This window comes from Vibrio sp. THAF190c (assembly GCF_009363355.1).
Lineage (GTDB): Bacteria > Pseudomonadota > Gammaproteobacteria > Enterobacterales > Vibrionaceae > Vibrio > Vibrio fortis_A.
Map to the genome: position 1 here is coordinate 1 of NZ_CP045338.1, position 461,373 is coordinate 461,373.

The window sequence follows — 461,373 nt, forward strand, 5'->3', positions numbered from 1 at the left end:
GTGTCATCTTCGCTTTGGTTGCAATGTTTGCAACAGCTTCAAGAAGAGCTACCAGCTACAGAATTCAGTATGTGGGTTCGTCCGTTACAAGCGGAGCTCAATGACAATACTCTTACTCTATTTGCACCGAACCGTTTCGTGTTGGATTGGGTGCGTGATAAGTACCTAAATAGCATTAACCGTCTACTGCAAGAGTATTGCGGTAACGATATCCCACATCTGCATTTTGAAGTGGGAAGCAAACCTGTATCGGCGCCTAAGCCTGCAGCCCCTAAGCCAGCGCGCACAGCCGCTGATGTTGCCGCTGAATCTTCGGCTCCGGCACAACTGCAAGCTCGTAAACCTGTTCACAAGACATGGGATGACGAAGAGCCTGCAGCTGAGGTCGACCTTAACCATCGCTCAAACGTGAACCCTAAACACAAGTTCAACAACTTCGTTGAGGGTAAGTCGAACCAACTTGGTCTAGCAGCAGCACGCCAAGTGGCGGATAACCCAGGTGCAGCGTACAACCCTCTATTTCTATATGGCGGTACCGGCCTAGGTAAAACTCACCTATTGCACGCGGTAGGTAATGCGATTGTTGATGGTAAGCCGAACGCCAAAGTGGTGTACATGCACTCTGAGCGTTTTGTTCAGGATATGGTTAAAGCCCTACAAAACAACGCGATTGAAGAATTCAAACGCTACTACCGTAGTGTTGATGCATTGCTTATCGATGACATCCAATTCTTTGCCAATAAAGAGCGTTCTCAAGAAGAGTTCTTCCATACTTTTAATGCGCTACTGGAAGGCAATCAACAGATCATCCTAACTTCTGACCGTTATCCAAAAGAGATCAACGGGGTAGAGGATCGTCTTAAATCTCGTTTCGGTTGGGGCCTAACGGTTGCAATCGAGCCGCCTGAACTAGAGACGCGCGTTGCGATCTTGATGAAGAAAGCGGAAGACCACCAGATTCACCTGGCTGATGAAGTGGCATTCTTTATCGCTAAGCGACTACGCTCAAACGTTCGTGAGCTTGAAGGTGCATTGAACCGTGTCATTGCTAACGCAAACTTCACAGGTCGTCCAATCACCATCGATTTCGTACGTGAAGCACTGCGTGATCTACTGGCATTGCAAGAGAAGCTGGTGACTATCGATAATATTCAGAAGACCGTGGCGGAGTACTACAAGATTAAAGTAGCGGACTTACTGTCTAAGCGTCGTTCTCGCTCGGTTGCGCGCCCACGTCAATTGGCGATGGCACTGGCAAAAGAGCTAACCAACCACAGTTTACCTGAGATTGGTGATGCATTTGGTGGCCGTGACCACACCACGGTTCTGCACGCGTGTCGTAAAATTGCTCAGCTTCGTGAAGAGAGCCACGACATTAAAGAAGACTATTCTAACCTGATCCGTACCCTTTCTTCTTAATACACAGTATTCTTAACCAGAGATAACAGAATATCGGCCGCTCGTTGGATAACGGGCCGCCCTTGATACCTTAAGAGCAAGCTATGAAATTTACCATTGAACGCAGTCACCTGATTAAGCCGTTACAACAAGTCTCTGGCGCACTGGGTGGTCGACCAACCCTACCAATCCTAGGTAACCTACTGATCAAGGTTGAAGATAACGTATTATCAATGACCGCCACCGATCTAGAAGTGGAGTTGGTGAGTCGCGTGACACTAGAAGGTGAGTTTGAAGCGGGCAGCATCACAGTACCTTCTCGTAAGTTCCTTGATATCTGTCGCGGTTTACCAGATAGCTCAGTGATCACTGTGGTTCTCGACGGCGACCGTGTTCAAGTACGCTCTGGCCGCAGCCGTTTCTCTTTAGCAACGCTACCGGCGGCTGATTTCCCAAATATTGAAGACTGGAGCAGCGAAGTTGAGGTGTCTGTGACACAAGCAGAACTGCGTGGTCTGATCGAGAAGACACAATTCTCAATGGCGAACCAAGACGTTCGTTACTACCTCAACGGTATGCTGTTTGAGATTGAAGGCTCAACACTACGTAGCGTTGCGACCGACGGTCACCGTATGGCGGTATCTCAAGCTCAGCTTGGTGCTGATTTCGCACAGAAGCAGATCATCGTGCCTCGTAAGGGTGTTCAAGAGCTCGTTAAGCTATTAGATGCACCAGAGCAGCCGGTAACGCTGCAAATTGGTAGTTCAAACGTGCGCGCTGAGGTGAACAACTATGTCTTCACTTCTAAGCTTGTTGATGGTCGTTTCCCTGATTATCGCCGCGTAATGCCGCAAAATACCACCAAAACGCTAGAAACTAGCTGTGATGAACTGCGCTCTGCTTTCTCTCGTGCTGCGATTTTGTCGAATGAAAAATTCCGTGGCGTGCGTGTGAATCTTGCGGATAGCGAAATGCGCATTACTGCGAACAACCCAGAGCAAGAAGAAGCGGAAGAGATGCTAGACGTGAACTACGAAGGTGACGCGCTAGAGATCGGCTTCAACGTAAGCTATGTTCTGGATGTATTGAACACGCTACGCTGTGAACAGGTTCGTGTTTCTATGTCGGATGCCAACGCCAGTGCACTGATTGAGAACGCACAAGATGACAGCGCGATGTACGTTGTTATGCCAATCCGCCTATAGAGATGGTGCCGTCGTTAATGATTAATATGATGACGTTATGCCACTCTCTCGTCTGATCGTTAAGCAGTTTAGAAATATTGAAGCCTGTGACATTCAACCGTCATCAGGCTTTAACTTTCTTATAGGGGCGAACGGCAGCGGTAAAACCAGTGTCCTTGAAGCGATTTATCTGCTCGGACATGGCCGCTCTTTTAAGAGCTCCTTAACTGGTCGCATCATCCAAAATGACTGTAGTGAGCTGTTTGTTCACGGCCGTTTTTTGACCTCGGATCAATTTGAGCTGCCTATTGGCATTAATAAGCAGCGCGATGGCACAACAGAGGTTAAAATAGGCGGTCAATCTGGACAAAAGCTGGCGCAATTAGCGCAAGTCTTGCCTTTGCAGTTGATTCACCCTGAAGGGTTTGATTTACTGACGGATGGGCCGAAACATCGCCGCGCCTTTATTGACTGGGGGGTGTTTCACAGCGAATCTGGTTTTTACGATGCATGGGGGCGAGTAAAGCGCCTTAACAAGCAGCGTAATGCTCTGCTCAAAACGGCAACCCATTATCGTGAGCTCAGCTACTGGGATCAGGAGTTGGCTCGATTGGCAGAAAACATCAGCCAATGGCGCGCAACCTATGTTGAGCAGCTTAAAGAGGTCGCAGAAGAGATCTGTGCCACCTTCTTGCCAGAGTTTGAGATAAAGATTAACTACTATCGCGGCTGGGACAAAGACACCCCGTACGCCGAGATACTAGAGAAGAATTTTGAAAGGGATCAGCAGCTTGGTTACACCTTTAGTGGACCAAACAAAGCGGATCTAAAGATAAAAGTGAACGGCACTCCAGTAGAAGATGTCTTGTCACGAGGTCAACTGAAGTTGATGGTGTGCGCACTGCGCGTGGCTCAAGGCCAACATCTCACCCAGATGACAGGTAAGCAGTGCGTCTACTTGATAGATGACTTCGCTTCCGAATTAGATAGCCAACGCCGAGCACGCCTTGCGGAGTGTTTAAAGGCGACCCAGGCACAAGTTTTTGTAAGCTCTATTACCGCTGATCAGATTGCCGACATGCATGATGAAAATAGCAGGATGTTTCATGTGGAACATGGCAAAATAGAGCAAGGATAATTAGTCAGAGAGTAACTATGTCAGATAATTACGATTCATCGAGTATTAAGGTACTGAAGGGTCTGGATGCGGTTCGTAAGCGTCCTGGAATGTACATTGGCGACACGGATGATGGTACCGGTCTGCACCACATGGTCTTCGAGGTGGTAGATAACTCTATTGATGAAGCACTTGCTGGTCACTGTAATGACATCATTGTTACTATTCATGACGATAACTCGGTTTCTGTTCGCGATGACGGCCGTGGTATCCCTACCGAAATGCACCCAGAAGAGCAGGTATCTGCAGCGGAAGTAATCATGACGGTTCTTCACGCGGGTGGTAAATTCGATGACAACTCATACAAGGTATCGGGTGGTCTGCACGGTGTAGGTGTTTCTGTGGTAAACGCACTGTCGAAGCAGGTTACTCTTACTATCCACCGCGGTGGTCAAATCCATACTCAAACCTATCACCACGGTGAGCCTCAAGCGCCACTAGCTGTTATTGGTGAGACGGACAAAACGGGTACAGAGATTCGTTTCTGGCCAAGTGAAGAGACGTTCTCTAACACTGAATTCCACTACGACATTCTAGCGAAGCGTCTGCGTGAGCTTTCTTTCCTAAACTCAGGCGTATCGATCAAGCTGCGTGATGAGCGTGAAGAAGACAAAGGCGACCACTTCATGTTTGAAGGTGGTATCCAAGCGTTTGTTGAGCACCTAAACACCAACAAAACACCAATCATCCAGAAAATCTTCCACTTCGATAACGAGCGTGATGATGGCATCACTGTAGAAGTAGCGATGCAATGGAATGATGGTTACCAAGAGAACATCTACTGTTTCACCAACAACATCCCTCAACGCGATGGTGGTACTCACCTTGCGGGCTTCCGTGCAGCGCTAACGCGTACACTGAACAGCTTCATGGATAAAGAAGGCTTCTCTAAGAAAGCGAAGACAGCGACTTCAGGGGATGATGCACGTGAAGGTCTGACTGCGGTTATCTCGGTGAAAGTGCCAGATCCTAAGTTCTCAAGCCAAACCAAAGACAAGCTGGTTTCTTCTGAAGTGAAATCTGCGGTTGAGCAGGCGATGGGTGAGAAGCTGTCTGAGTTCCTAATTGAGAACCCAGCAGAAGCGAAAACGGTTTGTACTAAGATCATCGATGCAGCACGTGCACGTGATGCAGCGCGTAAAGCTCGTGAAATGACTCGTCGTAAAGGCGCGTTAGACCTAGCAGGCCTACCAGGTAAACTGGCTGACTGTCAGGAAAAAGATCCAGCACTCTCTGAACTATACATAGTGGAGGGTGACTCGGCAGGCGGCTCCGCAAAACAAGGTCGTAACCGTAAGAACCAGGCTATCCTACCGCTGAAAGGTAAGATCCTGAACGTTGAAAAAGCGCGCTTCGATAAGATGCTGTCTTCACAAGAAGTAGCAACGCTGATCACAGCACTTGGCTGTGGTATCGGTCGCGATGAGTACAACCCAGATAAACTGCGTTACCACAACATCATCATCATGACCGATGCCGACGTCGATGGTTCGCACATTCGTACGCTACTGTTGACCTTCTTCTACCGTCAAATGCCTGAGCTTATCGAGCGCGGCTACGTGTACATCGCTCAGCCACCGCTTTACAAAGTGAAGAAAGGTAAGCAAGAGCAATACATCAAAGACGAAGACGCAATGAACCAATACCAAGTGGCATTGGCTCTTGATAACGCAGCACTTCACGTAAATGCAGATGCGCCAGCATTGGCAGGTGAAGCGCTAGAGAAGCTGGTTCAACAATACAACTCTGGCATTAAGCTGGTGGAGCGTATGAGCCGTCGTTATCCACACGCACTGATGCACGAAATGATCTACATGCCACGCCTAACGGCAGAGCAGTGTCATGACGAAGCTGCAGTTGAAGCGTGGGGCAAACAGCTTGTTGAGCAACTGAACGCGAAAGAAGTCGGTGCAAGCCAGTACTCACTAGAAGTTGAGAAACACGAAGAGCTAGGTCTAAGCCTACCTAAAGTAGTCGTTCGTACACACGGTGTGACACACGAGCACGCATTGAGTGTTGAGCTGTTCAACTCGAAAGAGTACGACAAGCTAGCAAGCCTAGCTGAGGCTTTAGATGGTCTAATCGAAGACGGTGCTTACATCAAACGTGGTGAGCGCACTCAAGAGGTGAACAACTTTGTTGATGCTCTGAACTGGTTAGTGAAAGAGTCTCGTCGTGGTCTAAGCCTACAGCGATACAAAGGTCTAGGTGAGATGAACCCAGATCAGCTTTGGGAAACCACTATGGACCCAGAGACGCGTCGCATGATGCAAGTAACGATCGAAGATGCAGTCGGTGCAGACCAGCTGTTCACCACACTAATGGGTGACCAAGTTGAGCCGCGTCGTAACTTCATCGAGGAAAACGCATTGAAGGTTGCTAACCTGGATGTGTAGATTGTCCTAAAAAACAATCTGAAAATTTTAAAAGACTGCCAGAAATGGCAGTCTTTTTTATTGCCGATATTTTAATTATCTTTCAATAGGTTGGTTCGTCATCCTCAAGAGGGAGGAACGACCGAGTTGGGGATCTCTAGCAGCGCGTAGAAAAATTTTTTAGCTCGATCCCTTGAAACTATTTTGCTCTATCCATATATCTAGTTGTGAAGAGGATGGCTGTCTTGCTCAAGAGAGAAGAAACAGACCCTTCGGAACGCTGAATAGGTATCGCTCAGGAGAGGATAACCTTGAAGGCACACAATTGAACTGATTTATTACTACGTCCCAGCGTTATGAGAACCCGAGGAGTAGCGGATAAATCCCTTAGTCGACAGCGATCGAACACACTATCGATCCGTGCAAACTCACGACTAAGACTATTGCTTACTAAAAGGATAGCATTATGAGAACTGTAGATTTCACTCCACTATACCGCAACGCAATTGGCTTCGATCGTCTATTCAACATGATGGAAGCGAACACATCGAAGAACTCTTCTGGCGGTTACCCTCCATACAACATCGAGCAGAAAGATGAGAACAACTACCGTATTACTATGGCAGTTGCAGGCTTTGCTGAAGAACAGCTAGACCTCACTCAAAAAGAGAACATGCTGATTGTTAAAGGTGAGCGTAAACCAGAAGCAGAAAAAACCTATGTGTACCAAGGTATCGCAGAGCGTGATTTCGAGCGTAAATTCCAACTGGCTGACTACGTAAAAGTAGTTGGTGCGAGCATGGAAAACGGTCTATTGCATATTGATCTAGAGCGCGAAATCCCAGAAGCGATGCAACCACGTAAGATTGCTATCAATGGTAATGGTCTAATTGAAGGCTAATTACGATTAGCTCTTGAGAGCTAAAACTATCGGGAAATAAGAGTGAAAGAGCACCCAATGAGGTGCTCTTTTTGTATTTGGGCTACGGTAAGCTAAAAGCTCTGATTACTGCTCGCTGTAAGCTTTCTCCACTTCTTCAGCAATGATTGCAATGCCTTTCTGCATCATCTCATCGTCTTGTACGTAGTTCATACGCAGACATTGATGGGCATGGTCCCACTCATCCTCTTGACCAATAAAGAAGTACTCACCTGGAACAATCAATACCCCGCGAGCTTTTAGACGTTTGTACAGTTCCATAGTTGTGATTGGCAGTTCATCAAACCATAGCCACAAGAACATCGCGCCCTCTGGTTTGTGAATGCGGAAGCGCTCGTCGGTGATCGCTTGTTGCAGCAGCTCGACAGCTCGAAGAGATTTCTGACGGTAGAATGGCTTGATGGTGTTCTCACTCAGCTCAAGCAGGTCGCCTTTCTCAATCATATGATGCGCAAGTGCAGGGCCGATGCTGCCCGGCGCCAAACTGATGATGCCATTCATATTGGTCATTGCTTGCGTGACTTCTTCACTCGCAATCACGATACCGCAGCGAACACCTGGTAAACCAAGCTTAGACAGGCTCATGCATAGAATGGTGTTCTCGTTCCAGAACGGTTCTACATCCTCAAAGATGATGTTTGGAAACGGCAAGCCGTAAGCATTATCGATGATCAGTGGAATGTTGTTTTCGCGCGCCAATTTATCGAGTTTACGGATCTCTTCGTCTGTTAGTACATTGCCCGTTGGATTGGTTGGACGTGAAGCACAGATAGCCGCTACCGACTCATCCACTTTGAGCTCTTCAAAGTCGACGTGGTATTTGAACATGCGATTATCAAGCATCTCAATCTCTGGGTGGTAAGAGACAAAAATGTCTTCATCAACACCCGCATCACCATAGCCAATGTATTCAGGCGCTAGCGGCAATAGGATTTTCTTATGTGAGCCATCTGGCTGCTTACCTGCAAGCAGGTTGAACAGGTAGAAGAAGCCACTCTGGCTACCATTGGTTAGGCTGATGTTCTTTTCGCTGATATTCCAGCCGTAGGTCTCTTTAAGTAGAGCTGCTAACGCTTTTACAAAAACATCTTTGCCCTGCGGTCCATCATAGTTGGCGAGGGCGTTGATCAGGGCTCCACTGGCTAGGAGTTCCTCACTGGCTTGGTGAAAGTAGTCGAGCATGGCAGGAATGGCTGCTGGGTTACCACCACCGAGCATGATGGCACCTGGAGTGCGTAGGCCATCATTCAAATCATCCATTAACTGCGTAATACCTGAGTACTGATTAAACTTTTCACCAAATTGAGAGAATTGCATCGCTTGTGTTACCTAATTCATTATGTTCGTTTTAATAGTTTGTGCACCAGATGTTGCTGGTGGTCGAGGGTAATTCTTGAACATACCGCAATGTGTCGGATGAGCAAAGCACGAATGTGGTATCAAACGAAAAAAAGCCAGCGAAATATGCTGGCTTTATCAACAATGGTCATGATTATACTGCTTGGTGCTTATTTAGCCCCTGTATAAACCACAAGCACTTTGTCGTCTTTGTATTGGCGCTCGAAGGCGTAGTAGCCCTCTTGGTTACGAATGATGTGTTTACCCTGTGCAACCGACGGGTGACGCTGACGGAACTGACCGAGCGCTTGCCAGTGCTTCAGTAGTTCGGCTCTTTCACCTTCGATTTGCTCCCAAGGCATATCTGAACGAGTGCCCTGCATTGGATCGGATCCCGTTGGTCCGAAGTCGCGCGCAACTTCATCGCCGTAATAGATCTGTACTGCGCCTGGAGCCAGCATCAGCGCGTTCGCTGCTCGAGTCTGTTTCGCAAAATCGCTACCATGTTGTGTCCAGAACAGAGAGGTATCGTGTGATGATAGGTAACTCAGAACATTGAACTCACTATCGCCGTTGATCTTTTCTGCGTAGCGAAGGTAATCAGCGTCGAGGTCAGACAAACACTTAAGCGCCTTTGGTGCGATATCACTCTGGAATTCGAAGTTGATGATCGAATCAAACCCGTTAGCGAAGTAATCCGATTTCACAACGCTATGCGCCCATACTTCACCTGTCATCCAGAATGGTAAATCATCCAATGCTTTGTCTGGGTTGTTCTGTTTCCATTCTGCGAGTGCTTGAGTCGTGCTCTCTTTTAGCTCTGCCCAGGCATCTAGTTCGACGTGTTTTGCGGTATCGACGCGGAAACCATCAACGCCATACTCTCTCACCCAGTCTGAAAGCCAAGTGATTAGGTGTTGGCGAGGTGTACGCTGCACATCTTCAGCGTTGGTCTCTTTGTTAGCGTAGAAATTAGCGTGCCCTGTCAGCTCTGTGGATTCGGTTTTTAGATCTGGCAGGTGCGCAAGTGACATAGTGATGTTGTTGTAGCCAGGTGAATCATAGGCGCCAATATCGCTGCGTAGCCATGCCTTACCCCACCATTTCTCCCACGCCTCTTGGTCACTGTAGGAGATGTAGTTATTGAAGTAGTGCCAGTTTTGTCCCTCTTTTGGCTGCCAGTCTGTCCAATTTTTACCAAGCGTCTGCTGTGCTTCTTGGTCACTGAGGTTGAGTTTACCGAAATCAAACTCCTGCATGTCGGCGAGCGTCGCGTATCCGGTGTGGTTCATCACCACATCCCAAATCACGCGGATACCTTTACTGTGAGCGGTGTCGATGAAGGTTCTAAGCTCGTCTTCGGTCCCCATGTTGTCATCGAGCTTGGTCCAATCTTGGTGGTAGTAGCCATGGTAAGCGTAGTGCTTAAAGTCACCACGGTCGCCACCGCCAACCCAGCCATGAATTTGCTCTAGAGGGGATGTAATCCAGATAGCGTTAGCCCCAAGCGATTCGATGTAGTCGAGCTTCTCGGTTAAGCCTGCTAGGTCACCGCCGTGGAAGGTACCAACTTCATCTTGGCCATCTTTGCTGCGGCCATAGCTGTTGTCATTGTCTGGGTTGCCATTATAAAAGCGGTCGGTCATGACGAAGTAAACCGTGGCGTTATCCCAACTAAACGTCGATTGTTCTGCTGACTCAACCTCTTCAAGCAAAAGAAGCCCTTGGCTTGATTTGGCCGGTTTCATGCTGATCGTGCCGTTGGTCACTGTCGCTTGCTGGCCAGAGAGTGCGTCACGTAGTAAGGTGCCATCTGCAAAGGTCTTAGTGACATTGACGGTGGTCGGTGAGTCGCTTGGCACCGGACATGTGAAGCTCTGAACCTTTTTCTGTTTCGGTTTTACCTTAACTGTCAGCTCATTAGATTGTGGGTTGAGGGTAAATTGGTAGGTATTGGCTCTGAATACCTTGATATCTATTTGAGACTCTTCCGCGCAGTCGTCGACACGCAGAGGTTTATTAAATTTCACTCGGCTCTCTTCTGCCAAGGCGTAGCTTGTGCCACAGGTTTGCGCGGCATCGCTAATAGAAAAGGTGTGTGTGCCTTTGCTGAGCTCGTGCTCGGCAATCAATGTACCTTGTCCTGTTGAGTGAAAGGGCATCGCCTGGTCATCAATGGTCAACAGTAGTGGATTGTCGCTGGTTTGGCTGCATGCGCTGAGTGCAAGAATTGAGAGCGCGAGAGTGGTCTTCTTCATTGTATCCTTCCCCGAATAAGACTCTCGTTATATCAAAGGTTGGGATCTACATTCTGAGGACTAATACAATCGAGTTGTGGTTATTACCTCTACAAATAAATACCGAGTTCACAAAAACAAAAAGGGAAGCACGTGCTTCCCTTTGGGTATTTACCTTTCGTTGCTCAGAGCATCGCTTTGAACAGCTGTCTCACTCGTACTTATTTTTGCAGTAGAGAGATGTCAGCAATCTGTAGGAACAGGTTACGTAGGTTGTTCAATAGCGTTAGACGGTTCTTCTTAAGCGCTTCGTCATCAGCCATAACCATTACGTTGTCGAAGAACGCATCAACAGGCTCACGTAGAGCAGCTAGCTTGCTTAGGGCTTCTTGGTAGTTACCTGTCGCGAATGCTGGCTCTAGAGCTTCCGTCATTACTGCAACGTTTTCAGCCAGTGTTTTCTCTGCGTCTTCTTGTAGAAGTGCCAGATCGATATCTGCTGCTAGTTCACCATCGAATTTCGCAAGGATGTTACCTACACGTTTGTTCGCTGCTGCTAGAGCTTCTGCCGCTTCTAGTTCACGGAAGTGAGAAACCGCTTTAACACGTTGGTCAAAGTCAGTTGGCTTGGTTGGACGATTCGCTAGTACCGCTTGGATGATATCAACGCTGAAGCCAGCATCTTGGTACCATGCACGGAATCGACCTAGCATGAAGTCGATAACGTCTGCTTCTACGTTGTCGTTGGTTAGCTTGTCGCCTAGTAGTTCTTTCGCTTTTGCGATCAGATCAGTTAGGTCTAGGTTGTAGCCGTTTTCAACGATAATACGTAGTACACCTAGTGATGCACGACGTAGAGCGAATGGGTCAGAACCTTTTGGAGCTTGGCCAATACCGAAGATACCTACGATCGTGTCTAGCTTGTCTGCCATTGCTACTGCAGAAGAGATACCAGTGCTTGGTAGGTCATCACCTGCGAAACGAGGCATGTACTGCTCGTAAAGTGCTAGTGCAACTTGCTCGTCTTCACCATCGTGAGTCGCGTAGTGCATGCCCATCACACCCTGAGTATCTGTAAATTCAAATACCATTGATGTCATTAGGTCACACTTCGCTAGTAGACCCGCACGCTTAGACTTTTCAACGTCTGCATCGATTTGCTCAGCGATGTAGCCAGCAAGTTCTGTGATGCGGTCTGTCTTGTCTTTGATAGTCCCAAGCTGCTTCTGGAAGATAGCTTGCTCTAGCTCAGGTAGACGGTCGATCAGAGGACGCTTACGGTCAGTGTTGAAGAAGAACTCTGCATCCGCGAGACGTGGACGTACAACCTTCTCGTTACCTTCGATTACGTAGCGAGGCTCTTTTGATTCGATGTTTGAAACGAAGATGAAGTTAGGTAGTAGCTTCTTGTTGTCATCGTAAACAGGGAAGTACTTCTGGTCACCTTTCATGGTGTAAACCAAAGCTTCAGAAGGTACTTTTAGGAACTCTTCTTCAAACTTCGCAGTTAGGACTACTGGCCACTCAACCAGAGAAGTCACTTCTTCTACTAGGTCATCTTCTAGATCCGCTTTACCACCAACCGCTGCTGCTGCTTTTTGCGAATCAGCAAGGATGATCGCTTTACGCGCTTCGTAATCTGCCATTACTTTACCGCGCTCTTCTAGGATCGCTGGGTATTGCTCTGCAGAATCGATAGTGAACTCTTGTTCACCCATGAAGCGGTGACCACGGATAGTGCGGTCTGATGCTACGCCTAGGATCTCACCTTCGATAAGGTCAGAGCCCATTAGCATAGTTAGCGTTTTAACCGGACGAATGAACTGAGTCGTCTTGTTGCCCCAACGCATTGGTTTCGCGATTGGTAGGTTACCTAGAGCTTTTGATGCTAGCTCAACAACGATTTCAGACGTTGCTTGGCCTTTTACTTCTTGTTTGAAAAGAAGCCATTCGCCTTTGTCTGTCACTAGACGGTCAGCTTGCTCAACCGTGATGCCGTTACCACGAGCCCAGCCTTGAGCTGCTTTAGTCGCGTTGCCGTCAGCATCGAATGCGACAGAAACCGCAGGGCCACGTTTTTCAACAACTTTGTCTTCTTGGCCTTCAGCCAGTGCTGCTACTTTTAGAGCAAGACGACGAGGTGCTGCGTACCATTTCACACCTTCGTGAGCCAGGCTCGCGCCCTTTAGCTCTGCTTCGAAGTTTGCTGCGAACGCTTCTGCTAGAGTACGAAGCTGTGTTGGTGGTAGCTCTTCAGTACCCAGTTCAATTAGAAATTCTTTAGCCATGATTACTTCTCCTCGTCCTTCTTGCACATTGGGAAGCCAAGCGCTTCACGCGATGCGTAGTATGCTTCTGCAACTGATTTAGTTAGGTTGCGGATACGAAGGATGTAACGTTGGCGCTCTGTTACAGAGATAGCTTTACGCGCATCAAGGATGTTGAATGCATGGCCAGCTTTTAGAATGCGCTCGTAAGCTGGAAGCGGAAGTGGCTTCTCAAGCTCAAGTAGTTCTTTACACTCTTTCTCACACTGATCAAAGAACGTGAATAGGAAATCTACGTCAGCGTGCTCGAAGTTGTAAGTTGATTGCTCAACCTCGTTTTGGTGGAAGATGTCACCGTAAGTCACTTTGCTGCCGTCTGGTGCGATGTTCCACACTAGGTCGTAAACAGAGTCAACTTCTTGGATGTACATTGCTAGACGCTCGATACCGTAAGTGATCTCACCAGTAACAGGCTTACACTCAAGGCCACCAACTTGCTGGAAGTAAGTAAACTGAGTTACTTCCATGCCGTTTAGCCATACTTCCCAACCAAGACCCCATGCGCCTAGCGTTGGGTTTTCCCAGTTGTCTTCTACGAAACGAATGTCGTGTACTAGCGGGTCGATACCAAGTACTTCAAGTGAGCCTAGGTACAACTCCTGAATGTTATCTGGAGATGGTTTTAGAGCTACTTGGAACTGATAGTAGTGCTGCAGACGGTTCGGGTTTTCACCGTAGCGACCATCGGTCGGACGACGTGAAGGTTGAACGTATGCCGTAGACATTGGCTCTGGGCCAAGTGCACGTAGACATGTCATTGGGTGAGAGGTGCCAGCACCTACTTCCATATCTAGAGGTTGAACAATGGTACAACCGTTTTGTGCCCAGTAATCCTGCAGCGCGAGGATCATTCCCTGGAAGGTTTTGATATCGAATTTTTGCATAGTCAGGTTCGCGCGATTCTTATAAATGATTTGAAAAATAACAATCAAGTATACCCAGATATTTGCCCAGCGAGTAGCGTTAATCTTGTTTAATTAATAGCCTTAAATCCCTTTTAATGGATTTTTTACCCTTTAATCTTCTTTTTTCGACTTAACGGGAATTTTTAGTCACTTTTCAGCTTGTTTTAGAGGAGGGGGCTCGCTAAAATCACGCCGTCTTTGGGGAGTAGCTTACCTATTTATCAACACTGGGATAATAGGTTCGTTCGTCAACATAATTGATGCAAAATCATCATGGCGTTCGAGACGACAATCGACCACAACAACACATAAGTCGACATCGTTTAGCAAGACCTTAGACAAACATCGTGAACCGGGGTGGGGCGCGAGGTTTGTCTACGGTTAAAATAATAATCCCGCCCCAAATGAGCATGTCGTGAGCGTTTTAGCAATCTCTATTACAACTGTTGCCTTGGCCGAGATCGGTGATAAGACACAGTTACTCTCTCTTCTGTTAGCCAGCCGTTATCGCAAGCCGATACCGATTATTGCTGCAATCTTCTTTGCCACTATTGCCAATCATGCCCTAGCGGCTTGGTTAGGTGTTGTTGTATCCGATTACTTATCGCCAGAAGTCCTCAAATGGGTTGTGGTGGTGAGCTTTTTGGCGATGGCGGGTTGGATTCTGATCCCAGATAAACTTGATGACGATGAGGAGATCTCCAGCCGTGGTCCGTTTGTCGCAAGCTTTATTGCGTTCTTCATTGCTGAAATTGGTGATAAGACTCAGATAGCCACTTCTATCCTAGGGGCTCAGTATGCCGATGCGCTGCTGTGGGTTATCTTGGGCACCACTATTGGTATGTTATTAGCCAACGTGCCTGTAGTGGTGATCGGCAAATTGTCAGCCGATAAGATGCCACTGGCGTTGATTCGCAAGATCACCGCCCTGCTGTTTGTTGGCTTAGCTATCGCAGCCGCAATCTATTGATGATTTTTCGGCGATAGGACTCCTGTTTTGCTAGAGAATCTATCGCCATATCTATCAATTTATAATTATAAGCGTGCCAATTTTTGCGCTGCGATCTGCATTCTGTGTTGCAGTTCAAACTCTAACAGAGAGGTGGTGTGAGCACCGCCTACTGACATATCACTGTCACAATTGTCATGATATTTTAATGTTGTGAGTTGAGAACACGAGGGCATGATTATGTTGACGCGTTATATGGGAATCACTCCACAAAGCCAAAGCTACCTGTTTACTTTTGGTTTGGCATTAACTCTATTGGGGATGGTATTAACTGACATGTGGTTGCCGATGGTGGCAGGTGCAATGATCATGACCGGACTCGCCGTTGAGGCTTGGATTCGAGTCGCCCATATTATCCCCATGCGTAAAGAACTACGCTCAATTCAACACCAACTCGATAATCTGCAGCAACGCAGTCGAGATAGCGAATAACAAAAAGCCGCTCATTGAGCGGCTTTTTTACATCTGAACCAAATCGTTCTTAGGCTTCTAGGCCTTTCTTGATTAAGTACTGGTATGGCACAGAATCCGTGTTCTGTCCTACAAGTTGATGATCCATAAATCGACAGAAACTTGGGATGTCGCGTGTGGTTGATGGATCGTCTGCCGTTACCAGTAATACATCGCCATCCTGCATGTTTCGAATTGTCTTCCTGACCATCATTACCGGTTCTGGGCAGCGTAGCCCTTGTGCTTCTAAAGTGTGTGTGGCCAGCTCAGGATTGAATGTCATGATAGGTGTCTCTTTCTGTATAACGAGGGGAATAATACGTCTGCAGAAAAAATATGCAATAAGTGCTTGGCAAACAGAATTATTTACTATAAATTATTTAACAAGTTGGTAACAACTTAAACAAATGACAACTAGCTAAGGAGTGGCGATGTTGACAGCACTTGATAGATTAACCATATATTCGGTTCTCTGCTTTATCTCTTTTTGCGCGTTAGTGTTACGCACACCAGCAGAGGCCTCGTTAATGCCAATCTTTGGCATAGCAGCAACAATTATTGGTATTTGGGTTGAAATGCGACGCTGGCGTGGCTTGCCAGAAGAGCAGGAACATTAAATCGTAAGATATTTAACCTAAGTACAAAACGTTTTTCCGATACGACACATTCCGACACTATCCCCAAATTTTCTTGGGCTTCCCCGCGTAATTGCGGGATTTTTTTTATCTAAAGCATGCTATAAACATGAATTATCAAAATTGATTGTTAACAAGCTCATTAGGTAAGCGTGTGGAACTAGAAGACATCTATCGTCGAGATTTAAATCTGTTGGTTGCTCTTAAAGTCTTGATCGAAGAGGGTAGCGTGAGCCAAGCCGCTTTGCGTTTGAATCTCAGCCAGTCTGCGACCAGCCGTGTATTGGGGCGACTTCGCGAACTCCTTAACGATCCCCTCTTTACTCGCCAGGGTCAGCGTCTACTGCCGACCAAGAGAGCTCTCGAAATCAGCCAGCGTATTGATCAGCCGTTAGAGTCATTTCGCCAGCTGTTAAGCCCGAGTGACTTTGACCCATACTACTGCACGGAACGTTTCCTGATCGCGACCACGGATTACGCGATGCAAACTATCCTTCCGTATGCGCTGCCTAAGATTTATGAGCAAGCACCAAACATCTCGTTAGAGTTTGCACCGCTTCAGCATGAGAATCTATTTAAACAGTTGAGTACTGAGCGGGTTGATATGGCGATATGCCGACCAACAGGCCCTGTCGCACCTCTACATCAGCAGGTATTAGGACCTGTTGGGGTATCGTGCCTGCTTTCTAAAAATCACCCTCTGGCTGATAGCGCGTTAAGCCTCAATGATTATGTATCACTGCCTCATGCGATGATTGCTATCAGTGATGGCGTAAAAGCCTTGCTTGATAATGCATTAGCCAATCAACCTCCAAGAAGGATGGTGCTGCGGGCCTATCATTTAGAGGCGGCTTTAGCGATCGTCGATAGAATGCCTCTTGTGATTACTGTACCTGCCGACCTCGCGTATTTAGTGGCAGAGCGTTACGACCTCGTTGTGAAACCACTACCATTCGAGTTTATGCCGTTTGATTATTCACTGATTTGGCATTCACGTTGTGATTCGTCAGCTTCTCAACAATGGCTGAGACGAGTGGTGAAAGAGGAGTGTGGTGAGCTGATTCAGAAGCGGATTGCTGATGTTGGTCTTGGTTAACGGAATGAAAAAGGGCTGAGTAAACTCAGCCCTTTGTATTTGTTACTTAGCTTTATCGCTTCAGGTTTTTGAAACTATAGCTTGATGACAACACGACCAGTGATTTGACCGTTAGTAATGTCTTCAGCAGCTTGGATCGCATCATCCAGTGCCACTTCTTTAGTTGCTTGTTGGTAGAACGACTCTGGAAGTAGTTCAGCTAACTGTTCCCATGCTTTGATGCGTTTCTCACGTGGACACATTACTGAATCTACACCCTGTAGACGCACGTTACGTAGGATGAATGGCATTACCGTTGTTGGTAGATCGAAGCCACCCGCTAGGCCACATGCCGCGACAACGCCGTTGTAATCGATCTGTGCCAGTACTTTTGCTAGAACTTTGCTGCCTACCGTATCGATAGCACCAGCCCACAGCTGTTTCTCTAGTGGCTTTGCTGGCTCTTCTAGTTCTGCACGCTCAACAATGCGCGATGCGCCTAGAGATTTAAGTAGCTCACCGTTCTCAGATGCACGGCCTGTTACTGCTGCTACTTTGTAGCCCAGTTGGTTAAGTAGAGTGATAGACACACTGCCCACACCACCGCTTGAACCTGTTACTAGAATCTCGCCGTCTTCTGGCTTAACACCTGCATCAACGATAGCTTGAACACATAACATTGCTGTGAAGCCTGCCGTACCAATCGCCATTACTTTTTTAGCGTCTAGGTCTTTTGGCATTGGTACCAACCAGTCACCGTTTAGGCTCGCTTTTTCAGCCATGCCACCCCAGTGACCTTCACCAACACCCCAACCAGTTAGTACCACTTCGTCGCCCGCTTTGTAACGAGGGTCGTCTGATTGAGAAACCACACCTGAAAGGTCGATACCCGGTACCATAGGGAAGTTACGAACAATGCGCCCTTTACCAGTGATCGCTAGACCATCTTTGTAGTTTAAAGATGAGTAATTCACATCAATCTTAACGTTGCCTTCTGGAAGTTGTGACTCGTCAATTTGAGAAACGCTAGCAATCGTTTTTTTGTCTTCTTGGTTTAGTACAAGTGCTTTAAACATGGTGCTCTCCACTGGAGGAATATTAGGAAACTGAGATAACTGTAGTTGAATAATTGAAGAAAAAATAATGAAACGTCAACATTGAATCTATGCATCACATGCATAGTTCCAGTTTTGTGATATCGGTAAGTCGGCAGATAAAAAAATGCAGCCCTAGAGACTAAGGCTGCATTTTTATCGTTACCCTACTAACGACAATTAATTGGTCTCTTAACTTAGAGTTACTCTAGATTAAGGGCGTTCAAATACCGTTGCGATACCTTGGCCCAAACCAATACACATGGTTGCTAGGCCGTACTTCACGTCCTTCGCTTCCATTAGGTTAATCAAGGTGGTTGAGATACGCGAACCTGAACAACCCAGCGGGTGACCAAGTGCGATTGCACCACCGTTGAGGTTTACTTTCTCGTCGACCACATCCAGAAGACCTAGGTCTTTAGCACATGGCAGAGATTGCGCTGCAAAGGCTTCGTTAAGCTCAATGACGCCCATATCTTCAATCGATAGGCCCGCACGCTTCAGTGCTTTCTTAGTCGCTGGAACCGGTCCGTAGCCCATGATTGATGGGTCACAGCCTGCAATTGCCATTGACTTAACACGAGCACGAATCGTCAAACCAAGCTCGTTAGCTTTATCTTCGCTCATGATCAGCATCGCAGATGCGCCATCTGACAGCGCTGATGATGTACCAGCGGTCACGGTACCGTTAGCTGGATCGAATACTGGGCGAAGCTGAGATAGGCCTTCAACTGTAGTCTCTGGGCGAATCACTTCATCATGATCCAGTGTGAACAGTGAGCCGTCTGCCGCGTGACCTTCAGTTGGTAAGATCTCGTTTTTAAAGCGACCTTCAACTGTTGCAGCATGTGCGCGAGCGTGAGAGCGGGCAGCGAAAGCATCTTGGTCTTCACGACTGATGCCGTGCAGCTTACCAAGCATCTCTGCCGTCAGACCCATCATGCCCGCAGCTTTCGCTACGTTCTTCGACATGCCAGGGTGGAAGTCCACACCATGCGTCATAGGAACATGACCCATATGCTCAACACCACCAATTAGACAGATATCCGCATCGCCAACCATGATTGAGCGTGTTGCATCATGCAGAGCTTGCATAGATGAACCACATAATCGGTTAACGGTTACAGCACCAATTTCAATCGGTAGGCCAGCAAGTAGCGCAGCATTACGTGCCACGTTAAAGCCCTGCTCAAGTGTCTGTTGGACACAGCCCCAGTAGATATCTTCAATCTCACTCGGGTTAACTTGTGGGTTACGCTCAAGAATGCCTTTCATCAGGTGTGCAGAAAGGTCTTCTGCACGTGTATGACGGAAAGCGCCACCTTTGGAACGGCCCATTGGGGTGCGAAGGCAATCAACAACAACTACGTTCTTCATTTTGTAATTCCTTTTCCAAATGTGGGTTATAGAGAGCTAGCTTGCTGAGCGTCGTAAAAGCTTTCGCCTTTCTCTGCCATATCAAGCAATAGTTGAGGTACTTGGTACATTGCGCCAAGGTCTTGGTAGCCTTTCGCTGTCTCAACAAAGTTCGCGATGCCCACACTGTCTAGGTAACGGAAAACGCCGCCTCTGAATGGAGGGAAGCCAAGTCCGTAAACCAGAGCCATATCAGCTTCTTGTGGTGAAGCGATGATGCCTTCTTCAAGACACAGTACCACTTCGTTGATCATTGGAATCATCACACGCTGGATAATGGTCTCTTCATCAAATTCCTGTGGTGCTTGGCATACGTCAGCCAAGATAGGAAGGATATCTTCAGAAAAGGCTTTCTTCGGACGACCACGCTTGTCGACGCTGTAGCTGTAGAAGCCGCTGCCATTTTTCTGACCAAACTTGTTTGCTTCAAATAGCGCGTCGATCGCGTCACGACCTTCTTTACCCATTCGCTCTGGGAAGCCTTGTGCCATTACATCTTGTGCGTGATGCGCAGTATCAAGACCAACCACATCCAGTAGGTAAGCAGGACCCATAGGCCAACCAAACTTACGTTCCATGATTTTGTCGATCTTGGTGAAGTCAGCACCGTCGCGAAGCAACATGCTAAAGCCGCCAAAGTATGGGAAAAGAACACGGTTAACGAAGAAGCCTGGGCAGTCGTTAACGACAATTGGTGATTTACCCATTTTCGCCGCGTAAGCGACAACGCGATTGATGGTTTCATCTGAAGTGTGCTCACCACGGATGATCTCTACTAGCGGCATGCGGTGCACTGGGTTAAAGAAGTGCATACCACAGAAGTTTTCTGGGCGTTGCAGCGATTTTGCCAGTAGATTGATTGGAATCGTCGACGTGTTAGAAGTAATCACAGTATCAGGGCTAACCTGCTGTTCCACTTCACTCAACACAGCTGCTTTAATTTTCGGGTTCTCCACTACCGCTTCAACAATCACATCTGATTGCTCGATACCTGCGTAGTGAAGGCTAGGAGTAATAGAAGAGAGAATACCTGCCATCTTGAAGCCATCGATGCGGCCACGAGATAGACGTTTATTAAGAAGCTTAGATGCTTCGTTCATGCCTAAATCTAGCGATGCTTGAGCAATATCTTTCATCATGACAGGCACGCCTTTCAGCGCAGATTGGTAAGCAATACCACCACCCATGATGCCTGCACCTAATACAGCAGCACGCTCAGTGGCTTTATTCGCTGACTTGCCAGCTTTCTTCGCGATGCCTTTGATGTATTGGTCGTTAAGGAATAGGCCAACCAGTGCTTTTGCTTCTTCAGACTTCGCCAGTTTAATGAAGTGTTTACGCTCGATATCCAATGCAGCATCACGATCGCAACGAGCAGCTTCTTCAATCGCGACAACAGATGTGATCGGTGCTGGGTAGTGAGGACCTGCTTTCTGAGCTACTAGACCTTTCGCCATAGTAAAGCTCATCATTGCTTCTAGCTTGCTGAGTGATAACGCAGAGGTTTTCTGTTTGCGGCGAGCAACCCAGTCTAGCTTCTCGCTTGCGGCCAGAGATACTGTATTAATAGCCGATTCAAGTAGTTGGTCAGTTTCAACAATCGCATCTAACAACCCAACTTTCAGTGCTTCATCTGCTCGGCATGCTTTGCCTTGCGTGATGATTTCCATTGCGCTGTCAGCACCAATAACACGTGGCAGACGTACACAACCACCAAAGCCAGGCATGATACCTAATTTGGTTTCTGGTAAGCCGATGCTGGTGGTCTTGTCACCAATACGGAAGTCAGTGGCTAGTACACACTCACAACCGCCGCCAAGTGCATGGCCGCGCATCATTGAAAGGGTAGGAACAGGTAGGTCTTCTAGCTTGCTAAAAATAGAGTTTGCAAAAATAAGCCACTCTTCTAATTCCGCTTCTGGTTTCGCGAATAGGCCCAAAAACTCCGTGATGTCTGCACCTACGATGAAAGCATCTTTGTTTGAAGTTAAGATCAAGCCGCGCAGTCCAGCGTGGTCATTTAAAGCATCAAGTGCTTTGTCGAGTGATTCTAATGTAGCAAGGTCGAGCTTATTTACAGAGGCTGGAGCACAAAAGCTAAGTTCGGCTATACCATCTTGTAATTCCTTTACCTGTAGGGTGTTAGCTTGGTAAATCATTGTCTATCTCCATGACATACAATCGACGATTGTTTGAGAGAATTTTGTTATCTTTCTTTAAGTATAGAATACCTGGTAAGACCAGTTTCTTTAGTCTGTACCCACCACTGGCTAATTTCAATACATTTTTTAAACAATTGCTTAACATTGTGCGTTGGAACAGATCCGCTAACCCTTATTATTCACCCGTGATACACTTTGCCGCCCTGATCGCTAAAGTAAATGATATGAATGACCAACCATATTTAATCCCGGCTGCTTCGGCTGTTTTTGAAGAAGAAATTAAGAAAAGTGTCTTCATTACCCACCTTGCTCATACACCGAGTATTGAGGCGGCTAAGCAGTTTGTTGATCAGATAAAACAAGAGCATAGCGCAGCAAGACACAATTGCTGGGGATTTGTTGCTGGACGACCAGAAGACTCGATGAAGTGGGGCTTCAGTGATGACGGTGAACCTTCCGGAACGGCGGGTAAACCAATATTGGCTCAACTGTCTGGCTCTGGAGTGGGGGAACTGACTGCTGTGGTGACTCGTTATTCGGGTGGAATTAAGCTCGGTACAGGTGGTTTAGTAAAGGCGTACGGCGGTGGTGTGCAACAAGCGCTTAAGCTGCTTCAAACTATCGAGAAAAAAATAACCACAAAATTGCGCCTAGAGTTAGACTATGGGTTTATGCCGATCGCCCAATCAATCATGTCGCAATATCAGGCGGTAGAGGTTGAAGCGGATTATGGCGTTCAGGTCACAATGGTCATAGAGATTGAGCTGCTTCAGGTCGAAGCCTTCACTCAAACCATGATCAATAAAAGCGGTGCCAAGGCACTGGTCACTCAAGTAAAAGATAACTAGGAAGTGTGAAGCCTTTCGCTTCGTTCATTAGCTCATGCAATTTCGCTCAATTATTCGAATCGTCGGATTATTATTAGCACTCTTTAGTGTCTCAATGCTTGCACCCGCGCTGGTGGCATTGATCTATCGAGATGGTGCTGGTGTTCCTTTTGTTACGACCTTCTTTGTTTTACTTTTTTGTGGTGCTACCTGCTGGTTTCCAAACCGTCGCCACAAGCATGAATTAAAGGCGAGAGACGGCTTTCTTATTGTTGTTCTGTTCTGGACTGTAATCGGCAGTGCTGGTGCACTTCCTTTTTTAATAGCAGATAACCCAAATGTTTCGGTTACTGATGCCTTCTTCGAGTCTTTCTCGGCTCTCACCACAACCGGCGCTACTGTTATTGTTGGACTGGATGACCTACCTAAAGCGATTCTTTTTTATCGTCAGTTCCTGCAGTGGTTTGGTGGTATGGGTATCATCGTACTTGCGGTAGCGATCTTACCGGTACTGGGTATTGGTGGTATGCAGCTATATAGAGCGGAAATCCCAGGTCCTGTTAAAGACAGTAAGATGACCCCGAGGATTGCAGAAACAGCAAAAGCACTCTGGTATATCTATTTAAGTTTAACTATTGCTTGTGCGGTAGCGTTTTGGCTGGCGGGAATGAGCTTCTTTGATGCCATTAGCCACAGTTTCTCTACTATAGCTATCGGTGGCTTCTCGACGCATGATGCCAGTATGGGTTATTTCAATAGCCCTGCGATTAACATGATCACGGTTGTGTTCCTGCTTATCTCTGCGTGTAACTACTCTCTTCACTTTGCTGCATTTGCATCGGGCGGTGTTCACCCTAAGTACTATTGGAAAGATCCTGAGTTTCGTGCCTTTATCTTTATTCAAGCGGTGTTGTTTCTGGTTTGCTTCTTATTACTACTGAATCACCACTCTTACGACTCTTATTATGATGCGTTTGATCAAGCGCTATTCCAAACGGTCTCTATTTCAACCACGGCTGGTTTTACTACAACCGGTTTTTCAGAATGGCCACTGTTCTTGCCAGTACTGCTTTTATTCTCTTCTTTTATAGGCGGGTGTGCAGGTTCGACTGGCGGCGGTATGAAAGTTATCCGTATTCTATTGCTGACCCTGCAAGGCGCTCGTGAAATGAAGCGTTTGGTTCACCCACGTGCGGTTTACACCATCAAGGTTGGTGGTACGGCACTTCCTCAACGTGTTGTTGATGCGGTATGGGGATTCTTTTCTGCTTATGCTCTGGTGTTCGTGGTGTGTATGTTGGCTCTGATTGCAACGGGTATGGATGAACTGAGTGCGTTCTCTGCCGTGGCGGCAACATTGAACAATCTGGGCCCAGGCCTAGGAGAAGTAGCAGTCCACTTTGGTGATGTTAACGATAAAGCAAAGTGGGTATTGATTGTCTCTATGCTGTTTGGACGTTTAGAGATCTTCACTCTATTAATTCTATTAACGCCTACGTTCTGGCGTAGCTAAGGAACCATTGTGGCAAAAGCACTATTTCTTTACTCAAGCCGAGAAGGGCAGACCAAGAAGATTCTTAACTATATAAAAGAGGAGATGGCGGAGTTTGATTGCGACATTCGCGATCTGCACACCGTTGGCGACGTAGATTTCGCTCAGTATGACAAAGTACTGATTGGTGCCTCTATTCGTTATGGTCATCTTAATAAAAAGCTGTACCAGTTTATTGAGCGCAATCTTACTCAACTTCAATCGAATAAAGTGGCGTTTTTCTGCGTGAACCTAACCGCTCGTAAAGAAGACCAAGGTAAAGATACGCCAGAAGGTAGTGCGTATATAAAGACATTCCTTAAGAAGTCACCGTGGCAACCTTCTTTAATCGGTGTTTTCGCAGGTGCTCTCTATTACCCTAGATATAACTTCTTCGACAGAACCATGATTCGCTTTATTATGACGATGACTGGTGGTGAAACGGATACCAGCAAAGAAGTTGAGTACACAAACTGGCAAAAAGTCTCTTTATTCACTGAAAAACTCAAGAATCTATAAGAGAAAAGCTTACTTTTGAGGCGTTTTGTTTTCTTTTTAATCGAACAATTAAAAAAAGCAAAAAAACTTAAAAAAGGGCTTGCCAATGTGATCGCAATCTCTATAATGCCACCTCGCTGACACGGGATGGCTTCGAAAGAAACCAGAACGAATCAGCAAGCCAAATTAGCCAAGCTAAGCGCTTGAAAAAAGTTTTGAAAAAAGTGGTTGACACTAAAACTTAAATCGCTAAAATGGCCGTCCGATTTGAGTGAGGCTCAAAAAGGAAAAGCTCTTTAACAATTTAAACCTATCAATCTGTGTGGGCACTCGTTGATGAATGTCAAAAAGTGAAACTTCGGTTTCAACTTGATTTCAATGAACTGAGTGACCAATTCGAATCGTAAGATTCGGCACAGTCAATTCAACATTACTATGTAATGTAATCAGTATTCATTGAGTCGACAAAATCTTAAATTGAAGAGTTTGATCATGGCTCAGATTGAACGCTGGCGGCAGGCCTAACACATGCAAGTCGAGCGGAAACGAGTTATCTGAACCTTCGGGGAACGATAACGGCGTCGAGCGGCGGACGGGTGAGTAATGCCTAGGAAATTGCCTTGATGTGGGGGATAACCATTGGAAACGATGGCTAATACCGCATAACGCCTACGGGCCAAAGAGGGGGACCTTCGGGCCTCTCGCGTCAAGATATGCCTAGGTGGGATTAGCTAGTTGGTGAGGTAATGGCTCACCAAGGCGACGATCCCTAGCTGGTCTGAGAGGATGATCAGCCACACTGGAACTGAGACACGGTCCAGACTCCTACGGGAGGCAGCAGTGGGGAATATTGCACAATGGGCGCAAGCCTGATGCAGCCATGCCGCGTGTATGAAGAAGGCCTTCGGGTTGTAAAGTACTTTCAGCAGTGAGGAAGGGGGTGTCGTTAATAGCGGCATGTCTTGACGTTAGCTGCAGAAGAAGCACCGGCTAACTCCGTGCCAGCAGCCGCGGTAATACGGAGGGTGCGAGCGTTAATCGGAATTACTGGGCGTAAAGCGCATGCAGGTGGTTTGTTAAGTCAGATGTGAAAGCCCGGGGCTCAACCTCGGAACTGCATTTGAAACTGGCAAACTAGAGTACTGTAGAGGGGGGTAGAATTTCAGGTGTAGCGGTGAAATGCGTAGAGATCTGAAGGAATACCAGTGGCGAAGGCGGCCCCCTGGACAGATACTGACACTCAGATGCGAAAGCGTGGGGAGCAAACAGGATTAGATACCCTGGTAGTCCACGCCGTAAACGATGTCTACTTGGAGGTTGTGGCCTTGAGCCGTGGCTTTCGGAGCTAACGCGTTAAGTAGACCGCCTGGGGAGTACGGTCGCAAGATTAAAACTCAAATGAATTGACGGGGGCCCGCACAAGCGGTGGAGCATGTGGTTTAATTCGATGCAACGCGAAGAACCTTACCTACTCTTGACATCCAGAGAACTTTCCAGAGATGGATTGGTGCCTTCGGGAACTCTGAGACAGGTGCTGCATGGCTGTCGTCAGCTCGTGTTGTGAAATGTTGGGTTAAGTCCCGCAACGAGCGCAACCCTTATCCTTGTTTGCCAGCGAGTAATGTCGGGAACTCCAGGGAGACTGCCGGTGATAAACCGGAGGAAGGTGGGGACGACGTCAAGTCATCATGGCCCTTACGAGTAGGGCTACACACGTGCTACAATGGCGCATACAGAGGGCAGCCAACTTGCGAGAGTGAGCGAATCCCAAAAAGTGCGTCGTAGTCCGGATTGGAGTCTGCAACTCGACTCCATGAAGTCGGAATCGCTAGTAATCGTAGATCAGAATGCTACGGTGAATACGTTCCCGGGCCTTGTACACACCGCCCGTCACACCATGGGAGTGGGCTGCAAAAGAAGTGGGTAGTTTAACCTTCGGGAGGACGCTCACCACTTTGTGGTTCATGACTGGGGTGAAGTCGTAACAAGGTAGCCCTAGGGGAACCTGGGGCTGGATCACCTCCTTATACGAAGATATTCACGATAAGTGTCCACACAGATTGATACGGTTTAGAAAGTAAAAGAGACGAAGATATCCCAATATCTTCATGCAGTGTCCCGTTCGTCTAGAGGCCTAGGACACCGCCCTTTCACGGCGGTAACAGGGGTTCGACTCCCCTACGGGATACCATTGGGTCGTTAGCTCAGTTGGTAGAGCAGTTGACTTTTAATCAATTGGTCGCAGGTTCGAATCCTGCACGACCCACCATTCTTTCTCCGCGAAGGAATTAAAACTATCGTGGGCGATTAGCTCAGTTGGGAGAGCACCTGCCTTACAAGCAGGGGGTCACTGGTTCGAGCCCGGTATCGCCCACCATTCTCTAAATATTCTTGGAAGTTCAAAACTCCAAACCACAATTTAGGTTGCTGGTTGGATTTTTCGACTGTGAGAGTCTTTAGAAAATGAACTTCTAACGAAGTCTCATGCTCTTTAACAATTTGGAAAGCTGACTGATTTAAATAACAGAGTTATTTAAATCAAATTAAAAGTTCTCAATGTTTATCCTTTGGATAAACACAACACAAACACATTCAAGTGTCTTGTATTCGATTCAAATTTAATTTGAATCACCATTGAGTCCGGCAAACACGTAATAAGAATTAACCCTTCTTGTTACAACCAAAAACCTTGGTGATTTATCATCAACTCGAAACTTCTTCGGGTTGTATGGTTAAGTGACTAAGCGTACACGGTGGATGCCTTGGCAGTCAGAGGCGATGAAGGACGTATTAACTTGCGATAAGCCCAGATTAGGTAGTAAAAACCATTTGAGTCTGGGATTTCCGAATGGGGAAACCCACTTACATAAGTAAGTATCTTGTTGTGAATACATAGCAGCAAGAGGCAAACCGGGGGAACTGAAACATCTAAGTACCCCGAGGAAGAGAAATCAACCGAGATTCCGAAAGTAGCGGCGAGCGAAATTGGATTAGCCCTTAAGCTTTTAATGATGCAGGTGAAGAGTCTGGAAAGTCTCGCAATAAAGGGTGATAGCCCCGTAACCGACACATCATAATCAGTGAAATCGAGTAGGGCGGGACACGTGATATCCTGTCTGAATATGGGGGGACCATCCTCCAAGGCTAAATACTACTGACTGACCGATAGTGAACCAGTACCGTGAGGGAAAGGCGAAAAGAACCCCTGTGAGGGGAGTGAAATAGAACCTGAAACCGTGTACGTACAAGCAGTAGGAGCACCTTCGTGGTGTGACTGCGTACCTTTTGTATAATGGGTCAGCGACTTATATTCAGTGGCAAGGTTAACCGTTTAGGGGAGCCGTAGGGAAACCGAGTCTTAACTGGGCGTTCAGTCTCTGGATATAGACCCGAAACCAGGTGATCTAGCCATGGGCAGGTTGAAGGTTGAGTAACATCAACTGGAGGACCGAACCGACTAATGTTGAAAAATTAGCGGATGACTTGTGGCTAGGGGTGAAAGGCCAATCAAACCTGGAGATAGCTGGTTCTCCCCGAAAGCTATTTAGGTAGCGCCTCGGACGAATACTACTGGGGGTAGAGCACTGTTAAGGCTAGGGGGTCATCCCGACTTACCAACCCTTTGCAAACTCCGAATACCAGTAAGTACTATCCGGGAGACACACGGCGGGTGCTAACGTCCGTCGTGGAGAGGGAAACAACCCAGACCGCCAGCTAAGGTCCCAAAGTATAGCTAAGTGGGAAACGATGTGGGAAGGCTCAGACAGCCAGGATGTTGGCTTAGAAGCAGCCATCATTTAAAGAAAGCGTAATAGCTCACTGGTCGAGTCGGCCTGCGCGGAAGATGTAACGGGGCTAAGCTATACACCGAAGCTGCGGCTGCATACTTTAGTATGCGGGGTAGGGGAGCGTTCTGTAAGCCGTTGAAGGTGGTCTGTAAGGGCTGCTGGAGGTATCAGAAGTGCGAATGCTGACATGAGTAACGATAAAGGGAGTGAAAAACTCCCTCGCCGGAAGACCAAGGGTTCCTGTCCAACGTTAATCGGGGCAGGGTAAGTCGACCCCTAAGGCGAGGCCGAAAGGCGTAGTCGATGGGAAACGGGTTAATATTCCCGTACTTCTTACAATTGCGATGGGGGGACGGAGAAGGCTAGGTGGGCCTGGCGACGGTTGTCCAGGTTCAAGTACGTAGGCGGAAGAGTTAGGTAAATCCGGCTCTTCATTAACGCTGAGATACGATGTCGAGCCACTACGGTGGTGAAGTCATTGATGCCATGCTTCCAGGAAAAGCCTCTAAGCTTCAGATTGTAAGGAATCGTACCCCAAACCGACACAGGTGGTCGGGTAGAGAATACCAAGGCGCTTGAGAGAACTCGGGTGAAGGAACTAGGCAAAATGGTACCGTAACTTCGGGAGAAGGTACGCTCTTATCGGTGAAGTCCCTCGCGGATGGAGCTGACGAGAGTCGCAGATACCAGGTGGCTGCAACTGTTTATTAAAAACACAGCACTGTGCAAAATCGTAAGATGACGTATACGGTGTGACGCCTGCCCGGTGCCGGAAGGTTAATTGATGGGGTTAGACTTCGGTCGAAGCTCTTGATCGAAGCCCCGGTAAACGGCGGCCGTAACTATAACGGTCCTAAGGTAGCGAAATTCCTTGTCGGGTAAGTTCCGACCTGCACGAATGGCGTAATGATGGCCACGCTGTCTCCACCCGAGACTCAGTGAAATTGAAATCGCTGTGAAGATGCAGTGTACCCGCGGCTAGACGGAAAGACCCCGTGAACCTTTACTACAGCTTGGCACTGAACATTGACCCTACATGTGTAGGATAGGTGGGAGACTTTGAAACCGCGTCGCTAGATGTGGTGGAGTCGTCCTTGAAATACCACCCTTGTAGTGTTGATGTTCTAACGTTGGTCCCTGAATCGGGATTACGGACAGTGCCTGGTGGGTAGTTTGACTGGGGCGGTCTCCTCCCAAAGAGTAACGGAGGAGCACGAAGGTGGGCTAATCACGGTTGGACATCGTGAGGTTAGTGCAATGGCATAAGCCCGCTTGACTGCGAGAATGACAATTCGAGCAGGTGCGAAAGCAGGTCATAGTGATCCGGTGGTTCTGAATGGAAGGGCCATCGCTCAACGGATAAAAGGTACTCCGGGGATAACAGGCTGATACCGCCCAAGAGTTCATATCGACGGCGGTGTTTGGCACCTCGATGTCGGCTCATCACATCCTGGGGCTGAAGTCGGTCCCAAGGGTATGGCTGTTCGCCATTTAAAGTGGTACGCGAGCTGGGTTTAGAACGTCGTGAGACAGTTCGGTCCCTATCTGCCGTGGGCGTTGGAAGATTGAAGGGGGCTGCTCCTAGTACGAGAGGACCGGAGTGGACGAACCTCTGGTGTTCGGGTTGTCATGCCAATGGCATTGCCCGGTAGCTAAGTTCGGAATCGATAACCGCTGAAAGCATCTAAGCGGGAAGCGAGCCCTGAGATGAGTCTTCCCTGGCACTTTAAGTGTCCTAAAGGGTTGTTCAAGACTAGAACGTTGATAGGCAGGGTGTGTAAGCGCTGTGAGGCGTTGAGCTAACCTGTACTAATTGCCCGTGAGGCTTAACCATACAACACCCAAGGGGTTTTGATGGACTCAAGATATACAAACGCTTGAATGAGTTTGAGAGAACAGAAACAGCTTTCCGAATTTTAAGAATTTGCTTGGCGACCATAGCGTTGTGGACCCACCTGATTCCATGCCGAACTCAGAAGTGAAACGCAATAGCGCCGATGGTAGTGTGGGGCTTCCCCATGTGAGAGTAGGACATCGCCAGGCTTTGATTTCGTTATTTGCATAGCAAATAACAACTTCAACAGTGTACTAATCTGTTGATGAAAATTTGTTGGAGGGATGGCTGAGTGGTCGAAAGCACCGGTCTTGAAAACCGGCAACCGTTAATAGCGGTTCTAGGGTTCAAATCCCTATCCCTCCACCACCATTGAAAAGCCCGCTGAGAAATCAGCGGGCTTTTTTCATTTCTGTCGTGTCGAATTAAAGTAACAAAAAAGAGCACTAGTGTGCCCTTCTATGTCGTTCTCTCTATTAACTATCTCTGATATCTAATCCGTTAAATATTTGCCTTCTGCAACCTGCCAGAACGCCCGGATGAGTGGGTTATCTAATTGCGCTCGCTTACAGCATACGCCTAATTCAAAGGGCTTAATTGGTTCTATCTTTAAGCGTTCAACCTTATCTCTTACAGGGCTGTTATTGATCACCACATCTGGTGCAATTCCAATACCACAACCAAGCGCCACCATGCTGACGATGGCTTCGTGGCCTGATACTTGAGCATAGATATTAGGTTTGATTTTCAGCTTCTTAAACCAGGTATTGGCGCGCTCACGAGCTGTGCCTGCCTCTGGGATGATGAATGGTAGATCATTCCAATCGATGTGCTCAGCCCGTAGTTGTTGGCTGAAGCTACTGACTCCTGCTGGAGAAATAACAGATAGCGGGATATCACTAATCGTTTCAAACTCCAGGCGTGATGGAAGGATATCTGGCTTTGCGGAAATAGCGATATCGACTTCGTCATTGAGGATCTTATCTATTGCTTGAGCTGGGTCGCCCGTTGAGAGTTTAAATTCAATATAAGGATGGAGAGCTCGAAACTCAGTAATTAACTCAGGCAGATGACTATAGCTTGCAGTCACTGAGCAGAAGATCCGAATCTCACCTTTCAGCTCTTGTTCTCCGCCTTTTAAATGAAGGTTGTACTGTTGCCATTCACTGACAATATTGAGTGCAACGGGAAGCAGTTGTTTTCCTGCTGGAGTGAGGTCGACACTACGGTTATCTCGAATCAGCAGCTCTTGCCCTGTTTCATCTTCGAGTTTCTGTATTTGGCGACTTAAAGCCGATGGGCTGACGTGCATCGCCGCCGCAGTCTTGCTGAAGTTTTTGCTGTCACACAAATGTATGAATAACTGTAATGATTTTATGTTCATATATTACGAATGTTTCCACGTTGCATTAATTGCAATAACTAATTGTGAATATATCACTTTAAGCAACCGTATGTCTGTTTTAGTATGAACTCATTCGGTAACAAAGCTACCGACCTCAACGGAAAAATTCTTAAAAGGAGCGCCCAGATGGCTAACTATTTCAATACTTTAAACCTACGCGAGCAGCTAGACCAATTAGGTCGTTGTCGTTTCATGGACCGCAGTGAATTTGCAACTGAAGCGGATTACCTGAAAGGTAAGAAAGTCGTTATCGTTGGTTGTGGTGCTCAAGGCCTAAACCAAGGTCTAAACATGCGTGATTCTGGTCTAGACGTAGCTTACGCACTTCGTCAGGCTGCGATTGACGAGCAACGTCAATCTTACAAAAACGCGAAAGAGAACGGTTTTGAAGTAGATAGCTACGAAAACCTAATCCCTGAAGCAGATCTAGTGATCAACCTAACTCCAGACAAACAGCATACAAACGTTGTTGAGACAGTAATGCCTCTAATGAAAGAGGGTGCTGCACTAGGTTACTCACACGGCTTCAACATTGTTGAAGAAGGCATGCAAATTCGTAAAGACCTAACGGTTGTTATGGTTGCACCTAAGTGTCCAGGTACAGAAGTACGTGAAGAGTACAAACGTGGCTTCGGTGTTCCGACTCTTATCGCCGTTCACCCAGAGAACGATCCAAAGGGTGAAGGTTGGGATATCGCGAAAGCATGGGCTGCTGGTACTGGTGGTCACCGTGCGGGTTGTCTAGAGTCTTCATTTGTTGCTGAAGTGAAATCGGACCTAGTGGGCGAACAGACTATTCTATGTGGCATGCTACAAGCAGGTTCTATCGTTTCTTACGAGAAGATGGTTGCTGAAGGTATCGATCCGAGCTACGCAGGTAAGCTTCTACAGTACGGTTGGGAAACTGTTACGGAAGCACTAAAGTTTGGTGGTGTGACACACATGATGGACCGTCTATCAAACCCAGCGAAAATCAAAGCGTTCGAGCTTTCTGAAGAGCTAAAAGATCTAATGCGTCCACTGTACAACAAGCACATGGATGACGTAATCACAGGTCACTTCTCTAGCACTATGATGGCTGACTGGGCAAACGACGATGCGAACCTACTAGGCTGGCGTGAAGAGACAGGTCAAACTGCATTCGAAAACTACCCTGAAGGTGATGTTGAAATCTCTGAGCAAGAGTACTTCGACAACGGTATCCTAATGGTTGCAATGGTTCGTGCTGGTGTTGAGCTAGCGTTCGAAGCAATGACTGCATCTGGCATCATCGATGAGTCTGCATACTACGAATCTCTACATGAGCTTCCACTAATCGCAAACACGGTTGCTCGTAAGCGTCTATACGAAATGAACGTAGTAATCTCTGATACAGCAGAATACGGTAACTACCTATTTGCTAACGTAGCTACGCCACTACTACGTGAGAAATTTATGCCTTCAGTATCTACAGACGTTATTGGTAAAGGTCTAGGTGAATCATCTAACCAAGTAGACAATGCTCGTCTAATCGAAGTGAACGAAGCTATCCGTAACCATCCAGTTGAGTACATCGGTGAAGAGCTACGTGCTTACATGAGCGACATGAAGCGCATCGCAGTAGGCGGCTAGTTAGCATCGCAAGAATTTAGAGAACTCCAATAAATTGGAGTCATAAATAAAAAACACAACATCTAATTAAAAGGCTTGGTCGCCGTTGACCAAGCCTTTTTGTTTTTACAGAACTCGCCAACTTGCTCCTGAAGATGTGGACGATGTATGTCTTCACAATCACGCCTTAAAGCAATGGAAGAGTATTGCCTGGAGTATACCTTCCAGAATACGAGCGCATAAAAAAGGGTTGATGCTTGCACATCAACCCTTTTGTATTTCTGTATTTACGCTTATTTGTCAGCTAGCTTTGCTTCTAGATCAGCCAGCTTTTGTTCCATCTCAGTCAGCTTCTGACGTGTACGCAGTAGAACCTGAGTTTGAACATCGAACTCTTCACGGCTGACAACGTCTAGCTTGTTTAGTTGGCCTTGGATAACTTGGCGAACCTTTTGGTCCACATCAGAACCTAGCTCTTTTACTGGCTGAGGCATAGAGTCATGGATTTGTTTCGCAATCTGCTCTAGTTTTTTTGGATCAAACATATCAATTAAAACTCCTGATTATTTCCTACTATTCTATTTAATCGCAGTGGAGATGTCGCCTGTGGCGTATAAAAAAAGGTCACCGAAGTGACCTTTTTGCGATTAACGTGAAACTTGAGGTTAGTTGTTGTCCGCTAACTCTCGGTGTGCCGCTTTCGCTTCATCGACACGTGCTAGTTTCTCTAAGTCTTTATCTTCAACAAAAACCGGTAGTGGTTTGTGTTTCTCTGCTAGGTAGCTGTAGATAACAGGCAACACGAACAGCGTGAAGATAGTACCAATTGCTAGACCAGCAACGATAACAATACCGATACTGAAACGTTGAGCAGCACCTGCACCACTTGCGTACATCAGTGGGATAAGACCTGCGATCATCGCCGCAGTGGTCATCAGGATAGGACGTAGACGAACCTTCGCCGCTTCCATTACTGCTTCAATACGTGATTTCTTGTTGTGCAGCTGCTCTTCTTTTGCCACCTCACAGATCAAGATACCGTGCTTGGTAATCAGACCAACCAGTGTGATCAAACCTACTTGCGAGTAGATGTTCATGGTTGCTGCACCCCATGCAAGGGCAATCAATGCACCACAGATCGCCAGTGGTACCGAAACCATGATAACCAGTGGATCCTTCACTGACTCGAACTGAATCGCCAGTACTAGGAAGATAATCGCCAGTGCTAGACCAAATGTTGCGTATAGCGCGCTACCTTCGGTTACGTATTGGCGTGCCTCACCCATGTAGTCATGGTTGTAGCCACTTGGTAGTTTGGTCTCGGCAATGTTCTCAAACCATGCAATCGCATCACCCATCGCAGCGCCTGGAGCAGGTACGGCACCAATCGTTGCTGAGTTCAGTTGGTTGAAGTGAGGAAGAGAGCGAGGCTCTGCCACCACATCAATGGTAATTAAACTGCCCAGAGGAACGGCTCTGCCATCAGCTGCACGTACGTAGTAGTTGTTCATCGATTCAGGGTTCAGACGGAACTTACGTTCAACCTGTGGGATAACTTCGTACGAACGACCATTCAGGTCGATACGGTTTACGTAACCATCTGACATCATAGTACCTAGCGTGATACCGATATCTTGCATTGTCACGCCGTAAGCACCCGCTTTGTCTTTATCGATGTTGATCTTCATGGTCGCTGAGTCGTAGTTCAGATCAAGATCTGAGTAAACGAATAGCGGGTTGGAAGATACTTCTGCCAGAATGTCAGTGGTGATCTGGAAAAGGCTCTCAAAGCTGTTTGGTGTTGTAATAACAAACTGAATTGGAAGACCTGAACCTGCACCTGGAAGCTCTGGCATTTGGAACGCCGTTACTGCCATTCCTGGAACATCTTTAACTAACTCACCTACACGGTTAGCAACGTCAGACTGACTGGTTTCACGCTCACTCCAAGGCACCATAGATGCAATACCAAAGGCTTGGTTTGCGTTTGGTACACCAGTAAACACCTGAGCGTACGCTACTTCTGGTTGATCAGATAGAATCGTGTTGACGTCATTCATGGTGTTTTGCATGAAATCTAGGTTCGCATTCGACGGTGCGGTACCCATAAGCATGATTACACCTTTATCCTCAGATGGCGCGAGCTCACTCGGGATAAATTTGAACAGCATTGGCAGACTTGCAAATACGATGATAGCGAAACCAATGAACACTGGACGATGCTGCATAACAGCACCAAGCATGCGCTCATAACGGTTAGTCATGCCATCAAGAACATTGTGTACTTTCTGCTCAAACTTGCTTGGCTCAGCGTGAGCTTTAAGCATTTTTGAACACATCATCGGAGAAAGTGTCAGTGCTACGATGCCCGATACAAATACCGAACCGGCAAGTGTTAGTGCGAACTCTTTAAATAATGAGCCCGTAATACCACCCATCATCGCGATTGGCGCATATACCGCACCTAGCGTCAGTGTCATTGCAATAACTGGAACTGCGATTTCACGAGTACCGATGATTGCTGCACGGAATGGTGACTCACCAAGCTTGATGTGACGGTCGACGTTCTCAAGAACAACGATCGCATCATCTACCACCAGACCGATAGCGAGTACCATTGCCAGTAGCGTCATCAGGTTCCATGAGAAACCCATCGCCTGCATTACCATTGCCACACCGATTAGAGACAGTGGAATAGTAACGATTGGAATCAGTACTGCACGGAACGAACCTAGGAACAGTGTAATAACGACCAATACGATCAAAGCCGCTTCAAGAATAGTTTTAATAACCTCTTGAATAGATTCATTGATTGCAATCGTCGAGTCATACATCACGTTCATCGAGATGTTGCTTGGTAGGTTCTTCTCTAATTGAGGAAGAAGTTCAAGTACATCTGCTGCGATGTTGATCGGGTTTGCACTTGGTGCTGCGTTAATTGCTGCAACAACCGCTTCCTGACCGTTCGCACTTGCTCGGTAAACATCGTGGCTCTTCTCTAGAGAAACCTTAGCAATGTCAGATAGACGGATAATTTCGCCTTCGCCGCTACGTACTACAAGATTCTCTAGCTCTTCAACATTGGATACTTGGGTATCAGCACTACCGTTGTAAAGGACGAACTCACCCGTCGCTTGGCCCGTCGCTGATTGGTAGTTGTTGGCGTTCAGTACCGTCATCACATCACTAGCAGTTAGGTCAACTGCCGCCATTTTTGACGGGTCTAGCCATACGCGAAGTGCGTATTTCATACCACCGTATAGGTCGACTTTAGATACACCGTTTACCGTAAATAGCTGCGGGTTGATTACACGCTCTAGATAGTCGGTAATCTGGCTCGAAGCCAATTCATCACTAGTGAAGCCAATGTACAGTACCGCTGTTGTCGAACCCGTAGACATGGTTACAGTTGGATCTTCTGCCTCTTTTGGAAGCTGGGAACGAACCGAGTTTGTCTTGGCCAGTATGTCAGACAGAGCTGCGTTTGGATCTGTGTTCAACTTCATGTTTACAGTAATGGTAGAGCTACCAAGAACCGAAGATGAAGTCATATAGTCGATGTTATCCGCCTGAGCAACAGCTTGCTCAAGAGGCTGAGTAATAAAACCTTGGATAAGATCGGCACTCGCACCGTAGTAACTCGTGGTAACGGTTACTACGGTATTCGTCATTTCTGGGTATTCACGCACCTGCATCTTGAAGATTGCTTGCAAACCAAGCAGCGCTATCAAGAAGCTGATGGATACCGCTAGAACTGGACGTTTAATAAAAACATCAGTAAAGCGCATTGTGACTCCAATTATAACTGAGGTGTTTCAGAAGGTGGTGTGATTGCATCACTCTCAACAACTTTCACCTTGGCACCATTACTTAGACGAACTTGACCTGACGTCACGACTACATCACCCGCTTTCACACCTTCAAGGATGTGTGCGACGTCTGTAGTACGTTCACCTACTTTTACTACGTGTTGTGTAACGCGCTTCACGCCATCTTCTTCAGTCAAGATGTAAACATTGTCACCGTATAGAGTGAAAGTGATCGCTGTTTGAGGCAGCGCAACTTGGTTCTCTAAAGTCGGTAGAATGATGTTTGCACGAGCGAACATACCGCTACGTAGCTTGCCATCACTGTTTGGAATGTCTGCTTGAACTTGAATCAGACCACTTTGCACGCTTACTGCTGGTTCGATAGCGCTGATTGAACCTTCAAACGGTGTCTCTGGGTAAGCATCAACGAAGATATCAACCGCTTGGCCAACATTGATTCGTGAGATGTCTGTTTGAGAAACCGTGAAGCGCAGACGCATCACACTGGTGTCTTCTAGACGAACGATATCAGTACCAGATTGAAGGTATTGACCTAGGTACACATTACGAATACCCACAGTACCGTCGAATGGTGCGCGAATTTCACGACGAGCGATCGAAGCTTTTAGGCTCTCAATATCAGCAGATAGGGAGAAGTAGTTCGCTTCTGCTTCATCGTATGCTTCTTTTGAGATAGAACCTTTCTTGAATAGGCCTTGGTAACGCTTGTACTTAGCTTGTGCTGCCGGTAGTCGCGCTTGAGAGCTCTTCAGGTTTGCTTTCTCTACGTCTGAATCTAGACGTACTAATAGTTGGTCGCTCTTAACCTCAGTACCTGACTCAAAAGAGATTTGATCGATAACACCGCTGGTTTCGTTTGCTAGTGTTACACCTTGGTTTGGCTCGATGAAACCGATAGCTTCGATTACTGGAACCCAGTCGATCGGTTGAACGTCAGTTACCGTTACCGGGAACTCAGGTTCAGGTCGGTTTGCCATGTATTCAGCAATTTTTTGTTGTTTGAACATGTTGAACCCAATAACGCTGCCAAAAAGAAGCACAGCAATGAGTAACATGAAGAAAGTCCACTTTTTCATTATGGTCAAAACTCCGATCAGTGTTTAATTATTGCGTCCCAGCTCGCTTCAATGGCAGCTTCTAAAGCCTCATCATCGAGTTGGTAAAAACCTAAAGAATGCTTGCGGGCGAGTGACACACTTGCCGCTAAGCTCAGTCCACCTAATACTTCATTATCAAGTGGTTTAAATAGCCCTTGCTCTTTGCCTTCGTTAAACAACAGCTCAACTTGGGCAAACATTTTTCTTTCTAGTTCCCTGAAAGTTTTACTATTTGTTACAGGTAAAGAGTCATATTGAACGCGGTTTTTGATCGCCGCTAAGTTAGTGCCAGCCAGGTTCCATATGTTGAGCCACATGGTTCTGTAACGTTGCTTAATCGGTGCGGAGTCGTCTACCCCGAACTGAACCGCTTCTGCTATACGTTGTGTAACCTGAATGCGCACTTCTTCAATTAAGTGCTCTTTATCATCAAAATAGCGATATATAGTGCCTGCAGCGACGCCTGCTTCTTTCGCCAACTTCTGCATTGAAAGGCCTTGAAAACCTTCCGCAGCAATCAGTGTTTCGGCGGCAGAGAGTATCTGTAAGCGCTTATCCTGAGAGGTATGATTGGTCATAATCTCATCACTAGTGAATGAACGTTCATTCATTATAGCTCAAGAACCATACATTTGTGCAAGTAAGTTTTATACAAAAAGCGTAAAAATCTTGTATAAGAGAACGTAGCATTCAAAACATTGCAGCATTATTATAGGCGCGAATTCCAATTGACCCCTGAGATGACATCGAGAATCTAATGAGACTGAACCCAAGACAAGACGAAGCCGTGAAGTACGTATCGGGCCCCTGCTTAGTATTAGCGGGCGCTGGATCGGGTAAAACACGTGTTATCACCAACAAGATTGCTTACTTGGTTCAGGAGTGTGGCTACAAGGCGCGAAACATTGCGGCTGTGACTTTCACCAATAAAGCAGCTCGTGAAATGAAAGAGCGTGTTGGACAGACATTAGGTAAGAATGAATCTAAGGGGCTGATCGTTTCGACCTTCCACACTATGGGTTTGAACATCATCCGCCGAGAATATAAGGCACTTGGCTTAAAAGCGGGCTTTTCCCTGTTTGATGATCAAGACCAGCTTGCTCTACTCAAAGAGCTAACGGAAAAGCAGATTGATGGTGATAAGGATCTTCTGCGCCAGCTTTTGAGCACCATCTCAAACTGGAAAAATGACATGCTCACGCCAGATCAAGCAAAAGCGCGCGCCAAAGGTGAGCAAGAGCAGCTTTTTGCTTTTTGTTTTGAGATGTACCAAAAGCAGATGAAAGCGTATAACGCGCTCGACTTCGATGATTTGATTGCAATGCCAGTATTGCTATTGAAAACCAATCAAGAAGTGCGAGAGCGTTGGCAATCTCGCATTCGCTATCTATTGGTCGATGAGTACCAAGATACCAACACCAGTCAGTATGAGTTAGTGCGTCTGTTAGTTGGTGAACGAGGTCGCTTGACGGTGGTAGGTGATGATGACCAATCGATCTACTCATGGCGTGGTGCGAAACCGCAAAACTTGGTGCTACTAGGTGAAGACTACCCGAACCTTCGTCTAATTAAGCTAGAGCAGAACTACCGCTCAACCAGTCGTATTCTGCGAGCGGCCAATATCTTGATCGCCAATAACCCGCACGTTTATGAAAAGTCTCTTTTCTCTGAGATCCCAGACGGCGAAAAGCTCAAGGTACTCAACGCTAAGAATGAAGACCATGAAGCAGAGCGTATTACCGGTGAAATCATCGCACATAAATTCTTGAATCGTACCGAATACAAAGATTATGCGGTGCTCTACCGTGGTAACCACCAATCGCGCCTGATTGAAAAAGCGCTGATGCAGAACCGTATTCCTTACAAGATCTCGGGTGGCACGTCATTCTTCGCTCGTGCAGAGATTAAAGACATCATGGCTTACCTGCGAGTGCTGGTGAACCCGGATGACGATAATGCCTTCCTACGTATTGTGAACACCCCACGTCGTGAGATTGGCCCGGTGACACTTGAGAAGTTGGGTAGCTATGCCAACATGCGTGGAAAGAGCTTGTTTGAAGCGAGCTTTGAGATGGGCTTGGAGCAGACACTGACAGGTCGAGGGCTAGAGAACCTGCGCCGCTTCACCGATTGGATTGTGCGTATCTCGGATAATGCAGAGCGTGGTAATACGGTTGATGCAGTGCGGTCTTTGGTTCGCGACATTAACTACGAAGATTGGTTATACGAAACGTCAGCGAGTCCGAAAGCGGCAGAGATGCGCATGAAGAACGTCTCTGATCTTTATAGCTGGATTGTCGCTGACCTTGAGGGTGACAACTACGATAAAGAAGAGAAAACACTGAGAGAAGTGGTTCAGCGACTGACTCTGCGTGACATGATGGAGCGTGGCGAAGACGACGATGATGCCGACCAAGTGCAACTGATGACTTTGCACGCCTCTAAAGGTCTTGAGTTCCCGTATGTCTATCTGATGGGGGCTGAAGAGGGAATTCTTCCTCACCAAACCAGTGTTGATGAAGGTAACGTCGAAGAAGAGCGCCGATTGATGTATGTGGGTATTACCCGAGCTCAGAAAGAGCTGACCTTTACTAAATGTCGGGAGCGTCGTCAGTTTGGTGAATTGATCAAACCAACGCAGAGCCGCTTCTTAGATGAATTGCCACACGATGATGTTGAGTGGGAGACAGTGAAGAAACCTCAGTCGCAAGAAGAGCGTATGGAGAAAGGCCAAGCGCATATCGCTAATATCAGAGCGATGTTTAATAAGAAATAATCAGAAAAACAAAAAGGAGACCATGTGGTCTCCTTTTTTAGAATTTTGGTTTGCTTACAGACCAGCGATCATGTGCTCGATAGCGTCTTTGATCTCATCGTCTGAACAGTCCATACATGAACCTTTCGCTGGCATCGCGTTGAAGCCGTTGATTGCGTGGTCCGCTAGGATGTCTCGGCCTTGAGCAATACGAGGTGCCCAATCCGCAGCATCACCAGTCTTTGGTGCGCCACTTACGCCAGATGCGTGACAAGCAATACAAAAAGTACCGTAAACAGTTGCGCCATCACGAGGACCAGTTGGTTCTGCTGCAACAGGTTCGCTACCAACTAGGTAAACTTGACCAACGGGCTTGATGCGCTCAGCAATAGCGTCATGCTCTGCTTGGCTCAGTTCTGATGCGACCGCTGTCGTTGAAAAAGTCACTGCTGCGATGACAAGGCTTAAAATTCGACGAGACATATCCATTAAACTCACTTTACATTCCCAAGGTAAGTACGTGCCTACCAATTATAGTGTTAGAGGGGTGTGTTGATTTTAGTTGCAAAAAGCGACTGTTAAATCAATGTAAATAATGGGTGATTATATCCCGATAAGTTGTTGCAATAAACAACAACTTATAGGCAATAGGGGGTTCTAGTACTCAAATAAGGGGTTTATCACATATTAACTGTCGAAAAAGAGAGCAAACGAGAAAAAAAATAAAAAAAGTACTAGACGACCTAGGGTGATATACGTATTATTCCACTCCGCCGACAGGGCATGCGCCTGTAGCTCAGCTGGATAGAGCGTTGGCCTCCGGAGCCAAAGGCCGAAGGTTCGAATCCTTTCAGGCGCGCCATCCGGACACTTGTTTCGACAAGTGAGAAATTGGCAAGAAAGAAACAATGGTGGCTATAGCTCAGTTGGTAGAGCCCTGGATTGTGATTCCGGTGGTCGCGAGTTCGAATCTCGTTAGCCACCCCATTTTTCTTTTAAAGAATATCGGTAGCTTCGGCTCCCAGTTCTGATAAAATCGGAACAAAACATAAGTCGGTGAATAGCGCAGCTTGGTAGCGCATCTGGTTTGGGACCAGAGGGTCGGGGGTTCGAATCCCTCTTCACCGACCACTATTTCAATAATCGCTTTGGCGGTTATACAAAAAAATTAGTGGTGGCTATAGCTCAGTTGGTAGAGCCCTGGATTGTGATTCCGGTGGTCGCGAGTTCGAATCTCGTTAGCCACCCCATTAATTTTGTCGGTGAATAGCGCAGCTTGGTAGCGCATCTGGTTTGGGACCAGAGGGTCGGGGGTTCGAATCCCTCTTCACCGACCACTTTTAAGAAAGCTCATCAGAAATGATGAGCTTTTTTCTATTTGGCGAAAATATAATGGTGTTTTCGGGGGCTGGAACGCCAGCCCGGTGAAAGCCCAGTTGCATCGCCTCCTTCTTCACCGTCCAATATAAGAAAGCCTCAAGTAGCCGTCCGCATCAGAGATGGCGGTCTTTTTTATATCTGAAATATATTGGAGGCTTGCGCACTACCCTTTAGAAACTTGCCTGATCCACATCTCTTACCCTGTCATCCTTAACAGAGTTTGCCATCGATCTCTTTGAAAAACGCACAATCAGTGTTCTCTATCTATGGTGTTTAAATGCACTTAAAAGCATATGAACACCATCAAGTGGATAGGGTTTGCCCTAATTCAGTGCTAAGGCGAATAATTTATTGAAGTGGTTGATGAAACTTTGCACTAATATTAAGCGTAGTTGCCTTTTTGGGGCGTTTATCTGATTAAGAAAATGTTCTTTTTCTGGAGTTGGTGGGTGATTTATCACCAAACCTTATTGAGGAGATGTTTTATGAATTAGATAGCTTCACTTAACCTTATTGAGGTAAAGGTAAGACTATTGCCTACGGTGATTTTTCCTTTCAAATCTCTAGTATCCCCGAAATATTACTGCCTTTTTTGGGTAGATCTTACTATCAATTCTGTAAATAAATTTTGGTTTAAACTTCTGTTTTTGTGATGTTATTTGGATTAAGTGGCGGTTATTTCCACTAAAATTGGTTTATGTTTCTATATTGTTAATCATTTTGTGGAATAATTATTTATCTAAAGTGACTAAAGGTAAAAAGTGCTTTAACGGTCTGAAAATCTTATACAAGCATATGTATAAAGGCGTTTGCTTGGCTTTTCTAATACGAAATAAATGCTGAATTCTTCTTACTATATGCTTATCAAGTGAATAATTATATGGTGTTTTTGCTTGCTTGACGTTTAATGTCGACTTTTTATCCTATTTTTGTTGCTTTTCTGTGAATTATTTGCCAAATTGTCATCCGTATAAAATATCAGAACATTATTCTGGTAAGAATGGATTCAATTTTGCAGACAGGGCAGAAAGCTGCCAAAGCAGTAGAGGTCTGGTAATGTCACTTTTAGAAGTAAAAAACCTTCGTATCGAATACCCATCTCGTCATGGTGTGCACGCTGCGGTGAAATCACTCTCGTTCAACATTGAGCGCGGAGAGATCGTGGGTGTAGTAGGGGAATCTGGTGCTGGTAAATCAACGGTTGGTAACGCGGTTATCGATCTATTGAGCCCTCCAGGTCGCATCGCGAGTGGTGAAGTTTTCTTAGATGGTGAAAAAGTATCAGGTTTATCACCTGAAGATATGCGTAAAGTGCGCGGTTCAAAGATCGGGTTCATCTTCCAAGACCCGATGACATCTCTTAACCCTCTTTTCACCGTTGAGCAGCAGCTGAAAGAGACGATTCACGCTAACATGGACGTTTCTGAGCAAGAAGCCTATGAGCGTTCCCTTGACTTGATGAATCAAGTGGGTATCCCGCAACCAGAAAACCGTCTGAAACAATATCCTCACCAATTCTCTGGCGGTATGCGTCAGCGTGTGGTTATCGCAATTGCACTGGCGGGTGAGCCAGATCTTATTATTGCCGATGAACCAACCACAGCACTAGATGTATCGATCCAAGACCAAATTCTAGGTCTGATTCGTGAATTGTGTATCAAGAAGAATGTAGGTTGTATGTTGGTAACTCACGATATGGGTGTGGTTTCTAACGTAACCGATCGCGTAGCGGTAATGTACCGGGGCGACTTAGTTGAGTTTGGTCCAACGGCGCAAGTCCTTGGTACTCCTGAGCACCCATACACGCACAGCTTGATCTCTGCGGTTCCACGTTCAGATCGCAAACTCGATCGTTTCCCTCTAGTGAGCTACATCGAAGAAGCGCACGAGATGGAACCACTTGATGTGAAAAATCACTGGTTGGGTCAAAGCCAAGATCATCGCGATTACACCGGTCCATTATTGAATGTGGAAAACGTAAACCTGCGCTTTACTACTAAAGACTCGTTCTTTGAGAGCCGTCGCGAGTACGTTCAAGCTTCAAACAATGTGAGCTTTGAAGTGCATGAAGGTGAAACCTTTGGTCTTGTAGGTGAGTCTGGCTCTGGTAAATCGACAATCGCACGTGTGATTGCTGGCCTGTACGCACCAAACTCAGGCAAGGTAACGTTTGAAGGCGTCGATCTGACAGGCCTTAAGTCTGAGAAAGAGCGCCGTCCAATGCGTCGTCAGATGCAGATGGTGTTCCAAAACCCTTACACATCAATGAACCCTCGAATGAAGATATTCGACATCATTGCTGAGCCTATCCGTTTCCATAAGCTGACTTGTAACGAGAATGAAACGCGTCAGATTGTACACGATCTCTTAGATCACGTAGGTCTGGGTAAGATGGCTGGTGTTAAGTACCCACATGAATTCTCTGGTGGCCAGCGTCAGCGTATCTCTATCGCTCGTGCTCTGGCAACTCGTCCTCGTCTTCTGATCTGTGATGAACCAACGTCGGCACTGGATGTGTCGGTTCAAGCACAAATCCTTAACCTACTAAAAGACCTACAGGATGAGCTAAACCTAACCATGCTGTTCATCAGTCACGATTTACCGGTTATTCGTCAGATGTGTGACCGCGTGGGTGTGATGCAGATGGGTACACTGCTTGAGGTCGCACCGACCGAGCAGTTGTTCCAATCACCTCAGCATGAGTACAGCAAACAATTGATTTCTTTAATGCCTGAATTTACAGGCTTACGAGAAGAAAAAGCAGTGGCGAACGCCGCGGTATAAATGTAAGCGGGTGAGGTTGAGCCTGCTTTAAAAATAAAACAGACGCAAATACAACAACTAGGGATCTGGATTCCCGCATGAAGGAGTTATGCAAATGAAAACCATGAAAAGCAAATTAGCAGTCGCTTTGATGGCAGCTGGCCTAAGCTTTAGTGCAGCAGCAGCAGATATTACCGTTGGCTACGCAGCTGACCCAGTATCACTTGACCCGCACGAGCAGCTGTCTGGTGGCACACTGCAAATGTCTCACATGGTGTTTGACCCTCTAGTACGTTTCACTCAAGAGATGGATTTTGAAGGCCGCCTAGCATCTAGCTGGGAGCGTGTTGATGAAACGACTTTCCGCTTTAACCTACGTAAGGGTGTGAAATTCCACTCTGGTAACGAACTAACAGCTGACGATGTTGTGTGGACTTTCGAGCGTCTACAAGCGTCTCCAGACTTTAAGTCTATCTTCACGCCATACGAGAAAATGGTAAAAGTGGATGACTACACAGTTGAGCTAGTATCGAAAGCGGCTTACCCACTAGTACTACAAACAGCGACTTACATCTTCCCAATGGACAGCAAGTTCTACTCTGGTAAGACTGCGGATGGTAAAGATAAGTCAGAGCTAGTGAAGCACGGTAACTCGTTCGCTTCGACTAACGTTTCTGGTACAGGTCCATTCATTGTTACTGAGCGTGAGCAGGGCGTAAAAGTTCAGTTCAAACGTTTCAACGATTACTGGGACACAGAGACAAAAGGTAACGTTGATAACCTAACGCTAGTGCCAATCAAAGAAGACGCAACGCGTGTAGCTGCACTTCTTTCTGGTGACGTAGACATGATTCACCCAGTAGCACCAAACGATCACAAACGTGTTAAGAACGCAAAAGGCATCGACCTTGTGACGCTACCTGGTACTCGTATCATCACGTTCCAAATGAACCAAAACAGCAACGAAGCACTGAAAGACGTTCGCGTTCGTCAGGCGATTGTTCACGCAATCAACAACGAAGGTATCGTTAAGAAGATCATGAAAGGCTTCGCAACAGCAGCTGGTCAGCAAAGCCCAACAGGCTACGCAGGTCACAACGAGGAGCTAGTGCCACGTTACGATCTTAAGAAAGCGAAAGAGCTGATGAAAGAAGCGGGCTACGCAGACGGCTTCACGCTAACAATGATGGCACCAAACAACCGTTACGTGAACGATGCGAAAGTTGCTCAAGCATCTGCAGCAATGCTGTCTAAGATCGGCATCAAGGTTGATCTGAAAACAATGCCTAAAGCGCAATACTGGCCTGAGTTTGACCTATGTTCAGCAGACATGATGATGATCGGCTGGCACTCAGATACAGAAGATTCAGCGAACTTCAACGAGTTCCTAACTATGACTCGTAACGAAGAGACTGGTCGTGGTCAGTACAACTGTTCTGGTTACTCAAACCCAGAGATGGATGCAACAGTAGAAGCATCTAACACTGAAACTGATCCAGCTAAGCGTTCTCAAATGCTGAAAGGCGTTGAAGCAACACTTTACAACGACGCAGCATTCGTACCGCTACACTGGCAAAGTGAAGCGTGGGGCGCTAAGTCTAACGTTGGTGCTGCTGACATCGTTAACCCAATGGTTATGCCTTACTTCGGCGACCTAGTTGTACAGTAATCTAGCTTGCTAGATGTGAGAGCCTGTTGGTTCAGGCTCTCGCTTTTTAAGTTGTTCTATTAAGTTTCGGTATTTAGTCTTCCTTCAGTCTGGCTAGATACCTTTTTTAAGACTGAATATTTGTTGTCTAGTTACGGACTTAACTAGATAGTCATGGATAGATAAGGGGCAAGGAATGTTTACGTTTCTGGTCAAGCGCCTGTTTCAGGCACTGATAGTGATGTTTGTGATCAGTTTGGTGGCGTTTGCCATTCAGGATAACCTGGGCGACCCGTTACGTGAGTTGGTAGGTCAGTCTGTTTCAGAAGCGGAGCGTCAAGCGCTGCGTGATGAGCTGGGCCTCAACGATCCCTTCATTACAAAATACACTCGCTTTGTAGGCGCTGCTCTACAGGGTGATCTTGGTACTTCGTACTTCTTTAAGCGTCCAGCTGTGGATGTTATCTTAGACAAGCTGGTGGCCACACTTGAGTTAGTGTTTGGTGCATCGCTTATCATTGTTTGTTTGTCGATCCCACTTGGGGTTTACTCGGCGATTCACCCAAAAAGTTTCTTTACCAAGCTAGTCATGGCGGGCAGTAGTATCGGTATCTCGATCCCGGTGTTCTTAACGGCCATTATGCTGATGTATGTGTTCTCTATTGAACTTGGCTGGCTGCCTTCTTATGGACGTGGTGAAACCGCCAATTGGCTTGGCTGGGAGTCTGGCTTCTTTACGCTGGATGGCCTTGCACACTTAGTTCTGCCAAGTATTGCACTTGCTTCTATCATGCTACCGCTGTTCATCCGTCTGGTACGCTCTGAGATGCTGGAAGTTCTAAGCTCTGAATACATCAAGTTCGGTAAAGCGAAAGGCTTAGCACTGAACAAGATCTACTACCAACATGCGCTGAAAAACACCATGCTTCCTGTACTAACGGTAGGTGGTGTTCAGATTGGTACCATGGTGGCTTACACCATTCTTACTGAAACTGTATTCCAGTGGCCGGGTACCGGCTTCCTATTCCTTGAAGCGATTAACCGAGTGGATACACCACTGATTACCGCATACGTTATTTTTGTTGGTCTGATTTTCGTAGTAACCAACACCATTGTTGACTTGCTATACGGCATCATTAACCCAACAGTGAACATTACAGGGAAAGGAGCATAATCATGGACCAATCAACAACAGCTCCATCTCGTTGGGAGCGCTTTAAGCAGTCAGACATTCTGTACTACTTCTTACGTGACAAAGTGGCGATGTTCAGTTTCGCTGTCTTTACCGCATTCTTGGTGATGGCTCTGGCTGCACCGATTCTCGCGCCGACTGACCCATATGATGTGACGTCGATTGACATCATGGACTCAGAGCTACCGCCATCATGGATGGAAGATGGTGATGAGCGTTTCCTGCTGGGTACGGACGAACAAGGTCGTGACATTCTATCGACTATGCTTTACGGCTCTCGTCTGTCACTAACGATTGGTTTCTTGGCGGTAGGTCTTCAGCTAACCCTAGGTATCATCATCGGTCTATCAGCAGGTTACTTCGGTGGTCGTATCGATAGCTTCCTAATGCGTTTTGCTGATGTTCAGCTCTCTTTCTCAACCATGATGGTTGCGATCATTGTTTCGGCTATCTTTAAGGCGAGCTTTGGTAGTGATTTCTACGCCCAGTATGCAGTAGTGATGCTGGTGGTGATCATCGGTATTGCTGAATGGCCGCAATATGCGCGTACGATTCGTGCATCGGTATTGGCAGAAAAGAAGAAAGAGTATGTGGAAGCGGCACGTGTTATGGGCTTTAAAGCACCTCGCATCATGTTCCGTCACATTCTACCGAACTGTCTGTCTCCAATTCTGGTTATTTCTACGGTACAGGTGGCAAATGCCATCATGTCAGAAGCGGCACTTTCTTTCCTAGGCCTTGGCCTTCCGGTAGACCAACCATCACTTGGCGCACTGATCAGCATCGGCTTTAACTACATCTTCTCGGGTGCATGGTGGATTACTGCCTTCCCAGGTGTGGTGCTGGTAACGCTAGTACTGGTAATCAACCTACTTGGTGACTGGTTACGCGACGTATTTAACCCGAAAATCTATAAAGGTTGATCCCGAGCGATTGATTTTTAATAAAAAAGCTCACTAAACTAAGAGTCGTAAGCAATTACGGCTCTTTTTTTGCTTATAGTTTAGGAACTATGAGTTATTGATGTAGTCAATAATGTCTTAAATGGAATTCATTTTTTATCGACACCGAGTCGGTAATAATTTTACCCTTGAGGGTTGAGTGATGGGTATGAAATTGACAATAAATGCAGTATGTCGTGGTTCTCGTATGGGGTTGGGTTTAGCGCTGTTCGCGGTAGGGGTGTCGTTGTCTGGCCAAGTACACGCGGAATCGGTGCTTTGTGATGCGACTCAAGCCAGCACAGACCAGCTGCCTCAACTAGAAGCTTCTTGTCCAATCGGTAAAGGGATATGGGGTAGTAAAGCACCCCAAACCCATTCAGAAAGCAATCTATTCTGGGTTCAGTGTGGGCTGCTCAATGACCCACTGCCGTTAGAGAAAGCGAAACCTATCTACAAAAACATCTCGACTAATGTATGGATGAAACCAGAGCAAGGTAACTATCGCTGCTTGATTGGCCCATACTCTAATTATGCTGATGCACGCAAAGAGCTGCTTCAGGTTCGTAAGGTATCGGGCTACAAAGAAGCCTTCATCCGTATGGTTGATAAATCTCAATCAACTAATGTAGCACCACTGGCGGCCGCGACTGCAAAAGCGGATAAAGCAGCGGCACCTAAAGCTCGAGTAGAAGCGCAACCTATTGAGCGTACTGCGACAAAAGCACCTGCGACGGCAGCGGTTGCCAAAGCTTCTGCGCCAGCACCTAAGGCTCCTGCTCCCAAAGCAGTAAGCAAACCAGCTTCTGAGCCGATGGCAATTCAATCTCTGCCGGACAATTCGAAAAGCAGCAGTGATGCAGAGGTCGAGGTGCGTTTAACCGCTTCTGTGTCTGGTAAGTCTTATTCTGTTCCTTACATTCTTGATGGCAAACAACAGTTTTACATGGAGCAAGGTAAACCTTGGAGTCGCTTAGATTACGACCAAGCACAAAAGACGTGTAATGGTTTGGGCATGGAGCTACTGAGTGAAGGTGATTGGCAAACCATTTTAGACTCAAAAGTAATGGAGCAAAAAGACTGGCCAATGCACCTTCCGTACTGGGGCGCACAGAAGAAAGGCCTGTTTACGAATGGTAATGTCACTCAACTTAAAGGCTCATCACTTCTTAACGTGATGTGTGTGAAGTAGCTTAAATAGTATTTGGGTTACCGTAGACCAAAAGGTCCAGATAAAAGAAACCCCAGCGATGTGCTGGGGTTTTTGTTTTGAGTTCGTCGAACTTAGTCTTGGATTAGTGGAAGTTTGTCGATCACCTTTTCCATTGATTCTTGATCATATGAGTACAGGCCAAACTCTGGAGCTGATACGTAGTTCCATTGTGGTTCCTCGCTCCATTTTACCCCAATGTAGAAATCACCAAACTCACGTTGGATGTAGCGGTAGCGTGTCTTGTAATCAGAGTCAGCCCCTGTTTCCTCTAGTACAATTCCTTCACGGCCAAAGCTATCAAGCTCGTAGCTCAGGTTTCCTGGCGTTTCAAAGCCTGTAGGTTTGATTGACTTGTAGTCGTATGAGTTTTCAGCATATACAAATTGACCAGCAGCATACGTTAGCGGGTAGCCATCAAGCTCAGGATCGAATTCTTCTCCAGCCTCAACTGTAAGATCGAAGTCAGTGAAACCAGAGATAATTGTTTCAGAAGCTGGCGACGTTTGTGCAAATGTAGAAGAAGTTGAATCGAGCCAGAATAGTTCGTCTTGATTTACTTTCAAGATGATCTGGTATTCGCCTTCTGCTGGTTTATGTTGATAAAGCATTTCATAGATACTGCCTTCTTTATCAATCATTTTTCCATCATTTATTGTCACATCCATACAATCTTTGTCCTGGTGCGACATGTAATCGTTGTGCTTATCTAGCTCGGCTAACTTAGCAAAAGGTGCATAACTATTACCCCATTGATCAAGTGCGTCACTCATGTTGCCTGAGTAGTTTTCATCGCTATTCGAGCCCCAGCAGAACATTAGTCCGTGCTCGTCTTTAGCAAGTGAAGCGTAGCCGATTTCACCGTCATTGTCGGCAAAGCTACCCATTTTCCACTCTTGGTTATTGAAGTGTGCTTCTGTAAATCCGAGTTCTGGTACTGGTGGTTCAACAGGAGCTCCTTCTAATACGTGAGGCATTAGAAATAAGGCATCTTCTGAATAAGCGTTGTCATTATCTCGAACGCTAATTGTTAGTTTGCCATGTTGATTCCATGATGTAGTTGGGGTGCCATGGATCGTGACAAGCATGTTTTCTCTATCTGTATCAACAGAAAGCCCATCAACAACACCACCTAAACCAACTCTAATCCCCTCAATTGAGCCATCTTCATCCTTAAATAGATGACTGATATTGAGAGTTTGAGAGAAAGCCTCACCTTCTTGTAAGTACCATGCCTCTACCTCTTCCTTTTGAAGACGGGCTTCTTCATCTTTATTTAGAATAGGTGCTGTATTTTCCGCTTCAATCGTTACTTTGAGGTTAAGCGGGTAAGAGAGTGATTGGTGTTCATCTTTCGCGAATATTTGGTAATTGAACTCACCAACGGCTTCAGGGGTTCCACTGATGATCCCTGATACGTTATCAATGACTAGACCGTTTAACTTTCCTGTCAGCTCTTTGAGTTCATAAGTTAGAACATCATCTTCGGCATCGCTAAAATTTTGTGATGCATTGATGGGAGCCCAAGCATCTCCTTTGACCATTACAATAGGATCCAGCTGACCATTAGCTTGGTCATGCACTGGGCGAGAGTTTGGTGTGACAATTGGAGCACCACCATCTTCTGGAACTTCCACCACTGGAGAGAAGTCTTCTAAGCTCTCTGTAGGATCATCGATAACTTTTTTGGTCTCTTCTGCAACAGCACTGGTTAGCTGCAGTTGCTGTTCTACTGAGATATTTGAGTTATCAACTAATGTTTCACCGATGACGTTAAGTGCTTCAGCTTCTTGTGAATCGTCTGCAATGTAGTCACCAAAAATAAGTTCATTTGAAGCTTCAAGTCCTGATGCAGTGACAGAATCAATCACATTTTCTTGTGCTTGCTCTAGAGTCAGGCTGCTATTAGCTTCCATTTGCTCAACAACCATATTGGTCATTGGGCTAATAACGGTAGCGCCTGCTGTAGCTGCTAGGTCGAAGTTGGATGTTACTAAACCACGAGTTTTATCGATTGTTTGGCCAGCAATAGCTTTAATGAAAACGGCCTTGTCTTTGTACTCATTTGGAAGAGTAATCTCACCGTTTGCATTGGTGTTGCTATCAAGCTGTTTGTCTTCTGAGTCCAGTTTTAAGTTGTCGTTAGTATCAACCCAAACCTGTGCATTCTCTAAATAGCCATCGATAGCTGTAATCACAATGCCGCCCGGAGTCGCTCCATCTGACGAGCCACCGTCTGAACCGCCACAACCTGATAGTGCAATTGCCACTGACGCTGCTAGTAAACTAACCTTCTTCATTCTTTTCATCCTTACCGAGTGAAATCTGTACTTATTTGAAGTGATTTATAAAAACTGGCAAGGTTTTACCGTGTAGGAGACTGTGGTTCAAGATACGGAAAATGAGGGAAAAACCGTAAAGAATCTTATAAAAAGTGGATGAAATATTGGGTGATTTTTGAGGTGAATCTGTTGTGAGTGTTTGTATTTATCAGATGAATAAACCCCGCAATTGCGGGGTTTAAAATCGACTGATATTTTTAGTCGTCGTTAGCGACACCTGTCCACTCAATGTTGAACTTAACGGCTTCAGTTAGACCATCCTCGGTCTCTACTTTACCGATTAGGCTGTAAACTTCACCAACAACTAATTGCCCTGATTTAGGGTTGAAGTTGATTCCTGCATAGCTCACTCCGTTTTCTACGTTTTCGAAACACCAATTAGTATTAGCTAAAACTCCACGGTCGCTTGTCATCTCAAATTTAGCGTATGTCTTGTTGATCATGTCACATGTGACGTCCATACCATCAACATCGAAGTAGATATCAGCATCAAATGGTTCGCCAGATGCATCACCTTCATCAGAGATTGCGTAGCTCACTCTTCCTAACTGCATAGAATGAGTGTCGCTGCCTGGTTTAGCGGCAGGGATGTACATATTGCCAAAACGTTGCATCGGGCCGTCATCAGATTTGGTTTGAATACGGCGCTCAGCTTGTGAAGCCTCAGCAAAATATGTGTAGCGCTCAGATGTTAGACCACCCTCTGCATCAGTGTACGATGTGACAATCGTCATAGCACCGTTCGCAATATCATCTGCAGCAGTCGCAGTTACTGTGTGAGTCTCATCTCCACCATCTTCTGACGTGAAAGTAGCAATAATTTTGTTACCTTCTACCTTGTAAGTCGCTGACTCTTCTTGGGTATCAGCTGCACTGCATGATGTTTTATTTGCTAGGCTTCTAACGTTGCTGTAGATAATGCCATTTTCAAACTTAATGGAATCACACCAAACCCTGCTTGCGCCCTCTTGCCCTGAACCGTCGCTTGAGCCTGTCTCTAGGTTGTACCAAGTTTTACCTTCTAAAGGATGAGTCTCAGGTGGAGTGTAGCCTTCCAAGACTTCAGGTAACGTAAATTTCACGTAGGTTGGTTCGTTATCATCATCAACGCCACCGACATTGAAAGTTTGCCCTGCTGGGTATGACTTACTTGGTGTGCCTGAAATAGTAACGATTGAACTTGTGTCTTCCGTTGGGGTAATCGTTAACCCATCGACAGTTAGACCCCCAGAACGATATTTAACGATGTCACCATCGGTATCGCTAAATAAGCTTGATAAGTCGATAGTTTGGTTGAAGAGTTCACCTTCTTGAAGTTGCCAACCATCAATGACACTTTGTAGTCTTGCTTTTTCTTCTTCGACGACTTCTGGTGCTAGGTTCTCAGCTAACTTAATGACTTTAAGATTCAGCGGGTATGACAGTGCACCATGCTCATCTTTTGCGAAGATTTGGTAATCGTAAGTGCCCGCCTTAGTAAGGTCTCCACTGATAATGCCTGTAGTGCTATCGATCACTAGCCCGTTTAGATCGTTAGCGAGTTCTTTAAGTTCGAACGTTAATGTATCGCCTTCCGCATCTTGGAAAAGAGTAGAAGCATCTAGGTCTAACCAAGCATCTGAAGGATCGAGAGTAATGTCTTTCAATACACCATTTTCACTATCAACAGGACGAGAGTTAGGTGTCACCGTGATAGGGCTATCATCTGTTGGAATGTTCACGATAGGCGAGAAGTCATCCAAGCTTTCATCATTTTCAATGATTGTTTGAGCTTCTACAGCAACAGCTTCAGTCAGTTTTAGCTGTTCTTCGACAGTTAAGTCTGAGTTATCAACCAGAGTTTCACCAATAGCATTCAAAGCTTTTGCTTCCTCAGTACTATCAGCAATGTAGTCACCAAAGATAAGCTCTTTAGAGGTTGTTAGACCGGAGTCTGTCACTGACTTCACAACTTTCTCTTCTGCTTGCTCTTGAGTCAGCTCTGTATCAGCAGCTTTTGCTGCTTCTAGTTGTTCAACAACCATATTTGTCATTGGGCTAACAACGGTAGCGCCTGCTGTAGCTGCTAGATCGAAGTCGGATGTTACTAAACCACGAGTTTTATCGATTGTTTGGCCGGCAATAGCTTTAATGAAAACAGCCTTGTCTTTGTACTCATTTGGAAGAGTAATCTCACCGTTTGCATTGGTGTTGCTATCAAGCTTTTTGTCTTCTGAGTCCAGTTTTAAGTTGTCGTTAGTATCAACCCAAACTTGTGCGTTCTCTAGGTATCCATCGATAGCAGTAATCACAACTCCACCTGGAGTAGCACCAGAGCTATCACCATCTGAGCCACCACAACCTGTTAGAGCGAAAGCCACTGACGCTGCTAGTAAACTAACTTTTTTCATTTCATATCCTTTGTAGAGAGCTCTAGCCAAGCCCTATTTGTTTCATTTTTTGATACTTATATTAGTTGGGTGAATGTTTTACTTGGGATTGATCGCTTTTTCAACGCACGTAAAAACAGAAAAAAACCGTAAAATTTATTTGATTTTTATTTGCTCGATCGCCCTTCAAATCGATTTCCAATTTCAATAGCATGCTGCCCCGAATTGGCTGAGTGGATAATAAAAATGAAAAAACGGATAGGTTTGAGCTTATTGCCGTTTGTTGCTGTGGCGCAAACAACAGAGGGCAGCGATAAGTATGGGTACTCGTATTTTACGGTTGGGTTAGAAAATGTGACTTACCAAGAGTACTACGGAGGACTCAAGTCAGACGTAACGGTGACCAACCCGATTTTAAATACGGGTGGTTTGTATTACGTTAATGAGGATTTTGATTTCTCAATTGATGCTTTGGCCTCCTTTTCTCCTCAAAGCTCAAAAGAAGATTGGGTGAACAATGGATCTTCAGTTCAGCATAACCAAATGGAGTACTTGAAGACCGCCACCAACATTCAACTTCACTATAAATTACAAGACAATTGGCGCGTGATTGGTGGGCCTTCTCTTACCTATCAAACATTTACTCGCTATGGTGTTAAAAACTTCAGCGAAGATGGGAACAAGTATTTTTATGGTACTTGGGAAGAGACCTCTACAGATGTCTTTGTGGATGTAGGTCTTGCTTACGACAACGGTAGCCTAAACTTAGCGGATAAATGGCATGTGAGTGGTAAAGCGACATTTGGTTTACCGGTTTGGAGTGTCACCTCAAATACTCGTTTTGAAGACGTAGACTTTTACGATTTCGGTTACCGAGCGGCGATTGAGGGCAGTGTCAGCTATGAATTGAGACCAGGTTTGCATCTTGGTTGGTACGCTATGTTTGGTTATGAAAAGCGTTTTCAGTCGGACACTGAATCCGTGACCACCAGTTATTGTAAAACTATGATTGATGGAAAATGTACTGAGTACGAAACCGAGCAAGTTAATGCGACACTACCTGAAGCCGACACTTATACATTCAGTACCGGCTTGCAGGCGTTGTGGAGCTTTTAAGCGTTAGGGTCTAGATATCGAACATTAAGTTTCATCTCTTCAACCTTATGACGCCACTCTTTCTTAGGGCGGAGTATGATGCTAAATACTTCGCCATGTTTAAACTCATCGAACTCTAAGAAATCAACATCGAAGAAAGAGTATTGAAGGTGTCCTAGCGGACGCTCGTCACACTCGATCGGCTCAAGCTTTTCACCGATTATTTGGCCAGTGATGTCGCCGTAAACCCCTTGCCCGCCAACTGAGTAGTGATCAAATTTGTCGAGCAAATCTTCGCAAACAACCGTTGTGTTGTAAGACTGCACATTTAAGTCACCATCCATCTCATCGGGCCAATTGGGGTTGGTTTGTTGATAGTTACTTAGGTGCATTCCATAATGCCCAAGATAGTACCGACCGTCGTTGGCAAGATACATGTAGTTCTGCGTTGTCATTTGCAGTGCTTTTAATCCTGTCACAGTGTTTATACGTTGTTCTATTTGCGCTTTCGAGGCCACCGTATAGGTTTCATACTCACTGCCCATTTTGACTTGCGTCACATGAGCAGTCGTGAAGGTAGGGTGACTCGGATAGGTCTCCAATATTTTCCAGCGCATGTCGGTGTCAAAAATAGACTGATTACTAGAGACAACCAAGGTATTGCCATCAACATGATACCCTCCAACTTTACGCAGATCGTGCTCGTTCGGGCAGGTGGTTAAGTTGCTTGAAGAGGCAAAGAACACTTCGTCATTAATGAACTTAAACGCCTCGCAGTAGACCTTTTCATAGTTGTACGTCTTACCAGCAAATTGGTGGTTGGTTTCTAGTCGATACCAAGTTTCACCGATCAAAGGGTGTAAGCCATCTTCCTCTAAACCTGAAGACATGGATGGGAGTGAAAAGCTGGTGCTCACCCAGGCATTCTCTTCCGAGCCGTGATAATCATCTTTAGCGCGAGCAATCAGCTGAGTGGGCGCTTCTCCAACTTTTGGGGTGCCTTGGACACTCGTTCTACCACCGAGATTTGAAACAGAAAATTTCGGATGATTGACAGCAATCTGTGTCGTCAGCAAGTCACCATCAGGGTCTTCAAATAGGCCGGTAACATCAATCGAGTAGTTAATCGGAGAGTTTTCGGTAAAAGACCATTGATTGATTTCGTGTTGAATACTTTGTTGTACTGCTGAGTTGACTTGTGGTTTCTGGTTGCGATCGGCGCGGTTTTGGTCATCAGCGACAATTAAGGTTTCGGTATCGCTGTAAAATTTCTCAGCTGGGTCCTCAAATCGATCTGTTTGGCTTTCGAAAGTAGCTGCTGGGAATGAAACTTCTGACAGGGTTGGCTCGGCTTTGCTTTTTATCAGTGTCGTTGATGAGGTACGGCTTTGCGTAGGCTGAGCGTTCATGGCGGTTTGCGCGCCTTCAGCAGTTTGTTTGATTGAAGGTAACGAGTCACCTTCGATTAAACGGGGTGCATTCACTTCTTCAGAAGCAAGCCAAGGTGGCAGCAGAGCGAAGGCTCCGCAGCCAGAAACAACCAAGAAACAGAGGCGCTTTTTCATGTTAAACCAGTTTGCTTTGCAACCAACAACGAGAGAATTTTAGGTCTTTCTCTATCAAGCTTGCACTGCATTCAAGCAGCTCGCTGATCTCACGGTTTCTCATGCCCATTAGATACTTGAGCTTTAGCGCCTGAGATTGACGAGGGTAGTGAATGCTAAAGTTATCAATGGCTTTGTCCATCATCATGAACTGCTCAAACTTATCGCCATCTTGGTCGCTAATCATAGTCATTTGCTGACGCTTTTGCGCCTGTAGGTGGCGAGCGTTATCGATAAGAATCTGGCGCATCACCTTGGCCGCCATCAAAAAGAAATCTTTTTTGTTCTCGATTGATTGCAGGTCTGAAGACGATATCTTCAGGTAGGCATCGTGAATTAACGCGGTGGTGCTGTTCATGCTATCGCTTAGCACTTGGTTATCGGTACCGTATTTTTGTGCACTACGATTACGCTCTTGTTGAGCGATCTGACGAAGCTGCAGGTAAGCGAATTGGTACAAGTCTGCTTCGGCGCTTTTGTCACCGGATTGCCACTGGTGGATGATCTGTGTGATATCTGGAGTTGCGGTTGCCATTAGCTGTTAGACCTCACTTTAGTAAACTCAGAAACAGATAGGGTGCTGATATTATGGGATTTATCTGGATTTAGAGAAATTTTTTGTTTGAATCTGTAGAGGATGCCTTGGTCCCAATTTTGACCCGCAGGTAGGTATTCCCATGCTGTGAAATGCTGCTGAGGGACCGAGTCGTACCAACGAACTGCAACATTCATTTGCGCAAGGGATGCCGTTGGCTCTGGATTACTCAACCACCACATGTCACCAAACTTTTCAGTCACATCTTTTGTGTATTGCTGGTGGTTTGTCGGACAGGTTTCAGATTCGCTAGGCCCTAGCAGAATGCGTTTATCCTTTACCAGTAGGCACTCTGTGATAATGTCCGCGTGCTGGTATTGGGTATGCTGCCAGATACCTTCATAAGGAATGCTGTTACCACGCTCATTGGTGTAGGTGAACCAGATCATCTCGCCCTTGTTGGCATGACGCATATGCTCCTTCTGACCCAAGCCCTGAGTTTTCTCCATCAAGAGTTCGGTCTCGGTATCGAAGTCCAAAGCGACCGTTCGATATTTCCAGTCTCCTTCATCGTTGTAGTCTTCGATTGAGAACCCACTTAGGTCGTGGCGAGTGCAGCCCGTTTGTGCGCAACTAGTAAAGCCTGTCCAGCCATCGTCAACGGACAATGGTTCACGGATGATTTCTTGAGGTGTGTGGTAAGGGCGCAGGTTACAGCCGTTGAAGTAGTCGCCCGTTCCTGGGAACTGAATCAGCTCAGTGTCGGTAATCTGATAGCTTAGCTCACCAATAGGTCCCTTATATTTTGGGTTAGCCTGATGAGCCAAATCGTAGAAGCAGGCTCTTCCCGCGTAATCTTTTTTGGCGATGATGATGTTATGCAGCACTTTGTCTTTTGGAGAGAAGATGATCTCTTCAGATGCAAAGTTATCCTTGATGTATTCCTGACTCTGATTCAGGTGTTCAGCCGCTTCCTTAACGGAAACCAAATCGATCCCAAGGTCTTGGTCATCTAGGTAGCTTAAATCTAGGTTTTTAAGTTTCTTTTGAAACTCGACGTCCGACAATACCTTACTGGCTAAGATGATCTCATCGCGATGCTCTGGCGTGTCATCTAATGACAATAACAGGCGCGTCATATTGATGCTGCGGCTTGGGCGCGTCGATGACAACGTTGGCGTAATGACTTCTTGTCCGGATAGGGTAGTCAGTAGGTAGCCCGAGTTATCGGTGCCAATAAAGAAACTCACGATATCACCTGAGTTGTATTGGAATGCCCCTTTATCTGTGGTGCCAGAGAGGTTTGAGCTGGTCTCGTAGTAGAGGCCCGAAACTGGTGAATCGATAAAGTACCCAGTCAGAGGTTGGTTATCATCAGCGTACACGTTTAGGCTCAAAGCGCACGTTGCAATAAAAGGTAAGAGAGCTTTTTTCATAATCAGTTACTAGATGAGTTTGGTTTATTTTTATTAGTCACGGATTTTTCTGGTGCAGGCGTTAGCATTGCCAATAGCATTTTTTGCTTAACGTCTTTGGGTAAATCTGGGTTCGATAATATTCGACGCCTTGTGAGTTCAAGCATGGTACCTACTGACATTTTGGCGGCATCACTGCCCTTAGCATGAAACAGCAGGCTTGTTACCTCGTACATCATTTCCTCGGCAACTTGCTTCTCTTTTTGCAGTTGAAGGTTCTTGTTGAAGATTGCAGTCGAGAAGGTAGCGCCTGAAATCAATAACAGAATGGTCAGGGCACTCTGTACTGGGCGACGCTTCAGTAGCTTAGATAGAGCATGGAGTGGGTGTTTCTCTCGGAGTGAAATAGGTCGGCACTCCAACATGCGTACAATATCTTGGCGCAACTCACTCACGCTAGCATAGCGTCGATAAGGCTCATGGTGCGTCGCCTTTTCAACAATAAGGTCGATATCTAAGTTAGATGAGGAGTCAAAGATCAATGCCAGGATTTTACCCAGAGAATAGATGTCACTTTGCTGAGTCAAAAATTGCCCGGCTGCTTGTTCTGGACTTGCGTAAGCCTTGCTATAGGCTGTGAGCAGAGATACGTCGGTGTTTTTGTCTGGAACGGGCTGCTTAACCTTTTGAGTCAGGTTGAAATCCAGAATCTTAGGTGAGCCTAGTGGATCAATTAGGATGTTTTCTGGTTTGAGATCGGCGTGCAGTACCTGCTTTTGGTGTGCGTGTTCGATAGCAGAACAGATCTCTTTAAATAGATTGAGCTTTTGTTTTTCATTCAAAGAACGGTTCTGCAAGTGCAGTGAAAGTGTCTCCCCCTCTACACGCTCCATGACGATGTAGACTGACTCCTCATAGACCCCACCATCGAACACTTTGGCGATACAAGGGTGATTGAGGTGAGCCAGCAGTTGCGCCTCTTGAAACAGAGCGTGTTCACCTAGGATGTGTGAGAGCGCGGGCTGAATGAATTTGACCGCCAAATCTTGTTCAAAGGTTCTGTCTGCTCGGCTCGCAGCATAAACGATCCCCATACCACCGCGACCCAGCTCATGAGAGATCTGGTACTTGTCTACTAGGGTGTTGGCGAGGTCGAGCTCTGTTTCGGTTGCTTGCTGTGCGTGGAAGCCGAACAGCGATGTGATCTGCTCTGAAGGTTCTTCGTTAATAAGTGGAAGAACTTGTTGGTATAAGCCGGGTTGTTCAGCCTTTAATCGCTCTAGGTAAAGACTTTTTTCTTTATCTGACAGATCCATGAGGTGATAGAAAACCTCAGTGGAGCCACTGCTTTGTTTTTGCACAACTGATCTTTTTATATCTTTATTATGCGAGCATTCTATAAGAGTTTTCGATGTTTTTTCGACATTTTTATCAATTACATATGAAAAAATGAGCTAATGAGTCGCATTTTTAAGAAGAAGGGTGAAAATTCCAACGTGTGATCTTCTCCCCAAAATTTGAGCCTTGCTTTTTCTATCTCAAAGCTGAAGTTGGGTAAATGTGTGAGGGTTTAATTATTGGTATGGCTTATCTAAATTGCTCTCAAACACGGTTTGTTTCGTATTGCTAGTGACTCACTGAAATGAGGTTACAAAGATATGAAATTGAAGAAGTGGATAGAGGGGGTCTCCCCTCAATTCGAAGCGGGTGGTAAGTACGAAAAATGGTACCCATTATATGAAGCGGCAGCGACCATATTCTACACACCCGGCCATGTGAATAAGGGGCTGACCCACGTCCGGGACAGTATCGATCTCAAGCGCATTATGATCATGGTGTGGCTAGCAACTTTTCCTGCGATGTTTTGGGGTATGTATAACGTAGGTCATCAAGCTGTCATGGGGTTGAGTGCGACCTACTCTGGTGCAGAGCTGTTAGCCGTGATTGAGGGAAACTGGCGTTTGGCTTGGGCCTTTGGTACCGCAGAAGCTCTCACATCAAGTGGTTGGCTAAGTCAGATGTGGCTTGGTGCTCTCTATTTCTTGCCTGTTTATGCGACGGTATTTGTAGTAGGGGGCTTTTGGGAGGTGTTGTTTGCCATAGTGCGCAAGCATGAGGTGAACGAGGGCTTTTTCGTCAGTTCGGTGCTGTTTGCTCTGATACTGCCGCCAACGATTCCACTCTGGCAAGCTGCATTGGGTATCACCTTCGGTATTGTGGTTGCCAAAGAGATCTTTGGTGGTACAGGCCGTAACTTCCTTAACCCAGCTCTTGCGGGGCGTGCCTTCCTCTACTTTGCTTATCCAGCTAACATGTCTGGTGGCCTAGTATGGGTAGCGGCAGACGTTTATTCAGGTGCGACACCATTGAGCCAATGGTATGAGGGCGGTAACAGTGCGTTGATGAACAACATGACCGGAGAATCAATCTCTTGGATGGATGCTTTTATCGGTAATATCCCAGGTTCGATGGGGGAAGTATCATCGTTGCTCATTATGCTCAGTGGTTTGGCACTCATCGTGATGAAGATAGCTTCATGGCGGATTGTCGCAGGGGTGATTGTTGGTCTTGTGGCGACTTCTAGTTTGTTAAATCTGATCGGCTCAGAAACCAATGCGATGTTCTCTATGCCTTTCTATTGGCACTTTGTACTTGGTGGTGTGGCCTTTGGTACCTTCTTTATGGCAACCGACCCGGTATCTGCAGCCTTTACCAATAAAGGGAAGTGGGCCTACGGTATTTTGATCGGGGTGATGACGATAGGAATTCGAGTGCTCAATCCGGCCTATCCAGAAGGCATTATGCTCGCAATACTGTTTGCTAATCTGTTTGCTCCACTGTTTGACTTCATTGTCCGTGAGGGCAACATCAAGCGCAGAAATCGACGTATGGCGCGTTAGCGAGTACAGCGTAGGCGAAAAAAGAGGACTTATTGAGAAGTCCTCTTTTCAATTGGATTGTTGTGCGATGGATAGGTAATCACCATCTTAGGTCAACGCTGAGTGGCATATCGCTACCACACTGCTCGCCACACATTTCGTCGTAAGCGCTGTTATGAATTAGGGTCGCTGACGTGATTGATTGGTCGTTGAAGTGATCACGCACTTGGTTAAGGCTCATAAACTTTTTCGGATGGTGGTCACTATCCATCACCAGTCGACGGTTATGGTCTGTGACTTGATAAGCAAGGTAGATGCCGCCTTCAAAAGATTCAATCAGTAGGTTCATAACACACTCCGATGTTTCGTTAAGAGGAAATCTTTGTCTGTTACGTTGAAATTTTGAGCAAAGTTCAGAGCGGGCACAAAAAAAGCAGACCTAAGTCTGCTTTCTTAATCGTTAGATAATGTCGCTTATGCGATTATCGCATGGTAACGAATTCTTCCGAACCAGTAGGGTGGATGGCCACAACAGAGTCGAAGTCTGCTTTGGTTGCGCCCATCTTCATTGCTACGCCGAAGCCTTGAATCATCTCGTCAACAGTGAAACCGATGCCGTGTAGACCAACTACAGTTTCTTCTTCGCCAGCACATACTAGCTTCATCTTACAAGGTTGACGGTGTTTGGTTACTGCTGTGTACATTGCAGTGAAGCCAGACGTGTAAACCTTGATGTTGTCTTTGCCATACTTCTCTTCAGCTTCTTGAGTCGTTAGACCAATGGTGCCGATTGGTGGGTGGCTGAATACAACAGTAGGAACAAGATCGTAGTCCATCTTCGCGTTGGTTTTACCGTTGAATAGGCGCTCAGAAAGCTGACGACCGGCTTTAACAGCAACAGGCGTTAACTCGATACCACCTTCCATGATGTCACCTACACAGTAGATGCCAGGAACGTTAGTCGTTTGGTACTCGTCTACCTTGATGTAGCCGCGCTCGTTCGTTTCAACGCCCGTTGATGCTAGGTTAATTGCATCTGTCGCTGGGTGACGACCGATAGCCCAGATTAGAGTATCAACATTTTGGCTCTCACCGTTTTCTAGATGCAGAGTCAGGCTGCCATCCGCCTCTTTAACCACTTCTTTTGGTACAGAGTGAGTGTGTAGCGTTGGACCTTCTGCGTCCATCACCTCTACTAGCGTTTCGATGATCATTGGGTCGAAGCTACGTAGTGGAGACTCTTTACGGCAGAATAGGTGTGTTTCTGTGCCTAGTGCGTGTAGAACGCCCGCAATCTCAACTGCGATGTAACCAGCGCCGATAACCGCAACACGCTTTGGTTGCTCAGCAAGCTCGAAGAAGCCATTTGAATCAATACCGTATTCAGCGCCTGGAATGTTTGGAATCGTAGGACGACCACCCACTGCGATCAGGATGTGATCTGCTGTGTAGTGTTCACCGTTTACTTCAACCGTTTTCTCGTCAACAAACTTAGCAAAGCCTTTAATTACGTTGACTTTGTTGTTGCCTAGAACACGATCGTAAGATTGGTGGATACGACCAATATAAGCTTGGCGGCTCTCAACCAGTTTGCTCCAGTCGAAGCCTTTTACATCTACATCGAAGCCGTAGTCTTCTGCGTATAGGTTCATCGCTTCTGCAACTTGAGCACCGTGCCACATCACCTTTTTAGGAACACAGCCAACGTTTACACATGTGCCGCCAAGGTCTTGTGCTTCGATAAGTGCAACCTTTGCGCCGTACATTGCTGCACGGTTTGCTGATGCGATACCGCCAGAACCACCGCCGATACAGATATAATCAAAATGAGTCGCCATTACTTTCTCCAAGAGCTTATTAATTTTGTTGATAACAATTACATTGGGGTGCGTCTGAGTGAACTCAACGCTATCAACATGAATTGTTACCTATCCTATGCTGCTATCATAAATCGAGTCTAGCAATTTACTAAATGGGAAAAAGTGACATTGCTTATGACAAATAGCGATGAGACAGCAACAAAGCGGAATAAGACACCACTCCACTTTGTTGAAATGTATGAGAAGTTTAGCCACAGCAGCTGCTTGAGCCACATCCGGTCTGAGCTTGCACGTCCTTACCATCAGCGAGATAGGTGTTGGTTAGGTAGAAGTCGCTAAACAACTTAACGAAATCTTCTGAAACGGTTTTTTCGACTAAACCTGACTCTAGAACGTTCTTCTGCCACGCCTGCATCTTCGGTAAGCTACAGAAGAAGTCGTAGCCAGAGTGTGCCTTCACGATCGCTGCACGGTGCAGCAGAGGTAGCCACGCCATATCAACATTGCTCATCTCATCTGATTTGAAGAACTTAGTATTACCGGACAGTTGATTCTCGGCTTTGTGGAACGCCTTAATCAGCTTCTCTGCACGCTCTTCAAACGTTGCTTGGTTTTTGCTGCTCATGGTGCCGCACTGTGCCAAGTAGTGTTTAGAGCCCAGGTAGCTCCACGCGCGGTCTAATGCGCGTTGTTCGTTTATCACGCCCTGCTCTAACGGACCGAACTCGTCTTCGATGTATTCGATAATCGCATCCGACTCGAATAACGCTGTGCCAGACTCAGTCACCATCACTGGTACTTGGCCGTTTGGCGAGATATCGAGGAACCATTGTGGTTTGTCTTTCAAGCTGATGTATTCAATCTCGTAAGGGATCTGTTTTGCTTCTAGCGCTGCAGTGACACGTTGAACAAATGGGCAAATTTTGAAGCTGATAACTTTAATCATGGGGTCTTTCTCACTCTAAGAATTAGTTTATTTAACCTCAGATCGGGATAAGAAAGTCTCTAATTCCCGAACTTTCAGATAGTTAGAAATTCAAGTAGCTGTGCTGAATGGCTTAAATTATCCTGATCTGAGGTTACCTACACCCTTAAGACGAAGGTCGGTGAGAAAAGACGAAGTTGAGGTGAAAAAAGTTATCTTTTAATAAAGAAAAAGTGCAGCGAGAGGTTCGCTGCACTTTTATGTTTTTGATTCTATTTGAATAAATTCAAGATGATTTATTCAGGAACAATCCAGTCGACTTTCCAATGGCCAGTTGCTGGCGCAATCGCGTCTTTTAGGAACGGCAGAATCTCTTTCATCTGGCTTTCCAGTTTCCAAGGCGGGTTAATCACGATCATGCCCGAAGCTGTCATACCGCGTTCATTGGTGTCTGGGGATACGCCGAGTTCAATTTGCAGAATCTTGCGAATGCCAAGACCTTCTAGCCCTTCGATCATGTCTTCGATATCACAGCGGTTCACCACTGGGTACCAAATTGCGTAAATGCCCGTAGCCCAGCGTTTATGGCTTTGGAAGATGGCGTTTACGACGTCACGATACTCTTTCGCTAGCTCATAAGGTGGATCGATCAGAACCAGACCACGACGCTCTTTTGGTGGCAGACTGCCTTTAAGTCGCTTGAAGCCATCTTCTTTGTAGATAGAGACTTGGCGATCGCGGTGGAACTCTTGTTCAAGCAGTGGGTGATCGGCTGGGTGAAGCTCAGTCAGTACCATACGATCTTGTTCACGTAGGTGAGCACGCGCAACACGCGGTGAACCTGGGTAGTAACGCAGCTTTTCACCATTGTTGAGGGTTGCGATAGCGTCTAGGTAGCTTTGAATCTCTTCTGGAATCTGCTTTTGATCCCAAACTCTTGCGATACCTTGTTTGTATTCGCCGGTCTTTTCTGACCATTCGTGAGTTAAGTCGTAGCGACCAACACCAGAGTGGGTATCGTGATAGACAAAAGGTTTGTCCTTCTGCTTCAGTGAATTAAGAATAAGGCTTTGTACAATATGCTTAACCACATCGGCATGGTTACCCGCGTGGAAGCTGTGGCGATAACTTAACAAATTAAACTCTCGTAACACTCTCGCTATAGAGTGTGGTTGGTGTCGGTGGGTATTCTGTCTCCATTATATACCGCACTAGCCAATAAATTCTCCCCAAAATGCGTGTGTCGTCGCGAGGGTGAACTGTTAGTTATTGGTTCTACTATTGAAATTTGCGGTTATGGACACTATTTAATAACTATTCGCATGTAATTATTAGCTAATTCAGCCCAATACTGTAAGACGACCCAATTACTTAAAGACGCAAGTCTCCAAGCCAAAGGAATGTTTATATGTCTAACCCGCTATTAACCTTCACCGACCTACCACCGTTTTCACAGATCACCCCTGCGCACGTTAAGCCAGCGGTAGAGCAAGTGATTGAAGAGTGTCGCAATAAGATAGAACAAGTACTTGAAGGTAATACCTCACCAAGCTGGGATAACCTAGTGGCTCCAATTGAAGAGGTGGACGACCGCCTTAGCCGCATATGGTCACCAGTGAGTCATATGAACTCTGTCGTGAACAGCGATGAACTGCGTGAAGCTTACGAGAGCTGCTTGCCGCTGCTTTCTGAGTACGGTACTTGGGTTGGTCAACACAAAGGCTTGTTTGAGGCATATAAAGCGATCAAGGCGAGCGATGAATTTGCATCACTGAGTCAAGCACAGAAGAAAACCATTACCGATGCGCTGCGCGATTTTGAACTGTCGGGCATTGGCCTACCAGCTGACGAGCAGCATCGTTACGGTGAGATCAGCAAGCGTATGTCTGAGCTGGGTTCGCAGTTCTCAAACAATGTACTTGATGCGACCATGGGTTGGAGCAAGCAGATCACTGACGTTGCAGAGCTTGCTGGCATGCCGGAATCTGCATTAGCGGCAGCGAAAGCCGCAGCAGAAGCGAAAGAACAAGAGGGCTACCTACTAACGCTAGACATCCCATCTTACCTACCCGTGATGACCTACTGTGATAACCAAGCACTGCGCCAAGAGCTTTATGAAGCGTATGTAACGCGCGCATCAGACCGTGGTCCAAATGCCGGTACATGGGACAACAGCGAGATCATCACCGAGCAACTTAAGCTACGTCATGAAATTGCACGTATGCTTGGTTTTGGTACCTACAGCGAGAAGTCTCTGGCAACCAAAATGGCAGAGACGCCGGATCAGGTACTGGGCTTTTTGAACGACCTAGCGGTGAAAGCAAAGCCTCAAGGTGAGCGTGAAGTGGAAGAGCTGCGCCAGTTCGCTGAAAAAGAGTTTGGCGTGTCTGAGCTGGAGCTTTGGGACATCGCTTACTACAGCGAAAAACAGAAGCAGCATTTATTTGAGATCTCGGATGAAGAGCTGCGCCCTTACTTCCCAGAATCAAAAGCTGTCTCTGGTCTATTTGAAGTACTAAGCCGTGTGTTTGGTATGACGGTAAAAGAGCGTGAAGGCGTGGATACTTGGCATGAGTCAGTGCGCTTCTTCGACATATTTGATGCTAATGAAACACTGCGTGGCAGCTTCTACTTAGACTTGTACGCACGTGAGCACAAACGCGGTGGTGCGTGGATGGATGACTGCCGTGGTCGTCGAATTACTCAAGCTGGCGAACTGCAAACCCCAGTGGCTTACCTAACATGTAACTTCAACAAGCCTGTTGGTGATAAGCCAGCACTGTTTACTCATGACGAAGTAGTGACTCTGTTCCACGAATTTGGCCACGGTATTCACCACATGTTGACTCAGGTTGAGGCTGGTGCGGTTGCGGGTATCAACGGTGTGCCTTGGGATGCAGTTGAGTTACCAAGTCAGTTCCTAGAAAACTGGTGCTGGGAAGAAGAGGCGCTAGCCTTTATCTCGGGTCACTACGAGACAGGTGAAGCGCTACCGAAAGAGATGTTAGAGAAGATGCTAGCGGCGAAGAACTTCCAATCGGCGATGTTCATTCTGCGTCAGCTAGAGTTCGGTCTGTTCGACTTTACGCTTCACACCACGTATGACCCAGAAGTGGGCGCACGTGTGCTTGAAACACTAGCAGATGTGAAGTCTAAGGTTGCGGTACTGCCAAGCCTAGAGTGGAACCGTTTCTCTCACAGCTTTAGCCATATATTTGCCGGTGGTTACAGTGCGGGTTACTACAGCTATCTTTGGGCTGAAGTGTTGTCATCAGATGCATTCTCAGCATTTGAAGAAGAGGGCATCTTCAATACTGAAACGGGTAAACGCTTCCTAAACAACATCCTTGAGATGGGTGGCAGTGAAGAACCTATGGAGCTATTTAAGCGCTTCCGTGGTCGTGAGCCACAAATTGATGCGATGCTGCGTCACGCAGGTATCAGCGCTTAATATTGTGCTGGTCAGAATGTAAAAAGAGCCTCTTTGTGAGGCTCTTTTTGTATCTATACACTAACCTATTATGGGTTCACATTGCGATTGATTGGGTTTTGCAGCGAGATCAGCGTCTCGGTTGATTGCACCTCGTCAATCGCCTGTAGTTTATCAATCAACACGTATTGCAGCTCTTCAATGGATTTACACATCAGCTTTACAAAGATGTTGTAAGCGCCTGTGGTGTAGTAGGCCTCGACCACCTCATCGAGCGCGTTTAATTTAGCAATCGCAGAGTGGTAGTCTTTCGCGGCATTGAGGTTGATACCGATAAAGCAGCATACGTCGTAGCCAAGCTTCTTGGTGTTCACCACTACCTCTGTACCTTCAATGACTTCTGCCGATTTCATTTTCTCAATGCGCACGTGAATCGTCGCAGGGCTGACATCAAACTGCTTCGCCATTTCGGCATAAGGCGTGCGAGCGTCTTCCATTAATGTTTTAAGAATGGCGCGATCTAGATCATCAAGACGAGCGGTTGAAGTCGGCATGCAAACCTCGTGAATTGGTTGAAAGTTTAATAGCTAGAGTACACATCATAGCCAAGGGTGATAATATTAGCAGCAAGTATGTTGTTAGGGTGAGCTTAGTGCGATTTTCGTTATTTTTTATTCTTTTGATTTGGAGCTTTTGGGTTTCTGCTCAATCAAAAGATGTATTGGTTGTTCACTCCTACCATCAAGGTTTTTTCTGGACAGATAATTTTCAAAAAGGGCTGGCCACAGAGCTTGATCGTGATGATATTCCCTACCGCGTGGTTTACTTAGACAGTAAGCGCGCTCAAAGCGAAGAGTACTTCGATAAACTTTATCAGCTCTACCGTACCAAGCTCGCCAATGAAGAGTTTTCTGCGGTCGTAGTTAGTGACAACAACGCCCTCAATTTAATGAAAAGGCTTGCTCTAGAACTCAATGGTACTCCGGTCGTGTTTGGTGGTATTAACAACTATTCACCCTCGATGACAGAAGGTCTCAATGCGACAGGGATAACCGAAGACATTGACCTCAATAGCAATGTCACTCTGATCCAACGCTTACAGCCGATGGCGAACAAGATCTACATCGTTTCAGATTTCTCAGTCACGGGGGAAGCGGTTCGCGCACAGGTGGATCGCCATTTGCAGCAGTATCCACAACACGCCTCCTTTATTGAACATTATCAACCTCGTTCGTATCGTGAATTGGTGAACTTTGCTCAGCAAGCTGATATGAGCAAAAGCTTACTGTTTTGGGTTTACTATCGAGATGAGAAAGGCAATGTCAGCAATGACGATGACTGGCGTGAGCTGAACAAACTAACCAAGATGCCAATCTATATGGTGCATGATCTTGGCTTAGGTTTTGGTGCGATTGGTGGTGTGATTCAGAGTGGCCTGAGCCAAGGGCGTGAAACTGGACTCACTCTACGCCGTATGCTTGCCAATCCCGATCAAGAGTTACCACCTGTGGTTGAGGGCGCAGCAGAGATTAAGCTCGACTACCAGCAACTTAATCGCTGGGACCTTGGCGAACATAGCGACCTGTCGGCGACCTTTTACAATAAACCTCAACCCTTCTTTGAACGTTACCAAGATGAGATTCGCACTCTAGGCTTATTGTTTCTAGCAATGGGCTGCGTGATCGTAACCTTGGTTTACTACCTGAATCGTCTAAAGAAGAGCGAGCGTGATAGCCGCAAGAGTCAGATACTGCTGGAGTCTATCTTCGACCAGAGCTTACAGTTTATGGGCATCATCGATCGCGATGGGGTTCTGCTCTCGAGCAACAGTAAGCTGCATGAGTTGTTCTATAACCAAGGTTATCAAGTCGGCACGCCTATCTATCAGCATCAGCACTGGGAAGACGCAGCGAGCGAGTCTCTTAAGAAGTATTTTATGGAAGCGCAGTCTTATACGTCATTGCGTTTTGAGGCTGAGGTGTGGTGCCGAGATAGAGGTGTACTGGTGCTCGATATCTCACTTAAGCCAATGCCGGATAGCGAATCCAGTGAGCTGCAATTCCTGTTTGAAGCGCGTGATGTGACCTCTAGAAAGCTCGCCGAGAACAAGCTATTCCAACGTGAAGCGAACCTTAAGCTCTATTACGACAAGCAACCCGTAATGATGATTACGTTGGATGAAAACAACCGCATTCAACAGGTAAACCAATTTGCTGAAGAGCTATTGGGTTACCCGTTAAGCGAGCTACTTGGTCATCGTCCGCGTGAGTTTTACGTCGACCGAAATGCCATGATTCCGCGTCAAATCCTCCTTCAACCTCAGCATAAGTCGCGTGGGGTATGGCGTCGTGATATCCAATATCGCCATGCTGATGGCAGTAAGATCTGGATTCGTGAAAACATTAGACCGCTGGTGGATTCAAATCAGTTGCTGATTGTTGGTGAAGACATCACCGAAACCCATGAACTAGCGGAGCAGTTAGAGTACCAAGCACGTTACGACTTATTGACTCATACTTTCAACCGCAACCACTTTGAGCAAGAGCTGCAGAAGGCTTTGAAAGAGGTTGAGAGCCACATGCGCACTCACGCGATGCTGTTCCTCGACTTAGACCAATTGAAGGTACTCAATGATACTGCAGGCCATGAAGCGGGCGATGCGGCGATTCTGTTCAGTGCCGGCTTGCTTGAGAACGTGTTGCCCTACAATGCGGTACTCGCACGTATGGGCGGAGATGAATTTGCTGTATTACTAAAAGACTGTACTGAGCGAGATGCGGTTAACGTGTGTCGCAGCATTATCGCAATGATGGGTGACAACGCCTTCCTTTGGGATGACATTCAGCTCAACCTTACCTGTTCGATCGGTATTCGTTTAATTGACCATACGGCAGCTTCTCCACAGATGGTACATGCTCAAGCCGATGCAGCCTGTCATGCAGCCAAAGAAGAGGGAAGAAATCGCTATAACCTTTACCATCAAGATGATGAAGATCTGCGTCGTCGTCATTTAGAGATGGAGTGTGTCAACTTGGTACACGAGGCGCTGGCTCATGATCGCATCGAGCTGTTTGCCCAGCGAATCCTTGGTTTAGATAAACAAAGCGATTTGATGCACTTCGAGATACTAGTACGAATCAAGAATCACAATGGTGAGTACATCTCTCCGGGGATCTTTATGCCGGCATCTGAGCGCTACAACATCGCTCATCTGATTGACCGCCAGGTGGTGAGTCAAACTCTTGCTTGGTTGGAAGAGAACCATGGTGTGATTGATGAATTAGGGATGTGCTCGATTAACCTTTCTGGCCACTCAATGGGTAATCGCGAGTTTGTTGAGTTCTTGATTGATAGCCTAGAACAGTCTGCAGTGCCGTGCGACAAGATCTGCTTAGAGATCACTGAGACGGCGGCGATGAGTAATATGAATCAGGCAATCGAGCTGTTTACACAATTGAAAGAGCTAGGTTGTATGATCGCTCTGGATGATTTTGGCTCGGGCTTGTCTTCATTTGGCTACTTGAAGAAGTTACCGGTTGATATCGTGAAAATTGATGGCCTGTTTGTGCGTGATATTGATGTCAACGAAATGGACCATGTTATGGTGCGCTCGATTAACGATCTCGCTAAACAGATGGGTAAATACACGGTGGCGGAGTTTGTTGAGAACACTCAGATCATCGATAAGCTCATCGAGCTTGGGGTTAACTACGCGCAAGGCTACATTATCGGTCGTCCGAAGCCGCTACCTGAGCTGGTGGAAGAGCTAAGACAAGAGCGTCTGGTCTAATAAACTTCGTATCGGTATATAGATATTAAGTCATTTCAACATTACGTATTTGTGAGGCAATCAGGTAAACTGGTTGCCTCAATTGTTTTGAATCATCGAGTCTTCTGGAGACAACCTTGCAACTACAACTGATTTGCGAAGACGCAAGCCAAATCGAACGCCTCAATGAGCTAGCAGCACGCTGGCAACTTTCTCATGACGAGAATAGTGTATTTGCCTTGGTGCTCACCAGCGAAAGACTCGAATTACGCAAAGTCGATGAACCAAAACTCGGTGCTATCTTTGTCGACTTAGTGGGTGGCGCGGTAGGTCATCGACGTAAGTTTGGTGGCGGTAAAGGCCAAGCTATTGCCAAAGCTGCCGGTCTGAACAAAGGTGCGACGCCAACCATTCTTGATGGTACGGCTGGCCTAGGACGTGATGCATTTGTATTGGCATCATTGGGTTGTAAAGTGCAGATGGTTGAGCGTCACCCTGTAGTTGCGGCTCTGCTTGATGACGGCCTGCAACGTGCTAAGCAAGATGCGGATATCGGTGCTTGGGTGAGTGAACGTATGAGTCTGATTCATGCCTCAAGCCATGATGCGCTCGATAAACTGAGCGCCGATCCTGAATTCGCTCAGCCGGATGTTGTTTATCTTGACCCTATGTATCCACATCCAGAGAACAAGAAAAAGTCCGCTCTGGTGAAAAAAGAGATGCGCGTGTTCCAATCCCTTGTTGGTGCCGACCTTGATGCTGATGGGCTATTACAGCCTGCTTTGAAGCTTGCCGCGAAGCGTGTTGTGGTGAAAAGACCTGATTATGCGGCTTGGTTGGATGAGCAAAAACCGAGTATGGCGATTGAGACCAAAAAGAACCGTTTTGATGTGTACGTAAAAGCATCAATGACTTAGCGGAAGACAGAAAAATCGTTCCGTCAGAAATACGCTAAAACTGAATTTTTTGCTTGCGATAGCCGTGTTAGAGATGTATATCTAACTAAGAATTATTATTATTCTTAGCTGGAGTTGTAGCATGGCTAAACGCTTTTGTAAGTTAAATCGTCGAGACATTACTGAACACCTAGGCGAAATTCACCGCTTGGTGAGTGAACCTAAGTTTGTGTGCCGTTCGTGTGCTCGCTCGTCTGCCGATAAAGCGAATTTATGTAAGCCTGCCGCGATTCCACCGGCGAGTTGCCAAAGCAAGCCAGATAGCGAAAAGGTAGCGTGTGGTCTGCTTGCTGAGATACTGACCTCAGCGCCAGCTAATGCACTTAGCCAAGAATCTCTAAACTTATCCTCACCTGCTAAGAGTGCCTCAAATAGCAAGTCGCAACTTGTCGTTAAGAAGATACAAGCTCAAAAGCTACAGGCTAAGAAAGCACAAGCGATTCAGGTCATGGATACACAGCAGTCACCTTCTTCTGAACTGCTGGATAAGAGTGAGCTAAAACGCGCGAAGAAAGTGGCGAAAAAGCAGAAGAAGTACAACAAAAAGCTGGCTAAGATGATCAAAAAGCAGCAAAAACTGTACAAGAAAAGCCGCAAACTGCAGAGCCAGCTGGAGAACATCAACCTGCAAGTTGATAGTGCTGCTTTACCAATGAATAGCGCCTCTAAAGTGAGTCATATTCATTAGTTCAATAGATATAAATAGAATTGAATCAAAAAGAGCGACCTCAGGTCGCTCTTTTTGATTTTGGCAGTTAAGCTCGGCTCAGGCTCTGCTCGACACGCTTCTTAACCCAAGTCTCATTCACCCACAGTGACAACAAAATAATCGCGCCACCAATCGATAACCTTGTCAGGTCCACATCGCGGTTCCAGATTAGGATGTTTACCACCAAGCCTGCAGGCACCAGCGCATTGTTCATCACCGCAAGTGCACCCGCATTGACCATGCTTGCGCCCTTGTTCCAGAAGAAGTAGCCCAAACCAGAGGCGATCAACCCTAGGTAGATCAAGATACCCCATTGAGTGGACGTAGTCGGCAGCTTCTCTGGGTTGCCCAGTAGTAAGAAAGCGACTGATGCCACGCACAGCGCGCCCAAGTAAAAGTAACCGAAAATAGTATGCTGAGGCAGTTCAATCGACTCTTGTTCCATAATGGTTTTGTAGCCAACCTGACCAATGGCAAAACAGAGGTTCGCGCCTTGAACAACAAGGAAGCCCATTAGGAAGTTGTCATTAACACCTGCGAACTTAATGAAAGCCGCACCCGCCACTGCGATCGCTGCAGTTACCAAGTACCAAGGCGAGAACTGACCTTTTAAGAAGTCATAAATCAGGGTGACGTAAATCGGAGTGAAAACGGTGAACAACAGCACTTCTGGTACCGAAAGCAACAAAAACGACTGATAGTAGAAGCAGTACATCAAGCCAAGCTGAATGCCACCGATGGTCATCAACTTCGCGATCAGTTTTTTTGAAATGCCTCGGAATTTCAAGAAAGGAAGGAATACTAGTCCAGCAAGCGCAACACGCATCCAGACAGAAAACCATGAATCAACCTGACCCGCGAGATAAACCCCGATCAGGCTGAAGGAGAAGGCCCATAGAAGGGTAACACCAACTAAATAACGCATAACAATAATTCGTAGTGAAAGTATGCGCTTATGTTACCCAACTGTAACGAATTAGTCTTCTGAATCCCGCAATGGAATGACCAGCATATCGACTGGGGTGGCGTTGATCAGTTGACGAGTTGACGACAACAGCTTGCTCCAAAAATCTTGATGGTGACCGCAAACCACTAGATCCACGTTGTACTCTTTGATGGTGTCACACAGTTCATGGCTGAGATCTCCGCTGCCCACTAAGGTATGGGTAATCGGGTACTGCGCGTGGTCAGCAAAATTGCTCAGCTGGATACGAGAAGCTTCCATAGCATTGTGTTGAGTTTCTGCCATGTTGATATCAATCAGTCCGGTGTAGAGCTCTGCATAGTTGATATCGATGTGGATAAAAGAGACTTTGGCATCCAGCGGTTTCGCTAGTGCGACTGCTTTGTCTACGATCAGTTTGCTGTCGTCAGATAAATCGACGGCGACCAAAATATGTTTGTAACTCATACCGCTATCTCCTTACTCATTGTCTAACTAAAGATTAGCACTAAGGCCGGTGTTTTTTTGCTGAAGTGATCTCATATCCACCCTCTTGCGTAAAACCACAGCGAAACAACGGTTAACTAATAGCCTGCGAGATATTCATAAAATAGTGATATAGTAGGGAAAACGAAGGCGTAACTAGGAGACTTAAATGCTGTCTACAACTATGGTTGAACAACTGAATGAGCAAATTAATCTAGAATTTTTCTCATCCAATCTATACTTACAAATGAGTGCTTGGTGTGAAGACAAAGGATTTGAAGGAGCAGCAGAGTTTCTACGCGCTCATGCAGTGGAAGAAATGGAACATATGCAGCGTTTGTTCACTTATGTGAGTGAAACAGGTGCAATGCCTATTCTAGGTGCAATCGAAGCACCAAAGCATGAGTTTGAGAGCCTAGGTGCTGTTTTCCGCGAGACTTATGAACATGAGCAGATGATCACTGAGAAGATCAACAAACTGGCTCACGTTGCTTTCAGTACACAAGATTACTCTACCTTTAACTTCCTACAGTGGTATGTCGCTGAGCAGCACGAGGAAGAGAAGCTATTCAAAGGTATTCTGGACAAGCTAGAACTTGTTGGTGAAGACGGCAAGGCCCTATTCTTCATTGATAAAGACCTAGCGCAATTGGCAAAAGATGGTTCATCTTCAATTATGGATGCTCCTGCAGCGGTATAAGCTGTAAGAAAAAGCTCTGATTGTCTTTTTCTTTTGAGCGTCCTGTGAGGGTGTAGGGAGGAAAGGATGATCAGTGGCGATACTATTCTATTTGCATTGATGGTTGTAACCTGCGTGAACTTGGCTCGCTATGTTACGGCACTCAGAAAACTCATCTATATCATGCGCGAGGCGCACCCGCTTTTGTATCAACAAGTCGATGGTGGTGGTTTCTTCACAACCCATGGCAACGTGACCAAGCAGGTGAGGCTATTCAGCTATATCAAGAGTAAAGAGTACCATCATCACCATGATCCGGTGTTTACCGGTAAGTGCGATAGAGTAAGAGAGCTATTCATTTTATCGGTCTCTCTGTTGGGTGTAACGTTACTAGCGGCATTCTTGGTTTAAACCAGAGTGATGTAACATTAGAGTACCCAAAAGATGCATGGCATTGCGCCCACTCTGAGCGCGATGTGAGCAATTGCAAAGTTAAAATTTGACGCTAGAATAGCGAGCAAAGAGTAAGGATGTGCTGATAACGCACATCCTTTTTTATTGGTAACGTCACTGGTATAGGAAGTACTGAGTGATGACTGGGTAAGATAAAGCAGAACACAATGAGTGAAAAATTTGATGTCATCGTAATTGGCGCAGGTGCCGCTGGCCTAATGTGTGCCGCTGAAGCGGGCAAACGAGGTCGACGCGTGCTAGTGGTCGATCATGCCAAAAAGCCAGGTCGAAAAATTCTGATCTCGGGTGGCGGTCGCTGCAATTTCACTAACTACGACGTGTCTGCTAATAACTACCTATGTAATAACCGTCATTTCGTTAAATCAGCGCTTTCTCAGTACACCAACTGGGACTTCATCTCCATGGTGAGTAAATACGGCATTGAGTTTGAAGAGCGCGACCATGGACAGTTGTTCTGTGTGAATGACCATACGGCGAAAGATATCGTCAGCATGCTGCTCGCAGAGTGTGATGACGCTGGTGTTCAACAGCGCTACCGCTGTGATGTTCACTCGATAGAAAAAACCGAAGCAGGTTTTCAGTTGCACCTGAATACCGAGCAAGTTGAGTGTGAATCCTTGGTCGTTGCCACTGGTGGCTTGTCGATGCCGAAACTGGGTGCGACGCCATTTGGTTATAAAATCGCGGAACAGTTTGGTTTGTCTGTCATCCCAACGTGTGCCGGTCTGGTGCCTTTTACTCTGCATAAAGAGGATAAAGAGGACTTCGCTGAGCTGTCTGGTATTGCGATCCCTGCAGAAATCACCGCGCAAGATGGCACTCTGTTCAAAGAAGCGCTGCTGTTTACCCATCGTGGTCTGTCGGGCCCTTCTGTTCTGCAAATCTCGTCTTTCTGGAAAGCAGGTCAAGCGGTCTCAATTAACCTCGTCCCTGAAGCGGATGTGGCTGAGCTGCTTGAGCGCTCACGTGAAAAACATCCAAATCAAAGCCTTAAGAATACGCTGGCGAAAGTACTACCAAAGCGCCTAGTTGAGGCTCTAATCGAGCGCAAAGAGCTGCAAGACAAGCCACTCAAGCAATTCAATGAAAAGCAACTGGCCACGATTACAGAGCATTTAGAAAACTGGAAGATCGCGCCGAATGGCACTGAAGGCTACAGAACTGCTGAGGTCACGCTAGGTGGTGTCGATACCGATCATCTATCATCAAAAACCATGGAGTGTAAGACCGTATCAGGCTTGTACTTTGTTGGTGAAGTGATGGATGTTACCGGTTGGTTGGGAGGTTATAACTTCCAATGGTGTTGGAGTTCTGGTTTCGCAGCAGGGCAGTGGGTATAGCGCCTATTTTAATCTTAGAAAAAGGTGAGTCATGAAAGACTCACCTTTTTTGTATTTTAGGAACGTAATTCGGATTTTAAGCTCTATCTTAGCGTTTTTAGGCACTTCTACCTTTTGACAGCTTTAGCTGTTGAATCACTAAACCAGTAATGATCAGCACCAAACCGAATAAAGTGGATGGATGAATCTCTTCACCAATGATGGTCGCAAGTAGCATCAATGAGATAAACGGTGATGCAAAAATTAGGTTACTGATACGCGCGGTGTTATTGGTGGATTTAAGTGCTGATAGCCACAACACAAAGGTAATCCCCATCTCAAACAGGCCAACATAAGTGACTGCCATCCAACCTTTAGTGGTGATCTGACTAAAGCCTTGTCCTTCGTAAAGGGTTAAACCAATCGCAAATGGCAGTGCGACTAAAAAGCCGAGTAACACACCAACCACAGGATCGGCTTTGTTTTTGGTGTTTAAGATCCAGTAACCTGCCCAAAGTAGTGTCGATAACAGCGCTAAGCCAACACCAAGTGGGCTATCAAACTGCATCCCTAATACATCGCCCTTGGTCGCGATCACAACCACACCTAAGTAGCTAAAGGTACAAGCCACCCAGTCTTGCTTGCGAATTTTTTGCCCCAAGAAAACAGCAGCCATTAAGGTCAAGGTAATCGCCCAGCTGTAGTTGATGGCTTGAGCTTGAGAAGCTGGGAGCAGATCGTAAGCTTTGAATAGAATCAGGTAATAAGCCAGCGGATTGACGAGGCCGAGTAGCAAGTAATACCAAGGGTTAGCAAAAAAGGTGGTAGAGAGCTGAGAAAGCTTACCTTGGAAGTAACAGATAACGATCAGAGCAATCGAAGAGACAACGCTGGCAATGGTCAGCATTTGAATCGGTGAAAACTCAGCTAAGGTTAGCTTAAAGGCCGTGGCTACCGTTGACCAGAGTAGTACCGCGGAAAGGCCAAAGCCGAGGGCGCGACGTTCGTTCATAAAAGCTCATCAAGTTGAATAGGATAGAATACGGACGCCTAGTCTATCTGTCGAAATTTAATACGGCAAACTGGACATTTATCCAGTATCAAAATACCATTTAATGAGTTATTTACAATTAGGCTAAGTTACTACCATGCAATGGATTATCGAGCACCAAACGACCCTTATCGCAGCCGCTTCAACCGCGGTGATCAGCGGGGGCCTCGTCGGTTGGTGGATTAAACAGAAACTCTCATTTCAACAGCAGCTATTAGAGCAGCAGTTGGAGTCTGATCGTCAGTTGCATGAGTCGCAAACTACGCAGCTTAAAACGTCTTTGGCCGAGGCACAGCAAGAGCTGGATGAGCTCGATGACGAGCGTGATAAAGCCGCATTTGAGCTTAAACAAGCTCACGGTAAGGTTATGGCTGCAATGGAGAAGTTACGCTATTTCGAAGCAGTCAAACAAGAGCGTCAGCAATACTTTGATGAGATAAATATTCTCAAAGATCAAAAGTCTGAACTTGAAGCTGAGCTACGTGAGCAGGAAGCACGTCACGACCAAGAGAACCTTGCTAACCATGAAAAGCTGCAGCTTCTGGAGCAAGCCGAAACGCGTTTGAAGCAACAGTTTGAACATCTTGCTAACCAACTCTTTGAAGCGAAAACTGCAAAAGTCGATCAGCAAAACAAGCAGAGCTTAGAAGGTCTACTATCACCACTTAAAGAGCAACTTGAAGGCTTCAAGAAGCAGGTCAATGACAGCTTTAGCCAAGAAGCCAAAGAGCGTCACACCTTAGTCCATGAGCTAAAAAACTTGCAGCGCCTTAATGAAAGCATGACGCGAGAAGCGGTTAACCTGACCCAAGCACTTAAAGGTGATAACAAACAGCAAGGTAACTGGGGCGAAGTGGTACTGGCGCGCGTATTGGCAGAGTCTGGTTTGCGAGAAGGACACGAGTATCAAACTCAGGTCAATCTACAAAATGAAGCGGGCAAGCGTTATCAGCCAGATGTGATTGTTCACTTACCTCAAGACAAGCAAGTGGTGGTCGATTCGAAAATGGCGCTAGTGGCGTATGAGCGCTACTTCAATGCTGAAACCGATGCTGAGCGTGATGTCGCACTGCGTGACCACTTAGTCTCACTGCGCGCGCACATTAAAGGCCTGAGTCAGAAAGATTACCATCAACTGAAAGGCATTCAGAGCCTCGACTATGTGCTGATGTTTATTCCGGTAGAGCCTGCATTCCAAGTGGCGATTCAGGCGGATCCGAGCCTAGTCAAAGATGCGATGGAGCAAAATATCATTCTTGTTAGCCCAACTACTCTGTTGGTGGCGCTGCGTACCATTGATAACCTGTGGCGCAATGAGCGTCAGAACCAAAATGCGCAAATTATCGCTGAACGGGCAAGTAAATTGTACGATAAGCTGCGTTTGTTCGTAGATGATATGGAAGGCCTTGGTGGGGCGCTTGATAAAGCAAACCAAAGCTATCAAGGGGCAATGAATAAGTTGGCAACTGGGCGAGGTAATGTGATTCGTCAGGCCGAGAGCTTCAAACAGCTAGGGGTTGAAGTGAAGAAGCCGATCGCCGTTAGCCTGACAGACCTCGCGCAAAACGAGGCTTTTTCAGAAAATGCCTCGTTAGTAGAAAGACAACCCGCTGAGGATAAAGTAAACTAATCGACCGCAGCGCGCTCAAAGGCTTATTGCGCTGTCGTTGAGGACTTACCAGGGTAGAGAACAGCATGACGGACACCAGTGTGCAAACAAATACAGCAGTAGAATCAGAAACCACACACTTTGGTTTTGAAACAGTCGCAAAAGAAGAGAAAGTTGCGAAAGTTGCAGAGGTTTTTCACTCTGTAGCCGCGAAGTACGACATTATGAATGACCTGATGTCGGGTGGTGTTCACCGTCTATGGAAGCGCTTTACGATTGATTGCAGTGGCGTTCGCCCTGGTCAACGCATTCTAGACCTTGGCGGCGGTACCGGCGACTTAACCGCAAAATTTTCGCGCATTGTGGGTGAAAACGGTCACGTAGTCCTTGCTGACATCAACAACTCGATGCTGAATGTAGGTCGCGACAAGCTGCGTGATAGCGGTATTGTTGGCAACGTTCACTACGTTCAAGCGAATGCAGAAGAACTGCCATTCCCAGACAACTACTTCGATTGCATCACTATCAGCTTCTGTCTACGTAACGTGACAGACAAGGATAAGGCTCTGCGCTCAATGTTCCGCGTATTGAAGCCAGGCGGTCGTCTATTGGTATTAGAGTTTTCTAAGCCAGTGCTTGAGCCACTTTCAAAAGTGTACGACGCCTACTCATTCCACCTGCTACCAAAAATGGGTGAGATTATCGCGAATGATGCGGACAGCTACCGCTACCTTGCTGAGTCGATTCGTATGCACCCAGACCAAGAAACGCTGGAAGGCATGATGCAAGAAGCGGGTTTTGAAAATACTAAGTACTACAACTTAACCGGCGGCATTGTTGCTCTGCACCGCGGTTACAAGTTCTAAGATAGAACCCAAGTAAAATCGACAACGAATAACAAGATACAACGGATAGGTTTCGGCTTATCCGTTTTCAAAGGTAAGGACAGTCATGCCATTTGACCCACTAGTAACGGCGGTTATCGAAACCTCTTTGAATACTCTCGTCAACGACGACCCAGATTTGGTTCGTCGTTTATCGCGTTTAAAGGGCCAGATCATTCAGGTGAATCTCAAAGAGCTCAATAAGACCCTGACATTTGTGTTTAGCCAACAGATAGACGTATTAGCGGATTACGAAGGGCAGCCAGACTGTTACCTCTCTTTGAACTTATCAGTACTTCCAGAGTTACGTGAACAATCGAACATCACTAAGCTGATCAAGCAAGATAAGTTGATTCTTGAAGGTGATATTCAGTTGGCGCAGAAGTTTGCGCAATTGATGACAGACTGCAAGCCAGACCTTGAAGAGTGGCTATCGCGCGTGACGGGTGATGTTGTGGCACACACGTTAGTGCAAGGCGTGAAGAACGTTGGCGGTTTTGTTGCTTCTCAAGCCAACAAACACCAGAACCATTTCGCGCAAGTACTGACGGAAGAGTGGAAGATCGCTCCGGCACCGCTAGAAGTCGCGCACTTCTGTGATCAGGTTGATGATGTAAAAAGCGCTGCCGCTCGCCTTGAAGCTAAATTGAACGCTCTATTGGAGAAAGCATGACTCCAACAGAACTGAAACGTCTTTATCATATTATTAAGGTACAGTTGGAGTACGGCCTTGACGAACTGATGCCTGAGCACCAGTTGACCAAAGCGCCGCTGCTGGCAAGAAAGTCTCTTTTTTGGCTCAAAAATCGCCATCAAGATAAAGAATTGGGCCATCGCCTGCGTTTAGCATTGCAAGAGCTTGGCCCGGTGTGGATTAAGTTTGGTCAGATGATGTCGACACGACGCGATCTGTTTCCTCCGCACATTGCTGATCAGTTAGCCCTGCTGCAAGACCAAGTGGCGCCGTTTGACGGTGAGCTGGCCAAGCGCGATATGGAAAAGGCACTGGGTGGCAGTTTAGATAACTGGTTTACCGACTTTGACATTAAGCCATTGGCATCCGCATCCATCGCACAGGTGCATACGGCAAAGCTCAAAGATTCCGGTCGCGAGGTCGTACTTAAGGTAATTCGCCCTGATATTCGCCCTGTGATTGATGCAGATCTAAAACTGATGCACCGAATGGCGCGTATAGTCGCCAAGTCGCTTCCTGAAGCACGTCGTTTAAAACCGGTTGAGGTGGTCAAAGAGTACGAGAAAACACTACTCGATGAACTCGATCTAAGACGTGAAGCGGCTAACGCAATTCAGCTGCGTCGTAATTTTGAAGGCAGTGAAGAGCTGTATGTTCCGGAGGTACTGCCGGATCTGAGCAGTGAAACCTTGATGGTCTCTGAACGCATCTACGGTATCCAAGTATCGGATATCCCAATGCTAGAAGCCAATGGCACCAATATGAAGCTGTTGGCAGAGCGCGGTGTTTCGGTGTTCTTTACCCAAGTGTTTCGTGACAGCTTCTTCCATGCTGACATGCATCCGGGCAACGTATTCGTAAACCCAGAGAATCCAGACAATCCACAATGGATCGGTCTTGATTGCGGCATTGTTGGCACGCTAAATGGCGAAGATAAGCGCTACTTGGCTGAGAACTTACTGGCTTTTTTCAACCGCGACTATCGCAAAGTGGCTGAGCTGCACGTCGATTCGGGTTGGGTGCCACGCGACACCAATGTTGATGATTTTGAGTTCGCGATTCGCATGGTATGTGAGCCGATCTTCGCTAAACCGTTGGGTGAGATCTCGTTTGGCCATGTATTGCTAAACTTATTTAATACAGCAAGGCGTTTTGATATGGAGGTTCAGCCACAGCTGGTCCTGCTACAGAAGACCTTGTTGTACATTGAAGGATTGGGGCGTCAGCTCTACCCGCAGCTGGACCTGTGGGAGACGGCGAAACCTTTCCTAGAAACTTGGATGATGAACCAAGTGGGTCCACAGGCAGTGATTAACGCTGTTAAAGACCGAGCGCCTTTCTGGGCAGAGAAACTGCCGGAATTGCCTGAGCTACTCTACGACAGCTTGCGCCAAGGTAAAGCGATGAACCATCGAATGGACCAGCTTTATCAAGGTTATAGAGAAAGTAAGCGTCAGCAAGCGACAGGTAAATTTTTGTTTGGCGTTGGAGCAACTTTAGTCGTATGCTCCGCAATATTAGTTTCAAGCCCTTACGAGCAGCTATCTATGGGCTGTGGCATCGCAGGTGTCACATTTTGGCTGCTAAGTTGGCGAGCTTACCGCCGTTAAGCGGTAGACTTCCTTAATAATTTTTTTGTAGACAGACCCGAGGACAATGACAATGGGTGGAATCAGTATTTGGCAACTTCTAATCATTGCTGTAATCGTAATCTTGCTGTTTGGAACGAAGAAACTACGCGGTATGGGTGGTGACCTAGGTTCAGCAGTAAAAGGCTTCAAGAAAGCAATGAATGATGAAGAGCCTGCAAAGAAAGATGCAGACTTTGAACAAAAAAACATTGAACAGCAGAAGACTGACGCAACTGCTGAAACTAAGAAAGACAAAGAGCAGGCGTAAGTCGTGTTTGATATCGGTTTTTGGGAACTGGTATTAATATCTGTCGTCGGGTTAGTTGTTTTAGGACCTGAGCGTTTGCCTGTGGCAATTCGTAGTGTCTCCAAGTTTATTGGATCGGCGAAGAGCATGGCGAACAGTGTGAAAGATGAACTTTCACATGAACTTAAGGTGCAAGAACTGCAAGAAAACCTGCGTAAGGCTGAGCAAATGGGGATGGAAGATCTCTCCCCTGAGCTGAAAAAGTCGGTGGATGAATTGAAGCAGGCAGCTGCTGAAGTTCAACGTCCATACGCTAAGCCTGAGTCTGATAAGCCAAGTGAGGCTCAAACGAGTCACACTGAGACTGCGGATCATGAATCACTTCAGATCAACAGTGAGGCATCAGCTACGCCAGATAAAAAAGCCGAATAGTCTCGCAAGGAGGAGTCGCGAAGTACTTGAACTGATAAGTATACGTGCGGCTCCTTTTCGATCGTCCTTATTAAGAGGTTTGACATGTCTTCGACTGAGCAGACACAGCCTTTAATCAGTCACTTACTAGAACTTCGTAATCGCCTATTGCGTGCCATTGTTGCCGTATTGGTGGTGTTTCTAGGGCTGATTTATTTTGCCAATGACATCTATGAGTTTGTCTCGGCTCCTTTGGTAGAGCGTCTACCTGAAGGGGCTACTATGATCGCAACCGATGTTGCTTCGCCGTTCTTTACGCCGTTGAAGCTAACGCTTGTTGCCTCTATTTTTGTCGCCGTTCCATTTATCTTGTATCAGGTTTGGGCCTTCGTTGCGCCGGGCTTATACAAGCATGAGAAGCGACTGATCATGCCGCTAATGGCATCGAGCTCACTGCTGTTCTACTGCGGTGTTGCCTTTGCGTACTTTGTGGTATTTCCGTTGGTGTTTACCTTCTTCACCACTATCTCTTTGGGGCAGGTCGAGTTCGCAACGGACATCTCTAGCTATCTAGATTTCGTACTGGCGTTGTTTTTAGCCTTTGGTATTGCTTTTGAGGTACCAGTAGCGATCATCTTATTGTGTTGGACTGGAGCGACGAATCCAAAATCGCTCTCAGAGAAACGTCCATACATTGTGGTTGGTGCGTTTGTCATCGGTATGATGCTGACACCACCAGATATGATTTCTCAAACTCTACTAGCGATTCCGATGTGTATTTTGTTCGAAGTGGGCTTATTCTTTGCTCGTTTCTATGTACGCAAAGATGAAGAAGACGAAGTAGAGTCGTGAGCTTTTTACGCAATTAGTGTTTAAAGACTCAATTGTCGAATCTTTAAGCAAAAAAAGCGGCCGTCGGGCCGCTTTTTTTGTTTTATTATTATCGAATTTTTAGCTGGTAGCCACATTTCTGACAGACGTAAATCTCTTTGATACCAATAAGTTTATGCCAAAAGGTTCGATGTTGACGTTGTAAGCTTTGTGCATGATCACACATAATCAACCACCTCCATATGCAGACGGGTGATATTAGATCGATTGAGCTGCTAACTCAAATAGAAATTGTAACTTTATATCATTTTTTAACAGTATGTTAGGCTATAATTTAAACAGCTGTTTGGCATTCTTTGTTGTGATCGCATCGACTTCTTCCAATGTAATACCTCGCAAATCGGCAATTCGTTTTGCGACAAGTTCTGTATAAGCTGGTTCATTGCGCTTGCCGCGGTTTGGCGTTGGTGCTAGGTAAGGGCAATCAGTTTCTAGGATCACTAGATCCATATCTAGGTGCGGAATCACCTTGTCCATCCCAGAGTTCTTGAATGTCGAAACGCCACCCAAACCGAGGTGGAAACCGAGCGCATTGATTGCTTGAGCTTCTTCTAAACTGCTACCGAAGCAGTGGAACACACCGCGCAGGCTGCCATCTTGCTGTTGCTTCAACAGAGCCAAGGTCTCTTCAATTGAATCTCGGGTATGGATAACAACCGGTAGGTCGAGTTCTTTGGCCCACTGCAGCTGAGTCACAAAGGCATACTCTTGTTCCGCTTTGTAGGTCTTATCCCAGTAGAGGTCGATACCAATCTCACCCACGGCGATAAAGTTGTGTTTGTCGAACCAAGCGCGGATAGTCTTCAGTGTTTCTTCAATATTTCCATCAACATAGCAAGGATGAAGTCCCATCATTGAATGGCAAACCTCTGGGAATTGACGTTCTGTTGCGAGCATAGGTTCGATGGAATCGAGGTCGATATTAGGCAGTAAAATACGATCAATGCCTTGAGCTAGCGCGCGTTGGACCACCTGCTCGCGGTCGTTATCAAATTCACTAGCGTAGATATGGGCATGAGTATCGATCATGGTTGTGTCCTGAAAAGCTGAAGAAACGAGTTGCCAAGAGTATACGGCAGTGTGAGGAGAAGGTCATTTTTTGCCATTTATCCCGGTTTTTACGGGGGATTTAGGTTTTACTGCTAGCGTCTTTAGCTAGCGGTGATATGCTTTTGCCAACTATTTTGCACTTTTTATAATCTAGGTAGTTGTTTACCTAGGCTAGGCAAGGAGAATCACGTGTCTGTATCTATTCAAGGTCAGTTCCCAGGTCGTCGCATGCGTCGTATGCGTAAACACGACTTCAGCCGCCGCTTAATGGCAGAAAACCAGTTATCAGTTAATGACTTAATCTACCCAATGTTCATTCTTATGGGTAAGGACCGTCGTGAAACGGTTGAGTCTATGCCGGGCATTGAGCGCCTTTCAATTGACTTGATGTTGGAAGAAGCAGAATACCTTTCTCAACTTGGGGTGCCTGCGATTGCACTGTTCCCTGTTGTTAACCAAGACGCGAAAAGCCTATGTGCAGCAGAAGCGCACAACTCAGAAGGTTTGGTTCAGCGTGCTGTACGCGCATTGAAAGAGCATGTGCCAAACATTGGTGTGATTACCGACGTAGCACTAGACCCATTCACGACTCATGGCCAAGACGGCATCATCGATGAAGATGGCTATGTGATGAACGACGAAACAACCGAGGTTTTGATCAAGCAAGCTCTGTCTCATGCGGAAGCGGGTGCCGATGTTGTTGCACCATCAGATATGATGGATGGTCGTATCGGTAAGATCCGTGAAGCTTTAGAAGAAGCGGGTCATATTCATACTCAAATCATGGCGTATTCAGCTAAATATGCATCGTGCTACTACGGCCCATTCCGTGATGCCGTCGGCAGTGCATCTAACCTGAAAGGTGGTGATAAGAAAAACTACCAGATGGATCCGGCTAACAGTGATGAAGCGATTCACGAAGTGGCTATGGACCTGAACGAAGGTGCAGATATGGTGATGGTGAAACCAGGTATGCCTTATCTAGACATTATTCGTCGCGTGAAGCATGAACTGCAAGCACCAACATTTGCATATCAAGTGTCTGGTGAGTACGCGATGCACAAAGCTGCGATTCAAAATGGTTGGCTGAAAGAGCGCGAAACAGTACTAGAATCTCTATTGTGCTTTAAGCGCGCTGGTGCTGATGGCATTCTGACTTACTTCGCTAAAGATGTGGCTGAGTGGCTAGCTGAAGACGATGCTCAAGCAGCACAGTTTCTAAGAAACAAATAGTCGTCGAGACAAATCTTAAAAGGCCAGCCATCACGCTGGCCTTTATTCGTTTTTAGGAGATTTAAAATGACCGTTGTGGTTCGTGAGGGGACACTGGAAGAGTGCGTGGCTGTTGTGGAACAGATCGATGAGTTCAGCCACAAAGAGAGCGTTGAATCTCTTTCAGTGCGCCTACAAGACAAAAAACAGTTAGTGCTCGTTGCTGAAGAGGATGGGCAGCTGCTCGGCTTTAAAATTGGTTATCAGTTAGATGAGCAAACTTTTTATAGCTGGTTTGGTGGCGTCTCTCCTTTGGCTCGAAACAAAGGCGTCGCGCAGCTTCAATTAGATGTTCAGGAGCAATGGGTACGAGATCAGGGCTATAAACAGCTAAAAGTGAAGTCTAGGAACCAATTTTCTTCGATGTTGAGACTGCTATTGAGAAATGGCTACATGATAGAAAATTTCGAACAAAAAGAAGATATTAAAGAGAATAGACTGCACTTTGTGAAGCAGATGTGAGATGAAGGTTTGATGACAATTACAATTAAATGAGATTTATTATCATTTAATTGTTGACTATCAAATGAGAATCATTATTATTAACTTCGTCTTAGGGAATGAGGAAATGTTCACAAGGATGTTTAGTAACTAAGCGCTCCGCTGAGTTACCAACAGAATTCTCGCGAACTTAAACTAAGTTCTTTTTGACACGACATTGCTCACATTGCTTCCAGTGTAATTTATAGCTTTTTGGTTAAGCTGTGGTATTCAATTGAATAGCTTCACCGCTTTTTGCTAGGCGACATCCTCGGGTGTCGCTTTTTTTCTATCTCAATTTCAACAAGATGCATATATAGCACCATAAAGGTGCATGCATAAATCCTCATCAATATTCTTTTCCACAACGCAAGATCGAAAAAAGATCGTTGATCATATGTTCGATCTCTATTTTTATTTATTTATTTCAATGGTTTATGGTGTATTTTTGTTTCATTTTACCAACTTCTCAACAGGGTGGATAAATAATATAAACAGAGTTATCCACAGATGGGGCGGCTTGTGGAACAAAAAATAACAAGATTCTGTTTATAACAAACACAACCCATTCTACGGATACAGATCGACAACGTGGAATCCCGTCACTATACGTGGCATGCTTACCTCATCATTTCTGTACTTATTACTGGATACACAAACACTATGGCTCGTATTCCTGATAATCCATTGATTCTGATTGATGGCTCTTCTTACTTATATCGCGCGTTCCATGCTTACCCGGGCACCATGAGTAATGGTGATATTCCTACCAACGCCATCTATGGTGTGGTGAACATGCTGCGCAGCATGATGCGTCAATTTGCCTCCGATCGTATTGCCGTTATTTTCGATGCAAAAGGCAAAACGTTCCGTGATGATATGTATCCAGAATATAAGGCGAACCGTCCTCCAATGCCGGATGATCTGCGTTGCCAAATTGAGCCTCTACACAATGTGATTCGTGCAATGGGTCTGCCATTGATCTCGATCCCGGGCGTGGAAGCGGATGATGTTATCGGTACGCTTGCGTCACAAGCATCAAAAGCGGGTATGCCTGTGCTGATCAGTACTGGTGATAAAGATATGGCTCAGCTGGTTGATGATAACGTTACGCTGATCAATACCATGACGAATGTTGTGATGGATCGTGAAGGTGTTATTGAGAAGTTTGGTATTCCACCTGAGCTGATCATCGATTACTTGGCACTGATGGGCGATAAAGTGGATAACATCCCTGGTGTACCGGGTGTTGGTGATAAAACGGCGACTGCACTACTTCAGGGCATCGGTAGTATCGAAAAGCTATACCAGAACCTAGACGATATTGCAGCGCTTGGATTCCGTGGCTCGAAAACCATGGCTAAAAAGCTGGTTGATAACGAAGAGAATGCCAAACTTTCTTATGAACTAGCGACCATCAAGCTGGATGTCGAATTAGAAGAGACACCAGAGTCCTTAGTTAAAGCAACGCCAAACACAGACGAGCTGATCAAGCTTTACGGCCAGTTAGTCTTCAAATCATGGCTCAATGAGCTGCTAGAAGGCGGCACAGGTGTGGTTGAAGCCGATGAAAATTCTGGCGCAGCGGGTGCTACGCGCTCTGCGGCTGCATCGACATCATCAAGCGTTGAGATGGACACTTCTGCAGTGACCATTGATCGCAGTAAGTACGAAACGATTCTGAATGAAGAAGACTTCAACGCGTGGCTAGAGAAGTTAAAAGCCGCGGAAGTGTTTGCCTTTGATACAGAGACTGACAGCCTTGACTACATGGTAGCGAACCTAGTCGGTTTATCATTCGCGACAGAAGAGGGTGTAGCCGCTTACGTACCTGTGGCACATGACTACCTAGATGCACCAGCACAGCTGGATCGCGATTGGGTACTAGAACAGCTGAAGCCGATTTTAGAAGACGATACTCAAGCCAAAGTCGGTCAGAACCTTAAGTACGATGCGTCTGTGCTTGCGCGCTACGGCATTGAGATGAAGGGCATTAAGCATGACACCATGTTGGCATCTTACGTTTTCAACAGCGTAGGTGGTAAGCATGATATGGATAGTCTTGCGCTGCGTTTCCTACAACACAGCTGCATCTCATTCGAGCAGATTGCAGGCAAGGGTAAGAAGCAACTGACATTCAACCAGATCGAACTAGGTGAGGCGTCTCCATACGCTGCTGAAGATGCGGATGTAACCCTACGTCTGCATAACCGTTTGATGCAAAACATCCAGCAAGATGAAAAGCTAAAAGCGATTTACGAAGAGATTGAAGTACCATTGGTGCCGGTGATTTCTCGCATTGAACGCACCGGTGTATTTGTCGATGACATGTTGCTAGGTGCACAGTCGCAAGAAATTGCTGCACGCCTTGATGAGCTTGAGCAGAAGGCTTACGAAATTGCTGAGCAAGAGTTCAACATGAACTCACCAAAACAGCTGCAATCAATCTTATTCGAGAAGATGGGTCTGCCTGTGGTGAAGAAGACGCCATCGGGCGCGCCATCAACTAATGAAGAAGTGCTTCAAGAGCTGGCTCTGGACTACCCACTGCCGAAGCTGATTCTGGAATACCGTGGCTTAGCTAAACTGAAGTCGACTTACACAGACAAGCTACCGAAGATGATTAATGCAGAGACAGGTCGCGTACATACCTCTTACCACCAAGCGGTAACGGCGACAGGTCGTCTATCTTCGACAGATCCAAACCTACAGAACATTCCAATTCGTAACGAAGAAGGCCGTCGTATTCGTCAGGCATTTGTAGCGCCTCACGGTTGGAAGATTCTTGCTGTCGATTACTCTCAGATTGAACTGCGTATCATGGCGCATCTATCTGGCGATAAAGCGCTACTTGAAGCCTTCCAACAAGGTAAAGATATCCACGCAGCAACGGCAGCTGAGATCATTGGCGTGAGCATTGATGATGTGACGTCAGAGCAGCGTCGTCGCGCGAAAGCGGTTAACTTTGGTCTTATCTACGGTATGAGTGCCTTTGGCCTTGCGAAGCAGCTAGGTATTCCTCGTGGCGAAGCACAACACTACATGGACACTTACTTTGAGCGTTACCCTGGCGTAATGCAGTATATGGAAGACACACGCAGCGCGGCTTCTGAGCAGGGTTTCGTTGAGACGATTTACGGTCGTCGTCTACATCTACCAGAAATTAAGTCTCGTAACGGTATGCGTCGTAAGGCTGCGGAGCGTGCGGCGATCAACGCACCAATGCAAGGTACTGCAGCAGACATCATCAAGAAAGCGATGCTATTGGTGGACGAGTGGATTCAAGCTGAAGGCGCGGGTTGCGTGAAGCTACTGATGCAAGTACATGATGAACTGGTGTTTGAAGTAGAAGAGTCAGCATTAGCTGAAATTGAAAGTAAAGTACAAGAATTGATGGAATCAGCCGCTGAGCTAGATGTCCCACTGGTTGCGGAAGCTGGCCATGGTGACAACTGGGATCAGGCCCACTAATCACTTTTTAACCTTATTTGCGAAATTAGTATGAGCCAGTGCACAAACACTGGCTTTTTTTTGCCATGAATAAAGCTAGCTACTTCAAGCGTTCGAAGTGTTTTAATAAAACATTCATGAAAAAAAACTACAAAAATTGTTTTCATTTCTGAGCAATTGTTGTACATTAAATCTCGTAGGGTACAGAGGTAAGATGTTCTATCTTTCAGACCTTTTGTTTCACGTTATTGGATTAGGCTGATTCAGCCGCCCCAGTCAGTATTTGACTGGGGCGTTTTTTCTTGTGCGGAAGAAAATTTTCCATCTCTACTTTTTTCGTCGATATTTCGTGTCCTAACTCACCTTTCGCTTATCTATCTGCTCCAAAACAGTCTCATCGACAAATACACTATGATTTGATGTTTGTGGAATAAAGCGATCAAAATGTAACTTTTCATCAAAGCCATTTAGCCTTGTTTTATCTGGGAAAATAACCTTGTTAAGTCTGGGGTGTGCAGCGATTTCGTTATTGTTGCTGCTTTATTTGTTCTGCTCTTCAGTCGTTAACTCTTTCTTAGCATCGCTTTTCTGATCAATGGCTTCCATTAAGTACTGTTGTTTGTCGGTGCTGTATTTCAATGCTTCTGCGGTGATCTGGATGGATTGCGCCATCGCCGAGATATTGCTGGTGGCTTGGACGAGGGTGTGTTGCATCGGTTTCAGAATCAGTAGATAGATAGCAATCAAAGCCAAGATGATGACGCCAACGATAGCGATTAAGGCAATCAAGATTTTGCTTTGGATATCGTCAAGTAGGGTTTGGCTGGTCTGTTGGAAGGTCATTCGTGAGTGTTCAAATACTTCGGGAAGGTGATTGAGCGATTGAGTTGTGGATGCGCTCAATTGGTTAATGCTGGCGATCGTTTCATTGAGCGCCTGTTGTTGGTCTTCACTGAGATTTGGGTTATTGACGATGGACTGCAGTGACTCTGAAATGACTTGTAGCGACTGGCTGGCTTCTTTTGCGTATTTCTCCATACCATCGAGATCGAGAGTCATGTCGACATTCATTAGAGCTGGCGGCGGAGCTTGGGTCTCTTCAGCATGCAGCGATAGTGGCATTAACAACAACGGTGACAGCAAACTGACAAGGGCCAAAAGTCGCAGTGGTGTCCATTTTTTTAACATGAGCTTTCCTTTCCCATTATTAAGTTAGATAACAGCGATCTAACTATTGTTATCATCTATTTATTCTATTTCTGACTTTCAGTATGGCTCACTTCAGAGTGCTAACCGATTAAAATTAGGTAAAAAAATACCCCGCTTATATAAGCAGGGTAAGTCTTTTATTCATCAAAGCTAACGAATGTGTCTATTTTAAGCTTCGTCGTTGCGCTCTTCTTCTGCAAGCTCATCGATCATTTGCTCAGCAAGCGCAGGTGCGAACCATTCGTCCATCTTGCTGCGTAGTTGGTCAACGCCGATGCCTTTTAGCGACGAGAATACGTCAACAGCAACATCACCACCAAAAGATTGTGCATCTTTACGAATCTTAAGTAGTTGTGCTTTACGCGCGCCTTGTTTTAGCTTGTCGGCCTTAGTTAGCAGAACTTGTACTGGAATGCGGCTATCAATCGCCCAGTAGATCATCTGTTGGTCAAGGTCCTTCATTGGGTGGCGGATATCCATCAATACCACCAAACCTTTTAGCGATTCACGCTTTTGAAGGTATTCACCTAGCGACTTCTGCCACTTTTTCTTCATTTCTAGTGGTACTTGCGCGAAGCCGTACCCCGGTAAATCGACAATATGACAACCATCAGTTACCTTGAACAGGTTGATCAGTTGAGTACGACCTGGGGTCTTACTGGTTTTCGCTAGACTTTTTTGGTTTGTCACGCGATTTAGTGCGCTAGATTTACCAGCATTGGAGCGTCCTGCGAACGCAATTTCGATCCCTTCGTCTTCTGGTAAGTGACGAATATCAGGTGCACTGGTAATGAAATGCGTGTTTTGATAATGAATTTTTACGCTCACTGTTAACTCCATCTCGACTTTGTGTAGTCGATTGATTACTTTTTTGTGAATTTGTGTAAAATAACCGTGCTCGGCATAAGGTCGCCTATTGTACCATGAGTGGCAACATAGAGTGGTACTGGAAGCTTGATAATTATAATGGAATGTCATGAAGAAATTAGCGCTAATTTTGAGTCTATTAGCCAGCTGCTCAGTATGGGCTCAAGGTAGTATTGAAGCTGGTAAAGCCAAATCACAAACATGTGTTGCCTGCCACGGTGCTGACGGCAACAGTCTGATCACACAGTACCCTAAACTGGCTGGTCAACATGAGAAATACCTTGAGAAGCAGTTAAAAGATCTCAAGTTAGGTATGACTAGTGGTGGTAAACAAGGTCGTAATGAACCTGTAATGGGTGCAATGGCGATGCCTCTGTCTGAACAAGACATGGCTGACCTAGCTGCATATTACGCATCTCTGCCTATCTCTAACAACTCTACGCCAGAAAACGTAGTAGAAGAGGGTAAGGTTCTATACACAGCGGGTGACGCTGAACGCGGCGTAACGGCGTGTATTGCTTGTCACGGCCCTCGTGGTAACGGTACAGAGCTATCTGGTTTCCCTAAGATTTCTGGTCAGCATGCAGAATACATCAAAGCACAGCTTGAGAAATTCCGCGATGGTAGCCGTAACAACGACATGAACGCGATGATGCGTGATGTAGCTAAAAAGCTAACAGACGCAGATATTGAAACCTTATCGAAGTACGTTGGTGGTCTACACTAATTTGTCGGTTTCTCGCTCTTAATTAAGAGCAAAGAAATGTACGTTCGAGCAAGATTTAGGATGCGCCCTGGCCATGATTGGCTGGGGCGTTGTCTTTTGTATAACCTTGCATTATGTATGGTGTGATCAAATTGGCATTCTTTATGGGTGTTCAAGAGCTGTACAAAAAGTGTGAAGTCGCGCTCTTGTCGTTTTTTGATAAGTGAGTAAAGTATGCGCCATCAGCTTGGAGCTGAAATCGATATGGATGATCGTCTAGTCTAATGGTATAGACAGAAAAGGATCAGGCTAGGATAGCCCAGCGACAAGGTGTTAGAAACGGATAGCCAAAATTCATCAGGGTGATGAACAAAAAACAAATTTGGCAAGGAAAGCACCAATAACAAATGGAGATTTGTGTACCAAGTTGAGTATGCAAATTTTGGCCAATATAGGCAGATTTAGAGAGCGATAGGTTTTCCTATCGCTTTTTTTATTGATTTGATGAAAAAACACCCAATATCTCTCCACTCTAAACGCACTTTCTGGTATGTTTCGCATCCCTGTTTAAGGATGTGCTATGTATACTTGTCCCTTATGCCATCATCACGATGTGCATCACTACTTTGAAGACAAACGCAGAGAGTATCTGCAGTGTCAGCAATGTGAGTTGGTATTTGTAAAACCTGACCAAAGGTTAGAAGCAAGCGAAGAGAAAGCACACTACGATCTGCATGAGAATGATCCCAGTGATGCTGGCTATCGTAAGTTCTTGTCGCGCATTGCCGACCCATTAACAGACAGAATTTCATCTAACTCACACGGGTTAGATTTTGGTTGTGGCCCAGGCCCTACGCTATCTATCATGTTAGAAGAAGCTGGACACACCATGGAGTTGTACGACATCTACTATCATCCAGAACGCGCCGTTCTCGATAAGACGTATGACTTTATGACTGCCACCGAGGTGATTGAACATCTTTATGAACCCGATAAGGTGTGGCAGCAATGGTTGAATTTAGTTAAGCCAGAGGGCTGGATTGGTCTTATGACCAAGCTAGTAATTGACGTGGACGCGTTTGCTGGTTGGCACTATAAGAATGATCCGACGCATGTGGTCTTTTTTAGCCGCCAAACATTCCAGTTTTTGGCTGAGCGGGATAAGCTCGAACTCGAATTTGTTGGAAATGATGTAATTTTACTGAGGAAGACCCAGTAATGAGCCGTAGCAAAAAATCAAGAAAGCCAGGAGCTTACGGTGCTCCTGAAGTGATCGTAACTCGCAACCGTAGCGAATCGGATGTTGAGGGACGTGAGCGTAAGCGCCTGAAGAAACGTAAAGGTTTAAAATCAGGTAGCCGTCACTCAGACGGTGGCGAAGCGAAACAGCGTAAAGCTGCACAAAACCGCGACCCACGTCTAGGCAGCAAGAAAAAGATTCCATTGGTGATCGAACCGGTTAAGAAGCCAACCAAACAAGAGCGTAAGTTGTCGTTTGAACAAGAGCTAGAGATGCTTGAGAACGATGCACAACTGAACACCTTGCTTGACCGTCTAGAAGCGGGCGAAAACTTGGGTGCTGGTCTACAGAAACTGGTAGACGAGAAGTTGGATCGCATTGAGTTCCTAATGGATCGCCTAGGACTACTTGAGCCAGAAGAGGAAGAGGTGTTTGATGACCTGCCTGAGTCTGTATCTAAGAAAGCCTCTTCAGATGAAGACCTACTGTCGCAGTTTGAAGACATCGATCTCGATAACTTTAAAGGCTAAGAACCTATGAATGTAACCTTATTAGCAATTGCTGGCGGAATTATCGTTCTTGGCTTGGGCTGTTACGCAGGTTACCTTCTACTTCAAGTGAAGAAGCAGACGGAGTTGCAAAAGCACCATAAAGCTCTGGCCATCGAGAAGCGTAACGCGAACATCTTCGACAACGTGAACACCTTATGTCTTGCCGGCATTCAAGGTCAGTGTGATTTGTCAGAGATTAGTATCCGCGTGTATAACATCATGGACTTTGTTCAGGGCGATGAACGTGTCGATTTCGACGCCGAATACCCTGCGACCTCTGAGTTGTATCATGTGGTTAAGGACATGGCGCGTGGTGAAGATCGACAAAATCTTCCGAAGCGAGAGCGTATGAAGCAGAATCTGGCTCGACAAAAAGCCGAGTCACGCTTGAACGAATCCATCATTGAAGAGTTGAAGCAGTTACAGAAGAAAGTAAAACCGCTTAATAACCAAATCAACATTCAGATGATCTAATAAAAAGGGCTTATGTGGTGTGGTGTCACATCAAATAAGCCCTCTTACCCTTGTGTTATCTTACATCCCCTAAGTCGGTTAGTGATCAAGCTATCAATTTTGAGCATTGGTGTTCAAAAAGCGATTAGCGGTCAAACGTCCTTACAAGTCGTGTGGCAAAATAACCCGTCTATATTTTAATGTATGTAAAATGATTTGAGAGTACATCAGTATTCACGAATCTAAATTGGAAATACCATCATGTCGAGCAAGCCAGCAGTAACGAGCCAGCAAATCGTTTGGGATCAAGCCATCTTAGACAAGTACAACTATTCTGGTCCGCGTTACACCTCTTATCCAACTGCGTTGGAGTTCCATGAAGCTTTCACGGTCTCTGATTATGACATGGCGTGTACTCAGTACCCTGAGCGCCCGCTTTCTCTTTACGTACATATCCCGTTTTGTCACAAGCTTTGTTACTACTGTGGTTGTAACAAGGTGATCACTCGTCACTCGCATAAGGCTGATGAGTATCTGGATGTCATTGAGCATGAGATCCGCCAACGCGCTGCACTACTGCAAGGGCGTGAAGTGACACAACTGCACTTTGGTGGCGGTACACCAACCTTCTTGAGCAAAGCACAAATTACTCGTTTGATGATGATCCTGCGCGATGAGTTCAACTTTACTCAAGATGCGGAGATCAGTATTGAAGTTGACCCGCGTGAGATTGAGCTAGATATGCTTGACCACCTGCGCAGTGAAGGCTTTAACCGTCTGAGTATTGGTGTTCAGGACTTCAACAAAGAAGTACAGAAACTGGTTAACCGTGAGCAAGATGAAGAGTTCATTATTGCTATGGTGCAGCGTGCCAAAGACCTTGGCTTCCGCTCAACCAACCTTGACCTTATCTACGGCCTGCCAAAGCAGACTCAAGCGCTATTTGCTGAAACATTGAAGCAAGTGCTCGAGATGAAGCCGGGTCGTCTATCGGTATTTAACTACGCCCACATGCCTCAACTGTTTGCGGCTCAGCGCAAGATTAAAGACGAAGATCTACCAAAAGCAGAAGAGAAGATGGCGATTCTGCAAGACACCATCGCGACGCTAACTGGCGCAGGCTACCAGTTTATCGGGATGGACCACTTCGCTCTACCTGAAGATGAGCTAGCGGTAGCACAGCGTGAAGGCATTCTTCACCGCAACTTCCAAGGCTACACTACACAAGGTGAGTGTGACCTGATTGGCTTTGGTGTATCGGCTATCTCTATGGTGGGTGACGCTTACGCTCAGAACCAGAAAGAGTTGAAGAAGTACTACGCTCAAGTGAACGAACTTCGTCATGCTCTATGGAAGGGTGTGGCACTGGATAACGATGACCTATTGCGTCGTGAAGTGATTAAGCAGCTGATCTGTAACTTTAAACTGGATAAGACCCAGATTGAGTCTGAATTCTCAGTGAACTTTAATCGCTACTTCAAAGAAGACTTAGAGCTACTGCAAACCTTCATTAACGATGAGTTAGTTGAAGTGGATGACAAAGAGATCCGTGTAACCCTGCGTGGTCGACTATTGATTCGTAACATCTGTATGTGTTTCGATAAGTATCTGCGTGCCAAGGCGCGTCAGCAGCAGTTCTCTCGCGTTATCTAAGCGAGCTCTGTTTTTACAATATCTGTTTTTCTAACAAAAATGCCAGCATTGAGATGCTGGCATTTTTTATCTTATCACGAGCAATACTGCTGCTAATTCTGCTGATGCGGCCACTCATCGAATGGCACCGGGCGACTGTAAAGGAAGCCTTGTGCTTGTGGGCATTTCAGCTGCTTAAGCAAATCAGCCTGCTGTTGGGTTTCCACGCCTTCAGCCACTAAGTTCACTTTAAAGCCGCGAGTAATATTCACAATCGCAGCCACGATTGAACTATCAAGGTTCTCTTTCTCTAGCTTATTGACGAAGCTGCGATCGATCTTCAAACAATCAAATGGCAGCTTTTGCAGGTAGGCTAGCGAAGAGTAGCCAGTACCAAAGTCATCAATCGCAATTGAGATCCCCAGAGCCTTAAGAGCCAACATATTCTCAATGATGGTTGGGTCGTTATCGACGATGCGCGACTCGGTGATCTCCAAGGTGAGATTACGAGCTGGGAGCTTAGTATCGCGCAGCGTGGTTTTTACCTGCTCAACAAAGCCTGCTTGGCTCAGCTGATCAACGGCTAAGTTAACGTGAATTGAGAAATCAGGAGACCACATGCCGCTTTCAATCGCGATTGCAGTATCACGACAGGATTTGTGCAGAATCTGTTGGCCGATATCACTGATAAGTCCGGTCTCTTCCGCTAATGGGATAAACTCCAACGGTGCGATGATACCTTGCTCCGTTACCCAACGAGCCAGTGCTTCTGCACCAATGGTTGTGCCTGTTTCTAGGTCGATGATTGGCTGGTAGAAGGGTTCAAACTGCTTCTTCTCAATCGCTTTATTGATACGAGCCAACATCTTTGTACGATGTCTTGAGGCATTAGCCATTTCAGGGCTGTAGATGCTAAAGCGCGCCTTGTCTTGTTTTGCGTTGCTCAAAGCGATACTGCTGTTACGCAGCCACAGGGTCATATCGCTGTCTTCGCACTGCTGAACAATACCAATTGAAATGTTGATCACCACATTTTCTGATTCCATACAGAAAGGGGAGGCGAAGGTCTGTAGCAGTCGGTTTGCTAGTAGGCCCACTTCCTCTTGGCCTGTCACATCCGGTGCGTAGATAGCGAATTCATCACCACCTGTACGAGCCAATAAGTAGTGATCTGGCAGGATACCTCGCAGGCGAGCTGCAGCGATGATCAGCAGTTGGTCACCATTGTAGTGTCCAAGGCTGTCGTTGATGTCGCGGAAGCGGTCAATACCCACCAGATACAGGGTGCCAGTATTGGCGATGTTGAGCTTTTTCGCAGCATCCACTATACCTTCACGGCTATACAGCTTAGTCAGTGAGTCATAGGTAAGCTGGGTTTGCAGCGCATTGAATGAGGACTTGAGGTTATTGGTCATCTCATTGAACGCCTCAACCAACATACTGGTTTCGTAAATGTTGCCCGGTCGCGGCATAGTACTTTCCCAATCGCCTTTCGCGAGCTGTTTGGCTGCATCTGCAGTTGAGGTGATTGGTCGGGTAACGCGATTAAATGCCAGTAGTCCTAGAGTGATGCCTACAAAGCTCAGCAGTAAACCCAGAAGCCAACTATTACGTTGATTCTCCGGCAGCTTACCCAGTAGATCGGTTTTAGGAATCGACATACCAATGAACCATGTAATACCGTGTTCATCAGAATAGGGGGTGATCTGGTTGTAGAAGCGCTCACCGTCGAGGTCGAAACTAAAGCGGTGTACTTGCTGATCATCCGTTAGGTGGAATTGGTCGACGTGGGAGGCACTTTCGCGAATGATTGGGTTCGGGCTCTCCGATGCTAGCAGTCTTTCACCGCGATCGGAGTGGCGGGTATTACCCCAAGAGACCACGCTGCCACCATCAGAGTGCGCCACCATACGCTGCTCTTTGTCCATGATGTAAACCGAGGCGTTAGTCTTGTCTTTTAGCTGTTTGAGAAAGGCATTGAAGGTGTCGATCTTAATGTCGCTAACGATGACCGCTTTAAACTCACCTTGGTCGTAAATCGGTGCAAGGGCAGAGAGTGTGATCTCCTGTCTTTCATCAGCGTTGGTGTAAATCGTTGACCATGCAGGCTTGGTTTTGTGCGCAACAGGTGTGTACCAAGGACGAACGCGTGGGTCGTAATTCGAGATAACAGAGCGAATGTCGTCACTGATTTTTCCGCCACGATAGATGACCAACTGATTCTGAGTGCGGTCATCTTGAACCATCAGTGTATAGCCGTTATTGGCCTCTTTGCGAAAGCCAACGTAATTACTGTCTTCAGAACCAAAGCCGATCACATCCAGTTGTTCGATGGTCGAGAAATGCCCAGAGAAGCTCTGCAGAATGTAGTCTTGAACTTCACGTAGGTTACCTGGGTGGTAGAGTTGGTGATATCCAATGTTATGACTTAGAGACAGGTTTGCGTGAAAGGGCTTCTCTAGGAATTCAGCTAGGCTCTTGTGAACATTCTCTGTCAGTGACGTTAATTGACGCGCACTGACATCACGAACCATTTCCTCATAACTGCTCTTCTGAGTAAAAACCATTACACCGATGGTGAAGAGAAAAATCATCACGAACGGCAAAACCACTGCGGTTCTGAGTGTAATTTGGGTTTTTATGGACATCGACGACTAAAACTTTTGTATGTTGTACTGTAATTGTACCGACTCCATCCCAGTCAAGCGACACTTTTTTGATTAAAAAGTAACTGCAATTTTGAGCATATCTAAGCTAGTACAACTCTTTTAGCTTCCTAGTTAGGGTATTTCGTCCCCAACCGAGCACTTTCGCAGCATCTTGTTTGTGACCATTAGTATGGTTCAAAGCCGCTTCAAGTAGTATACGTTCAAACTCTGGAAGCGCATAAGAGAGCAGCTCTTTTTCTCCTGAATCCAGCGCACATTTTGCCCAATTCGCTAGAAGATTCTGCCAACTATCCCCGCTATCGCTGGTGGTAACCGTTTTCTCTTCGAGCAATTCTGGCGGAAGATCTGATGGCAGTATTTCGCTACCACTCGCCATTACTGTCAGCCAGCGACAGATATTCTCTAGTTGGCGCACGTTACCTGGCCAGTTGAGTTGGTTAAGCTTAGCGATGGTCTCTGGGTGAAGCGCTTTCACCTCAACGCCAAGCTCTTCTGCAGCTGAGCTCAGGAAGTGCTGCGTTAGTTTTTCGATGTCCTGCTTACGTTCGCGCAGTGCTGGGATATGGATACGAATGACGTTGAGACGGTGGAACAGATCCTCACGGAAGTCGCCTTCGTGTACCAAACGTTCTAAGTCTTGGTGGGTTGCTGCAACGATACGAACGTCGACCTTCACCGCGGAATGACCACCAACACGGTAGAACTGTCCATCTGAAAGCACACGCAATAGACGCGTTTGGATGTCGAGTGGCATATCACCGATCTCATCCAAGAACAGGGTGCCGCCGTTAGCCTGTTCGAAACGACCTTGGCGCACGCTATTGGCACCGGTAAACGCGCCTTTTTCGTGACCAAACAACTCTGATTCGATCAAGTCTTTTGGAATGGCGGCCATGTTGAGGGCGATAAACGGTTTAGTCGCGCGTGGACTATGGCGATGTAGGGCGTGGGCAACCAGCTCTTTACCTGTCCCTGATTCGCCATTGATCAACACAGAAATTGAAGAGCGAGACAGACGACCGATGGCTCGGAAAACCTCCTGCATTGCCGGTGCTTCACCAATGATTTCTGGTGCGTCGGTATCGACAACTTCATTGGCTTGTTCGCGTTTTTGCTCATGGCTGTGGGCAATCGCACGTTCAACCAGAGTTAGGGTTTCATCGATATCGAATGGTTTTGGAAGATACTCGAAAGCACCTTTCTGATAAGCGTTAACCGCTGCGTCGAGGTCCGAGTGTGCGGTCATTATGATGACTGGCAGATCCGGTGAGCGCTGCTGAACTTGATTAAGTAGCTCGATACCGTCGATACCCGGCATGCGGATATCTGAGACTAAGACATCAGGAATTTCGCGCTCCAGTGCCATGAGCACGCTCTCTGCATCCGCGAAGGTTTCACATTTAATGTCCGCCGAAGAGAGCGTCTTCTCAACGACCCAGCGGATAGAGCTGTCGTCATCGACGACCCATACATATCCTTTACTCATAGTTCCATTCCTTTGCAGCCAATTCTATTGTGATGATCATTGTTGTTTTTATGCTGTTATATCTTGTTGCCAACACCACCCAAGCAGCTCTCTGGTGATGTCGATAAATCTATTAAATCGGTAGATAAATGGTGAAGGTGGTGTTCCCCGGCCAGCTCTCTACATCAATTTTGCCGTTATGTTGGTCAATCAAGTTTTGCGAGATTGATAATCCAAGGCCTGTACCGCCTTCTCGTCCACTGACCATTGGATAAAAGAGGGTATCTTTGAGTTCATCTGGGATGCCCGGCCCGTTGTCGCAGATCTCAATACGTGCCGCGAGTTTGTGTCGCTGCCCATGAATGTTCGCCTGATGCACCGTTCTGGTGCGAATGGTGATTTTGCCCGATTCTTGTGAGCTCAATATCTGCGCAGCATTGCTCACAATGTTGAGCATCGCCTGCTCGACTTGGGCTGAGTCCATCAAGATGTCTGGCAGGCTCGGATCATAATCGCGCTCAATAACCAATGAAGAGCCTGACTCTAACTCCACCAATTGACGCACCTTCTCCAGAATTTGGTGGAGGTTCTCTTCACTTTTCTTACCCGGCTTTTGTGGGCCAAGTAAGCGGTCGACCAATGCTCTTAGACGGTCGGCCTGCTCGATAATAATTTGGGTGTATTCGTTCAGGGATTGGTCTGGCAGCATTTTCCCTAGAAGTTGTGCCGCGCCGCGTAGCCCACCGAGTGGGTTCTTAATTTCATGGGCTAAACCGCGCACCAAAAGCTTGGCCGCCTGTTGCTGGGCATGCTGGTTGAGCTCTTGGCTGAGGCGTCTTTGCTGGTCTATCTTGCGCATCTCTACCAACAGCAGAGTCTCACGCTGCCAAGTCATTGGACTGACGGTGACTTCCAGCATTAGCGGGCGGTTATCGACGACAAAGGTTACGTCGCTGTCAGTGATGCTTTGACCACTCTGCAGAGGCTGTGTAAGTAGTGCGAGATCGAGAGACGCATGCTGAATGAGTTGACTGAGTGGGTGATCAACAATGCGTTTGGCACTCTGTGAGAACAGCTGCTCGGCAGCCGGATTGGCATAACGCACATAGAGCTGCTCATCGAGCATCAAGGTGGCCGTCACCATATTGTCGAGTATGGCGTTAGATAATTGATGTGTCTCTATGCTGTCGCTCTGCGCTGATCGATTCACTGTTGCATCCTTGAACTGAGATTATTTCCTTGCACCAAATTGGTGCGTTGATAAGTTCAAGTATGGCGCATCTCAACCAGAAGCTAAAGATAATTCCTATCTGTTGCCTTAAAGTGGTCAGTATCCGGTGAAAAACAGACAAACTGGGCTTGTTTTGTGCACATTGGCCTACTTGATCGTTGCACGGTGTAAAAACACAGTGACTGGAGTAGTATATGCAATAAGCTTGCCGCTTCTATGTGCTTGAATAGCAATGGTATGTGCACCACGATCGATGTTTTTTAGTGCCCATGTTGATGTGGTTTGTGGTGCACCATAACGGCGCCCGTCTAGCATTAACTGCAGCTGCTCCCCAATACCCAGTTTTCGGTTGAGCTCTATTTCAATCGCAATCAAACCTCGATTGCTGCGTAAGGCCTGGTCATGCTGAGGAGTGATTAAAGTCAGTATGAGCGGAGGCGGAGTATCAGGCTTATCTGACGTAGGCGTTTCCTGAGTGGAAGTGGCTGCAGGCAAAGGCTCTGTAGGTTTAAGGTCAACTGGTGAGGCGCTATCAAATTTAGGGGCCGGAGCCACAGCTTGAACATCGGGTAGGTCCAGTGCCTTGGCTTTGCTGTTGTCTGGTGTATCACTAAAGTGCAGCACACCATTGTCGTCTTCCCAGGTGTAGACCGTTTGAGCACTCAGCATACCTGAGAATATTGCCCCAATTAATATCCATATCGCTTTCATGATGATGACCTTTTCAGATGCTGTGAATGCATGCGTTGTAGCAGTCGGAATGAGCTGGTTTGATAGGGAATGGTACGAAGCGAATACGGGAGGAGGAATATAAAAAAGGCCCGCCTGCGAGGCGAGCCTAATATTTAGTTAGCGATTCTTACAGAGTTTCAGTAAGAAAGCTTCTCTACCAGAGATTAAACAGAGTAGTACAGTTCAAACTCAAGTGGGTGAGTTGTCATGTTCACTTTCTCTACATCTTGAGACTTAAGGTCGATGTAAGAGTCGATGAAGTCATCAGAGAATACGCCGCCAGCTGTTAGGAACTCACGGTCAGCATCTAGACACTCTAGAGCTTCTTTTAGTGAGTACGCTACTGTTGGGATTTCTGCTGCTTCTTCAGCTGGTAGGTCGTATAGATCCTTATCCATAGCTTCGCCTGGGTGGATCTTGTTCTTAATACCGTCAAGACCAGCCATTAGCATTGCTGCGTAGCATAGGTATGGGTTTGCTGCTGGGTCACCGAAACGTAGCTCGATACGACGTGCTTTAGGGCTTGGTACCACTGGGATACGGATAGAAGCAGAACGGTTACGTGCAGAGTAAGCAAGCATAACTGGAGCTTCGAAGCCTGGTACAAGACGCTTGTACGAGTTTGTCGCTGGGTTAGAGAACGCGTTGATAGCGCGAGCGTGCTTGATAACACCACCGATGTAGTAAAGTGCTGTTTCAGATAGACCGCCGTACTTGTCACCAGCAAATAGGTTAACACCGTCTTTTGCTAGAGATTGGTGAACGTGCATACCAGAACCGTTATCACCTACAAGTGGCTTAGGCATGAATGTCGCTGTTTTACCAAATGCGTGAGCAACGTTGTGTACAACGTATTTGTAGATTTGAGTTTCGTCAGCTTTCGTTGTTAGCGTGTTGAAGCGAGTTGCGATTTCGTTTTGACCCGCAGTTGCTACTTCGTGGTGGTGCGCTTCAACAACTAGGCCCATCTCTTCCATTACTAGACACATTGCAGAACGGATGTCTTGAGATGAATCAACTGGAGCTACTGGGAAGTAACCGCCTTTAACGCCTGGACGGTGACCTTTGTTACCACCTTCTACGTCAGAACCTGTGTTCCATGCAGCTTCGATGTCGTCGATCTTGAAGAAAGAACCAGACATGTCAGTTGCAAATTTAACGTCGTCGAATAGGAAGAACTCTGGCTCAGGACCGATTAGAACTGTGTCTGCGATACCTGTAGAGCGCATGTACTCTTCAGAACGTTTTGCGATAGAGCGTGGGTCACGGTCGTAGCCTTGCATTGTTGCAGGCTCAAGGATGTCACAACGGATGTTTAGCGTTGCATCTTCCGTGAATGGGTCAAGAACAGCAGATGATGCGTCTGGCATCATTACCATGTCAGATTCGTTGATGCCTTTCCAACCAGCTACAGAAGAGCCGTCAAACATCTTACCTTCTTCAAAGAAGTCTGCGTCAACTTGGTGAGCAGGTAGAGAGATATGTTGCTCTTTACCTTTAGTATCTGTAAAGCGTAGGTCTACAAATTTAACTTCGTTCTCTTGGATCAGCGATAGTACGTTTTCTACTGACATCTTGGATAACCTCCAGTGTTATTAATTTGGTTTGTGCTCGATTCGGTCGAAACTAGCATTGATTAATGTCTTTCGGTGCATTAATCGATGCTGTTTTAACTAAAGCTAAAAGCGTGCCAAAAAAATTAATCCATTAATTTCAAGGGTTTAGTTTGTTTGTGTTTTTCTTGGTGCGTTTCTTTGCACCAAAATGATCATGCGATGCACGATTGTGGTGCAACTGTTTGGTTGTGCACCATAATGAGTCACAAACGAGTACCATTCAGCAACGATTTGCATGGGTTGTCAATCCACTTTTTCATTTTACGAAGAGATTTCACGAGCTTGGCCGGGGTAAATAGAAGGCAGAGCCATTTCGAATTGAGGGCGCCTGATGGCCGGTTATTTATCGGGAATAAACGCCTGTGGAAAAAGGCTTTGGTTCAGATCACATATTTCTGGGGTTTTTGCTAGAATCTGGTATATTATTGACCGTTTTTTTAATCAAGCTAGTGGCACTTACCCTGATTGTAGAGGTGATGTGCGGCTACTTTTATGAGTGAATCGAGAATCCATGTCTACTCCACAGATTGATAAGTTAAGAAATATCGCGATTATCGCGCACGTTGACCACGGTAAAACAACGCTGGTTGATAAACTGCTACAACAATCAGGCACACTAGAATCTCGTGGTGAGACTGAAGAGCGCGTAATGGACTCGAATGACATCGAGAAAGAGCGTGGCATTACCATCCTTGCTAAGAACACAGCAATCGACTGGAACGATCACCGCATCAACATCGTAGATACTCCGGGACACGCGGACTTCGGTGGTGAAGTAGAGCGTATCATGTCGATGGTTGACTCTGTGCTACTGATCGTTGACGCAGTAGATGGCCCAATGCCTCAAACTCGTTTCGTAACGCAAAAAGCATTCGCACACGGTCTTAAGCCAATCGTTGTAATCAACAAGATTGACCGCCCAGGCGCGCGTCCTGATTGGGTTATGGATCAAGTATTCGACCTATTCGACAACCTAGGTGCTTCTGATGAACAGCTAGACTTCAAAGTAGTTTACGCTTCAGCACTTAACGGTTGGGCTTCTCTAGAAGAAGGCGAAACTGGCGAAGACATGGAACCACTATTCCAAACTATCGTTGAAGAAGTAGCAGCACCACAAGTTGACCTAGACGGTCCACTACAGATGCAAGTTTCTCAACTAGACTACAGCTCTTACGTTGGTGTTATCGGTGTTGCTCGTGTAACTCGTGGTTCTGTTAAACCAAACCAGCAAGTAACTATCGTAAGCGCAGACGGTAAAACTCGTAACGGCAAAGTTGGCACAGTAATGGGCTACCTTGGTCTTGAGCGTCACGAAGTTGAACAAGCGAACGCAGGTGACATCATCGCGATCACTGGTCTTGGTGAGCTAAAAATCTCTGACACTATCTGTGCACAAAACGCAGTAGAAGCGCTTCCAGCACTGTCTGTAGATGAGCCAACAGTAACAATGACGTTCCAAGTAAACACGTCTCCATTCGCTGGTAAAGAAGGTAAGTTCGTAACTTCACGTAACATCCTTGAGCGTCTAGAGAAAGAACTGGTACACAACGTTGCACTACGTGTTGAACAAACAGACGATCCAGACAAATTCCGCGTATCAGGTCGTGGTGAACTTCACCTATCTATCCTGATCGAAAACATGCGTCGTGAAGGCTTCGAGCTAGCAGTATCTCGTCCAGAAGTAATCATCAAAGAAGAAGATGGTCAACTAATGGAACCGTTCGAAACTGTAACTATCGACGTTATGGAAGAGCACCAAGGCGGCATCATGGAGAACATCGGCCTACGTAAAGGTGAGCTGACTGACATGTCTCCAGACGGTAAAGGTCGTGTACGTATGGACTTCGTTATGCCATCTCGTGGCCTAATCGGTTTCCAAACTGAGTTCATGACTCTAACTTCAGGTTCTGGTCTTCTTTACCATACATTCGATCACTACGGTCCACACAAAGGCGGTGAAATCGGCCAGCGTGTTAACGGTGTACTAATCTCTAACGGTATGGGTAAAGCGCTAACTAACGCACTATTCAACCTACAAGAGCGTGGTCGCATGTTCATCGGTCACGGTGTTGAAGTATACGAAGGTATGGTTGTTGGTATCCACAGCCGTGACAACGACCTAACAGTTAACGTACTGAAAGGTAAGCAGCTAACCAACGTTCGTGCATCTGGTACTGATGACGCACAGGTTCTTACTCCGCCAATCATCATGACTCTTGAGCAAGCTCTAGAATTCATCGATGACGACGAGCTAGTAGAAGTAACACCTGAAAGCATCCGTATCCGTAAGAAGTTCCTAACGGAATCGGATCGTAAGCGTGCTTCACGTGCAGCGAAATAATCAGATTTAACTGATTGAATTTAAAAAGCCCCGAGTAGCGATGCTGCTCGGGGCTTTTGTTTTGTATGAGGGTAGATGCGAGTATGCGGGATGAGAGATACGAAGAGCACGTACCATTTCAGTTTATTGAGTCGTTATTCCAGAACCGAGAGACGAGGTGTCTGGAATCTTTCTTCTACGGTATTGAAGAGATTCCCTATCATGCTCGTGCTTCGCTGTAGGGAATGACGGTGTTTGTTTAGATGCGAGTAAGCGAGATACGGGATGCGAAGAGCGCGTACCATTTCAATTCATCGGATCGTCATTCCAGAACTGAGGAACGAAATATCTGGAATCTAGTTTTTGATTCCTAGATGACTTTCAATGAAATGAACACGCTCTTCTACCGCCATAAACGGCACCTCAATCACTTTATATCCGAGTTGCTGATAGAGTGCGACTAGGCTGTCATGAATCTCTAGGGCACCCTCAAACGGATAAGGGCGCACCTGATCTTGTACGTAGATACTTGCTTCTGGGCGACACAAGAACACTTGAGGGTGGTAACCCTGACTAGCCTTTAGATACTGCTCATCAATCTCTAGCTCTGCTTGAGATAAATAGCCACAGATATCAGGCACGGCGCGGTCGAGAAACGCGATTGAGTGCTGGTTAGCCTGTGCCTTCTGCTGACTCATTACTTCTAAACAGAGTGCAGCAAAGCCGGGCAAGTTGACCCAAGGCAATATGCCACCCTCAAGTTGGCTCTGCTCTTCAATCAAAGTGCGAGAGGCCTCGGCAAAGGTGGCGTAGTGGTGTGATGCCAGCGCGTTGATTAAGGTCGTCTTGCCCGCGCCAGGTCCACCACTAATGATGATAGGTTGCATTAAGTTGTTCTATTTACTTCTGGTTTAGCTGAGCAAGAAACTTATCTGACTCAGCAATCGCTTCATTCATCTGTTTGATTGCAAAGGCGATATCTTTCTCTAGGCTCATGAACTCACCTTGCAACGAACCGACCGCACTCGCATTTAGGTTATGCTTAAGATAGAGCGTGTTGTCGCGCAGTGTGTTGAGTACTGGATCCATTTTCTTCTCTGCACGCTTCATTGCTGAAAGCATGGTTTGATAAGAGGACTTGGTTTCTCGCAGCTTTTGCTCACTTGAGCGGCGCAGCGAAGCGCTGGTGTAGAGGTCGAGTTCATCTTGCCACTCGGCGAATAGGGTATCCGAGACATCTTCGATTGCAGAGATGCGGTCACTGACATTCTGTGCTGCCTTTTCGCTGTCTTGATACTTGTCGTTGATCTTGTTGTACATATCTTCAAGGTCACCGCCGTTGAAGTTGGTTAGGCTGCTAAGCGCTTCTAGAGCGCTGGTGAACTCTTCTTGAGCATCTTGCTGTGACTCTTTGGCATCTTCTACACGGTCGACCATAATGTCACGCTTGTGGTAGCCCACTTGCTCCATGGCGGAGTAATACGCCGACTGACATCCCGTTAGGGTAAAAATAGATAGCACTAAGGCGAGAAAATAAGGCATCCTTGGTTCCTATATACAAATAATCAACATTATTAGGACTATGAACGAGTTACATGGGAGTTACAAGTTGAAGATCCAAAAGACAACCGAACTCGGACTCGCGTTCTCGCATTACCTGATGGCGCGAATGAAACACGATAGAGTGAACGTGAATGCGGGCTATTTGGCTTACATCACTTTGCTATCAATAGTGCCTATGTTGGCGGTATTGCTGTCGATACTCTCTTCCTTCTCTGTGTTTGCTGATGTTGGGGTGGTGATTCAGAAATTCATCATCAATAACTTTGTGCCTGCCTCTGGAGATGCGGTTCACAACGCTTTGCAGGAGTTCGTTGCTAATACCGGCAAGATGACGGCTGTTGGTAGTGGATTCCTGTTTATTGCAGCGATGATGCTGATCTCGAACATCGATAAGAACCTTAACTATATTTGGCGAGTGAAAGCAAAGCGTCGTCCAGTTCATTCGTTCTCTATGTATTGGATGGTGTTAACTCTGGGGCCAATTCTGGTGGGTGCAAGTATTGCTGCGACGTCTTACGTGACTTCGCTTACCCTGCTGCAAAACGAGACCGTCTCTGGGCTGTATAACTTTGTGATTCGCAAGCTGCCATTAATCCTATCTTTCTTCACTTTTTTTGGCTTGTACTTGCTGGTCCCAAATAAAAAGGTCAACTTCTCACATGCGGCGGCGGGGTCGCTGGTGGCTGCTCTTCTGTTTGAACTGAGTAAAAAAGGCTTCGCGGCTTACATCACCCAGTTTCCCTCTTATCAATTAATCTATGGTGCACTGGCTGCGATTCCGATTCTGTTTGTCTGGGTTTACTTGTGCTGGTTGATCGTTCTGGTGGGAGCTGAGGTAACGGCGGCACTTGGCGAGCGTGAACAGTGGAGTGAGGCGAAAGAAATGGTACACTCTACCGATAATCAAGAAGTTCCAGAACAAGGAAATCACAGTGATAGCACTGATTCAAAGAGTAAGTGAAGCTGCCGTTCGTGTAGATGGTGAGGTAGTTGGCGAAATCGATAAAGGCTTATTGGTGTTGCTAGGTGTAGAAAGAGACGACGACGAAGCTAAAGCTAAACGTTTGATGGAAAAGGTGACGACTTATCGTGTCTTCGGGGATGAAGAGGATAAGATGAACCTTAACGTGAAGCAGGTTGATGGCAAAGTCTTGGTTGTTTCTCAGTTCACGCTACCGGCAGACACCAAAAAAGGCACGCGCGCGGGATTCTCTCGCGGTGCACACCCTGCCGATGCTGAGCGTCTTTATGAATACTTCGCGGATCAATGTGCTGCTGTACTGCCAACGGAACGTGGCCGATTTGCAGCAGATATGAAGGTTTCTCTGGTCAATGATGGCCCTGTGACCTTCTGGCTACAGGTTTAAGCTTAAAGGAATAAGCATGTTTAAACTCATTACTCCGACCACGGAGAATCAACTCAATAAGTATTATCACTTTCGCTGGCAGATGCTGCGCGAGCCTTGGCGCATGCCGGTTGGTTCGGAACGTGATGAATATGATGGTATGAGTCATCACCGAATGATTGTCGATGGTCGTGGTCGACCGATGGCAATTGGACGTCTGTATATCACCCCAGATCTCGAAGGTCAGATCCGCTATATGGCGGTGAAGAACTCACGCCGCAGTAAGGGCATGGGCTCTCTTATCTTGGTTGCACTGGAATCTCTAGCTCGCCAAGAGGGCGCGAAGCGCTTAGTGTGTAATGCGCGTGAAGACGCGATCTCATTCTATGAGAAGAACAGCTTTGAGCGTCGTGGTGAGATTAACGACCAGCGTGGTCCGGTGCGTCACCAGCAGATGGTAAAACATCTTGACCCAATGGCAGACGTATTGCGCAAACCTGAATGGTGTAATGAGCTACAGCAACGCTGGGAACATCAGATCCCTATCAGTGACAAGATGGGCATCAAGATAAACCAATACACAGGTTATCAGTTTGAGTGTAGCGCTCAGCTTAACCCTAACCTCAATCCTCACAACACTATGTTTGCGGGCTCGGCGTTTACTCTGGCGACACTGACGGGGTGGGGTATGACGTGGCTGCTGATGAAAGAGCGTGGCCTGACAGGTGATATCGTGTTGGCTGACAGCAACATTCGCTATCGTCACCCAGTTGAGCAGAATCCTGTGGCTTCAACCTCTCTAGATGGAATCAGTGGCGACTTAGACCGACTCGCATCGGGGCGCAAGGCGCGAATTATTATACATGTGACGATTCACAGTGGTGATGTGGCGGCGGTTGAGTTCACGGGAACCTACATGCTGATCCCAGACTATAAAAAGGTTCTTAATTCCACACAAAATGTCTCGGAATAATGCATTCTAATCTCGCAAACAACGTCACTCTTTTGAGTGGCGTTTTTATTGGCAGGTTTCTTTGTGCACGAGCTGCGCTTGGGTGATTAAACCAGAAACTTCGTAGCATTCACTCGACAGCGTAAGCGTTAAACTGTGCGTCTGTGGTGTCACGAGATCAAGCTCTCCAGCGACTTCACCAGTCAGTGTTACTGGCTGTGGTTGGTCGCCTTGTCGTGTTGCACCAATAATGTGCAACGACGGTAATGATAGGTGGCCGCGGTTTAAGTCGGCTTTGATATCTGCGATCTCGAAGTTCACTATCTTGGATTGCACGGCTTCATTTTCTGGGGGCTGATTAGCTTTGGCGTCGTTAGAAACAAAGTTAATCACGCCATTACGAATACTGCCCTCAAGGCTTGCTGTAGCTGAATGTCTGAGCATAAGGCCATCGCCTGCTAAACCAGATGCTTGCAGCTCAAACTCGCCGATACCAGAGGCATCAAAAGGTAACGCCAAGTAAGGAATGAAGGGCGACAATGGAACACCATCGGCACTGATGGTTGCTTGCCATGGCTTGCTAATTTGATTGAAGTCGACCGTGGCTTGAGCCTCAATGTAACCTTGTTTCAGTGGGGCAAACAGTCGCTTAAGTCGCCATTGACCTTGGTGGCTGCTCATTTCAACCACGGGCTGAGCAGACAAAATGCTCTGATAGCTCGCGTCATTGGCACTGGCACTCAGTTCACCTTCCCACAGTCCCCATTTGCCTTGCTCTATCAAGGTCAGCCCTTGTCCCTCTATGTGTAATCCAGAGACCTGCCAATATGGCTGGTTAGCTAACTGAATGCGTTGGCTTCTCTCAACATTGAGCTGCGAGATCGAGAGGGAATCAACTTCTTGTAGCCAAGGTTGCAATATTTCAAGCGGCGCTCTCTCTTCTGTTGATTCTGTCACCCACTTTACGCCGCGGACATCCAGCTCTTGGAGCTTGATAGAGCGAGGTCCTATTTGACCATTGAGTTGAACACTGCCTTGCTGCCATTGGCTGTAAAAGTCATTAATCTCGATCTGATCGTTTTGTAGCGTCAGTTTTAGGTTGGGCTCAATCCACTGCTCGTCTTTCAGAGAAAGGCTCTCAGCTTGCAGTGAGAAGTAACCCTGTTGTTGCTGCCATATCTTAAAAGGCAATTTGATGTTTTCAAATGATGCACTGAAGGCCGCGAGATGACCATCTTGCCACGCGATGTCACTTTTCAGGATATCTAGGCTATTGATATGGCTGATGTTGAAGTTTGGAATCTGCCATTCTGATTTCAGCAACTGTTGAGTTTGCTTCTGACTAAGATGCAGACTATCGATGGTGACGTTAATCAGAGACCATCCGCTTGGGTATTGCTCTGCCTGCCCTGAGATTTTAGCGCCACGCCAGTCGAACGATGCACCATAGAGAGTGCTGTCATGCGTTTTTAGGTCGAGGTCGATAAGGAAGTTATCTAGGGCCTCGTTTTGCCAAAAGATCTGTCCCGCCTTGAGCTGAACTTTTCCGTTGGGTAATAACTGCTGTGAGTTCGCCCAATCTGGGTTCGCGATTTGAATATCAAGGTCGCGAGCACTGAATTCTGGTGTTGAAAAGTCGAGATTGTTGATTGCGAGTTGATGAAGCTTAACTTGTGGCTGAGTGAGCTGCGTCTTTAGTAAGTCTAACTCTTCGGATTGCCACTGAACGCCACTGATGAGCAGTGAGTCGAGCTCTAGCTGCGCCGTGAAAAAACTATTGGGACTGAGCCAAAGTTGCAGTTTATCGATATAGAGTGGTTCGAACTCATCATCGATTGAGCCAGAAGTAATGCCTTGCAGCGTCAGTTGGTAAGGCGCCTGATAATCGACGTCTTCGACTGTGATAGGGTGAGATATCGAGTGCTTGAGTAGGAAATTAGCGATATCAGTGCGGTACTGGGTCTGCAAGCCAAGCAGCAGTGTTGCGACAGCTGCGACGAGGACAGACAATACAATCCCAACCACCATGATGACTCTTTTCATTCCTAGCGCACCTTCCATTTCTTCGTTGCTCAAAATAGAGTGGAACAAAATAGGCGCTGCGGCAACAAAAAAGCCCCTCAAAAGAGGGGCTTGCTACAAAAATATCGTTTTTAAGAGGGTGTTAGCCTTATGGCTTTGCCCTCAGAGCAGAGTGAACAATTAGTCCAGTTGTGGGCCTGCAGAAACAAGCGCCTTACCTTCATCGTTGTCGGTGTACTTATCGAAGTTGTTGATAAAGCGTTCCGCAAGGTCTTTCGCTTTGCTTTCCCACTGTAGTGGATCCGTGTAAGTATCACGTGGGTCTAGGATTGTTGGGTCAACATCGTGCAGTGCTAGTGGTACTTCTAGGTTAAACATAGGGATAACCTTAGTTTCTGCATCGTCGATTGAGCCATCTAGGATCGCGTCGATGATACCGCGAGTATCTTGGATAGAGATACGCTTACCGCTGCCGTTCCAACCTGTGTTTACTAGGTACGCTTCTGCGCCAGCCGCTTCCATACGCTTCACTAGTACTTCTGCGTATTGAGTTGGGTGTAGAGTTAGGAACGCTGCGCCAAACGCTGCAGAGAACGTTGGAGTTGGCTCAGTGATACCACGCTCAGTACCTGCTAGTTTCGCTGTGAAACCAGATAGGAAGTGGTACTTCGTTTGCTCTGGAGTCAGCTTAGAAACTGGTGGTAGAACGCCAAATGCATCCGCAGTCAGGAAGATAACCTTCTTCGCGTGGCCTGCTTTTGAAACTGGCTTAACGATATTATCGATGTGGTGGATCGGGTAAGAAACACGTGTGTTTTCTGTTTTAGAGCCGTCATCAAAGTCGATAGAGCCATCACCACGTACTGTTACGTTTTCTAGTAGAGCATCGCGGCGGATTGCGTTGTAGATCTCTGGTTCTGCTTCTTTCGATAGGCGAATGGTCTTCGCGTAACAGCCACCTTCGAAGTTGAAGATACCGTCGTCATCCCAACCGTGCTCATCGTCACCGATAAGTTGACGTTTAGGGTCTGTAGATAGCGTTGTTTTACCTGTGCCTGATAGGCCGAAGAATACCGCTACATCGCCTTTCTCGCCAACGTTCGCACTACAGTGCATAGAAGCGATGCCTTGCAGTGGAAGCAGGTAGTTCATCATTGCGAACATGCCTTTCTTCATCTCACCGCCGTACCAAGTACCACCGATGATTTGTACACGCTCAGTCAGGTTGAACGCCACAAAGTTTTCAGAGTTTAGGCCGTGTTCTTGCCATTTCGGGTTAGTTGTTTTCGCGCCGTTCATTACAACGAAGTCTGGTTCAAATGTTGCCAGCTCTTCTTCGGTAGGGCGGATAAACATGTTCTTAACGAAGTGCGCTTGCCATGCTACTTCAGTGATAATACGTACGCTCAGACGCGTATCAGGGTTAGCACCACAGTAACCGTCAATTACAAATAGGCGTTTGCCAGATAGCTGTGTAGTCACGAGTTCTTTAAGGTCGTTCCACACTTCAGTTGTAATCGGTTTGTTATCATTCTTACCTTGATCCGACCACCACATAGTGTCGCGAGTCGTATCGTCTTTAACAATGTACTTATCTTTTGGTGAGCGGCCAGTAAAGATACCAGTGTCAACAGCAACAGAACCCAGTTCGGTAACTACGCCTTTTTCGTAGCCTTCTAAGCCTGGAAGAGTTTCTTCCACGAACAGCTGCTCATAACTTGGGTTGCGCAGTACTTCAGTTACGCCAGTAAGTCCGTGTTTAGTAAGATCAATTTGTGCAGCCTTTGTATGTTCCATAACGGTCATAGGTGCTCCTTGTAGGATATTTTGTAGGGATTTTGTATTAATTTTTTGTTGTTATCTGCTCACCATGCTAGCAACGAGACATGGGGGAAACAGGGATATAGCTCAAAAATTATCCATATTTTCCATGGGGTTTTAAGTGTCTCGTCACATATTGGCCCAACTAGTCTATCCTGTACGCAAACCTTTGCGCTAGGGGCTTGAACATTATTAATTGATTAAAATTAAGCAGTGATTTTATTACGAGATGTTACGAGATTTGCGCTAATTTGATCACAAAAAAGGCCAGCTTTGCGCTGACCTTTTTGGTTTAAATTACGTGTTTTTAGAACGGCGTAAATTAATGAACCGTATTGTTGCCTTTATCTGCCGCTTCTGCGAACAGAGCATCAACATCGTTCTTGTCGAAAGCGTAGCTTGTGCCACAGTAATCACAGTGAAGAGCAACGCTACCTTCAGTGCTGATGATGCTGTAAATCTCTTCTTGAGCCACAGTAATGATAGCTGCGCCACTGCGTTCACGTGAACAACCACAGAAGAACTCAACCGGTTGTGGTGTAAACAGTTGTACTTTCTCTTGGTTGTACAGGCGGTATAGAAGTTCGTTCGCTTCTAGAGAGAACAGTTCTTCATTTTTTACCGTTGCGGTTAGCTGCTCTAGATGTTCAAAGTCATCTGGCGTACCTGTACCGTCTGGCATTACTTGTAGAAGCATACCTGCTGCATGTGGTTTGCCTTCGTGCTCACCCGTACGTAGCCATAGGCGTGTTTTAAGCTGCTCAGAGTTTGCGAAGTAGCCTTCCAGTACGTCTGCTAGCGTGTCGCCTTCTAGTGCTACGATACCTTGATAACGCTCACCCTTCTTAGGATCGATAGTGATCACTAGGTAGCCTTTACCCATTAGATCATGCAGGCCAGCATCATCAGCGATATCGCCTTCGAAGCGTGCTACACCACGGATCTTCTGGTCGTGATCACCATTGATTACTGCTAGAGATACCGGGCCGTCACCTTGCAGTTGAATAGTGATAGAGCCTTCAAACTTTAGAGTCGCAGTAAGAAGAGTCGTTGAAACTAATAGCTCACCAAGAAGCTTTTGAATAGCCGCCGGGTATTCCTTGCTAGAAATAATTTGTTGGTACGCTTCGTCCAGTTGTACCAATTCACCACGTACCGATAGGTCTTCAAATAGGTAGCGATTTAAAACATTGTTTGCCATTTGGCGGTTCCTTCTAGCTTATTGATGCTTGAACTTGATGATGTCACGACGTTGCTTTTTGTCAGGACGACGTTCAGGGCTTGGGTTATGTGCATGTAATTTACGCTGTTGGGCGTGTGCTTCACGCTTTGCCAAGCTTTCTTTCGTTTCGGTATAAAGGGTTTGAGCTTCTGGAGCTCCACGGCGCTGATCGGAAATTTTATCGATCGTGACCGTCTTTTCTTCATTGCCTTGACGCAGTGAAATCACTGCCCCAAGTTCTACGATTTTGCTTGGTTTGCTGCGTTGACCATTATAGTGGACTTTACCACCATCGACCATATTGCGAGCAATAGAACGAGTTTTGTAAAAGCGTGCTGCCCACAACCATTTATCTAGTCTGACAGCTTCATTAGCGGTTTTCATATGGCGCTGTGCCCTTAAAGTGAAAAAATGAATGTGGTTTAACTGAGTAAAATCAGTTCGCAACTTGTCATAGATGATGCTTATCACATTTGGTAGAAGCTAAAGTGGTGGCAAATGTGTTTTTTTTCAAGGCATACTGCAAAATAGCTCACGTTATGATTTTTTATGCGTCGGCTATGATATAGTTTTGGATCCTATGTCAAATGAGTAGTTGGCGTAGCATTTATGTACAAAAAAGCTGAGAGCTTAATGATTTAGCGCTCTCATCTTCACAAAAGGGTTTAGGCAAGTGAAGTTATTGGAGCTCAAAAATCGCATGGGAAATTCTCCCTTGTTGAGCCGATTAATAGAGAATGGATTTGTATTTCAGCAAAAGCTGAGCCTGATAACTTGCTGTGTATTGATTGCCATTTCTGCATGGATACTAGGTCAGTTGGCTTGGTTGATTGAACCAGCAGAGCAGTCTGTTACGCCATGGAAAGCGCAAGCCTCGTCATCTTCTCGACCGCAATCTACGCTCGATATTTCCTCTCTCCAGAAGAGTAATCTTTTTGGTGAGTATAACGCTGAAACGCCAAAAGTGGTTGAACAGCCAGTTATCCAAGATGCTCCTAAGACGCGACTTAATCTTGTATTGGTGGGTGCTGTTGCTAGCTCAGACGCGCAGCGCAGCCTAGCGGTGATTGCCAACCGTGGTAAACAAGCGACTTATGGTATCAATGAAGAGATCGAAGGGACACGCGCCAAACTTAAAGCGGTGCTGATTGATCGCGTGATCATTGATAACTCCGGCCGTGACGAGACCTTGATGTTAGAGGGCCTCGAATACAAACGTTTATCGGTTTCTGCGCCAGCGAAGCCTCGTGCTTCGTCATCAGTGCGTGGTAATAACCCAGGATCAGCCGAAGAGAAGCTTGAAGAGATTAAAGCGAAGATCACCAAAGACCCGCAACAAATCTTCCAATATGTGCGTCTTTCGCAAGTAAAACGCGACGGCAATGTGATTGGCTATCGCGTCAGTCCTGGAAAAGATCCCGAACTTTTTAAATCTGTTGGGCTCCAAAGTGGAGACATCGCGACTCAGCTTAATGGACAAGACCTGACCGATCCGGCTGCTATGGGCAGTATTTTCCGCTCTATTTCTGATTTGACCGAACTTAACTTAGTGGTTGAAAGAGACGGGCAGCAGCATGACATTTTTATCGAATTTTAGAACATTTCGCTACCGAAAGGCGAGAGTGTAGGAGTAGTACGTGAAGCATTGGTTTAAGAAAAGTGCATGGTTACTAGCAGGAAGCTTAATCTGCACACCAGCAGCCATCGCTAATGATTTTAGTGCCAGCTTTAAAGGCACTGATATTCAAGAGTTTATTAATATTGTTGGCCGTAACCTAGAGAAGACGATCATCGTTGATCCATCGGTGCGCGGTAAGATTGATGTACGTAGCTATGACGTACTCAATGAAGAGCAGTATTACAGCTTCTTCCTCAATGTTCTGGAAGTTTACGGCTACGCCGTGGTTGAGATGGAATCGGGCGTTCTAAAGATCATCAAAGCTAAAGATTCTAAGACGTCTGCGATTCCTGTGGTTGGCGATCGTGAAAACATTCAAGGCGATAGCGTGGTCACTCGCGTTGTGACGGTTCGTAATGTTTCTGTTCGTGAGCTTTCACCACTGCTACGTCAACTGAATGACAACGCTGGTGCGGGTAACGTAGTGCACTACGACCCAGCCAATATTATCCTAATCACGGGCCGTGCTGCGGTTGTGAACCGTCTTGCTGAGATCATCAAGCGTGTTGACCAAGCGGGTGATAAAGAGATTGAAGTCGTAGAGCTGAAAAACGCTTCTGCTGCTGAAATGGTGCGTATCGTTGATGCCCTTAATAAAACCACTGATGCGAAAAATACGCCTGCATTCCTACAGCCTAAGTTGGTAGCGGACGAGCGTACTAATGCTATCCTGATTTCCGGTGACCCTAAGGTTCGTAGTCGCTTAAGAAAGCTGATTGAACAGCTCGACGTTGAGATGGCAACCAAAGGCAACAACCAAGTTATCTACCTTAAGTATGCGAAAGCGGAAGACTTAGTTGATGTGCTTAAGGGCGTGTCAGACAACCTGCAATCAGAGAAACAGAGCTCAAGTAAGAACCGCAGCAGCAATCGTAACCAAGTAATGATTTCTGCGCACGCAGAGACCAACTCCTTGGTCATCACCGCGCAGCCAGATATCATGAATGCGCTGCAAGATGTGATTGCTCAGCTGGATATTCGTCGTGCTCAAGTTCTGATTGAAGCACTGATCGTTGAGATGGGTGAGGGTGATGGCGTTAACCTTGGCGTACAATGGGGTAACCTCGATACTGGTGCGATGATCCAATATGGCAATACTGGGGCATCTATTGGTCAGGTCATGGTTGGCTTAGAAGAAGCGAAAGACTCTGAAGAAACCACAACCGTAACTGATGAAAACGGTAACGTAACTGGCTTCAACACAGTGACTAAAGAAGGTGACTACTCGACTCTAGCTTCAGCATTAGCAGGCGTTAACGGTGCTGCGGTAAGCGTTGTAATGGGTGACTGGACGGCACTAATCAGTGCGGTTGCGACCGACTCGAACTCGAACATCCTATCTTCTCCAAGCATTACCGTTATGGACAACGGCGAAGCCTCTTTCATTGTTGGTGAAGAAGTGCCGGTACTGACGGGTTCAACTGCGGGTTCAAGTAACGACAACCCATTCCAAACCGTTGATCGTAAAGAAGTTGGTATCAAGTTAAAAGTGGTTCCTCAGATCAACGAAGGCGACTCTGTTCAACTAAACATTGAGCAAGAAGTGTCTAACGTATTAGGCGCAAACGGTGCTGTTGACGTACGTTTTGCTAAGCGTCAGCTGAACACTTCTGTGATTGTCCAAGACGGCCAAATGCTCGTGCTTGGTGGTCTGATTGATGAGCGTGCACTAGAGAGCGAATCTAAAGTACCGCTACTGGGTGATATTCCAGTGCTTGGCCACCTATTTAAATCAACCAGCACTCAGGTTGATAAGCGTAATCTGATGGTATTCATCAAGCCGACCATTATTCGTGATGGTATGACAGCGGATGGCATTACTCAGCGTAAATACAACTTCATTCGTGCTGAGCAACTGTTTAAAGCGGAGCAGGGCTTGAAGCTACTGGATGACGACAATATTCCAGTACTGCCTAAGTTTGGTGAGAGCTTTAACCACCCTGCAGAAATTCAAGCGTTCATCGATCAAATGGAAGAGCAATAATGGCAGAGATGGTTGAGCCTGTTCGCAGCTTTCAGCGTTTGCCATTCAGCTTTGCAAACCGCTACAAGATGGTGCTCGAGTATCAACACCCAGAGCGCCCGCCAGTTCTTTACTATGTAGAACCTCTTAAAGCCGCGGCGATCCTAGAGGTGAGCCGCGTGATGAAAAGTGGCTTTACTCCACAAGCGATTGTCTCTGATGAGTTTGAGAAAAAGCTGACTGAAGCTTATCAACGTGACTCATCGGAAGCGCGTCAATTGATGGAAGACATCGGCGCTGATAACGACGACTTCTTCTCGCTAGCCGAAGAGCTGCCGCAAGATGAAGACCTGTTGGAATCAGAAGACGATGCGCCAATCATCAAGCTTATTAACGCGATGTTGGGTGAAGCAATCAAAGAGGGCGCTTCGGATATCCATATCGAAACCTTTGAGAAATCACTCTCTATCCGTTTCCGTATTGATGGCGTGTTGCGTGATGTATTAGCGCCAAGCCGCAAACTGGCACCTCTGCTAGTATCGCGTGTGAAGGTTATGGCTAAGCTCGATATCGCAGAAAAGCGTGTGCCACAAGATGGCCGTATTTCACTGCGTATCGGTGGTCGTGCTGTGGATGTCCGTGTATCGACCATGCCGTCGTCACACGGTGAGCGTGTGGTAATGCGTCTACTTGATAAGAATGCCACACGTCTTGATCTGCATAGCTTAGGCATGACAGCGCAAAACCACGAGAACTTCCGCAAACTGATTCAGCGTCCGCACGGCATTATCTTGGTAACCGGTCCTACAGGCTCTGGTAAATCCACGACCTTGTATGCAGGCTTGCAAGAGCTAAACAGCAACGAGCGCAATATTCTGACGGTAGAAGATCCGATAGAATTTGATATCGATGGTATTGGCCAAACTCAGGTAAACCCTAAGGTTGATATGACCTTTGCTCGTGGCCTAAGGGCGATTCTTCGTCAAGACCCAGACGTAGTAATGATTGGTGAGATCCGTGACTTAGAAACAGCAGAGATTGCGGTTCAGGCATCTTTGACGGGTCACTTGGTAATGTCGACCCTCCACACCAACACGGCGGTCGGTGCGATTACTCGTCTGCGTGACATGGGTATCGAACCTTTCCTAATCTCTTCATCGCTACTTGGCGTTTTGGCGCAGCGACTGGTTCGTACTCTGTGTAACGACTGTAAAGAGCCGTATGAAGCGGACAAAGAGACCAAAAAGCTGTTTGATTTGAAAAAGAAAGACAGCTTGACGCTTTACCATGCCAAAGGGTGTGAAGCGTGTAATCATAAAGGTTATCGCGGCCGTACTGGTATTCATGAACTGCTAATGGTCGATGAGTCGGTGCAAGAGTTGATTCACAGCGAAGCCGGTGAACAAGCGATTGAGAAAGCGATTCGCAGCACTACGCCAAGTATTCGTGATGATGGCCTAGCCAAGGTTCGTCAGGGCATCACTTCACTAGAAGAAGTGATGCGCGTGACCAAGGAAGTCTAGTATGGCGGCATTTGAATATAAGGCACTGGATGCGAAAGGCAAAACGAAGAAAGGCTCGATAGAGGCAGACAACGCGCGTCAAGCTCGTCAGCGTCTTAAAGAGCAGGGCTTGATGCCTGTTGAAATGGCTGAAGCCAAAGCGAAAAGCAGCAAGGGTGGCAGTGCGCCTTCGACTAGCTTTAAGCGTGGTATCAGTACGCCCGATCTTGCTTTGATTACGCGACAGATTTCGACTTTGGTTCAGTCTGGCATGCCGCTCGAAGAGTGTTTGAAAGCAGTAGCGGAACAGTCTGAAAAGCCGCGTATTCGCACCATGCTGTTGGCCGTTCGCTCTAAAGTGACGGAAGGCTACACCTTAGCTGACAGTCTTGCTGATTATCCTCATATCTTCGATGAGCTGTTTCGTGCCATGGTGGCCGCTGGTGAAAAATCCGGTCACCTAGATGCAGTTTTAGAGCGCTTGGCTGATTACGCTGAAAACCGTCAAAAGATGCGCTCTAAGCTGATGCAAGCGATGATCTATCCGGTGGTGCTGGTGGTCTTTGCGGTGACGATAGTCTCTTTCTTGCTAGCGACCGTAGTACCTAAGATTGTTGAACCTATCATTCAGATGGGTCAAGAGCTGCCTCAATCAACACAACTTCTGTTGGCCTCGAGTGAGTTCATTCAGAATTGGGGTATTCAGCTATTCCTTTTGATTGTTGGCTTTGTTGTCTTGGTGAAAACAGCACTCAAGAAGCCGTCGATTCGTCTGAGCTGGGATAGAAAACTTCTGAGTATCCCTCTGATTGGCAAGATTGCTAAAGGGATCAATACCTCACGCTTTGCGCGCACTCTATCTATCTGTACTTCAAGTGCGATACCTATCCTCGAAGGGATGAAGGTAGCGGTGGATGTTATGTCGAACCACCATGTAAAGCAGCAGGTCCTGCAGGCTTCAGACAATGTACGTGAAGGCGCGAGCCTTAGAAAAGCGCTCGATCAAACTAAGCTTTTCCCGCCAATGATGCTGCATATGATTGCCAGTGGTGAGCAAAGTGGCCAGTTAGAGCAGATGTTGACCCGCGCAGCTGATAACCAAGATCAGAGCTTTGAGTCTACGGTCAACATTGCTTTAGGTATCTTTACCCCAGCTTTGATAGCACTGATGGCGGGTTTGGTGTTGTTTATCGTCATGGCGACTTTGATGCCAATGCTGGAAATGAATAATTTAATGAGCGGGTAACCTCGCTGGTTTAACCTATTAGTTTTAGATTCTAGTTTTAGTTTTTAGATTCGGAGAGAGGCGCGTCTGCTAAACTCTCCGGCTGTCATTTGGAGAAAATAATGAAAAATAAAATCAAAAAGCAATCCGGCTTTACCTTACTAGAGGTAATGGTGGTTGTGGTTATCCTAGGTGTGTTGGCGAGCTTCGTTGTGCCAAACCTTCTAGGCAACAAAGAGAAAGCGGATCAACAGAAAGCGATCACTGACATCGTTGCTCTAGAGAACGCGCTTGATATGTACAAGCTAGACAACAGCGTGTACCCAACAACCGATCAAGGCCTAGACGCACTGGTTTCAAAACCAAGCAGCCCAGAGCCGCGTAACTACCGTGATGGCGGCTACATCAAGCGTCTACCAAACGACCCATGGGGTAATGCATACCAATACGTAAGCCCTGGCGACAATGGCACGATTGATATCTTCACGCTAGGTGCTGACGGCCAAGAAGGTGGTGAAGGTGCAGCAGCAGATATCGGCAACTGGAACATGCAAGACTTCCAATAAGCACTCGCTTATTGTGAACGCATGTCGTGATGGTAATACGAAACGTGAGAAACTCTGTTCAATCCCGCAACATAACGCGTTTGCGCGGATTTACTTTAATAGAAATTCTGCTGGTTCTCGTATTACTGTCACTGACCGCAGTGGCGGTGATCGCTACTATTCCTACCAATGCCAAAGACGTCGCCAAGCAATACGCGCACAGCTTTTATCAGCGTGTCCAGCTACTGAATGAAGAAGCAATTCTCAGCGGCTTAGACTTTGGCATTCGTGTCGATGAGCAAAAATCCACTTATGTCCTGATGAGCTTGAACTCTGAAGGTTGGCAAGAAGTGGAGTTTGAAAAGATTCCTTCGACGACTGAGCTCCCTGAAGAGTTGTCTCTTTCATTGAAGCTCGGTGGTGGTGCATGGCAAGAAGATGATCGTCTCTTTAATCCGGGCAGTCTGTTTGATGAAGACATGTTTGCAGATCTGGAAGAAGAGAAGAAACCTAAACCACCTCAAATCTATATCTTGTCGAGTGCCGAGTTAACGCCTTTTACCCTCTCATTCTATCCAAATACGGGTGATTTGCTGCAAGATGGTTGGCGTATCCGAGTGCAAGACAATGGGGTTATTCGTCTGCTCCAGCCGGGAGAGGAAGATGAAGATGAGTAATCTTATCTCAAGGTCTCAGAGTGGCATGACACTGCTTGAGGTGCTGGTGGCATTGGCTATTTTTGCAACTGCAGCGATCAGTGTTATTCGCGCGGTAACTCAGCATATTAATACGCTGAGTTACTTGGAAGAGAAAACCTTCGCAGCCATGGTGGTAGATAACCAGATGGCGATGGTAATGCTGCACCCTGAGAAACTGAAAAAGACACAGGGAACCCAAAAGCTCGCAGAGCGTGATTGGTTCTGGACCATAACACCTGTGCCAACCAGTGATAATCTTTTGAAGGCTTTTGATGTCAGTGTGGCAACCAGCAAGAATGCATCACCTGTAGTGACGGTACGCAGCTATGTCTCAAAATAAACGCGTCTGCGCTACTCGTAGTAAAACAAAAGGCTTCACGTTAATTGAGGTGCTGGTCTCGATTGCGATATTCGCCACTTTGAGTGTGGCGGCGTATCAGGTGGTGAACCAGATCCAACGCAGTAATGACGTCTCTATAGAACGTAGTGCACGATTGAATGCACTGCAGCGTAGCTTGGTCATTTTAGATAATGATTTTCGCCAAATGGCGCAACGTCAGTTTCGTACTAACGGTGAAGAAGCATCATCTAAACTGATCTTAATGCAGGAGTACCTGCTCGATTCAGATACTGTCGGTGTGATGTTTACCCGCTTAGGGTGGCACAACCCACAACAACAGTTCCCGCGAGGGGAAGTGACCAAGGTAGGTTACCGAATTAAAGAAGAGACGCTTGAGCGTGTATGGTGGCGCTACCCTGATACCCCAACCGGGCAAGAAGGCGTGGTAACTCCGCTGCTCGAAGGTATTGAAGCCTTTAGCTTAGAGTTCTACAACGGAAGTTCATGGCTAAAGGAGTGGCAGACCGATCGCGCGCTGCCAAAAGCAGTAAGACTTAAATTGACCCTTAAAGATTATGGTGAGATTGAGCGCGTCTACCTAACACCAAGTGGCAGCATTAATACTAGCGACAGCAGTGATAGTTCCTCATCGAGTGGGGGCAACAATGGTTAAGCGATACCAAATTAGGAAGCCCAGCAAGCAACGCGGTGTTGCGTTGATCGTGATACTGATGCTGCTCGCGATCATGGCGGCGATTGCTGGCAGCATGTCTGAGAGGCTGTTTACGCAGTTTAAACGTGTGGGTAACCAGCTCAATTATCAGCAAGCTTATTGGTACAGCATTGGTATTGAAGCGCTGGCTAAGGTCGGTATTGAGCAGAGCTATAAAGATAGCGATACCATCAACTTAAGTCAGCCATGGGCACTGGAAGAGCAGGTTTATCCGCTCGACTATGGTCAAGTAGTGGGTCACATTCGAGATGGTCAGGCGTGTCTAAATTTGAATGCGTTGAAGTCGGTTGCCAGCACCACAGATAACACATCACCTTATTTGGTCTCTGTGTGGCAGACCTTGTTAGAGAATCTGGAAGTGGACTCTTATCAAGCAGAGGTGATCGCCAACTCGACATGGGAGTTTGTCGACGAGGATACGCGTAGTGTTTCTTCTGTGGGTGTGGAAGACAGTACCTATGAAGCGATGAAGCCCGCTTATCTAGCGGCGAACGGCTTGATTGCAGATGAATCTGAATTGCGTGCCGTGTATCAAGTGAGTGGTGAGGTGATGGATAAGGTACGCCCTTATGTGTGTGCTCTGCCGAGTGATGACTGGCGTTTGAACGTAAACACACTCAAGGTCAAACAGGCTCCGCTTCTAGAGGCGATGTTTGCCCCGAACTTGAGTGAATCTGACGCCAAAGCGTTAATTGAAAACCGCCCTTTTGATGGCTGGGATAGCATTGATGACTTCTTAGCTGAGTCGAACTTATCGAGCGTCAGTGCCGATGTGACCAAGAAAGCCAAAGGGTACTTAGCGGTAGATAGTAGCTACTTCGAGCTGGATGCCGAAGTATTAGTGGAGAAGTCGCGAGTTCGAATTCGCACTCTCTTTTATAGTAGTAATCGAGAAACAGTGACGGTAGTGCGCCGTCGCTTTGGAGGAATCAGTGAGCGAGTTTCTGACCGTTCGACTGAGTAGCGAACCACAAAGCCCTGTGCAGTGGTTAGTTTGGTCGACAAGCCAGCAAGAAGTGATCGCAAGTGGCGAGCTTGCGAGCTGGCAACAGCTTGATGAGCTGACACCCTATGCTGAGAAACGGACCTGTATTGCGTTGCTCTCGGGCAATGACTGCCTATTGAAGCGTGTTGAGATCCCAAAAGGGGCAGCACGTCAGTTTGAGTCGATGCTGCCATTTCTACTAGAAGATGAAGTTGCTCAAGATATTGAAGAGCTGCACTTTACCATTCTAGATAAAGGCGCTGAGTCGGCCGTCGTTTGTGGTGTTGAACAACAGTGGCTCACTCAGGTGATGAGCGCATTCTCAGAGGTTGGCATTACCATTCGCAAAGTACTGCCGGATACGCTTGCCCTCCCTGTTGATGCTGAAGGCGTGACTGCATTGCAGATTGATGACCAATGGTTATTGCGCCAAAGCACCTTTCAAGCGGTCTCTATTCGCCAAGCTTGGCTGCCGATGTTTTTGAACAGCGATTGGCTTGTTACTGAAGACGATGCCAAGCCGACGATCTTCAGTTATACCGCTCTGCCAGGTGAAGAAGCTCAGCAACAGAGTGGGGTTGAGTGGCAAGCAAAACCAGCGGAATTGGTGATGTCGGTACTCAGCCAACAGGCGATTATTAGCGGAATTAACCTGCTGACGGGGCGCTTTAAAACTAAATCTTCATTCACTAAATACTGGAAGATTTGGCAGAAGGTGGCGATTTCAGCGTGTTTGTTGATTGCGGTTATCGCAACCCAGCAGACACTAAAATTACAGCGCTATGAAGCGGAAGCTCAGGCCTATCGTGCTGAGAGTGAGCGTATTTTCCGTCAGGTGCTACCGGGTAAACGCAAGATTCCAAGTGTCAGTTATCTGAAGCGCACAATGAACGAAGAGGCGAGCAGATATGGTGGCTCCGGTGATGGTGCGACTCTGCTAGGTTGGCTAACTCAGCTACCAAGTACGCTAGGGCGGGTGACGTCTATTGAAGTGGAAAGTATCCGCTATGATGGCAACCGTTCTGAAGTGCGTCTGCAAGCGAAAAGCTCGGATTTCCAACACTTTGAGACAGCTCGCACTAAGCTTGCCGAGAAGTTCTCTGTTGAGCAAGGACCGCTGAACCGAAACGGCGATGCTGTGTACGGCAGCTTTACACTTAAACCATTACAGTAACTCACGTTAGGAGATCAATGATGAGAAATATGATTGAGCCACTCCAAGCGTGGTGGACATCGATTAGTCAACGCGAACAGAGGCTTGTGATTGGGTGCTCGATTTTGCTAATCGTCGGTGCAGTGTATTGGGGTGTGCTTCAACCGCTCAATGCTCGCGCAGAGCTAGCGCAAAGCCGTATTCAGAGTGAAAAGCAGTTGCTGGCCTGGGTTAGCAACAAGGCTGATGAAATCGTCGAACTGCGCGGCAGTGGCGGTGCCAAAAGCTCTGAGCCTTTGAACCGTTCTGTACCTGCTTCAATGCGCCGTTTTAAGATTGAATTGATTCGAGTACAACCTCGTGGCGAAATGCTGCAAGTGTGGGTTAAGCCGGTACCATTCAATCAATTTGTCGATTGGCTGACGTACTTGAAAGAGCAGCAAGGCGTTGAAGTAGAATTCATGGATATTGACCGCAGTGACACGCAGGGCGTGATTGAAGTCAAGCGATTACAGTTCAAGCGAGGTTAGTGTGAAGCGAGGCTCTTCTCTAAAATATGGCTTACTTTTCAGCGCCATTTTTATCGTGTTCTTTTCAGCCAGTCTGCTTTTGCACCTGCCAGCCGCGTTTGCTCTTAAGCATGCGCCTAAGGTGAGAGGGCTGCAAATTGATGGCGTGCAAGGCTCTATTTGGCAGGGCAGTGCCAGCAATATAGCTTGGCAGCGTGTTAATTATGGCTCAGTACAGTGGGACTTTCAGTTCAGCCAGCTTTTCAAGGGTAAGGCAGAACTCGCGGCTCGATTCGGTCGTGATAGCGACATGAACTTGCGTGGCAAGGGTTATGTCGGCTACGGTATGAACGGTGCCTACGCGCAGAACTTGGTGGCATCGCTACCGGCTGAAGATGTCATGAAATACGTGCCGAACATTCCGGTACCCATCACCGCAGTTGGTCAGGTTGAGTTAACCATTAAGCACCTTCAGCAGGGGCAACCTTGGTGTCAAACCGGTGAAGGTACCCTAGCATGGTCAGGAGCGGGCGCGGATACTCCGTTGGGCTCTTTGGACTTTGGCCCAGTGATCGCCGATGTAACCTGCCAAGACAATACGATTGCTGCAAAAGGCGCTCAGAAAACCACGCAAGTTGAGAGTGAGTTTGAGGCAAGCTTAACGCCGAACCGCCGCTACGCAACCAGCGCATGGTTTAAACCGGGCGCTGAGTTCCCGCAAGCGATGCAGAGTCAATTGCGTTGGCTAGGCAAACCAGACAATCAAGGTAAGTACCAGTTTACTTATCAAGGACGTTTGTAGCGCTTATTTAATATGAATGAGAAAAATGGGCACCGACTGAGGTGCCCATTTTTGTTTGTGTAGACTTAGTCTTTACCCTGCAAGATCTCTTCCCAAGGCAGGTCGGCGTCGCCGAGTACGATGAAGTTGGGGTTCTCTAGAGTTTCGCGTTCGTTGTATGACAGTGGCTCTAGGTGAGTGCTGAGAATACGCCCGCCCGCCTCTTCAACGATGCACTGGGTTGCGGCTGTATCCCATTCACCGGTTGGACCTAAACGTAGGTAACAATCTACTGCACCCTCAGCAACTAGACAGGCTTTAAGGGCTGCTGAACCAAGTGGTACTAAGTCGTAGTTCCATTTCGGGCTCATGCGGCTGGTGATACGGTTGATGTCTTGGCGGCGGCTTATCGCCATCGCAATTGGCTGATTTGGTAGCTCATGGCGATGAGTCTTGATCTTCACGCTGTCGTTCAAATCTGGAATCTTCCAAGCGCCTTTGCCGTCGTAAGCATAATAAGTCACGCCCGACACTGGGCCGTAGACCACCCCCATCACGGGTTTGTTATGCTCAATCAGTGCAATGATGGTGGCAAAGTCTCCGCTGCGTGCAATGAACTCTTGGGTTCCATCAAGTGGGTCTACCAACCAATAGCGATCCCATTGAGAGCGCTTTTCTAGGCTAATGTCTGCCGCTTCTTCCGATAACACTGGGATGTCAGGGGTAAGTTCATTCAACCTTTGTGAGATTAGCTTGTGCGCTGCAAGGTCGGCGCTGGTGACGGGGGTATCGTCACTCTTGGTGTACTCTTCGTAATCTTTCTTCTCGTAGATCTCTAAGATCAGTTGTCCTGCTGAGCGAGCAACTTCAATCACGGAAGGCAGTAAGTGGGATAAATCTTTTGTCATTGGCATAAAAAGTCTCTTACTCTTCGTCAGATTGTTGTTTTAGTAGTCGAAGAGCCAGTAATAAAGCGGTGATGGAGCGAGCTTCACAGAAGTCGAGATGTGTAAGTAACTCTTCTCCTTGAGCCAGCGGCCAGCGCACAATATCCAGTGGTTCTGGTTCGTCACCTTCTAGCTGTTCCGGGTAGAGATCTTCGGCAATGAACAGGGTCATTTTGCTCGAAAAGTAAGAAGGGGCGAGAATCACTTCCTTGAGTGGCGTCAGTTTGCGAGCGCCAAAACCAATCTCTTCTTTTAACTCTCTTACCGCCGCTTCGTTGGGCGTTTCACCTTGGTCGATGAGACCTTTAGGGAAGCCGAGCTCATAGCGCTCTGTACCTGCAGCGTATTCACGTACCAATAGGATGTCACCTTGCTCAGTAATCGGGACCATCATTACTGCGTTGCGACCGCTTGGTTTCATGCGTTCGTAGGTACGAAGCTCACCGTTAGAAAACTTGAGGTCGAGAGATTCAATAGAAAACAGTTTTGATTGAGCGACAGTTTGCTTAGCCAAGATTTCTGGCTTGGTCCTTTTTGTCATGCGCTCGCTCCTTAGCTTTTTGGGAAGTCTTTCTAATATAGGGGAAATGGCGATGACTTCCTAGAGGTGAGTTTTTATATCATGGAATTATTGAATGGGAAGCGATTGCAATGGGCGCTATATAGATTAGAACGCCATTCTATTGATTTTGTTAGTGAAGTTGATGGTGGGGCTGATGAGGATAGATGGGCTTATCAATCATCAGGTGCCTAGAAAACAAAAAGGCTGATGTGAAAACATCAGCCTTGGTCTCTAACCTTAGGTGTGATTAGTAGTAAGAGTGCTCACCACGATCGTGCTCAGTTGCATCACGAACGGCTGTTAGTTCACCCTCGAACTGTTGTAGAAGTTCTTTCTCGATACCTTCTTTTAGAGTCACATCAACCATAGAACAACCGTTACAACCACCACCAAACGCGACGATAGCAACGCCTTCATCAGTGATTTCAACTAGGCTTACGTGACCGCCGTGGCCTGCTAGTTGTGGGTTTACTTGAGTCTGGATTGCGTACTCAACGCGCTCTAGAAGAGGTGCGTCATCCGCCACTTTACGCATTTTTGCGTTCGGTGCTTTTAAAGTTAGCTGAGAACCCATTTTGTCTGTAACGAAGTCGATTTCAGCTTCGTCTAGGAATGGTAGGCTTAGTTCATCTACGTAAGCAGAGAAGCCTTCAAATGCTAGTTCAGTATCAGATGCTTCTACTGCATCTGTAGGGCAGTAAGAAACACCACACTCTGCATTCTGCGTACCTGGGTTTACCACGAATACGCGGATGTTAGTCCCTTCTGGCTGCTGTGAAAGCAGATTAGCAAAATGAGTTTGAGCTGTTTCTGTAATAGTAATATTTGACACGACGAATACCTGAGTAAATTTGTAGGCTATTCTGCCATTCTACTCCTGTCGGGGCGGTAATTCAGCCCTTTTTTGCTGAATTGATAGACAAGTTTTTAGGGAAATTGACTAAGACGCGGGTTCAGGAGTGCGGCAGATGCAGTAAATATCAATCCTTTTAGCGCCCACTTCAAGTAGCAATTGACATAATTGATACACGGTACTGCCTGTGGTGACGACATCATCCATTATTGCAACATGGGCGTCGCCTTTTGCTATCACTTTCATCACATCCTTGTTTCTAAAAGAAAAAACATTACGCAGGTTGTGCTGGCGTTGTGTCTTACTTAACCCTTGCTGAGTCGGGGTGGCACGTTGACGACGAAACAGCGCTAGGCTTTGGCTGTTAAGTTCGTGCGCAAGAGCATCGGCTAGCAATGCGCTTTGATTAAATCCGCGGTGTAGGTAGCGCCGCCAATGCAGCGGCACACTAGTGATAATAGGGGCGGGCTGCTCAATATGGTTCGCCAGCAGTTTGACTAAGTCTCGACTTAACCAAAATTGACCACTGTATTTCATCTGGTGGACGTAATGGTTGAGTGGAAAATCGTAATCTCCAACACAATAGAGCCGATGCCATGGCGGTGGTTTTTTTAAACATGCCCCACATATGGTGGCATCGATATTAAGCTTGATACCGCAACGTTGGCAGCGGTGTTGTGGTGCGAAATGAGATAGGCAGCTATTACACCATTTAGGATGACTATCTTGAGGTAGCTTTGGCAGTTTGCAGAGATGACATTGTGGTGTGACCAAGCGTGGTGTGTGTTTTTGGAGCCAATCAGATAACATAGCGAGCACAAGTGCATTGATGATGTAGGTTTGGATAGCCTAGCCAGCAAGGTCATCATTGTTGGATGAGAATAGTAGGGAAAATCACGAGATGAGCGACAAACTGTATTGGCATGTGTCTGGACAGGGGCCAGATTTGGTTTTGGTTCATGGATGGGGAATGAACGGTGCGGTGTGGCAGCAAACTGTAACGGCACTTGAGACCCAGTTCCGTGTCCATGTGGTTGACCTGCCAGGTTATGGTCACAGCAGTCACTGCCATGCTGATACGCTCGAAGGTATTGCCGAGCAGTTGATGGAAGAGGCGCCAAAGCAGGCGATCTGGGTTGGTTGGTCTTTGGGTGGCTTAGTCGCGACTCATATGGCGCTGCATCATACAGATTATGTCTCTAAACTCGTCACGGTTGCGAGTTCTCCGAAATTCGCCGCAGCCAAAGAGCCGGTGCTATGGCGCGGTATCCAACCTAACGTTCTGAGCAATTTTACCGAGCAGCTGGTGGAAGATTTTCAAACCACCATCGAGCGCTTCATGGCGCTGCAAGCGATGGGCAGTCCGTCGGCAAGACAAGATGTAAAACAACTCAAACAGGCGGTACTGTCGCGTCCGCTGCCTAACCCAGACTCGCTGCTTGCCGGATTAAAAATGCTTTCAGATGTCGATCTGCGTGAGCGCTTACCTGAGCTAACAGTGCCTATGCTGCGCTTATATGGTCGATTAGATGGTTTGGTACCGATTAAGGTGGCAAAAGATCTAGAAAAAGCGCTACCAAACACCGAGCAATACATCTTTACTCAGTCTTCGCATGCGCCGTTCATGACAGAAGCGGACGCTTTTTGCTGTGAGTTGATCAGCTTCGCCGAGAAATAATTGCTAAAATTATAGACAACGTGGTCGATATATAATCTAACCAAGGCACTGAACGATGCTCAGCCCTCTCTCTCACCTGAGCAGAACACAGTAGTTTGGGCTATGCCTGTTGTGCTTACTGGGTTCAACGGTGCCATGGCAATAGCGATGGGCGATTCTTGAGGAGAGTTCGCAATGATTGTGTCACCTGCAACGGCAGTAAGTGTGCCACTGATCGCCCCATCCGTTAATGTGCAAACTGAGCAAGTTGCGCGTGAAAATAGAGTTCGAGAGCCTGTTGCTCCAGCCGTCGCATTGGCTAAAACCAATGCAGAGCGCAAGGTAAAATCGGACGATAAACGAAGGCAGCAATCAGCTTGGGATCCCTCTGACCATCCCGGTTATGAAATGGATAACGAGCAGGAAATAAATGCGGTAAACCAAGAAGAGCCTAAAGATCCATTTGATAGGTTGTTCAGCTTATTGGCACTGAGTAGTTATAGTGCTGATCAAGGAAAGGGTTACACCATGCGTTTTCGATTGCCCAAGCACATTCTTGATGCGGCGATTCGAGAAGGGCAGATGGAACAACGACGTAAGGTCATTAAGTATCATTATGGCCATGCTGTTGCGCCTCATAAGCCATCTGAGGTATTGGTTGTGCTCTAGCGCAGTCAATATCGCCAAGCCTTTTTGAACCTAATAAAAAACCTGCATGCCACTGGCGATGCAGGTTTTCTGTTTTTAGAAGGGCGCTTTTATATTTAAGAGGACGCTCTTACGTCTGAGATACAACTTTTACAGCTTTAGGTCTACTATGATCCAAACGCTTTTCTAGCTGCTCACCCCTTATCACGAGGCGTTACTTCTTCGCTTTCGCAAAGGCAGCAGCAAACGCGCCACCCATAGCGCCGTTCTGTTGTGGCTCTTCGCGACGACGCGGACCGCCTTGCGATTGACGACCTTGAGAACGAGGTGCAGATGAACGTTGAGCACGGTTATCTTGTCCCGGCTCGTCTTTCATGCGCATGCTTAGCGCAATACGCTTACGCTGCACGTCCACTTCCATCACTTTCACTTTGACGATGTCGCCCGCTTTCACTACTTCACGTGGATCAGAAACGAATCGGTCAGTCAGTGCTGAAATGTGTACCAGACCGTCTTGGTGAACACCGATATCAACGAAAGCACCAAAGTTGGCTACGTTAGAGACCACGCCCTCTAGAATCATGCCCGGCTCTAAATCAGACACAGAGTTAACGCCTTCCGCAAAGGTCGCCGTTTTGAACTCAGGGCGCGGGTCACGACCCGGTTTATCTAGCTCTTTAATGATGTCTGTTACGGTTGGCACGCCGAAGTTATCGTCGGTGTAATCGACCGCGTGCAGGCCTTTTAGGAAGCCAGAGTCGCCGATTAGGGTCTTGATGTCTTTGTTGTTCTTCTCAGAGATCGCTTTTACCACAGGATAAGCTTCAGGGTGAACCGCTGAGGCATCGAGTGGGTTTTTTCCACCCATGATACGCAGGAAGCCGGCACACTGTTCAAAGGCTTTTGGCCCCAAGCGCGCAACTTTCTTCAACGTGGTACGTGCTTCAAAGCGGCCGTTCTCATCACGGTAATCAACAATGTTCTGTGCGATGGTGCTAGATAGGCCAGCAACACGAGTCAGAAGTGCGGCAGAGGCGGTGTTTACGTCAACACCGACTGCGTTTACACAGTCTTCGACGATCGCATCTAGGCGTTTGGCTAGCATGGTTTGGCTCACATCGTGTTGGTATTGGCCGACACCGATTGATTTCGGGTCAATCTTAACCAGCTCTGCCAGTGGGTCTTGTAGACGACGAGCGATTGATACTGCACCACGCAACGACACGTCCATATTCGGGAACTCTTTCGCTGCAAGCTCAGATGCCGAGTAAACCGATGCGCCAGCTTCGCTCACAATGATCTTCTGTACTTTTAGGTTGCCGCGCTTAATCACGTCAGCCACAAAGCTGTCGGTTTCGCGTGAAGCTGTACCGTTACCAATTGCAATCAGATCAACATTGAATTGACGCACCATCTGCTCAACGATGTGTGCAGATTTGTCGTACTGCTTTTGTGGTGGATGAGGATAGATGGTTTCGGTTGCGAGCACTTTACCTGTTGCATCAACTACAGCGATTTTTGAACCTGTACGTAGACCCGGATCGAGACCTAGTGTTGCACGAGGACCAGCCGGAGCGGCCATTAATAGATCTTTCAGGTTAGTCGCGAATACTTCAATCGCTTCGATTTCTGCGCGCTCTTTCATTGCGCCCATCAGCTCGGTTTCCATGTGCATCGATACTTTGATGCGCCATGCCCAGCTGATCACCTGTTTACGCCATGCATCGGCAGGAGCGCTGCTCAGAGTAATACCATAGTGATCAGAGATGATGTTTTCACAGTAAGAACCACGTACACCCTCTTCTTGCTCTGGGTCAGCGTTCATGGTTAGTGTTAGGAAGCCCTCATTACGACCACGCAGCATGGCTAGTGCTCGGTGTGAAGGGACTTTGCTCAGCGTTTCGTCATGCTCGAAGTAGTCTTTGAATTTCTCGCCTTCTTGCTCTTTCCCTGCAACAACGCGAGCGCCTAATGCTGCATTGCGCGTCAGGTGCTGACGGATTTTCTCAAGCAGGTTTGCATCTTCTGCGATGCGTTCCATGATAATTGCGCGAGCACCATCCAGTGCGGCCTTAGTATCTTCAATGCCTTTGTCACTATTCAGGTACTGAGAGGCTTCACTTTCTGGATCGTGTTGTGGTTCGTTCCATAGTGTCTCTGCTAGAGGTTCTAAGCCAGCTTCAATTGCAATTTGACCTTTGGTGCGACGCTTAGGTTTGTAAGGTAGGTATAAGTCTTCTAGGCGGGTTTTGCTGTCGGCTTGAGTGATTTCTTTTTCAAGCTCAGCGGTCAGTTTGCCTTGGTCTTGAATCGATTTGAGGATCGTTTGGCGGCGATCGTCGAGTTCACGCAGATAAGAAAGTCGGCTGTCTAAATTACGTAATTGGGTGTCATCAAGGCCGCCCGTTACCTCTTTACGGTAACGTGCAATAAAGGGAACCGTGTTACCGTCATCGATTAGGGTAACTGCTGCGGTCACTTGATCGGGGCGAACGCTCAGCTCTTGAGCGATCTGTCTACAGATAGCTTGGCTCATCCGTTGAATCTCTTTTTGATTATCGTGCCCACATATATGGGGGTGAATCTTAGCTTTTTCTAGCTTTGCTAAGTCAATTTCCTGTTTGTTCGGTGATTTCCCTATCTGACATACCTTTTGTGCGAGATCTCTTACAAGTGATGTGCGACTAAATCACTTTGTGCATGCTGTTTTTACTATGTATCACTATAACTTGTTGATATTTAATGGTTTGTATTGCGGTGTGATCGATGTTATATCAAATTTTTGTTGGCAGATATCTGGGATGCCATCGGATTTCACGTAATATTTAACTTGTCGACAGGGAGTTGGCAGGAACAGGAAAAAGCCTAACGGATTAGGTATCTTCAGGATGAAGATTTGATTGCTTAGGATGAGTGGTCAGCAAGGATGTAAAACACTGATTGAGTTTGATGTGGCTAGGATGGTTACTGATGCTGATGAAAGTGAATATCTCTGGATGAGATTAGCCCGTCAGGATGATAGGCAAGCATGGACACCGCTAGGATGGCGATGACAAAAGGAAATCGGTTAAAGGATTTAGCCAATATCAAGGAAAGATGCAGGGAGCACCTCATCTCAATGAGATAAATAGTGGCAGGAAGGCTACGAAAGAACTTAACCCCGTAGGGCGCAAGCCTCACGGGGTTTCCTTTTATTTAGAGCCTTGAAAAGTCTCTATGGTGTATAGCGAATCGCATTCACAAACCACTCTTTGTCGCCCTCTGGGGTACGCACCGTGAACTCATCATCCACTTCTTTCTTGAGCAGGGCTCGTGCCATCGGTGAGTCGATCGAGACATAGTCTTTGACACCGCCATAGATCTCATCTGGCCCAACAATACGAAATGACTTGGTATCGCCGTCGTCATTCTCTATTTCAACCCAAGCACCAAAAAACACTTTGCCTTCTTGCTGTGGCGAGTAGTCGACAACCTTTACTTGGTCGAGTCGTTTTCTTAAATAGCGAACGCGGCGATCGATCTCACGTAGGCGTTTTTTATTGTACTGATAGTCTGCGTTTTCACTGCGATCACCGAGGCTCGCTGCCCAAGTTACTTTCTTGGTCACTTCAGGGCGATCTTCTCGCCATAGGAAATTCAGCTCTTTTGTGAGTTTTTCATAACCCTCACGAGTAATTAAGTTTGTTTTCATAACTCTGACTTAGTGAAATCATGTTCTAAGATAGAATATATAGAAAGGCAACATACGTTAACAATTCTTTAGGCGACATTTTCTCCAAGAATGTTACATTTTCAATGTCTAAAAAGAATACTTAATCTTCAAGTTTGAGTTTTAATAGGTGGAACCATTACATGCAAGAAAACTACAAAATTTTAGTGGTCGATGACGATGCGCGCCTTCGTGCATTGCTGGAACGCTACTTGTCTGAGCAAGGCTTTCAAGTGCGTAGCGTGGCAAACAGTGAGCAGATGGACCGCCTGTTAACCCGTGAAAACTTCCACTTGATGGTGCTGGACTTAATGTTACCGGGCGAAGATGGCCTCTCAATCTGCCGTCGTCTACGTAACGCCAATAACATGTTGCCTATCCTGATGCTGACCGCAAAGGGTGATGAAGTTGATCGCATTGTTGGCCTAGAAGTGGGTGCCGATGATTACCTACCTAAGCCATTTAACCCTCGTGAGCTTCTAGCGCGCATTAAAGCAGTACTGCGTCGTCAAGTGATTGAAGCGCCGGGTGCACCAAGCACAGAAGAGTCTGTGGTTGAGTTCGGTGAATTCCGTCTGAATCTCGGTACCCGTGAGATGTTCCGCGGTGAAGAGCCAATGCCTCTCACTTCAGGTGAGTTCGCGGTATTGAAGTCTCTAGTCACCAATGCGCGTGAGCCAATGTCTCGCGATAAGCTTATGAATATGGCTCGCGGCCGTGAGTATTCCGCGATGGAGCGTTCTATCGACGTTCAGATCTCTCGCCTGCGTCGCCTTGTTGAAGAAGATCCTAGTAAGCCGCGCTACATCCAAACGGTGTGGGGCTTAGGTTACGTGTTCGTTCCTGATGGAAAAGCAGTGTAACTCTATCAGTCACCATCGTGATTGAAATGTGATTGTTATCGGGTCATCTCATAATTATGTGATGGCCCGTTTTCTATTCAGAACAGTGGTTTAGAGTTATAGTTTCTATTATGTCTCTGTTTCTCTACCTTTCACTTTAGGTTTTCTATGCGTATACGTAGCTCCTTTACTCAATCTATCGTTCTCTTCTTAACCTTACTGGTTGCTAGCCAAATATTCTCTTACTACGCGGTGTTTAATTACGCCTTAATGCCGAGTTTGCAGCAGTTTAATAAGATCTTGGCGCATGAGCTGAACTTGGTTTTAGACGAAGGTGATCTTGATATCGAGATGGACGCACCACTGCGTCAGCGTGTGCTCGAGCAGCTTGGGGTGACGGTTCACACCAAAGATAGTGAAACGGCGGGTGAGTTTTACCATGCTGTAGCGATTGACCTGATGAGTGAAGAGATGACTAAGGAACTTGGTTCTGAGACCGAGGTGAGGCTGATCTTGGGTGCCGAGAGCTATGTACTTTGGATGGATATAGCGCAGTTGCCCAACTCGTTGATTCGAATCCCGCTATCTGAGCTACAAGAAGAAGATTTTGCACCGCTGTTCCGCAATAGCTTGATCATGGCGCTATTGATCATTGCCGGTGGTTGGCTGTTTATCCGTTTACAGAACCGTCCTTTGATTGCATTAGAGAAAGCCGCCAAAGGGGTAGGGCGTGGTGATATTCCACCGCCTCTGCCAGTTCAAGGTGCGCAAGAGATTCGCTCGGTAACTCGTGCCTTTAACCAGATGTCGAAAGGCATCCAAGAGCTTGAGGAAGACAGAGCGCTATTGATGGCGGGTATCAGTCATGACCTGCGTACGCCATTGACTCGTATTCGTTTAGCGACGGAGATGATGTCACCGGAAGACAGCTACTTAGCCGAAGGTATTATCAGTGATACGGAAGAGTGTAATGAGATCATCAGCCAGTTTATGGATTACCTAAAACCTGTTGACCGTAATTCGTTCCAAGCTGTGTTCTTAGAAGATATTGCTGGTGAGGTGGCGAGCTCTGAGGGTGGCTATGAGGTAGAAATTGAAACTGACCTCGCTTCTAACATGAAACCTGCCTTGGGTAACCCAATTGCCATTAAGCGCGCAATCAGTAACTTGGTGGTTAACTCCCTACGCTATGGTAATGGCTGGGTCAAAGTCACCACGGGTATGACCGCGGATAACAAACTCGCTTGGGTAACAGTAGAAGATAATGGCCCCGGTATTCCACAAGATCAGATCAGCAAGCTGTTTGAACCCTTCACTCGAGGCGATACCGCGCGTGGTAGTGAAGGTACGGGTTTAGGTTTGGCGATTGTGAAGCGCATTGTCAGTCAGCATCAAGGTGCTGTCGTGGTGAATAACCGCAGCCAAGGCGGTCTGAAAGCACAGATCAGCTTTCCAGTTAAGTTGTAAGCTTAATGAGTTTCGAGGGGCTGCTATAGATCCCCGACTCGGTCATTCTTCCCTCTCGCGGATAACAAAAAATATCGTCATTCCCTATCGTGAGGGACGAGCGAGTAGGGAATCTCGCTCTTAGCTCTTTTTCGCAAGGGTTAATATGCAAAAAGGCTTCCGTGAGGAAGCCTTTTTAGTTCAATCAATTAGCATCTATGACTACGCCTTAGAGTACACATCGCGTTCACCCAACCAGCGGTTGATGATCGCTTTAGCATTGTCTGGGTAGCTGTCGTGAATGTGGCGCGCAATACGCTGCACTTCAGGGATTAAACGCTGGTCGCGTACCAAGTCGGCAATCTTAAAGTCTGCCAAACCCGTCTGTTTAGTACCAAGCAACTCACCCGGACCACGGATCTCCAAATCTCGTTGAGCAATCACAAAGCCATCGTTACTTTCACGCAGTACACCTAAGCGCTTCTGAGCTGTTTTAGAGAGTGGTGAGTGGTACAGCAATACACAGTGACTCGCGACTGAGCCACGACCAACACGACCACGTAATTGGTGTAGCTGAGCAAGACCGAGACGCTCTGGGTTCTCGATGATCATTAAGCTCGAGTTCGGAACATCCACACCCACTTCGATAACCGTTGTCGCGACCAAAAGATGGAGCTTGTTCTCTTTGAACTCCTGCATCACGGCCTGTTTTTCGGCAGGCTTCATGCGACCATGTACTAAACCAATTTTCACATCAGGAAGTTTGCGTTGCAGCTCCTCTGCGGTATCCGCTGCCGCTTGCGCTTCCAACACTTCGGACTCATCAATTAACGTGCACACCCAATAGGCTTGTTTGCCCTCGTTAAGACACGCATTACGTACACGTTCGACAATGTCGTCACGCTTGGTATCTGGAATAGCGACGGTTTGAATGGGCGTTCGACCCGGTGGTAGTTCATCAATGATCGAGGTTTCTAAATCGGCATAGGCCGTCATCGCTAGTGTGCGTGGAATCGGTGTCGCCGTCATCACCAATTGGTGTGGATAATGACCTTGCTTGGCGCCTTTCTCACGCAGCTCTAATCGCTGGTGGACACCAAACCTGTGCTGCTCATCGATGATCACCAGGCCTAGGTTATGGAAAGCTACATGCTCTTGGAATAGGGCATGCGTACCGACCACCATTTGCGCTTCGCCACTGGCAATACGCTCAAGCTCTTTCTCTTTGGCTTTGCCTTTGAGCTTACCGGCTAGCCAACCGACTTGAATACCCATGCTCTCAAACCAATTAGCAAAGTTTATTGAGTGCTGCTCTGCCAGAAGCTCGGTTGGTGCCATCAGCGCGACTTGTTGACCGTGCTCTAGAGCGCGAACGGCAGCAAGGGCGGCGACTAGGGTTTTACCTGAGCCTACATCACCTTGCACTAAGCGCATCATAGGGTGTGGTTTCTCAAGATCGCCCTCAATCTCTTTTACCACGCGTGCTTGTGCATTGGTTGGCGAGAATGGTAATTGCGCTAGTAGTCTGTCTTTGAGCGTATGCACTGGCGGCAGTGGAATCGCGTTGTCTTGTTGCCCCTTGCTGCGAACCGATAGCATTGATAGGTTTTGTGCGAGCAGCTCTTCCATGATCAAACGCAGTTGAGCTGGGTGCTTACCTTCATCAAATAGCTCAAGGTCGATCCCCGGTGGTGGTCTATGTATGGTATGTAGCGCTTGAGCCAGCGTAATTTGGTGATCGTATAAGCCAGAAGGCAGTAGTTCGTTAACCGCAGCTTTATCGATAAGATCTAGTGCTTGCTCGGTGAGGTTGCGCAGCGTGACTTGTCTTAGACCATCTGTGGTTGGGTAAACCGGCGTCAGGGTTGCTTCAACGTCAGGTTGCTGCCTTGGAGCAAAGAACTTGTAGTCTGGGTGGACGATTTCTAAACCCATACCGCCACGTTTGATCTCACCGTAGGCATGAACTTGTTTGCCTTCGGCAAAATTGTTCTTCATCCCAGCAGTGAAGTTGAAAAAGCGCAGGGTGATAGTGCCATTGCCGTCGCTGATTTTAACCGCCAGCATTTTGCGCTTGCCGAAAATAGTATCGACACTCATTACTTTGCCTTGCACTGCTGCCCAGATCCCCGCATGCAATTTTGCGATCGGGTAGATGCGTGTTCGATCTTCATAGCGAAGTGGTAAGTGGAATAGCAGGTCTTGTACGTTGTTCAATCCAACCTTTGCCAGTTTCTCGGCAACCTTAGCGCCAACTCCGGATAGAGAGTTAAGAGGAATAGCAGATAAAAGCTGTGACATAACAAGGCTCACGACGGTAATAGATATCGTCTATTCAAGCATTTTACTGGATTTTTGTACAGGACAAAGCGAAAGAGCAGATGAGAGATTCGGGTAAACGGGATGCGAAAAGACTAAGAGCGAGTGCGGGATATATGTAAATAGGATACGAGAAGAGTAGGACAGTATAAAAAACTAAAGCAGACTCGAAATACGAAAAGTTGAGTGGTGAAAAGCTTTTGCTCTTCGTATCACGGCACTCGTATTTCTCATCTGCTTTATCTATTGCGACTCGAAAAAACTAAAAGCAGATGTGGAGCCAAGATGGTGAATTACGAAGTATTTTGCTCTTCGTATCTCGCCATCTCGAATCCCTCATCTGCTCTTGAATCAGTTCTTACGACGTCTTACCTTCAACGCGTGTGGCATAACACGTAGCTTCTTCATAATACTCGCAAGATGCACACGATCTTTGGTGGTCAGCAAGATAGTCACGGTGTACAAGCGTCCATCACGTTCTTCAGTCGAGATACCATGAATGTTTGAGCCTGTTTTCGAGATAACGTTAGTTAGCTCAGCTAGTGCGCCTTGGTGGTTCTGCAGATCAACCTGAAGCTCTGCTGTGAACTCTTGGTCGTAATCATCAGACCATTCAACCGCCATGTACTTGTCTGGTTCTTTTTGGTAACCACGAACGTTTGGACACGTTTCACGGTGAACCACAAGGCCACGACCTGGAGATACATGGGCAATGATGTGATCGTCTGGGATCGGGTGACAACAGTTGGCAAATGTCAGCAATAGACCTTCAGCGCCACGGATAGGCAGCTTCTTCTTCGGTGTATCGCTGTCGTTGTTCACTTCTGTTAGTTCGTCCGCATCACCCAGTAGACGACGGGCAATTACGATACTCATCAGCTCACCCAAACCAATCGAAGCCAGTAGGTCTTCAATCGACTCTAAGCGTAGATCAGACAGTACGTGGTCAACGTTCTCTTGAGCAATATCGCCAATTGAGTGTTCACCCAGTGCGTGGTTAAGTAGGCGGCGCCCTAGGGTTACCGACTCTTCACGACGCATGGTCTTAAGAACCTGACGAATCTTAGTACGAGCACGAGAAGTCACCACATAGTTGAGCCATGCAGCATTTGGACGAGCACCCGGTGCGCTGATGATTTCGATCGTCTGACCGTTCTTCAGGGCTTTACTTAGTGGGTACGGGTTCATGTCTACACGAGCGCCAACACACATATTACCAACGTCAGTATGGACTGCGTAAGCGAAGTCGACGGCTGTTGCGCCTGCTGGCAGCTCAACGATACGACCTTTCGGTGTGAAGACGAAAATCTCATCAGGGAATAGATCAGACTTAACGTTCTCGATGAATTCGAATGAGTTACCGGCACTTTGTTGAAGCTCAAGTAGGCTCTGCATCCAACGCTGAGCTTTCACTTGCGCGGTGGTGCCATTGCTACGAGTACCATTGCCTTTGTAAGACCAATGCGCAGCAACACCTTTGTCTGCCATTTGGTCCATGTCTTCCGTACGAATTTGTACTTCAACCGGGACGCCGTGAGGGCCGATCATAGAGGTATGTAGAGACTGATAGCCGTTGGCTTTCGGTACTGCGATGTAGTCTTTCATGCGACCAGGACGAGGCTTATACAAGCTATGAGCCTGACCTAGAGCACGGTAACAAGTGTCTGGTGTGTCTACCACGACGCGGAATGCGTAGATATCCATAATGGTGTGGAAGCGCTGCTCTTTGGTTTTCATCTTGTTGTAGATGGAGAACAGGTTCTTTTCACGACCAAATACGCGAGCAGGTAAGCCAACCTCTTCGAGGCGACCTTCAATCTCGCTATGGATACGTTGGATCATCTCTTTGCGGTTACCACGAGCGGCTTTCACCACTTCTTTCAGAACTCGGTAACGGTTTGGATAAAGGGCTTCAAATCCAAGTTCTTCTAGTTCAGTCTTGATGTTATGAATACCAAGACGGTGAGCAAGAGGAGAGTAGATCTCTAGGGTTTCACGTGCAATACGACGCTTTTTGTCTGGGCGCAGGGCACCAAGCGTACGCATGTTGTGTGTTCGGTCTGCTAATTTGATCAAGATAACGCGGATGTCTTGCACCATTGCGAGAACCATCTTACGGAAGTTCTCTGCTTGCGCTTCTTTGCGATCACGAAACTTAAGCTTATCCAGCTTAGAAACACCATCAACAAGCTCCGCCACTGTGTTACCAAACTGCGTTTCTAACTCTTCTTTTGTAACTTCAGTATCTTCAATTACATCGTGGAGTAGCGCTGCTTGGAGTGTTTCAATATCAAGGCGCATTTCAGCCAGGATACGTGAAACAGCAACAGGGTGGATAATGTATGGTTCACCGCTTGAGCGGGTTTGCCCTTCATGGGCATCTCTCGCTACCACATAAGATTGACGCAGAGCCTCAATTTGAGGCTCTGTTAGGTATTCTTGGGCAACGTCTTTGAGGCTATCGAATAGATACAAATTAAAGGCCCGGAAGGTTAATTAGTTCGAATAACAATGACGCTTTTTGCGAATAAGAGTTAACGAGAGTGAGCGATGCTGCTTACTGCTGCAAGCTCAGCTGCTTCTTGCTCTTGTTGCTCTTGACGCTCACGAGCATCTAGTACGTCTTTAGTGATAAGACCTTCTTCGATTTCACGAAGTGCGATAACCGTTGGCTTATCGTTTTCTTCAGGCACTAGTGAATCTTTACCGCCAGTTTGCATTTGACGAGCGCGGCGAGCCGCAATAAGAACTAGGTCGAAACGGTTGCCAACTTTTTCAACAGCGTCTTGAACAGTTACGCGTGCCATGAGGACTCCAAATAGTTAACTAATAAATTTTGAATGACGAGAAAGTATACAAGCTTAATTAGTGACTTTCTAGATCACCGTATACTTATCTCAATGGAAAATCTAGCCTTGCTAGACTATTCCGCCAGTAGAGCGGTAAGCATGCCGCTGTATTTTGCTGCTTGCTTATCTTCTTTTAAGCGCTCCGCACGGATGATAGCTCTGAAGTCCATAAGGGCTGCATCAAAGTCATCATTCACGATCACATAGTCATACTCATTATAATGAGAGATTTCTGACTTCGCTTCGCTCATGCGTTTCGCAATAACTTCTGCGCTATCTTGACCACGAACATTCAGGCGACGCTCTAGCTCACCGTTTGATGGTGGTAGAATGAATACACTCTTCGCTTGAGGCATCTGTTCGCGAATCTGACGAGCACCTTGCCAGTCGATATCTAGGAACACGTCGATACCGCGCTCTAGGTTCTCTTCAATCCATACGCGAGAGGTACCGTAGTAGTTGCCAAACACTTCTGCATACTCTAAGAACTCACCTTTACCGATAAGGTCTTCGAAGTGATGCTTTTCAACGAAGTGGTAGTGAACACCATTCTCTTCACCAGGGCGCATACCGCGAGTGGTGTGTGAAACAGATACCTTCATTGCGTAGGTTGGATTGGTTTCTAGCATTGCTGAGATCAAGCTCGATTTACCTGCGCCACTAGGTGCAGATACGATGTAAAGAGTACCTTTGCCCATCTGTATGTTTCCACTGTTGGTTGGATTGAGTGAAGATGTTGCTCTTCACTATAAAAGATAGCACTGACCGAACTCTTGCTCACCTCTGCTGTGCACAGTGTACACGCAATGTGGTGAAAATTAGGTCAGAAAAATGGAGGCGAAGAGTAGCATATTTCAATGATTCAGAACAACTGGCTTGATCGTTATTTGTTGGCAAATGATCTTCCCAAGGATCTTTCTAGAAATGTGATGAGTGGCTATTGGTACTTTTTTATGTGATCCAGACAAAATTTGTTGAAGTTTTAATCTTAACCCTTACAATCCGCGCAAACGATTAAATGCTGTATATATCTAGTGATATGGACTAGATGTTTCTACTACCGAGCCTATCTTGGTGACTACAGTTTTTAGTGCAGAAACCTCTCTTTTTCTCGCAGCATTTGAATCTTCAATTTCTTATTTTTTTGCATAGGTTTTGTTGTGAGTACCGATTCCACCCTTAAGGCCCAAAACACCTCGTCTGGTTCGTTGGATTCTCTGTTTAAGATTTCTGAAAGAAAGACCACGATTAGCACTGAGCTATACGCAGGTTTTATTACTTTCTTGGCGATGAGCTATATCCTAGCGGTGAACCCTGCCATTCTTGGCGGTATTCCAGGTATGGATAAAGGCGCGGTATTTACGGCAACTGCTTTGGCTGCGGCTATCTCGACCCTAATTATGGGTATCTGGGGTAACTACCCGGTAATGTTAGCTCCAGGTATGAGCATGAACGGCTTCTTTAAAGGCCTGCTACTAAGCGGCTCGGTGGCGGTACTGTGGAATGAAGCGCTATTTGGTATTTTCCTATCGGGCATTTTGTACCTTGCGTTTTCATTGACCAACATTCGTAAGTCGATGATTGAGTCGATTCCAGAAGATCTGAAGCTGGCGATCACGGTATCGCTTGGTCTGTTCATCGCGTTCTTAGGTCTTAAAAACGCTGGCATTATCGTTTCTAACCCGTTTGTACTGGTTGGCCTAGGTGACATCTCAGACCCACAAGTGATCATCGCTTACGTGAGTATCTTCATTGCGCTTGGCTGTATGGTTCGTGATATTAAGCTGGCAACGTTTATCTCGTTTGTTTCGGCGATTGCTCTGACTATCATCGCTGATTTGTTCATGGGTACGTCTAATGCACCAATCCCTGATGAGCTAATTTCTATGCCACCAAGCATGGCGGGCAGCTTCGGTGCGATCTTTGATTTCTCGGCCTTCACGCCAGAGAAAATGTTTGATCTACTGTTCATCGTTCTTATCTTCCTGATTGTCGATTTCTTTGATGGCTTGAGCACCATTGTTGGTGTTGGCCGTGATGCGGGTATCATTGATAAAGACGGTAAAGTGCCAAACGCGAAGTCAGCACTAGTAGCAGATGCTGGCGGTACTGTGATTGGTTCTGTTCTGGGTACCACTTCGATTACGGCTTTCTCTGAGTCGGGTATTGCTTCTTCTCAAGGCGCGAAGACGGGTCTTGCCGCTGTAATGGTTGCGGGTCTGTTCCTTATCTCACTATTCCTATACCCAATCTTCTCTATCTTCTCGGCAGCTATGGTTGCACCAGCGATGGTAGTGGTGGGCATCTACATGGTCGGCCGCCTTGGTCAGATCAACTGGGAGAAGAAAGAGTCTCGTATTGCGGCGTTCTTCACCATCATGTTTACCGTATTGAGTTTCTCTCCTGCGAACGGCATGGCGATGGGCTTCATCAGCTACGCATTCACTATGGTTGTAGCGGGTAAAGGCAAAGAGGTACACCCACTGATTTACGGACTGTCGGTTGTGTTCCTTGTATACCTACTGCTTCTGTAGTCGGTATTGATGTTTTGATAGTGGCTCTGCATTGTGCAGGGCCATTTTTTTGCGTGTTGGATAAGTATTCACATCGCTGTCACGCTCTACGCCTAAAGTTGGTCATAACAGATAGCGCCACTTTGATAGAGGCATGCTATTGTATTGGCAGGTTTAATTAGTAATTAGAGTGTTTATGCCTTCTCATTTACCAAAAGGTTTTAGTCGACCTTTCTTGAAGATATTCCATATTCTTGAAGCCGTACTGCTGGTGGCCATTACATTGGCGACCCTGTTTGCGATGGTTGAAGAGTTCATGCATGTGTTTGCTGAAAAACGCGTTCTTTTGACTGACATCCTGCTGATGTTCATCTATCTCGAAGTGTTAGCGATGGTGCAGCAATTTGTGGTGAACGGTAAGATCCCGGTTCGATATCCTATCTATATCGCAATGATGGCCATTGCTCGATATATCACGCTAGGTATGAAAGAGTTGGATGCGGTGCTGGTGGTTTGGCTGGCGGTGGCTGCATTTATTCTTGCGGCTGCGACACTACTGATTCGAGTAGGGCACCATTACTGGCCATATGTCGATAGACGAACTCAAGAGCCAGATGAGTAATGGTGAGTGAAAGTAGGCTAATATTGAAAAGGGCGACACTGAGTCGCCCTTTTGCTTTCTAGCTAACGAAGTGTTAGTTATTAGAATTTGTAGGTTGCACCTGCGTAGAAGCTACCAAGTTGGAAAGTAACGTCGTATTCAGGGGAGCCCGTATCGATGCTGAATGTGTCAACTTCGTATGCAACACGGAAGTTTAAATGCTCCAGGCTTGCAGGGGTGTATTCAACACCTGCACCTAAACGCAGAGCTGTCTCATCTTCATCTTTTCCGAAAGGAACATCAATTGATACTTGTGATAAACCAACGGTACCGAATGGGCGCCAGCCGCTGTCGAAAGTGTAACCAAGGTTTGCAGCAACAGAAATAGCAGTAGGTTCTAATGCACCAGAAGTTTGCGGTGCTGTTACATCACTATACTTGGTGTACTGCGCTTCGATACCGACGATACGGTTAAACTGGTAACCACCGATTAGTTTAAAGGTTGAATCATTGGTTTCTAGTGTTGAGCCAGACACGTCATCATCATAAGTTGTAGTACCGAAACCACCGCCTAAATAAAAACCAGATACGTCTTTTTCTACGGCTTGCTCTTGAGCACCTGCGAAGGCAGAAAATGCTGCCAAAAGGATCACTGCTTTTTTCATTTTATTAATCTCATCGGGGATAAAAAAACAGTGTGCATTGTGTGTTCACTTCCAATATAAAACTAAAGATGGATTTCATTTAAACTTCACGAATTGTCGGTTTATTGACGCTTTTCCTTTTATTTCTTTTTACATTTATTGTGTAACTCATTGATATATATGGTGGTGTATTTTTTGTTGGCACTGTTCTTTAAATTGGTAGTAGATTTCAGACTACCACTTACACCACAGAGTCAGTAATGATAGGATCATAATCACCGCGGTATATTTTTGAGTGAAATTTGCTCAAAATCTAGTAACAGTGAGCCTATGCATAGAGTCTATTTTTCCAATTTGATACTTGATCCTACCACTCGAACACTCTCGAGTGTGGAAGGCGAGAGCATCCAATTGCGCCCACTGCCCTATGCCGTATTGAGCTTGCTGTTAGAGAATCAAGGTGCCCACGTTACCCGTGAGTGTCTGTTTGAAACGTGCTGGGAAGGTGCTCTAGTTACCGACCAAGCGATCACTAATGTCATTTCGGGTTTAAGAAAAAGCTTCGCACAATTAGGCGTTACTGATGTCACTATCAGAACAGTGAGTAAGATTGGCTACGTACTTGAAATTCACTGCGCTGAAGAGCCTGTAAAAAAGAAGGTTGAAGATAGGACGATTCGAGTAAGCCAAGAGAGCGATGTTATTCTGGCTGAGACCAGCAAGGTCGATGAACCTATCAAAGTTAGCACGCCTATCAAACACAAAGAGAACCTTTATCTGTGGCATGGTGTGGTAACAGCGTTTCTACTTGCCTGTCTGATTTTTGTCTTGCTGGCTAAACCTTTTATAAGAAAACCAGACTTTATCCAACCAAGCGAGTATCAGCACTTTCAAGTTGGTGCGACCGACTTTTACCTTCACGACAGCGCATATTTGATCAGCGACGGGCAGCTTCTCGCGTATGAGTTAGCAACTCAGTCTATTCCTACCTGTCATGCAGATGTATATCTGAGAGTAGCAGAGTCGGCTTATGACGATGGCGTTTATCTGATTAAAGCCTTCGCGTTTGCCAAACATGGCAGCAAGAACGCCAGTTATGTGAACCATTCAGTGACAATCGAGCAGATTCCAGAGACAGTCGTAAAAGCCATTAAGAGGGCGAGAGCTATATGCGGTTAAAAACAATCATCGCTTTCAACATCGCACTTTTAGTCAGCGTTATCGCTATCGGGCTGTATCAATGGAAGTTTGATCAGCAACATTTGGCGGGTACGCGCTGGGCATGTGTACAACTCGATGAGGGGTTTGTTACGCAAGGCTATAGCGGTTATCAAGAGATCGCTGATCGCTCTATCCTAGAGTTCACCTCGGATAAAACGTTGCTGATTTTTCAAAAGGGTCACTTTAAAACAGCGGCTGAGGGAACCAAACCTTATGAAGTCTACTTTGAAGCGGATTACACCGCTGAAAACGGTTTACTATCGGTTGCCTACCATCATATCGATTGGGATTTAAAGCCTGTAGATAGTGGCAGCCTTGTGCGTGATATGGATGCCTTGGTGAGAGCTAAAATTGAATTGATGTACAAAGTGCAAGGTGAGCACCTGTTCTTGTTTAGCAAAGGACATGCAGAAGAGAGGAACTATACTTGCTATAAAAAATAGCCCCTGAGATCAGGAGCTATTTTCGAATCATGTTAGGTAGAAACCTAATAGATTATTCAATGTTTTGGATCTGCTCACGCATCTGCTCGATAAGAACTTTAAGTTCTACACCAGATGCAGTGATGTCTGTGCTGATAGACTTAGACGCTAGCGTGTTTGATTCACGATTAAACTCTTGCATCATGAAGTCTAGACGACGGCCACATGCGCCACCCTTCTTCAGGATATTGGTCGCTTCTTTCACGTGAGAATCTAGACGGTCTAGCTCTTCCGCTACGTCAGATTTTTGAGCCAGTAGGATCAGTTCTTGCTCAACTCGTGCACCTTCAAGTTCAATCTTTGCTTCTTCAAACTTATTCAGTAGACGCTCGCGTTGCCACTCTAGGATCTCAGGCATGCGTGCGCGAACTTTAACGACTTCTTCTGTGATTGCAGTTAGGCGCTGCTCGATTAGAGCCTTCATGTTGTCGCCTTCACGGCCACGTGCGTCAATGAAATCTTTGACTGCGTCATCAAACGCAGCTAGAAGGTCTTTGTTGATCGCGTCCATGTCTTGCTCTGGTGTTTCCATCACACCTGGCCAGTTCATTACTTGGAACGGGTTCAGGCGGCTCTCTTCGCCAGTCATTCCCATTACTTGGTTCGCAGCATTGATCACTTGCTGTGCTAGGCCTTCGTTGATGCTCAGCTCACCTTTTGCTGCAGGGTTTGCTTCAAAGCGGAGGTTACACTCTACCTTACCGCGTGCTAGGCGCTTACGAAAACGCTCGCGAAGGATTGGCTCTAGGCCACGGAACTGCTCTGGCATGCGGAAGTAAGTTTCAAGGTAGCGCTGGTTTACACTGCGGATTTCCCACACTGCTGTACCCCAATCGCCTTTTACTTCTTTACGTGCGTATGCCGTCATACTATAAATCATCGAATTTTCCTGTCTTTTATCATTCTGAAAATAACGCGCACGCATAGTATCACGATACGGGGTGCTATGTGCGGCCATCGCATTGTCGGTTTAGAAGCTTCTCTGGAAGTTAGGAGCTTCAGGATGAATAGCTTTGCACCGCAAACTGCTATATAATCTCGCCCCAATCCAATTTGTCTCACCCCTTTCTTAGGTGACAGACACTTTCAATAGTTAAACACCTAACGATAAGACTAATAAGGTAGATACTTATGCGTCCAAATGACCGCGCCGTAGATCAAGTTCGTCCAATTAAAATTACTCGTAACTACACAGCTTATGCTGAAGGCTCTGTGCTGGTTGAATTTGGTAACACCAAGGTTCTATGTAACGCAACGGTAGAAGAGAACGTGCCGCGTTGGTTAAAAGGTCAAGGAAAGGGTTGGGTTACCGCTGAATACGGTATGCTGCCACGTGCAACACACACTCGTAACCGTCGTGAAGCGGCGAGCGGTAAGCAAGGCGGTCGTACGATGGAAATCCAACGTCTGATCGCTCGTAGCCTACGTGCTGTGGTTGATCTAAAAGCTATGGGTGAAATCATGATCACAGTCGATTGTGATGTTATCCAAGCAGATGGTGGTACACGTACTGCGTCTATCTCTGGTGCGAGCGTAGCAATGGCTGACGCGATTAACCACCTGTTAGAGAGCGGTAAGCTTAAAACGAACCCAATGAAAGGCCATGTAGCGGCAGTCTCAGTTGGTATCGTTGGTGAACAAGCTTTGTGTGACCTTGAATACGTTGAAGACTCAGCAGCCGATACCGATATGAACGTTGTAATGACGGAAGACGGTAAGATGATTGAGATTCAAGGTACTGCAGAAGGCGAACCGTTCAGCCACGAAGAGCTGATGAAGCTTTTAGCCCTGGCGAATAAGGGCATTGCCGATATTGTTGAAGCGCAGAAGTCGGCGTTGGCAGAATAGTTTTTAGATAGCTCCTTTTTTAAGGAGCTATTTTTTTGTCTGTAGAACCCGAAAGGGTAGTGCAGAGAGTAAGTTAAGTTTTATTGAGTAAATATAGAGGATGAGCATGAAAGCATATCAACGTGAATTTATTGAATTTGCACTAGAGAAAGAAGTACTTAAGTTTGGTGAGTTTACTTTAAAGTCTGGCCGTCAGAGCCCTTACTTCTTCAATGCTGGATTGTTTAACACAGGCCGTGACCTAGCGCGCCTAGGCCGTTTTTACGCAGCAGCATTGGCTGATTCTGGTATTGAATTTGATGTACTGTTTGGCCCTGCATACAAAGGTATTCCAATCGCAACAACAACTGCAGTTGCACTGGCAGATCACCACGATGTAGACACGCCTTACTGCTTTAACCGTAAAGAGGCTAAAGACCATGGTGAGGGTGGCAACCTAGTTGGTAGCGCTCTTGAAGGTCGTATCATGCTAGTGGACGACGTAATCACTGCAGGTACAGCGATTCGTGAATCAATGAAAATCATCCAAGCGAACGGTGCTGACCTAGCGGGTGTTTTGGTAGCGATTGACCGTCAAGAAAAGGGCAAAGGCGAACTGTCTGCGATTCAAGAAGTTGAGCGCGATTTCGGTTGTGCAATCATCTCAATCGTTAGCCTGACAGATCTTGTAACTTTCCTTGAAGAGAAAGGTACAGACAAAGAGCATCTAGAAGCTGTAAAAGCGTACCGCGCTGAGTACGGCATCTAATACGATTCTGTTCAAGAATATAAAATGCACAAGGGGCTGATGAATCATCAGCCCCTTTCTTTTTGATTAAAGCTCAGTTATTTGTAGCGAATGCCTTTTGGCACTTCTGGGTCTTCCATGGTTTTATAGCGCTTGTGCAGCCACATCCACTGTTCTGGTGCTCTTAAGATGGTTTTCTCTAGGTAGCGGTTCATGTAAGCCGCCGCAGCTTTCTCATCTTTTTGTGGGTAATCTGCTTCCACGGACTCATTGGCGATGATCTCATACTTCCCATCTTCATTTCTAAAACCAGAGCCCGGAACCAGTGCACACTTACTGGTGTAAGCCAAAATGCTGGTACCAGTGGTGGTGCAAGCATCTTCGACAGCAAAGAAAGGCACAAATACCGACTTATTACGGCCGTAATCATGATCTGGCAGGTAGAAAAGGATCTCTCCTTTGCGCAGTACTTTGATCATGCGTTTAACGTCTTTACGGTGAATCAAGCGGTTGCCATTTTGAGTTCTGCCACGGTACTGAATAAATTCGTAAGCAGGGTTGTTGTGTGGGCGATAAACACCAAGACCCGGAATACCCAGTACCGCCATACCGCGAGCAGTGATCTCTAGATTGAGAGCGTGAACACAGCACAGTAGCACGCCTTTGCCATTCTGCTGATGAGTACGGAGTGCTTGGGTGTCTTTGTCTACCAGTAAACGCTTAAAGCGCCACGTAGGCCAAAACCAAGTAATGCCGGTTTCAATCAGTGCCATGCCCGTATTTTTGAAGTTCTCTTGCACCATGGCATCGACTTCATCGGTGGGCTTGTTTGGAAATGCGAGCTCTAGGTTGCGTGCGGTGATCGCAACGCGCTTTTTGCCATAACGAGCACCAAGAGCACCAAGAGAGCGGCCAAACAGCAGGAGAGCGCGATAAGGCAGCACATTAACAATGAAGGCAAGCAAGCCAAAACCGAACCAAACGCCCCAATATTTAGGGTGCAGTAGCGAAAGCTGAAAAGGTGGTTTGGTGATTACGTGTTGTGTCGAACTGGTTTGTGTCGTCATAAGCACCGCTTAGGTTAATGAATTTATTTAATTTGAGCACTCAGTAGCGCCCAGTAGGCATCAAAGTTTTCAGTCGGCTGATATTTGAAGTCTGAACGCACAAAGCGATTGAGACTGCCTTCAACCTGACCAAGCAGTTGAGCTGCAAGAATTCTTTCATCCACAGGGAAAGATTTACCCTCACGAATCTTACGCTCACGCAGGATCTGACGCAGTTGTGTTTCGATACGTTCAAACAGCTGGTTGATGCGATCGCGTAGGCGTTCGTTTTCAAACATTAGAGCATGACCAGACAAAATACGAGTCAGGCCAGGGTTACGTTCTGAGAAAACCAGGATCAGTTGGAGCACCAATCGAATACGCTCTAAGGTATCTTTCTCTTCATCAAGGATGCGATTAATACGCGACATTAGCGCCTCTTCGATGAACTCGATTAACCCTTCAAACATGCGCGCTTTACTTGGGAAATGGCGATAAAGTGCAGCTTCTGATACGCCGACCTGCTTGGCCAGTTTCACCGTTGTGATACGAGATGCGCCTTCTGCTGACTCCAGCATTTGCGCAAGCGCTTGTAGAATTTCTTCACGACGGTTTGATTTACGGGTACCAGCCATCTGTTTACTTCCTTTAATAGAGAGGATGATGAGTGAAGAGGATTATAAACACCAATCAATTCTGTTCCTAGTTCTGTAAGCATTAGGTCAACAGAATCGAGAGGTGTCAGGGTATTGTCAGCGCAAAAATGCGGCTACGCTTCAAGAAGTGTTTCGATTTGCTCCAAGATCTTGAAGCTTAATGTCTCTTTGCTCTCTAGTGGGAGTGACTTATCGCCATCGTTCCAGTAAAGGTTAAGAGCGTTGTTGTTGCTGTTGAAGCCTTGCCCTTCTACCGATACATCATTGGCACAGATCATATCGAGGTTCTTCTTCTCCAGTTTGCCACGTGCGTACTTCTCTACATCTTGAGTTTCTGCAGCAAAGCCAACGGTGAATGGGCGATCTTGCGTCATGCTCGCCACAGAAGCGACGATGTCTGGGTTCTTAACCATCTCGATAGACATATCATCAGTACCATCGACCTTCTTCAGCTTTTGCTCAGCCACCGTGTGTGGACGGTAATCGGCTACGGCCGCACAGCTGATGAAGACATCATGGCGTGGTGCTGAGCCCATAACTGCATCGAACATCTGCTGCGCGCTCTCGACGTCAACTCGTGTTACACCTTCTGGCGTTGCTAAAGCAACAGGGCCGCTCACTAGTGTTACCGTTGCACCGAGCTTAACTGCAGCTTCTGCCAACGCGTAACCCATCTTGCCTGAGCTGTGGTTAGAGATGTAGCGAACAGGGTCGATCGCTTCACGGGTTGGACCTGCAGTGATCAGTACTGAACGCCCGGCCATTGGCTTAGGTTGGAAGAAGGCTTCACAGCGATGAACCAGCTGCATTGGCTCTAGCATGCGACCCATGCCAACATCACCACACGCTTGCTCTCCAGCCGCTGGGCCCCAAATATGGCAACCACGACGCTTCAGAGTCGCAATGTTCTCTTGCGTTGCTGGGTGTGCATACATCTGCTGATTCATCGCAGGAGATACCGCAACTGGCGCATCAGTGGCAAGAACGAGCGTGGTCAATAGGTCGTTACCCATGCCAGCGGCCATACGAGCAATCAAATCTGCAGTTGCAGGAGCAAGTAGCACCAGATCAGCCCATTTTGCTAGCTCAATGTGGCCCATAGACGCTTCCGCCGCAGGATCAAGCAAGCTATCAGAAACCGGTCTACCCGAGACAGCCTGCATGGTGAGTGGGGTGATAAATTCCTTCGCTGCGTGCGTCATTACCACTTGGACCTGTGCACCTCTTTCTATTAGGCGACGTGTTAGCTCCGCACATTTATACGCGGCAATACCGCCACTGATGCCGAGTAGAATTTTCTTTCCTGCTAGTGTTTGCATCTTAAATCTCCAATTTTCTGGCGACGAGTTTAGCACAACTGAATCTGTCATCGCCCCCGCAAATCTGATGGGAAGCTAATCGATATCAAACTACAGAATATTAATTGCTGAGAGTTATATAAAACTTTTGCTTACTTCACAGACAATCCTGGCCCGTTCTGCAAGATCGGAGGGGAAAAATAACAATAATGAGGTAGTGGAATAAGATGGTATTGAAAAGTCGAGGTAAATTGCTGTTGGTGACTCTGATCCCTTTGTTGTTGATCACCACATTGATCTCGGTGGTTTATTACATAAACGGCAGTAATAGCTTAGAAGCGGAATTGGCTCGCGATAGACAAGAGCTGATCGATACACGTAAAAAAGAGCTGCAAGCCTACATGATGATGGGGGTTACAGCGATAAAGCCACTGTACGATACAGACGTCAATGGCAATAACAAACAAGCAGCAAAAGAAATCCTTAAAGCGATGCGTTTTGAAAGTGATGGCTATTTCTTTGCGTATGACTCAAAAGGGGTCAACACGCTGCATGCGATTAAATCATCTCTGGAAGGCAAAAATCTCATCGGTTTGAAAGATGAAAATGGCGTGGCAGTCATTGCTGGGTTGATTGATGCATCTAAAAACGGCGATGGCTTCCTTTATTTCTCTTGGCATAAACCAAGCATTGATGCACAAGCGCCAAAACTAGGTTATGCCGAGTATTTACCTAAGTGGGACTGGGTGCTTGGTACCGGGATCTACATTGATGATATTGATCAGCAAGTGGCGATACAGCGTGAACTGCGTACCCAAGAGTTGAATGAACATACACTGTCCGCGATAACAATCTCAGTCATCGGCCTTATTATCACTAGCGTGCTGACGAGCATTATTGTGTCTAAAGGCATTAAACCACTACAACATATTGCTAAGTCTTTACAAGATGTGGCGGCGGGCGGCGGTGACTTAACGGCGCGTCTGAAAATGGAAAGTAAGGATGAAGTGGGTGAGGTGGCATCGGCATTCAATGAATTCATGGACAAGCTTCATCCGCTGATGCAAGACATTCAACGTTCTGCTGATACCGTGCAAAGCGTCTCTGGGCAACTGGATCAGCAGACATCTCAAGCTAGTGCTCAAATGCAAAACCACTGCCTTGAAACCGATAAAGTGGTGACGGCGGTGACGGAAATGAGCATGACAGCCAAAGAGGTCGCAAGTAATACCCATGCAACGGCACAGGCGATTGATGATGCAAACGGCCAAGTGACCGAAGCGCAGCGCGAAGTGGATCAAGCGATTGATGGGATCAGTAAGCTGGTTGATGAAGTGAATAGCTCCTCGGAGGTGATTGCTGAACTGAGCCAACAGACCGAGCAAATTACTAAGGTGCTCGATGTGATTGGTGAAATTGCTGAGCAGACCAATTTACTTGCATTGAACGCGGCGATAGAAGCGGCACGTGCTGGTGAGCAAGGCCGTGGTTTTGCCGTGGTTGCTGATGAGGTTCGCTCGCTAGCAAGTCGAACGCAAAACAGTACCCATGAGATTGGTGATATGCTCAAACAGCTGCAAACGGGCGTATCAAGAGCAGTGACGACTATGTCGGCGAGCCAGGAGCGCGGTGCGAAGACAGTTGAGGAGTCGTCAATGATTCAGCAATCTCTGTCCGGCGTGCACCAATCTATCGGTATGATTCGAGATAGAGGTATTCAAACAGCCTCGGCAGCAGAAGAGCAGAGTGCGGTTGCTGAGGATATCAATCAGAACCTAGTGGCGATTCAGCAAATCGTGAATCATATCAATGACACGCTTCAACATGCAGAAGGCATCAGTACCCAGTTATCGCAATCAGGATCTGAAATTCACGATCTGGTTGGAAACTTTAAGCTTTGATGGATCGCTCAATTACATAGAAAAGTAGTGATTAACGAAAAAAACGAAAGTCAGATACGACTTTCGTTTTTTATTTTGTTCAATAGGTGCTTATTCACCAACAGAGCCGCCTAATGACACTTAAAGCTTTGCCCAACGATTCAATGCCAAGAGAAAAACTGTTGCAGCGCGGACCACAGTCACTGTCGGATGCCGAGCTACTCGCTATTTTTTTGCGGACCGGTACGCGGGGGATGAACGTTATTGAGCTGGCTGATTTTCTTATCCAAGACTTTGGTTCGCTGCGCAAGTTGTTTTCTGCTTCAGAGAAAGAGTTTTGCCAACATAAAGGGCTAGGGCAGGCCAAATATGTTCAACTGCAAGCGGTGCTGGAGATGACGCAGCGCTACCTTGCCGAGACACTTAACCGAGGCGATGCTCTAACGAGCCCGACCCACACAAAACTTTATCTTTCGAGTGTTTTAAGGGATCGCCAACGCGAAGCCTTCTATATCCTATTTTTAGACAATCAGAACCGGGTGATTAAAGATGAGGTTATGTTTGAAGGCACCATTGACGCTGCGTCTGTTTACCCCAGAGAAGTCGTTAAGCGGGCTCTGTTTCACAACGCTGCTGCGTTGATATTAGCCCACAACCATCCTTCTGGTGTCGCAGAGCCCAGCCAAGCAGACAGGAGAATTACGCGCAGATTAACCGATGCGCTGGCGCTAGTGGACATTAGGGTGCTCGACCATTTCGTGGTTGGCGACGGTGAAGTGGTCTCTTTTGCTGAACGTGGGTGGATTTGAATCACATTTTGGCTTGTTAGTTGCTAGAAATCTGCTATGATTCGCCCACATTTTTAGACCTTAAATCAGCTCTGATTACTCAAGCAAGCTGTGTTGCACAAAAAAAGATCACGAAATCCTTAAAAAGGATCTGTTCGGGTCTTGAGCAATGCGCGTCAAGTTAGTATAATGCGCGACCTTTGATAGCCTTGTATGGGTTTTCCATAACGGTTTTTACCTTCTATTTTTTACAGATAGAGAGGTTCGGCCACCAAGGTTGATATCGAGCTGAAACGATTGGAGAAGACATTCATGTCCCGAGTATGCCAAGTAACTGGTAAGCGTCCAGTAACGGGTAACAACCGTTCACACGCACGCAATGCTACTAAGCGCCGTTTTCTGCCGAACCTACAAACTCATCGTTTCTGGGTAGAGAGCGAAAAACGTTTTGTTAAACTACGTCTAACTGCTAAAGGTATGCGTATCATTGATAAGAAAGGCATCGATGCTGTTCTTGTTGATATCCGTGCACGCGGCGAAAACGTTTAAGAGGAATTAAGCAATGGCTAAAGGCATTCGTGAGAAAATTCGTCTAGTATCTTCTGCAGGTACTGGTCACTTCTACACAACTGACAAGAACAAGCGTAACATGCCAGGCAAATTTGAGATCAAAAAGTTTGATCCAGTAGTTCGCCAACACGTTATGTACAAAGAAGCGAAAATCAAGTAATTGATGCTTTTTTGGCTCTTCTTAAGTAGAAGAAAGAATTGAAAAACCCAGCTTATTGCTGGGTTTTTTTATACCTATAATTTGCCGCATTGCTTGCCCAAATATCTACCCGATAGAATATCCCGTCACTTTCACGCTATACTGAGTCTTCTTTGTACTGATAACTTATGAGTAAAAGCAATGAGATACCGTGGTCGCCGTTGGAACAACATTCTAATTCTAAGTGTGATTGCCTTTATAGGTGTACTCAACCTGCCAACGATCATTAAAACTTATTTGTTAGAGCCAGAAGCCGAAATTACGTCGGAAAGTGGCTTTCCTTACCTACTGAACCCATCAGACCAAATCACCGCAATGCACTTCTCTCAGTGGTCTATTGTGTTGAGCGAGGATGGCTGGGAGTATCAGGAACAAGGCCGACCTCTAGAATTGACAGAACCAAGCGCTAAAACCCTCTCACAGCGTTGGCAACAGCTTGTCGGTACCGAAGTAGACTCTGAGACATATCAATCCCTTAGTGCGTCTCTCACCTCACCACAGACCATCGAGGTGTGGTACCAAAACCAAGAAGAGCCTCAGCGCATTACTTATTACCAATTACCCGATTTCTGGCTTCTAAAGAACTGGCAGGGTAAGTGGCTCGCGGTGTCGGTTGAATCTGAGTACTTGATGCCCTAACAACTCGAAATCTAATACTTTTTTCTTTTTGTTTTGTCGCTAATGCAATTTGCTTCCTACACTTGAAAGACAGCTCAACTTCTAGGGCTTGTTTTTAGGGATAGCAATATGAAAAGACGACACGTTGTTTTATTAAGCTTATTACCACTCTATGTGCACTCGCATACCTTTGAAGTCAGCACCAACCTTTTAGACGGTACTTATGTTGGCGAACCGGGTTTCTATCACACCAAAAACAGTGTTGAGGGTGGCTTAGGTATCCGCTTTATCTATGAGTTTGAAACTTGGGATATCTTCGCTAAGTACGCAATGGGGAATTCAGATTTTCGTGATTCAAAAACCTACGCGGGCGGTGTTCGATATCGAGTCAATGATCAGCATTGGATCTCGGCTGAATACAAAGGGCTGTATGCGAAAGAGCAATACGAAGTCGACGATAGAATTTTAGACCCGACCCATCAGAATGCTATTACCAATGGTGAATGGGGGACATTTGCTATTGCGCGCTATCAATACAACTTAGCCAGTGAGGATTACCCATTTTACTTTGGGTTTGAACTTGCAACGGATACCACCACCACTGCATTAGTCGAAGATGATGCGTCGGTTTTGGCTGGTTACAACAATGGCAAGTATTTTTCGGAAGCAAAAGTTGGGGAAGAACTAATGTGGCTCTCTTTAGGGTTAACTTTTGAGTTGTAATCTATGGGCTTACACGAGAATATCGTGTTAAACCTTTGTGATTAAAAAGAGCGTAATATGCCAGAGTTACCTGAAGTTGAAGTAAGCCGTATGGGCATAAGCCCGCACTTGGTTGGTCAAACGATTAAATCTATTACTTTTCGAACTCCAAAGTTGAGGTGGGATATCCCTCAAGAACTTAAACAGTTGGAGGGTGAAGTGATTGAGCAGATAACTCGTCGTGCTAAATATTTGATCATTCAAACTCAGGCAGGTAATGCGATTGTCCATTTAGGCATGTCTGGCTCATTAAGGGTACTTGATGCAGAGTTGGCTCCTAGTAAACATGACCATGTCGATCTCAAATTAACCAACGGAAAGATCTTGAGATACAACGATCCTCGTCGATTTGGCGCTTGGCTGTGGTCCAAGCCTGATGAGGTACATCCAGTGTTACTAGGATCTGGCCCTGAACCTTTAACCGAAGAGTTTAATGCTACTCACCTTGCTGAAAAGGCGAAAGGTCGCAGAGTTGCGATTAAACAGTTTGTTATGGACAACAAAGTCGTGGTTGGCGTCGGTAATATCTATGCTAATGAAGCTCTGTTCTCTTCGAAAATCCATCCTCTTCGCCCTGCTAACAAAGTGACATCTGCAGAGTGGGATCTAATCACAAAAGAAATAAAGCAAGTATTGGCAACTGCGATTAAGCAGGGTGGAACAACGCTGAAAGACTTCGCTCAGGCGGATGGTAAGCCTGGCTATTTTGCGCAAGAGTTACAGGTGTATGGCAAAGCGGGTGAGCCGTGTCCAAATTGTGGTGAAGAATTGCAGGAGCAGAAAATAGGTCAAAGGAACACGTTTTTCTGTGATTCTTGCCAAATCTAATATCTTTGGAGCTCCCATTTTTCCAATATGATCCGAGCATGGTATTGAGCTGTGATATCATGCTGCGTTTGATTAGACCATCCCATCCAGAAGCGTGAAACATGGATTTTGACCAAAACTATCGTAAGTTAACTCGCACAATTATCGTGCTCTTTATTGCCGGTATTGCACTCCTGTCTCTATCTCGTGCATTGTTCTATTTTCAGGTTGTGAACCCTTCAGAACTGATTGGTATCGAAACAGATGTTTGGCGGGCTTTCTGGGTTGGACTTCGTTTTGACGCCAAAGTGGTCGCAATTGGATTTGCCCCTTTGTTACTGGTGGGGCTGATTCTTTCTAGCTTCTCTTTTATTTATAAAAAGTTTACTCGAGTTGTTCCTGGTTATAGCGCCTTGATATTTTTCTTATTGTCGGGAATGTCGATTGCCAATTATTACTATTACGTCACTTACGGGACATATATTGATGTCTTTGTTTTTGGGTTAATAGATGATGATACTGAAGCGGTACTAGAAAATGCTTGGGTAGATTACCCAATCTTACGTTCTTTTTTGACGGCTATCTTTGTTGGACTATTAGGCTATGTTGGCTCAAGTAAGCTCATTGCCTATTTCAAGCATAAAAGCTGGGGTACTCGTCATTGGTGGCAAGTTACTGTGTCTGTTGTCGCTATGATTGCTGTGACAGTGGTTATTGCTCGAGGTTCTGTCGGTACGCTGCCTTTGAAGCGCTATCATGCCAATGTATCACAATATGCTCCGCTTAATAACATTACGCCCAACGCGTTTATGGCGCTAGATTGGGCTAAGAGTGACTACAAAAAACAATCCAAATTTGAGCCTATTTCTAAGCAAGCTCTAGAGCAGCAAATGATCAAAGTATTGGGGCAACCTGATCCGATTTATACGACGCCTAAAAATGATTACCTAGAAGCTCATCAACCTCATGTTGTTATGGCATTGATGGAGGGACTTGGAAACAATGTGCTTGTAGAAGATGACTCAGAAAACAATGATTTGTTGGGTTCTTTAAGAAAACACTTTGATGAAGATTTTGTCTTTGAGCGTTTCATGGCGGGTACATCTGCGACGATAGACAGTATTGTTATGATGCTGTTCCATAGTGATGTACCGACAATCAGTCACTCAAGTGCACAACGTGTTGAGTTACCAAGTTCTGCTGTCTTGCCGTATAAACAGGCGGGCTATGACGTTGTGTTTATATATGGTGGTAACAGCATGTGGCGAAATCTCGCTAACTACTTACCTCGCCAAGGCTTTGATACTGTTTATGACGAAAATAGCATCATTAAAGCATTCCCAGAAGCTAAAAAGGAAGCGGATACCTGGGGAGTTCCAGACGAATTTACCTTTAAGTTTGCTCGTAAACTGCTTGATGAAGCAGACAAGCCACAGATGATATACATCATGACTGTAACCAATCATTCTCCATTTAGAGCGCCTTCAGACTATCAGGCTAAGCCAGTACGAGAAAGCGATCGCCTAAAACGATTACTCGGTTCAATGGAGGAGGAAGCGAATGATCTACTTCAGGTTTACCAATATGCGAACGACTCTCTGGGGCAATTCATTACTGGTGTGAAGGCATCGCCGTTAGGGAAGCAAACCGTGATAGCCGCATCAGGCGATCACCGTATGCGTTATTTAGCCACGGATTCTAAAGAGGAGTTTGGTCTTACGTTTGGTGTGCCATTTTATATGTATGTGCCAGAAGAAATTCTAGAGCATACAGATTACGAATATGATGAGAGTAGAATTGGCTCACATCGAGATGTCTATCCAACGCTGTATCATTTCAGCTTGTCTGATAAAGAATACATTTCTCTAGGTGGCGAAAACATGTTGTCTAAAAGCGGTGTGGCTAATATTGGATATAATGCTTCGCGTACAATTACCAATCATGGCGCGTTTGCCAATGCGAATGCAGAAAAGCTGTTTCCTTGGAGTGATGAAGATAGCTTGTTTAACTTGAATAGCAGTGTTGAAAATCCAGACCAGCATTGGGCTCAGGAGTATCATAAACTGCAGAACTACTATTTACGCTACCAAGTGATGGCTGACTCCGAATCTAAATAGCAAAACGGCCCTCAGAATTGAGGGCCGTTTTTTAAATATGCTTTTTATTATGAAGTGCTTCGGCGATCACTTTCGGTACAAACTGAGTGACGTCACCACCATGAATGGCGACCTCTCTGACGATAGTTGAAGAGATAAAGGCGTACTCTTCTGCAGGCGTTAGGAATACGCTCTCTAGGCCAGGCATGAGTCTACGGTACATGTTGGTTAGTCCAAATTCGTACTCAAAGTCGACCGTTGTGCGCAGGCCTCTGATTAAGACGTTTGCTTCGACTTCTTTCGCAAAATCGACCATGAGTCCACTGAACCCTTGTGCTGTCACGTTATCAAGGTGCTTAGTGACTTCGATACAAAACTCTACACGCTCTTCTAATGTGAACATGGTGTTTTTACTCGGGCTGGCAGCAACAGCGATGATCACTTCGTCAAACATCTTTGATGCTCGTTCAATTAGATCAAGGTGTCCATTCGTCAATGGATCAAAGGTTCCTGGGTAAACAACACGTGATAGAGTTTTATTTGACACAATCTTTTCTCAATTGATTAATCTGCGTTAATGCTAACAAATACACTCCTATTTCACTAACTTAGTCGGTATGATTAAGGAAGAAAAATAGATGGTAGGCACCGAAATGAAAAAAATTCTAGTTATTCGTAACGATAAAATTGGTGACTTTATGCTCGCTTGGCCAAGCTTTGCGATGCTGAAGTTATCGATGCCTCAAGCTCATATTACTGCTCTTGTACCTAAATATACTGTGCAATTAGCTGAGCTTTGTCCATGGATTGACGACGTTATCGTAGATTGCAGCACAAATGCAGATAAAGCGGAGCAAAAGGCACTTGTTGCTAACATTAAATCTAGAAAGTTTGATGCGTCTATTAACCTGTTTTCGACTACTTACAACGCGCTGCTCGTATGGAAAGCTGGAATAAAATACCGATTGGCACCTGCAACTAAGTTTGCACAGATATTTTATAATCATCGAATTAAGCAGAGACGCTCTCAGTCTGCGAAGCCAGAGTACCAATACAACCTCGATCTTATTAGAGCTTTTTTAAACGAGCAGTCAGTCTCGGTGATAGAGCCTCAAGCGCCTTACTTCGCTTTTCCAAAGCAAACATTAAATGAGCAAAAAGAGAAATTGACAGAAGCACTCAATATCGACGCCGGTAAACCATGGCTGTTTGTTCATGCGGGAACAGGTGGGTCAGCGAATAACCTAACACTAGAGCAATATGCGACGATGTTAACTGGATTGGAACATACTCATGAGCTTGTGGTTACCGCTGGACCGGGGGAAGAAGAGAAGGCGCAACAACTTCTCGATTTAGTCGTGAAGAAAGGCGGTAAAGGTGTCGTTTATTCCAAGAACGATGGTTTGATTGATTTTACCCGCTCGATTGCGTGTGCAAGTGTCTTCATTGCTGGTTCTACCGGACCATTGCACATTGCAGCTACGCTGGATGTGCCAACAGTCGGCTTTTTTCCGAGCAAACGCTCTTCTACCCCTCTTCGTTGGCGTCCCCTAAACTCTGATAAGCGCCATCTTGCGTTTTCTCCGCCAAAAGGAGGAGGTGAGGAAATGGAAGCAGATATGAGTCGTATTGATATCAATACGACTCTAGAACAGCTTAATCCTTGGGCTTCTCAGTACTTGTCCTAATCCAAAGGTCTGCGTATTTCACAAGAGTGGAGTGCGCAGACAATACGGAAAGCAGGAAGCCTTGCTTGCCATCTAAAAAGCCTGCTTTGAATACATACATCTTTAGAAAGCACGCAACAGCATGAAGCATGCCTTCTAGGATGCTACTCTTTTTGCCACGCTTTTCTCGTTGTTCCGCCCAAGCTTGAGCATAGCCTGCCGATTTTACTAGGTAGTGGTGTAGGTCGTTGTACGTATAGTGGATAGCATCTCCAGACAACTCTTTTACGTTCATATCTGTAGAAATTTCCACTTTTTCGTGGACTAGTGAGCCATCATATTGAGTTAATTGAGTCGGGTACAATCTTACAACTCTATCTGGATACCAACCACAGTGACGAATATAGCGACCAAATACCCAGCTTAAGCGACATATGCTGTAAAGCGTGTTTGGTTCATTTTTTTCAACGGCTTGTTGAATACTTACCTTTAGCTCATCGGTAATACGTTCGTCTGCATCCAACCACAAAACAAAGTCTGACTCGACATATTCTTGGGCAAGACGTCGTTGTGGACCAAATCCTGGCCAATCTTTATTAACATGGAACTTTTCCGTGTACTTGCGAGCGACTTTTTCTGTCTCATCGGTACTACCGGAATCAAGAATGACGATTTCATCAACCCACTCAGCTACTGTCTTAAGGCAAGCATCGAGGTTTTTTGCTTCATTCTTAACAATGAGTGCGACAGCCAATGTTGGTTTTGCTGAGCTTGTCATGAGTTATTTACCTTGTGTAATTTGTTCGAAAGATTGCACCACAGATGCTACGGAAATATCAGCCATAACATGGTCGCCTTTAACCCGAGTACTCCACGGTAACTCCGATATAGGCTTTTTATGTTGCAGTTCAGCGTGTTTTTCATAAACACTGATAACAGAAGATAGGTCGTTATAAGGACCTGTTCTTAGAGGGTTGCTGTGACCATATAAGCCGATAACTGGTGTTCCCTGAGTTGTGGCTATGTGAGCTGGACCTGAGTCAGGAGCAACAACAACAGCGGCTTCCTTGAGGACTGCTGCGAGCTGTTTTAGAGAGGTTTTTCCGACCAAACTTAAAGCGGGATGAGCCATCTTTTCCATGATCGCATTTGCAAGAGCTACTTCCCGTTCAGCTGGTGAGCCGCAGATTGCCACCTGATAACCTTGGGATATTGCATAATCGGCAAGTTCGGCGTAGCGCTCAGGTAACCAGTTACGTTCATCTTTACTTGCCGCAGGGCTAATCACAATCGTAGGTTTTTGGTTCAATACTTCTTTGGCAAACAGAGTCTCTTCGGCACCAATAGGTAAGTTCCATTCTGGGATAGAACGAGGTACGCCTAAATATTCGACAAAAGAGTAGAAACTATCTAGAACATGCTGCGATTGAACATCCTTGATTTTTTTATTGGTAAAAAGCCACTGAGCCTCTTTAGCGCGCTTGAAGTTAAAGCCGATTTTATAATTGGCCTTGATGCCCAAAGTGAGCAAGCTCGCTCTCAAAGCTAACTGCATATGAACTAAAGCATCGAACTTGCGGTTAGATAACTTTTTCCAAACGTCTTTCATGCCAGCAAAGCCAGCTTTCTTATCAAAGACGATAAGCTCTACACCTTCTAGTCCTTCCAATAGTTGGGCTTCGACCTTGCCAATGATCCAAGTGACCTTGGTTGTAGGCCATTGTTTTTGCAGAGCTTGTACTGCTGCGACCGCGTGACAAACATCACCGATGGCAGACAAACGCAAAAAACAAACAGATTCAGGTGCTTGAGTAAAAAGGGGCATAAAAATCGCTCGCAAATTTAATTGCCTAAGATTATGCAGAGAGTGCCGATAAATGTAAAATAGTGCTCGTTTTACACCAATCAAATAGCAGATGACTCACACATGACGATAGAAAATCAAGGAAAACCAGGAAATACCGGACTGAAACGGATCATCAAAGCAACAGGATACTCAATTCAGGGTCTAAAAGCCGCATTCAAATATGAAGCAGCTATTCGACAAGAGCTGGTTTTACTGTTTGCCGCGATCATTGCGTTAATTTGGTTAGATGTCAGCCCTGTAGAAACAGTTCTCATGTTGGGCGTTGTGGTTCTGGTGTTAATTGTCGAGTTGGTGAACTCTGCTATTGAGGCGGTTGTTGATCGAGTTGGTGTCGAGCACCATGAACTCAGTGGCAGAGCCAAAGATATAGGCTCCGCAGCAGTACTTGTTGCTCTATTATTTGCGGGTTTTACTTGGGCTTTTATTCTGATCAGTCACTATTGGTAATCTAAATCATGATCAAAAAAATCCGCGCAAGCAACTCTGTCATATGGTTTGACGATCAGTTGTTGGATCATCCCCCTGAGTCAGTGTTTGATATCGAATACTGGCAAGGCCAAGAAAGTGTAATAGGCAGTGCAACAGGCCGAGGCATAACGTGGTTTGTCGATACCGGGAAACTACCAGCAGCACTTCGACACTATCGCCGTGGCGGTCTATTTGGCAAGTTGGTACAAGATAGTTATTGGTTTAGTGGTTGGGACAAGACACGCAGCTTTATGGAAATGCAGCTGCTTAATGATTTGATCGAAGCTGGTGTGAATGTTCCGAAACCTATCGCCGCGAGAGCGATCAAAGCTGGATTATCATATCGAGCGGATTTGTTGAGTGAGAAGATTGCTGGTGCCACGGACCTTGTCGATATCCTGACAACAACCTCAGTCTCGGCAGACCTGTATCGTGATATTGGACACCAAATCGCGAAGATGCACAGCGTGGGTGTTAATCATACCGATTTAAATATTCACAATATTCTTATCGATAAGCGAGATCGAATTTGGATTATCGATTTCGATAAGTGTGGTTATGGCAAAGGGAGCTCTTGGAAGCAATCTAACCTCGATCGCCTAAAGCGCTCTTTCTTTAAAGAGCTGAATAAACGTCAAATACATTGGCAAGAAGATGAATTTGAAACGCTTCTTGCTGGATACAATGATTATTTTGCTAAATAGTCATCTATAAAAATAGTTAGGATAGTAAATATGTCTTTGAAACAGAGACTACATGCACACGGGTGGTTTATTCTGGTGAATGCTCTCGTTGCCATGTTGATTGCATGTCGTTATTTCTCATTTTTGCCTGAGTTTCCTTCAGAACCATTAGCCGTCGTTTTTATTATTGTTTCTGTTTTTGGGCAGATGACGCTGATTGCGGCGTTAATCGGTCTAGTGGCGCTACCTAGCTTATTCCTACCCAAAACCCCAAGAAACATATTACAAGCAATCATCGCATCAATTGGTGTAGCAACACTGTTCATCGATACGATTGTTTTTGCACAGTACCGTTTCCATATCAATGCCGTTGTTCTTGAACTGGTACTCTCCGGGCAAATTGTCAGCTTCCCACTGATTACGTGGGTGATGGTGATAGGTGGTATTGCTTTACTGCTTGGACTTCAGTGGGTTTTAATCCGCTGGTTGGAAAACGATGCACCAGTACGTTCGTACAAACTAGGCCGTAAGTTTGTTTTTATTACTCTCCTAACGCTACTGGCAACTCACGGTATCCATATCTGGGCAGCTGCGCATGCGTATCAGCCTGTGACCATGGTGAAGCGTTACTTACCTCTATTCTATCCAGCTACGTCAAACAGCATGATGAAAAAGTATGGTTGGATCGATGAAGAAGCGATTGCTCGCCAAAAGTCACTGACGTTAAATCGTAAGAGCGACCTCAACTATCCGCTATCTCCTTTGAGGGTAGAGAGTGTCGAAAAACCAATCAACATTATGTTCCTTGTTGTCGATTCTTGGAGATATGACACATTTAATGCTGACAATACGCCAGTCATGTGGGAATACGCTCAAGACGGTTTAATCTTCGAAAACCATATGGCTACAGGCAACGCGACTCGCACCGGTATCTTTGGTCTGTTTTATGGTATTCCTGGTACATACTGGCATGGCTTTTTAGCTAATCAACAAAGCCCTGTTTTCATCGATCGTCTACAGGAACTGGATTACGATTTAGGTATCTTTACTGCCGCACAGCTAAGAAAACCTGAGTTTAACCAAACAGTATTCACCAATGTTGAAAATCTTCGTATTGGCTCGAAAGGTAACCGACCTTCAGAGCTTGATGCTGATCTGACGAAAGATTGGTTAGATTGGTACGAGAAGCGAGATCAGTCGAAACCGGCATTTTCGTTCCTGTTCTATGATGCACCGCATGGTTATGACTTCCCTAAAGGTTTCGAACCTCGTTATGAACCAATGCTACAAGTGGTTAACTATTTAAAGCTGAACAATGAGACCGATCCACAACCATTCTTTAATCGCTATAAGACGAGTGTGCGCTATGTTGACACCGTAGCTGCACAAGTGTTGAACAAGCTAAAAGAAACGGGTGATCTTGAGAATACAGTCGTAATTATTACGGGCGATCACGGCCAAGAAATGAATGACAATAAGATGAATTTTTGGGGGCACAACAGCAACTTTACCGATGCTCAAGTGAAAGTGCCTTTTGCGATATTTGGTCCAGGCATCAATAAACTAGATACAAAGTGGTCTTTACAAAGCCTGACTAGCCACCAAGATGTAGTTCCAACACTCATGAAGCATTATCTCGGAGTAACCACCGACATCAAAGATTATTCAGTAGGGGAAGACTTGCTGGGTGATCACATTGAGAGAGATTGGATCATCTCATCGAACTATAGTGGGTATGCTGTGATTTCCGATGACAACATCTTAGAAGTGGGCGCTGGTGGCCAATATCAATTTATGGACAAAACAAATCGTCAAGTTAAAGGGGGGCAGCCAAACTTTGCTCACCTTCAAGGTGCTTTAGAGCAGATAAGTCGCTTTAGTAAGTGATGACGAATATTAATTGGTTTTGAAACTATAATTTCTAATAAATTAAACCCACCGCCAGTTGTCCACTGGCGGGATAAGGAAAATGAATGAAGTTACTTGTAACAGGTGGTGCCGGCTTTATTGGTTCTGCTGTAATTAGACATATTATCGAGAACACATCCGACTCCGTTGTTAACGTTGATAAGTTGACCTATGCTGGCAACCTTGAGTCTCTGACCTCTGTAACCAACGATGATCGTTATGCATTCGAACAAGTGGACATTTGCAACCGAGCTGAACTTGAGCGTGTATTCGCAGAGCACAAACCAGATGCAGTAATGCATCTAGCGGCAGAGTCCCATGTCGATCGCTCTATTGATGGTCCAGCGGCATTTATTGAAACAAATATTGTTGGTACTTATACGATACTCGAGGTGACGAGAGCCTACTGGTCTCAGTTACCTGATATCGAGAAGCAAGCATTTCGATTCCATCATATTTCAACAGATGAAGTCTATGGTGATTTAGAAGGGACTGACGACCTGTTTACTGAAACAACGTCTTATGAGCCTTCTAGCCCGTACTCAGCCTCTAAAGCTTCGAGCGACCACCTTGTGCGCGCATGGTTGAGAACTTACGGTTTGCCAACAATTGTAACTAATTGTTCGAATAACTATGGTCCGTATCATTTTCCTGAGAAATTAATACCACTCATGATTCTCAATGCAATCGATGGCAAGCCGCTACCTGTGTATGGCGATGGCATGCAGATTCGTGATTGGTTATATGTAGAGGATCACGCTCGAGCTCTTTATAAGGTGGTTACCGAAGGTGAAATTGGTGAAACCTACAATATTGGTGGGCATAACGAGAAAGCTAATATTGAAGTAGTGAAAACGATTTGCTCATTGCTAGAAGAGTTTGTACCGAAAAAACCGGAAGGCGTTCAGCAATATCAAGATTTGATTACTTATGTAACTGATCGTCCAGGACATGATGTTCGTTACGCAATTGACGCATCTAAGATTGAGCGTGAGTTGGGTTGGACGCCAGAGGAGAGCTTTGAGACGGGTATTCGTAAAACCGTTGAGTGGTACTTGAATAACAAGCAATGGTGGAGCCGCGTACTGGACGGCTCATATAGTCTGGAGCGACTAGGGCAGGGCAATTAATGAAAGGCATTATTTTGGCGGGCGGTTCAGGAACGCGTTTGTATCCGTTAACGCGGGGGGTGTCTAAACAGCTGTTACCAGTTTACGATAAACCTATGATTTATTATCCATTATCGGTTCTTATGCTAGCGGGCATTCGAGAGATTCTGATAATTACAACACCAGAAGATCAAGATGGTTTTAAACGTTTGTTGGGTGATGGCTCTGATTTTGGAATTTCTTTAGAATTCGCTGTTCAGCCTTCTCCCGATGGATTGGCACAAGCGTTCATTATTGGAGAAGATTTTATAGGCAATGAATCGGTTTGTTTGGTTCTTGGTGACAACATTTTTTATGGCCAAGGCTTTACTCCTATCTTGCAGAAAGCCGCAAGTCGTAATGTTGGAGCGACGGTATTTGGGTATCAGGTAAAAGATCCTGAACGTTTTGGTGTTGTAGAGTTCGATGAATCGATGCAAGCAATATCTATAGAAGAAAAACCCCAAGAGCCCAAATCGAATTATGCGGTGACCGGTTTGTATTTCTACGACAATAATGTCGTTGAACTCGCAAAACAAGTTCAACCTTCTGAGCGTGGTGAGCTAGAGATATCAACATTGAATCAGATGTACTTAGAGCAAGGGAATTTAAACGTTCAACTACTAGGACGTGGTTTTGCGTGGTTGGATACAGGAACTCACGCTAGCCTACATGAAGCATCCTCTTTTGTACAAACTATTGAAAATGTTCAAGGTCTAAAGGTCGCGTGTTTAGAAGAGATTGCTTGGAGAAATGATTGGTTAACGGATACAGAGCTCTTAAGTTTAGCTAAACCAATGTTAAAAAATGAATATGGAAAATATTTAAATAAGCTAATAATTTAGCGTTATTGAGAGTATCTTAAATGCCGATCAACTTAAATAAACCAATAGAACCAGATATTGATGAACTAACCTTTTATTTGAAAGGTGTAAATGAAAGAGGCTGGTACACTAACTTCGGACCTTTGCATGAGAAGTTAACAAAAGAGTTAGAAGAATATTTGAATGTAGAAAATCTACTTTTAGTTGCAAACGGAACCTTAGCTCTACAAGTCGCGAGTGAAACGCTTGGTGTCAAAAGTGCACTGACTACACCATTTAGCTTTGTAGCAACGAGCTCAGCTTTATTATGGCAAAAAATTGAGCTTGGCTACTGTGATATAGACGAGAGTAGTTACAATATTAGTCCAACCGAAATAGAAAGAACTCTAATCGAAGACAATGAATATGATGCTATTGTTGCCACACATGTTTATGGAAATCCATGTGACTTAAAGGCTTTAGAAAATTTAGCCAGCAAGTACAATAAAAAAATAATTTATGATGCAGCTCATTGTTTCGGTGTAAACGTAGGCAATGATTCTATACTTAGTTTTGGTGATGCTAGCACGTTAAGTTTCCATGCTACTAAGATATTTCATACTATTGAAGGTGGCGCTATTGTATTTAAACATCGCAAAGATTATGAAAAAGCTAAAGAACTTATCAGTTTTGGTTCGAAAAATTTGCCTGGTATCAATGCAAAATTGAACGAATATCAATGTGCCGTTGGTCTAACCTTGCTTCGTAATATTAAACAAGTAATTGAACATCGAAGAAGTCTATTTGTATCTTATCGAGATCGACTTGAGGGTGTTGCAGATATGCCATTATGGTATGAAAATACAGACTACAATGGCGCATATATGCCAATTTTTATTCCTGAAGAAGAAAAACAGGATGCGCTTCTGCGTAAGTTTGATGAGAATAATATTCAAAGTCGAAGATATTTCTCCCCTTCACTTGATCAACTTTTTCCCAATTGTAGCAATTATGGATGTACCAATAGTCATCTTAAAGCGAATGGCACTATATGTTTACCGTTACACTACTATATGACTCAGTCGGATGTCGATATCGTATGTGATTTAGTTGAAAAAGTTTTAGAAAATTAAAGTTTACTTTTTAGTAATATTCAAGTTGTTTAATAATGAAAAATCAAATCAAATCCTCCAAAAGAGGAAATAGTAATGAATTATTGACTCCTCAAGAGGTCTGGTCTCAATGTAAATCGAGTACCGACTTTGCCGTCAAAAATATCGAATCAAATAGAGATTCAATTAAGGATATCGTGTCTGGCCAAAGTGATCGACTACTTATTATTGTTGGTCCATGCTCTATTCATAACCCGGAAGAAGCGATTGAATATGCTAGAAAATTAGTAAAGTTAAGAGAAGAGTTAAGCCCTGAATTAGAAGTTGTAATGCGAGTTTACTTTGAGAAGCCTCGTACAACGGTTGGTTGGAAAGGCTTGATTAATGATCCTGATTTAGATAGCAGTTTTCAGATCAATAAGGGGCTGTGTATTGCGCGCGAGTTATTGGTTGATATTACAGAAATCGGTTTACCTGTTGCTTGTGAATTTCTAGACATGATTACACCTCAATATATTTATGATTTAGTTTCTTGGGGAGCAATAGGTGCAAGAACGACAGAATCTCAAATACATCGAGAGCTAGCTTCAAGTCTTCCATTCCCAATAGGGTTTAAGAATGGTACCGATGGTAACATAAATATAGCTGTCGATGCTGTTAGAGCTGCTAATTCCCGTCATCACATGTTATCTATTGATCATCAAGGAAAAGCGGTCTTTATGGATACTATTGGTAATGCCAATACCCATGTGATTTTGAGAGGAGGTCACAAGCCTAACTACGATTCTACACATGTAAATGAATCGATCCGTAAGCTCAATAGTTTTCAACTAACTCCTCAAATTATGATCGATTGTAGTCACGGTAACAGCTCTAAAGATTACACGAAGCAAGCTTCAGTTTGTGAAGATGTTTGTAAACAGATTAGTGAAGGAGAAAGTGGAATCATGGGGCTTATGATTGAGTCAAACCTTGTTGGAGGTAAACAAGAATTGTTGACAGGGAAGCCGTTGGAATTTGGCCAATCTATAACTGATGGTTGTGTGGGATGGGAAGAAACAGAAATTATCTTGAGAAAAATCTCAGCAACGGTAGCTCAACTAAGAGCGAAAACTCGATAGTAATAGTCTTTATGAAAAAATTAACATGATGAGAGTGTAGTTATGAAGTTTTTAGTAATTGGCCCAGGGCTCATCGGGCGTAAACACATTCAACTTATTCAAGACAATAAAGAGTGCAATGTAGAGGCAATCGTGGCCCTTCATCCTGAGCGACATCAATGTTACGAAAGTGATATAGGAGCAAAGGTTTATTCTTCATTAGACGATGCTTTTCAAAATCATACCTTTGATGGAGTTATTATTAGTTCACCTAACGAGCTTCATTATGAGCAAGCGGTTTACTGCATAGATAAAGGTATTCCTGTATTGGTTGAAAAACCTTTGACGCAAGACTTAGATAGTGCAGAGAAGTTAGTCTCGTATGCTGAAGCGAGAAGTGTTCCAGTACTTGTAGGGCACCATAGAACTTATAGTTCGTTTATGCCAGAGGCTAAAGATATTTTGTCCTCGGAACGGTTTGGTCGCTTAGTTTCAGTTCAAGGTAGTGCTCAATTTTACAAACCTAATCACTATTTTACTGAAGGGGAGTGGAGGACTAAGAAAGGTGGTGGCCCAATTCTCATTAACTTGATTCATGAAGTTGGGATAATGAGAAGCTTATGTGGTGAAATTAAGAGTGTTTTTGCTTTTGCTTCCAATAAAACTAGAAACTTTGAGGTGGAGGATACTGTATCTATCTCTCTAGAATTTGAAAATGGGTGTTTAGGCAGCTTTGTGTTGTCAGATTGTGCAGCTAGCAATAAAAGTTGGGAAATGACTAGCGGGGAAAACCCAAGCTATCCACATTATCCAAAGGAGTCTTGCTATCATTTCACAGGGACTAACGGCTCTTTAGATTTTCCGAGTATGAAGTCTACTTTTTATAGAGATCCTGATGATGCATCTTGGTGGAAGGACTTTGAGCATGATGAGAGCAAGATCGAAATCGAAGATCCTCTGGCGTGTCAATTAGCACATTTCTTAGATGTTATTAAAGGTAACAGTGAAGCGTTAGTTTCAGCTAGAAGTGGTTATAACAATATGAGAGTCGTTGATGCTATTCAGCAGTCAATTACTCAAAGAGCACTAGTGGAACTATAGTTTGTTTACCGATAAGGAGTAAATTGTGATTAAAGTATTACTTGTTGATACTTCATTTTCATCTGTTCCAATTTATAACTACTTAACGAGTATTGGGCACGATGTTTATGTAATGGGGAATCGCCCATTAGATCCATTAGCAATAAGAGCTGGGAGTAATTGGATAAATGAAGACTATAGTCAGCTAAAAGTTGTACAAAACATTGTCCATGAGTTTGGTTTCAAGTATGTTGTTCCCGGATGTACAGATCTTTCTATTGAAGTTTGTCAGCAGCTTGGTATCGCAAGTGAACACTTTGACGATGCAAGTACTTATCAATATTTGGGAAACAAATCTCTTTTTCGAGATATGTGTAATGGTCTAGATCTTGGTTCTCCTCAAGCACAAGAGGTTGAAGACTTTCCAAAAACTGGTCAATTTATCTGCAAACCGGTTGACTCTTTTAGTGGAAAAGGAGTTACCGTCTTCGATGGGGAAAAAGTGGATGAACTTCACATAGCCCTAGATATTGCAAAAAAAGAGAGCAGTTCAGGGGCGCTTCTTATTGAATCTTTTGTTAAAGGTGAGCTCTATAGTTACAGTTGCTTTATTGAAGAAAGAGAAGTAATTCAAAGCTTTATTGTACGTGAAGCATCGTCTGTTAATCCATATGCAGTGGATACAAGCTTTGTATTGAACGAAGTAGAAGAATCATTAAATCAAAAGCTCAAGAATGCGATAGAATCGATTGCAGAACACCTGAGCCTAAAAGATGGCCTAGTACATCTTCAGTTTATTTTGGATAACAATAATCCTTACTTAATTGAGATTACACGTCGATGCCCCGGAGACTTATATTCGAAGTTGATCGAATATAGTACCGGTTATGACTACGCTGGTAAATTCGCTTCTTATTTTGTTGAGGAGTCTTATGCTACCAATCAGCATTTTAATAAGAATATTTTAAGGCATACCGTGACCGCCGATGAACCCCTTGATTTTGAAGTGTTAAATATAAAATCAAGCCTTGTCTTAAGGTCTTTTTATCCTTTAATGAACTTAGGCCATAAAGCTTTACCTAAACAGAAGAATCGAGTTGGTATAGCATTCTTTGATAGTGGAAATGAAAAGAATCCACTTGACGTTTTTATTAATAGAGATGCTTATTCATTGGTTATGTAAAGAAGAGGGTTAACAGGAACATTTCATTATTCCTGTTAACCCATAAGTTTAGAGAATTAAATCCTTTACAATTCTACTTTCATCAAGCCCCATACTAATATATTTTTTCTTTATTTGAGCGCTATATTGAACTGCAGAAATTAGAACATCTTCATTTCGATTACTAAGCTCATCTGGAGAATATATATCATATCCGAATAATTGAGTCCCGATCTTACTTGGGGTGTTATCCACTAGATATTTTATGTTATATAGACTCATGAAATGTTTATCTTTTAAAAGGTAGATTGTTTGCCTACCTGCTCCCCAAATAACAATGTCCTTTTTAACGTTCTTATCTCTAGAAAATTGAGGGTAATCGTATTTCGATATCAGGTCATAAAGCTTATCGTAGTTTAACTTGGAGTTTTTTATCCTTAGTCGAAGAAGATCATCGAGAAAAACTAACGGAACATTATTGTCTGACAGTAAACCATATAAAATGCTAACAATAGCTAATGTGTGTTCAGATATCGTTTCTTTGTTGAAGTCATAACTAATTTGAAAATTACATTTAACCAATCCATATTTAACAATGTTATCTACAAAAGACTCTACTTGCTCTATGTCAGAATTATTATCTAAAAATATATATTTAATTGTAATGTTTTCAGGTTTAACTTCAGAGTACTCTCTCAAGTTTTTTAAAACTCTATCAAAGTGCTTATTTTTTCTAACTTCGAAAAACTTTTCTTGATTACCTGCATCGATGCTTGTAACAAGTGAAAATGAATCGTTATCTAAACCTGACTTAATGCTATCAGACAGTTTGGTTGCGTTAGAAATCACACGTTGCTGAATAGAAGGAAACTTAACGTTCATTTTGTTAAGCATACTTTCGAAACCATCTCCTAAAGTCGGTTCCCCTCCTCCCCATACGATAGACTTACAGTGATCTAAGTGTCCTTGTACTATCAAATTATCTATCAACGCTTCAATATTATACTGGTTCTTTTTCCCACCATAATAGGTATCACTACAGTAAGTGCATTTCATATTGCAAACAGAATGATATTCAAAGGATATGTGTTCTAATTTGAAATCCTCCCATTCTCTGAACTCTAAAAAGTCACATCCAGTACACTTTTTTGATTCACCTTTATTAATTTCTATAAAGAGTTTTTTCTTCTCATCGAATATGTTATCAATAGTATATTCAGAGAAAGAGTAGTCTTTAGGGGTTAGAAGTGCGACATCCCCTTTCATTTCACCATCTACAAAGAATCTTTTACAGCACGTTCTTATTTCATCCGAGGATAAGTACAGCCCATTATGAAGATCATAACAACTCCAACTCTTTTTACTGATGCTATGCATGAAATCATTCATTTCATCAGCAGCTTGTTCTGATTCAAGCTTGAATATTCTTATAAATTTCTTAAATATCTTTATGTATTTAGTTTGAAATTCTCTTCCAAACTTGTAATTTTTAATTGATGGTATCTTTTCAAGTAGATAATTGTATTCGTCATACATGTATTGATAAAGATACTTCTGATTACACGAAGTAGAGGCTATTTGTCTAATTCTAGTTGCTATTATTGCAACAACACCCAAGAAGAAGGATTTTTCATAATCTTTATTTTTTTTAATTTCTTCTTCATGAAAGTTATACATTTCCAGGTAAGCTCTAAATAAACCAGAAATGTGTTTGCTAGTAATGCTATTGACAATGGACTCTTCTCTATTATTCTTTAGATATATCTTTTCTTTTAATATTGAAATGTTATTTGACTTTACATATGCCTTGTATATAAAGTCGATATCTTCGTGATATCCATCGGCAAAAATAATTTTATTTTTCTTTAAGAGCTCATTTTTTATCAATGTGTATATGACAGAACCATCCATTTTTAAAGATAAATAATCTTTAATTAGATTACTTTTATCTTTCGTCAATGATTTTAAATCTGTTCTTCCAGAATTAGGCATACTGATATCGCTATTGATATCATATTTAAAATCATATGCAATCAAGTCGGTTTTTTGACTTTCAATTAGGTTGGATTCAACAATATCAATTCGTTTAAGCAACTTGTCAATTGCATTTTCAGCTAGCGAATCATCACTGTCTAAGAATAGTATCCATTTACCTCTAGCGTTTTCTAGTCCTAGGTTTCGAGCTGCTCCTGGGCCGCCATTTTTATCCGTTTTGAAGCCATAGACGTTATCATAGTCGTTACATAAATCGCTGATTATTTTCGGAGTTTTGTCAGTTGAACAGTCGTCAATGATAAGTATTTCGACATTATCTTGCGAGGTCGTTTGTTCGCAAACCGATTTCACACACCTCTCGAGATGTGTTTGTTGGTTATATACAGCAATAATGACAGATATATTCATGGTTTTTCCAGGTGATTGATATGCTTTGTTTGTGGGAGATTGTGCCCACTTCAAATGTTTTGATGAGCTTTCTACGCAGTATGAAGGTTACGCTGTAGACCTTCATCTCGACCCTATACATAGTGTATATTACCTGATAACAGAATAAAGTGAATACAAGGTTAAATTATATGATAAAGCTCGCTCGCAACTCTTCGGTGGTTCCTGATATTTCAATAGTTTGTATCACTTATAATCAAGCTGAATTAGTGAAAAATGCGTTAAAAGGCTTTATAAGTCAAAGGTTTACCCTAAACTATGAGATTGTTATACATGATGATGCGTCGACAGATGATACACCTGAGGTGCTTAAGCAGTTTTACCATGAAAATAGTGATAAAGTGACGTTGCTGCTGCAGACGGAGAATCAAAACAGCAAACCGGATGTGGATGTCACATGTTGCGGAATTAGCCATGCGCAAGGTAAGTATATTGCTTTGTGTGAAGGTGATGATTATTGGATAGATGAATTAAAACTGCAGAAGCAATACGACGCGCTGGAAGGTAATAAAGCCGCCTCATCTTGCTTCCACACTGCCTTTACTGAAACCCCTGATGGTACAAGAGCCTTATTTGCAAACCACAGCGAAGAAACTGTTTTCTACACTACAGAGGACGTAATTATTGGTGATGGTGCCTTTATGCCTACATCGGCTTTATTTTTCAGAAAGTCAGCTTTTGAACGAATGAGTCAGGATCTTATTGAAAATATGCCATGTGGAGATTACTTTTTCCAAGTGATTGCATCTTCTGATGGTGGTAGTGTTTATCTACCAGAACCAATGTCTGTATATAGAGTCGGGCATCCTGGATCCTTTACAACTAACTTTTCGTCTTCTGATTGGGAAAAAAGGGCTATATTCTATCGTAAGATGAAGGTTTCGTTAAAAATACTAAACTCATTGACCGAGGGAAAATTCACACACTCATTTAATGTTATGAATAAAAAGTTCTCGAAAATTTATAGAAAATCAGTACGAAGAGCTTGGAAGGCTAAAATTAAATCTAGTTTCAGCTTTTGATTTATATCCAGCCGTTATTAATTGAATGACTATGATCAGGTTATGAAAGTCTAGATAACATCTTCCCTTTAGAAATTATTTTTATTAACTAGTTTACTTACATGTTCGACAGGGGGAAGAAGTAAGCCACACTCCCCCTTTCTATTCTTGTATATAGTTTTTAAATTTCCCACTCGTTAATAATGGTAGATTTTGAAAACTTTAAGATACTACTGTCATCAACTTTTTTGCTTAAAGCGATAGTTATGGCAGCAGCGAGGTTTTCATAAATTTCGTGTTCTTCAACGCCGTCAATGTCAACCAACAACTTCTTGTGCTCACCTGTTAGGATTTCGCTTGGTCCTGTTTTGCAATTGGTGCTGACAACTGGTGTGCCACAGACAAGAGCTTCGATGAGAACGGTAGGGAGCCCCTCCGAATCAGAAGCAAGAACTAGGCATTCAGCATGTCTCATATAAGGCATAGGGTTTTCAATGAATCCTTCAAATCTAACTCTTTCTTGAATCCCTTTAGCTATTACAAGATCTTTTAGCTTCTTCTCTTCTTCACCGACTCCTAGAATACAGAGTTTTAGTTCTTTATCTTCCAAGAGCGAAAAAGCTTCAATAATTCGTTCTACACGTTTCCCTCGGGCGAGAGAAGACACTGATATTACATATCTATTATCTTGATGGAATTTGTCAATAGACTCTTCAGAGCGCTTTCTTATCTCTTCGAAGTCAAACGGATTATAGATGGTTCTTGAATCCGCAGAGATAAAGGGCATGAGAGCTTTCATTTCATCTAAGACACCTTCAGATACAGATATGCACTTTCTTTGACCGAAATACGCTGTCATTGGAAGAAGGTGCTTAACTCCACGGTTAATAAACACTTCATTTGGTGAGTTATGTAGAACTACACTCATTCTATCTTTAGGATAGAAAAAGTAATGTTCTAGAAAGTAGTACATGTTGTGACTTGCTATTTTATCTGGTTTGAAATCCGATAAAAAATCTTTCATCACAAAGTACTTACTCGGAAACGTGAGAAGCTTGAGTAGATATTTCTTCCATTCATTTATACTCTGAATTGCAGGATACTTATCTCGTAGCTTCTGTTTTTTCTGCTTGGATTTTTTTTCTGTTTTTTGCTTTATGTGCGACTGGAAATGGTCGGTATCACCCTGATAAGCAGGGGTGACATCTTTCAATTTAAAGTTGGTAAGGTGATAAATTTTGACATTTTCATGGACAGGGAATGCTATGCGATTTCGATCAATTATAATGGCGATATTATGGCCATTTTCTGCAAGATAATTGCTTAAATTGATAATTACACGGCTGCCTCCTGATGAGGTAAGAGACAATGTGTGGAATAGAAAATTCATGCTTTCCCTCGGTAGGTTAAGTAACGTAGTTAGAGCACAAGTGATTTAGATGCCGCTTTTAGTACGTTTTTCTAGTCTGTCACTTTCACCCTACGTACGCATGGTTTAAAATTGAGTTATTAATATCAAATAGTAACCTGCATATGAACGCAATTCTACCTCTTATCGGTCGCACCGATGCATTGTTTACTCAGGACATTGGTCAGCATGAAGCTGAGCTATCTCGCATTGTTTCTGATTCCCGTTTTCTTGTACTTGGTGGTGCAGGCTCTATTGGTCAAGCTGTGACTAAAGAGATTTTTAAACGTAACCCTAAAAAGCTGCATGTTGTAGATATCAGTGAGAACAACATGGTCGAAGTCGTGCGCGACATTCGTAGCTCATTTGGGTACATCGATGGTGACTTCCAGACGTTTGCTCTCGATATCAGTTCGATTGAGTATGATGCGTTCATTAAGGCGGATGGCAAATATGACTACGTATTGAATTTATCGGCACTTAAACATGTTCGTAGTGAAAAAGACCCTTACACTCTAATGCGAATGATCGATGTGAATGTTTTTAATACTGATAAAACCATTCAACAATCTATTGAGGCTGGCGTGAAGAAGTACTTCTGTGTATCGACAGATAAAGCCGCAAACCCTGTAAACATGATGGGAGCATCAAAGCGTATTATGGAAATGTTCCTGATGCGTAAGAGTGAAGAGATTGCGATTTCTACAGCGCGATTCGCAAACGTCGCATTTTCTGATGGCTCATTACTGCATGGTTTTAATCAGCGTTTATTGAAAAACCAACCAATTGTGGCGCCGAATGACATCAAACGTTATTTCGTTACACCTCAAGAATCTGGTGAACTATGCCTAATGTCTTGTATCTTTGGTGAAAACCGTGACATTTTCTTCCCTAAGTTAAGCGAAGCTCTGCACCTCATCTCTTTTGCTGATATTGCGGTGAAATACCTGAAGCAACGCGGTTACGAACCTCATCTTTGTGACAGTGAAGACGAAGCACGTGAATTGGCTAAGACCTTGCCTGCTCAAGGTAAGTGGCCGTGCTTGTTTACTTCGAGTGATACCACGGGTGAAAAAGACTTTGAAGAGTTCTTTACCGACAAAGAAACACTCGATATGGCGCGTTTTGCTAACTTGGGCATCATCAAGAACGACCCTCTTTATCAACAAGAACTGCTTTCACTTTTTGAAGATACAATCGGCCAGATGAAATCTGATCGTGCATGGACAAAAGAGCAAATTGTAGAGCTGTTCTTTACTATGATCCCTGACTTTGGGCACAAAGAAACAGGCAAATACCTAGACAGTAAAATGTAGGAGCAACTATGAAACCTACATCGTTAGTAGAATTTGTACGTGATACGTATCAGACCAACGAGTTCATCCCTCTTCATGCGCCTACCTTTGATGGTAATGAAAAGGCTTATGTAACAGAAACGATTGAAAGCACCTTTGTTTCCAGCGTTGGTAAATTTGTCGATGAGTTCGAACAGAAAATTGAAGCATACACTGGCAGTGCCAAAGCCGTGGCGGCCGTAAATGGCACGGCAGCCTTGCATGCAGCGCTGTACATGGCTGGTGTAGAGCGTGGTGACTTAGTAGTCACACAGGCTTTGACGTTTGTGGCAACCTGCAATGCGCTCTATCACATGGGTGCTGAGCCTATTTTCGTGGATGTATCGCCAGTAAGCTTGGGTTTGTGCCCAAAGGCAATTGACCAATATCTAGCACAGCATGCTGAAGTTACTGAGAAAGGTTGTATTCATAAACAAACGGGTAAGCGCATTCGTGCCGTCGTACCAATGCACACCTTTGGTCACCCCGTCGAGCTTGATGAGTTGATTGCGGTATGTTTGAAGTGGCAGTTAGTCTTGGTAGAGGATGCTGCGGAAAGCTTAGGTTCTTTTTATAAAGGCCAACACACAGGCACATTTGGTGATTATGCTGCGATCAGTTTTAATGGTAACAAAGTGATTACGACTGGCGGCGGAGGAATGATCCTTTGTAAGACCCAAGAACAGGGTGCACGCACTAAGCACGTTACCACAACCGCTAAGGTTCCACACCCTTTCGAGTTTTATCACGATGAGCCTGGCTTTAACTATCGAATGCCGAATTTGAATGCGGCGTTGGGCTGCGCGCAAATGGAAGTATTGGAATCCTATTTAGTACAAAAGCGCCAATTAGCTGAACAATACCAACACTTTTTCGCGGGTTCAGACTTTACTTTTGTGACAGAGCCAGAGTACGCGACATCGAACTATTGGTTAAACGCGATAATCTGCCCAGATACCGCATCGCGAGATCACATGTTGGAGCAGACCAATTCTGCTGGTGTTATGACGCGTCCGATTTGGCAATTGATGCACCGTCTTCCTATGTTCGAGAATGCACTGCGTGGTGACTTGACTCAGTCTGAGTTTATTGAAGCTCACTTGATCAATATCCCAAGTACTCCTATTGATTTATCCAAGGGCGCTTAATGGAAAATAAGACGCAGAAAGTCGCTGTTTTTACAGGAACAAGGGCAGAGTACGGTCTGCTTTTTTGGCTTTTGAAAGATATTCAAAGTGATCCTGACTTAGAACTGCAGTTGCTGGTTTCAGGGATGCACCTTTCACCTGAATTTGGTGAAACGTATCAGCAAATCGAAAAAGATGGATTTAAGATTGATGAGAAAATAGAGATCCTTCTTTCGTCGGACTCAGCAGTAGGGACAGCAAAAAGCATGGGGCTTGGTGTGCTCGGGTTTTCAGATGCACTAGCGCGCCTGCAACCTGATGTATTGGTTATTTTGGGTGACCGCTTTGAAGCTTTAGCGGCTGCTCAAACAGCGATGATCATGCGTATTCCTATTGTTCATTTACATGGTGGTGAGATCACAGAAGGTGCGTATGATGATGCGATTCGCCATGCAATTACCAAACTAAGCTATTTACATGGCACATCGACGGACGAATATCGTCAGCGGGTCATTCAATTAGGCGAAGCGCCGGAACGCGTTCAGAACGTCGGTGCAATTGGCCTTGATCACCTTAAACGAGCTGACTTCATGTCGGTCGATGAGTTAGCTCAGTCTCTTGAGTTCCCTCTAACCAAACCGTTTTTCTTGGTGACTTACCATCCGGTGACGCTAGGAGATGAAGCGCCAGAAGCATCCTTTCAAGCTTTGCTCGATGCTTTAGAGGCTTTTCCTGAGCATCAAGTTATTCTGACTTACCCTAATGCAGATGATGGTGGGCGTCGTATCATTCCGATGCTGGAAGCTTACGCGGCAAGCCAGTCAGAACGCGTATTGGCAATCCCTTCGTTAGGGCAAGTGCGTTACCTGAGCGCAGTGAAGCATGCAACGGCGGTGATTGGTAACTCTTCTAGCGGTATTATTGAAGTGCCAGCGTTTGACGTTCCGACTGTCGATATCGGTGCTCGTCAGAAAGGGCGCTTGGCCGCTAAGAGCGTTTTGCATTGTGAAGCAAACCAAGCTGATATTGAGCGGGCGATGCTCTCAGCGGTGGCTCGTGACTATAAAGAGTCAACTGAAGCGATAGATAACCCTTACGGGCAGGGAAACACCAGCGGCAAGGTCATTGAAATGATCAAAACATTGGATTTTAATCCATGTAAGACATTCCACGATTTGCCGAACTAACAAAGCTGAAAATTTAGCTTTTAGTCACTTAGAAATTAAAGAGAGAGCGGTATGACTCTGATTATTGCCGAAGCAGGCGTGAACCATAATGGTGATGAAAAACTGGCATTTGAACTGGTTGACGCAGCGCATCAAGCGGGGGCTGATATTGTAAAGTTTCAGACGTTTAAAGCGAAAAACCTCGTCACTGAAGAAGCTAAGCAAGCAGACTATCAGGTCACAAACACACAAAAGCAAGAGTCGCAATTAGCCATGCTAAGTCGCTTGGAACTCTCCTATGATGCCCACCATGAATTGGTAAAACATTGTGAGAAACTCGGCATAGAGTTTTTATCAACGGCTTTTGATTCTGAGAGCTTGGATTTCTTAGTCAACGACCTTGGTTTAACCCGTTTGAAGCTACCCTCTGGTGAGCTAACCAATGCTCCTCTTGTTCTAGAGCATGCTCGCACAGGGTGTGATTTGATCGTTTCTACCGGTATGGCGACGCTGTCTGAGATCGAAACGGCACTGGGGGTTATTGCATTCGGTTATACTTCGGATGACAGTGCGACACCTTCAGTGCAAGCATTCCAAGAGGCTTACGCTTCTAATGAAGGTCAGCAGGCTCTAAAGAGTAAAGTGACCATCTTACATTGCACTACAGAGTATCCAGCGCCGATGGAAGAGATTAATCTGAAAGCGATGGACACTTTAGGGCGTGCTTTTGATTTACCTGCTGGATACTCAGATCACAGTCAAGGTATCACTATTCCTATTGCTGCCGTTGCTCGCGGTGCCGTGTTGATTGAAAAACATTTCACGTTGGACAACAACATGGAAGGACCAGATCATAAAGCTTCCCTTGAGCCTCAAGATCTAACGGCAATGGTGATTGCTATTCGTCAAGTCGAGAAAGCACTAGGTAGTCGTGTAAAAACACCAACGGTATCAGAGGTGAAAAATAAAGCGGTGGCGAGAAAAAGTCTGGTCGCAGCTCGTGATATTAACGAAGGTGAAGCATTTTCACCCGAAAACATGACTATCAAAAGGCCGGGCGATGGTATGTCACCTTATCGCTATTGGGACATGCTCGAACGCACTGCTTCAAAGGTATATAGAGCTGGAGAGCTGATTCTTGAGTAACGCCGTTTCTAAGTTACCAATTGTATTAATTGGTGGGGGCGGTCATGCTAGTGTGCTTGCCGACATATTACTTCGCCAAGGGCGTGAGATAGTCGCGGTGATTTGTCCTGATGACATTTCTCAGCGTCGAGTCTTCTCTGGAATCAAGCAGTTTCATAAAGACAGTGACATAGAGCAGTTTTCTTCTCAGAGTGTGAGTTTAGTGTTAGGTATTGGCGCTATGCCTAAATCTAGCTTGCGGGAAAAAATCGCTAAATACTTCATTGAATTAGGGTATCACTTTGAAAGTGTGATTGCTGAAACAGCATTTGTCTCTGAGTATGCGACGTTAGAAAATGGTGCTCAAATTATGGAAGGGGCAGTTATACAGGCTGGTGCATCCATAGGGCTACATAGCATCGTCAATACTAGTGCGCTTGTAGAGCACGATTGCCAGATTGGTGCTCACAATCACATTGCTCCCAAAGCAACATTATGTGGCCAAGTCGAAACTGAATATGGCTGTTATGTAGGGGCGAATGCAACGGTGATACAAGGTGTTACATTAGGCACACTTTCTATTGTCGGAGCGGGTGCTATTTTAACGACCCCCCTACCTCCACAAAGCATATGTTATCCTTTTAGAAGTATTATCGAATCATATTAGCTTGCTGTAAGTTACCAAGCATTCAAGAAATTAAAACTAGGTGTGCCATGAGTCATTGTTGGAATAACGTGCTAATTAAACCTGATAACACTATCCGAGACGCGTTAGAAATCATTAATAATGAAGCGTTGCGAGTTGTGTTGGTCGTAAATGAAGAACAAGAATTGCTTGGTGTCGTAACTGACGGTGACATTCGTCGAGGCTTACTAAACAACCTTCCTTTGACTGAATCTGTGTCAGAGGTGATGAACACTAATCCGACGACAGCATTTGAAGGCTCTTCTCGAGAAGAGTTGATTGAGCTGATGGAAAGTCGTGGGATATTGTCGATTCCATTACTTGATGCCAGTGACAAAGTTGTTGGGCTAGAGACGCTTCATGGAGCACTGCATCAACCGAAACATCAGAACCCAGTATTTATTATGGCTGGTGGGTTTGGCACTCGCCTTAAACCGCTTACCGATACGTGCCCTAAACCTATGCTGCATATCGGCAATAAGCCAATCCTAGAAACCGTCATTCGAAGTTTTATTAAAGCAGGTTTTGTTAACTTCTACATTTCTACTCACTATATGCCAGAGCAAATTCAAGCGCATTTTGGTGATGGAAGTGAAATGGGCGTTAACGTTACCTATGTGCATGAAGAGCAGCCTTTAGGTACAGGCGGAGCATTAGGGTTATTACCTAAGGATTTACCAAAAGATCTGCCGTTGATTATGATGAATGGTGATGTTCTGACTAAGGTAGACTTCCAACGTCTTCTTGATTTTCACGTTGATAATGGCGCTGACGCGACAATGTGCGTGAGAGAATATGACTATCAGATCCCATACGGCGTGATTAATGGCGAAGGCAACAAAATCACCAGTATGGTAGAGAAACCGGTTCAGCGCTTTTTTGTCAACGCGGGTATTTATGTGGTGTCACCTAAAGTCATTGCTTCGGTACCTAAAAATCATCGAGTGGATATGCCGACGCTGCTTGAAGAGCATATGAATGAGCGTGATAACGTTTTGATGTTCCCAATTCATGAGTATTGGTTGGATATCGGTCGTATGGACGACTTTAATCGCGCACAAGCAGATATTCATACACTAGGGCTGGACTAAGTTTTGAAAACCGTTGCTGTTATCGGGTTGGGTAATATTGCTACCCGACATAGAAGAAATTTAAAACTATTGTTTCCTCAGTGTAGACTTCTGGCTATGTCGGCGAGTGGGAGAGTTCCAGCAGATCCTGTATCTGATTGTGACGAAGTCGTTTCTGGTGTTGACGAGATCATTCGCTCAGGTGCGGAACTTGTTATTGTTGCATCTCCTGCTCCTTTCCACGCTGAGCATACAATCCCGTTATTGCAGGCTGGTATTCCAACATTGATTGAAAAACCAGTGACGACGCGTGTTGAAGATGTGCAGCACTTACAGACTGTTGTTGATAAAACGCAAACTCCTGTTGCTGTCGGTTATTGCTTACGTTACTTACCTTCAAGCCAGGAAGTAAAAGCACTATTAGACAAGGGGGCAATTGGAGAGCTCTATAATGCGTATATTGAAATAGGACAGTACCTACCTGATTGGCGCCCGAGTAAAGATTATCGAAGCAGTGTATCTGCTAATGCTGAACTAGGCGGGGGCGCACTATTAGAGCTCAGCCACGAGTTAGATTATGCACAGTGGCTTCTTGGTGATTTAACCATACGATACGCTCACTTGCGCTCTTCAGATGAACTGGGCTTAGAGGTAGAAGATTTGGTTGATGTTGTCACAACTACCCAGAGTGGTACTTTGATCAACATTCATTTGGATTTTTTACAGCGCCAAGCATATCGACGTTGTCGCTTTGTAGGCAGTAAAGGTACGGTTGAATGGGACCTGATTAAAAATGAGGTTAAGCAGACGAACCATACTGGTGAAAGTACTGTTTATAGTGACCTAGCTTGGGACAAAAACAAAATGTACCTCAATATGTTGCAAGACTTCATCAATATGACCAAAGACAATAAGCATAGTTGTATCGACCTTCAACAGGCTGGTAAAACGGTCGAGTTAATCGAAACAATCAAGCAGCATGCTAAAACTCAAACGAAAGGCTAGTTGACCCAATGAAAAACTATGCATTTATTTTTGTTCGCGGGGGCTCAAAAGGCTTACCAGGCAAGAACATTAAACCACTGGCTGGTAAACCCCTATTGCAATATTCGATTGAAACAGCGAAAGCCTGTGCATCGATTAGCGATGTTTTTGTTTCAACTGATGATAGCGACATTGCCAAAGTCGCCGTGGGTTGTGGTGCAACATTGATCGAACGCCCACAAGAGCTAGCAACAGACACAAGCCCAGAGTGGCTTTCATGGCGTCATGCTGTTGAGTGGGTACAAGCCAACTATGGCGATTTTGCTCACTTTATTAGTCTGCCAGCAACGAGCCCTTTACGCAGTGTTGAAGACGTGGAATCGTCAATCCTACAACTTCAGAAAGATTCGGCGGATATTTGTATTTCCGTGACTCCCGCAAGCCGCAGCCCATTTTTTAACATGGTAAAGAAAGATGAGCACGGCTTGGTTGAATTAGTGAATAAGCCAAGCGGTGAAGTGGCGAGACGACAAGATGCACCAGAAGTGTTTGATATTACGACCGTTGTTTATGCGACAACCCCTCGCTTTGTCTTAGATAATTACGGACTGTTCAGTGGCAAAGTGACGAGCATCGAGGTACCGAAGGAAAGAGCCGTAGATATCGATGATATTTATGATTTTAAACTAGCGGAAGCTATTGTTATGGGTGAAGAGTGATGAATGAACTTCTAAAGAGTAAGACGATATTAATTGCTGGAGCTGGAGGCTTATTGGGATCTCGTTTAGTTCCTGCTGTGCTTGCTCAGGGAGCAAAAGTTATTGCTGCCGATATCAATGTTGATGCAACGAAAGAACGTTTAGAGAGTGTGGGGGTTGAGCTGGATAACGAATCACTCTCGTTAGTAGAGCTGGATGTGACTAATGAGCACTCAGTGAAGGCTTTTTTCGAGGGTTGTAATGCGTCGTTAGACGGAGCCGTAAACACGACTTATCCAAGAAACAAAACCTACGGTAAGCATTTCTTTGATGTGAGCTTTGACAGTTTCAATGACAATCTGTCTCTGCATTTAGGCAGTGCGTTTTTGTTTGTTCAGCAAGCTGCCGCTTATTTCAAGCGCACAAAGCATCCATTATCATTAGTGAATATTTCCTCGATATATGGTGTTGTCGCTCCGAAGTTTGATATTTATGACAACACTCCGATGACGATGCCAGTTGAGTATGCCGCGATTAAATCAGCGATTCAGCATTTGAGTAAATACGCTGCAGCCTACGTTAATGACAGCCGTTTCCGTATAAACTGTGTTAGTCCTGGTGGGATCTTTGATCATCAACCAGACGCATTTTTAGAGGCCTACAAAAACAACACCCATGGCGCTGGTATGCTAGATGTAGAAGAGGTCGTTGGTTCTGTGCTCTTCTTGCTCTCTGAGCAGTCTCGTTATGTAACAGGGCAGAATATCGTCGTAGATGATGGGTTTAGTCTTTGATTTAAAGTAAAAAAGGGCCTTTGGCCCTTTTTTATTGTTCGGATGTTTTTAGCTGCTCTAAAAACTGCTCAGGTGTATTCATATATGGAATGTAACTCTTGATTTTAGCGTCATCCCAGCTCCACCATTGAGTATCTAGCAATCCTTTAATAATCTCCTCAGAGAAGCGATATTTGATCACTTTGGCAGGTACTCCACCCACAATCGCGTAAGCTGGTACATCTTTGCTCACAACGGCCCCTGCTGCGATTACGGCACCATCTCCTATCACCACTCCAGGTAGCAAGATCACATTCGCACCTATCCAAACGTCATTGCCAATTACCAGTTTTTTATCATTGGCAATATGGCTGATCGACTTATTTTCGTTTACAAAACCAGGTTTCTTACTATAGGTAAACGTGTTGGTGGAAACCATAGATAAGGGGTGATTTCCTGCTAGGGTCACGTTGTCTGCGGATATATTACAGAATGCGCCAATTGATTCGATTAATCGAGTCTGACTCCAAAATTGCTCATAGCCCGTAGAATATTTACCTACAGTAAAACCAAAGAGTTTTTCTGAGATATAACGATAACCCTCTTTAAATTTCCCATGTTGGTCACGACAAACCCTTCTCATTTGACTCGTCTTTAAAGCAAGGTATGGGTTCCAAGTACGCTTACCTCTTTTTCTGTCAGCTAAAAGATAACCATATTTATCGAGTGTTCTTTTGTCCGCGCCTGTGAGGTTATATTCCATTATCTACACCTTTAAACATGAAAAGTAGTTGTTCAAATAATTTGCAATACGCTTATCGCGTTCTCCCTGAGCAACTGTCACTGGTGCAATAAGGTGGATATTGGCATCAGGGTAGATCTTGGACAAGGTATAGAGAGCCGTTGAGGAGAGCCCAATGAGGGTCTTTGGCTCTACTTGAGCTTTCATCAGTTCAATCTCAATCGGTAAATCAGGAATGTGATATTGTACGCCCTCTAAACTTTTTACCTGCTCAGTGACATGACCAGCTTCTGTTCGATGAGGAATGTACAATAAAGGTTCTGGCTGATTCGGAGTGATTGCCGCGCGGATTAAATCCAAATATTCAGAGAGACTGATTCGTCCTGGTTCATCAACGCTGCCTTGACCAATAAAGACATCTTGCGATTTGGCGTTTCCTGAGTACTGTTCAATCTGATCTTGCAGTACCGCTAAATTATTTTCTCGTAGTGTCGTGATACAGTTTTCAAAATGGAAAATTGAGAAAATTTCAGTGTTTTCAAAGAAGCCCAATCGACCTATAGGCTGGATACCTTGCAAACGCAGCTGGAGATCTTGCAGCCAACGAGGTCGATGATATTCTGCTTTGGTTTCAATATGATCGTAGTAATCAAAAAATGTCATTGTTCCATCATCGAAGAAAACATGTTTCTTAAATGGCAGATTGCGGATCAGCAGTTTGCTCCGCCAAGCAAAATATTCACTATAGAACAGCGTATCAAGCTGACCTTGGCTCAGGGCTAAGACTTGTTTGATGATTTTTGGCGTCACCGTTGTGCGCTTATTTCGAGGAAAGCGCATCACGTGTTGCCAGTCATTTTCATTCAATAGCGACGCCATTTGACGTTGCCCTGTTGGATTATCTTGCTCAATCAGTACCAGCACGTTGTCCGTGGTTTGGTAAGCAACACGGGCTTCATTCGCGCATAGGTATTGAAAGGGAGAAGTGACAATAAATACGTTCATCTTACTGGCTGATCTCATCTAAAGTGCGTTGAAGTGATCCTTGATTACGTTGTACCACCGTTAAAGCTTTCTCTGCTTGGTGCTGACGCATATCTGAGTTAGAGAGGAGTTCTTGAACATGTTTGCTTATAGCGTCTGGCTCGCAAACAATAATCCCATGGTGTTCAATCAACTCTTCGGTGATTTCTTTAAAGTTGTAATAACTTGGGCCATTCACCACTGCAACCTTTAATGCTGCAGGTTCCAACATGTTATGCCCACCAACCTTCTTACCAATTAAACTCCCCGCCATAAAGCAGACATCTGCCGCACCAATAAGCACTAACATTTCGCCCATGGTATTACCGAGATAGACTTGGTGATCAGTTGCGACATTCTCTTGCGAAGTTCTACGCGTGGTTTTGAAGCCCTGGCTTTGGCAAAGGTTGAATACATCATCAAACCTTTCTGGGTGACGAGGAACTAGAATTAACAACGCTCTTGGGTTTGACTTCAATAACTCATGATGGGCTTTGAGAATCTGCTCATCTTCCCCTTTATGTGTACTAGCGGCTATCCAGATAGGCCTGCTTTCACCGAGTAAGCGGCGTAGCTCTTGCGCTTTCTTATGAGTACTTTCAGGTATTGAAATATCAAACTTAATAGATCCAGTGACAGTCACCTTATTTGGATTAGTACCTAAAGAGATAAACCGATCGGCATCTGATTGAGTTTGGCATAAAACTGAGGCTAAAGCTGGATGAATTTGATTAAACAATGGTTGAATTTTAGCGTAGTTATCGCGTGATTTTTCTGATAAACGGGCGTTTACGATAGTAATTGGAATACCTGCACGGCTGACTGTGGCAAGAGTGTTGGGCCAGAGCTCTGTCTCGATGATCAGCATTTTCGCCGGCTTAACGGCGTTGATGAAGCCTCGAACTGCAAATGCAAAATCAATTGGCATGTATCTATGCTTAACTAAATCTCCCAACTTTTCCACCTGCTCTGCCCCTGTGCTGGTGGTTGTCGTCACAACAATTACTTGCTCAGGATTATTTTGCTTCATTATTTTGATGAGGGGAGTTGCAGCTAAGGTTTCGCCTACTGATGCAGCATGAATCCAAATAGGGCGCTGATTTGATGCCAATTTAGGTGTTATGCCAAAGTGCTCTTTCCAGCGCTTGCCGAACTTGGGTTTATTTGGCTTACTTTTGTATAAGCCAAATAGAAGTAGAGGGGCGGCAAGTGCGAGGAGCAGCGTATAGAAAAACCGAATTAACATGCGCTTACCGAAATGGCTTCTAACTTATGGATGCTATTAATGACTTGTTGAGGTGATAGCTCCGTTAGGCATTTTAAGTGCTTGAATTCACATTCACGTTGGAAACAAGGGCGGCAATCAATGTCTGTATGCACAATCTCGACTCTCTCAGCCAGTGGCGGTGTGTATTTCGGTGAAGTTGAGCCGTAAACAGCAACAACGTTACAACCCACAGCAGCGGCAACGTGCATCAAGCCAGAATCGTTTGCAACCACAGTTTGACAAGCACCCAGCAGATCTACTGCTTCAATTAGGCTTGTTTGGCCAGCCAGGACATGAATTTGTGATTGAAGCTCATCAGGAACAAGAGCCTTAATGTTGTTACACGTTTCTAAATCTTTTTGAGAGCCAAACAGCCAAACTTGCTTACCTGCTTTACTCATCGATGCTGCGACTTCTGCGTAATGCGTTTCAGGCCACTTTTTAGCAGGCCCAAATTCGGCTCCTGGACAAAGGCCAGTAATTGCGTCATCTAGAGCAAGTTGAAATTTTTCTGCGGTAGCTAACTGTTGGTCTTTGAAAATAGTTAGAGCAGGTCTCGGTAGCCGCTCTAATCCACCCAGGGAACCTGAGTCGATCATTTCTGCTTTAGGATGGGCGAGGGCTACATAGCGCTCAACCATGTATTGGAATGATTTTTTATTTGGGCGCAGGTCATTCAACAAACCGTATCGCATCTCACCTTTCCAGCCCGTGCGTTTTGGAATGCCCGCAAACCACGGAATCAAGGCTGATTTAGCTGAGTTAGGACAAATGAAAGCTTGATCATATTGAGCTTCACGCAGTGTTTTACCAATTGCTCTACGACCGAGAAAGTTAAATTCACCATGACCAATCGGCATATCAATCGCTTGGTTGACCTCTGGCATACGCTCGAGAATCGGCTTACACCAACCGGGTGCAATCACATCGATGACCGCATCAGGGCGTTGCTGTTTTAAAGTGATATACAGTGATTGTGACATCACCATGTCGCCCACCCAAGATGGACCAATGATTAATATTTTTTTCATCGTGTATAACCCTTAATCCACAACTTAGCGTCATGGTAAGGTGAGTAGGTGCTTTCTGGATCTTCTGGAGTATTTAGGAATTTTAGGATCCACATATACTGCTCTGGTGTTTTAATCACAGCTTGCTCGATAAACGCATTCATGCGACGAGTGTCATGATGTTCGTCTTTCGAAGGGTAATCGTCCCAAGGCGGGTAAATATCGATAACAAACTTACCTGACTCAGCATCAAATATAGAGAACACTGGAATGATCTTCGCTCGGCTCACTTTAGATAGTTTGCCAAGGCCGGGTAAAGTCGCTTTTGGATTATTGAAGAAATCAACAAAAATACTGTGTTCTCGACCGTGGTCTTGATCGGGTAAGTAATAACCTAGATACCCATCCCTAACAGATTTGATAAACGGTTTGATGCCATTGTCTCTTTCATACACTCGTCCGCCGTATTGAACACGCTGACGATGCATTAGCCAGTCCATTACGGGGTTTTTCTGACGTTTAGCCATTGCAGAAACAGGCAAGCCTTGAGAGGCGAAATAAACTGCTGGAATATCGATCCCCCAGGAGTGGGGTACCAGTAGGATAGCTTTGTCACCTGAATCGAGTGTGGATTGGATGTGTTCTAATCCGTTTACCGTTGTATTATTTACCAACCACTTTTGACTACGCAATGACAAGGAAGCGAAACTTAATAGAAATGTGCCAGCAGTAACTAGGGTTTTTTCTAATAACTGTTCTCGCTCTTGTTTGGATAGTTCAGGAAAGCAGAGTGCAAAGTTCACCCAAGCGCTGTTAATGGTTCTACTCGGTCTTTTTATCAATGCCTTGGCAATCTTTGTAGCAAGCTTAAGTTTTACCTTATGGGGTATTAAGGCCAAAGGTAGGCCTAGAAACACAACTAGCCATGTTCCCCAGTGCTTTGGAGCAAGGAAACCCCACTCGAAAGTGGGGTTGTAGGCATTTTCATCGAAGTCGTTACGCTTCTCAGTCATTGAAAACTCTCAGTTCTTAAATGCTCTTAGTTTTTGTACAGTAAGAGAATAATTATTTGTTCTTCAGGGCCATGTATTCTGCAACACCTTCGGCAACGGTTTTGAATTCGATATCACAACCAGCGGCACGTAGCTTAGTCAGATCTGCCTGAGTAAACTCTTGGTATGCGCCTTTTAGGTGTTCTGGGAATGGAATAGTCTCAATCTCACCCTTTCCATGGTGCTTGATGACTGCTTTTGCTACCTCTTCAAAAGACTCTGCATTGCCAGTACCTAGGTTAAAAATACCTGACACGCCATTCTCTAGGAACCAAAGGTTAACTGCGGCTACATCACCAACATACACAAAGTCACGCTTAAACGTTTCACTACCAGCGAATAGCTTTGGATTCTCACCTGCGTTCATTTGGTTATTAAGGTGGAAAGCCACCGAAGCCATACTGCCTTTGTGTTCTTCACGAGGGCCGTATACGTTGAAGTAACGGAAGCCTGTGATTTGCGATAATGTTTCGTTGTGCGCTGCTGCATCTTCTTGCAAGCGACGAACGTAGTTATCGAACTGCTGTTTAGAATAGCCGTATACGTTTAGCGCGCCTTCGTACTCTTTTTCTTCAATGAACGTATCGGTTTCACCATAAGTAGCGGCAGAAGAGGCATAAAGGAAAGGAATCTGACGCTCAACACAGTAATGCAGTAGCTCTTTTGAGTACTCGTAGTTGTTAAGCATCATATACTTGCCATCCCATTCGGTTGTCGCAGAGCACGCGCCTTCGTGGAAAATCGCTTCGATATGGCCAAAATCGTCACCAGCCATAATTTGAGTTAGGAAATCATCACGATCCATGTAATCAGTGATGTCTAGGTCGACAAGGTTTTTGAACTTCTTACCATTTTTTAGGTTGTCGACGACCAAGATATCGTTGTGGCCAGCTTCGTTTAGCGCCTTAACAATATTGCTGCCAATCATGCCAGCACCACCAGTTACGATAATCATATTTTACCTACTCTTTTGAATACAAAACTATCGCGATTATAGCAAGGAATGAACAATTCGGGCTAGTGCAAACCAAGGTTACTCTCCTGTTACCACCTAAATACACTTCATATTTTGGCTAATTGAATAGGCAGTTTTATATAGCGAATGAGAACACAACCAGGTTGGATAAGAATTGAGCTTCGCTGACCAGATGTTAACGGCTCGATCTATCGGTTTAGGGGCGATATACTAACTCTCTAAACAGATAGGGATTCGAAATAGAAATGAAGACACGTGACAAGATCGTTTATGCGGCGCTAGAGCTATTTAATGAGCACGGCGAGCGTAGTATCACCACCAACCATATCGCTGAACATATTGAGATCAGCCCAGGTAACCTTTACTACCACTTCCGCAACAAGCAAGAAATTGTGCGTGATATCTTTACTCTGTATTCCGTTGAGCTTCTAGAGCGATTTACCCCAATCCAAGGCCAACAAGAGAGCTTGACGCTACTTAAACACTACTTAGACTCTATCTTCACGTTGATGTGGAAATACCGTTTCTTCTACGCCAACCTTCCTGAAATTTTGTCTCGCGACGAGCAGCTGCATAACGACTACATGGCTGTACAAGAGCGTTTGCAATCAAACTTAATCGCGATCATGCGTGCATTCGTGGATTTGAACTTGTTAAAAGCCTCTGAAGATGAGATGAAATCCATGGTGACTTCTCTGCACCTTATTGCATCGAGCTGGCTGGCTTATCAATCTGCCATGTCTCCAAGAACACAGATTACAGAGCAAGTTGTTCACCAAGGCATGCTTCAGATGATTGCAGTCGTGAAACCTATCGCAACCACTCAAGGTTTCGAGCAGTTGACACTGTTGGAAGATGGTGTTCGAGCGTTGAATGGATAGTTGAAAGATACGAGTGACGGGTTGCGAGATTCGAAAAGCTGCTTTCATCGTATGGCTGTTCGTCAATCGCTTACTCGAATCCCGCATCTGCTTTTTTGATAGCGAGGCACGAGCGTGATAGGGAATCTTTTTGGGTAGGCTAAGATAAAGTTGATACATAGATTCCAGACATTTCGTTCCTCAATTCTGGAATGACGAATCTTAAAAACTTTCTAACTCAAAGCTGAACCCATGGCGTGGGCTTTCCGTCACTCGTTTACTCGTAACTCGAATCTGCTCCTACCTAACCAACCAACTCTTAGGATTCTGAGCTTGACTGTTTCTACGGATCTCAAAGTAGAGTGATGGGCGAGACTGACCGCCAGTATCACCAGCAAGCGCAATGGCTTCGCCGGCTTTTACCTTATCGCCTTCCTTTTTCAATAGGGCTTGGTTAAAGCCGTATAAGGTCATGTCACCTTTACCATGGTCGAGCAGTACCACCAAGCCATAGCCACGCAGGTATTCGGCAAATACTACGGTTCCTGAATAGACAGATTTGACCTGTTGGCCATAACTGGCGTTAATCACCACGCCTTTCCAGTTAATTTGACCGGTTTGTCGAGTGCCGTAGTTATGTAATACCTTACCTTTGATTGGCCATGGCAGTTTGCCTTTACGTTTTGCTAAGCCATCCATAGGCACCGCATTGCGTCTTTCGCGTGCGGCTTTTTCTGCTTTAGCAATTTCTGCTTTTAGACGAGTCTCATTACGTTGCAGTTCTGCAAGGTAGTTTTGATCACCAGAAATGCTTTTCTTAATGCTACCAACCGTTTTCTTACGCTGAGCTTGAGTTTTAGCGAGCTGGTCGCGCTTGGTCGTTTGCTGTTTGAGTAGGGATGCGATTTGCTCTTGTTCTGCTTTACGAAGTCGTTGGCTCTCTTCAAGCTCGGTTTGAGTTTGTTCAATCGCTTTAATCGTTGTTGTACGCGCCTTGGCTAAGTGTTGGTAGTAATGACTAATACGATCTTCTTCGACACCTGTATTAAGAATGTGTGAAGAGGCTTTAGCACGACGCGTCATGTAGTAAGTTTGAATAAGCTGCTCAAGCTTCTGAGTATGGACTTGCTTCTGAGTAGTAAGCGCTTGAATCTTATTATTGAGTTGCTGAACGTTAGCGTTAGCAGTTGCAAGTTGTTTCTTACTTTCCTTGATCCCTTTCTCTAGTGAAGCGATCGAGAGCTCTTGTTTCTTGAGGTTGGCTTGCAAGCTATCCAGTTTCTTTTGTTGAGAAGATAAGGCTTTTTGCTGACGAGAGATTTCGCTTTTAACACCCTTCAGCTCACCTTGGGAGGCTGCATGAGTAGTAATGGGGTAGATTGCGATACCGAAAGTAGTAGATAACAAAAGAGCACAGCTCAAAGTGCGAATCTGTTTTATAGTTTTTGTCATCTAAGTTACAGCCTACTAATTAGTCGTTGGAGCTCGTTTATTATGTGCGTATTAAACAATAGATTCCAGATACTTTAGAAACAGATACGAGTAAACGAGATTCGGGATACGAAGAGCTAAAGAGCCTGTGCTGAGATGAGGGGTACAAGATTTGAACAAACCTGCTCTTGTCTTCTAGCTCCTCACCACTCGCATACTCGTGTCCCGTATCCGCTTTTATTCTGTTCGCATCCCGCTATTCGAATCTCGCATCTGCTTTAAGCTCTTGATCCTTTCGCATCCCGCTACTCGAATCTCTCATCTGCTTTTAATCCCTTCGACACTCGCTTACTCGCATCCCGAATCTGCTCTTATATCCCATCACCATGAATAAAGTTTTGAGAGCGTCCATTAAACCCTTGGTCCATATCCAGTGATGGTTTGTCTGTTTTCGGTTTACCAACAATCTTAGCTGGAACACCAGCAACCGTGGTATGAGCTGGAACAGCTTGTAGAACCACAGAACAAGAACCGATTTTGGCACCTTCACCAACTTCAATGTTGCCTAAGATCTTCGCACCTGCACCAATCATTACGCCTTCGCGGATCTTAGGATGACGGTCACCGCCTTCTTTACCGGTACCACCCAAGGTTACGTCTTGCAGGATAGATACGTCGTTTTCAACAACCGCAGTCTCACCAATCACGATTCCGGTAGCGTGGTCGAGCATGATCGCTTTACCAATACGCGCTGCAGGGTGGATATCCACTTGGCATGCAACAGAGATTTGGTTTTGCAGGTATGTAGCCAGTGCAATGCGACCCTGTTTCCACAACCAGTTAGCCACGCGATAACCTTGTAGTGCATGGTAGCCTTTAAGGTATAGCAGAGGCATAGAGTACATCTCTACTGCCGGGTCTCGTGTCACGGTCGCGCAAATGTCGCAAGCCGCAGCATCGATAATTGATTGGTCTTCGGCAAAGGCTTGCTCAACCACTTCCCGGACTGCCATAGCTGGCATAGAAGCCGTTTTCAGTTTGTTTGCCAGGATATAACTTAACGAAGCACCGAGACTGTCATGGTTGATAATGGTCGCATGATAAAAACTTGCAAGCATAGGCTCTTGTTCAGACTGCTCTCGAGCTTCTTTTACAATGCATTGCCAGACTTTTTGTTGTTCACAGTGTTTCATTTTTTCTATCCATATTTTTTGAAGGGCAGATACGAGTATCGAGATTCGGGATACGAAAACCAACTAGATTCCAGACGCTTCGTTCCTCAGTTCTGGAATGACGAAATCAAAATCAATGTCATCTTCAAGAGCGAGGAACGAGCGAGTTGGAGATCTGTCTTTTAGCTCTTCGCCACTCGTTTACTCTTATCCCGCATCCGCTCTTACCCTTCCGATTTCTTATCTCGAGCCAGCAGATCTTGCGCTGCTAAGTGTGCATCTTTTCCTTGATACAACACTTGATAAATTTGTTCAACAATTGGCATCTCAACACCCATACGTTCAGACAGAAGCCAAACCTCTTTGGTATTGCGGTAACCTTCGACAACTTGGCCGATCTCTTCTTGTGCGGTATCGACATCTTTGCCGGTACCCAAGGCTAAACCAAAGCGGCGGTTACGAGATTGGTTATCAGTACAGGTGAGTACCAAGTCACCCAGGCCAGCCATACCCATAAAGGTTTCTGGTTTCGCGCCCAGTGCAGCACCTAAGCGACTCATTTCAGCTAGGCCACGAGTGATTAGTGCAGTACGAGCATTGGCACCAAAACCGATACCATCAGACATGCCAGCACCAATCGCGATAACGTTCTTCACCGCACCACCTAGTTGCATGCCGATGAAGTCATCGTTCGCATATACACGGAAGGTACGGGTACAGTGAATCTTCTCTTGCAGCTCTTTTACAAATTCTTGGTCTGGTGAAGCAACAGAGATAGCAGTAGGCATGCCTGCAGCAAGCTCTTTGGCAAATGTAGGACCAGATAGAACCGCTAATGAGTAACCATCACCAAGCACGTCGCTTGCAACGTCTTTCAATAGACGACCTGTTTCTGGCTCTAGTCCTTTAGTTGCCCAACAAATACGTGAGTCAGCTTTTAGGTGAGGTTTTAGGCTGTTCAGTACAATACCAAATACATGGCTTGGAACAACAACAAGCAGGTCGCGGCTTGCTGATACTGCTTTCTCTAGATCTGATTCAATAATCAAGCTTTCTGGAAAGTCGATGTTTGGCAGGAACTCATGGTTAGCGCGATCAGCTTCTAGGCGAGCCATATGCTCAGGTTCGTGACCCCAAAGCACAATGTTGGCACCATTACGTGCAAGAGAAATCGCTAACGAAGTGCCGTAGGAACCAGCGCCAATCACTGTCATGGCGATCTCTTTGCCATAAACGCTCTTTCTATCATAAGCGTCACTGATGTCATTAGTGCGAGTTGTGTCTGTCATGCTTCCACCTGAAAGTCTTGAGGAAATGAAAGGGGTATCTGTCTACTGAATATACCGAAAATATAAAAAATGCACACCGCATAAGTCGCGCTGTGCATTTTTAAACGGTTAGATTAAGTCTTATGTGGCATTAAGCCTTGTATAACTTAAGCTTGCTCACCTTCAGCTTGTTGAGCTTGGTTTTGTAAGTAGTTCATGAACAGAGCGTCGAAGTTAACTGGCGCTAGGTTCAGTTGTGGGAACGTACCTTTAACCACTAGGCTAGAGATAGTCTCACGAGCATATGGGAATAGGATGTTAGGGCAGAATGCACCTAGGCAGTGTGCCAGTTGACCAGCTTCCATTTCGCTTGCAGTGAAGATACCACCTTGTTGTACTTCACATAGGAATGCTGTCTCTTCTGCGTTCTTAACTGTTACAGTAAGACGTAGGATTACTTCGTAAACGCCTTGGCCAAGTTCACGGCTTTGAGTGTCTAGATCCAGTTTTACATCTGGGTTCCACTCTTTTTGGAACATATCTGGCGAGTTTGGCGCTTCAAAAGAAACGTCTTTTAGGAAGATACGTTGGATTGCGAAGTTTTGTTGTGCTTCTTGAGGTGCTGCTTCAGCCATTTTCTTGTCCTTAAAAATTTACATTGGGTTCCGTAATCAAAATGAGGTTACGTAACCTGAATAACGAGTATATAGATAACAGTGTTATTAATAATGTTACTAGGAGTTACTTCTTACCCTTAACTAAAGGTAGGTTCGCTTCACTCCAAGCAACTAGGCCATTCTTCAGAAGGCTCACGTTTTCAAACCCAGCTTTTGCTAGTAGGTTTGCACTTTCTTGAGCGGTTTGACCTGTTTTACATACCACAATGATTGGGTCTGCTTTATGGCTTTCAAGGCTACCAAAGTTATTTGCTTTGATATCTGAAGGCAAAATGTGAAGTGCGTCAGTAATATGACCTTTTTTGTATTCATCCTTAGTACGAATATCAACCACAACACCATTTTCACGGTTCATGAGTTGTGTGGTTTGCGCTGCCGTGATCTCTTTGTAAGCCGCATTCGATGTTTTGATGACATTCATAATGATGGCAACCACTAAGCCAATCCATACGATGGCTAAAATCATATTCTCTTGAATAAAGGGTACTAACTCTTGCATATTTTAAACTCTTGTCGTTTGGGGCTAGAAACTATACCCAAGCATCTTGAGGTCACTTTGGTATATGGTTTTGGAGTATAGCGATAAAGGATTACAGAATACAGAAGAAGCAGAGGGTTGTGAGTGAAGGCGCGGAATAAAGCAGTTTTTGTCTAGAATTTATGCATTTACTTGTACACACTTATTCACTATCATGATCAATTAGTTGTTTAAGCTGAACAACGGAAAGGGGTGGAATCTTAGCCTCTGTATATAAACGTTTATATTTTATGGGAATCATTATGAAAAAGATTGCTTTAGTAGCAGCACTAGCTGTTAGCTTCTCAAGTGCGGCTTTCGCAGCTACCGAAACTGCAGCAGCGGCAGGTGCTGGTGCAGGCTCTAGTGGCGCAGCAGCAGGCGGCGCAGCAGCTTCAGCGGCAGCAGCGGGCACAGCAACAACTGTAGCGGTAACAACTGCAGCAGTAGCAGTAGGCGCAGCAGTAGCAGTATCTTCCAACGACGGTGGCGCTACAACTACAACTACAACTAACTAATTTATTAGTTGAGTTAATGAAAAGCCATTTTATGTGTGAGCATAAGGTGGTTTTTTTATATTAGTGTGTTCACAATATCGCTAGGAAGCGCAAAACAATCATGATTAAACCTCTTATTGCCTCTTTAGGTTTGTTGCTTGCAGGCTGTTCCCAGCAGTTCCAAGACTTAAATGCCACTTTTAATGAAGCTATGTTTGGAGATGCTGACGTTTCTACCACAGCTAAATACATTCAAGACCTGCCTTACGCCAGCATTTACGCGCAGATTGAAGACCAAGGTAAAATATTTATGGTTTTGGCCTTTGTTGGGCAAAACCCAGAAACGGGTGCAGAGCAACTAAAGTGGATGTCTTCTGATAAAGCGATGATCGTGACCGAAAATGGCCGCGTAGTTCAAACTTTGTTATTGCCTTACGAAAATCTATCAGGCCTAACAGCGAAGCCTGAGAATGCACTAGTGCCAAGCTTTGACTTGTCGACCGAGCCCAAAGCAGAGCGCTGGCAAGCCACATACGATTGGCAACCAGATTACCGATTTGGGTACAGTGCTAATATTGTTCGCAGCTATGTCAACCAAGAAACGGTACAAACACCATTGGCCGCTATAGAAACACGCAAGTTTATCGAACAAGTGAGCTATCCAGCGCTTGGTGAGAAAATAGAAAATGAATATTGGGTAAACAGCCAAGGCAAGGTAGTCAAAACAGTTCAGTATCTTGGCCCAAACATGACTCGCTTAGAGTTAACCCTGCTTAAGCCTTATCAAGCGAACTAATCGGTGGTGATAGACACTATGAAATCATTAATGAAATTCGGTAAACGTGCAGCATTGGCTTCGCTTTGCTCTTCGTTATTCCTATCAGGCGTGACACACGCTCTTTCTTTACCGCAAGAACTACAACTTAGTGTTGAGTTGCCAGTGCAGGGCATCACCCTCAATTACTCACAACCCGTTCGCCTGGAGCAGGTGTTAGATGATGCAAATGCCAATGGTGCATTAGGTTATTTTCCACTATCAGCACAACTGTTTGATCGTAATGCACAACAGCAAGTTGATACTTTAAAAGCACAAGTGATTGAACAGTTGAATCAATTGGCACTTCAAGAACCGCAAGTAAAATCTGTGATTACACAATTGGAGTCCTTTGAATACCAAGCGCGTTACTTTGTCGATTTAGATAGAGACGCAGTGATCTCCCAACCAGAGAAAAATCCGCTATTAGTTTCTGAAAATATACCGTTTTCAAAAAACATACTGGCTTCAAAAGGGGATGTGCTCGAATCAGATAAGCTAAACCAAGCGCAGCGTTTCGATTTGTATTTGACCGAAAGGCCAACTCACCTAACTATGGTTGGGGCCGTAAAACAAACACACAAGCTAAAGCTGATTGAACATGGTCAGTTAGATAACTATCTATCAATGTTACCAAAAGGTGGGTTGTTGGCGAATGCGGATAAGAGCACAGCATTTGTCATTCAACCAGATGGTCATGTTGATGAGGTAAGCTATGCCTACTGGAATAGTAAACAAGCTTACTTTGCACCCGGTGCGATTCTTTTTATTGCTTTTGACTCTCTGCCTTCCGAGTTTTCAACTTTGAATCAAAATATTATCGAACTTCTACGTCATAAGGTTAATTTGTAATGTCAGCCAATCAATCATTCCCATTAACGCTTCTTGCAAGTTCGATTGCTGGTGCTTTTCTGGCTGTGAGTAGCTTTTCTGTCACTGCACAAGAGCAGGCGCCTTCAGAAATGGAAGTTTCAAGCTTTAATGCTCCGACGTTAAAGCATTCGCAAACCAATTTTGGTGGCGTGGGTTTAATGCAGATGCCAACTGCACGCATGGCACCTGAAGGTGAGTTCAACTTAAGTGCATCATTCAACAACGAGTACTATTTTTATAACGTTAGTTTGCAGGTTATGCCTTGGTTAGAAACCACGATTCGTTATACCCAAGTTCAAGGCTTACTTTACAGTGGTAGCGGCAGTGGAGATTGTTCTCAAAACAGTTTTAGTGGCTGTACTAAGTACACAGATAAAGGCATCGATTTCAAAGTTCGCTTAATTGAAGAAGGTTACTACCTGCCAGAGTTATCGGTTGGTGTTCGCGATTTTGGTGGCACAGGTCTATTTGATGGTGAATTTGTTGCCGCCAGCAAGCGATTTGGCCCGCTAGATCTAACTTTAGGTATGGGCTGGGGGTACATGGGCACCAGTGGTAATTTTACAAATCCATTCTGTAAAGCTAGCGATAGGTTTTGTGAACGCCCTTCTGATTTCAAAGGTAATGGTGGCAGTATTGATTTTGAACGTTGGTTTAAAGGTGATGCAGCAATTTACGGTGGCTTAGAGTACCAGACACCATACAAGCCACTAACGTTAAAGCTCGAATACGATAGCAACGACTATTCACAAGATTTCCCCGTAGTGCGTGGCGGTGTTGATATGACGCAACATACACCTTGGAATATAGGGGCTCTGTATCGATTTAATGACTGGGCTACAGCTAAGGTGAGTTACGAGCGCGGCGATACCTTAACTATGGGATTTGACCTAACCACGAACTTCAATGAAATCGCCTCAATTTGGCGTGACACGGAAGCCGCAGTGCTTCGTCCTACTGAAGCGAGCAACATGGATGAGGTTGATTTAGCTAAACTAACAGAAGAGTTAGATACCATTGCAGGCTATGAGCAAGCAATGGTTCTGGTTGACGACAATACGCTGGTGGTTAAGGGTGAACAGGTTAAATACCGCGACCGTGAAGTAGCACTTGAGCGTGGAGCAACGGTTATCGCTAATCACGTTCCTGATTACATCAATACCTACCAAATTGTTGAAACCAGTAATGCTGGTGAGCTTTCACAAACGGATGTTAATGCTCAACAGTTTAAGAAATCTGCCAGCTACGCTTATTTAGATTCTGATATCAAAGATTCTACTCAAAATAGAGATGTTGCATCGACCTCAGCTGTGGAGTACTACGATGCGCGAGAACGTTTTGATGTTTCAGTATCTCCAAACTTGGCTCAATCTTTTGGTTCTGCTGAAGATTTTTATTTGTATGCATTAGGTTTGTATACCAACGCCTCTTACTGGGCGACTAATAACATCGAGCTGTCTGGTTCTTTGTATATAAACCTTATCGACAACTACGACAAGTTTAACTATACAGTACCTGAAGATGGCACCGACCAAACCGCAAGGGTAAGAACCCTGTTCCGAGAATATGTGGAAGAACCAGTTCGTTTAGACAGATTACAACTCACTTGGTTTGAAGATTACGGTAGCGGTATATACAGCCAAGCCTACGCAGGTTACCTAGAGAGTATGTTTGCGGGTGTCGGTGGTGAGTTACTTTACCGCCCATATAATACTAACTGGGCTATTGGTGCAGATGTGACTGCCATTAGCCAACGTGACCCTGATAGCTGGTTTGAAACCTTTGATGAAGAGTGGCAAGCTCACCCAACAGATCCGAACCGTTCTTATCGAGTTATTGATAAAGGCACCACCGGCTTTGTGACTGGTTACTACATGCCACAGTGGAAGTTCTTAAGCGATACACTATTTAAAGTTGGCTTTGGTAAATTCCTAGCAGGTGATGTGGGTACCCGTATCGACTTTTCAAAACAGTTCAAGAGCGGCGTGATTGCAGGTGCGTTTGTTAGCTTAACTGACTTAAGTGAAGAAGATTTTGGTGAGGGCAGCTACACAAAAGGCTTCTACGTATCGATTCCATTTGATTTGTTGACTGTAAAACCTAGCTCAAACCGAACTCAATTCACATGGCAACCGCTAACCCGTGATGGCGGACAGGTTCTGAACAAACAGTACAATTTGTTTGAACAAACTGACGCAAGATCGCCATGGTTCCAAAGGCCAAGTAAGGTGAAATAAAGTGAAGATAAGAGTAAGCGGGATTCGAGATTCGAAGAGCTTAAGAGCAGGTTAGAGTAAACGAAATACGGGATGCGAAGAGCCTGTGCTTTTTCGCATCTCGTTACGCGAATGCCGTATCTGCTTTTAAATCTCTTCGCATCCCGAATCTATATGTAATTTGATTCTTATTTTTCTAAGCACCCAACCATTCAACAAGGTTGATAATACAAACAAACTGTGGATAATACATACGGATTAAATTTGAGCATGTTTTTGATGCGTGCTTTATAAAATCACCATTGGCTTTTTTACCGTTCTAGGGGCTGATTATGGTGCACGGAAAACTACGCAGTGTGATGTCGCGGTATATCAACGGGCGGTAGCGTGCCCGAAAGCTATTTAAAGTGGAACCGATATCAAACTATCACTCCTTTTCCCCTCCGTTTAAGCCATTGCTAATGGTAATGTTATCTACTTTGTGTCACTTGGACGTGATTACATTTTCTCAACTATGATTTGGTTAACATGAAGATTAAGAAAAATCGTCTCTTTCTTGCGTTATTGCCTGCCTTATTGGTTGGCTGTACTACTCCAGGCACGCACCTTACTACCGATGATAAGAATGTGATCCTTCCTTCAGAGGAACAACAAGCTGCGGATATTTCAGATGTTGTTAACCTTTATCCTCTAACTGCTCAAACGGTCTCTAATTATAAGAGTCAAACTCCGTCTGTATCTCAAGCTAACTCTGAGTTAGATGTCGAGATCGCTAAGTATGAGTACAAAGTTGGTGTGGGTGATATTTTGAATGTCACGATCTGGGATCACCCTGAACTGACGATTCCTGCTGGTTCATATCGTAGTGCCTCTGAGGCGGGTAACTGGGTACATGCCGATGGCACCATTTTCTACCCTTATATCGGTACAGTAGAGGTGGCTGGTAAAACTGTTCGTGAAATTCGTGCAGATGTAGCAGAGCGTTTAGCTAAGTACATTGAAAGCCCGCAGGTTGATGTCAATGTAGCGGCTTTCCGCTCTAAGAAAACCTATATTACTGGCGAAGTGACAGCACCTGGTCAACAACCCATCACCAATATTCCTTTGACGCTGCTTGATGCGGTTAACCGCTCTGGCGGCTTATCTGAAGATGCAGATTGGCGTAATGTTTCTTTAACGCGTAATGGTTTTGAAGAAAACATTTCACTTTATGGCTTAATGCAGCGTGGTGACTTGACTCAAAACCGTTTGTTACAAGCTGGCGATATCGTTCATGTACCACGTAATGACAATCAAAAAGTGTTTGTGATGGGTGAAGTGAATGAACCTCAGCTACTAAAAATCGATCGTGCAGGCATGAGCCTAACTGAAGCATTAAGCAATGTGGGTGGTATAAACCAACTTTCCGCTGATGCAACAGGTGTGTTTGTGATCCGTACTTCTGATGATAAATCAGAGCGCATGGCGGATATCTACCAATTGAATATGGAAGATGCGTCAGCTCTTGTGATCGGTACCGAGTTTGATTTAAAACCGTACGATATTGTTTATGTAACGGCAGCACCGATCAGCCGTTGGAACCGCGTTATTGGACAGCTTGTTCCAACCATTACCGGTTTCAATGACCTTACAGAAGGCGTACTACGTATCCGTAACTGGCCGTAAATAAAGTAAATTAAGTATCGGGTCACATTTTGTGTGGCCTGTTTTATATGGTTGATAGTAATTTATGTTTAATAAAATTCTTGTGGTCTGTGTTGGTAATATTTGCCGTTCGCCAACAGGTGAGCGTGTTTTACAAAAACTATTGCCAAACAAACAAGTTGCATCCGCAGGTATTGCAGCGGAAAAAAGCGGTTTGATTGGGAAGCCTGCAGATGCAACTGCAATTCAGATTGCGGCAGAAAATGGTTTTGATGTACAAGGCCATCAATCACAGCAAGTTACGCCACAACTTTGTGTGCAGTATGATTTGATATTGGTTATGGAAAAAGGTCACATGGAAGCTCTAACTAAGATCTCTCCAGAAGCTCGCGGTAAAACTATGTTGTTTGGCCAATGGATAGGGCAACAAGACATTCCAGATCCCTATCGCCAAAGTCGAGAAGCCTTTGAACATGCTTATAAGCTAATTGAAGAAGCCGCACGAGCGTGGGTGAAAAAGCTATAATCGATTTAACAAAGCGTCTAACTCATTAGAGTAAGCAGCAAAGATAACATAAATACGTTTAGGTTGGTTTGTTTTCAATAAGCTGACTAACAAAACAGTACGAGTTTTAGGAAGTAGCAAATCAATGACAACAAAACCATCTAGGCAATCACAAACTGATAACTCAGATGAGATAGATTTAGGGAAACTGTTTGGTATTTTACTTGATGCCAAATGGTGGATTATCTTTAGCACATTTATCTTCGCGGTTGGCGGTGTAGTACTTGCACTGTTATCCACCCCTATTTACAAAGCAGATGCACTAATCCAGATTGAAGAGAAAAGCTCTGGGGGTATATCCTCAATGGTTGGTGATATGGGAGAGTTGTTCTCGCAAGAGTCTTCTGCTACTACTGAAATTGAGATCATTAGATCAAGAATGATCCTAGGTGAAACGGTAGATAAGTTCAATTTGACCACAGTTATATCGCCAATCTACATGCCAGTTGTAGGGAAAGGCATAGCTCGTTTAACTGGTGATATCAATGAGATTTCGGTTAGTCGGTTTGTTGTTCCAAGCCATGCTAGCGGATATGCGCATACTATTCATATAGTAGATGCAGAGAAGGGCTCTTATCAACTGATACGAGAAGACGAACGTGTCATCATAGAGGGTAAAGTTGGTAAGTTGGCTGCCGCAGATGGTTACAGTCTTTTTGTTGCGGGTTTTGAATCTCACAACGGTTCTGAGTTTGCTATTACTAATCGTAGCCGTTTAGATGCAATTGAATGGCTAAAGCAATCATTATCTTTGTCTGAGCAAGGTAAACAAACGGGCATTCTGAAGCTAAGCTTTGTGGGCGAAAATAAGCAGCAGATTTCTGAAATCTTAAACCATATTAGCCAAATTTATTTCTTACAAAATGTAAAACGCAACTCAGCGGAAGCTGAGAAAAGTTTGGCATTTCTTGAAGGTCACCTACCAGGAATTAAAGCGCAGCTAACCACCTTTGAGGACGCATTAAATAACTACCGTCAAGAAAATGAGTCGATCGATTTAGGCTTAGAGGCTCAATCTACTCTTAAAGTGATGGTGGAACTTGAAGCTCAGCTTAATGAACTGACGTTTAAAGAGAGTGAAATTAGCCAACGATTTACCAAAGATCATCCTGCATATAAAGCACTAATTGACAAACGCGAAACGCTTTTGAAAGAGAAGGAACGTTTAAACCGACAAGTGCAAAAGTTACCTAAAACACAACGTGAAGTACTCCGTATGACGCGTGATGTTGAAGTAAACCAGCAAATCTACATCCAGCTTTTAAATAAGGTACAAGAGCTGAGCATTATAAAAGCGGGTACGGTAGGTAATGTTCGCATATTAGATGATGCGCAAACGTATTCAGGACCTGTAAAACCGAAGAAATCATTGATTGTTATACTAGCAACGCTTTTGGGTAGTATGACAAGTGTGGCATTCGTGTTAGTTAGAACAGCATTTCAACGTGGCGTTGAAAGCCCTGACCAAATTGAAGAACTTGGTTTACCTGTTTATGCAGCGGTACCTAAGTCTGATCTGCAATTAGAGTTATCTAATCGTTTTAAATCCAAGAGAAAACAAAATTCTGGTACACAGGCACTGCTTGCTGAGTCTAACCCTGCGGACCTTTCTGTAGAAGCGCTGCGTGGCTTACGAACAAGCTTGCATTTCGCAATGCTTGAAGCAAAGAATAATATATTAATGATATCGGGCCCTGCGCCCGGTATTGGTAAATCCTTTATCTCTACTAACTTTGCTGCAGTGGCTGCGAAAACGGGACAAAAAGTGCTATTGATTGATGCGGATATGCGTAAAGGCTATTTGCAGCAAAGTTTTGGCGTTAAATGGGATAATGGCCTGTCTGATTTGTTGAGTGGTAAGCAAGAATTTTCAGAATCAATTAAATCAACCCTTGTTGACAATCTAGATATTATTACTCGCGGTCAAGTTCCGCCAAACCCATCAGAATTGTTAATGCATCCACGTTTTGCAGAGTTTATGGAATGGGCTTCAAATGAGTACGATCTAGTTATTGTTGATACACCACCAGTTTTAGCTGTAACTGATCCAAGTATTGTTGGCACATTTGCTGGAACTACATTAATGGTTGCGCGCTTTGGTCAAAATACGGTTAAAGAGATTGATGTAGCACGTAATCGCTTTGAGCAATCCGGTATTGAAGTTAAAGGTGTTATTTTTAATGCAATAGAAAAGAAAACGTCAAGCTCTTATAATTATGGGTACTATAACTACACATATTCAAGTGATGAGAAATAGCAAAGAGGAATTTAGTCCTATTTAAGAGCTTTTTATATATAAGCTCAATTTGGTTTTTTGGGGGAGGGGCTCTAAAATAGGCTTCCCCGAATGAATGAAATGTGCCTCAGCGTCATTTAACTTTGAGGCCTGAAGTTTCAAATCACATCTTTTCATTTCACCTGTCGGTTGGAAGTTCAATAAAATGACTAAGAAAAAAGTTCTTACGGTTTTTGGCACGCGTCCAGAAGCCATCAAAATGGCACCTTTGGTTCATGCTTTAGCGGCCGATGATCGCTTTGAAGCAAAGTGTTGCGTTACCGCTCAACATCGTGAAATGCTTGATCAAGTATTAGAACTGTTTGAAATAAAACCAGACTACGATTTAAATTTGATGAAAGCTGGTCAAACGCTGAACGAAGTGACATCGAGCATTTTGTTAGAGCTTAAACCTGTTCTCAAAGAATTCAAACCCGATGTAGTTTTAGTGCATGGAGATACAGCGACAACATTTGCAGCAAGTTTAGCTGCTTATTATGAGCAGATTGCAGTAGGGCATGTGGAAGCGGGTCTTCGTACGGGCAATATTTACTCACCATGGCCAGAAGAAGGCAATCGCCGTCTAACAGGGGCGTTAACTAAATATCACTTTGCACCAACACAAACGTCAAAAGAAAACCTTCTAACTGAAAACTTTAATCCCGATGATATCAGTGTAACGGGTAATACTGTAATTGATGCCTTACTGATGGTGAAAGACAAAATTGATTCTGATAGTGATTTGAGCGCAACACTTACTGCCCAGTTTCCGTTCTTAGATGATAGCAAGAAACTTATTTTGGTAACGGGGCACCGTAGAGAGAGCTTTGGGGGGGGATTTGAGCGTATTTGTGAATCACTTGCCGTTGTAGCAAAAGCACATCCTGACACACAAATTCTATATCCAATGCATCTTAATCCAAACGTGCGTGAGCCTGTAAATCGTTTGCTTGCTCACATTGATAACATCTATCTTATTGAGCCTCAACAGTATCTACCTTTTATATATTTAATGAACCGCGCTCATATCATTTTAACAGATTCTGGTGGTATTCAAGAAGAAGCACCTTCATTAGGTAAGCCAGTATTGGTGATGCGAGATACTACAGAACGACCAGAAGCTGTTGATGCTGGTACGGTTAAACTAGTTGGCACTAATACTGGAGTGATAGTTGACAGTCTAAATTCGTTGTTGACTGATGAAACTGCATATCAAGCGATGAGTTTTGCACACAATCCATACGGTGATGGTAATGCTTGTCAAAAAATATTGAACGAATTAGCGAAATAAAACTTTAGGAAATAACAATGTCATTTGAAACAATTTCAGTCGTAGGCTTAGGTTATATAGGTTTGCCGACAGCAGCAATGTTTGCATCTCGTAAAAAGAAAGTAATTGGTGTCGATGTCAACCAAAACGCTGTAGATACGATTAATCGTGGTGAAATTCACATTGTTGAGCCAGATTTAGATATGATAGTACATGCTGCAGTAACAGAAGGTTATTTAAAAGCTGTAACTACTCCTGAGCCCGCGGACGCCTTTCTTATTGCTGTACCCACACCTTTTAACGATTGCGTCAAAGGTCAGATCCCTGAACCAGATTTGAGGTTTATCGAAGCCGCATGTAAAGCAATTGCACCTGTTTTAAAGAAAGGAGATTTGGTGATCCTAGAATCAACTTCTCCTGTTGGTGCAACAGAGCAAATGGCGGAATGGTTAGCTGTTGCAAGGGAGGATTTAACCTTCCCTCAAGCTAGAGGCGAAGATGCGGATATTAATATTGCACATTGCCCTGAGCGTGTTTTACCAGGTCATGTAGTACGTGAATTGGTTGAGAATGATCGTGTAATCGGTGGTTTAACTAAAAAATGCTCAGCGCGTAGTGTAGAGCTATATAAAATATTTGTTCAGGGCGAATGTGTTATAACTAACGCACGTACTGCTGAAATGGCAAAGTTAACCGAAAATTCATGTCGCGATGTTCAAATAGCGTTTGCCAACGAACTTTCAATTATTTGTGACAAACTCGATATTAATGTTTGGGAGCTCATATCATTAGCAAATCGTCATCCTCGAATTAATATTTTACAACCGGGACCTGGTGTTGGGGGGCATTGTATTGCTGTTGACCCTTGGTTTATAGTTTCAAAAACACCCGAAGAAGCTCGTCTTATTCATACAGCTAGAAATGTCAACGATAACAAACCACTATGGGTTGTAAATCAAGTTAAGATGGCAATTTCTGATTTTTTACAGGAAAACCCCGATAAGACAGCTAAAGATATTACTATAGCGTGTTACGGGTTAGCTTTTAAATCAGATATTGATGACCTTAGAGAAAGTCCTGCTCTAGAAATTACGAAAGCCATATCAGATATGCATGCGGGGAGAGTTCTAGCAGTAGAGCCCAACATAGATAACTTTGAGTATAAGGATATTAAGCTGTGCTCATTAATAGAAGCTGAGCAATTGTCTGATATCGGTGTGTTATTAGTTGATCATAGAGAGTTTAAAGAGGTTAAACTTCCGACTGATTATTTGATCGATACTAAGGGAATATGGAAGTGACTAGTATTAAAATAAACAAAAACGAAATTGGTGGTAAAAGTTGTTATATTATCGCTGAAATTGGTCAGGCTCATGATGGTAGTTTAGGTACGGCTCATGCCTATATTGATGCAGTATCCAAGACCGGAGTGAATGCCATCAAATTTCAGACTCATATAGCAGCTGAAGAATCGACAAGGCATGAGCAGTTTAGAGTAAAAGTTTTTCCACAAGATGAAACTCGTTATGATTATTGGAAACGTATGGAGTTTACACCAGAACAGTGGAAAGGCTTGGCAGAGCATGCAGCTGAAGTTGGGTTGGACTTCTTATCAACTCCATTCTCACTTAGTGCAATTGAACTATTGCAGGATATTGATATACCAGCGTTTAAGGTTGGTTCTGGAGATACCAATAACCGTCAACTTATTGAGGCATTAATTGAGACAAAAAAACCAATCCTTTTATCGACAGGTATGTCCAATTATTCTGAGCTTGACGATATTGTAAATAAAATAAAAAGTTCGGATAGCCCGTTGGCTATTTTTCAATGTACAACATCATATCCGTGTGGGCCTAAGGATATTGGCTATAATGTTATAGACGAACTGAGACATAAATATAATGTACCAGTTGGACTTTCAGATCATTCAGGAACTATATTCCCTTCTATAGCTTCTGTAGCTTTGGGTGCAAAACTTATTGAAGTACATACTGTGTTTTCCAAACAGTGCTTTGGTCCGGACACTAAAAGTTCGGTGACGATTGATGAGTTAAAATATCTTGTGGATGGTATTCGTTTTGTAGAAGCTGGGATTAACTCTAAAGTAAACAAATCAGAACAAGCAGAAGCTAGAGTAGAGACTAAGAAGTTATTCTCCAGAAGTGCTTTTTTTATTAAAGATATAAAAAAAGGCGCAACTTTATCAAGAAGTGATTTCGCGATGAAAAAGCCAGGCGGAGGATTAACTTATGATGAAGCGTTACGATTTATTGGTAAGCAGCTAAAGGTTAATAAGTCTTTTGATGATTATTTAAACATCGGTGATTTTGATGAATAAGATAAAAGTATGTGTTGTTGTTGCGAGTAGAGCAAATTACGGAAGAATAAAATATGTTCTAAAAGCTGTACAGGATAACCCAGCAATGGAACTTCAACTCATCGTCGGAGCGTCAACTTTGTTAGACCGATTTGGTAAAGCTATTAATATTATCAAAGAAGATGGTTTTAACCCTGTAAAAGCGCTTCATTATATTGTCGAAGGTGAAACTCTTTTAACCCAAGCTAAATCAACAGGAATGGGGATAATAGAACTTTCTTCCGCTCTGGATGAACTGAGTCCAGATTTTGTAATATCAGTAGCAGATCGTTTTGAAACAATGGCTACAGCGGTATCAGCATCATATTTGAATATCCCATTGATCCATGTACAAGGGGGGGAAGTGAGTGGCAATATTGACGACCGTGTAAGACATGCAATAACCAAATTAGCAGACTTTCATTTTGTAGCGACAGAAAAGAGTCGAGATAGAGTGATCAGAATGGGAGAAAAGCCAAGTAATGTTTTTAATTATGGCTGCCCAGCCATGGATGTAATTGCGAACTCAGATACACATATTTCCAATGAGATTATGAGTAAATATGGTGGTGTGGGTCAAGATATTGACTGGGATAAACCGTATATACTTATGATCCAACATCCAGTTACCACCAGTTATGGTGATGGTTTAGAACAAGTTACGGCAACCCTTAAAGCCCTTATAAAGTTTGAAAATTATCAAAAAGTGGTTTTATGGCCAAACTCTGATGCCGGTGGAGAGGATGTATCAAAGGGAATAAGGGTTTTTAGAGAAAACAATATGAAGTCCAATTTTCATTTTTACAAAAACTTTAGTGCAGAAGACTTTATTCGTGTATTAGCTAATGCTAGTTGTGCTGTTGGTAACTCTTCTTCATTTCTTCGTGAAGGTGCCTTTTTAGGTGTACCATGTGTATCAATCGGAGATAGACAAAATATGAGAGAGCATAGTGATAATGTTGATTTTTGTAGCTATAACACAAATGATATTTCGGAAGCAATTTCTTTACAACTAAAGCATGGGAAATATGAACAGAGTGACCTTTTTGGAGACGGGAATGCAGGGGAGCGTATTGTTCGCGAAATTTCTAATCTTAAATATGAAGTATTAAAAGGAATTGAATACTAGATTTATTAATTATATGTATTGAATGTAGATGGGAGTGCATTATTTATTGGGCTCTCTATCTTCTGGTATGTTTTTTCCAAAGAGGTTAGACGTTTAAAGTGACAAGAGTGATTGGTCTGGTAACTGCAAGGGGGGGATCGAAGGGATTCCCAAATAAAAATATCGCCCAATTTAATGGAATGACTTTATTGGAACATGCCATCGATGTTGGGCTTAAGAGCGACTATGTAGATGATGTGTATATTTCTACAGATTCACAACAATACTTAGATATAGCAATGAAATATGGTGCGAATAGTTATGGTTTGAGATCAAAACGACTTTCCTCTGACAGCGCATTGTCTATTGATGTTATCAAAGACTTTATCAAAAATATTTCATTAGGTGATGATTCCATAATTGTACTTTTACAACCTACATCGCCCATTCGGACTGCAGAAATGGTTGATTCGGCAGTTAAAAAATGTCAAACCACAATGCAATCCGTAGTAACTGTAGCAAAAGTCGATGAGCCTAACCCATATAAGTTGAAAAAAATTGATGAAAATGGAAATTTGAAGCCGTTTATAGAAGGCGCTTCCTCTGAGTTACCAAGGCAACAGCTACCGTCTGTATATCAGTTGACTGGCGCAATATATGTTTCAACAGTTGGCAATATTTTAAAAAATAACTCTCTTTTTTCTGAAGAAACCAAGACTATATTAATGGATGATTTTTCAAACATAGATGATGAACTAGATCTTGAATTTCTAAAATTTAGATATGAAAATGGACTTAGGTGGTAATATAGCTCTTGCATTTATAAGGTTCCATAAGCTCTAATTAAGGTTCTACATCAAATATATGAATTACTTATTAAAAGGTAATGCTTTAATACTATTCTTCTCAATAGTGTTCTCGTTTGTTGCTTCAGTTATCTTACATTTTTCTGATTTTAAAATGAATGGTCCATTAAGTTTTTATCGAATTTTTATTGTTATCACATTCAATGTTATAGCTATGTGGACCTTATTGTCTTATAACTCAATGGAAAAGAGACTAGGCGTTGCTTTATTCATATCCATCACACTTCCATTGTATCAGACATTATTTATATTTGACACGGAAGGTACACTTTTATATAGGGTTTTTCCTGCAATAATAATATCTATCGGTTTAATCCTTTGTAGTAAGTCGATATCAAAAGAAGAAGTAATAATAGCGTTGGTAACAATGCTGTTATTATTAATAGGTAACAATATCAGTGGTATATCCAAGTTTGACTCGATTGGTTATTTATTTGTAAGTTGTGTACTTCCACTTACTCTGTATTTGGCAATGAAGCAAGCTAATGTGCTAAAGTTGGATTCCGTCTTTAATTTTTCTATAATGATTTTGCTCTTAGGTACGGCGATTACTATACCCATCGAAATGTCTTTGAGAAATTCAACAGCTAGTCTTGGTCTACAATCCGGTAACTTATACATGATTGTGGGAGTAGCATTTTTGAGTTTGCCTATAGTATTTAATAATTACCGAAATTCACAATCTCAGACCTTGTTTGCTTTCATTGTTTTTTTGTTAATAATCGCTTTTTCATATTCACGCGGAGCATTGACTCTATCAGTGTTTATATTTACATCTCTGATTTACAGTTTTGTCAGCCAAGGGAAAGCGAAAGTGGTTTTAGCGTTAGTGTTGGCGGTATCTATTTTTCTATTGGTTTTTTGGGAAGAATTATTAGAAATCATATGGTTTTGGGGGTTAAAGTTTAACATAGCGTCAAACTTATCTAATACTTTAGAGTACTCTTTTGAAAATAGTTTCCAGTTGTCTGGCCGAGAAAGTATTTGGTCATTAACGATGAGTTATCTATCCGATAATACAAGCTCAATATTTTTCGGAGTTGGTGTGGGTAATTTTTATGAAATGATATCATCAATTAGCAACCTTGGTTATAAATCGGCTCATAATATGTTTCTAACAACATTGTTAGAGAGAGGGGTTTTTGTAACTTTGATATTATATAGCTTGATGTTTTATTCGTTTTATAGAGTTTTCGTACACCATAGGACGATTGGCAATTTAACAGGCGTGACGCTGCTTAGTTTCTTTTCATTTATTTTATTCTCACATATCACTGGTGTGGAATTTTTTCAGGTAACTAACTCTTTGGCTCATTCAACGATAACTATATTGATTGTTTATAGCCTTCAAAGGTATAAAAATGTTTAAGAGTTCCATGTTATTGGTCGGTATAAAGTATTCGAGTGCAGGTATACAATTCTTTATTAAAACATTGCTATCTAGAATATTGGGCGGGGAAGCATTCGGTATATTTATAGCTTCAGTGAATTTTGTGGTTTTTTTGTCAAAATTAGCATCTTTCGGTAGTTTGATTAGCATTCAAAGAGAGGCCGCGAAATGCAAAGATGAAAACTTTTCATGTTTGTTTTATATACCAGTGTTGCATGCTGTACTTATTTCTCTTTTTTCCTATTGCTTTTTAAATCTGAGTTATATTGTCTTCTTACTTCCATTTCTCACTTATGTGGCAACTTATTCTTTATATTTAACAGGTAAAGAGAGATTTAAAGAATTATTTTATATCACCAATTTACCCATAATTGCTTCATTTTTTTTCTTGTTGGTTGCTGACTATATATTGCTGAAAGATGATCTGGTTTTATATGTATATCTTTCTATTTTATATATTCTTCCATTTTTCTTCTCTATCTTCAGATTCAGAGTGTCAATATCAATATCAAAAAATGCCATTTTTGATTTCTATAATAAGCATATAAAAATATTCCTGGTAACATCACTTGCATTTTTTAACTATAGGTCTATCGTTATTCTTGCGCCATTTTTTTTGACTGGAGGAATGGTTTCCACGATAGTTATCTATCATAGCTTTTTGGAGGTTATTGTTGTCACCATTGGGGCATTTGCCAGTGTACTTTTGAACAGGTTAAGTTTGGGCGATAAAAGAAACTTAACAACTGATATCCTTGTTACTTGTTCTATACTGTGTGCCATCGCCATTTTTTTTCTTTTTTTTGGAAGTGCACTAGCCAAGTTTCTTTTTGAGGACAGTTTTAACATGGATTATGCCATAAATATTTATATGTTTGTGGCTATTCCCATTTGTATAAATAAGTTGTTAGAGTCATTCTATTTCTCAATTAGCCGGACACTTCCCTTAATGTTATCAAGATTTGGCTATGTGTCTATTTTTATGGTTTTATTTAACTTTACTGAAGTATCTAATCCATTTGATGCATATATTATCTACATTTCAAGCTATGTTTTAAGTTCAATGATTTTACTTTACTTTTATTACTGTGAAACTGATAAATGAAGAAAAAGATACTAATGACTTGCACCAGTAGTTGGTGTATTAAAAATTTATTTTATACAGGGATTGTCAAAGAACTTTCCTACAAAAGCGAACTTACTGTATTGGCAGGTGAGGAGCAATTAGAAATCGTCAAAGAACAGCTTAAATCGGTGAATGTTAGCGTTATAAAGTTGCCTAAAACAAAAGAAAGCAAGATTGATTCTTTGTTCAGAAATATATATCGCGTTACAATGCAAAAGTCTTACGGCCTTGATTCTGAGGCAAAAAAAGCTATATCTAGGCTTCCGTTTTTTATCTATTGGCTTGTAAACACTATTGTTAATAATCGTTTATTCTGTGATTTTTTTTACAAGTTATCGCGGAGTCATCTGAATAGAAGTAAGTCACCTATAAGGTATGGTAAATTTGATTGCTTTCTCTCTACGTCTCCTTTTTCTATAAACGAATACTATTTGTCTAGAGATATAGATATAGATAAAAAAATTGCATTTATTCCTAGCTGGGATAACCTGTGTACTAAGGGTATTTTTTATGGGAGATACGATAGAGTATTGGTTTGGGGCAAAGCCGTAGCAAAAATGTTGTCAGAGTTATATCCTCTAGATTATAAAGAATATAACACTCGACATGTAGGGATACCGCAGTTTGATATATATACTCAGTCGAGTGAATCTAAGTTAGTCGATAACAAAGTTCGATTGCTTTATGCGACCTCTGGACCGCATTTATATCCTGGTGAAGAGATTTTAGTAAAAAAATTATTGGATTATGCTGATTTAAATCCGCTAATTGAAGTCGTTGTAAAGTTACACCCTAATGATTCACTCAGTCGATTTGATTGTTGCATCAAGGATTATGAAGCCAAATTTTGGGTGACTAATACGCAGTCTGGTAATATTTTGGACTGGAAACCTTCTAAACTCGTAAATGATGATTTAGCCCGCTTGTTGGCAAATAGTGACATCTGTATTTCGATGGCTTCAACAATGATGCTTGACGCCATCGCAGCGGGTGTAAAACCAATATCTATCAATATTGAATCAAGCGAATCTAACCTATCTAGCTTCTATGAGTACTATCATTTGAAGCAGTTTTTTTCAATATCTAAAACACCAATCGTTGACTCATTCGAATCATTAGTTAAGTTGCTCAACTCTGATTTCTCTATCGATACTCATAATACTAGGGAGCATTATTTTCCAAATATTGGAAAATCTTCACTAGCGGTTGTTGATGCTATTGTTTGTTCTAATCCAATCTAGGGTGATCGTAACTATGATTAAGTTTCTAAGGCATATTAAAAATTGGTACTACAAACTCAATTCTTCAAATTGTCGTACCATGGATTGTGGAAAAAGATGCGTGTTTTCGCCCGGAACGAAGATTTTAACACCCAGTCAAGTCGAAATTGGAAACGATGTTTTTTTGGGTAGGAATGTAATGATATCTTCGTCAAGAAGTGGGCTATCACCAATAAAATTGGGTAATAACGTTATGGTTGCGCAAAATGTCCAAATCATTGGTGGCAACCACGCTTTTAATAGAACTGACTTACCTATGATGTTTCAAGGAGAAGGCAAGCAAGGACCTATAGTTATTGAAAATGATGTTTGGTTAGGAGCCAGTTGCATTATTTTAACTGGTGTAACGATTGGTGAAGGGGCCATTATTGCCGCGGGATCAGTTGTTACCAAGAGTGTTGAGCCTTATTCAATAGTTGGCGGAAATCCGGCTAAACTGATAAAGAAACGAGAGAATGAGTAAAATAGATATTTGTATTATTGGCCCTTTACCTCCCCCTCATGGAGGTGTGAGTGTTAGTGTAGAAAGTTATTTTCTGGAGCTTAAGAAGTCGGGTGCTAATGTTGTTCACTTAAGACAACATGAGATTCATCGCCTGATTTTAATGAGGCCGAGATTTGTTCATTTAAACTTATCAAGGTCATATAAGAGGTTCTTGATGACTATTTTTGCGAAGTTAATTGGTGCTAAAGTCGTTCATACGATTCACGGTAATGAATTTAATACGCGAATATGGTTCAACTTATTAGCTGCGAAACTTTCACATCGCTTACTATGTTTAAATGAAGTTATTTTTCAGCGCTTACGGAAGCAATTCGGTGACAAAGTGTTTAAAGTTACACCTATTTTGGCCTGTGCCGATGATAAAAACCACCAAAGAATTTCTAAGAGGATAGAAAAAGATAGAAAAACCCTACTTCTATATGCTGCTGGAAAAGTGTATATAAAGGGAGAGGAGGTTTATGGCGTCGAGTTTGTTGTTAACATGTTGCCCAAGTTAATAGACAAAGGCTATGAACTAATACTATTAGATCCTAAAAATGAATATGAGGATATTGCTTCTAAGTCTGGTTTAAAATATGAAAATCACTTTAGACATATAACTAATTATATAGACTTTAATCAACTGCTTAATAATGTCGATATATACTTGAGGCCTACTTCTACAGATGGACAATCTGTTGCTGTATTAGAAGCATTAAGTGCCGGAACTAAGGTTATAGCAAGTGACAGTGTTCCTAGACCTCGAGGCGTAATCCTATATAAATTTGGTTCAGAAAGTAGTTTCCTCGAATCTTTGAAGACAAAAGTTGAATCGGAATCTTCTCCAGAACTTACAGATGTTAAAGGTTATTTAAGAATATTGCATGGGGGTTGAATTTTGTTAGAGCGTATATATAGAAAGTTGCCTTATATACTTAAGTTTCTTATTGTTAACTTTGTTGCCGTCAAAAATAATAAAGATAAATGGAACTCGAGAGTTAAAAAGTTATTAATTGAATACCAAAGCCTTGATAAAAAATCTAACTGTGAATTACCTGAACTATGGGGTAATGTTGACATGTCAGTTGCTAAGTATACTGTTAATAAATTACATCTCAATCAGAATTTTGAAGACGTAATTAACAAAAAAGAGGTTTACAAGACCTTTTATACAAGTGGGACAACAGGTCAAAGTTTAAAGTACCATATATCAAGAAATTTTATGGACCATTTATGGGCTGTTTATTGGAAATTTCGTGCTTGCCATGGCGTGCAGCATTCTGATTGGTTTGCTTATTTTATTGGAAAAGAAATTTTACCAATTTCAAAATCAAACCCACCTTACTGGATTAAATCTTTTGCTTCTAAGCAGCTTCTTTTAAGCCAGTCTCATTTATCAAAAGAAACGGTCCTCGATTATCTGCAAGCAATTAAACGTAGCAATATACGTTGTATGCACGGTTATCCTTCGACTATCGCATTTTTTTCAAGCTTGATAAAGGAGGGGGGGCTAATTGATGAAGCACGAGCATTAAATATTAAGTTCATCTCGGTTAGTTCTGAGACTTTATTTACTTATCAAAAAATGTTAATACAAGAAGTTTTTGGAGTAAAAGTTGTTCAGATATATGGCATGACAGAAGGCGTCGTAAATATATTTGAATGCGAGCAAGGCTCTTTGCACGTTGATGAGTTTTTTTCCAAAGTAGAATTTAAACCTGTTGGAGATAATAAATATAAAGTTATAGGCTCTAGTTATCATAATAAAGCTCTCCCATTAACAAAATATGATACTAACGATTTAGTCGAAATGAAAGGTGATGAAGTTTGTAAGTGTGGAAGAAACGGAAGAGTTGTTAGTCGAATTTTGGGCCGAGAGGAAGACTACGTATCTTTTCCTGATGGAAGGAAAGTGGGGCGACTTGATCATGTTTTTAAAAAGGTATCAGGTATTTATGAAGCTCAGATCTATCAAAAAGAAGATTATTCAATCGAATGTAGGATCGTAGTCGAACAGTCGTTTGATAAATATAATGAAAAATTACTTGAATCTGAGTTGAATGCAAAATTAGGTTCCCTTTGTTACGAAATCTTAATTGTTCAATCAATATCAAGGACAAAATCAGGAAAGCTAAAGTTCGTAGTATCCGATATCAAAGGGAGTTGAGTAATCTATGTTACTTATATAGTTAACCTTATGATTCTTGATAGGTGAGAAATATATACATATTATATTAAGCGATTGCAATATTATTTTGATTAATATAAGGCTTATCGTGCATTAATATAAAATGCTAGACACGATTAGTGTTTGTAAATGTTAATTCGAAAAGTACTTTGAAAGTAAATACAAAGTAAGGAGTGTTTTATGATAGCTCGGGTCGTTGTCGCACTATTTGGTTCAATATGGAAGGTTAAGAAACGATGTAATTCCAATAATAAGCTGGTTTCTAAGTTTTATAAGTTATTATATGGTTTTTATCAATACGAAAACAATAGTTCAATAGCATGGAACTCTGAATTTTCATCAGAACCCTGTTTCCCTCATGGCATTAAGAGCATCTTTGTTTCCGGTCAGGCTTCGATTGGACATAATTGTGTGATATTTCAGCAGGTTACCATTGGTAGTGTTACTTTGGCCGATGCTAAAAGTAAAGGTGCTCCTGTTATTGGTGATAATGTCTATGTTGGCAGCGGTGCCAAAATTATTGGTTCGGTAAGAGTTGGTAATAATGTTCGAATCGGTGCCAATGCCGTTGTCTATAAAGATGTGCCAGATAATAGCGTAGTAACGAATGGTGAACAGAGAATAATTAGTAGAAATACGGTTTTAAATAATCGATTTTATTCTTACCATGGTAAGTGGGTATACTTCGATAGAGGGAGTTATATCGAAGAACTTGATAAATCAATTATTGATTCGTTAAATCGTTCTCAAGATATTGGGGGTTAGTTATATTAAGCATTGAAGTAGCTTGATATTAAAATTGTTAATATATTTCCAATATGGAATGTGTGACGAAAGATAAATGTTATTTTAATTGATTATCATTCTGGTTTGTAAAGGTATTTTATAATTTTTCTATACTGTTACCTTTATATTGGTGACTATCAGGTGTGTTTTTCTGGAGGTTTGTAACACCATTGGTATCATGATTTAAAACTCAAACTAAGCTCTAAATTCCCCTCGTTTTTTAGCTTATTCAAGCGGTATTAACTATTTAACCTTTGAATATACTGCTTTTTAAATTTTACAATATTGAAACTATTTTTAATTATAATGAATCAGGTTGAGTGTGATTGTAAGCGACTACTACTTAACTACAGTGGCGAATAATATATATTATATTTTCATTTTAATTACATTAATCAAGGACTTTAGCGATGGCTAATGATAGCTTAGTTAGAAAAATATTTTCATTTTCACCTTATGTTGAGTTAATAGGACGATATTTATATTGGAAAAATGTAGATATCCTGGAGAGTAGAGCTAAAAAATCATCTAAACAAGCAGTTAGCGATAATCCGGTTGATTTTGATAAAATCATAAGCTGTTTGAAAGATAACGGTGTAGGCGAAGGAGACTTGCTCCTCGTACATTCTGCATATTCGCCCCTTAAAAATTCAGGGTTGTCTCCAAGGGAAGTCAACAACGAGCTATGCTCTCTTATTGGTGATTCTGGTACAATTGCAATGCCAGCTATGCCCAAGTTTAAAAATGAAGAGACAAAAATTGATTATCTATCTTCAATAGTGCCAGATGAGACTTATGAATATGATGTAAGAAGAACCCCTATAAAAACAGGTTTATTGCCTGCTTATTTGCACAGAAATAAAAAATCGGTTAGAAGCAGACATCCTATCAATACTATGGTTGCTATGGGGCCTTTAGCGCATTATTTGATGGAAGATAACTTATCTGGTGATAGCCCACTCCCTTGTGGATATAGCTCTTCTTGGTCTAAATGTGTTGAAAATGATGCGATTATTATCTCAATTGGTACTGACTTAACGCACAGTTTAACTGCAATACACGTGGTAGAAGACAGAATGGATACTGATTGGCCTATTAGAAACTGGTATAGAACAAAAAAATTTGTTGTAACAGACGGAGAGTTTACCAAAGAAGTAACGTTGAGAGAGAGAAGACCTAAGTGGGGAGCTCTTCATTTTGCAGAACGCACCTTATGTAAAGACTTGCTTAATGAAGGTTTACTATCTTCAACGAAGATTGATGGTGTTTTGGTTGAAGTGATTAGAGCGAAAGCGTTGATACAGTTTTTAGAGAGTCGCAATCGAACAGGATATCCTTATTATGGTGTGAAACTATGAACTCTCTTACAGAAAAAATGAAACCATTATTTTGGGATGACAATAAGCTAATTTATTCAAAGTATAATAAGGTTTACTCAAGAGAGCCTGGAAAAAATGACATCTTATTGTTCGAATTTCCAGTTTCAAAAATAAAAAAAATGTTAAATAGTAATGGACTCATTTATCGCTTACTTAGATCGGGAGTGGGAGCGTCTGCGAAGTTCAAGGATAATTATTACTTTGTATTTAACAAAGGAATATACAGGTACCAGATATCTAAAAAAACTTTAACAAAAGAATATGAATTTGTCTTAGGTCGCGGTCCATTGCAATTTACGGTTGTTGAAAATTTGGCCGGATTTTCAGATTCAATTATTTTTGGTGAGTATTTTGGTAACCATGAACGTAATATCGTAAATATCATGCGAAGAAATGAAAATGGTTGTTGGAGCGAAATCTATACATTTCCTCGTGGTGAGCTAAATCATATTCACGCTCTTGTCCCTGATTATGATAGAGGAAAAATTTGGGTTCTTTCTGGTGATTTTGGACATTCAGCATCTATTTATCAAGCAAGCTCAAACTTTAAAAAAGTTAAGCCAATATTAGTAGGATCTCAAAAATATAGGGCGTGCGTAGCTTTTCCTTATAAGAATGGCCTTTTATATGCTACGGATACTCAAATGGAAAGTAATAGTATACGATTTATGACATGTTCAGGTGGTCAATGGAGTTCTGAGAAAATACTCGATATCAACGGTTCTTGTATATATGGAACTGAACTGAAGGATTACTTCGTTTTTTCTACTTCAACAGAACCATCAGAGAAAAATAATAGTAGAATCTCTCGACTGTTGGACAATAAACCGGCGCCTGGAATATTAAAGAATAAGTCAGATATAATTTCCTTTAGGAAAAAAGACGCTAAGATTGAGATCGTAGCTTCTTTTGAAAAAGATATCTGGCCGTATCGGCTTTTTCAGTTTGGAGGTGTCATGTTTCCAAGTTATTCCGATAGAAACAATGTTTTATATTCATATCTAGTGGCAAGTAAAAATAACGATTTATCAACCGCTAAATATAATTTAGATAATTTATAATACTTATAGAGCCAGGTAGCATTAATGAAGCAAATATTACAAGACATGGCGAAAGGCAGTTCATCAATCGTTGAAGCGCCTGTTCCAAAAGCAACAAAGAACCATTTAGTTATTAATACGACTACAACGCTAATTTCCGCAGGTACAGAAAGGATGCTGGTGGATTTTGGTAAAGCTAATTTAATCGATAAGGCCCGTTCACAGCCAGATAAAGTAAAAATGGTACTCGAAAAGGTTCAGACAGATGGTTTGATGACTACTGTTGATGCAGTGAAGTCAAAACTGGCTCAGCCGTTACCATTAGGCTATTGCAACGTTGGTGTTGTTGAGCGAGCAGGTAATGGCGCTGATGCATTTAAGGCGGGTGATCGCGTTGTATCTAATGGCCCTCACGCTGATGTTGTGCGAGTCTCTAAAAACCTTGTTGCTAAAATTCCAGAGAATGTTTCAGATGAAGAAGCGGCATTTACTGTCGTAGCAAGTATCGGCTTACAAGGCATTCGTCTTGCTAATCCTACTATGGGTGAGTCATTTGTTGTAACGGGTGTAGGTTTAATAGGCTTACTGACAGTACAGATGCTTCGTGCACAAGGGTGCAGAGTACTCGCTATCGATTTTGACCAAGCTAAACTGGATATGGCGAAAGAGTTTGGCGCCGAAATTTGCAACCCAGGGTTGGGAGAAGACCCTGTAGCCGCTGGTATGGCATTTAGCCGAGGAAACGGTATTGATGGTGTCATTATTACTGCATCAACTAAGTCAAATGATCCAGTTACGCAAGCCGCTAGAATGAGCCGTAAGCGAGGCCGAATTATTTTGGTTGGTGTTACAGGTTTGGAGCTTAGTCGAGCAGACTTTTATGAAAAAGAGTTAACTTTCCAGGTATCTTGTTCTTATGGTCCAGGTCGCTATGATCCAAATTATGAAGACAAGGGCAACGACTACCCATTGCCGTTTGTTAGGTGGACTGAGCAGAGAAACTTTGAAGCCATTCTAGACATGATGTCTGGTGGCCAGCTTGACGTAAAATCACTTATCACACATAGAATTTTATTTGAAAATGCAACTGAGGCCTATGATTTATTGACCAGCGATAAGTCTGCACTGGGTATATTACTCCAGTATGGTTCTGCTACTGAGTCTCGTCATACGTCTAAAGTGGTATTGCACCCTCAGGTTGAATATAAAGCTGGAGAGCCGATTATCGGGTTTGTGGGCGCTGGCAACTATGCGTCTAGGGTACTGATCCCCGCGTTCAAAAATGCTGGAGCACAATTGCATAGCATCTCGACATCTGGCGGGATTAACGGTGTTATTCATGGTAATCAGGCAGGATTTAAAGAAGCGACAACCGACACTGATGCACTGATTGAAAGCGATGAAATTAACACAGTGGCGATTGTAACACGGCACAATAGCCATGCTTACTTTGTAAAGCAGTCTCTGCTTGCTGGTAAAAATGTATTTGTAGAAAAGCCTTTGGCAATTACATATGAAGAGCTTAATAGTGTTGAGGCTGCATATGAAGAGGCGTCACAATCTTCTAACCCACCGAAATTAATGGTTGGATTTAATCGTCGATTTGCGCCGCAAATTCAAAAAATTAAATCTCTGATTGATCCGATTAAAGGTCCGAAATCTTTCATTATGACAATGAATGCTGGCAGTATCCCAGCGGATCATTGGACTCAGGACATCAATGTCGGTGGTGGCAGAATTATAGGAGAGGCATGCCACTTTGTTGATCTTATGAGATACCTTGTGGGCAGTGAAATTGTATCTGTTCAAGCTCGTAGAATGGGTGATAGTGACGCTGTTGACATCACAGAAGACAAAGCTGCTATTATTCTCGGCTTTGCAGATGGTTCTTTTGGCACAATCCATTATTACGCAAATGGCGCCGCTAGCTTCCCTAAAGAGCGCATAGAAGTGTTTGCTGATGGCAAAGTACTGCAACTGGATAACTTTGTAAAATTAAAAGGTTTTGGTTTCAAAGGGTTTAAGAAAATGAACCTTTGGAAACAGGATAAAGGCCAAAACTTATGCTCTCAGTTGTTCTTGGATTCTATTCGCGAAGGCAAAAGCGCACCTATTGGTATTAAAGAGATTTTTGAAGTTGCAAAGGTATCAATAGATATAGCAGAGCAACTTAGACAACAATGATTAAGCAAGTAGAAAGGTTTCTTAAGATATTTCACACTGTGAAGTATCTTAAGTTTAAACAAGTATATTACAGAGCTTATTACAAGTTTCGAAAACCCAAGCCAGTAGAGTTCGGTCAGCCGCATAGTGCGTCATGGCAGTGGTCGGGCCCATTACTGAACAAGCAAAGCATCTTTAGTGAGACTGAAGTTCTGTTTTTAAATCAAAAGGGCAAGGTTACATGCTCTGCTGATTGGAATTGTGACAGTAAGCCTAAACTATGGCTATATAACCTGCACTATTTTGATGACTTGAGCGCTCGAAGTGGCCTCGATAGGTGTCAACTGCATCATCAGTTTGTTGAGAAATGGATTGAAGACAACCCTCCTTGTCATGGGAATGGGTGGGAACCATACCCGATTTCACTGCGATTAGTGAATTGGGTTAAGTGGTGCAGCATTCAAGCTGAAGTGCCATCAATGTATCTCAAGAGTATGCTCGAGCAAGCAAATGTACTGACTCAGCAATTGGAGTACCATATTCTTGGTAACCATCTGTTTGCGAATGCAAAAGCGTTAACTTTTGTCGGTGCCTATTTGCAAGGAGAAAACTCTGCGCAATTGCTCACACACGGTATCAAATTACTTAATGAAGAGTTGGCTGAGCAATTTTTGGAAGACGGCGCGCATTTTGAGCTTTCTCCAATGTATCACGAGATCTTATTATGGGATTTACTTGAACTGATTGACTTGGCTAATACGAGTCAGTGTAGTGAGTTAATAGAGTGCCTACCTGAGTGGACCAAAATTGCCGAAAAAGCTTTGTTTTGGCTGCGATCTATGGTGCATGACGACGGTGAAGTGAGCTTTTTTAATGATGCTGCGATGGGGATTGCAATGCCTCCACAGCAAATTTTTGCGTATGCACACTCCATAGGGCTGAAAAGCACTCAGGCTGAGCAGCAATTGATCACAAACAAAAATAGCGGCTATAGTCGCGTTTCGTTTGCAGACTATACAGTTATACTCGACCACGGAAATGTAGGGCCAGATTATTTGCCCGGTCATGCACATGCTGATACTTTGAGTTTTGAATTATCCATGGGCAAGCAGCGGGTTTTCGTCAACTCTGGCACTTCCTTATATGGTACCAGCGTGGAGCGCGTCAGGCAGCGACAAACAGCGGCTCATAATACGGTTTCGGTCGCCGGTATGGATTCATCACAGGTTTGGTCTGGGTTCAGAGTGGCAAAGCGTGCTTATGCACAACTAGATAAAGTCAACAATTTGGGGCAGCAAGTGCAGCTTGTAGCCAGTCATAATGGTTACATGCAGCAAAGCCCCAAAGTTACACATACTAGAGCTTTAGATTGTGCACCTGATAGTTTGGTTATCAATGATACGTTGTCAAAAGAGGTTCCTGCTTGTTTTCATCTGCATCTCCATCCTGAGGTGGATGTCATAAAACTTTCAGAGAGTGAACTTAAAATAATGCATGGTAACGAATTACTCTGTGTATTTATTAGCACTGAGCCCGTAGTGATTAAAGACAGCTCTTGGCACCCTGAATTTGGCAAAACAATCGCAAATAAGAAAATTGAAATAGCGTTTGCTAGTGGTCACTTAAGAACAGAAGTTAAACAGATTAAGAGGGACTCGTGAGAATACTGGTTTTATCATTTTACTTTAAACCAGACCTGTGTGCTGGATCATTTAGGACGACTGCTTTGGTGGAGCAATTAAAGCAGCAAGCAGGCGTTGAGGTTGATGTTGTCACAACAATGCCTAACCGGTATGCCAGTTTTAATGAAGGTGCGAAAACGGAAGAAGTTGAAGGCAACGCAAGAATACGACGTATAAGCCTGCCTTCACATGAAAGCGGCATGTTAGACCAGATTAAGTCTTTCAAAACTTTTTATCAGCAGGCAAAAAAGTTGGTAAAAAATGAAGATTATGATGTGGTTTTTGCAACGAGTTCAAGATTGTTTACAGCGTTTTTAGGTGCACGAGTGGCGAAGAGCAAGAAGGCTCCATTGTATCTAGATATACGCGATATATTTGTTGATACGATTAAAGATGTATTGTCCCCCAAGGTTGTTTTGGTTCTAAAACCCATACTCTCTGCGATTGAAAAATACACTTTTTCTTCGGCAAAACATATTAATCTGGTATCAAAAGGGTTTGCTGGGTATTTTAATGCGCGCTACTCAAAGGTTAACTATTCTTGGTTTACAAATGGAATAGATGGTGAGTTTTTGGACTTGCCGGAGGCCAGTAATGAAGCTGCATCTAATGAGAGTTCCAAACGCCTTGTTTACGCAGGTAATATTGGTGAGGGGCAAGGATTACATACGATCCTTCCAGAGTTTGCCAGCTCAGTAAATAAAAATATTCAGATTAGTGTAATTGGAGATGGTGGCCGAAAACAGCAATTGGTTGACAGTATCTCTGATTTGACAAACTTAGAATTGTTCCCCCCGGTCAACAGACAAGAATTAATCGGAGAGTACTTAAGTGCAGATGTTCTCTTTCTACACTTAAATGATTACCCAGCTTTTGAAAAAGTGCTTCCTTCCAAGATATTTGAGTATGCTGCAACGGGCAAGCCAATTTTAGCCGGTGTTTCTGGATATGCTGCTGAATTTATAAAATCAGAAGTTCCTAATGCTGAAGTTTTTTACCCTGGTGATCATAAAGGTGCAGTAGAAGCATTGAATAAGTTAGAATTGGCGCACACGGATAGAAGTGCTTTTATTGGAAAATATACCAGAGCAAACATAATGAAGGATATGAGTAATTCTATCGTGGAGTTAGGGTAGTTATCATGAGTAAGATTTTAATTACTGGCTATTCAGGATTTGTGGGTGGTCACTTATTAAATGCATTAGGCAATTTAGACAATGTTAATTTAGTTGGACGCTCTACATTTCCAAAATGTCATCGATACTTAAAAGCAAGTATCGATCCTCATTCAGATTATTCGTCGGTGTTACAGAGCGTTGATGCTGTTGTGCACATTGCTGCCCGCGTCCATGTTATGAGTGATTCGGCGGAAAACCCGTTGGAAGAATTTAGATTAGTAAATACTGCTGGCACACTTAACCTAGCGAAACAAGCTGCAGAGTCTGGCGTTAAACGTTTTATTTTTATTAGTAGTATCAAATCTAATGGTGAATCAACACAAATAGGCAGTCCATTTAGGCATAACAGTCCATGTGTTCCTGAGGATTTCTATGGTCAATCTAAATTTGAAGCTGAAGAGCAACTATTGGAATTGGCAGAGGATACGGGGTTGGAGGTAGTGATTATTCGTCCAACACTTGTCTATGGTGCTGGGGTAAAAGCTAATTTTGCATCATTAATGAGACTTGTTTCTAGAGGTTTACCATTACCTTTTGGTTGTATTACCAATAATGCACGAAGTTTAGTTTCAGTTAAAAATCTAGTTGATTTGATTGTTACTTGTATTGAGCACCCTAAGGCAGTCAATGACGTTTTTCTTGTTTCTGATGATCATGATGTGTCAACTTCAGAAATGGTACGGCAGATGAGTAAAGCTTCAGGTAAATCATCATTTCAATTACCAGTACCAGTATGGTGCTATAAGTTAGCAGGTAAGTTGCTCAAAAAAGAAGATGTAATCGATCGCTTAACTGGTTCTTTGCAGGTTGATATTACCTATACTAAAGAGACTCTAGGCTGGAAACCACCTCAAACTTTAGCCGATGGTTTTAAAGAAACCGCTGATTACATTATAGAATTACAAGGTAAAAAATAATGATCCGTTTAATTGATTTTTTAGCATCATTCTTTGGTTTGTTCTTTCTTTGGCCACTGTTACTTATTGTAACTGTTATTGGTATGTTTGATACTGGTTCTCCAATCTTTGTTCAAGAACGGGTAGGACGTAATAAAAAGCCATTTAAGCTTATTAAATTTCGCACCATGTCGGTAGAAACGCAGTCTGTAGCGAGTCATTTAGCTAGTAACGCCTCGATTACTAAGCTAGGGGCTTTTTTGCGTAAGACCAAGATTGACGAATTACCACAACTTATCAATGTCATCAAAGGTGAAATGAGCTTAGTTGGGCCGCGCCCTAACTTATTTAACCAAGAAGAATTGATTAAAGAGCGTGACGCACAGAGTGTATATGATGTCCTACCCGGTATCACCGGCTTAGCCCAAATACAAAATATCGATATGTCAACACCTGAGCTGCTGGCGAAAACCGATAAGCAGATGATTGATACACTCAATCTAAGAGATTACTTTAAGTACATCCTGATGACTGCAACCGGTAGCGGTTCTGGTGACGCGGTTAAATAACACCGCTGATTAGGTTTACCTAAAAAGAATATTTATAAGTATAATTTTATGCAACGTCTTAATTTTATTTGGCAATTATCTCGCTTATACAAGCGTGTTATCAGTGTCATTATCGACACATTGCTCATTTTGTTTGCTTTGCACATTGCTCTTTGGACAAGGTTAGGTGATGTAAAGCTACTCAGCGATGGTGACAATTTATTACTGATTGGCTTAACAGTAATATCTACAGTTTTGATTTTTACTCAAATTGGACTGTATCGAGCTATCCTTAGATATCTGACTTTTCAAGCTTTGTTCGTAGTCACAGCTGGCGCGATTTTATCTGCGATCTCCCTGGCTGTCTTCGCATACTATTTACAAGAGCCAATCCCTAGAACCGTGCCTATCATATATGGCGCCTATCTAGCACTTTTGTGTGGAGGTTCTCGCCTTGTTGTTCGTAATCTTGTAGCAACAACATCACCATCAAAGGACTCTCGAAAAGAAGTGCTCATCTATGGTGCAGGCTCTGGCGGTCGTCAGCTTGCAGTCGCACTTCGCGCTTCTGAAAACTATCGTATTCGAGCGTTCATTGATGAAGATAAAACTCTCACAAATACAATGATTCTTGGCTTACCTGTTGTTGATTTATCTAAAACAGAAACTTTGATTGAGAAGTATGACGTTTCTAAAATTTTGCTAGCGATCCCAAGTGCATCTCGCGCTCGCCGTAAACAAATTTTAGACTTGTTGGCTCCACTTCCCGTTGAAATTCAAACCGTACCAGATATGGCTGATATCGTATCTGGAAAAGCAAAAATTGATGAACTGACGGATGTTCCAATTGAAGACTTGTTGGGGCGTGATGCTGTAGCTCCTCAGCAGGTTCTAATGGAAGCTAACATCAAAGATAAAGTTGTTATGGTAACTGGTGCTGGCGGTTCGATTGGCTCAGAGCTATGTCGTCAGATCTTAAAACAACAGCCAAAAGCACTTGTTCTGTTTGAATTGTCTGAATTTGGTTTATATCAAATTGATCGTGAACTTTCTTTATTAAAAGAATCCAAAGATCTTGATGTAGAGATTGTCCCTCTTTTGGGCTCTGTTCAACGTTCTCATCGACTACTTACGGCAATGAAGTCTTTTAAAGTTGAGACAGTTTATCACGCAGCAGCATACAAGCACGTTCCTCTTGTGGAGTATAATGTTGTAGAGGGTGTACGAAACAATGTTTATGGCACTTACTACACCGCGAAAGCGGCTATTGAAGCTGGTGTCGAGTCTTTTGTGTTGATCTCAACAGACAAAGCGGTTCGCCCAACAAATGTGATGGGTACAACCAAGCGCATGGCAGAATTGGGCTTGCAAGCCTTAGCTGAGCAAGAGAACCAGAAAGAAAATGGTACTCGTTTCTGCATGGTTCGATTTGGTAATGTTCTTGGTTCATCTGGTTCAGTTATTCCACTGTTTAAAAAGCAGATTAAAGCAGGAGGGCCTTTAACAGTCACTCATCCAGATATCACTCGTTTCTTCATGACAATTCCTGAAGCTGCACAGCTTGTTATTCAAGCTGGTGCGATGGGCAAAGGCGGCGACGTATTTGTTCTTGATATGGGGGAGTCAGTTAAGATTACAGACCTCGCTGAGAACTTGATTAACCTTTCCGGCTTGTCTGTTAAGAATGAACAGAACCCTCATGGTGATATCGAAATTCAATTCTCTGGCCTTCGTCCAGGAGAGAAATTGTATGAAGAGTTGTTGATTGGGGATAATGTTCAACGTACAGCTCATGAGCGGATAATGACAGCTCATGAAGTATTTTTGCCAATCGATGAGTATGACAACCTACTTGAGTCCTTAGATTTTGCTTGCCATAACTTAGAACACGAGACGATTCGTCAACTGTTGTTAGATGCACCTACAGGATTCAAGCCTACTGATGGTATTGGTGATCTAGTTTGGAATGCTTCTAGCTCAACACAACAAGTGGTAGAGAATTAATGACAGACCAGTAACTCAGTTGCTGGTCTTTTTTATTGTCTTTTGGGTTGTAAATAAGCACGTGAGGCAAAAATACTTGGCCTTAAAAAGAAGCTTTTTTTCAGCTCTGATCCTCCTACCTGCTACCTTTCTTGATCTTCCACTACAGTTTTGACTGTAAACTGTAGTAAAATTACGCTAATTTGTTTTTATACCGATTTATTTTGAATTGAACGAGGTCAGTCCTATGTCAGCTAAGAAGCCTATGGCTCTAGTGATTCTTGACGGTTACGGTCACCGTGAAGACACAGCAAATAACGCAATCGCGAATGCAAAAACTCCATTTATCGATAGCCTGTTTGCTAACAAACCAAACACACTAATCTCTGCTTCTGGTATGGACGTAGGTCTACCTGACGGTCAAATGGGTAACTCAGAAGTTGGTCACACTAACATCGGTGCTGGTCGCGTTGTATACCAAGATCTAACTCGTATCACTAAATCTATCGCTGACGGTGAATTCGCTGAAACGCCTGCTCTAGTAGAAGCGATTGACTCAGCGGTTAAAGCTGAGAAAGCAGTTCACATCATGGGTCTTATGTCTCCAGGTGGCGTGCACTCTCACGAAGACCACATCTACGCAGCAGTTGAAATGGCAGCAGCACGTGGCGCTGAGAAGATCTACCTACACTGCTTCCTAGACGGCCGTGACACGCCGCCACGTAGTGCAGAAAACTCTCTACAACGTTTCCAAGATCTATTCGCTAAACTAGGTAAAGGCCGTGTTGCTTCTTTAGTTGGTCGTTACTACGCAATGGACCGTGACAACAACTGGGATCGCGTTCAAGTAGCTTACGATCTTCTAACGCTAGGTAAAGCGGAATTCACAGCTGAGTCTGCAGTTGCAGGTCTAGAAGCGGCTTACGCTCGTGAAGAGAACGATGAATTCGTTAAAGCAACGGCTATCAAAGCTGAAGGTCAAGAAAACGCAGCTATCGTAGACGGCGATGCAGTAATCTTCATGAACTACCGTGCTGACCGTGCACGTCAAATCACTCGTACTTTCGTACCTGGTTTCGACGGCTTCGAGCGTGAAGTGTTCCCTGCAATCAACTTTGTAATGCTAACGCAATATGCAGCCGATATCCCACTAGCTATCGCATTCCCACCTGCTTCTCTAGAGAATACATACGGTGAGTGGTTATCTAAACAAGGTCAAACTCAGCTACGTATTTCTGAAACTGAGAAATACGCGCACGTTACATTCTTCTTCAACGGTGGTGTTGAGACCGAATTTGAAGGTGAAGAGCGTCAGTTAGTTGCTTCTCCAAAAGTTGCGACTTACGACCTACAACCAGAAATGAGCTCTGCTGAGCTAACAGAGAAGATGGTTGCGGCTATCAAGTCTGGTAAGTACGACACTATCATCTGTAACTACCCGAACCCAGATATGGTTGGTCACACTGGTGTTTATGAAGCTGCAGAAAAAGCTATCGAAGCAATGGACGAGTGTGTTGCTAAAGTAACAGCAGCTATCGAAGAAGTAGGCGGTCAAATGCTGATCACTGCTGACCACGGTAATGCAGAAATGATGGTAGATCCAGAGACGGGTGGTATCCACACTGCTCACACTAACCTACCAGTTCCTCTAATCTACGTTGGTGACAAAGAAGTTGAGTTCAAAGAAGGCGGTAAACTGTCTGACCTAGCTCCAACTATGCTTTCTCTAGTAGGTCTAGAAATCCCATCAGAAATGACGGGTGAAGTTCTGGTTAAATAGCTTTTAACTAGTATCGAATACTGAAACGGCTGCACGCGAGTGTGGCCGTTTTTTGTATTTAGGGATAAGGAAAAGATGCGAGATGCTCAAAAGCAGATGCGGGATACGGGTAAACGAGATGAGAAAAGCGTAAGAGCGGGAGCATGTGCGAGTTAGCGGGTCACGAACAAAAGAGAACCGTTACATATTTTCGCATCCCGAATCTCGTCACTCTCATCTTGTTTTCATCTTCCTTTCAAAATCTAGCAACCATTCTTTGCGGTTCATTCCACCGGTGTAGCCAGTTAAAGTACCATTAGCGCCAATCACACGGTGACAGGGCACTACGATGCTGAAAGGGTTCTTGCCGTTTGCACCACCGACAGCTCGTACGGCTTTAGGGTTATTCATTCGCTTAGCTTGTTCACCGTAGCTAATAGTTTCGCCATAAGGAATGGTAGTAAGTGCTTGCCAAGCTGCTTTTTGAAAGTCGGTGCCTATAGTCGCTTTTAAAGGTAGGTCGAATTCGATTCTCGTACCTGCAAAGTATTCATCTAGCTGCTTCGTCGCAAGGCTACAAAGTTCGTCAGGGTTGCTCGTAATGGACTCATCATGATTTACATGGTCGATCTCAATAATCGAGTCGCCATCGCTAATAATGATCATCTTGCCAATTGGTGCATCATAGACCGATTTAAAACTCTTCGCTGTCATACTTATTTCCCTAAACTAATTCATTACGCGTGAAAGATTCCCTACTACGCTCGTCCCTCGCTATAGGGAATGACGAGGTTTAAGTAGAGTGCTATTTTGGGGGCATATCTGCGCTTACGCTCTTAAAGTCCCTTCGCATCCCGCCACTCGAACCTTGTATCTGCTCTAACAACCCCTTCACATCCCGCCACTCGAATCTCACATCTGCTCTATTAATCTCTTCGCATCTCGATACTCGTATCCCTCATCTGCCCCTTAACCTCAACGCATAACAATACCCAGCAATACCACCTGCGATGTTCCCTAACGCCAAGCCAATAAACAGACCTTCGATGCCGTCAAGTACGCTACCTATCCAAGCAAAAGGTAGAGTGAATAGGAACAGGCGCATAAAACTCCATTGGAAGGCTTTGAGTGGCTTGTGCATCGCGTTCATGCCGCTAATCAGCATCATTACTATGCCTTGGAAACCATAGCTGAAGGGTACGACTAACAAGTAGTGCCATAAGATGTCGCGAACCGATTCTTCTTGAGAGAAAAGGGCAGCTAGCGGAATGCTGAGTGGTACCATCATCAAGAAGATGAGCCCTTGAAACAACACTGCAAAGCGCATGCTAAGAAATAGGGCTTTGAAACTGCGTTGAGGGTTATTAGCACCAAAGTTTTGTGCCATAAAAGGGGTGAGGGCTGAGGTGAGTGACATCAATACAATAATCAATATCGACTCAATACGCTGCGCAGCACCATAAGCTGCCACAGCCTCGGTACCTTGTTTGGCGAGCATCATCATAATAATCGCGCCAGCTAAAGGGTTAAGCGCATTAGATAGGGCAGCTGGCGTGCCAATGGTAAGGATCTGCTTCCAATCGTTGAGCATATCTTTTGGCTTGGGCAATGCTAATAGCTTCTCGCGTATAATGAGCACGTAAAGTGAGCCGCACAACGCACCAAACCAACTAAATCCACTCGCAATTGCAGCGCCTTGAATACCTAGTTCTGGGAAAGGTCCGTAACCAAATATCAGCAGCGGGTCGAGCACACCATTGATAAGGCCTGCCAACATCATAATCTTGGCCGGCGTTTTGGTATCACCACTGGCACGAATAGCGCTGTTGCCTGCCATTGGAACAACAAGCAATGGAATCGTGAGATACCACACCAACATGTATTCGGATATCAATGGCAGCAGTTCTGGCTGAGCTCCAAGCGCACTAAACAAAGGCTCTAATGTAAAGATGCCGAGCGTTGAAGCACTAATGACGAGGATTACGGCCAGCAGTAGTCCGTGCGCGGTAAAGCGTGCTGCATTCTCGGAACAGCCTTTTCCAAGCAGGCGGCCAATGCTGGTAGACAAGCCAACCCCAATCCCCATCGTGATGCAGTTAATGGCAAAGGTAATTGGGAAGGTAAAGCTTACGGCTGCGAGTGCTTGTGTACCAAGCAGTGAGATAAAGAAGGTATCAACAAGGTTGAACATCAAGATCGCCACCATACCGAAGATGGTCGGTATGGTCATGGTTCGCAATGTCTCTACTATGGGAGCAGTCAAAAGCCCGTGCTTATCTCGCATGTACAACGCCGTAAAAACTAAAAGCGTAGGATAAACAGATGTGGGCGGGAAGGGAAGGAAAGCAGATGAGGGATTCGAGTAAACGAGATACGAAGGGCGGGAGTAGTCGATGCGAACGGTTTTTGAACAGTTATAAGTAGCTTCGTCATTCCCTATAGCGAGGCACGAGCGTAGTAGGGAATCTCTTACGACTATCTAGTTATTCGCGCGTTGTTTGAGATTCCAGACACTTCGTTCCTCAGTTCTGGAATGACGGATAAGCCCAGATGAGGGGCACGGGGTACGAAACGCCTTTTGCTCTTCGCTACTCGTATACTCGAATCTCGTCACTGCTCTTATTCTCTTCGCATCTCGTTCACTCTCATCCCGTATCTGTTCTTCCGATCACAAATTTTTCCTCTCACCCCTTGGGATCTTTCACTTCGCCCCAACATACTGATTAATCCCATGCCAATCGTGGCAACTATCAAATTAAATGGAAATTATCAGGAGATAAGACCGATGAATATCCGTCCTCTACACGACCGAGTTATCGTTGAGCGCCAAGAAGTTGAATCTAAATCTGCTGGTGGCATCGTTCTAACTGGTTCTGCCGCTGAAAAATCAACTCGCGGTGTAATTCTAGCTGTGGGTAAAGGCCGCATCCTAGAAAATGGTTCAGTACAACCATTGGACGTTAAAGTTGGCGACACTGTTATCTTTGCTGAAGGCTACGGCACTAAAACAGAAAAGATCGACGGCAAAGAAGTTCTGATCATGTCTGAAAACGACATCATGGCGATCGTTGAGTAATCCGCGCTATACAAACTGAACTGACTGAATAAAGAATTTAAAGGAAATAAAGATGGCTGCTAAAGACGTTAAATTTGGTAACGACGCACGAGTTAAAATGCTAGAAGGTGTAAACGTTCTGGCTGACGCAGTAAAAGTAACGTTAGGTCCTAAAGGTCGTAACGTTGTTCTAGACAAATCATTTGGCGCACCAACTATCACTAAAGATGGTGTTTCTGTTGCACGTGAAATCGAGCTTGAAGACAAGTTCCAAAACATGGGTGCGCAAATGGTTAAAGAAGTCGCTTCACAAGCGAACGACGCTGCGGGTGACGGTACGACTACGGCAACTGTTCTTGCTCAAGCTATCGTAAACGAAGGCCTAAAAGCCGTTGCTGCTGGCATGAACCCAATGGATCTTAAGCGCGGCATCGACAAAGCTGTTGCTGCAGCAGTTGAAGAGCTAAAAGCACTTTCAGTTCCATGTGCAGATACTAAAGCTATCGCACAAGTAGGTACTATTTCTGCAAACTCTGACGCGACAGTAGGTAACATCATTGCTGAAGCGATGGAAAAAGTAGGTCGTGATGGCGTTATCACAGTTGAAGAAGGTCAAGCACTGCAAGACGAGCTAGACGTAGTTGAAGGTATGCAGTTCGACCGCGGTTACCTATCTCCTTACTTCATCAACAACCAAGAAGCAGGTTCTGTTGATCTAGAGAGCCCATTCATCCTTCTTATCGACAAAAAAGTTTCAAATATCCGTGAACTTCTTCCAACTCTAGAAGCGGTTGCTAAAGCATCTCGTCCACTTCTAATCATCGCTGAAGATGTAGAAGGCGAAGCGCTTGCGACTCTAGTTGTGAACAACATGCGCGGTATCGTGAAAGTTGCTGCTGTTAAAGCACCTGGTTTTGGTGACCGTCGTAAAGCAATGCTACAAGACATCGCTATCCTGACTGGCGGTACGGTTATCTCTGAAGAGATCGGTCTAGACCTTGAGAAAGTAACGTTAGAAGACCTAGGTCAAGCTAAGCGCGTGACTATCACTAAAGAAAACTCAACTATCATCGATGGTGCGGGTGAAGAAGCAATGATCCAAGGTCGTGTTGCTCAAATCCGTCAACAAATCGAAGATGCGACTTCTGACTACGACAAAGAGAAACTACAAGAGCGCGTTGCTAAACTAGCAGGCGGTGTTGCAGTGATCAAAGTTGGCGCTGCGACTGAAGTTGAAATGAAAGAGAAGAAAGATCGCGTAGAAGACGCACTTCACGCAACTCGCGCTGCAGTTGAAGAAGGTGTGGTTGCTGGTGGTGGTGTTGCACTTATCCGTGTTGCTTCTAAAGTTGCTGGCCTTGAAGGTGACAACGAAGAGCAAAACGTTGGTATCCGCGTTGCACTACGTGCAATGGAAGCGCCAATCCGTCAAATCACGAAGAACGCAGGTGACGAAGAGTCAGTGGTTGCGAACAACGTGAAAGGCGGCGAAGGTTCTTACGGCTACAACGCTGCTACTGGTGAATACGGCGACATGATCGCAATGGGTATCCTAGATCCAACTAAGGTTACTCGTTCTGCTCTACAATTCGCTGCATCAGTTGCTGGTCTAATGATCACAACAGAAGCGATGGTAACAGACCTACCACAAAAAGACGCTCCAGCCATGCCTGACATGGGTGGCATGGGCGGTATGGGTGGCATGGGCGGTATGATGTAATCACTCCTCGCTATTCATAGTGAAATTGAAAACGGAGACTTCGGTCTCCGTTTTTTGGTTTTTGAGGAGCAGATACGAGATGCGGGTAAACGAGATGCGAAGAGAGTTAGGGCAGATACTAGATTCGAGTAATCGAGATGCGAAAAGAATTAGAAGATTCAAAGCAGATGTGGGATGAGACAAGATTAAGGGAAATAGGTCTCGAGGTTTGGTGCTTTTTTAGAACTTTTTTATTGGGTGTTTTTGAGATGATTGGTTTTTCGATAACTGGGTAGTCGTTGTGCTTTATAGAAAACTAGATGTTTGGCAACGTAGTCGTCTTTTGTCGATATCTGTTTATAGGGAAATGGACACTTGCCGTGATTATGGGTTCAAAGATCAGATTACGCGCAGCGCATTGTCTGTACCCAGCAATATTGCTGAAGGCTGTGAGAGAAAATCCTTAAAAGAACGCCAGCGATTTTTTGCAATTGCCAAAGGCTCAATAGGGGAATTTGCTACCCAAGCCGATATCGGGTCTGAAGTTGGATTTGTGCCCAAAGACGTTGCGGCTAGGTGGCAATCTGAAGCACTTCAGATATCTCGCATGTTAGGCGCCCTAATCAAATCGCTAGAACAGTAAACCTTCTCGCTCTTCGTATCTCACTCTCTCTCATCCGCCTTTAATCTTTTCGCATCTCGTTCACTCGTATCTCTCATCTCTTCTTTTGTTCATCCGCTCTTATTCCTTTCGTATCTCGCCACTCGTATCCCGTATCTTCTCTCCTCTCATCCGCTTTTAATCTTTTCTCATCCCGCCACTCGCATCCCGCATCTGCTCCTATCTGCTCTATACTCAAAAAGACAGTTATGACATTGATTTAACATGGATGGCTGTTAGATAAAGCAAAATAATGAGATAACTCTTTGATTGTTAGTTAACTTATCGATCGCTAATTAACTTCTCAATCGCGGATTCAGTCAGTGGAGACTCCCCAATGAAAAAACTACTTTCAGTACTTGCAGTATCAGCAGCGGTAATGGCTCCAGCGGCCTTTGCTTCATCGCCTGTGATGTTCTCAACAATCAATGGATTCAACGCACCAGATTCTGATGCCGTTGGTGGTGTGCGCGTGGCGCTATTGCACGGTCAAGTGAACGACCTAAAAGGTCTCGACCTTGCGGTGATTGGTATGTCTGAAACTCAAACGACGACCGGTGTAAACCTTGGCTTCTTTGGCGCGTCTAAGGTGAACCAAGAGATGACAGGTGCATCTTTGGGTTTCTTTAACTGGAATGAAGGCCAAACAACCGGTGTTAACTTGGGTGCTGTGAACATTACCAATAATGTAAAAGGTGCTAACGTGAGTTTCGTTAACTACTCGAAAGGCGACACCTTGGTCGATGTGGGTGCAGCGAACTTGTCTGAGGTATCGACGGTACAAGTGGGTATCTTCAACAAAACAAACAAGATTGAAGGCGTGCAAGTTGGTCTGATTAACTGTGCAGACAACGGTTTCTTCCCTTGCTTCCCAATCGTTAACTTCGCTAAATAACGACTGAAATAAAAAGTTAAGTCATTATGAGCACCTGGTCAGTTTGGTCAGGTGTTCATTGTCTATCTCATCCTCCTCGCTGCTCTGCGATTAATAAGCAACTTGTTTTGTATTTTTTATCTGTTCAGGACTGGACGATAGTAAACATTTCGGTACAATGTGCGGCAAAAATTAAACACAAACTACCTTTGCTTTGATTAACTACCAAACTCTCGATTTTAAAAAGGCCCTACTGGGTCTCACCGCTTTATTCTTATTAGTATTGAGCTTATTACTTGTTGATTCAGCGGAAGAATCAGATGCCCTATATTGGATTGAAAATCAAAGGGTGAGCCAGTCTCTGGAAGAGCTCACGCAGATCATTAATGCACTTGAATACAACATCACGGCCTTGTATCCGCTCCATGGTGACACCTACGCTTTCTCTCATACGCGAAAAATTGATGGCGAAACCTGTTACTTTTCTAGCGAGGAGCAGTCACAACCACGCTTTGACTTCATGTTTTCTGGCCCTATTGAGATGTGTGACCCGCGCTCACAGCTCAATGTGGAGGCGAGCAAGCGTTTGTTTATCGCGCCAACCATGGCTTACTTTGCGAATACTATCGACACCATCTCGGCGATTTACTTTATCTCTAAAGAGAAGTTTATCATCTCTTCTCCCTCTGATTTCGCCAGCTATATTCAGGGGGATACCTTTGATTCGGTGGTGAATAGCCGCCCATATTGGATTAATACCATTCGCTTCGGGTTAACGCAGAAGAAAGACCGAGTTGTCTACACCGGCCAATACGACGATTACCTAACGGGTAAAAAAGTGGTGACGCTCACCAAAGGTATCTATGTAGACGGCGAGTTTAAAGGCGTATTGGGTGTCGATGGTTACGTCTCTAATTTGGTCTCCAATCCAAAGCATGGATACGAGATATCGAGTACGCTTGGCGTCAACAAGTACGGCTTTATGGATTTCACTCATTCGCACCCATTGTATGTTGATGGGCTGCATACCCAACTCTATCTCAACATTGAAGAGAAGAAGCGTGAGCACATACTGCATGTGTTGGAGATGGACCGCTTGCAGCTCTCTTTGCTATTGGGGCTGTTTATAACTTCGGCGCTGGTTTTATGGCGCATCTGCACTAAGCAGGAGCATCAACGTTTGAGCGAACTGGCGATGCGAGATCCTATGACGGGGCTACTCAACCGTCGTGGTTTTGAGGCAAGGTTAATGGCTCAAGACGAAGAGCCGATCATCGGTATTGGTGTGTTTGATATTGACGACTTTAAAGCGGTCAATGACAAGTATGGGCACAAGGTGGGTGATGAGGTGATTTGCCATGTGGCGCACCTAATGACCAGCAGTGTTCGCCAACGGGACATAGTGGCCCGCTTTGGTGGTGAGGAGTTCGTTGTGGCGATTACGGGTGAATCTTCTGAACTGCTGACATCGATCTTTGAGCGCATCCAGAATGATATCAGCCTACAAGGTTATCGCTGCAGTGATGGCGACCGAATCAGTGTGTCGGTGTCAGGTGGGGCGACGCTATACTCGCTCTATAAGTTCGATAGCTTAGCGCATTTATGGCAGAACCAGAGTATTCGCGCTTCGGATGAACAGCTTTATCAAGCCAAGATTTCTGGTAAGAACCAAGTCTGTATTCAGGTTTTCTAATTAATATTACAAGCAAAGCAATTGATACAACAAAGCCCAATGATCGCTCATTGGGCTTTGTATGATCGGTGTGAACCTAAGACTTATTAATGCGGCCTTTACGCATCCACTTCTGATGTACGCCTCGACGTAGGCTTTGGAAGCTGTTTTCCACTTTATCCACACCCAGCAAAATCACAATCGCTAATACTGTGATGATGACTGATTGGCTGAGATGCCCAAGGGCTATCATCATCCCTAAGGCAGCCAATACCCAGATAATGGCTGCAGACGTTACGCCATGAATCTTCCCATCTAGCGTCATCATTACTCCAGCACCCAAAAAGCCGACGCCGGTAATGATCTGACCTAACACACGCGCTTGGTCGAGCGTATTGGGTGACAGGCTTATCGCCATAGTCAGGAAGAAATAGGTGCCGCTGATGATCAAAATCGAGGTGCGAATCCCAACCGGCTTACCGCGCGTTTGACGCTCAATACCGATTAAGGAGCCGCACAACATGCACACGGCCAGTGCTGCCCAGCTGAAAGGGGCAAGGTTGAGAAATTGTTCGATGGTTTGTGACATATCACCCCTCCTAAAAATTTAGAATAGAGCCGAGTATGCTGATAATAGACCGGACGATCGAACAAAAAGTTTTTGTCTAGACGATTAATCTGTACAGATTGGTGCTTAGCAACCGCTGGTGGTCAGTTCAAAGGTTGGTTGTGCTGATGATGTAGCTTCTGTGTATTCAAGGTAGCAGTTTTCGCCTTGTTTTTTACGGCTTGATGGCGCATAGACAATGACGCCATCGGCAGCACTGACATTGGTAAAGAACCAGTCTGCTTCTCCAACGCCCCATTCTGCATCGAGAAAGGTGGATTCGATGAGCTGTGACCAAGCTTCATTATTCATCGCTGCTGGGTAACCGTGGGCGAGTAGGATGGAATCACCTTCAATGCTAATAGAAGCACTGACTGCGCGTTCTATGCCGAGTGCAGCGGCTTTACCATGCACCATCGCACTCGCACCTTCCATACCACCACGAAGGCCGTTCAATGTCGCGATGCGAGAGTCAGTTTGTAAGTTGAGAAACTTATTCGCTGCCGTCACCGAAATAATACCTAAGATGACGATCACCACTACTAGCTCAATGATGGTAAAACCTTGATTACGCGTGGTGCTGTTCGAGTACATCTTCATTTCGGTAACGTCTTATTCTAAGTGGAGGTCGAGTGGTGTTTTGCTGCTGCGGCCGCCTATCTCTCGGGTAAGCTTAGGCACAAGGTATCCTGACACTTCTGCCATCAAGCCCTGCATGTGCTGTTTTGCTTCTTCGTCCGAGATATAAAAATGGGCCGCGCCCTGTACCTTATCAAGTACATGCATATAGTAGGGTAAAACCCCAGCATCGAATAGACTTTCACTTAGATTTTTCAAAGAGTTAACACAATTGTTCACGCCTTTCAGCATAACGCCTTGGTTTAGCAGGATCACACCACTTCGTCTGAGCTTCGATAACGCGAGTTTTAACTCATCATTGATCTCATTGGCATGATTAATATGGTTTACCAGTACTACGTTAAGGCGAGATGTGCTTAGAATTTGGCACAGTTCGTTAGTAATACGTGCAGGAATCACCACAGGTAGACGGCTGTGGATGCGAACCGTCTTGATGTGCGGGATAGATTCAATCGCGTTAACTAGCCACTTCAATTCACTGTCCTTTGCCATCAATGGGTCGCCACCAGAAAGCAGCACTTCATTGATCTCTGGATGTTGAGCCACATACTCAAGGCTTGTCTGCCATACCGATTTAGAGCCCTTGTTATCTTGATAAGGGAAGTGGCGACGAAAGCAGTAACGACAGTTCACCGCGCAGCCACCTTTTACAATCATCAAAGCGCGGTTCTTGTATTTATGGAGCAGCCCCGGGATTGCGTTGTCTTGTTCTTCTAATGGATCTGCAGAGTAGCCTTCATGAACTTCGAACTCTTCGCTTAATGGCAAAACCTGACGTAATAGCGGGTCATGCGGGTTGCCTTTTTCCATTCGCTCGACAAAGCTTAACGGTACTCGCAACGCAAATAAGTTGCGTGCGGCAAAGCCTGCTTGCCATGGTGTTGGGTCTATTTCCAATGCTTCAAGGAGTTTTGTCGGGTCTGAGATCGCATTCGATAGCTGTTTGAGCCAGTTTTGCTCAACAGATTCGACTTTTCGGGTTATGATATGCGGCATTGAAATCAACTCAAAGATGTGTAAGAGGAAATCATGGCGTCAGTAAGCACCAATGAATTCAAAGGCGGTTTAAAATTCATGATGGATAACGAGCCTTGCTCAATTATCGAAAATGAATACGTTAAGCCAGGTAAAGGCCAAGCGTTTAACCGTGTTAAACTTCGTAAACTGCTGTCAGGCAAAGTGTTAGAGAAAACATTCAAGTCAGGCGATACAGTAGAACTAGCAGACGTTGTAGACGTTGATCTAGGTTACCTGTACTCAGATGGCGAGTTTTTCCACTTCATGAACAACGAGACATTCGAGCAAATCGCTGCAGATGCAAAAGCAGTTGGCGAAACAGCTAAATGGCTAGTTGAAAACGACGTATGTACTCTAACGTTGTGGAATGATAACCCTATCACAGTAACTCCGCCAAACTTTGTTGAAATCGAAGTTACGGATACAGATCCTGGCCTGAAGGGTGATACTCAAGGTACTGGTGGTAAACCAGCAACTCTAGCAACAGGTGCGGTAGTTCGTGTACCTCTATTCATCGCTATCGGTGAAGTTGTTAAAGTAGATACTCGTACTGGCGAATACGTTGGTCGTGTGAAGTAATTTACTTCAGCTATTTGATGAAAGGTCGCTTTGGCGGCCTTTTTTATTGCCTGCTGTTTTCTAGTTTTCTGACTTCCCCCGATAGAGACTTATCCCGCAAAATTAGCACAAACACGTATCATTCGTAAAAATCTTATAAATTTGATGAATCTTTCGATTATTCCTTAATGTAACAATTTGATACATTAGTCCCTGTTGTCAGTGAGTTGCATATAACTTTGATTTTTATCGATTTAACTCAATGACAATCCAATAAGGAGAATAAAATGGAAAGCAGAGGCTTCGGACAGGGTTTGAAAGTAGAAGAAAGACGTCAGCTACTACATAAAGGACTCAAAGCAGCAGTATTTGGTATTCCGCTGCTCGCATTAGGCTTAACAATTAATAGCTCAGTACTGATGACCGATGCAGGTTACAGCTACGTGCACCAAAACAACATTACTGGTGAACTTGATGTATTCACAGAGCCAGGCATTCACTTTCGTATGCCGTTTTTGTCTAAGATCACCAAGTATGACCAAGTAATCACCGTGTCATTCGGCAACAGCAAAGGGGAAGATTTCTATCAGAGATTAGATCCGGTACAGGTGCGTTTTGCTGATACCTACATCGGGCAGATCCCGGTGACGTTCCGCTTTAAGCTGAGTAACGACCCGCAAGCCGTCGAAAAGATGCATAAAGAGTTTCGTAACAACAGCAACTTGATTGATGCCTTGCTGGTGAAGAATGCGCGCAACGTGACTGTGATTACTGCAACCCAGTACACGGGTGAGGAGTTCTTCCAAGGTGGTTTGAACCAGTTTAAATCCAAACTGGGTGACCAACTGCGTGAAGGTATCTACCTGACTGAGCGTCGTCAAGTTGAAGTGGAAGAGCTAGAGCTAGCGCCTGTTGGGGCAAATCAATCAAACTCGAACCAGCTGCAGCGAACCAATCAACTGGTGTGGAAGACAGTCCCTGTCGTAGACAATACTGGTCAGCCAATTCGTCAGGATAACCCACTGCAGCAATATGGTATCCAAGTAACACAGGTGACGATTGGCGACCCTCAACCAGAGAAGCAACTAGATCAGCTATTAGCGGACAAGAAGCGTCTCGTTGCAGACCGAATCCGCGCTATTCAGGAGCAAGAGACGTCAAAAGCGCAAGCTGAGACAGAGCAACTGCGCAAAGAAATTCAACGTACTCGTGAAGTTCAAGATGCTCAGCGTAGCAAAGAACTTGCAATCATCGCGCAGCAAAAAGAGGTCGAAGTTGCACGTCAGATTGCGGAGCGTGAAATCGTAGAGGTCGAGAAGACTAAGCGACTGGCTGAGGTTGAGAAAGAGAAAGAGCTCGCGACAGCAGAAGCGAACCTAGCAATTCAGAAAGCCAATGCGTTATCTGCCGAATTTGAAGCGAAAGCGATTCTTGAAAAAGGTCGAGCGGAAGCAGAAGTACTGAAAGCGAAGTATGCGGCACTTGGTGCAAACCGCGAGGTGTATCTCGCTGAGCTGAACCGCGACGTGGCGAACTCGCTGTACAACAATCTGCAGAACTTCCAAGTACAGATGCCGCAAAACTACATCGGTGGCGGTGAAGAGACTGGCTTGAAAACCAACCTCGATGTGATTACTGGCTTCGGTGCATTAGGCTTAATGGACCAAACCAAGAAGGTCACACAGCAATAAGATCATGGGTAGTCAAAAGCTCTAATTACTCCGTGATTTAGAAAAGCAAAGGGGCAGATACCTAGGTACCTGCCTCTTTTTCTTGAATCGAACATTATCAAAACATGCGACTCTTACCCGCCAAATGACACTGCTGTTTTATTTCTTATTCGCCAAGAAGTAGGTCTCTAAGTATGTATTAAGTGGCGCAAAAGCTGGGTTTGCCCACGAGATAAACATATCATTCGCACTACCATCTAGAGTGCCAGAGCCAACTTGGCCAACCGCTTTGAATTTACTGTCTTTTGAGCCATATAGTTCACCACCACCTTCGCTGATTGCAGGGTTTACTTTGTATTCGTACATCAATCCAAGTAGCGCGCCAGGGTTCATGTTAACGCCGCTAATCGCATGGATGTCATCAACCTTACCGTTTGGTGCAGGATCTTCGCCATCTTCTGTTGCACACGGCGTATCTGTACCCAATGCTCGCTCAGAGGCGATTAGAGAAAGCTGACCGTTTCCGTACGGGCATTCATCGAAGCGAAGTGCTTCTGCGTTAATGACTTGAGCGGCAGCATCTTGGTCGACAAGTAATTGTTTGAAACTTGAGTAAGCTGTTTCTAAACCTTGGCCAAGGTGATGGCTTTTGTTGTCATCGACATAGTAATCAAACAGCTGCATTAGCTTTTGATAAGTGGTTGCACGCTGTGTCTCATCGACTCCTTCAATGTTCGTGTAAACCAGCTCAACACCATCCGCGATTTTCTTATCTTGGCTAAGTGTAATAACGAATTCTGCCTCTGGGCTCTCTTCGGTCGGTTCACTCTCCATAATGCCAATCACTAGCGTCTTTTGATTCAGTTGTTGCTTAACGGCTTCACTTGCCCAGTTGGTGTAGTTCGTTGCTTGTGTAATGACACGTTGATGATGTTCATCAGTGATTGTCGAACCAACCTTTAGCACATAGATGCCTTTCTCAAATGCACAGTGAGGAACTTCCGCTGCAGTAGAGCAGTTATCAATCGATGAAAACACCGTTACGGTCGTTGTCGGAGTTGTAGGTGGTGGTGTTGGAGTCGTGGGTGTTGTAGGTGTCGTATTGCTGTCTGATGAGCTGTTACAGCCCGTGAGAGCAAGGGGTAAGAGTGCTAAGAGTAACTGTTTCATGATATCTGCTTCTGGAATTAATTGCTGATGTTTGATTGTTCTGGCTTATCTATTGATAACGATATCATTTGGGTTAATTTCAATGTGTAAGGTGGCGTAAGTAATGTAAGCGTTTGAAAGGCGGAGAGAGTTAGATTCGAGTCAGCGAGATTCGAGATACGAAGAGCGGAAAGAACGGGAGAATAACGGGATGCGTGAGACGAAAAGAGCAACTGATTCAGAGAAGTAGAGAGCCGGGCAATAACAAAAAAGCAGAACAAGATAACCTTGTTCTGCTTCTATTTTTAAGCTCTTCGAATCTCGATTACCCGAAACTCGCATCCGCCTTCAATTAAGCTCTTCGCATCTCGATTACTCGAAACCCGCATCTGCTCTTAAGCTCTTCGCAACTCGATTACCCGAAACTCAAACCTGCTTTCAATCAAGCTCTTCGCATCTCGATTACTCGAATCCCGTATCTGCTCTTAAATCATAAACACAAAGATCACAGCCAATGCGCTGATTAGGCCTGCAAATGCGTAGCACGCGACTTTACCGGCAACACCAGTATGGAACTTAAGGTCGTGCATGCCGTGGTGAACACGGTGCATTGCGTGCCACATAGGTAGGGCGAGTGTACCAATCACAAACAGGCCACCGATGATGCTGGTGGCAAAACCAGATACACGCTCGTAGCTCATCGCTTCTGCATCGATAATGCCCATTGGTACTAAGATACCGAGTACTAGAATCGTGATTGGCGTGATCATCGCAAACCAAGTACCGCCAGCGCCAAATAGGCCCCACCAGATTGGCTCGTCAGAACGTTTAGGAGCACGATTTACTTTGTAACTTGGGTTCATAATTCAGCTCCTTAAACCACAACAAGAACGATGAGTGAGATAAATGCGACTGCCGCCCACTGACCAAGAACGATCAGTTTCTTATCAAGCAGTTTGCCCTTGATGCGAATCGGCATCACTTGCGGCATCATGCTAAAGAAGGTTTGAGCATGAATCAGGCTGCCCAGTAGCGCGACAATGTTAATGCCGACAACCAGTGGGTTTGCCATGAAGTCTAGCCAGGTTTGCCAAGACTCAGGCCCTTTCACAAGTGCGCCTAAACCAAAGGTTAAGAACACAGTGAACAGCACTAGCGGCAGTACCGTTGCTTCACGTAGCATGTAGAAGCGGTAGAACGGGTGGTTGCTCCACCACGTTCGATTCATTTGACGAACATAAGGTTTACGATTGCTCATCTTACGCCTCCTGTGCTGTTTTCTTTGGTGTGCCGTCTGGCTTGAACATAGAGATCACGAAGTCCATAGAAGACTCAACTTTGCCTTGGTTTACTGCCGCTGCTGGGTCGACTTTCTTCGGACAAACTTCAGAGCAGTAACCTACAAACGTACAGCCCCAAGCGCCGTTTTCACCATTGATAAGCTTCATGCGCTCATCTTTACCGTTATCACGGCTATCTAGGTTGTAACGGTGAGCAAGAGTCAGTGCCGCTGGGCCAATGAACTCAGGGTTCAGACCGAACTGAGGACACGCTGCGTAGCAAAGACCACAGTTGATACAACCAGCGAACTGTTTGTATTTCGCCATCTGCTCAGGTGTTTGCAGGTTGGTGCCGTCTTCTGGCTTACGGTCATTACCAATGATGTAAGGCTTAATCGCTTCTAAGCGCTCGATGAACGGCGTCATGTCGACAATCAAATCCTTCTCGATTGGGAAGTTTGCTAATGGTTCGATAGTCAGGCCGTTCGGGTAGTCACGTAAGAAGCTCTTACACGCTAGCTTTGGCACACCATCAACCATCAGGCCACAAGAACCACAGATCGCCATACGACAAGACCAACGATATGAAAGGTCTTTGTCTAGGTTATCTTTGATGTAGCCAATCGCATCAAGAACCGACATGGTTTCATCAAAAGGCACCTCGAAAGTCTGCATGTACGGTTCTGCATCTTTCTCTGGGTCGTAGCGCAGGATGTCTACTTTTTGGATACGATTCGCTGACATTACGCTTTCTCCTCTTCACGGTTCTCATCTTGAGCTGCTTTTTCAGCCGCTGCCGCTTTCTCTGCTGCTTCACCATACAGACGCGCTTTCGGTTGAGACTTGGTGATCTTAACGTCGCTGTAGTCGATGGTTGGTGCGGCATCTTCGTTGAAGAAAGATAGAGAGTGTTTTAGGAAGTTCACGTCATCACGCTCAGTGCAGTTGTCATCTAGACGTTGGTGTGCACCGCGAGATTCTTTACGTAGGATTGCTGAGTGAACCATCGCTTCCGCAACCTCTAGGCCGTAGCCAACTTCGATAGCGTAAAGTAGGTCAGTGTTGAATACTTTGCCTTTGTCTTTAATGCTAATCTTCTTGTAGCGCTGCTTAAGCTCAGTGATCTTGTTGATGGTTGCTTGCATCAGGTCTTCTTGACGGTAGATACCACAGCCTGCTTCCATGGTGTGACCCATTTCAGTACGGATATCAGCCCAGTTCTCATCGCCTTCTTGGTTCATCAGTGCTGCGATACGATCTTCGACCGCTTTCACTTGCTTAGCGATAGACTCTTCATTCCAGCCTTTGAACTCTGCTGCGCGTTTCACTGCATGCTCACCAGCTACGCGGCCAAATACCACGAACTCAGCCAGAGAGTTAGAACCTAGGCGGTTTGCACCGTGTAGGCCAACAGACGCACATTCACCAACTGCGAATAGACCCTTAATGCGAGTTTCACATTCGCCATTGGTTTCGATACCACCCATGGTGTAGTGAACTGTTGGACGGATTGGGATTGGCTCTTTTGCAGGATCAACGTTCACGTACGCTTTTGCTAATTCACAGATGAACGGTAGACGCTCTTGCAAGTACTCTTCACCAAGGTGGCGAAGATCAAGGTGTACTACATCACCAAGAGGGTGCTTGATGGTGTTGCCTTTTTGCTGCTCATGCCAGAATGCTTGGGAAACTTTGTCACGTGGACCAAGCTCCATGTATTTGTTTTTCGGCTCGCCTACTGGTGTTTCAGGGCCCATGCCATAATCTTGCAGGTAACGGTAGCCGTTCTTGTTGACGATGATACCGCCTTCACCACGACAACCTTCGGTCATCAAGATGCCAGTGCCCGGTAGGCCTGTTGGGTGGTACTGAACGAACTCCATATCACGTAGTGGCACACCGTGGCGATAAGCCATTGCCATGCCGTCGCCGGTCACGATGCCGCCGTTGGTGTTACAGTGGTAAACACGACCTGCGCCACCGGTTGCTAGAACAACTGATTTCGCCTTGATGGTAACAAGCTCACCTTCAGACATGTGAATCGCGATAAGGCCTTGTACTTCGCCTTCTTCAACGATCAAATCCACCACAAAGTACTCGTCAAATCGCTTGATTTGGTCGTACTTCATCGAAGTCTGGAACAGTGTATGAAGCATGTGGAAGCCGGTTTTATCCGCTGCGAACCACGTTCTCTCTACCTTCATACCGCCAAAGCGACGTACGTTTACTTCACCATTTTCTTTACGACTCCATGGGCAGCCCCATTGCTCCATTTGGATCATTTCACGAGTCGCGTTCTCAACAAAGTATTCAACAACATCCTGTTCACATAGCCAGTCGCCACCGCCAACCGTATCGTTGAAGTGGTTATCTAGGCTATCTTCGTCCTTGATTACTGCCGCTGAACCGCCTTCTGCCGCTACCGTATGCGAACGCATTGGGTAAACTTTAGAAATCAGTGCTACTTCTAATTCAGGATTAGCTTCAGCCGCTGCAATAGCAGTACGAAGACCAGCGCCGCCTGCGCCGATGACTGCGATATCTGTGGTAATTGTCTTCACAGTTATCCTCCAGTGTGATGCGGAGTTTTCCGCTTGTTATTATAAAAAGCCGATTTAGGAAGTTCTAAATAGTAGGAACCATTTAGCGCCCCTAAGCCTTAAGTGGTAGGTTCAGTGTATGAGAGGACGTGATTTCAAAAATTGATTTATTTAGGGTTTTGCTTCGGTAATGCAAGCGAGAGCATAAACTTTATGGGATCTGTGACTGCAGTCACGGCAAGAATTTGTTGCGTGCTACAGATAAGAGAACGTGTCGATAAATGCGGCGATATTGAGTGGTTTATTATTGATTTTGTTGATTATTATTCGCATTAACCATCAATGTCAGTGTTATAAACTTTCTGATAACTCTGCATTAAGAAAAGATGATCTTTTGCTAAACAAACGGTATCTTTCGCTCCAGTTATTTCAGTGAGTAATTCTAAAATCATGAACCAAGCCAACTGGCAGCCAGCTGCGCCGATTAAGCAGTTGAAACAACGTGCTTTATTGATTCGTCAGATCCGTGACTTCTTTTTTGAGCGTGATGTGATGGAGGTTGATACTCCAGCCATGAGTCATGCAACGGTCACCGATGTGCACCTGCACACTTTCAAAACCGAGTTTGTTGGGCCTGGGTATGCTGGTGGTCAAAAGCTGTTTTTCATGACTAGCCCTGAATTTCACATGAAACGCCTTTTAGCGGCAGGCAGCGGTTGTATTTATCAGATTGCAAAAGCCTTTCGCAATGAAGAGAACGGCCGCTACCACAACCCTGAGTTTATGATGTTGGAGTGGTACCGAGTTGGTTTTGACCATCATAAACTGATGGATGAGATGGATGATCTGCTGCAGTTGGTTCTGAAATCGGACAAGGCTGAGCGTATGACTTACCAAAACGCGTTTCTTAATGTGCTTGGGGTATGTCCATTAGAGGGTTCGATGGAAGAGCTAAAAGCTTGCGCTGGTACTTTAGGTTTGAGTGATATTGCCGATCCTGAAGAAGACAGAGACACCTTGCTCCAACTTTTATTCAGCATTGGTGTTGAGCCTAAAATTGGCCAAACGGTACCTGCATTCGTGTATGACTTCCCAGCTTCGCAAGCGGCACTCGCTAAGATTAACCCGCAAGACAATCGCGTAGCCGATCGCTTCGAGGTTTACTTTAAAGGCATTGAGTTGGCTAACGGGTTCCACGAGTTAGATAATCCGCAAGAGCAACTGCAGCGCTTTGAGGAAGATAATCAAAAACGCATTGAGATGGAGCTAGAGCCACAACCTATCGATCATCATCTCATTGAAGCGCTCAAAGCTGGCCTACCAAGCTGTGCTGGTGTGGCATTAGGTATCGACCGATTAATCATGCTTGCCATGGGACACGATCATATCGATGAAGTCACAGCGTTTCCTTTCCCACGATCTTAACTCTCATTTTGAGTCAGCTAACTTTGGCAACTTCAGATTAGCTGACTAATATTCCTGTTCCTACTACCGCGACAATCGCGCCTATCCAAGCGTAGGCGTTTGGTCTCTGCTTAGTATAAATCCATAAAATTGGCAGCAGCATAATCGGCGTTGTCGATGATAGCAGTGCCACCATACCGACGTTCCCTTCTTGCAGTGCATAGAGAATTAACGTCATACCAACCGCCATCGCAAGAAAGCCGTTGATTGCGGTAATGAACAGGATATTGCCGTTAATCGGATTCACCGCTCGCGATAACTTAGCCCCCGTCAGTCTGAATAGTGAGTGAGCAATAAAGGCGGTAATCATACGAATCGCTGAGGCGGCCACTGGGTCGATATTGGTCTGCATTACTGGCTTGGCAATAATGCCACCGAGAGCTTGGCAAATTGCGGCAGTTAGCCCTAAAGCGACGCCAATCCAAACCGTGCCTTTGATGGTTTCAAGTTGGTTGTTTGCTTGCCCTTTACGACCAAAGAAAATAGCGGTGAGCACGCCACTAAATACCAGTGCAGAACCGATAAGCTCTAGACTCGTCATGCTTTCACTAAACAAGAAGTATCCAAGAATGGCAGAGAACACGGCGTGACAAGAGAACAATAAGCCAGCTTGGCGTGGCCCCATTCGGTTCAAACAGGCAAAAAGGGCGGTATCACCAATGAAGATACCAATTAAGCCTGACAGCATCATAGGAGTGATTAAATCGGATTCTACGGTTGCCCAGCCTCCGGTTAGCCAAGCCATGGTTGAAAGCATGATAGCTGTGCAGCCCATGCGCCAACGACTATAGGCAAACGAACCTAAGTGTTGAGCCGGCTTTACCGACATTAAGCTGGCGATTGCCCACAAAAAAGCCGCCGCTAGGGCCAACCATTCAAATCCCATTACTCACATCCATGTAAAAAAGCGAAGAGAGTTAATATGCCCCAAAGCGCTGAGTTCGCAAAGGGTTTGATTAATCAAGCTCCAAAATAATACAGGTTTGAAATGAAGAAGCTCTGATAGGCGGAGAAAGGCGTCACAGCTCAATTGGATATTGAGCTGTGACGAGTTTGGATAAGAGAGGGGTTTAAACGAATAAGAACATTGCCAGATAGACAATCGCCAGACCAACGACACCCAAGATAACGCCCATTTTCGCCATGTCTTTGCTGTCGATAAGGCCAGTTGAGTAGGCGAGTGAGTTTGGTGGTGTGGATACAGGTAAAATCATGCCGAGTGATGCAGAGAAGGCGACTACGACTAGCAATCCTTGTAATCCACCAATTGCAGCCAAGCTTTCCATAGATGCACCAATGGCTGCGGCGATCGGCATCAGCAAGTTAGCGGTCGCGGTGTTAGACATGAAGTTGGCCATTAGCCAGCAGACGATAGATAACGTTAATACCACAGCAGCCGGGGAGAGTGATTCATAGTCAATTGCGTGCGCCAGTGCTGCTGCAAGTCCGGTTTTATCTAAACCAATACCAATCGCGATACCACCGGCTACCAACCACAATACGTCCCAGTTAATCAGTTTGAGCTCTTCTTTGCCCATGATGCCGGTTAAGGTAAAAACTGCTAGTGGAATGATCGACACCACATAGGTGTTCATCCCGTGCAGCTTAGTTGTCATCCAGAGAAGAATCGTTGCAGCAAAGGTGACGTAAACCACAATCGCACGCCAACTCTTTTTAAATTGACCATCTAGTCTTAACACCATGTTCTTCTGCTGAGACGGAAAGAACTTCTGTAGCAGAACCCAGGCAATCGTTAGTTGAATAATCACAAAGGGTAGACCCATCATCATCCAGCTGAGGAAGTCGATGGTGTTTTCTCCGGTCAGGTACTGCAGTGCGATAGCGTTTGGTGGTGTACCGATTGGCGTTGCAATACCACCAGTATTAGCCGCGATTGGAATACACAGTACCAAGGCTTTAATGCCTAAGTCCCCCTTGGGTGCTGACGCGACAATCGGACCGAGTAGGGCGAGCATCATCACTGTGGTGGCTGTATTCGACATGAACATGGAAAACACAGCAGTAATCAGCATCAGGCCGAGCATGATGAAGCGAGGCTCTGTTCCAAAAGGTTTTAGCAGAACGCGAGCTAAGTTGTTATCCAGTTCGTATTTCGAAGCCGCGATCGCCAACGCAAAACCACCCATAAACAGAATAATAATTGGTGACGAGAAGGCGCTGAAGATATCGGTGTATTTAATCAGCTCTCCTAAATCATGGCCTGCTGGTGGCTGCCTGAATAGGTGCAAACCTTTGTCCGATATCATAATTACTTCAAGAGTGATGATCAGGATCGAGGTGGCAAAAACCGGAACAGGTTCTAACACCCACAACAATGCTGCCAATAAGAAAATGGCCAACAGACGATGTTGAATAAGGGTCAGATCGCCAATGGGAATGGAGTCGATAGGCATAAAAAGCACACCTAACGGAATTGCAAAGCAGATCAGCAGTTTAACGAGAACGCCAACATTGAGCTTAGGCATGTGATGGAAACCCTATGAAGAAAATATCTACAAATAGAGTAAGTTATCTGATTTTTGGATACTTAGGCGACGGTTATAAAATTGCAAAGTCGTTTAACTTTTCGGCAACTGTTTTGCTTTTGGTCAATATTTGTTAATCCGCTTTGATACCGAGCAGATTGTGGATACAAAAAAGGTGAGCCATGAGCTCACCTTTCAAATATCAATTAGCAGCTAGCGCTTATTCTTGCTCAGCGTCCGGCTGTACTTTTTCTGCTTCTGCTTCTGCTTCTGCTTCTGCTTCTGCTGATGCGATATGTGCGTATGGAGTACCCAGAACCGTCTTCTCACCGTTTGCCATGCTCTCGTCGAACTTGATTGCATCTTTAGCGAACAGGTTGATAACGGTTGAGCCTAGCTTGAAGCGGCCCATCTCTTCACCCTTTTTCAGGATAACTGCTTTGTCACCTTCCGCTGGGTAATCCCACTTGTAAACTGTGTTACCGCGCGGTGGAGTAATTGTGCCAGCCCAAACTTGTTCAATGCTGCCTACAATCGTTGCACCAACTAGAACTTGAGCCATTGGGCCAAATTCAGTATCGAAGATACACACTACACGCTCGTTACGAGCAAATAGATTAGGAACGTTTTCTGCTGTTAGTGGGTTCACTGAGAATAGATCTCCTGGAACGTAGATCATTTGGCGCAGTGTACCGTCGCATGGCATGTGAACACGGTGGTAATCACTTGGTGATAGGTACAGAGTCGCGAATTCACCGTCTTTAAACTCTTCAGCAAGGTTTGCATCGCCACCTAATAGTTCACGAGCAGAGAAGTCATGACCTTTTGCTTGGATCAGTTTGCCATCTGTAATTGGGCCAAATTGGCTTACTCGTGCATCGGCAGGGTGCACAATCACAGATTCGCCTTCCGCGATTGGACGCATGCCTTCTTTAAGTTCACGTACGAAGAACTCGTTGAAGGTCTTGAAGTGTTTTGGATCGCTGTGAAGGGCTTCATCCATGTTCACTTTGTACTGCTTGATGAACCAGTTGATGATCGCTGTAGTTAAGCCGCCCGCTTTAGCAGACGCTAGTTTACCGACTAAGCGAGTCAGTCCATGTTGTGGAATCCAGTACTGCAATCCAACTTTGATCTTATCCATTGTATTAATATTCCAATGTTGTGTATTTCTTCAATGAAAATCAGTTAATGACGCTTTAGGGCGCGAGATGTTACTCAATATCGCGCCAATTGTCAGCAAGTGCGCAAACTTTGGTTGCAACTGCTGAGAGTTATTCACAAAAATAGCCTTAAAGATCAGCCTTCTTGTTTCTTGAGTACTGTCGGTTGGCTTTGTTTTCAAGCATGCTCTCAATGATGCGGTGGTAGTTCTCAAAGCGGATACGGCTGATCTTGCCATCCTCAACCGCCTCGCGAAGGATACAACCCGGGTCATCATTGTGTTTACAGTCGCGGAACTTACAACCACCAAGATACGGCTTGAATTCGACAAAGGCTTCGGTGATGGCTTCAGGCTCTAAGTGCCATAAACCAAATTCACGAACCCCAGGAGAGTCAATCAAGTCACCGCCTGATGGGAAGTGGTATAGACGTGCTGCCGTTGTGGTGTGTTGGCCAAGACCTGAGTTTTCTGACACCGCGCCTTCTTCGATATCAAGTGTTGGCATCAGCGCGTTAACTAGGCTGGATTTACCTACGCCCGATTGACCAACAAAGATGTTGATGCGGTTTGCCAGTTCAGCTTCTAGCTCAGCAATGCCGTAGCCGGTCTCTTTACTCACAAAGAGAACCTTGTAGCCAATCTCTTCATAGATGGTTAGGGTCTGTTTGTATTCTGCGAGCTGTTCTTCGCTGAGCAGGTCAACTTTGTTTAATACAATCAGCGGCGCGATGCTCAATGTATCAGAGGCGATCAGGTAGCGGTCAATGATGTTCAGGGATAGCTCTGGTAGGACCGCAGACACAATCACCATTTGATCAACGTTAGCCGCGACAGGCTTCAGGCCGTCGTAGTAATCCGGGCGAGTTAGAATAGAAGTACGTGGCTCAACGGCCTCAACTACACCAGAGATGCCAGCCATCGATTCAAGACCGGCACGCCAGATCACTCGGTCGCCAGAGACCAAGCTTTCGATACCACGACGCAGGTTACAACGGTGGATCTCGCTGGTTTCTACGTCTTCAATATCAGCATGTTGACCAAATCGAGTAATTACGAGGCCACTCTTGGTGCCGCCGAGCATACTCTCATCCCACTGGACCGAGTCTTCCTGCTTGAGTCGTTTCTTTTGGTTACTGCGTACGCGTCGTACTTGACCTTTGGTTAACTTTTTCTTTTTCGCCACAATTTTCTACTTAACACATCTAACTTGATGATTGGGAACTCGTCGTAACTGAGCTTGCTGCCATGAGATTTACGCGGCACAAAACCTAGTTTGAGTATACTTATTTGGGTATAGTACCTCTTTTACACGCAAACAAATAGGCAGCGCCATTATGTCCTTTAGCGATCAGAACCTAATATGGGTCGATCTAGAGATGACGGGACTTGATCCTGAAACTCATAAAATCATTGAAATTGCTACTATCGTCACCGATAGTGAGCTGAACATTCTTGCTGAAGGCCCAGTACTAGCTATCCATCAACCAGACAGTGAACTGGATAAAATGGACGAGTGGTGTACGACAACACACACCGGCAGCGGCCTAGTGAAACGTGTGAAAGAGAGCACCGTGACGGAACAAGATGCGATTGCTCAAACGATCGAGTTTCTTGAAAAGTGGGTGCCGAAAGGCAAATCACCGATTTGTGGCAACAGTATTGGCCAAGATCGTCGTTTCTTGTACAAGCATATGCCTGAATTGGAAGAGTACTTTCACTACCGTTACATCGATGTAAGCACTTTGAAAGAGCTTACGCGTCGTTGGAAACCTGAAGTATTAGATGGCTTTACTAAATCTGGTAGTCACTTAGCCTTAGATGACATTCGTGAGTCGATTGCTGAACTTCAGTACTACCGCAAGACGATCATCAATATCTAATCGATTCAAAATAGTTGTTCTGAATTGATTATCTGGCTGCGAAATCAACATTTTTTTGAAATTCTGTGTGCTTTTTCAGCACTTGACGAAAAAGTTGCAGAATTTTGCATTAAGGACTTGCATCACAAAAAAATGCTCTTATAATTCGCAGCCCTGAACGGCGAAAGACGTTTTCAGAATGCGACACTAGCTCAGCTGGTAGAGCGCAACCTTGCCAAGGTTGAGGTCACGAGTTCGAACCTCGTGTGTCGCTCCAATTTGTAGGTTAACGTGAAAACGGTAATCGAAAGGTGAAAGACCTTTCCGTGATGCGACACTAGCTCAGCTGGTAGAGCGCAACCTTGCCAAGGTTGAGGTCACGAGTTCGAACCTCGTGTGTCGCTCCAATTTGTAGATTAACGTGAAAACGGTAATCGAAAGGTGAAAGACCTTTCTGTGATGCGACACTAGCTCAGCTGGTAGAGCGCAACCTTGCCAAGGTTGAGGTCACGAGTTCGAACCTCGTGTGTCGCTCCAAATTGTAGATTAATGCGAAAGCGGTAATCGAAAGGTGAAAGACCTTTCCGTGATGCGACACTAGCTCAGCTGGTAGAGCGCAACCTTGCCAAGGTTGAGGTCACGAGTTCGAACCTCGTGTGTCGCTCCAAATTGATAGCTTTCATTGTGCTTAACAATGACATCCGGACGCGGGATGGAGCAGCTTGGTAGCTCGTCGGGCTCATAACCCGAAGGTCGTCGGTTCAAATCCGGCTCCCGCAACCACATTACAGTTAAACGCGATAGCGGTTAACTTATGCGACACTAGCTCAGCTGGTAGAGCGCAACCTTGCCAAGGTTGAGGTCACGAGTTCGAACCTCGTGTGTCGCTCCAAATTGATAGCTTTCATTGTGCTTAACAATGACATCCGGACGCGGGATGGAGCAGCTTGGTAGCTCGTCGGGCTCATAACCCGAAGGTCGTCGGTTCAAATCCGGCTCCCGCAACCACATTACAGTTAAACGCGATAGCGGTTAACTTATGCGACACTAGCTCAGTTGGTAGAGCGCAACCTTGCCAAGGTTGAGGTCACGAGTTCGAACCTCGTGTGTCGCTCCAAATTGATAGCTTTCATTGTGCTTAACAATGACATCCGGACGCGGGATGGAGCAGCTTGGTAGCTCGTCGGGCTCATAACCCGAAGGTCGTCGGTTCAAATCCGGCTCCCGCAACCACATTACAGTTAAACGCAATAGCGGTTAACTTATGCGACACTAGCTCAGCTGGTAGAGCGCAACCTTGCCAAGGTTGAGGTCACGAGTTCGAACCTCGTGTGTCGCTCCAAATTGATAGCTTTCATTGTGCTTAACAATGACATCCGGACGCGGGATGGAGCAGCTTGGTAGCTCGTCGGGCTCATAACCCGAAGGTCGTCGGTTCAAATCCGGCTCCCGCAACCACATTACAGTTAAACGCAGTAGCGGTTAACTTATGCGACACTAGCTCAGCTGGTAGAGCGCAACCTTGCCAAGGTTGAGGTCACGAGTTCGAACCTCGTGTGTCGCTCCAATTTGATAGCTTTCATTGTGCTTAACAATGACATCCGGACGCGGGATGGAGCAGCTTGGTAGCTCGTCGGGCTCATAACCCGAAGGTCGTCGGTTCAAATCCGGCTCCCGCAACCACATTACAGTTAAACGCAATAGCGGTTAACTTATGCGACACTAGCTCAGCTGGTAGAGCGCAACCTTGCCAAGGTTGAGGTCACGAGTTCGAACCTCGTGTGTCGCTCCAATTTCTTTCTAAGCTATCTAGCTTGGATATAGGCTGTAAGCCTAAGCTCTTTCTTTAATGCTGCGAAGCATCATCCCTTAAAAAAGAAATCAATCCTCCAGTACACTTGGTGGATATTTTTTTGTCTCAAATTTGTCTTAGCTAATGGAATGCTAATAACTATCAGGTTTCTAAAGAAGATATCTGAGGTTTTTCATATCTGTAAACAGACTTATCCACACTTTGTATTATGTGGATAACTTGGTTGATAAAGTTATTTCAGCCTTAATCCTCAAGTGCTACTGAAAAGATCCTTCCTAATATAATTTCTCTAAATTGTTCCTTTTTATTTTAAGTTGTTGTTTTTAATTGTTTTTGTTTGATTGGGTAGGTAGCTGGAAGGATCGTTAACTTGTTGTTTATTGATCTTAGTCATTTATCCGAACTGTGTTTAACTTTGCTGTTATGTGGAAAGTTTGAGAGAAATTAAATTTTTTTCCACATTATAAAATTTGAGAACAAGGTCAAACATTGTGCTTTAATTCTATGAAACAGCTTACCGTCATTTTACCGCTAACCTTGGTGTATCAAGCTTAGCGACTGATATTCATGGTGAATACACTAAGCGTCTCTTGGCAGGCCTTTTTCTACAATTCGAATAAGTCGCTTTTTCTTGCTTTCAATCTTATTCACAGACTCTTGAGGAGAGATGGTTGAAAGGGCAGTTTGTACTGCATTGGGTAATTGTTGATTCTGCTTTTCTAACGCCCATTGGATATGTTCGTCGAGCATCCCATCATTACCTAAATGAGATTCTAAAATATCAATGATGCGTTGTTGGAAAGGCGCATTACCCATCGCAACGAATAAATTACGTAGCCATTGCGTATGTCCAATGCGTCGAATCGCAGAACCTTCCATCTTTTTCAGAAAGGTCGCCTCATCCCAGCTTGCCAGTGTTACTAGGTCGATATCTTGGAATGCTTCACGGCGATGAAAGTCGCTTTGCTTACTAACATCTGCATGTCGATTCCAAGGGCAAACCAGTTGGCAGTCATCACAACCATAGATTCGGTTACCAATCGCTTCACGAAACTCGAGCGGAATAACACCATCGAATTCGATAGTCAGGTAAGAGATGCAGCGACGAGCATCCACAATACCTTCTTCCACGATGGCACCAGTAGGGCAAGAAGTCATACAAGCAGTGCATTTGCCACACTCTTCTGTATTCGGTTCATCTACAGGTAGTGGAATATTGACTAGCAACTCGCCCAGGAAAAACCATGAGCCCGCTTCTTTATCGAGAATGAGTGAGTGTTTACCCGTCCAACCTAGACCTGCCTTTTGGGCTAAAGGTCGTTCCAATATAGGTGCAGAATCGACGAATGGACGATAGTCCAAACCTTCAATCTCTTTTTCGATTTTCTGACCGAGCTTTTTTAACTGATTACGAAACAGTTTGTGATAGTCACGACCCAACGCGTAACGGCTGATATAGCCTTGGGTGCTGTCTGCAAGGTTAGTCGCGAATTGAGCTTCAGGTGGTAGATAGTTCATGCGAGCGCTGATCACTCGTACTGTACCCGGGTGCAATTCATCAGGCCTTGCGCGCATCATGCCATGTCGTGCCATCCAATCCATATCGCCGTGGTAACCAGCATCTAGCCACGCTTGTAAAGCTGCTTCATGCTCACTTAAGTCGACATCACAAATGCCAACTTTTTGGAAGCCGAGCTCTTGTCCCCAAGTTTTAATTTGTTCAGCAAGGTGGTCTAGATTCATAGCTTGGTCGCAACTTTATTCATAGCCTGGTAATCAATTTATATCTGGCATGAGCGAAAATGGGGGCGGATCTTAACGGATCTTAATAGTGTTGACCAGAACAGAGGCAAATTCATCGCTATTTTTCATATTACTTACACTTGAATGCTTGTCTCTCAAAACCTTCACGGTTTACTATTCTTGTTCTTTTGATTTTTATATAGTCAACGATCGATTTTTAGAGAACGTATTCATGAGCACAAAACAATTTACTTTGAAAGATGAGCAAGCAACGATTCAACTGGGGACGGAGCTTTCAAATCTATGCTCACAGCAAACCACTATCTATTTGCATGGCGATCTTGGCGCAGGTAAAACGACATTTAGTCGTGGCTTTGTAAAAGCGCTTGGTCATCAAGGAAATGTAAAAAGCCCAACGTATACTCTGGTTGAACCATATCAATTGGCAGATTGGCAGGTATATCATTTCGATCTATACCGTCTTGCTGATCCTGAAGAGTTAGAGTTCATGGGTATTCGTGACTACTTTACTCCTGACGCTATCTGCCTCGTTGAGTGGCCAGAGAAGGGTGAAGGTCTATTGCCAGAAGCTGATCTTGATATCGATATCCGTTACCAAGATGATCACCGAGTCGTCTCTTTAACCGCTAACAGTGAATATGGACAACGCTTACTTAGTCAGTTGGAGTTATGTTGATTTCTAAACGCCTTCTTTCTACAGTGGCCATGATGGCCGCTGTTTTCTCATTGCTGTTTTCTTCCCTTGCTGCTGCGAACTCTTTAAAAGGGTTACGTGTGTGGCCTTCCCCTGAAGAAACCCGAGTTGTTATTGATCTAAAGTCTGAAGCCGATTTTAGCTATTTTACTTTGACCAGCCCCAACCGTTTGGTGGTTGACCTTAAACGTACTAATCTCGCGACCAAATTACCGGTCACCGTTACAGATAGCCCTGTATTAAAAAAGATTCGCAAGAGCTCTCCTCCAGAGAAGACAACCTACCGTTTAGTGTTTGAGCTGAAGAAATCTACAAAAGCTGAAATCTTCAAATTGAGCCCGACGCCGGGTGGGCAATATGGTCACCGTTTGGTGATCGATCTTCCACATGGTGAAACGAAAAAATCATCATCTAGCTCAAGCTCTTCGAGCAGTTCAACGGTGAGTAAGAGCATTGATCAAGTTCAGCGCAATAAAGACATTTTGATCGTGATTGATCCTGGACACGGTGGTGAAGACCCAGGCTCGATTGGACCGTCTGGTAAGTACGAGAAAAATACGGTCTTAAGCATTTCGCGCAAAGTCGCCGCTAAGTTGAATGCGATACCGGGCGTGAAGACTCGTATGACGCGAAATGGCGACTACTTCGTTAACTTGAACCGCCGAGTGGCTATTGCTCGTGAAAATGAAGCGCACCTGTTGATTTCGATTCACGCAGACGCATTCACAACACCTCAACCTCGTGGTGGTTCTGTATTCGTACTCAATACTCGTCGTGCTAACACGGAAATCTCCCGTTGGATTGAGAATAAAGAGAAGCAATCGGAGCTCTTGGGCGGCGGCGGTGCGGCTTTCACCAATAATATTGATGATAAGAACGTTAACCAAACTCTGTTAGACCTACAATTTAGTCACTCTCAGAAAGAGGGTTATAAATTGGCAACGGAAATCCTGTCTGAGATGGGCAAAGTGGCCAAGCTGCATAACCGTAAGCCAATCAACACCAGTCTAGCGGTATTACGCTCACCACAAATTCCTTCAGTGCTGGTTGAGACTGGCTTTATCTCTAACCCGACGGAAGAGAAGCTTCTGTTCCAGCGCTCGCACCAAGATAAATTGGCTACGGCGATTACAACCGCAGTGGTGAAGTACCTAAAAGCGAACCCGCCAGAGGGAATGGTATTATCTAACACAGCAAGACCTACACCCGCTCCAGTCGCTTCTACTATTACTCATAAAGTTTCTCGTGGTGAATCGCTGTCAGTGATTGCGAAGAAGTACGGTACAACTACGAAAAACTTGATGACGATGAATAACCTGAAATCGACAGGTTTGGTTATTGGTCAGAAGCTAAAAGTACCTGGCGCGGCACAAAGCGTCGGCAACGATGTTGAAAGACGGACTATTACTCACGTGGTCAAGCGTGGTGAGTTCTTAGGTAGCATTGCCAACAAGTACGGCGTGAGTGTTTCTGCGATTAAGCGTGAGAATAACCTGCGCTCAGATATCGTGAAAGTAGGTCAGAAGCTTAAGATCACTATCAGTATTAAGGCGCTTCCGCTACGTAAGCACACAGTCGTGCGTGGAGACTACCTTGGTAAGATCGCGTCTAAATATGGGGTGACGGTAGACAGCATTCGTAAGGCAAACAAACTGCGTTCTGACGGTTTAGCCGTTGGGCAAGTATTGGTGATTCCTCATAAATAATGAGTAGAGAGCCAGAGCGAGTAGAGAACCATTATGACGATTAAGATATTACCAGCGCGTCTTGCTAACCAAATTGCAGCCGGAGAAGTGGTCGAAAGGCCAGCTTCGGTTGTTAAAGAGTTGGTGGAGAATAGCTTGGACTCTGGTGCAACCCGAATCGACATTGATATCGAGAAGGGCGGCGCTAAGCTGATTCGCGTTCGTGATAATGGTAAAGGTATCGTCAAAGATGAGTTAGGGCTGGCGCTAAGCCGACATGCGACATCAAAGATTCACACCTTAGATGACCTTGAAGCGATCGTGAGCCTTGGCTTTCGCGGTGAAGCGCTGGCAAGTATTAGCTCGGTAGCGCGTTTAACCATGACCTCGCGACCAGCGACGCAAGACCAAGCGTGGGCTGCGTATAGTGAAGGGCGTGACATGGCGGTAAAACTGCAGCCAGCAGCACACCCAATCGGCACCTCCGTCGAAGTTTTAGACCTATTCTTTAATACACCGGCAAGACGTAAGTTTCTGCGTACTGAAAAAACCGAATTTACTCATATTGATGAGCTGCTAAAACGCATTGCCTTGAGCCGTTTCGATGTGACAATTAACTTGCGTCATAACGGCAAGATGATTCGCCAATACCGCGCAGCTAAAACAGAGATTCAAGCAGAAAAACGTATTGCGGCTGTGTGTGGCAATGCGTTTGTGCGTCATATGCTCAAGATTGAGTTAGAGCATCAAGGCCTCAAACTCCACGGCTGGATCACCACACCAGAAGGTGCAAGACAGCAAAGTGATTTGCAATACTGCTATGTGAACGGCCGTATGATGCGTGACAAGCTGATCAATCACGCGATTCGTCAAAGCTACGAGACCAGCCTTCGCCCTGATCAATTCGCTACCTACGTGCTGTTTATTGAGCTCGACCCACATCAAGTGGATGTTAACGTTCATCCAGCTAAGCACGAAGTCCGTTTCCATCAAGCGCGTCTGGTGCATGATTTTATCTATCAAGCGTTAAGCGATGGATTGGCGCAAACCAAACAGATTGAAGCCGCACCACTCAATCAATCTGCTTTTCACCAAGTTGAGCCTGAACCGCGCGATGAAGGCACTGGTTACTCTGAAGCTGTTAATCACTCAGAGGGTGTTGATACCTTTGTTTCGTCACCAACCTCACAGCCCTCTTCGCCAATAGGTGCTGCTCAAGCGTCGGAGCGAGCAAGAGAGGCGATCGATAAGACACCTGCTTATCCAAGAAAAGCGGAATCAGAGCATGCTCAAGAGTCGGTTCAAGATCGCGCACAGAGTTATAGCCAGACTCACTCAAGAGCGGGCACTCAATCAGAGGGCGAACGAAGTTCCGGTTATGGTGGTCGAGTTGAACAAGCGACCAGCTTTACTGGCTCTCCGCGTCAGGAGTGGATTGAATCTCGTCCTGCGCCAAAACCTGACAAGCCTTCGAACCAACATCATGCAGAACCGGCACCGTCTAAGCGTGAAGTGAAAGCCTACAAAGAGCTACTGCAAACACCAGAGTTTCCAAACTCAACCGCAGGCGATAGCGCGCTTTCAAAAGATTCATCGTCGAGGGCAGCTTCTGTAGTCGAACACTCACCGGTTGAAAGGCCGATCATTGCTGAGCTTGGCAAAGCGATTACTGTGGTGAACCAGCAGTATTTGGCTATGGGAAGTAAAAATGGTTGCTTGTTGTTATCACTGGCGAAAGCCGAATATTTGCGTGTGGTGGGGCAACTGAATACCCAACATGGTGCTTTGAAAAGTCAGCCTTTATTGGTGCCTCTATCGATGAAAGTTGGTAGTGAGTTGGTTGAGGTGATGAAAACACTGAGCCCTCAACTGAACTTGTTAGGCATCGAGCTTAAAGCCAGAAACAGCGAAGCGATTATGGTGATGGGAGTGCCATCACCTCTAAGGCAGCAAAACTTACAAACTTTAATCCCAGATCTGTTATCGTACGCGGCTTCGCTCAATATCCAATCCAACGACGCTCAAAGCATGCAACAGTTGGTCAATTGGATTGGTGTGCAAACCGCGCAGGTAAAAAGCGACTACACTTTATCTGAAGCGGTTCAATTAGTTGGGGAACTTGAACAGCTCTGGCACGGTCTACTTCCATTAGATGATCCTGAGTTTGTAAACCCAGTTGATTTTTCAGCGACTATTGCAGCATTTACGGTTTAATTTATTGAGTTGCGCGGTAAGTTTGCGCAGCACTAAGCTCTGAAAAACAGAGCGCTCTAACAGAGAAGCAAAAAACAAATATCATGACTCAGAAACTACCTTTAGCACTGTTTTTAATGGGGCCGACCGCATCAGGTAAAACAGATCTAGCCATTCGCCTACGTCAGAAGTTCCCAGTAGAGATCATCAGTGTGGACTCGGCGTTGATCTACAAAGATATGGATATTGGTACTGCGAAACCAGACGCAGAAGAGTTAGCACTTGCTCCTCATCGCTTGATCGATATTTTAGATCCAAGTGAATCCTACTCTGCGGCAGATTTTCGTCGTGATGCCCTCAAAGAGATGAACGACATCGTTGCAGCAGGAAAAATACCATTATTGGTCGGTGGTACTATGCTTTATTACAAGGCATTGCTAGAAGGGTTATCCCCTTTACCAGCGGCAGACCAAGAGATTCGTAAACAGATTGAAGCAGAAGCTAACGAGCGTGGTTGGCAAGTTATGCACGATCAATTAAGAGAGATTGATCCAGTATCTGCAGAAAGAATTCATCCGAATGATCCACAAAGATTGTCAAGAGCATTGGAAGTTTTTCGAATTTCGGGTAAAACATTAACAGAGCTAACTCAAACGAAGGGCGATAGCCTGCCATTTCGTGTGAAGCAATTTGCTATAGCTCCCAAGGAAAGGGCTGAACTGCATCGTCGAATTGAACTGCGTTTCGAGAAAATGATAGAGGCAGGTTTCGAAGATGAGATGAAAGCGTTATACGCTCGAGACGATCTTCATCCTGATCTACCATCGATCCGTTGCGTAGGGTATCGTCAGATGTGGGACTATTTAGATGGGAATTGTGACCTTGACGAAGCGGTATTCCGTGGAGTCTGTGCAACCCGTCAATTGGCCAAGCGCCAAATCACCTGGTTACGCAGTTGGGATGATTTGACTTGGTTAGATAGCGAAAACATTGAACAAGCGCTAGAAACTCTTTCAGATGCAATAGCATCTGACTAGCATAGCTGTGTATAATGTGATCGCTTTTGCGTGAATATACTCTGGAAAGGATCCGTTATTGAGGCTTTTTAAACTTACAGCCTTTCAATAACAACGGAGTTTTTTTATTCGTTTAGCTCAGATGCAAAGGCCGCACCTTTTTGTGCACCACTAGCTAAATAATTACAACAAAATACAAAATAAGGAAAATAAAATGGCTAAGGGGCAATCGCTGCAAGACCCATTTCTAAATGCACTACGTCGTGAGCGCATTCCAGTGTCTATCTACCTTGTAAACGGCATTAAGCTGCAAGGTCAGATCGAATCTTTTGATCAGTTTGTGATCTTACTGAAGAACACAGTAAACCAAATGGTTTACAAGCATGCTATCTCTACAGTGGTTCCTGCTCGTGCAGTTAGCCACCACAGCGGTGAGCGTGCACCAGCTGATCGTTCAGAGAAGTCTGAAGATTAATAGTTCAATCAATACAGCTAAAGCTGTAATAAGGAGTTGGTTGCTTGTTTGACCGTTATGAATCCGGTGAGCGAGCCGTACTTGTTCATATCAACTTCACGCAAGAGGGTGAATGGGAAGACTTAAGCGAATGTGAAATGCTGGTCTCCTCTGCGGGGGTAGAAACACTACAAGTTATTACTGGTAGTCGTCAGTCCCCGCACCCTAAATACTACGTCGGAGAGGGTAAAGCCCAAGAAATCGCTCAAGCCGTTCAGCTAACTGGGGCTGAAATTGTGATTTTTAATCACGCCCTCTCTCCTGCCCAAGAGCGTAACCTAGAGCACTTGTGTAAGTGTCGTGTGATTGACCGAACCGGTCTTATCTTAGATATCTTTGCACAGCGTGCGCGAACTCATGAAGGTAAGCTACAAGTTGAGCTTGCTCAGCTTCGTCATATCTCTACTCGACTGATTCGCGGTTGGACTCACCTTGAGAGACAAAAAGGTGGTATCGGTCTTCGTGGTCCAGGTGAAACTCAACTAGAAACAGATCGACGTCTGTTGCGTGACCGTATAAAAGCGATATTGCGTCGTTTAGCTAAGGTAGCTAAGCAACGTGAACAGGGCCGCCGTGCTCGTAATCGAGCTGAAATCCCAACCATTTCTCTTGTTGGTTATACCAACGCAGGGAAATCAACACTGTTTAACCAGATCACCCGTGCTGGTGTTTACGCGGCAGACCAATTGTTTGCAACGCTAGACCCAACACTACGTAAAATCGATCTGACTGATGTAGGTCCGGCAATCCTTGCAGATACTGTAGGATTTATTCGTCACCTACCGCACGATTTAGTCGCGGCATTTAAAGCAACGTTACAAGAGACGCAGGAAGCTGACATTTTGTTACATGTTGTTGATGCCAGTGATGACCGCTTTCGTGAGAATATTCAGGCAGTTCATGATGTATTAGAAGAAATCGATGCTCATGAGGTGCCAACCCTTGTAGTCATGAACAAGATTGACTGCATGGAAGACCAAAAACCTCGCATTGAACGAGACGAAGAGGGCGCACCACGCGCTGTTTGGGTCTCGGCAATGGAAGGGGAAGGCATTGAATTACTGTTTGAGGCGCTGACAGAACGTCTAGCAAGCCAAATGGTTCAATATCGACTGTGCATTCCACCTCAACATCAGGGTCGTATTCGTAGTCTGTTTTTTCAGTTGAAATCTATTCAACAAGAAGAATATGATGAAAATGGTAACCTGTTGATAGATATCCGAATGCAACAAGTGGATTGGTCTAAACTAGAAAAAAGAGAAGGGGCACTCTTAGGTGACTTTATCGTTACCACAGAGACTGCTACAGTATAACGTCATATCAAATGATGGAGCTTTCTAATGGCGTGGAATGAGCCTGGAAATAACAACGGCGATAACGGCCGCGATAATGACCCTTGGGGTAATAAGAATAATCGCGGTGGCCGAGATCAAGGACCGCCAGACTTAGACGAAGTGTTTAACAAACTGAGTCAAAAGTTGGGTGGCAAGTTTGGTAAAAAAGGTGGCAACGGTTCATCTGTTGGTGGCGGTGGTGCGATTGGCTTTGGTGTCATTGCAGTTATTGCTATCGCTATCTGGTTCTTTGCGGGTTTCTACACCGTAGGTGAAGCAGAGAGAGCTGTGGTACTTCGATTAGGTCAGTTTGACCGTATTGAAGAGCCGGGCCTAAACTGGCACCCACGTTTCATCGATCAAATCAGCGATGAACAGCTGGTTAACGTTCAAGCGATCCGTTCACTGCGTGCCTCTGGCACCATGCTGACCAAAGACGAGAACGTAGTAACGGTAGCGATGGATGTTCAGTACCGAGTGACTGACCCATACAAATACTTATACCGAGTAACTAATGCTGACGATAGTTTGCGTCAAGCAACAGACTCAGCACTGCGTGCGGTTATTGGTGATTCGTTAATGGATGCTATTCTAACGAGTGGTCGTCAACAGATTCGTCAAAGCACTCAGGAAACTCTGAATCAAATTATTGATAGCTACGATATGGGCATCACTCTAGTTGATGTAAACTTCCAGTCAGCACGTCCACCTGAGCAAGTTAAAGATGCATTTGACGATGCTATCGCGGCTCGTGAGGATGAAGAACGTTTCATTCGTGAAGCCGAAGCTTATAAAAATGAGATCTTACCTAAAGCAACCGGTCGAGCTGAGCGTTTGAAGAAAGAAGCGCAAGGTTATAGTGAGCGTATTACTAACGAAGCTGAAGGTCAGGTTGCTCAATTTGAGAAGTTACTTCCTGAATACTCGGCAGCACCAGAAGTCACTCGTAACCGTCTGTATCTTGATACTATGGAAGAAGTGTACAGCAATACATCTAAGGTACTGATTGACTCAGAGTCTAGCGGTAACTTGCTTTACCTTCCTATCGATAAGTTAGCGGGTAAAGACGGCGCAAGCTCAACTGTGCGTAAGTCTAAATCTAGCTCTGCTTATGATGGGATTGAATTGGAAGCAGATCGTACTGATACGACACAAAAGTCGAACTCTGAAAATCGCTCAACGTCACGTCAAGGGAGATACTAAGAATGCGTAAGTTAATGATCCCTGTACTCGTTATTGCGTTAGCGCTAATGCTAATGTCTCTATTCGTGATTCCTGAAGGTGAGCGTGGCATTGTTGTTCGTTTTGGTCGTGTACTAAAAGATAACAATGAAATCACTCGCATTTATGAGCCGGGCCTGCACTTTAAAATGCCGATGTTTGATCGCGTACATCGCTTAGATGCACTGATTCAAACAATGGATGGTCGCTCTGACCGCTTCGTAACGTCTGAGAAAAAAGACGTGATCATTGATTCATACGTTAAATGGCGTATTGAAGATTTTGGTCGTTACTATCTAGCAACCGGTGGTGGTAATTCACTGCAAGCTGAAGCACTTCTGGAGCGTAAAGTGACAGACGTTCTTCGTTCGGAGATCGGTTCGCGTGAAATCAAGCAAATTATCTCTGGTCCTCGTGATAAGAGTAAAGAGCTTGCGGGTAACGTTGAAGATGAACTAGCGAATGAAGCGGCACTGAAAGCTTTAGAGATCGATGGTGAGCGTGATCAAATCATGCAAGAGGTTTTAGATGATACTCGTAAGAGTGCACTGAAAGATTTAGGTGTACGAGTTGTTGATTTTCGTATTAAGAAAATTAACCTACCTGATGAAATTAGTGAGTCTATCTACCGTCGTATGCGTGCAGAACGTGAGTCAGTAGCTCGTAAGTTCCGCTCTCAAGGTCGTGAAAAAGCTGAAGTTATCCGAGCTCAAGCTGAGCTAGAGGTTGCGACAATTCTAGCTGAAGCCGACAAAACAGCACGAGTAACTCGCGGTGAAGCAGACGCAACGGCTGCTAAGATTTATGCAGAAGCGTACAACCAAGACCCTGAATTCTTCAGTTTCTTGCGTTCTCTTAAAGCTTATGAGAAATCATTTAGCTCTAAGAACGATATATTAGTGCTTGACCCTAAGAGTGAGTTCTTCCAATACATGAACCAGTCAAACGGTGTTCAAGAGAAGTAACCCTCTAAGATAAGTATTTATAATAGAAAGGCTCCCACGGTGGGAGCCTTTTTTGTTTGTATCGACAATCTAGATATCTTTCAATCATTCTCGAATCTCGAATCTCGAATCTCGAATCTCGAATCTCGAATCTCGAATCTCGAATTACCGATACGTCATAAACGCAATCACCGCACCGGCTACCACCAAGCAACCACCAATACGTCGAAGCTGATTATCTGGTTGTTCACTAAGCTGAGCCATCATGTTGCGCCAGCCTCTTGGAGCGATAAGTGGCCCTAAGCCTTCAACGACCAAAACTAGGCCGATAGCCAGCCAAATAGAGTGAGACATGATAGGTGCCTTATGAGATAAAAAAGGAATAATATCAGTATCCTTACGCATTTTGATACCGCCTTATGTGTGCCGCTTGTGAGCAATTCTCACTATTGTGAACAAAAAATGACTGCAAGAATTGTGATTCGGTGCTAGAATCCATTTTTAACTAGCAACAGATACTGGAAAGATGGGAAATAACGTAGTCGTTCTAGGCACCCAATGGGGTGACGAAGGTAAAGGTAAAATTGTTGACCTTTTAACTGAAGATGCAAAATACGTGGTTCGCTACCAAGGCGGTCACAATGCAGGTCACACACTTGTAATTGACGGTGAAAAAACCGTTCTTCACTTAATTCCATCAGGCATCCTGCGCGATAACGTTAAATGTGTTATCGGTAACGGTGTTGTACTTTCGCCTGAAGCACTTCTTAAAGAAATGAAGCCTCTTGAAGAGCGCGGTATCCCAGTGCGCGAGCGTCTTTTCGTTTCTGAAGCTTGTCCTCTAATTCTTCCGTACCATATCGCTATCGACAACGCGCGTGAAATCGCTCGTGGCGCGAAAGCTATCGGTACAACGGGTCGTGGTATCGGTCCAGCTTACGAAGATAAAGTTGCTCGTCGCGGTCTACGCGTTGGTGACCTTTTCGATAAAGAAATGTTCGCTGAGAAGCTAAAAGAAGTAATGGAATTCCATAACTTCCAACTAGAGCACTTCTACAAAGCTGAAACAGTAAGCTACGAAGAAGTACTTGAGCAGTGCATGGGTTACGCAGATCTACTAACTTCAATGGTTATGGACGTAACTGACGAACTAGACGCAGCACGTAAGCGCGGCGACAAGATCATGTTCGAAGGCGCTCAAGGTACTCTACTAGATATCGACCACGGTACTTACCCATACGTAACTTCTTCTAACACGACTGCTGGTGGTGTTGCTGCAGGTTCTGGTTTTGGTCCTCGTCACATCGGTTACATCCTTGGTATCACCAAGGCTTACTGTACTCGTGTAGGTTCAGGTCCATTCCCAACTGAGCTATACGATGGTCTAGACAAGCAAGACCCAGTAGGTAAACACCTAGGTGATGTTGGCCACGAGTTTGGTGCGACAACAGGTCGTCTACGTCGTACAGGTTGGTTTGATGCAGTAGCAATGCGCCGCGCTATCCAAATCAACTCTCTAACTGGTATGTGTCTGACTAAACTAGACGTTCTTGACGGTCTAGAAGAGATCAAGATCTGTACTGGCTACAAGATGGCTGACGGTTCTATCCTAGAAGTTTCTCCAATGGCTGCTGAATCTTTCGAAGAAGCAACGCCAATCTACGAAACAATGCCAGGTTGGTCTGAGACAACATTTGGTGCTAAGACAATCGACGCGCTTCCACAAGCTGCTCTTGATTACATCAAACGTATCGAAGAACTAACAGGCGTACCAGTAGATATTATCTCTACAGGTCCAGACCGTAACGAAACTATTATCAAGGTTCACCCTTACAGCGCATAATGCTGATACACGTAAGTGTATAGATAATAGAAAGTTGTTAGAAAGCCAGCTGAAATAAGCTGGCTTTTTTGTGCTCGCAATTTGGAGTTTCGCCAGTACTACTTTTGAGTGTGATGATCTTTTGTACGCTATCTGGCAAAATATTGCCCATCGGCGGCAAGTTTTGTCTAAAGCGATAGGCGTCGTTGCCGATACAGATATCATAGTGAGTGAAATGTAATTGAGTTTGGGGTTCCCAAAGGTTCAATACGTTTTTAAAACAAGATAATAGAGTGCAGGTATGAAGCTACGAACTGTGGCAGCTTCATTGATAATGGCGCTGAGCTCCTCCTTGAGTCATGCTAATTTGGCTGATGTCGGTGAGCCGGTACCCATATACACAGAAGCTGAACTGATCAATCTGATAGAAAAGAATCAACACCTTGAGCGTGTGAAAGCTGATAAGTGCCAACTGGTTGAAGATATTGTTGCGCGTGCGACGCGTATCAGTTTGCCTTCTTATGAGTTTTTATACGGCGATATGCTGGCTTGGGGTGTCTGTGTAGAGCAGGACGTTGAACTTGGTCTGTACTACATGGAAAACGCCGCTCATCAAGGTCTGCCGGCCGCTTTAGAGCAGCTTGGCCGTTACTACTCACGTGGTACCTTGGTTCAGCAAGATAAAGAGCGAGCGATCCCTTATCTACGTGAAGCAGCATCCATGGGTAACCTTAATGCGCGTATTCACTTAGCTGAGCTATTACTGCGTGATTATGGTAGCCCGTTAGATTATGAAGATGCGTACCGCTGGCTGTATAACTCTGTCACTGCCGATCAGCGTCAACACAAACGCATTTCCGTATTAAGGAGTGGGTTGGAGCAAAGAATGCCAGACAATATTATTGCTCGAGCCAAACGACGCGACGTTTTCTGGTAATACCGAATCCTAATCCTGTAATGATCTCTGCACTCATTATTACGGGACACTGAAAGCTGAAAAGCCCTGCCTAATTAGATTAGTGCAGGGCTTTTTGCATCTAGATAGTCATGCTATTACGTGGCGAGATTATTGAACCACTTCACCTGACTCAACAACGGTTTCACGCACTACCTTAGTGAAATCCAGTGCTTCTTGACGAATCTTATCTTCATCAACAGTGAGCATGTTGCGGTCTTTCATCAACAGTTTACCGTCGACGATTGAGTGGCGAACGTTACCTGAGTTTGCTGAGTACACCAGTGCAGAATATGGGTTGTAAACAGGTACCATGTTTGGCGCTTTAGTATCGATCACAATGATGTCCGCCAACTTACCGATCTCTAATGATCCGATCTTGTCTTCCATGTGTAGCGCTTTTGCTGCACCCATCGTCGCCATGTCGATCACTTTGATCGGCGGCATAGCTGCACGATCCTTGTTAACTAGTTTATGAACTTTGGCAACTTGGTTGAATTCATCGATAGTGCTCAAGGTGTTACCTGACATTGGACCATCGGTACCTAGGCCAATACGAACATCTTCATCGTACATCTGCAGAGCAGGCGAGACGCCTTTCGCTGATTTGATGTTAGCACTCATATTGTGGGCAACGCCCATGTCTGACTCTTTCACTAGTTTAATGTCTTCGTCATCAACCAAGATCATGTGTGCGCCAACTAGGTTTTTGTTGAGTGCGCCAATGCTATGCATGTACTGAACAGGCGATAGGCCATCAGAGCGCTCGGCGATCTTCTCTTCTTCACGATGAGATTCTGCTAAGTGGATCATCACAGGAACATCCAGTTCCAGAGATAGCTTCGCTACTTTTTGTAGGATCTCTGTGGTGTTGGTGTAAGGGGCGTGTGGTGCGAATGCTGGCGTGATACGCGGGTGGTCTTTGTACTCTTCAATGAAGTTGAGCGCGTACTTAATCCCTTCCTCAGCATTGGCTGCATCTGCAACTGGGAATTTAATCACGGTTTCACCCAATACAGCACGCATACCAATCTTATCGACGGTCTTCGCTACCTCATCTTCGAAGTAGTACATATCTGCATAAGTCGTTACGCCACCTTTCACCATTTCTACGTTACCTAGGTTGGCGCCAATACGAACCATATCGCGAGAAACCAGTTTCTTTTCCAATGGGAAGATATAACGGTGTAGACGGTCAGGCACATCGTCAGCCAAAGAGCGGAACACAGTCATTGAAATGTGAGTGTGAGTATTGATAAGACCTGGCATCACGATATCGCCATCGACATCAAGCACTTGTTCTGCCTGGTATTGCTTCTCTAATGAAGCGTCGCCCACTGCAATGATTTTGTTGTCTTTGACCACTACCGTACCACTCTCATAGACGGTTTTGTCTTGGTTCATAGTCAGAACCATGGCATCTGTGATCATCAGATCCGCTTTTTCCATTGCGTTAATCGTTAAAGAAAACAGAGATAAGCTAGCCATCGCTGATGCAATTAAGGTGCGTTTTAAATTCATATCAATACTCAGAACAGGATTTGGTAAATTTTTCTGAATCATAGTCGATTTCAATAGTGTCGCAAACGTTTGTTTTATCGTTTGCGTGAAAATTTGATGGTTGAACAGAATTACGAACGGATATTTGACATCATGAAGACTTGTATCAATCTCAGCTAATTTGTCGGTTTTCTAAAGCATATCTGTAGCTTACCTGTTGCATCGGATATAATAGATGTATATCCCTTCCTTGCTTAAGCAGGCCCGCCTATGACCAAAAAGATACCGATGTCAGAAAATACGACAACCACAGCTAATGCTGATCCTTTTGCAGACCGAGAGTCGCAAAACTACGAGAATCCAGTTCCAAGTCGCGAGTTTATTCTTTCGTTTCTGACGGACGCGAATATTCCAATGAACCGCAACGATCTGTTCGAGGCATTAAGTTTGTCAGGCGAAGACCAATATGAAGGTTTGCGCCGTCGTCTGCGTGCGATGGAGCGTGATGGCCAGTTGATCTTTACGCGTCGCCAATGCTACGCACTACCAGAGAAGCTGGAGCTGATTAAAGGGTATGTGATTGGTCATAAAGATGGTCACGGCTGGGTACGCCCTGATGGCAGCAAAGGCAAGGATGACGACATTCTACTGCCACACCATCAGATGAAGACACTGATGCACGGTGACTACGTTTTGGCACAACCAACCGACAACAGCAAACGCGGCCGTCGTGAAGGTCGTTTAGTACGTGTACTTGAAGAACGCACAGCTCCGTTAATCGGCCGCTTCTTCCTAGAGTATGGTCACTCTTATGTAGTTCCTGATGATTCCCGAATCAGTCACGACATTCTGATCCCAACCGAGCATAAAGGCGGTGCTCGTATGGGTAACGTTGTGGTGATCGAAATTACGGATCGTGGTGGTCGTTCACGCAATATGATGGGTAAAGTTACGGAAGTTTTGGGTGAGAACATGGCTCCGGGGATGGAGACCAAGATTGCGATTCACACTCACCAAATCCCTCATGAATGGCCGCAAGCGGTTGAGAAACAGATTGAAAACCTAGGCGAACATGTACCTGAAGAAGCGAAAGAAGGCCGTGTAGATTTACGTGAGCTGCCTTTGGTGACGATTGACGGTGAAGATGCACGTGACTTCGATGATGCGGTTTACTGTGAGGCGAAGAAAGGTGGTGGCTGGCGCTTATGGGTAGCGATTGCTGACGTTAGTTACTACGTGCGTCCAGATACAGCCCTAGATAAAGAAGCGATTAACCGTGGTAACTCAGTTTACTTCCCATCTCAGGTTGTTCCGATGCTGCCAGAAGTGCTATCGAATGGTTTGTGTTCCCTGAACCCACAAGTTGACCGTTTGTGTATGGTGTGTGAAATGACCATCTCAGAGAACGGCAAGCTATCAGGTTACAAGCACTACGAAGCGGTGATGAACTCGCATGCGCGTCTGACTTACAACAAGGTAGGCGCGATTCTCGATGGTGATGAAGAGCTTCGTCAGCGTTACGAGAAAGAAGTACCGCACCTTGAAGAGCTGCATAAGATGTACAAAGTGCTTAAGCAGACTCGTGATGAGCGTGGTGCGATTGAGTTTGAAACAGTAGAAACTAAGTTCATCTTCAATGCTGATCGTAAGATTGACCGCATTGAACCTGTGATTCGCAACGATGCTCACAAGATCATCGAAGAGTGTATGATTCTGGCGAATATTGCTTCTGCTTCATTAGTAGAAAAAGCCAAAGAGCCAGCTCTATACCGAATCCACGAGACTCCAGGAGAAGAGCGCCTAGCGGGCTTTAAAGACTTCTTGGGTGAGTTAGGTCTAAGCTTGGAAGGTGGCCTGCAGCCATCGCCAACCGATTACGCACAACTGATTCGTCAGATTAACGAGCGTGAAGACCGCGAACTGATTCAAACCATGCTGCTACGTTCTATGAAGCAAGCGGTATACAACGCTGATAACTGTGGTCATTTTGGTTTAGCACTGAAGCGCTATGCGCACTTTACTTCGCCGATTCGTCGTTACCCAGACTTGCTGCTACACCGTGCGATCAAGTACCTGATTGCCAAAGGTGAAGGCCGCAACACTGACCGTTGGACGCCAACTGGTGGTTACCATTACTCATTTGATGATATGGATTTCTACGGTGAGCAGTGTTCGACAACCGAGCGTCGTGCAGATGATGCCACACGTGAAGTGTCGGATTGGCTGAAGTGTGAATACATGCAAGACCACGTTGGCGAAGAGATGCCGGGTGTGATTGCTAACGTAACTGGTTTTGGCTTCTTTGTTCGTCTGACAGAGCTGCATATTGATGGCTTAGTGCATGTGACGTCACTAGCCAACGATTACTACCAATTTGACCCAATTGGACAGAGATTAATTGGTGAGAGTTCTGGTAATATCTACCGCCTTGGCGATTCAGTGAAGGTTAAGGTCTCTGCGGTAAATCTAGATAGCCGCCAGATTGACTTTGATATTGTCGATACTGACCGCAAGCCTCGTGGTAAAGGTAAAACCGCGAAGAAACGTGCAGCGGATGCTGCGAAAAAGGCGAAAAGCAAAAAACGCGCAGCTGTAAAAAGCCGCCGCCCAGGAAGCAGTGCTAAACCATTAGTTGAGCCTACCAAGCGCCCTGATGGTAGCAGTGAAGAAGGGACAAGCAGCAAGAGAAAGCCGAAGCGTAAACCGGCGAGTACCGATAAGCCGAAAGCGAAAAAGAAGCGCACGGCAAAGCGTAAGCCAAAAGCGCCAAAGGCTTAACACAGGAGTAGGCATAAGTACTGCCTACTCGATATTGAATAGTGAATTAAGGAGAGGCGCAGTTTGCTCTCCTTAACGTAACAAACCGAACAGGTAGACAATGAGTAACGAATTTATCTACGGCATTCACGCGGTGAAGGCTGTTCTAGAAAAAGACCCAGCACGCTTTATCGAGGCTTATGTATTAAAAGGCCGTCAAGATGAGCGTCTATTACCGCTGTTGAACCAACTGCAGCAGTTTGGGGTGTCTATCCAACAAATGGGTCGTAAAGTGCTGGATGACAAAGCTCAAGGCGCTAATCACCAAGGTATCATCGCTAAGGTGAAACCAGCTAAGCAGCTGAATGAGAATGACCTTGATGACATTCTTGCTCAGCATGAACAGCCTCTACTGCTGGTTCTTGATGGTGTGACAGATCCGCACAACCTAGGCGCATGTCTACGCAACGCAGATGCAGCAGGTGTTGCAGCTGTAATCGTACCGAAAGACCGCTCTTCGCCGTTAACAGCAACAGTAAGCAAAGTGGCATGTGGTGCTGCAGAAACGGTTCCTCTAGTTCGCGTGACTAACCTGGCGCGTACCATGCGTGCTCTACAAGAGAAAGGCGTGTGGTTTGTGGGAACAGCCGGTGAAGCTACACACGATATCTACCAAGCAAAACTGACGGGCCCACTAGCGGTTGTGATGGGTGCAGAGGGTGACGGTATGCGTCGTCTAACGCGTGAAACCTGTGATGATCTGATTAAGATCCCTATGGCAGGTAGCGTATCAAGCCTCAATGTTTCAGTGGCTTCTGGTATTTGTCTGTTTGAAGCGGTACGTCAGCGTTTAGCGCAGTAAATCACTCATTAAATTGATTTATTTCTAACGCCCACCACATGCTGGTGGGCGTTTGTTTTTATCGAATTAAGGTAGATCTTGAGAGAATCACGGATGGCTAGATGGCGAAAGAAAAACTGTTTTATTATTCGCCAAATACCACTTGCCAATAAGGGGTTCTTTCTATAATATTTGCCGTCCTTAAAACTCAGTCAATTATCTTTAGTTCCTTGCTTCCTCTGGATGACTGAGCCAACTGTGGAAGCTAATAATCCGTAAGGAGCAACCAATGCGTCATTACGAAATCGTATTCATGGTGCACCCTGATCAAAGCGAGCAAGTTGCTGGCATGATCGAGCGTTACACTGGTTCTATCACTGAAGCTGGCGGTACTATCCACCGTCTAGAAGACTGGGGCCGCCGTCAAATGGCTTACCCAATCAACAAGCTTCACAAAGCTCACTACGTTCTAATGAACGTTGAAGCTGGTCAAGAAGTGATCGACGAGCTAGAAACTGCTTTCCGTTTCAACGATGCAGTTCTACGTAACATGATCATGCGCACTAAAGGCGCTGTGACTGAGCAATCTATTATGCTTAAGCAAAAAGAAGAGCGTGCAGAGCGTGCTCCTCGTCGCGAAGAGCGTACAGAAGCTAAGCCAGAAGCATCTGCTGAGTAATTCTTTTTTGGCGTAAAGCCTTAAAAAATTCTCAACTTGTTTTAGGTTCTTCGTAACTACCTCGGTATTTATGGAAGACCGCTTTTTTAAATTTAAGATCAGGAGATAGCCCATGGCTCGTTTCTTCCGTCGTCGTAAATTCTGCCGTTTCACTGCAGAAGGCGTACAAGAGATTGACTACAAAGACGTAGCAACTCTAAAAAACTACATCACTGAAGCTGGTAAAATCGTACCTAGCCGTATCACTGGTACAAGCGCTAAGTATCAGCGTCAACTAGCTCGCGCTATCAAGCGTTCTCGTTACCTAGCACTTCTACCATACACTGACAAGCATCAGTAATTGGTAAGAGTTAATAAAAGTTTAAGAGGACTAAGATAATGCAAGTTATTCTACTTGATAAGATCGGTAACCTAGGTGGCCTTGGCGACCAAGTAAACGTTAAATCTGGCTACGCTCGTAACTTCCTTATCCCACAAGGTAAAGCAGTTATGGCAACTAAAGACAACGTTGCTATGTTCGAAACTCGCCGTGCTGAACTAGAAGCTAAAGTTGCTGAGCAACTAGCTGCTGCAGAAGCTCGCGCAGAGAAAGTTAACGCTCTAGAAGCTGTTGTTATCGCTTCTAAAGCTGGTGACGAAGGTAAACTATTCGGTTCTATCGGTACTCGCGACATCGCTGACGCTATCACAGCTGCAGGTGTTGAAGTTGCTAAGAGCGAAGTACGCCTACCTGAAGGCGCTCTACGTAACATCGGTGAATTCGAAGTAAGCATCCAACTTCACTCTGAAGTATTTGCTACAGCGAACATCGCTATCGTTGCTGCTGAGTAATTTCAGTTAAAAGACGAATTCTTTCTTTTGAAAGTTTTAAAACACCAGCTTCGGCTGGTGTTTTTTTATGTCTGGAATTCAGGCGAGCGGCCAAGGTTTGTTGTACAGGTATGAGGGGTAAGAGTTACGATAGGTAAAAAGCCTATGATGATCTTTTTACCCTAAAAGTTGTTGAGAGTGCTCTTAGAATTGGAATAACAGATTCACAGAAAGCACAGAGTCTGCTTTATCTAAGCCATTTGGCACTTTATCGTGGTACTGACGTGAGTGTGCAATCTTGAGTGCGATGTTTTCGGTGATGTCATTTACGGCCTCGAGGTCGGTGTCGAGTCTTAGGTTACTTCTACCTGATACCAACGTCATATCCGCATTGAAGCTCAGATTAGGCAGTACTTGCCAAGACGAGTTTAAATTGCCTCGGAAAATACCCTCTTCGACGATCTCTGGAAAGATAATATCGTCATCATCGATTTCATCTAGGTTGGGTTCTTGGTAACGAAAACCAGGACCAAGTTCGAACTCTAACACGAAGGTTTCAGTATTTGAGAACTGATAACCTAAACCCGTCGAAATCGTATAATCCTTAAAGTAAGCACTGTAGCGAGAGTCTACGCCTTTAAAACTTCCGTAAAGGTAGGTTTTTGGACTTAACTTATAGTCACTCTGAGCTGTGTAAGTCGACTGTCTCTTGTCTTCTTCGCCATCTTTGTAAAGGTTGTAATACTTCCATTCACCCGTACTACGGTGACGCCCTTCTGTGTATTCGGCGCTGAGGCGTGCGTTTAACGAGCGAGAGTCAGAATTACCAGTATGCGACTGATATCCAAATTCGACTTCGGTCGTGAGCGGATCTGCAGGTTCAGTGTCTGTGTCACTCGGCGCGATATCCATATCCACAACATCTGTTGCTGCTTCTAATTGTAACTCTTCAGCTGGCTCTAAAGGCTCAGCCACTTCTATTGAGTCAAGAAGCTTATCAACAGAGGATTCTGTGTCATTAGCCAAAGCTAATGGAGTGCTCAGTAGACCAAGGCTAAGAGCAAATAATTTGGACACGCATACCTCATTAGGACAGTGAATGGGTGGAGGATCGTAATGCTACCCTTGGTGATTTGAGTCAGCAATAGGTAAATTCTTACTTAAGAGTAAAACAAACCCACTCCATAGCATTACAAATGAATGTTCTTGGGTATAATGAGCGATCATTATTAGTTATTTGAGTGTAGTCATAGTGGATACCAGAAATCAGAAATCAGCCAACGATCAGGTGGACGCGATTAAAGTCCCGCCCCATTCATTAGAAGCTGAGCAATCCGTGATTGGCGGCCTGTTGCTGGACAACGAACGCTGGGATACGGTTGCTGAGAAGGTCGTGGCGAAGGATTTTTATAGCCGTCCACACCGTCTGATTTTCGAAGCGGTGAAAGACATTCTAGAAGAAAGTGCCCCTCTGGATCTTATTACACTCTCAGAACACTTAGAGCTGCGTGAGCAACTTGAAGAGGTGGGCGGCTTCGCTTACCTTGCTGACCTTGCGAAAAACACCCCAAGTGCGGCAAACATTAACGCGTATGCGGATATCGTCGCTCAGCGTGCTCTAGTACGTAGCCTGATTGGTGTCGCGAATGAGATCGCCGATTCAGGTTACGACCCACAAGGCCGTACCTCAGAAGACCTGCTTGATCTTGCCGAGAGTAAAGTATTCGCGATTGCAGAAGGTCGTGCGAGCGAGAACGAAGGCCCGCAAAACGTAGACAGCATTCTAGAGAAAACGTTAGAGCGTATCGAGATCCTATACAAAACGCCGCAAGATGGTGTGACTGGTGTCGATACCGGCTTTAACGACCTCAACAAGAAAACCGCTGGCCTACAAGGCTCAGACTTAATCATTGTCGCAGCGCGTCCATCGATGGGTAAAACGACCTTTGCGATGAACTTGTGTGAAAACGCGGCAATGAAACAAGACAAGCCTGTTCTTATCTTCTCGCTAGAGATGCCGGGCGAACAGCTGATGATGCGTATGCTTGCGTCTCTTTCTCGCGTAGACCAAACCAAGATTCGTACTGGTCAGTTGGATGACGAAGATTGGGCTCGTATCTCTTCAACCATGGGCATCCTCATGGACAAGAAGAATATGTACATCGATGACAGCTCAGGCCTAACGCCAACCGAAGTACGTTCACGTGCACGTCGTATTGCTCGTGAGCACGATGGTCTTTCAATGATCATGATCGACTACCTTCAACTGATGCGTGTGCCGTCTCTTTCTGATAACCGTACCTTGGAAATTGCCGAGATCTCTCGCTCTCTGAAAGCTTTAGCGAAAGAGCTGAATGTTCCTGTTGTGGCACTTTCCCAGCTTAACCGTTCCCTAGAGCAACGTGCTGATAAGCGCCCTGTTAACTCGGACTTGCGTGAATCGGGCTCGATTGAGCAAGATGCCGACTTAATCATGTTTATCTACCGTGATGAGGTTTATAACCCAGACAGCTCACTAAAAGGTATCGCGGAAATTATTATCGGTAAGCAGCGTAACGGCCCAATCGGTTCGGTTCGTTTGACCTTCCAAGGTCAGCACTCTCGATTTGATAACTATGCAGGTCCTGCATTTGATGATGAGTAACGCTTAATGACGTACATGAAAGCGGCGACCGCGAGCATTGATCTCAATGCACTAGAGCATAACCTTCGTCAGATAAAGTCGAAGGCGCCTCAATGTAAAGTAATGTCGGTGGTTAAAGCCAATGGCTACGGTCACGGCTTACTGCAGATTGCTAAACACTCTAAAAACTCCGATGCGTTCGGTGTAGCTCGCATTGAAGAAGCGCTTCAACTGCGTGCGGGCGGTATTGTGCAACCGATTCTATTGCTTGAAGGTTTTTACTCTTCAGGTGATTTGCCGATCCTTGTTACCAACAACATTCAAACCGTGGTCCACTGTGAAGAGCAGTTAAGTGCGCTAGAAAATACCAAGCTTGAAGCTCCGGTTGTTGTTTGGTTGAAGGTGGATAGTGGTATGCATCGCTTAGGGGTTCGCTCTGAGCAGTATCAAAACTTTGTGGAGCGTCTTCATCAGTGCCCTAATGTCGCTAAACCGCTGCGTTATATGAGCCACTTTGGTTGTGCAGATGAGTTAGATAAAGGCACCACACAGCAACAAACAGAACTATTCCTGTCCTTAACGGAGGGTTGCGAGGGTGAGCGCTCCTTGGCAAACTCGGCAGGCTTGCTAGCATGGCCAGAGAGCCACTTAGATTGGGTCCGCCCTGGGATTATCTCTTACGGCGTCTCTCCGTTTGTAGAACAGACGGCACAAGACCTAGGCTTTCAGCCTGTGATGACCCTGACTTCGCACCTGATTGCAGTCCGTGACCTTAAAGCAGGTGAAAGCGTTGGCTATGGTGGTAACTGGACCAGCGACCGCGATACCAAAATGGGCGTGATCGCAATTGGTTACGGTGATGGTTACCCGCGTACCGCACCTAACGGCACACCGGTATTCATCAATGGTCGCAAAGTGCCGATTGCAGGTCGTGTCTCTATGGACATGTTGACTGTTGATTTAGGCCCTGATGCCACCGACCAAGTGGGTGACGAAGCAACCTTGTGGGGTAAGGCTCTGCCTTCTGAAGAGGTTGCGTCTCACATCGGCACTATCGCTTATGAATTGGTTACCAAACTCACTTCACGTGTCGCGATGGAGTACGTGAAATCGTGAGCGGTAAAAAAAGGTGGTTTGCCAGTGCTATAACGCTGGCGGCCTCGCTGGTTTTTACTCCTGCTCAAGCCTCAGATAAACCAGAGAAAGAACCCAAAGACTCTGCGTTTGTTCCCTTCTACTTCAGTACTGAAACCATGGGTAATACCTTTGGGGTTGCTGGTGTCGCAAAAGGGGTAGGGCAGCCACAAGCAGCATTGTTTGGTACCGCGCTCTATTCCGATAAAGACAGCTACGTCGTCTTCTTGTCCGCTTTTAACTACGCGTTGTCGCAAAACCTGCTGTTTAGTACTCAGATGTACCAAGCTCGTTTTAATGACAATCCATATTATCTCGGTGATCAGGGCAGCAATGACTCTTCTGATCTGGATAAAACCATCGCTGATGGTCACGAGCAAAACTATCAAGCTGAGTTTAAGTATTTGTTGCCTTGGGGGAATGTCGCAGAGCATGGTCTTTTGGGTGCGTTCCAACCGATTAAAGACGTCAGCTTCGCCTCTCCGCTAGAGTCTGGCGTGAGTTCGATTATCTTTACGCCGTTTTATACCTCTCGTGACCTCAAAGATCTCAACCAAACCGAGAAAGCGACAGGCTTTAATTTAAGCTTTGATTGGGATAACCGAGACAGTACTCGTAACCCAACCAAAGGTTCACACTCTTTGTTAAAGTTGACGACGGGGGCTGACGATTGGTCTGGGAGTGATCCTTGGTTTAAATGGACATTTCAAAACAGCCAATACTACGCATTAGGTCCACTTGGAGATTGGTTTGATCAGCAAGTGCTGGCTTTTGACTTTTATACTGCGGATACACCAACGTGGAATAACTGTTCTGGTCAGGAGTGTGCTCGTCCGCCTGAAACAGAACAAGCGCGTCTTGGTGGTCTGTACCGACTAAGAGGCTATACCGGTGGTAGATTCCATGGCCGCTCTGCGGTTCATTACTCTGCGGAGTATCGTGTGTTACCTGAGTGGCAGCCATTGGAAGACATTCCTCTGATTAACTACTACGACTTGCCGTGGTGGCAGTGGGTTGCTTTTGCCGAAGTAGGGCGAGTGGCTGATGAGTACGATGTAAAAACACTGCATACCGATATGAAATGGAGTTTGGGTGGTGCGGTGCGCTTTCAGGTAGAAGGCATTGTGGTGCGAGCAGAATTAGCCCGAGGCGATGATGAAGGTACCTTTAGGGTTATGATAAACCAACCCTTCTAAAGCTAATGTTCTCGCTCAACTGAGCTTAAAAAGTATTTGGCCTACCGTAGGCCTAAAGCTCTATGAATAAGAGTGGTCGTGGAAACGCACCACTCTTTTTTATTGATTCAATTAAGGTTTTTCTGCGTTATTCACCTTGGATGGTTAGGATTACGGTGCGGCTACCGCCGAAATCACGATGTTCACCTAAGTAAATGCCCTGCCATGTTCCTAAAGCTAATCGACCATTGGTAATAGGGATTGTCACACTATTGCCCAGAAGCGATGCTTTAATGTGTGCTGGCATGTCGTCGTCGCCTTCATAAGTGTGTCGATAGTACGGCGCTCTCTCAGGTACATAGCGATTAAAGTGCGACTCCATATCCGCACGTACGGTAGGATCTGCGTTTTCATTGAGGGTTAAGCTCGCAGAAGTATGTTGGATAAATAAGTGTAATAAACCAACAGTTGGACAATTAATGTCGTTGATGTGTTGTTCAATTTCATCAGTAATGAGATGAAATCCACGCTTTCGTGCATTGAGGTGAATAGTCTTCTGAAACCACATATAGCATCCTCTATAATGTATTTGGCAAAAAAGCGGTTTAACGCTATCTTTTGAACTTGAATTTACAGGGTTTAGTTCACACTTCTACAGTGTAGAACCGAAATCAGCGCCAGTTAGTGGTTCACAAAAACGAACCGTGATTTATCTCAAGGCGCTGATGGTTATATACGGCATAATACGCCGTGAAAAAAAATTACAAAGAATCTTTCAGTGATGATGAAATCTTTGTCGTCACCGAATCATAGAGCTTTTGCCTAATCGGGGGTTCTCTTATCACATTAATGATATTGAGAATAAAACCTAAAGTAACATCGGGATAGTTACCATGTTGAAAAATATCAACCCAACGCAAACACAAGCGTGGAAATCTCTAACTGCACACTTTGAATCTGCTCAAGATATGGAGCTAAAAGAGCTATTCGCTCAAGATGCAAAGCGTTTTGACGCGTTCTCTACTCGCTTCGGTTCAGACATCTTAGTCGATTACTCTAAGAACCTTATCGATGCAGAAACGATGCAGCACCTATTCGCACTTGCTAACGAAACAGAAGTTAAATCTGCAATCGAAGCAATGTTCAAAGGTGACGCAATCAACCAAACTGAAGGTCGTTCAGTTCTTCACACTGCTCTGCGTAACCGCAGCGATAAGCCAGTGATGGTTGATGGTAAAGATGTAATGCCTGCTGTAAATGCTGTTCTAGCAAAAATGGAACTCTTCACACACCGCATCGTATCAGGCGAGTGGAAAGGCTACACAGGTAAAGAGATCACTGATGTTATAAACATTGGTATCGGTGGTTCGGACCTAGGTCCATACATGGTGACTGAAGCCCTAACACCATACAAAACACGCCTAAACATGCACTTCGTGTCTAACGTTGATGGTACTCACATCGTTGAAACACTGAAGAAAGTAAACCCAGAAACAACACTATTCCTAGTGGCTTCTAAGACGTTTACAACTCAAGAAACAATGACTAATGCACACTCTGCACGTGATTGGTTCCTTGCGGAAGCGGGTGATGAAGCACACGTAGCTAAGCACTTCGCAGCGCTATCTACTAACGCAACTGCGGTAGCTGAGTTTGGTATCGATACAGACAACATGTTCGAATTCTGGGATTGGGTTGGCGGTCGTTACTCTCTATGGTCTGCAATCGGTCTATCGATTTCACTGTCTGTAGGTTTCGACAACTTCGTTGAGCTTCTTGAAGGTGCTCACGACATGGATAACCACTTTGCTTCAACTGAGTTTGAAAGCAACATTCCAGTTATCCTCGCGCTAATCGGTATTTGGTACAACAACTTCCACGGCGCTGAGTCTGAAGCAATCCTACCTTACGACCAATACATGCACCGTTTTGCTGCGTACTTCCAGCAAGGTAACATGGAATCTAACGGTAAGTTTGTTGACCGTGACGGTAACCCAGTGGAATACCAAACGGGTCCAATCATCTGGGGTGAGCCTGGTACAAACGGCCAGCACGCTTTCTACCAGCTGATTCACCAAGGTACTAAGCTGATCCCTTCTGACTTCATTGCTCCAGCTATCAGCCACAACCCAGCATCTGATCACCACCAGAAGCTAATGTCTAACTTCTTTGCTCAAACTGAAGCACTAGCATTCGGTAAGACAAAAGAGACAGTAGAAGCTGAATCCCTAGCAGCAGGTAAAACAGCTGAAGAGGTAGCAGAACTAGTACCATTTAAAGTGTTTGAAGGTAACCGCCCAACAAACTCTATCCTAGTTAAGCAAATCACGCCTCGCACTCTGGGTAACCTAATCGCGATGTACGAGCACAAGATCTTCGTACAAGGCGTTATCTGGAACATCTTCAGCTTCGACCAATGGGGTGTAGAGCTTGGTAAGCAACTAGCGAACCAAATCCTACCTGAGCTTGCTGATGACGCAGAAGTGACATCTCACGATAGCTCAACTAACGGTCTAATCAACGCATTTAAAGCGCTTAAAGCTTAATTGAGTTGAACCGGTAAAAAGAAACGCCAGCCTTCGAGCTGGCGTTTTTGTTTTTCCAAAGTAAGCCTTGTACTTCGATAAATAGCAGGCAATAAAAAAGGCTGGCACTGCGCCAACCTTTCTTTCAATTCGCTTTCTTTAAAGTCGAACGTTCGATGCTGTTATTCGAAACAGATCTCGATGAAGGCATTACCCCATTGAGATGAGAACGGCATGATGATGATTGCACCTTCACACTTGTGACGAATAGTGTGCCCTTTGCCTGATACAACAATCGGTGTTGCCATATCAAAATCGAAGCCACTTTCAGCAAGGATACGCTTTGCACCGCCCGTTACCATGTTAGTGATCTCACCAACCATATCGGTAACTTCTTCGTTTAGACCGTTAGGGCGCTCACCCAGCATGTTCTGCATGATTTCTAGCGCTAGGCCTTCATCAAAAGTGATCGACATTGAACCACGAGACTGTGGGCCAACCATACCGATTAAACCAGAGACATCACCACGAGCGATTTCATCTTTTTTAACTCTAGGTTTCTGTGGCTTCAATTCTAGAGAAGCCATCGTTTTCAGCACATTCATGAGAGAGGCTAAAAACGGGTTTACAAATTCAGCGCGCATAATGTTCTTCTATAATCTTAATCTTTCAGCTCAGTCGAGCAGGCTTGGCAAGTGCCATGAGATTCGATGACGTGGTTGGTCAATCGAAAGCCGTGCTTGTCTGCATTGTTAGCGAGTTGAGATATCAGGTCATCGTCTTGCAATTCGATAACGCTGCCACACTTATCACAGATTAGCAGCTGTGAGAAATGTTTGTGAGCATTACAAGAGCAGCAGCAAATAAAGCTGTTTGTTGACTCAACTCGGTGAATGAAACCTTGTTCCAACAAAAAGTCTAAAGCGCGATATACAGTAGGTGGTTTGGCCTGAGGTTCACTTTGCTTAAGCTGTTCCAGTAACTCATAAGCACTAGAGGCTTTTTTATTCGCTAAGATAAGCTCAAACACTCGCTTTCTTTGAGGTGTTAAACGAACGCCTCGTGATGCGCATATCCCTTCAACTTGCTCTATTAATGTTTGGTCCAAATTTTTCACCATACAAAGGGACGTCTCTAACTACTTACTATTTTGACAGTAAAATCAGCGAGGTGTCCTTAATTTCAATAAAAGTCAGGTACAGAGCGTATTGTGACTTATGACTTTGAATAAGACAAGGTAACTCAAAATGACCGCATGACTCAAGATATAACTGATTATTGACGTCAAAATAGAGGCTCTGTGAATGGGTTGAAATATAAAAGTGTGAGGTAAAGATCATATAGCGCAAACAAGGTATAGCCTTTACAATAGCCGACTTCACTTTTGTTGGCTGCGCCAATAAGTACGTTTGACTCGTAATTAGGGTATTTACCATGACACATTCATGTAGACTTTCTGTTGCTCCAATGCTCGATTGGACTGATCGTCACTGTCGCTACTTCCATCGCCTGCTGTCTCAGCAGACTCTTCTATATACGGAAATGGTAACGACAGGCGCAATACTGCATGGTAAAGGTGATTTCCTAGAGTACAGCGAGCAAGAGCACCCAGTGGCGCTTCAATTAGGTGGCTCAAATCCAGTTGATTTGGCGGAATGTGCGAAGTTAGCAGCTGAGCGTGGCTACGATGAAGTGAACCTTAACGTAGGTTGCCCATCTGATCGTGTTCAAAATGGTCGCTTTGGTGCATGCCTAATGGCTGAGCCAGAGCTGGTGGCGGATTGTGTATCAGCGATGAAAGAAGTCACCGATATCCCTATCACAGTAAAAACGCGTATTGGCATCGATGAGCAGGACTCATACGAGTTCCTAACTAAGTTCATCTCAACGGTTTCAGAGAAAGGCGGCTGTGAGCAATTTACCATTCACGCTCGTAAAGCTTGGCTGAGTGGCTTGAGCCCGAAAGAGAACCGTGAGATCCCACCGCTAGACTACACACGTGCTTACCAAGTGAAGAAAGATTTCTCTGACTTAGTGATTGCGGTGAATGGCGGCATTACTACGCTAGAGCAGACCAAAGAACACCTTCAGCACTTAGATGGCGTAATGATTGGCCGTGAGGCTTACCATAGCCCATATATTCTGGCTGAAGTGGATCAGCAGATCTTCGGTTTAGACACACCAATCAAGAAACGTTCGCAGGTTGTTGAAGAGATGTACCCGTACATTGAGCAAGAACTGATGAAAGGTGCGAGCCTAGGTCATATCTCTCGTCATATGCTTGGTCTGTTCCAAAGCATGCCGGGTGCAAGACAGTGGCGTCGTTACATCAGTGAGAACGCGCATAAGAAAGGTGCAGGTATCGAAGTGATGCAAACTGCACTGGCGAAAATTCCTAAAGAATTGAATGTGTAATCTCTAGGTTTATTATCTAGGCGAAATTTACCACTATTGGCTATTTTAACCATTAACAAGAAGTCTAAAGCCATGCATGAAAATGTGCGGCTTTTTATTTGCTTGATTTTTAAGGGTTTTATTTTTATTTCGTGTTGGTATGGAAGCTGCAATAAGTAAGATTAAGAGAAACAGGTCATCATAGGAGACCATTATGTTTGAATTAATCTTTGTTCTTATCTTCGTTGCGACGCTATTGGTAACAGGCATTACCTTTATGACGGTATTAGCGGCAACAGGACTTGCACTCGTCGTGATGGTCGTACTGGGTATGGTAGGAGCGGTACTAAAAATATTACCTTGGTTGATTGTCATCGCGATTGGTATTTGGTTCTTCAAGAACGTAGTAAACAGCTCTAATCCTCGTCGTTATTAATGGGTTACTGCTCGAAAGTCATGGCAACGTCAAATTTGATCGCAACGGATGTTTATCGCATCCGTTGTGCATATGTGTGGTAGAATTTTACTCATTAGTCTATGAATGTACTTAGAATTAGTACAACGCAATGGAACGGGAGCTCTCTCAAATGAATAAAATGCCATTAATTGCTTTAGTGGGAATGTTATCTTTAAGTTCGACAACGTCTGCTCAAGAAGAACCTTTCTACACGGCGAAAGTCGGTGCCGATATGTGGTGGGGAAGTACAAAGCTTAATGAAGTAAGACAAGATGATTCACAATCGCCGTCTTTGTACTTTGCATTTGAGCACAAGTTCCCAATGTTGCCGAACGCAAGTATTCGTTACACGTCAGTGGATGCTGATGCATTGGCTTTTGATAAGTACGATTACACCTTCTACTACACACTGCTAGAACACAAGTTAATGAACTTTGATGCGGGTGTAACTTTCACTCAGTACTCAAATTCAAACTACGTTGAACCTAAAACGGGCGGTGCTCAAACGGATTTCGATGAGCTGACGTGGAGCTTTTACGGTAACGCAGAAATTAATGTTCCTGATACTAACTTCGATATCATCGGAACAATGGAGTTTGGTGATAGTAGCGGTATTAAGAGCACGGACCTAATGGCGGGGGTTCAGTACCGAATACCAGTTGCCGACACACAAGTTGCGCTACGTGGTGGCTACCGCGTTATCGATCTAGACTCTGATGAGTTCTTTACTTCTGACCTAGGTAAGAGCTTCGTGATGGTTGATGGCTGGTTTGCGGGTGCAGAAGTTCGCTTCTAATTATCGCGATTGCACGACTACAGGCGATAAGCCAAGTTGAATAATATGAAAACGCCACTGACTCTCAGTGGCGTTTTTTGTTTTGGATATACCAATCTGGAATGAGTTAGTACTCCCATCACTTTTGGGGATTCTTATGCATTGCTTCAATCGACGTCTATTATTAAAAGACACAGTATTGCAGAGTCACAGCAAAGGATGGGATATGACACTCAATGAATTACGCACTCTATATCGAGAAAATCTGCTGGTGGAAGCAATCATAGAGCCCTCAATCCAAGAAGGGGCATGGGTTGTGGAGTTTCGACACATGAGCGGCGGCTTTGTATTGTTGACCGATGTACACGGTGAAGAGTGCCATTATGCTGACCTCGACCTCGCATCAAAGTCCGCAATGGCCGTCGGATTTCAACAGGTACGCATCGAAAATCAGCAACAGTAGATAAGCCAACAACGGCTTTTTACTTCCAAAAAGTTATAAAACATACTTTTCTATTCTTTCTTGTTATTAAAAGGAGTGGTTAATCTATCGTCACGCAATGATTAGGGATGTCGTGACCATGTCTTTAAATAAGAAAGAGTCTTCACAGAATAACGCACAAGCAGGTAGCAACGAACTACCGGGCTTAGCTGCACCATTAAATGATCAACAATTAGGTCATCTTCAACAGAGTGTTTCAGAACTTTCACCGCAACAGCTTGCTTGGGTAAGTGGTTATCTATGGGGTGTAAGCCAAAACCAACCTTCAGCGGCAGCTGCACCTATTGCTCAAGCAGCAGCTGTGGTTGCGGCTAAACCTGCAGGTAAGCTAAGCATCATCTTTGCTTCTCAAACGGGTAACGCAAAGGGTGTCGCGGAAGCGCTAGAGTCTGAAGCAAAAGCACAAGGCATTGCGGTTGAGCTATTTGACGCGAGTGACTACAAAGGTAAGAACTTAGCGAAAGAAACACACGTTATCTTCGTTGCTTCAACCAACGGTGAGGGCGAAGCCCCTGATAACGCGATTGAGCTGCATGAATTCCTTCAGTCGAAGAAAGCACCTAAGCTACCGAACCTACAATATGGTGTCATCGGTCTTGGTGACTCAAGCTATGAGTTCTTCTGCCAAACCGGTAAAGATTTCGATAGCTTCCTATCTAAACTCGGCGCGACGCCATTTATTGATCGTGTTGATCTAGATGTGGACTACGAAGCACCAGCAGAAGAGTGGCGCGCATCAGCACTTGAGAAAGTGAAAGAGGCACTATCTTCAGGTACTGAAGCTGAGGTGGTTCAACTTCCTGTTGGCCAACAAGCGGCAGGTCATAGCCTTTACACCAAACAGAATCCATACACAGCAACACTGCTTACCAGTCAAAAGATCACCGGTCGTGATTCAGGTAAAGACGTTCGTCATATCGAAATCGATCTGGACGAGTCGGGTATTACTTACCAACCGGGTGACGCATTGGGCGTGTGGTTTGAAAACAGCCCAGAGCTAGCAAATCAAATCCTAGCGAAAGTAGGTCTTTCTGGCGTAGAGAGTGTTGATGTAGATGGTGAGAGTCTTTCTATTCATAGTGCTCTAGTCAGCAAATACGAGATCACGGCATCTAACCCGCAGCTAGTAACTAAGTTCGCAGAGTTATCGGGCAGTAAGAAGCTAGCAAAGCTGGTGGAAGATAAAGACAAGCTTCGTGAATACGCTGGTAATACTCAGGTCGTTGATGTTCTAGCAGAGAAGAAAACAAAACTATCTGCTGATGAACTGGTTGGTCTGCTACGCAAGCTTACGCCGCGTCTTTACTCAATCGCATCAAGCCAATCTGAAGTTGATGAAGAGGTTCACCTAACAGTCGGTTTAGTGGAATACCAAAAAGGTGATGAGTCTCGTCAAGGTGGCGCATCAAGCTTCTTAGCTCAGCGCTTAGAAGAAGGCGGTGAAGTGAAAGTGTTCGTAGAGAACAACAATAACTTCAAACTTCCTCAAGATGATGCAACGCCTATCATCATGATTGGCCCAGGTACAGGTATCGCACCATTCCGTAGCTTCATTCAAGAACGTGACAACAATGATGCTGAAGGCAATAGCTGGTTGTTCTTTGGCGACCGTACCTTCACTCAAGATTTCCTATACCAAGTTGAATGGCAGAAATACTTGAAGTCAGGCGCGCTAACCAAGCTTGATGTGGCATTTAGCCGTGACCAGCAAGAGAAGGTGTACGTTCAAGACCGTCTTATCGAGCAAGCTGAACAAGTGTGGCAGTGGATACAAGAGGGCGCTTACCTATACGTATGTGGTGATGCGACTCGTATGGCAAAAGATGTCAACGAAGCACTGATCACAATCGCACAAGAACAAGGCAAGCAGAGCCGAGAGCAAGCTGAAGAATATATTAACGATCTACGTAGAGCGAAACGTTACCAAAGGGATGTGTACTAATGAGCAAGCAAGTAATAGAGCAAGAAGTATTAGGCCAAGTGCTTGGCCCATTAGCAGACAACGAACGTTTAAAGCGTGAAAGTAATCATCTGCGTGGCACCATTGAAGCCGATCTACAAGATCGCATCACAGGTGGCTTTACTGCAGACAACTTCCAGCTGATTCGTTTCCACGGTATGTATCAACAAGATGACCGTGATATCCGTAACGAGCGTGCAAAGCAAAAGCTAGAACCGCTACACAATGTGATGCTTCGTGCGCGCATGCCGGGTGGCATCATTACACCAAAGCAGTGGCTAGCAATTGATAAATTCGCGGATGAGAGCACTTCGTATGGTTCTATCCGACTCACTACACGTCAAACATTCCAGTTTCACGGTGTTTTGAAGCCAAATATCAAGTTGATGCACCAAACGCTAAACAGCATAGGTATTGATTCGATCGCGACAGCGGGTGACGTAAACCGTAACGTGCTATGTACGACTAACCCAGTAGAATCTGAGCTTCATCAAGAGGCTTACGAGTGGGCGAAGAAGATCAGTGAGCACCTTCTACCAAAAACGCGTGCTTATGCTGAGATCTGGCTAGATGGCGAGAAACTAGAAACGACCGATGAAGAGCCGATTCTAGGCAGCAACTATCTACCTCGTAAATTCAAAACCACGGTAGTGATCCCGCCACAGAATGATGTGGATGTGCACGCCAATGACTTGAACTTCGTGGCAATTGCAGAAGACGGCAAGCTGGTGGGCTTTAATGTGCTTGTCGGTGGTGGTCTCGCAATGACTCACGGTGATACGTCGACTTATGCACGTAAAGCTGATGACTTTGGTTTTGTACCACTAGCAAACACATTAGATGTGGCTGCTGCGGTGGTAACAACACAACGTGATTGGGGTAACCGTTCTAACCGTAAGAACGCAAAAACCAAGTACACACTAGACCGTGTTGGTATTGATGTCTTTAAGGCCGAAGTAGAGAAACGTGCAGGCGTGAAGTTTTCTGATAGCCGCCCTTATGAGTTTACTGGTCGAGGCGATCGCATAGGTTGGTCTGAAGGTATCGATGGTAAATTCCATTTAGCACTATTCATTGAGAACGGTCGTCTACTGGATTTCCCAGGTAAGCCTCTTAAAACAGGTGTTGCTGAAATCGCTAAGATCCATAAAGGCGACTTCCGTATGACAGCAAACCAAAACTTAATTGTTGCAGGTGTGCCAAAGAGTCAGAAAGCCAAGATCGAGAAGCTTGCTCGTGAATATGGTCTGATGGACGATGCGGTAACCGAGCAGCGTAAAAACTCAATGGCATGTGTGGCGTTCCCAACGTGTCCATTAGCAATGGCTGAAGCAGAACGTTTCCTTCCGGAGTTTGTGACTGATGTGGAAGGCATTCTTAAGAAGCACGGCTTACCGGAAGATGACAACATTATCCTGCGTATTACAGGTTGTCCGAATGGTTGTGGTCGAGCGATGCTAGCAGAGCTTGGTCTAGTGGGTAAGGCTCCGGGTCGTTACAACATGCACTTAGGTGGTAACCGAGCGGGTACACGAATTCCTAAGATGTATAAAGAGAACATCACCTCTGCACAAATCCTTCAAGAGATCGATGAGCTGGTGGCTCGTTGGGCAAATGAAAGAGAAGAGGGCGAAGGGTTCGGTGATTTCACTATTCGCGCTGGCATCATTGAAGAAGTGATCATTTCTAAGAGGGATTTACATGCATAATTCTGTGACTTCCAAATTGAAGTTGGCAGATCTGCTTGCATTAACCAAGACGGAGCAAATCCTCCGTCTTTCAGAAATCAATGCTGAGTTAGAGACGCTAACCGCTCAACAAAGAGTTAAGTGGGCACTAGAGAATCTAGAAGGCAATCACGTTGTCTCATCTAGTTTTGGTATTCAAGCGGCGTTAATGCTTCATCTTGTGACCCAAGCGAAACCGGACATTCCAGTGATCTTGACGGATACTGGTTACCTTTTCCCTGAAACGTACCGCTTTATTGATGAATTAAGTCAGCAGCTGACATTAAATCTTCAAGTCTTTAGAGCGAAACAGAGCCCGAATTGGCAAGAAGCGCAATACGGCAAGTTGTGGGAACAAGGTTTAGAAGGGATAGAAAAGTACAACAAGCTAAATAAAGTCGAGCCAATGAGGCGTGCACTGGATGAGCTTGATGCAGGGGTTTGGTTCTCGGGTTTGAGAAGAGAGCAATCTAAGTCTCGTGCAAACCTTCCTATTCTCTCTATCCAAAACGGTGTGTTTAAGTTCTTGCCTGTCATCGACTGGAGTAATAAAGATGTTCATTATTACTTAGAAGAGCATGGTTTGAGTTATCACCCACTACGAGAAGAGGGTTACTTATCCATTGGTGATACTCACACTACTAAGAAGTGGGAGCCGGGTATGACCGAAGAAGAAACGCGATTTAATGGTTTAAAACGCGAATGTGGTCTTCATGAAGACGATGGTGAGCAATACGGTTCTGGTATTTAATCCAACTTGTATTGAAAAAGCTGCTTTTAAGCAGCTTTTTTTGTGTTTGTAGAATACAAAAAACATCAGTTGTGGATAACTCTGTGGGTAGCTTGTAGTTCGATTGGGGTTAAACTTGCATAAATATGGCTTTGAATGTTATTTCTGCACTTAAGCGTTATTTTTGCAAATTTCTTGAATTAAAGCTTGCCAATGTGAGGAACATCTCTATAATGCCGCCTCACTGACACGGCAGACGCCACAAGGCTTCAGCGAAGAATGTTAGTTCGGCAACTAGCTTAAAGCGATATTTCGCTTCTACTTTTAGAAAGTAGAAATTAATTTTCAAAAAGTGTTTGACACTGAGAATTAAGTCGCTAGAATAGCCGCCTCTTCCGAAGTGATGTAAGTCACAACGAAGAAAAGCTCTTTAACAATTTAAACCTATCAATCTGTGTGGGCACTCGTTGATGAATATCAAAAATGAAACTTCGGTTTCAACTTGATTTCAATGAACTGAGTGACCAATTCGAATCGTAAGATTCGGCACAGTCAATTCACAGTCACTATTCGTAAGAATAGGGAATGTAATCAGTATTCATTGAGTCACAAAATCTTAAATTGAAGAGTTTGATCATGGCTCAGATTGAACGCTGGCGGCAGGCCTAACACATGCAAGTCGAGCGGAAACGAGTTATCTGAACCTTCGGGGAACGATAACGGCGTCGAGCGGCGGACGGGTGAGTAATGCCTAGGAAATTGCCTTGATGTGGGGGATAACCATTGGAAACGATGGCTAATACCGCATGATGCCTACGGGCCAAAGAGGGGGACCTTCGGGCCTCTCGCGTCAAGATATGCCTAGGTGGGATTAGCTAGTTGGTGAGGTAATGGCTCACCAAGGCGACGATCCCTAGCTGGTCTGAGAGGATGATCAGCCACACTGGAACTGAGACACGGTCCAGACTCCTACGGGAGGCAGCAGTGGGGAATATTGCACAATGGGCGCAAGCCTGATGCAGCCATGCCGCGTGTATGAAGAAGGCCTTCGGGTTGTAAAGTACTTTCAGCAGTGAGGAAGGGGGTGTCGTTAATAGCGGCATCTCTTGACGTTAGCTGCAGAAGAAGCACCGGCTAACTCCGTGCCAGCAGCCGCGGTAATACGGAGGGTGCGAGCGTTAATCGGAATTACTGGGCGTAAAGCGCATGCAGGTGGTTTGTTAAGTCAGATGTGAAAGCCCGGGGCTCAACCTCGGAACTGCATTTGAAACTGGCAAACTAGAGTACTGTAGAGGGGGGTAGAATTTCAGGTGTAGCGGTGAAATGCGTAGAGATCTGAAGGAATACCAGTGGCGAAGGCGGCCCCCTGGACAGATACTGACACTCAGATGCGAAAGCGTGGGGAGCAAACAGGATTAGATACCCTGGTAGTCCACGCCGTAAACGATGTCTACTTGGAGGTTGTGGCCTTGAGCCGTGGCTTTCGGAGCTAACGCGTTAAGTAGACCGCCTGGGGAGTACGGTCGCAAGATTAAAACTCAAATGAATTGACGGGGGCCCGCACAAGCGGTGGAGCATGTGGTTTAATTCGATGCAACGCGAAGAACCTTACCTACTCTTGACATCCAGAGAACTTTTCAGAGATGAATTGGTGCCTTCGGGAACTCTGAGACAGGTGCTGCATGGCTGTCGTCAGCTCGTGTTGTGAAATGTTGGGTTAAGTCCCGCAACGAGCGCAACCCTTATCCTTGTTTGCCAGCGAGTAATGTCGGGAACTCCAGGGAGACTGCCGGTGATAAACCGGAGGAAGGTGGGGACGACGTCAAGTCATCATGGCCCTTACGAGTAGGGCTACACACGTGCTACAATGGCGCATACAGAGGGCGGCCAACTCGCGAGAGTGAGCGAATCCCAAAAAGTGCGTCGTAGTCCGGATTGGAGTCTGCAACTCGACTCCATGAAGTCGGAATCGCTAGTAATCGTAGATCAGAATGCTACGGTGAATACGTTCCCGGGCCTTGTACACACCGCCCGTCACACCATGGGAGTGGGCTGCAAAAGAAGTGGGTAGTTTAACCTTCGGGAGGACGCTCACCACTTTGTGGTTCATGACTGGGGTGAAGTCGTAACAAGGTAGCCCTAGGGGAACCTGGGGCTGGATCACCTCCTTATACGAAGATGTTCACGATAAGTGTCCACACAGATTGATATGGTTTAGAAAGTTAAGAGATATCTTAGTGTCCCGTTCGTCTAGAGGCCTAGGACACCGCCCTTTCACGGCGGTAACAGGGGTTCGACTCCCCTACGGGATACCATCTTTAAGTGCATTTTTAATAGTGCTTTTAAAAATGGTTACTTCATTAAGAAGTGATTAGCTCTTTAACAATTTGGAAAGCTGACTGATTTAAATAACAAGTTATTTAAATCAAATTAAAAGTTCTCAATGTTTATCTTTTAGATAAACACAACACAAACACATTCAAGTGTCTTGGCTTTTTGTCTTCACTTTTAAAAAGTGAAAATAAAGAGAAAAAATTGAGTCCGGCAAACACGTAATAAGAACTAACCCTTCTTATTACAACCAAAAACCTTGGTGATTTATCATCAACTCGAAACTTCTTCGGGTTGTATGGTTAAGTGACTAAGCGTACACGGTGGATGCCTTGGCAGTCAGAGGCGATGAAGGACGTATTAACTTGCGATAAGCCCAGATTAGGTAGTAAAAACCATTTGAGTCTGGGATTTCCGAATGGGGAAACCCACTTACATAAGTAAGTATCTTGTTGTGAATACATAGCAACAAGAGGCAAACCGGGGGAACTGAAACATCTAAGTACCCCGAGGAAGAGAAATCAACCGAGATTCCGAAAGTAGCGGCGAGCGAAATTGGATTAGCCCTTAAGCTTTTAATGATGCAGGTGAAGAGTCTGGAAAGTCTCGCAATAAAGGGTGATAGCCCCGTAACCGACACATCATAATCAGTGAAATCGAGTAGGGCGGGACACGTGATATCCTGTCTGAATATGGGGGGACCATCCTCCAAGGCTAAATACTACTGACTGACCGATAGTGAACCAGTACCGTGAGGGAAAGGCGAAAAGAACCCCTGTGAGGGGAGTGAAATAGAACCTGAAACCGTGTACGTACAAGCAGTAGGAGCACCTTCGTGGTGTGACTGCGTACCTTTTGTATAATGGGTCAGCGACTTATATTCAGTGGCAAGGTTAACCGTTTAGGGGAGCCGTAGGGAAACCGAGTCTTAACTGGGCGTTCAGTCTCTGGATATAGACCCGAAACCAGGTGATCTAGCCATGGGCAGGTTGAAGGTTGAGTAACATCAACTGGAGGACCGAACCGACTAATGTTGAAAAATTAGCGGATGACTTGTGGCTAGGGGTGAAAGGCCAATCAAACCTGGAGATAGCTGGTTCTCCCCGAAAGCTATTTAGGTAGCGCCTCGGACGAATACTACTGGGGGTAGAGCACTGTTAAGGCTAGGGGGTCATCCCGACTTACCAACCCTTTGCAAACTCCGAATACCAGTAAGTACTATCCGGGAGACACACGGCGGGTGCTAACGTCCGTCGTGGAGAGGGAAACAACCCAGACCGCCAGCTAAGGTCCCAAAGTATAGCTAAGTGGGAAACGATGTGGGAAGGCTCAGACAGCCAGGATGTTGGCTTAGAAGCAGCCATCATTTAAAGAAAGCGTAATAGCTCACTGGTCGAGTCGGCCTGCGCGGAAGATGTAACGGGGCTAAGCTATACACCGAAGCTGCGGCTGCACACTTTAGTGTGCGGGGTAGGGAGCGTTCTGTAAGCCGTTGAAGGTGGTCTGTAAGGGCTGCTGGAGGTATCAGAAGTGCGAATGCTGACATGAGTAACGATAAAGGAGTGAAAACTCCCTCGCCGGAAGACCAAGGGTTCCTGTCCAACGTTAATCGGGGCAGGGTAAGTCGACCCCTAAGGCGAGGCCGAAAGGCGTAGTCGATGGGAAACGGGTTAATATTCCCGTACTTCTTACAATTGCGATGGGGGGACGGAGAAGGCTAGGTGGGCCTGGCGACGGTTGTCCAGGTTCAAGTACGTAGGCGGAAGAGTTAGGTAAATCCGGCTCTTCATTAACGCTGAGATACGATGTCGAGCCACTACGGTGGTGAAGTCATTGATGCCATGCTTCCAGGAAAAGCCTCTAAGCTTCAGATTGTAAGGAATCGTACCCCAAACCGACACAGGTGGTCGGGTAGAGAATACCAAGGCGCTTGAGAGAACTCGGGTGAAGGAACTAGGCAAAATGGTACCGTAACTTCGGGAGAAGGTACGCTCTTATCGGTGAAGTCCCTCGCGGATGGAGCTGACGAGAGTCGCAGATACCAGGTGGCTGCAACTGTTTATTAAAAACACAGCACTGTGCAAAATCGTAAGATGACGTATACGGTGTGACGCCTGCCCGGTGCCGGAAGGTTAATTGATGGGGTTAGACTTCGGTCGAAGCTCTTGATCGAAGCCCCGGTAAACGGCGGCCGTAACTATAACGGTCCTAAGGTAGCGAAATTCCTTGTCGGGTAAGTTCCGACCTGCACGAATGGCGTAATGATGGCCACGCTGTCTCCACCCGAGACTCAGTGAAATTGAAATCGCTGTGAAGATGCAGTGTACCCGCGGCTAGACGGAAAGACCCCGTGAACCTTTACTACAGCTTGGCACTGAACATTGACCCTACATGTGTAGGATAGGTGGGAGACTTTGAAACCGCGTCGCTAGATGTGGTGGAGTCGTCCTTGAAATACCACCCTTGTAGTGTTGATGTTCTAACGTTGGTCCCTGAATCGGGATTACGGACAGTGCCTGGTGGGTAGTTTGACTGGGGCGGTCTCCTCCCAAAGAGTAACGGAGGAGCACGAAGGTGGGCTAATCACGGTTGGACATCGTGAGGTTAGTGCAATGGCATAAGCCCGCTTGACTGCGAGAATGACAATTCGAGCAGGTGCGAAAGCAGGTCATAGTGATCCGGTGGTTCTGAATGGAAGGGCCATCGCTCAACGGATAAAAGGTACTCCGGGGATAACAGGCTGATACCGCCCAAGAGTTCATATCGACGGCGGTGTTTGGCACCTCGATGTCGGCTCATCACATCCTGGGGCTGAAGTCGGTCCCAAGGGTATGGCTGTTCGCCATTTAAAGTGGTACGCGAGCTGGGTTTAGAACGTCGTGAGACAGTTCGGTCCCTATCTGCCGTGGGCGTTGGAAGATTGAAGGGGGCTGCTCCTAGTACGAGAGGACCGGAGTGGACGAACCTCTGGTGTTCGGGTTGTCATGCCAATGGCATTGCCCGGTAGCTAAGTTCGGAATCGATAACCGCTGAAAGCATCTAAGCGGGAAGCGAGCCCTGAGATGAGTCTTCCTGGCGCTTTAAGCGTCCTAAAGGGTTGTTCAAGACTAGAACGTTGATAGGCAGGGTGTGTAAGCGCTGTGAGGCGTTGAGCTAACCTGTACTAATTGCCCGTGAGGCTTAACCATACAACACCCAAGGGGTTTTGATGGACTCATAAGATACAAACGCTTGAATGAGTTTGAGAGAACAAGAAACAGCTTTCCGAATTTTAAGAATTTGCTTGGCGACCATAGCGTTGTGGACCCACCTGATTCCATGCCGAACTCAGAAGTGAAACGCAATAGCGCCGATGGTAGTGTGGGGCTTCCCATGTGAGAGTAGGACATCGCCAGGCTTTAATTTCGACTTTGCTTAGTATCTAAGCAAGTCACCATAAAGTTCTAACCTTTGCTTTTAGATTTTCAAAATCTGAAGGAAAAAGATAGAGTTTTATGTTGACTTACAGAGTCAATCGCGTATTATACGCATCCGCTTCAACGCTAAAGCGTTGATAGCAAAGCTCTTTAACAATTTAAACCTATCAATCTGTGTGGGCACTCGTTGATGAATATCAAAATAGAAACTTCGGTTTCAACTTGATTTCAATGAACTGAGTGACCAATCGATAATCGTAAGATCGGCACAGTCAATTCAACATTACTATGTAATGTAATCAGTATTCATTGAGTCACAAAATCTTAAATTGAAGAGTTTGATCATGGCTCAGATTGAACGCTGGCGGCAGGCCTAACACATGCAAGTCGAGCGGAAACGAGTTATCTGAACCTTCGGGGAACGATAACGGCGTCGAGCGGCGGACGGGTGAGTAATGCCTAGGAAATTGCCTTGATGTGGGGGATAACCATTGGAAACGATGGCTAATACCGCATGATGCCTACGGGCCAAAGAGGGGGACCTTCGGGCCTCTCGCGTCAAGATATGCCTAGGTGGGATTAGCTAGTTGGTGAGGTAATGGCTCACCAAGGCGACGATCCCTAGCTGGTCTGAGAGGATGATCAGCCACACTGGAACTGAGACACGGTCCAGACTCCTACGGGAGGCAGCAGTGGGGAATATTGCACAATGGGCGCAAGCCTGATGCAGCCATGCCGCGTGTATGAAGAAGGCCTTCGGGTTGTAAAGTACTTTCAGCAGTGAGGAAGGGGGTGTCGTTAATAGCGGCATCTCTTGACGTTAGCTGCAGAAGAAGCACCGGCTAACTCCGTGCCAGCAGCCGCGGTAATACGGAGGGTGCGAGCGTTAATCGGAATTACTGGGCGTAAAGCGCATGCAGGTGGTTTGTTAAGTCAGATGTGAAAGCCCGGGGCTCAACCTCGGAACTGCATTTGAAACTGGCAAACTAGAGTACTGTAGAGGGGGGTAGAATTTCAGGTGTAGCGGTGAAATGCGTAGAGATCTGAAGGAATACCAGTGGCGAAGGCGGCCCCCTGGACAGATACTGACACTCAGATGCGAAAGCGTGGGGAGCAAACAGGATTAGATACCCTGGTAGTCCACGCCGTAAACGATGTCTACTTGGAGGTTGTGGCCTTGAGCCGTGGCTTTCGGAGCTAACGCGTTAAGTAGACCGCCTGGGGAGTACGGTCGCAAGATTAAAACTCAAATGAATTGACGGGGCCCGCACAAGCGGTGGAGCATGTGGTTTAATTCGATGCAACGCGAAGAACCTTACCTACTCTTGACATCCAGAGAACTTTCAGAGATGGATTGGTGCCTTCGGGAACTCTGAGACAGGTGCTGCATGGCTGTCGTCAGCTCGTGTTGTGAAATGTTGGGTTAAGTCCCGCAACGAGCGCAACCCTTATCCTTGTTTGCCAGCGAGTAATGTCGGGAACTCCAGGGAGACTGCCGGTGATAAACCGGAGGAAGGTGGGGACGACGTCAAGTCATCATGGCCCTTACGAGTAGGGCTACACACGTGCTACAATGGCGCATACAGAGGGCAGCCAACTTGCGAGAGTGAGCGAATCCCAAAAAGTGCGTCGTAGTCCGGATTGGAGTCTGCAACTCGACTCCATGAAGTCGGAATCGCTAGTAATCGTAGATCAGAATGCTACGGTGAATACGTTCCCGGGCCTTGTACACACCGCCCGTCACACCATGGGAGTGGGCTGCAAAAGAAGTGGGTAGTTTAACCTTCGGGAGGACGCTCACCACTTTGTGGTTCATGACTGGGGTGAAGTCGTAACAAGGTAGCCCTAGGGGAACCTGGGGCTGGATCACCTCCTTATACGAAGATGTTCACGATAAGTGTCCACACAGATTGATACGGTTTAGAAAGTTAAGAGACGATATTGGGTCTGTAGCTCAGCTGGTTAGAGCGCTCGCCTGATAAGCGGGAGGTCGGTGGTTCAAGTCCACTCAGACCCACCACTATCTTTTCCCAGAGATAGCGGTCAATATCGATTTCGTTGGGGCTATAGCTCAGCTGGGAGAGCGCCTGCCTTGCACGCAGGAGGTCAGCAGTTCGATCCTGCTTAGCTCCACCATCTTTAAGCGCATTAGCGATAGTGCTTTTAAACATGGTTCAGAAATGAATCTGCTCTTTAACAATTTGGAAAGCTGACTGATTTAAATAACACAGTTATTTAAATCAAATTAAAGTTCTCAATGTTTATCCTTTAGATAAACACAACACAAACACATTCAAGTGTTTTGTATTCGATTCAAATTTAATTTGAATCAAAATTGAGTCCGGCAAACACGTAATAAGAACTAACCCTTCTTGTTACAACCAAAAACCTTGGTGATTTATCATCAACTCGAAACTTCTTCGGGTTGTATGGTTAAGTGACTAAGCGTACACGGTGGATGCCTTGGCAGTCAGAGGCGATGAAGGACGTATTAACTTGCGATAAGCCCAGATTAGGTAGTAAAACCATTTGAGTCTGGGATTTCCGAATGGGGAAACCCACTTACATAAGTAAGTATCTTGTTGTGAATACATAGCAGCAAGAGGCAAACCGGGGAACTGAAACATCTAAGTACCCCGAGGAAGAGAAATCAACCGAGATTCCGAAAGTAGCGGCGAGCGAAATTGATTAGCCCTTAAGCTTTTAATGATGCAGGTGAAGAGTCTGGAAAGTCTCGCAATAAAGGGTGATAGCCCCGTAACCGACACATCATAATCAGTGAAATCGAGTAGGGCGGGACACGTGATATCCTGTCTGAATATGGGGACCATCCTCCAAGGCTAAATACTACTGACTGACCGATAGTGAACCAGTACCGTGAGGGAAAGGCGAAAAGAACCCCTGTGAGGGGAGTGAAATAGAACCTGAAACCGTGTACGTACAAGCAGTAGGAGCCCTTCGAGGGTGACTGCGTACCTTTGTATAATGGGTCAGCGACTTATATTCAGTGGCAAGGTTAACCGTTTAGGGAGCCGTAGGGAAACCGAGTCTTAACTGGGCGTTCAGTCTCTGGATATAGACCCGAAACCAGGTGATCAGCCATGGGCAGGTTGAAGGTTGAGTAACATCAACTGGAGGACCGAACCGACTAATGTTGAAAAATTAGCGGATGACTTGTGGCTAGGGGTGAAAGGCCAATCAAACCTGGAGATAGCTGGTTCTCCCCGAAAGCTATTTAGGTAGCGCCTCGGACGAATACTACTGGGGGTAGAGCACTGTTAAGGCTAGGGGGTCATCCCGACTTACCAACCCTTTGCAAACTCCGAATACCAGTAAGTACTATCCGGGAGACACACGGCGGGTGCTAACGTCCGTCGTGGAGAGGGAAACAACCCAGACCGCCAGCTAAGGTCCCAAAGTATAGCTAAGTGGGAAACGATGTGGGAAGGCTCAGACAGCCAGGATGTTGGCTTAGAAGCAGCCATCATTTAAAGAAAGCGTAATAGCTCACTGGTCGAGTCGGCCTGCGCGGAAGATGTAACGGGGCTAAGCTATACACCGAAGCTGCGGCTGCACACTTTAGTGTGCGGGGTAGGGGAGCGTTCTGTAAGCCGTTGAAGGTGGTCTGTAAGGGCTGCTGGAGGTATCAGAAGTGCGAATGCTGACATGAGTAACGATAAAGGGAGTGAAAAACTCCCTCGCCGGAAGACCAAGGGTTCCTGTCCAACGTTAATCGGGGCAGGGTAAGTCGACCCCTAAGGCGAGGCCGAAAGGCGTAGTCGATGGGAAACGGGTTAATATTCCCGTACTTCTTACAATTGCGATGGGGGGACGGAGAAGGCTAGGTGGGCCTGGCGACGGTTGTCCAGGTTCAAGTACGTAGGCGGAAGAGTTAGGTAAATCCGGCTCTTCATTAACGCTGAGATACGATGTCGAGCCACTACGGTGGTGAAGTCATTGATGCCATGCTTCCAGGAAAAGCCTCTAAGCTTCAGATTGTAAGGAATCGTACCCCAAACCGACACAGGTGGTCGGGTAGAGAATACCAAGGCGCTTGAGAGAACTCGGGTGAAGGAACTAGGCAAAATGGTACCGTAACTTCGGGAGAAGGTACGCTCTTATCGGTGAAGTCCCTCGCGGATGGAGCTGACGAGAGTCGCAGATACCAGGTGGCTGCAACTGTTTATTAAAAACACAGCACTGTGCAAAATCGTAAGATGACGTATACGGTGTGACGCCTGCCCGGTGCCGGAAGGTTAATTGATGGGGTTAGACTTCGGTCGAAGCTCTTGATCGAAGCCCCGGTAAACGGCGGCCGTAACTATAACGGTCCTAAGGTAGCGAAATTCCTTGTCGGGTAAGTTCCGACCTGCACGAATGGCGTAATGATGGCCACGCTGTCTCCACCCGAGACTCAGTGAAATTGAAATCGCTGTGAAGATGCAGTGTACCCGCGGCTAGACGGAAAGACCCCGTGAACCTTTACTACAGCTTGGCACTGAACATTGACCCTACATGTGTAGGATAGGTGGGAGACTTTGAAACCGCGTCGCTAGATGTGGTGGAGTCGTCCTTGAAATACCACCCTTGTAGTGTTGATGTTCTAACGTTGGTCCCTGAATCGGGATTACGGACAGTGCCTGGTGGGTAGTTTGACTGGGGCGGTCTCCTCCCAAAGAGTAACGGAGGAGCACGAAGGTGGGCTAATCACGGTTGGACATCGTGAGGTTAGTGCAATGGCATAAGCCCGCTTGACTGCGAGAATGACAATTCGAGCAGGTGCGAAAGCAGGTCATAGTGATCCGGTGGTTCTGAATGGAAGGGCCATCGCTCAACGGATAAAAGGTACTCCGGGGATAACAGGCTGATACCGCCCAAGAGTTCATATCGACGGCGGTGTTTGGCACCTCGATGTCGGCTCATCACATCCTGGGGCTGAAGTCGGTCCCAAGGGTATGGCTGTTCGCCATTTAAAGTGGTACGCGAGCTGGGTTTAGAACGTCGTGAGACAGTTCGGTCCCTATCTGCCGTGGGCGTTGGAAGATTGAAGGGGGCTGCTCCTAGTACGAGAGGACCGGAGTGGACGAACCTCTGGTGTTCGGGTTGTCATGCCAATGGCATTGCCCGGTAGCTAAGTTCGGAATCGATAACCGCTGAAAGCATCTAAGCGGGAAGCGAGCCCTGAGATGAGTCTTCCCTGGCGCTTTAAGCGTCCTAAAGGGTTGTTCAAGACTAGAACGTTGATAGGCAGGGTGTGTAAGCGCTGTGAGGCGTTGAGCTAACCTGTACTAATTGCCCGTGAGGCTTAACCATACAACACCCAAGGGGTTTTGATGGACTCATAAGATACAAACGCTTGAATGAGTTTGAGAGAACAAGAAACAGCTTTCCGAATTTTAAGAATTTGCTTGGCGACCATAGCGTTGTGGACCCACCTGATTCCATGCCGAACTCAGAAGTGAAACGCAATAGCGCCGATGGTAGTGTGGGGCTTCCCCATGTGAGAGTAGGACATCGCCAGGCTTTAATTTCGACTTTGCTTAGTATCTAAGCAAGTCACCATAAAGTTCTAACCTTTGCTTTTAGATTTTCAAAATCTGAAGGAAAAAAGATAGAGTTTTATGTTGACTTCAAGAGTCAATCGCGTATTATACGCATCCGCTTCAACGCTAAAGCGTTGATAGCAAAGCTCTTTAACAATTTAAACCTATCAATCTGTGTGGGCACTCGTTGATGAATATCAAAAAAGAAACTTCGGTTTCAACTTGATTTCAATGAACTGAGTGACCAATCGATAATTTATTATCGGCACAGTCAATTCAACATTACTATGTAATGTAATCAGTATTCATTGAGTCACAAAATCTTAAATTGAAGAGTTTGATCATGGCTCAGATTGAACGCTGGCGGCAGGCCTAACACATGCAAGTCGAGCGGAAACGAGTTATCTGAACCTTCGGGGAACGATAACGGCGTCGAGCGGCGGACGGGTGAGTAATGCCTAGGAAATTGCCTTGATGTGGGGGATAACCATTGGAAACGATGGCTAATACCGCATGATGCCTACGGGCCAAAGAGGGGGACCTTCGGGCCTCTCGCGTCAAGATATGCCTAGGTGGGATTAGCTAGTTGGTGAGGTAATGGCTCACCAAGGCGACGATCCCTAGCTGGTCTGAGAGGATGATCAGCCACACTGGAACTGAGACACGGTCCAGACTCCTACGGGAGGCAGCAGTGGGGAATATTGCACAATGGGCGCAAGCCTGATGCAGCCATGCCGCGTGTATGAAGAAGGCCTTCGGGTTGTAAAGTACTTTCAGCAGTGAGGAAGGGGGTGTCGTTAATAGCGGCATCTCTTGACGTTAGCTGCAGAAGAAGCACCGGCTAACTCCGTGCCAGCAGCCGCGGTAATACGGAGGGTGCGAGCGTTAATCGGAATTACTGGGCGTAAAGCGCATGCAGGTGGTTTGTTAAGTCAGATGTGAAAGCCCGGGGCTCAACCTCGGAACTGCATTTGAAACTGGCAAACTAGAGTACTGTAGAGGGGGGTAGAATTTCAGGTGTAGCGGTGAAATGCGTAGAGATCTGAAGGAATACCAGTGGCGAAGGCGGCCCCCTGGACAGATACTGACACTCAGATGCGAAAGCGTGGGGAGCAAACAGGATTAGATACCCTGGTAGTCCACGCCGTAAACGATGTCTACTTGGAGGTTGTGGCCTTGAGCCGTGGCTTTCGGAGCTAACGCGTTAAGTAGACCGCCTGGGGAGTACGGTCGCAAGATTAAAACTCAAATGAATTGACGGGGGCCCGCACAAGCGGTGGAGCATGTGGTTTAATTCGATGCAACGCGAAGAACCTTACCTACTCTTGACATCCAGAGAACTTTTCAGAGATGAATTGGTGCCTTCGGGAACTCTGAGACAGGTGCTGCATGGCTGTCGTCAGCTCGTGTTGTGAAATGTTGGGTTAAGTCCCGCAACGAGCGCAACCCTTATCCTTGTTTGCCAGCGAGTAATGTCGGGAACTCCAGGGAGACTGCCGGTGATAAACCGGAGGAAGGTGGGGACGACGTCAAGTCATCATGGCCCTTACGAGTAGGGCTACACACGTGCTACAATGGCGCATACAGAGGGCAGCCAACTCGCGAGAGTGAGCGAATCCCAAAAATTGCGTCGTAGTCCGGATTGGAGTCTGCAACTCGACTCCATGAAGTCGGAATCGCTAGTAATCGTAGATCAGAATGCTACGGTGAATACGTTCCCGGGCCTTGTACACACCGCCCGTCACACCATGGGAGTGGGCTGCAAAAGAAGTGGGTAGTTTAACCTTCGGGAGGACGCTCACCACTTTGTGGTTCATGACTGGGGTGAAGTCGTAACAAGGTAGCCCTAGGGGAACCTGGGGCTGGATCACCTCCTTATACGAAGATGTTCACGATAAGTGTCCACACAGATTGATACGGTTTAGAAAGTTAAGAGACGATATTGGGTCTGTAGCTCAGCTGGTTAGAGCGCTCGCCTGATAAGCGGGAGGTCGGTGGTTCAAGTCCACTCAGACCCACCACTATCTTTTCCCAGAGATAGCGGTCAATATCGATTTCGTTGGGGCTATAGCTCAGCTGGGAGAGCGCCTGCCTTGCACGCAGGAGGTCAGCAGTTCGATCCTGCTTAGCTCCACCATCTTTAAGCGCATTAGCGATAGTGCTTTTAAACATGGTTCAGAAATGAATCTGCTCTTTAACAATTTGGAAAGCTGACTGATTTAAATAACACAGTTATTTAAATCAAATTAAAAGTTCTCAATGTTTATCCTTTAGATAAACACAACACAAACACATTCAAGTGTCTTGTATTCGATTCAAATTTAATTTGAATCACCATTGAGTCCGGCAAACACGTAATAAGAACTAACCCTTCTTGTTACAACCAAAAACCTTGGTTGTTTACCATACATAAAGACCTCTTCGGGTTGTATGGTTAAGTGACTAAGCGTACACGGTGGATGCCTTGGCAGTCAGAGGCGATGAAGGACGTATTAACTTGCGATAAGCCCAGATTAGGTAGTAAAAACCATTTGAGTCTGGGATTTCCGAATGGGGAAACCCACTTACATAAGTAAGTATCTTGTTGTGAATACATAGCAGCAAGAGGCAAACCGGGGGAACTGAAACATCTAAGTACCCCGAGGAAGAGAAATCAACCGAGATTCCGAAAGTAGCGGCGAGCGAAATTGGATTAGCCCTTAAGCTTTTAATGATGCAGGTGAAGAGTCTGGAAAGTCTCGCAATAAAGGGTGATAGCCCCGTAACCGACACATCATAATCAGTGAAATCGAGTAGGGCGGGACACGTGATATCCTGTCTGAATATGGGGGGACCATCCTCCAAGGCTAAATACTACTGACTGACCGATAGTGAACCAGTACCGTGAGGGAAAGGCGAAAAGAACCCCTGTGAGGGGAGTGAAATAGAACCTGAAACCGTGTACGTACAAGCAGTAGGAGCCCTTCGAGGGTGACTGCGTACCTTTTGTATAATGGGTCAGCGACTTATATTCAGTGGCAAGGTTAACCGTTTAGGGAGCCGTAGGGAAACCGAGTCTTAACTGGGCGTTCAGTCTCTGGATATAGACCCGAAACCAGGTGATCTAGCCATGGGCAGGTTGAAGGTTGAGTAACATCAACTGGAGGACCGAACCGACTAATGTTGAAAAATTAGCGGATGACTTGTGGCTAGGGGTGAAAGGCCAATCAAACCTGGAGATAGCTGGTTCTCCCCGAAAGCTATTTAGGTAGCGCCTCGGACGAATACTACTGGGGGTAGAGCACTGTTAAGGCTAGGGGGTCATCCCGACTTACCAACCCTTTGCAAACTCCGAATACCAGTAAGTACTATCCGGGAGACACACGGCGGGTGCTAACGTCCGTCGTGGAGAGGGAAACAACCCAGACCGCCAGCTAAGGTCCCAAAGTATAGCTAAGTGGGAAACGATGTGGGAAGGCTCAGACAGCCAGGATGTTGGCTTAGAAGCAGCCATCATTTAAAGAAAGCGTAATAGCTCACTGGTCGAGTCGGCCTGCGCGGAAGATGTAACGGGGCTAAGCTATACACCGAAGCTGCGGCTGCACACTTTAGTGTGCGGGGTAGGGGAGCGTTCTGTAAGCCGTTGAAGGTGGTCTGTAAGGGCTGCTGGAGGTATCAGAAGTGCGAATGCTGACATGAGTAACGATAAAGGGAGTGAAAAACTCCCTCGCCGGAAGACCAAGGGTTCCTGTCCAACGTTAATCGGGGCAGGGTAAGTCGACCCCTAAGGCGAGGCCGAAAGGCGTAGTCGATGGGAAACGGGTTAATATTCCCGTACTTCTTACAATTGCGATGGGGGGACGGAGAAGGCTAGGTGGGCCTGGCGACGGTTGTCCAGGTTCAAGTACGTAGGCGGAAGAGTTAGGTAAATCCGGCTCTTTATTAACGCTGAGATACGATGTCGAGCCACTACGGTGGTGAAGTCATTGATGCCATACTTCCAGGAAAAGCCTCTAAGCTTCAGATTGTAAGGAATCGTACCCCAAACCGACACAGGTGGTCGGGTAGAGAATACCAAGGCGCTTGAGAGAACTCGGGTGAAGGAACTAGGCAAAATGGTACCGTAACTTCGGGAGAAGGTACGCTCTTATCGGTGAAGTCCCTTGCGGATGGAGCTGACGAGAGTCGCAGATACCAGGTGGCTGCAACTGTTTATTAAAAACACAGCACTGTGCAAAATCGTAAGATGACGTATACGGTGTGACGCCTGCCCGGTGCCGGAAGGTTAATTGATGGGGTTAGACTTCGGTCGAAGCTCTTGATCGAAGCCCCGGTAAACGGCGGCCGTAACTATAACGGTCCTAAGGTAGCGAAATTCCTTGTCGGGTAAGTTCCGACCTGCACGAATGGCGTAATGATGGCCACGCTGTCTCCACCCGAGACTCAGTGAAATTGAAATCGCTGTGAAGATGCAGTGTACCCGCGGCTAGACGGAAAGACCCCGTGAACCTTTACTACAGCTTGGCACTGAACATTGACCCTACATGTGTAGGATAGGTGGGAGACTTTGAAACCGCGTCGCTAGATGTGGTGGAGTCGTCCTTGAAATACCACCCTTGTAGTGTTGATGTTCTAACGTTGGTCCCTGAATCGGGATTACGGACAGTGCCTGGTGGGTAGTTTGACTGGGGCGGTCTCCTCCCAAAGAGTAACGGAGGAGCACGAAGGTGGGCTAATCACGGTTGGACATCGTGAGGTTAGTGCAATGGCATAAGCCCGCTTGACTGCGAGAATGACAATTCGAGCAGGTGCGAAAGCAGGTCATAGTGATCCGGTGGTTCTGAATGGAAGGGCCATCGCTCAACGGATAAAAGGTACTCCGGGGATAACAGGCTGATACCGCCCAAGAGTTCATATCGACGGCGGTGTTTGGCACCTCGATGTCGGCTCATCACATCCTGGGGCTGAAGTCGGTCCCAAGGGTATGGCTGTTCGCCATTTAAAGTGGTACGCGAGCTGGGTTTAGAACGTCGTGAGACAGTTCGGTCCCTATCTGCCGTGGGCGTTGGAAGATTGAAGGGGGCTGCTCCTAGTACGAGAGGACCGGAGTGGACGAACCTCTGGTGTTCGGGTTGTCATGCCAATGGCATTGCCCGGTAGCTAAGTTCGGAATCGATAACCGCTGAAAGCATCTAAGCGGGAAGCGAGCCCTGAGATGAGTCTTCCCTGGCGCTTTAAGCGTCCTAAAGGGTTGTTCAAGACTAGAACGTTGATAGGCAGGGTGTGTAAGCGCTGTGAGGCGTTGAGCTAACCTGTACTAATTGCCCGTGAGGCTTAACCATACAACACCCAAGGGGTTTTGATGGACTCAAAGATACAAACGCTTGAATGAGTTTGAGAGAACAAGAAACAGCTTTCCGAATTTTAAGAATTTGCTTGGCGACCATAGCGTTGTGGACCCACCTGATTCCATGCCGAACTCAGAAGTGAAACGCAATAGCGCCGATGGTAGTGTGGGGCTTCCCCATGTGAGAGTAGGACATCGCCAGGCTTTAATTTTGGAACCACGTCTAAAGACGTGTTTACCACTGCGGAGTGGTAGTTCAGTTGGTTAGAATACCGGCCTGTCACGCCGGGGGTCGCGGGTTCGAGTCCCGTCCACTCCGCCACTTATTCGAGAGCCTCGCCTAGTGCGAGGTTTTTTCGAATCTACAGTATTGAAATTTTAGGGGTGTAGCTCCAATTGGCAGAGCAGCGGATTCCAAATCCGCGTGTTGGGAGTTCGAATCTCTCCACCCCTGCCATCTTCGAAAGCCTCAGCAGAAATGCTGAGGCTTTTTTCGTATTCGACGGCCAAAAAATAAAACAGCGGATTCTGAGGTTACCAGAGATACATACGTTGAGAGTTAGATTTCAAACATAGTCGAATCCCCGGAGTGCCGCCCAGTCCCCCCAGCCATATTCAAAGGCTCTGACTAACGTCAGAGCCTTTTTGTTTCCAGACACTACAACAATACTATTAACAGAATAGCTGACTCCCTGATCACCAAAACAGCGTGTATTGAGAGTAGCTGTACCAACATAGTCGACCTCTGACTCACTAGCCTAGTTCACCTGCTATATATTAAATTTGGAACAGTGTTGAAAGAGCTAAGCAAATCGCTCGCTTATCCGATCGAGTCTTTGAAGTGTCAGCGCAATCGAGCATCGCCATATTGAAGGCTCTAGCTGAACCCCTAAAGTATTTGTATTTTCTAAAGCTTGTGTCGGGAATTAGAAATTCTCAACTCTGCTGTGTACTGAATCCTCGGTAGGCATGGTAGAGCTTTCCATCTGTTGTTTCTTTGAAGTAGTGTTCAGATAACTAGATGACTGGCTCACCAGTTGTAGAGTTCTATGGAGCTGTGGGCGTTCTTACCTAGGATCATCATAGGCTTTAGCTGACTTCGGAGCTTTTTGTTGTTTAAGAAGTATTACTCCACTCCCAGCCACATGAAGACAATACATCTGTAATCTTCTAACTCCAGCCCTATTTAATTTATAAATGAAGGGATAGTCTGGTGCTATTGAGCGCAAATACTACTTAATCCTTGATTAGCTCTAACTCATTGGTGTCTGAACTATCGAGACAAGGCTGTGTATTTCAAAAAAGTGAGATTTTCAGTTGTTGCTAGGATGTATTAACGCGAAGAGTAAATGAGTAGTAATGATAGTTGGAAGATAGCTTGATAGGGACAGGATAGAGGCTACTTAGGGTGTAGCCTCTATATAGGGTAGGAGTGTTATTTGTTTAACTCTTTTTCTGCGAGCTTAGCTTTCTCAATCATTGGTGTAATCGTTGAGCCTTGAATCAAGATTGAGAACACTACCACTGAGTATGTCATGACTAGGATGATCTCTTTTACATCGATCAGTTTGTCTTCGATGACCCAAATACCTGATGGAATAGATAGAGCCATTGCGAGAGCTAGACCACCACGTAATCCGCCCCAAGTAAGAATCTTAACTGACCATGGGTTGTAGCTTCTAAAGCGCTTAAAGCCAATGTATGACAAGAATACACTTAGGTAGCGAGCCCCTAGCACTAACGGCACAGAGAAAGCCATTAAGATCCAGTCTTCTTCGTGGAATTCGAAAAGTAGCATCGACATACCGATCAGTAGGAATAGCACGCCATTTAGGAACTCATCGACTAGCTCCCAGAAGTGGTCTAAGTGGTCCTCACTCTCTTTTGAGAAACCGATAAAGCGAGTCCAGTTGCCGATCATAATACCTGATACCACCATAGCTAATGGACCTGATACATGAAGTACTTCTGCAAAAGCGTATCCAGCTGTTGGGATACCGATAGTCAGTAACAGCTCCATTGAGTGGTCGTCGGTGTTACTAATCAGGTAATGGAACAGGAGTCCTAATGCAAAACCGTAAACAATCCCGCCAATCGCTTCTTGGATAAATAGCATCGTTACGCTACCTACCGTCGGAGCTTCAGTACCAAATGCAATGGTAAATAGGGTGACAAAGATAACCAGACCAAAGCCATCATTGAACAGCGATTCACCTTCAATTTGGGTCGAAATGCGTTTTGGTGCATCGAGTTTTTTAACGATCGCGAGTACTGCTATTGGGTCAGTCGGTGAAATAAGAGAGCCAAACAGTAAGCAGTAGATAAGATCAAACTGAATGCCGATAACCTGGCAGAATCCATAAAGCACAAATCCAATAAAGAAAGTCGAAAATAGGGTCGCGCCCAATGCGAGTACTGTGATTTCCCACTTTTGATCTTTTAGGTTGGGCAGTTTAATCCCTAATCCACCTGCGAACAGTAGGAAGCCTAAAATCCCTTTGAGTAGAAAGTCTTCGAAATTGATACTTGCTACCGTGTCCGAAGCGATTTCAGACAGCTGAAACCAATTGTTTTGACCTGCAATCAGGATAATCAGTGAAAGCATCATTGAGCCAGCAGTAATGGCGATAGTAGTTTGCATCTTTCCTATCTTGCTGTTTACAAACGCTATCAACATTGCTGCTGCAGATAAAAAGCAAAGTGTGTAGTAGACCGACATTGGATTTCCGATATGTAACAAAATATGAACATGAATTTTCGTCCTCTATCGCTTAAATAGCAAACTGTTTTTTGTCATAGATTAGTTATCAAATTCTCCGTTTAGACGTCTAGACTCCTTTTTAATGTGTGATAGGATGGAGTGATAATTAAAGGAATGAGGCTGTACTGTGGGAAGTAATGTAAAGCAACAGATCGAAGCTCAATTAAAGCAACGAATTCTATTGATCGATGGTGGCATGGGCACCATGATCCAGAACTATAAACTGGAAGAGCAGGACTATCGAGGAGAGCGCTTTGCTGATTGGCATAGTGATCTTAAAGGCAATAACGACCTTTTGGTACTCACTCAACCTCAGCTTATTAAGGACATACATTCAGCTTACTTAGAAGCTGGCGCAGACATCCTTGAAACCAATACCTTTAACGCTACTACCATTGCGATGGCTGACTATGATATGGAAAGCCTCAGCGAAGAGATTAACTTTGCTGCAGCCAAGCTAGCTCGTGAAGCCGCTGATGAGTGGACTGCGAAAACACCGGAAAAGCCTCGCTATGTCGCTGGTGTGCTTGGTCCAACTAACCGTACTTGTTCGATTTCTCCTGATGTAAATGACCCGGGCTATCGAAATGTTAGCTTTGATGAGTTAGTGGAAGCTTATTCCGAATCAACCCGAGCGCTGATCAAAGGTGGTTCTGACCTGATCCTGATTGAGACTATCTTCGATACTCTAAATGCTAAGGCTTGTGCATTTGCCGTAGATACCGTATTCGAGGAGTTAGGTATTACTCTGCCTGTTATGATCTCAGGTACTATCACTGACGCATCAGGTCGTACGCTTTCCGGTCAAACAACTGAAGCTTTCTACAATTCATTACGCCACGTTCGCCCACTGTCCTTTGGCTTAAACTGTGCCCTAGGACCAGATGAACTGCGCCCATATGTAGATGAGCTTTCTCGCATTTCAGAAACATTTGTCTCAGTTCACCCTAATGCTGGTCTTCCTAATGCATTTGGTGAATATGATCTCTCTCCTGAAGATATGGCCGCTCACGTAAAAGAGTGGGCTGAGAGTGGCTTCCTAAACCTCATCGGTGGTTGTTGTGGTACCACGCCAGAACATATTCGCCATATGGCTAATGTGGTCGACAATGTTAAGCCGCGAGCTTTACCTGAGTTAGCTGTTTCATGCCGTCTATCAGGATTAGAGCCCCTCACTATCGAAAAAGACACATTGTTCGTTAATGTTGGCGAACGTACCAACGTTACCGGTTCTGCTCGATTTAAGCGTTTGATTAAAGAGGAGCTTTATGACGAAGCTCTGGAAGTTGCTCGTCAACAAGTTGAGAATGGCGCGCAAATCATCGATATCAACATGGACGAAGGCATGCTAGACGCTGAGGCGTGCATGGTGCGTTTCTTAAATCTATGTGCGTCTGAACCTGAGATATCTAAAGTGCCTATTATGGTCGACTCCTCGAAATGGGAAGTCATCGAAGCCGGCCTGAAATGTATTCAAGGTAAGGGCATCGTTAACTCGATCTCCTTGAAAGAAGGTAAAGAGAAATTTGTTGAGCAAGCCAAGCTGATTCGCCGTTATGGTGCTGCGGTTATCGTGATGGCTTTTGACGAAGTCGGTCAAGCAGAAACCCGTCAGCATAAGCTAGAGATTTGTACTAACGCATACAATATCTTGGTGAATGAAGTTGGTTTCCCGCCGGAAGATATTATCTTCGACCCGAACATCTTCGCGGTGGCAACAGGTATTGAAGAGCACAACAACTACGCGGTTGATTTCATTGACGCGGTAGCAGACATCAAACGCGACCTTCCATATGCGATGATTTCAGGCGGTGTATCTAACGTATCGTTCTCTTTCCGTGGTAACAACTACGTTCGAGAAGCGATTCACGCGGTATTCCTGTATCACTGTTTCAAGAACGGTATGGACATGGGTATCGTTAATGCTGGTCAGCTTGAAATTTACGATAACGTCCCAGATAAACTGCGTGAAGCGGTAGAAGATGTTGTTCTTAACCGTCGTGATGACTCGACGGAGAGACTACTAGATATCGCTGCGGAATACGCTAATAAAGGTGTCGGCAAAGAGGAAGATGCTTCCGCACTTGAGTGGCGTACTTGGGCGGTTGAGAAGCGCTTAGAGCATGCACTTGTCAAAGGTATTACTGAGTTTATCGTCGAAGATACCGAAGAAGCTCGTTTGAATGCCAGTAAGCCACTAGAGGTCATTGAAGGCCCTCTAATGGATGGTATGAATGTGGTTGGTGATTTGTTTGGTGAAGGTAAGATGTTCCTTCCTCAGGTAGTTAAGTCAGCGCGTGTAATGAAGCAAGCCGTTGCACATTTGGAGCCTTTCATTAACGCTTCTAAGCAAGCTGGTTCTTCAAACGGTAAGATCTTGCTCGCTACTGTAAAAGGTGATGTTCACGATATCGGTAAGAACATTGTGGGCGTGGTACTGCAGTGTAATAACTACGAGATTATTGACCTTGGAGTGATGGTTCCTTGCGAACAGATCCTAAAAGTCGCTAAAGAAGAGAATGTCGACATTATCGGTCTATCTGGCCTGATCACTCCATCACTGGATGAGATGGTACATGTAGCTAAAGAGATGGAGCGTTTGGATTTCGACTTGCCACTGCTGATTGGTGGTGCAACAACTTCCAAGGCGCATACTGCAGTTAAGATTGAACAGAACTACAAGAACCCTGTGGTGTATGTGAACAACGCATCAAGAGCGGTTGGGGTATGTACGTCCCTGTTATCTGATGAGCTTCGTCCTGCATTTGTTGAGAAGCTAGATTTGGATTATGAGCGTGTTCGCGATCAGCACAACCGTAAAAAACCTCGCACTAAGCCTGTAACGTTAGAGCAAGCTCGAGCGAATAAAGTCGCTATTGATTGGGAAAGCTATACGCCGCCAGCTCCAGCTAAGCCGGGTGTGCATGTTTATGATGACTTTGATGTTTCGACTTTGCGTCGTTACATTGACTGGACTCCGTTCTTCATGACTTGGTCACTAGTGGGTAAATACCCTGCAATTCTTGAGCATGAGGAAGTGGGCGAGGAGGCAAAACGTCTATTTAAAGACGCCAATGACCTTCTTGATCGAGTTGAACGTGAGGGTTTACTCAAAGCTCGTGGTATGTGTGCGCTGTTCCCTGCGGCAAGTGTTGGCGACGATATTGAGGTTTACACTGACGAATCACGCACTGAGGTTGCTAAGGTTCTTCATAATCTACGTCAGCAAACAGAAAAGCCAAAAGGTTTTAACTACTGTCTGTCTGATTACATTGCGCCAAAAGAGTCTGGTAAGAAAGATTGGATCGGTGCCTTTGCCGTAACAGGTGGTATTGGAGAGCGTGAGCTTGCTGATGCATACAAAGCTGCGGGCGATGACTACAACGCCATCATGATCCAAGCAGTAGCTGACCGACTTGCTGAAGCATTTGCAGAGTACCTACATGAGCAAGTACGTAAAGATATCTGGGGTTACTCCGCCGATGAAAACCTATCAAATGATGAGTTGATTCGTGAGAAGTACCAAGGCATTCGTCCAGCACCGGGTTATCCTGCATGTCCCGAGCATACTGAAAAAGGCTCATTGTGGGAGCTACTGAAAGTGGAAGAGACGATCGATATGTCTTTGACGAGTAGTTATGCGATGTGGCCAGGTGCATCAGTATCGGGTTGGTATTTCTCTCACCCTGATTCACGCTACTTTGCAATTGCTCAGATTCAGCAAGATCAAGTAGATAGCTACGCTGATCGCAAGGGTTGGGATTCGCTTGAAGCCGAGAAGTGGTTAGGTCCAAACATTAACTAAGATCGACTAGAAAGAGAAAGGGTTGCCATTGCGCAACCCTTTTTTGTATCTATTTGATTGGTTTTACTCTTGTTCAAACAACTCTTGGTGAAGTTTCTGAATTGCCGAACGAGAAACCGATTCATGCACTAGGAAACAAAGGTTGTGTGGACTCGCTCCGTAGCAGATCATGCGTAAGTTGAAGTCTTCAAGAGTGCTGAATACCTGCTTAGCATAGCCCTTGCTCTCACTCATATTGTTACCAATAAGCGCAACAAGACATAGGTTGTGTTCAACTTCTACTGTACATAGCTCTTCAAGCTCTTTGCGTACAACTTCAGGCAATTCCGGAGCACCACCAGAAGTGTCTGTTTGATCGAGTGTCAGAGAGACACTGATCTCTGAGGTTGTAATAAGATCAACAGAGATCTTATGCTTAGCGAGGATCTCAAATACTTTCGCCAAGAAGCCGTATGCGTGGAACATGTTCGCACTGCGCAGTGTAACCATGGTTTGATTGCAACGCAGCGCAAGTGCTCTAAACAGTGGTGAGCTCTCAACTTGTTGACGAATCCAAGTACCTCCTTTTTCTGGCTCTTTAGATGAGCCTACAAAGACAGGAATCTGATGACGTAGTGCTGGCACTAATGTAGAAGGATGCAAGATCTTCGCGCCAAAATTTGCCATTTCAGATGCTTCGCTGAAGCTGATCTCTGGAATTGGTGACGCTTTAGGGGCGATACGAGGGTCTGTGGTGTAGATTCCCGGAACATCAGTCCAAATCTCTAGACCAGCCGCCAATACTGATTCTGCAATCAATGCTGCTGAATAGTCGCTTCCGCCACGACCAAGTGTGGTTGTATTACCTTCATCGTCTGCACCAATAAACCCTTGGGTAACTACGACGCGTTCTTGACACAAAGGAATCAGTTTTTCTTGAGCAAGCTGAGAGATTTGCTCCAGTTGAGGTTCTGCTTTGCCGTAAGCGTCATTGGTACGCAGGACGTCACGGATATCAAATCTGACTGCAGATACGCCACGCTCTCGAAGAATTTGCGCAAAAAGGTGAGTCGACATTAGCTCACCACATGCCACTAAGTGGTCAGTTAATTTAGCACTTGATTGAAAAGATGCAGCTTCTGCAGCACTCGCAACATTGTCCAGAATCGTATGGATCTCTTTCTCGACACTCATTGGTTCTGCGAGTTGATCCAAAATCGCGTGATGGATATCTGTTAGTTGGCTCATTAACTCTTGGCGGCGGCCTTGGTCTTGTACGCCGTTAGCTAATTCAACTAACAGGTTGGTGACGCCTGAACACGCACTGCTGACAACAAGCTTGGTATTTGGATTATTCTCAATAATGGCTGCACAGCGACTCATTGCTTCAAAGTTAGCAACGCTTGTCCCACCGAATTTGGCGACATTAAAAGAACCAGCTACATTAGATGCGCTCACGATAAATCTCCCGACTTCCTAAAATAAAAATTACTGTTGGTAATCCAACGTCCAATGTTTTGAAGAGAGGGTTTAGAGCAAAGAGAGAGGTGTGTATTTGAATTGTAAACCTCAGAAGCTCCTCATCATATTGGAATGATGACAGTTAATGGGATTCAGCCCGATTAACCGATAACAGAAACCCGACATGTTTCAGTTACCTCGGCACTGCTCCCCCTGAATGTTCTGTATTGGAAATGTGGTTCCACAAAACATCTACCTGGGCAGTGCTCCTCTTCTGCTTGATAGCTGTTTTATTGAACGTGTTTGCGGTAAGAATGTCAATCGGTAACTCAAGATAAAGTGAAAATAAATTTAACAATTCTGTGACATTGGTTTGACCTCGAGACTTTCGACTAATTGCTGAGGTTGTGGATTTGCTTTAGTGTGGAAGGTTCATGTCATAAACATAAGGGATAATTATGTCGAACCTGCACACAACCGCCACCGCTGAAAGCTTTTTTCCTCCTCATCGCACGCTAATGGGACCGGGGCCCTCTGATATTTCACCACGAGTATTACAGGCACTGAGCCGTCCTACTATTGGCCATTTAGATCCTTTGTTTATCAATATGATGGATGAGGTGAAACAGCTATTAAAGTATGCTTTTCAAACGGAAAACGAGTTTACGATTGCAGTTTCAGCACCGGGGAGTGCAGGTATGGAGACCTGTTTCGTCAATCTGATTGAACCCGGTGAAAAAGTGATTGTGTGCCGTAATGGCGTATTCGGTGAGCGAATGCGTGAAAACGTGGTTCGCTGTGGTGGCGAAGCTATTTTGGTTGACGATGAGTGGGGGAAACCTGTCTCCGTTGATAAAGTAGAGCAGGCACTGTCCGAACACCCAGATGCAGTTGCTGTTGCGTTTGTTCATGCAGAAACATCAACGGGTGCCCTTACAGATGCGGAAGCGATTTCTCAGGTTGCTCGTCGCTTTAACGCACTAACAATCGTGGATGCTGTGACTTCATTGGGTGGAGTCCCTCTGTTGGTGGACGAATGGCAGTTAGACGCCGTCTACTCGGGTAGTCAGAAGTGTTTGTCTTGCGTTCCGGGTCTTTCGCCAGTGACTTTTTCTCAAAAAGCGGTAGAGAAGATGAAAGCGCGTCAATCGCCTGTGCAAAGCTGGTTCTTAGATCAGAGCTTGGTGCTAGGGTACTGGAGTGGTGAAGGAAAGCGTAGCTATCATCATACTGCGCCGGTAAATAGCCTGTATGCTTTGCATGAGTCCTTGGTGATTCTACGCAATGAAGGGTTAGAGAACGCTTGGGAGCGTCATCAATCAGCACACCGTGAGCTAAAGGCAGGGCTTGAATCTCTTGGTCTAAGTTTTGTGGTTGAAGAGGGAAGTCGACTACCGCAATTGAACGCGGTGTATTTCCCTGAAGGAATTGATGAAGCAGCTGTTCGAACACGACTGCTTGAAGAGTACAACCTAGAGATTGGCGCGGGTCTTGGCGCATTAGCTGGGAAAGCGTGGCGAATTGGCTTAATGGGCTATGGCGCTCGCAAAGAGAATGTTGCCTTGTGTTTGAAAGCTATGGCGGATGTTTTGAAGTAAATACTTCGTATCATTGATTTGAAAGGCGAACGGGTTATCTCGTTCGCCTTTTTATTAGGTGCTATTGAGCACTGCTTTGCGCTGATGATGTCGATGACTTTACCTGTGATGGGCGCTGATACTGCACGGTTGAAAAATCTCTATTAGGGAACAGGAATTGCGCTTCGCTGCGAATCTGTTCGGCTTTGCTTTCGTCCCCTAAGCCTTGGTAAGCCAAGATCAGGTTGTTGTAAAACGCCGGTCGTGGTTTTAACTTGATGATATTCAAAGACCAATCGATATACGGCTGAATCAGCTTCGGATCTTCTTGATAGAGTCCGATATTGAGATAAGTACTGTAGATATCCCAATCGTAACGATCTTTCCAAACTACAGGGTTCGAAACCTCTTTAAGAATATCCGGATTTTTAGGCTGTGATTTCTCAAACTTGGTCAGCACATAATTGGTGTGTAAGGCGCTCAACATATAGAAGCTGACAAGAATTGGCACAACCAGGCTCATTACTCTAAATAAGGTTTTACTGATAACGCTAAATCCCTTTTGGTAATGATAGGAAGTGCGTTGATCAACCCAATAAAGGAGTACAATAAAGGTGATCCAATGAATGGCCGAGTGATAAAACGGGTACTCAAGTTGTGAGTGCAAAACGATCGGAATAAACAGAGCGAACAGAGCTAACTGTGTTCCCTTTGTGGCCGTAGTTATCCGACCTGCGACCAAAGCTGCTGCAAGTAGAATACCGATGATCGGTACGATTCCCCCCTCAACACCCCAAAATAACAATTCATTGTGCGGGTGATCCATCGCAGGAAGCCCTGGGTGATAATTGGAATTGAGTTGATGTTGACGTGCTGTGTACAGCGTATATTCAGACTCAAATTTACCATAGCCATAACCAGAGAATGGCTTTTCTACCATCATGTCTAAGGCTTGCGGAAAAGTATAAGCTCGAGGGCTTTCTAAGTGTGTACGCTTGCTGGCTAGGCTATCGGCTGCTTGTAAGTTGATGATAGCAAAACCAGCAATCAGTCCGATCAATACAGAACCGCACCAGCCGTAAAAACGCTTCTTGGTCGAAAACTTGTAAAGGTATGGCAGGATAAGGACAAAGCTTAATACACTAGCCAGCCAACCCGTCCTGGATGCGATGATGATCAGCAGTGGTGCTGTGATCGCTGGCATCAGATAGAGTAGAAACGACTCGCTCAGCTTAAGGTTGTACTTGGTTGGTTGTCTTGCCAGAAGATATGCAGAGAGCACAAAACCTGTTGCGAGAAAGCTCGCCATCACATTTGGCTGCTGGAAAATACCATAAGGGCGGTTGGCTTTGGTGTTGTAGCCAAACATATTGCCGGCTTCTAAGAAAAAGTACTGGAAGTAACCAAACAGAGCTTGAATCATAACGGCGAGTACAATGAACCACAGTAAGCGCTGCTTATGTTTGTTACTAAACTTGAATTGCTGAAGAAGAACGAAAAAAGCGAAGCCCGTCCATAGCCCAAGTAAGCGACCTGAAGCTCCGGAAGGATCTGCGTTGCTGTATAGGACTGGCAGTGTAAGAATAATGCAGCTAATCAGAAGCCCGATAGTGAGCTTTGAGTACTTGATGACTCGGTTATTGGCCATTTGGTAAAAACCAATTGCTAAAGTAAAGCTCAAGGCCAGCCAAGTGGTAGGGTTGAAGGAGAGTGCTAAGCCTGAACCACCAGGGTTAGGCATAAAAAAGTGCATAGCGATGAGAAAGACAACGGCCAAAGAAACCAAAAAGGGCTTATTGAGCGGAAGTTGAGTCACTTGACCCTCAAGCTGTGTACCACTGGTGTGTATTGTCGCCATAGATCCTTAACCTTATAAAAACGGGGCTTGTCCAATTAGAACAAGCCCCGATACTTTAACACTTTTCGTCTTATTCGCTGAGCGCTATTGTAGACCTATTTCATAGTTAACATAGGCTTAAGAAAGCGAGCGGTGTGAGAGCCTTCGACCAATGCCACATCTTCAGGCGTGCCAGCAGCAATAATTTCACCACCGCCTTGGCCACCTTCTGGGCCTAAGTCGATGATCCAGTCTGCGGTTTTAATCACATCCAAGTTGTGTTCGATTACTACGACTGTGTTTCCGTGATCACGCAGGCGGTGTAGAACGGTCAATAGCTGTTGGATATCGTGGAAGTGAAGACCTGTAGTCGGCTCATCTAGGATGTATAGAGTCTTGCCTGTATCACGCTTAGATAGCTCACGAGCCAGTTTGACACGCTGGGCTTCACCACCAGACAGTGTTGTCGCGGCTTGTCCAAGTCGAATATATGATAAGCCCACATCCATTAATGTTTGGAGCTTACGTGCGATCACTGGAACTGGGTTAAAGAATTCTCGAGCATCTTCGACCGTCATCTCTAACACTTCATCGATGGTTTTGCCTTTGTAGCGCACTTCCAATGTTTCACGGTTATAGCGTTTCCCTTTACATACATCACAAGGAACGTATACATCTGGTAAGAAGTGCATTTCGACTTTAATTACACCATCACCCTGACAGGCTTCACAGCGCCCACCTCGAACGTTGAAGCTAAAGCGGCCCGGCTTGTAACCACGAGAACGTGCCTCTTGTGTACCCGAAAATAGTTCACGAATTGGTGTGAAGATACCGGTATAGGTCGCTGGATTAGAACGTGGCGTGCGTCCAATTGGGCTTTGGTCGATATCGATAACCTTATCGAAATGCTCTAAGCCTTTTATCTTCTTGTACGGTGCAGGTACTGCTGTTGTAGCACCGTTAAGCTGCGTGTGGGCGATCTTAAAGAAGGTATCGTTAATCAGAGTTGATTTGCCAGAACCTGACACACCCGTAATACAGCTGAACAGGCCGACAGGAATTGTCGCTGTCACCTCTTTAAGGTTGTTGCCTGTCGCACCAATCAGCTCTACGACTTTTTTCTTGTCGATTGGAGTACGCTCTTTTGGTACTGCAATTTCTTTTACGCCACTGAGGTACTGGCCAGTCAAAGAGTTTGGATTGTCGATGATCTCTTGCATGGTGCCTTCGGCTACAACATTACCACCATGAACACCAGCGCCCGGACCAATATCAATCACGTGATCGGCACAGCGAATCGCATCTTCATCATGCTCTACCACTAATACGGTGTTACCAAGATCGCGAAGGTGTACGAGAGTCTGTAGCAGCCGCTCGTTGTCGCGCTGGTGGAGACCGATGGAAGGTTCATCCAGAACATACATAACGCCAACTAGACCAGCACCAATTTGGCTTGCAAGACGGATTCGTTGCGCTTCACCTCCTGAAAGTGTCTCTGCGCTGCGCGATAGGTTGAGATAGTTCAAGCCAACGTTGACCAAGAAGTGTAGGCGGTCGTTGATCTCTTTCATTACCTTTTCGGCAATTTGCGCGCGTTGGCCACTCAACTGCAGATTTTGGAAGAATGCCAAGGCATCAGCAATACTCAGTTCAACAATCTGTGGCAGAGTGGTATCACCAATAAATACATTACGCGCTTCGAGTCTTAGGCGGGTACCGCCACAGCTAGAACAGGACTTAGTTGAAATATACTTCGCAAGATCTTCACGAACTGAGTTCGACTCAGTATCACGGTAGCGTCTTTCTAACGTATTCAGAATACCTTCAAACGGGTGACGCTTAACTCGAATATCGCCACGATCATTGATGTACTTGAACTCTACTTCTGTGCGACCCGAGCCTTTCAAGATGATGTCTTGAGTTTTCTTTGGCAAAGAGTTGAACGGAGCAAACAGATCAAATCCGTAGTGCTCAGCTAGCGAGGTGAGCATTTGGAAGTAGTAATAGTTCTTTTGATCCCAACCTTTGATGGCACCGTCTGCAATACTTAGGTTGTCGTCAACAATAATGCGGCTTGGGTCGAAATATTGTTGTACACCTAGGCCATCACAGGTACCACAGGCACCGGCAGGGTTGTTGAAAGAGAACAGTCGTGGTTCAAGCTCTTGCATGCTGTAACCACATTTAGGACAAGCGAAATTAGCCGAGAACACAATTTCTTCTTGGTCGTTATCATCCATCCAATCGACAACGGCGATACCACCAGATAGCTCTAAAGTGGTCTCAAAAGACTCGGCGAGTCGTTGTTGAAGATCTGGGCGAACCTTGAAGCGATCGACCACAACTTCAATCGTATGCTTCTTATGTAACTCTAGTGCTGGTGGATCGGAAAGATCACAGGTCTCACCGTCGATTCTTGCTCGAATGAAGCCTTGAGCTGCAAGGTTTTGCAGTGTCTTAACATGCTCACCTTTACGCTCTTTAACGATAGGAGCAAGCAGCATCATTTTCGAGCCTTCAGGTAGTTCTAGTACCTTATCAACCATTTGACTGATGGTTTGTGCTGCAAGCGGGATATGATGATCTGGACAGCGAGGTTCACCAACACGAGCATACAAAAGTCTCAGGTAATCATAGACCTCTGTAATTGTCCCCACTGTTGAGCGCGGGTTATGAGATGTCGACTTTTGCTCGATAGAGATTGCCGGAGATAAGCCTTCAATGTGGTCAACATCGGGCTTTTCCATAAGGGATAAAAATTGACGAGCGTAGGCAGACAGTGACTCAACGTAGCGGCGCTGACCTTCTGCATACAGGGTGTCGAAAGCCAGTGAAGACTTACCAGACCCAGACAAACCCGTAATCACAATTAACTTATCTCTTGGGATTGTTAGGTTTATATCTTTGAGGTTGTGCGTGCGAGCACCCCTTACTTCAATTTTATCCATTTCAGGTAACCATGTAATTTTCAGTGGCTAAAGTATTACATAGTGTGAGTTTTGTGCAAAGTTTTACTGGATAAAAAAACAGTACAAAAAAGGCAGCTCGATTGAGCTGCCTTCAAAACAGAGTAAAAACTGGAAGCGATTACGCTTCTTTCTTAGTTGAGTGTTTATCTAGCTCAACTTTCTGTGCGTCTTTCTTGTATAGGTTTTCGTAGCAGAAGTTCGTTGCTTCGATGTAGCCTTCAACGCTACCACAATCGAAGCGTTTACCTTTAAATTTGTATGCAAGTACACAACCTGCTTGAGCTTGTTTTAGTAGCGCATCGGTGATTTGAATTTCGCCGCCTTTACCAGGTTCTGTGTTCTCAATCAGTTCGAAGATATCTGGAGTCAGAATGTAGCGACCAATGATAGCGAGGTTGCTCGGAGCAGTACCTTGCTCCGGTTTCTCTACCATGTCATCAACACGGTAAAGGTCATCTTTAATCATCTCACCTGAAATCACACCGTATTTGTGTGTTTCGTCTTCTGGTACTTCTTGTACCGCAACAATTGAACAGCGGAATTGTTTGTAAAGCGCGACCATCTGCGCAAGTACACCTTGCTGCTCGTTTACACATAAGTCATCAGCCAGTACCACAGCAAACGGTTCGTCACCAACGAGTTCACGACCCGTCAAGATAGCATGACCTAAGCCTTTCATTTCACGCTGACGAATGTAAGTGAAGTTTGCCGCTTCAATGGTTTCACGAATGTTGTACAGCAGTTCTTCTTTATTAGTACCGCTGATTTGGTGCTCAAGTTCGTAGTTCTTGTCGAAGTGGTCCATGATCGAGTGCTTACCACGGCCTGTTACGATACACATGCCGTCCATACCCGCTTCAATTGCTTCTTCAACGCCATATTCGATGAGCGGTTTGCTCACAACAGGCATCATCTCTTTTGGCATCGATTTAGTTGCAGGTAAGAAACGTGTACCGTAGCCAGCTGCCGGGAAAAGGCACTTTTTAATCATGGTAAAAAACCCTATATCTTTAATAATTATCGACTCAGCTCTATGTGCTGAATATTTCTGAGGGCAACTCTAGCACAGGTAATGTCGAAAATTCAGCAACAATCCGTATGCTTTATTGGAGCTGTCCTCAAAAATATTGATATTGGCAAGTTATGAAATTAGGTTCTGGTTTGCCCACGCTATAGCTTGCCCTCGATTCTTTACAGCCAGTTTACGAAAGATTTGATAAAGATGGGATTTGACTGTGAATTCACTGATAAACAGATCTTCTGCGATCTGGGTATTCGAAGCGCCAGTTTGTAGGCAGCGAATCACCTGTAACTCTCGGATAGTTAAATCGACCGTAACAGGGCAAGTGCTGATGTTGACGATATTGCGATAGTAGAACAGCAATTGGCTGGTGATCTTTCTTGGTAACCAATTCTCTCCATTAATGATCCTTGTGATGCCTTCAGCTATTTTCGGTTTGGTATCGCTGCAGTAGAACAACCCTTTTAAGTGCCCAAAGCGGATGATCTCTTGAGTCTGCAGTGGCTTTTCGACATTGAAAAGAATGATTTCAAAGTTCTTCCACAGTACAGCAAGATTAGGGAAAGCCTGAAACATGTCAGGCAGTTGCTTGTAATCGACCAAGAGGATTCGATTGCTCTGCTTTTTGTTGATGCACATTATCTCTCCTGGAGGCATTCTATACATTGGAATAGAAAGTAAATTTTCTATCTCATTGATGTACAGATGAGTCTGTTCTAGGTCTAAGCATAAAAAGTGTAATGTGCGAGTATACCTCGATACTTTCATGTGAAAGCTCCTTCTAATGTTTATTGGGAAGCGTTCACACTGTCATGATGCTAATTTCATCACTAGTCGCTTTGTTATGACTTGCGTTGAATATCAATTCACCACGTAAATGAGTGGTTTGTAAGTGGCGAAAAAAACAACACCCGTCTGAATATCATGATTTGTTACGTTTTTATTCTTTCGATTCAATAGAGAATCGGATTGCGATTTATCACTGTTAAAAAGCGTGTTATTCTTATGCGCTAAAATTTTCAAGACTATGAGTTTAGACGGAGCAAATCATGGCTAGCCGTGGAGTTAACAAAGTTATATTAGTGGGTAACCTAGGTAATGACCCTGAAATTCGTTACATGCCAAATGGCGGTGCAGTAGCGAACATTACCATTGCAACGTCAGAATCATGGCGTGATAAAGCAACTGGCGAACAGCGCGAGAAAACAGAATGGCACCGTGTGGCTCTGTTTGGCAAGCTGGCAGAAGTTGCAGGTGAATACCTACGTAAAGGTTCTCAAGTTTACATTGAAGGCCAACTGCAAACGCGTAAATGGCAAGATCAAAGCGGTCAAGATCGCTACACAACGGAAGTTGTTGTTCAAGGCTTTAACGGCGTAATGCAAATGCTAGGCGGTCGTGCTCAAGGTGGCGCACCAGCTCAAGGCGGTATGGGTGGTCAACAGCAGCAAGGTGGTTGGGGTCAACCTCAGCAACCACAACAGCAGCAATACAGTGCACCTGCTCAGCAGCAAGCACCTCAACAACAAGCTCCACAACAGGCTCAACCTCAATACAATGAGCCACCAATGGATTTTGATGACGACATCCCGTTCTAAACTCTGTTTTTCGTAAATCAGAAAACAAAGTATTAAAATGGAAAAGCCGCGTTTGTCGCGGCTTTTTGCTACCCGAAACTCTTAACGCTTTATTTACAACCGCAAAATATAGTATAACGTAGCAGTACGGTATAATGTGAGTTGAAAAGGATTTCGTTATTCATGAGATATACCCCGACTCTTAAGTTGAGCACCCGCTTGGTTGCATTCGTTACTGTTATTGTTATCAGTGCGATGTTTATTCTATTCATCGGGGGCACACTCTCTTTCAAGCGCATTGGGCAAGAGTATCTCGATCACTATTTGGTCGGGATAGTTGATGTTGTGGATAAAGAAATGGAAGATCCAGACGCTGCTTATTCTATGCAGCGTTGGATGCCTAAAATGTTGCAAGCCAGCAATATCGTCGAGATGAAGCTCTCTAATTCCACCGGTATTGTTTATCGTTTCAAAGATACTTCCCCACAGATCGACCCTAATCGTCTCTATGAGCGCACCTTTATATTAGAGCGAAATACCGGCTACCAAATCGAATTTAAGGCTTTGCCTCCCTATATTGGCTATAACTATTCAATGGAAGCAATGTGGTCGATTACCTTAGCGGTGGCTCTGATCATTTTCTGCTTAGCAAGAGGCGTGCAGTGGCTTAAAGAGCAATTAATGGGCTCTGAAATGCTCGAAGAGCGTGGACGAATGATTCTTGCGGGGCAAGTGGAATCTCACGCTAAGGGAGATGAGCGAGAGTGGCCATATACTGCCAGTGAGGCTCTTGATGTCTTGATTGAAGAACTGCAAGACGCCCGCCAAGAGCGCAGTCGTTTTGATACCTTTATTCGCACACATACCTTCTTAGATAAGCTCACTGGTACGGCTAATCGAGTACTTTTCGATAATAAACTCGAGTCGGCTCTGCATGAGAGCGGTGCGCGCGGTGGTGTGCTGCTTATCCGTATCGAAGAGTGGGAACAAGTTCGAGACAGTAATGACAAGCAGGTAACCGACACCTTTATCGTTGAAGTCGGTGAAGTATTGTCCAATATCGTCCAACGTTACCCTGATGTTATCTTCTCTCGATACTACGATGCGGACTTTGCCGTGTTTATTCCTCATCAAGGTAGTAAAGATATTGCGACACTGGCTGCCCAATGTTTGAGACAACTCGATAAATTGTCACCACCAGAGCCGCTAGATGTGGATAATTGGTGCCACATCGGTGTGACCATGTATGCCGAAGGCGAGCGCCACAGTCAGATTATGGATGAAGCGGAGACGGCACTGAAAAGTGCTCAGTTAGAGCGAAGTAATAACTGGAGTCGTTACCCGAAGCTGAATAAGAATGAGTTGGATCGTGGCAGTGTTCGTTGGCGAACATTATTGGATAAGGCATTGCAGCCGGAAAACTTAGTAATCTTTGCGCAGCAGTGTTACCTTACGTCCAATAAAGGGCAAGCTCATGAATTACATAGAGAAATATTCGCAAGAATTCAAGATCCAGAGAAAGGCTTACTCAAATCTTCTCGATTTATGCCAGCAGTAGAGCAGATTGGGTATCAAGCACAAATGGATCAATCAGTTTTGCGTGTTTTATTGAAGTCGGTAAAAGAATCCTCGAAACTGATGAATTACTCTATTAACCTAAATGTCACTCCTTTTGCGAATAAGCAGCACTTTAAGTGGTTTAGAAGTGAGTTATTGCAGCTTTCAACTCAGCAACGTGCGCATTTAGGGTTTGAATTTTCAGAAGGTCATGTGATCGCTCACCTAGATTACATGAGACCAGTCGCCAAAATGCTGAAAGGGCTCGGATGCAAAGTGACAGTCGGTCAAGCGGGTCGAACGATTGTCAGCACTCACTATATTAAAGATTTGAAAGTCGATTTTATTAAGCTACACAGAAGCTTGGTTAAGAAGATCGATCAAAGGCATGAAAATCAACTGTTTGTACGCAGTTTGATTGGAGCTTGTGGAGACTCTCCAACGCAGGTAATTGCAGTTGGTGTAGAAACGAATTCAGAGAAAAATGCTCTGCTTGAGTTGGGAATCCATGGCTATCAAGGACGATTTTTTGATGAAGAGAGGCAAATTATTCCGGTACCTCAACCGAATAAGCCTAAAGTAAAAACAGAGTCGGTAGTTAAAGTTGGCCGAAGAAATCGATGGCGTAAGAGTAGTAGTTAACCATGAAGTTAAAAGCGATTTTAAATAAGATAAAGCCAGCCCAAAACGGCACCCGAGCTCAAGTGGTGTTATTAAGCAGCGACGCTGTTTATGTTTCAGCAGCGGACAAGAGTGTTATTGCTACGCCAATCATGAATGGTGATTGGGAGAGTGCACTGAAAAAGTCACTGGCAAGTGATGCTTTCAATAGCGCTAGCTTGCAGTTGATCGTGAGCTCTAACTACTACCAGACCTATCAAATTGATAAGCCGGAAATCCCTGAGAGTGAATGGCCGGTTGCATTACCTTTCCTACTCAAAGATCTTGTGTCAGAACGTGTTACTGAGATCACAGCCAGCGCAGTTGCTTTACCAACGTCGAACAAACTTCAAGTTTATGTTCTTGCGAAAAAGCTTCTTGATAAACTACTTAGTGTGGCAAGCCAAGCTCAAGTAACACTCAACGGTGTCGCGCCTGAAGATGAGCTGTGGGGTTACAGCGCGGGCGAATTATCGAACTTCATTTTGTTGCAACGCAGCAAAAATGCTCACTTCAAACTGGGTGCTTTTGTCGATCATACCGTGTGCTTTCAGCGCTCCATTCGTAGCGTAGTACCGCCGTTAACTGGAGTCGCTTCGAGTGCTCTTCAGATGGATGGCCTAGCGCTTGAGCTGCAACGTTCAATTGATTATCTCTCTTCACAGATTAAAGGTGTTCAGTTACGACAGCTAAAAATATGTTGTGATGAAGAGGACGAAGCGGAGCTAAAAGAGGCGTTATCTAATACCCTAAGTTCTAGTGTGTCTTTGATCAGTGAGAATGGGCGCGAAAGTTCCGAATCACTGCTTGTAGAGCTCGCTCAAGTGCACTCTGAATTCAAAGTTAATCTCTATCCTGAGCATTTAAAACCGAAAAAAGAGTACTTTACTCTCACCAACGTCGCAGCATCTTGGGCTTTAGTTTCTGCTGTTATGCTTGCAACTTATGGTTTTATGCACTATCAAACGATTCATATTGATGATGAACTGATTGTTCTTCAGCAAAAGTCTAATCAATTAAACAGTCAGGTGAAGCAGCTTAATGCTGAATTAGCTCAGCATAAGCCTTCTCCAGAGAAAGTGGCCGCCGTTGAGCGTCTCAAACGTGAGATTCAAGCTAAAAAAGACGCCTTACTGGCAGTAGGTCAATACGACGAAAGCCAGCAGATCGGGTATTCTGGCGTCATGAACGCTCTGGCTAAATTGGGGCGCAATGATATCTCGCTTTCTCGCATTTATATGACTCATGATTCTCTCGATCTTTCAGGATTCGCTCGCTCTGCCGAGGTGATTCCTAATTGGGTTGGGCAGTTCAAAAATGAGCTTAATCTCGTGGGGCGCGCGTTTGAAAAACTGAAGATTGGTCGTAATGACCAAGATGTTGTGACGTTTGAATTAAGCACCCGTAGGGAGAAGTAGTAATGCAAAGGTGGGAGCAGTATAGCGATAAATTCCTAGCGCTAAGCTCAAGAGAGAAATGGCTGGTTTTGTTGTGTGGTTTCGTCGGCCTGTTTATGCTCCTATTCAGTGTGTTGGTCGAACCTGCATACAATGATTTACAAGCTAAGCGTGCAAAGAGCATGAGTTTGACCCAGTCAAATCAAAGGCTCGAAGGTGAGTTGCTAGTGCTACAAGCCAAGCTCAATAGAAATCCCGATAAAGAGATCGATGTCGAGTTCAAATCGCTGATGGCTCAGAGTCAAGAGCTTTCGATGGATCTGGCTCAGATGATTGATGGCTTGATCTCGCCGTCACAAATGACAGAGTTGTTAGAGAGTGTTTTGAGTTCAGGCAAAGGTTTGAAACTTGCGTCGTTGGAGTCATTAAAGCCCGAACCCATTTCAAATAAAAAAGGCACCAGTGAATACTCGGGGTACTACGTACATCCGGTTCGCATGGAACTAACGGGTTCGTACTTCGATATCTCTGCTTATCTGCAAGCTCTGGAATCTCTTCCCGTTCGCTATTATTGGCGAACCTTTCAATACAAGGTAGAAGAGTATCCACAAGCTCGTTTGGTATTCGAGGTTTACACATTAGGGACAAGACAGGAGTTCATTGGTGGTTAGAGTTCTTTTACTGTCTCTGCTGTTTTTCAGCTCATCGGTACTGGCCGAACAAGACCCAACTGCGCCGCTAGGGTGGTTGGTTCCTAAAGAGCAGAAAGCAGCACCCGTTAAAAAAGCCCCAACTCGTTATCGCTTACCTTCATTGCAGAGCATAGTTTGTAAGGGTGGAAGCCCATGCTATGCCATCTTAAATGGTCAGGTTGTCTCGCAAGGCGAGGTGGTTCGTGGGTACAAGGTAAAAAAAATAGATTCAGAATACGTCACTCTTCAGAGAAGTACTCAGCAGTGGAAGTTAGAGCTGTTCTCTTTGGATATTAAGAAGAATTAAGGTTTGAGTGAAGACATGCGTAAACTTGTAGTAGCAATTCTAGTTTCATCTTTAGTTGGTTGTTCCATGGGCCACCGTGATCCTGTGGAGATCAAAGAGTCTTTGAATGAATCCATTAATGAAGCCAATAGCCGCGCACTGAGCGAGCTGCCTTCATCGGTTCAAGACGACCTTATGCCGCAGTTTGACGATGACCCGATGTCGCCTAGTATGGAAACGGTTAAGCGTTTTCGTATTCAAGCCAATCGTGTTGATGCTCGAGCTTTCTTCGCGAGCTTAGTAAAAGGTACTGAATTTAGTGCTGCGATTCACCCGAGTGTTACGGGTAACATTACTGTCAATCTGACTGATGTAACCTTGGATGAAGTACTGTCTGTCGTACAAGATCTTTACGGCTACGATATCGAGAAGCGCGGTAAGGTTATCCAAATCTTCCCTGCTGGCCTGCGTACAGTGACTATCCCTGTTGATTACTTGCAGCTTAAGCGAGCAGGTCGCTCATTGACGACGATTACAACGGGTACCATCACAAACTCAGACTCGAATTCATCGAGCTCTTCTAGTTCAAGCTCTAGCTCAAACAGCTCTTCTACGTCTTCAAACTCTTCGTCATCGACAGGTGGTACTGAGATTGAAACGACTTCAGAGAGCGATTTCTGGCCTCAATTAGAAGCGGCGGTGACCCACTTAATCGGCAGCGGTAATGGCCAAAGCGTTGTCGTGACACCTCAAGCAAGTGTGATTACGGTACGAGCTTACCCAGACGAGATTCGCGAAGTGCGTCAGTTCTTGGGTATTTCTCAGGAGCGCTTGCAACGCCAAGTTATCTTGGAAGCTAAGATCTTAGAAGTGACATTGAGTGACGGTTACCAACAAGGTATCAACTGGACCAAGATGTTCTCATCAAATGGCACGAATTACACCATTGGTACTGGCAACATTGTTAAAGACACTGCGGGTGCTATCACTCCTGTGACGCTACCGGGGCTTGATCCTGTTGGTGCACTGTTAGGTGGTCAATCAAATATTGTTGTCTCTGGTGGCAGCTTTGAAGCGGTGTTGAGCTTTATGGGTACTCAAGGTGACCTGAACGTACTTTCTAGCCCACGAGTGACGGCATCCAATAACCAAAAAGCAGTGATCAAAGTCGGTACAGATGAGTACTACGTGACGGATCTCTCGAGCGCTGTAGGCAGCGGCGATAATGCTAACGTTGCACCAGAAGTCGAGCTAACCCCATTCTTCTCTGGCATTTCTCTCGATGTTACGCCTCAGATTGATGACAAAGGCAATGTGTTCCTTCACGTTCACCCTGCGGTTATTGATGTGAGTGAGGAGACTAAATCTCTTAACCTTGGTTCAACGACGGGTACGGTAGAACTGCCATTGGCAAGAAGCTCTATCCGTGAGTCAGACTCAGTGATTCGTGCGCGCAATGGTGATGTTGTTGTTATCGGCGGTTTGATGAAATCTAACGTGAGTGATGTAACCTCTAAGGTTCCTTTCTTTGGTGATATCCCTGCACTTGGTCATCTGTTCCGTAATACCAGCCAGCTGACGCAAAAGACCGAGCTGGTGATCTTGTTGAAACCAACGATTGTTGGTGTGAACACTTGGCAGAGTGAGCTTGAGCGTTCGCGTGATCTGCTGCAGCAATGGTTCCCTGATGAAGAGTAATCCGCAGTTTTGCGCGATGGCGGCATCACAGAGGTGAGCAGTTATGTATCAAGCTCACTTTGGTTTTGAACAGTCGCCATTCTCTCTAACGCCAAATACGGATCTTTTTTATGGCTTAGCACCGCATTTTGAAGCGATTCAGACGGTGCTCTCGGCACTCGATATGGGTGAAGGGGTCATTAAGATCACTGGTGAAGTTGGGACAGGTAAAACAATGGTTTGTCGTATGTTGATAAACCATTTAGGTGACAATACGGCATTAATCTATCTGCCTAATCCAGTGTTGTCCGGAGATGATTTGAGATACGCCGTCGCTAAAGAGCTTGGTCTCAATATCCCAAATAAAGCCATGCTGGTGGACGAGATCCAGCATAGGTTGATTGAACTGAACCGCTCTGGGAAAAGAGTGGTGGCGATTTTGGATGAAGCTCAGGCGTTATCGGATGAAGCGCTAGAAACACTACGACTATTCGGTAACTTAGAGACGGAATCGACCAAGTTGCTGCAGATTGTATTGTTAGGTCAGCCCGAGCTCGAAACTCGTCTAAACGCACATCATCTAAGACAGTTTCGTCAGCGTATCTCCTTTAGCTCTTGTTTGCGAACACTGAACCTCGATGAGACGGTGGCCTACATCGACAATCGAATCAGTAAGTCTGGTGGTTCATCGAGCATATTTAGCTTGAACCATAAGAAAGCGGTTTGGCGTTCGAGCAGAGGTGTACCAAGGCTTATCAATCAACTCTGTCATAAAGCGCTGTTGATGGCCTTTAGCGAGCATAAGCAGACCGTAGAAAACCAGCACCTGTTTTCAGCGATGCACGAAACCTACGATGTATCGAAACCTAAGTTTAAAAAGCCAATTTTGTGGGGTTGGAGTGAATCATGAGTACCATAAATAACGCCTTATCAGAATTGGCTAAGAAAGAATCCAAGGCAGCGATTGAAGCTGCTGAAGTGCCAAAGATAAAAACACGTTCACCATGGGTTTGGGTGACTGCTGGATTCTCATTGAGTTTAGCGATGGGCGGATGGGCAGTGTCTCAAGGACCAAGTGTTGAGTCGGAATCTCTTGCGCTAGCTAGTTCGGTGAATGATGAAGTAACCTCAAATGAAGTTGTTTCAGCACCGGTACTAGCAGAGTCCCCGACGAAAAAAATGGTGCTAACGGAATCACAACCTGTGCCTAAAAAAGCATTGGTTAAAGCGGACGTATCAACTTCAAGCACCAAACCAGCGACGACATCGGTTGTAGCATCATCAGAGCCTGTAAAAGCTAGCCAAGACAAAATCGGTGTTGCGAAGACTGTTGATGTGCCAGTGGCTAAAACGATAAAGAAACCTGTGTTGTTGGCAAGCACAAAAACAACCAGCACTCAGGCGAATGAGTCAGTAACTCACACGAAAGCTATTGCACCTGAAGCAACTTCAACTTCGGAAGACACAGCGAGTGGGATTGTCGTTGAGCAAGTCGAGCTTACTCCGGAGCAATTGGCCGCCAATGCTGTTGGCCGAGCTAAGAAGGCGCTGGATGCCAACAATCTAAATGGTGCATTGCAAGGCTTTACTGAAGCGCTGCGCTACACACCTCGTGATGAAGAAGTTAGACAGAAACTTGCGATCCTCTATTTTGGTAAAGGTGATACGCGAAGAGCCTATGAGCTTTTGCAAGCGGGCATTCGCTTGAATAACGATAGTGAAGCACTGCGACTAGGCTTATCAAAACTGTTAGTCAAAGCGGATCAAGCGGAGGCGGCACTTAGCCCGTTGTTGCATTTACCTAACAATGCATCGAAAGAATACCTGGCGATGCGCGCAGCCCTAAGCCAAAAAGCTCAGCAAGAAACAATCGCGCTAGAGAGCTATCAAAAATTGACCGAAATAGAGCAAGACAACGCACGCTGGTGGTTAGGTTTAGCCATTCAACAAGAGCGCCAACTGATGTTTGAACAGGCAAAAGAGTCTTATCAAAATGCACTAGTTCGTGTCGGTATCTCATCACAATCTCAAAGTTTTATCCGCGATAGGCTAAAAGTAATCTCAGACCTAGAGGGCGCCAAGAATGCAAATTAGATTAAGAAAAAGACTCGGTGACCTATTAGTTGAAGAGGGGATTATTACTGAGGCACAAGTTGAACAAGCGCTTGCGGCTCAAAAAAGCTCAGGTCGAAAGTTGGGTGATGCGCTTATTGAGCTCGGATTTTTGTCTGAACAACAGATGCTGAGCTTCTTGTCGCAACAGCTTGATATTCCTCTTATCGATTTAAGCCGTGCTGCGGTCGATGTTGAAGCGGTACAACTGCTTCCAGAAGTGCATGCTCGACGTCTTCGTGCGTTGGTTATTGGCAGGCAGGGTGATACGCTGCGTGTTGCAATGAGTGATCCAGCGGATCTGTTTGCTCAAGAGGCACTGCTTGGCCAGTTAGGTGATTACGCACTGGAATTCGTAGTCGCCCCTGAGCGTCAATTGGTTGATGGTTTTGATCGTTACTACCGTCGTACCAAAGAGATCGCATCTTTTGCTGAGCAACTGCATGCCGAGCACCAAATTAATGAAGCTTTCGACTTTGATATTGCAGAAGAAGACAGCGATGAAGTCACGGTTGTTAAGCTGATTAACTCGCTCTTTGAAGATGCTATTCAAGTAGGTGCTTCTGATATCCATATTGAGCCGGACGCCAATGTTCTGCGCTTGCGTCAGCGTATTGATGGGGTGCTGCATGAGACACTGCTTAACGAAGTGAATATCGCTTCTGCTTTAGTTTTGCGTTTGAAGTTGATGGCGAACTTGGATATCTCCGAGAAGCGTCTTCCACAAGATGGCCGCTTCAACATTCGTGCTAAAGGTCAATCGGTGGATATTCGTATGTCGACCATGCCAGTACAACACGGCGAGTCGGTGGTTATGCGTCTGCTTAACCAATCGGCAGGCCTGCGTAAACTTGAGTCTTCGGGTATTCCTGCGGATCTCTTGGTTCGCCTGCGTAAGCAGCTACGTCGACCGCACGGCATGATCTTGGTAACGGGCCCAACAGGTTCTGGTAAAACAACGACTCTTTATGGTGCGCTGAGTGAGCTCAATGAGCCGGGTAAGAAGATCATCACTGCAGAAGATCCGGTGGAATATCGTCTACCGCGTATTAACCAAGTTCAGGTTAACCCTAAAATCGACCTCGACTTCTCTACTATTCTGAGAACCTTCCTGCGTCAGGATCCCGACATCATCCTAATTGGTGAGATGCGTGACCATGAAACGGTTGAGATTGGTCTGCGTGCAGCATTAACTGGTCACTTGGTATTAAGTACCCTTCACACCAATGATGCTGTTGATAGTGCTCTGCGTATGATGGATATGGGCGCTCCGGGTTACTTGGTGGCTAGTGCAGTACGTGCGGTAGTTGCTCAGCGACTGGTTCGTAAGGTGTGCAGCGACTGTAAGGTTGAGGATGAGTTGGATGATGCGCGCAAACAGTGGCTCAGTGAGCGATTCCCGAATCAAGTTTCTGCATCATTTGTCAAAGGTCGCGGTTGTCAGAACTGTAACCTAACAGGTTATCGTGGCCGAATTGGTGTTTTTGAAATGTTAGAGCTTGAGCAAAATATGATGGATGCTCTACGAGCCAATGATGCAGTGGGCTTTGCTCAAACAGCAAGACGCTCTGAAAACTATAAACCACTGCTCGCATCGGCGATGGAACTGGCGTTGCAAGGGGTAGTGAGTCTAGATGAAATCATGCACCTTGGTGAAGGTGATGCTTCTGGCTCGACAGACCCAATCTTGTTGTAGAGGTGTAGAGTATGCCAACTTATCGTTATGTTGGCCGCGGTTCTGACGGACGTCAGGTCTCCGGGCAATTAGAAGCAAATAGCGAAGAGCTTGCTGCTGAAAGTTTGATGGGTAAAGGAATCATTCCAACCTCGATTAAACTCGGAAAAAGTGGCGAGTCTGTATTGGAGATGGATGTCTCTAGTCTGTTCTCACCAAACGTTCCCTTAGAAGTTTTGGTGCTTTTCTGTCGTCAACTATATAGCTTGACCAAAGCTGGTGTTCCTTTGTTGCGCTCTATGAAGGGCCTCACACAGAACTGTGAGAATAAGCAACTCAAAGCCGCTCTTGAAGAGGTAAGTACCGAACTCACTAACGGTCGCGGTCTTTCCGCATCGATGCAGATGCACCCTAAAGTGTTCAGCCCGTTGTTTGTGTCAATGATTGGGGTTGGTGAAAACACGGGCCGATTGGATCAGGCCTTACTTCAACTCGCTGGCTATTATGAACAAGAAGTTGAGACTCGTAAGCGAATCAAAACGGCGATGCGTTATCCGACGTTCGTGATCAGCTTTATCTTGGTCGCGATGTTTGTATTGAATATCAAGGTTATCCCTCAGTTCACAACCATGTTCGCCCGCTTCGGTGTTGATCTGCCGCTGCCCACTCGCATCTTGATTGGTATGTCGGACTTCTTCGTCAACTACTGGATGTTTATGGTTGGCGTAATTGTCGGTTTGATTTTCGCGTTTAAGGCTTGGGTGAAAACTGATAAAGGCTTGGAGACATGGGATCGATTCCGTCTCAAGATGCCAGTGATCGGTGGTGTGGTTAATCGAGCTCTGTTATCACGCTTTTCACGAACCTTTGCTCTGATGCTTAAAGCGGGTGTGCCATTGAACCAATCTCTGGCTCTGTCAGCAGAAGCTTTGGATAACCGATTCTTAGAGTTGCGTGTCCAAGAAATGAAATCGGCGATTGAAGCGGGTAGTACCGTCTCTTCAACAGCGATTAACAGCGAAATTTTCACACCACTGGTGATACAAATGATCTCGGTGGGTGAAGAGACAGGTCGTATTGATGAGCTGCTCCTAGAAGTGTCAGACTTTTATGACCGAGAAGTGGATTACGATTTGAAGACCCTGACTGCGCGTATCGAACCTATCTTATTGGTGATTGTTGCAGGGATGGTGCTGATACTGGCTCTGGGTATTTTCTTGCCGATGTGGGGCATGCTCGATGCAATCAAAGGTTAGTGAATGATAAATAACCTACGACGCTCACGTTTTGTCATTTGGAGTGTGGTTATTCTGTCTATTATTACTGGGTTGTTGACCGCGTGGCGCTCGGTAGAAACTGAGGCGACGAACACCGCTTTGATAGTGGCGAGCAAGCGTATATTAGACCGTGCCAACCTATACAAGCAGCAGTATCTTCTGAATGGTCATCGGCAAATGAACGACTCAGGAGAACCACTCAGTTATAGCCGAACAGGTTGGTTGTTACCTATTGATCAGAGCGATGTAAGCTGTGATTATTGGTTAGAACAGTTATATCCTGATGGACGAGTTTTAGGTTTAGATAGTCCTAAAATTGAGAACCTGAGCGATCAATTTGAGTACCACTGTCGCTACCAATATACCGAAAAACACCAAATAGAGATTTTACTCAAAGGTGAACGTTTTCGCGTCATGGCCAATATTTTGGCTTAGTAAAAATATTGACAGTTTTCCTATGGTTTTATGGGCGTGCATATGTATAATGCGCATTGGTAATTAGATGAGAAGGTAGAAAATGCTTAAAAATCAAAAGGGTTTCTCCCTTGTCGAATTAGTTATCGTGATTGTGGTAGTCGGTTTATTGGCTGTGGCAGCACTACCTAAATTTCTAGATGTGACTGACGAAGCGAAAAAATCGAGCATTGAAGGTGTCGCTGGTGGCTTTGCAACAGCTGTTTTGTCGGCTCGCGCGCAATGGGAAGCTGAAGCTCGTCCAACAACGATAATTGGGGTTGAAACATACAATACTGTAAATTATGATGGTGTTGATTTTTGGTTAACAAGATCGAAGAACAGTAACAATGTAGATACTGATTTTCGAGATGGTTACCCTTGGGCAATCAATGAAGATTCAACTTCATTTCCACAAAGCCTAACTAACGAAATTTGTTCTGAGCTGATGGATAATCTACTGCAAAACCCACCAAAAGTAGGGGATGTAGATGTAGTGGCTAATGACAGCAACTACAAGTACTCAGCGGAAGCGAATACAAGCGATGCGACCTGTACTTACGTTCAACTAGAAGGTAATACTGGACATCAGTTTGTTTATGAAGTCAAAACTGGTCGTGTGACCGTAACGTTGCAGTAACACTGCATTATAAACATAGAGAGAGCTAAACTATGAAAAAACAAGGCGGTTTCACCCTAATCGAATTAGTGGTAGTGATTGTTATCCTAGGTATTCTTGCTGTAACTGCAGCACCACGTTTCCTAAACCTGCAAGATGATGCGAAGAACGCGACTCTTGAAGGCCTAGCAGGCGCTATCCAAGGTGCATCTGGCATTATTTATGGCAAAGCAGCAATTGCTGGTATTGAATCTACATCTGGTGCTGTAAGTACTGGTGTCGGTACGCAAAGCATCAACACTGTATTTGGTTACCCAGAAGCATCGTCTACAGCGATTTCTGCTATTGTCCAAGGTGTTGGTACTGGTGAAGATTTCGTATTCATTAAAACAAGTGGTGCAAACTCAGCTCTATTTGGTATTGATGGCTACACTAGCAACTGTGTTGTATATACTGAAGCAACTGCAGCTAACGTTGAAGCTACTGCAAACATGGTAGAAGACGCAAACTGTGCGCCATAAATTTATAGTTTGATTAAAGGCCAGCTATAGCTGGCCTTTTTTCTATCTACTACACATTACTGTTAAAACAATTGGTAGTAATACCGTCCTATATTTCAATATCTTGTATACTCGAAGTCACACCGTAGTGAGAGGTTTGTGATGAAGAAAAGTCTCCCAAGTAATGGCTTTACCCTTGTAGAGCTGATTATTGTCATCATCATACTCGGCATCATTTCTACTTTTGCTGCGAGCCGTTTCGTCGGTACTTCAAGTTTTTCTACCTTTTCTGCGCAAGAGCAGGCCATCTCGGTCATCCGCCAAATCCAAGTTAATCGCATGCAGTCAAATGTGTCAGCTGCTAACGACAGCTTCCGATTGGCCATCAATACTGACTGCTTAGGCTCTGTCACGGCTTGTAATCTTAACCTCGCTAACTCGACTCAAAGACAACAAGCAGAAGCGCGCAGCGACCATGTTCGTGAAGACGGGATCACCTTTACTCCAGCTAATACTGTCGTTGATTTTGATTTGTTAGGTAACCCGTCTATCAGTTCAGGAGTCAACATTACCATTAATTCCACGACCTCGAGTAATAGTGCTCATGTCTGCATTAACTCACAAGGTTATGTGAGTGAAGGAGCCTGCCTATGATACGCGCACGAGGCTTTACTCTTATAGAAAGTATCGTAGTGATTGTCGTTCTGGGTATAGCTATGGTGACCATAACTAGCTTTCTTGTCCCGCAAGTCGCAAGCTCAGCTGACCCACAATATCAAAACCGATCCGTGGCACTAGGGCAGAGCCTGATGAACCAAATTTTAGCTAGAGGTTTTGATGAACACAGTGATTTTGACGGTGGCTCAATACGCTGTGGCGATGCAGACGCTACGCCGTGCACAGACCCAGGCGATTTAGGTGTTGATGGTACAGAATCCATGCCAGCCTCTTTCAACGATATTGATGACTATATTGGGTGTTGGTATACGGCCTCAACTCAATCAGCTTGTCAGTCCACGCCAATGTATGAGTTGGCCAACATCCTCGATGAGAGTATTGCAGGAAGCTACGCGAATTTCCGTGTTGAAATCTCTGTGTTTTACGATCAAAACATGGATGGCGTTAACGATAACGCCATCGGTACTCTTAAGCGAGTAGAGCTCAATATATTCGGCGGTAACAACCAATATACTTTGGCTGCGTATAAGGGGAACTACTGATGAAAAATCGTGGTTTTACCCTGATTGAGATGATTGTGACCATCGTAGTGGTGGGGGTGATTGGATTAGCCATCGCAGGTTTTGTTGAATACGGAATGAAAGGCTATGCTGAGACCATTGACCGCCAAAAAGTCCAAGTAAAAGGACAGTTTGTGGTTGAGAAAATGTCTCGCGAGATCAGTCACGCAGTGCCCAACAGTTTTGATACAAGTATTACACCTGCCTCGGCGTTTGCTCAGAAGTGTTTGACGTTTTACGCCATCAAGTATTCTGGCTTTTATCATTACGATGAGAACAGCAACAACCTAGATTTCATTATCGGGCAAGATACTCCAATCCTCGATAACGATGATTATTTAATCATAAACCCAACTACTTATGCTGACTTGGGCGCAGGTTCGACAAAACGAATTCTAGTGTCAGGGCTGGTATCTACAAATAATGTATTTACTGCGACTTCGGTTAATTTGAGTAGTCAATCGGTCGCGCTACGCCACTACATATATGACAGCAGTGATTCTGTTAGTTACTGCCTAGTGAATAACACGATAGAAAATCAGGGCGTGATCGAACGCAATGGTGTAAGAGTCGCAGACAGTATTAATTACTCAGAAAGTAGTTTTCGATATGAAGAGCCGAGTTTGCAGCGAGGCGGGGTTATCCATATAGATCTAGTCCTCGAGCAAAATAATGAGACAAGTGTTTACCAACAAGATGTGCAGGTACTCAATGCGCCATAGAAAATCGAATCAACAGGGCAGTGTTCTAGTGATCGCCGTATTTGTGATTGCGGTGATGGGCTTTCTTGCTACATCACTCGTTCAAGTTCAATGGAGCAACCACGACACTTTGACTCGTAAGCAGCTCGGTACACAAGCATGGTTGTTGGCACACTCTGCCAATGAGTGGGCTTTGACTCAAGTGTACCCACTCACCGTTTCTCCTGCAGTTTCGTCAAGTGTAAGAACGGTTTGTACCAATTTAAATGCCAATCAAGTTAGCCACGGAATGTCGACGATCTGCAGTGTAGATTCACTTACCTGTGATGAGATTGGGGTACTAGATGGTGTCGGATTTTTCAAAATTGAATCAACAACAACCTGTGGCTCTGGTATTAATCAAGTACAACGTATTCAAGAAGTTTGGGTGAGGGAATAATAATGAATAGCTCAATGAACATGCTTCGTTTTCTTCAATCAGTCTTATTACTGGGTTTTGTACTTTCTGCTCCCTCTGCGTTGGCTGGAACAAAATATGAATTTCCGAACGATACCGGTTTTTGTGAGGGAGATTGGAACTCACGCCTAAACTTTTGCGATGGAAAAATTTATTTAGCTGAAGGTGATAGTCTTGTAAATACCACTGGTTCTGCGGTTACCATCAGTTCGAACAGCGATATTCAAATTGAAGACAGTACTATCGGTAGTGCTAGTGCGCCAATAAACTTCATTACTAGTAAAGGGATAACAACGGATAAAGGTCAAACTGTTATTCATGGTAATTTAGCAGCGGATGAGGACATTGTTCTAAAAGGTGCTGTTATCTGTGATGGAATGGTGACCTCTGATGATAATGTTAAGTTAGAACCTGACTTTGGGGGGAATTACATATTTTCCTCGAATAGAGCTGTTGTGGCTGATGATGAAGCTATTATTAAAGGCTCTGCGGTATGTGGCCGAATTGCCGCGGATGATAAAGAGTTCGAAAATACTGAACGATATTGCGCCCTAGGTGACGATAATTGTCGTTACGCCCTTAAAAACTGCCCTCAATCTTCTTATGCCAATTTATGCGCTACTGACGTAACTCCTGAGCCTTTGGAAGATGTCCACTATGAATTCGGTTCCATTGAAGGAATGGACTGTACTCATGGCTGCAACCTTCTATTTCAAAAGTCTTATGAAAATCCAATTGTCTTTTTGATGTCGACTATTGACCCAGATGATATTGTTAATAGTGTTCCGACAAAAGCGAGTGTTGCAACGATTTGGGATTCCAAGAAAGGTGCGACTATTGAAAGTGAATCGATGCCGGGTACTTCAAAATCAGACCGAATGTCTCCCATCTACTACTTTGTCACCGAGCCCGGAAAGTTAAAGTTCTATGACTCTAGTGGTAGTGCTGTTTACGGCGAAGCTGGTGTCAAAACAACAGACCTAGCCCAGTGTACGAGTGGGTGTGATAGAGCGGATGATTGGGAAGATATTGACTATCAACTGGGAAACATCACCGCACCAGTTATCATGGCTCAAGTTCAAGGAAAAGACTCTAAGTGGGCAACTACTGCAATTCAAAGTGTTAGTTCAACAGGCTTTGATTTATCTCTTGAGCGCGGACGTCAAGGTCCTTTAGGCTCTGGCACTAAAGATATTGCTTACCTCGTTGTACCTGAATTTCACGGTAAAGACGAAGGTTTACAGTCTAATATTGAGTTTTATCAAGGCTCTAGAGATTATGCTCAATCAAAAGAGCTAAAAGTAACCAAGTCTATTGGTTGGTCGTGCGAAAATAATAAAGTGAATTTACACCAAAACTTTTCGAAGTTCGGTGTGATTGTTAATAAGCAAAGCCGTGTAGGTAGTCACGGAGGATGGCTTCGTTACTGTAAGCAATTTGAAGAAGGTGGAAAGCCAACTTTCACCTTTGCCTTTGACGAAGATATAGAGTCTCTCAGCAACCGTAAACACGGCAGAGCAGAGTCAATTGGCTACTTTGCTTTTGAGATCCCAGAAACAGAGTTACCTACTAATGTTTGTAACTTGTTCCCGGAACCAATCCAGAGCTGGTCTGGTGTGAATAGCGAGCTAACAGTTTCCAACGGATCTGTTCGTTTTGTAGGTTGGTCTGATGATTATGTTAATCGCTATCTAAAAGATAAGGGAGGCGACTACGCTTTCTATGACAGTTCGGCTTCTTTACGACATGCGATGCAAGAATATTTACTTCTTGGGTTTGATCATGCCAACTATGACACACTAGATAAACTATATAACTATCCTATTTGTGACGATTTATATGGCTGTGATGTGGGAAATAACGATTCGTTGAATAGCTTGCGAAAAGTTGATGGGACCAATATTACTCCCGTTCCGTCTCAATCCCCTAGCGGCTCGCTAGTGTTAAATGCTGGAAATGATAATATTGCTTTGTCTTGTGGCAGCGGTTCGACTTTATGTTCGTATCAAGAAAGTGGACAAAATGTCGAAGTAACTATTGAGAAAAGTTTAGATAGCCTAACGATAAATAAATGGGGCAATGACTATAAAATTGTTCGGGTTAAACTAAAAAATGGAATCTATATATCTAATCTAAATGTTTCTGTTGGAACGGACGTAGAACTTGTTGTTCCCAAACAAGCTCATGTTACGTTTAATAAGTTTACTTATAGCTCTGGTGATATTGACTTTATTTTCGAGTCAGGTAGCCAAATTAACATTGTTGACGAAATGCGCTTTTCCAATAAAGTCGAGATATCATCTGAAGGAGCATACCCAATAGTCTATGCTCCTAATGCTAGTGTGATATTTTCTGGCGCTCAATCGGTATTCAAAGGTTTTATTGTTGCTGATTACCTCGAACTTAATCAGTCTTCGATTGAGGGGGCTGTAACGGTTCGAACTACCAAATTTAATTCTAACGTTAAAATCAATAAACCTGACTACAGCTGTCAGTTACCCCCAATCCCTCAGGGAGAGTTAGTTGTTACGCCTATTCAATCGCATGTTCTGACTTGTGAAGCCGCTGCTGTTGAATTTCGAGTGAAAGAGAAAGATAGCGACGCTACTGTGACTAGTGAGAATGGTGATTTTATCGCTAAAGCAATGCCAAACGCTAATGCTCGTTGGTGCGAAGAGTATGACAAAAATACGGGGAGCTTTTCGCAGTGTAGTAACTATGGTTCTTCTCTAACAGCATCGCTAGATGAGGGAAAAAAGACGCTTTATCTCTCGTCAAATCAGCTAAATAAATCTGGTTACGAAGTTAGCGGTGAGTGGAATGGAGAAGAGTTTATGGGGAGCTCTAAGGTTTCATTTGTGCCTTATAAGTTTGATGTTGACCCTCAACAAGTTGTAGCCGGTAAAGCTCAAAGTGTTATCGCCAAAGTTATGTCGTGCGATATAGAAAACTCACCTGTGTCACAAGGCTACATCGGTGAGCCAGATATTCAACTAGATATCGAATCCCCTTCAGATGGTAAAGGCGATATTAGTTTGTTGACCTATGAGCCTGAATTTATTGCGTCTGAGAATGGTGAGACTCAAGATCTTTTAACGATCGTAGAGTCGGGACAGTTTCGAGTAACTCTTAGTGACAGTTCTTTCGAATGTAGTGAGTTAGCTGGATGTCCTGAGAGTGGTATTGATTCACTCTCAGGCAGTTTTATTGTTAAGTCTCGACCTTGGAAGTTTGCTGTATGTACTGATAGTGACTCTAGTGGAACGAGTAGCGCTGGAGGCGGGTTTGCAGCAGCCGGAGAAGAGTTCGATGTCTACGCTAAGCCGATTCGTTATACGGACGATGCAACTATTTGTAACGACACTTTGGTGACAGAAAACTATCTGAAATCCGATGCGAGTGTAGCCATTACACATACTTTAGACACACCGGTAGATGATGGCTCTGTTCTTGGTAGCCTTAACCCTAATAGTGAACTTACAAAAAACGCGAACAGTATCGCTGCAGCCAACAAAGGTTACAAATTTGAGAATCTTAAGTACTCAGAAGTCGGTAGCTTCAATTTCATAGCAACGGAAACGGGTAGCTTCTATAGCGGTATCTTGGGTGGTTTCTCAGGTAGCAAAGCAATTGGCCGCTTCTATCCTAAGTACTTTGTGCAAGATACCAATGAATGGATCGTTGCAGACCAAAACAACGTCGCATACTTAAGTCAGACTTATGACTCCGCGATACATAGAGTTTATCCTATGGCAGCGGGCCAAAGTGATACCGCTAAGGCGCTTAATAACTATCGCTTCTTTAGTTCTACACTCCAAGCTAAGTTTGGTGTTTTGGATGACAGCAACGTAGATAATGACTTCCTGTTAGATACAACGTCAGGAGCGTGGGATACGAGTCGGGTGAATTGGTTACTGGACGATGACAATGCTATGTTGAAGCGTCACATGACTGACAATGTAAGCCGTAAAGACCGTCCGTTTAATACATCAGGTGGAAACGCCACTGTAACCAATTTTGGTTTGACGGTAACTGGCACTGATCCGGTGTCATTCACTGATACAGATCCAGTAACAAATTCTGCTGCTTTCCCTGTTCAGCCTCCTGCTCGTTATGGCCGAATGGCTCTCGATGATATTGGCGGCAACTCTGGAGCGACTTTAACTATTCCACTTCGAGCAGAGTTCTGGAACGGTAGTGATTTCGAGGTTAATACCGATGACGATAAGAGTACCTTCAATGGTGCAAATTATTGTAAGCAGGTTATCTGGCATAGTGAGAGTAAGACAACAACCAACGCTTCATTCAATGGTAACGGCACGGTCTCAGATGGTGAAGACGATATCAACGCCAGTCAAAACACAGCGGTTGGTGTGGACTCACCGCGTGAACAAGCTCGTTTGTGGTTGAGAATGGATGGTAGTAGTCCATCGAAGAAGTTGGGTGAAAATGACATTTCATGTCTAGGTAGTAGTGAAGGTCAGCCTTGGTTGCGCTACAACTGGCGACAACTTGGTGATGAAGATCCTTCCACTGTCGTCACATTCGGTATCTACCGCGGTAACGATCGCGTGATCTACCGAGGAGAAAGTGGTCTAACAGGTCAGTGATAATATAATTTTCACGCGCTAAGTTAGGAATCTGTAAGAAAATGCGGGTTTCAGCCCATGTTTATACTTCAATGCCTTGCCGTTACAGCAAGGCATTGGTACATTTAGTGCAATTTTTGTCTTCTAATTCTTGCAGGATGAGCGAAGAATATGTTTAAAAAACTTCGTGGCATGTTTTCAAACGACCTATCGATTGACTTAGGTACTGCCAATACCCTTATTTATGTAAAAGGCCAAGGCATCGTTCTTGATGAGCCTTCAGTTGTAGCTATTCGCCAAGATCGTGTGGGTTCTGCAAAGAGTGTTGCTGCTGTTGGTCACGCAGCAAAACAGATGCTAGGTCGTACACCTGGTAATATTTCAGCGATTCGCCCAATGAAAGATGGCGTAATTGCAGACTTCTACGTTACAGAAAAAATGCTTCAGCACTTCATCAAGCAAGTGCATGACAACAGCGTTCTTAAGCCAAGCCCTCGTGTTCTTGTTTGTGTTCCTTGTGGTTCTACCCAAGTTGAGCGTCGTGCAATCCGTGAGTCTGCACTAGGTGCGGGTGCTCGTGAGGTTTACCTAATCGATGAGCCAATGGCGGCTGCAATCGGTGCTGGCCTACGTGTTTCAGAACCAACTGGCTCAATGGTTGTTGATATCGGTGGTGGTACAACGGAAGTCGCGGTTATCTCACTAAACGGTGTGGTTTACTCATCTTCAGTTCGCATCGGTGGCGACCGCTTTGATGAAGCGATCATCAACTACGTTCGTCGTAACTACGGCAGCTTGATTGGTGAAGCAACGGCAGAGAAGATCAAACATGAGATCGGCTCAGCATACCCTGGCGATGAAGTAGAAGAGATCGAAGTACGCGGTCGTAACCTTGCTGAAGGTGTGCCACGTAGCTTTAGCTTGAACTCAAACGAGATCCTTGAAGCACTACAAGAACCACTATCTGGTATTGTTTCAGCGGTAATGGTTGCACTTGAGCAGTGTCCACCAGAACTTGCTTCAGATATCTCAGAAAACGGTATGGTTCTAACAGGTGGTGGTGCACTACTTAAAGACCTAGACCGTCTGCTAACTGAAGAAACAGGTATTCCTGTTGTTGTAGCAGAAGAGCCACTAACGTGTGTTGCTCTAGGTGGAGGTAAAGCCCTAGAGATGATCGACATGCACGGCGGCGACCTGTTCAGCGAAGAGTAATCATTGAGTTTTAGGCTCTTTCGTCTCTTATGCCAGCTGAGAGCCTAGGACTTTGTCTAAAGGATCAAATGTAGCCCTAGGACCAACATAGAATGAAGCCAATTTTTGGTAGAGGTCCCTCTCTACAATTGCGCCTATTTTTTGCTGTAATTATATCAGCCAGCCTTATGCTGGCTGATAGTCGTTTAGATGCTTTCTCAAATGTCCGCTATCTATTGAACAGCATGGTAGCGCCAATTCAATACGCTGCTAATCTACCGCGAACCATGTTTGATGGTGTTTATGAGCGTTTTAATACTCGTAAAGGTCTGATTGAATCAAGTCACTCTCTTAAGCGCGAAGTGCTTCACCTTAAGAGTGAGTTAATCCTGCTAGAGCAGTATCAAGAAGAGAATAAACGCCTGCGTAAGTTGCTTGGTTCACCTTTTATTCGTGATGAGAAGAAGGTTGTCACTGAAGTCATGGCCGTAGACACCTCGCCGTATCGCCACCAAGTGGTGATCGATAAAGGCCAGATCGATGGTGTTTATGAAGGCCAGCCGGTGATCAATGAGAAAGGTATTGTTGGTCAGGTAACCTTTGTTGCAGCGCATAATAGCCGTGTCTTACTGCTGACTGATGCTAACAACGCGATTCCGGTTCAGGTGATCCGTAATGACATTCGAGTGATTGCGTCAGGTAACGGCAAGATCGATGAGATCGAGCTGCAGCATATCCCAACTAGTACCGATATCCAGCAAGAAGACATGCTCGTGACATCTGGCTTGGGTGGTGTTTATCCAGAAGGCTACCCAGTGGCTTACGTGTCTTCGGTCGATTACGATCCGAAACGTGAGTTTGCAGTAATCAAAGCAGAACCTGTGGTTGAGTTTGATAAACTTCGTTACCTGCTATTGATTTGGCCTGATGAAAACAAGCGTATGCAAGCAGATCAGACTAATATAGAACAAACCATGTTAGAGGGTGACAATGGCCAATAGCGTATTAAGAAGTAAGTTAGTGATCGCTTGCTCGCTTCTGATTGCCCTGATACTTCAAACGATCCCATGGCCAGGTAGCCTAGACCTGTTTCGTCCATCTTGGTTACTGCTTGTAACTTGTTACTGGGTATTGGCTCTGCCACACCGTGTTAACGTGGGAAGTGCTCTGATTCTTGGTCTGCTTTGGGACTTGTTGATCGGTTCCACGCTAGGTATTCGTGGCATGATGCTCTCGATTGTGATGTACATTATTGCGATGAACTTCCTGGTGATCCGTAACATGGCGCTTTGGCAACAGGCGATGATCATGGCGGCATTGACCGTTTTGTTTGAAGTATTGATCTTCTTTGGTGAATATTTGATTCAAGACGTTGTTTTTAATCCATTATCGCTATGGAGCGCATTGATTAACTGTATACTTTGGCCTTGGATGTTTTTGTTGATGCGTCGCGTGCGTCGCCATTGGCATGTGAGGTAAAGGAATATGAATAAGTCATCGCTAGTTTTGGCATCTGGCTCGCCACGTCGTAAAGAGCTGCTCACACAATTGGGTTACGAGTTTTCTGTTCTTGTCACCGATATTGAAGAGCAACAACAACCGGATGAAGATGCGCAAGCATATGTCCAAAGGCTATCGCTTGATAAAGCCAAAGCAGCATTGAACTTGATAGCAGAGCAAGAGCCTAACTCAGACAGCACAGTGTCTTTAGGTTCAGATAATACTGCTTCTTTGAGTTCGGACAATATAGTTGTTTTAGGCTCGGATACCGTGGTCGTCAGTCAAGGCCAGGTGCTAGAAAAGCCAAGTGATTTAGCCGACTGTAAGCGCATGCTCACTCAGCTGTCAGATCAACGCCATCAAGTGATGACGGCTGTGTCTGTGGTTTCTGCAGACAAACACAAAACAGAAATCGTAATTACCGACGTATGGTTTAAACCCCTCAGTGAACAAGAAATAGAAAAATACTGGCAAACAGGGGAGCCATGCGATAAAGCAGGTAGCTATGGAATCCAAGGTTTGGGTGGACGATTTGTCACCCGAATCGAAGGTAGTTATTACGCCGTTGTCGGCTTACCTTTATTTGAAACGGACCAGCTACTGCAAGAATTCTTATAATTTTACTAATCTGAGGTGCACCATGAGTGCTGAATTGTTGCTGAACGTGACCCCGAGTGAAACTCGTGTGGCTATGATTGAAGGGGGAACTCTTCAAGAGATCCATATTGAAAGAGATGCTCGTCGTGGCATTGTAGGAAACATCTACAAAGGACGTGTCAGCCGCGTTCTTCCAGGTATGCAGGCAGCATTTGTCGATATTGGTCTTGAAAAAGCCGCGTTTTTGCACGCTTCAGATATCGTTCCTCACACGGAGTGTGTGGCGGAAAATGAGAAAAAGCAGTTTCAGGTTCGTGATATTTCAGAGCTTGTTCGTCAAGGACAAGACATTGTTGTGCAGGTTGTTAAAGACCCGCTCGGCACCAAAGGCGCACGTCTAACTACCGACATTACACTTCCTTCTCGCTATCTTGTCTTTATGCCTGGTGCTAGTCATGTAGGCGTTTCTCAGCGTATCGATAGTGAGTCAGAGCGTAATCGCCTTAAGAAGGTCGTTTCTCGTTACTGTGATGAACACGGCGGCTTTATTATCCGCACGGCGGCGGAAGGCGCTGATGCTCATGAGCTTGAGCAAGACGCCGCATTCCTGAAGCGTTTGTGGTTAAAGGTCTTAGAGCGTCGTGGGAAGCATAAAGCGCGCACACGCCTATACGGCGAGCTGTGCCTGAGCCAACGCATTCTACGTGACTTTGTTGGTACTGAGCTAAGCAAGATTCAAGTCGATTCACGCCAAGAGTTTGAAAACCTAAAAGAGTTTACCTCGGAGTACGTACCAGAGCTGACTAGCAAGTTAGAGCTGTATGAAGGCGATAAGCCGATTTTCGATATGTACGACACCGAGAATGAGATTCAGCGTTCATTGGACCGTAAGGTTGAGCTAAAATCTGGTGGTTACCTGATTATCGACCAAACGGAAGCCATGACCACGGTAGACATTAACACAGGTGCTTTCGTTGGTCGTCGTAATCTTGAAGAGACAATCTTTAACACCAACGTAGAAGCAACGCAGGCGATTGCTCGTCAACTGCGCCTGCGTAACCTTGGTGGCATTATCATCATCGACTTCATCGATATGCTATCTGAAGAGCACCGTAAGCGTGTACTTACTTCACTAGAGTCGGCACTCGATAAAGATCGCGTTAAAACTAATATCAATGGCTTTACTCAGCTAGGTTTGGTTGAAATGACGCGTAAACGCACACGTGAAAGCATTGAGCATATCCTTTGTTCAAGCTGTCCTGCTTGTGAAGGACGTGGTAGTGTGAAAACGGTTGAGACGGTGTGTTACGAGATTCTACGTGAAATTACTCGAGTGAATCGCGCGTACGATGCGGATAAATTCGTGGTTTATGCTGCCCCTGCGGTAGCCGAAGCCCTTGAGGGTGAAGAGTCTCATGCACTGGCTGAGCTTGAGGTCTTCATTGGTAAACAAGTTAAAATTCAAGCTGAGCCTTTGTATATTCAAGAGCAGTTTGACGTTGTTATGATGTAATGGATACTTTGTGAGCTCTAGTGTTACTCAGCTACTGCGTGCATGTTTATGGTTAGTGGTTACTTTGCTTGTGGCACTTGCCATTGCAGTAACCACTTTACGTGTTGCGCTCCCTAACCTGAATAAATACCAATCTGAGATTGAACAGTGGGTAAACCAACATTCAGGTTTTGAATTCTCGATTCAAGATGTGAGTGGCTTTTGGCGCAATACTCACCCTTCGATTGCATTGAAAGGCGTTCATGCCAATCTCGCACAAGCTGAAGATGTCACTTTCTCGGTTGAAACCGTTGAAGTCGAGTTCGATCTGGTTCAGTCGGCGATTCAAATGCGCCCTGTGGTTGCCGACTTGGTGATGAACGGAATGTATCTCGATATTCGCTCTATCGATCTGTTCGCAGCTCGTAATAGTGCTGATACCGAGAAGCAAAATACAGATTCATCTGGGCGAGTGATTAAAGAGCTCGACAATCTTCTATTGAAAACCTTGGTCGATGTTACGGCCAAGGACTCCTCTCTACTTTATCGAACCGTTTCTGATGAAGAGCGTCAACTCGATATCGAAACCCTTAAGTGGCAGAACTCTGGCAAGCACCACCTTGCTGAGGGTGTTGTCAGCATTAAAGATGCAAACCTTAACTCTTTGTCAGTAAGCGCTAACTTTATCGATGGCGGTTCACTCACGGATGTGACCGGTCAGTTCTATGTTAGTGCTGAAAATATCTCTGTAAAACCTTGGCTGACACGCTACATGCAAGCTGAGTCTGGGATTGAGACAGGTAATGTCAGCCTAAACAGCTGGTTAACACTGAAAAACAGCAAACCTGTTGATGCTTATGTTGAAGTGCTTCCGTCTGAACTGGCTTGGAACGAAGATGGTTATCACGAGCTGATGATTGAGTCGGGAACCTTTAAGCTCACACCAACCGATCTAGGTTGGCAAGTAAATGGTCACTCACTTAACCTGCGCACCGATGACCATGTTTGGCCTGAACTAGATGTTGCATTCAATTGGCAGAAAGGCCCTTGGCAACTTAATGTCTCTGAGCTAGATATCGCCGCTCTTACTCCGTTGATTAAATTGCTTCCGGACTCTGAAAACTCTAATGAGCTGATTGATAAGCTATCTCCAGGTGGCCTTGTTGAAGACATCCGTATTTCGATGGGAAGTAATATCGAGAGCTTGCGTTACTCAGCAAACTTCTCTGAGCTGGTTATGGAGCAGTGGGAACTGCTGCCTGGGTTTAGCCAGGTGTCAGGCTCTGTTTTTGGTTCAACGACTGAGGCAAAAGCCAGTATCAATGTGATTGATGATGTCTTCCCGTATGGGGAGATATTTCAAGCACCGCTCAATATCAAGCAAGGGCAAGTCGATATTGTTTGGCAGCAAGACGAGAACGGTTGGAGATTGTGGTCAGATAAAGTGACCGCTGCAACGCCAGACCTGCAGGTGCTTGGTGCGTTTCGTCTCGATTTCCCGAATGATGCCAGCCCATACCTTTCTTTCTATGGCGAAGCGGATGCTTACAACGTAGGTGAAACTTGGCGTTACCTGCCAACCTTGGCTTTAGGTCAAGATCTTACCGATTACCTGTCGACTGCAATTCAAGCTGGCCGATCAAACTCTGTCAAACTACTTTGGCATGGTGAATTGGCACAATTCCCTTATTCGAACAACGATGGCATCTTTCAGATCTGGGTTGGACTAGAAGATGTGAAATTCAGTTTTGATACCGCGTGGCCACTGATCACCGATCTACAACTCGATCTGTTGTTTGAAAACGAGGCGATGCACCTTGATTCTCGCTCGGCACAATTGATGGACGTCACTGCTGATCGTATTACAGGGCGTATTCCCTATCTTGGTGAAGGCGGTCATATCGAGATCGAAGCCAAAGCAACAGCGACGGGCAATGCAGTTCGCGATTATATGACGGCGTCTCCGCTGGTGGACTCGGTCGGTGCTGCTTTAACGGCGCTGCAAGTAAGTGGTGATGTTTACTCTGAATTCCAATTAGATATTCCGTTTGATAGTAGCCGTGAGCCAAGAGCTTGGGGCTATGCTGACCTAAAAGGCAATCATGTTCAGATTGAAGCGCCGCCAATGGTGCTGGAAAACACAACTGGTCGTATTGAATTTGATAACGATGTGGTTACCGCGACCGGTTTATCTGCTGAGTTGCTAACTCAGGGAATATCTGTTGATTTCACAGGGCAAAATGATGGCCCTGGTTATGCGGTTGGGATTGATGTGTTAGGCGACTGGGATGTTAAACCGCTCGAGCCATACATTGGTGAACAATGGTTGAGTCGCCTGTCTGGACATGCACCATGGCAGTCCAATATCGATATACAACTCAACGACATAGGCTTCACATATCAACTAGACTTAAAGTCAGACTTAACTTATTTGGCAAGTGATTATCCTTACCCACTTTCAAAGAGTACGCTTGAGAAAGGCACCGCTAGATTGCAGGCGTCGGGTAATCAGGAGTCAATTACAGCTCGTCTACAGTTGCCAAATACTAAGTATCAAACCGAAATTGATATTACAGGTGAAGTACCGGTTCTTACGGCGACCAACTTAGTACTTGGGCGTGGTGGCTTTAAGATCAGTCCAGTAGTCGGACATCATGCATTAATCCGTACCGATGAGTTTAATCTTGATGATTGGCTAGAAGTGGTGATGGAGCCAGTTAAACCGTCAACGGCGGTACTGAGCCAGATGAATACACCAACGATTCCAGCGCCAACCAGAATCACGCTTGAGAGCAAAGAGCTGACTCTTGGTGGGATTGCGTGGAATGACGTTGAATTTAGTGCACGTAAAAATAAGCTAGCGTGGCAGATGCAGGTTTCAAGTCAGGAAGTGGAAGGTGATATCAACTACTTAGCACCTTATGACTTAACGGTTTCCTTAGATCGCTTGCACCTGTTTGTTCCGGGTTGGAGCGAGAAGAAGAGTGAAGATCAGCTCTTACAGCGCATGGATGAAGACTCCCCATTGATCTCAGAACTCGATAGAAAAGTTCATGATGCAATGCCAAACCTGACCCTAATGATCAAAGACTTTTGGTTGCAGGGCTATAAAGTCGGCAAAGTTGATGTTGAGCTACAGCGTAAAGATGATCGTATTGAATGGAATAAGATCCAAGTGCGCAGCGGCAACAATAAAGCGGATCTGAGTGGTTGGTGGACGCTAACGGATACAAAGAGCCATTCTGCACTGAATGTTGATGTTGAGGGCGAGAACAATAGTGAGCTGATGGAGCGTTTTGGTATTACTTCTGGTATCCAAAAAGCCCCATTTGCGATGAAAGCTCAATTAGAGTGGGACGGTTCACCGTGGGGCATCAAGATAGATACGCTGGATGGCAAGGTAGAGACCGAGCTGGGCAAAGGGATCATCTCTGATGTTAGTGGTGCCGCGCGATTGCTTGGCTTGTTTAGCCTTGATTCTATTATTCGTAAAATGCAGCTCGACTTTTCCGATGTGTTCGATAAAGGCATGGCGTTTAACAGTATTACCGGTACGGGTGAGTTCCAAAACGGTATCTTCCTGACCAACGACCTGAGAATGGACGCGGTAGCGGGTGAGATGAAGATCAAAGGCATCGCTAACCTCAATAGTCGTTTAGTTGATGCTGAAGTGAACTTTACCCCAGACATTACATCAGGCATTCCAGTCCTGACTGCATTTGCTGTAACGCCGCAAACCGCGCTCTATGTTCTTGCGATTACCACAGTAATCTCGCCGGTTGTTGAGGTATTTACCCAAGTGAATTACTCGGTTAAAGGACCGCTTGATTCACCAACCGTAAGTGAGTTGTCGCGGAGTAAAGGTGAATTCAAGTTGCCAGAAAAACTGAGAGATATGGCTAAGTAAAGTCCGAATAACAATGAGTTGTCAGGACTGAGTAAAGGATGAAATAGGAGTAAAACACATGGACAGTGTTGGCTTGATTCAGATGACTTCAGGGCCGAATCCGAGTGAGAACATAGCTTTCCTCACTCAAGAGATAATCAAGTGTAAAGCACATGGCGCCAAGTGGGTGGTTTGCCCTGAGAATGCCTTGGTGTTTGGTAGTAAGCAAGACTACCACCAACATGCAGAGCCATTAGGTGATGGGCCATTACAAGCGCAGGTGTGCAAGTTATCTAAGCAGCACCGTATGTGGATTGTTATCGGTAGTATGCCTATTGAGACAGATGCGGGCGTTACTACTACCTCGCTGGTGATTGACGACTTTGGTACTGTTGTTGCTCATTACGATAAGCTGCACATGTTCGACGTCGATGTCGCCGATGCCCACAAATGTTATCGAGAGTCCGATATTTTTACGCCAGGTGATCGCGTGGTCACTGCAGAAACACCTTTCGGTCACTTAGGCTTGAGTATTTGCTATGATGTGCGCTTTCCGCACCTTTACTCTGAGTTAAGACATCAGGGTGCACAAATTATGTTAGTGCCGGCTGCTTTTACTGCGGTAACTGGCGAAGCGCACTGGGAGGCGCTATTGCGCTGCCGTGCTATAGAAACACAATCTTGGGTCGTCGCAGTTGGGCAGGGAGGCAAACACCCTTGTCAGCGAGAGACTTGGGGACACTCCATGGTGATAGACCCATGGGGGAGAGTGGTCGCTCAACTTGGCCCAGAGCCGGAAAGTATGGTTGTCGAATTGGATACGACCAGCTGTGAGCCTATTAGACAGAATATGCCGATCGTTCAACACTCTCGATTTACACACCAATTTTAATTACAAATAAGAGCCATTTATGAGCATCAATCAAATTGAAGAAGCGCTACTTAACCCGACAGGGCTTACGGAGCAAAATATCGCAGATACATTGGCGAGCATTGCTACCCGCCAGATTGATTATGCTGATATCTACTTTCAGTCGAGCTGGCATGAATCTCTTGTCCTAGAAGACAGCATCATTAAGGATGGATCTTTCAATATCGATTGTGGTGTTGGCGTTCGTGCGGTTGCGGGCGAAAAGACCGGTTTTGCCTACTCAGACCAAATTCAACTAGAAGGTCTTAAGCAGAGTGCGATTGCGGCTCGTGGTATTGCAAAACAGGGCCAAAACGGCAAGGTACAAGCGTTCAAGCGCAACATAAACCAAGCTTACTATGATGCAGTAAACCCGCTAGCAAGCTGGGAAAAGCAGCAGAAAACAGAATTGCTTAAAGCGTTAGATGCTTATATTCGTACCAAAGAACCAATGGTTACAGAGGTATCGATCAGCCTAAGTGGTGTGCACGAGCAGATGCTAGTGGCAGCAACAGATGGTACCTACGCTGGTGATATTCGCCCATTGGTTCGTCTGTCTATTAGCGTATTAGCGCAGAAAGGCGATCGTCGCGAACGCGGCAGTGCTGGTGGCGGTGGTCGTTTTGGTTACGACTTCTTTTTGAGTGACGATAATGGTACTCAAGTGGCGTATCAATTTGCTGATGAAGCGATTCGTCAGGCTCTTGTTAACCTTGAGGCAGTTGCTGCGCCTGCAGGTGCAATGCCAGTGGTTCTTGGCTCTGGTTGGCCAGGCGTGCTACTGCACGAAGCGGTAGGCCATGGCCTAGAGGGTGATTTCAACCGTAAAGAGTCTTCAGTTTTCTCTGGAAAAGTTGGTGAACAAGTCACATCTAGTCTTTGTACGATTGTTGATGATGGTACATTGACTAATCTTCGTGGCTCGCTGAATGTCGATGATGAAGGTGTCAACGGTCAATACAATACCTTGATTGAAAACGGCGTGTTAAAAGGCTACATGCAAGATAAGCTCAACGCTCGTCTAATGGGTGTGGCACCGACAGGTAATGGTCGCCGTGAGTCTTACGCTCATCTTCCAATGCCTCGCATGACCAACACTTACATGCTGCCAGGTGAACATACACCAGAAGAGATCATCGCAACCGTTGATAAGGGTATTTATGCTCCAAACTTCGGTGGCGGTCAGGTTGATATTACTTCAGGTAAGTTTGTATTCTCGGCTTCTGAAGCATACATGATTGAAAACGGTAAGATCACTCACCCAGTGAAGGGCGCAACATTGATTGGCTCTGGTATCGAAGCGATGCAGCAAGTATCTATGGTCGGTAATGACCTAAGCATTGACCGTGGCGTGGGTGTATGTGGTAAAGCAGGTCAAAGTGTACCAGTCGGTGTTGGTCAGCCAACGCTGAAGCTAGACTCACTGACTGTTGGTGGTACTGAGTAATCTTGACTCACCTGATGAATAAACAAAGCGCCTCCTAGTGAGGCGCTTTTTCGTATTTGTTAGTTAGGTTTAGAACTACATATTCTCTTCAGCAAACTCGGCCAAACGGCTTCGTACAACGCCATTGAGGTGGATATTGGTGCTGCCTTCGAAGTCTTTGAAGCGCTCGACCATGTAGGTCAAGCCAGAGGTGACTGGGGTTAGGTAGGAAGAGTCGATCTGCGCTAGGTTACCCGAACAGACAATCTTGGTGCCCTCACCACAGCGAGTAATGATGGTTTTAATCTGCGAGGCTGTGAGGTTTTGGCACTCATCAAGCAACACGAAGGCGTTTTGAATCGAGCGACCACGCATGAAGTTGATCGATTTAAACTGAATGTTGGCTTTGTCACAGATATATTTCATTGACCCTTCGGTGCAGTGATCATTTTTGTGCAGTGCCTCCAGGGTATCGGTGACCGCAGCAAGCCACGGTAGCATCTTCTCTTCTTCGGTGCCGGGTAAGAAACCTATCGACTCACCAATGTCGGGCGTGTTTCGGGTTACGATGATCTTATCGAACTGTTTACGTTCAATGGTTTGTTCAAGTGCAGCGGCCATGGCCAGCAGTGTCTTACCACTACCTGCCGCGCCAGTTAGGATTACCAAGTCAATATCCGGGTCGAGCAGCGCATCAATTGCCATCCCCTGATAGATGTTCTTAGGAGTGATGTCCCATGCGCGGCGGTTCATCAAACGCTCGCGACTCATGTCTTGTAGTGTGATGGTTTCAGGTTCTATCTCTGCAACACGAGCCGCAAAATCACTTTCTTCATCAATCACATATTGATTGATGAAGGTTGGTTCAAATGGACCTCGTGCCAAGGTGTGGTAGGTTTTTCCACCGAGAGTTCGGCTATCAACGTTATCAATGCCATCCCAAAACGCCCCCTCGATTGTTTGAAAGCCCTTGGTTAGATATTGGATATCATCAATCAGCTGGTCTGTCTGATAATCTTCAACAAAGCGTACACCGGCACCTTTGGCACGTAGACGCATGTTGATGTCTTTAGTGATGAGCACCACTTCGCGTGGTGCACGTTTGTTTTGGAGATAGAGCACGGCATTAAGAATGCGATTGTCACCGGCTTTGTCGTCGGCGAATGCCTTGATGCTCTCTTGCAGCTCATAATCTGCAAGAATTGAAATGCTGCCTGAGGCGCAGCTTAAGTCTTTGGAAAAGGGTATCCCCTCAGAGATTTGATCCGGGGTTGCGTCTCTGAAGAGGTCTTCTAAAGCGCGAATTGCGATTCTTGCATCGCGCGCGACGTCTCGTTTGCTGTCTTTGATTCGGTCGAGTTCTTCAAGAACTGTCATCGGGATAACAACGTCGTGCTCTTGAAATGAAAAAATTGCGAAGGGTTCGTGAAGTAGAATGTTGGTGTCTAGAACAAATAGTTTCCGATTGGTCTCGCCCATAGCATCTCCTTGCCAGATACGGCTTCTTGTATCACAGATAAACGTGGATAAAGCCAGCTAGGATCACAGCCTAATGAGCATGTTAGTTCACAACCTAGCCCAACTTTAGCCAGAGGAATGTCACCATATTGCCGATACTCTAAATATGGTTCATTCATGCAAAAACAGCAATCTTTGCCCTCTAGAATAGCCATGCTTTTTTGACAGTTTGATTGCACAGACGAAATCGGAAAAAAAGCATGAAATCATGACCTTTTGGCGTGACCTAAATCACAGCATCAAGTAAGATTAGCGACCTTTTTCTGCACCATATTCTCAATCAATAGAATCTGATTCGCTTAATTGAAATGTGGCTGCAAACGAAGCATTTTTAGCTATATTTTTATTCTGGGAATTGCAAAGTCCCGATAAGAAATTGATAGCTGAAATGACCAAATTCCATAGATAAGATTGAGGTAGTCGATTCATGACATTTGCTTTGGGGCAGCGCTGGATAAGCGATACGGAGAGCGATTTAGGTTTAGGTACCGTTGTAGCAATGGATGCTCGCACAGTCACACTAATGTTTGCCGCATCAGAAGAGAATCGTGTTTACGCACGTACTGATGCTCCCGTAACCCGAGTAACGTTTAATGTTGGCGATGTTATTGAATGTCAGGAAGGCTGGTCACTGTCTGTTGAAGAAGTGATTGAAGAGAAAGGCCTGTTTACCTATCTAGGTACTCGTCAAGACACCGAAGAGAGCGGTGTTTCTCTGCGTGAGATCTTCCTAAGCAACCAGATCCGCTTTAACAAACCTCAAGACAAGCTCTATGCCGGTCAGATTGATCGCATGGACAACTTTGTGCTGCGCTACCGTGCATTGAGCAACCAATATCAGCAACACAAGAGCCCTATGCGAGGTCTGTGTGGTATGCGTGCAGGTCTTATCCCTCACCAGCTATACATCGCTCATGAAGTCGGCCGCCGTCACGCACCTCGCGTTCTGCTTGCTGATGAAGTGGGTCTAGGTAAAACCATTGAAGCGGGTATGATTATCCATCAGCAGGTTCTTTCTGGCCGTGCTGAGCGTATCCTGATTGTGGTACCAGAAACACTGCAGCATCAGTGGTTGGTAGAGATGATGCGTCGTTTCAATCTGCATTTCTCTATCTTCGATGAAGAGCGCTGTATTGAAGCCTTTGCAGAATCAGACAATCCGTTTGATACTCAGCAATATGTATTGTGTTCACTCGACTTCCTGCGCAAGAGCCGTAAACGCTACGAGCAAGCACTAGAAGGTGAGTGGGATCTATTGGTTGTCGATGAAGCGCACCACTTAGAGTGGAGCCAAGACAAACCAAGCCGCCAATACCAAGTGGTAGAGGGCTTAGCTGAAAATACACCGGGTGTGCTGCTACTGACGGCGACACCTGAGCAACTGGGTCGTGAGAGTCACTTTGCACGTCTGCGCCTGCTGGATCCTGATCGCTTCTATGATTACGATGCATTTGTTGAAGAAGAAGAGCAATACGCGCCTGTTGCGGATGCGGTAACGGCATTGTTCTCTGGTATCAAGCTAGAAGATAGCCAGAAAAATCAAATCACTGAGCTGCTTTCTGAGCAGGACGTTGAACCTCTTTTCCGTGTTATCGAAGGTAATAGTCCAGAAGAAGAGCAGGCGATTGCTCGCCAAGAGCTGATTGATAACCTAATGGATCGTCATGGTACAGGCCGTGTTCTATTTAGAAACACTCGTGCTGCGATTAAAGGCTTCCCTAAGCGTAACGTTCATCTACTACCAATGGATATCCCAAGCCAGTACACGACATCAATGCGCGTATCGGGCATGATTGGTGGCAAGATGACACCAGAAGCGCGAGCAATGAAGATGCTCTACCCAGAAGAGATCTTCCAAGAGTTTGAAGGTGAAGAATCAAGCTGGTGGCAATTCGATTCACGCGTGAATTGGTTGCTAGAAAAGATCCAAGAGAAGCGTAGCGAGAAGATCCTAGTGATCGCATCTCGTGCTAGTACAGCTCTACAACTTGAGCAGGCACTGCGTGAGCGTGAAGGCATTCGTGCAACGGTATTCCACGAAGGAATGTCTATCCTAGAGCGTGATAAAGCGGCGGCATACTTTGCTCAAGAAGAGGGCGGTGCTCAGGTTCTGATCTGTAGTGAGATCGGCTCTGAAGGTCGTAACTTCCAGTTTGCTAACCAATTGGTGATGTTTGACTTACCATTTAACCCAGACTTGCTTGAGCAGCGTATTGGTCGTCTTGATCGTATCGGTCAGCAGCGTGATATCGATATCCACGTTCCATACCTGAAAGGCACCTCGCAAGCGATTCTAGCACGTTGGTTTGATGAAGGATTGAATGCGTTTGGTGAGACGTGTCCAACCGGTCGCACCGTTTACGACAAGTACGCAGAAAACCTGATTGAGATGCTAGCATCGGGCAACACTGAACAGTTAGATGAAGTGATTGAAGAGTCGGCGAAACTCAACCAGAGCCTTAAAGCAGATCTTGAGAAAGGTCGTGACCGACTGCTTGAGATGCACTCGAACGGTGGTGAGAAAGCGGCTGAAATCGCTGAGAAAATTGCTTCTACTGATGGCGACACCAACTTAGTGACATTCGCACTTAGCCTATTCGACACCATAGGTCTTAACCAAGATGACAAGGGTGAAAACGCACTGGTAGTAACACCATCTGAGCACATGATGGTTCCAAGCTACCCAGGTCTGCCATACGAAGGTGCAACGATCACCTTCGACCGTGATACGGCGCTGTCTCGTGAAGATATGAACTTCATCAGCTGGGAGCACCCGATGATTCAAGGTGGTATTGATCTGCTATTGAGTGAAGGCGTGGGTACTTCAGCTGTGTCACTGTTGAAGAACAAAGCACTACCTGTCGGTACGATTCTTCTAGAGTTGGTTTACCTTGTTGATGCACAGGCGCCTAAGCGCAGCGGTATCAGCCAGTTCTTACCTAAGACACCGATTCGTCTGATGATGGATGGGCGTGGTAACGATCTCTCTTCACAGGTTGAGTTTGAAGGCTTTAACCGTCAATTGAGCCCTGTGAACCGCCATTTAGCAAGCAAGCTAGTGAACTCGGTGCAAGCGGATATCCATAAGCTGATTGAAGCTGGTGAAGCGCAAGTGCTACCTAAAGTGGAAGAAGTTCGAGAGCAAGCTCAGAAAGAGATGCAGGCGAACCTAAATGGCGAGCTAGAGCGTCTGCAAGCACTGAAAGCGGTGAACCCAAATATTCGTGATGAAGAGCTGCAAGTGATTGAGACACAAATTGACGAGCTGACGGGGTACATTGCCAAAGCGCAGGTACAGCTTGATTCTCTGCGTTTGATTGTCGTTTCGCACAACTAATTCGTTGAACTGAAAAGTATCGATTAGGGCCTTCTTTATGAAGGCCCTACTTTTATCCTGTCGCCCATAGGCACGCTTTTAAATAGGTAGATTAAATGATGGCGGCACAACAGAAGGCACACTATGGCTTTAATTGAGTACAAGCCACCGACCGATCCTTGGATTGAGGTTGTGTTTGAAGACGCAGATATCTTAGTGGTCAACAAGCCGTCAGGGTTGCTGTCGGTTCCCGGTCGAGAGCCAAAGCACTACGACAGTATGTGGAGTCGAGTCGTAGAGGCTTACCCACAGGCGCAAGCCGTGCATCGCTTGGATATGTCTACTTCAGGGCTAATGTTGTTTGCTAAACACAAAGAGGCTGAGCGTCATTTAAAGAAGCAGTTTCAGTATCGATTAACTCATAAGCTTTATTACGCTCGAGTATGGGGAAAAGTAGAGTTAGCAGAGGGAGAAGTTGACCTGCCTTTGATTTGTGATTGGCCAAATAGGCCTCGTCAGAAAGTGTGCTTTGAACACGGAAAGCCTTCTCAAACTCGCTATCAAGTAGCGCTGCATGAGGAACATACAACCTTGCTACGTTTGTTACCGATCACTGGGCGTTCTCATCAGTTGCGTGTTCATACTATGGCACTGGGTCATCCGATTGTCGGAGACGAGTTTTATTCAACGGAGCCGGCACTCAGCTACTCGCAACGATTAGAGCTTCATGCATGTGAGCTCAGTTTTTATCATCCTGCCAATGACCAACTGTTTACCGCTTTTGTCCTTTGTGACTTTTACCCACAGGCCAAGCCACAGATCACTCAACATTTTGATATTGAGTCTGAGCTACCAGACTATAAAAAGCTGAAAGGTTAGAATGGATTGGTAGACGAATGTTGAAACAAGGAAGAACAATGAGCAAACCTAAAGTGGTGTTCCTCGATAGGGCAACCATTCCGTCCCAGATTTCTTTAAAAGCGTTGGGTTTTGAACATGAGTGGGTTGAGTACGATTTCACTCAGCCAAACCAAGTCGCCGAGCGAATAGTCGATGCAGAGATAGTTATTACGAATAAAGTGGTGCTGAATGCGTCCAACTTATCATCCGCTTCTAAACTGCGTTTTATCGCGGTCTCTGCCACTGGTGTAAACAACATTGACCTGGAGTACTGTCAAAGTAACGGTATTTTGGTCAGCAATATTCAAGGGTACGCGACTCAATCCGTTCCCGAACATGTGATTGCTATGTTGTTTGCTTTAAAGCGTAACCTGAAAGGCTACCACCAAGATATCGAGCGTGATGTATGGCAACGAGACAAGCAGTTTTGCTTTTTCACTCACCCAATCCAAGACATTGCTGGCGGTACCTTAGGTATCTTTGGTAGCGGAAGTTTAGGCCAAGCGACCGCAGTTCTGGCTAAAGCGATTGGAATGCAGGTGGTGTTTGCTGAACGCAAGGGAGAGAGCTCTTGCCGAGAGGGTTACACGCCTTTTGAGGAAGTGCTTAGAACTGCGGATGCAATCAGCTTACACTGTCCGTTAACGACTCAGACGGAGAACCTCATCTCTCGCGAAGAATTTCAGATGATGAAGTCTAATTGTGTGCTGATAAATGCCGGGCGCGGTGGGCTAGTGGATGAAGTCGCGTTAGTTGATGCGCTGCGCAGTGGCGAGATTGCTGGTGCGGGCGTTGACGTATTCACTGCCGAACCGGCGGATAAGTCTAACCCTCTGTTAGCAAACAGTGATTTACCGAATCTCCTTCTAACACCTCATGTAGCGTGGGGCAGCGATAGTGCGATACAGAAGCTGGCAGATATTCTAATGGATAACATTGATGCCTTTGCAGCAGGGTCCGCTCAAAATCTGGTGACGTAGTTTCGGATTATTGAATCTCACCCAATAAAAAAGGTTGGCATAAACGCCAACCTTTTGTGTTTTAGAACGATATAAATTTAGCCTTGTGGCTTCACAACCAAAACGTTGATTGGTGAGTTCTGTACAACTTTGCTTGCTACAGAGCCTAGAACCACTTTATCAATCTTAGAACGCTTATGGCTTGGCATAACGATAAGGTCTGCGCCTAGCTTCTCTGCATGATCTAGAATGGTCGAGTAGGTTTTGCCTTCGGCCACATGTACTTTATAGATCACTTCATCATCGATGTACTTGTCTGCAAACTCTTGAAGCTGACGCTTTACGTCTTGCTTCATTTGGTTTGCTGCATCTTTCGGGAAGTAAGACGCAACCATAGACATGTGAATACCTGGCAGAACGTTCAAAAGGTGAATCTCTGCATTGCTATTTTTAGCGTGCCATACTGCAAGTTCAACGGCTTTGTCTGAAAAGCCTTTGTCGTTAAGATCAACTGGAACAAGGATTTGTCTGTACATGTTTTTGTCTCTTTGGTTTAGCGGCGCTGAGCGAGTCTAGCGCCGTACTATCCTTTCCGTGTAATACAGAAGTGAAAGTGTTTGGAGCACTCTCACTTCCCATTGTTACGCGCTAATCTCATCCTTACGAGCACGTCTTCTTTGGTTCATACCTAAGCCAATGAGGATTAGTAGAGTCGGAACAAATACCCACTCTTTCATTGGTCGGTCAGCATCTTGAATGATGGACTTAATTTCCCAGTCAAAATCGATACCAGCCGCTTCAGCAGGGCTGCCAAACTCAACCATGTCGACAATCATCTTGCCGTCAGCTTCGGTTAGCATAAGACCCATTGATGAGATACGCTCTTCAGCAGTTGCTGCCTTGTCATCAAATGGCAGACGCACTGTCTTCTCTGAGTAATCGCCTTCTAGGTTCTCACCACCGACTCTTAGTTCGATAGATTGTCCTACATTTAGCTGGTCAGTAACTTGCGCAATCTCAACACCAGGTGAAAGAACTTTCGCTGGGTAGATCATGTCCCACCAGAAACCTGGACGGAAGAAAGAGAAGGTAAGCACGAGTAAGAGTACCGTTTCCCACCATTTGTTCTTAGTGAACCACCAACCTTGCGTCGCTGCAGAGAAGATCAACATCGCTGCTACCGATGAGAAGATCGTCAGCGCTAAATGCCACCATGAATCAATGCCCATCAATAGTAGTTGGGTATTGAAGATGAACATGAACGGCAAGATGGCAGTACGGATATCGTAGGTAAAGCCTTGAATACCAGTACGGATTGGATCTGACTTAGCAATCGCTGCGGCTGCAAAGGCTGCTAGGCCAACTGGTGGTGTATCGTCCGCAAGAATACCGAAGTAGAACACGAACAGGTGAACCGCAATCAATGGAATGATCAGGCCGTGTGCTGCACCTAGAGTTACGATTACCGGCGCCATTAGAGTCGAAACAACAATGTAGTTCGCTGTTGTTGGTAGACCCATACCTAGAATCAAGCTAATTACCGCAGTAAACAGCAGCATGAGTAGGATGCTACCACCTGAGATAAACTCAACGAAGTCAGTCATAACCAGACCGATACCAGTAAGTGTTACCACACCTACCACTGTACCAGCTGCAGCAGTCGCCACACCGATACCGATCATGTTACGCGCGCCTGAAACCAATGCTTCCGCTAGGTCGATAAAGCCTTCTTTTGTTTGAGCCGTAAGATCGTCAGACTTGTTCATCATCGCCATCAATGGACGTTGAGTCACCAAGATGAAGATCATAAACACGGTTGCCCAGAATGCTGATAGACCTGGAGAGAAACGCTCAACCGTCAGACACCATACTAGAACCACGATAGGTAGTAGGTAGTGTAGACCTGACTTGATGGTTGGACCTGGCTCCGGTACTTCCGTTAGGTTCTCGTCGATTTCGATACCGCCCTCTTCAGCGTATTTTGCTGAGATGCGAACCAAACCAAGGTAAGAGAGAAGTAGGGCTACTGTTACGATAGGTGTCGCAGCCGCACCAAACACATCTTTCGTCCAGCCAACACCGTAGTAAACCACAGCACTGATGATACATAGACCTAAAATCGTGCCAGTGAACGACAGTAGGCTTTGAACCACAGTTGGTGTGTGACGACGAGGAAGACCTGTCATGCCTGCTTTACACGCTTCTAAGTGAACGATGTAAATCAGAGCGATGTAAGAGATAAGTGCTGGTAGTAGTGCCGCTTTGATAACCTCAACGTACGAGATACCCACGTATTCCACCATCAAGAATGCAGCTGCACCCATGATTGGCGGAGTAAGTTGACCATTGGTTGAAGCCGCTACTTCTACAGCACCTGCCTTAGTACCAGGGAAGCCAACACGCTTCATCAATGGAATCGTGAAGGTACCTGTGGTTACTACGTTAGCAATCGAAGAGCCAGAAACAAGACCAGATAGGCCCGAAGCCACAACAGCAGCTTTTGCAGGGCCGCCTTTCATGTGACCAAGCAGTGAGAATGCAACTTTGATGAAGTAAGCACCTGCACCCGCACGCTCTAGCATCGCACCAAATAGTACGAACAAGAATACGAATGAGGTAGAAACACCCAGAGCAACACCAAATACACCTTCAGTCGTTAGCCATAGGTGCGACATTGCTTTGTTAAGACTTGCACCTTTGTGTGCAATCACGTCTGGCATGTATGGACCGCCGAACGTGTACAGCAGGAATACAGCTGCAACCACCATAAGTGGTGGACCAAGTGCGCGTCGTGTCGCTTCCAGTAGCAGTACCATACCGGTTACCGCTGTCACAATATCAAAAGTCGTCGGAGCACCTGAACGGCCAGCCAGTTCCGTATAGAAAATGTAGATATAAGCAGCAGAGAAACTACCAGCAAGCGCCAATACCCAATCAAGAGCTGGTATATAGTCGCGAGGAGAATTCTTTAGTGCTGGGTAAGCAGTAAATGCAAGAAAGATAGCAAACGTGAGGTGGATAGCACGCGCTTGAGTATCGTTCAATACAGCGAAGTCAAAAATAAACGGTAGCGGAGATGCATACCAAAGTTGGAACAATGACCAACATAGCGGCACAAACCATAGAATACGACCTTGCATGCCGCTCGGGCTACGTGCTCCAGTGTCTGATTGTGCCACCATTTCTTGCACATCAGAAGACGGTGATGTTGTCTGCGTCATGTACTTTATCCTTATTATTGATGGTCTAGCCTTTTCGCATGTCACAGCGATACGTAATTTTTCTTCCTATCTAGTGTAGTGAACTGACAAGAAAATGCGTTTTTGATCGACTGTGTCTTAGGCTTGATACGAAGGTAAGTTCTCCAATTTGGAGAGACTTAAAAGTTTGTCTCTTTTCACTTAGGTTCTTTTTATAAAGCGTGAAAAGCCAATAAGGAGGGCTCGCCTCCTTATTGGATAGAGTCGGTTTGAAGATTGATTACTTCAGAAGACCCACTTCTTTGTAGTATTTTTCAGCACCTGGGTGTAGAGGGATAGAAAGACCAGCTTGTACCATGTCCTCTTTCTTCAGGTTTGCAAATGCAGGGTGAAGACGTTTGAACGTGTCAAAGTTTTCAAATACTGCTTTTGCAACGTTGTAAGCAACATCGTCTGATACATCAGTCGTTGTTACCATAGTTGCTGCTACACCGAAGCTGTTTACGTCAGCGTCTGTACCGCGGTACATACCTGCAGGTACTGTGCTGTATGCGTAGTATGGGTTCTCAGCAACGATCTTGTCGATTTGAGGACCAGTTGCAGATACTAGCTTAGCGTCACAAGATGTTGTTGCTTCTTTGATTGAACCGTTCGGGTGACCAACCATGTAGATGAATGCATCAATCTTGTTATCACAAAGTGCTTGAGAACGCTCAGAACCTTTTAGCTCAGACGCTAGCTTGAAGCTATCGTTAGTCCAACCCATAGCGTCCATTACAACACCCATAGTTGCACGGTCACCAGAACCTGGGTTACCAATGTTTACGCGCTTACCTGCTAGGTCAGCTACGCCATTGATGCCTGAGTCTGTGCGAGCAATGATGTTGAACGGTTCTGTGTGTAGAGAGAACATAGCGCGTAGTTTTTTGTACTCGCCTTGATCTTTGAACTTACTTGTACCGTTGTAACCGTGGTATTGCCAGTCCGATTGAACAACACCGAAATCCAGTTCACCAGCACGGATAGTGTTAACGTTGTAGATTGAACCACCAGTCGATTCTACTGAACAACGGATGTTGTGGTCTTTGCGGCCTTTGTTCACTAGTTTACAAATCGCACCACCTGTAGGGTAGTAAACACCCGTTACAGAACCAGTACCGATTGTGATGAACTCTTGAGCGTTAGCTGCGCCAGCGCCCATTACAGCAGCTGCAATCGCACCAACTTTAAGAAGTTTGGTAAATGCCATGAATTTCCCTTCCTTTATTCATTATTAACCCTGAAACAAGTGTAGTTGCTTCTGGAGTTTCCTCTTTGGAAACGGCACCTTTTTCAATCCATGTGATGAAAAAGTGGCTGAATAATATCAAAAAATTGGCAGTAAATTACTCGAATGTTAAAACTTATAGCGAAAAAATCTAAATATTGATGCACTAATATAACGTTTTATTTGCAACTAGATTTTTTAAAATCAAATAGTTATGTGGTTTTGAGTGGTTAAAGATGGATATTTCAGGATGTGAGATGGATCACGAACTTGATAGGTATTCATGATCCATTCGTATGGGTAATGTTTATGAAACTTCAGACATTATCCAGCGTATTCAAACAGTTCACATACAGACTCAAATAGCTGCTTGGTTGTGACTGCCAGAGTTGGGGTGATAAAGATAGTATCATCGCCAGCCACCACGCCTAGGATGCCTTCAGACTTACCTAGAGAGTCTAATAGGCGAGCGATCAACTGTGCAGCACCAGGGCCTGTGTGGATAACAACCAACGCATTGTTGTGGTCAATATCTAGTACTAACTCTCTGAGCGAGCTAGAAACTGTAGGAACGCCTAATTCTGCTGGAAGACAGTAAACCATCTCCATTTTTGCATTACGAGTTCGAACAGCACCGAACTTAGTTAACATACGCGAGACTTTCGATTGGTTGATACTCTCAAAGCCTTCGTGCTTGAGTGCGTCGACAATCTCACCTTGAGAGCCAAAGCGCTCTTCTTTTAGTAAAGCTTTAAAAGCGCGAACTAAGTTGTCTTGTTTTTCGGTATTGCGCATATGTCTTCTTATTTCTTAACAAATCTATTTGCATATTCTCGCATACATATTCAGTTTTAGCCAAAATATCCAGACAATTTGTTAGTCATATCACTGTAAATATTAAATGGAATAATATGCTATTAATGACGATTTGCTTTGTTATTTCAGTGAATTATTCACATAATACAAACTCGCTGTGTAGCACGGTTTTATTGACTTGCGCGAGGTCGCAAAGCTGGCGTTAATTGATTGTAATCACTTTGTGATTATTATAGTTTTTGAACTTAAATTAGCTCACAAATCACCCTACTAAGAACTTATAAGAGAAAATCTCTCAAGGAGAATAACAATGAAAGTAGCTGTTATTGGTGCCGCTGGTGGCATCGGTCAAGCCCTAGCCCTATTACTTAAGAACCGCCTACCTGCAGGTTCTGATCTTGCTCTTTACGATATCGCTCCAGTAACACCGGGTGTTGCTGCGGACCTTAGCCATATCCCAACGCCAGTTTCGATCAAAGGCTACGCGGGTGAAGATCCAACTCCAGCACTAGAAGGCGCTGATGTGGTTCTTATCTCTGCGGGTGTTGCACGTAAACCAGGTATGGATCGTGCGGATCTTTTCAATGTAAACGCGGGTATTGTTAAGTCTCTAGCTGAAAAAATCGCGGTTGTATGTCCAAAAGCTTGTGTTGGTATCATCACTAACCCAGTAAACACGACTGTGCCAATCGCTGCTGAAGTTCTTAAGAAAGCGGGCGTTTACGACAAGCGTCGTCTATTCGGTGTGACTACTCTAGATGTTATTCGTTCTGAAACATTTGTTGCTGAGCTAAAAGACAAAGATCCAGGCGACATCCGTGTACCAGTTATCGGTGGTCACTCTGGTGTAACGATTCTTCCACTACTTTCACAAGTAGAAGGTGTAGAGTTTACTGACGAAGAGATCGCAGCACTGACTACACGTATCCAAAACGCAGGTACAGAAGTAGTAGAAGCGAAAGCGGGCGGCGGTAGTGCAACACTATCTATGGGCCAAGCAGCTTGTCGCTTCGGTCTAGCTCTTGTTAAAGCACTTCAAGGTGAAGAAGGCGTAATCGAGTGTGCATACGTTGAAGGTGAAGGCGAGCACGCACCATTCTTCGCACAGCCAGTGAAACTTGGCAAAGAAGGCGCAGAAGCTATCCTAAGCTACGGTGAGCTAAGTGACTTCGAGCGCAATGCACTAGACAGCATGCTAGAAACGCTAAATGGCGACATCGAAATCGGTGTTGAATTCGCTAAATAAGCGCATTTAGATTGTTTGAATTTAAAAGCCGTTCTTATGAGCGGCTTTTTTGATCTCGGCTTTTGATCTTTGTTTGCTAAAGACTCGTATTCCTCGTTGAAATACAAAGCCGAGGGTAGGGTATGAGTCGAGTACAAAAAGGGATGCATGTCCAGTATTTGGGGAACTTGGGAAAGATATTAGTGATTGATGAGCAAGAGCAAACCGCTTTGGTTGAGTCCTATCACACCCATGAGCAATATGCGGTGCCTCTGGAGGAACTAGAGGCGATTGACGCACAACTTCCGCTCTCATTAGAGTCTAGCCGTTACTAAGTGCCCACAAACTAAAAAAGAGCCTCTACGGCTCTTTTTTGTTTATCTGACGAATTGCCAGTTGCACTTAATGACTACTTGCTGCGTTTTACCGCTAGGTGAGCCAGTGTTGTTAGTGCTTGCTTGTATTCTGAATCTGGAAGTACAGACAGCTCTGCAATCGCTTTATCTGCCTCTTCGTAAGCCTTCTGCGTGGTGTACTCTAGAGATCCTGTCGCTTTCATCGCTGCAAGAATGTCGTCAAGCTTCTCCATGCCGTTAGAGTGCTCAATCGCTTCGCGAATCATGCTCGCTTGTTCTGGTGTACCGTTGTGCATCGCGTAAAGCAGTGGCAGAGTTGGTTTACCTTCTGCAAGGTCATCACCCACGTTCTTACCCATCTCTTTGCCATCAGCGGTGTAGTCCATAACATCGTCAATCAATTGGAAAGCAGTACCAAGGTATTTACCGTAGTTCTGCATTGCCGTTTCGACTTCAGGTGACGATTCAGTCAGGATAGCGCCAATTTGTGTCGCTGCTTCAAACAGACGTGCAGTTTTCGAGTAGATCACCTGCATGTAGCTTTCTTCAGTGGTGTTTGGATCGTTGCAGTTCATTAATTGTTGAACTTCACCTTCCGCGATCACATTTACCGCTTCACTCATGAGTTCAAGGATCCTTAGTGATCCTAGCTTTGTCATCATTTGGAATGAACGAGTGTAAATAAAGTCACCAACTAAAACGCTGGCTGCATTACCAAAGGCTGCATTCGCCGTTGCTTTACCGCGACGCATGTCCGATTCATCAACCACATCATCATGCAATAACGTTGCTGTATGGATGAATTCGATAAAGGCTGCAGAGGTGATATGAGCTTCACCTTGATAGCCAAGAGCACGAGCTGATAAAAGAGCAAGCAAAGGGCGAAGGCGCTTGCCGCCACCGCTCACGATATAGAAACCAAGTTGGTTGATTAAACTTACGTCAGAATTAAGTTGGGCTTGAATTGTTTCATTCACTTTTGCCATATCATTGGCAGTAAGCGCTTGGATAGCTTTAAAATCCATTGTTCATCCGGCTAAAGTTAGACCCTGTAAGGCTTATACGTTGTATTAATTGTTGAATAATACACTAAAAAACGTTGATTAATACATCGCTTAAGGGCATGATTGCCGCACTTTTCTTTGGCGAACAGGTTTTCGCCAATTTTTTAAAAATATGGCTTGTCAAAGGCGTATCTTCTCTGTAGAATCTGCGCCCTATTGATGATTAGTTTAGCGCACACCCGAATGAGGCTGTGCGGAAAAAGCGGAGTAAAATATGTACGCTGTTTTCCAATCTGGTGGTAAACAACACCGTGTAAGCGAAGGTCAAACTCTTCGTTTAGAGAAATTAGACGTTGAAACTGGTGCAACTGTTGAATTTGATAAAGTTCTTCTTGTTGCTAACGGTGAAGAAATCACTGTTGGTGCACCTCTTGTTGAAGGTGGTAAGGTTACTGCGGAAGTAGTACAACACGGTCGTGGCGATAAAGTTAAAATCGTTAAGTTCCGTCGTCGTAAGCACTCTCGTAAGCAAGCTGGCCACCGTCAGTGGTTCACTGAAGTGAAAATCACTGGCATTAACGCTTAAGTTATAGGAGAGTTTAACAATGGCACACAAAAAAGCTGGCGGTTCTACTCGTAACGGCCGCGATTCAGAAAGCAAACGTCTTGGTGTAAAGCGTTTCGGTGGTGAATCTGTTCTAGCAGGTAACATCATCGTTCGTCAACGTGGTACTAAGTTCCACGCTGGTACTAACGTAGGTATCGGTAAAGACCACACTCTTTTCGCTCTTACTGAAGGTAAAGTGAAATTCGAAGTGAAAGGTCCTAAAAACCGTAAATTCGTTAGCATCGATTCTGAGTAATTTCTCAGTCTCAAGATGAATTTAAAAGCCCTGCCGTTAGGCGGGGTTTTTTATTTATAGTGAGATTAAAAATTAAAGCGAGAATAAAAAAGCAGGCGCTCTTGTTACGTGTACAGCAAAGAACCCCTCCTTATTTGTTCCTTAGTTGCAGATAGACCCTAGATCTTAGGTGATCGATCTAAATACGGATCTGCTAGAATTTATATCATTCTTTAATGAGTGGTACGCAACGCAAAGTGCGGAGTTAAAAATGAAATTCGTTGATGAAGCGGTAGTAAAAGTAGAAGCCGGTGATGGTGGTAATGGTACAGTAAGTTTTTGGCGCGAGAAATTCGTAGCTAAAGGCGGCCCTGACGGCGGTGATGGCGGTGACGGTGGTGATGTTTACATCCAAGCGGATGAAAACCTGAACACACTGATCGATTACCGTTTCCAACGTTTTTACAATGCAGAGCGTGGTGAGAATGGCCGCGGTGGTAACTGTACCGGTAAGCGTGGTAAAGACATCACATTGAAAGTGCCAGTAGGTACTCGTGCCGTTGATATCCACACTAATGAAATCGTGGCTGAAGTTGCTGAGCACGGCAAAAAAGTGATGGTAGCTAAAGGTGGTTGGCACGGTCTTGGTAACACACGTTTTAAATCGTCTGTTAACCGAGCACCTCGTCAAAAGACCATGGGTACTAAGGGTGAGGTTCGTGAACTTCGTCTAGAACTACTGCTGCTTGCTGATGTAGGTATGCTAGGTCTACCAAATGCAGGTAAGTCTACCTTCATTCGTTCTGTTTCTGCAGCGAAACCAAAAGTAGCGGATTACCCGTTTACAACACTTATCCCAAGCCTGGGTGTAGTGAGTGTGGTTCCTGAGAAGAGCTTCGTGGTTGCCGATATCCCTGGTCTAATTGAGGGTGCAGCGGATGGTGCTGGTCTTGGTATTCGTTTCTTGAAGCACCTTGAGCGTTGTCGTGTGCTACTGCACATGATCGATATCATGCCAATTGATCAATCAGATCCAATTCAGAATGCATTGACGATCATCGACGAGCTTGAACAGTACAGCGAAAAAGTGGCTCAAAAGCCTCGCTGGTTAGTGTTCAATAAAGTTGATCTAATGCCTGAAGAAGAAGCACAAGAGAAGATCCAAGAGATTATTGATGCTCTAGGTTGGGAAGGCGAGTACTTCCAAATCTCTGCAGTGAACAAGCTAGGCACCAAAGAGCTTTGTTACAAGCTAGCTGACTTCATGGAAAATCTACCTCGTGAAGAGGAAGAGGTGACTGAAGAAGAGAAAGTCGACTTCATGTGGGATGATTACCACAAAGATGCGATGAGCGGCAAAGATGTAGTGACTGACGACGATTGGGATGATTGGGACGACGAAGAAGATGACGGTCACGTTATCTACGTTCGTGACTAATTGAGCCGATTAGGTAAAAACCGCAATTAATATTGCGGTTTTTTTGTATCTAAATCATGAATCGATGATGATGAATCAGGCAGAATTTACCTCTTAAGTATTAACGCCAATGGGAAGGAAATCATGGCATCAAAACAACGAGCGATATCTCGATTGGTCGCTCAATCTGGACAAATGTTATTAGCACACGGTGCCGAGAGCACCTTAGTGGGAGACATCATGCGTCGCATAGGCATTGCGTGTGGTGTTGATGAGGTGGAAGTTGCTCTGTCCGCCAATGCGTTGGTGGTCACGACAGTCATGGGTGACCACTGTATCACCACCACTCGAAGCTGTGCTGATCGCGGTATCAATATGCGGGTGATCACTGATATCCAGCGTATCTGCATCATGATGGAAAAAGGGATTCTGGATTCTGACCTAGCCCAGAGGAAGATTAATGAAATCAGCCCTGAGCGCTATAATCGCTGGTTGGTCGTGGTGATGATAGGGTTATCTTGTGCTTCATTCAGCCGTTTAGCTGGGGGCGATTGGCATGTATTTATGATGACTTTTATTGCGTCTGCTTGCGGTATGATTGTTCGCCAAGAGATCGGTCATCGACACTTTAACCCTCTTCTGAATTTTGCCGTTACGGCCTTCGTGACCACGGCTATTTCCGCTCAAGCTGTCCTGTTTGATATCGGTGGTCAACCAACTATCGTTATGGCTTCTTCGGTATTGATGCTGGTGCCCGGTTTTCCTTTGATTAACTCAGTCGCAGACATGCTTAAAGGCCACATTAATATGGGGCTTGCTCGCTTTACTATGGCGAGTTTACTGACGCTGGCGACCAGCCTTGGCATTGTTGCTGCAATGAGCTTGTCTGGTGTATGGGGGTGGGCTGGATAATGTTAGAGTTATTATTTGGTTTAGCTAATGATATGTTTTTTGCCGCCATTCCTGCCGTTGGTTTCGCCCTAGTGTTCAATGTGCCGCAGCGAGCACTTGTTTACTGCGCGCTGGGTGGAGCCATTGGCCACGGGAGTCGCTATTTAATGATGCACTTCGGTGTTCCTATCGAGTGGGCGACCTTCTTTGCTGCAACCCTTGTCGGCATGATAGGTGTCCACTGGTCGCATAAACTGCTGGCTCACCCTAAGGTGTTTACGGTCGCAGCTCTCATCCCAATGGTTCCGGGCGTCTTTGCCTTTAAGGCGATGATTGCCATGGTTGAGATTAACAACATGGGCTATACGCCTGAGCTAGTGGCTATGTTGATGGAGAACTTCCTCAAAGCGATGTTCATTATCGCGGGGTTAGCGATTGGCTTAGCAGTGCCAGGGCTGTTATTCTACCGCCGTAGACCTATCGTTTAGCAAACATTAACCCAATTCAGAGTAGGACCTCATTAGATATGATCATCAGTATGATAGCGGCAATGGCAGACAATCGTGTTATTGGTAAAGACAATCAAATGCCTTGGCACCTTCCCGCTGACTTTGCGTGGTTTAAACGTTCGACAATGGGTAAACCGATTGTTATGGGACGTAAAACTTATGACTCTATTGGCCGTCCGTTACCTGGCCGCTTGAACATCGTGGTGAGCCGTGATGGAACCTTAAAAATAGAAGGTGTCACTATGGCGACTTCTGTTGAGCAAGCTTTAGAGTTGGTCGGTGATGTGGAAGAGGTGATGATCATTGGTGGTGGCTCTATCTATGCGCATTGTCTACCAAAAGCAGATAAACTGTACCTCACTCATATTGATTTAGCCGTCGATGGCGATACTCAATTCCCGGATTGGGGAGAGGGTTGGACACAAAGCTATTCAGAAACATTTAAGGCAGATGACAAGAACAAGCACGATATGGAGTTTGTGATTCTCGAGCGCTAAGGTCTAAAGTTTGTAAATGCTTGCGCTATCTCACTAGTAGCGCAAGCTTCTCGTATCTCGTATCTCGTATCTCGTATCTCGTATCTCGTATCTCGTATCTCGTATCTCGTATCTCGTATTTATAGCGCTCTCTGCGTGAAGAACTTCTTATCTTCCCAGCGCAAGATGGTGAGCTCTCCCCCCCATACACACCCGGTATCCAAGCCAATGACATCCTTCCCTTGATAGCCTTCCAGTGCTGCCCAGTGGCCAAACAGTACCGTTTTATCGAGTTGTTTACGCTGTGGTAGGTTAAACCAAGGAATAAACTGGTTATCTGACACCTCTTTTGGTGGGAGTTTACATCCCATATCCAAACGTCCATCTGGGAAGCAAAAACGCATGCGGGTAAAGCTGTTAATGGCATAGCGGTAGCGTTCGATTTTTTCTAAATCCTTGCTCCAGAGATCGGGAGTGTTGCTGTACATATTTTCAATCAGCCAAGGCCATTTGTCTGACTGGAGGAGTTTGCTTATCTTGTCGCTCTCTTTACGAGCGCGCTTTAGGCTCCATTGAGGTGAAATACCAGCATGCGCCATCACAAATTCATCGTGCTCTTGCATTAGCGGCTGTTGTCGCAACCAGCTCAGTAGCTCTTCTCTGTCTGAGGCATCTAGAATCGGTTGAGTCTTGTCTTTCGCTTTAGCAGGGAACAAACCTTGAGACACGGCAAGCAAATGCAAGTCATGGTTACCTAACACCACCTTTGCAGAGCTGCCAAGATCGCGGATATATCTCAATGTTTCTAATGATTTGGGGCCACGAGCGACCAAGTCTCCCGCCACCCACAAGGTGTCTGTGCTCGGGTTGAATTGGATCTGTTCAAGAAGCTGCTCAAATTCATCAAAGCAGCCTTGGATATCTCCGACAATATAATTCGGCACGTTATTTCCTGTTAAATCAATAGGGGAGGGTTAGTTAAGGATATTAGGGATAGCCAAGCGAAACGGTTCAATCTCAGCAATAAATTCTGCCCCTTTACTGTCGGTCATGACGTAATGTCCCTGCATTACACCAACAGGGGTCTCGATGACAGTCCCACTGGTGTAAGTGTATTCGTCACTGGACTCAATCACTGGTTGCTGACCAACGACACCATCTCCCTCAATAGAGAGTTGTTTTCCGTTAGAGTCGGTGATCAACCATCGTCTAGAGAGCAGTTGAACGGTCTCTTGGCTGAGGTTTTTGATTGTAATGATGTAGGCGAAGACGTAGCGGTTCTTAGTCGGCTCTGATTGGTCTTCTATGTATTTAGAGTGGACTTGGCACTTAATACAAGGCGTTGATACATCCATATTCGCACCTTTTTGTTATCGTTCAATCTAGAGTATTACATAAAAAAGAGGCTCCTAACCGTAGCTAGGAGCCTTTTTATTTATTTTGTCGCGTTGTGGTTATCGTATAACCAGTTCGCCATATCCACGAATTGCACCAGAGTGAGGTTTTCTGGACGCATGCTCGGGTTGATATCCAACTCTTCCAGAACTTCTTTGCTGATCAAAGATTTGTAGCAGTTTCGGACCGTTTTACGACGTTGGTTAAAGCCTTCACGACATACGCGGTCTAACCACTTCAGGTCTTTAGCTGGGTATGGAAGCTCTTCGTATGGCTGAAGACGAACCACTGCCGAATCTACTTTCGGTGGCGGAACGAACGCTGTTGGTGGTACTTCAAGTACAGGCGTTACTTTACAGTAGTACTGAGCCATAACTGTCAAACGGCCGTAAGCTTTGCTACCCGGTCCCGCTGCTAGACGGTTTACCACTTCTTTCTGAAGCATAAAGTGCATGTCTTTAATGTCTTTATGGAACTCAAAAAGGTGGAACATTAACGGCGTAGAAATGTTGTACGGTAGGTTACCGAAGATACGTAGTTTGTTGTTTGGCTTAACGAGCTGATCGAAGTCGAACTTCATCGCATCGCCTTCGTGGATCGTTAGTTTATCCGCTAGATCTGGATGAGTGCGTAGGCGCTCGGCTAGATCTCTATCGAGCTCAATCACGGTGAATTTGTCAACCAGTTTGCCCACTGGCTCTGTGATTGCACCTAGACCTGGGCCAATTTCTACTAGGTTTTGGCCTGGTAGTGGGTTAATGCTCGATACGATCCCGTCAATAATATATGGATCGTTTAGGAAGTTTTGACCAAAACGTTTACGCGCTTTGTGCCCTAAGTGGACATCATTTCTCATTGCTTTTTCTCTACTAATTCAATGGCGTGCGTGAGCGCTGTTCTAAAGCTCCCTGTATCAGCTTGACCTTTCCCTGCCAAATCTAGGGCGGTGCCATGATCGACCGATGTACGAATAAATGGCAAGCCAAGCGTGATATTCACTGAGCGACCAAAGCCTTTGTATTTTAGTACAGGCAGAACTTGGTCGTGATACATACCTAAAACAGCATCTGCATCTTGCAAATATTTCTCATTGAAAATGGTGTCTGCTGGTAATGGACCAATCAGGTTTATGCCATCTTCTCGGCGAATTTTTTCGAGCGTTGGAGTGATGGTTTCAATCTCTTCACATCCTAAACAGCCATCTTCGCCGGCATGTGGGTTTAGTCCACATACATAAATGTTAGGTTTCTCAATCGCAAATTTCTCAACGAGATCTCTATTTAGAATTTCGATGATTTGCGCAAGTCTGTCTTCGGTGACGGCTTGGGAAACATAGGCTAAAGGAATATGCGTTGTGACAAGCGCAACACGTAATCCTTCAGTTGCCAACATCATTACAACTAATGGTGTGTTGGACTTCTCAGCAAAGAACTCAGTGTGACCGCTAAAAGCGACCCCAGCACGGTTAATTACTCCCTTATGAACAGGGCCGGTGACAATAGCATCAAATTCATTATTCATACAGCCTATTGCGGCAGTTTCTAATGTATTTAATACATAATGACCATTAGCTTCGTTGAGTGTGCCAGCAATTGTGGGTTCTGCCATTGGAATATGGTTAACCACTAAGGTTCCGGCTTGCTGAGGTTGAGGTGCATCGTCACTTTTGTAGTCGAGTAGCTCAACATCTAAATTGAGGAGCTTTGCACGCTCAGCCAGCATTTGTTTATCTGCACACACCACTAATTGATGTGGCCAGCTCTCTTGAGATAGAGCCAGTACTAAATCTGGACCGATACCGGCAGGTTCACCCGCCGTTACCGCAATTCTTCTAGTTGTCATCTTGCTCTTCCTCAACCATCTCTACAAAAGCACTTGCGCGAATCTCTTGTAGCCACGCGCCAGCCTCTTCATTGAACTTACGGTTGAATAGAATCTGGTAAGCCTTGTTCTTAAGTGCTGAGTCGGTGCGGTCTACTTCGCGGCGGTCAAGAACTTCAACAATGTGCCAGCCGTGAACGGTTTTAAACGGTGCACTGATATCGCCTTTTGGAAGGGTCTCAACTTGGTGTTTAAACTCTGGTACATAAAGGTCAGGAGTCTGGTAGCCCAGTTCACCGTTTTGAACTGCTGAGCCCGGGTCTTGGCTGTATTGCTGTGCCAATTCACCAAAGGTCGCTTCACCTGCTTTAACACGGCGTGTGATGTCGAGTAGTAGTTCTTGCGCACCTTCATCACTCAAGATAACCGTTGGCTTCACTAGGATGTGTCGCGCATTTACTTCGGTGACAGCGACGGTTTCTAGGCCTTTCACATCTTCAATTTTTAGAATATGGAAGCCTACACCACTTCGGAACGGGCCGATGATGCTGCCTTTATTCTGAAGTTTGATTTGGTCTGCAAAAATTGTCGGCATCTCTTCTTTACGCATCCAACCCCAATCACCACCTTGTAGTGCTTTAGGACCTTTTGAGTAAGTGTAGGCCATGGTGCTGAAATCTTTACCTGAGTTCAGCTCTTCAACAAGCTCATTGGCTTGTGCTTCTAGCTCTTCTTTGGTCTGGTTATCGTTAAAACGAAGCTGGATGTGGCCAATTTTGTATTGAACTGTTGCATTGGTTTCTTGCGCTAGGATGTCAGCTAGGTTATCGACTTCCGCTGGTAGGATATTGATTCGACGACGAACTAAAGCATTGCGTGCTTCGCTCGCAGCAATCTCTTTTCTTACCTGTTCGCGGAACGCGTTGTAGCTTAGCCCTTCTTCAGCGACAGAAGCGGTAAGCTGCTCTACGGTCTGATTGTTGTCTTTAGCGATGCCAGCGATAGCTTGATCAAGGCGACTATCATCGATACGTACACCAATGCGTTCTGCTTCTTGAGTTTGAATGGTGTCGATGATCAGCTTCTCTAATACCTGATCCTTTAGCACCTCTTGAGAAGGCAGTGTTTGTCCGCTTTTCTTAGCATTAGCACGCAGTGTCTTCATCGAGGTGTCAATGTCACTTTGTAGGATAACGCCTTCGTTTACGATGACTTTTACTTTGTCTAGCTCAACAGGAGCAGCGTGGCTTACTGAAAAAGTACAAGCCGTAGCAAGCGCGATTAGTGTGTGTTTCCACAATGTCATGTGTTGTCCTTTCTATTTATCGGTTAAACACCAATAAACTCTAAAATTAGTTATTTAAGAAGAATGGGCGGCCATACTCTAATGAGTTACCAGAGCTATCAAAGCCCGAGGTATTTGAGCCTGTGCCTGCTGCTGTACCGAAACCAACAATACCGAAGTTGATACTGAAGTTGTTTTCATAAACAGGGTCTGAGTTAGTATCGACATAGCCTGTTCCTGTCCAGCTTCGTAGTTCGTTACTGTAGGTCACACCCACATACCAACAGTCATCTTTGTAACGCAGGTTAGCAAGCCACTCGATAGCAATGTTTTCATTCATATCGTGGTAGTACTGGGCACTAGCGTACCATTTTGGAGAAAATTGATAGCCGGTCACTAAGCCAGCTTGAGAAATACCATCACGGGTGATCTCATCAATATTAGTGATGGTGTCGCCAACATTATCTTCTATGTATTCACGGGTAACATAGCGATAGTTAGCTTGTACGAAGCCGTTCTCATCAATACGGTATTCAACCGTACTGTTGGCCAGTTGCATGTCGCCATCATCGATGTCGTATTGAACGCCGCCATGGTAGAAGAGGTAGTCATCGTAGTTGAAATCGATCTCGACAGCCCATGATGAGTAGCTCGTTTGTCCCTCTTCATCAGATGAAGCGCCTGGGTTCTTAGTGTTTCTATCAATGAAGAAAATCTGACCGAAAGATATGTTGAGACGTTCTTTGTACTCATCATCAAAGAAACGCGAAGAAGCACCATAGCTTAACTGGTTTGCTGCAGCGATGCGGTCAACGCCACTATATTTACGGCTACGGAATAGGCCGTAGTAGTCGGTTTGTAATAGAGTGGTATCGTATAAACCGATTTCACTTTGATCTTGCTTAGGTACGTATAAATATTGAACCTGTGGCTCGAGAGTCTGAGTATATCCGGTCAAATAAGTTGTATCACGCTCAAGAATAATACCAGCATGAGTTCGAAACTCTGGGATCACTCGACTTGCTGTATCAGTGAGTTCTGGATTAGCCGCTAGGATAGTGCTGTCTAAATCTTGGTCATAGTAGGTACCAAGCAGTCGTGCTTCTGTTGTCCAAGAGCCCCAAGTAGTGCTTAGAGGCACCTTAATTCCAGGTTCTACATGGACGCGAGTTGCAGATGGCTTGCTATCCGAATCTGTGTCAAAGCGTGAGATGTGGCTGATTACATCCATCTCAACCGTATCCCAAAGCAGCGGAGCGTAATAGTTGAACTTAAGTTGCGGCATTACGCGATAAGGTTGGTTCTCAGTTTCGGTTAAGACCTGAAAATCACGTACAGCCAAAGATGCGTCCCAATTTAGTGCACGATAAGCAACTTCACCGGACTGCATTAATTGACCGTCTTCACGGTTACCTATACTAGAGTCGACATCCGTAAAGTAATCAACATCACTTACCTTTGAGTAATCAACGTCAAATTTCCAAGCTTCTTTATAGATACCATTAAATTCAAACTGACCGCCCCACCGACTGCCTTTCTCTTTGAATTTTCTATCGTTGTCTAAATACTCAAATGTGACAGTACTCTGACCAAACTGGCTTAAATGGCGGAATTCATTATTTAGCTGAGTACCGCGCTCAGACATGTATTTCGCTGTGGTTTGAAGGTCGTAATTCGGTGCAATATTCCAGTAAAACGGTACTTCTGTTTCGAAACCATCGCTTGAGCCGTAAGAAAATGTTGGGTAAAGGAAACCGGTTTTACGACTCTCACCTACTGGAACCGTTAGGTACGGCAGGTAAAAAATGGGAACGTCTAATACTTCGAAGCGAGGATTAATGAAGGTCGCGCTCTCTTCGTCTTGGTCAAGCTCGATATTGGAAGCTTTTAGGCGCCAAGACTTGTCACCTGGAGGACAAGAGGTGATCGTACCATCTTCCAACTCGTAAACAGCTTTACCTGTGCGTGCAATGTATCTTGCATCACCACGACCAGACTCACACAGCATCTGATACTGAGTATTTTCCAGCTCAAACTCATTGGTAGTGAGGTTGTTGGTCACTTTATCTGATGTGGCTTTGAACTGTCCGTCATTGAAAGTTACATTCCCTTCTGCGACAACAATATTCTCTTGCTGGTGTAAGGTAACCGTCTCGGCTTCAATGGTTTTGATGCCTTGAGTCACTTTTACAGACCCTGAGTAACTTGCTTTCTCACCGTTAACGGCTTCTAGGCGATCGGCCTCGACGTATGCCGGTGCATTAAGGTCTGAATCTTCAGATGATGCGATCAAACATTGATCTGTAGAGGGCATTTCCTGCACACTATCATCAATTGTTGTTTCAGCTTGAGTTGTCGGCACAAATAACGCAGAGCTGATCGATGCGGCTAACAAGGTGCGGGAGAAACATTGCATGAAGTTGAACTATCCTGTGTCACTAGAAGGAGGGTTGATCTAGTATCAATCCAATTAATAAAGCTTTGTCCTTATGATAAAGGAAATCTTAGCATTCAGCACCATAAGACAGCAGTACTCGAATAAAATTCATAGATAGAGAACACATAATGCAAATATTTGGCAAAATTTTGGGCGCTTTTTTTGGTTTCTTGTTTGGCGGACCCTTAGGCCTAATTTTTGGTCTATTTCTTGGTCATCAATTTGATAAAGCGCGCCGTTTAAATCAGTCAGGCTTTAACACTTCGGGGTTTGGAGGTGGGCCAAGTCAAACTGAGAAGCAACAAGAGTTCTTTAAAGCGGCATTCGCGGTTATGGGACATGTTGCTAAGGCGAAAGGTCAGGTGACACGTGAAGAGATCCAATTAGCATCCACAATGATGGAGCGCATGAATCTTCATGGTGAGCAGCGTATAGCCGCTCAGAATGCGTTCCGTGATGGTAAAGAGAGTGACTTCCCACTAAAAGAAACCTTGGAGCGCGTTAAGATTTCATCGGGTGGCCGCTTTGATTTACTGCAGTTTTTCCTTGAACTCCAAGTATCAGCAGCGTTTGCTGACGGCAGCTTGCACCCTAGTGAACGCCAAGTTCTGCATAAGATAGCTCAAGGTCTTGGTTTTTCATCGGAGCAGCTCGAGCGCCGTCTACAAATGCAAGAAGCGGCTTTTCGCTTTCAACAGCAAGGTGGCAGTTTTGGCGGTGGTCACCATCAAGGGCAGTCTTCCGGCTGGCAGCAGGCGACTCAACAAGATCAACTGGCGGATGCTTTTAAGGTACTCGGTGTGAGTGAGTCGGCAGATGGTAAAGCGGTGAAGAAAGCCTACCGTAAGTTAATGAATGAGCACCATCCCGACAAGCTTATGGCAAAGGGCTTACCACCAGAAATGATGAACGTTGCGAAAGAGAAATCTCAGGAAATTCAAAACGCTTACGATCTAATTAAGAAGGTCAAAGGCTTCAAATAATATCAATAGAGTCGCTCATTACAGCGGCTCTTTTTGTTTAAAGGAATAGATATGACAGTTGGTTATCAAGATGTTTTGGCGTTCTGGTTTGACGAATTAACCCCTCGAGATTGGTTCAATGGTGGAAAGGAAATAGATCGGCTGATAATAGAGCGCTTTTCTGATCTACATACAGCGGCAGTACAAGGTGAACTGTATACATGGCGTGAAAACGCGTTAGGTCGCCTGGCAGAAATCATAGTGTTAGACCAGTTTTCAAGAAACATTGGTCGCGATAGGCCACAAGCATTCTCAGCGGACCCGATGGCATTAGCACTTGCACAAGAAGCGGTGGCAGGTGGCTACGATCACCAACTTAGCGAACAGCAGAAAAGCTTCTTATACATGCCTTACATGCACAGTGAGTCGTTGATGATTCATGAGAAGGCGGTTGAGCTGTTTAATCAAGCGGGTTTAGAACATAACCTCGATTTTGAGTTTAAACATAAGGTGATCATCGAGAAGTTTGGTCGCTATCCACATCGTAATCAAGTGCTTGGACGCGCTTCAACAGAAGACGAACTGGCATTTTTACAGCAGCCAGACTCCAGTTTTTAGCCCTAATTATCCATGAAATCAAAAAGTAAGCCGAGGGGGCTTACTCTTTAACCTTCATTGAATGATATCAAGTTACTTCGATTGGTTGAGTGCCCAATCATATTCGTAGTCGATGTTTTTTACGTTTGATAGCGGTTGAGTGCGATACTGATTGAGGTGCTCGATAAGTTGTTCCTGAGTACCAAAATCGGCGATAAACCAGTCATAAATAGAAGAGAGTTGTAATTTATTCTTTTGCACCAAAACTCCTTTGTCGCTGTTCACAAACTGACGAGCAGCCTGTTCCAGTAATGCTTCGGTGTTTTCAGCAGTGAAAGCTTGAGTTTGAAGGTTAGGGCAACCTAAGCTGGCACAGTTGACGGCATAATGTGTTCTAGGGTCTTGCCATATTGGGCGCAAAATTCGGTGCTCAATATCGTTCAGGGTCAGAGCTTTACCATTAATGGTAACGACTTCGTCTCCCCACGGACCAAAACTAAACAAACCGCCGAGTTTAGTGATCGATTTGACTGGATAAGCATCTAAGATTAACTCCACAGTGATCGCATTGTAGAGATTTACCCAGTAGGCATATTGCTCCGCTTGAGAGAATTGTCGAGGGTCAGTGTTGGCGAGTTGCTCAATATACTGCTTCAGCTGTGAGCGATCATTAGAGCTAACGGCTTGGTAGCGGATGAGGTGGTTTTGTCCGTCGATAATAATATAGTTATCAAGAAACTGCTGCCAAGTAGCGTGAGAAATGGTGCCACTGTTTGACTCATTACTTTGATCCCAATATGACCATAGTTCTGATTTTGGTGCTGAAAAAGCCAATGAAGAAAAGAGTAGGCTAATAACTAGAAGTAGGTTTTTCATAAATGTTCTCCCTAATGACATCTATAAGACCTTGGCTATCCACACTTTCTTTCAACTTTTGTTAGCTTAAAGCCTAGGCATAAAAAAAGGCTGACCTAAGCCAACCTTTGAGTGTTACTAATACCAATCGTAGTAAATAATTGCTCAACCTAGCTTGTCAAAATGCTCGATAACTGCGTTAGAATTTTTGATTGTAGAATAACTACTTATCGAAAAATTCTGCCTTGTTCTCAAGCTTTTTTTCTGCGCTATTTTTGATCACTTACTTACTGTGATTGGTATAACATTGATTCTAGCTTGCGTTAAGGTGTTACTTTAGAAAGCTAGGGATATTTGCTTCATACGCAGAAATTTTCTCTTCGTGCTGTAGCGTTAAACCAATGTTATCTAAGCCATTTAGCAGACAATGACGACGGAATTCGTCAATCTCAAAAGAGTACTCTTTGCCGTTAGCACGAACCACGTTTGCTTCCAGGTCTACTTCAACTTCAGCCCCTTCATTCGTTTCAACGAACTGGAAGATTTCATCGACTTCTTGTTCAGTTAGGCGTACTGGCACCATCTGGTTATTGATGGAGTTACCATAGAAAATGTCGGCAAAGCTCGGTGCGATCATCGCTTTGATACCGTAATCCGCTAGTGCCCAAGGCGCGTGTTCACGTGATGAACCACAGCCGAAGTTTTCACGAGCCAACAAAATAGAAGCGCCTTGGTAGCGTGGTGCGTTCATTACAAACTCTGGGTTTGGTTGCTGACCTGCATCATCTAGGAAACGCCAATCATGGAAAAGGTGTTTACCAAAGCCCAAGCGAGATACTTTTTGTAGGAACTGCTTTGGAATGATGGCATCGGTATCAACGTTCGCAGCATCTAAAGGAACGACTAAACCAGTGTGTTGTTTGAAACCTGACATGTTAAATCCTCTAAATTAAAGTTCACGAATATCGATGAAGTGGCCAGCGATCGCAGCAGCAGCGGCCATTGCAGGGCTAACTAGGTGCGTACGACCATCACGGCCTTGGCGACCTTCGAAGTTACGGTTAGACGTTGATGCGCAACGCTCTTGAGGACCTAAGCGGTCATTGTTCATCGCAAGACACATAGAACAACCAGGTAGACGCCATTCAAAGCCAGCTTCTTTAAAGATTACATCTAGCCCTTCAGCTTCCGCTTGCGCTTTAACTTGTTCAGACCCAGGAACGATCAGAGCCTGTACATGAGATGCGACTTTACGACCTTTCGCTACAGCTGCTGCAGCGCGCATGTCTTCGATGCGAGAGTTAGTACAAGAACCCACGAATACTTTATCTACATTGTAGTCAGATAGAGACTTGCCTGCTTCTAAGCCCATGTAAGCCAATGCTTTTTCAGCCGATGCTTTTTCAACAGGGTCAGAGAAGCTGTCTGGTGATGGGATAGGAGTATCAACCGAGATAACCTGGCCTGGGTTAGTACCCCAAGTCACTTGCGGTTTGATATCTGCAGCATTTAGTGTAACAACCGCATCAAACTCTGCGTCGTCATCGGTTTTCAGTGTGTTCCAGTACTCAACAGCCGCGTCAAAATCATCACCTTGTGGCGAGAATTTACGGCCCTTGATGTATTCGTATGTCGTTTCGTCAGGTGCGATAAGACCCGCTTTGGCACCTAGTTCGATAGCCATATTACAAACCGTCATACGACCTTCCATCGTAAGATCGGTAATAGCTTCACCGCAGAACTCAACAACATAGCCTGTACCGCCAGCAGCCGTTGTTTCACCGATGATCGCCAGTACGATATCTTTAGCGGTAATGCCTGGAGCGACTTTGCCTTTTACTTCGATTTTCATGGTTTTAGCGCGAGCTTGTTTTAGCGTTTGAGTTGCTAGCACGTGCTCTACTTCTGAAGTACCGATACCAAATGCCAGTGAACCAAATGCGCCGTGTGTCGCTGTGTGCGAGTCACCACAAACGATGGTCATACCCGGTAGCGTAATACCAAGTTCAGGACCCATTACGTGTACAATACCTTGGTATTTGTGGTTCAAATCGTAAAGCGTAACACCAAACTCTTCACAGTTTTTCGATAGCGTTTCCATCTGGATACGAGCCATCTCACCTGATGCATTGATGTCTTTGGTTTGAGTCGAAACGTTGTGATCCATAGTCGCGAAAGTCTTACCAACTTGGCGAACTTTACGTCCCTTTTCACGAAGACCATCAAAGGCTTGCGGTGATGTTACTTCGTGTACTAGGTGGCGATCGATGTACAGGATTGGGTTTTCACCCTCAGCTGCAACGGCAACGTGCGCGTCGTAGACTTTTTCGTATAAGGTTTTGGCTTGCTGGTTTGTAGACATAGCTTGTTCTTCCTTGGGAGCATTAATCCCAGTGCTTATTTCAGCTCACCGCTTTGCAGTCAGTGAGCCGATATTGTTCTTATAGAGTGTTACGTGATCTTAAGCTTCTAGAATGTACTGTGCGATCTTATCGCCCATCTCTGAAGTGGTTAGTGCTGGTTTGTCGCCAGCAAGATCAGCGGTTAGTTCACCTGCAGATAGCGCTTTTGAAACTGCCGTCTCAATCGCTTGTGCTGCCTCTTCTTCACCTAAGCTGTAACGCAGCATCAATGCCGCAGACAGGATTTGAGCGACTGGGTTTGCGATGTTTTTGCCTGCGATGTCAGGTGCACTGCCGCCTGCTGGCTCGTATAGACCGAAGTTGCTCTCGTTTAAGCTAGCAGAAGGTAGCATGCCCATAGAGCCGGTGATCATTGCACATTCATCTGAGATGATGTCACCAAAGATGTTCGAACAAAGCATCACGTCAAATTGAGATGGGTCTTTAATAAGCTGCATCGTCGCGTTATCAATGTACATGTGGTTTAGCGTTACGTCTGGGTAATCTTTTGCTACTTCTTCTACAACTTCACGCCACAAGATAGAGCTTTGTAGAACGTTCGCTTTGTCAATTGAGTAGACATTCTTGTTACGTAGACGAGCAGATTCAAAAGCGATTTTAGCGATACGCTCAATCTCGTAGCGGTGGTAAACCTCAGTATCGAATGCTTTTTCATTTGCGCCTTCGCCTTCACGACCTTTTGGTTGACCGAAGTAAATACCACCCGTTAATTCACGAACAACGACGATGTCGAAGCCGCGATCAGAGATGTCTGCACGAAGTGGTGAAAATGACTCTAGACCTTTGTGGATCTGTGCTGGGCGTAGGTTACAGAACAGTTGGAAGTGCTTACGTAGAGGAAGTAGGGCACCACGCTCTGGTTGGTCGTTTGGTGGAAGGTGTTCCCACTTAGGGCCACCGACAGAGCCGAACAATACAGCGTCAGACTCTTCACACCCTTTAACTGTTGACTCCGGTAGTGGACAACCGTGGTTATCGATCGCGATACCGCCGACATCATACTCTTCACGTGCAAAGCTAATTGCATGTTTCTTTTCAATAGCGTCTAACACTTTATGTGCTTGTTGCATTACTTCTGGGCCGATGCCATCGCCAGGTAGTACGGCAATTTTGTATGATTTGTCAGTCATGTTAATCCTTTAATTTCTTCGTGCTTGGAGGAGCGTTAATTTGTTTCCTAGCTCTCCTATATGAGAGAGCCAGAGAGTGATTCTGTTTATACGGTTTCGATTCGTTGCTGTTTCATTTCAGCAATCGTGTCTGCACGTTGAATGCTATTGATAACATGCAGTAGCGCTTGGCCAGATGCTTCTACGATATCAGTTGAAACGCCTGTACCGTGGTATTTGCGACCTTTGTAGTTAGCGATGATGTCGGCTTGACCTAATCCATCTTCACCTTCACCTTTTGCCGTTAGGTCGAACTTGTCTAGTACGATTTCGTAGCCAGTCAAACGGTAGATACATTGGTATAGCGCATCAACAGGGCCATTACCGACCGCCGCTTCACACTTCTCTTCATCACCACATTGCAGCTTGATGCTGGTGGTCGACATAACACTGCCAGATTGAACACTTAGGTAGTTCAACTTGTAAAAGTCATCTTCGTCGCGAAGGTTTGCGAAGTGCATCAAGGCTTCTAAGTCGTAATCGAATACTTGGCCCTTGCGGTCTGCTAGCTTCAAGAAATCTTCGTACAATGAATCTAGGTTGTACTCGTTTTCTTGATAACCCATCGCATCCATGTGGCTCTTAACGGCTGCACGGCCACTGCGGCTGGTTAGGTTTAGCGCTTTATCTTTAAGACCAATCGATTCTGGCGTCATGATCTCATAGGTATTTTTGTTCTTAAGCATGCCGTCTTGGTGGATACCTGAAGAGTGGCTAAAGGCGTTCGCACCGACAATGGCTTTGTTGTCTTGGATTGGCATGTGGCATAGCTGGCTCACTAGCTTACTGGTACGGTGGATCTCTTCATGTTTAAGACCCGTATGAACGCCTAGTAACTCTTGGCGTGTCTTGATGATCATTGCGATCTCTTCAAGAGAACAGTTACCCGCACGCTCACCAATACCATTGATCGTACCTTCGACCTGACGAGCACCCGCTTGAACCGCAGCAATAGAGTTTGCGACTGACATACCTAGATCATCGTGACAGTGAACAGAGATGATCGCTTTGTCGATGTTAGGTACACGGTTGAATAGTGTTTGAATAATGCCACCGAACTCATTCGGCACTGTGTAGCCCACTGTATCTGGAATGTTTATGGTCTTTGCGCCAGCATCAATCGCGGCTTCTACCATGCGACATAGGTTGTCAATTGGTGTACGACCAGCATCTTCACAAGAGAACTCAACATCATCAGTGTAGTTACGTGCGTGTTTTACCGCTTTAACACCCATCTCAACCACGTCGTCGTAGCTACGGCGAAGCTTGTCTTGTACGTGGACTGTAGAAGTTGAGATAAAGGTGTGAATACGAAATGCTTCAGCAACTTTCAAAGCCTCCGCTGCGGCATCAATATCTTTGGCAACGGCACGAGAAAGGGCACAGATGCGGCTGTTTTTGATGTTCTTTGCGATGGTTTGCACTGATTCAAAATCACCCGGAGATGAAACTGGGAAACCAGCCTCGATAACGTCCACACCGAGTCTTTCAAGTGCATAAGCAATTTGTAACTTCTCTTTTACTGTCAGGCTTGCAGCTAGTGCCTGCTCGCCGTCTCGTAAAGTCGTATCAAAAATTATCACTTGATCGTTCATGGGTGCTTCCTTATATCGATATCGTATCGATTGCTATCCAAAATATTATTGAGAATGATGTTCTTTTAATGAGCTTAGTTACAAAAAAACCCGCTTAGCGCGGGTTTTAATATTTGTGCAGTTCTTGACCCACAACTTACCCACGCGATTGGTTCACGATAAGGAGAAGTTTCAGCAGTCGAGAAAAAGAAAACGTCATGGCACAAATATCCGTAAATAAACTGTTAACACCATATTTACCGTAATTTATTCTGAGCGTCAAACGTGAAAATCCAATATCGGCGTGCATTGTGAGCTTTTTCATTTTGTTTGTGCTGATTTTTATTTGTTTTGTGGTGTTTAATTTTGCTTATTTGCTTTCGGGTTGCGCGGTTAGTTTATCGTTTGCATGATGTTTAGGTTATAACTTTGTACTAAATCTTTTTTACCGAGTGAATGACGGGAAAATAATTCAGGCTCAAATTTAATTAATCACTTGATTAAATAGTGAGTAATTATTCTTCACCACCTGTTGGAATATCACCCTATAATTAATCGTGTGATTAATTATAGGGTGACTATAGAGTGGGACGAAAAGTTGGGCGACCGCAGAAGAATCGAGAGGTTCGGCAACTCTTGATTGAACATGCGCGGGATCTGTTTGTCGTGCAGCCTTATGACAAGGTATCGACTCGGCTCGTCGCTGAGAGGGCTGGTGTGAACATTGCGATGATTCGCTACTACTTTGGTAACAAGGCGGGTCTGTTTGAAGCGATGTTGCGTGAAACTCTGCGGCCAATGCAGTTGCAAATGCAAAAGCTTATTGATGAGAGCAACCACGATAACTTTCTCGATCTTATGCGTACTTACTACAAAGAGATGGCGAAGGTACCAAAATTTCCTCGCTTAGTGGCTCAAGTGATGAATATGCCACCCTCTGAGGTTCAGCGAGAGCTGCTTGAGAAGGTGTTTATTGATATCGCTAAACCTGCCCAAGACGTGATATTTGAGAAGCTGATTGACCATGGTGTGCTAAGAAAAGATATGGATCCTAAGTTATGTCGGATTTCGTATATTAGCTTAATGGTATTTCCTTTTATCGCACCACCACCACTGCTGGCGCTGCATGGTATTGAGTTAAATGAAGACTTTCTTAATCGTCTGATTGAACACAATATTCAACTAATGAGTGAGGGCTTTGTGAATCCAACAAGCACCTCAAAACTTCAGGACTAAACAGAATGAAAATAGGGAAAAAGTGGTTGTTCTTTCCAGCATTAGCGATAGGTATTGTCGGCTTAGTTGTGGCGATTAACCTCAAACCAGACCTTCCAACCAAACCTGCCGGCGATCGAGCCCGCTTGGTAGAGGTGAAAGTACTAGAGCCTCAATCTATGGCTCCTTTAGCGATTGGTTTTGGCAAAGTGGTGCCTAAAGTTGAGTGGAAAGCGATCGCCGAAGTTACAGGTAAGATCGTCTATCGCCACCCTGAACTAGAAAAGGGCAAAGTGATCCCTGCTGGTACAGAGGTGCTCAAGATTGATCCTCTCGATTATGAACTCAAATTGACGCAAGCTCAGGCCGACCTTAAATCTTCTCAAACCTCTTTGGCTAAGTTGAATCAAGAAGAGCAGAACCTAAACCAAACATTAAAGATCGAGAAAAACCGCTTAGTGATCAGTAATAAAGAGCTTAAGCGTAAACAAGATCTTCGTAAGAAAGGTTTAACCTCTCAGTCTGATGTCGATCTGCAAGAGCAGAGTGCGCTTTCGCAACGCAAACTGGTACTGGATATAGAAAACCAAATCGCGTTAATGCCAGACGAGAAGAGAGTGGCAGAAGCGGTGATTAAAGTGAATGTTTCTAAGGTAAGAGAAGCAGAGCGCTCTTTGGAAAAAACCACCATTACTCTACCAAAAGCAATGCGTATCGCTCAGGTTGATATTGAGACCAACCAAGTGGTCAATCTTCAGCAAACCATGTTCATTGCTCACGGTATTGATGTGATGGAGGTCGAAGCGCAGCTTTCAATTCACGATATGCAGACCTTGGCTTCGAGCTTAGGTGAATTCACCCGTGATGAGTCTGGTATTCCTAATACCGACACCTCAGAAATCTCCGCCACTATTGAACTTAACAGCGGTAACTTGAATGCTGCGTGGCCTGCACGGGTGGCACGCATCAGTGAAACCGTTGATGAAAACCAAGCAACAGCGGGTGTGATATTAGAAATTAAGCAAGACTACGCACAACTTGAGCCAAGTAGTCTGCCACCTTTAGTAAACGGTATGTTCGTCAAAGCCCTGATTGAAGGTGCGTCTAATCTTGCTTGGGTAGTGCCAGAGCGAGCACTGCATGGCGATACCCTTTACTTAATGGATAGCGAGCAGCGCTTAAGTATGGTTCAGGTGGAAGTTCTGTATCGCCGTGATAATCAGGTCGTGGTTCGTGGAGATCTTAAACAGGGTGATAAGCTGATCCTCAATGATGTACTTCCTGCTATAGAGGGAATGCTACTGCGAGAGACCGGTGATGACTCGACCTCGATGCAGGAGAGTGATTCATGATTAAGTTTTTCTCTCGACACCCAACAGCTGCCAACTTACTCATGTTGGGGTTGTTGGTGCTGGGTTTGAGCTCGCTCTCCAACATTAAGCGAGAAACCTTTCCTGAGTACGATCCTCCATACATCATGGCGGGCATTGTTTACCCTGGTGCTTCACCACAAGAGGTGGAGGAGAGCTTATGTATTCGTATGGAAGACGCCGTTGATGGTTTGGCGAATATCGAAGAAACCCAGTGTGAAGCCATTGAAGGTAGTGCGCGACTGATCCTCAAGCTCAATGAGAAAGCGGATATTGGCCGTATGCTGGTGGACGTACAGACTCAGATTGATTCGATTAACGACTTCCCTTCAGAGATCGAATCCCCAGTTGTTCAAGAGCTTGATTGGAATGAGCCCGTGGTTGATGTGGCAATTACGGCGGATACCACATGGCCTGAACTCAAAGCTTATGCTGAGCAGTTAAAGCGCACCATGAAGCTCGACTATGATGTCTCTTTGGTGGAAGTCAGTGGCTTTTCTGATCACCAATATCGTGTTGAGCTGGATACCCAAGCAATTCGTCAATTGGGGTTAACGGTTAATGACATCGCAGAGCAGATTGGGCGTCAGAACGTTAAGCTGCCAAGTGGTAATGTCGAAACACCCGACAAGAACTTTCTGATCCGTTTTGATGAGCGTCGAGTGACTCCACTAGAACTCGAAAGTATCGTAGTCGGCTCTGCGCCAAACGGTTCAGTTATTCGCCTGCGAGACATTGCAGTCATCACAGACCGATTTGAACTGGATGAGCAGAAGGTACTGTTTGATGGAAAGCCATCGGCTCTGCTTAAGGTCAGCAAAAACAAAGAAGATGACGCGCTGCGTATCAAAGAGCGCGTGACTCAGTTTGTAGAAGACCAAAGTGCGATAGCCCCTGATGGCGTAACGCTGCAAATGACCAATGACCTCTCTTCTGTATTGTGGGACCGCCTGACTATGATGGTACGCAACGGTTGGCAAGGGATCGTGTTGGTGTTCGCGACTATGTGGTTGTTTTTCAGCTTACGTTACTCATTCTGGGTTGCCGCAGGCCTGCCGGTTGCTTTTCTAGGTGGTCTGTTCTTGATGGCGAACCTTGGGTTATCCATTAACATCATGTCGCTTGTTGGTTTGTTGATGGCCATCGGTATTATGATGGATGACGCCATTGTGATCGCTGAATCGATAGCCTCACATCTCGATCGGGGGCAGAAGGTCGATGATGCTGTCTACAATGGGGTGAAAAAAGTTCTGCCTGGTGTACTCTCCTCGTTCTTAACGACTGTGTGTATTTTTGGCAGTCTGTTGTTCTTAGACGGTGAGATGGGGGCGGTTCTTAAAGCGGTACCTCAAGTCTTGATCTTAGTACTTTCGTTGAGCTTGATTGAAGCCTTCTTGATTCTGCCCAACCACCTGTCGCACTCGCTGCATAAAGAGAAACAAGAGAAGCCAGCGCTGCGTTTCAAAGTGGTACTACTGGAAAAGTTTGAGAACTTCCGTAACACCACTTTGATGAGCATGGTGGAGCGCGTTGTCTCGTTTCGATATGCCTTTATGGGAGGCGTAGTGAGTTTGCTGCTCCTTGCTATCGCTTTGATTGCAGGTGGTATCGTTAAATTCCAACCTTTCCCTGAATTGGATGGCGACATTGCTGAGGCTCGCGTGATTTTGCCACCGGGTGCATCGCTAGCACAAACTGAACGAGTCGTGGAGCATATCGTTTCTTCTGCTGAGCGTTTGAACGTGCAATGGAGTGATGAAGTTGAGGGTGGCAACACCTTAGTTGAGCACATCACCAGTCAGTTTAATGCCAATGCGGATGCTAATGAATCAGGTCCACATCTAGCGACGGTACGTTTGGACCTGCGTGGAGCTGAAAGCCGAAACACGGTCATCGATGACTTTATTGATGCTTGGCGTGATGATGTGGGTGAACTGGCCGATCCAATTTCTCTGGTATTTAAGCAGCCGACGGTGGGGCCGGGTGGGCGAGCGATTGAGATTCGCGCTAAACACGATGATCTGCAAGCGCTGAAAGCGGCTTCGATTGATATCCAAGAGTACTTGAACCAGTTTGATGGTGTGCATGGCGTGCTTGATGACATGCGAATGGGTAAAGAGGAGATCTTAGTTAAGCTAAGACCGGGGGCGGAGACATACAACGTTAACGGACAGATGATCGCGTCTCAACTGCGTGCTGCGTTCTTTGGTCAAACTGCGGATGAGATTCAGGTGGGTGTTGAGAACATCTCAATCGAAGTGCGTTTGGACAAGCAGCAAGCTGGCGATGTTCAGCAGCTTGCGAATTTCCCAATCATTACTTCAGACGGCAGCCAAATTCCTCTAGCGACATTAGCGACGCTCGATTTTCAGCGAAACTATGTGCGAATCCAACGTATTGATGGACTGCGTACTATCAGTATCTTCGGTGATGTGAACAATAAAAAAGCCAGCTCTTCGGCTATCTTGGCGCAGTTCCAGCGCGATGAAGCGCCTAAGCTGCTAAAGAAATACCCTGGACTGCGTTTTGATTTTGAGGGTGAGGCGAAAGATGCGGCGAAGACTGGTGCCTCTATGGGTAAGGGCTTCTTATTGGGTTTGTTTGGCGTCTTTACCATATTGAGTTATCAGTTCCGCAGTTACCTAGAACCTTTCGTGGTGATGTTGGCGATTCCTTTAGCCTTTATTGGTGTTGTTGTCGGGCACTGGTTGCTGGGGCATTCTCTAAGCATGCCGAGTATGATGGGTTTTGTTTCATTAGCTGGGATCGTGGTTAATGACTCGATACTCTTAGTGCAATACATCCGGCACCATGTGGATGAAGGAGATAGCGTGCATGACTCTGTAGTGAAAGCGAGTCGTGAACGTTTCCGTGCCGTGTTCTTAACTTCTATGACGACTGCGGCAGGTCTGTTGCCTCTGCTTACTGAAACCAGTTTGCAGGCTCAGGTTATACAGCCACTAGTGATCTCGATTGTGTTTGGTATCTTCGCTTCGACATTACTGGTGTTGTTTATGATCCCTGCAGCCTACGCGATTTTGGCTGATTTTGGATTGGTTAAGAAGCATGAGCCCCTCACTGTTTAGTTAGTAGGGCGTGAACATCAAAAGCGGCGTTCGAGCCGCTTTTCTTTTGCCTACAATTCACTGCAATGATGAACCAGCATCTGGATGAAATGTTCATTTTTTATCCGCAAAATCGTCACCATAATGTCATTTCCAGCTTCTAACGTAATCCCAAAGCAATGATAAGAGCTGAGGGAACACATGAGAACGATAGAACCAATTGTCCGCTGGGATGTGGCATTTTCTATGTTTTGCTTGAAGAGTCGATATAGCAAGCAAACCGCGCAGATCAGTAAAGCCATTTCCCATACTGGGGACGGGCACTTATACCTTTTGTTTGCAATAGCTGCACTGTTCTTAGATGAGCAAAGCGGCAAGGCGTTTCTTATGGTGGGTTTGGCGGCATTTGCCATTGAGCTCCCTATCTATTGGCTTGCAAAAAATACTATCAAGCGCCGTCGTCCTGCTGAGTTTTCCTCTTTCCTACATTCTTACATCGTGCCTTCAGATAAATACAGCCTGCCCTCGGGGCATTCGGCCGCAGCTTTTGTTATGGCCACCGTCATTGGGCACTTTTATCCGCAGGTTTACTTATTGAGCCTAGTTTGGGCAGGTCTGATCGCAGGTTCACGTATCTTGCTGGGTGTTCACTTTCTTACCGATGTGCTGATCGGTGCGGCACTTGGTATTGCTTGCGCGAATCTTGCGCTCAATGGACTGCTTTAGTGTTACAGATACTTCCTCCAATTCGAGAGTCTAAAAAGGACCGAATATGAAAATACTCTATGGTGTACAAGGCACTGGCAATGGTCATATTGCGCGTGCTCGTGCTATGGCGAACGCTCTGAAAGCTAAGAATGTGGATGTTGACTTCTTATTCTCTGGTCGTGACGGGGATAAGTATTTTTCGATGGAAGCATTTGGTGATTACCAAACTCGCCATGGCTTAACCTTCTTCAGTGAACAAGGGCAGGTGAAGTATGGCAAAACCTTCCTCAAGAATAGTCTGTTGCGTTTTCGTCGTGAAATCGCCGAATTGGATCTCTCGTGTTACGACTTGGTCTTGAATGACTTTGAGCCGGTATCGGCTTGGGCGGCTAAAAAACAAAAAGTACCGTGTATTGGCATTAGCCATCAGAATGCATTTCGCTTCGATGTGCCCAAGAAGGGCGGAAACTGGATCGAGCACTCAGTGATACAGCACTTTGCTCCGACTGAGCACTATATCGGATTGCACTGGTATCATTTTGAACAGCCAATCTTACCCCCGATTGTTCATACCTTGTCTAGCCGCGAAAAGGCGTCATGTGCAGAAGGGAATGCAGACTTCAGCCTAGTTTATCTGCCGTTTGAAGATTTGGATGATGTGACGGATCTTTTGATTAAGTTCATCTCTCATCAGTTTGTCTGTTATCACCCAGATATCATCGAGCAGCGCACTGTTGAAAATATCGTATTCAAGCCACTTAGCCATGATGGTTTCCAAATTGACCTTCAAGCATGCTCTGGCGTGATTGCCAATGGTGGCTTTGAGTTGCCTTCCGAAGCGATGACTTTAGGAAAGAAGTTACTATTGAAACCGCTTGCTGGCCAATTCGAGCAACAGAGTAATGTGGCAACTCTAGAGGCCTTAGGTTTGGCTCAGATGATGAGCTTCCTTGACCCTGCAACCTTACGCACTTGGCTAGGGGAGAAACAAGCAGAAATGGTCTCTTATCCAGACGTGGCGAGTGCGATTGTTGAGTGGATTTTGGCGAAAGATTGGCACTGTCAGGAGCAACTAAGAAGGCAGTTATGGGAGAAGGTCGACTTCCCTAGTTACGCTTCTATCACTTGATTCATAGGTGAGGTTTTTGAATGCCTTGCACTATCAATTCATTGGCTCAATCATTTGTAACAAATGTAACTGAATGATTGAGCCGTCAAATAAGTCGTAAGAAAATCCCAAAATGCGCCATTTTATGTTTTTTTATAAATCCATAAGTGCATGATATTAAGTTAATAATTATTCATTGAGGTAAAATAAAATTATTCTTTATCAATCTTGTTGGTAGCGTTCGATTGATTGGTTAATAGTAGATGTTATCCGAAACACATCGGCCAGATAAATATAAGAACTAGTGGTTATCTATTCCCACACTATTACAAATTTAACGCTGTCATACCGACAAGAGGCAACTTGAATGTTAGAGAAAAAAGACGCAATGAGTGCTATTGCAAGCTACAGAATGGAAAGCACACTTCGTGGAGTAGACCTAAACCTATTGACTGTTTTTGATGCTGTAATGCAAGAGCAAAACATTACCCGTGCAGCGCACAACTTGGGTATGTCTCAGCCTGCAGTAAGTAATGCTGTAGCGCGTCTAAAAGTGATGTTTAACGACGAGCTATTTATGCGTCAGGGTCGCGGTATTCAACCGACTCAACGTGCACGTCAACTGTTTGGCCCAATCCGCCAAGCACTGCAACTAGTACGCAATGAACTACCAAGTTCTGTATTCTCTCCCGAGTCGTCTTCTCGTCTATTTAAGTTGGCGATTTGCAGCCCTTGTGACATGCGTTTTGCACCTAAGATTATGTCGACTATCAATGAGCTTGCTCCAAGTGTTCAACTACACATGGATGCTGAGTTCGACCGTCAACTGTCTGAGCGCATGCGTTACCAAGAAATCGACTTCGTTATCGATTACGCTCGCTTCGATGAGCAAGGCTTCTCAAGCACAGAGATCTTCCAAGATGAGCTAGTGGTTGTTGCTTCAGCTTCACACCCACGCATCAACGGTTCAGTAACGGCGGCTGAGCTTCTAGAAGAGAAGCACGCGAAACTGTCTCGCATTCACGGTCAGCGCAGCTTCTCTGAGCAAGCATACCGCGACCTAGACTGTACGCCTTACTATGAGGGTACTAGCCTAAGCAACGTACTATACGTTGTGGGTCAGTCTGAACTTGTAACGATTGCACCTCGTTGGATGGTTGAGCATGCTGCAAATAAAGAGCAGCTACAGATTCTAGATTTCCCATTCGATAATGCGGCAATCTCAGGCTTCCTAAGCTGGCACGAATCAAGCGAGAAAGACAAAGGACACATTTGGTTACGAGATCAACTAATGATGATCTGTGGCGAAGTGGTAGCACTTAACTAATCGCTGAAAACCTTGATTTATAAGCCCTGAGCTAGTTTGTTAGTTCGGGGCTTTTTTGTACCAGAACGCCGAACTTCGTTCATTTTTTAGAGTTAAGTTTACTATTACTGATAACTTTGAGCTCCATCAGTTGCCTTTTCCATGATCAGAGGTACACTTGTGCGCTCAAAAAAGCTTACAGGTGTAAGCCAAAGGTAAAGAGATGGCCAATTTAGATTTTCATATCGTAAAACGACTTCGCGAGCAGATTGCTCAAGGCGGCAACCGCACGGCTTTAAAGCATAAAGTTAATGATGTTTGGCAAGGCATTAGCTGGCAGCAATTTGGTGAACAGATCGATAAGCTGTCACTCGCACTATTGGCTCAAGGATTGAGAATCCAAGACAAGATCGGTATCTACTCAAATAACATGCCTCAATGGACTGTGGCAGACTTTGCAGCCCTGCAAGCTCGTCTTGTAACTGTGCCGATTTACCCAACGAACACTGCAGCGCAGTCTTCCTACATTATTCAAAACGCAGACGTTAAAGTGCTTTTTGTTGGCGAACAGCCACAGTTTGATGCAGCAATTAGCCTATTTGACGAATGTGAGCAGCTTGAAATCATCGTTGCGATGTCAGATGACATTGATACTCAAGGCTATGACTTTGCTATCTCTTGGCAAGAGTTCATTGAGCGCGGTCAACAGGCTCAGCAAACGGAATTAGACGTTCGTCTTGCTGATGCGAATATGGATGATCTGCTTACTCTTATCTATACCTCTGGTACGACTGGCCAACCGAAAGGTGTAATGCTGGATTACGCTAACATCGGCTCTCAACTAGAAGGCCATGACGAGCGCTTAAGCCTAAGCAAAGATGATGTTTCCCTCTGTTTCTTACCGCTATCTCACGTATTTGAACGTGCGTGGACTTTCTATGTCCTTTATAAAGGCGCAACTAACTGTTACCTGCAAGACACAATGCAGGTGCGTGATGCTCTAAGCGATGTGAAGCCAACCGTAATGTGTGCGGTTCCACGTTTCTACGAGAAGATCTTCTCTGCGATCCATGAAAAAGTATCGAAAGCACCACTGATTCGTAAGGTCCTCTTTACTTGGGCTGTGAACATGGGCGCTAAATTGGCAGCTTGTCATCAAGAGGGCCGCACACCTTCTCTAATGTTGAAGAAGAGCCATGCATTAGCAGATAAATTGGTGTTATCTAAGCTACGCGCTCTACTTGGTGGAAACATCAACTTTATGCCATGTGGTGGTGCAAAGCTTGATGAAACCATCGGTCGCTTTTTCCACGCAATTGGCATCAATGTGAAGCTTGGTTATGGCATGACAGAAACCACTGCAACGGTTTCATGTTGGGACGATCGCTGCTTCAACCCGGACTCAATCGGTATGTCTATGCCGGGCGCGGAAGTAAAAATTGGCGAACAGAACGAAATCTTAGTTCGTGGTCCAATGGTGATGCGTGGCTACTACAAAATGCCGGAAGAGACGGCTAAGACTTTTGACGAGCACGGCTTCTTGAAAACAGGTGATGCGGGTCACTTCGATGAGAATGGTAACCTATTCATTACCGACCGTATTAAAGAGCTGATGAAAACCTCTGGCGGTAAATACATTGCGCCGCAAGTGGTTGAAGGCGCTATCGGTAAAGACCACTTTATTGAGCAGATTGCCGTGATTGCCGATACACGTAAATTTGTTTCTGCATTGATCGTCCCTTGTTATGACTCTCTAGAAGAGTACGCGAATGAGCTCAACATCAAGTACCACGACCGTGTTGAGTTGATTAAGCATCACCAGATTGTTGAGATGCTAGAAAAACGCGTTAATGACCTACAACAAGAGCTGGCTAAGTTTGAGCAAGTGAAGAAATTCAAACTGTTACCAAAAGCCTTCTCTATGGATGCTGGTGAACTGACACCGACTCAGAAACTGCGTCGTAAAGTGATTAACGATAAGTATCAAGACGAAATCGAAGAAATGTACACTGAAAAGCCGAAAGATAAGTAATTTTATCTAAGTTAACTTTTTAGTTGTTTAAAAATCCCCCTAGTCGTACATGGTGACGATTAGGGGGATTTTTTACGTCACGACATCAGGTAAATGTGCGTGAGAGCACATCTAGAGCGTGGTGTTCACACTGAAAAAAGATGGATTGTGAAATATTTAGAGTTTTTTTAGTGGCTACTATTGGTGAATTGTTCTGATTTGAAAGTTCTGGGTGGTGTTAGATGAGGTTTTCTTTCTAAAACATGGTTATATCGAATTATTGACTGTAGAAGGGTGTTAGACCCGATGATAATAAAACGTTACAGTTGTTTCGTACCACTGCTTATTGTTATCACGACGAGCAGTCATAGCCGAAAAAGTGGAAGTATTTCGAATTAGGCTACGAATAAGACCTAGACTATGTAAAAACCAGCCCCTTCGGCTTACCCAACTGAAGGAAACTGGTAAGGAGAGCAATATGACAACTAAGCCAGAGTGCGCCCAATTATCCGGCGCGGAAATGGTAGTTCAGTCCCTAATTGAAGAAGGGGTTGAGCAGATCTTTGGTTATCCAGGCGGTTCCGTTTTGGATATCTACGATGCCCTACACGCAAAAACAGACAAGATTAAACACGTATTAGTGCGCCATGAGCAAGCAGCGACGCATATGGCCGATGGCTATACGCGTTCAACCGGTAAACCTGGTGTTGTACTAGTATGTTCAGGTCCTGGCGCGACCAATACCGTAACGGGTATTGCGACAGCGTACATGGACTCGATTCCAATGATCGTTATTTCAGGTAACGTACCGAATAACTTGATTGGTAATGACGCATTCCAAGAGTGTGATATCGTAGGTGTATCTCGTCCAATCGTAAAACACAGCTTCTTAGTAAAGAAAGCTGAAGACATCCCAGAGATCGTAAAAAAGGCCTTTTATATTTCAACCACAGGTCGACCTGGCCCTGTTGTGATTGACCTTCCTAAAGATGTACTTAATCCACAAATTAAGCTGCCGTACGAATACCCAGAAACGATCAAAATGCGTTCGTACAACCCAACGGTAACAGGCCACAAAGGACAAATTAAGAAAGCACTTAAGGCACTTCTAGAAGCCAAGAAACCGGTTCTTTATGTTGGTGGTGGTGCGGTTATTTCGGAAGCTGATAAACAGTTGCTTAAGCTTGCCGAGGCGCTAAACCTACCTGTTGTTAGTACACTGATGGGATTGGGTGCCTTCCCGGGCACGCATAAAAACTCGCTAGGCATGCTTGGTATGCACGGCCTATACGAAGCCAATATGGCAATGCATAACGCAGACCTTATTTTCGGTGTTGGTGTTCGTTTTGATGATCGTACGACCAACAACCTTGAGAAGTACTGTCCAAATGCCAAGATCATGCACATCGATATTGATCCATCGTCGATCTCTAAGAACGTGAAAGTGGACCTACCGATCGTAGGCTCTGCTGAGCGCGTGCTTGAGAGCATGGTGAACCTGCTTATTGAGCAAGGTGGAACCAACGATGCAGAAGCCTTGGATGCATGGTGGGCAGAAATTAAAGTATGGCAAGACCGTAAGTGTCTCGCTTACGATAAATCGCCTGAGCGTATCAAACCTCAGCAGGTTATCGAAACTCTACACAAAGTGACCAATGGCGATGCGTATGTTGCTTCTGATGTAGGTCAGCACCAAATGTTTGCCGCGCTTTACTATCCATTTAATAAACCACGCCGTTGGATCAACTCTGGTGGCCTCGGCACCATGGGCTTTGGTTTACCTGCTGGTATGGGCGTTAAGTTCGCGAAACCGGATGAAGAAGTGGTCGTTGTAACAGGCGATGGCAGTATTCAGATGAATATCCAAGAGCTATCAACGGCACTGCAATACAACATCCCGGTTAAGATCATTAACTTGAATAACCGTTTCTTAGGCATGGTAAAACAGTGGCAAGACATTGTTTACCAAGGTCGTCACTCAAACTCATACATGGACTCTGTGCCAGACTTTGCGGCTATCGCGGAAGCGTATGGTCACGTAGGTATGCGTATCTCTTCCCCTGATGAACTTGAATCAGGCTTAGAGAAAGCACTGGCAATGAAAGACCGCTTGGTATTCGTCGACATTAGTGTTGATGATACAGAGCACGTATACCCAATGCAGATTAAGGGCGAGGGTATGGATAACATGTGGCTAAGCAAAACGGAGAGAACATAGTATGAGACACATTATTTCGCTATTAATGGAAAACCAACCAGGTGCCTTGTCTCGAGTGGTTGGCTTGTTTTCTCAACGTGGTTACAACATTGAATCGCTAAACGTGTCGCCGACAGATGATCCGACGCTTTCACGTCTGAACGTAACAACCAACTCTGATGAGATGCAGCTAGAGCAGATCCAGAAGCAACTGCATAAGTTGATTGATGTGCTTAAAGTTCAAGAAGTATCAGAGCTTGATCATATTGAGCGTGAGCTACTAATGGTTAAGGTTCGCGCGAGCGGTTTTGCGCGTGCAGAGGTTAAACGTACTGCTGATATCTTCCGTGGCCAGATCGTCGACGTAACCGCCTCTCAATACACAGTGCAGATGGCAGGCACCAGTGAGAAGCTTGATGCGTTTATTCAAGCATTATCAGAAGTAACGGAAGTGCTTGAAGTGGCACGCAGCGGCGTGGTTGGTATTGCTCGAGGAGAGCGCTCTCTAAAAGCTTAAGAAAATTGTATGATAGAAAGCCGCATTAAGTGCGGCTTTTTTATTTTGTTAATTTATAACAATGATATAATTCTCGCCATATTTACCCTATTTTGAGCAATTAATGAGAAATAAAAAAACAATCGCCACGCTTCTCGTTATTTGCGTCACCTTTTGTGCAGCTATCGCTCTGTACTACCAGCAACGCTATCAAGACGTCAAAAAGCAGAGTTATCAACGCACTGCAAAACAGGCTCTTCATCAACTTGTGTACGCCGAGCGCGACTACAATGTGTTGAAAGACCAATTGGTCTCTATGATGCAACTGCTCAGCCACAGTCAAAGCTTGGTTGATTTTGCGACATCTCCTTCTGTTGAAAATAAGAACCTACTGGAAGAGGTTTGGCAGTCGGTACTGGTCAATCAAAGATGGTATACCCAGATCCATTTGCTGGATATTGATGGCCATGAGAAGGTCAGAGTCAATTACTCCTCAAGAACAGGTGTTGTTACTCTTCCTAGTGAGCTACAAGATAAATCGAACTACGGTTATTTCCACTATGCACAGACCCTGGATGCTGAAGAGATTGGCGGGTGGGGTATTGAGTTGGAATCCGAATATGGTGAGCTGACTTATCCATATACTCCCGTATTGAGAGTGATCACGCCTGTACAAACACCAGAGCGTCGCGTCGGCTACTTAGTGATAAACCTCGATGTATGGGGATTAGCGTCACGCTTAAACTTCTCTCCTGATTTTGATTTTCGTGCTGAAGTGGTGAACCAATATGGTTACTACATTGCGAGCCAAAACAAGAGCAAGCTGTTTGGTGATTCGATCCCTGAGCGTAAAGGGTTCAACCTTTCACAAATTGCCCCAAAAACTTGGCAGGCGATCTCTTCTGAACGCATGGGTTACATGTTTGAAGACGGCAATCTATTTGCCTTCAACACCGTTGATCTTGCGCAGAAACAAAAGATGCACTTAGTGATTCAGTTGAGCTCAGAGCAGTTATTAGAGAGAGCGGAGCGCGATCTCAATGACTTAGCGCAAGAGCAGTTGATCGTGTTCTTCACCGTAATGGTGTTTGCCTTCCCGCTGGCTTATCTCGTGACGCATTATCAAAGGCGCAGTCTAGAGAGCAAATTGGCTCGAGCAGCGCTGAACGGTATGTCTGCGGTGATGATCTCTGATAAACATCACCGCACCATCATGACCAACAATGAGTTTGAGAACATGACTGGTTACAGCAAGTCGCAGGTTGATGGTAAAAACGCCCTGCAGCTGCTGCTAGAGAATAGCGAACAACTTCATACTGCAGAAACCATCTGGACACATCTCGAAGAGAATGATTTGTGGGAAGGGGAGGTGAGCTGCAAGAGCAAACTTCGAATCCCTTTCACTGCGATCATGCGAGTGCAAGCCGTGAAGAGTAATTCAGGTAAGGTGAGCTACTACATCACGTCGCTGGTGGACATTACGGTGCGTAAAGAGTTAGAAATACGATTGCGTATTCTCAGTGAGCGAGATTCGCTGAGTAAATTATGGAATCGTCGCAAGTTTGAAGAGCAGTTGGCGCAGTATTCACGAATGGTGGAGCGTTTCCCTAACGAATCTCAAGTGTGCTTAGCGTTGATCGACATCGATAACTTCAAACGCATTAATGATGAACTCGGCCATGACGAGGGCGATCGTGTGATTGCTAGAGTGGCTGCGATCCTTCAAGAAAGCTTGAGAACCACAGACTTTGTCGCGCGTGTTGGCGGTGAAGAGTTTGCTATCTTAATGCCTCATACTTCGTTAGCGGAAGCGAGAAGAGTGTTGGATCGCCTACGCATTGAAGTACAACTCTCTGGCGGAACGAAAGTGACGGTCAGTATCGGCTATACCGATCTTACTGGTAACAGCACCCACTCCTATAAGTGTGCGGATATTGGTCTTTATGAATCTAAGTCCTCTGGTCGCAATACCATCTCTATCTGTACAAGTCAGGCGGACGTTGCCTAGTTTGCATCTTGGGCTTAAGTTTGAACATCGGCAAAAAATAGAACCAATCTGTCTTGTCTTTGAGAGATACCCGTCACAATATTTGTACGATTAGACTAAAGTCTAATTTGTGCGCAAATTTGAACTAAACTGAACAATAAGTAAACTACCTTGCTTCGTAGAGTTAGTGTTGCGCTGACTCTTTTTGAGAAGCCAGATCTCAAAAAGGGATGACAAAGTTAACTTAATTCAACTGCTCAGTTTCATCGACTTTTACCAGCAGAATTAGGTTAGCAGGAGCAAGAGTTAGGGATTCATACTGTCTGGTGAAATGAGGCGTGGTATGTTTGTCGATTTTTTAGTGAGATTGACCATCGGCACACTAGTGATTCTTGGTTTTAAACTCAGTGCACTGTATTTTTTGCCTATGGTTTTACTGCTCAATACTCATCATAAAGAGTTCTTTGGGTGGTAAACAAAAACGGAGCATTAGGCTCCGTTTTTTATTTACTGAGATATTCAAACTACATAAAACTACGCAGCTTCAATCACTCTTTCAATGCGTCTCATTGAGCCCATTAAATGTTGGTCAAGTAGCTCTGTCGCTTGCTCAGCATTCTTTGCTAGTACCAGTTTCATGATCATTTCATGCTCATCAATGTTAAACAGCTCTTCTGATTCTTGATCGTCCGCTAGCGCCAGAAAACGGTATCGCTTTACCTGATTGATCAAATCACTGAAGAACTCGAACATGTTCTTTGAATCTGCACCTTCTAAAAGTGCCACGTGGAATTGCTGATGGCGCTCTTCCCACTCTGCACTATTGAACTCTTCTGCTGTGTTGTTCACACGAGATAGCTTATGGTACGAAGTGAGAACTTCTAGTTCCCAGCTTTCATCACCGGTAGCGATTGCTTTTTTCAGCAGAACAGAAGAAACCACGCGTAGGCTTTCGTATAAGTCGTTAAGTTCTTTCTTAGAGACTGGGGCTACCCAACAGCCTTTTTGAGGCTCAAGCTTTACATACTTGCTCCAAGAGAGTTGAACAAGAGCTTCACGAATCGGTGAAGCGCCGACGTTGTATTTCTGTTTTAGATCAGCCACAACCAGTTTCTGGCCTGGGCGCAATTCACCATTAAGAATATCTTGGCGAATCATCTTTGATACTTTGTCGGTGAGAGTAGGGCTAGACATTGTGCAACCTCATGTAATTTGAATTCTTAGCCTGCTAATTCAAATGACCTAAGGTGGGAATTAACAGTACGCAGTTCTATTGTTAATTTGATAATACAGCGTACTGATTATTAGAGCAAGATGTAATATATAAAAAAAGAGGGCCGAAGCCCTCTTTTTTATTTAACTGATGATTAAATTCTTCAGTCTTATAGAACGTGTACAGAAGCTGTGTTCGTAGTGCCTGAAGCTACTAGAGCACCAGAAACCATAACTACGATGTCGCCTTTGCTACCGAACTCAGCGTTAAGAGCGTACTCTTTACCCATTTGGTAGAAAGCGTCAGTGCTGTCGATAGAATCAACAAGAACAGGGCGAACACCTTTAGTAAGAACTAGTTGTGCAGCTGTTTTCTTGTTTGTTGTTAGAGCGATGATGTTTGCAGTTGGGAAGTACTTACGTACAGAACGTGCAGACTTACCACCTTCAGTAGCAACGATGATTAGTGGAGCAGCTAGCTTCTCAGCTGTGTCTACTGCGCCTTTACATACTGCTTCAGTGATGCGTAGGCGTGGGCTGTCTAGACGAGAACCTAGTTCAGCTTTAAGAGCGCTGTCAGTACGGTTCGCGATTTGAGCCATGATAGTTACTGCTTCAACTGGGTATTTACCTTTCGCAGTTTCACCAGAAAGCATTACAGCATCAGTACCGTCCATGATTGCGTTCGCAACGTCACCCGCTTCTGCACGAGTTGGACGTGGGTTGTTGATCATAGAATCAAGCATTTGAGTTGCTGTGATAACCATCTTACGTGCACGGTTACACTTCTCGATCATCATTTTCTGAGCGAAGATTACTTCTTCAGCTGGGATCTCAACACCTAGGTCACCACGAGCAACCATGATACCGTCAGAAAGCTCTAGGATTTCGTCGAAGTTATCAACACCTTCTTGGTTCTCAATCTTAGAGATGATGTGGATGTCGCTGCCGCCGTTCGCGTCTAGGATCTCACGGATCTCTTTAACGTCAGATGCTTTACGGATGAAAGAAGCAGCTACGAAGTCAACGCCTTGCTCACAACCAAACTTAAGGTCGTTCTTATCTTTTTCAGATAGAGCTGGAAGTTGAACAGAAACGCCAGGAAGGTTAACACCTTTGTTTTCGCCTAGTGCACCGTTGTTAAGAACTTTACACTTAACTTCAGTTTCAGTAGTAGAGATAACTTCCATTTCGATTAGGCCGTCATCTACAAGGATAGTGTTACCAACGTTTAGGTCAGCTGCGAAACCAGCGTAAGTTACCGCTACAGTCTCTTTGTTACCTACAACTGAAGTGTCAGTTGTGAAAGTGAATTCTTGACCAGCTACTAGATCTACGTCGTTGCCGCCTTCTAGCTTGATAGTACGGATTTCTGGGCCTTTAGTATCAAGAAGGATAGCCAGTTGCTTACCTACTTTGTCCATTACTTCGCGGAAGTTCGCAATACGAGTGCCGTGCTCTTCGTAGTCACCGTGAGAGAAGTTAAGACGCATAACGTTCATGCCTGCGTTTACTAGTTCAGTTAGCTTCTCTACAGATTCAGTTTTAGGGCCAATCGTACATACGATTTTGGTCTTTTTCATGGAAGGTACTCTCCGGTAAGTTTTGTTACAAATTGAAATTTATCTGTTTTCTGAAGCGGCCTACCCATTTCGTCAGCATTTTGTGCCTGCTGCGATAATAGAGGGACTTATCAATTGCCCTTCAGAGTTGTAAGTCTTTCATCAATTTTAGTCATTTTATGACCAAATGATTTTGATTCAACATCGGTTTTCTGTGACTTACCCCAATATATCAGGTGAAAGTTGCAGAAAAATAACGGTCATTTTTGTAATTTTTTTTCTTTTCGGGTGCGGATTCTACCACCGAATGAATTCAATATCACTGCTTAACAATTGTCTTAGGACAAGGTTTTAGCGCTATTTATTAATTTTTTGGATCGAAATAAATGGACTAAATGGTTTCGTTGTAACTATAATATCTTTCACATCGAAACTTATGGTTCATTTTTAAATGTCGAAACGAAACACTCAGCTCAGAAGACACGCAATTTCTAATCTAGTTAACGAGAAAGGCGAGGTTAGTGTTGATGAATTGTCCGCTAAGTTTGAAACCTCGGAAGTCACAATTAGAAAGGATTTGGCGTCTTTAGAGAAAAATGGTCAGCTTTTGCGCCGATATGGCGGTGCTGTTTCATTGCCGAAAGAAGTTGTGAACGATGAGATAGGCAAAAAAGTTTCGACTCGAAAGCTTTTATTGGCAAAAGCTGCTGCAGACCTAATTCGTGACCATAACCGCATTGTGATCGACAGCGGTAGTACGACAGGTGCTCTGATCGAACAGCTAAATAGCAAGCGTGGTCTGGTCGTGATGACCAACTCATTGCATGTTGCTAACGCTCTAAATGAACTAGAAAGCGAACCTACATTGCTAATGACGGGCGGGACTTGGGATACACACTCAGATTCGTTCCAAGGTCAGGTCGCAGAATCAGTACTGCGTGCTTATGATTTTGACCAACTGTTTATTGGCGCTGACGGTATCGACCTTGAAAGAGGCACCACAACATTTAATGAGCTAGTCGGACTGAGTAAGGTCATGGCTGAGGTATCACGTGAAGTTGTGGTGATGGTTGAATCAGAGAAAGTAGGTCGCAAAATCCCAAATCTTGAGCTGTCTTGGGAGCACATCGATGTCTTGATCACTGATACCGAACTGGCGGAAGAAGCCAAACAGAGTATCGAGTCTCAAGGGGTTCGGGTGATTCTCACCGAGCCAGTATAGAAACTAAATTTAAAATTTATGCATTTAACTTCCTATAATAGATCTCTATGAGACATGGCCTTTGCTTGCTGCCAGATAGGAATAACCAAAAAATTGATGGAGTAACATTATGTGTGGAATTGTTGGTGCAGTAGCACAACGTGACGTAGCAGAAATTCTAGTAGAGGGCCTACGCCGTCTTGAATACCGTGGTTACGACTCTGCAGGTGTCGCGGTTGTGGATAGCGAATCCAACCTAACTCGTGTACGTCGTCTAGGTAAAGTACAAGAGTTGGCTGACGCAGTTGAAGCGCAACAGGTAATCGGTGGTACAGGTATCGCTCATACACGTTGGGCGACTCACGGTGAACCTTCTGAAGCGAACGCGCACCCACACATGTCTGGTGACATTGCAGTTGTTCACAACGGCATCATCGAAAACCACGAAGAGCTACGCACGCTTCTTCAAGGTCGTGGTTATGAGTTCACGTCTCAAACAGATACTGAAGTAATTGCTCACCTAGTTGAGTGGGAACTGCGCACTTCTGAGACGCTAGTTGAAGCTCTACAAAAAACAGCGAAGCAACTAGATGGTGCTTACGGCACAGTAGCCGTTGATCGTAAAGATCCTTCACGTATTGTTGTTGCTCGTTCTGGTAGCCCAATCGTAATCGGCTTTGGTGTTGGCGAAAACTTCCTAGCATCTGACCAACTAGCACTACTTAGCGTGACACGTCGCTTTATGTACCTAGAAGAAGGCGATGTAGCTGAAGTAACTCGTCGTGAAGTTAACGTATTTGACGCAAGCGGTGAGCCTGTTGAGCGTGAAGTCGTTGAATCTAACGCAGAGCACGATGCAGGTGACAAAGGCAAATACCGCCACTTCATGCAGAAAGAGATCTTTGAGCAGCCAACTGCACTGATCAACACAATGGAAGGTCGTATTTCAGATACAGCTGTTATCACCAATGCAATCGGTGTTAAAGCTGAAGAGATCCTGAGCAAAGTAGAGCACGTTCAGATTATTGCATGTGGTACGTCTTACAACTCAGGTATGGCGGCGCGTTACTGGTTTGAGTCTCTAGCGGGCGTAAGCTGTGACGTAGAGATCGCATCTGAGTTCCGTTACCGTGATTTCGTCGTTCGTCCAAACAGCCTACTTATGACGCTTTCTCAATCTGGTGAGACGGCAGATACGCTAGCAGCACTTCGCCTTGCGAAAGAGAAAGGCTACATGTCAGCAATGACTATCTGTAACGTAGCGGGTTCTTCACTGGTTCGTGAATCTGATTTTGCGTTCATGACTCGTGCAGGTACAGAGATCGGTGTAGCTTCAACAAAAGCATTTACTACGCAGCTTGCAGCAATGCTAATGATGGTAACGTCAATTGGTCGTCTACAAGGTCGTATCGATGAAGCGAAAGAGACTGAAATCGTTCAAGCACTTCACCAGCTGCCTACAGACATAGAGAAAGCACTGGCATTTGATAAAGAGATTGAAGCACTAGCGACTGACTTTGCAGACAAGCACCACACACTATTCCTAGGTCGTGGTGAGTACTACCCAATCGCGATGGAAGCGTCTCTAAAACTGAAAGAGATCTCTTACATCCACGCTGAAGCATACGCTGCAGGTGAGCTTAAGCACGGCCCTCTGGCTCTGATTGATGCAGACATGCCTGTAGTGGTTATTGCACCAAGCAACGACCTGCTAGAGAAGCTGAAGTCGAACGTAGAAGAAGTACGTGCACGTGGCGGCCTGCTGTATGTATTCGCGGATGAAGCAGCTGGCTTTGAAAGCGATGAGAACATGAAGATCATCAAGATGCCTCACGTGAGCGAAGTAACTGCACCTATCTACTACACGGTTCCAATGCAGCTACTGTCTTACCACGTAGCGCTAATCAAAGGTACGGACGTTGACCAACCTCGTAACCTAGCGAAAGCGGTAACGGTAGAGTAAGTTAACTTACCCCAGTAAATAGACGAAAGCCCATCATGATGATGGGCTTTTTTGTTTTTCAGTATTGAGCCTGTGTTACTCGTGGTTGAGGTAGGCCTTGGTTGAGATGTTGGTCCACGCTCGAACTTTCTTTGCGTAGTCAGCTTGAGAGTCGATGATTTTCTTCGCTAACGGATCTTTCGCGGCTTGCTCAGCAAGAAGCTCATCTGTGGCAGCTCGCATGGTTTGTAGCACCTCTGGCGGGAAGTCACGAACCTTAATGTCTGGATAGTCAGATTGCATGGTTGCCCAGCTGCTAGCATTGGCATCAAGCGCTTGGGTATACATATCGAAGGCTGCCACTCGGAAAGAGGTTTCTAGAATGAGCTGAAGGTCTTTTGGTAGCTTATCCCAAGTCTTTTTGTTCACTAAGAACTGAGTCTCTGATCCCGGTTCATGCCAAGCTGTGTAGTAGTAAGGTGCAATCTTTTGAAAGCCCATACGCAGGTCAAAGGCAGGGCCAACCCATTCGAGCGCATCAATCGTGCCACGCTCTAGAGAAGTGTAGAGTTCACCCGGTGCAATATTGGTTGGCTTCGCACCAACCTTAGCGAACACTTCGCCAGCAAAGCCTGGAATGCGCATCTTCAAGCCTTTAAGGTCCTCGATTGAGTTGATCTCTTTCTTAAACCAGCCACCCATCTGAATATCGGAGTTACCACCAGGGAACGACAGTAGATTGTGTGGCGCGTACACCTCTTGCATCAGCTCCATGCCACCGCCTTGGTAAAACCATGCGTACTGCTCAGTAGTCATCATGCCAAATGGCATTGAAGAGAAGTAGAGCGTGTTTGGTACCTTACCTTTCCAGTAGTAAGAGCTTGAGTGGCCTAAATCGTATTGCCCCGACTTCACCATATCGAACACCCCAAGCGGCGCTTTGTGCTTATTGGCTGAGTCGATGCGGATCTGCAGTCGACCGTTAGACATTTCATTAGCTAGCTTAGCCATGTTCTTGCTGGCGTCACCGAGGATTGGGGTATTCGGTCCCCATGTTTCTGCGAGTTTTAAGCGATATACTTTTTCTGCGGCATGTGCGGAGAGTGAAACGGTTGCGAGCAGCACCACTGAGGCTGCTTTGATTAGGGGGAGAATTTTGTTTCGAGTCGTCATGAGGTTCCCATTATCGGCTGTCATTATTATAGGTTTAACTTAGATTCCCGAGTTATCTCGGCAAGGTCAATCAAGCTGATGTGATGATAAGTGAGCGGTGGCAGTCGTTTCGTTCAAGTTTAAGTTAGGTATGAAGATGTTTGGGGGAGATATGTCTCTCTTATGCAGAAAGATATTCTGATAGAAGGTGGGAAGTAGGGAAGATATCGTTATTGCTTAATTGATATGCTAATCACAGAACGATAGCCTCAACAAATAAGCCAGCACATACATGCTGGCCTATGGTGTTGTTTGCTATAGAAACGTAGTGTTAAGCGTTTAATGCTTGTTCTAGGTCGGCAAGAATATCGTCGATATGCTCGATACCAATAGATAGACGAATCATCTCTGGAGATACACCTGCTAGCTTCTGTTCTGGCTCACTTAACTGACGGTGAGTGGTTGAAGCTGGGTGGCATGCTAGCGACTTAGCATCACCAATATTCACCAGGCGCTTAAAGATCTGCAGCGCGTCATAGAAGCGAACGCCAGCTTCATAGCCATCCTTGAGGCCGAAAGACAAAATAGCGGAAGGTTTGCCCTGCATGTATTTCTCTGCCAATGGGTAGAACTCTGAGTCTGGCAAGCCTGCATAACTTACCCAGCTCACTTTGTCATGCTGCTTGAGGTACTCAGCAACCTTGAGGGCATTTTCAGTGTGACGTTCCATACGCAGTGATAAGGTCTCTAAGCCTTGCATCAGCATAAAGGAATTCATTGGTGAAAGTGCTGAACCTGTATTGCGCAGCGGTACTGTACGCGCTCGGCCGATAAAGGCAGCTTCACCAAAGGCTTCGGTGTATACCACGCCATGGTAAGACGGCTCGGGTTGGTTGAATACTGGGAAGCGATCTTTATGCTCCGCCCAAGGGAACTTACCTGAATCGACAATCACACCACCTAGCGTGGTACCGTGGCCGCCAACGTATTTCGTTAATGAATGAACAACAATGTCCGCGCCAAAATCGATAGGCTTGCATAGCACTGGAGTTGCTACTGTGTTGTCGACGATGACAGGAACACCTTGGGCGTGGGCAAGCTCGGCGACACGCTCTAGATCGATGATATTACCAGCAGGGTTACCAATACTTTCACAGTAAACCGCCTTGGTGTTCTCATCGATGAGCTCAGCTAAGCTTTCAGGTTTGTCGTCTTTGGCAAAGCGTACTTCAATGCCTTGGTTTGGCAGCATGTGTGCAAACAGGGTGTAAGTGCCACCGTATAGCTGAGGGGTAGAAACAATGTTGTCGCCCATTTGCGCCAAAGTCTGAATTGCGTAGTTGATCGCAGCACTACCCGCACTCACCACTAAGCCTGCAATACCACCTTCAAGCGCTGCCATTCGTTTTTCCAACACATCATTGGTTGGATTCATGATGCGGGTGTAGATGTTACCTGGAACTTCGAGATTAAAGAGGTCCGCGCCGTGCTGAGCATCATCGAACTCGTAAGCCACCGTTTGATAAATAGGTGTAGCGACAGATTTGGTTGTCGGGTCAGTCTCGTAGCCAAAGTGGATCGAGAGAGTTTCGTCTTTCATGTGTCTTCCCTGAACAGTTGATTGAATAGTGACCTTTCATAGTGCCGGCTTTTCAAACAAAAAAACGCAAATCAAGTCACAGGTAAGTGATTGAATACACCGTGTTGTGAAGAAGTATTGAGGAAACTGACTCAAAGGTGCTGCAAATTAGAAGGTGCAACAGTTGGGGCAAGGGATAGAAAAAATTGTGCAGTCCAGAAAAGCAAAAAGCCAGAGCAGCATGAACTGTTCTGGCTTTTCTAAATTTGGTGGCCCCTCCCAGATTTGAACTGGGGACCGAACGATTATGAGTCGTGCGCTCTAACCACTGAGCTAAGGGGCCGTAGGGCAATGATTATAGGGGATGCAATGGGTGGTGTCTAGCCACTAAAGGGGGCAATTGCGCTTAGTTCTTAGCCACTTAAATCATATAGATACAAAAAAGGTGAGCTAAAGCTCACCTTTCTTCTTATATGCTTAAAAGCTAGCCAAATCTCGTGAGAGATTACTCGTCTAGGAAACTACGTAGAGTTTCAGAACGACTTGGGTGACGCAGCTTACGTAGCGCTTTTGCTTCGATCTGACGGATACGTTCACGAGTTACGTCGAACTGCTTACCAACCTCTTCTAGAGTGTGGTCAGTGTTCATGTCGATACCGAAACGCATGCGTAGTACTTTCGCTTCACGAGGCGTTAGGCCAGCTAGAACGTCTTTCGTAGCACCACGTAGGCTTGTTGCCGTAGCAGAATCTAGCGGTAGCTCTAGAGTCGTATCCTCGATGAAATCACCTAGATGCGAATCTTCGTCGTCACCAATTGGTGTCTCCATTGAGATAGGCTCTTTAGCGATCTTCAGTACTTTACGGATCTTGTCTTCCGGCATTTGCATGCGCTCAGCCAACTCTTCCGGTAGCGGCTCACGACCCATCTCTTGCAGCATTTGACGAGAGATACGGTTTAGTTTGTTGATCGTTTCGATCATGTGAACCGGAATACGGATAGTACGAGCTTGGTCGGCAATCGAACGAGTGATAGCTTGACGGATCCACCATGTAGCATAAGTAGAGAACTTGTAACCACGACGGTATTCGAACTTATCTACCGCTTTCATCAGACCGATGTTACCTTCTTGGATTAGATCCAGGAATTGTAGACCACGGTTGGTGTACTTCTTAGCAATCGAGATTACTAGACGTAAGTTCGCTTCAACCATCTCTTTTTTCGCACGGCGAGCTTTCGCTTCACCGATAGACATGCGACGGCTGATGTCTTTAATGCTTTGTACTGTTAGTGATGTCTCTTTCTCGATCATATCCAGTTTCTGGATAGAGCGGCGGATTTCACTTTCGTTACGTTTGATCTTCTCTGCATATGGCTTGTCTGAAGCAAGTACTTCATCTAACCATGCTTCGCTAGATTCATTGCCTGTGAATAGGGCAATGAAAGATTTCTTCGGCATTTTGCCGTACTCAACCGTTTGGCGCATGATTAGGCGCTCTTGAGTACGTACACGATCCATTGAAGTGCGAAGTTCATTAACTAGGTAATCGAACTGTTTTGGCGTTAGGCGGAACTCTTTGAACACGTCTTGCATCATAGTTGTTGCAAGAACAGCTTTCGGGCTCTCTGCGCCGTATTCGTTGATCGCTAGCTGACGATTTTGGAAGCTTGTGCGAAGTGCAGTGAATTTCTCAAGAGCAAGCTCAGGGTCGATACCTGTATCTTCTTCTTCCTCTTCGGTGTCATCTTCGTCATCTACGTCTTCAGCATCTTCATCGTCAAGATCAGATTCTGCCAGCTCAGAACCGATATGCGTCGCTGTTGGTGCTGCCGTACCATCATCATCTGGGTCAACGAAACCGCTGATCAGATCGGTAAGGCGCAGCTCTTCAGCTTGAACTTTGTCAAACTGCTCTAAGATGTATGGGATAGTGCCAGGGTATTCAGCAACAGAAAGCTGAACTTGGTTGATACCATCTTCGATACGCTTGGCAATATCGATTTCGCCTTCACGAGTCAGTAGCTCAACAGTACCCATCTCACGCATGTACATACGTACTGGGTCAGTTGTACGGCCGATCTCGTTTTCTACGCTTGAAAGCGCAGCTGCTGCCGCTTCGGCTGCATCTTCATCTGTGATGGTATCGTCATCATTTAGGGCTAGATCATCGGCATCAGGTGCGGTTTCTACAACCTTGATACCCATGTCGTTAATCATCTGAATGATGTCTTCTACCTGTTCAGAATCAACAATTTCTGCAGGTAGGTGGTCGTTTACTTCGGCGTAGGTCAGATAGCCTTGTTCCTTGCCTTTAATAACAAGTAATTTTAGCTGTGACTGCGGATTTTGATCCATAGATGATATCCAACTTCAGGTCTGGTGAAGGACGTTGCATTTTTTAGATGCAAACCATAAATGTTAACAAATTTTATCAATGCTGACTAATCAATCAGGGTTACGCTTTTAAATCTAGCATCAAGGCTAGCAGCTCCCTTTTTTCTTCGGCTGATAAACCGACACTTCTTGCTTTGGCCTGCAGGTTTTCAATTTGCTTTTCTACGCACTGGGCAAGAATATTGTCCAATGAGTCTAAGAATATATCTTCTTGATTGTCATCATCGAGGGGGATTTCCCAGCTCGCGAGACGAGACAGAAGTGCCTCATGTTTACTGTGTCGCCAGTGCTCTAATAACTGGCCGGTGTTGATATGGGGGTTAGTATGGCATTTATCAAGTACCTCAACGAATAAACTTAAACCAGGTAGTGGTAAGTCTCGAACACTCGATAAATCCGGTACCATATCAGCATAGCTCGGATTTTGTAGAAGCAAAGCGATCACTTCTCGCATAGGGGTGCGTTTAAGCTCTTTATGCGGTTGCGGACTAGAGCTCTTGTTATGAACTCTAGCTCGTCTTAGCTGATTATCAAACCCAGTGCGTTCATCCAGTAACTTTTCGAGCAGTTCTTGGAAGTAGCTATCAGGAATTTTATTGATCAGTGCACTGGCATGGGCTCTCAACGCCGATTTACCTTCAGTTGTTCCAAGGTTTAATTGATGAATCTCAATCAAGTTGTCGAACAAGTAAGTAGAAAGTGGCGTTGCGTTTTGAACCAGTTGTTCAAAGGCCTCTTTGCCGTGCTGTCTAATATAGCTGTCTGGGTCCTCGCCATCTGGCAAGAACAGAAACTTCAGGGTATTTCCGGTCTTTAAATACTCGAGAGCATTTTCCAGTGCGCGCCAAGCGGCTTCTTTACCCGCTCTGTCACCATCATAACAACACACAACCGTGTGGGTTTGACGGAACAACATCTGGATATGATCACCGGTTGTCGAAGTGCCCAACGAGGCGACGGAATAATCTACGCCATATTGTGCTAGTGCGACAACATCCATGTAACCTTCAACCACCAAGACTTGAGGTGGCTCACGGTAAGCCTGTAAGACTTCGTAAAGACCGTATAGCTCTTTGCCTTTATGGAAGATCGGAGTCTCAGGTGAGTTGAGGTACTTTGGTGTGCCGTCTTCAAGAACACGGCCGCCAAAACCAATCACTCGACCACGACGATCGCGAATCGGGAACATGATGCGCCCACGAAAACGGTCGTATCGGTTACCTTTCTCGTTTTCGATTAACATGCCGCCCGTGACCAGCATGTCCTGCGCTTCTTTTTGTTGACCGAAATTCTTACGAACTAAATCCCACTCATCGGCGACGTAACCAATCCCAAACTTCTGTACGATTTCGCCCGACAGACCTCGATTCTTGAGGTAATCAATCGCCGGCTTGCTCGCTGATAGCTTGAGTTGTGAGCGGTAAAATTGGCTAATACCCCCCATCAAGTCATATAGATTACGCTTTTGCTCCGTGTTGGCACGCGGCTGAGTTGAAATGGCACCGCTGCGCTGCTCTCGAGGGACTTCTAAGCCAAGAAAGCTCGCAAGCTCTTCAATGGCTTCAACAAATTCGAGGCGTTCGAATTCCATGATGAAGTCGATAGCGTTGCCGTGAACGCCGCAACCAAAACAGTGATAGAACTGCTTTTCTTGGCTTACGCTAAAAGAGGGAGTTTTTTCGTTGTGAAACGGACAACAAGCACTGTAGTTTTTGCCCTTTTTCTTAAGTTTTACGCGTGCGTCAATAATGTCGACGATATCGAGACGCGCGAGGAGGTCATCAATGAAACTACGTGGGATAATTCCAGCCATAAAACCTTAGAAAAATGCACTAACTGAGAGTGATGATAATATAGTTTGAATAGGTAGCAGATACAAACAAGCCGTGCGTTCCATAGGATTGCACGGCTTGTTGCAATTTGATTTGGGATTAAGCGAGTTTAGAACGAACTAAACCACTAACTTTACCCATATCTGCACGCCCTTGAATTTGTGGTTTCAAGATAGCCATTACTTTACCCATGTCTTGCATGCCCGCAGGTTGAGCTTCTGCAATTGCGCTATCTAGTAGTGCAATCACTTCTTCTTCAGTAAGCGGTTGAGGCATAAAGCCTTCAAGTACAGCAATTTCTGCTTGTTCCACGTCAGCAAGATCTTGACGACCAGCCGATTCATATTGAGCAACAGAATCGCGACGCTGTTTAACCATCTTAACTAGAACAGCAAGGATGTCGTCGTCGCTCAGAGTAATCTGTTCGTCAACTTCACGTTGCTTAATAGCTGAAAGAGCTAAACGGATAGTGCCAAGGCGCGGTTTGTCCTTGGCTTTCATCGCTAATTTTTGCTCTTCTTTGAGTTGTTCAATAAGAGCCATAACTCAGTCCTTATGGATTAAGTTATTAGTACAGGCGAACGCGACGTGCGTTTTCGCGAGCTAGCTTCTTAGCGTGACGCTTTTGAGCTGCTGCTTTAGCGCGTTTGCGAACTGTAGTTGGTTTTTCATAGTGCTCACGACGACGCACTTCAGAAAGGATACCTGCTTTTTCGCAAGAGCGCTTGAAACGACGTAGTGCAACGTCGAACGGTTCGTTTTCACGTACTTTAACTACTGGCATATGCCTTTCACCTCAGGGGTTATTCGTTAACGCTGGTAACTTAGTGAACTGAACTTAAATATTCAGTCTTAACCAGCTTGATCAAAAATGGTGCGGAATTTTAATCCGATCACAGTGGCTTTGTAAAGCACTTTGTCGATTATAGTCTGTACAATATTTGTTTGCTGAGCTTAGGCAGGGTAATATTGCGCTAATTTCCCATTAAAGATGAAAGCGTGCCGAGAAAATTATGCGCATTATTGGTATTGAAACCTCTTGTGATGAAACAGGAATCGCAATTTATGATGATGAGCAAGGTCTGCTTTCTCATCAACTCTACAGCCAGGTAAAACTGCATGCCGATTACGGTGGTGTTGTTCCTGAGCTGGCATCACGTGATCACGTGAAGAAAACCATCCCACTGATTAAAGCAGCTCTTAAAGAAGCAAACTTAACCTCTAAAGATATTGATGGCGTAGCTTACACAGCGGGCCCTGGTCTGGTTGGTGCGCTGCTTGTTGGTGCTACGATCGGTCGCAGTATTGCTTACGCGTGGGGGGTGCCGGCAGTGCCAGTACACCATATGGAAGGTCACCTGCTTGCTCCTATGCTAGAAGATAACCCACCACCGTTCCCATTTGTGGCGCTGTTGGTATCGGGTGGTCACACTATGATGGTTGAAGTAAAAGGTATTGGTGAATATCGCATTTTGGGTGAGTCGATTGATGACGCAGCTGGTGAAGCTTTCGATAAAACCGCTAAGCTGATGGGCTTAGATTACCCAGGCGGTCCACTGCTTTCTCGCTTGGCAGAAAAGGGCACGCCGGGTCGCTTTAAGTTCCCGCGCCCAATGACTGACCGTCCGGGTCTAGATATGAGTTTCTCAGGCCTAAAAACCTTTGCAGCTAATACCATTCGTGACAACGACGATAGCGAACAGACTCGCGCAGATATCGCATACGCATTCCAAGAGGCGGTTTGTGGCACCTTGGTAATCAAGTGTAAGCGTGCCTTGGCGGAGACAGGTATGAAACGTATAGTAATTGCTGGTGGCGTGAGTGCAAACAAGCAGTTACGAGCAGAACTTGAAGCGCTCGCGAAGAAGATTGGTGGTGAGGTTTACTACCCTCGCACTGAGTTTTGTACCGATAACGGTGCAATGATCGCTTATGCAGGTATGCAGCGTCTTAAGAACGGTGAGGTGGCTGATCTTTCTGTTCAAGCGACACCACGCTGGCCTATCGATCAGCTTGAGCCAATTGCTGAGTAATCGAATCTGAATAATTAAACGGTCGCTGAAGTAGCGGCCGTTTTTATATGACTTAGGGAAGAAAATGAACAATTTCACTATTGAAAACCAAAACATGGCGTACCTAGATGAAGGGCAAGGGCCTGTATTAGTGTTTGGTCACAGCTACCTATGGGATAGTGCAATGTGGCAACCTCAGGTAGAGGCTCTGAAATCTAAGTACCGTTGTATTGTTCCTGAGCTTTGGTCTCACGGCCAATCTGATGCAGCGCCAAGCTCAATGCGCACGCTAAAAGATTATGCTCAACATGTTTTGGCACTGTTGGATCATTTGGGTGTTGAGGAATTCTCAATTGTTGGCCTATCGGTAGGCGGCATGTGGGGGACTGAGTTGGTGGAGTTAGCGCCGTCTCGCGTGAAAACCTTAGTACTTATGGATACCTTTGTTGGCCTAGAGCCAGAAGTGGCACATGCTAAGTATTTCTCGATGCTAGATACCATCGCACAAACAAAAATGGTTCCACCACCAATTGTTGAAGCGGTTTTTCCATTGTTCTTTGCTAATCAAGCAGAGCAAAATAGCCCTGAGCTAGTGAAAGGCTTCACAGAGTTTTTATCTCAATTAAATGGTGAGCATGCAGAACAGGTCGCACGCATTGGGCGTATCGTGTTCGGACGCCGTGATATGATTGAATCGATTGAGAAGTTTGCTCTGCCAGTCCTGGTTGCCGTAGGCCAAGAAGACAAACCGCGCCCAGTATTGGAATCTTACTTAATGCATGATTGCATCGCAGGTAGCGAGCTGGCTGTGATCCCTAATGCAGGTCATATTAGCAGCTTAGAACAGCCTGAGTTTGTAAATGAGATGCTTGCGAGTTTCCTAGATAAACATCTGTTGGCGTAATTGAGTCACCAACGAAATGATGAAAAATCGGCGTAATCTATATCGATTACGCCGATTTTTTTTGTCCTAATTTTGGCTCGCTGCCGTCGAGTAATCGGCGAATGTTTTGGTGATGGCGCAGTACGATCAAGCAGCACAACATGGCAACAGGAAGTGTGTACTGTGGTTTTACCATCCATGCATAAAACGGAGTAACTAACACAGTCACAATCGCAGCCAAGGATGAGTAACGGAAGAGGAAAGCGACCAGTAGCCAAGTGCCCATAATCATACCGGTAAGGTCAAGACCAATAGGCGCGATGGCACCCAAGGCAGTCGCAACGCCCTTGCCACCCTTAAAGTGGAAGAAGATTGGGTACATGTGGCCCAAACAAGCGGCAATCGCGACAACACCCAGAATGATGGGGTCAATATCGAGGAAGTAACCAAGCCAGACAGGAATCGTCCCTTTTAGCATGTCACACAGCAATACAGAGGCTGCAGCGGCCTTGCCACCGATACGCAATACATTAGTAGCACCGGGGTTATTTGAGCCCACGGTTCTAGGATCGGGCAGACGCGCGACTCGGCATATCAAGACCGCACTTGAGATTGAACCTAATAGATAGGCTGCAATGATCATAATGAGTGCCAATGGAGTCATGTCTGTCCTTAATGGTGCGAAAATAATGCTCAATCCAAGAGTAATTGATATCATATCCTGAATTAGGCAAATAATACGTTTTTTTCCCATTTTTGGGTATCCGACCTCTAAAAGGACAACTAATGGCACTGGATAAAGTTTTCATCGAACAGTTAGAAGTAATCACAACAATTGGTGTGTATGACTGGGAACAAGAAATTAAGCAAAAGCTGGTGCTTGATATAGAGATGGCTCACGACAACCGTCCTGCAGGTAAAAGTGATGACGTGGTCGATGCTTTAGATTATTCAAAGGTGAGCACGGCGGTGCTTGAGCACATTGAAAATGGTCGCTTCCTATTGGTTGAGCGTGTTGCAGAAGAGATCGCTGAGTTGATCATGACCCAATTCTCAGTGCCATGGATCAAGATCCGTCTGGCGAAGCCGGGCGCAGTGCCTCAAGCGAAAGCTGTAGGTGTGGTCATCGAACGAGGCCAAGCATGACCATTGCTTATGTCGGGGTCGGCACCAATATCGACCGTGACAAACATGCCAAGGCCGCTTGGCTAGAGCTGCAATCTTTGGGGAGCAATCTGCGTTGCTCCTCGATTTATCACTGTGAACCGGTGGGGTTTGATAGCCATCCGTTCTATAACTTCGTGATTGAGCTCGATACTTTGTTGTCATTGACCGAATTTTCACAACAGCTGCGTAAAATTGAGTTTAAATACGGGCGCGCGAAGGATGCCCATAAGTTGCAAGACCGCAATTTAGATCTCGATATCGTGTTGTTTGGTGATGTGGTTTCTTCTCAAAAACCTCAACTTCCTCGCAGTGATATCTTTAAATATCCTTTTGTCACACAACCACTATATGACCTCTGTCCTGCTCGGGTAATCCCCCAGGATGGACGAACCGTCAGTGAAATATGGCAGAAAATGGAGCAGTTAGACTCCCTCTCTGTTGTAGATATAGAACTATAAATTTATAAGGTTAGAAATGAGTTATTTTGAAGCGTTTATTTTGGCGTTGGTGCAAGGCTTTACCGAATTTTTGCCAATCTCAAGCTCTGCACACTTGATCCTTCCTTCAGCTGTACTTGGCTGGGAAGACCAAGGTTTGGCATTTGATGTGGCGGTACACGTTGGTACATTGGCGGCAGTAGTTATCTATTTCCGCAAAGAGGTTATCTCACTACTGAATGCGTTTTTTGGTTCAGTGTTCAAAGGTGATCGAAGCAAAGAAGCGAAATTGGCTTGGATGATCATCTTAGCGACTATTCCTGCTTGTGTGTTTGGCCTGTTGATGAAAGACATCATTGAGCTTTACCTGCGTAGTGCGTGGGTTATCGCGACCACGACCATCGTGTTTGGTTTGTTGTTATGGTGGGTAGATAAGAACTCAGCACTGCGTGACGATGAGTATCAAGCGGGCTGGAAGAAGGCGCTATTCATTGGTTTGGCGCAAGCTATGGCGATGATCCCTGGTACGTCTCGCTCAGGCGCAACTATTACTGCTGCGCTGTACCTTGGCTTTACCCGTGAGGCCGCAGCACGTTTTTCTTTTCTAATGTCGATTCCTATTATCACGCTAGCGGGCGGTTACCTAGGTCTTAAGCTAGTCACTAGTGGTGATCCAATCCATGTTGGTACATTGTTGACGGGTATTGTGGTCTCTTTCATCAGCGCTTATATCTGTATTCACTTCTTCTTGAAGTTAATCTCTCGAATGGGTATGACGCCATTTGTTATCTACCGCTTGATTCTAGGTTGTGGTCTTTTTGCTTTCTTGATGATGCAATAAGCTCCAACTCAAAGTTCAAAACGCACAAAGCCCGCGGATTCAGCGGGCTTTGTTGTTCAAATCAATGATACAAGTTAGCTACTTCTAAGCGGCTGCTAGAGCGAGCTCAATAGCCTGAACACGGCGCTTCTCTTGCTCATCTCGGATCTCTTTACCTTTAAAACCATCGGCAATCACGGCTTTAACATCGACCCCTAATGCAGCTTGATACGCTGCTTCAAAGCGAGGCTTTTGTGGATAAGGATCAGACTCTAATCCTTTTCTTCCGGCATGATCTGCTTGGCAACAGAGCAAGATGTCATTGAGTCTCTCAGGTTTGCGCCACACATCAAATTTGTTGAGGATCTTTAGGAAGGTGGATGGCTTGAGCTCACCTGCACGATGGATGTTGGAGTGCTGTTCACAGACAAGCAACGCTAAATCACGAAACTCATTCGGCACACGTACTCGTTCACATAGGGATTTGATCAGCTTGAGGCCCGTATGACAGTGCATCTTATGGCTTGGCCACTCACTTGGCGGAGTAACGCCTTTACCAAGGTCATGAACTTGGGCTGCAAAACGAACGGGTAGTGAAGAGCTTAATAGTGCTGCTTGCTGAGCAACCATCAAGGTGTGAATACCAGTGTCGATCTCAGGATGCCACTTTTCAGGCTGCGGGACGCCAAATAGCGCATCCAATTCTGGGAGTACCACGGCTAGGGCACCGCATTCTCTTAAGGTTGATAAGAAGAGTTCAGGGTGTGGTGTGCTCAGTGATTTGTGCCACTCTTGCCAGACTCGTTCTGCTGTTAGATGTTCTAATTCACCAGACTCAACGATACGTTGCATCATCTCTAGTGTTTCTGGCGCAATAGTAAAGCCCAAGTGATGAAGCTTGGCGGCGAAACGAGCCACACGCAGCACGCGCAGTGGATCTTCGACAAAGGCGTCTGAGACGTGTCTTAGAACGCGGTTCTCTAGATCTTGTTGACCATGATAGGGGTCGTAGAGTGTACCTTGTTCATCTTGTGCGATAGCGTTGATGGTTAGGTCGCGACGCATGAGATCTTCTTCGAGGGTAACGTCAGGTGCAAAATAGCACTCAAAACCTGTATAGCCAGAGCCAGACTTTTTCTCAGTTCGTGCTAGTGCGTGCTCTTCTTTAGTTTTTGGGTGCAAGAAAACTGGAAACTCTTTACCAACGGCGGTAAACCCAAGTTCTTCCATCTGCTGCGGCGTACTGCCGACGACAACCCAATCTTTGTCGTAGCTTGCAATTTCCAGTAATTGGTCGCGTACTGCACCACCTACTAAATATCTGTTTAGGCTCTGGTGTATTGGTAAGCCATCGTAGTTTTGCAACTTATCACCTCGAAATCTTTTATCACTGCTGGACTTTATGGCGAGCAATGGTAATTTCCATTTATCGTAATTATAGGGCAGCCCATGTATAAGGAATATTTTGGCTTCGTAGAGATGCCATTCTCGATTGTACCAAATTCTCGCTACTTGTTTTTAAGTCAGCGTCATCAGGAAGCAATGCAGAACCTGCAAGCTGGATTGGGTGACGGTGGTGGTTTTGCCATGCTGACAGGTGAAGTGGGAACTGGTAAAACGACCGTTGCTAAGGCGATGTTGGCATCTTTGGATGATCAAACTCAAGCAGGCCTTATACTGAATCCGACATTCTCTAACATCGAGCTGCTCGAAGCGGTGTGTGATGAGTTCGAGATTGACTATCCAGAGCAAGCTTCACTTAAGCAGCTGAGTCAGGCTATTCATAGTTTCTTGTTGGACAGCCATGAGCAGGGGATTCAAACCCTGCTGGTGATTGATGAAGCACAGCATCTCGCCGCTGATGTATTGGAGCAGCTGCGCCTTCTGACTAACTTAGAGACAGACAGCCGTAAATTATTGAAAGTGCTGCTGGTGGGGCAACCCGAGCTGCAGCAACATTTGCAAACCAATCAACTTCGACAGCTAGCACAACGTATCACAGGGCGTTATCACCTGCTGCCTCTCAATGCCCAAGAGGCGGGTAAGTACATTGCGTTTAGACTGGAGACAGCTGGTGCACAGCAGATGCTGTTCTCTAATCGCGCAGTGAAATCCATCGCCCAATACACCCATGGCATACCGAGATTGATTAACCTTGTGTGTGACAAAGCCCTTCAATTGAGCTTTCATCAAGGCGAAAAAACACCATCTCAAGCTACCGTTGAGCAAGCGTGTCAGCAGATCATGTCGTTCCAAGCTGAGGTGTATCAAGCGCCGGTTAAACAGCAGTCGGCAGTTTGGCCGAAACAGGTGCAATACAGCGCGTTGAGCGTGCTAGGCTTAGGACTCGCTTGGGGGACGTTTACGTACCTACCGCAAAACATCGATAAGTGGCTTGTCAATGAACAGGTGGCGTCTGACCTTAAACCTCAAATTAAAACGGCGATGCAGGCTCCCATAGAGATTCAAGCTGAAACAACAGCTCCTCTGTTACCTGAACATATTGCTCAACAGCTCACGCAGGGCACAAGTCGAGCTTCTGCTATCCAAGACCTGTATCAGTTGTGGGGTTATCAATCTTCACTTCGAGATGGCTTATGTTTGAGTGAACCACAGAGTGTGTTTGTGTGTGTTGAAGGGCAAGCGACACTGCGTGAACTGATTCAACTCAACTCACCAGTAGTATTAAACCTGACCTTTGAGGAACAGTCTTATCATGCAGTGCTGTATGGTCTTTCTGACAAGTCGGTTGAATTATTAGTGAATCAATCTTTAGTTCAAATACCTATTTCAGCATTAGAAGCCTTGTGGCAGGGCGATTATGTTGCGATATGGAAACAACCTCTGAGAGAGACACTTAGAGAGGGGGATTCCGGAGAAGCGGTAGCGATGCTTGATCTGCTACTGTCTGAAGCATTAGGAGAAAATGTAACGGGGCAAGAGCTGTTTGATGACGAGCTAAAGCGTAAGGTCGAAGCATTTCAGATCTGGCAAGGAATGTCAGTTGATGGCATTGCGGGGAAAAGAACGCTTGCGCGTCTACAACGAATCGCTCAGTTAGATTCACCTATCCTGATGAGCATTGATGAGGAGAGAGGGTAATGTCTCGAACAATGAGCCGTTTACAAAAATCGGAAATGCCCGGGTTCCAGCAGCACCTGGTGTCGACTCAAACTCCTAAGTTGCGTTCTCATCGCGGCGCATCAATCGCGATGAGCCTATTGATCTTATTGGTACCATCATTACTTGTTGCGGGAGGCTTGCTTTATCAAGAGCGAACCTCTAAAGAGCAAGAAAGTGCAGTTGCACTAACTGAGTCAGTAAGTGTGGTCACGCCAGAGTCGATTCCTGCTCAAGAAGCCCCAGAACTCGGCGTTGAGTTGGTGGTGAGTGACATTGATTCTGAGCTGTTTAGTATTCGCCCTGCACCTCAGGCGGGTGAACTGAAAGCTTTGCCTCGTCAAATGAACGATGCATCGGTTAACGCTGAAACGGTTAACAGCGATGAGCAAGAGACACAAGTATCGAACGAACAAGACGACTCTGCATTGGCTCAGGTTGATTTCGAGAGTGAACCGCAACAATCGCCTGCTGAATCAAGCAATCCGCAAGTGAAGCAAAGCTCTAGTCTTGCAGGCAATGAAGCGATGGAAGGTGACCTGTTACAAGGACTGGATCTTACCGAGCTGTCTCCAGAGTTAGCCCTCAAGATTGAGTCGATTCTTGATAACAGTGATTCACCGCCTGAGGTGGACATTGACCAATACCGACCTCAGCCGACTGTCCAGTTGGAGTCGCATACTCAGAGCTTGAGTGGTCGTTTACCGAGCCTGAACCTGCAAACGCATATGTACTCAAGCAGTGCAGAGAGGCGCTGGGTTAAAATCAATAACAAAGAGGTGGTACAAGGGGACTGGATAACTCCTGAAGTGCAGCTAATAGAAGTGAAGCCGCAATCTATCGTGGTGGAGTTTGAAGAGCAGGCTATCGAAATTCCAGCGCTTTATGAGTGGCAAGGTTGATCGCTGCGGAGATTGAACATTAGAAAAACAAAAAGGAGCACATGAGTGCTCCTTTTTTGATTTGTTGCGATTACGCCCAACCGTTTGGTGATTTTCTCTTGCGCGGGATTAGGTGCGGAAGAATTAGACCAAACAACAGACCTAGGCCTGCTACACCGCCGCCGTACATGAAGTACTTCAGCAGTAGGTCATCTTTTTGCGTGTCTAACTTGGCGCGTAGTTCGCGGTTTTCAGTTTGAACGCTTGTCAGCTGTTGGCTGATTTCGCTGTAGTTCTGCTCTAGCTCAGAAATTTGCGAGTTGCGAGAATCAAGAGAGCTGATTAGGCCCGCTTTTTCACTATCTGCGCTTTGACGTGCGTTCGCCAGCTTAGCTTTTACTTCTGCTAGTTCTTTTTCTAGCTTAGGCATGCGCAGTGCCATGCTCTCTTGAGAAGTGACAAACTTGCTCTCAACCCAGCCTTTACGGCCACGGTTGTCTTGAATTTGGGTATAACCAGTTTGCTTATTTGCTTGTAGGAATGTGATTTTTTGACCGGCATCGACACTACCAATAATACGGTAGCTATTGTTTGGGCCAGAGTGCATATAAGTAAATAGTTTATCAGCAATATAACGGTCTTGTGCAAAAGCAGCTGGGGCTGCAAGCATTGCGAACAAAACGAAGCTAATCAGTTTTTTCACAGTAAATCCCTTAACGATTTCAATTGGGGTGGGCAATAAGTCAGCCTCAGTTAGCAGATAGTATTTAGTTTCTCGGTAGGGTGCAACAAAGAAGGGAGGCTGAGCCTCCCTTTCTGTGTATTTGAGTCAATAATGACATGAGATTTACATATCGTTACTGAAACTCACAATTTTCTGACGTGCATTCAGCCCCTGAAATAGGGTTAGCCGATAAACATACCTTGAATTGCGTAGAAGAATACAACCGCAAGCAGTGCACCTGCTGGCAATGTTACAATCCAAGAAGCAACGATGTTACGTACTACACCAAGGTTTAGAGCTGCGATACCGCGAGCGAAACCAACACCCAATACAGCACCAACAAGTGTTTGTGTTGTTGAGATTGGTAGACCAGTACCAGAAGCAAGAACTACGGTACATGCTGTTGCTAGTTGAGCTGCAAAACCACGGCTTGGTGTTAGTTCTGTAATACCAGTACCAACTGTTGCCATTACTTTATGGCCAAGTGTTGCAAGACCAACAACGATACCAAAACCACCTAGAGGTAGAATCCACCATGCGATGGTGCTCTTACCTGTGATTTCACCCATGTGTTCAACTGTTGATACAACAGCAGACAGTGGACCAATCGCGTTAGCTACGTCGTTTGAACCGTGAGCAAATGCCATCGCACACGCTGTGATAACCATAAGAACAGAGAAGATACCTTCTACGCCAGCAAAGCTGTGGTCTTCTTCGCGGTTAGCGAATTTCTTCTGGATGTATAGGTAGCCACCAATCATAACAATCGCAGAAACACCAGCAGACCAAACCCAAGCTTCAGTGTTGCTTAGGTGAAGACCAACGTGCTTTAGACCTTTCTTGATTGTTACTAGCGCGATCACCATTGTTGTGATGAACATATACACAGGAACAAAACGCTTAGCGTTGAACAGTGGGTTCTCAGTATCAAAGATCAGGCGCTGAGCACTTACGAAGATAACGTAAGCGAAGAAACCAGAGATAACAGGCGTAATGATCCAGCTACCCACGATACCTTGAACGCTGCCCCAATCGACCGCTTCAGTACCAACAGACACACAAGCGAAACCGATGATAGCACCGATGATTGAGTGCGTTGTTGAAACAGGCCAGCCCATGTAAGAAGCAAGTAGTAGCCATGTACCAGCAGCAAGTAGTGCTGACATCATGCCGAATACAAGTACGTCAGGTTGGTGTGCAAATAGAGATGTCTCGATAACACCTTTACGGATAGTATCGGTAACTTCACCGCCAGCAAGATAAGCACCAGCAAATTCAAAGATCATTGCGATAATGATCGCTTGTTTAACGGTTAGAGCTTTTGAGCCTACTGAAGTGCCCATTGCGTTCGCAACGTCATTCGCACCAATACCAATAGCCATCAAGAAACCGAAAGCTGCTGCAATAAGAATCAGGACAGTGCCGTAGTTAGCAAGGATATCCATCGTAATACCTAGTTGTTTGATAACAAGCGGAGCAAATTTAGACGCAAAAAACCGCTCAGCGAGAGAAATACTCAACGCATAAGTGGTTTTGGTTAAAAAGTGCTCTTCGTTATATAGTTAACGTTTGATTTAAGATCGAGAAAGCATTACTTCAAGACGAGCGCCAACACGCTGCGCTTGGTCTGCAATACCACCGACCCATTCAAGAATCTTGTATAAGAACATGATGTCGACAGGGTTTAGATCTGCTTCAATTGCCATTAGTTGTTGGCGTAGCTCGATCTGCATCGCGTCTGTATCATCTTCGATTACATCTAATTGATGAATCATCTCAGCAACGAGTGTTACTTCACGGCCTTTAAAGCCAGTCTCAAGTAATTCATCTAGTTCATTGATTACGTTTTGTGCTTGGTTCGCTGCATCTAGGCAACGTTTAACGTAAGCGATGAAATTCTCTTGTAGAGGAGCAGGAATGACAAGCTGACGACCGTAAACGCGGCCAGCGATGTCTTTCGCTAGGTTTGCAAGTTTGTCTTGTTGAGTTAATAGCTCCAACATATCGGTGCGATCAACCGGCATAAACAAACCGCGAGGAAGTTTAAGGCGGATTTCACGTTTTAGTACGTCTGCTTCTTTTTCAAGATGAGAAATCTGCGCACGAATTTCAGCTGCCTTTTCCCAGTCACCTTTTGAAGATACTTCAAAGAAGTTAACTAGGTGAGAACAACATTCGTTCACACACACAACGTGACGTTGCAAAGGTTTAATTGGGGACTTTGCAAATAACCCCATAATTGTATTTACTGGCATGGTTGTCCAACCTAATAAATAATAACCTTAAAAAAAACATACACCATGTTCGTGGTGAAATGTTAAGCGATGGCTATAAAGTCGCGCATGTTAACCTAATCAATCTCTCATTAAAACTGTTTTAGATCATCATATGAGCGATATTTCTGACTTGCCGAGTTCTAAAATTGGCAATATCCTGTTCCTATCTTCCCAGAAAGGTATAACTATGGAAACCGAGATAGAACTGAAGTTTTTTGTTTCTCCTGAATTTTCAGAGACTTTACGCAATAAAATTGCTGAAACGAAGGTACTTCAGCACAGTTGTCGAGAGCTAGGTAACATCTACTTTGATACGCCGGACAACTGGCTACGTGAGCACGATACTGGCTTGCGCATTCGACGCTTTGATGACGTATTTGTACAAACCGTAAAAACAGCGGGTCGTGTGGTTGCAGGTTTGCACCAGAGACCAGAGTACAATGCGGAGCACGATAGCAATCAACCGAATCTATCTCTTCACCCTGGCGATATTTGGCCAGACGGTAAGGATATCGAGATACTGCAATCTGAACTGATTCCTCTTTTTTCGACTAACTTCACTCGCGAACAATGGCTGGTGGGGATGCCTGATGGCAGTCAGATTGAGGTGGCGTTTGACCAAGGCTTTGTTGAGTCTGGTGACAAACAAGAGCCAATCTGTGAGGTTGAGTTAGAGCTTAAATCTGGACAGGCTGATGCACTATTCACACTGTCGCGACAGTTCTGTGAACAAGGCGGGATGCGTTTGGGTAATCTGAGCAAAGCAGCAAAAGGCTATCGCTTGGCGCAGGGTTATCAAGGTGATGAAGTTAAACCTTTGGCGTTGGTGGATACTGATAAGCACGACACGGTTGAATCTTGCTTTATTCAGTCACTAGAGCACGCTTTGTCTCACTGGCACTACCATGAGCAGATCTTCACTGAGCGCCAGTCAATTGAAGCACTGCATGAGATCAGCCATTCTCTGAGTTTTATCCGTCAAACCTTTACTATTTATGGTGGTATTGTCCCGCGTCGTGCGAGTGCGATCCTCCGCCAAGAGCTTAAATGGTTAGAGCAAGAACTGGAGTGGCTTAAGAGCTACGACCATCTAGAAGATTTGCTAGAAGATAAAGGCCACGTTTTACGTAAGCTAGATGCTCGTAAGTTCTTGGTGGCTGAACTTAAAGAGATGCAAGAGCAGCTTCCAGATCGTGAAGAACTACTCACTCTTTTGAGCTCTGCGCGTTATACAGGTTTGCTGCTTGATTTGAGCCGTTGGATCCTATCGCGCGGTTGGCAGCCATTCCTTGATGAGAAAGCGCGTGAACAAATGGCTCGTGGCATTGAGTGGTTCTCGGTTAAGCAATTAGATCGCACTTGGGCTGAGTTAATGGAAGCTTTCCCGCCTGAACGTGTCATGACCAGCCAAGCTTACATCGATCAGCAGTACCGCCTAATGCGCAACCTATACTCAGGTGTTGGGTTTGCCAGCCTATACGATGCTGATGAACGTAATAGCTTCCGTCTACCGTGGGCAGATATGATCCAGGGTATTGATGACCTGTTGATGCTAAGAACACTAGCACCACTAACTGATAAGTTAGAAGGGGATGAAAAGGATCAACTGGAGCGTTGGTTGGCTCGCCAAGAGGTATCTATCCTGCATGCTATGGAGCAGACGCGTCAGATCAGCGTTGAAGTTGAGCCATATTGGCAAGACTAATAAAAACCAAATAGAACATGAAAATAGGGCATTGCGCCCTATTTTTTTATCTGATGTTCTAGCTTATCTAACCGTTCAAGGAGCTGTTGTTGTTCCAGAATAAGGTCGAGTTTTTTGTCTTTGTTTTCCAGCTTCTGATTCTGTAAATCGGTTGGCTCTGTAATTAGTGAAGTCACTAAGCCCGAGATCATACCGAATACACCCACACCACAAATGATCACCAAAGAGGCAACCAGTTTTCCTGAGTTTGTCACAGGGTAGTGATCGCCATAGCCCACGGTACTAATCGTCACAAACGCCCACCACAGTGCATCGTGGCCAGTGGTAATGTTCGCCCCTGGCTGTTTATGCTCAAGCAGCAGAATCGTGCCAGCACCAATGGTGAGCAACAGCACTAGCAATAAAATGATGGAGGCGAGTGTGGTTTCTTTGCGATTGCGAAACAGCTCTCTAAAAATACGTTTGCTTGAGCGTAAAACCAGAATAACCCGTAATATCTGAAAGATACGTGCGAAGCGTAGTGGTTCTATCATCGGGATACTGGCAAGGAAATCTACCCAGTGAACTTTTAAGTATGAGGTTTTGTTTTCCGCTCGAAACAGATCAATAGTGAGCTGCAGAAGAAAAACACTACAGATTATAAAATCGAGGCCGATAAGAACTTGTTTAGATTCGCTATCGATAGGTGCGAACAATAAGCCAGAGATCACAAATAACGCTAAGAAAGAGAGAATCAGTGATAATAAGCTCATTGGCTTGGGTGTGTCTTTGGTACTATCTAACATTCATACGAAGCTCGAAATAAATCGCAATCTTTAGCAAATCGTTGCTATTGCGCGGATATGGAAGCGTCCAATATATAAGACTTAATGGAGAACTGACAATGACCAAACTGTCATTCAAGCCGTGGGAAAGGGTAATCTCTGACGTTCGTCTCGTTCCAAAAATGATCATGCTGATGGTATTCAGTACCATTTTGATCATTGCCAAGCAGCTGTGGGATGCAAGCACATTCCATGATTCACTGCTTGCAGCAACGAACAACGCACAAGTAGCACAAGAGCACTACGAAACGTACCTAGTACAAGTGGCTTGGCAAACTGGCTTGATGATTGTGGTGTTTGTGGTTCTTCTGATGGCAGCGGCACGTGTAATGCTGCGCCAGACTCAGTATCTGAGTGAAGCCATTAAAACGATGGCGGATAAAAATCTGTCAGTGCCAATCCATATGGACTGTAAAGATGAGTACGGTGATGTTGCTCGTGAACTAGAGAAAACTCGCGTTCAACTGAATGACATGATTAAAACGCAAGTGGCTTCATCTGATGAATTATTTGCACTGACCGAGGTGATGACGATCAGTATGTCAGAAACCAAAGAGTCAGCGCAGGAAGAGTTCAACGAGATTGATCAGCTAGCGACTGCAATGAGTGAGATGACATCAACGGTTCAAACGGTGGCTGAGCACGCACAGAATGCCTCTTCTCTCACGGAACAAGCATCAGGCCAAGCTTTGACTGGTCAAAAATTTGTGCAAGGCTCTGTGTCTAAGATGAGTGAGCTCTCGACTGATATCGCAGCATCAGCGGCGGCGGTAAACCAAGTTGAAGAGCGTGTGGACTCAATTGGAAGCGTAGTGGGTACTATCCAAGGTATTTCTGAGCAGACTAACCTTCTTGCATTGAACGCAGCAATCGAGGCAGCACGTGCTGGCGAGGCGGGTCGTGGCTTTGCGGTTGTTGCCGATGAAGTTCGAAACCTAGCGCAACGCACTCAACAAGCCACGGTCGAAATTCAAGATATGATCACTCATCTGCAAACCAGTGCTAATTCTGCGGTTGAGTTGATGGAGAAGAGTGTTGTCGAAGCAGCTGAAGGCGTTGATTTGGTCACCAACGCAGGCTCAGAGCTCGATGGCATCGTGAACCAAGTAAACCAAATCAATGATATGAACTTCCAAATCGCGACAGCAGCTGGTCAACAAAGTAGCGTCGCCGAAGAGATGAGTGTCAATCTAACCAATGTTCGTGAGCTGGTGGAAGCATCAGTCACAGTGGTCGGTGAGCTTCTTGAGACCTCACAAATAATGCAAACCAATGCTGAAGAGCTGGATGGTAAGATCAAGCAATTCAAGGTCTAAGTAGGCTTTACACGCTTAGGTTTTGTTTCTAATCCGATAAAACGCCCACATTCCTGATGTGGGCGTTTTTTATTGGCTTAAGTTTGATATAAATAGAGACAGTATGCGCTTAGTCAAACAAGGAAGAAAAATGCAATTGCCTGCTTCACTTACTCAGCACTCTCAATCGGCTTTAGAAAACCTGCTTGAACATCAAGGCGAAGCGATTTCGACTTGGTCTCCTCAATATCAAGAGCAACTTAACTACGTTTTAGGGCTGAGCAGTTTTGTCGGCGATTGCTTGCAGCGTGACACTGAGTTAGCAAAAGTGCTGCCTTCAATGCTTGAGTGTGAAGAGCGTGCCGAAGGCTATCGAGAGAGGTTGGCAGCCCTGCTGACTGAATGCCAAGATGAGATGAGCGGTCAGCGTGTGTTGCGTCAGTTTCGTAATCGCGAAATGTCTTATATCGCGTGGCGTGATTTTACCGCGTCTTGGCCTCTAGAGCAGAGCCTCAGCCACCTTTCAATGCTCGCTGAAGCCATGATCTTTGAAACCTATCAGTGGCAATACAACATCTGTTGCAAAGAGTGGGGTACACCTTGTAATGCGCAGGGAGAAGCTCAACCTATGCTGATCATCGGCATGGGTAAGTTAGGCGGAGGAGAATTGAACTTCTCTTCAGATATCGACCTTATTTTTACCTATCCAGAGAACGGCGAGACACAAGGTTCACGCCGCAGTATCGCTAATGCGCAGTTTTTCACGCGCCTTGGACAGCGCATTATCAAGGCGCTCGACCAACAAACCTTTGACGGCTTTTGCTACCGCGTTGACATGCGACTTCGCCCATTTGGTGAAAGCGGTCCATTGGTCATGAGTTACGCTGCGCTAGAAGATTACTATCAAGAACAAGGGCGCGATTGGGAGCGCTATGCCATGGTGAAAGCTCGGGTCATGGGGAGTGAGATGTACCCTGAGTATCAAGAGCTACGCCAAATGCTGCGCCCGTTTGTGTTCCGTCGTTATATTGATTTCAGTGCTATTCAATCTTTGCGTCGAATGAAATCGATGATCAGTAGCGAGGTTCGTCGTCGCGGCTTATCCAACAATATTAAACTTGGCCCTGGCGGAATTCGTGAAGTGGAATTTATTGCGCAGGTCTTCCAGTTGATTCGTGGTGGTCGTGAACCAAGCTTGCGAGACCGTGGCCTATTGAACACCCTTGAAGCCATCGATAGCTTGAAGCTTTTAGACTCCGGTGAAGTTGCACACCTCAGAGATGCTTACCTATTCCTGCGTCGTTTAGAGAACCTGCTGCAAGCGATGTCCGACAAGCAGACTCAAACACTGCCTGATAATGAGCAAGAGCAGCTCCAACTGGCGGTAGCTATGCAATTTGAAAGCTGGCAAGCACTGATTGATGAGACTCGTCAACACATGGCTAACGTTCATGTGGTGTTTGAAGAGCTTATCGGTGTGGAAGAAGAGGAAGCGAATCCAATCGCGAGCCATTTCAGTGAGCTGTGGGATATGGCACATAAGCCAGATGTGATTGAGCATGTCTTGGAGACAGACATTGATGCCGTTGACCCTCAGAAAGCCGCTAATACCATCATTCAGTTCAAGGCTGATCTCGCAAAGAAAACGTTAGGCCCAAGAGGTCGTGAAGTTCTTAACCGTTTGATGCCGAAAGTGTTCCAAGCTTTATATACCAATAAAGATGCAGAGTTTGGGTTGTCGCGTGTGCTGCACCTGTTGCATAAAATCGTCACGCGAACGACTTACCTTGAATTGCTCGATGAGCACCCAGCGGCTCTGACTCAGTTGGTACGCCTGTGTACCGCGAGTCCAATGATCTCAGAACAGCTAGGGCGTTACCCAATCCTGCTTGATGAACTGATTGATCCTCAGCAGTTGTATAACCCTGTGCCACTAGAGTCCTACAAAACTGAGCTGCGTGATTATCTGGCGCGCATTCCTGAGGATGATATGGAGCAGCAGATGGAGGGGCTGCGTCAGTTTAAGCAGACCTGTATCTTGAGAATCGCGGCGGCGGATATTGCAGGTGTGTTGCCTGTAATGAAGGTGAGTGATCACTTAACCTATCTCGCAGAGGCGATTGTGGAAGCGGGTGTGAATCAAGCTTGGCTGCAGGTATCGGCTAAATATGGCGAGCCAACACACATTAAAGACCGTGATGGACGCGGCTTTGCGGTCGTTGGTTATGGCAAAGTAGGTGGTTGGGAGCTAGGTTACAATTCAGACCTGGATATTGTCTTCATGCATGACTGTCCAGTGCATGTTTATACCGACGGCAAGAAAGAGATCGATGGTCGTCAATTCTATCTACGCTTAGCACAGCGCATTATTCATATCTTCTCGACACGCACTGCTTCAGGCATTCTTTATGAGGTTGATACGCGCCTGAGACCTTCTGGTGCATCAGGCTTATTAGTAAGTCCAACCGATGCTTTTGACGAGTACCAACACAGTGAAGCGTGGACGTGGGAGCATCAGGCATTGACTCGCGCACGTATGATCTATGGTGATGAGCCTTTGGCATTGGCGTTTAACAAGACGCGTCATGAGGTGTTGTGTCTTGAGCGTGATGGTGAAAGCCTCAAGCAAGAGGTAGTTAAGATGCGCGAAAAAATGCGTGACCACCTCGGCGGTAAGAAAAGCGATCGCTTTATGCTTAAACAAGACAATGGTGGCATAACCGATGTTGAGTTTCTTGCTCAATATCTGGTACTGAGATACAGCCATGAGAAACCAAAGCTGACACGTTGGTGTGATAATGTGCGCATCTTCGAGAGCTTGATGTCTCAGGGTATTATGGAAGAACCACAAGCAATGGCACTCACTCACGCCTACACCACACTGCGTGATGAAATTCATCACCGTAACCTACTTAACCTCGATGCTGATGTGGCAATGGATAAGTTTGAGCAAGAGAGAGCTCTCGTCACTCAGGCTTGGCAGCAGTGGATGCTCGCTGAATAGCGGGAACCTTGTATCAACTCGACTGTCTAGAATGTGAAGCGGTGAATCAAACCGCTTCATTGTCTTTTTCTATGGTTTAGCCACTACTATCAGTGTGCTAGACTCTATCCAGATTCGATTTTTGGAGATCCCTAATGAAACCTATTCTACCTGACTACAGCCAATCGGGCGTGTTGATTGTCGGTGATGTGATGCTAGACCGTTACTGGTATGGCCCTACCGGTCGTATTTCACCAGAAGCGCCAGTACCCGTAGTAAAAGTAGAGAATAACGAAGAGCGTCCAGGTGGTGCAGCGAACGTGGCAATGAATATTGCATCACTAGGCGGCCATGCGCACATCGTTGGTTTGACGGGTAAAGATGAGCCTGCACAAGTACTTAAGAACACACTAAGTGCACTTAAAGTTAACTGTGATTTTGTTGAGCTAGAAGATTACCCAACCATCACTAAGCTACGTGTGATGAGCCGTGGCCAACAGTTGATTCGTCTGGATTTTGAAGACAAATTTGAGAACACTGACCCTGAATTGGTTCTATCTCGTATGGAGCAAGCGCTACCGAACGTGCGCTCTGTGATCCTGTCTGATTATGCAAAAGGCGCGCTTGAGCATGTACAGAGCTTTATTCAGAAAGCGCGTGCAGCAAACGTTCCTGTGTTTATTGACCCGAAAGGTGCGGATTTTGAACGCTACCGTGGTGCAACATTGCTGACGCCGAACATGGCGGAATTTGAGCTAGTTGCAGGTAAAGTGAAATCTGAAGAGGAGCTAGTGGCGAAAGGCTTAGCTCTGATTGAAGAGTTTGATTTTGAAGCGCTACTTGTGACTCGTAGTGAGCACGGTATGACGCTACTGCGTAAGGGCCAAGAACCGTTCCACCTGCCGACACAAGCGAAAGAAGTGTATGACGTGACTGGTGCGGGCGATACGGTTATTTCGGTACTTGCGGCTTCTGTTGCTGCAGGTAAGCCACTTGATGAGGCGTGTGCACTGGCAAACGCAGCAGCAGGTGTTGTTGTTGGTAAGCTAGGTACTTCGACTCTGTCTATGATTGAGCTAGCAGAAGCTGTACACGGTAGCCAAGATACAGATTACGGCGTGATTTCAGAGGCTGCTCTGATTGAAGCGGTGAAACGAGCTCGCGCTAAAGGTGAGAAAGTGGTTATGACTAACGGCTGCTTTGATATTCTTCATGCGGGCCATGTTTCTTACATGAACCACGCAGCTGAGCTGGGTGATCGCCTAATTGTTGCTGTGAATACTGATGAGTCGGTTAAACGCTTGAAAGGTCCTGGTCGTCCTGTAAACCCAACTGATCGTCGTATGGCTGTTCTTGCTGGTTTGGGTGCGGTAGATTGGGTTGTTCCTTTCTCTGAAGATACGCCACAGCGTCTAATCTCTGAAGTGCTGCCGAGCATCTTAGTTAAGGGCGGTGATTACAAGCCGGAAGAGATTGCTGGTGGTGCAGAAGTGATTGCTGCAGGTGGTGAAGTGAAAGTTCTGAACTTTGAAGATGGCTGCTCAACCACAGAGATCATTGAAGCGATCAAAGGTGGTCGTGGATAAGCGCCTTAATTGATTTGATATCCGATAAATAAAAATGCCGCTCAATGAGCGGCATTTTTATATTTGAATATCTAGAGAGCGATAAGCTCGCTCTCTATCAGACAATGTATTGAGTGATTAGCTCGCTGGTTTTAGGCCTGCGTTTACGTCAACAATGTCTTGCTCGCTAAGTGTACCTACCGCTTGACGCAGTTGTAGTACGCTTAGGATGTAGTTGTAACGAGCGTCAGATAGGTTCTTGTTCGCATCGTATAGACGACGAGTTGAATCAAGTACGTCAACGATAGTACGAGTACCTACATCGAAACCTGCTTCTGTCGCTTCAAGTGCAGATTGAGCTGAAACTACCGATTGCTCGTAAGCACGTAGTGCGCCGATCGATGCGCTGATGTTGTTGTTGAACGCGCGAACGTCCTTAACAACACTACGGTAAGTCGCTTCAAGATCTTCACTTGCTGCTACGTAGTTGTATTCAGCCTGCTTAGTTAGCGAGGTCGTGTTACCACCAGTGTATAGTGGCACAACTAGGTTTAGGCCAAGGTTTAGGTTGTCTTGATCGTAATCATCAGAGCTATTTGATTGATCTGCTAGTGAGTAGCTACCATCAAGCGTTAGGCTTGGAAGGTGACCAGAGCTTGCTAGCGAGATGTTATCTTTCGCGATGTCTTGAGAGATACGTGCAGCCAATAGGCTTAAGTTTTTCTCTTGAGCTTGCTCAACCAGCGCTACAGCAGACTCAGAAGACTTGCTTGCTGAGAAGCGGTCAGTATCAAGAATACTTAGGTTAGAGTGTTCTTGACCTGTGATTTCACGAAGGCCTTCGTAGTTGTTAGTCAGTGTGTTTTCAGCTAGAACTTCGTCTGCCAGTACTGCATCGTACTGCGCTTGCGCGTCATGTACGTCAGTAATTGCCGATAGACCGACCTCAAAGCGTTGCTTAGTTTGCTCTAATTGACGAGCAACGGCAGCTTTCTCTGCACGGACAAACTCAAGGTTATCTTGTGCACGCAGTACCTCGAAGTAAGCCGTCGCAACACGAAGGATTAGACCTTGCTGCTCTGCCGCGTAAGCTGAATCAGCTTGGCGTGCTGTTTTCTCAGCCGTGTCTAGTGTGATCCAAGAAGAGCGTTGGTAAAGCTCTTGCGTGAACCCTACACCAACACCCCAATTGTTATTGTCGAGGTTGGCGCTGTTGCCTGCATCATAATCACGGTCACCACGGTTGATGTCGTAGTTCGCAGTTAGGTTGATTTGCGGTAGTAGTGCACTACGGCTAGAAGTGACTGCTTCAAAAGCGGCATCACGCTGCGCAGCTGAACGAAGAAGTGTTGGATCGTTTTGTTTTGCTTGGTCATATACTTCGGCTAGCGTATCAGCGAAAGCTGATGAACTCAGGCTGCCAATTGCTGCACTGATAAATAGTGGAAGCAGTTTTCTCATTTTCCTATTCCTGCCTTAATAGAATTTTTCTTTACAGAGTTTAACTCAGTTTGGTGGTAATTTACTCGAAACTTTGCACTTTTTTACATTTAACTGTCCACTTGTGCAATATTTATTTTCGGATACTTAAATTTAATTATAAATTTTGTATAAAAAGTTGAACCTAGACCTTGGTAGTTAACTCGTACAATGAGTAAACTATAAAGATCACTTAGTGAGGTGTTAAATGCAACAGTATGACAATCAACAACATGAGTTTACTCCACAAGATGTGGAAATTGTCTCAAAAGAAACGCTCTTTCGTGGTTTTTTCAAAATGGTTAAGTACACCTTTCGACATAAGTTGTTTGAAGGCGGGTGGAGTAAGCCGATAGAGCGCGAAATGTTTGAGCGTGGACATGCTGCTGCACTGTTACCTTACGATCCTATTCGAGATGAAGTAGTGATCGTCGAGCAGATCCGAGTTGGTGCCCTTGAGCACGAGAACCCTTGGCAATATGAGATTGTCGCGGGAATTATCGATACCGATGAATCTCCGGAACAAGTTGCTCGTCGAGAAGCGGTCGAAGAGGCCGGTGTTGAAGTGACTCATGTCTTGCCGATCACTTCATACTACCCATCATCGGGTGGTTGCTCTGAAAAACTGGATGTAATGGTTGGCTGTGTTGATGCGACCACGGCGAAAGGTGTCCATGGGCTTGACTACGAAGGTGAAGACATTCGCGTTCAGGTTATGAGTCGTGAACAAGCTTATCAACTGGTACAGCAAGGTGTGTTCGAAAATGGTGCTACTATTATTGCTTTGCAATGGTTGCAACTGAACTACCTAAATTTACAGTCAAAGTGGAAAGAGTAACGCTATGCCAAATATAGCGGTGAAAAAGCCGTATCATGTTGATCTTGCTGAATTGATGCGAGTCTATGAGACCAATTACGCGAAATTGAATGCGCTGCTGCCTGTGGGACATCAGGTCGGCGACGTGCGTTGTTATCAAGCGGTTAATATGGTGTATCAATTGACAGTGAATGAGGTCACAAAATACACCACATTAATAGATATATGTCAGAGTGATGCGATGCCAGTATTCCCTTTGCCAAAAATGTCTGTCAGGCTATATCACGACGCTCGTGTTGCAGAAGTGTGTGCCAGTGGGGACTTCTCAAGAGTCAAAGCGAAATACGACTACCCAAACACCAAACTTTTGCAAAAAGACGAGAAATTTCAACTCAATAAGTTTCTTGGCGAATGGTTATCGTTTTGTTTAAAAAATGGGATCAGTCGCACACCTATTACGCTGAGTTAGCGTACGTTTGAATACTTTGAAGATCTAACAGTAACGTATCTGGATTTGTTATTTTGGAATTATCACACACTTCAAAATTAGATGAGAGCAGCATTAAGTTAGTGCAACTGACCGACACGCACCTCTTTGCGCCAAGTAATGGCAGCCTGCTGAGCATCAACACAGAAGATAGCTTTCGTGCTGTTGTCGATGGCATTGTGAACCAAGGTTATGAATATGAAGCGGTTTTGGCGACTGGTGATATCTCTCAAGATCACAGCGCAGAGTCTTACCAAAAATTTGAGGCTGGCATTCAGCCTTTAGAGAAGCCTTGTTACTGGTTGCCAGGTAACCACGACTATAAACCCAATATGGGCAGCGTTATCCCATCAGCTCAAATACAGTGTGTTGAGCACGTGCTGTTGGGAGAACATTGGCAGATGATTCTGCTCGACTCACAAGTCGTCGGTGTGCCACATGGTCGCTTAAGCGATCAACAGCTTGATCTATTAGAACAGAAATTAGCGGAATACCCGCAAAAGCACACATTAGTTTTGCTGCATCACCACCCACTACTGGTTGGTAGTGCTTGGCTTGATCAACATTGTTTGAAAGATGCTGATCAGTTCTGGGATGTCGTATCACAACACAGCAATGTTCGTGGTGTTTTATGTGGCCACGTGCATCAAGACATGAATCGTGAGCACCTAGGTGTACAGGTTATGGCGACGCCATCGACTTGTGTTCAGTTCAAGCCAAATTCAGACGACTTTGCGCTTGATACGCTCAGCCCTGGCTGGCGAGAGCTTGAATTGAAGCCGAACGGTGAGATTACGACAGAAGTACGTCGACTTGAGCGCGGTGCATTTGCCCCTGACTTCAACGCCGAGGGTTACTAATGTCAGCTGCTACGCCACAAACAAAGCCTTCAATGTTGCTCTATATCCACGGTTTCAATAGCTCATCGCGTTCACACAAAGCAAATGTCATGGCTGAGTACTGTGCTGAGCATCGTCCTGATATCAAGGTAATGACGCCACAACTTCCTAGCTTTCCCGCTCTGGCAGCAGCGTATCTTAAGAGCGTTGTCGAAGAGCACAAAGAGCACTACCAAATTGCGCTGGTGGGTAGTTCGTTAGGTGGTTATTTGTCGACGTGGCTAAATGCGCATTATGGGTTTAAAGCGGCTGTGGTTAATCCAGCAGTGAAACCTTATGAGTTGTTGACCGACTACCTCGGTGAACAGGTTAACCCATACACCAATGAACATTATGTTTTAGAGGAAAAACACATTGATGAGCTCAAGCAGCTCGATGTGGTCTCTATTTCCGAGCCAAGTGATTTTTGGTTATTGCAGCAAACAGAAGATGAAGTTTTAGATTACCGCCAAGCGGTGGCTAAGTTTCAAGGAGCGAAGCAGACTGTAGAAGAGGGCGGCGACCACAGCTTTGTCGATTTTGAACGTTACCCTCAAAAGATAATTGAATTTCTAGCCTTATAAGGTTTAACTTCAGCCGCAACATCTTATCTTTTTTGCCTGTTATTTCATCTGTCAGTGGTGAAATATCATAGTTTGGTGTCATAGTTTTTGAACGTGCTTGACATCAAACCCCTGCTTCCAGACTATATTCCCCAATACTTTCGCTCGTTCGCTCTGCTGTGAGGGTTCACGGCAACTAACACGGTTATATCGAATTAGAGCCCAGCGAACAGACGTAAATTTTTTGAGTAAACTCCGTATTATGACTGAACAATATAATGCAAAAGACCTCGAGGTTCTTGAAGGTCTCGACCCGGTTCGACACCGTCCGGGGATGTATACCGAGACTGAAAGGCCAAACCACTTAGCCCAAGAAGTTATCGATAACTCTGTAGATGAAGCATTGGCTGGCCACGCGAAGAAGATCAAAGTGGTCTTGCACGCTGACCAATCTCTAGAAGTGGTGGATGATGGTCGTGGTATGCCTGTCGATATTCACCCAGAGAAAGGCATCTCAGGTGTTGAGCTGATTTTAACTAAGCTCCACTCAGGTGGTAAGTTCTCAAACAATAACTATAAGTTCTCAGGCGGCCTACACGGTGTAGGTATCTCTGTGGTAAATGCACTCTCGAAGCGCGTTGAAGTTACCGTTCGTCGTGATGGTCAAGTCCATGAAATTGCATTTGAAAACGGCGTTGCTGTTACCGACCTAACTGTTACGGGCTCATGTGGCCTGCGTAACAGCGGTACATCAGTACATTTCTGGCCGGATGCAAAGTACTTCGACAGCTCTAAATTCTCTGTGCTGCGCTTGGTGAACAACCTGCGCGCGAAAGCTGTTCTATGTCCCGGCCTAGAGATCACCTTTAGCGATAAGGTGAACAACGAAGAACATAAATGGTTCTACGAAGATGGTCTTAAAGACTATCTGGCAGAGGGTGTGAAGGGCTATACCTTACTACCTGAAGAGCCGTACATCGGTGAGTTCACTGCAGAAACCGAAATGGCAAACTGGGCGGTGATCTGGCAGCCAGAAGGTGGTGAGATGATCACTGAGAGTTACGTGAACCTAGTACCAACCAAGCAAGGTGGTACCCACGTAAACGGTCTACGCCAAGGTCTATTGGATGCAATGCGTGAGTTCTGTGAATTCCGAAACCTGTTGCCGCGTGGTGTTAAGCTAACCGGTGATGACATCTTCGATCGCTGTTCATACGTGTTATCGGTGAAGATGCAGGATCCTCAGTTTGCAGGCCAAACGAAAGAGCGTCTTTCTTCTCGTCAAACCGCTGCGTTCGTGTCTGGCGTTGTAAAAGATGCGTTCAGCTTGTGGCTTAATGAAAAACCACAACTGGCTGAACAGCTAGCGGAAACCTGTATTGCCAATGCGCACCGTCGTATGCGTGCCAGCAAGAAGGTGGTACGTAAGAAGGTGGCATCAGGCCCTGCATTACCAGGCAAATTGACAGATTGTTCAGTTCAAGACTTAAACCGCACTGAAATCTTCTTCGTGGAAGGGGACTCGGCGGGTGGCTCAGCAAAACAAGCTCGTGACCGTGAGTTCCAAGCAGTGATGCCACTGCGTGGTAAGATTCTTAACACGTGGGAAGTATCGGCTGACCAAGTTCTTGCATCTCAAGAAGTACACGATATCTCGGTGGCTTTGGGTATCGACCCAGACAACGATGACCTGTCTGGCCTACGTTACGGTAAGATCTGTATCCTTGCCGATGCGGACTCGGATGGTCTACACATTGCGACGCTGCTGTGTGCTCTGTTTACTCGTCACTTCCGCTCTTTGGTTGAAGCAGGTCATATCTATGTGGCTATGCCGCCTCTGTATCGTATCGACTGTGGCAAAGAAGTGTTCTATGCCCTTGATGACGATGAGAAAGATGGTGTGCTAGAGCGCTTATCGAAGAAGAAAGCCAAGATCAACGTACAACGATTCAAAGGTCTGGGTGAGATGAACCCACTTCAGCTACGCGAAACCACCATGGATCCAAATACTCGTCGTCTGGTTCAGCTAACGATTGATGACAGTGAAGCGACCAACGAAATGATGGACATGCTGCTAGGTAAGAAGCGTGCTGATGATCGCCGTTCATGGCTACAAAACAATGGTGATTTGGCCGAGGTATAATGAATGTCTAACGAAATTACTTTTGATGGCGTTGAACAATTGCCAATGCGCAAGTTCACCGAAGATGCCTATTTAAATTACTCAATGTACGTGATCATGGATCGTGCATTGCCTTACATTGGTGACGGCCTCAAACCAGTACAGCGTCGTATTATCTACGCGATGTCTGAGCTTGGCTTGTCAGCAGCTTCAAAATACAAGAAGTCGGCACGTACCGTTGGTGATGTACTGGGTAAGTACCATCCACACGGTGACTCGGCGTGTTACGAAGCCATGGTATTGATGGCACAACCGTTCTCTTACCGCTACCCATTGGTAGATGGCCAAGGTAACTGGGGTGCTCCGGATGATCCGAAATCATTCGCTGCGATGCGTTATACCGAAGCGAAACTGTCTAAGTTTGCTGAGGTTTTGCTTGGCGAATTAGGCCAAGGCACAGTTGAGTGGCAACCAAACTTTGACGGCACGATGAAAGAGCCGCAAATGCTGCCAGCGCGCCTGCCTCATATTCTACTTAACGGTATCACTGGTATCGCGGTAGGTATGGCAACAGATATCCCGCCACATAACGTGCGTGAGATCGCCGATGCGACCATCAAACTGATCGATAGCCCGAAAGCGGAACTGTCGGAAGTGATGGAGCATGTGAAAGGGCCTGATTACCCAACCGAAGCTGAGATTATTTCTCCGAAATCAGATATCGAGAAGATCTACAAAACGGGGCGTGGCAGCATCAAGATGCGTGCGGTTTGGCACAAAGAGGGCTCTGATATTGTTATCACGGCTCTGCCTCACCAAGTATCGGGCGCTAAGCTTCTAGAGCAAATAGCTAACCAGATGCGTGCTAAGAAGCTACCAATGGTAGATGACCTGCGTGACGAATCGGATCACGAAAACCCAACACGTATCGTTGTAGTGCCTCGTTCGAACCGTATCGACTGCGATCAGCTGATGAGCCACCTGTTTGCTTCAACGGATCTTGAGAAGAACTTCCGCGTTAACTTGAACATGATTGGTCTAGACAACCGCCCTCAAGTTAAAGGTCTAGTTCAGATCCTTAAAGAGTGGATTGAGTTCCGTCGTACAACAGTACGTCGTCGTTTACAGCACCGTCTTGATAAAGTACTAGCGCGCTTACACATCTTAGAAGGTCTTTTGGTTGCTTATCTCAACCTTGATGAAGTGATTGAGATCATCCGAACTGAAGACGATCCTAAAGCAGTGCTTATGGAGCGCTTTGGTATCACAGAGATTCAAGCAGACGCAATCCTAGATACCAAACTTCGCCATCTTGCTAAGCTGGAAGAGATGAAGATCCGCGGCGAGCAAGATGAGCTAGAGAAAGAGCGTGAAAAGTTAGAGAAGCTACTGGGCTCTGAACGTCGCCTGAACACTTTGATTAAGAAAGAGATTCAAGCGGACGCAGATAAGTACGGTGATGACCGTCGTTCTCCACTGGTTGAGCGTGCAGAAGCGAAAGCACTGACAGAGCGCGACCTTGTCCCAAGTGAACCAATCACAGTCGTGCTTTCTGAGAAAGGTTGGATTCGTCATGCGAAAGGGCATGAAGTGGATCCAGAAGGCTTGAACTACAAGTCGGGTGACAAATACCTTGCGAGTGCGCGTGGTAAGAGTAACCAACAAGCAGTATTCCTCGGCAGTGATGGCCGCAGCTACTCACTTGAGTCTCACTCTCTGCCTTCGGCGCGTAGCCAAGGTGAGCCGATTACTGGTCGCTTGAATATCAATGCTGGCAGCTCGATCCGACAAGTTGTGATGGGTGAAGACGATCAGCTATGGCTGGTGGGCTCAGATGCTGGTTACGGTTTCGTGTGTAAAGGTAGTGACCTGTTGTCGAAGAACAAGAGCGGTAAGGCTCTGGTGAATTTGCCTCAGGCATCTGAAGTGATGCTACCAAGTCCGATTGAAGATCTAGAGACCAACGAGATCCTGGCGATTACTAACCAAGGTCGTATGTTGTTGTTCCCAATTAAAGATCTGCCTCAATTGAGTAAAGGTAAGGGTAACAAGATCATCAATATCCCATCAGCGAAGGCCAAAGAGCGTGAAGAGTTTGTCTCACACCTAATGGCTATTCCTCAAGGGACAACGCTGACGCTGTATGCAGGTAAGCGTAAGCTTGGCTTGAAGCCGGCTGACCTTGATAACTTCCGCGGTGAGCGTGGCCGTCGTGGTGGACTGCTACCAAGAGGCTTACAGCGCGTTACTCGTATCGATATCGAAAGTGACGAGTAATCTTAGTTTCAAATAAACAGCTTTATAGATAAGAAAAAACCCAGCCTTGAGCTGGGTTTTTGTTGTTCGCAATCTACTTGTGTTAGTCGTAGATCTGTCTAATTTAACTAGCGCTTATCTTCCGCAATTGTGACCTTAAGGGTTTTGCTTTCACCCTGACGAAGTATGCCCACATCGACCACTGTGCCAGGTCTTAGGTCGGTAACGATATCCATAACGCTTTGGCGTCCATTGATCTTGGTGTTATCGATACTGATGATGATGTCTTGAACCTCGAATCCAGCATCAGCAGCAGGACCCGCAGGGTCGATACCTAGTACCACAATTCCACCAATGTTTTTGTTGCCCAGTAAGCGAGAAGTAACCGAATTGATGTCTTGTCCATCGATACCGATATAGCCACGGATCACACGGCCATCGGCGATGATCTTTTGCATGATCTTGTTGGCCAACCCATAAGGGATAGCAAATGAGATACCATAGGTTTCCATGTCTGTCGCTTGTTGGAAAGAGGCGGTGTTAATACCGACCAGTTCACCTTGCGAGTTGACGAGCGCACCCCCCGAGTTACCTTCATTGATTGCAGCATCGGTTTGGATGAAGGCTTGATGGCGGTCGGCACTGATCGACGAGCGGCCAGTCGCGGAGATAATGCCAAACGTAGTCGTCTGGCCTAGGTTATATGGGTTACCAATCGCGAGCACGATGTCGCCGACATTAGCCTCGTAATTTGGATTCAAAGGAATCACAGGAAGGTTGTCACCACTGACTTGTAGTATGGCGATATCCGTTCTTTTATCTGAACCCACTAACTGTGCGGCAGCAGCGCGACCATCTTGCAGGGCGACGACAACTTGGTCTGCTTGAGCAACCACGTGGTAGTTGGTAATGATGTAACCTTTCTCACTGACAATAACGCCAGAGCCTAAACCCTGAGTGAGCAGTTTATTACGATCGGATTCATCGTATTTTCGGCTATAGATATTGACGACCGCAGGCGCTGCGCGTCGAACTGCATCATTGAATGACAGTTGCAGTGAGCCGATGTTGCTTACCTGCTTACTTGCCGCTTCAGAGACGAAGTTAGGTCTTAGCTGTGGGAAAGCCACAAGAATAATCAGTGCTGATACTAATCCAAGGGAAATAGAACGAAATAGAAAGGACAGCATGTTTCCCTCTTCGACAGGTAAGGTATTGAGCCTCCACACATGGGTGACCAGTTTGAGTTACTTGTGAAGCATAGCATTTTGATTCATCTAAATAAAAGGGCAGGCTGATTAAGTTCTATACGAACTTGTTCAACCTGCCCTCAATAATGGTGACTAATTGTTAGCGAATCACTAGGTAAATGGTTCTTGGACCACGCTGGATATTGAGTGCCAATACACCAGGGTTCTTCTCAACAATTGATCTGAACTGCGCTAGGTTCTTCACCGTTTGACGGTTCACGCCAATAATGATGTCGTCTGGTTGAAGTTGGTATGCCTCAGCTGGTGAGCCTTTGGCTACACTTGAAACCTTCACGCCTTTCACCGGATCGCTGTCATTGGTATTGGTCAGCTCTGCACCTGCTAAGCCTTCATGCAACTTCTCTGCTTGAGTCTTGCTGTTGGTTGATTCACCAAGTGTCACGTCGAAGGTTTTATTTTTACCATCACGAACGACACCAAGTTCTATCTCTTTACCTGCGCCAAGAGTCGCGACTTTAGCTCTTAGTTCACTAAAGGTATCAATGCGCTTGCCATTGATGGCCACAATGATGTCGCCTGCTTGTAAGCCAGCTTTATCTGCAGCGCTGTCTGGAACCACTTGGCTCACAAATGCCCCTTTACTTGATTCATAACCCAAAGCTTCGGCTAATTCTGAAGTGATTTCGCCACCTTGAACACCAAGCATGCCTCGTTTCACTTCACCAAACTCTAGGATTTGGTCGGTTAGGTTACGCATCATATTAGATGGGATCGCAAAGCCGATACCTACGTTGCCACCGTTCGGACCAAGAATCGCGGTGTTAATACCGATCAACTCACCGTTAAGGTTAACCAGTGCACCGCCTGAGTTACCGCTGTTGATAGCCGCATCGGTTTGGATGAAGTTCTCAAAATTTTCAAGGTTGAGGCCACTTCGACCTAGTGCAGAGACGATACCGGATGTCACTGTTTGACCTAAACCAAATGGGTTACCGATAGCGACGCTGAAATCACCAACGCGAAGCTTGTCGGAATCGGCGAAGCGAATCTCGGTCAGGTCTTTGGCTTTTTCGAGTTTGAGTAGGGCGATATCAGACATTTCATCACCGCCAATCAGCTCGGCATCGTATTCACGTCCATCATGCAGTTTTACGCGGATTTCGTCAGCGTTATTGATAACGTGATAGTTGGTAACGATATGTCCTTCCTTGGCGTCGATGATTACACCAGAGCCTAGACCTCGGAATGGGCGCTCTTGTGCTTGCTCTGGGCCAAAGAAGAATTGGAATTGTTCTGGAATGCGTTGACGTTGAACTTGTTTACCTTCAACAGCAATGCTGACTACTGCAGGGGTAACTTTTTCAAGCATCGGTGCAAGGCTAGGTAGTTGTTGGTTGTCGACACTTAATGGTAGTGCCGCAGTTGCCTGAATCGGTGTGATGATGGAACTTAAGCTTAAAGTCAGTACCGATAAAGCAAGCAAAGGTTTTTTCATCATAAACTCCTCGTTAGTTAAGGCCTTGTAACACACATAAAGTTGGACTATTGCCAAGTGTTATACGACCCAAGTGAAGGTTATGACTCAAAAACCTTTGTAAAGTTCATTGAATTTAGTTGTTTAAGAAGCTTTCGCTGTTACAACCTCTGGTGCTTCAATGACCTCTTTCTTCTCATCGCTGAACAAACCGGTTGCGCCATTGGCGTAATCTTTTGGTTGTTCATCAATAGTTGATACTTTGCTGTCTGCTTTCTCTGATGACTTATCTGAGTGTGCAGCAGCCGTTTTTACAAATGGATTATCCTGCTCTGGTAAGTTGGGGATTAACTCAGCGCTGGTCTTTTCCATATGTTGGTAAAGCTTGGTGTAGTCTTTACCTAAGGTATCCAACATTTCAGCTGTTTTAGCAAAGTGATCGGCAAGCTCTTGGCGTTGCTGTTCTAGTGCAAACTTTGCTGTGTCTAATTCTTTTTGAACATTCTTTTGCTTCTTGTACTCAGGAGTCGTGAGGCGAGAAATAGCAACCCCTAAGATAATTCCGATTAGTAAACCGCCAACGGCATACATCCAAGGCATAACAGCTCCTTATTGTTGTTTTTTAACATGTTTGTTACTGCTTAGTTACACATAATGCAGCTTCATGGTACTATGAGAACGCAGCAGTATAAAGAAAAATGCGTGTGCGCTAGCTATCAGTTTGAAGCTGCACATACAGCGCTGAGCCCCCGCCTATTGTACTGTTGAAGCCCTTTTTCCTTCTCTGGTTGATATCGATTTCATTGTGGAAATGTCGTCATGAATCCCGTTAAAAAATACGAACAAGATATAAAAGAACATGGATTTCAAAGAGATCCAGCCCAAGAGCAAGCCGTACAGGCACTAGACCAATTGTTCCACCAATTCCAAGAATACCAAAATGCACCAGTGCCACAGCTGACGCGTTTTCAAAAGTTAATGGGTAAAAAACCACAACTGCCTACGCCACCAAAAGGGCTCTATTTCTGGGGCGGAGTAGGGCGAGGTAAAACCTACTTAATGGATACCTTTTGCGATGCTCTGCCAACATCACGTAAAATGCGTGTCCACTTTCACCGCTTTATGTACCGAGTTCATGATGAACTCAAAGCGCTGGGAGAGGTAAGTGATCCTTTGCCGTTGGTCGCCGATAAGTTTAAGCAAGAAGCGGATATTATCTGTTTTGATGAGTTCTTTGTTTCTGACATTACCGACGCGATGATTCTGGGTACTCTTTTCCAAGAGCTCTTCGCTCGCAACGTTATCTTGGTCGCGACCTCAAACATTCCACCTGAAGACCTTTACCGAAATGGCCTGCAACGCGCGCGCTTTCTTCCTGCGATCAAACTGATCCAAGAAAATTGTCGAATCTTGAATGTAGACAGTGGCGTTGACTACCGACTACGTACATTGGAGCAGGCAGAAATTTATCACTACCCGTTAGATGCACAAGCGGATATTAATTTACGTACCTATTACCAACAGCTAGTCGGTGAGGGTAAAGAGGTATTAACTCAGATTGAGGTTAACCATCGTCAACTGGATGTGGTTGAAGCGAGTGATGGTGTTTTGCATGGCACCTTTGCTCAACTTTGCCAATCTGCGCGCAGCCAGAATGACTATATTGAGTTATCTAAGATCTATCACACGGTGTTACTGGCTGAAGTGAAGCAGATGAATGCGACCTCTGACGACGCAGCCAGACGCTTTATTGCTTTAGTGGACGAGTTTTACGAACGTAATGTAAAGCTGATTATTTCTGCCGAAGTTGCGCTAGAGGAACTCTACACTCATGGTCAGTTAGAGTTTGAATTTAAACGCTGTCAGTCACGTTTAATTGAAATGCAGAGCCATGATTATCTAGCAAAAGAGCACCTAAGTTAGGCGGGGAATTCTTTATTAAGAAAATGGAAGAAAAAAATCGTGATTTTGTTCAAAAAGAGGTGATTTTTTCTTCGCTCTTCTCTATAATCCTGCGACCTACCGTTACTGCGGGCCTCTAACGATGAGTTAAATCACGTTATGCCAAGAGTTTTCCAACACTCGAAGGGGTGATGAATGGGGACTCTTAGACAGTGGGAATACTCAGTATTCCTTAAGTGTAAATTTTTTTAATAGGTAATTATTAGCATGAAAACTTTCGTTGCTAAACCAGAAACTGTAAAACGCGACTGGTACGTTGTAGACGCTGAAGGTAAAACTCTAGGTCGTCTTGCAAGTGAAATCGCTTCTCGCCTACGCGGTAAGCACAAAGCTGAATACACTCCTCACGTAGACACTGGTGATTACATCATCGTTGTTAACGCTGAGAAAGTTACTGTAACTGGTAACAAGGCTAAGGGTAAGGTTTACTACCGTCACTCTGAGTTCCCTGGTGGTCTTAAGTCTATCACTTTTGAAAAGCTGATCGACCGTAAGCCAGAGATGGCTCTTGAACTAGCTGTTAAAGGTATGCTACCACGTGGTCCTCTAGGCCGCGCTATGTACCGTAAGCTAAAAGTATACGCTGGTGCTGAGCACAACCATGTTGCTCAACAACCACAAGTACTAGACATCTAATTGGGGATTATGAAAATGGCAGAGAATCAATACTACGGCACTGGTCGTCGCAAAAGCTCAGCAGCTCGTGTTTTCATCAAACCAGGTTCTGGTGAGATCGTAATCAACAAGCGTAGCCTTGATGTTTACTTCGGTCGTCCAACTTCTCGCATGGTTGTTAAGCAACCTCTTGAGCTAGTTGAACTAACTGAGAAACTTGACCTATACATCACTGTTTCTGGTGGTGGTATCTCTGGTCAAGCTGGCGCAATCCGCCACGGTATCACTCGCGCTCTTATGGAGTACGATGAAACTCTACGTCCTGCTCTACGTGCAGCTGGCTACGTTACTCGTGACGCTCGTTGCGTTGAACGTAAGAAAGTTGGTCTACGTAAAGCACGTCGTAAACCTCAATTCTCTAAGCGTTAATTTTCCTTTACCGGAAAATACACGCTCCCAGTTTTATTACTGGAATTGTGGTTCAAAGCTCGGCTATATGCCGGGCTTTTTGTTTTTCTACTCCCCGCTAAATGCTTTTCCCCCCTCGTTTTATTTCCAATTTCTTATATTTTGATAGCTTTTGTAACCCAATGTGCGCTTTGCCTCATGATTGTTACAAAAAGGTAGCTTTATCTTGTCAAAAAGTAGGGTTTTATTTATCATTTGCCGTCAATAAATAGAACTAAATACGTATTTTGTTAGCCATGCTCTTTAAGCGGAATAATTTCAATCCAAAAGGAGCAAATGGGAGAATGTTTGGATGAGCAACGCGCCTTTAAATAACGGTCGCAGGCGTTTCCTAACCGCAACAACAGCCGTTGTTGGTGGTTTAGGGGCTGCTGCTGTAGCCGTGCCTTTTATTAAATCATGGAATCCGAGTGCCAAAGCGAAAGCTGCGGGCGCGCC

At 45.3% G+C, this 461,373-nt stretch carries 369 protein-coding genes, 31 tRNA genes, 12 rRNA genes, 1 pseudogene and 3 riboswitches (1 of these 416 only partly in view); of the genes and pseudogenes, 277 read left to right on the forward strand and 136 right to left on the reverse strand.

The annotated features are described in order from the left end of the window. The 5 genes from dnaA to FIV04_RS00025 all read left to right on the forward strand — a co-directional run bounded on the left by dnaA (position 1) and on the right by FIV04_RS00025 (position 7,035). Positions 1-1,419: a chromosomal replication initiator protein DnaA gene (gene dnaA, locus FIV04_RS00005; RefSeq protein WP_032548623.1), complete on the forward strand. Its 1,419-nt coding sequence runs from the start codon at positions 1-3 to the stop codon at positions 1,417-1,419. 83 nt (positions 1,420-1,502) lie between these two features. Then, the gene (gene dnaN, locus FIV04_RS00010) at positions 1,503-2,603 is read left to right on the forward strand and encodes a DNA polymerase III subunit beta (RefSeq protein ID WP_150870609.1); all 1,101 of its coding nucleotides are present in this window, start codon (positions 1,503-1,505) and stop codon (positions 2,601-2,603) included. A 37-nt stretch (positions 2,604-2,640) separates the two neighbouring features. Beyond that, on the forward strand, positions 2,641-3,720 hold the full coding sequence (gene recF / locus FIV04_RS00015) for a DNA replication/repair protein RecF (RefSeq protein WP_152467912.1): 1,080 nt from the start codon (positions 2,641-2,643) through the stop codon (positions 3,718-3,720). A 17-nt stretch (positions 3,721-3,737) separates the two neighbouring features. After that, positions 3,738-6,155 (forward strand): DNA topoisomerase (ATP-hydrolyzing) subunit B, encoded by a 2,418-nt coding sequence (gene gyrB / locus FIV04_RS00020; RefSeq protein WP_150896029.1) that lies wholly within the window; start codon positions 3,738-3,740, stop codon positions 6,153-6,155. A gap of 445 nt (positions 6,156-6,600) precedes the next feature. Beyond that, positions 6,601-7,035 carry an Hsp20 family protein gene (locus FIV04_RS00025; protein ID WP_032548618.1) on the forward strand — a complete coding sequence of 145 codons (435 nt, stop codon included), beginning with the start codon at positions 6,601-6,603 and terminating at the stop codon, positions 7,033-7,035. A 105-nt stretch (positions 7,036-7,140) separates the two neighbouring features. On the opposite strand, the gene FIV04_RS00030 is transcribed toward FIV04_RS00025, so the two are convergent. The 4 genes from FIV04_RS00030 to glyQ form a co-directional block, all read right to left on the reverse strand. Beyond that, a complete protein-coding gene (locus tag FIV04_RS00030; RefSeq protein WP_152467913.1) occupies positions 7,141-8,391 on the reverse strand; it encodes a valine--pyruvate transaminase in 1,251 nt (416 codons plus the stop codon). Between the two features lie 191 nt (positions 8,392-8,582). Beyond that, positions 8,583-10,670, reverse strand: coding sequence for an alpha-amylase (locus FIV04_RS00035; protein ID WP_152467914.1), 2,088 nt, complete (start codon positions 10,668-10,670; stop codon positions 8,583-8,585). Between the two features lie 200 nt (positions 10,671-10,870). Next, a complete protein-coding gene (gene glyS / locus FIV04_RS00040) occupies positions 10,871-12,937 on the reverse strand; it encodes a glycine--tRNA ligase subunit beta (protein WP_152467915.1) in 2,067 nt (688 codons plus the stop codon). Positions 12,938-12,939: 2 nt separating this feature from the next. Next, on the reverse strand, positions 12,940-13,860 hold the full coding sequence (gene glyQ / locus FIV04_RS00045; RefSeq protein ID WP_032548614.1) for a glycine--tRNA ligase subunit alpha: 921 nt from the start codon (positions 13,858-13,860) through the stop codon (positions 12,940-12,942). Between the two features lie 209 nt (positions 13,861-14,069). Further along, positions 14,070-14,257: riboswitch (yybP-ykoY riboswitch) on the forward strand. 39 nt (positions 14,258-14,296) lie between these two features. Here glyQ and FIV04_RS00050 point away from each other — a divergent pair. Both FIV04_RS00050 and FIV04_RS00055 read left to right on the forward strand, forming a co-directional pair. Further along, complete coding sequence (locus FIV04_RS00050; protein ID WP_032548613.1) at positions 14,297-14,851, forward strand: TMEM165/GDT1 family protein; 555 nt, start codon at positions 14,297-14,299, stop codon at positions 14,849-14,851. A 213-nt stretch (positions 14,852-15,064) separates the two neighbouring features. After that, positions 15,065-15,322 carry a hypothetical protein gene (locus FIV04_RS00055; RefSeq protein ID WP_084181750.1) on the forward strand — a complete coding sequence of 86 codons (258 nt, stop codon included), beginning with the start codon at positions 15,065-15,067 and terminating at the stop codon, positions 15,320-15,322. 49 nt (positions 15,323-15,371) lie between these two features. Here the strand turns inward: FIV04_RS00055 and tusA are convergent, their stop codons facing one another. Then, positions 15,372-15,623: a sulfurtransferase TusA gene (tusA, locus tag FIV04_RS00060; protein ID WP_032548612.1), complete on the reverse strand. Its 252-nt coding sequence runs from the start codon at positions 15,621-15,623 to the stop codon at positions 15,372-15,374. Positions 15,624-15,771: 148 nt separating this feature from the next. On the opposite strand from tusA, the gene FIV04_RS00065 reads away from it, so the two are divergent. Both FIV04_RS00065 and FIV04_RS00070 read left to right on the forward strand, forming a co-directional pair. Beyond that, positions 15,772-15,957, forward strand: coding sequence for a hypothetical protein (locus tag FIV04_RS00065; protein WP_032548611.1), 186 nt, complete (start codon positions 15,772-15,774; stop codon positions 15,955-15,957). A 172-nt stretch (positions 15,958-16,129) separates the two neighbouring features. Further along, positions 16,130-17,071 carry a LysR family transcriptional regulator gene (locus FIV04_RS00070; protein ID WP_150870603.1) on the forward strand — a complete coding sequence of 314 codons (942 nt, stop codon included), beginning with the start codon at positions 16,130-16,132 and terminating at the stop codon, positions 17,069-17,071. A gap of 74 nt (positions 17,072-17,145) precedes the next feature. Here FIV04_RS00070 and FIV04_RS00075 read toward each other — a convergent pair whose 3' ends face one another. The 3 genes from FIV04_RS00075 to fadB form a co-directional block, all read right to left on the reverse strand. Next, complete coding sequence (locus tag FIV04_RS00075) at positions 17,146-18,126, reverse strand: MDR family oxidoreductase (RefSeq protein WP_152467916.1); 981 nt, start codon at positions 18,124-18,126, stop codon at positions 17,146-17,148. Positions 18,127-18,357: 231 nt separating this feature from the next. Beyond that, positions 18,358-19,521, reverse strand: coding sequence for an acetyl-CoA C-acyltransferase FadA (gene fadA, locus FIV04_RS00080; protein ID WP_152467917.1), 1,164 nt, complete (start codon positions 19,519-19,521; stop codon positions 18,358-18,360). Between the two features lie 26 nt (positions 19,522-19,547). Continuing rightward, entirely contained in the window at positions 19,548-21,719 is a 2,172-nt protein-coding gene (fadB, locus tag FIV04_RS00085; RefSeq protein ID WP_152467918.1) for a fatty acid oxidation complex subunit alpha FadB, read from the reverse strand. Positions 21,720-21,946: 227 nt separating this feature from the next. Here fadB and FIV04_RS00090 point away from each other — a divergent pair, with 227 nt between their 5' ends. The 10 genes from FIV04_RS00090 to FIV04_RS00135 all read left to right on the forward strand — a co-directional run bounded on the left by FIV04_RS00090 (position 21,947) and on the right by FIV04_RS00135 (position 30,569). Next, positions 21,947-22,570 (forward strand): YigZ family protein, encoded by a 624-nt coding sequence (locus FIV04_RS00090; RefSeq protein ID WP_150870596.1) that lies wholly within the window; start codon positions 21,947-21,949, stop codon positions 22,568-22,570. A 34-nt stretch (positions 22,571-22,604) separates the two neighbouring features. After that, the gene (locus FIV04_RS00095) at positions 22,605-24,062 is read left to right on the forward strand and encodes a TrkH family potassium uptake protein (RefSeq protein WP_032548605.1); all 1,458 of its coding nucleotides are present in this window, start codon (positions 22,605-22,607) and stop codon (positions 24,060-24,062) included. 9 nt (positions 24,063-24,071) lie between these two features. Further along, on the forward strand, positions 24,072-24,599 hold the full coding sequence (gene hemG / locus FIV04_RS00100; RefSeq protein ID WP_032548604.1) for a menaquinone-dependent protoporphyrinogen IX dehydrogenase: 528 nt from the start codon (positions 24,072-24,074) through the stop codon (positions 24,597-24,599). A 453-nt stretch (positions 24,600-25,052) separates the two neighbouring features. After that, positions 25,053-26,605, forward strand: a 16S ribosomal RNA gene (locus FIV04_RS00105). 88 nt (positions 26,606-26,693) lie between these two features. After that, positions 26,694-26,769 (forward strand) — tRNA-Glu (locus FIV04_RS00110). A gap of 2 nt (positions 26,770-26,771) precedes the next feature. After that, a tRNA-Lys gene (locus FIV04_RS00115) sits at positions 26,772-26,847 on the forward strand. Positions 26,848-26,879: 32 nt separating this feature from the next. Next, positions 26,880-26,955: transfer RNA gene (locus FIV04_RS00120), tRNA-Val, on the forward strand. Positions 26,956-27,308: 353 nt separating this feature from the next. Beyond that, positions 27,309-30,200: ribosomal RNA gene (locus FIV04_RS00125) — 23S ribosomal RNA — on the forward strand. Positions 30,201-30,293: 93 nt separating this feature from the next. Beyond that, positions 30,294-30,409 (forward strand): 5S ribosomal RNA (gene rrf / locus FIV04_RS00130). The 16S, 23S and 5S rRNA genes sit together here with 4 tRNA genes alongside, the layout of an rRNA operon. Before the next feature lie 69 nt (positions 30,410-30,478). After that, positions 30,479-30,569 (forward strand) — tRNA-Ser (locus FIV04_RS00135). Positions 30,570-30,693: 124 nt separating this feature from the next. On the opposite strand, the gene ilvY is transcribed toward FIV04_RS00135, so the two are convergent. Then, the gene (gene ilvY / locus FIV04_RS00140; RefSeq protein ID WP_152467919.1) at positions 30,694-31,584 is read right to left on the reverse strand and encodes an HTH-type transcriptional activator IlvY; all 891 of its coding nucleotides are present in this window, start codon (positions 31,582-31,584) and stop codon (positions 30,694-30,696) included. A 147-nt stretch (positions 31,585-31,731) separates the two neighbouring features. Here ilvY and ilvC point away from each other — a divergent pair, with 147 nt between their 5' ends. Next, positions 31,732-33,216 (forward strand): ketol-acid reductoisomerase, encoded by a 1,485-nt coding sequence (gene ilvC / locus FIV04_RS00145; RefSeq protein ID WP_152467920.1) that lies wholly within the window; start codon positions 31,732-31,734, stop codon positions 33,214-33,216. Positions 33,217-33,488: 272 nt separating this feature from the next. Here the strand turns inward: ilvC and FIV04_RS00150 are convergent, their stop codons facing one another. The 4 genes from FIV04_RS00150 to FIV04_RS00165 all read right to left on the reverse strand — a co-directional run bounded on the left by FIV04_RS00150 (position 33,489) and on the right by FIV04_RS00165 (position 38,700). Beyond that, positions 33,489-33,740 (reverse strand): accessory factor UbiK family protein, encoded by a 252-nt coding sequence (locus tag FIV04_RS00150; RefSeq protein ID WP_032551009.1) that lies wholly within the window; start codon positions 33,738-33,740, stop codon positions 33,489-33,491. Positions 33,741-33,860: 120 nt separating this feature from the next. Continuing rightward, positions 33,861-36,983: a multidrug efflux RND transporter permease subunit gene (locus FIV04_RS00155; RefSeq protein ID WP_152467921.1), complete on the reverse strand. Its 3,123-nt coding sequence runs from the start codon at positions 36,981-36,983 to the stop codon at positions 33,861-33,863. Between the two features lie 11 nt (positions 36,984-36,994). Beyond that, the gene (locus FIV04_RS00160; RefSeq protein WP_150870587.1) at positions 36,995-38,101 is read right to left on the reverse strand and encodes an efflux RND transporter periplasmic adaptor subunit; all 1,107 of its coding nucleotides are present in this window, start codon (positions 38,099-38,101) and stop codon (positions 36,995-36,997) included. A 17-nt stretch (positions 38,102-38,118) separates the two neighbouring features. Further along, entirely contained in the window at positions 38,119-38,700 is a 582-nt protein-coding gene (locus FIV04_RS00165; protein ID WP_150870724.1) for a TetR/AcrR family transcriptional regulator, read from the reverse strand. 179 nt (positions 38,701-38,879) lie between these two features. Here FIV04_RS00165 and rep point away from each other — a divergent pair, with 179 nt between their 5' ends. Continuing rightward, complete coding sequence (gene rep / locus FIV04_RS00170) at positions 38,880-40,898, forward strand: DNA helicase Rep (protein ID WP_032551015.1); 2,019 nt, start codon at positions 38,880-38,882, stop codon at positions 40,896-40,898. Between the two features lie 54 nt (positions 40,899-40,952). Here the strand turns inward: rep and FIV04_RS00175 are convergent, their stop codons facing one another. Further along, positions 40,953-41,366, reverse strand: coding sequence for a cytochrome c5 family protein (locus tag FIV04_RS00175; RefSeq protein WP_032551017.1), 414 nt, complete (start codon positions 41,364-41,366; stop codon positions 40,953-40,955). Between the two features lie 296 nt (positions 41,367-41,662). On the opposite strand from FIV04_RS00175, the gene FIV04_RS00180 reads away from it, so the two are divergent. From FIV04_RS00180 to FIV04_RS00225, 10 genes are all read left to right on the forward strand, one after another. Then, positions 41,663-41,739 (forward strand) — tRNA-Arg (locus FIV04_RS00180). 49 nt (positions 41,740-41,788) lie between these two features. Then, positions 41,789-41,864: transfer RNA gene (locus tag FIV04_RS00185), tRNA-His, on the forward strand. Between the two features lie 67 nt (positions 41,865-41,931). Next, positions 41,932-42,008: transfer RNA gene (locus FIV04_RS00190), tRNA-Pro, on the forward strand. 43 nt (positions 42,009-42,051) lie between these two features. Continuing rightward, positions 42,052-42,127: transfer RNA gene (locus FIV04_RS00195), tRNA-His, on the forward strand. A 10-nt stretch (positions 42,128-42,137) separates the two neighbouring features. After that, positions 42,138-42,214, forward strand: a tRNA-Pro gene (locus FIV04_RS00200). A 1,099-nt stretch (positions 42,215-43,313) separates the two neighbouring features. Then, entirely contained in the window at positions 43,314-45,041 is a 1,728-nt protein-coding gene (locus FIV04_RS00205) for an ABC transporter ATP-binding protein (protein WP_152467922.1), read from the forward strand. A 94-nt stretch (positions 45,042-45,135) separates the two neighbouring features. Beyond that, the gene (locus tag FIV04_RS00210) at positions 45,136-46,689 is read left to right on the forward strand and encodes an ABC transporter substrate-binding protein (RefSeq protein WP_032551021.1); all 1,554 of its coding nucleotides are present in this window, start codon (positions 45,136-45,138) and stop codon (positions 46,687-46,689) included. A gap of 175 nt (positions 46,690-46,864) precedes the next feature. Further along, positions 46,865-47,842, forward strand: coding sequence for an ABC transporter permease (locus tag FIV04_RS00215; protein ID WP_032551023.1), 978 nt, complete (start codon positions 46,865-46,867; stop codon positions 47,840-47,842). A gap of 2 nt (positions 47,843-47,844) precedes the next feature. After that, entirely contained in the window at positions 47,845-48,783 is a 939-nt protein-coding gene (locus FIV04_RS00220; protein ID WP_152467923.1) for an ABC transporter permease, read from the forward strand. A gap of 187 nt (positions 48,784-48,970) precedes the next feature. Continuing rightward, complete coding sequence (locus FIV04_RS00225) at positions 48,971-49,993, forward strand: SPOR domain-containing protein (protein WP_152467924.1); 1,023 nt, start codon at positions 48,971-48,973, stop codon at positions 49,991-49,993. Positions 49,994-50,085: 92 nt separating this feature from the next. Here FIV04_RS00225 and FIV04_RS00230 read toward each other — a convergent pair whose 3' ends face one another. Together FIV04_RS00230 and FIV04_RS00235 are read right to left on the reverse strand one after the other, a co-directional pair. After that, positions 50,086-52,311 (reverse strand): Ig domain-containing protein, encoded by a 2,226-nt coding sequence (locus tag FIV04_RS00230; RefSeq protein WP_152467925.1) that lies wholly within the window; start codon positions 52,309-52,311, stop codon positions 50,086-50,088. A 239-nt stretch (positions 52,312-52,550) separates the two neighbouring features. Beyond that, complete coding sequence (locus FIV04_RS00235) at positions 52,551-54,743, reverse strand: putative Ig domain-containing protein (protein ID WP_152467926.1); 2,193 nt, start codon at positions 54,741-54,743, stop codon at positions 52,551-52,553. 225 nt (positions 54,744-54,968) lie between these two features. Here FIV04_RS00235 and FIV04_RS00240 point away from each other — a divergent pair, with 225 nt between their 5' ends. Further along, complete coding sequence (locus FIV04_RS00240) at positions 54,969-55,838, forward strand: hypothetical protein (protein ID WP_152467927.1); 870 nt, start codon at positions 54,969-54,971, stop codon at positions 55,836-55,838. Here FIV04_RS00240 and FIV04_RS00245 read toward each other — a convergent pair. From FIV04_RS00245 to FIV04_RS00260, 4 genes are read right to left on the reverse strand one after another with little or no spacing between them, the layout of a single operon-like run. After that, a complete protein-coding gene (locus tag FIV04_RS00245; RefSeq protein WP_152467928.1) occupies positions 55,835-57,382 on the reverse strand; it encodes a hypothetical protein in 1,548 nt (515 codons plus the stop codon). The two genes, FIV04_RS00240 and FIV04_RS00245, sit on opposite strands and share 4 nt — an antisense overlap. Position 57,383: 1 nt before the next feature. Next, the gene (locus FIV04_RS00250) at positions 57,384-57,956 is read right to left on the reverse strand and encodes an ECF-type sigma factor (RefSeq protein WP_150896048.1); all 573 of its coding nucleotides are present in this window, start codon (positions 57,954-57,956) and stop codon (positions 57,384-57,386) included. Next, positions 57,956-59,392, reverse strand: coding sequence for a chromosome partitioning protein ParA (locus FIV04_RS00255; RefSeq protein WP_152467929.1), 1,437 nt, complete (start codon positions 59,390-59,392; stop codon positions 57,956-57,958). The genes FIV04_RS00250 and FIV04_RS00255 overlap by 1 nt, the downstream gene beginning before the upstream one ends. A gap of 2 nt (positions 59,393-59,394) precedes the next feature. Further along, positions 59,395-60,687 (reverse strand): serine/threonine-protein kinase, encoded by a 1,293-nt coding sequence (locus FIV04_RS00260; protein WP_172974256.1) that lies wholly within the window; start codon positions 60,685-60,687, stop codon positions 59,395-59,397. A 342-nt stretch (positions 60,688-61,029) separates the two neighbouring features. Between FIV04_RS00260 and FIV04_RS00265 the strand changes: the two genes are divergently transcribed. Next, on the forward strand, positions 61,030-62,271 hold the full coding sequence (locus FIV04_RS00265) for an NADH:ubiquinone reductase (Na(+)-transporting) subunit B (protein WP_152467931.1): 1,242 nt from the start codon (positions 61,030-61,032) through the stop codon (positions 62,269-62,271). Positions 62,272-62,350: 79 nt separating this feature from the next. On the opposite strand, the gene FIV04_RS00270 is transcribed toward FIV04_RS00265, so the two are convergent. From FIV04_RS00270 to FIV04_RS00285, 4 genes are all read right to left on the reverse strand, one after another. After that, the gene (locus tag FIV04_RS00270) at positions 62,351-62,599 is read right to left on the reverse strand and encodes a DUF6482 family protein (protein ID WP_032551034.1); all 249 of its coding nucleotides are present in this window, start codon (positions 62,597-62,599) and stop codon (positions 62,351-62,353) included. A 133-nt stretch (positions 62,600-62,732) separates the two neighbouring features. Next, positions 62,733-64,088 (reverse strand): glutathione-disulfide reductase, encoded by a 1,356-nt coding sequence (gene gorA / locus FIV04_RS00275; RefSeq protein WP_150870565.1) that lies wholly within the window; start codon positions 64,086-64,088, stop codon positions 62,733-62,735. Between the two features lie 229 nt (positions 64,089-64,317). Next, complete coding sequence (locus FIV04_RS00280) at positions 64,318-65,016, reverse strand: glutathione S-transferase family protein (protein WP_152467932.1); 699 nt, start codon at positions 65,014-65,016, stop codon at positions 64,318-64,320. Positions 65,017-65,291: 275 nt separating this feature from the next. Beyond that, positions 65,292-66,131, reverse strand: a complete 840-nt coding sequence (locus FIV04_RS00285; protein WP_032551040.1) for a 23S rRNA (adenine(2030)-N(6))-methyltransferase RlmJ — start codon at positions 66,129-66,131, stop codon at positions 65,292-65,294. Positions 66,132-66,403: 272 nt separating this feature from the next. Between FIV04_RS00285 and prlC the strand changes: the two genes are divergently transcribed. After that, positions 66,404-68,446 (forward strand): oligopeptidase A, encoded by a 2,043-nt coding sequence (gene prlC, locus FIV04_RS00290; protein ID WP_152467933.1) that lies wholly within the window; start codon positions 66,404-66,406, stop codon positions 68,444-68,446. Between the two features lie 68 nt (positions 68,447-68,514). Here prlC and asnC read toward each other — a convergent pair whose 3' ends face one another. Further along, the gene (gene asnC, locus FIV04_RS00295) at positions 68,515-68,979 is read right to left on the reverse strand and encodes a transcriptional regulator AsnC (protein ID WP_032551043.1); all 465 of its coding nucleotides are present in this window, start codon (positions 68,977-68,979) and stop codon (positions 68,515-68,517) included. A 98-nt stretch (positions 68,980-69,077) separates the two neighbouring features. Between asnC and FIV04_RS00300 the strand changes: the two genes are divergently transcribed. The 3 genes from FIV04_RS00300 (at position 69,078) to FIV04_RS00310 (ending at position 73,838) form a co-directional block, all read left to right on the forward strand. Continuing rightward, positions 69,078-72,215 (forward strand): EAL domain-containing protein, encoded by a 3,138-nt coding sequence (locus FIV04_RS00300; protein WP_367618260.1) that lies wholly within the window; start codon positions 69,078-69,080, stop codon positions 72,213-72,215. 116 nt (positions 72,216-72,331) lie between these two features. Then, entirely contained in the window at positions 72,332-73,111 is a 780-nt protein-coding gene (locus FIV04_RS00305; protein ID WP_152467934.1) for a class I SAM-dependent methyltransferase, read from the forward strand. A gap of 121 nt (positions 73,112-73,232) precedes the next feature. Further along, positions 73,233-73,838: a hypothetical protein gene (locus FIV04_RS00310; protein ID WP_152467935.1), complete on the forward strand. Its 606-nt coding sequence runs from the start codon at positions 73,233-73,235 to the stop codon at positions 73,836-73,838. A 67-nt stretch (positions 73,839-73,905) separates the two neighbouring features. Here the strand turns inward: FIV04_RS00310 and FIV04_RS00315 are convergent, their stop codons facing one another. Together FIV04_RS00315 and uspA are read right to left on the reverse strand one after the other, a co-directional pair. Next, positions 73,906-74,784 (reverse strand): carboxylate/amino acid/amine transporter, encoded by an 879-nt coding sequence (locus FIV04_RS00315; RefSeq protein WP_150870555.1) that lies wholly within the window; start codon positions 74,782-74,784, stop codon positions 73,906-73,908. 51 nt (positions 74,785-74,835) lie between these two features. After that, complete coding sequence (gene uspA / locus FIV04_RS00320; RefSeq protein WP_032551048.1) at positions 74,836-75,270, reverse strand: universal stress protein UspA; 435 nt, start codon at positions 75,268-75,270, stop codon at positions 74,836-74,838. Between the two features lie 187 nt (positions 75,271-75,457). Here uspA and ftnA point away from each other — a divergent pair, with 187 nt between their 5' ends. From ftnA to FIV04_RS00335, 3 genes are all read left to right on the forward strand, one after another. After that, entirely contained in the window at positions 75,458-75,988 is a 531-nt protein-coding gene (gene ftnA, locus FIV04_RS00325; RefSeq protein ID WP_032551049.1) for a non-heme ferritin, read from the forward strand. Between the two features lie 66 nt (positions 75,989-76,054). Then, positions 76,055-76,378, forward strand: coding sequence for a universal stress protein UspB (uspB, locus tag FIV04_RS00330; protein ID WP_032551050.1), 324 nt, complete (start codon positions 76,055-76,057; stop codon positions 76,376-76,378). Between the two features lie 209 nt (positions 76,379-76,587). After that, positions 76,588-77,781, forward strand: a complete 1,194-nt coding sequence (locus FIV04_RS00335) for an NAD(P)/FAD-dependent oxidoreductase (protein ID WP_152467936.1) — start codon at positions 76,588-76,590, stop codon at positions 77,779-77,781. 97 nt (positions 77,782-77,878) lie between these two features. Here FIV04_RS00335 and FIV04_RS00340 read toward each other — a convergent pair whose 3' ends face one another. Beyond that, positions 77,879-78,772, reverse strand: a complete 894-nt coding sequence (locus tag FIV04_RS00340) for a DMT family transporter (protein ID WP_152467937.1) — start codon at positions 78,770-78,772, stop codon at positions 77,879-77,881. 136 nt (positions 78,773-78,908) lie between these two features. On the opposite strand from FIV04_RS00340, the gene rmuC reads away from it, so the two are divergent. From rmuC to tatC, 7 genes are all read left to right on the forward strand, one after another. Then, complete coding sequence (gene rmuC / locus FIV04_RS00345) at positions 78,909-80,441, forward strand: DNA recombination protein RmuC (RefSeq protein ID WP_152467938.1); 1,533 nt, start codon at positions 78,909-78,911, stop codon at positions 80,439-80,441. Between the two features lie 65 nt (positions 80,442-80,506). Continuing rightward, positions 80,507-81,286, forward strand: a complete 780-nt coding sequence (gene ubiE / locus FIV04_RS00350) for a bifunctional demethylmenaquinone methyltransferase/2-methoxy-6-polyprenyl-1,4-benzoquinol methylase UbiE (protein WP_150870543.1) — start codon at positions 80,507-80,509, stop codon at positions 81,284-81,286. An 85-nt stretch (positions 81,287-81,371) separates the two neighbouring features. Then, the gene (locus FIV04_RS00355; protein ID WP_032551061.1) at positions 81,372-81,977 is read left to right on the forward strand and encodes an SCP2 domain-containing protein; all 606 of its coding nucleotides are present in this window, start codon (positions 81,372-81,374) and stop codon (positions 81,975-81,977) included. Continuing rightward, complete coding sequence (gene ubiB / locus FIV04_RS00360; protein ID WP_032551063.1) at positions 81,974-83,608, forward strand: ubiquinone biosynthesis regulatory protein kinase UbiB; 1,635 nt, start codon at positions 81,974-81,976, stop codon at positions 83,606-83,608. Before FIV04_RS00355 ends, ubiB begins: the two co-directional genes overlap by 4 nt. A 52-nt stretch (positions 83,609-83,660) precedes the next feature. Continuing rightward, positions 83,661-83,897 (forward strand): Sec-independent protein translocase subunit TatA, encoded by a 237-nt coding sequence (gene tatA, locus FIV04_RS00365; RefSeq protein WP_032551065.1) that lies wholly within the window; start codon positions 83,661-83,663, stop codon positions 83,895-83,897. Between the two features lie 3 nt (positions 83,898-83,900). Next, the gene (gene tatB, locus FIV04_RS00370; protein ID WP_032551068.1) at positions 83,901-84,308 is read left to right on the forward strand and encodes a Sec-independent protein translocase protein TatB; all 408 of its coding nucleotides are present in this window, start codon (positions 83,901-83,903) and stop codon (positions 84,306-84,308) included. Positions 84,309-84,392: 84 nt separating this feature from the next. Beyond that, on the forward strand, positions 84,393-85,139 hold the full coding sequence (tatC, locus tag FIV04_RS00375) for a twin-arginine translocase subunit TatC (RefSeq protein WP_150870542.1): 747 nt from the start codon (positions 84,393-84,395) through the stop codon (positions 85,137-85,139). Between the two features lie 306 nt (positions 85,140-85,445). On the opposite strand, the gene FIV04_RS00380 is transcribed toward tatC, so the two are convergent. After that, positions 85,446-86,207, reverse strand: coding sequence for a TatD family hydrolase (locus tag FIV04_RS00380; RefSeq protein ID WP_152467939.1), 762 nt, complete (start codon positions 86,205-86,207; stop codon positions 85,446-85,448). Between the two features lie 210 nt (positions 86,208-86,417). Between FIV04_RS00380 and hemB the strand changes: the two genes are divergently transcribed. The 3 genes from hemB (at position 86,418) to polA (ending at position 91,451) form a co-directional block, all read left to right on the forward strand. Continuing rightward, a complete protein-coding gene (hemB, locus tag FIV04_RS00385; protein ID WP_152467940.1) occupies positions 86,418-87,461 on the forward strand; it encodes a porphobilinogen synthase in 1,044 nt (347 codons plus the stop codon). A gap of 66 nt (positions 87,462-87,527) precedes the next feature. After that, positions 87,528-87,962, forward strand: a complete 435-nt coding sequence (locus tag FIV04_RS00390) for a GNAT family N-acetyltransferase (protein WP_152467941.1) — start codon at positions 87,528-87,530, stop codon at positions 87,960-87,962. A 681-nt stretch (positions 87,963-88,643) separates the two neighbouring features. After that, entirely contained in the window at positions 88,644-91,451 is a 2,808-nt protein-coding gene (gene polA / locus FIV04_RS00395) for a DNA polymerase I (RefSeq protein ID WP_152469503.1), read from the forward strand. A gap of 519 nt (positions 91,452-91,970) precedes the next feature. Here the strand turns inward: polA and FIV04_RS00400 are convergent. Further along, a complete protein-coding gene (locus tag FIV04_RS00400) occupies positions 91,971-92,552 on the reverse strand; it encodes a GTP-binding protein (RefSeq protein WP_253895388.1) in 582 nt (193 codons plus the stop codon). Positions 92,553-92,807: 255 nt separating this feature from the next. Beyond that, positions 92,808-93,467 carry a ribosome biogenesis GTP-binding protein YihA/YsxC gene (gene yihA, locus FIV04_RS00405; RefSeq protein WP_152467943.1) on the reverse strand — a complete coding sequence of 220 codons (660 nt, stop codon included), beginning with the start codon at positions 93,465-93,467 and terminating at the stop codon, positions 92,808-92,810. A gap of 148 nt (positions 93,468-93,615) precedes the next feature. On the opposite strand from yihA, the gene FIV04_RS00410 reads away from it, so the two are divergent. From FIV04_RS00410 to hemN, 5 genes are all read left to right on the forward strand, one after another. Beyond that, entirely contained in the window at positions 93,616-94,233 is a 618-nt protein-coding gene (locus FIV04_RS00410; protein ID WP_032551078.1) for a cytochrome c, read from the forward strand. A gap of 559 nt (positions 94,234-94,792) precedes the next feature. Beyond that, the gene (locus FIV04_RS00415; protein WP_152467944.1) at positions 94,793-95,431 is read left to right on the forward strand and encodes a class I SAM-dependent methyltransferase; all 639 of its coding nucleotides are present in this window, start codon (positions 94,793-94,795) and stop codon (positions 95,429-95,431) included. Further along, complete coding sequence (gene yihI / locus FIV04_RS00420) at positions 95,431-95,982, forward strand: Der GTPase-activating protein YihI (RefSeq protein ID WP_032551082.1); 552 nt, start codon at positions 95,431-95,433, stop codon at positions 95,980-95,982. Before FIV04_RS00415 ends, yihI begins: the two co-directional genes overlap by 1 nt. A 6-nt stretch (positions 95,983-95,988) precedes the next feature. After that, a complete protein-coding gene (locus FIV04_RS00425) occupies positions 95,989-96,477 on the forward strand; it encodes a DUF2489 domain-containing protein (RefSeq protein WP_152467945.1) in 489 nt (162 codons plus the stop codon). Positions 96,478-96,717: 240 nt separating this feature from the next. Further along, the gene (hemN, locus tag FIV04_RS00430) at positions 96,718-98,109 is read left to right on the forward strand and encodes an oxygen-independent coproporphyrinogen III oxidase (protein WP_032551084.1); all 1,392 of its coding nucleotides are present in this window, start codon (positions 96,718-96,720) and stop codon (positions 98,107-98,109) included. A 92-nt stretch (positions 98,110-98,201) separates the two neighbouring features. On the opposite strand, the gene FIV04_RS00435 is transcribed toward hemN, so the two are convergent. The 5 genes from FIV04_RS00435 to glnA form a co-directional block, all read right to left on the reverse strand. Continuing rightward, positions 98,202-100,736, reverse strand: coding sequence for an EAL domain-containing protein (locus tag FIV04_RS00435; protein WP_152467946.1), 2,535 nt, complete (start codon positions 100,734-100,736; stop codon positions 98,202-98,204). 106 nt (positions 100,737-100,842) lie between these two features. Further along, the gene (gene glnG, locus FIV04_RS00440) at positions 100,843-102,243 is read right to left on the reverse strand and encodes a nitrogen regulation protein NR(I) (protein WP_152467947.1); all 1,401 of its coding nucleotides are present in this window, start codon (positions 102,241-102,243) and stop codon (positions 100,843-100,845) included. A gap of 112 nt (positions 102,244-102,355) precedes the next feature. Continuing rightward, positions 102,356-103,432: a nitrogen regulation protein NR(II) gene (glnL, locus tag FIV04_RS00445; protein WP_032551088.1), complete on the reverse strand. Its 1,077-nt coding sequence runs from the start codon at positions 103,430-103,432 to the stop codon at positions 102,356-102,358. A gap of 168 nt (positions 103,433-103,600) precedes the next feature. Then, a complete protein-coding gene (locus FIV04_RS00450; protein WP_152467948.1) occupies positions 103,601-104,164 on the reverse strand; it encodes a DUF4124 domain-containing protein in 564 nt (187 codons plus the stop codon). A 185-nt stretch (positions 104,165-104,349) separates the two neighbouring features. Continuing rightward, positions 104,350-105,759, reverse strand: a complete 1,410-nt coding sequence (glnA, locus tag FIV04_RS00455; RefSeq protein ID WP_032551090.1) for a glutamate--ammonia ligase — start codon at positions 105,757-105,759, stop codon at positions 104,350-104,352. A 553-nt stretch (positions 105,760-106,312) separates the two neighbouring features. On the opposite strand from glnA, the gene typA reads away from it, so the two are divergent. Then, positions 106,313-108,142, forward strand: a complete 1,830-nt coding sequence (gene typA / locus FIV04_RS00460; protein WP_032551091.1) for a translational GTPase TypA — start codon at positions 106,313-106,315, stop codon at positions 108,140-108,142. A gap of 335 nt (positions 108,143-108,477) precedes the next feature. Here the strand turns inward: typA and FIV04_RS00465 are convergent, their stop codons facing one another. Both FIV04_RS00465 and FIV04_RS00470 read right to left on the reverse strand, forming a co-directional pair. Next, a complete protein-coding gene (locus FIV04_RS00465) occupies positions 108,478-109,008 on the reverse strand; it encodes an AAA family ATPase (protein WP_152467949.1) in 531 nt (176 codons plus the stop codon). A 13-nt stretch (positions 109,009-109,021) separates the two neighbouring features. Then, positions 109,022-109,663, reverse strand: a complete 642-nt coding sequence (locus tag FIV04_RS00470; protein ID WP_152467950.1) for a DUF2959 domain-containing protein — start codon at positions 109,661-109,663, stop codon at positions 109,022-109,024. A 40-nt stretch (positions 109,664-109,703) separates the two neighbouring features. On the opposite strand from FIV04_RS00470, the gene FIV04_RS00475 reads away from it, so the two are divergent. Genes FIV04_RS00475 through FIV04_RS00485 form a run of 3 tightly spaced genes read left to right on the forward strand, consistent with a single transcriptional unit; the run spans position 109,704 to position 112,003 of the window. Then, entirely contained in the window at positions 109,704-110,645 is a 942-nt protein-coding gene (locus tag FIV04_RS00475; protein WP_152467951.1) for a virulence factor BrkB family protein, read from the forward strand. Beyond that, positions 110,617-111,051, forward strand: coding sequence for a D-aminoacyl-tRNA deacylase (gene dtd, locus FIV04_RS00480; protein WP_152467952.1), 435 nt, complete (start codon positions 110,617-110,619; stop codon positions 111,049-111,051). Before FIV04_RS00475 ends, dtd begins: the two co-directional genes overlap by 29 nt. A gap of 16 nt (positions 111,052-111,067) precedes the next feature. Then, on the forward strand, positions 111,068-112,003 hold the full coding sequence (locus FIV04_RS00485) for a bifunctional GNAT family N-acetyltransferase/hotdog fold thioesterase (protein WP_152467953.1): 936 nt from the start codon (positions 111,068-111,070) through the stop codon (positions 112,001-112,003). A gap of 45 nt (positions 112,004-112,048) precedes the next feature. On the opposite strand, the gene FIV04_RS00490 is transcribed toward FIV04_RS00485, so the two are convergent. The 4 genes from FIV04_RS00490 to hslR all read right to left on the reverse strand — a co-directional run bounded on the left by FIV04_RS00490 (position 112,049) and on the right by hslR (position 117,431). After that, a complete protein-coding gene (locus FIV04_RS00490; RefSeq protein WP_152467954.1) occupies positions 112,049-114,025 on the reverse strand; it encodes an AsmA family protein in 1,977 nt (658 codons plus the stop codon). 159 nt (positions 114,026-114,184) lie between these two features. Further along, positions 114,185-115,810 (reverse strand): phosphoenolpyruvate carboxykinase (ATP), encoded by a 1,626-nt coding sequence (gene pckA / locus FIV04_RS00495; RefSeq protein ID WP_032551101.1) that lies wholly within the window; start codon positions 115,808-115,810, stop codon positions 114,185-114,187. A 337-nt stretch (positions 115,811-116,147) separates the two neighbouring features. Continuing rightward, positions 116,148-117,026 carry an Hsp33 family molecular chaperone HslO gene (gene hslO / locus FIV04_RS00500; RefSeq protein WP_150870509.1) on the reverse strand — a complete coding sequence of 293 codons (879 nt, stop codon included), beginning with the start codon at positions 117,024-117,026 and terminating at the stop codon, positions 116,148-116,150. Between the two features lie 18 nt (positions 117,027-117,044). Continuing rightward, positions 117,045-117,431, reverse strand: a complete 387-nt coding sequence (hslR, locus tag FIV04_RS00505) for a ribosome-associated heat shock protein Hsp15 (protein ID WP_032551104.1) — start codon at positions 117,429-117,431, stop codon at positions 117,045-117,047. 316 nt (positions 117,432-117,747) lie between these two features. Here hslR and gspC point away from each other — a divergent pair, with 316 nt between their 5' ends. From gspC to FIV04_RS00565, 12 genes are all read left to right on the forward strand, one after another. Further along, positions 117,748-118,644, forward strand: coding sequence for a type II secretion system protein GspC (gene gspC, locus FIV04_RS00510; protein WP_150896086.1), 897 nt, complete (start codon positions 117,748-117,750; stop codon positions 118,642-118,644). A gap of 40 nt (positions 118,645-118,684) precedes the next feature. Next, a complete protein-coding gene (gspD, locus tag FIV04_RS00515; protein ID WP_152467955.1) occupies positions 118,685-120,709 on the forward strand; it encodes a type II secretion system secretin GspD in 2,025 nt (674 codons plus the stop codon). Further along, complete coding sequence (gspE, locus tag FIV04_RS00520; protein ID WP_032551107.1) at positions 120,709-122,211, forward strand: type II secretion system ATPase GspE; 1,503 nt, start codon at positions 120,709-120,711, stop codon at positions 122,209-122,211. Before gspD ends, gspE begins: the two co-directional genes overlap by 1 nt. Before the next feature lies 1 nt (position 122,212). Further along, entirely contained in the window at positions 122,213-123,436 is a 1,224-nt protein-coding gene (gspF, locus tag FIV04_RS00525) for a type II secretion system inner membrane protein GspF (protein ID WP_152467956.1), read from the forward strand. Between the two features lie 101 nt (positions 123,437-123,537). Further along, positions 123,538-123,981, forward strand: a complete 444-nt coding sequence (gspG, locus tag FIV04_RS00530) for a type II secretion system major pseudopilin GspG (RefSeq protein ID WP_032551109.1) — start codon at positions 123,538-123,540, stop codon at positions 123,979-123,981. Between the two features lie 71 nt (positions 123,982-124,052). After that, a complete protein-coding gene (gene gspH, locus FIV04_RS00535; protein ID WP_253895389.1) occupies positions 124,053-124,637 on the forward strand; it encodes a type II secretion system minor pseudopilin GspH in 585 nt (194 codons plus the stop codon). Then, on the forward strand, positions 124,624-124,998 hold the full coding sequence (gene gspI, locus FIV04_RS00540; RefSeq protein ID WP_152467958.1) for a type II secretion system minor pseudopilin GspI: 375 nt from the start codon (positions 124,624-124,626) through the stop codon (positions 124,996-124,998). The genes gspH and gspI overlap by 14 nt, the downstream gene beginning before the upstream one ends. Further along, the gene (gene gspJ, locus FIV04_RS00545; protein ID WP_152467959.1) at positions 124,985-125,671 is read left to right on the forward strand and encodes a type II secretion system minor pseudopilin GspJ; all 687 of its coding nucleotides are present in this window, start codon (positions 124,985-124,987) and stop codon (positions 125,669-125,671) included. Before gspI ends, gspJ begins: the two co-directional genes overlap by 14 nt. Beyond that, the gene (gene gspK / locus FIV04_RS00550; protein WP_152467960.1) at positions 125,664-126,695 is read left to right on the forward strand and encodes a type II secretion system minor pseudopilin GspK; all 1,032 of its coding nucleotides are present in this window, start codon (positions 125,664-125,666) and stop codon (positions 126,693-126,695) included. The genes gspJ and gspK overlap by 8 nt, the downstream gene beginning before the upstream one ends. Further along, positions 126,664-127,890, forward strand: a complete 1,227-nt coding sequence (gene gspL, locus FIV04_RS00555; protein WP_152467961.1) for a type II secretion system protein GspL — start codon at positions 126,664-126,666, stop codon at positions 127,888-127,890. Before gspK ends, gspL begins: the two co-directional genes overlap by 32 nt. Before the next feature lie 20 nt (positions 127,891-127,910). Continuing rightward, positions 127,911-128,399 carry a type II secretion system protein M gene (locus tag FIV04_RS00560; RefSeq protein ID WP_150870497.1) on the forward strand — a complete coding sequence of 163 codons (489 nt, stop codon included), beginning with the start codon at positions 127,911-127,913 and terminating at the stop codon, positions 128,397-128,399. Position 128,400: 1 nt separating this feature from the next. Further along, positions 128,401-129,180 carry a type II secretion system protein N gene (locus FIV04_RS00565; protein ID WP_152467962.1) on the forward strand — a complete coding sequence of 260 codons (780 nt, stop codon included), beginning with the start codon at positions 128,401-128,403 and terminating at the stop codon, positions 129,178-129,180. Between the two features lie 65 nt (positions 129,181-129,245). On the opposite strand, the gene cysQ is transcribed toward FIV04_RS00565, so the two are convergent. From cysQ to FIV04_RS27375, 4 genes are all read right to left on the reverse strand, one after another. After that, positions 129,246-130,073 carry a 3'(2'),5'-bisphosphate nucleotidase CysQ gene (gene cysQ / locus FIV04_RS00570; RefSeq protein ID WP_152467963.1) on the reverse strand — a complete coding sequence of 276 codons (828 nt, stop codon included), beginning with the start codon at positions 130,071-130,073 and terminating at the stop codon, positions 129,246-129,248. A 10-nt stretch (positions 130,074-130,083) separates the two neighbouring features. Then, entirely contained in the window at positions 130,084-130,647 is a 564-nt protein-coding gene (gene nudE, locus FIV04_RS00575; protein WP_152467964.1) for an ADP compounds hydrolase NudE, read from the reverse strand. 268 nt (positions 130,648-130,915) lie between these two features. Continuing rightward, positions 130,916-131,500: a Fe-S biogenesis protein NfuA gene (gene nfuA, locus FIV04_RS00580; protein WP_032551117.1), complete on the reverse strand. Its 585-nt coding sequence runs from the start codon at positions 131,498-131,500 to the stop codon at positions 130,916-130,918. Between the two features lie 108 nt (positions 131,501-131,608). Continuing rightward, the gene (locus FIV04_RS27375; protein WP_152467965.1) at positions 131,609-132,331 is read right to left on the reverse strand and encodes a ComF family protein; all 723 of its coding nucleotides are present in this window, start codon (positions 132,329-132,331) and stop codon (positions 131,609-131,611) included. 91 nt (positions 132,332-132,422) lie between these two features. On the opposite strand from FIV04_RS27375, the gene bioH reads away from it, so the two are divergent. Together bioH and FIV04_RS00595 are read left to right on the forward strand one after the other, a co-directional pair. Next, complete coding sequence (gene bioH / locus FIV04_RS00590; RefSeq protein ID WP_152467966.1) at positions 132,423-133,199, forward strand: pimeloyl-ACP methyl ester esterase BioH; 777 nt, start codon at positions 132,423-132,425, stop codon at positions 133,197-133,199. Positions 133,200-133,373: 174 nt separating this feature from the next. Further along, positions 133,374-133,847, forward strand: coding sequence for a hypothetical protein (locus tag FIV04_RS00595; RefSeq protein ID WP_032551121.1), 474 nt, complete (start codon positions 133,374-133,376; stop codon positions 133,845-133,847). A 193-nt stretch (positions 133,848-134,040) separates the two neighbouring features. Here the strand turns inward: FIV04_RS00595 and FIV04_RS00600 are convergent, their stop codons facing one another. Further along, complete coding sequence (locus FIV04_RS00600; protein WP_152467967.1) at positions 134,041-136,362, reverse strand: Tex family protein; 2,322 nt, start codon at positions 136,360-136,362, stop codon at positions 134,041-134,043. Positions 136,363-137,040: 678 nt separating this feature from the next. Next, positions 137,041-137,517 carry a transcription elongation factor GreB gene (greB, locus tag FIV04_RS00605; protein WP_032551124.1) on the reverse strand — a complete coding sequence of 159 codons (477 nt, stop codon included), beginning with the start codon at positions 137,515-137,517 and terminating at the stop codon, positions 137,041-137,043. Positions 137,518-137,678: 161 nt separating this feature from the next. Between greB and ompR the strand changes: the two genes are divergently transcribed. After that, complete coding sequence (gene ompR / locus FIV04_RS00610; RefSeq protein ID WP_032551125.1) at positions 137,679-138,398, forward strand: two-component system response regulator OmpR; 720 nt, start codon at positions 137,679-137,681, stop codon at positions 138,396-138,398. A gap of 147 nt (positions 138,399-138,545) precedes the next feature. Then, positions 138,546-139,844 (forward strand): two-component system sensor histidine kinase EnvZ, encoded by a 1,299-nt coding sequence (gene envZ, locus FIV04_RS00615; RefSeq protein ID WP_152467968.1) that lies wholly within the window; start codon positions 138,546-138,548, stop codon positions 139,842-139,844. A gap of 201 nt (positions 139,845-140,045) precedes the next feature. On the opposite strand, the gene recG is transcribed toward envZ, so the two are convergent. The 4 genes from recG to gmk form a co-directional block, all read right to left on the reverse strand. Next, positions 140,046-142,124, reverse strand: coding sequence for an ATP-dependent DNA helicase RecG (gene recG, locus FIV04_RS00620; protein WP_152467969.1), 2,079 nt, complete (start codon positions 142,122-142,124; stop codon positions 140,046-140,048). A 369-nt stretch (positions 142,125-142,493) separates the two neighbouring features. Further along, positions 142,494-144,617, reverse strand: coding sequence for a bifunctional GTP diphosphokinase/guanosine-3',5'-bis pyrophosphate 3'-pyrophosphohydrolase (gene spoT / locus FIV04_RS00625; protein WP_152467970.1), 2,124 nt, complete (start codon positions 144,615-144,617; stop codon positions 142,494-142,496). A gap of 59 nt (positions 144,618-144,676) precedes the next feature. Further along, positions 144,677-144,949 carry a DNA-directed RNA polymerase subunit omega gene (gene rpoZ / locus FIV04_RS00630; RefSeq protein ID WP_004741437.1) on the reverse strand — a complete coding sequence of 91 codons (273 nt, stop codon included), beginning with the start codon at positions 144,947-144,949 and terminating at the stop codon, positions 144,677-144,679. A 116-nt stretch (positions 144,950-145,065) separates the two neighbouring features. Then, positions 145,066-145,689 carry a guanylate kinase gene (gmk, locus tag FIV04_RS00635; RefSeq protein WP_032551130.1) on the reverse strand — a complete coding sequence of 208 codons (624 nt, stop codon included), beginning with the start codon at positions 145,687-145,689 and terminating at the stop codon, positions 145,066-145,068. Between the two features lie 303 nt (positions 145,690-145,992). Beyond that, positions 145,993-146,092, forward strand: a riboswitch (purine riboswitch). Positions 146,093-146,151: 59 nt separating this feature from the next. Between gmk and FIV04_RS00640 the strand changes: the two genes are divergently transcribed. Together FIV04_RS00640 and FIV04_RS00645 are read left to right on the forward strand one after the other, a co-directional pair. Then, positions 146,152-147,525 carry an NCS2 family permease gene (locus FIV04_RS00640; RefSeq protein ID WP_150870478.1) on the forward strand — a complete coding sequence of 458 codons (1,374 nt, stop codon included), beginning with the start codon at positions 146,152-146,154 and terminating at the stop codon, positions 147,523-147,525. Positions 147,526-147,700: 175 nt separating this feature from the next. Continuing rightward, positions 147,701-148,126, forward strand: coding sequence for a phosphate-starvation-inducible protein PsiE (locus FIV04_RS00645; RefSeq protein WP_032551132.1), 426 nt, complete (start codon positions 147,701-147,703; stop codon positions 148,124-148,126). A gap of 80 nt (positions 148,127-148,206) precedes the next feature. Here the strand turns inward: FIV04_RS00645 and FIV04_RS00650 are convergent, their stop codons facing one another. Further along, the gene (locus FIV04_RS00650; protein WP_152467971.1) at positions 148,207-148,770 is read right to left on the reverse strand and encodes a porin family protein; all 564 of its coding nucleotides are present in this window, start codon (positions 148,768-148,770) and stop codon (positions 148,207-148,209) included. Between the two features lie 309 nt (positions 148,771-149,079). Here FIV04_RS00650 and FIV04_RS00655 point away from each other — a divergent pair, with 309 nt between their 5' ends. Both FIV04_RS00655 and FIV04_RS00660 read left to right on the forward strand, forming a co-directional pair. Beyond that, positions 149,080-149,928 carry a transcriptional regulator gene (locus tag FIV04_RS00655; protein ID WP_152467972.1) on the forward strand — a complete coding sequence of 283 codons (849 nt, stop codon included), beginning with the start codon at positions 149,080-149,082 and terminating at the stop codon, positions 149,926-149,928. Continuing rightward, positions 149,919-150,413 carry a hypothetical protein gene (locus FIV04_RS00660; RefSeq protein ID WP_152467973.1) on the forward strand — a complete coding sequence of 165 codons (495 nt, stop codon included), beginning with the start codon at positions 149,919-149,921 and terminating at the stop codon, positions 150,411-150,413. The genes FIV04_RS00655 and FIV04_RS00660 overlap by 10 nt, the downstream gene beginning before the upstream one ends. 52 nt (positions 150,414-150,465) lie before the next feature. Here the strand turns inward: FIV04_RS00660 and FIV04_RS00665 are convergent, their stop codons facing one another. Then, positions 150,466-151,332, reverse strand: a complete 867-nt coding sequence (locus tag FIV04_RS00665) for a YicC/YloC family endoribonuclease (RefSeq protein ID WP_032551135.1) — start codon at positions 151,330-151,332, stop codon at positions 150,466-150,468. Between the two features lie 251 nt (positions 151,333-151,583). On the opposite strand from FIV04_RS00665, the gene rph reads away from it, so the two are divergent. Together rph and pyrE are read left to right on the forward strand one after the other, a co-directional pair. Next, the gene (gene rph, locus FIV04_RS00670; RefSeq protein WP_152467974.1) at positions 151,584-152,300 is read left to right on the forward strand and encodes a ribonuclease PH; all 717 of its coding nucleotides are present in this window, start codon (positions 151,584-151,586) and stop codon (positions 152,298-152,300) included. A gap of 106 nt (positions 152,301-152,406) precedes the next feature. After that, positions 152,407-153,048, forward strand: a complete 642-nt coding sequence (gene pyrE / locus FIV04_RS00675) for an orotate phosphoribosyltransferase (RefSeq protein WP_152467975.1) — start codon at positions 152,407-152,409, stop codon at positions 153,046-153,048. A gap of 77 nt (positions 153,049-153,125) precedes the next feature. Here the strand turns inward: pyrE and FIV04_RS00680 are convergent, their stop codons facing one another. The 3 genes from FIV04_RS00680 to coaBC all read right to left on the reverse strand — a co-directional run bounded on the left by FIV04_RS00680 (position 153,126) and on the right by coaBC (position 156,048). Continuing rightward, complete coding sequence (locus FIV04_RS00680; RefSeq protein ID WP_152467976.1) at positions 153,126-154,094, reverse strand: Kdo(2)-lipid IV(A) acyltransferase; 969 nt, start codon at positions 154,092-154,094, stop codon at positions 153,126-153,128. A 23-nt stretch (positions 154,095-154,117) separates the two neighbouring features. After that, the gene (gene slmA, locus FIV04_RS00685) at positions 154,118-154,708 is read right to left on the reverse strand and encodes a nucleoid occlusion factor SlmA (protein ID WP_032551139.1); all 591 of its coding nucleotides are present in this window, start codon (positions 154,706-154,708) and stop codon (positions 154,118-154,120) included. Positions 154,709-154,842: 134 nt separating this feature from the next. Next, a complete protein-coding gene (gene coaBC, locus FIV04_RS00690) occupies positions 154,843-156,048 on the reverse strand; it encodes a bifunctional phosphopantothenoylcysteine decarboxylase/phosphopantothenate--cysteine ligase CoaBC (RefSeq protein ID WP_152467977.1) in 1,206 nt (401 codons plus the stop codon). A 206-nt stretch (positions 156,049-156,254) separates the two neighbouring features. Here coaBC and FIV04_RS00695 point away from each other — a divergent pair, with 206 nt between their 5' ends. From FIV04_RS00695 to FIV04_RS00730, 8 genes are all read left to right on the forward strand, one after another. Continuing rightward, positions 156,255-157,928 (forward strand): methyl-accepting chemotaxis protein, encoded by a 1,674-nt coding sequence (locus tag FIV04_RS00695; protein WP_152467978.1) that lies wholly within the window; start codon positions 156,255-156,257, stop codon positions 157,926-157,928. 113 nt (positions 157,929-158,041) lie between these two features. Next, on the forward strand, positions 158,042-158,716 hold the full coding sequence (gene radC, locus FIV04_RS00700) for a DNA repair protein RadC (RefSeq protein ID WP_152467979.1): 675 nt from the start codon (positions 158,042-158,044) through the stop codon (positions 158,714-158,716). Positions 158,717-159,007: 291 nt separating this feature from the next. Beyond that, positions 159,008-159,244 (forward strand): 50S ribosomal protein L28, encoded by a 237-nt coding sequence (rpmB, locus tag FIV04_RS00705; RefSeq protein WP_004728407.1) that lies wholly within the window; start codon positions 159,008-159,010, stop codon positions 159,242-159,244. Positions 159,245-159,257: 13 nt separating this feature from the next. Next, positions 159,258-159,425, forward strand: a complete 168-nt coding sequence (rpmG, locus tag FIV04_RS00710) for a 50S ribosomal protein L33 (RefSeq protein WP_002535344.1) — start codon at positions 159,258-159,260, stop codon at positions 159,423-159,425. A 180-nt stretch (positions 159,426-159,605) separates the two neighbouring features. After that, positions 159,606-160,103 (forward strand): hypothetical protein, encoded by a 498-nt coding sequence (locus FIV04_RS00715; RefSeq protein WP_152467980.1) that lies wholly within the window; start codon positions 159,606-159,608, stop codon positions 160,101-160,103. A 108-nt stretch (positions 160,104-160,211) separates the two neighbouring features. Next, positions 160,212-160,805 (forward strand): hypothetical protein, encoded by a 594-nt coding sequence (locus FIV04_RS00720; RefSeq protein WP_152467981.1) that lies wholly within the window; start codon positions 160,212-160,214, stop codon positions 160,803-160,805. Positions 160,806-160,862: 57 nt separating this feature from the next. After that, a complete protein-coding gene (mutM, locus tag FIV04_RS00725) occupies positions 160,863-161,672 on the forward strand; it encodes a bifunctional DNA-formamidopyrimidine glycosylase/DNA-(apurinic or apyrimidinic site) lyase (RefSeq protein ID WP_152467982.1) in 810 nt (269 codons plus the stop codon). Between the two features lie 101 nt (positions 161,673-161,773). Continuing rightward, positions 161,774-163,768, forward strand: a complete 1,995-nt coding sequence (locus FIV04_RS00730) for an LTA synthase family protein (protein ID WP_152467983.1) — start codon at positions 161,774-161,776, stop codon at positions 163,766-163,768. A 31-nt stretch (positions 163,769-163,799) separates the two neighbouring features. Here the strand turns inward: FIV04_RS00730 and coaD are convergent, their stop codons facing one another. After that, entirely contained in the window at positions 163,800-164,294 is a 495-nt protein-coding gene (gene coaD, locus FIV04_RS00735) for a pantetheine-phosphate adenylyltransferase (RefSeq protein WP_150896115.1), read from the reverse strand. Between the two features lie 106 nt (positions 164,295-164,400). On the opposite strand from coaD, the gene FIV04_RS00740 reads away from it, so the two are divergent. Next, positions 164,401-165,435, forward strand: coding sequence for a glycosyltransferase family 9 protein (locus FIV04_RS00740; protein WP_152467984.1), 1,035 nt, complete (start codon positions 164,401-164,403; stop codon positions 165,433-165,435). On the opposite strand, the gene FIV04_RS00745 is transcribed toward FIV04_RS00740, so the two are convergent. Together FIV04_RS00745 and FIV04_RS00750 are read right to left on the reverse strand one after the other, a co-directional pair. Next, positions 165,404-166,192: a glycosyltransferase family 2 protein gene (locus tag FIV04_RS00745; protein WP_152467985.1), complete on the reverse strand. Its 789-nt coding sequence runs from the start codon at positions 166,190-166,192 to the stop codon at positions 165,404-165,406. The genes FIV04_RS00740 and FIV04_RS00745 overlap by 32 nt on opposite strands. 3 nt (positions 166,193-166,195) lie before the next feature. Next, positions 166,196-167,239, reverse strand: a complete 1,044-nt coding sequence (locus tag FIV04_RS00750; RefSeq protein WP_152467986.1) for a glycosyltransferase family 9 protein — start codon at positions 167,237-167,239, stop codon at positions 166,196-166,198. Between the two features lie 102 nt (positions 167,240-167,341). On the opposite strand from FIV04_RS00750, the gene FIV04_RS00755 reads away from it, so the two are divergent. The 9 genes from FIV04_RS00755 to FIV04_RS00795 all read left to right on the forward strand — a co-directional run bounded on the left by FIV04_RS00755 (position 167,342) and on the right by FIV04_RS00795 (position 176,766). After that, positions 167,342-167,728: a diacylglycerol kinase gene (locus tag FIV04_RS00755; RefSeq protein WP_152467987.1), complete on the forward strand. Its 387-nt coding sequence runs from the start codon at positions 167,342-167,344 to the stop codon at positions 167,726-167,728. A gap of 8 nt (positions 167,729-167,736) precedes the next feature. Continuing rightward, on the forward strand, positions 167,737-168,453 hold the full coding sequence (locus FIV04_RS00760; protein ID WP_152467988.1) for a 3-deoxy-D-manno-octulosonic acid kinase: 717 nt from the start codon (positions 167,737-167,739) through the stop codon (positions 168,451-168,453). A gap of 30 nt (positions 168,454-168,483) precedes the next feature. Then, positions 168,484-170,319: a DUF3413 domain-containing protein gene (locus FIV04_RS00765; protein WP_152467989.1), complete on the forward strand. Its 1,836-nt coding sequence runs from the start codon at positions 168,484-168,486 to the stop codon at positions 170,317-170,319. A gap of 86 nt (positions 170,320-170,405) precedes the next feature. Next, entirely contained in the window at positions 170,406-171,470 is a 1,065-nt protein-coding gene (rfbB, locus tag FIV04_RS00770) for a dTDP-glucose 4,6-dehydratase (RefSeq protein ID WP_152467990.1), read from the forward strand. Continuing rightward, positions 171,470-172,333 (forward strand): glucose-1-phosphate thymidylyltransferase RfbA, encoded by an 864-nt coding sequence (gene rfbA / locus FIV04_RS00775; RefSeq protein WP_152467991.1) that lies wholly within the window; start codon positions 171,470-171,472, stop codon positions 172,331-172,333. Before rfbB ends, rfbA begins: the two co-directional genes overlap by 1 nt. Positions 172,334-172,353: 20 nt before the next feature. Further along, complete coding sequence (locus FIV04_RS00780) at positions 172,354-173,424, forward strand: DegT/DnrJ/EryC1/StrS aminotransferase family protein (RefSeq protein ID WP_152467992.1); 1,071 nt, start codon at positions 172,354-172,356, stop codon at positions 173,422-173,424. Positions 173,425-173,459: 35 nt separating this feature from the next. Continuing rightward, complete coding sequence (locus tag FIV04_RS00785) at positions 173,460-174,524, forward strand: 3-deoxy-7-phosphoheptulonate synthase (protein WP_152467993.1); 1,065 nt, start codon at positions 173,460-173,462, stop codon at positions 174,522-174,524. Positions 174,525-174,566: 42 nt separating this feature from the next. Continuing rightward, positions 174,567-175,604, forward strand: coding sequence for a Gfo/Idh/MocA family protein (locus tag FIV04_RS00790; protein WP_152467994.1), 1,038 nt, complete (start codon positions 174,567-174,569; stop codon positions 175,602-175,604). Positions 175,605-175,629: 25 nt separating this feature from the next. Then, a complete protein-coding gene (locus FIV04_RS00795) occupies positions 175,630-176,766 on the forward strand; it encodes an acetyl-CoA carboxylase biotin carboxylase subunit family protein (RefSeq protein ID WP_253895356.1) in 1,137 nt (378 codons plus the stop codon). A gap of 48 nt (positions 176,767-176,814) precedes the next feature. Here the strand turns inward: FIV04_RS00795 and FIV04_RS00800 are convergent, their stop codons facing one another. Beyond that, positions 176,815-179,148 (reverse strand): glycosyltransferase, encoded by a 2,334-nt coding sequence (locus tag FIV04_RS00800; RefSeq protein WP_152467995.1) that lies wholly within the window; start codon positions 179,146-179,148, stop codon positions 176,815-176,817. 170 nt (positions 179,149-179,318) lie between these two features. Between FIV04_RS00800 and FIV04_RS00805 the strand changes: the two genes are divergently transcribed. After that, positions 179,319-180,209 carry a glycosyltransferase family 2 protein gene (locus FIV04_RS00805; protein WP_152467996.1) on the forward strand — a complete coding sequence of 297 codons (891 nt, stop codon included), beginning with the start codon at positions 179,319-179,321 and terminating at the stop codon, positions 180,207-180,209. 160 nt (positions 180,210-180,369) lie between these two features. Here the strand turns inward: FIV04_RS00805 and FIV04_RS00810 are convergent, their stop codons facing one another. Further along, a complete protein-coding gene (locus FIV04_RS00810; RefSeq protein WP_152467997.1) occupies positions 180,370-181,578 on the reverse strand; it encodes a glycosyltransferase in 1,209 nt (402 codons plus the stop codon). Positions 181,579-181,721: 143 nt separating this feature from the next. Between FIV04_RS00810 and FIV04_RS00815 the strand changes: the two genes are divergently transcribed. From FIV04_RS00815 to FIV04_RS00855, 9 genes are read left to right on the forward strand one after another with little or no spacing between them, the layout of a single operon-like run. Then, entirely contained in the window at positions 181,722-182,912 is a 1,191-nt protein-coding gene (locus FIV04_RS00815; protein ID WP_152467998.1) for a UDP-N-acetylglucosamine 4,6-dehydratase, read from the forward strand. A gap of 8 nt (positions 182,913-182,920) precedes the next feature. Further along, positions 182,921-184,078 carry a LegC family aminotransferase gene (locus tag FIV04_RS00820; protein ID WP_152467999.1) on the forward strand — a complete coding sequence of 386 codons (1,158 nt, stop codon included), beginning with the start codon at positions 182,921-182,923 and terminating at the stop codon, positions 184,076-184,078. Then, positions 184,078-185,244: a UDP-N-acetylglucosamine 2-epimerase gene (gene neuC, locus FIV04_RS00825; protein WP_152468000.1), complete on the forward strand. Its 1,167-nt coding sequence runs from the start codon at positions 184,078-184,080 to the stop codon at positions 185,242-185,244. The genes FIV04_RS00820 and neuC (FIV04_RS00825) overlap by 1 nt, the downstream gene beginning before the upstream one ends. Before the next feature lie 51 nt (positions 185,245-185,295). Continuing rightward, the gene (neuB, locus tag FIV04_RS00830) at positions 185,296-186,369 is read left to right on the forward strand and encodes an N-acetylneuraminate synthase (RefSeq protein WP_152468001.1); all 1,074 of its coding nucleotides are present in this window, start codon (positions 185,296-185,298) and stop codon (positions 186,367-186,369) included. After that, positions 186,362-187,015, forward strand: coding sequence for an acetyltransferase (locus tag FIV04_RS00835; RefSeq protein ID WP_152468002.1), 654 nt, complete (start codon positions 186,362-186,364; stop codon positions 187,013-187,015). The genes neuB and FIV04_RS00835 overlap by 8 nt, the downstream gene beginning before the upstream one ends. Before the next feature lie 47 nt (positions 187,016-187,062). Continuing rightward, complete coding sequence (locus FIV04_RS00840) at positions 187,063-188,124, forward strand: nucleotidyltransferase family protein (RefSeq protein ID WP_152468003.1); 1,062 nt, start codon at positions 187,063-187,065, stop codon at positions 188,122-188,124. A 27-nt stretch (positions 188,125-188,151) separates the two neighbouring features. After that, positions 188,152-189,108: a Gfo/Idh/MocA family protein gene (locus FIV04_RS00845; protein ID WP_367618261.1), complete on the forward strand. Its 957-nt coding sequence runs from the start codon at positions 188,152-188,154 to the stop codon at positions 189,106-189,108. Positions 189,109-189,116: 8 nt separating this feature from the next. After that, complete coding sequence (locus tag FIV04_RS00850; RefSeq protein ID WP_152468005.1) at positions 189,117-189,806, forward strand: acylneuraminate cytidylyltransferase family protein; 690 nt, start codon at positions 189,117-189,119, stop codon at positions 189,804-189,806. Next, positions 189,806-190,579 carry an oxidoreductase gene (locus FIV04_RS00855; protein WP_152468006.1) on the forward strand — a complete coding sequence of 258 codons (774 nt, stop codon included), beginning with the start codon at positions 189,806-189,808 and terminating at the stop codon, positions 190,577-190,579. The genes FIV04_RS00850 and FIV04_RS00855 overlap by 1 nt, the downstream gene beginning before the upstream one ends. Before the next feature lie 31 nt (positions 190,580-190,610). On the opposite strand, the gene FIV04_RS27295 is transcribed toward FIV04_RS00855, so the two are convergent. Genes FIV04_RS27295 through rfaD form a run of 6 tightly spaced genes read right to left on the reverse strand, consistent with a single transcriptional unit; the run spans position 190,611 to position 196,607 of the window. Further along, positions 190,611-191,321 (reverse strand): CatB-related O-acetyltransferase, encoded by a 711-nt coding sequence (locus FIV04_RS27295; protein ID WP_301339524.1) that lies wholly within the window; start codon positions 191,319-191,321, stop codon positions 190,611-190,613. A 3-nt stretch (positions 191,322-191,324) separates the two neighbouring features. After that, positions 191,325-192,323 (reverse strand): polysialyltransferase family glycosyltransferase, encoded by a 999-nt coding sequence (locus tag FIV04_RS00865; protein ID WP_172974214.1) that lies wholly within the window; start codon positions 192,321-192,323, stop codon positions 191,325-191,327. After that, positions 192,307-193,569: a lipid IV(A) 3-deoxy-D-manno-octulosonic acid transferase gene (waaA, locus tag FIV04_RS00870; RefSeq protein ID WP_152468007.1), complete on the reverse strand. Its 1,263-nt coding sequence runs from the start codon at positions 193,567-193,569 to the stop codon at positions 192,307-192,309. The genes FIV04_RS00865 and waaA overlap by 17 nt, the downstream gene beginning before the upstream one ends. Next, positions 193,563-194,621, reverse strand: a complete 1,059-nt coding sequence (gene waaF, locus FIV04_RS00875) for a lipopolysaccharide heptosyltransferase II (RefSeq protein ID WP_152468008.1) — start codon at positions 194,619-194,621, stop codon at positions 193,563-193,565. Before waaF ends, waaA begins: the two co-directional genes overlap by 7 nt. Further along, positions 194,618-195,613, reverse strand: a complete 996-nt coding sequence (gene lpxM / locus FIV04_RS00880) for a lauroyl-Kdo(2)-lipid IV(A) myristoyltransferase (RefSeq protein WP_152468009.1) — start codon at positions 195,611-195,613, stop codon at positions 194,618-194,620. The genes waaF and lpxM overlap by 4 nt, the downstream gene beginning before the upstream one ends. A gap of 52 nt (positions 195,614-195,665) precedes the next feature. After that, positions 195,666-196,607, reverse strand: coding sequence for an ADP-glyceromanno-heptose 6-epimerase (gene rfaD, locus FIV04_RS00885; RefSeq protein WP_152468010.1), 942 nt, complete (start codon positions 196,605-196,607; stop codon positions 195,666-195,668). 266 nt (positions 196,608-196,873) lie between these two features. Here rfaD and FIV04_RS00890 point away from each other — a divergent pair, with 266 nt between their 5' ends. Next, positions 196,874-197,509 (forward strand): TetR/AcrR family transcriptional regulator, encoded by a 636-nt coding sequence (locus FIV04_RS00890; RefSeq protein WP_152468011.1) that lies wholly within the window; start codon positions 196,874-196,876, stop codon positions 197,507-197,509. Between the two features lie 279 nt (positions 197,510-197,788). Here FIV04_RS00890 and FIV04_RS00895 read toward each other — a convergent pair whose 3' ends face one another. The 5 genes from FIV04_RS00895 to FIV04_RS00915 form a co-directional block, all read right to left on the reverse strand. Continuing rightward, positions 197,789-198,940 carry a murein hydrolase activator EnvC gene (locus FIV04_RS00895; RefSeq protein ID WP_152468012.1) on the reverse strand — a complete coding sequence of 384 codons (1,152 nt, stop codon included), beginning with the start codon at positions 198,938-198,940 and terminating at the stop codon, positions 197,789-197,791. A 350-nt stretch (positions 198,941-199,290) separates the two neighbouring features. After that, positions 199,291-200,112 (reverse strand): serine O-acetyltransferase, encoded by an 822-nt coding sequence (cysE, locus tag FIV04_RS00900; RefSeq protein WP_032551183.1) that lies wholly within the window; start codon positions 200,110-200,112, stop codon positions 199,291-199,293. 203 nt (positions 200,113-200,315) lie between these two features. Next, positions 200,316-201,380 carry an NAD(P)H-dependent glycerol-3-phosphate dehydrogenase gene (gene gpsA, locus FIV04_RS00905; protein ID WP_152468013.1) on the reverse strand — a complete coding sequence of 355 codons (1,065 nt, stop codon included), beginning with the start codon at positions 201,378-201,380 and terminating at the stop codon, positions 200,316-200,318. A 146-nt stretch (positions 201,381-201,526) separates the two neighbouring features. After that, a complete protein-coding gene (gene secB, locus FIV04_RS00910) occupies positions 201,527-201,994 on the reverse strand; it encodes a protein-export chaperone SecB (RefSeq protein WP_032551186.1) in 468 nt (155 codons plus the stop codon). A gap of 106 nt (positions 201,995-202,100) precedes the next feature. Next, the gene (locus tag FIV04_RS00915; protein ID WP_150870387.1) at positions 202,101-202,535 is read right to left on the reverse strand and encodes a rhodanese-like domain-containing protein; all 435 of its coding nucleotides are present in this window, start codon (positions 202,533-202,535) and stop codon (positions 202,101-202,103) included. A gap of 281 nt (positions 202,536-202,816) precedes the next feature. On the opposite strand from FIV04_RS00915, the gene FIV04_RS00920 reads away from it, so the two are divergent. The 28 genes from FIV04_RS00920 (at position 202,817) to gpmM (ending at position 236,943) form a co-directional block, all read left to right on the forward strand. Then, positions 202,817-203,071, forward strand: a complete 255-nt coding sequence (locus FIV04_RS00920; RefSeq protein WP_152468014.1) for a hypothetical protein — start codon at positions 202,817-202,819, stop codon at positions 203,069-203,071. A gap of 100 nt (positions 203,072-203,171) precedes the next feature. Next, positions 203,172-203,846 carry a YjbF family lipoprotein gene (locus FIV04_RS00925; RefSeq protein WP_152468015.1) on the forward strand — a complete coding sequence of 225 codons (675 nt, stop codon included), beginning with the start codon at positions 203,172-203,174 and terminating at the stop codon, positions 203,844-203,846. A 30-nt stretch (positions 203,847-203,876) separates the two neighbouring features. Beyond that, positions 203,877-204,716, forward strand: coding sequence for a capsule biosynthesis GfcC family protein (locus FIV04_RS00930; RefSeq protein ID WP_253895359.1), 840 nt, complete (start codon positions 203,877-203,879; stop codon positions 204,714-204,716). Continuing rightward, entirely contained in the window at positions 204,716-206,974 is a 2,259-nt protein-coding gene (locus FIV04_RS00935; protein WP_152468017.1) for a YjbH domain-containing protein, read from the forward strand. The genes FIV04_RS00930 and FIV04_RS00935 overlap by 1 nt, the downstream gene beginning before the upstream one ends. 507 nt (positions 206,975-207,481) lie before the next feature. Then, entirely contained in the window at positions 207,482-208,618 is a 1,137-nt protein-coding gene (locus tag FIV04_RS00940) for a polysaccharide export protein (protein ID WP_152468018.1), read from the forward strand. Between the two features lie 64 nt (positions 208,619-208,682). After that, positions 208,683-209,123, forward strand: coding sequence for a low molecular weight protein-tyrosine-phosphatase (locus FIV04_RS00945; protein WP_152468019.1), 441 nt, complete (start codon positions 208,683-208,685; stop codon positions 209,121-209,123). Between the two features lie 124 nt (positions 209,124-209,247). Further along, positions 209,248-211,419: a polysaccharide biosynthesis tyrosine autokinase gene (locus FIV04_RS00950; protein WP_152468020.1), complete on the forward strand. Its 2,172-nt coding sequence runs from the start codon at positions 209,248-209,250 to the stop codon at positions 211,417-211,419. A gap of 184 nt (positions 211,420-211,603) precedes the next feature. Continuing rightward, the gene (wecB, locus tag FIV04_RS00955) at positions 211,604-212,728 is read left to right on the forward strand and encodes a non-hydrolyzing UDP-N-acetylglucosamine 2-epimerase (protein WP_152468021.1); all 1,125 of its coding nucleotides are present in this window, start codon (positions 211,604-211,606) and stop codon (positions 212,726-212,728) included. Positions 212,729-212,745: 17 nt separating this feature from the next. Then, the gene (wecC, locus tag FIV04_RS00960; protein WP_152468022.1) at positions 212,746-214,008 is read left to right on the forward strand and encodes a UDP-N-acetyl-D-mannosamine dehydrogenase; all 1,263 of its coding nucleotides are present in this window, start codon (positions 212,746-212,748) and stop codon (positions 214,006-214,008) included. Continuing rightward, entirely contained in the window at positions 214,005-215,048 is a 1,044-nt protein-coding gene (locus tag FIV04_RS00965) for an N-acetylneuraminate synthase family protein (RefSeq protein ID WP_216651665.1), read from the forward strand. Before wecC ends, FIV04_RS00965 begins: the two co-directional genes overlap by 4 nt. Next, complete coding sequence (gene neuC, locus FIV04_RS00970) at positions 215,041-216,195, forward strand: UDP-N-acetylglucosamine 2-epimerase (RefSeq protein ID WP_152468024.1); 1,155 nt, start codon at positions 215,041-215,043, stop codon at positions 216,193-216,195. Before FIV04_RS00965 ends, neuC (FIV04_RS00970) begins: the two co-directional genes overlap by 8 nt. A 107-nt stretch (positions 216,196-216,302) precedes the next feature. Then, positions 216,303-216,980 (forward strand): acylneuraminate cytidylyltransferase family protein, encoded by a 678-nt coding sequence (locus FIV04_RS00975; RefSeq protein WP_172974215.1) that lies wholly within the window; start codon positions 216,303-216,305, stop codon positions 216,978-216,980. 58 nt (positions 216,981-217,038) lie between these two features. Further along, positions 217,039-218,409 carry an O-antigen ligase gene (locus tag FIV04_RS00980; protein WP_152468026.1) on the forward strand — a complete coding sequence of 457 codons (1,371 nt, stop codon included), beginning with the start codon at positions 217,039-217,041 and terminating at the stop codon, positions 218,407-218,409. Continuing rightward, a complete protein-coding gene (locus FIV04_RS00985) occupies positions 218,402-219,535 on the forward strand; it encodes a hypothetical protein (protein WP_152468027.1) in 1,134 nt (377 codons plus the stop codon). The genes FIV04_RS00980 and FIV04_RS00985 overlap by 8 nt, the downstream gene beginning before the upstream one ends. Then, the gene (locus FIV04_RS00990) at positions 219,532-220,797 is read left to right on the forward strand and encodes a hypothetical protein (RefSeq protein WP_152468028.1); all 1,266 of its coding nucleotides are present in this window, start codon (positions 219,532-219,534) and stop codon (positions 220,795-220,797) included. The genes FIV04_RS00985 and FIV04_RS00990 overlap by 4 nt, the downstream gene beginning before the upstream one ends. A 13-nt stretch (positions 220,798-220,810) precedes the next feature. Beyond that, on the forward strand, positions 220,811-221,299 hold the full coding sequence (locus FIV04_RS26875; RefSeq protein ID WP_253895360.1) for a DapH/DapD/GlmU-related protein: 489 nt from the start codon (positions 220,811-220,813) through the stop codon (positions 221,297-221,299). Next, positions 221,292-222,215: a glycosyltransferase gene (locus FIV04_RS01000; RefSeq protein ID WP_152468030.1), complete on the forward strand. Its 924-nt coding sequence runs from the start codon at positions 221,292-221,294 to the stop codon at positions 222,213-222,215. The genes FIV04_RS26875 and FIV04_RS01000 overlap by 8 nt, the downstream gene beginning before the upstream one ends. Before the next feature lie 3 nt (positions 222,216-222,218). After that, on the forward strand, positions 222,219-223,487 hold the full coding sequence (locus FIV04_RS01005) for a phenylacetate--CoA ligase family protein (RefSeq protein WP_152468031.1): 1,269 nt from the start codon (positions 222,219-222,221) through the stop codon (positions 223,485-223,487). 201 nt (positions 223,488-223,688) lie between these two features. After that, the gene (locus FIV04_RS01010) at positions 223,689-224,273 is read left to right on the forward strand and encodes a serine acetyltransferase (RefSeq protein WP_152468032.1); all 585 of its coding nucleotides are present in this window, start codon (positions 223,689-223,691) and stop codon (positions 224,271-224,273) included. Positions 224,274-224,704: 431 nt separating this feature from the next. Next, positions 224,705-225,652: an AAC(3) family N-acetyltransferase gene (locus FIV04_RS01015; RefSeq protein WP_152468033.1), complete on the forward strand. Its 948-nt coding sequence runs from the start codon at positions 224,705-224,707 to the stop codon at positions 225,650-225,652. After that, positions 225,649-226,734, forward strand: coding sequence for a hypothetical protein (locus tag FIV04_RS01020; protein WP_152468034.1), 1,086 nt, complete (start codon positions 225,649-225,651; stop codon positions 226,732-226,734). The genes FIV04_RS01015 and FIV04_RS01020 overlap by 4 nt, the downstream gene beginning before the upstream one ends. 24 nt (positions 226,735-226,758) lie before the next feature. Continuing rightward, positions 226,759-228,897 (forward strand): bi-domain-containing oxidoreductase, encoded by a 2,139-nt coding sequence (locus FIV04_RS01025; RefSeq protein ID WP_152468035.1) that lies wholly within the window; start codon positions 226,759-226,761, stop codon positions 228,895-228,897. Further along, positions 228,894-230,537: a heparinase II/III family protein gene (locus tag FIV04_RS01030; protein WP_253895362.1), complete on the forward strand. Its 1,644-nt coding sequence runs from the start codon at positions 228,894-228,896 to the stop codon at positions 230,535-230,537. The genes FIV04_RS01025 and FIV04_RS01030 overlap by 4 nt, the downstream gene beginning before the upstream one ends. Further along, a complete protein-coding gene (locus FIV04_RS01035) occupies positions 230,534-231,694 on the forward strand; it encodes a glycosyltransferase family 4 protein (RefSeq protein ID WP_152468036.1) in 1,161 nt (386 codons plus the stop codon). Before FIV04_RS01030 ends, FIV04_RS01035 begins: the two co-directional genes overlap by 4 nt. A gap of 5 nt (positions 231,695-231,699) precedes the next feature. Beyond that, on the forward strand, positions 231,700-232,653 hold the full coding sequence (locus tag FIV04_RS01040; protein ID WP_152468037.1) for an SDR family oxidoreductase: 954 nt from the start codon (positions 231,700-231,702) through the stop codon (positions 232,651-232,653). Continuing rightward, complete coding sequence (locus FIV04_RS01045) at positions 232,653-233,201, forward strand: sugar transferase (protein ID WP_152468038.1); 549 nt, start codon at positions 232,653-232,655, stop codon at positions 233,199-233,201. The genes FIV04_RS01040 and FIV04_RS01045 overlap by 1 nt, the downstream gene beginning before the upstream one ends. A gap of 48 nt (positions 233,202-233,249) precedes the next feature. Continuing rightward, complete coding sequence (locus FIV04_RS01050; RefSeq protein ID WP_152468039.1) at positions 233,250-235,184, forward strand: nucleoside-diphosphate sugar epimerase/dehydratase; 1,935 nt, start codon at positions 233,250-233,252, stop codon at positions 235,182-235,184. Between the two features lie 226 nt (positions 235,185-235,410). Next, positions 235,411-236,943 (forward strand): 2,3-bisphosphoglycerate-independent phosphoglycerate mutase, encoded by a 1,533-nt coding sequence (gene gpmM, locus FIV04_RS01055; RefSeq protein ID WP_152468040.1) that lies wholly within the window; start codon positions 235,411-235,413, stop codon positions 236,941-236,943. A gap of 213 nt (positions 236,944-237,156) precedes the next feature. Here gpmM and FIV04_RS01060 read toward each other — a convergent pair whose 3' ends face one another. Further along, positions 237,157-237,636: a methylated-DNA--[protein]-cysteine S-methyltransferase gene (locus tag FIV04_RS01060; RefSeq protein ID WP_152468041.1), complete on the reverse strand. Its 480-nt coding sequence runs from the start codon at positions 237,634-237,636 to the stop codon at positions 237,157-237,159. A 244-nt stretch (positions 237,637-237,880) separates the two neighbouring features. Next, positions 237,881-239,206 (reverse strand): MATE family efflux transporter, encoded by a 1,326-nt coding sequence (locus tag FIV04_RS01065; protein ID WP_152468042.1) that lies wholly within the window; start codon positions 239,204-239,206, stop codon positions 237,881-237,883. A 501-nt stretch (positions 239,207-239,707) separates the two neighbouring features. Between FIV04_RS01065 and FIV04_RS01070 the strand changes: the two genes are divergently transcribed. The 5 genes from FIV04_RS01070 to FIV04_RS01090 all read left to right on the forward strand — a co-directional run bounded on the left by FIV04_RS01070 (position 239,708) and on the right by FIV04_RS01090 (position 244,904). Continuing rightward, positions 239,708-239,998, forward strand: a complete 291-nt coding sequence (locus tag FIV04_RS01070) for a co-chaperone GroES (RefSeq protein WP_032551221.1) — start codon at positions 239,708-239,710, stop codon at positions 239,996-239,998. A gap of 52 nt (positions 239,999-240,050) precedes the next feature. Further along, positions 240,051-241,697: a chaperonin GroEL gene (gene groL, locus FIV04_RS01075; RefSeq protein WP_152468043.1), complete on the forward strand. Its 1,647-nt coding sequence runs from the start codon at positions 240,051-240,053 to the stop codon at positions 241,695-241,697. A gap of 280 nt (positions 241,698-241,977) precedes the next feature. Continuing rightward, positions 241,978-242,319, forward strand: a complete 342-nt coding sequence (locus FIV04_RS01080; RefSeq protein WP_152468044.1) for a four helix bundle protein — start codon at positions 241,978-241,980, stop codon at positions 242,317-242,319. Positions 242,320-242,674: 355 nt separating this feature from the next. Beyond that, on the forward strand, positions 242,675-243,232 hold the full coding sequence (locus tag FIV04_RS01085; RefSeq protein WP_032551226.1) for a hypothetical protein: 558 nt from the start codon (positions 242,675-242,677) through the stop codon (positions 243,230-243,232). 232 nt (positions 243,233-243,464) lie between these two features. Next, positions 243,465-244,904: a diguanylate cyclase gene (locus FIV04_RS01090; protein WP_253895390.1), complete on the forward strand. Its 1,440-nt coding sequence runs from the start codon at positions 243,465-243,467 to the stop codon at positions 244,902-244,904. 76 nt (positions 244,905-244,980) lie between these two features. On the opposite strand, the gene FIV04_RS01095 is transcribed toward FIV04_RS01090, so the two are convergent. The 3 genes from FIV04_RS01095 to epmB form a co-directional block, all read right to left on the reverse strand. Beyond that, positions 244,981-245,472 (reverse strand): MgtC/SapB family protein, encoded by a 492-nt coding sequence (locus FIV04_RS01095; RefSeq protein ID WP_032551229.1) that lies wholly within the window; start codon positions 245,470-245,472, stop codon positions 244,981-244,983. Between the two features lie 105 nt (positions 245,473-245,577). Then, positions 245,578-246,090, reverse strand: a complete 513-nt coding sequence (locus FIV04_RS01100) for a prepilin-type N-terminal cleavage/methylation domain-containing protein (protein WP_152468046.1) — start codon at positions 246,088-246,090, stop codon at positions 245,578-245,580. 12 nt (positions 246,091-246,102) lie between these two features. Next, positions 246,103-247,125, reverse strand: a complete 1,023-nt coding sequence (gene epmB / locus FIV04_RS01105) for an EF-P beta-lysylation protein EpmB (RefSeq protein WP_152468047.1) — start codon at positions 247,123-247,125, stop codon at positions 246,103-246,105. 33 nt (positions 247,126-247,158) lie between these two features. Between epmB and efp the strand changes: the two genes are divergently transcribed. Beyond that, complete coding sequence (gene efp / locus FIV04_RS01110) at positions 247,159-247,725, forward strand: elongation factor P (protein ID WP_032551233.1); 567 nt, start codon at positions 247,159-247,161, stop codon at positions 247,723-247,725. Positions 247,726-247,991: 266 nt separating this feature from the next. Then, positions 247,992-249,395 carry an SPFH domain-containing protein gene (locus tag FIV04_RS01115; protein ID WP_152468048.1) on the forward strand — a complete coding sequence of 468 codons (1,404 nt, stop codon included), beginning with the start codon at positions 247,992-247,994 and terminating at the stop codon, positions 249,393-249,395. 138 nt (positions 249,396-249,533) lie between these two features. Here FIV04_RS01115 and FIV04_RS01120 read toward each other — a convergent pair whose 3' ends face one another. The 5 genes from FIV04_RS01120 to frdA all read right to left on the reverse strand — a co-directional run bounded on the left by FIV04_RS01120 (position 249,534) and on the right by frdA (position 254,364). Further along, positions 249,534-250,544 (reverse strand): histidine ammonia-lyase, encoded by a 1,011-nt coding sequence (locus FIV04_RS01120; RefSeq protein WP_152468049.1) that lies wholly within the window; start codon positions 250,542-250,544, stop codon positions 249,534-249,536. A 464-nt stretch (positions 250,545-251,008) separates the two neighbouring features. After that, positions 251,009-251,386, reverse strand: coding sequence for a fumarate reductase subunit FrdD (frdD, locus tag FIV04_RS01125; protein WP_032551235.1), 378 nt, complete (start codon positions 251,384-251,386; stop codon positions 251,009-251,011). Between the two features lie 11 nt (positions 251,387-251,397). Beyond that, entirely contained in the window at positions 251,398-251,781 is a 384-nt protein-coding gene (frdC, locus tag FIV04_RS01130; RefSeq protein WP_152468050.1) for a fumarate reductase subunit FrdC, read from the reverse strand. A gap of 1 nt (position 251,782) precedes the next feature. Further along, entirely contained in the window at positions 251,783-252,547 is a 765-nt protein-coding gene (locus FIV04_RS01135) for a succinate dehydrogenase/fumarate reductase iron-sulfur subunit (RefSeq protein ID WP_152468051.1), read from the reverse strand. After that, entirely contained in the window at positions 252,547-254,364 is a 1,818-nt protein-coding gene (gene frdA, locus FIV04_RS01140) for a fumarate reductase (quinol) flavoprotein subunit (RefSeq protein ID WP_152468052.1), read from the reverse strand. Before frdA ends, FIV04_RS01135 begins: the two co-directional genes overlap by 1 nt. A gap of 429 nt (positions 254,365-254,793) precedes the next feature. Here frdA and epmA point away from each other — a divergent pair, with 429 nt between their 5' ends. Continuing rightward, on the forward strand, positions 254,794-255,768 hold the full coding sequence (gene epmA / locus FIV04_RS01145) for an elongation factor P--(R)-beta-lysine ligase (RefSeq protein ID WP_152469509.1): 975 nt from the start codon (positions 254,794-254,796) through the stop codon (positions 255,766-255,768). Positions 255,769-255,805: 37 nt separating this feature from the next. Here epmA and FIV04_RS01150 read toward each other — a convergent pair whose 3' ends face one another. The 4 genes from FIV04_RS01150 to rsgA all read right to left on the reverse strand — a co-directional run bounded on the left by FIV04_RS01150 (position 255,806) and on the right by rsgA (position 260,641). Then, positions 255,806-256,693 carry a DMT family transporter gene (locus FIV04_RS01150; protein ID WP_152468053.1) on the reverse strand — a complete coding sequence of 296 codons (888 nt, stop codon included), beginning with the start codon at positions 256,691-256,693 and terminating at the stop codon, positions 255,806-255,808. Positions 256,694-256,877: 184 nt separating this feature from the next. Next, positions 256,878-258,293, reverse strand: a complete 1,416-nt coding sequence (locus FIV04_RS01155) for a DASS family sodium-coupled anion symporter (RefSeq protein WP_152468054.1) — start codon at positions 258,291-258,293, stop codon at positions 256,878-256,880. Positions 258,294-258,513: 220 nt separating this feature from the next. After that, the gene (asd, locus tag FIV04_RS01160; protein ID WP_152468055.1) at positions 258,514-259,437 is read right to left on the reverse strand and encodes an archaetidylserine decarboxylase; all 924 of its coding nucleotides are present in this window, start codon (positions 259,435-259,437) and stop codon (positions 258,514-258,516) included. A 148-nt stretch (positions 259,438-259,585) separates the two neighbouring features. Next, positions 259,586-260,641, reverse strand: a complete 1,056-nt coding sequence (rsgA, locus tag FIV04_RS01165; RefSeq protein ID WP_152468056.1) for a small ribosomal subunit biogenesis GTPase RsgA — start codon at positions 260,639-260,641, stop codon at positions 259,586-259,588. 151 nt (positions 260,642-260,792) lie between these two features. Here rsgA and orn point away from each other — a divergent pair, with 151 nt between their 5' ends. From orn to FIV04_RS01240, 15 genes are all read left to right on the forward strand, one after another. Further along, positions 260,793-261,338: an oligoribonuclease gene (gene orn, locus FIV04_RS01170; protein ID WP_150872915.1), complete on the forward strand. Its 546-nt coding sequence runs from the start codon at positions 260,793-260,795 to the stop codon at positions 261,336-261,338. 180 nt (positions 261,339-261,518) lie between these two features. Continuing rightward, positions 261,519-261,594 (forward strand) — tRNA-Gly (locus tag FIV04_RS01175). 54 nt (positions 261,595-261,648) lie between these two features. Then, positions 261,649-261,724: transfer RNA gene (locus tag FIV04_RS01180), tRNA-Gly, on the forward strand. Between the two features lie 54 nt (positions 261,725-261,778). Then, positions 261,779-261,854: transfer RNA gene (locus FIV04_RS01185), tRNA-Gly, on the forward strand. A gap of 54 nt (positions 261,855-261,908) precedes the next feature. Next, positions 261,909-261,984, forward strand: a tRNA-Gly gene (locus FIV04_RS01190). A gap of 39 nt (positions 261,985-262,023) precedes the next feature. Then, a tRNA-Met gene (locus tag FIV04_RS01195) sits at positions 262,024-262,100 on the forward strand. Between the two features lie 33 nt (positions 262,101-262,133). Next, positions 262,134-262,209 (forward strand) — tRNA-Gly (locus FIV04_RS01200). 39 nt (positions 262,210-262,248) lie between these two features. Next, positions 262,249-262,325, forward strand: a tRNA-Met gene (locus FIV04_RS01205). A 33-nt stretch (positions 262,326-262,358) separates the two neighbouring features. Beyond that, a tRNA-Gly gene (locus FIV04_RS01210) sits at positions 262,359-262,434 on the forward strand. A gap of 39 nt (positions 262,435-262,473) precedes the next feature. Next, positions 262,474-262,550: transfer RNA gene (locus FIV04_RS01215), tRNA-Met, on the forward strand. A gap of 33 nt (positions 262,551-262,583) precedes the next feature. Continuing rightward, a tRNA-Gly gene (locus FIV04_RS01220) sits at positions 262,584-262,659 on the forward strand. Between the two features lie 39 nt (positions 262,660-262,698). Beyond that, positions 262,699-262,775, forward strand: a tRNA-Met gene (locus tag FIV04_RS01225). A 33-nt stretch (positions 262,776-262,808) separates the two neighbouring features. Beyond that, positions 262,809-262,884, forward strand: a tRNA-Gly gene (locus FIV04_RS01230). Positions 262,885-262,923: 39 nt separating this feature from the next. After that, positions 262,924-263,000: transfer RNA gene (locus tag FIV04_RS01235), tRNA-Met, on the forward strand. Between the two features lie 33 nt (positions 263,001-263,033). Beyond that, a tRNA-Gly gene (locus FIV04_RS01240) sits at positions 263,034-263,109 on the forward strand. 600 nt (positions 263,110-263,709) lie between these two features. On the opposite strand, the gene queG is transcribed toward FIV04_RS01240, so the two are convergent. Beyond that, positions 263,710-264,873, reverse strand: coding sequence for a tRNA epoxyqueuosine(34) reductase QueG (gene queG / locus FIV04_RS01245; protein ID WP_152468057.1), 1,164 nt, complete (start codon positions 264,871-264,873; stop codon positions 263,710-263,712). Positions 264,874-265,105: 232 nt separating this feature from the next. On the opposite strand from queG, the gene tsaE reads away from it, so the two are divergent. The 8 genes from tsaE (at position 265,106) to hflC (ending at position 274,516) form a co-directional block, all read left to right on the forward strand. Next, positions 265,106-265,570 carry a tRNA (adenosine(37)-N6)-threonylcarbamoyltransferase complex ATPase subunit type 1 TsaE gene (gene tsaE / locus FIV04_RS01250; protein ID WP_150872913.1) on the forward strand — a complete coding sequence of 155 codons (465 nt, stop codon included), beginning with the start codon at positions 265,106-265,108 and terminating at the stop codon, positions 265,568-265,570. Then, entirely contained in the window at positions 265,564-267,294 is a 1,731-nt protein-coding gene (locus tag FIV04_RS01255) for an N-acetylmuramoyl-L-alanine amidase (RefSeq protein WP_152468058.1), read from the forward strand. The genes tsaE and FIV04_RS01255 overlap by 7 nt, the downstream gene beginning before the upstream one ends. A gap of 33 nt (positions 267,295-267,327) precedes the next feature. Beyond that, the gene (gene mutL / locus FIV04_RS01260; RefSeq protein ID WP_152468059.1) at positions 267,328-269,487 is read left to right on the forward strand and encodes a DNA mismatch repair endonuclease MutL; all 2,160 of its coding nucleotides are present in this window, start codon (positions 267,328-267,330) and stop codon (positions 269,485-269,487) included. Positions 269,488-269,570: 83 nt separating this feature from the next. After that, positions 269,571-270,503, forward strand: a complete 933-nt coding sequence (miaA, locus tag FIV04_RS01265; protein WP_152468060.1) for a tRNA (adenosine(37)-N6)-dimethylallyltransferase MiaA — start codon at positions 269,571-269,573, stop codon at positions 270,501-270,503. A gap of 193 nt (positions 270,504-270,696) precedes the next feature. Beyond that, a complete protein-coding gene (hfq, locus tag FIV04_RS01270) occupies positions 270,697-270,957 on the forward strand; it encodes an RNA chaperone Hfq (RefSeq protein ID WP_032551489.1) in 261 nt (86 codons plus the stop codon). 44 nt (positions 270,958-271,001) lie between these two features. Beyond that, complete coding sequence (gene hflX, locus FIV04_RS01275; protein ID WP_032551490.1) at positions 271,002-272,309, forward strand: ribosome rescue GTPase HflX; 1,308 nt, start codon at positions 271,002-271,004, stop codon at positions 272,307-272,309. Positions 272,310-272,336: 27 nt separating this feature from the next. Further along, a complete protein-coding gene (hflK, locus tag FIV04_RS01280) occupies positions 272,337-273,533 on the forward strand; it encodes an FtsH protease activity modulator HflK (protein WP_152468061.1) in 1,197 nt (398 codons plus the stop codon). Positions 273,534-273,535: 2 nt separating this feature from the next. Then, on the forward strand, positions 273,536-274,516 hold the full coding sequence (hflC, locus tag FIV04_RS01285; protein WP_150896227.1) for a protease modulator HflC: 981 nt from the start codon (positions 273,536-273,538) through the stop codon (positions 274,514-274,516). A 144-nt stretch (positions 274,517-274,660) separates the two neighbouring features. Here hflC and FIV04_RS01290 read toward each other — a convergent pair whose 3' ends face one another. Further along, a complete protein-coding gene (locus FIV04_RS01290) occupies positions 274,661-274,849 on the reverse strand; it encodes a DUF2065 domain-containing protein (protein WP_032549906.1) in 189 nt (62 codons plus the stop codon). A gap of 172 nt (positions 274,850-275,021) precedes the next feature. Here FIV04_RS01290 and FIV04_RS01295 point away from each other — a divergent pair, with 172 nt between their 5' ends. Then, complete coding sequence (locus tag FIV04_RS01295; RefSeq protein WP_032549903.1) at positions 275,022-276,338, forward strand: adenylosuccinate synthase; 1,317 nt, start codon at positions 275,022-275,024, stop codon at positions 276,336-276,338. A gap of 280 nt (positions 276,339-276,618) precedes the next feature. Then, positions 276,619-277,254 carry a tetratricopeptide repeat protein gene (locus tag FIV04_RS01305; protein WP_150872908.1) on the forward strand — a complete coding sequence of 212 codons (636 nt, stop codon included), beginning with the start codon at positions 276,619-276,621 and terminating at the stop codon, positions 277,252-277,254. A 129-nt stretch (positions 277,255-277,383) separates the two neighbouring features. Here FIV04_RS01305 and FIV04_RS01310 read toward each other — a convergent pair whose 3' ends face one another. Continuing rightward, the gene (locus FIV04_RS01310; RefSeq protein WP_152468062.1) at positions 277,384-278,793 is read right to left on the reverse strand and encodes an amidohydrolase; all 1,410 of its coding nucleotides are present in this window, start codon (positions 278,791-278,793) and stop codon (positions 277,384-277,386) included. A 249-nt stretch (positions 278,794-279,042) separates the two neighbouring features. Here FIV04_RS01310 and rnr point away from each other — a divergent pair, with 249 nt between their 5' ends. The 5 genes from rnr to rplI all read left to right on the forward strand — a co-directional run bounded on the left by rnr (position 279,043) and on the right by rplI (position 283,880). Beyond that, positions 279,043-281,550 (forward strand): ribonuclease R, encoded by a 2,508-nt coding sequence (rnr, locus tag FIV04_RS01315; protein WP_152468063.1) that lies wholly within the window; start codon positions 279,043-279,045, stop codon positions 281,548-281,550. 100 nt (positions 281,551-281,650) lie between these two features. Then, complete coding sequence (gene rlmB, locus FIV04_RS01320; RefSeq protein WP_032549899.1) at positions 281,651-282,391, forward strand: 23S rRNA (guanosine(2251)-2'-O)-methyltransferase RlmB; 741 nt, start codon at positions 281,651-281,653, stop codon at positions 282,389-282,391. A gap of 268 nt (positions 282,392-282,659) precedes the next feature. Further along, on the forward strand, positions 282,660-283,049 hold the full coding sequence (gene rpsF, locus FIV04_RS01325; protein WP_032549898.1) for a 30S ribosomal protein S6: 390 nt from the start codon (positions 282,660-282,662) through the stop codon (positions 283,047-283,049). Between the two features lie 112 nt (positions 283,050-283,161). Beyond that, entirely contained in the window at positions 283,162-283,389 is a 228-nt protein-coding gene (gene rpsR / locus FIV04_RS01330) for a 30S ribosomal protein S18 (protein WP_000090472.1), read from the forward strand. Positions 283,390-283,427: 38 nt separating this feature from the next. After that, positions 283,428-283,880 (forward strand): 50S ribosomal protein L9, encoded by a 453-nt coding sequence (gene rplI, locus FIV04_RS01335; RefSeq protein ID WP_032549897.1) that lies wholly within the window; start codon positions 283,428-283,430, stop codon positions 283,878-283,880. Between the two features lie 183 nt (positions 283,881-284,063). Here rplI and FIV04_RS01340 read toward each other — a convergent pair whose 3' ends face one another. Further along, the gene (locus FIV04_RS01340; RefSeq protein WP_253895363.1) at positions 284,064-284,936 is read right to left on the reverse strand and encodes a DUF481 domain-containing protein; all 873 of its coding nucleotides are present in this window, start codon (positions 284,934-284,936) and stop codon (positions 284,064-284,066) included. 175 nt (positions 284,937-285,111) lie between these two features. Between FIV04_RS01340 and FIV04_RS01345 the strand changes: the two genes are divergently transcribed. The 3 genes and pseudogenes from FIV04_RS01345 to FIV04_RS01355 all read left to right on the forward strand — a co-directional run. Further along, positions 285,112-286,503 carry a replicative DNA helicase gene (locus tag FIV04_RS01345; protein ID WP_084181823.1) on the forward strand — a complete coding sequence of 464 codons (1,392 nt, stop codon included), beginning with the start codon at positions 285,112-285,114 and terminating at the stop codon, positions 286,501-286,503. A gap of 6 nt (positions 286,504-286,509) precedes the next feature. Further along, entirely contained in the window at positions 286,510-287,598 is a 1,089-nt protein-coding gene (alr, locus tag FIV04_RS01350; RefSeq protein ID WP_152468065.1) for an alanine racemase, read from the forward strand. Between the two features lie 95 nt (positions 287,599-287,693). Further along, positions 287,694-288,812 (forward strand): annotated as a pseudogene (locus tag FIV04_RS01355) (BamA/TamA family outer membrane protein); the annotation flags it as partial. A 127-nt stretch (positions 288,813-288,939) separates the two neighbouring features. On the opposite strand, the gene FIV04_RS01360 reads toward FIV04_RS01355, so the two are convergent. Continuing rightward, positions 288,940-289,359, reverse strand: coding sequence for a secondary thiamine-phosphate synthase enzyme YjbQ (locus tag FIV04_RS01360; RefSeq protein ID WP_150872903.1), 420 nt, complete (start codon positions 289,357-289,359; stop codon positions 288,940-288,942). Between the two features lie 325 nt (positions 289,360-289,684). Between FIV04_RS01360 and pgi the strand changes: the two genes are divergently transcribed. Then, entirely contained in the window at positions 289,685-291,337 is a 1,653-nt protein-coding gene (gene pgi, locus FIV04_RS01365) for a glucose-6-phosphate isomerase (protein ID WP_152468066.1), read from the forward strand. Between the two features lie 161 nt (positions 291,338-291,498). Here pgi and FIV04_RS01370 read toward each other — a convergent pair whose 3' ends face one another. Beyond that, on the reverse strand, positions 291,499-291,960 hold the full coding sequence (locus FIV04_RS01370; RefSeq protein ID WP_032549890.1) for a chemotaxis protein CheX: 462 nt from the start codon (positions 291,958-291,960) through the stop codon (positions 291,499-291,501). A 17-nt stretch (positions 291,961-291,977) separates the two neighbouring features. Further along, the gene (zur, locus tag FIV04_RS01375; protein ID WP_032549889.1) at positions 291,978-292,436 is read right to left on the reverse strand and encodes a zinc uptake transcriptional repressor Zur; all 459 of its coding nucleotides are present in this window, start codon (positions 292,434-292,436) and stop codon (positions 291,978-291,980) included. Between the two features lie 314 nt (positions 292,437-292,750). Between zur and dusA the strand changes: the two genes are divergently transcribed. The 23 genes from dusA to FIV04_RS01490 all read left to right on the forward strand — a co-directional run bounded on the left by dusA (position 292,751) and on the right by FIV04_RS01490 (position 316,934). Then, positions 292,751-293,731 (forward strand): tRNA dihydrouridine(20/20a) synthase DusA, encoded by a 981-nt coding sequence (gene dusA, locus FIV04_RS01380; protein WP_150872902.1) that lies wholly within the window; start codon positions 292,751-292,753, stop codon positions 293,729-293,731. A 193-nt stretch (positions 293,732-293,924) separates the two neighbouring features. Then, positions 293,925-294,146 (forward strand): envelope stress response protein PspG, encoded by a 222-nt coding sequence (gene pspG / locus FIV04_RS01385; RefSeq protein WP_032549872.1) that lies wholly within the window; start codon positions 293,925-293,927, stop codon positions 294,144-294,146. Between the two features lie 151 nt (positions 294,147-294,297). Continuing rightward, positions 294,298-294,963: a TIGR04219 family outer membrane beta-barrel protein gene (locus FIV04_RS01390; RefSeq protein ID WP_032549871.1), complete on the forward strand. Its 666-nt coding sequence runs from the start codon at positions 294,298-294,300 to the stop codon at positions 294,961-294,963. A gap of 205 nt (positions 294,964-295,168) precedes the next feature. Then, positions 295,169-295,405, forward strand: a complete 237-nt coding sequence (locus tag FIV04_RS01395) for a hypothetical protein (protein ID WP_032549870.1) — start codon at positions 295,169-295,171, stop codon at positions 295,403-295,405. Positions 295,406-295,523: 118 nt separating this feature from the next. Next, positions 295,524-297,386: an assimilatory sulfite reductase (NADPH) flavoprotein subunit gene (locus FIV04_RS01400; RefSeq protein ID WP_152468067.1), complete on the forward strand. Its 1,863-nt coding sequence runs from the start codon at positions 295,524-295,526 to the stop codon at positions 297,384-297,386. Next, a complete protein-coding gene (gene cysI / locus FIV04_RS01405) occupies positions 297,386-299,113 on the forward strand; it encodes an assimilatory sulfite reductase (NADPH) hemoprotein subunit (RefSeq protein ID WP_032549868.1) in 1,728 nt (575 codons plus the stop codon). The genes FIV04_RS01400 and cysI overlap by 1 nt, the downstream gene beginning before the upstream one ends. Beyond that, positions 299,106-299,882, forward strand: coding sequence for a phosphoadenylyl-sulfate reductase (locus tag FIV04_RS01410; protein WP_150872900.1), 777 nt, complete (start codon positions 299,106-299,108; stop codon positions 299,880-299,882). Before cysI ends, FIV04_RS01410 begins: the two co-directional genes overlap by 8 nt. 597 nt (positions 299,883-300,479) lie before the next feature. Further along, positions 300,480-302,032: ribosomal RNA gene (locus FIV04_RS01415) — 16S ribosomal RNA — on the forward strand. A 68-nt stretch (positions 302,033-302,100) separates the two neighbouring features. Further along, positions 302,101-302,176: transfer RNA gene (locus tag FIV04_RS01420), tRNA-Glu, on the forward strand. A gap of 316 nt (positions 302,177-302,492) precedes the next feature. Then, positions 302,493-305,380, forward strand: a 23S ribosomal RNA gene (locus tag FIV04_RS01425). Between the two features lie 94 nt (positions 305,381-305,474). Continuing rightward, positions 305,475-305,589: ribosomal RNA gene (gene rrf / locus FIV04_RS01430) — 5S ribosomal RNA — on the forward strand. A 345-nt stretch (positions 305,590-305,934) separates the two neighbouring features. Beyond that, positions 305,935-307,485: ribosomal RNA gene (locus tag FIV04_RS01435) — 16S ribosomal RNA — on the forward strand. Between the two features lie 66 nt (positions 307,486-307,551). Continuing rightward, positions 307,552-307,628 (forward strand) — tRNA-Ile (locus FIV04_RS01440). 40 nt (positions 307,629-307,668) lie between these two features. Next, positions 307,669-307,744: transfer RNA gene (locus tag FIV04_RS01445), tRNA-Ala, on the forward strand. Between the two features lie 295 nt (positions 307,745-308,039). Then, a 23S ribosomal RNA gene (locus tag FIV04_RS01450) occupies positions 308,040-310,921 on the forward strand. 94 nt (positions 310,922-311,015) lie between these two features. Continuing rightward, positions 311,016-311,131: ribosomal RNA gene (gene rrf / locus FIV04_RS01455) — 5S ribosomal RNA — on the forward strand. A 345-nt stretch (positions 311,132-311,476) separates the two neighbouring features. Continuing rightward, positions 311,477-313,029 (forward strand): 16S ribosomal RNA (locus FIV04_RS01460). Positions 313,030-313,095: 66 nt separating this feature from the next. Continuing rightward, positions 313,096-313,172, forward strand: a tRNA-Ile gene (locus tag FIV04_RS01465). 40 nt (positions 313,173-313,212) lie between these two features. Then, positions 313,213-313,288: transfer RNA gene (locus tag FIV04_RS01470), tRNA-Ala, on the forward strand. A gap of 295 nt (positions 313,289-313,583) precedes the next feature. Then, positions 313,584-316,472, forward strand: a 23S ribosomal RNA gene (locus FIV04_RS01475). Positions 316,473-316,565: 93 nt separating this feature from the next. Further along, positions 316,566-316,681, forward strand: a 5S ribosomal RNA gene (gene rrf / locus FIV04_RS01480). 41 nt (positions 316,682-316,722) lie between these two features. Continuing rightward, positions 316,723-316,799, forward strand: a tRNA-Asp gene (locus FIV04_RS01485). A gap of 58 nt (positions 316,800-316,857) precedes the next feature. Next, positions 316,858-316,934: transfer RNA gene (locus tag FIV04_RS01490), tRNA-Trp, on the forward strand. A 978-nt stretch (positions 316,935-317,912) separates the two neighbouring features. Here the strand turns inward: FIV04_RS01490 and FIV04_RS01495 are convergent. After that, on the reverse strand, positions 317,913-319,196 hold the full coding sequence (locus tag FIV04_RS01495) for a sodium:proton antiporter (protein WP_032552981.1): 1,284 nt from the start codon (positions 319,194-319,196) through the stop codon (positions 317,913-317,915). A gap of 169 nt (positions 319,197-319,365) precedes the next feature. On the opposite strand from FIV04_RS01495, the gene metH reads away from it, so the two are divergent. Further along, positions 319,366-323,043 carry a methionine synthase gene (gene metH / locus FIV04_RS01500; RefSeq protein ID WP_152468068.1) on the forward strand — a complete coding sequence of 1,226 codons (3,678 nt, stop codon included), beginning with the start codon at positions 319,366-319,368 and terminating at the stop codon, positions 323,041-323,043. Positions 323,044-323,106: 63 nt separating this feature from the next. On the opposite strand, the gene lysC is transcribed toward metH, so the two are convergent. Then, a complete protein-coding gene (lysC, locus tag FIV04_RS01505) occupies positions 323,107-324,405 on the reverse strand; it encodes a lysine-sensitive aspartokinase 3 (protein WP_367618262.1) in 1,299 nt (432 codons plus the stop codon). Positions 324,406-324,587: 182 nt separating this feature from the next. After that, a riboswitch (Lysine riboswitch) is annotated at positions 324,588-324,765 on the reverse strand. A 176-nt stretch (positions 324,766-324,941) separates the two neighbouring features. Between lysC and FIV04_RS01510 the strand changes: the two genes are divergently transcribed. Next, positions 324,942-326,081 (forward strand): alanine--glyoxylate aminotransferase family protein, encoded by a 1,140-nt coding sequence (locus FIV04_RS01510; protein WP_152468070.1) that lies wholly within the window; start codon positions 324,942-324,944, stop codon positions 326,079-326,081. Positions 326,082-326,142: 61 nt separating this feature from the next. Here the strand turns inward: FIV04_RS01510 and FIV04_RS01515 are convergent, their stop codons facing one another. The 4 genes from FIV04_RS01515 to FIV04_RS01530 form a co-directional block, all read right to left on the reverse strand. Continuing rightward, positions 326,143-327,918, reverse strand: a complete 1,776-nt coding sequence (locus FIV04_RS01515; RefSeq protein ID WP_152468071.1) for a PglL family O-oligosaccharyltransferase — start codon at positions 327,916-327,918, stop codon at positions 326,143-326,145. Between the two features lie 95 nt (positions 327,919-328,013). Then, positions 328,014-330,845, reverse strand: a complete 2,832-nt coding sequence (uvrA, locus tag FIV04_RS01520; RefSeq protein ID WP_152468072.1) for an excinuclease ABC subunit UvrA — start codon at positions 330,843-330,845, stop codon at positions 328,014-328,016. A gap of 139 nt (positions 330,846-330,984) precedes the next feature. Continuing rightward, entirely contained in the window at positions 330,985-331,857 is an 873-nt protein-coding gene (galU, locus tag FIV04_RS01525) for a UTP--glucose-1-phosphate uridylyltransferase GalU (protein WP_150895903.1), read from the reverse strand. 150 nt (positions 331,858-332,007) lie between these two features. Then, positions 332,008-332,655: a LuxR C-terminal-related transcriptional regulator gene (locus FIV04_RS01530; RefSeq protein WP_152468073.1), complete on the reverse strand. Its 648-nt coding sequence runs from the start codon at positions 332,653-332,655 to the stop codon at positions 332,008-332,010. A gap of 281 nt (positions 332,656-332,936) precedes the next feature. Here FIV04_RS01530 and FIV04_RS01535 point away from each other — a divergent pair, with 281 nt between their 5' ends. From FIV04_RS01535 to tldD, 26 genes are all read left to right on the forward strand, one after another. After that, on the forward strand, positions 332,937-333,485 hold the full coding sequence (locus tag FIV04_RS01535; RefSeq protein ID WP_032552989.1) for a single-stranded DNA-binding protein: 549 nt from the start codon (positions 332,937-332,939) through the stop codon (positions 333,483-333,485). Positions 333,486-333,647: 162 nt separating this feature from the next. Then, positions 333,648-335,663 (forward strand): RNase E specificity factor CsrD, encoded by a 2,016-nt coding sequence (csrD, locus tag FIV04_RS01540; RefSeq protein WP_152468074.1) that lies wholly within the window; start codon positions 333,648-333,650, stop codon positions 335,661-335,663. 2 nt (positions 335,664-335,665) lie between these two features. Beyond that, the gene (locus tag FIV04_RS01545) at positions 335,666-337,099 is read left to right on the forward strand and encodes an MSHA biogenesis protein MshI (RefSeq protein ID WP_152468075.1); all 1,434 of its coding nucleotides are present in this window, start codon (positions 335,666-335,668) and stop codon (positions 337,097-337,099) included. Positions 337,100-337,101: 2 nt separating this feature from the next. Beyond that, the gene (pilO, locus tag FIV04_RS01550; protein ID WP_152468076.1) at positions 337,102-337,749 is read left to right on the forward strand and encodes a type 4a pilus biogenesis protein PilO; all 648 of its coding nucleotides are present in this window, start codon (positions 337,102-337,104) and stop codon (positions 337,747-337,749) included. Further along, positions 337,742-338,077, forward strand: coding sequence for an MSHA biogenesis protein MshK (locus FIV04_RS01555; RefSeq protein WP_152468077.1), 336 nt, complete (start codon positions 337,742-337,744; stop codon positions 338,075-338,077). The genes pilO and FIV04_RS01555 overlap by 8 nt, the downstream gene beginning before the upstream one ends. 15 nt (positions 338,078-338,092) lie before the next feature. Next, positions 338,093-339,754, forward strand: coding sequence for a pilus (MSHA type) biogenesis protein MshL (gene mshL / locus FIV04_RS01560; protein ID WP_150870752.1), 1,662 nt, complete (start codon positions 338,093-338,095; stop codon positions 339,752-339,754). Positions 339,755-339,797: 43 nt separating this feature from the next. After that, entirely contained in the window at positions 339,798-340,643 is an 846-nt protein-coding gene (locus FIV04_RS01565; protein WP_152468078.1) for an ExeA family protein, read from the forward strand. Then, positions 340,640-341,827 (forward strand): lipopolysaccharide assembly protein LapB, encoded by a 1,188-nt coding sequence (locus tag FIV04_RS01570; protein WP_152468079.1) that lies wholly within the window; start codon positions 340,640-340,642, stop codon positions 341,825-341,827. Before FIV04_RS01565 ends, FIV04_RS01570 begins: the two co-directional genes overlap by 4 nt. Next, the gene (locus tag FIV04_RS01575; protein WP_152468080.1) at positions 341,817-343,541 is read left to right on the forward strand and encodes a GspE/PulE family protein; all 1,725 of its coding nucleotides are present in this window, start codon (positions 341,817-341,819) and stop codon (positions 343,539-343,541) included. The genes FIV04_RS01570 and FIV04_RS01575 overlap by 11 nt, the downstream gene beginning before the upstream one ends. Before the next feature lie 11 nt (positions 343,542-343,552). Then, on the forward strand, positions 343,553-344,776 hold the full coding sequence (locus FIV04_RS01580) for a type II secretion system F family protein (protein WP_152468081.1): 1,224 nt from the start codon (positions 343,553-343,555) through the stop codon (positions 344,774-344,776). 3 nt (positions 344,777-344,779) lie between these two features. Next, positions 344,780-345,232, forward strand: a complete 453-nt coding sequence (locus FIV04_RS01585; RefSeq protein WP_152468082.1) for an MSHA biogenesis protein MshF — start codon at positions 344,780-344,782, stop codon at positions 345,230-345,232. Between the two features lie 82 nt (positions 345,233-345,314). Continuing rightward, the gene (locus tag FIV04_RS01590) at positions 345,315-345,890 is read left to right on the forward strand and encodes a prepilin-type N-terminal cleavage/methylation domain-containing protein (RefSeq protein ID WP_152468083.1); all 576 of its coding nucleotides are present in this window, start codon (positions 345,315-345,317) and stop codon (positions 345,888-345,890) included. A 32-nt stretch (positions 345,891-345,922) separates the two neighbouring features. Next, on the forward strand, positions 345,923-346,390 hold the full coding sequence (locus FIV04_RS01595) for a type II secretion system protein (RefSeq protein WP_152468084.1): 468 nt from the start codon (positions 345,923-345,925) through the stop codon (positions 346,388-346,390). A 141-nt stretch (positions 346,391-346,531) separates the two neighbouring features. Then, positions 346,532-347,023 carry a prepilin-type N-terminal cleavage/methylation domain-containing protein gene (locus FIV04_RS01600; RefSeq protein WP_152468085.1) on the forward strand — a complete coding sequence of 164 codons (492 nt, stop codon included), beginning with the start codon at positions 346,532-346,534 and terminating at the stop codon, positions 347,021-347,023. Next, positions 347,020-347,589 carry a type II secretion system protein gene (locus tag FIV04_RS01605; RefSeq protein WP_152468086.1) on the forward strand — a complete coding sequence of 190 codons (570 nt, stop codon included), beginning with the start codon at positions 347,020-347,022 and terminating at the stop codon, positions 347,587-347,589. Before FIV04_RS01600 ends, FIV04_RS01605 begins: the two co-directional genes overlap by 4 nt. Then, positions 347,589-348,329, forward strand: coding sequence for a prepilin-type N-terminal cleavage/methylation domain-containing protein (locus FIV04_RS01610; RefSeq protein WP_152468087.1), 741 nt, complete (start codon positions 347,589-347,591; stop codon positions 348,327-348,329). Before FIV04_RS01605 ends, FIV04_RS01610 begins: the two co-directional genes overlap by 1 nt. Beyond that, positions 348,319-348,747, forward strand: coding sequence for an MSHA biogenesis protein MshP (locus FIV04_RS01615; protein ID WP_152468088.1), 429 nt, complete (start codon positions 348,319-348,321; stop codon positions 348,745-348,747). The genes FIV04_RS01610 and FIV04_RS01615 overlap by 11 nt, the downstream gene beginning before the upstream one ends. A 2-nt stretch (positions 348,748-348,749) precedes the next feature. Further along, complete coding sequence (locus FIV04_RS01620) at positions 348,750-353,375, forward strand: DUF6701 domain-containing protein (protein WP_152468089.1); 4,626 nt, start codon at positions 348,750-348,752, stop codon at positions 353,373-353,375. Between the two features lie 150 nt (positions 353,376-353,525). Next, complete coding sequence (locus FIV04_RS01625) at positions 353,526-354,569, forward strand: rod shape-determining protein (RefSeq protein ID WP_004740843.1); 1,044 nt, start codon at positions 353,526-353,528, stop codon at positions 354,567-354,569. Between the two features lie 92 nt (positions 354,570-354,661). Beyond that, a complete protein-coding gene (mreC, locus tag FIV04_RS01630) occupies positions 354,662-355,549 on the forward strand; it encodes a rod shape-determining protein MreC (RefSeq protein ID WP_032553008.1) in 888 nt (295 codons plus the stop codon). Further along, positions 355,539-356,027 (forward strand): rod shape-determining protein MreD, encoded by a 489-nt coding sequence (gene mreD / locus FIV04_RS01635; RefSeq protein ID WP_152468090.1) that lies wholly within the window; start codon positions 355,539-355,541, stop codon positions 356,025-356,027. Before mreC ends, mreD begins: the two co-directional genes overlap by 11 nt. Positions 356,028-356,033: 6 nt before the next feature. Further along, on the forward strand, positions 356,034-356,666 hold the full coding sequence (locus FIV04_RS01640) for a nucleoside triphosphate pyrophosphatase (RefSeq protein WP_152468091.1): 633 nt from the start codon (positions 356,034-356,036) through the stop codon (positions 356,664-356,666). Between the two features lie 22 nt (positions 356,667-356,688). Next, positions 356,689-358,158 carry a ribonuclease G gene (gene rng / locus FIV04_RS01645; RefSeq protein ID WP_032553012.1) on the forward strand — a complete coding sequence of 490 codons (1,470 nt, stop codon included), beginning with the start codon at positions 356,689-356,691 and terminating at the stop codon, positions 358,156-358,158. Between the two features lie 10 nt (positions 358,159-358,168). Next, positions 358,169-362,044, forward strand: coding sequence for a YhdP family protein (locus tag FIV04_RS01650; RefSeq protein WP_152468092.1), 3,876 nt, complete (start codon positions 358,169-358,171; stop codon positions 362,042-362,044). Positions 362,045-362,102: 58 nt separating this feature from the next. Beyond that, positions 362,103-362,915 carry a carbon-nitrogen hydrolase family protein gene (locus FIV04_RS01655; RefSeq protein ID WP_152468093.1) on the forward strand — a complete coding sequence of 271 codons (813 nt, stop codon included), beginning with the start codon at positions 362,103-362,105 and terminating at the stop codon, positions 362,913-362,915. A gap of 19 nt (positions 362,916-362,934) precedes the next feature. After that, the gene (gene tldD, locus FIV04_RS01660) at positions 362,935-364,380 is read left to right on the forward strand and encodes a metalloprotease TldD (protein ID WP_152468094.1); all 1,446 of its coding nucleotides are present in this window, start codon (positions 362,935-362,937) and stop codon (positions 364,378-364,380) included. Positions 364,381-364,455: 75 nt separating this feature from the next. Here tldD and FIV04_RS01665 read toward each other — a convergent pair whose 3' ends face one another. After that, complete coding sequence (locus FIV04_RS01665; RefSeq protein ID WP_152468095.1) at positions 364,456-365,838, reverse strand: PhoH family protein; 1,383 nt, start codon at positions 365,836-365,838, stop codon at positions 364,456-364,458. A 466-nt stretch (positions 365,839-366,304) separates the two neighbouring features. Between FIV04_RS01665 and rapA the strand changes: the two genes are divergently transcribed. The 3 genes from rapA (at position 366,305) to FIV04_RS01680 (ending at position 371,073) form a co-directional block, all read left to right on the forward strand. Next, positions 366,305-369,214: an RNA polymerase-associated protein RapA gene (gene rapA, locus FIV04_RS01670; protein WP_152468096.1), complete on the forward strand. Its 2,910-nt coding sequence runs from the start codon at positions 366,305-366,307 to the stop codon at positions 369,212-369,214. 123 nt (positions 369,215-369,337) lie between these two features. Further along, positions 369,338-370,072: a pseudouridine synthase gene (locus FIV04_RS01675; RefSeq protein WP_152468097.1), complete on the forward strand. Its 735-nt coding sequence runs from the start codon at positions 369,338-369,340 to the stop codon at positions 370,070-370,072. Positions 370,073-370,110: 38 nt separating this feature from the next. Next, positions 370,111-371,073: a D-2-hydroxyacid dehydrogenase gene (locus FIV04_RS01680; RefSeq protein WP_152468098.1), complete on the forward strand. Its 963-nt coding sequence runs from the start codon at positions 370,111-370,113 to the stop codon at positions 371,071-371,073. Positions 371,074-371,150: 77 nt separating this feature from the next. Here FIV04_RS01680 and FIV04_RS01685 read toward each other — a convergent pair whose 3' ends face one another. The 4 genes from FIV04_RS01685 to argR form a co-directional block, all read right to left on the reverse strand. After that, complete coding sequence (locus FIV04_RS01685) at positions 371,151-371,588, reverse strand: universal stress protein (protein ID WP_032553020.1); 438 nt, start codon at positions 371,586-371,588, stop codon at positions 371,151-371,153. 105 nt (positions 371,589-371,693) lie between these two features. Beyond that, positions 371,694-374,273 carry a TRAP transporter permease gene (locus tag FIV04_RS01690; RefSeq protein ID WP_152468099.1) on the reverse strand — a complete coding sequence of 860 codons (2,580 nt, stop codon included), beginning with the start codon at positions 374,271-374,273 and terminating at the stop codon, positions 371,694-371,696. Between the two features lie 259 nt (positions 374,274-374,532). Then, a complete protein-coding gene (locus FIV04_RS01695; RefSeq protein ID WP_032553022.1) occupies positions 374,533-375,501 on the reverse strand; it encodes a TAXI family TRAP transporter solute-binding subunit in 969 nt (322 codons plus the stop codon). A gap of 342 nt (positions 375,502-375,843) precedes the next feature. Continuing rightward, complete coding sequence (gene argR / locus FIV04_RS01700; RefSeq protein ID WP_032553023.1) at positions 375,844-376,314, reverse strand: transcriptional regulator ArgR; 471 nt, start codon at positions 376,312-376,314, stop codon at positions 375,844-375,846. A 331-nt stretch (positions 376,315-376,645) separates the two neighbouring features. Here argR and mdh point away from each other — a divergent pair, with 331 nt between their 5' ends. After that, complete coding sequence (mdh, locus tag FIV04_RS01705; protein ID WP_032553024.1) at positions 376,646-377,581, forward strand: malate dehydrogenase; 936 nt, start codon at positions 376,646-376,648, stop codon at positions 377,579-377,581. Between the two features lie 122 nt (positions 377,582-377,703). Further along, a complete protein-coding gene (locus FIV04_RS01710; protein ID WP_152468100.1) occupies positions 377,704-377,895 on the forward strand; it encodes a hypothetical protein in 192 nt (63 codons plus the stop codon). A gap of 74 nt (positions 377,896-377,969) precedes the next feature. Here FIV04_RS01710 and ispB read toward each other — a convergent pair whose 3' ends face one another. Continuing rightward, on the reverse strand, positions 377,970-378,941 hold the full coding sequence (gene ispB, locus FIV04_RS01715; protein ID WP_032553026.1) for an octaprenyl diphosphate synthase: 972 nt from the start codon (positions 378,939-378,941) through the stop codon (positions 377,970-377,972). Between the two features lie 253 nt (positions 378,942-379,194). Here ispB and rplU point away from each other — a divergent pair, with 253 nt between their 5' ends. From rplU to folA, 6 genes are all read left to right on the forward strand, one after another. Next, the gene (rplU, locus tag FIV04_RS01725; protein WP_032553027.1) at positions 379,195-379,506 is read left to right on the forward strand and encodes a 50S ribosomal protein L21; all 312 of its coding nucleotides are present in this window, start codon (positions 379,195-379,197) and stop codon (positions 379,504-379,506) included. A gap of 19 nt (positions 379,507-379,525) precedes the next feature. Then, positions 379,526-379,783 carry a 50S ribosomal protein L27 gene (rpmA, locus tag FIV04_RS01730; RefSeq protein WP_032553028.1) on the forward strand — a complete coding sequence of 86 codons (258 nt, stop codon included), beginning with the start codon at positions 379,526-379,528 and terminating at the stop codon, positions 379,781-379,783. A gap of 250 nt (positions 379,784-380,033) precedes the next feature. After that, positions 380,034-381,200: an Obg family GTPase CgtA gene (gene cgtA, locus FIV04_RS01735; protein WP_150870797.1), complete on the forward strand. Its 1,167-nt coding sequence runs from the start codon at positions 380,034-380,036 to the stop codon at positions 381,198-381,200. Positions 381,201-381,323: 123 nt separating this feature from the next. Next, positions 381,324-382,091, forward strand: a complete 768-nt coding sequence (locus FIV04_RS01740) for a threonine/serine exporter ThrE family protein (RefSeq protein WP_150870799.1) — start codon at positions 381,324-381,326, stop codon at positions 382,089-382,091. After that, positions 382,073-382,558 (forward strand): threonine/serine exporter family protein, encoded by a 486-nt coding sequence (locus FIV04_RS01745; RefSeq protein WP_032553032.1) that lies wholly within the window; start codon positions 382,073-382,075, stop codon positions 382,556-382,558. Before FIV04_RS01740 ends, FIV04_RS01745 begins: the two co-directional genes overlap by 19 nt. 38 nt (positions 382,559-382,596) lie before the next feature. Further along, positions 382,597-383,076, forward strand: coding sequence for a type 3 dihydrofolate reductase (gene folA, locus FIV04_RS01750; protein ID WP_152468102.1), 480 nt, complete (start codon positions 382,597-382,599; stop codon positions 383,074-383,076). Between the two features lie 119 nt (positions 383,077-383,195). Here folA and FIV04_RS01755 read toward each other — a convergent pair whose 3' ends face one another. The 6 genes from FIV04_RS01755 to lptD form a co-directional block, all read right to left on the reverse strand. Further along, positions 383,196-383,999 carry a symmetrical bis(5'-nucleosyl)-tetraphosphatase gene (locus FIV04_RS01755; protein WP_152468103.1) on the reverse strand — a complete coding sequence of 268 codons (804 nt, stop codon included), beginning with the start codon at positions 383,997-383,999 and terminating at the stop codon, positions 383,196-383,198. A gap of 30 nt (positions 384,000-384,029) precedes the next feature. Further along, on the reverse strand, positions 384,030-384,410 hold the full coding sequence (gene apaG / locus FIV04_RS01760; protein ID WP_032553035.1) for a Co2+/Mg2+ efflux protein ApaG: 381 nt from the start codon (positions 384,408-384,410) through the stop codon (positions 384,030-384,032). Positions 384,411-384,490: 80 nt separating this feature from the next. Beyond that, complete coding sequence (gene rsmA / locus FIV04_RS01765; RefSeq protein ID WP_032553036.1) at positions 384,491-385,306, reverse strand: 16S rRNA (adenine(1518)-N(6)/adenine(1519)-N(6))-dimethyltransferase RsmA; 816 nt, start codon at positions 385,304-385,306, stop codon at positions 384,491-384,493. After that, a complete protein-coding gene (pdxA, locus tag FIV04_RS01770) occupies positions 385,303-386,292 on the reverse strand; it encodes a 4-hydroxythreonine-4-phosphate dehydrogenase PdxA (RefSeq protein WP_152468104.1) in 990 nt (329 codons plus the stop codon). Before pdxA ends, rsmA begins: the two co-directional genes overlap by 4 nt. Next, on the reverse strand, positions 386,282-387,577 hold the full coding sequence (gene surA, locus FIV04_RS01775) for a peptidylprolyl isomerase SurA (protein ID WP_152468105.1): 1,296 nt from the start codon (positions 387,575-387,577) through the stop codon (positions 386,282-386,284). Before surA ends, pdxA begins: the two co-directional genes overlap by 11 nt. Before the next feature lie 46 nt (positions 387,578-387,623). Then, positions 387,624-389,972 carry an LPS assembly protein LptD gene (gene lptD, locus FIV04_RS01780; RefSeq protein ID WP_152468106.1) on the reverse strand — a complete coding sequence of 783 codons (2,349 nt, stop codon included), beginning with the start codon at positions 389,970-389,972 and terminating at the stop codon, positions 387,624-387,626. Positions 389,973-390,121: 149 nt separating this feature from the next. Between lptD and djlA the strand changes: the two genes are divergently transcribed. Together djlA and FIV04_RS01790 are read left to right on the forward strand one after the other, a co-directional pair. Then, entirely contained in the window at positions 390,122-390,976 is an 855-nt protein-coding gene (gene djlA / locus FIV04_RS01785; RefSeq protein WP_152468107.1) for a co-chaperone DjlA, read from the forward strand. 51 nt (positions 390,977-391,027) lie between these two features. Continuing rightward, on the forward strand, positions 391,028-391,573 hold the full coding sequence (locus tag FIV04_RS01790) for a DUF924 family protein (protein WP_152468108.1): 546 nt from the start codon (positions 391,028-391,030) through the stop codon (positions 391,571-391,573). A 72-nt stretch (positions 391,574-391,645) separates the two neighbouring features. Here FIV04_RS01790 and FIV04_RS01795 read toward each other — a convergent pair whose 3' ends face one another. From FIV04_RS01795 to leuA, 5 genes are all read right to left on the reverse strand, one after another. Next, complete coding sequence (locus FIV04_RS01795; protein ID WP_152468109.1) at positions 391,646-392,428, reverse strand: DUF547 domain-containing protein; 783 nt, start codon at positions 392,426-392,428, stop codon at positions 391,646-391,648. 310 nt (positions 392,429-392,738) lie between these two features. Further along, positions 392,739-393,341 carry a 3-isopropylmalate dehydratase small subunit gene (gene leuD / locus FIV04_RS01800; protein ID WP_152468110.1) on the reverse strand — a complete coding sequence of 201 codons (603 nt, stop codon included), beginning with the start codon at positions 393,339-393,341 and terminating at the stop codon, positions 392,739-392,741. A gap of 15 nt (positions 393,342-393,356) precedes the next feature. After that, positions 393,357-394,769: a 3-isopropylmalate dehydratase large subunit gene (gene leuC, locus FIV04_RS01805; protein WP_152468111.1), complete on the reverse strand. Its 1,413-nt coding sequence runs from the start codon at positions 394,767-394,769 to the stop codon at positions 393,357-393,359. 99 nt (positions 394,770-394,868) lie between these two features. Further along, positions 394,869-395,960: a 3-isopropylmalate dehydrogenase gene (gene leuB, locus FIV04_RS01810; protein ID WP_150870817.1), complete on the reverse strand. Its 1,092-nt coding sequence runs from the start codon at positions 395,958-395,960 to the stop codon at positions 394,869-394,871. Between the two features lie 86 nt (positions 395,961-396,046). Further along, on the reverse strand, positions 396,047-397,594 hold the full coding sequence (gene leuA / locus FIV04_RS01815) for a 2-isopropylmalate synthase (protein WP_032553051.1): 1,548 nt from the start codon (positions 397,592-397,594) through the stop codon (positions 396,047-396,049). A 564-nt stretch (positions 397,595-398,158) separates the two neighbouring features. Between leuA and FIV04_RS01820 the strand changes: the two genes are divergently transcribed. From FIV04_RS01820 to FIV04_RS01865, 10 genes are all read left to right on the forward strand, one after another. Next, the gene (locus tag FIV04_RS01820; protein ID WP_152468112.1) at positions 398,159-398,809 is read left to right on the forward strand and encodes a TetR/AcrR family transcriptional regulator; all 651 of its coding nucleotides are present in this window, start codon (positions 398,159-398,161) and stop codon (positions 398,807-398,809) included. Between the two features lie 5 nt (positions 398,810-398,814). Continuing rightward, a complete protein-coding gene (locus FIV04_RS01825) occupies positions 398,815-400,140 on the forward strand; it encodes an efflux RND transporter periplasmic adaptor subunit (RefSeq protein ID WP_152468113.1) in 1,326 nt (441 codons plus the stop codon). Continuing rightward, entirely contained in the window at positions 400,137-403,244 is a 3,108-nt protein-coding gene (locus FIV04_RS01830) for an efflux RND transporter permease subunit (protein ID WP_032553054.1), read from the forward strand. Before FIV04_RS01825 ends, FIV04_RS01830 begins: the two co-directional genes overlap by 4 nt. A gap of 180 nt (positions 403,245-403,424) precedes the next feature. Then, complete coding sequence (locus FIV04_RS01835) at positions 403,425-403,949, forward strand: phosphatase PAP2 family protein (RefSeq protein WP_152468114.1); 525 nt, start codon at positions 403,425-403,427, stop codon at positions 403,947-403,949. Between the two features lie 46 nt (positions 403,950-403,995). Continuing rightward, positions 403,996-405,060 carry an MJ1255/VC2487 family glycosyltransferase gene (locus FIV04_RS01840; RefSeq protein WP_152468115.1) on the forward strand — a complete coding sequence of 355 codons (1,065 nt, stop codon included), beginning with the start codon at positions 403,996-403,998 and terminating at the stop codon, positions 405,058-405,060. 346 nt (positions 405,061-405,406) lie between these two features. Further along, entirely contained in the window at positions 405,407-406,366 is a 960-nt protein-coding gene (gene leuO, locus FIV04_RS01845; protein WP_032553057.1) for a transcriptional regulator LeuO, read from the forward strand. A 202-nt stretch (positions 406,367-406,568) separates the two neighbouring features. After that, positions 406,569-408,377: a long-chain fatty acid--CoA ligase gene (locus tag FIV04_RS01850; RefSeq protein WP_152468116.1), complete on the forward strand. Its 1,809-nt coding sequence runs from the start codon at positions 406,569-406,571 to the stop codon at positions 408,375-408,377. Positions 408,378-408,834: 457 nt separating this feature from the next. Further along, on the forward strand, positions 408,835-410,574 hold the full coding sequence (locus tag FIV04_RS01855; RefSeq protein WP_032553059.1) for an acetolactate synthase 3 large subunit: 1,740 nt from the start codon (positions 408,835-408,837) through the stop codon (positions 410,572-410,574). 1 nt (position 410,575) lies between these two features. After that, on the forward strand, positions 410,576-411,070 hold the full coding sequence (gene ilvN / locus FIV04_RS01860) for an acetolactate synthase small subunit (protein ID WP_032553060.1): 495 nt from the start codon (positions 410,576-410,578) through the stop codon (positions 411,068-411,070). Positions 411,071-411,173: 103 nt separating this feature from the next. Continuing rightward, the gene (locus FIV04_RS01865; RefSeq protein ID WP_152468117.1) at positions 411,174-413,057 is read left to right on the forward strand and encodes a sensor domain-containing diguanylate cyclase; all 1,884 of its coding nucleotides are present in this window, start codon (positions 411,174-411,176) and stop codon (positions 413,055-413,057) included. A gap of 513 nt (positions 413,058-413,570) precedes the next feature. On the opposite strand, the gene FIV04_RS01875 is transcribed toward FIV04_RS01865, so the two are convergent. Both FIV04_RS01875 and pykF read right to left on the reverse strand, forming a co-directional pair. Then, the gene (locus FIV04_RS01875; RefSeq protein ID WP_253895392.1) at positions 413,571-414,194 is read right to left on the reverse strand and encodes a GntR family transcriptional regulator; all 624 of its coding nucleotides are present in this window, start codon (positions 414,192-414,194) and stop codon (positions 413,571-413,573) included. Positions 414,195-414,418: 224 nt separating this feature from the next. After that, complete coding sequence (pykF, locus tag FIV04_RS01880; protein WP_032553063.1) at positions 414,419-415,831, reverse strand: pyruvate kinase PykF; 1,413 nt, start codon at positions 415,829-415,831, stop codon at positions 414,419-414,421. Positions 415,832-416,261: 430 nt separating this feature from the next. Between pykF and FIV04_RS01885 the strand changes: the two genes are divergently transcribed. Both FIV04_RS01885 and glmS read left to right on the forward strand, forming a co-directional pair. Then, a complete protein-coding gene (locus tag FIV04_RS01885; RefSeq protein ID WP_152468118.1) occupies positions 416,262-417,032 on the forward strand; it encodes a DeoR/GlpR family DNA-binding transcription regulator in 771 nt (256 codons plus the stop codon). A 109-nt stretch (positions 417,033-417,141) separates the two neighbouring features. Then, positions 417,142-418,974 carry a glutamine--fructose-6-phosphate transaminase (isomerizing) gene (gene glmS / locus FIV04_RS01890; RefSeq protein WP_152468119.1) on the forward strand — a complete coding sequence of 611 codons (1,833 nt, stop codon included), beginning with the start codon at positions 417,142-417,144 and terminating at the stop codon, positions 418,972-418,974. Between the two features lie 75 nt (positions 418,975-419,049). On the opposite strand, the gene FIV04_RS01895 is transcribed toward glmS, so the two are convergent. The 7 genes from FIV04_RS01895 to rpsU form a co-directional block, all read right to left on the reverse strand. Continuing rightward, positions 419,050-420,126, reverse strand: a complete 1,077-nt coding sequence (locus tag FIV04_RS01895) for a TRAP transporter substrate-binding protein (RefSeq protein ID WP_152468120.1) — start codon at positions 420,124-420,126, stop codon at positions 419,050-419,052. A gap of 310 nt (positions 420,127-420,436) precedes the next feature. Next, complete coding sequence (locus tag FIV04_RS01900) at positions 420,437-421,705, reverse strand: O-acetylhomoserine aminocarboxypropyltransferase/cysteine synthase family protein (RefSeq protein WP_152468121.1); 1,269 nt, start codon at positions 421,703-421,705, stop codon at positions 420,437-420,439. Between the two features lie 246 nt (positions 421,706-421,951). After that, a tRNA-Ile gene (locus tag FIV04_RS01905) sits at positions 421,952-422,027 on the reverse strand. Positions 422,028-422,189: 162 nt separating this feature from the next. Then, entirely contained in the window at positions 422,190-424,040 is a 1,851-nt protein-coding gene (gene rpoD / locus FIV04_RS01910; RefSeq protein ID WP_150870836.1) for an RNA polymerase sigma factor RpoD, read from the reverse strand. A 100-nt stretch (positions 424,041-424,140) separates the two neighbouring features. Next, complete coding sequence (dnaG, locus tag FIV04_RS01915; protein WP_152468122.1) at positions 424,141-425,892, reverse strand: DNA primase; 1,752 nt, start codon at positions 425,890-425,892, stop codon at positions 424,141-424,143. A 118-nt stretch (positions 425,893-426,010) separates the two neighbouring features. Continuing rightward, positions 426,011-426,454 (reverse strand): GatB/YqeY domain-containing protein, encoded by a 444-nt coding sequence (locus FIV04_RS01920; protein ID WP_152468123.1) that lies wholly within the window; start codon positions 426,452-426,454, stop codon positions 426,011-426,013. A 25-nt stretch (positions 426,455-426,479) separates the two neighbouring features. After that, positions 426,480-426,695, reverse strand: a complete 216-nt coding sequence (gene rpsU, locus FIV04_RS01925) for a 30S ribosomal protein S21 (protein WP_001145625.1) — start codon at positions 426,693-426,695, stop codon at positions 426,480-426,482. A gap of 229 nt (positions 426,696-426,924) precedes the next feature. Here rpsU and tsaD point away from each other — a divergent pair, with 229 nt between their 5' ends. Together tsaD and FIV04_RS01935 are read left to right on the forward strand one after the other, a co-directional pair. Beyond that, positions 426,925-427,944 (forward strand): tRNA (adenosine(37)-N6)-threonylcarbamoyltransferase complex transferase subunit TsaD, encoded by a 1,020-nt coding sequence (tsaD, locus tag FIV04_RS01930; protein WP_032553071.1) that lies wholly within the window; start codon positions 426,925-426,927, stop codon positions 427,942-427,944. 64 nt (positions 427,945-428,008) lie between these two features. Continuing rightward, positions 428,009-428,827, forward strand: coding sequence for an alpha/beta fold hydrolase (locus tag FIV04_RS01935; protein ID WP_152468124.1), 819 nt, complete (start codon positions 428,009-428,011; stop codon positions 428,825-428,827). A gap of 46 nt (positions 428,828-428,873) precedes the next feature. Here the strand turns inward: FIV04_RS01935 and plsY are convergent, their stop codons facing one another. Further along, positions 428,874-429,470 carry a glycerol-3-phosphate 1-O-acyltransferase PlsY gene (gene plsY, locus FIV04_RS01940; protein WP_032553074.1) on the reverse strand — a complete coding sequence of 199 codons (597 nt, stop codon included), beginning with the start codon at positions 429,468-429,470 and terminating at the stop codon, positions 428,874-428,876. Positions 429,471-429,592: 122 nt separating this feature from the next. Here plsY and folB point away from each other — a divergent pair, with 122 nt between their 5' ends. Genes folB through FIV04_RS01955 form a run of 3 tightly spaced genes read left to right on the forward strand, consistent with a single transcriptional unit; the run spans position 429,593 to position 431,251 of the window. After that, positions 429,593-429,952 carry a dihydroneopterin aldolase gene (folB, locus tag FIV04_RS01945; protein ID WP_032553075.1) on the forward strand — a complete coding sequence of 120 codons (360 nt, stop codon included), beginning with the start codon at positions 429,593-429,595 and terminating at the stop codon, positions 429,950-429,952. Beyond that, entirely contained in the window at positions 429,949-430,431 is a 483-nt protein-coding gene (gene folK, locus FIV04_RS01950) for a 2-amino-4-hydroxy-6-hydroxymethyldihydropteridine diphosphokinase (RefSeq protein ID WP_032553076.1), read from the forward strand. The genes folB and folK overlap by 4 nt, the downstream gene beginning before the upstream one ends. 16 nt (positions 430,432-430,447) lie before the next feature. Further along, positions 430,448-431,251: an undecaprenyl-diphosphate phosphatase gene (locus FIV04_RS01955; protein WP_032553077.1), complete on the forward strand. Its 804-nt coding sequence runs from the start codon at positions 430,448-430,450 to the stop codon at positions 431,249-431,251. Positions 431,252-431,335: 84 nt separating this feature from the next. On the opposite strand, the gene FIV04_RS01960 is transcribed toward FIV04_RS01955, so the two are convergent. After that, positions 431,336-432,643, reverse strand: coding sequence for a multifunctional CCA addition/repair protein (locus FIV04_RS01960; protein ID WP_152468125.1), 1,308 nt, complete (start codon positions 432,641-432,643; stop codon positions 431,336-431,338). Between the two features lie 36 nt (positions 432,644-432,679). Here FIV04_RS01960 and FIV04_RS01965 point away from each other — a divergent pair, with 36 nt between their 5' ends. Both FIV04_RS01965 and FIV04_RS01970 read left to right on the forward strand, forming a co-directional pair. After that, positions 432,680-434,332: an ExeA family protein gene (locus tag FIV04_RS01965; protein WP_152468126.1), complete on the forward strand. Its 1,653-nt coding sequence runs from the start codon at positions 432,680-432,682 to the stop codon at positions 434,330-434,332. Next, positions 434,332-435,252 (forward strand): general secretion pathway protein GspB, encoded by a 921-nt coding sequence (locus FIV04_RS01970; RefSeq protein WP_152468127.1) that lies wholly within the window; start codon positions 434,332-434,334, stop codon positions 435,250-435,252. Before FIV04_RS01965 ends, FIV04_RS01970 begins: the two co-directional genes overlap by 1 nt. Positions 435,253-435,322: 70 nt before the next feature. On the opposite strand, the gene FIV04_RS01975 is transcribed toward FIV04_RS01970, so the two are convergent. The 3 genes from FIV04_RS01975 to FIV04_RS01985 all read right to left on the reverse strand — a co-directional run bounded on the left by FIV04_RS01975 (position 435,323) and on the right by FIV04_RS01985 (position 438,210). Beyond that, positions 435,323-435,934 carry a TIGR04211 family SH3 domain-containing protein gene (locus FIV04_RS01975; RefSeq protein ID WP_152468128.1) on the reverse strand — a complete coding sequence of 204 codons (612 nt, stop codon included), beginning with the start codon at positions 435,932-435,934 and terminating at the stop codon, positions 435,323-435,325. A gap of 203 nt (positions 435,935-436,137) precedes the next feature. Continuing rightward, the gene (locus tag FIV04_RS01980) at positions 436,138-437,400 is read right to left on the reverse strand and encodes an inorganic phosphate transporter (RefSeq protein ID WP_150870845.1); all 1,263 of its coding nucleotides are present in this window, start codon (positions 437,398-437,400) and stop codon (positions 436,138-436,140) included. A gap of 129 nt (positions 437,401-437,529) precedes the next feature. Further along, the gene (locus FIV04_RS01985) at positions 437,530-438,210 is read right to left on the reverse strand and encodes a TIGR00153 family protein (protein WP_032553084.1); all 681 of its coding nucleotides are present in this window, start codon (positions 438,208-438,210) and stop codon (positions 437,530-437,532) included. A 208-nt stretch (positions 438,211-438,418) separates the two neighbouring features. On the opposite strand from FIV04_RS01985, the gene FIV04_RS01990 reads away from it, so the two are divergent. Continuing rightward, positions 438,419-439,936, forward strand: coding sequence for an inorganic triphosphatase (locus FIV04_RS01990; protein ID WP_152468129.1), 1,518 nt, complete (start codon positions 438,419-438,421; stop codon positions 439,934-439,936). A 38-nt stretch (positions 439,937-439,974) separates the two neighbouring features. Here FIV04_RS01990 and FIV04_RS01995 read toward each other — a convergent pair whose 3' ends face one another. Next, positions 439,975-440,721 carry a potassium channel family protein gene (locus FIV04_RS01995; RefSeq protein ID WP_152468130.1) on the reverse strand — a complete coding sequence of 249 codons (747 nt, stop codon included), beginning with the start codon at positions 440,719-440,721 and terminating at the stop codon, positions 439,975-439,977. Between the two features lie 98 nt (positions 440,722-440,819). Between FIV04_RS01995 and FIV04_RS02000 the strand changes: the two genes are divergently transcribed. The 3 genes from FIV04_RS02000 (at position 440,820) to hldE (ending at position 446,624) form a co-directional block, all read left to right on the forward strand. Beyond that, a complete protein-coding gene (locus FIV04_RS02000) occupies positions 440,820-442,076 on the forward strand; it encodes a methyl-accepting chemotaxis protein (protein ID WP_150870849.1) in 1,257 nt (418 codons plus the stop codon). Between the two features lie 130 nt (positions 442,077-442,206). After that, positions 442,207-445,059: a bifunctional [glutamate--ammonia ligase]-adenylyl-L-tyrosine phosphorylase/[glutamate--ammonia-ligase] adenylyltransferase gene (gene glnE, locus FIV04_RS02005; RefSeq protein WP_152469511.1), complete on the forward strand. Its 2,853-nt coding sequence runs from the start codon at positions 442,207-442,209 to the stop codon at positions 445,057-445,059. A 134-nt stretch (positions 445,060-445,193) separates the two neighbouring features. Continuing rightward, positions 445,194-446,624 carry a bifunctional D-glycero-beta-D-manno-heptose-7-phosphate kinase/D-glycero-beta-D-manno-heptose 1-phosphate adenylyltransferase HldE gene (hldE, locus tag FIV04_RS02010; RefSeq protein ID WP_150870851.1) on the forward strand — a complete coding sequence of 477 codons (1,431 nt, stop codon included), beginning with the start codon at positions 445,194-445,196 and terminating at the stop codon, positions 446,622-446,624. A gap of 117 nt (positions 446,625-446,741) precedes the next feature. Here hldE and tolC read toward each other — a convergent pair whose 3' ends face one another. Continuing rightward, on the reverse strand, positions 446,742-448,064 hold the full coding sequence (gene tolC, locus FIV04_RS02015) for an outer membrane channel protein TolC (protein ID WP_152468131.1): 1,323 nt from the start codon (positions 448,062-448,064) through the stop codon (positions 446,742-446,744). 226 nt (positions 448,065-448,290) lie between these two features. Here tolC and nudF point away from each other — a divergent pair, with 226 nt between their 5' ends. The 6 genes from nudF (at position 448,291) to parC (ending at position 455,226) form a co-directional block, all read left to right on the forward strand. Then, positions 448,291-448,920: an ADP-ribose diphosphatase gene (gene nudF / locus FIV04_RS02020; RefSeq protein WP_152468132.1), complete on the forward strand. Its 630-nt coding sequence runs from the start codon at positions 448,291-448,293 to the stop codon at positions 448,918-448,920. Between the two features lie 4 nt (positions 448,921-448,924). Further along, positions 448,925-449,368 carry a DUF1249 family protein gene (locus FIV04_RS02025; RefSeq protein WP_152468133.1) on the forward strand — a complete coding sequence of 148 codons (444 nt, stop codon included), beginning with the start codon at positions 448,925-448,927 and terminating at the stop codon, positions 449,366-449,368. Positions 449,369-449,421: 53 nt separating this feature from the next. Continuing rightward, positions 449,422-450,246 carry a 3',5'-cyclic-AMP phosphodiesterase gene (gene cpdA / locus FIV04_RS02030; protein ID WP_152468134.1) on the forward strand — a complete coding sequence of 275 codons (825 nt, stop codon included), beginning with the start codon at positions 449,422-449,424 and terminating at the stop codon, positions 450,244-450,246. Then, positions 450,246-450,848 carry an esterase YqiA gene (yqiA, locus tag FIV04_RS02035; RefSeq protein WP_152468135.1) on the forward strand — a complete coding sequence of 201 codons (603 nt, stop codon included), beginning with the start codon at positions 450,246-450,248 and terminating at the stop codon, positions 450,846-450,848. The genes cpdA and yqiA overlap by 1 nt, the downstream gene beginning before the upstream one ends. A 241-nt stretch (positions 450,849-451,089) precedes the next feature. Then, complete coding sequence (gene parE / locus FIV04_RS02040) at positions 451,090-452,970, forward strand: DNA topoisomerase IV subunit B (protein ID WP_032553096.1); 1,881 nt, start codon at positions 451,090-451,092, stop codon at positions 452,968-452,970. A gap of 3 nt (positions 452,971-452,973) precedes the next feature. Then, positions 452,974-455,226 (forward strand): DNA topoisomerase IV subunit A, encoded by a 2,253-nt coding sequence (gene parC, locus FIV04_RS02045; protein WP_152468136.1) that lies wholly within the window; start codon positions 452,974-452,976, stop codon positions 455,224-455,226. Between the two features lie 107 nt (positions 455,227-455,333). On the opposite strand, the gene degS is transcribed toward parC, so the two are convergent. The 3 genes from degS to zapG form a co-directional block, all read right to left on the reverse strand. Next, entirely contained in the window at positions 455,334-456,395 is a 1,062-nt protein-coding gene (gene degS, locus FIV04_RS02050; RefSeq protein WP_150870861.1) for an outer membrane-stress sensor serine endopeptidase DegS, read from the reverse strand. A gap of 160 nt (positions 456,396-456,555) precedes the next feature. Beyond that, positions 456,556-457,911, reverse strand: a complete 1,356-nt coding sequence (locus FIV04_RS02055) for a DegQ family serine endoprotease (protein WP_152469512.1) — start codon at positions 457,909-457,911, stop codon at positions 456,556-456,558. Positions 457,912-458,034: 123 nt separating this feature from the next. Further along, positions 458,035-458,490 carry a Z-ring associated protein ZapG gene (zapG, locus tag FIV04_RS02060; RefSeq protein ID WP_032553100.1) on the reverse strand — a complete coding sequence of 152 codons (456 nt, stop codon included), beginning with the start codon at positions 458,488-458,490 and terminating at the stop codon, positions 458,035-458,037. Positions 458,491-458,709: 219 nt separating this feature from the next. Here zapG and zapE point away from each other — a divergent pair, with 219 nt between their 5' ends. The 4 genes from zapE to petA form a co-directional block, all read left to right on the forward strand. Further along, positions 458,710-459,813 carry a cell division protein ZapE gene (gene zapE / locus FIV04_RS02065; RefSeq protein ID WP_152468137.1) on the forward strand — a complete coding sequence of 368 codons (1,104 nt, stop codon included), beginning with the start codon at positions 458,710-458,712 and terminating at the stop codon, positions 459,811-459,813. A 246-nt stretch (positions 459,814-460,059) separates the two neighbouring features. After that, entirely contained in the window at positions 460,060-460,488 is a 429-nt protein-coding gene (rplM, locus tag FIV04_RS02075; protein WP_032553102.1) for a 50S ribosomal protein L13, read from the forward strand. 15 nt (positions 460,489-460,503) lie between these two features. Beyond that, a complete protein-coding gene (gene rpsI / locus FIV04_RS02080) occupies positions 460,504-460,896 on the forward strand; it encodes a 30S ribosomal protein S9 (protein WP_004740758.1) in 393 nt (130 codons plus the stop codon). 331 nt (positions 460,897-461,227) lie between these two features. Beyond that, positions 461,228-461,373 carry the 5' end (the start) of a ubiquinol-cytochrome c reductase iron-sulfur subunit gene (petA, locus tag FIV04_RS02085; protein WP_032553103.1) on the forward strand. Its footprint extends 445 nt past the window's final position, so the window shows 146 of its 591 coding nt (coding positions 1-146); its start codon is at positions 461,228-461,230; its stop codon lies off the right edge, out of view.

What these genes read in the sequence shown, in the direction of transcription:
- FIV04_RS01010 (WP_152468032.1), top strand. Translation starts at nt 223,689, where the DNA reads ATGATAGCTCGGGTCGTTGTCGCACTATTTGGTTCAATATGGAAGGTT.
- FIV04_RS02025 (WP_152468133.1), top strand. Translation starts at nt 448,925, where the DNA reads ATGCCAAATATAGCGGTGAAAAAGCCGTATCATGTTGATCTTGCTGAA.
- cysE (WP_032551183.1), bottom strand. Translation starts at nt 200,112, where the DNA reads ATGAAACACTGTGAACAACAAAAAGTCTGGCAATGCATTGTAAAAGAA.
- FIV04_RS00030 (WP_152467913.1), bottom strand. Translation starts at nt 8,391, where the DNA reads ATGCAATTCTCTCAATTTGGTGAAAAGTTTAATCAGTACTCAGGTATT.
- FIV04_RS00980 (WP_152468026.1), top strand. Translation starts at nt 217,039, where the DNA reads ATGAATTACTTATTAAAAGGTAATGCTTTAATACTATTCTTCTCAATA.
- rfaD (WP_152468010.1), bottom strand. Translation starts at nt 196,607, where the DNA reads ATGATTATCGTAACTGGTGGTGCTGGCATGATTGGCAGCAATATTGTT.
- zur (WP_032549889.1), bottom strand. Translation starts at nt 292,436, where the DNA reads ATGGTGAAAAATTTGGACCAAACATTAATAGAGCAAGTTGAAGGGATA.
- pdxA (WP_152468104.1), bottom strand. Translation starts at nt 386,292, where the DNA reads ATGACAACTAGAAGAATTGCGGTAACGGCGGGTGAACCTGCCGGTATC.
- FIV04_RS00155 (WP_152467921.1), bottom strand. Translation starts at nt 36,983, where the DNA reads ATGCGCTTTACTGATGTTTTTATTAAACGTCCAGTTCTAGCGGTATCC.
- FIV04_RS01955 (WP_032553077.1), top strand. Translation starts at nt 430,448, where the DNA reads ATGAGTTATTTTGAAGCGTTTATTTTGGCGTTGGTGCAAGGCTTTACC.
- zapG (WP_032553100.1), bottom strand. Translation starts at nt 458,490, where the DNA reads ATGCCTTGGATGTATGCCGTTGGCGGTTTACTAATCGGAATTATCTTA.
- FIV04_RS01605 (WP_152468086.1), top strand. Translation starts at nt 347,020, where the DNA reads ATGATACGCGCACGAGGCTTTACTCTTATAGAAAGTATCGTAGTGATT.
- FIV04_RS00855 (WP_152468006.1), top strand. Translation starts at nt 189,806, where the DNA reads ATGAATGAACTTCTAAAGAGTAAGACGATATTAATTGCTGGAGCTGGA.
- FIV04_RS01085 (WP_032551226.1), top strand. Translation starts at nt 242,675, where the DNA reads ATGAAAAAACTACTTTCAGTACTTGCAGTATCAGCAGCGGTAATGGCT.
- FIV04_RS00485 (WP_152467953.1), top strand. Translation starts at nt 111,068, where the DNA reads ATGTTTAAACTCATTACTCCGACCACGGAGAATCAACTCAATAAGTAT.
- FIV04_RS27295 (WP_301339524.1), bottom strand. Translation starts at nt 191,321, where the DNA reads ATGGAATATAACCTCACAGGCGCGGACAAAAGAACACTCGATAAATAT.
- ilvC (WP_152467920.1), top strand. Translation starts at nt 31,732, where the DNA reads ATGGCTAACTATTTCAATACTTTAAACCTACGCGAGCAGCTAGACCAA.
- FIV04_RS01850 (WP_152468116.1), top strand. Translation starts at nt 406,569, where the DNA reads ATGGCCAATTTAGATTTTCATATCGTAAAACGACTTCGCGAGCAGATT.
- FIV04_RS01535 (WP_032552989.1), top strand. Translation starts at nt 332,937, where the DNA reads ATGGCTAGCCGTGGAGTTAACAAAGTTATATTAGTGGGTAACCTAGGT.
- ompR (WP_032551125.1), top strand. Translation starts at nt 137,679, where the DNA reads ATGCAAGAAAACTACAAAATTTTAGTGGTCGATGACGATGCGCGCCTT.
- FIV04_RS01590 (WP_152468083.1), top strand. Translation starts at nt 345,315, where the DNA reads ATGCTTAAAAATCAAAAGGGTTTCTCCCTTGTCGAATTAGTTATCGTG.
- rpmA (WP_032553028.1), top strand. Translation starts at nt 379,526, where the DNA reads ATGGCACACAAAAAAGCTGGCGGTTCTACTCGTAACGGCCGCGATTCA.
- FIV04_RS00225 (WP_152467924.1), top strand. Translation starts at nt 48,971, where the DNA reads ATGAAATTGACAATAAATGCAGTATGTCGTGGTTCTCGTATGGGGTTG.
- pspG (WP_032549872.1), top strand. Translation starts at nt 293,925, where the DNA reads ATGTTTGAATTAATCTTTGTTCTTATCTTCGTTGCGACGCTATTGGTA.
- FIV04_RS01895 (WP_152468120.1), bottom strand. Translation starts at nt 420,126, where the DNA reads ATGACGACTCGAAACAAAATTCTCCCCCTAATCAAAGCAGCCTCAGTG.
- lptD (WP_152468106.1), bottom strand. Translation starts at nt 389,972, where the DNA reads ATGCAATGTTTCTCCCGCACCTTGTTAGCCGCATCGATCAGCTCTGCG.
- mutM (WP_152467982.1), top strand. Translation starts at nt 160,863, where the DNA reads ATGCCAGAGTTACCTGAAGTTGAAGTAAGCCGTATGGGCATAAGCCCG.
- lysC (WP_367618262.1), bottom strand. Translation starts at nt 324,405, where the DNA reads ATGAGTCGCTGTGCAGCCATTATTGAGAATAATCCAAATACCAAGCTT.
- glnG (WP_152467947.1), bottom strand. Translation starts at nt 102,243, where the DNA reads ATGAGTAAAGGATATGTATGGGTCGTCGATGACGACAGCTCTATCCGC.
- rep (WP_032551015.1), top strand. Translation starts at nt 38,880, where the DNA reads ATGAGACTGAACCCAAGACAAGACGAAGCCGTGAAGTACGTATCGGGC.
- FIV04_RS00660 (WP_152467973.1), top strand. Translation starts at nt 149,919, where the DNA reads ATGCGGTTAAAAACAATCATCGCTTTCAACATCGCACTTTTAGTCAGC.
- FIV04_RS00315 (WP_150870555.1), bottom strand. Translation starts at nt 74,784, where the DNA reads ATGCGTTATTTAGTTGGTGTTACCCTTCTATGGGCCTTCTCCTTCAGC.
- FIV04_RS01580 (WP_152468081.1), top strand. Translation starts at nt 343,553, where the DNA reads ATGCCAACTTATCGTTATGTTGGCCGCGGTTCTGACGGACGTCAGGTC.
- cysQ (WP_152467963.1), bottom strand. Translation starts at nt 130,073, where the DNA reads ATGCCAATGACAAAAGATTTATCCCACTTACTGCCTTCCGTGATTGAA.
- degS (WP_150870861.1), bottom strand. Translation starts at nt 456,395, where the DNA reads ATGCTGTCCTTTCTATTTCGTTCTATTTCCCTTGGATTAGTATCAGCA.
- leuC (WP_152468111.1), bottom strand. Translation starts at nt 394,769, where the DNA reads ATGTCTACAAACCAGCAAGCCAAAACCTTATACGAAAAAGTCTACGAC.
- pckA (WP_032551101.1), bottom strand. Translation starts at nt 115,810, where the DNA reads ATGACCGTTATGGAACATACAAAGGCTGCACAAATTGATCTTACTAAA.
- FIV04_RS01620 (WP_152468089.1), top strand. Translation starts at nt 348,750, where the DNA reads ATGAATAGCTCAATGAACATGCTTCGTTTTCTTCAATCAGTCTTATTA.
- wecC (WP_152468022.1), top strand. Translation starts at nt 212,746, where the DNA reads ATGTCATTTGAAACAATTTCAGTCGTAGGCTTAGGTTATATAGGTTTG.
- uvrA (WP_152468072.1), bottom strand. Translation starts at nt 330,845, where the DNA reads ATGGATAAAATTGAAGTAAGGGGTGCTCGCACGCACAACCTCAAAGAT.
- FIV04_RS00265 (WP_152467931.1), top strand. Translation starts at nt 61,030, where the DNA reads ATGAAATTGAAGAAGTGGATAGAGGGGGTCTCCCCTCAATTCGAAGCG.
- FIV04_RS01680 (WP_152468098.1), top strand. Translation starts at nt 370,111, where the DNA reads ATGAGCAAACCTAAAGTGGTGTTCCTCGATAGGGCAACCATTCCGTCC.
- gmk (WP_032551130.1), bottom strand. Translation starts at nt 145,689, where the DNA reads ATGGGCAAAGGTACTCTTTACATCGTATCTGCACCTAGTGGCGCAGGT.
- leuD (WP_152468110.1), bottom strand. Translation starts at nt 393,341, where the DNA reads ATGTCAGGTTTCAAACAACACACTGGTTTAGTCGTTCCTTTAGATGCT.
- gpsA (WP_152468013.1), bottom strand. Translation starts at nt 201,380, where the DNA reads ATGACAGACACAACTCGCACTAATGACATCAGTGACGCTTATGATAGA.
- FIV04_RS01990 (WP_152468129.1), top strand. Translation starts at nt 438,419, where the DNA reads ATGGAAACCGAGATAGAACTGAAGTTTTTTGTTTCTCCTGAATTTTCA.
- rmuC (WP_152467938.1), top strand. Translation starts at nt 78,909, where the DNA reads ATGCAATGGATTATCGAGCACCAAACGACCCTTATCGCAGCCGCTTCA.
- frdC (WP_152468050.1), bottom strand. Translation starts at nt 251,781, where the DNA reads ATGAGCAATCGTAAACCTTATGTTCGTCAAATGAATCGAACGTGGTGG.
- folK (WP_032553076.1), top strand. Translation starts at nt 429,949, where the DNA reads ATGACCATTGCTTATGTCGGGGTCGGCACCAATATCGACCGTGACAAA.
- rnr (WP_152468063.1), top strand. Translation starts at nt 279,043, where the DNA reads ATGACCAAAAAGATACCGATGTCAGAAAATACGACAACCACAGCTAAT.
- FIV04_RS00745 (WP_152467985.1), bottom strand. Translation starts at nt 166,192, where the DNA reads ATGACAAGCTCAGCAAAACCAACATTGGCTGTCGCACTCATTGTTAAG.
- leuO (WP_032553057.1), top strand. Translation starts at nt 405,407, where the DNA reads ATGTTAGAGAAAAAAGACGCAATGAGTGCTATTGCAAGCTACAGAATG.
- FIV04_RS27375 (WP_152467965.1), bottom strand. Translation starts at nt 132,331, where the DNA reads ATGTTATCTGATTGGCTCCAAAAACACACACCACGCTTGGTCACACCA.
- FIV04_RS00475 (WP_152467951.1), top strand. Translation starts at nt 109,704, where the DNA reads ATGAACGAGTTACATGGGAGTTACAAGTTGAAGATCCAAAAGACAACC.
- FIV04_RS00600 (WP_152467967.1), bottom strand. Translation starts at nt 136,362, where the DNA reads ATGAGCCAAGCTATCTGTAGACAGATCGCTCAAGAGCTGAGCGTTCGC.
- FIV04_RS01675 (WP_152468097.1), top strand. Translation starts at nt 369,338, where the DNA reads ATGGCTTTAATTGAGTACAAGCCACCGACCGATCCTTGGATTGAGGTT.
- FIV04_RS01575 (WP_152468080.1), top strand. Translation starts at nt 341,817, where the DNA reads ATGCAAATTAGATTAAGAAAAAGACTCGGTGACCTATTAGTTGAAGAG.
- FIV04_RS01565 (WP_152468078.1), top strand. Translation starts at nt 339,798, where the DNA reads ATGTATCAAGCTCACTTTGGTTTTGAACAGTCGCCATTCTCTCTAACG.
- epmA (WP_152469509.1), top strand. Translation starts at nt 254,794, where the DNA reads ATGAACCAAGCCAACTGGCAGCCAGCTGCGCCGATTAAGCAGTTGAAA.
- rph (WP_152467974.1), top strand. Translation starts at nt 151,584, where the DNA reads ATGCGTCCAAATGACCGCGCCGTAGATCAAGTTCGTCCAATTAAAATT.
- bioH (WP_152467966.1), top strand. Translation starts at nt 132,423, where the DNA reads ATGAGCGACAAACTGTATTGGCATGTGTCTGGACAGGGGCCAGATTTG.
- FIV04_RS01410 (WP_150872900.1), top strand. Translation starts at nt 299,106, where the DNA reads ATGCATAATTCTGTGACTTCCAAATTGAAGTTGGCAGATCTGCTTGCA.
- dnaG (WP_152468122.1), bottom strand. Translation starts at nt 425,892, where the DNA reads ATGGCTGGAATTATCCCACGTAGTTTCATTGATGACCTCCTCGCGCGT.
- FIV04_RS01695 (WP_032553022.1), bottom strand. Translation starts at nt 375,501, where the DNA reads ATGGCATTTACCAAACTTCTTAAAGTTGGTGCGATTGCAGCTGCTGTA.
- FIV04_RS00890 (WP_152468011.1), top strand. Translation starts at nt 196,874, where the DNA reads ATGAAGACACGTGACAAGATCGTTTATGCGGCGCTAGAGCTATTTAAT.
- FIV04_RS00380 (WP_152467939.1), bottom strand. Translation starts at nt 86,207, where the DNA reads ATGATCGATACTCATGCCCATATCTACGCTAGTGAATTTGATAACGAC.
- FIV04_RS00095 (WP_032548605.1), top strand. Translation starts at nt 22,605, where the DNA reads ATGCAATTTCGCTCAATTATTCGAATCGTCGGATTATTATTAGCACTC.
- FIV04_RS01115 (WP_152468048.1), top strand. Translation starts at nt 247,992, where the DNA reads ATGGAAAGCAGAGGCTTCGGACAGGGTTTGAAAGTAGAAGAAAGACGT.
- ispB (WP_032553026.1), bottom strand. Translation starts at nt 378,941, where the DNA reads ATGGATTTTAAAGCTATCCAAGCGCTTACTGCCAATGATATGGCAAAA.
- FIV04_RS01495 (WP_032552981.1), bottom strand. Translation starts at nt 319,196, where the DNA reads ATGTCGGTCTACTACACACTTTGCTTTTTATCTGCAGCAGCAATGTTG.
- FIV04_RS00925 (WP_152468015.1), top strand. Translation starts at nt 203,172, where the DNA reads ATGATTAAACCTCTTATTGCCTCTTTAGGTTTGTTGCTTGCAGGCTGT.
- dnaN (WP_150870609.1), top strand. Translation starts at nt 1,503, where the DNA reads ATGAAATTTACCATTGAACGCAGTCACCTGATTAAGCCGTTACAACAA.
- FIV04_RS01835 (WP_152468114.1), top strand. Translation starts at nt 403,425, where the DNA reads ATGAGAACGATAGAACCAATTGTCCGCTGGGATGTGGCATTTTCTATG.
- FIV04_RS01980 (WP_150870845.1), bottom strand. Translation starts at nt 437,400, where the DNA reads ATGGATATCCTTGCTAACTACGGCACTGTCCTGATTCTTATTGCAGCA.
- hflC (WP_150896227.1), top strand. Translation starts at nt 273,536, where the DNA reads ATGCGTAAGTTAATGATCCCTGTACTCGTTATTGCGTTAGCGCTAATG.
- polA (WP_152469503.1), top strand. Translation starts at nt 88,644, where the DNA reads ATGGCTCGTATTCCTGATAATCCATTGATTCTGATTGATGGCTCTTCT.
- FIV04_RS00665 (WP_032551135.1), bottom strand. Translation starts at nt 151,332, where the DNA reads ATGATTTATAGTATGACGGCATACGCACGTAAAGAAGTAAAAGGCGAT.
- FIV04_RS00930 (WP_253895359.1), top strand. Translation starts at nt 203,877, where the DNA reads ATGAAATTCGGTAAACGTGCAGCATTGGCTTCGCTTTGCTCTTCGTTA.
- FIV04_RS00750 (WP_152467986.1), bottom strand. Translation starts at nt 167,239, where the DNA reads ATGCCCCTTTTTACTCAAGCACCTGAATCTGTTTGTTTTTTGCGTTTG.
- lpxM (WP_152468009.1), bottom strand. Translation starts at nt 195,613, where the DNA reads ATGACTGAGAAGCGTAACGACTTCGATGAAAATGCCTACAACCCCACT.
- gorA (WP_150870565.1), bottom strand. Translation starts at nt 64,088, where the DNA reads ATGGCGACTCATTTTGATTATATCTGTATCGGCGGTGGTTCTGGCGGT.
- rpsI (WP_004740758.1), top strand. Translation starts at nt 460,504, where the DNA reads ATGGCAGAGAATCAATACTACGGCACTGGTCGTCGCAAAAGCTCAGCA.
- FIV04_RS00815 (WP_152467998.1), top strand. Translation starts at nt 181,722, where the DNA reads ATGAACGCAATTCTACCTCTTATCGGTCGCACCGATGCATTGTTTACT.
- FIV04_RS00840 (WP_152468003.1), top strand. Translation starts at nt 187,063, where the DNA reads ATGAGTCATTGTTGGAATAACGTGCTAATTAAACCTGATAACACTATC.
- rpmB (WP_004728407.1), top strand. Translation starts at nt 159,008, where the DNA reads ATGTCCCGAGTATGCCAAGTAACTGGTAAGCGTCCAGTAACGGGTAAC.
- glnA (WP_032551090.1), bottom strand. Translation starts at nt 105,759, where the DNA reads ATGTCAGTAGAAAACGTACTATCGCTGATCCAAGAGAACGAAGTTAAA.
- FIV04_RS00075 (WP_152467916.1), bottom strand. Translation starts at nt 18,126, where the DNA reads ATGTTTAAAGCACTTGTACTAAACCAAGAAGACAAAAAAACGATTGCT.
- tsaD (WP_032553071.1), top strand. Translation starts at nt 426,925, where the DNA reads ATGCGCATTATTGGTATTGAAACCTCTTGTGATGAAACAGGAATCGCA.
- FIV04_RS01135 (WP_152468051.1), bottom strand. Translation starts at nt 252,547, where the DNA reads ATGTCAGCGAATCGTATCCAAAAAGTAGACATCCTGCGCTACGACCCA.
- FIV04_RS00090 (WP_150870596.1), top strand. Translation starts at nt 21,947, where the DNA reads ATGAATGACCAACCATATTTAATCCCGGCTGCTTCGGCTGTTTTTGAA.
- tusA (WP_032548612.1), bottom strand. Translation starts at nt 15,623, where the DNA reads ATGACATTCAATCCTGAGCTGGCCACACACACTTTAGAAGCACAAGGG.
- asnC (WP_032551043.1), bottom strand. Translation starts at nt 68,979, where the DNA reads ATGCCGACTTCAACCGCTCGTCTTGATGATCTAGATCGCGCCATTCTT.
- FIV04_RS01920 (WP_152468123.1), bottom strand. Translation starts at nt 426,454, where the DNA reads ATGGCTCTTATTGAACAACTCAAAGAAGAGCAAAAATTAGCGATGAAA.
- FIV04_RS01855 (WP_032553059.1), top strand. Translation starts at nt 408,835, where the DNA reads ATGACAACTAAGCCAGAGTGCGCCCAATTATCCGGCGCGGAAATGGTA.
- FIV04_RS00270 (WP_032551034.1), bottom strand. Translation starts at nt 62,599, where the DNA reads ATGAACCTACTGATTGAATCTTTTGAAGGCGGCATCTACCTTGCTTAT.
- FIV04_RS00760 (WP_152467988.1), top strand. Translation starts at nt 167,737, where the DNA reads ATGATCAAAAAAATCCGCGCAAGCAACTCTGTCATATGGTTTGACGAT.
- FIV04_RS01745 (WP_032553032.1), top strand. Translation starts at nt 382,073, where the DNA reads ATGGGGGTGGGCTGGATAATGTTAGAGTTATTATTTGGTTTAGCTAAT.
- FIV04_RS00310 (WP_152467935.1), top strand. Translation starts at nt 73,233, where the DNA reads ATGGCTAAACGCTTTTGTAAGTTAAATCGTCGAGACATTACTGAACAC.
- djlA (WP_152468107.1), top strand. Translation starts at nt 390,122, where the DNA reads ATGCAAATATTTGGCAAAATTTTGGGCGCTTTTTTTGGTTTCTTGTTT.
- epmB (WP_152468047.1), bottom strand. Translation starts at nt 247,125, where the DNA reads ATGCCGCATATCATAACCCGAAAAGTCGAATCTGTTGAGCAAAACTGG.
- FIV04_RS01665 (WP_152468095.1), bottom strand. Translation starts at nt 365,838, where the DNA reads ATGGGCGAGACCAATCGGAAACTATTTGTTCTAGACACCAACATTCTA.
- galU (WP_150895903.1), bottom strand. Translation starts at nt 331,857, where the DNA reads ATGATTAAAAAGTGCCTTTTCCCGGCAGCTGGCTACGGTACACGTTTC.
- FIV04_RS00850 (WP_152468005.1), top strand. Translation starts at nt 189,117, where the DNA reads ATGAAAAACTATGCATTTATTTTTGTTCGCGGGGGCTCAAAAGGCTTA.
- asd (WP_152468055.1), bottom strand. Translation starts at nt 259,437, where the DNA reads ATGGATAAGATCAAAGTTGGATTGCAGTACTGGATTCCACAACATGGA.
- tolC (WP_152468131.1), bottom strand. Translation starts at nt 448,064, where the DNA reads ATGAGAAAACTGCTTCCACTATTTATCAGTGCAGCAATTGGCAGCCTG.
- FIV04_RS01570 (WP_152468079.1), top strand. Translation starts at nt 340,640, where the DNA reads ATGAGTACCATAAATAACGCCTTATCAGAATTGGCTAAGAAAGAATCC.
- FIV04_RS01595 (WP_152468084.1), top strand. Translation starts at nt 345,923, where the DNA reads ATGAAAAAACAAGGCGGTTTCACCCTAATCGAATTAGTGGTAGTGATT.
- hfq (WP_032551489.1), top strand. Translation starts at nt 270,697, where the DNA reads ATGGCTAAGGGGCAATCGCTGCAAGACCCATTTCTAAATGCACTACGT.
- orn (WP_150872915.1), top strand. Translation starts at nt 260,793, where the DNA reads ATGTCCTTTAGCGATCAGAACCTAATATGGGTCGATCTAGAGATGACG.
- neuB (WP_152468001.1), top strand. Translation starts at nt 185,296, where the DNA reads ATGACTCTGATTATTGCCGAAGCAGGCGTGAACCATAATGGTGATGAA.
- FIV04_RS01740 (WP_150870799.1), top strand. Translation starts at nt 381,324, where the DNA reads ATGGCATCAAAACAACGAGCGATATCTCGATTGGTCGCTCAATCTGGA.
- gspF (WP_152467956.1), top strand. Translation starts at nt 122,213, where the DNA reads ATGGCGGCATTTGAATATAAGGCACTGGATGCGAAAGGCAAAACGAAG.
- rng (WP_032553012.1), top strand. Translation starts at nt 356,689, where the DNA reads ATGAGTGCTGAATTGTTGCTGAACGTGACCCCGAGTGAAACTCGTGTG.
- FIV04_RS01305 (WP_150872908.1), top strand. Translation starts at nt 276,619, where the DNA reads ATGAAGCTACGAACTGTGGCAGCTTCATTGATAATGGCGCTGAGCTCC.
- FIV04_RS00920 (WP_152468014.1), top strand. Translation starts at nt 202,817, where the DNA reads ATGAAAAAGATTGCTTTAGTAGCAGCACTAGCTGTTAGCTTCTCAAGT.
- FIV04_RS01030 (WP_253895362.1), top strand. Translation starts at nt 228,894, where the DNA reads ATGATTAAGCAAGTAGAAAGGTTTCTTAAGATATTTCACACTGTGAAG.
- FIV04_RS00410 (WP_032551078.1), top strand. Translation starts at nt 93,616, where the DNA reads ATGAAGAAATTAGCGCTAATTTTGAGTCTATTAGCCAGCTGCTCAGTA.
- prlC (WP_152467933.1), top strand. Translation starts at nt 66,404, where the DNA reads ATGTCTAACCCGCTATTAACCTTCACCGACCTACCACCGTTTTCACAG.
- FIV04_RS01395 (WP_032549870.1), top strand. Translation starts at nt 295,169, where the DNA reads ATGACACTCAATGAATTACGCACTCTATATCGAGAAAATCTGCTGGTG.
- coaBC (WP_152467977.1), bottom strand. Translation starts at nt 156,048, where the DNA reads ATGCAAACACTAGCAGGAAAGAAAATTCTACTCGGCATCAGTGGCGGT.
- cgtA (WP_150870797.1), top strand. Translation starts at nt 380,034, where the DNA reads ATGAAATTCGTTGATGAAGCGGTAGTAAAAGTAGAAGCCGGTGATGGT.
- rpmG (WP_002535344.1), top strand. Translation starts at nt 159,258, where the DNA reads ATGGCTAAAGGCATTCGTGAGAAAATTCGTCTAGTATCTTCTGCAGGT.
- gspJ (WP_152467959.1), top strand. Translation starts at nt 124,985, where the DNA reads ATGTCTCAAAATAAACGCGTCTGCGCTACTCGTAGTAAAACAAAAGGC.
- FIV04_RS01100 (WP_152468046.1), bottom strand. Translation starts at nt 246,090, where the DNA reads ATGAAGATGTACTCGAACAGCACCACGCGTAATCAAGGTTTTACCATC.
- FIV04_RS01545 (WP_152468075.1), top strand. Translation starts at nt 335,666, where the DNA reads ATGAAGTTAAAAGCGATTTTAAATAAGATAAAGCCAGCCCAAAACGGC.
- glyQ (WP_032548614.1), bottom strand. Translation starts at nt 13,860, where the DNA reads ATGCAAAAATTCGATATCAAAACCTTCCAGGGAATGATCCTCGCGCTG.
- FIV04_RS00560 (WP_150870497.1), top strand. Translation starts at nt 127,911, where the DNA reads ATGAGAAATATGATTGAGCCACTCCAAGCGTGGTGGACATCGATTAGT.
- gspI (WP_152467958.1), top strand. Translation starts at nt 124,624, where the DNA reads ATGAAGATGAGTAATCTTATCTCAAGGTCTCAGAGTGGCATGACACTG.
- pykF (WP_032553063.1), bottom strand. Translation starts at nt 415,831, where the DNA reads ATGAAAAAGACCAAAATCGTATGTACGATTGGCCCTAAAACTGAATCT.
- FIV04_RS01840 (WP_152468115.1), top strand. Translation starts at nt 403,996, where the DNA reads ATGAAAATACTCTATGGTGTACAAGGCACTGGCAATGGTCATATTGCG.
- rfbA (WP_152467991.1), top strand. Translation starts at nt 171,470, where the DNA reads ATGAAAGGCATTATTTTGGCGGGCGGTTCAGGAACGCGTTTGTATCCG.
- FIV04_RS00595 (WP_032551121.1), top strand. Translation starts at nt 133,374, where the DNA reads ATGATTGTGTCACCTGCAACGGCAGTAAGTGTGCCACTGATCGCCCCA.
- typA (WP_032551091.1), top strand. Translation starts at nt 106,313, where the DNA reads ATGTCTACTCCACAGATTGATAAGTTAAGAAATATCGCGATTATCGCG.
- FIV04_RS00865 (WP_172974214.1), bottom strand. Translation starts at nt 192,323, where the DNA reads ATGAGATCAGCCAGTAAGATGAACGTATTTATTGTCACTTCTCCCTTT.
- envZ (WP_152467968.1), top strand. Translation starts at nt 138,546, where the DNA reads ATGCGTATACGTAGCTCCTTTACTCAATCTATCGTTCTCTTCTTAACC.
- yihI (WP_032551082.1), top strand. Translation starts at nt 95,431, where the DNA reads ATGAGCCGTAGCAAAAAATCAAGAAAGCCAGGAGCTTACGGTGCTCCT.
- folB (WP_032553075.1), top strand. Translation starts at nt 429,593, where the DNA reads ATGGCACTGGATAAAGTTTTCATCGAACAGTTAGAAGTAATCACAACA.
- recF (WP_152467912.1), top strand. Translation starts at nt 2,641, where the DNA reads ATGCCACTCTCTCGTCTGATCGTTAAGCAGTTTAGAAATATTGAAGCC.
- FIV04_RS00915 (WP_150870387.1), bottom strand. Translation starts at nt 202,535, where the DNA reads ATGCAAGAGTTAGTACCCTTTATTCAAGAGAATATGATTTTAGCCATC.
- alr (WP_152468065.1), top strand. Translation starts at nt 286,510, where the DNA reads ATGACGTACATGAAAGCGGCGACCGCGAGCATTGATCTCAATGCACTA.
- FIV04_RS01295 (WP_032549903.1), top strand. Translation starts at nt 275,022, where the DNA reads ATGGGAAATAACGTAGTCGTTCTAGGCACCCAATGGGGTGACGAAGGT.
- FIV04_RS01935 (WP_152468124.1), top strand. Translation starts at nt 428,009, where the DNA reads ATGAACAATTTCACTATTGAAAACCAAAACATGGCGTACCTAGATGAA.
- FIV04_RS01875 (WP_253895392.1), bottom strand. Translation starts at nt 414,194, where the DNA reads ATGATTCGCCAAGATATTCTTAATGGTGAATTGCGCCCAGGCCAGAAA.
- FIV04_RS01000 (WP_152468030.1), top strand. Translation starts at nt 221,292, where the DNA reads ATGAGTAAAATAGATATTTGTATTATTGGCCCTTTACCTCCCCCTCAT.
- FIV04_RS00205 (WP_152467922.1), top strand. Translation starts at nt 43,314, where the DNA reads ATGTCACTTTTAGAAGTAAAAAACCTTCGTATCGAATACCCATCTCGT.
- FIV04_RS01795 (WP_152468109.1), bottom strand. Translation starts at nt 392,428, where the DNA reads ATGAAAAACCTACTTCTAGTTATTAGCCTACTCTTTTCTTCATTGGCT.
- rplM (WP_032553102.1), top strand. Translation starts at nt 460,060, where the DNA reads ATGAAAACTTTCGTTGCTAAACCAGAAACTGTAAAACGCGACTGGTAC.
- ubiB (WP_032551063.1), top strand. Translation starts at nt 81,974, where the DNA reads ATGACTCCAACAGAACTGAAACGTCTTTATCATATTATTAAGGTACAG.
- queG (WP_152468057.1), bottom strand. Translation starts at nt 264,873, where the DNA reads ATGAATCTAGACCACCTTGCTGAACAAATTAAAACTTGGGGACAAGAG.
- miaA (WP_152468060.1), top strand. Translation starts at nt 269,571, where the DNA reads ATGACTCAGAAACTACCTTTAGCACTGTTTTTAATGGGGCCGACCGCA.
- FIV04_RS00755 (WP_152467987.1), top strand. Translation starts at nt 167,342, where the DNA reads ATGACGATAGAAAATCAAGGAAAACCAGGAAATACCGGACTGAAACGG.
- FIV04_RS01685 (WP_032553020.1), bottom strand. Translation starts at nt 371,588, where the DNA reads ATGTACAGACAAATCCTTGTTCCAGTTGATCTTAACGACAAAGGCTTT.
- rapA (WP_152468096.1), top strand. Translation starts at nt 366,305, where the DNA reads ATGACATTTGCTTTGGGGCAGCGCTGGATAAGCGATACGGAGAGCGAT.
- FIV04_RS01155 (WP_152468054.1), bottom strand. Translation starts at nt 258,293, where the DNA reads ATGCCTAAGCTCAATGTTGGCGTTCTCGTTAAACTGCTGATCTGCTTT.
- rpoD (WP_150870836.1), bottom strand. Translation starts at nt 424,040, where the DNA reads ATGGATCAAAATCCGCAGTCACAGCTAAAATTACTTGTTATTAAAGGC.
- FIV04_RS00425 (WP_152467945.1), top strand. Translation starts at nt 95,989, where the DNA reads ATGAATGTAACCTTATTAGCAATTGCTGGCGGAATTATCGTTCTTGGC.
- FIV04_RS00935 (WP_152468017.1), top strand. Translation starts at nt 204,716, where the DNA reads ATGTCAGCCAATCAATCATTCCCATTAACGCTTCTTGCAAGTTCGATT.
- tldD (WP_152468094.1), top strand. Translation starts at nt 362,935, where the DNA reads ATGAGCATCAATCAAATTGAAGAAGCGCTACTTAACCCGACAGGGCTT.
- slmA (WP_032551139.1), bottom strand. Translation starts at nt 154,708, where the DNA reads ATGGCTGGTACCCGTAAATCAAACCGTCGTGAAGAAATTCTACAAGCG.
- FIV04_RS00805 (WP_152467996.1), top strand. Translation starts at nt 179,319, where the DNA reads ATGATAAAGCTCGCTCGCAACTCTTCGGTGGTTCCTGATATTTCAATA.
- groL (WP_152468043.1), top strand. Translation starts at nt 240,051, where the DNA reads ATGGCTGCTAAAGACGTTAAATTTGGTAACGACGCACGAGTTAAAATG.
- FIV04_RS01290 (WP_032549906.1), bottom strand. Translation starts at nt 274,849, where the DNA reads ATGTCTCACTCTATTTGGCTGGCTATCGGCCTAGTTTTGGTCGTTGAA.
- FIV04_RS00335 (WP_152467936.1), top strand. Translation starts at nt 76,588, where the DNA reads ATGAGTGAAAAATTTGATGTCATCGTAATTGGCGCAGGTGCCGCTGGC.
- FIV04_RS01790 (WP_152468108.1), top strand. Translation starts at nt 391,028, where the DNA reads ATGACAGTTGGTTATCAAGATGTTTTGGCGTTCTGGTTTGACGAATTA.
- FIV04_RS00785 (WP_152467993.1), top strand. Translation starts at nt 173,460, where the DNA reads ATGAAAAATCAAATCAAATCCTCCAAAAGAGGAAATAGTAATGAATTA.
- radC (WP_152467979.1), top strand. Translation starts at nt 158,042, where the DNA reads ATGACACTTAAAGCTTTGCCCAACGATTCAATGCCAAGAGAAAAACTG.
- fadA (WP_152467917.1), bottom strand. Translation starts at nt 19,521, where the DNA reads ATGAAGAACGTAGTTGTTGTTGATTGCCTTCGCACCCCAATGGGCCGT.
- gspE (WP_032551107.1), top strand. Translation starts at nt 120,709, where the DNA reads ATGGCAGAGATGGTTGAGCCTGTTCGCAGCTTTCAGCGTTTGCCATTC.
- FIV04_RS00235 (WP_152467926.1), bottom strand. Translation starts at nt 54,743, where the DNA reads ATGAAAAAAGTTAGTTTACTAGCAGCGTCAGTGGCTTTCGCTCTAACA.
- gspC (WP_150896086.1), top strand. Translation starts at nt 117,748, where the DNA reads ATGGGAAATTCTCCCTTGTTGAGCCGATTAATAGAGAATGGATTTGTA.
- FIV04_RS01050 (WP_152468039.1), top strand. Translation starts at nt 233,250, where the DNA reads ATGCAACGTCTTAATTTTATTTGGCAATTATCTCGCTTATACAAGCGT.
- neuC (WP_152468000.1), top strand. Translation starts at nt 184,078, where the DNA reads ATGGAAAATAAGACGCAGAAAGTCGCTGTTTTTACAGGAACAAGGGCA.
- FIV04_RS01400 (WP_152468067.1), top strand. Translation starts at nt 295,524, where the DNA reads ATGTCTTTAAATAAGAAAGAGTCTTCACAGAATAACGCACAAGCAGGT.
- yqiA (WP_152468135.1), top strand. Translation starts at nt 450,246, where the DNA reads ATGTCAGCTGCTACGCCACAAACAAAGCCTTCAATGTTGCTCTATATC.
- FIV04_RS01515 (WP_152468071.1), bottom strand. Translation starts at nt 327,918, where the DNA reads ATGGCGACAATACACACCAGTGGTACACAGCTTGAGGGTCAAGTGACT.
- FIV04_RS00400 (WP_253895388.1), bottom strand. Translation starts at nt 92,552, where the DNA reads ATGCCACTATCGCTGCATGCTGAAGAGACCCAAGCTCCGCCGCCAGCT.
- FIV04_RS26875 (WP_253895360.1), top strand. Translation starts at nt 220,811, where the DNA reads ATGATTAAGTTTCTAAGGCATATTAAAAATTGGTACTACAAACTCAAT.
- gyrB (WP_150896029.1), top strand. Translation starts at nt 3,738, where the DNA reads ATGTCAGATAATTACGATTCATCGAGTATTAAGGTACTGAAGGGTCTG.
- FIV04_RS00415 (WP_152467944.1), top strand. Translation starts at nt 94,793, where the DNA reads ATGTATACTTGTCCCTTATGCCATCATCACGATGTGCATCACTACTTT.
- FIV04_RS00165 (WP_150870724.1), bottom strand. Translation starts at nt 38,700, where the DNA reads ATGACCAATCATACCTCTCAGGATAAGCGCTTACAGATACTCTCTGCC.
- FIV04_RS01995 (WP_152468130.1), bottom strand. Translation starts at nt 440,721, where the DNA reads ATGTTAGATAGTACCAAAGACACACCCAAGCCAATGAGCTTATTATCA.
- gpmM (WP_152468040.1), top strand. Translation starts at nt 235,411, where the DNA reads ATGTCAGCTAAGAAGCCTATGGCTCTAGTGATTCTTGACGGTTACGGT.
- greB (WP_032551124.1), bottom strand. Translation starts at nt 137,517, where the DNA reads ATGAAAACAAACTTAATTACTCGTGAGGGTTATGAAAAACTCACAAAA.
- cysI (WP_032549868.1), top strand. Translation starts at nt 297,386, where the DNA reads ATGAGCAAGCAAGTAATAGAGCAAGAAGTATTAGGCCAAGTGCTTGGC.
- surA (WP_152468105.1), bottom strand. Translation starts at nt 387,577, where the DNA reads ATGACATTGTGGAAACACACACTAATCGCGCTTGCTACGGCTTGTACT.
- FIV04_RS00895 (WP_152468012.1), bottom strand. Translation starts at nt 198,940, where the DNA reads ATGACAAAAACTATAAAACAGATTCGCACTTTGAGCTGTGCTCTTTTG.
- mreC (WP_032553008.1), top strand. Translation starts at nt 354,662, where the DNA reads ATGAAGCCAATTTTTGGTAGAGGTCCCTCTCTACAATTGCGCCTATTT.
- FIV04_RS00730 (WP_152467983.1), top strand. Translation starts at nt 161,774, where the DNA reads ATGGATTTTGACCAAAACTATCGTAAGTTAACTCGCACAATTATCGTG.
- FIV04_RS00490 (WP_152467954.1), bottom strand. Translation starts at nt 114,025, where the DNA reads ATGAAAAGAGTCATCATGGTGGTTGGGATTGTATTGTCTGTCCTCGTC.
- glmS (WP_152468119.1), top strand. Translation starts at nt 417,142, where the DNA reads ATGTGTGGAATTGTTGGTGCAGTAGCACAACGTGACGTAGCAGAAATT.
- parC (WP_152468136.1), top strand. Translation starts at nt 452,974, where the DNA reads ATGTCTAACGAAATTACTTTTGATGGCGTTGAACAATTGCCAATGCGC.
- tsaE (WP_150872913.1), top strand. Translation starts at nt 265,106, where the DNA reads ATGAGCACAAAACAATTTACTTTGAAAGATGAGCAAGCAACGATTCAA.
- nudE (WP_152467964.1), bottom strand. Translation starts at nt 130,647, where the DNA reads ATGACAAAAAGGACCAAGCCAGAAATCTTGGCTAAGCAAACTGTCGCT.
- hldE (WP_150870851.1), top strand. Translation starts at nt 445,194, where the DNA reads ATGAAACCTATTCTACCTGACTACAGCCAATCGGGCGTGTTGATTGTC.
- uspA (WP_032551048.1), bottom strand. Translation starts at nt 75,270, where the DNA reads ATGAGTTACAAACATATTTTGGTCGCCGTCGATTTATCTGACGACAGC.
- FIV04_RS00470 (WP_152467950.1), bottom strand. Translation starts at nt 109,663, where the DNA reads ATGCCTTATTTTCTCGCCTTAGTGCTATCTATTTTTACCCTAACGGGA.
- FIV04_RS01865 (WP_152468117.1), top strand. Translation starts at nt 411,174, where the DNA reads ATGAGAAATAAAAAAACAATCGCCACGCTTCTCGTTATTTGCGTCACC.
- FIV04_RS01615 (WP_152468088.1), top strand. Translation starts at nt 348,319, where the DNA reads ATGCGCCATAGAAAATCGAATCAACAGGGCAGTGTTCTAGTGATCGCC.
- rfbB (WP_152467990.1), top strand. Translation starts at nt 170,406, where the DNA reads ATGAAGTTACTTGTAACAGGTGGTGCCGGCTTTATTGGTTCTGCTGTA.
- FIV04_RS00340 (WP_152467937.1), bottom strand. Translation starts at nt 78,772, where the DNA reads ATGAACGAACGTCGCGCCCTCGGCTTTGGCCTTTCCGCGGTACTACTC.
- FIV04_RS01255 (WP_152468058.1), top strand. Translation starts at nt 265,564, where the DNA reads ATGTTGATTTCTAAACGCCTTCTTTCTACAGTGGCCATGATGGCCGCT.
- FIV04_RS00250 (WP_150896048.1), bottom strand. Translation starts at nt 57,956, where the DNA reads ATGGCAACCGCAACTCCAGATATCACACAGATCATCCACCAGTGGCAA.
- FIV04_RS00820 (WP_152467999.1), top strand. Translation starts at nt 182,921, where the DNA reads ATGAAACCTACATCGTTAGTAGAATTTGTACGTGATACGTATCAGACC.
- argR (WP_032553023.1), bottom strand. Translation starts at nt 376,314, where the DNA reads ATGCGCAATACCGAAAAACAAGACAACTTAGTTCGCGCTTTTAAAGCT.
- FIV04_RS01830 (WP_032553054.1), top strand. Translation starts at nt 400,137, where the DNA reads ATGATTAAGTTTTTCTCTCGACACCCAACAGCTGCCAACTTACTCATG.
- rsmA (WP_032553036.1), bottom strand. Translation starts at nt 385,306, where the DNA reads ATGAGAAATGATGTCCACTTAGGGCACAAAGCGCGTAAACGTTTTGGT.
- FIV04_RS00230 (WP_152467925.1), bottom strand. Translation starts at nt 52,311, where the DNA reads ATGAAGAAGGTTAGTTTACTAGCAGCGTCAGTGGCAATTGCACTATCA.
- FIV04_RS00280 (WP_152467932.1), bottom strand. Translation starts at nt 65,016, where the DNA reads ATGATTAAAGTTATCAGCTTCAAAATTTGCCCATTTGTTCAACGTGTC.
- FIV04_RS02055 (WP_152469512.1), bottom strand. Translation starts at nt 457,911, where the DNA reads ATGAAAAAACCTTTGCTTGCTTTATCGGTACTGACTTTAAGCTTAAGT.
- FIV04_RS00990 (WP_152468028.1), top strand. Translation starts at nt 219,532, where the DNA reads ATGAAGAAAAAGATACTAATGACTTGCACCAGTAGTTGGTGTATTAAA.
- FIV04_RS01065 (WP_152468042.1), bottom strand. Translation starts at nt 239,206, where the DNA reads ATGCGAGATAAGCACGGGCTTTTGACTGCTCCCATAGTAGAGACATTG.
- FIV04_RS01070 (WP_032551221.1), top strand. Translation starts at nt 239,708, where the DNA reads ATGAATATCCGTCCTCTACACGACCGAGTTATCGTTGAGCGCCAAGAA.
- zapE (WP_152468137.1), top strand. Translation starts at nt 458,710, where the DNA reads ATGAATCCCGTTAAAAAATACGAACAAGATATAAAAGAACATGGATTT.
- secB (WP_032551186.1), bottom strand. Translation starts at nt 201,994, where the DNA reads ATGGCTGAAGCAGCACCTCAAGAAGCACAACAAAACTTCGCAATCCAA.
- FIV04_RS01825 (WP_152468113.1), top strand. Translation starts at nt 398,815, where the DNA reads ATGAAAATAGGGAAAAAGTGGTTGTTCTTTCCAGCATTAGCGATAGGT.
- mdh (WP_032553024.1), top strand. Translation starts at nt 376,646, where the DNA reads ATGAAAGTAGCTGTTATTGGTGCCGCTGGTGGCATCGGTCAAGCCCTA.
- rpsF (WP_032549898.1), top strand. Translation starts at nt 282,660, where the DNA reads ATGCGTCATTACGAAATCGTATTCATGGTGCACCCTGATCAAAGCGAG.
- FIV04_RS01510 (WP_152468070.1), top strand. Translation starts at nt 324,942, where the DNA reads ATGTCGAACCTGCACACAACCGCCACCGCTGAAAGCTTTTTTCCTCCT.
- leuB (WP_150870817.1), bottom strand. Translation starts at nt 395,960, where the DNA reads ATGACTGACAAATCATACAAAATTGCCGTACTACCTGGCGATGGCATC.
- tatC (WP_150870542.1), top strand. Translation starts at nt 84,393, where the DNA reads ATGTCTTCGACTGAGCAGACACAGCCTTTAATCAGTCACTTACTAGAA.
- FIV04_RS01710 (WP_152468100.1), top strand. Translation starts at nt 377,704, where the DNA reads ATGAGTCGAGTACAAAAAGGGATGCATGTCCAGTATTTGGGGAACTTG.
- uspB (WP_032551050.1), top strand. Translation starts at nt 76,055, where the DNA reads ATGATCAGTGGCGATACTATTCTATTTGCATTGATGGTTGTAACCTGC.
- FIV04_RS01965 (WP_152468126.1), top strand. Translation starts at nt 432,680, where the DNA reads ATGTATAAGGAATATTTTGGCTTCGTAGAGATGCCATTCTCGATTGTA.
- ilvY (WP_152467919.1), bottom strand. Translation starts at nt 31,584, where the DNA reads ATGAACATAAAATCATTACAGTTATTCATACATTTGTGTGACAGCAAA.
- mreD (WP_152468090.1), top strand. Translation starts at nt 355,539, where the DNA reads ATGGCCAATAGCGTATTAAGAAGTAAGTTAGTGATCGCTTGCTCGCTT.
- FIV04_RS00645 (WP_032551132.1), top strand. Translation starts at nt 147,701, where the DNA reads ATGCCTTCTCATTTACCAAAAGGTTTTAGTCGACCTTTCTTGAAGATA.
- FIV04_RS00740 (WP_152467984.1), top strand. Translation starts at nt 164,401, where the DNA reads ATGAAAAAAATTCTAGTTATTCGTAACGATAAAATTGGTGACTTTATG.
- FIV04_RS00940 (WP_152468018.1), top strand. Translation starts at nt 207,482, where the DNA reads ATGAAGATTAAGAAAAATCGTCTCTTTCTTGCGTTATTGCCTGCCTTA.
- waaF (WP_152468008.1), bottom strand. Translation starts at nt 194,621, where the DNA reads ATGAAAAAAATATTAATCATTGGTCCATCTTGGGTGGGCGACATGGTG.
- mutL (WP_152468059.1), top strand. Translation starts at nt 267,328, where the DNA reads ATGACGATTAAGATATTACCAGCGCGTCTTGCTAACCAAATTGCAGCC.
- FIV04_RS01020 (WP_152468034.1), top strand. Translation starts at nt 225,649, where the DNA reads ATGAACTCTCTTACAGAAAAAATGAAACCATTATTTTGGGATGACAAT.
- FIV04_RS01095 (WP_032551229.1), bottom strand. Translation starts at nt 245,472, where the DNA reads ATGTCACAAACCATCGAACAATTTCTCAACCTTGCCCCTTTCAGCTGG.
- ubiE (WP_150870543.1), top strand. Translation starts at nt 80,507, where the DNA reads ATGACGGACACCAGTGTGCAAACAAATACAGCAGTAGAATCAGAAACC.
- FIV04_RS01390 (WP_032549871.1), top strand. Translation starts at nt 294,298, where the DNA reads ATGAATAAAATGCCATTAATTGCTTTAGTGGGAATGTTATCTTTAAGT.
- FIV04_RS00695 (WP_152467978.1), top strand. Translation starts at nt 156,255, where the DNA reads ATGGTATTGAAAAGTCGAGGTAAATTGCTGTTGGTGACTCTGATCCCT.
- FIV04_RS01015 (WP_152468033.1), top strand. Translation starts at nt 224,705, where the DNA reads ATGGCTAATGATAGCTTAGTTAGAAAAATATTTTCATTTTCACCTTAT.
- FIV04_RS00465 (WP_152467949.1), bottom strand. Translation starts at nt 109,008, where the DNA reads ATGCAACCTATCATCATTAGTGGTGGACCTGGCGCGGGCAAGACGACC.
- folA (WP_152468102.1), top strand. Translation starts at nt 382,597, where the DNA reads ATGATCATCAGTATGATAGCGGCAATGGCAGACAATCGTGTTATTGGT.
- FIV04_RS01040 (WP_152468037.1), top strand. Translation starts at nt 231,700, where the DNA reads ATGAGTAAGATTTTAATTACTGGCTATTCAGGATTTGTGGGTGGTCAC.
- glyS (WP_152467915.1), bottom strand. Translation starts at nt 12,937, where the DNA reads ATGGCTAAAGAATTTCTAATTGAACTGGGTACTGAAGAGCTACCACCA.
- FIV04_RS00800 (WP_152467995.1), bottom strand. Translation starts at nt 179,148, where the DNA reads ATGAATATATCTGTCATTATTGCTGTATATAACCAACAAACACATCTC.
- FIV04_RS01985 (WP_032553084.1), bottom strand. Translation starts at nt 438,210, where the DNA reads ATGCCAGTAAATACAATTATGGGGTTATTTGCAAAGTCCCCAATTAAA.
- ilvN (WP_032553060.1), top strand. Translation starts at nt 410,576, where the DNA reads ATGAGACACATTATTTCGCTATTAATGGAAAACCAACCAGGTGCCTTG.
- FIV04_RS01640 (WP_152468091.1), top strand. Translation starts at nt 356,034, where the DNA reads ATGAATAAGTCATCGCTAGTTTTGGCATCTGGCTCGCCACGTCGTAAA.
- nudF (WP_152468132.1), top strand. Translation starts at nt 448,291, where the DNA reads ATGCAACAGTATGACAATCAACAACATGAGTTTACTCCACAAGATGTG.
- FIV04_RS01900 (WP_152468121.1), bottom strand. Translation starts at nt 421,705, where the DNA reads ATGAAAGACGAAACTCTCTCGATCCACTTTGGCTACGAGACTGACCCG.
- FIV04_RS01150 (WP_152468053.1), bottom strand. Translation starts at nt 256,693, where the DNA reads ATGGGATTTGAATGGTTGGCCCTAGCGGCGGCTTTTTTGTGGGCAATC.
- frdD (WP_032551235.1), bottom strand. Translation starts at nt 251,386, where the DNA reads ATGAACCCAAGTTACAAAGTAAATCGTGCTCCTAAACGTTCTGACGAG.
- FIV04_RS02000 (WP_150870849.1), top strand. Translation starts at nt 440,820, where the DNA reads ATGACCAAACTGTCATTCAAGCCGTGGGAAAGGGTAATCTCTGACGTT.
- FIV04_RS00655 (WP_152467972.1), top strand. Translation starts at nt 149,080, where the DNA reads ATGCATAGAGTCTATTTTTCCAATTTGATACTTGATCCTACCACTCGA.
- gspG (WP_032551109.1), top strand. Translation starts at nt 123,538, where the DNA reads ATGAAAAATAAAATCAAAAAGCAATCCGGCTTTACCTTACTAGAGGTA.
- FIV04_RS00150 (WP_032551009.1), bottom strand. Translation starts at nt 33,740, where the DNA reads ATGTTTGATCCAAAAAAACTAGAGCAGATTGCGAAACAAATCCATGAC.
- FIV04_RS00240 (WP_152467927.1), top strand. Translation starts at nt 54,969, where the DNA reads ATGAAAAAACGGATAGGTTTGAGCTTATTGCCGTTTGTTGCTGTGGCG.
- dusA (WP_150872902.1), top strand. Translation starts at nt 292,751, where the DNA reads ATGACACATTCATGTAGACTTTCTGTTGCTCCAATGCTCGATTGGACT.
- apaG (WP_032553035.1), bottom strand. Translation starts at nt 384,410, where the DNA reads ATGGATGTATCAACGCCTTGTATTAAGTGCCAAGTCCACTCTAAATAC.
- pgi (WP_152468066.1), top strand. Translation starts at nt 289,685, where the DNA reads ATGTTGAAAAATATCAACCCAACGCAAACACAAGCGTGGAAATCTCTA.
- FIV04_RS00025 (WP_032548618.1), top strand. Translation starts at nt 6,601, where the DNA reads ATGAGAACTGTAGATTTCACTCCACTATACCGCAACGCAATTGGCTTC.
- recG (WP_152467969.1), bottom strand. Translation starts at nt 142,124, where the DNA reads ATGTCACAGCTTTTATCTGCTATTCCTCTTAACTCTCTATCCGGAGTT.
- parE (WP_032553096.1), top strand. Translation starts at nt 451,090, where the DNA reads ATGACTGAACAATATAATGCAAAAGACCTCGAGGTTCTTGAAGGTCTC.
- FIV04_RS01885 (WP_152468118.1), top strand. Translation starts at nt 416,262, where the DNA reads ATGTCGAAACGAAACACTCAGCTCAGAAGACACGCAATTTCTAATCTA.
- FIV04_RS01310 (WP_152468062.1), bottom strand. Translation starts at nt 278,793, where the DNA reads ATGAATTTAAAACGCACCTTAATTGCATCAGCGATGGCTAGCTTATCT.
- rlmB (WP_032549899.1), top strand. Translation starts at nt 281,651, where the DNA reads ATGAGTAACGAATTTATCTACGGCATTCACGCGGTGAAGGCTGTTCTA.
- FIV04_RS00255 (WP_152467929.1), bottom strand. Translation starts at nt 59,392, where the DNA reads ATGAAAAAAGCTCTCTTACCTTTTATTGCAACGTGCGCTTTGAGCCTA.
- FIV04_RS00055 (WP_084181750.1), top strand. Translation starts at nt 15,065, where the DNA reads ATGATTATGTTGACGCGTTATATGGGAATCACTCCACAAAGCCAAAGC.
- hflK (WP_152468061.1), top strand. Translation starts at nt 272,337, where the DNA reads ATGGCGTGGAATGAGCCTGGAAATAACAACGGCGATAACGGCCGCGAT.
- pilO (WP_152468076.1), top strand. Translation starts at nt 337,102, where the DNA reads ATGCAAAGGTGGGAGCAGTATAGCGATAAATTCCTAGCGCTAAGCTCA.
- waaA (WP_152468007.1), bottom strand. Translation starts at nt 193,569, where the DNA reads ATGTTAATTCGGTTTTTCTATACGCTGCTCCTCGCACTTGCCGCCCCT.
- FIV04_RS01585 (WP_152468082.1), top strand. Translation starts at nt 344,780, where the DNA reads ATGATAAATAACCTACGACGCTCACGTTTTGTCATTTGGAGTGTGGTT.
- ftnA (WP_032551049.1), top strand. Translation starts at nt 75,458, where the DNA reads ATGCTGTCTACAACTATGGTTGAACAACTGAATGAGCAAATTAATCTA.
- hslR (WP_032551104.1), bottom strand. Translation starts at nt 117,431, where the DNA reads ATGAAAACCGCTAATGAAGCTGTCAGACTAGATAAATGGTTGTGGGCA.
- FIV04_RS01655 (WP_152468093.1), top strand. Translation starts at nt 362,103, where the DNA reads ATGGACAGTGTTGGCTTGATTCAGATGACTTCAGGGCCGAATCCGAGT.
- glnE (WP_152469511.1), top strand. Translation starts at nt 442,207, where the DNA reads ATGCAATTGCCTGCTTCACTTACTCAGCACTCTCAATCGGCTTTAGAA.
- mshL (WP_150870752.1), top strand. Translation starts at nt 338,093, where the DNA reads ATGCGTAAACTTGTAGTAGCAATTCTAGTTTCATCTTTAGTTGGTTGT.
- FIV04_RS00435 (WP_152467946.1), bottom strand. Translation starts at nt 100,736, where the DNA reads ATGTCCATAAAAACCCAAATTACACTCAGAACCGCAGTGGTTTTGCCG.
- rpoZ (WP_004741437.1), bottom strand. Translation starts at nt 144,949, where the DNA reads ATGGCACGCGTAACTGTTCAAGACGCTGTTGAAAAAGTTGGCAACCGT.
- FIV04_RS00950 (WP_152468020.1), top strand. Translation starts at nt 209,248, where the DNA reads ATGACAACAAAACCATCTAGGCAATCACAAACTGATAACTCAGATGAG.
- FIV04_RS01530 (WP_152468073.1), bottom strand. Translation starts at nt 332,655, where the DNA reads ATGAAAGTATCGAGGTATACTCGCACATTACACTTTTTATGCTTAGAC.
- FIV04_RS00210 (WP_032551021.1), top strand. Translation starts at nt 45,136, where the DNA reads ATGAAAACCATGAAAAGCAAATTAGCAGTCGCTTTGATGGCAGCTGGC.
- rpsR (WP_000090472.1), top strand. Translation starts at nt 283,162, where the DNA reads ATGGCTCGTTTCTTCCGTCGTCGTAAATTCTGCCGTTTCACTGCAGAA.
- gspK (WP_152467960.1), top strand. Translation starts at nt 125,664, where the DNA reads ATGGTTAAGCGATACCAAATTAGGAAGCCCAGCAAGCAACGCGGTGTT.
- FIV04_RS00650 (WP_152467971.1), bottom strand. Translation starts at nt 148,770, where the DNA reads ATGAAAAAAGCAGTGATCCTTTTGGCAGCATTTTCTGCCTTCGCAGGT.
- leuA (WP_032553051.1), bottom strand. Translation starts at nt 397,594, where the DNA reads ATGAACGATCAAGTGATAATTTTTGATACGACTTTACGAGACGGCGAG.
- FIV04_RS00715 (WP_152467980.1), top strand. Translation starts at nt 159,606, where the DNA reads ATGAGATACCGTGGTCGCCGTTGGAACAACATTCTAATTCTAAGTGTG.
- FIV04_RS00810 (WP_152467997.1), bottom strand. Translation starts at nt 181,578, where the DNA reads ATGAATTTTCTATTCCACACATTGTCTCTTACCTCATCAGGAGGCAGC.
- FIV04_RS00175 (WP_032551017.1), bottom strand. Translation starts at nt 41,366, where the DNA reads ATGGATATGTCTCGTCGAATTTTAAGCCTTGTCATCGCAGCAGTGACT.
- FIV04_RS00765 (WP_152467989.1), top strand. Translation starts at nt 168,484, where the DNA reads ATGTCTTTGAAACAGAGACTACATGCACACGGGTGGTTTATTCTGGTG.
- FIV04_RS00035 (WP_152467914.1), bottom strand. Translation starts at nt 10,670, where the DNA reads ATGAAGAAGACCACTCTCGCGCTCTCAATTCTTGCACTCAGCGCATGC.
- FIV04_RS00065 (WP_032548611.1), top strand. Translation starts at nt 15,772, where the DNA reads ATGTTGACAGCACTTGATAGATTAACCATATATTCGGTTCTCTGCTTT.
- FIV04_RS01120 (WP_152468049.1), bottom strand. Translation starts at nt 250,544, where the DNA reads ATGAAACAGTTACTCTTAGCACTCTTACCCCTTGCTCTCACGGGCTGT.
- FIV04_RS00260 (WP_172974256.1), bottom strand. Translation starts at nt 60,687, where the DNA reads ATGGATCTGTCAGATAAAGAAAAAAGTCTTTACCTAGAGCGATTAAAG.
- efp (WP_032551233.1), top strand. Translation starts at nt 247,159, where the DNA reads ATGGCGTCAGTAAGCACCAATGAATTCAAAGGCGGTTTAAAATTCATG.
- FIV04_RS01690 (WP_152468099.1), bottom strand. Translation starts at nt 374,273, where the DNA reads ATGACGCAGACAACATCACCGTCTTCTGATGTGCAAGAAATGGTGGCA.
- tatA (WP_032551065.1), top strand. Translation starts at nt 83,661, where the DNA reads ATGGGTGGAATCAGTATTTGGCAACTTCTAATCATTGCTGTAATCGTA.
- FIV04_RS01970 (WP_152468127.1), top strand. Translation starts at nt 434,332, where the DNA reads ATGTCTCGAACAATGAGCCGTTTACAAAAATCGGAAATGCCCGGGTTC.
- FIV04_RS01360 (WP_150872903.1), bottom strand. Translation starts at nt 289,359, where the DNA reads ATGTGGTTTCAGAAGACTATTCACCTCAATGCACGAAAGCGTGGATTT.
- pyrE (WP_152467975.1), top strand. Translation starts at nt 152,407, where the DNA reads ATGAAAGCATATCAACGTGAATTTATTGAATTTGCACTAGAGAAAGAA.
- FIV04_RS00355 (WP_032551061.1), top strand. Translation starts at nt 81,372, where the DNA reads ATGCCATTTGACCCACTAGTAACGGCGGTTATCGAAACCTCTTTGAAT.
- FIV04_RS00780 (WP_152467992.1), top strand. Translation starts at nt 172,354, where the DNA reads ATGCCGATCAACTTAAATAAACCAATAGAACCAGATATTGATGAACTA.
- FIV04_RS01045 (WP_152468038.1), top strand. Translation starts at nt 232,653, where the DNA reads ATGATCCGTTTAATTGATTTTTTAGCATCATTCTTTGGTTTGTTCTTT.
- FIV04_RS00450 (WP_152467948.1), bottom strand. Translation starts at nt 104,164, where the DNA reads ATGAAAGCGATATGGATATTAATTGGGGCAATATTCTCAGGTATGCTG.
- FIV04_RS00220 (WP_152467923.1), top strand. Translation starts at nt 47,845, where the DNA reads ATGGACCAATCAACAACAGCTCCATCTCGTTGGGAGCGCTTTAAGCAG.
- rplI (WP_032549897.1), top strand. Translation starts at nt 283,428, where the DNA reads ATGCAAGTTATTCTACTTGATAAGATCGGTAACCTAGGTGGCCTTGGC.
- FIV04_RS01060 (WP_152468041.1), bottom strand. Translation starts at nt 237,636, where the DNA reads ATGACAGCGAAGAGTTTTAAATCGGTCTATGATGCACCAATTGGCAAG.
- FIV04_RS00945 (WP_152468019.1), top strand. Translation starts at nt 208,683, where the DNA reads ATGTTTAATAAAATTCTTGTGGTCTGTGTTGGTAATATTTGCCGTTCG.
- FIV04_RS00720 (WP_152467981.1), top strand. Translation starts at nt 160,212, where the DNA reads ATGAAAAGACGACACGTTGTTTTATTAAGCTTATTACCACTCTATGTG.
- neuC (WP_152468024.1), top strand. Translation starts at nt 215,041, where the DNA reads ATGAATAAGATAAAAGTATGTGTTGTTGTTGCGAGTAGAGCAAATTAC.
- FIV04_RS00985 (WP_152468027.1), top strand. Translation starts at nt 218,402, where the DNA reads ATGTTTAAGAGTTCCATGTTATTGGTCGGTATAAAGTATTCGAGTGCA.
- FIV04_RS01370 (WP_032549890.1), bottom strand. Translation starts at nt 291,960, where the DNA reads ATGCGCGCTGAATTTGTAAACCCGTTTTTAGCCTCTCTCATGAATGTG.
- FIV04_RS01025 (WP_152468035.1), top strand. Translation starts at nt 226,759, where the DNA reads ATGAAGCAAATATTACAAGACATGGCGAAAGGCAGTTCATCAATCGTT.
- FIV04_RS00215 (WP_032551023.1), top strand. Translation starts at nt 46,865, where the DNA reads ATGTTTACGTTTCTGGTCAAGCGCCTGTTTCAGGCACTGATAGTGATG.
- FIV04_RS01625 (WP_004740843.1), top strand. Translation starts at nt 353,526, where the DNA reads ATGTTTAAAAAACTTCGTGGCATGTTTTCAAACGACCTATCGATTGAC.
- FIV04_RS00245 (WP_152467928.1), bottom strand. Translation starts at nt 57,382, where the DNA reads ATGAAAAAGCGCCTCTGTTTCTTGGTTGTTTCTGGCTGCGGAGCCTTC.
- csrD (WP_152468074.1), top strand. Translation starts at nt 333,648, where the DNA reads ATGAGATATACCCCGACTCTTAAGTTGAGCACCCGCTTGGTTGCATTC.
- hemN (WP_032551084.1), top strand. Translation starts at nt 96,718, where the DNA reads ATGTCGAGCAAGCCAGCAGTAACGAGCCAGCAAATCGTTTGGGATCAA.
- rpsU (WP_001145625.1), bottom strand. Translation starts at nt 426,695, where the DNA reads ATGCCAGTAGTTAAAGTACGTGAAAACGAACCGTTCGACGTTGCACTA.
- FIV04_RS00160 (WP_150870587.1), bottom strand. Translation starts at nt 38,101, where the DNA reads ATGAAAAAGTGGACTTTCTTCATGTTACTCATTGCTGTGCTTCTTTTT.
- plsY (WP_032553074.1), bottom strand. Translation starts at nt 429,470, where the DNA reads ATGACTCCATTGGCACTCATTATGATCATTGCAGCCTATCTATTAGGT.
- hslO (WP_150870509.1), bottom strand. Translation starts at nt 117,026, where the DNA reads ATGGCAAACAATGTTTTAAATCGCTACCTATTTGAAGACCTATCGGTA.
- FIV04_RS00790 (WP_152467994.1), top strand. Translation starts at nt 174,567, where the DNA reads ATGAAGTTTTTAGTAATTGGCCCAGGGCTCATCGGGCGTAAACACATT.
- wecB (WP_152468021.1), top strand. Translation starts at nt 211,604, where the DNA reads ATGACTAAGAAAAAAGTTCTTACGGTTTTTGGCACGCGTCCAGAAGCC.
- FIV04_RS00390 (WP_152467941.1), top strand. Translation starts at nt 87,528, where the DNA reads ATGACCGTTGTGGTTCGTGAGGGGACACTGGAAGAGTGCGTGGCTGTT.
- fadB (WP_152467918.1), bottom strand. Translation starts at nt 21,719, where the DNA reads ATGATTTACCAAGCTAACACCCTACAGGTAAAGGAATTACAAGATGGT.
- FIV04_RS01600 (WP_152468085.1), top strand. Translation starts at nt 346,532, where the DNA reads ATGAAGAAAAGTCTCCCAAGTAATGGCTTTACCCTTGTAGAGCTGATT.
- rplU (WP_032553027.1), top strand. Translation starts at nt 379,195, where the DNA reads ATGTACGCTGTTTTCCAATCTGGTGGTAAACAACACCGTGTAAGCGAA.
- FIV04_RS00680 (WP_152467976.1), bottom strand. Translation starts at nt 154,094, where the DNA reads ATGACGACACAAACCAGTTCGACACAACACGTAATCACCAAACCACCT.
- FIV04_RS01610 (WP_152468087.1), top strand. Translation starts at nt 347,589, where the DNA reads ATGAAAAATCGTGGTTTTACCCTGATTGAGATGATTGTGACCATCGTA.